Source organism: Candidatus Manganitrophaceae bacterium (genome assembly GCA_016200325.1).
GTDB lineage: Bacteria > Nitrospirota > Nitrospiria > SBBL01 > Manganitrophaceae > Manganitrophus.
The window spans coordinates 57,672-492,069 of the sequence record JACQEZ010000001.1; the positions used below are offsets into that span (position 1 = coordinate 57,672).

384 protein-coding genes, 6 tRNA genes and 4 pseudogenes (1 of these 394 running past the window's edge) are annotated in these 434,398 nt (G+C 57.4%); 240 read left to right on the forward strand and 154 right to left on the reverse strand.

Translation table 11 applies throughout. The annotated features are described in order from the left end of the window. On the reverse strand, positions 1-850 hold the 5' portion of the coding sequence (locus HY282_00250; protein ID MBI3802179.1) for an Ig-like domain-containing protein. Its footprint begins 602 nt before the window's first position; 850 of the gene's 1,452 nt are visible here — the first part of the coding sequence; the start codon lies at positions 848-850; the stop codon falls past the left edge of the window. Positions 851-1,209: 359 nt separating this feature from the next. On the opposite strand from HY282_00250, the gene HY282_00255 reads away from it, so the two are divergent. From HY282_00255 to HY282_00270, 4 genes are all read left to right on the forward strand, one after another. Continuing rightward, positions 1,210-2,898: a 4Fe-4S dicluster domain-containing protein gene (locus HY282_00255; protein ID MBI3802180.1), complete on the forward strand. Its 1,689-nt coding sequence runs from the start codon at positions 1,210-1,212 to the stop codon at positions 2,896-2,898. A gap of 120 nt (positions 2,899-3,018) precedes the next feature. After that, positions 3,019-3,363 (forward strand): flagellar biosynthesis protein FlgC, encoded by a 345-nt coding sequence (locus HY282_00260; GenBank protein MBI3802181.1) that lies wholly within the window; start codon positions 3,019-3,021, stop codon positions 3,361-3,363. Positions 3,364-3,610: 247 nt separating this feature from the next. Next, positions 3,611-3,814, forward strand: a complete 204-nt coding sequence (locus HY282_00265) for a hypothetical protein (GenBank protein MBI3802182.1) — start codon at positions 3,611-3,613, stop codon at positions 3,812-3,814. Between the two features lie 81 nt (positions 3,815-3,895). Beyond that, positions 3,896-4,609, forward strand: a complete 714-nt coding sequence (locus HY282_00270) for a CPBP family intramembrane metalloprotease (GenBank protein ID MBI3802183.1) — start codon at positions 3,896-3,898, stop codon at positions 4,607-4,609. Here the strand turns inward: HY282_00270 and HY282_00275 are convergent, their stop codons facing one another. The 8 genes from HY282_00275 to HY282_00310 all read right to left on the reverse strand — a co-directional run bounded on the left by HY282_00275 (position 4,610) and on the right by HY282_00310 (position 13,356). Continuing rightward, positions 4,610-5,146: an NYN domain-containing protein gene (locus HY282_00275; protein ID MBI3802184.1), complete on the reverse strand. Its 537-nt coding sequence runs from the start codon at positions 5,144-5,146 to the stop codon at positions 4,610-4,612. It lies immediately after the preceding gene. Positions 5,147-5,226: 80 nt separating this feature from the next. Continuing rightward, positions 5,227-6,354: a M48 family metallopeptidase gene (locus HY282_00280; protein ID MBI3802185.1), complete on the reverse strand. Its 1,128-nt coding sequence runs from the start codon at positions 6,352-6,354 to the stop codon at positions 5,227-5,229. A gap of 7 nt (positions 6,355-6,361) precedes the next feature. Next, positions 6,362-7,156 (reverse strand): TIGR00266 family protein, encoded by a 795-nt coding sequence (locus HY282_00285; protein MBI3802186.1) that lies wholly within the window; start codon positions 7,154-7,156, stop codon positions 6,362-6,364. A 123-nt stretch (positions 7,157-7,279) separates the two neighbouring features. Beyond that, positions 7,280-9,004, reverse strand: a complete 1,725-nt coding sequence (locus HY282_00290) for a cation:proton antiporter (GenBank protein MBI3802187.1) — start codon at positions 9,002-9,004, stop codon at positions 7,280-7,282. A gap of 123 nt (positions 9,005-9,127) precedes the next feature. Then, entirely contained in the window at positions 9,128-10,324 is a 1,197-nt protein-coding gene (locus HY282_00295) for an aspartate aminotransferase family protein (protein MBI3802188.1), read from the reverse strand. Further along, positions 10,321-11,688 (reverse strand): hypothetical protein, encoded by a 1,368-nt coding sequence (locus HY282_00300; protein ID MBI3802189.1) that lies wholly within the window; start codon positions 11,686-11,688, stop codon positions 10,321-10,323. Before HY282_00300 ends, HY282_00295 begins: the two co-directional genes overlap by 4 nt. Continuing rightward, complete coding sequence (locus HY282_00305; GenBank protein MBI3802190.1) at positions 11,685-12,764, reverse strand: long-chain fatty acid--CoA ligase; 1,080 nt, start codon at positions 12,762-12,764, stop codon at positions 11,685-11,687. Before HY282_00305 ends, HY282_00300 begins: the two co-directional genes overlap by 4 nt. Before the next feature lie 100 nt (positions 12,765-12,864). After that, positions 12,865-13,356, reverse strand: coding sequence for a fibronectin type III domain-containing protein (locus HY282_00310; GenBank protein ID MBI3802191.1), 492 nt, complete (start codon positions 13,354-13,356; stop codon positions 12,865-12,867). A gap of 488 nt (positions 13,357-13,844) precedes the next feature. Here HY282_00310 and crcB point away from each other — a divergent pair, with 488 nt between their 5' ends. The 6 genes from crcB to gpmA all read left to right on the forward strand — a co-directional run bounded on the left by crcB (position 13,845) and on the right by gpmA (position 17,907). After that, a complete protein-coding gene (gene crcB / locus HY282_00315; GenBank protein MBI3802192.1) occupies positions 13,845-14,219 on the forward strand; it encodes a fluoride efflux transporter CrcB in 375 nt (124 codons plus the stop codon). A gap of 9 nt (positions 14,220-14,228) precedes the next feature. Further along, positions 14,229-14,576, forward strand: coding sequence for a DUF190 domain-containing protein (locus tag HY282_00320; GenBank protein MBI3802193.1), 348 nt, complete (start codon positions 14,229-14,231; stop codon positions 14,574-14,576). 50 nt (positions 14,577-14,626) lie between these two features. After that, positions 14,627-15,001, forward strand: a complete 375-nt coding sequence (locus tag HY282_00325) for a hypothetical protein (protein MBI3802194.1) — start codon at positions 14,627-14,629, stop codon at positions 14,999-15,001. A gap of 56 nt (positions 15,002-15,057) precedes the next feature. Next, on the forward strand, positions 15,058-15,873 hold the full coding sequence (locus HY282_00330) for a hypothetical protein (GenBank protein MBI3802195.1): 816 nt from the start codon (positions 15,058-15,060) through the stop codon (positions 15,871-15,873). Continuing rightward, on the forward strand, positions 15,870-17,021 hold the full coding sequence (locus HY282_00335) for a hypothetical protein (protein ID MBI3802196.1): 1,152 nt from the start codon (positions 15,870-15,872) through the stop codon (positions 17,019-17,021). The genes HY282_00330 and HY282_00335 overlap by 4 nt, the downstream gene beginning before the upstream one ends. A gap of 136 nt (positions 17,022-17,157) precedes the next feature. Then, entirely contained in the window at positions 17,158-17,907 is a 750-nt protein-coding gene (gpmA, locus tag HY282_00340; protein MBI3802197.1) for a 2,3-diphosphoglycerate-dependent phosphoglycerate mutase, read from the forward strand. 13 nt (positions 17,908-17,920) lie between these two features. On the opposite strand, the gene HY282_00345 is transcribed toward gpmA, so the two are convergent. After that, positions 17,921-18,214, reverse strand: coding sequence for a lipid-A-disaccharide synthase N-terminal domain-containing protein (locus HY282_00345; protein MBI3802198.1), 294 nt, complete (start codon positions 18,212-18,214; stop codon positions 17,921-17,923). 294 nt (positions 18,215-18,508) lie between these two features. Next, the gene (locus tag HY282_00350; protein ID MBI3802199.1) at positions 18,509-20,677 is read right to left on the reverse strand and encodes a trehalose-6-phosphate synthase; all 2,169 of its coding nucleotides are present in this window, start codon (positions 20,675-20,677) and stop codon (positions 18,509-18,511) included. Positions 20,678-20,872: 195 nt separating this feature from the next. Here HY282_00350 and HY282_00355 point away from each other — a divergent pair, with 195 nt between their 5' ends. The 3 genes from HY282_00355 (at position 20,873) to HY282_00365 (ending at position 22,658) form a co-directional block, all read left to right on the forward strand. Beyond that, a complete protein-coding gene (locus HY282_00355; protein MBI3802200.1) occupies positions 20,873-21,370 on the forward strand; it encodes a TlpA family protein disulfide reductase in 498 nt (165 codons plus the stop codon). Between the two features lies 1 nt (position 21,371). Then, a complete protein-coding gene (locus HY282_00360) occupies positions 21,372-21,881 on the forward strand; it encodes a hypothetical protein (GenBank protein ID MBI3802201.1) in 510 nt (169 codons plus the stop codon). Between the two features lie 210 nt (positions 21,882-22,091). Then, entirely contained in the window at positions 22,092-22,658 is a 567-nt protein-coding gene (locus HY282_00365; GenBank protein ID MBI3802202.1) for a bacterioferritin, read from the forward strand. A 68-nt stretch (positions 22,659-22,726) separates the two neighbouring features. Here HY282_00365 and HY282_00370 read toward each other — a convergent pair whose 3' ends face one another. The 5 genes from HY282_00370 to HY282_00390 all read right to left on the reverse strand — a co-directional run bounded on the left by HY282_00370 (position 22,727) and on the right by HY282_00390 (position 28,688). Then, positions 22,727-23,131 (reverse strand): CBS domain-containing protein, encoded by a 405-nt coding sequence (locus HY282_00370; protein MBI3802203.1) that lies wholly within the window; start codon positions 23,129-23,131, stop codon positions 22,727-22,729. Positions 23,132-23,607: 476 nt separating this feature from the next. Then, entirely contained in the window at positions 23,608-25,098 is a 1,491-nt protein-coding gene (locus tag HY282_00375; GenBank protein MBI3802204.1) for a DegQ family serine endoprotease, read from the reverse strand. Positions 25,099-25,223: 125 nt separating this feature from the next. After that, positions 25,224-26,663 (reverse strand): heavy metal sensor histidine kinase, encoded by a 1,440-nt coding sequence (locus HY282_00380; GenBank protein MBI3802205.1) that lies wholly within the window; start codon positions 26,661-26,663, stop codon positions 25,224-25,226. Next, the gene (locus tag HY282_00385) at positions 26,647-27,312 is read right to left on the reverse strand and encodes a response regulator transcription factor (GenBank protein MBI3802206.1); all 666 of its coding nucleotides are present in this window, start codon (positions 27,310-27,312) and stop codon (positions 26,647-26,649) included. The genes HY282_00380 and HY282_00385 overlap by 17 nt, the downstream gene beginning before the upstream one ends. Before the next feature lie 257 nt (positions 27,313-27,569). After that, the gene (locus HY282_00390) at positions 27,570-28,688 is read right to left on the reverse strand and encodes a hypothetical protein (protein ID MBI3802207.1); all 1,119 of its coding nucleotides are present in this window, start codon (positions 28,686-28,688) and stop codon (positions 27,570-27,572) included. 147 nt (positions 28,689-28,835) lie between these two features. Here HY282_00390 and HY282_00395 point away from each other — a divergent pair. From HY282_00395 to mutL, 11 genes are all read left to right on the forward strand, one after another. Further along, positions 28,836-28,911 (forward strand) — tRNA-Val (locus HY282_00395). Positions 28,912-29,071: 160 nt separating this feature from the next. Further along, positions 29,072-29,148, forward strand: a tRNA-Asp gene (locus tag HY282_00400). Positions 29,149-29,489: 341 nt separating this feature from the next. Continuing rightward, positions 29,490-29,978: a MotA/TolQ/ExbB proton channel family protein gene (locus HY282_00405; protein ID MBI3802208.1), complete on the forward strand. Its 489-nt coding sequence runs from the start codon at positions 29,490-29,492 to the stop codon at positions 29,976-29,978. A 152-nt stretch (positions 29,979-30,130) separates the two neighbouring features. After that, positions 30,131-30,550: a biopolymer transporter ExbD gene (locus HY282_00410; GenBank protein ID MBI3802209.1), complete on the forward strand. Its 420-nt coding sequence runs from the start codon at positions 30,131-30,133 to the stop codon at positions 30,548-30,550. A gap of 257 nt (positions 30,551-30,807) precedes the next feature. Next, complete coding sequence (locus tag HY282_00415; protein ID MBI3802210.1) at positions 30,808-31,713, forward strand: TonB family protein; 906 nt, start codon at positions 30,808-30,810, stop codon at positions 31,711-31,713. Positions 31,714-31,766: 53 nt separating this feature from the next. Beyond that, entirely contained in the window at positions 31,767-33,014 is a 1,248-nt protein-coding gene (gene tolB / locus HY282_00420) for a Tol-Pal system beta propeller repeat protein TolB (protein MBI3802211.1), read from the forward strand. Between the two features lie 89 nt (positions 33,015-33,103). Then, the gene (gene pal / locus HY282_00425; GenBank protein MBI3802212.1) at positions 33,104-33,700 is read left to right on the forward strand and encodes a peptidoglycan-associated lipoprotein Pal; all 597 of its coding nucleotides are present in this window, start codon (positions 33,104-33,106) and stop codon (positions 33,698-33,700) included. A gap of 43 nt (positions 33,701-33,743) precedes the next feature. Continuing rightward, the gene (locus HY282_00430) at positions 33,744-34,571 is read left to right on the forward strand and encodes a hypothetical protein (protein ID MBI3802213.1); all 828 of its coding nucleotides are present in this window, start codon (positions 33,744-33,746) and stop codon (positions 34,569-34,571) included. Positions 34,572-34,636: 65 nt separating this feature from the next. Further along, positions 34,637-35,212 carry a peptidoglycan-associated lipoprotein Pal gene (pal, locus tag HY282_00435; GenBank protein MBI3802214.1) on the forward strand — a complete coding sequence of 192 codons (576 nt, stop codon included), beginning with the start codon at positions 34,637-34,639 and terminating at the stop codon, positions 35,210-35,212. Between the two features lie 21 nt (positions 35,213-35,233). After that, on the forward strand, positions 35,234-36,091 hold the full coding sequence (ybgF, locus tag HY282_00440; protein MBI3802215.1) for a tol-pal system protein YbgF: 858 nt from the start codon (positions 35,234-35,236) through the stop codon (positions 36,089-36,091). Positions 36,092-36,171: 80 nt separating this feature from the next. Further along, positions 36,172-38,046: a DNA mismatch repair endonuclease MutL gene (mutL, locus tag HY282_00445; protein MBI3802216.1), complete on the forward strand. Its 1,875-nt coding sequence runs from the start codon at positions 36,172-36,174 to the stop codon at positions 38,044-38,046. Positions 38,047-38,101: 55 nt separating this feature from the next. Here the strand turns inward: mutL and HY282_00450 are convergent, their stop codons facing one another. From HY282_00450 to HY282_00475, 6 genes are all read right to left on the reverse strand, one after another. After that, positions 38,102-39,256: a hypothetical protein gene (locus HY282_00450; protein MBI3802217.1), complete on the reverse strand. Its 1,155-nt coding sequence runs from the start codon at positions 39,254-39,256 to the stop codon at positions 38,102-38,104. Between the two features lie 71 nt (positions 39,257-39,327). Then, entirely contained in the window at positions 39,328-39,918 is a 591-nt protein-coding gene (locus HY282_00455) for an acyltransferase (protein ID MBI3802218.1), read from the reverse strand. Then, a complete protein-coding gene (locus HY282_00460) occupies positions 39,911-40,495 on the reverse strand; it encodes an acyltransferase (protein ID MBI3802219.1) in 585 nt (194 codons plus the stop codon). The genes HY282_00455 and HY282_00460 overlap by 8 nt, the downstream gene beginning before the upstream one ends. 4 nt (positions 40,496-40,499) lie before the next feature. Then, on the reverse strand, positions 40,500-41,660 hold the full coding sequence (locus HY282_00465; GenBank protein MBI3802220.1) for a glycosyltransferase family 1 protein: 1,161 nt from the start codon (positions 41,658-41,660) through the stop codon (positions 40,500-40,502). Between the two features lie 84 nt (positions 41,661-41,744). Continuing rightward, on the reverse strand, positions 41,745-43,547 hold the full coding sequence (locus tag HY282_00470; GenBank protein MBI3802221.1) for an ABC transporter ATP-binding protein: 1,803 nt from the start codon (positions 43,545-43,547) through the stop codon (positions 41,745-41,747). Continuing rightward, on the reverse strand, positions 43,544-46,129 hold the full coding sequence (locus tag HY282_00475) for a glycosyltransferase (protein ID MBI3802222.1): 2,586 nt from the start codon (positions 46,127-46,129) through the stop codon (positions 43,544-43,546). The genes HY282_00470 and HY282_00475 overlap by 4 nt, the downstream gene beginning before the upstream one ends. Positions 46,130-46,602: 473 nt before the next feature. Here HY282_00475 and miaA point away from each other — a divergent pair, with 473 nt between their 5' ends. The 8 genes from miaA to HY282_00515 all read left to right on the forward strand — a co-directional run bounded on the left by miaA (position 46,603) and on the right by HY282_00515 (position 53,243). Continuing rightward, on the forward strand, positions 46,603-47,571 hold the full coding sequence (miaA, locus tag HY282_00480) for a tRNA (adenosine(37)-N6)-dimethylallyltransferase MiaA (GenBank protein ID MBI3802223.1): 969 nt from the start codon (positions 46,603-46,605) through the stop codon (positions 47,569-47,571). Positions 47,572-47,656: 85 nt separating this feature from the next. After that, a complete protein-coding gene (gene mtnP, locus HY282_00485) occupies positions 47,657-48,601 on the forward strand; it encodes an S-methyl-5'-thioadenosine phosphorylase (GenBank protein MBI3802224.1) in 945 nt (314 codons plus the stop codon). Then, positions 48,594-49,406 carry a hypothetical protein gene (locus HY282_00490; GenBank protein MBI3802225.1) on the forward strand — a complete coding sequence of 271 codons (813 nt, stop codon included), beginning with the start codon at positions 48,594-48,596 and terminating at the stop codon, positions 49,404-49,406. Before mtnP ends, HY282_00490 begins: the two co-directional genes overlap by 8 nt. 108 nt (positions 49,407-49,514) lie before the next feature. After that, on the forward strand, positions 49,515-50,423 hold the full coding sequence (locus tag HY282_00495; protein MBI3802226.1) for a sugar kinase: 909 nt from the start codon (positions 49,515-49,517) through the stop codon (positions 50,421-50,423). Between the two features lie 58 nt (positions 50,424-50,481). Continuing rightward, positions 50,482-51,249: a tetratricopeptide repeat protein gene (locus tag HY282_00500; GenBank protein MBI3802227.1), complete on the forward strand. Its 768-nt coding sequence runs from the start codon at positions 50,482-50,484 to the stop codon at positions 51,247-51,249. 143 nt (positions 51,250-51,392) lie between these two features. Next, on the forward strand, positions 51,393-52,187 hold the full coding sequence (locus HY282_00505) for a helix-turn-helix domain-containing protein (GenBank protein MBI3802228.1): 795 nt from the start codon (positions 51,393-51,395) through the stop codon (positions 52,185-52,187). Between the two features lie 41 nt (positions 52,188-52,228). Next, a tRNA-Thr gene (locus HY282_00510) sits at positions 52,229-52,303 on the forward strand. A 403-nt stretch (positions 52,304-52,706) separates the two neighbouring features. Further along, positions 52,707-53,243, forward strand: coding sequence for a YfiR family protein (locus HY282_00515; GenBank protein MBI3802229.1), 537 nt, complete (start codon positions 52,707-52,709; stop codon positions 53,241-53,243). Between the two features lie 43 nt (positions 53,244-53,286). Here the strand turns inward: HY282_00515 and HY282_00520 are convergent, their stop codons facing one another. Then, complete coding sequence (locus HY282_00520; GenBank protein MBI3802230.1) at positions 53,287-55,503, reverse strand: PAS domain-containing protein; 2,217 nt, start codon at positions 55,501-55,503, stop codon at positions 53,287-53,289. Positions 55,504-55,993: 490 nt separating this feature from the next. Between HY282_00520 and HY282_00525 the strand changes: the two genes are divergently transcribed. The 8 genes from HY282_00525 (at position 55,994) to HY282_00560 (ending at position 62,877) form a co-directional block, all read left to right on the forward strand. Then, positions 55,994-56,977, forward strand: a complete 984-nt coding sequence (locus tag HY282_00525) for an ATP-binding cassette domain-containing protein (GenBank protein ID MBI3802231.1) — start codon at positions 55,994-55,996, stop codon at positions 56,975-56,977. Further along, positions 56,974-57,744 carry an ABC transporter permease subunit gene (locus HY282_00530; protein MBI3802232.1) on the forward strand — a complete coding sequence of 257 codons (771 nt, stop codon included), beginning with the start codon at positions 56,974-56,976 and terminating at the stop codon, positions 57,742-57,744. Before HY282_00525 ends, HY282_00530 begins: the two co-directional genes overlap by 4 nt. A 105-nt stretch (positions 57,745-57,849) precedes the next feature. After that, complete coding sequence (locus tag HY282_00535) at positions 57,850-59,400, forward strand: GldG family protein (GenBank protein MBI3802233.1); 1,551 nt, start codon at positions 57,850-57,852, stop codon at positions 59,398-59,400. Then, positions 59,397-60,818, forward strand: coding sequence for a DUF4340 domain-containing protein (locus HY282_00540; protein MBI3802234.1), 1,422 nt, complete (start codon positions 59,397-59,399; stop codon positions 60,816-60,818). Before HY282_00535 ends, HY282_00540 begins: the two co-directional genes overlap by 4 nt. A gap of 133 nt (positions 60,819-60,951) precedes the next feature. Beyond that, positions 60,952-61,365: a MerR family DNA-binding protein gene (locus HY282_00545; protein MBI3802235.1), complete on the forward strand. Its 414-nt coding sequence runs from the start codon at positions 60,952-60,954 to the stop codon at positions 61,363-61,365. Between the two features lie 15 nt (positions 61,366-61,380). Further along, entirely contained in the window at positions 61,381-61,782 is a 402-nt protein-coding gene (locus HY282_00550; protein ID MBI3802236.1) for a VOC family protein, read from the forward strand. Further along, positions 61,770-62,453: an aquaporin gene (locus tag HY282_00555; GenBank protein ID MBI3802237.1), complete on the forward strand. Its 684-nt coding sequence runs from the start codon at positions 61,770-61,772 to the stop codon at positions 62,451-62,453. Before HY282_00550 ends, HY282_00555 begins: the two co-directional genes overlap by 13 nt. Before the next feature lies 1 nt (position 62,454). Beyond that, complete coding sequence (locus HY282_00560; protein MBI3802238.1) at positions 62,455-62,877, forward strand: arsenate reductase ArsC; 423 nt, start codon at positions 62,455-62,457, stop codon at positions 62,875-62,877. A gap of 3 nt (positions 62,878-62,880) precedes the next feature. Here HY282_00560 and msrA read toward each other — a convergent pair whose 3' ends face one another. Beyond that, positions 62,881-63,441, reverse strand: coding sequence for a peptide-methionine (S)-S-oxide reductase MsrA (msrA, locus tag HY282_00565; GenBank protein ID MBI3802239.1), 561 nt, complete (start codon positions 63,439-63,441; stop codon positions 62,881-62,883). Between the two features lie 97 nt (positions 63,442-63,538). Beyond that, positions 63,539-64,267: a hypothetical protein gene (locus HY282_00570; GenBank protein MBI3802240.1), complete on the reverse strand. Its 729-nt coding sequence runs from the start codon at positions 64,265-64,267 to the stop codon at positions 63,539-63,541. Positions 64,268-64,606: 339 nt separating this feature from the next. Here HY282_00570 and HY282_00575 point away from each other — a divergent pair, with 339 nt between their 5' ends. The 3 genes from HY282_00575 (at position 64,607) to HY282_00585 (ending at position 68,415) form a co-directional block, all read left to right on the forward strand. Next, the gene (locus tag HY282_00575) at positions 64,607-65,623 is read left to right on the forward strand and encodes a substrate-binding domain-containing protein (protein ID MBI3802241.1); all 1,017 of its coding nucleotides are present in this window, start codon (positions 64,607-64,609) and stop codon (positions 65,621-65,623) included. Then, entirely contained in the window at positions 65,620-66,468 is an 849-nt protein-coding gene (locus tag HY282_00580; GenBank protein MBI3802242.1) for an ABC transporter permease subunit, read from the forward strand. The genes HY282_00575 and HY282_00580 overlap by 4 nt, the downstream gene beginning before the upstream one ends. A 66-nt stretch (positions 66,469-66,534) precedes the next feature. Further along, positions 66,535-68,415, forward strand: a complete 1,881-nt coding sequence (locus HY282_00585) for a universal stress protein (protein ID MBI3802243.1) — start codon at positions 66,535-66,537, stop codon at positions 68,413-68,415. 319 nt (positions 68,416-68,734) lie between these two features. Here HY282_00585 and HY282_00590 read toward each other — a convergent pair whose 3' ends face one another. After that, positions 68,735-69,580: a PAS domain-containing protein gene (locus HY282_00590; protein ID MBI3802244.1), complete on the reverse strand. Its 846-nt coding sequence runs from the start codon at positions 69,578-69,580 to the stop codon at positions 68,735-68,737. Between the two features lie 283 nt (positions 69,581-69,863). On the opposite strand from HY282_00590, the gene HY282_00595 reads away from it, so the two are divergent. Continuing rightward, positions 69,864-70,091: a hypothetical protein gene (locus HY282_00595; GenBank protein MBI3802245.1), complete on the forward strand. Its 228-nt coding sequence runs from the start codon at positions 69,864-69,866 to the stop codon at positions 70,089-70,091. A gap of 139 nt (positions 70,092-70,230) precedes the next feature. Here the strand turns inward: HY282_00595 and HY282_00600 are convergent, their stop codons facing one another. Both HY282_00600 and HY282_00605 read right to left on the reverse strand, forming a co-directional pair. Then, on the reverse strand, positions 70,231-70,965 hold the full coding sequence (locus HY282_00600; protein MBI3802246.1) for a molybdopterin-dependent oxidoreductase: 735 nt from the start codon (positions 70,963-70,965) through the stop codon (positions 70,231-70,233). After that, on the reverse strand, positions 70,953-71,597 hold the full coding sequence (locus HY282_00605) for an SUMF1/EgtB/PvdO family nonheme iron enzyme (GenBank protein MBI3802247.1): 645 nt from the start codon (positions 71,595-71,597) through the stop codon (positions 70,953-70,955). Before HY282_00605 ends, HY282_00600 begins: the two co-directional genes overlap by 13 nt. Before the next feature lie 187 nt (positions 71,598-71,784). Here HY282_00605 and HY282_00610 point away from each other — a divergent pair, with 187 nt between their 5' ends. Beyond that, positions 71,785-72,984 carry a hypothetical protein gene (locus tag HY282_00610; protein ID MBI3802248.1) on the forward strand — a complete coding sequence of 400 codons (1,200 nt, stop codon included), beginning with the start codon at positions 71,785-71,787 and terminating at the stop codon, positions 72,982-72,984. Between the two features lie 37 nt (positions 72,985-73,021). Here the strand turns inward: HY282_00610 and HY282_00615 are convergent, their stop codons facing one another. The 3 genes from HY282_00615 to HY282_00625 are packed head-to-tail and all read right to left on the reverse strand — an operon-like array spanning position 73,022 to position 76,085. Next, entirely contained in the window at positions 73,022-74,488 is a 1,467-nt protein-coding gene (locus tag HY282_00615; protein ID MBI3802249.1) for a glycerol kinase, read from the reverse strand. Then, positions 74,485-75,357 (reverse strand): mechanosensitive ion channel, encoded by an 873-nt coding sequence (locus HY282_00620; GenBank protein ID MBI3802250.1) that lies wholly within the window; start codon positions 75,355-75,357, stop codon positions 74,485-74,487. The genes HY282_00615 and HY282_00620 overlap by 4 nt, the downstream gene beginning before the upstream one ends. Before the next feature lie 26 nt (positions 75,358-75,383). After that, complete coding sequence (locus HY282_00625; protein MBI3802251.1) at positions 75,384-76,085, reverse strand: tetratricopeptide repeat protein; 702 nt, start codon at positions 76,083-76,085, stop codon at positions 75,384-75,386. A gap of 276 nt (positions 76,086-76,361) precedes the next feature. Here HY282_00625 and HY282_00630 point away from each other — a divergent pair, with 276 nt between their 5' ends. The 3 genes from HY282_00630 (at position 76,362) to HY282_00640 (ending at position 79,826) form a co-directional block, all read left to right on the forward strand. Then, the gene (locus tag HY282_00630; protein ID MBI3802252.1) at positions 76,362-77,744 is read left to right on the forward strand and encodes a bifunctional oligoribonuclease/PAP phosphatase NrnA; all 1,383 of its coding nucleotides are present in this window, start codon (positions 76,362-76,364) and stop codon (positions 77,742-77,744) included. A gap of 62 nt (positions 77,745-77,806) precedes the next feature. After that, positions 77,807-78,688, forward strand: a complete 882-nt coding sequence (locus HY282_00635; GenBank protein MBI3802253.1) for a DNA integrity scanning protein DisA nucleotide-binding domain protein — start codon at positions 77,807-77,809, stop codon at positions 78,686-78,688. Between the two features lie 67 nt (positions 78,689-78,755). Then, positions 78,756-79,826 carry an AI-2E family transporter gene (locus HY282_00640; GenBank protein MBI3802254.1) on the forward strand — a complete coding sequence of 357 codons (1,071 nt, stop codon included), beginning with the start codon at positions 78,756-78,758 and terminating at the stop codon, positions 79,824-79,826. Positions 79,827-79,859: 33 nt separating this feature from the next. On the opposite strand, the gene HY282_00645 is transcribed toward HY282_00640, so the two are convergent. After that, the gene (locus HY282_00645; GenBank protein ID MBI3802255.1) at positions 79,860-80,849 is read right to left on the reverse strand and encodes a hypothetical protein; all 990 of its coding nucleotides are present in this window, start codon (positions 80,847-80,849) and stop codon (positions 79,860-79,862) included. 57 nt (positions 80,850-80,906) lie between these two features. Further along, complete coding sequence (locus HY282_00650; protein MBI3802256.1) at positions 80,907-87,242, reverse strand: hypothetical protein; 6,336 nt, start codon at positions 87,240-87,242, stop codon at positions 80,907-80,909. 615 nt (positions 87,243-87,857) lie between these two features. Here HY282_00650 and HY282_00655 point away from each other — a divergent pair. The 22 genes from HY282_00655 (at position 87,858) to HY282_00760 (ending at position 106,252) form a co-directional block, all read left to right on the forward strand. Then, complete coding sequence (locus HY282_00655) at positions 87,858-88,115, forward strand: hypothetical protein (protein ID MBI3802257.1); 258 nt, start codon at positions 87,858-87,860, stop codon at positions 88,113-88,115. A gap of 93 nt (positions 88,116-88,208) precedes the next feature. Next, positions 88,209-88,493 carry a hypothetical protein gene (locus tag HY282_00660; protein MBI3802258.1) on the forward strand — a complete coding sequence of 95 codons (285 nt, stop codon included), beginning with the start codon at positions 88,209-88,211 and terminating at the stop codon, positions 88,491-88,493. A gap of 12 nt (positions 88,494-88,505) precedes the next feature. After that, positions 88,506-88,874 carry a hypothetical protein gene (locus tag HY282_00665; GenBank protein ID MBI3802259.1) on the forward strand — a complete coding sequence of 123 codons (369 nt, stop codon included), beginning with the start codon at positions 88,506-88,508 and terminating at the stop codon, positions 88,872-88,874. A gap of 125 nt (positions 88,875-88,999) precedes the next feature. Further along, positions 89,000-90,463, forward strand: coding sequence for an HD domain-containing protein (locus HY282_00670; GenBank protein MBI3802260.1), 1,464 nt, complete (start codon positions 89,000-89,002; stop codon positions 90,461-90,463). 175 nt (positions 90,464-90,638) lie between these two features. Beyond that, the gene (locus HY282_00675; GenBank protein MBI3802261.1) at positions 90,639-91,700 is read left to right on the forward strand and encodes a lytic murein transglycosylase; all 1,062 of its coding nucleotides are present in this window, start codon (positions 90,639-90,641) and stop codon (positions 91,698-91,700) included. Beyond that, on the forward strand, positions 91,697-92,446 hold the full coding sequence (locus tag HY282_00680; GenBank protein ID MBI3802262.1) for a tetratricopeptide repeat protein: 750 nt from the start codon (positions 91,697-91,699) through the stop codon (positions 92,444-92,446). The genes HY282_00675 and HY282_00680 overlap by 4 nt, the downstream gene beginning before the upstream one ends. An 80-nt stretch (positions 92,447-92,526) precedes the next feature. Further along, on the forward strand, positions 92,527-93,465 hold the full coding sequence (mdh, locus tag HY282_00685; protein MBI3802263.1) for a malate dehydrogenase: 939 nt from the start codon (positions 92,527-92,529) through the stop codon (positions 93,463-93,465). Positions 93,466-93,555: 90 nt separating this feature from the next. After that, a complete protein-coding gene (locus tag HY282_00690) occupies positions 93,556-94,866 on the forward strand; it encodes a sigma 54-interacting transcriptional regulator (GenBank protein ID MBI3802264.1) in 1,311 nt (436 codons plus the stop codon). A 223-nt stretch (positions 94,867-95,089) separates the two neighbouring features. Then, a complete protein-coding gene (locus HY282_00695) occupies positions 95,090-95,290 on the forward strand; it encodes a hypothetical protein (protein ID MBI3802265.1) in 201 nt (66 codons plus the stop codon). Between the two features lie 40 nt (positions 95,291-95,330). Continuing rightward, positions 95,331-96,626: an SLBB domain-containing protein gene (locus HY282_00700; protein ID MBI3802266.1), complete on the forward strand. Its 1,296-nt coding sequence runs from the start codon at positions 95,331-95,333 to the stop codon at positions 96,624-96,626. 79 nt (positions 96,627-96,705) lie between these two features. Beyond that, on the forward strand, positions 96,706-97,029 hold the full coding sequence (gene erpA, locus HY282_00705) for an iron-sulfur cluster insertion protein ErpA (GenBank protein ID MBI3802267.1): 324 nt from the start codon (positions 96,706-96,708) through the stop codon (positions 97,027-97,029). Positions 97,030-97,212: 183 nt separating this feature from the next. After that, on the forward strand, positions 97,213-97,746 hold the full coding sequence (locus HY282_00710) for a DUF177 domain-containing protein (protein ID MBI3802268.1): 534 nt from the start codon (positions 97,213-97,215) through the stop codon (positions 97,744-97,746). A 27-nt stretch (positions 97,747-97,773) separates the two neighbouring features. Then, on the forward strand, positions 97,774-97,956 hold the full coding sequence (gene rpmF / locus HY282_00715) for a 50S ribosomal protein L32 (GenBank protein ID MBI3802269.1): 183 nt from the start codon (positions 97,774-97,776) through the stop codon (positions 97,954-97,956). A gap of 28 nt (positions 97,957-97,984) precedes the next feature. After that, entirely contained in the window at positions 97,985-99,016 is a 1,032-nt protein-coding gene (gene plsX / locus HY282_00720; protein MBI3802270.1) for a phosphate acyltransferase PlsX, read from the forward strand. Positions 99,017-99,045: 29 nt separating this feature from the next. Continuing rightward, positions 99,046-100,023 (forward strand): ketoacyl-ACP synthase III, encoded by a 978-nt coding sequence (locus tag HY282_00725; protein MBI3802271.1) that lies wholly within the window; start codon positions 99,046-99,048, stop codon positions 100,021-100,023. A gap of 160 nt (positions 100,024-100,183) precedes the next feature. Further along, the gene (locus HY282_00730; GenBank protein ID MBI3802272.1) at positions 100,184-100,954 is read left to right on the forward strand and encodes an SDR family oxidoreductase; all 771 of its coding nucleotides are present in this window, start codon (positions 100,184-100,186) and stop codon (positions 100,952-100,954) included. 162 nt (positions 100,955-101,116) lie between these two features. Next, entirely contained in the window at positions 101,117-102,052 is a 936-nt protein-coding gene (fabD, locus tag HY282_00735) for an ACP S-malonyltransferase (GenBank protein MBI3802273.1), read from the forward strand. Next, the gene (gene fabG / locus HY282_00740) at positions 102,053-102,811 is read left to right on the forward strand and encodes a 3-oxoacyl-[acyl-carrier-protein] reductase (protein MBI3802274.1); all 759 of its coding nucleotides are present in this window, start codon (positions 102,053-102,055) and stop codon (positions 102,809-102,811) included. A gap of 125 nt (positions 102,812-102,936) precedes the next feature. After that, the gene (acpP, locus tag HY282_00745) at positions 102,937-103,167 is read left to right on the forward strand and encodes an acyl carrier protein (GenBank protein ID MBI3802275.1); all 231 of its coding nucleotides are present in this window, start codon (positions 102,937-102,939) and stop codon (positions 103,165-103,167) included. Positions 103,168-103,243: 76 nt separating this feature from the next. After that, complete coding sequence (gene fabF / locus HY282_00750; protein ID MBI3802276.1) at positions 103,244-104,485, forward strand: beta-ketoacyl-ACP synthase II; 1,242 nt, start codon at positions 103,244-103,246, stop codon at positions 104,483-104,485. A gap of 36 nt (positions 104,486-104,521) precedes the next feature. Further along, positions 104,522-105,241 carry a ribonuclease III gene (gene rnc, locus HY282_00755; GenBank protein ID MBI3802277.1) on the forward strand — a complete coding sequence of 240 codons (720 nt, stop codon included), beginning with the start codon at positions 104,522-104,524 and terminating at the stop codon, positions 105,239-105,241. 408 nt (positions 105,242-105,649) lie between these two features. Then, positions 105,650-106,252: a dual specificity protein phosphatase family protein gene (locus HY282_00760; GenBank protein MBI3802278.1), complete on the forward strand. Its 603-nt coding sequence runs from the start codon at positions 105,650-105,652 to the stop codon at positions 106,250-106,252. Between the two features lie 37 nt (positions 106,253-106,289). On the opposite strand, the gene HY282_00765 is transcribed toward HY282_00760, so the two are convergent. Then, positions 106,290-108,332 carry a tetratricopeptide repeat protein gene (locus HY282_00765; protein ID MBI3802279.1) on the reverse strand — a complete coding sequence of 681 codons (2,043 nt, stop codon included), beginning with the start codon at positions 108,330-108,332 and terminating at the stop codon, positions 106,290-106,292. A gap of 560 nt (positions 108,333-108,892) precedes the next feature. Between HY282_00765 and HY282_00770 the strand changes: the two genes are divergently transcribed. Both HY282_00770 and HY282_00775 read left to right on the forward strand, forming a co-directional pair. After that, the gene (locus tag HY282_00770) at positions 108,893-109,603 is read left to right on the forward strand and encodes an acyl--CoA ligase (protein MBI3802280.1); all 711 of its coding nucleotides are present in this window, start codon (positions 108,893-108,895) and stop codon (positions 109,601-109,603) included. 12 nt (positions 109,604-109,615) lie between these two features. Then, complete coding sequence (locus HY282_00775) at positions 109,616-110,047, forward strand: AMP-binding protein (protein ID MBI3802281.1); 432 nt, start codon at positions 109,616-109,618, stop codon at positions 110,045-110,047. Between the two features lie 67 nt (positions 110,048-110,114). Here HY282_00775 and HY282_00780 read toward each other — a convergent pair whose 3' ends face one another. Continuing rightward, complete coding sequence (locus HY282_00780; GenBank protein ID MBI3802282.1) at positions 110,115-110,624, reverse strand: hypothetical protein; 510 nt, start codon at positions 110,622-110,624, stop codon at positions 110,115-110,117. Further along, positions 110,590-111,228 (reverse strand): repressor LexA, encoded by a 639-nt coding sequence (lexA, locus tag HY282_00785; GenBank protein MBI3802283.1) that lies wholly within the window; start codon positions 111,226-111,228, stop codon positions 110,590-110,592. Before lexA ends, HY282_00780 begins: the two co-directional genes overlap by 35 nt. 193 nt (positions 111,229-111,421) lie before the next feature. Between lexA and HY282_00790 the strand changes: the two genes are divergently transcribed. The 6 genes from HY282_00790 to panB all read left to right on the forward strand — a co-directional run bounded on the left by HY282_00790 (position 111,422) and on the right by panB (position 115,976). Further along, the gene (locus HY282_00790) at positions 111,422-111,793 is read left to right on the forward strand and encodes a response regulator (GenBank protein MBI3802284.1); all 372 of its coding nucleotides are present in this window, start codon (positions 111,422-111,424) and stop codon (positions 111,791-111,793) included. Between the two features lie 28 nt (positions 111,794-111,821). After that, positions 111,822-112,664 (forward strand): HD-GYP domain-containing protein, encoded by an 843-nt coding sequence (locus HY282_00795; protein MBI3802285.1) that lies wholly within the window; start codon positions 111,822-111,824, stop codon positions 112,662-112,664. Between the two features lie 109 nt (positions 112,665-112,773). Continuing rightward, positions 112,774-113,391: a 5-formyltetrahydrofolate cyclo-ligase gene (locus tag HY282_00800; protein ID MBI3802286.1), complete on the forward strand. Its 618-nt coding sequence runs from the start codon at positions 112,774-112,776 to the stop codon at positions 113,389-113,391. Continuing rightward, the gene (gene folD / locus HY282_00805; GenBank protein MBI3802287.1) at positions 113,372-114,244 is read left to right on the forward strand and encodes a bifunctional methylenetetrahydrofolate dehydrogenase/methenyltetrahydrofolate cyclohydrolase FolD; all 873 of its coding nucleotides are present in this window, start codon (positions 113,372-113,374) and stop codon (positions 114,242-114,244) included. Before HY282_00800 ends, folD begins: the two co-directional genes overlap by 20 nt. Continuing rightward, positions 114,205-115,176 carry a methylenetetrahydrofolate reductase gene (locus HY282_00810; GenBank protein ID MBI3802288.1) on the forward strand — a complete coding sequence of 324 codons (972 nt, stop codon included), beginning with the start codon at positions 114,205-114,207 and terminating at the stop codon, positions 115,174-115,176. Before folD ends, HY282_00810 begins: the two co-directional genes overlap by 40 nt. After that, the gene (panB, locus tag HY282_00815; protein ID MBI3802289.1) at positions 115,176-115,976 is read left to right on the forward strand and encodes a 3-methyl-2-oxobutanoate hydroxymethyltransferase; all 801 of its coding nucleotides are present in this window, start codon (positions 115,176-115,178) and stop codon (positions 115,974-115,976) included. The genes HY282_00810 and panB overlap by 1 nt, the downstream gene beginning before the upstream one ends. Positions 115,977-116,015: 39 nt before the next feature. Here panB and HY282_00820 read toward each other — a convergent pair whose 3' ends face one another. Further along, on the reverse strand, positions 116,016-117,455 hold the full coding sequence (locus tag HY282_00820; GenBank protein MBI3802290.1) for a hypothetical protein: 1,440 nt from the start codon (positions 117,453-117,455) through the stop codon (positions 116,016-116,018). A 10-nt stretch (positions 117,456-117,465) separates the two neighbouring features. After that, entirely contained in the window at positions 117,466-118,959 is a 1,494-nt protein-coding gene (locus HY282_00825) for an aldehyde dehydrogenase family protein (GenBank protein ID MBI3802291.1), read from the reverse strand. A gap of 184 nt (positions 118,960-119,143) precedes the next feature. Between HY282_00825 and radA the strand changes: the two genes are divergently transcribed. The 8 genes from radA to HY282_00865 all read left to right on the forward strand — a co-directional run bounded on the left by radA (position 119,144) and on the right by HY282_00865 (position 125,978). Continuing rightward, positions 119,144-120,526: a DNA repair protein RadA gene (radA, locus tag HY282_00830; protein ID MBI3802292.1), complete on the forward strand. Its 1,383-nt coding sequence runs from the start codon at positions 119,144-119,146 to the stop codon at positions 120,524-120,526. Continuing rightward, positions 120,523-121,284 (forward strand): hypothetical protein, encoded by a 762-nt coding sequence (locus tag HY282_00835; GenBank protein MBI3802293.1) that lies wholly within the window; start codon positions 120,523-120,525, stop codon positions 121,282-121,284. The genes radA and HY282_00835 overlap by 4 nt, the downstream gene beginning before the upstream one ends. Before the next feature lie 39 nt (positions 121,285-121,323). Continuing rightward, positions 121,324-122,043: a tRNA (adenosine(37)-N6)-threonylcarbamoyltransferase complex dimerization subunit type 1 TsaB gene (gene tsaB / locus HY282_00840; protein ID MBI3802294.1), complete on the forward strand. Its 720-nt coding sequence runs from the start codon at positions 121,324-121,326 to the stop codon at positions 122,041-122,043. Next, entirely contained in the window at positions 122,043-122,525 is a 483-nt protein-coding gene (rimI, locus tag HY282_00845) for a ribosomal protein S18-alanine N-acetyltransferase (protein ID MBI3802295.1), read from the forward strand. The genes tsaB and rimI overlap by 1 nt, the downstream gene beginning before the upstream one ends. 49 nt (positions 122,526-122,574) lie before the next feature. Further along, the gene (locus HY282_00850) at positions 122,575-122,853 is read left to right on the forward strand and encodes a YdcH family protein (protein ID MBI3802296.1); all 279 of its coding nucleotides are present in this window, start codon (positions 122,575-122,577) and stop codon (positions 122,851-122,853) included. A gap of 51 nt (positions 122,854-122,904) precedes the next feature. Next, positions 122,905-123,144, forward strand: a complete 240-nt coding sequence (gene tatB / locus HY282_00855) for a twin-arginine translocase subunit TatB (GenBank protein ID MBI3802297.1) — start codon at positions 122,905-122,907, stop codon at positions 123,142-123,144. A 174-nt stretch (positions 123,145-123,318) separates the two neighbouring features. Further along, positions 123,319-124,050, forward strand: a complete 732-nt coding sequence (gene tatC / locus HY282_00860; GenBank protein ID MBI3802298.1) for a twin-arginine translocase subunit TatC — start codon at positions 123,319-123,321, stop codon at positions 124,048-124,050. After that, on the forward strand, positions 124,047-125,978 hold the full coding sequence (locus HY282_00865; protein MBI3802299.1) for a hypothetical protein: 1,932 nt from the start codon (positions 124,047-124,049) through the stop codon (positions 125,976-125,978). Before tatC ends, HY282_00865 begins: the two co-directional genes overlap by 4 nt. On the opposite strand, the gene HY282_00870 is transcribed toward HY282_00865, so the two are convergent. Beyond that, positions 125,970-126,407: a M67 family metallopeptidase gene (locus HY282_00870; GenBank protein MBI3802300.1), complete on the reverse strand. Its 438-nt coding sequence runs from the start codon at positions 126,405-126,407 to the stop codon at positions 125,970-125,972. The two genes, HY282_00865 and HY282_00870, sit on opposite strands and share 9 nt — an antisense overlap. 79 nt (positions 126,408-126,486) lie before the next feature. Between HY282_00870 and HY282_00875 the strand changes: the two genes are divergently transcribed. After that, the gene (locus HY282_00875; protein ID MBI3802301.1) at positions 126,487-127,275 is read left to right on the forward strand and encodes a response regulator; all 789 of its coding nucleotides are present in this window, start codon (positions 126,487-126,489) and stop codon (positions 127,273-127,275) included. 65 nt (positions 127,276-127,340) lie between these two features. Here HY282_00875 and moeB (HY282_00880) read toward each other — a convergent pair whose 3' ends face one another. The 7 genes from moeB (HY282_00880) to thiS (HY282_00910) form a co-directional block, all read right to left on the reverse strand. Then, positions 127,341-128,171 (reverse strand): molybdopterin-synthase adenylyltransferase MoeB, encoded by an 831-nt coding sequence (gene moeB, locus HY282_00880; protein MBI3802302.1) that lies wholly within the window; start codon positions 128,169-128,171, stop codon positions 127,341-127,343. Positions 128,172-128,198: 27 nt separating this feature from the next. Then, complete coding sequence (locus tag HY282_00885; GenBank protein MBI3802303.1) at positions 128,199-128,438, reverse strand: NIL domain-containing protein; 240 nt, start codon at positions 128,436-128,438, stop codon at positions 128,199-128,201. 31 nt (positions 128,439-128,469) lie between these two features. After that, a complete protein-coding gene (locus tag HY282_00890; GenBank protein MBI3802304.1) occupies positions 128,470-128,748 on the reverse strand; it encodes a MoaD/ThiS family protein in 279 nt (92 codons plus the stop codon). After that, positions 128,745-130,013 carry a threonine synthase gene (locus HY282_00895; protein ID MBI3802305.1) on the reverse strand — a complete coding sequence of 423 codons (1,269 nt, stop codon included), beginning with the start codon at positions 130,011-130,013 and terminating at the stop codon, positions 128,745-128,747. Before HY282_00895 ends, HY282_00890 begins: the two co-directional genes overlap by 4 nt. Positions 130,014-130,099: 86 nt before the next feature. After that, a complete protein-coding gene (gene moeB, locus HY282_00900; protein ID MBI3802306.1) occupies positions 130,100-130,939 on the reverse strand; it encodes a molybdopterin-synthase adenylyltransferase MoeB in 840 nt (279 codons plus the stop codon). A 10-nt stretch (positions 130,940-130,949) separates the two neighbouring features. Next, positions 130,950-131,873 (reverse strand): cysteine synthase A, encoded by a 924-nt coding sequence (cysK, locus tag HY282_00905; GenBank protein ID MBI3802307.1) that lies wholly within the window; start codon positions 131,871-131,873, stop codon positions 130,950-130,952. A 33-nt stretch (positions 131,874-131,906) separates the two neighbouring features. Next, on the reverse strand, positions 131,907-132,128 hold the full coding sequence (gene thiS, locus HY282_00910) for a sulfur carrier protein ThiS (GenBank protein ID MBI3802308.1): 222 nt from the start codon (positions 132,126-132,128) through the stop codon (positions 131,907-131,909). 595 nt (positions 132,129-132,723) lie between these two features. Here thiS (HY282_00910) and mraZ point away from each other — a divergent pair. The 24 genes from mraZ to HY282_01030 all read left to right on the forward strand — a co-directional run bounded on the left by mraZ (position 132,724) and on the right by HY282_01030 (position 156,233). Then, on the forward strand, positions 132,724-133,167 hold the full coding sequence (mraZ, locus tag HY282_00915) for a division/cell wall cluster transcriptional repressor MraZ (GenBank protein MBI3802309.1): 444 nt from the start codon (positions 132,724-132,726) through the stop codon (positions 133,165-133,167). Between the two features lie 114 nt (positions 133,168-133,281). Next, positions 133,282-134,226 carry a 16S rRNA (cytosine(1402)-N(4))-methyltransferase RsmH gene (rsmH, locus tag HY282_00920; GenBank protein MBI3802310.1) on the forward strand — a complete coding sequence of 315 codons (945 nt, stop codon included), beginning with the start codon at positions 133,282-133,284 and terminating at the stop codon, positions 134,224-134,226. Positions 134,227-134,235: 9 nt separating this feature from the next. Continuing rightward, complete coding sequence (gene ftsL / locus HY282_00925; GenBank protein MBI3802311.1) at positions 134,236-134,568, forward strand: cell division protein FtsL; 333 nt, start codon at positions 134,236-134,238, stop codon at positions 134,566-134,568. Beyond that, the gene (locus tag HY282_00930) at positions 134,561-136,450 is read left to right on the forward strand and encodes a penicillin-binding protein 2 (protein MBI3802312.1); all 1,890 of its coding nucleotides are present in this window, start codon (positions 134,561-134,563) and stop codon (positions 136,448-136,450) included. Before ftsL ends, HY282_00930 begins: the two co-directional genes overlap by 8 nt. Continuing rightward, positions 136,447-137,958, forward strand: coding sequence for a UDP-N-acetylmuramoyl-L-alanyl-D-glutamate--2,6-diaminopimelate ligase (locus HY282_00935; GenBank protein ID MBI3802313.1), 1,512 nt, complete (start codon positions 136,447-136,449; stop codon positions 137,956-137,958). The genes HY282_00930 and HY282_00935 overlap by 4 nt, the downstream gene beginning before the upstream one ends. A 39-nt stretch (positions 137,959-137,997) precedes the next feature. Further along, a complete protein-coding gene (gene murF / locus HY282_00940; protein MBI3802314.1) occupies positions 137,998-139,434 on the forward strand; it encodes a UDP-N-acetylmuramoyl-tripeptide--D-alanyl-D-alanine ligase in 1,437 nt (478 codons plus the stop codon). Then, entirely contained in the window at positions 139,434-140,510 is a 1,077-nt protein-coding gene (locus HY282_00945; protein MBI3802315.1) for a phospho-N-acetylmuramoyl-pentapeptide-transferase, read from the forward strand. The genes murF and HY282_00945 overlap by 1 nt, the downstream gene beginning before the upstream one ends. Positions 140,511-140,559: 49 nt before the next feature. Beyond that, positions 140,560-141,915 carry a UDP-N-acetylmuramoyl-L-alanine--D-glutamate ligase gene (gene murD, locus HY282_00950; GenBank protein ID MBI3802316.1) on the forward strand — a complete coding sequence of 452 codons (1,356 nt, stop codon included), beginning with the start codon at positions 140,560-140,562 and terminating at the stop codon, positions 141,913-141,915. 5 nt (positions 141,916-141,920) lie between these two features. Next, entirely contained in the window at positions 141,921-143,087 is a 1,167-nt protein-coding gene (gene ftsW / locus HY282_00955) for a putative lipid II flippase FtsW (GenBank protein ID MBI3802317.1), read from the forward strand. After that, positions 143,084-144,160 (forward strand): undecaprenyldiphospho-muramoylpentapeptide beta-N-acetylglucosaminyltransferase, encoded by a 1,077-nt coding sequence (murG, locus tag HY282_00960; GenBank protein ID MBI3802318.1) that lies wholly within the window; start codon positions 143,084-143,086, stop codon positions 144,158-144,160. The genes ftsW and murG overlap by 4 nt, the downstream gene beginning before the upstream one ends. A 92-nt stretch (positions 144,161-144,252) precedes the next feature. Next, positions 144,253-145,617, forward strand: a complete 1,365-nt coding sequence (locus HY282_00965) for a UDP-N-acetylmuramate--L-alanine ligase (protein ID MBI3802319.1) — start codon at positions 144,253-144,255, stop codon at positions 145,615-145,617. A gap of 72 nt (positions 145,618-145,689) precedes the next feature. Then, a complete protein-coding gene (gene murB, locus HY282_00970; GenBank protein ID MBI3802320.1) occupies positions 145,690-146,586 on the forward strand; it encodes a UDP-N-acetylmuramate dehydrogenase in 897 nt (298 codons plus the stop codon). A gap of 1 nt (position 146,587) precedes the next feature. Beyond that, positions 146,588-147,520 (forward strand): D-alanine--D-alanine ligase, encoded by a 933-nt coding sequence (locus HY282_00975; protein MBI3802321.1) that lies wholly within the window; start codon positions 146,588-146,590, stop codon positions 147,518-147,520. A gap of 33 nt (positions 147,521-147,553) precedes the next feature. Then, on the forward strand, positions 147,554-148,384 hold the full coding sequence (locus tag HY282_00980; GenBank protein MBI3802322.1) for an FtsQ-type POTRA domain-containing protein: 831 nt from the start codon (positions 147,554-147,556) through the stop codon (positions 148,382-148,384). 71 nt (positions 148,385-148,455) lie between these two features. Continuing rightward, positions 148,456-149,688, forward strand: a complete 1,233-nt coding sequence (ftsA, locus tag HY282_00985; GenBank protein MBI3802323.1) for a cell division protein FtsA — start codon at positions 148,456-148,458, stop codon at positions 149,686-149,688. Between the two features lie 72 nt (positions 149,689-149,760). After that, on the forward strand, positions 149,761-150,903 hold the full coding sequence (gene ftsZ / locus HY282_00990; protein ID MBI3802324.1) for a cell division protein FtsZ: 1,143 nt from the start codon (positions 149,761-149,763) through the stop codon (positions 150,901-150,903). A 90-nt stretch (positions 150,904-150,993) separates the two neighbouring features. After that, on the forward strand, positions 150,994-151,752 hold the full coding sequence (gene pgeF / locus HY282_00995) for a peptidoglycan editing factor PgeF (protein MBI3802325.1): 759 nt from the start codon (positions 150,994-150,996) through the stop codon (positions 151,750-151,752). 19 nt (positions 151,753-151,771) lie between these two features. After that, positions 151,772-152,467: a YggS family pyridoxal phosphate-dependent enzyme gene (locus tag HY282_01000; protein MBI3802326.1), complete on the forward strand. Its 696-nt coding sequence runs from the start codon at positions 151,772-151,774 to the stop codon at positions 152,465-152,467. A 105-nt stretch (positions 152,468-152,572) separates the two neighbouring features. After that, entirely contained in the window at positions 152,573-153,403 is an 831-nt protein-coding gene (gene proC, locus HY282_01005) for a pyrroline-5-carboxylate reductase (GenBank protein MBI3802327.1), read from the forward strand. A gap of 114 nt (positions 153,404-153,517) precedes the next feature. Beyond that, positions 153,518-153,817, forward strand: a complete 300-nt coding sequence (locus tag HY282_01010; protein ID MBI3802328.1) for a YggT family protein — start codon at positions 153,518-153,520, stop codon at positions 153,815-153,817. A gap of 47 nt (positions 153,818-153,864) precedes the next feature. Further along, positions 153,865-154,344 carry a DivIVA domain-containing protein gene (locus tag HY282_01015; GenBank protein ID MBI3802329.1) on the forward strand — a complete coding sequence of 160 codons (480 nt, stop codon included), beginning with the start codon at positions 153,865-153,867 and terminating at the stop codon, positions 154,342-154,344. An 83-nt stretch (positions 154,345-154,427) separates the two neighbouring features. Continuing rightward, positions 154,428-154,712, forward strand: coding sequence for a type II toxin-antitoxin system HicB family antitoxin (locus HY282_01020; GenBank protein ID MBI3802330.1), 285 nt, complete (start codon positions 154,428-154,430; stop codon positions 154,710-154,712). Further along, positions 154,687-154,995, forward strand: coding sequence for a DUF167 domain-containing protein (locus tag HY282_01025; GenBank protein MBI3802331.1), 309 nt, complete (start codon positions 154,687-154,689; stop codon positions 154,993-154,995). The genes HY282_01020 and HY282_01025 overlap by 26 nt, the downstream gene beginning before the upstream one ends. Continuing rightward, positions 154,992-156,233 (forward strand): penicillin-binding protein, encoded by a 1,242-nt coding sequence (locus HY282_01030; protein ID MBI3802332.1) that lies wholly within the window; start codon positions 154,992-154,994, stop codon positions 156,231-156,233. Before HY282_01025 ends, HY282_01030 begins: the two co-directional genes overlap by 4 nt. Before the next feature lie 26 nt (positions 156,234-156,259). Here the strand turns inward: HY282_01030 and HY282_01035 are convergent, their stop codons facing one another. Then, complete coding sequence (locus tag HY282_01035) at positions 156,260-156,724, reverse strand: ferritin-like domain-containing protein (GenBank protein MBI3802333.1); 465 nt, start codon at positions 156,722-156,724, stop codon at positions 156,260-156,262. A gap of 167 nt (positions 156,725-156,891) precedes the next feature. Between HY282_01035 and HY282_01040 the strand changes: the two genes are divergently transcribed. From HY282_01040 to HY282_01055, 4 genes are all read left to right on the forward strand, one after another. Then, positions 156,892-158,895 carry a DUF4091 domain-containing protein gene (locus HY282_01040; protein MBI3802334.1) on the forward strand — a complete coding sequence of 668 codons (2,004 nt, stop codon included), beginning with the start codon at positions 156,892-156,894 and terminating at the stop codon, positions 158,893-158,895. Positions 158,896-159,010: 115 nt separating this feature from the next. Beyond that, positions 159,011-159,568: a LemA family protein gene (locus HY282_01045; GenBank protein MBI3802335.1), complete on the forward strand. Its 558-nt coding sequence runs from the start codon at positions 159,011-159,013 to the stop codon at positions 159,566-159,568. Positions 159,569-159,626: 58 nt separating this feature from the next. Continuing rightward, positions 159,627-160,463: a TPM domain-containing protein gene (locus HY282_01050; GenBank protein ID MBI3802336.1), complete on the forward strand. Its 837-nt coding sequence runs from the start codon at positions 159,627-159,629 to the stop codon at positions 160,461-160,463. A gap of 19 nt (positions 160,464-160,482) precedes the next feature. Next, positions 160,483-161,118, forward strand: coding sequence for a TPM domain-containing protein (locus HY282_01055; GenBank protein MBI3802337.1), 636 nt, complete (start codon positions 160,483-160,485; stop codon positions 161,116-161,118). Between the two features lie 3 nt (positions 161,119-161,121). Here the strand turns inward: HY282_01055 and HY282_01060 are convergent, their stop codons facing one another. Continuing rightward, on the reverse strand, positions 161,122-163,944 hold the full coding sequence (locus tag HY282_01060) for an Ig-like domain-containing protein (protein ID MBI3802338.1): 2,823 nt from the start codon (positions 163,942-163,944) through the stop codon (positions 161,122-161,124). Positions 163,945-164,181: 237 nt separating this feature from the next. Continuing rightward, a complete protein-coding gene (locus tag HY282_01065) occupies positions 164,182-165,429 on the reverse strand; it encodes a hypothetical protein (GenBank protein MBI3802339.1) in 1,248 nt (415 codons plus the stop codon). A 225-nt stretch (positions 165,430-165,654) separates the two neighbouring features. On the opposite strand from HY282_01065, the gene HY282_01070 reads away from it, so the two are divergent. The 13 genes from HY282_01070 to HY282_01130 all read left to right on the forward strand — a co-directional run bounded on the left by HY282_01070 (position 165,655) and on the right by HY282_01130 (position 176,185). Then, positions 165,655-166,056, forward strand: a complete 402-nt coding sequence (locus HY282_01070) for a response regulator (GenBank protein ID MBI3802340.1) — start codon at positions 165,655-165,657, stop codon at positions 166,054-166,056. Between the two features lie 107 nt (positions 166,057-166,163). Further along, complete coding sequence (gene thiS / locus HY282_01075; protein ID MBI3802341.1) at positions 166,164-166,376, forward strand: sulfur carrier protein ThiS; 213 nt, start codon at positions 166,164-166,166, stop codon at positions 166,374-166,376. After that, the gene (locus HY282_01080) at positions 166,367-167,146 is read left to right on the forward strand and encodes a thiazole synthase (GenBank protein MBI3802342.1); all 780 of its coding nucleotides are present in this window, start codon (positions 166,367-166,369) and stop codon (positions 167,144-167,146) included. Before thiS (HY282_01075) ends, HY282_01080 begins: the two co-directional genes overlap by 10 nt. Before the next feature lie 64 nt (positions 167,147-167,210). Next, on the forward strand, positions 167,211-167,849 hold the full coding sequence (gene thiE / locus HY282_01085; protein ID MBI3802343.1) for a thiamine phosphate synthase: 639 nt from the start codon (positions 167,211-167,213) through the stop codon (positions 167,847-167,849). A gap of 197 nt (positions 167,850-168,046) precedes the next feature. Further along, the gene (gene arc / locus HY282_01090; protein MBI3802344.1) at positions 168,047-169,813 is read left to right on the forward strand and encodes a proteasome ATPase; all 1,767 of its coding nucleotides are present in this window, start codon (positions 168,047-168,049) and stop codon (positions 169,811-169,813) included. 35 nt (positions 169,814-169,848) lie between these two features. Beyond that, positions 169,849-171,324, forward strand: coding sequence for a proteasome accessory factor PafA2 (locus HY282_01095; GenBank protein ID MBI3802345.1), 1,476 nt, complete (start codon positions 169,849-169,851; stop codon positions 171,322-171,324). Between the two features lie 11 nt (positions 171,325-171,335). After that, positions 171,336-171,536: a ubiquitin-like protein Pup gene (locus HY282_01100; protein ID MBI3802346.1), complete on the forward strand. Its 201-nt coding sequence runs from the start codon at positions 171,336-171,338 to the stop codon at positions 171,534-171,536. Positions 171,537-171,658: 122 nt separating this feature from the next. Continuing rightward, positions 171,659-172,333 (forward strand): proteasome subunit beta, encoded by a 675-nt coding sequence (prcB, locus tag HY282_01105; GenBank protein MBI3802347.1) that lies wholly within the window; start codon positions 171,659-171,661, stop codon positions 172,331-172,333. A gap of 3 nt (positions 172,334-172,336) precedes the next feature. Further along, entirely contained in the window at positions 172,337-173,017 is a 681-nt protein-coding gene (prcA, locus tag HY282_01110; protein MBI3802348.1) for a proteasome subunit alpha, read from the forward strand. Positions 173,018-173,023: 6 nt separating this feature from the next. After that, complete coding sequence (gene pafA / locus HY282_01115; GenBank protein ID MBI3802349.1) at positions 173,024-174,394, forward strand: Pup--protein ligase; 1,371 nt, start codon at positions 173,024-173,026, stop codon at positions 174,392-174,394. Continuing rightward, positions 174,366-175,259 (forward strand): M23 family metallopeptidase, encoded by an 894-nt coding sequence (locus tag HY282_01120; protein MBI3802350.1) that lies wholly within the window; start codon positions 174,366-174,368, stop codon positions 175,257-175,259. Before pafA ends, HY282_01120 begins: the two co-directional genes overlap by 29 nt. A 32-nt stretch (positions 175,260-175,291) precedes the next feature. After that, complete coding sequence (locus HY282_01125; protein ID MBI3802351.1) at positions 175,292-175,852, forward strand: hypothetical protein; 561 nt, start codon at positions 175,292-175,294, stop codon at positions 175,850-175,852. 3 nt (positions 175,853-175,855) lie between these two features. Continuing rightward, entirely contained in the window at positions 175,856-176,185 is a 330-nt protein-coding gene (locus tag HY282_01130) for a PilZ domain-containing protein (GenBank protein ID MBI3802352.1), read from the forward strand. Between the two features lie 28 nt (positions 176,186-176,213). On the opposite strand, the gene HY282_01135 is transcribed toward HY282_01130, so the two are convergent. Further along, positions 176,214-176,891: a SurA N-terminal domain-containing protein gene (locus HY282_01135; GenBank protein ID MBI3802353.1), complete on the reverse strand. Its 678-nt coding sequence runs from the start codon at positions 176,889-176,891 to the stop codon at positions 176,214-176,216. A 130-nt stretch (positions 176,892-177,021) separates the two neighbouring features. On the opposite strand from HY282_01135, the gene HY282_01140 reads away from it, so the two are divergent. The 16 genes and pseudogenes from HY282_01140 to argB all read left to right on the forward strand — a co-directional run bounded on the left by HY282_01140 (position 177,022) and on the right by argB (position 196,694). Then, positions 177,022-177,504, forward strand: a complete 483-nt coding sequence (locus HY282_01140; protein ID MBI3802354.1) for an RDD family protein — start codon at positions 177,022-177,024, stop codon at positions 177,502-177,504. Between the two features lie 30 nt (positions 177,505-177,534). Beyond that, a complete protein-coding gene (locus tag HY282_01145) occupies positions 177,535-178,569 on the forward strand; it encodes a rod shape-determining protein (GenBank protein ID MBI3802355.1) in 1,035 nt (344 codons plus the stop codon). Positions 178,570-178,654: 85 nt separating this feature from the next. After that, the gene (gene mreC, locus HY282_01150) at positions 178,655-179,494 is read left to right on the forward strand and encodes a rod shape-determining protein MreC (protein MBI3802356.1); all 840 of its coding nucleotides are present in this window, start codon (positions 178,655-178,657) and stop codon (positions 179,492-179,494) included. Between the two features lie 54 nt (positions 179,495-179,548). Then, the gene (mreD, locus tag HY282_01155; protein MBI3802357.1) at positions 179,549-180,085 is read left to right on the forward strand and encodes a rod shape-determining protein MreD; all 537 of its coding nucleotides are present in this window, start codon (positions 179,549-179,551) and stop codon (positions 180,083-180,085) included. Continuing rightward, positions 180,036-181,919, forward strand: a complete 1,884-nt coding sequence (mrdA, locus tag HY282_01160; protein MBI3802358.1) for a penicillin-binding protein 2 — start codon at positions 180,036-180,038, stop codon at positions 181,917-181,919. Before mreD ends, mrdA begins: the two co-directional genes overlap by 50 nt. 50 nt (positions 181,920-181,969) lie before the next feature. Next, positions 181,970-183,085 carry a rod shape-determining protein RodA gene (rodA, locus tag HY282_01165; GenBank protein MBI3802359.1) on the forward strand — a complete coding sequence of 372 codons (1,116 nt, stop codon included), beginning with the start codon at positions 181,970-181,972 and terminating at the stop codon, positions 183,083-183,085. Positions 183,086-183,214: 129 nt separating this feature from the next. After that, positions 183,215-184,768 (forward strand): Rne/Rng family ribonuclease, encoded by a 1,554-nt coding sequence (locus HY282_01170; protein MBI3802360.1) that lies wholly within the window; start codon positions 183,215-183,217, stop codon positions 184,766-184,768. Between the two features lie 220 nt (positions 184,769-184,988). After that, positions 184,989-187,385 carry an Ig-like domain-containing protein gene (locus HY282_01175; protein MBI3802361.1) on the forward strand — a complete coding sequence of 799 codons (2,397 nt, stop codon included), beginning with the start codon at positions 184,989-184,991 and terminating at the stop codon, positions 187,383-187,385. 132 nt (positions 187,386-187,517) lie between these two features. Next, on the forward strand, positions 187,518-188,603 hold the full coding sequence (dprA, locus tag HY282_01180) for a DNA-protecting protein DprA (GenBank protein ID MBI3802362.1): 1,086 nt from the start codon (positions 187,518-187,520) through the stop codon (positions 188,601-188,603). A 71-nt stretch (positions 188,604-188,674) separates the two neighbouring features. Next, positions 188,675-190,948, forward strand: a pseudogene (topA, locus tag HY282_01185) (type I DNA topoisomerase). 150 nt (positions 190,949-191,098) lie between these two features. Continuing rightward, positions 191,099-192,457 (forward strand): methylenetetrahydrofolate--tRNA-(uracil(54)-C(5))-methyltransferase (FADH(2)-oxidizing) TrmFO, encoded by a 1,359-nt coding sequence (trmFO, locus tag HY282_01190; protein ID MBI3802363.1) that lies wholly within the window; start codon positions 191,099-191,101, stop codon positions 192,455-192,457. Next, positions 192,415-193,326, forward strand: coding sequence for a tyrosine recombinase XerC (gene xerC, locus HY282_01195; protein ID MBI3802364.1), 912 nt, complete (start codon positions 192,415-192,417; stop codon positions 193,324-193,326). The genes trmFO and xerC overlap by 43 nt, the downstream gene beginning before the upstream one ends. Continuing rightward, entirely contained in the window at positions 193,319-193,870 is a 552-nt protein-coding gene (hslV, locus tag HY282_01200) for an ATP-dependent protease subunit HslV (GenBank protein ID MBI3802365.1), read from the forward strand. Before xerC ends, hslV begins: the two co-directional genes overlap by 8 nt. A 109-nt stretch (positions 193,871-193,979) precedes the next feature. Next, positions 193,980-195,362, forward strand: a complete 1,383-nt coding sequence (gene hslU / locus HY282_01205; protein MBI3802366.1) for an ATP-dependent protease ATPase subunit HslU — start codon at positions 193,980-193,982, stop codon at positions 195,360-195,362. Positions 195,363-195,442: 80 nt separating this feature from the next. Then, positions 195,443-195,850 (forward strand): hypothetical protein, encoded by a 408-nt coding sequence (locus tag HY282_01210; protein ID MBI3802367.1) that lies wholly within the window; start codon positions 195,443-195,445, stop codon positions 195,848-195,850. After that, entirely contained in the window at positions 195,843-196,694 is an 852-nt protein-coding gene (argB, locus tag HY282_01215) for an acetylglutamate kinase (GenBank protein MBI3802368.1), read from the forward strand. The genes HY282_01210 and argB overlap by 8 nt, the downstream gene beginning before the upstream one ends. 100 nt (positions 196,695-196,794) lie before the next feature. Here argB and HY282_01220 read toward each other — a convergent pair whose 3' ends face one another. The 3 genes from HY282_01220 to HY282_01230 all read right to left on the reverse strand — a co-directional run bounded on the left by HY282_01220 (position 196,795) and on the right by HY282_01230 (position 202,084). Further along, positions 196,795-197,352, reverse strand: a complete 558-nt coding sequence (locus HY282_01220) for a BON domain-containing protein (GenBank protein ID MBI3802369.1) — start codon at positions 197,350-197,352, stop codon at positions 196,795-196,797. A gap of 414 nt (positions 197,353-197,766) precedes the next feature. After that, complete coding sequence (locus HY282_01225) at positions 197,767-198,567, reverse strand: SUMF1/EgtB/PvdO family nonheme iron enzyme (protein ID MBI3802370.1); 801 nt, start codon at positions 198,565-198,567, stop codon at positions 197,767-197,769. 157 nt (positions 198,568-198,724) lie between these two features. After that, the gene (locus HY282_01230) at positions 198,725-202,084 is read right to left on the reverse strand and encodes a GAF domain-containing protein (GenBank protein MBI3802371.1); all 3,360 of its coding nucleotides are present in this window, start codon (positions 202,082-202,084) and stop codon (positions 198,725-198,727) included. A gap of 167 nt (positions 202,085-202,251) precedes the next feature. Here HY282_01230 and HY282_01235 point away from each other — a divergent pair. The 3 genes from HY282_01235 (at position 202,252) to HY282_01245 (ending at position 204,071) form a co-directional block, all read left to right on the forward strand. Further along, positions 202,252-202,338: transfer RNA gene (locus HY282_01235), tRNA-Leu, on the forward strand. A gap of 279 nt (positions 202,339-202,617) precedes the next feature. Beyond that, entirely contained in the window at positions 202,618-202,893 is a 276-nt protein-coding gene (locus HY282_01240; protein ID MBI3802372.1) for a hypothetical protein, read from the forward strand. A gap of 188 nt (positions 202,894-203,081) precedes the next feature. Further along, positions 203,082-204,071, forward strand: coding sequence for a hypothetical protein (locus HY282_01245; protein ID MBI3802373.1), 990 nt, complete (start codon positions 203,082-203,084; stop codon positions 204,069-204,071). A gap of 47 nt (positions 204,072-204,118) precedes the next feature. On the opposite strand, the gene HY282_01250 is transcribed toward HY282_01245, so the two are convergent. Continuing rightward, positions 204,119-204,862 carry an FkbM family methyltransferase gene (locus HY282_01250; protein ID MBI3802374.1) on the reverse strand — a complete coding sequence of 248 codons (744 nt, stop codon included), beginning with the start codon at positions 204,860-204,862 and terminating at the stop codon, positions 204,119-204,121. A gap of 209 nt (positions 204,863-205,071) precedes the next feature. Here HY282_01250 and HY282_01255 point away from each other — a divergent pair, with 209 nt between their 5' ends. From HY282_01255 to HY282_01270, 4 genes are all read left to right on the forward strand, one after another. Further along, complete coding sequence (locus tag HY282_01255) at positions 205,072-205,668, forward strand: DUF4337 domain-containing protein (protein ID MBI3802375.1); 597 nt, start codon at positions 205,072-205,074, stop codon at positions 205,666-205,668. Between the two features lie 88 nt (positions 205,669-205,756). Continuing rightward, the gene (locus tag HY282_01260; protein MBI3802376.1) at positions 205,757-207,046 is read left to right on the forward strand and encodes an MFS transporter; all 1,290 of its coding nucleotides are present in this window, start codon (positions 205,757-205,759) and stop codon (positions 207,044-207,046) included. A 339-nt stretch (positions 207,047-207,385) separates the two neighbouring features. Next, complete coding sequence (locus HY282_01265) at positions 207,386-207,529, forward strand: hypothetical protein (GenBank protein ID MBI3802377.1); 144 nt, start codon at positions 207,386-207,388, stop codon at positions 207,527-207,529. 81 nt (positions 207,530-207,610) lie between these two features. After that, the gene (locus tag HY282_01270; GenBank protein ID MBI3802378.1) at positions 207,611-207,832 is read left to right on the forward strand and encodes a hypothetical protein; all 222 of its coding nucleotides are present in this window, start codon (positions 207,611-207,613) and stop codon (positions 207,830-207,832) included. Positions 207,833-207,872: 40 nt separating this feature from the next. On the opposite strand, the gene HY282_01275 is transcribed toward HY282_01270, so the two are convergent. Then, positions 207,873-210,506 carry a BamA/TamA family outer membrane protein gene (locus tag HY282_01275; GenBank protein ID MBI3802379.1) on the reverse strand — a complete coding sequence of 878 codons (2,634 nt, stop codon included), beginning with the start codon at positions 210,504-210,506 and terminating at the stop codon, positions 207,873-207,875. Between the two features lie 151 nt (positions 210,507-210,657). Here HY282_01275 and HY282_01280 point away from each other — a divergent pair, with 151 nt between their 5' ends. Further along, complete coding sequence (locus tag HY282_01280) at positions 210,658-211,542, forward strand: MBL fold metallo-hydrolase (GenBank protein MBI3802380.1); 885 nt, start codon at positions 210,658-210,660, stop codon at positions 211,540-211,542. A gap of 58 nt (positions 211,543-211,600) precedes the next feature. Here HY282_01280 and rsmI read toward each other — a convergent pair whose 3' ends face one another. Beyond that, entirely contained in the window at positions 211,601-212,284 is a 684-nt protein-coding gene (gene rsmI / locus HY282_01285; GenBank protein MBI3802381.1) for a 16S rRNA (cytidine(1402)-2'-O)-methyltransferase, read from the reverse strand. Positions 212,285-212,296: 12 nt separating this feature from the next. Continuing rightward, positions 212,297-212,797, reverse strand: a complete 501-nt coding sequence (locus HY282_01290) for a D-sedoheptulose 7-phosphate isomerase (GenBank protein ID MBI3802382.1) — start codon at positions 212,795-212,797, stop codon at positions 212,297-212,299. Between the two features lie 284 nt (positions 212,798-213,081). Between HY282_01290 and HY282_01295 the strand changes: the two genes are divergently transcribed. Beyond that, positions 213,082-214,383, forward strand: a complete 1,302-nt coding sequence (locus tag HY282_01295; protein MBI3802383.1) for a UDP-glucose/GDP-mannose dehydrogenase family protein — start codon at positions 213,082-213,084, stop codon at positions 214,381-214,383. Between the two features lie 58 nt (positions 214,384-214,441). Here the strand turns inward: HY282_01295 and HY282_01300 are convergent, their stop codons facing one another. The 4 genes from HY282_01300 to HY282_01315 all read right to left on the reverse strand — a co-directional run bounded on the left by HY282_01300 (position 214,442) and on the right by HY282_01315 (position 217,686). Continuing rightward, positions 214,442-215,581 (reverse strand): regulator, encoded by a 1,140-nt coding sequence (locus HY282_01300; protein MBI3802384.1) that lies wholly within the window; start codon positions 215,579-215,581, stop codon positions 214,442-214,444. A 20-nt stretch (positions 215,582-215,601) separates the two neighbouring features. Further along, positions 215,602-216,414 (reverse strand): hypothetical protein, encoded by an 813-nt coding sequence (locus tag HY282_01305; protein MBI3802385.1) that lies wholly within the window; start codon positions 216,412-216,414, stop codon positions 215,602-215,604. Positions 216,415-216,558: 144 nt separating this feature from the next. Beyond that, positions 216,559-216,852: a hypothetical protein gene (locus HY282_01310; GenBank protein ID MBI3802386.1), complete on the reverse strand. Its 294-nt coding sequence runs from the start codon at positions 216,850-216,852 to the stop codon at positions 216,559-216,561. Between the two features lie 462 nt (positions 216,853-217,314). Beyond that, complete coding sequence (locus HY282_01315) at positions 217,315-217,686, reverse strand: hypothetical protein (GenBank protein MBI3802387.1); 372 nt, start codon at positions 217,684-217,686, stop codon at positions 217,315-217,317. A 291-nt stretch (positions 217,687-217,977) separates the two neighbouring features. On the opposite strand from HY282_01315, the gene HY282_01320 reads away from it, so the two are divergent. The 8 genes from HY282_01320 (at position 217,978) to HY282_01355 (ending at position 228,773) form a co-directional block, all read left to right on the forward strand. Further along, positions 217,978-218,820 (forward strand): cytochrome c3 family protein, encoded by an 843-nt coding sequence (locus tag HY282_01320; GenBank protein ID MBI3802388.1) that lies wholly within the window; start codon positions 217,978-217,980, stop codon positions 218,818-218,820. A 34-nt stretch (positions 218,821-218,854) separates the two neighbouring features. Next, the gene (locus tag HY282_01325; protein ID MBI3802389.1) at positions 218,855-219,907 is read left to right on the forward strand and encodes a 6-bladed beta-propeller; all 1,053 of its coding nucleotides are present in this window, start codon (positions 218,855-218,857) and stop codon (positions 219,905-219,907) included. Then, positions 219,904-221,073 (forward strand): hypothetical protein, encoded by a 1,170-nt coding sequence (locus tag HY282_01330; protein ID MBI3802390.1) that lies wholly within the window; start codon positions 219,904-219,906, stop codon positions 221,071-221,073. The genes HY282_01325 and HY282_01330 overlap by 4 nt, the downstream gene beginning before the upstream one ends. A gap of 10 nt (positions 221,074-221,083) precedes the next feature. Next, entirely contained in the window at positions 221,084-221,659 is a 576-nt protein-coding gene (locus HY282_01335) for a SurA N-terminal domain-containing protein (protein ID MBI3802391.1), read from the forward strand. A 156-nt stretch (positions 221,660-221,815) separates the two neighbouring features. Next, entirely contained in the window at positions 221,816-223,708 is a 1,893-nt protein-coding gene (locus tag HY282_01340) for a hypothetical protein (protein ID MBI3802392.1), read from the forward strand. A gap of 30 nt (positions 223,709-223,738) precedes the next feature. Continuing rightward, positions 223,739-224,809: a hypothetical protein gene (locus HY282_01345; GenBank protein ID MBI3802393.1), complete on the forward strand. Its 1,071-nt coding sequence runs from the start codon at positions 223,739-223,741 to the stop codon at positions 224,807-224,809. A gap of 101 nt (positions 224,810-224,910) precedes the next feature. Next, positions 224,911-227,949: a hypothetical protein gene (locus tag HY282_01350; GenBank protein MBI3802394.1), complete on the forward strand. Its 3,039-nt coding sequence runs from the start codon at positions 224,911-224,913 to the stop codon at positions 227,947-227,949. 110 nt (positions 227,950-228,059) lie between these two features. After that, complete coding sequence (locus HY282_01355; protein MBI3802395.1) at positions 228,060-228,773, forward strand: SUMF1/EgtB/PvdO family nonheme iron enzyme; 714 nt, start codon at positions 228,060-228,062, stop codon at positions 228,771-228,773. Positions 228,774-228,801: 28 nt separating this feature from the next. On the opposite strand, the gene HY282_01360 is transcribed toward HY282_01355, so the two are convergent. The 21 genes from HY282_01360 to HY282_01460 all read right to left on the reverse strand — a co-directional run bounded on the left by HY282_01360 (position 228,802) and on the right by HY282_01460 (position 255,642). Beyond that, positions 228,802-232,122, reverse strand: coding sequence for a beta-propeller fold lactonase family protein (locus HY282_01360; GenBank protein ID MBI3802396.1), 3,321 nt, complete (start codon positions 232,120-232,122; stop codon positions 228,802-228,804). 8 nt (positions 232,123-232,130) lie between these two features. Then, positions 232,131-235,511, reverse strand: coding sequence for a hypothetical protein (locus tag HY282_01365; GenBank protein MBI3802397.1), 3,381 nt, complete (start codon positions 235,509-235,511; stop codon positions 232,131-232,133). A 98-nt stretch (positions 235,512-235,609) separates the two neighbouring features. Next, entirely contained in the window at positions 235,610-236,473 is an 864-nt protein-coding gene (locus HY282_01370; GenBank protein ID MBI3802398.1) for a pantoate--beta-alanine ligase, read from the reverse strand. A gap of 51 nt (positions 236,474-236,524) precedes the next feature. Beyond that, positions 236,525-237,160 (reverse strand): deoxynucleoside kinase, encoded by a 636-nt coding sequence (locus HY282_01375; protein ID MBI3802399.1) that lies wholly within the window; start codon positions 237,158-237,160, stop codon positions 236,525-236,527. A 42-nt stretch (positions 237,161-237,202) separates the two neighbouring features. After that, positions 237,203-237,841, reverse strand: coding sequence for a 2-amino-4-hydroxy-6-hydroxymethyldihydropteridine diphosphokinase (gene folK, locus HY282_01380; protein ID MBI3802400.1), 639 nt, complete (start codon positions 237,839-237,841; stop codon positions 237,203-237,205). Beyond that, positions 237,834-238,994: an LL-diaminopimelate aminotransferase gene (locus HY282_01385; protein MBI3802401.1), complete on the reverse strand. Its 1,161-nt coding sequence runs from the start codon at positions 238,992-238,994 to the stop codon at positions 237,834-237,836. Before HY282_01385 ends, folK begins: the two co-directional genes overlap by 8 nt. 137 nt (positions 238,995-239,131) lie before the next feature. Then, positions 239,132-239,944 (reverse strand): 4-hydroxy-tetrahydrodipicolinate reductase, encoded by an 813-nt coding sequence (gene dapB / locus HY282_01390; GenBank protein ID MBI3802402.1) that lies wholly within the window; start codon positions 239,942-239,944, stop codon positions 239,132-239,134. Position 239,945: 1 nt separating this feature from the next. Then, on the reverse strand, positions 239,946-240,830 hold the full coding sequence (locus HY282_01395) for a 4-hydroxy-tetrahydrodipicolinate synthase (protein MBI3802403.1): 885 nt from the start codon (positions 240,828-240,830) through the stop codon (positions 239,946-239,948). Between the two features lie 41 nt (positions 240,831-240,871). Beyond that, entirely contained in the window at positions 240,872-241,699 is an 828-nt protein-coding gene (locus tag HY282_01400) for a diaminopimelate epimerase (protein MBI3802404.1), read from the reverse strand. A gap of 10 nt (positions 241,700-241,709) precedes the next feature. Beyond that, the gene (locus HY282_01405; GenBank protein MBI3802405.1) at positions 241,710-242,165 is read right to left on the reverse strand and encodes a hypothetical protein; all 456 of its coding nucleotides are present in this window, start codon (positions 242,163-242,165) and stop codon (positions 241,710-241,712) included. Continuing rightward, positions 242,152-243,420, reverse strand: coding sequence for a diaminopimelate decarboxylase (lysA, locus tag HY282_01410; GenBank protein MBI3802406.1), 1,269 nt, complete (start codon positions 243,418-243,420; stop codon positions 242,152-242,154). The genes HY282_01405 and lysA overlap by 14 nt, the downstream gene beginning before the upstream one ends. Positions 243,421-243,424: 4 nt before the next feature. Beyond that, the gene (locus HY282_01415) at positions 243,425-245,314 is read right to left on the reverse strand and encodes a cobalamin B12-binding domain-containing protein (protein ID MBI3802407.1); all 1,890 of its coding nucleotides are present in this window, start codon (positions 245,312-245,314) and stop codon (positions 243,425-243,427) included. A gap of 250 nt (positions 245,315-245,564) precedes the next feature. Then, positions 245,565-246,959, reverse strand: coding sequence for an argininosuccinate lyase (gene argH, locus HY282_01420; protein MBI3802408.1), 1,395 nt, complete (start codon positions 246,957-246,959; stop codon positions 245,565-245,567). A gap of 85 nt (positions 246,960-247,044) precedes the next feature. After that, positions 247,045-248,277 (reverse strand): argininosuccinate synthase, encoded by a 1,233-nt coding sequence (locus tag HY282_01425; GenBank protein MBI3802409.1) that lies wholly within the window; start codon positions 248,275-248,277, stop codon positions 247,045-247,047. A 61-nt stretch (positions 248,278-248,338) separates the two neighbouring features. Then, on the reverse strand, positions 248,339-249,262 hold the full coding sequence (argF, locus tag HY282_01430; GenBank protein ID MBI3802410.1) for an ornithine carbamoyltransferase: 924 nt from the start codon (positions 249,260-249,262) through the stop codon (positions 248,339-248,341). A 111-nt stretch (positions 249,263-249,373) separates the two neighbouring features. Continuing rightward, positions 249,374-250,549, reverse strand: coding sequence for an acetylornithine transaminase (locus tag HY282_01435; protein ID MBI3802411.1), 1,176 nt, complete (start codon positions 250,547-250,549; stop codon positions 249,374-249,376). 279 nt (positions 250,550-250,828) lie between these two features. After that, a complete protein-coding gene (locus HY282_01440) occupies positions 250,829-251,542 on the reverse strand; it encodes a YqgE/AlgH family protein (protein ID MBI3802412.1) in 714 nt (237 codons plus the stop codon). A gap of 42 nt (positions 251,543-251,584) precedes the next feature. Further along, complete coding sequence (locus tag HY282_01445; GenBank protein ID MBI3802413.1) at positions 251,585-252,811, reverse strand: HDOD domain-containing protein; 1,227 nt, start codon at positions 252,809-252,811, stop codon at positions 251,585-251,587. A 99-nt stretch (positions 252,812-252,910) separates the two neighbouring features. After that, entirely contained in the window at positions 252,911-253,231 is a 321-nt protein-coding gene (locus HY282_01450) for an ArsR family transcriptional regulator (GenBank protein ID MBI3802414.1), read from the reverse strand. An 18-nt stretch (positions 253,232-253,249) separates the two neighbouring features. After that, positions 253,250-255,193, reverse strand: coding sequence for a diguanylate cyclase (locus HY282_01455; GenBank protein MBI3802415.1), 1,944 nt, complete (start codon positions 255,191-255,193; stop codon positions 253,250-253,252). A gap of 372 nt (positions 255,194-255,565) precedes the next feature. Beyond that, positions 255,566-255,642 (reverse strand) — tRNA-Met (locus HY282_01460). A gap of 55 nt (positions 255,643-255,697) precedes the next feature. Between HY282_01460 and HY282_01465 the strand changes: the two genes are divergently transcribed. Further along, entirely contained in the window at positions 255,698-257,101 is a 1,404-nt protein-coding gene (locus tag HY282_01465) for a glucose-6-phosphate isomerase (protein ID MBI3802416.1), read from the forward strand. Positions 257,102-257,164: 63 nt separating this feature from the next. Here HY282_01465 and HY282_01470 read toward each other — a convergent pair whose 3' ends face one another. Next, positions 257,165-257,764 (reverse strand): hypothetical protein, encoded by a 600-nt coding sequence (locus HY282_01470; GenBank protein ID MBI3802417.1) that lies wholly within the window; start codon positions 257,762-257,764, stop codon positions 257,165-257,167. A gap of 413 nt (positions 257,765-258,177) precedes the next feature. Between HY282_01470 and def the strand changes: the two genes are divergently transcribed. From def to pheT, 7 genes are all read left to right on the forward strand, one after another. Further along, on the forward strand, positions 258,178-258,705 hold the full coding sequence (gene def / locus HY282_01475; protein ID MBI3802418.1) for a peptide deformylase: 528 nt from the start codon (positions 258,178-258,180) through the stop codon (positions 258,703-258,705). Between the two features lies 1 nt (position 258,706). Further along, positions 258,707-259,666: a methionyl-tRNA formyltransferase gene (locus HY282_01480; protein ID MBI3802419.1), complete on the forward strand. Its 960-nt coding sequence runs from the start codon at positions 258,707-258,709 to the stop codon at positions 259,664-259,666. 12 nt (positions 259,667-259,678) lie between these two features. Next, a complete protein-coding gene (gene htpX, locus HY282_01485; protein ID MBI3802420.1) occupies positions 259,679-260,539 on the forward strand; it encodes a zinc metalloprotease HtpX in 861 nt (286 codons plus the stop codon). Beyond that, positions 260,502-261,959 carry a 16S rRNA (cytosine(967)-C(5))-methyltransferase RsmB gene (gene rsmB, locus HY282_01490; protein MBI3802421.1) on the forward strand — a complete coding sequence of 486 codons (1,458 nt, stop codon included), beginning with the start codon at positions 260,502-260,504 and terminating at the stop codon, positions 261,957-261,959. The genes htpX and rsmB overlap by 38 nt, the downstream gene beginning before the upstream one ends. A gap of 9 nt (positions 261,960-261,968) precedes the next feature. After that, positions 261,969-262,643, forward strand: a complete 675-nt coding sequence (locus HY282_01495) for a ribulose-phosphate 3-epimerase (protein MBI3802422.1) — start codon at positions 261,969-261,971, stop codon at positions 262,641-262,643. Positions 262,644-262,683: 40 nt separating this feature from the next. Beyond that, complete coding sequence (locus HY282_01500) at positions 262,684-264,258, forward strand: phenylalanine--tRNA ligase subunit alpha (protein MBI3802423.1); 1,575 nt, start codon at positions 262,684-262,686, stop codon at positions 264,256-264,258. A 77-nt stretch (positions 264,259-264,335) separates the two neighbouring features. After that, positions 264,336-266,033 (forward strand): phenylalanine--tRNA ligase subunit beta, encoded by a 1,698-nt coding sequence (gene pheT, locus HY282_01505; protein ID MBI3802424.1) that lies wholly within the window; start codon positions 264,336-264,338, stop codon positions 266,031-266,033. Between the two features lie 120 nt (positions 266,034-266,153). Here pheT and rplT read toward each other — a convergent pair whose 3' ends face one another. From rplT to clpB, 7 genes are all read right to left on the reverse strand, one after another. Then, entirely contained in the window at positions 266,154-266,513 is a 360-nt protein-coding gene (rplT, locus tag HY282_01510) for a 50S ribosomal protein L20 (protein MBI3802425.1), read from the reverse strand. Between the two features lie 34 nt (positions 266,514-266,547). Further along, positions 266,548-266,751 carry a 50S ribosomal protein L35 gene (gene rpmI / locus HY282_01515; protein MBI3802426.1) on the reverse strand — a complete coding sequence of 68 codons (204 nt, stop codon included), beginning with the start codon at positions 266,749-266,751 and terminating at the stop codon, positions 266,548-266,550. Further along, positions 266,748-267,272, reverse strand: coding sequence for a translation initiation factor IF-3 (locus HY282_01520; protein ID MBI3802427.1), 525 nt, complete (start codon positions 267,270-267,272; stop codon positions 266,748-266,750). Before HY282_01520 ends, rpmI begins: the two co-directional genes overlap by 4 nt. A 54-nt stretch (positions 267,273-267,326) precedes the next feature. Beyond that, positions 267,327-269,234, reverse strand: a complete 1,908-nt coding sequence (gene thrS / locus HY282_01525) for a threonine--tRNA ligase (GenBank protein ID MBI3802428.1) — start codon at positions 269,232-269,234, stop codon at positions 267,327-267,329. Between the two features lie 118 nt (positions 269,235-269,352). Next, positions 269,353-269,427: transfer RNA gene (locus tag HY282_01530), tRNA-Val, on the reverse strand. Positions 269,428-269,542: 115 nt separating this feature from the next. Continuing rightward, positions 269,543-270,127 (reverse strand): hypothetical protein, encoded by a 585-nt coding sequence (locus HY282_01535; protein ID MBI3802429.1) that lies wholly within the window; start codon positions 270,125-270,127, stop codon positions 269,543-269,545. Positions 270,128-270,201: 74 nt separating this feature from the next. After that, positions 270,202-272,817 carry an ATP-dependent chaperone ClpB gene (gene clpB / locus HY282_01540; protein ID MBI3802430.1) on the reverse strand — a complete coding sequence of 872 codons (2,616 nt, stop codon included), beginning with the start codon at positions 272,815-272,817 and terminating at the stop codon, positions 270,202-270,204. Positions 272,818-272,968: 151 nt separating this feature from the next. On the opposite strand from clpB, the gene HY282_01545 reads away from it, so the two are divergent. After that, the gene (locus HY282_01545) at positions 272,969-273,643 is read left to right on the forward strand and encodes a lytic transglycosylase domain-containing protein (protein MBI3802431.1); all 675 of its coding nucleotides are present in this window, start codon (positions 272,969-272,971) and stop codon (positions 273,641-273,643) included. Between the two features lie 70 nt (positions 273,644-273,713). Here the strand turns inward: HY282_01545 and nadB are convergent, their stop codons facing one another. Together nadB and HY282_01555 are read right to left on the reverse strand one after the other, a co-directional pair. After that, a complete protein-coding gene (gene nadB, locus HY282_01550) occupies positions 273,714-275,336 on the reverse strand; it encodes an L-aspartate oxidase (GenBank protein ID MBI3802432.1) in 1,623 nt (540 codons plus the stop codon). Then, the gene (locus HY282_01555; GenBank protein MBI3802433.1) at positions 275,337-275,918 is read right to left on the reverse strand and encodes a hypothetical protein; all 582 of its coding nucleotides are present in this window, start codon (positions 275,916-275,918) and stop codon (positions 275,337-275,339) included. 119 nt (positions 275,919-276,037) lie between these two features. Here HY282_01555 and HY282_01560 point away from each other — a divergent pair, with 119 nt between their 5' ends. The 4 genes from HY282_01560 (at position 276,038) to HY282_01575 (ending at position 279,840) form a co-directional block, all read left to right on the forward strand. Beyond that, complete coding sequence (locus tag HY282_01560; GenBank protein MBI3802434.1) at positions 276,038-277,441, forward strand: DASS family sodium-coupled anion symporter; 1,404 nt, start codon at positions 276,038-276,040, stop codon at positions 277,439-277,441. An 8-nt stretch (positions 277,442-277,449) separates the two neighbouring features. Then, on the forward strand, positions 277,450-278,412 hold the full coding sequence (locus HY282_01565) for a universal stress protein (GenBank protein MBI3802435.1): 963 nt from the start codon (positions 277,450-277,452) through the stop codon (positions 278,410-278,412). A 52-nt stretch (positions 278,413-278,464) separates the two neighbouring features. After that, complete coding sequence (locus HY282_01570) at positions 278,465-278,554, forward strand: AURKAIP1/COX24 domain-containing protein (GenBank protein ID MBI3802436.1); 90 nt, start codon at positions 278,465-278,467, stop codon at positions 278,552-278,554. 209 nt (positions 278,555-278,763) lie between these two features. Beyond that, complete coding sequence (locus HY282_01575) at positions 278,764-279,840, forward strand: Mrp/NBP35 family ATP-binding protein (protein MBI3802437.1); 1,077 nt, start codon at positions 278,764-278,766, stop codon at positions 279,838-279,840. A gap of 232 nt (positions 279,841-280,072) precedes the next feature. On the opposite strand, the gene mprF is transcribed toward HY282_01575, so the two are convergent. After that, the gene (gene mprF, locus HY282_01580) at positions 280,073-282,628 is read right to left on the reverse strand and encodes a bifunctional lysylphosphatidylglycerol flippase/synthetase MprF (protein MBI3802438.1); all 2,556 of its coding nucleotides are present in this window, start codon (positions 282,626-282,628) and stop codon (positions 280,073-280,075) included. 420 nt (positions 282,629-283,048) lie between these two features. Here mprF and HY282_01585 point away from each other — a divergent pair, with 420 nt between their 5' ends. Together HY282_01585 and HY282_01590 are read left to right on the forward strand one after the other, a co-directional pair. Then, entirely contained in the window at positions 283,049-283,474 is a 426-nt protein-coding gene (locus HY282_01585) for an OsmC family protein (GenBank protein ID MBI3802439.1), read from the forward strand. Positions 283,475-283,763: 289 nt separating this feature from the next. Continuing rightward, complete coding sequence (locus HY282_01590) at positions 283,764-284,705, forward strand: Kdo hydroxylase family protein (GenBank protein ID MBI3802440.1); 942 nt, start codon at positions 283,764-283,766, stop codon at positions 284,703-284,705. A 45-nt stretch (positions 284,706-284,750) separates the two neighbouring features. Here HY282_01590 and HY282_01595 read toward each other — a convergent pair whose 3' ends face one another. Together HY282_01595 and HY282_01600 are read right to left on the reverse strand one after the other, a co-directional pair. Next, positions 284,751-286,529 (reverse strand): patatin-like phospholipase family protein, encoded by a 1,779-nt coding sequence (locus HY282_01595; protein MBI3802441.1) that lies wholly within the window; start codon positions 286,527-286,529, stop codon positions 284,751-284,753. Between the two features lie 97 nt (positions 286,530-286,626). Beyond that, positions 286,627-287,286 carry an NAD(P)H-binding protein gene (locus HY282_01600; protein ID MBI3802442.1) on the reverse strand — a complete coding sequence of 220 codons (660 nt, stop codon included), beginning with the start codon at positions 287,284-287,286 and terminating at the stop codon, positions 286,627-286,629. A gap of 122 nt (positions 287,287-287,408) precedes the next feature. Between HY282_01600 and HY282_01605 the strand changes: the two genes are divergently transcribed. After that, positions 287,409-289,589, forward strand: coding sequence for a carbohydrate binding family 9 domain-containing protein (locus tag HY282_01605; protein ID MBI3802443.1), 2,181 nt, complete (start codon positions 287,409-287,411; stop codon positions 289,587-289,589). Positions 289,590-289,667: 78 nt separating this feature from the next. On the opposite strand, the gene HY282_01610 is transcribed toward HY282_01605, so the two are convergent. After that, complete coding sequence (locus HY282_01610) at positions 289,668-291,239, reverse strand: hypothetical protein (GenBank protein ID MBI3802444.1); 1,572 nt, start codon at positions 291,237-291,239, stop codon at positions 289,668-289,670. 289 nt (positions 291,240-291,528) lie between these two features. On the opposite strand from HY282_01610, the gene HY282_01615 reads away from it, so the two are divergent. Then, positions 291,529-292,428 (forward strand): NAD(P)-dependent oxidoreductase, encoded by a 900-nt coding sequence (locus HY282_01615; GenBank protein ID MBI3802445.1) that lies wholly within the window; start codon positions 291,529-291,531, stop codon positions 292,426-292,428. A 396-nt stretch (positions 292,429-292,824) separates the two neighbouring features. After that, entirely contained in the window at positions 292,825-296,964 is a 4,140-nt protein-coding gene (locus HY282_01620; GenBank protein MBI3802446.1) for a hypothetical protein, read from the forward strand. Positions 296,965-297,120: 156 nt separating this feature from the next. On the opposite strand, the gene HY282_01625 is transcribed toward HY282_01620, so the two are convergent. Further along, complete coding sequence (locus HY282_01625) at positions 297,121-297,759, reverse strand: hypothetical protein (protein ID MBI3802447.1); 639 nt, start codon at positions 297,757-297,759, stop codon at positions 297,121-297,123. Here HY282_01625 and HY282_01630 point away from each other — a divergent pair. After that, entirely contained in the window at positions 297,674-299,230 is a 1,557-nt protein-coding gene (locus HY282_01630) for a cation:proton antiporter (protein ID MBI3802448.1), read from the forward strand. The two genes, HY282_01625 and HY282_01630, sit on opposite strands and share 86 nt — an antisense overlap. A gap of 72 nt (positions 299,231-299,302) precedes the next feature. Here HY282_01630 and HY282_01635 read toward each other — a convergent pair whose 3' ends face one another. The 4 genes and pseudogenes from HY282_01635 to HY282_01650 all read right to left on the reverse strand — a co-directional run bounded on the left by HY282_01635 (position 299,303) and on the right by HY282_01650 (position 307,565). Then, positions 299,303-301,711, reverse strand: a complete 2,409-nt coding sequence (locus tag HY282_01635) for an Ig-like domain-containing protein (GenBank protein MBI3802449.1) — start codon at positions 301,709-301,711, stop codon at positions 299,303-299,305. Between the two features lie 233 nt (positions 301,712-301,944). Next, positions 301,945-303,159: pseudogene (locus HY282_01640) on the reverse strand (cytochrome B6). 659 nt (positions 303,160-303,818) lie between these two features. After that, the gene (locus HY282_01645) at positions 303,819-304,091 is read right to left on the reverse strand and encodes a hypothetical protein (GenBank protein ID MBI3802450.1); all 273 of its coding nucleotides are present in this window, start codon (positions 304,089-304,091) and stop codon (positions 303,819-303,821) included. A 135-nt stretch (positions 304,092-304,226) separates the two neighbouring features. Further along, positions 304,227-307,565: an SBBP repeat-containing protein gene (locus HY282_01650; protein ID MBI3802451.1), complete on the reverse strand. Its 3,339-nt coding sequence runs from the start codon at positions 307,563-307,565 to the stop codon at positions 304,227-304,229. A 398-nt stretch (positions 307,566-307,963) separates the two neighbouring features. Here HY282_01650 and HY282_01655 point away from each other — a divergent pair, with 398 nt between their 5' ends. Then, entirely contained in the window at positions 307,964-309,109 is a 1,146-nt protein-coding gene (locus HY282_01655; protein MBI3802452.1) for a site-2 protease family protein, read from the forward strand. Between the two features lie 29 nt (positions 309,110-309,138). Here the strand turns inward: HY282_01655 and hflX are convergent, their stop codons facing one another. Further along, positions 309,139-310,887, reverse strand: a complete 1,749-nt coding sequence (hflX, locus tag HY282_01660) for a GTPase HflX (GenBank protein ID MBI3802453.1) — start codon at positions 310,885-310,887, stop codon at positions 309,139-309,141. Between the two features lie 124 nt (positions 310,888-311,011). Between hflX and HY282_01665 the strand changes: the two genes are divergently transcribed. From HY282_01665 to HY282_01675, 3 genes are all read left to right on the forward strand, one after another. Next, entirely contained in the window at positions 311,012-312,403 is a 1,392-nt protein-coding gene (locus HY282_01665) for an FG-GAP repeat protein (protein ID MBI3802454.1), read from the forward strand. A 251-nt stretch (positions 312,404-312,654) separates the two neighbouring features. Beyond that, a complete protein-coding gene (locus HY282_01670; protein MBI3802455.1) occupies positions 312,655-317,253 on the forward strand; it encodes a right-handed parallel beta-helix repeat-containing protein in 4,599 nt (1,532 codons plus the stop codon). Positions 317,254-317,286: 33 nt separating this feature from the next. Then, positions 317,287-317,898, forward strand: a complete 612-nt coding sequence (locus HY282_01675; protein MBI3802456.1) for a porin family protein — start codon at positions 317,287-317,289, stop codon at positions 317,896-317,898. 379 nt (positions 317,899-318,277) lie between these two features. Here the strand turns inward: HY282_01675 and purU are convergent, their stop codons facing one another. Beyond that, a complete protein-coding gene (purU, locus tag HY282_01680) occupies positions 318,278-319,144 on the reverse strand; it encodes a formyltetrahydrofolate deformylase (GenBank protein ID MBI3802457.1) in 867 nt (288 codons plus the stop codon). Positions 319,145-319,545: 401 nt separating this feature from the next. Here purU and HY282_01685 point away from each other — a divergent pair, with 401 nt between their 5' ends. Next, positions 319,546-320,973 (forward strand): MBL fold metallo-hydrolase, encoded by a 1,428-nt coding sequence (locus tag HY282_01685; protein ID MBI3802458.1) that lies wholly within the window; start codon positions 319,546-319,548, stop codon positions 320,971-320,973. 77 nt (positions 320,974-321,050) lie between these two features. On the opposite strand, the gene HY282_01690 is transcribed toward HY282_01685, so the two are convergent. The 7 genes from HY282_01690 to HY282_01720 form a co-directional block, all read right to left on the reverse strand. Next, positions 321,051-321,407, reverse strand: coding sequence for a pentapeptide repeat-containing protein (locus tag HY282_01690; protein ID MBI3802459.1), 357 nt, complete (start codon positions 321,405-321,407; stop codon positions 321,051-321,053). Between the two features lie 122 nt (positions 321,408-321,529). Further along, the gene (locus tag HY282_01695; GenBank protein ID MBI3802460.1) at positions 321,530-322,726 is read right to left on the reverse strand and encodes an NAD(P)/FAD-dependent oxidoreductase; all 1,197 of its coding nucleotides are present in this window, start codon (positions 322,724-322,726) and stop codon (positions 321,530-321,532) included. A 197-nt stretch (positions 322,727-322,923) separates the two neighbouring features. Beyond that, positions 322,924-323,280 carry an arsenate reductase (glutaredoxin) gene (gene arsC / locus HY282_01700; protein ID MBI3802461.1) on the reverse strand — a complete coding sequence of 119 codons (357 nt, stop codon included), beginning with the start codon at positions 323,278-323,280 and terminating at the stop codon, positions 322,924-322,926. A gap of 200 nt (positions 323,281-323,480) precedes the next feature. Beyond that, positions 323,481-324,293: an MEKHLA domain-containing protein gene (locus HY282_01705; protein ID MBI3802462.1), complete on the reverse strand. Its 813-nt coding sequence runs from the start codon at positions 324,291-324,293 to the stop codon at positions 323,481-323,483. Positions 324,294-324,471: 178 nt separating this feature from the next. Continuing rightward, positions 324,472-325,104 carry a class I SAM-dependent methyltransferase gene (locus HY282_01710; GenBank protein ID MBI3802463.1) on the reverse strand — a complete coding sequence of 211 codons (633 nt, stop codon included), beginning with the start codon at positions 325,102-325,104 and terminating at the stop codon, positions 324,472-324,474. Between the two features lie 157 nt (positions 325,105-325,261). Further along, complete coding sequence (locus HY282_01715; protein ID MBI3802464.1) at positions 325,262-325,627, reverse strand: nuclear transport factor 2 family protein; 366 nt, start codon at positions 325,625-325,627, stop codon at positions 325,262-325,264. Between the two features lie 233 nt (positions 325,628-325,860). After that, a complete protein-coding gene (locus tag HY282_01720; GenBank protein ID MBI3802465.1) occupies positions 325,861-327,720 on the reverse strand; it encodes a YdiU family protein in 1,860 nt (619 codons plus the stop codon). A 460-nt stretch (positions 327,721-328,180) separates the two neighbouring features. Here HY282_01720 and HY282_01725 point away from each other — a divergent pair, with 460 nt between their 5' ends. After that, complete coding sequence (locus tag HY282_01725) at positions 328,181-330,187, forward strand: PAS domain S-box protein (protein ID MBI3802466.1); 2,007 nt, start codon at positions 328,181-328,183, stop codon at positions 330,185-330,187. A 38-nt stretch (positions 330,188-330,225) separates the two neighbouring features. Here the strand turns inward: HY282_01725 and HY282_01730 are convergent, their stop codons facing one another. From HY282_01730 to HY282_01770, 9 genes are all read right to left on the reverse strand, one after another. After that, entirely contained in the window at positions 330,226-330,981 is a 756-nt protein-coding gene (locus tag HY282_01730) for a response regulator (protein MBI3802467.1), read from the reverse strand. A 278-nt stretch (positions 330,982-331,259) separates the two neighbouring features. Next, positions 331,260-331,700 (reverse strand): DUF3574 domain-containing protein, encoded by a 441-nt coding sequence (locus tag HY282_01735; GenBank protein ID MBI3802468.1) that lies wholly within the window; start codon positions 331,698-331,700, stop codon positions 331,260-331,262. Positions 331,701-331,720: 20 nt separating this feature from the next. After that, positions 331,721-332,236, reverse strand: a complete 516-nt coding sequence (gene lspA, locus HY282_01740; protein MBI3802469.1) for a signal peptidase II — start codon at positions 332,234-332,236, stop codon at positions 331,721-331,723. 57 nt (positions 332,237-332,293) lie between these two features. Beyond that, positions 332,294-332,929 carry a YceH family protein gene (locus tag HY282_01745; GenBank protein MBI3802470.1) on the reverse strand — a complete coding sequence of 212 codons (636 nt, stop codon included), beginning with the start codon at positions 332,927-332,929 and terminating at the stop codon, positions 332,294-332,296. Positions 332,930-333,152: 223 nt separating this feature from the next. Continuing rightward, positions 333,153-333,602 carry a CBS domain-containing protein gene (locus HY282_01750; protein ID MBI3802471.1) on the reverse strand — a complete coding sequence of 150 codons (450 nt, stop codon included), beginning with the start codon at positions 333,600-333,602 and terminating at the stop codon, positions 333,153-333,155. A 245-nt stretch (positions 333,603-333,847) separates the two neighbouring features. Further along, complete coding sequence (locus HY282_01755; GenBank protein MBI3802472.1) at positions 333,848-334,462, reverse strand: DedA family protein; 615 nt, start codon at positions 334,460-334,462, stop codon at positions 333,848-333,850. Positions 334,463-334,548: 86 nt separating this feature from the next. Beyond that, entirely contained in the window at positions 334,549-335,994 is a 1,446-nt protein-coding gene (locus HY282_01760; protein ID MBI3802473.1) for a beta-galactosidase, read from the reverse strand. A gap of 270 nt (positions 335,995-336,264) precedes the next feature. Then, the gene (locus HY282_01765) at positions 336,265-336,702 is read right to left on the reverse strand and encodes a D-tyrosyl-tRNA(Tyr) deacylase (protein MBI3802474.1); all 438 of its coding nucleotides are present in this window, start codon (positions 336,700-336,702) and stop codon (positions 336,265-336,267) included. Positions 336,703-336,758: 56 nt separating this feature from the next. Next, positions 336,759-337,913 carry a hypothetical protein gene (locus tag HY282_01770; protein ID MBI3802475.1) on the reverse strand — a complete coding sequence of 385 codons (1,155 nt, stop codon included), beginning with the start codon at positions 337,911-337,913 and terminating at the stop codon, positions 336,759-336,761. Positions 337,914-338,077: 164 nt separating this feature from the next. Between HY282_01770 and HY282_01775 the strand changes: the two genes are divergently transcribed. Further along, complete coding sequence (locus tag HY282_01775; protein ID MBI3802476.1) at positions 338,078-338,563, forward strand: hypothetical protein; 486 nt, start codon at positions 338,078-338,080, stop codon at positions 338,561-338,563. Positions 338,564-338,710: 147 nt separating this feature from the next. Here the strand turns inward: HY282_01775 and HY282_01780 are convergent, their stop codons facing one another. Both HY282_01780 and HY282_01785 read right to left on the reverse strand, forming a co-directional pair. Continuing rightward, positions 338,711-339,160: a CBS domain-containing protein gene (locus tag HY282_01780; protein MBI3802477.1), complete on the reverse strand. Its 450-nt coding sequence runs from the start codon at positions 339,158-339,160 to the stop codon at positions 338,711-338,713. An 895-nt stretch (positions 339,161-340,055) separates the two neighbouring features. Beyond that, positions 340,056-340,256 (reverse strand): hypothetical protein, encoded by a 201-nt coding sequence (locus HY282_01785; protein MBI3802478.1) that lies wholly within the window; start codon positions 340,254-340,256, stop codon positions 340,056-340,058. Between the two features lie 412 nt (positions 340,257-340,668). Here HY282_01785 and HY282_01790 point away from each other — a divergent pair, with 412 nt between their 5' ends. Further along, complete coding sequence (locus HY282_01790; GenBank protein MBI3802479.1) at positions 340,669-342,378, forward strand: serine/threonine protein kinase; 1,710 nt, start codon at positions 340,669-340,671, stop codon at positions 342,376-342,378. Positions 342,379-343,074: 696 nt separating this feature from the next. Further along, complete coding sequence (locus HY282_01795) at positions 343,075-343,539, forward strand: PEP-CTERM sorting domain-containing protein (GenBank protein ID MBI3802480.1); 465 nt, start codon at positions 343,075-343,077, stop codon at positions 343,537-343,539. On the opposite strand, the pseudogene HY282_01800 reads toward HY282_01795, so the two are convergent. The 18 genes and pseudogenes from HY282_01800 to HY282_01885 form a co-directional block, all read right to left on the reverse strand. Continuing rightward, a pseudogene (locus HY282_01800) lies at positions 343,495-343,730 on the reverse strand (addiction module protein). The gene HY282_01795 and the pseudogene HY282_01800 overlap by 45 nt on opposite strands. A 369-nt stretch (positions 343,731-344,099) precedes the next feature. Continuing rightward, complete coding sequence (locus HY282_01805; GenBank protein MBI3802481.1) at positions 344,100-344,798, reverse strand: hypothetical protein; 699 nt, start codon at positions 344,796-344,798, stop codon at positions 344,100-344,102. A gap of 167 nt (positions 344,799-344,965) precedes the next feature. Further along, positions 344,966-346,426 (reverse strand): NADH-quinone oxidoreductase subunit N, encoded by a 1,461-nt coding sequence (locus tag HY282_01810; protein ID MBI3802482.1) that lies wholly within the window; start codon positions 346,424-346,426, stop codon positions 344,966-344,968. Then, positions 346,427-348,106, reverse strand: a complete 1,680-nt coding sequence (locus HY282_01815) for an NADH-quinone oxidoreductase subunit M (GenBank protein MBI3802483.1) — start codon at positions 348,104-348,106, stop codon at positions 346,427-346,429. Beyond that, positions 348,096-349,817: an NADH-quinone oxidoreductase subunit M gene (locus HY282_01820; protein MBI3802484.1), complete on the reverse strand. Its 1,722-nt coding sequence runs from the start codon at positions 349,815-349,817 to the stop codon at positions 348,096-348,098. The genes HY282_01815 and HY282_01820 overlap by 11 nt, the downstream gene beginning before the upstream one ends. A 152-nt stretch (positions 349,818-349,969) precedes the next feature. Then, positions 349,970-351,829 (reverse strand): Na(+)/H(+) antiporter subunit D, encoded by a 1,860-nt coding sequence (locus HY282_01825; protein MBI3802485.1) that lies wholly within the window; start codon positions 351,827-351,829, stop codon positions 349,970-349,972. 115 nt (positions 351,830-351,944) lie between these two features. After that, a pseudogene (locus HY282_01830) lies at positions 351,945-352,202 on the reverse strand (hypothetical protein). 19 nt (positions 352,203-352,221) lie between these two features. Next, complete coding sequence (locus HY282_01835; protein ID MBI3802486.1) at positions 352,222-353,769, reverse strand: monovalent cation/H+ antiporter subunit D family protein; 1,548 nt, start codon at positions 353,767-353,769, stop codon at positions 352,222-352,224. Positions 353,770-353,836: 67 nt separating this feature from the next. Beyond that, the gene (nuoK, locus tag HY282_01840; protein MBI3802487.1) at positions 353,837-354,139 is read right to left on the reverse strand and encodes an NADH-quinone oxidoreductase subunit NuoK; all 303 of its coding nucleotides are present in this window, start codon (positions 354,137-354,139) and stop codon (positions 353,837-353,839) included. After that, complete coding sequence (locus HY282_01845; GenBank protein MBI3802488.1) at positions 354,140-354,778, reverse strand: NADH-quinone oxidoreductase subunit J; 639 nt, start codon at positions 354,776-354,778, stop codon at positions 354,140-354,142. A 27-nt stretch (positions 354,779-354,805) separates the two neighbouring features. Next, positions 354,806-355,369: an NADH-quinone oxidoreductase subunit NuoI gene (gene nuoI, locus HY282_01850; protein MBI3802489.1), complete on the reverse strand. Its 564-nt coding sequence runs from the start codon at positions 355,367-355,369 to the stop codon at positions 354,806-354,808. A 64-nt stretch (positions 355,370-355,433) separates the two neighbouring features. Further along, positions 355,434-358,208 (reverse strand): molybdopterin-dependent oxidoreductase, encoded by a 2,775-nt coding sequence (locus HY282_01855; protein MBI3802490.1) that lies wholly within the window; start codon positions 358,206-358,208, stop codon positions 355,434-355,436. 85 nt (positions 358,209-358,293) lie between these two features. Further along, positions 358,294-359,520, reverse strand: coding sequence for an NADH-quinone oxidoreductase subunit D (locus tag HY282_01860; GenBank protein MBI3802491.1), 1,227 nt, complete (start codon positions 359,518-359,520; stop codon positions 358,294-358,296). Between the two features lie 14 nt (positions 359,521-359,534). Next, positions 359,535-360,038 (reverse strand): NADH-quinone oxidoreductase subunit C, encoded by a 504-nt coding sequence (locus tag HY282_01865; GenBank protein MBI3802492.1) that lies wholly within the window; start codon positions 360,036-360,038, stop codon positions 359,535-359,537. A 14-nt stretch (positions 360,039-360,052) separates the two neighbouring features. Continuing rightward, positions 360,053-360,529, reverse strand: coding sequence for an NADH-quinone oxidoreductase subunit B (locus HY282_01870; GenBank protein MBI3802493.1), 477 nt, complete (start codon positions 360,527-360,529; stop codon positions 360,053-360,055). Continuing rightward, the gene (gene ndhC / locus HY282_01875) at positions 360,520-360,888 is read right to left on the reverse strand and encodes an NADH-quinone oxidoreductase subunit A (protein ID MBI3802494.1); all 369 of its coding nucleotides are present in this window, start codon (positions 360,886-360,888) and stop codon (positions 360,520-360,522) included. The genes HY282_01870 and ndhC overlap by 10 nt, the downstream gene beginning before the upstream one ends. Before the next feature lie 328 nt (positions 360,889-361,216). After that, complete coding sequence (locus HY282_01880; GenBank protein ID MBI3802495.1) at positions 361,217-362,974, reverse strand: hypothetical protein; 1,758 nt, start codon at positions 362,972-362,974, stop codon at positions 361,217-361,219. Further along, entirely contained in the window at positions 362,964-364,088 is a 1,125-nt protein-coding gene (locus HY282_01885) for a GGDEF domain-containing protein (GenBank protein ID MBI3802496.1), read from the reverse strand. The genes HY282_01880 and HY282_01885 overlap by 11 nt, the downstream gene beginning before the upstream one ends. A gap of 1,058 nt (positions 364,089-365,146) precedes the next feature. Between HY282_01885 and HY282_01890 the strand changes: the two genes are divergently transcribed. From HY282_01890 to HY282_02040, 31 genes are all read left to right on the forward strand, one after another. Then, the gene (locus HY282_01890; protein MBI3802497.1) at positions 365,147-366,874 is read left to right on the forward strand and encodes a response regulator; all 1,728 of its coding nucleotides are present in this window, start codon (positions 365,147-365,149) and stop codon (positions 366,872-366,874) included. 136 nt (positions 366,875-367,010) lie between these two features. Continuing rightward, a complete protein-coding gene (locus tag HY282_01895; GenBank protein ID MBI3802498.1) occupies positions 367,011-368,399 on the forward strand; it encodes a sigma-54-dependent Fis family transcriptional regulator in 1,389 nt (462 codons plus the stop codon). Positions 368,400-368,724: 325 nt separating this feature from the next. After that, a complete protein-coding gene (locus HY282_01900) occupies positions 368,725-369,357 on the forward strand; it encodes a polysaccharide biosynthesis/export family protein (protein MBI3802499.1) in 633 nt (210 codons plus the stop codon). Further along, complete coding sequence (locus HY282_01905) at positions 369,354-370,673, forward strand: outer membrane beta-barrel protein (protein ID MBI3802500.1); 1,320 nt, start codon at positions 369,354-369,356, stop codon at positions 370,671-370,673. The genes HY282_01900 and HY282_01905 overlap by 4 nt, the downstream gene beginning before the upstream one ends. 238 nt (positions 370,674-370,911) lie before the next feature. Beyond that, complete coding sequence (locus HY282_01910; protein ID MBI3802501.1) at positions 370,912-372,252, forward strand: sigma-54-dependent Fis family transcriptional regulator; 1,341 nt, start codon at positions 370,912-370,914, stop codon at positions 372,250-372,252. 28 nt (positions 372,253-372,280) lie between these two features. Continuing rightward, complete coding sequence (locus tag HY282_01915; GenBank protein ID MBI3802502.1) at positions 372,281-372,877, forward strand: polysaccharide biosynthesis/export family protein; 597 nt, start codon at positions 372,281-372,283, stop codon at positions 372,875-372,877. Between the two features lie 33 nt (positions 372,878-372,910). Continuing rightward, the gene (locus HY282_01920) at positions 372,911-373,990 is read left to right on the forward strand and encodes a hypothetical protein (GenBank protein ID MBI3802503.1); all 1,080 of its coding nucleotides are present in this window, start codon (positions 372,911-372,913) and stop codon (positions 373,988-373,990) included. Positions 373,991-374,001: 11 nt separating this feature from the next. Then, the gene (locus HY282_01925) at positions 374,002-374,763 is read left to right on the forward strand and encodes a CpsD/CapB family tyrosine-protein kinase (GenBank protein ID MBI3802504.1); all 762 of its coding nucleotides are present in this window, start codon (positions 374,002-374,004) and stop codon (positions 374,761-374,763) included. Continuing rightward, positions 374,756-376,141 (forward strand): TIGR03013 family PEP-CTERM/XrtA system glycosyltransferase, encoded by a 1,386-nt coding sequence (locus tag HY282_01930; GenBank protein ID MBI3802505.1) that lies wholly within the window; start codon positions 374,756-374,758, stop codon positions 376,139-376,141. Before HY282_01925 ends, HY282_01930 begins: the two co-directional genes overlap by 8 nt. A 252-nt stretch (positions 376,142-376,393) precedes the next feature. Next, positions 376,394-377,353: a glycosyltransferase family 2 protein gene (locus HY282_01935; GenBank protein MBI3802506.1), complete on the forward strand. Its 960-nt coding sequence runs from the start codon at positions 376,394-376,396 to the stop codon at positions 377,351-377,353. Then, complete coding sequence (locus HY282_01940; protein MBI3802507.1) at positions 377,325-377,660, forward strand: hypothetical protein; 336 nt, start codon at positions 377,325-377,327, stop codon at positions 377,658-377,660. The genes HY282_01935 and HY282_01940 overlap by 29 nt, the downstream gene beginning before the upstream one ends. Before the next feature lie 16 nt (positions 377,661-377,676). Then, on the forward strand, positions 377,677-378,933 hold the full coding sequence (locus HY282_01945; protein MBI3802508.1) for a GNAT family N-acetyltransferase: 1,257 nt from the start codon (positions 377,677-377,679) through the stop codon (positions 378,931-378,933). Then, positions 378,930-380,096, forward strand: a complete 1,167-nt coding sequence (locus tag HY282_01950; protein ID MBI3802509.1) for an aminotransferase class V-fold PLP-dependent enzyme — start codon at positions 378,930-378,932, stop codon at positions 380,094-380,096. Before HY282_01945 ends, HY282_01950 begins: the two co-directional genes overlap by 4 nt. Beyond that, positions 380,093-381,361, forward strand: coding sequence for a GNAT family N-acetyltransferase (locus tag HY282_01955; GenBank protein MBI3802510.1), 1,269 nt, complete (start codon positions 380,093-380,095; stop codon positions 381,359-381,361). The genes HY282_01950 and HY282_01955 overlap by 4 nt, the downstream gene beginning before the upstream one ends. Positions 381,362-381,429: 68 nt before the next feature. Beyond that, a complete protein-coding gene (locus HY282_01960) occupies positions 381,430-382,551 on the forward strand; it encodes a polysaccharide deacetylase family protein (GenBank protein ID MBI3802511.1) in 1,122 nt (373 codons plus the stop codon). A gap of 16 nt (positions 382,552-382,567) precedes the next feature. Beyond that, on the forward strand, positions 382,568-383,725 hold the full coding sequence (gene wecB, locus HY282_01965) for a UDP-N-acetylglucosamine 2-epimerase (non-hydrolyzing) (GenBank protein ID MBI3802512.1): 1,158 nt from the start codon (positions 382,568-382,570) through the stop codon (positions 383,723-383,725). 41 nt (positions 383,726-383,766) lie between these two features. Beyond that, entirely contained in the window at positions 383,767-385,197 is a 1,431-nt protein-coding gene (locus HY282_01970; protein MBI3802513.1) for an O-antigen ligase family protein, read from the forward strand. A gap of 2 nt (positions 385,198-385,199) precedes the next feature. Further along, positions 385,200-386,783 (forward strand): oligosaccharide flippase family protein, encoded by a 1,584-nt coding sequence (locus HY282_01975; GenBank protein ID MBI3802514.1) that lies wholly within the window; start codon positions 385,200-385,202, stop codon positions 386,781-386,783. A 14-nt stretch (positions 386,784-386,797) separates the two neighbouring features. Further along, complete coding sequence (locus HY282_01980) at positions 386,798-387,982, forward strand: glycosyltransferase (GenBank protein ID MBI3802515.1); 1,185 nt, start codon at positions 386,798-386,800, stop codon at positions 387,980-387,982. Next, positions 387,979-389,019, forward strand: coding sequence for a glycosyltransferase family 4 protein (locus HY282_01985; GenBank protein ID MBI3802516.1), 1,041 nt, complete (start codon positions 387,979-387,981; stop codon positions 389,017-389,019). The genes HY282_01980 and HY282_01985 overlap by 4 nt, the downstream gene beginning before the upstream one ends. A gap of 103 nt (positions 389,020-389,122) precedes the next feature. Further along, positions 389,123-391,006: an asparagine synthase (glutamine-hydrolyzing) gene (gene asnB / locus HY282_01990; protein ID MBI3802517.1), complete on the forward strand. Its 1,884-nt coding sequence runs from the start codon at positions 389,123-389,125 to the stop codon at positions 391,004-391,006. After that, positions 391,003-392,235, forward strand: coding sequence for a hypothetical protein (locus HY282_01995; GenBank protein MBI3802518.1), 1,233 nt, complete (start codon positions 391,003-391,005; stop codon positions 392,233-392,235). Before asnB ends, HY282_01995 begins: the two co-directional genes overlap by 4 nt. Then, positions 392,219-392,959 (forward strand): hypothetical protein, encoded by a 741-nt coding sequence (locus HY282_02000; protein MBI3802519.1) that lies wholly within the window; start codon positions 392,219-392,221, stop codon positions 392,957-392,959. The genes HY282_01995 and HY282_02000 overlap by 17 nt, the downstream gene beginning before the upstream one ends. Continuing rightward, entirely contained in the window at positions 392,943-393,902 is a 960-nt protein-coding gene (locus HY282_02005; GenBank protein ID MBI3802520.1) for a polysaccharide deacetylase family protein, read from the forward strand. The genes HY282_02000 and HY282_02005 overlap by 17 nt, the downstream gene beginning before the upstream one ends. A gap of 69 nt (positions 393,903-393,971) precedes the next feature. Then, the gene (locus HY282_02010) at positions 393,972-395,210 is read left to right on the forward strand and encodes an ATP-grasp domain-containing protein (GenBank protein ID MBI3802521.1); all 1,239 of its coding nucleotides are present in this window, start codon (positions 393,972-393,974) and stop codon (positions 395,208-395,210) included. Next, the gene (locus HY282_02015; GenBank protein MBI3802522.1) at positions 395,194-396,006 is read left to right on the forward strand and encodes a hypothetical protein; all 813 of its coding nucleotides are present in this window, start codon (positions 395,194-395,196) and stop codon (positions 396,004-396,006) included. Before HY282_02010 ends, HY282_02015 begins: the two co-directional genes overlap by 17 nt. 117 nt (positions 396,007-396,123) lie before the next feature. Further along, complete coding sequence (locus tag HY282_02020; GenBank protein ID MBI3802523.1) at positions 396,124-397,353, forward strand: glycosyltransferase; 1,230 nt, start codon at positions 396,124-396,126, stop codon at positions 397,351-397,353. 46 nt (positions 397,354-397,399) lie between these two features. Next, entirely contained in the window at positions 397,400-398,140 is a 741-nt protein-coding gene (locus HY282_02025; protein MBI3802524.1) for an acyltransferase, read from the forward strand. 129 nt (positions 398,141-398,269) lie between these two features. Continuing rightward, positions 398,270-399,451 (forward strand): aminoglycoside phosphotransferase family protein, encoded by a 1,182-nt coding sequence (locus HY282_02030; protein ID MBI3802525.1) that lies wholly within the window; start codon positions 398,270-398,272, stop codon positions 399,449-399,451. Between the two features lie 28 nt (positions 399,452-399,479). Then, positions 399,480-401,624 (forward strand): GAF domain-containing protein, encoded by a 2,145-nt coding sequence (locus HY282_02035; protein MBI3802526.1) that lies wholly within the window; start codon positions 399,480-399,482, stop codon positions 401,622-401,624. Positions 401,625-401,678: 54 nt separating this feature from the next. Then, positions 401,679-402,332, forward strand: coding sequence for a response regulator transcription factor (locus HY282_02040; protein ID MBI3802527.1), 654 nt, complete (start codon positions 401,679-401,681; stop codon positions 402,330-402,332). Between the two features lie 27 nt (positions 402,333-402,359). Here HY282_02040 and HY282_02045 read toward each other — a convergent pair whose 3' ends face one another. From HY282_02045 to ccsA, 15 genes are all read right to left on the reverse strand, one after another. Beyond that, positions 402,360-402,722 (reverse strand): hypothetical protein, encoded by a 363-nt coding sequence (locus HY282_02045; GenBank protein MBI3802528.1) that lies wholly within the window; start codon positions 402,720-402,722, stop codon positions 402,360-402,362. A 73-nt stretch (positions 402,723-402,795) separates the two neighbouring features. Continuing rightward, entirely contained in the window at positions 402,796-403,182 is a 387-nt protein-coding gene (locus tag HY282_02050) for a tetratricopeptide repeat protein (protein ID MBI3802529.1), read from the reverse strand. A gap of 86 nt (positions 403,183-403,268) precedes the next feature. Continuing rightward, positions 403,269-403,829: a DUF309 domain-containing protein gene (locus tag HY282_02055; protein MBI3802530.1), complete on the reverse strand. Its 561-nt coding sequence runs from the start codon at positions 403,827-403,829 to the stop codon at positions 403,269-403,271. A 36-nt stretch (positions 403,830-403,865) separates the two neighbouring features. Further along, the gene (locus HY282_02060) at positions 403,866-404,255 is read right to left on the reverse strand and encodes a PilZ domain-containing protein (GenBank protein ID MBI3802531.1); all 390 of its coding nucleotides are present in this window, start codon (positions 404,253-404,255) and stop codon (positions 403,866-403,868) included. Continuing rightward, positions 404,252-405,043 carry a dihydropteroate synthase gene (gene folP, locus HY282_02065; protein MBI3802532.1) on the reverse strand — a complete coding sequence of 264 codons (792 nt, stop codon included), beginning with the start codon at positions 405,041-405,043 and terminating at the stop codon, positions 404,252-404,254. The genes HY282_02060 and folP overlap by 4 nt, the downstream gene beginning before the upstream one ends. 175 nt (positions 405,044-405,218) lie before the next feature. Beyond that, positions 405,219-407,039, reverse strand: a complete 1,821-nt coding sequence (locus HY282_02070; protein MBI3802533.1) for an ATP-dependent metallopeptidase FtsH/Yme1/Tma family protein — start codon at positions 407,037-407,039, stop codon at positions 405,219-405,221. A 173-nt stretch (positions 407,040-407,212) separates the two neighbouring features. Further along, a complete protein-coding gene (gene hpt, locus HY282_02075; protein MBI3802534.1) occupies positions 407,213-407,755 on the reverse strand; it encodes a hypoxanthine phosphoribosyltransferase in 543 nt (180 codons plus the stop codon). After that, complete coding sequence (tilS, locus tag HY282_02080) at positions 407,755-409,227, reverse strand: tRNA lysidine(34) synthetase TilS (GenBank protein MBI3802535.1); 1,473 nt, start codon at positions 409,225-409,227, stop codon at positions 407,755-407,757. The genes hpt and tilS overlap by 1 nt, the downstream gene beginning before the upstream one ends. Before the next feature lie 16 nt (positions 409,228-409,243). Continuing rightward, the gene (locus HY282_02085; GenBank protein ID MBI3802536.1) at positions 409,244-410,197 is read right to left on the reverse strand and encodes a bifunctional riboflavin kinase/FAD synthetase; all 954 of its coding nucleotides are present in this window, start codon (positions 410,195-410,197) and stop codon (positions 409,244-409,246) included. After that, positions 410,194-411,174, reverse strand: a complete 981-nt coding sequence (gene hemB, locus HY282_02090; GenBank protein MBI3802537.1) for a porphobilinogen synthase — start codon at positions 411,172-411,174, stop codon at positions 410,194-410,196. Before hemB ends, HY282_02085 begins: the two co-directional genes overlap by 4 nt. A gap of 33 nt (positions 411,175-411,207) precedes the next feature. Further along, the gene (gene cobA / locus HY282_02095) at positions 411,208-412,761 is read right to left on the reverse strand and encodes a uroporphyrinogen-III C-methyltransferase (protein MBI3802538.1); all 1,554 of its coding nucleotides are present in this window, start codon (positions 412,759-412,761) and stop codon (positions 411,208-411,210) included. 21 nt (positions 412,762-412,782) lie between these two features. Beyond that, on the reverse strand, positions 412,783-413,733 hold the full coding sequence (gene hemC / locus HY282_02100; protein MBI3802539.1) for a hydroxymethylbilane synthase: 951 nt from the start codon (positions 413,731-413,733) through the stop codon (positions 412,783-412,785). Positions 413,734-413,747: 14 nt separating this feature from the next. After that, positions 413,748-414,947, reverse strand: coding sequence for a regulator (locus tag HY282_02105; protein MBI3802540.1), 1,200 nt, complete (start codon positions 414,945-414,947; stop codon positions 413,748-413,750). Further along, the gene (locus HY282_02110) at positions 414,948-416,267 is read right to left on the reverse strand and encodes a glutamyl-tRNA reductase (GenBank protein MBI3802541.1); all 1,320 of its coding nucleotides are present in this window, start codon (positions 416,265-416,267) and stop codon (positions 414,948-414,950) included. Positions 416,268-416,321: 54 nt separating this feature from the next. After that, complete coding sequence (gene ccsA / locus HY282_02115) at positions 416,322-417,164, reverse strand: cytochrome c biogenesis protein CcsA (GenBank protein MBI3802542.1); 843 nt, start codon at positions 417,162-417,164, stop codon at positions 416,322-416,324. A gap of 181 nt (positions 417,165-417,345) precedes the next feature. Between ccsA and HY282_02120 the strand changes: the two genes are divergently transcribed. The 20 genes from HY282_02120 to HY282_02215 form a co-directional block, all read left to right on the forward strand. Continuing rightward, positions 417,346-417,801 carry a bifunctional nuclease family protein gene (locus tag HY282_02120; GenBank protein ID MBI3802543.1) on the forward strand — a complete coding sequence of 152 codons (456 nt, stop codon included), beginning with the start codon at positions 417,346-417,348 and terminating at the stop codon, positions 417,799-417,801. Between the two features lie 70 nt (positions 417,802-417,871). Beyond that, entirely contained in the window at positions 417,872-418,402 is a 531-nt protein-coding gene (locus tag HY282_02125; GenBank protein ID MBI3802544.1) for a hypothetical protein, read from the forward strand. A gap of 145 nt (positions 418,403-418,547) precedes the next feature. Further along, entirely contained in the window at positions 418,548-419,144 is a 597-nt protein-coding gene (locus tag HY282_02130; protein MBI3802545.1) for a hypothetical protein, read from the forward strand. Between the two features lie 29 nt (positions 419,145-419,173). Beyond that, positions 419,174-419,668 (forward strand): bifunctional nuclease family protein, encoded by a 495-nt coding sequence (locus tag HY282_02135; protein MBI3802546.1) that lies wholly within the window; start codon positions 419,174-419,176, stop codon positions 419,666-419,668. Between the two features lie 149 nt (positions 419,669-419,817). Continuing rightward, positions 419,818-420,261 (forward strand): 50S ribosomal protein L13, encoded by a 444-nt coding sequence (gene rplM / locus HY282_02140; protein MBI3802547.1) that lies wholly within the window; start codon positions 419,818-419,820, stop codon positions 420,259-420,261. Between the two features lie 3 nt (positions 420,262-420,264). Then, entirely contained in the window at positions 420,265-420,657 is a 393-nt protein-coding gene (gene rpsI, locus HY282_02145) for a 30S ribosomal protein S9 (protein MBI3802548.1), read from the forward strand. Positions 420,658-420,802: 145 nt separating this feature from the next. Continuing rightward, positions 420,803-421,840 carry an N-acetyl-gamma-glutamyl-phosphate reductase gene (locus HY282_02150; GenBank protein MBI3802549.1) on the forward strand — a complete coding sequence of 346 codons (1,038 nt, stop codon included), beginning with the start codon at positions 420,803-420,805 and terminating at the stop codon, positions 421,838-421,840. A gap of 17 nt (positions 421,841-421,857) precedes the next feature. Then, entirely contained in the window at positions 421,858-423,078 is a 1,221-nt protein-coding gene (argJ, locus tag HY282_02155; GenBank protein ID MBI3802550.1) for a bifunctional glutamate N-acetyltransferase/amino-acid acetyltransferase ArgJ, read from the forward strand. A 298-nt stretch (positions 423,079-423,376) separates the two neighbouring features. Next, positions 423,377-424,171, forward strand: a complete 795-nt coding sequence (rpsB, locus tag HY282_02160; GenBank protein MBI3802551.1) for a 30S ribosomal protein S2 — start codon at positions 423,377-423,379, stop codon at positions 424,169-424,171. Positions 424,172-424,225: 54 nt separating this feature from the next. Next, positions 424,226-424,828, forward strand: coding sequence for a translation elongation factor Ts (tsf, locus tag HY282_02165; protein ID MBI3802552.1), 603 nt, complete (start codon positions 424,226-424,228; stop codon positions 424,826-424,828). Positions 424,829-424,943: 115 nt separating this feature from the next. After that, complete coding sequence (locus HY282_02170; protein ID MBI3802553.1) at positions 424,944-425,666, forward strand: UMP kinase; 723 nt, start codon at positions 424,944-424,946, stop codon at positions 425,664-425,666. A 41-nt stretch (positions 425,667-425,707) separates the two neighbouring features. Further along, complete coding sequence (gene frr / locus HY282_02175; protein ID MBI3802554.1) at positions 425,708-426,265, forward strand: ribosome recycling factor; 558 nt, start codon at positions 425,708-425,710, stop codon at positions 426,263-426,265. 58 nt (positions 426,266-426,323) lie between these two features. Continuing rightward, positions 426,324-426,734: a PA2779 family protein gene (locus HY282_02180; protein ID MBI3802555.1), complete on the forward strand. Its 411-nt coding sequence runs from the start codon at positions 426,324-426,326 to the stop codon at positions 426,732-426,734. A 64-nt stretch (positions 426,735-426,798) separates the two neighbouring features. Then, positions 426,799-427,350, forward strand: a complete 552-nt coding sequence (locus HY282_02185; GenBank protein MBI3802556.1) for a C39 family peptidase — start codon at positions 426,799-426,801, stop codon at positions 427,348-427,350. Continuing rightward, entirely contained in the window at positions 427,350-427,949 is a 600-nt protein-coding gene (locus tag HY282_02190) for a tetratricopeptide repeat protein (protein ID MBI3802557.1), read from the forward strand. Before HY282_02185 ends, HY282_02190 begins: the two co-directional genes overlap by 1 nt. 15 nt (positions 427,950-427,964) lie before the next feature. Next, positions 427,965-429,107: an alanine racemase gene (gene alr, locus HY282_02195; protein MBI3802558.1), complete on the forward strand. Its 1,143-nt coding sequence runs from the start codon at positions 427,965-427,967 to the stop codon at positions 429,105-429,107. A gap of 50 nt (positions 429,108-429,157) precedes the next feature. Beyond that, the gene (locus tag HY282_02200; GenBank protein MBI3802559.1) at positions 429,158-429,925 is read left to right on the forward strand and encodes an ABC transporter permease; all 768 of its coding nucleotides are present in this window, start codon (positions 429,158-429,160) and stop codon (positions 429,923-429,925) included. Positions 429,926-429,940: 15 nt separating this feature from the next. Continuing rightward, on the forward strand, positions 429,941-430,696 hold the full coding sequence (locus HY282_02205) for an ABC transporter ATP-binding protein (protein MBI3802560.1): 756 nt from the start codon (positions 429,941-429,943) through the stop codon (positions 430,694-430,696). 88 nt (positions 430,697-430,784) lie between these two features. Continuing rightward, on the forward strand, positions 430,785-432,248 hold the full coding sequence (locus HY282_02210; GenBank protein ID MBI3802561.1) for an MCE family protein: 1,464 nt from the start codon (positions 430,785-430,787) through the stop codon (positions 432,246-432,248). A gap of 319 nt (positions 432,249-432,567) precedes the next feature. Further along, the coding region (locus HY282_02215; protein MBI3802562.1) for a DUF4091 domain-containing protein at positions 432,568-434,398 on the forward strand (1,831 nt) is incomplete at its 3' end.

Consider the following 434,398-nt stretch of genomic DNA (forward strand, 5'->3'; position numbering starts at 1 on the left):
ACCCTGTGTTATCCGGCATGGTGGAGACAATCTTGAGCGGTACGGGAGCACTCACCGCGCGGGTCGTGAACGTCCAGGATTTCCAAACAGGAAGCGGATTCCCCGCGTGATCTCGGACATCACTTGTGACCGTGACCTGATAAGTCGTCTGCGGCTTCAACGGAGCGGTCGGCTGCAGCGTGGCGGTATCGGTTGCATCGTCGTAGTGGATTTCACCGGAGACCCCTTGGACGAAGAAGGTTTCGACGCGAAGGGTTTCCGGCAGAATCGATTCGGAGAAGACCACCCGGATTGGTGTGTCAATCGCGACGTCGGTCGCGTCCTCCCGAGGGAAGACGTCGGTGATCTCCGGCGCCGCCGGATCAGAGGGTGTCCCGAGGGTGGGACCGGTGGTGAATGACCAGATGACAATGGAGGGGAGCGGAGCCCCATCGAGGTCTTTGATCCCGGTCGTCAGAACCGCTTGATAGGTTTTCCCGATTTCGAAGGGAGCCGCCGGGGTAAAGGTCGCCGTCTGTCCCCGATAGCTCACCTCGCCGCTGACCCCCGTTACAACGAACGTATCTTTATTAACGGTTGCCGGGTCGATCGGAGAAGAGAAGGTGGCATGGATTTCGGCGGCGGGGGAGACATTTACCGCGCCCGACGGGGGATCGGTTGCTATGTTCATCGAGGGGTCCCCGGTTCCGGCACTGCCGCAGCCGGAGAGGGAGAATAACAAAAAGTAGAGCAGGAGGAGCGCGCGCGCTTTGGACGGCGCTTGACATCCGGACAAGGCGAGCGTGTCCCCTCGTCGGAAATCGGTAGAGCGAAGGTCTCGCAGTCGTCGCGGGCTTCGCGGTTTTATCATATTGCTGTTCCGGGTTGTTAAAAGTGGAGCCCGACGTTTCCGTAAGAAGGGACCCTCTACGGGCAAAGCTTCCGCCGGGCGGCCGATCGGTCTTTCATGAGAATTTGCAAGCGGAGTGCCTCGTTTTGGCTGTGTGGTTGAAGCGTCTTAGATAAGAATTTTTACTCGCGAAACAGGTTCAGAGGCATTTATCAAAGAAGTTCCGCGGTCCGGGAGATTGGAATAGGTTCAACCAGGAGGCAAATAGATGCACATCTCTGCTCATTTAATGCAACAGAGAAAGGAAATGGACCGATCGACTTGCGAAGACGAAAAACAGCAGGTATCATAATGACATCGTTCCCGTCAAAGGAGAAAAGATGGAGCCATCCCAATTCCCGCCCCCCGTTCAACCGGGAGAGTTTATATCACCGATCCGGTCCAGTCCGGAAAACCGGATCGAGGTCGGCATCCTTTTCGTCGGGGCCGGTCCGGCGAACCTTGCCGGTGCAGTCCGCTTGGCGCAGCTGCTGGAGACCGATCCGGAAGTAAAGGGAAGGCTCGGTGAATTCCCCATCGCGATTGCTGAGAAGGGGAAATATCCGGGGGCCCATCTGCTCGCCGGGGCGATTCTAAATCCCCGCTCCCTCCAACGGCTCTTCCCGGACTTGAAGGGAGGGACCTTCCCGCTCGAAGTCCCCGTCCAAAAAGAGGCCCTTTATCTTCTCTCCGAGAAGAAGGCCTATCCAGCGCCGATGCCGCCGACGATGCGAAATCATGGAAACTATGTGATCTCGGTCAGCCGATTTGGAAAGTGGCTCGCGGAGCAGGCCGAAGCGCTCGGCGTTTCGATTTTCAGCGAGACCGCCGGGGTGAAACTCCTCGTCGAAAACGGGGCGATTCGCGGGGTGAAGACCGGCGACAAGGGACGCGACCGGAGCGGCGCGCCGATGGAAAATTTTCAGGAAGGGGCGGAGATTCTCGCCAAGGCGACCGTCTTGGGGGAAGGGGCGCAGGGGCATTTGACGCAGGCGGCGATCGCGCACTTCGGAATCACCCGGAGCAATCCACAGACCTACTCGCTCGGCGTGAAAGAAATTTGGGAGGTCCCACACCCGCCGGCGGAGGTGATCCACACGATGGGGTGGCCGCTCCGAGGGGCTAAAAAATATAATGAATTCGGCGGCAGCTTTCTCTATCCGATGGGGGGAAACCTGGTCTCGCTCGGACTCGTCGTCGGGCTCGGCTACCGAAACGCCTGTACGTCGGTTCACGACCTTCTTCAGTTGATGAAGACCCACCCGTTCTTCCGAAAGATTCTGGAAGGGGGCCGGCGCCTTGAAAATGGATGGGGGGCGAAGACGATTCCGGAGGGAGGGTATTATTCTATCCCCGACCGTCTCTTTATGCCCGGGGGGGTGTTGGTCGGCGACTCCGCCGGGTTCCTCAATGTGCCGGCGCTGAAGGGGATTCACTATGCGATGGCCTCGGGAATGCTTGCCGCCGAGGCGATCTTTGCGGCGTTGAAATCGGGAAAGGATCTCGCGTCATCGGATTCCTTGTCTGGATATGATGCGTCGATGCGGCAGAGTTTTGTCATGCACGATCTCCATCGCGTCCGGAACATGCGCCAAGCGTTCGATCATGGATTCATCCCGGGAGTCGTGCTGGCCGGACTGATGACGGTCACCGGTGGCGCTTTTCCCGGATGGCGGTTCAAAGCGCGGCGGGATGCCGACGAGCCGCTCTTTATCGAGAAGAGAGAATATCCTCCCCCGGACGGGAAATATCTCTTCGACAAACTCACCAGTGTCCATGCCAGCGGCAACAGCAGCCGCGACAACCAGCCGAATCACCTCCGGGTGGAGGTGCAGGTTCCGGAGGAGGTCGGGGAGGCGTGGATTCATATGTGCCCTGCCCATGTTTACGAGTGGGCCACTGATTCTGAAGGACGAAGGGTCATTCGGATGAACCCGACCAACTGCGTCCAGTGCGGCGCCATCGGCGCCAAAGGGGGGAGATTAACCCCTCCGGAAGGGGGAAGCGGTCCTCAGTATTCCCTCACTTAAACATTCCTTTATAAAATCAATAACTTAAATTATCCCTGGGTGATTGTAAATTCTTTGATCCTTTCCTCTCAAGTTTTTCTTCAGGCCTGCCGATAAGAGAGTGTAAGGAGGAAAAGAAGGATGCTCTCACCCTTGGGGGCCTCTCTTTCGGGGCTCCGCGCCAGTATAGAGAAGATTGACGCATCGGCAAACAATGTTGCCAATCTCAGCACCGACCGATTCAAAAAAGATTCGATCCTCCTCAGTGAAGGAGCGGGCGGCGGGGTGGTCGTTGAGGTTGAAAAGAGCACCGAGCCGGGCCCTTTTTACCAATCCCCAAAAGGCGAATTGGTCCAAGCCTCCAATGCCGATCTGACCGAAGAATCAACCCAACAGCTCCTCGCCAAGTATGCTTTTAGTATGAATCTCGCCACCCTAAAGACCACCGATGAAATGGAGAACGGGATCATCGACCTTCTTGCCTGATCCTCCCTCTTCTCTTCTTCCGTCGCACGCCGGAATGTTTTATCTTCCTGAAATAAAAATTTGAAATCGGTGTTCAAGATCGGTTTGTTCGGGAGCAATCAGTCTCCCGGCGGTGGCCGCCTACCTGATGAGCCGGAGAATAAAGCAAAATCGATTGCGTCGCGATTCAAGATAGGGTATATAGAAATCAGTCCATTCTTCGAAGCGATGCGCCGTTTGAAGATCTGAATGCAGTCAAGGATCAGGGATGAGACGATTTAAGCTTCTTCAGCCGGGAGATCCGGAAGACGAGACGGTCGAGAGAGTCGAGACGGAACAAGGGTCACCGCCGCCTCGTTCCTGGAAGGAGTGGCTCCGGTTTCTTTTCTGGACCTTGGTGTGGGGTGGGGGGACCCTCTGGCTCACGCTCGAAATTATAAAGGTCTTCAAAGAGAAGGCGCACTATTTCTAGCTCCCTGCCGGGAATTTGAATGAACTGGCAAAGATCCCGGAATTCTGTCACTTCGAAAAAATCCTTTGTAAGGCGAACCGGATGGATGAAGAGCTTCAGCCTTCGGAGGCGACCCCTCCCCTGCGGTTTGGCCGATGGGAGCAGGCGATTGAGGTCGCCGTTTTTCTTTTTCTGATTGTTCCATCGATGATCGTCTCCTTCTTTGCAATGAAGCAAGGCGCGCTGAACTTTGTGACGATGGCCTCCGGAACGCTCCTCCGGGATCTCGCCCTGACGAGCCTCGTCCTCTATTTCCTTTGGCGAAACGGCGAGTCGTGGAGGACGATCGGCTGGTCTGCGGAAGGGGCCCGCCGCGAGGCGGCGCTCGGGGCGGCACTCTTTCTTCCCGTCTTTATCGGCGCGGGGATGCTCGGAGCGGCCCTGCAGCAGGTCGGTTTCTCGACTCCGTCTATTCCTGTCTCCTCGCTCCTGCCGGGCGACAGCACCGCGCAACGGCTCCTCTCCTTGGCCCTGGTGGCGGTGGTCGCCGTGTCGGAGGAGACGATCTTCAGAGGATATTTGATGCTCCGCTTTAAGACGGTTTTAGGGAGCGCCCGGGGCGCGCTGTTTCTCTCTTCAGTCCTCTTCGCCGCCGGGCATGGTTATCAGGGGATGGCGGGAATTCTCACCGTCGGTGTGTTGGGGCTGATCTTCGGGGCGGTTTACCTCTGGCGTGGAAGTCTCGTTGCGCCGATCGTCATGCATTTTCTTCACGACTTCGTCGGAATCATCCTTCTCTCCACGGTCGGAAAATGATCAGAGCTGTTTAAGCCGCCCTTGGCGGCGGCGCTCGGCCTTGGAGAGGCGGCGGGGATTCCCTTTCTTCGGCCCCGGTTGCGAGAGCGGTTCGGAGCTGTCGTCTTTATCTTCTAGGGGGGCAAGATGGGTCGGTCCGGACGGCCCAGCCGCTCCGATGGAACTGTTTGGAGAGAGGGCCGAGTGGAGCCGCGCTTCAAACTCTCCGGAGAAAACCGCCACCCCGCCATGGCTTCGAACTTGATCTTGAACCGCCCGGTCGGAGGAGACAACGGTGCATCCCTCCCGAAGCGCCTCCGCCATCCGGATGATTACATCGTCGGCCGATTCTCCATAGCCGGAGAAGACCACCTCAACCCCGCCGCTCCGCTCCGCACCCCCTCTCCCTTCCCCATCAAAAACGACGGTGATCGGAAAACCTTTGATCGTGCGATAGGAAGAGAGCTGGTCGATCAGGCGGCGACGTTTCTCCTCGAGATAGCCCCGGAGGCCCTTTTGCCGACCGATGAAGTTGTAGCCATCAACGATGATCTCCATGCGGTGATTGTATGCGAGGGGTGGCGGGTTTGGCAAGTACAACGATCAATCTAAAGGCGGGATTCTACTCCCTATCCGGCTTACTTTGTCCGTTTCTTTTTGATCTGTGCCCAATCGTAGGGGAGCGGCTTGCTCTCCCAGGGGCCTAGCTTTTTGATTTCGTTTTGGATGGCTTCGGCACGGCTGGCGCTGGGAGGGTGGGTGGAAAGAAGCGGGATGGAGACCCCTTCCTCTTTGGCGAGCCGGTGGAAAAAGGTGATCATGCCATTCGGATCGACTTTCGCCTCCTTCAGAAGGGCGAGGGCCTCTCGGTCGGCCTCCGATTCTTGATCGCGTCCGAAGCGCAAAAGCGGTAATTGGGCGGCGGCCTCTCCGATCTGCCCGCTTCCTTGCCCGCCCCATTCGCTAAAAATCAGCGTGAGGACGACCTGCCAGCCGAGCTGATGAACGATCCCTTTCAGACTGTGCCGCTGAAGGACATGCTCGGCTTCGTGGGCGAGGACGCCGGCGACCTCTTCGGCCGAATCGGCTGCGCGAATCAGCCCGGTGAAAATGACGACATGTCCCCCCGGGATTGCAAACGCATTAACCGTCGGGTCATTGGCCACGTGCCAGTGAAAGGGGTAAGGGGCTCCTTTCGTCAGGCGCTCTCCGATCTCCTCGATCGCCTGGGTCGTCTCCCCTTTCGGGAGGAGTGTCAAGCCGGTCTGAGTCTGCGCATAAATCAGATCGCCCCATTGTCTTTCCGAGGCGAGGGAGATTCTCTGAACGGCCCATGCGGCGAGGGTATCCGACTGCCACCAGAGCGCCAATCCCAAAAGGAGGGGGAGGAGAAGAATAAAACCGAGGAGCATCCAGCCGAACCGCATTCCCCTTTGAACGCGTTCGGTCTGCTTTCGCCACTGCATCAGCTGCGGCGCGAGCGAAGGAGGGGCGAGGGAGAGGAAGGTCTCTTTGGCACGATCGTCGGAGAGAACCAGTGATCGCACCGCTCCATTTTCAGTCCAGGCGAGGGTCATCTGATCGTGGTTGAACCCGCCGGCGGTCACCCGCAACGCTTCGAAGAGGAGGGTCTCTTCCATCGGCTCACCCGGATGAAGGGTAACGCCTGTGACCGTTATCCGAACCGGTATCCGGCTTCCCTGGGGTGGAAGTCCCGGGCCGAAGGAGAGCGCCTCAAACAGTTCTATCTCAGAGAGGGAAGCCACCGGCCGCTCAGTTATCCCCCTCCAGCAGACCGCCCAATCCGCCGAGGATCGATCCCTCCTCTCGTCCCCGGCCGAGCCCCGGTATCGCCGAGTAAAGCCGGCTCGCCAGGCGGCTGAGCGGGAGCGATTGCAGCCAGATCTTCCCCGGCCCCTGAAGGGTGGCATAGAAGAAGCCCTCTCCCGAAAAGAGGGCCGACTTGATTTTGCCGATATACTCAATGTCGTAGGTGACCGACGGCTGCAACGCAACGATGCAGCCGGTATCGACCCGGATCATCTCGCCGGGGGCGAGATTTTTTTCGGCCAATGTCCCGCCGGCATGGATGAAGGCGAGTCCGTCTCCTTCGAGCTTCTCCATGATGAATCCTTCCCCGCCGAAGAGACCGACCCCCAGCTTTCGTTGAAAAGCGATTCCGACCGAGACCCCTTTGGCCGCGCAGAGGAAGGCATCTTTTTGACAGATGAGCTGGCCGCCGAGCTCCTTCAGATCGACCGGGATGATCTTCCCCGCGTAAGGGGCGGCGAAGGCCACTTTTTTCTTGCCGCTTCCCCGGTTGATGAAGATCGTCATAAAGAGCGACTCGCCGGTCAGCAGCCGCTTGCCGGCGCCGAGAAGGGCCCCCATCAAACCGGACTTCTGCTGGGAGCCGTCGCCGAAGACCGTTTCCAGCTCGATTCCGCTCTCCATGAACATCATCGCGCCCGCCTCGGCCACGGCCGCTTCGGCGGGATCGAGCTCGATCTCGACATACTGCATCTCCGATCCGAAAATTTGATAATCGATTACATCCATTCGTGCCATCTCTTTGCTCCTTTATTTGGGCCCGTTGGCCGCGGGTGGTTCTCCCGAGGTTCTGCGACGCATTATATCGATCCATTATTGGAATCTCAAGGCCGGGATGTTTGCTCGACGACTGAATCGGATTTAAACGGGGAGATCTTTCTTCGGCTGCTCGGCGATGTCCTTCAATTGCTCTTCGCGGAGCAGCTCCAATCCTTGAAGGAGCTGGGTTTGAACGACGGTAAAGAGGTGGCGGGCATAGAGAAGCCGCGGGAGGAGAACATAGGCGGCCCCCTCTTCATAGAAGCGGCGCGCCCCGCGGATCGTCTCCGAGGTGACGATCACCGCACTCTGCGGGCAGAGCGTTTGGATCTGCTTTAACAGACGGTGGTTGGTTGTCCCTTTCAGGAACGTATCCGGAATCGTCGAGATCACCACGCGCGCCTCGCCGATGCCGGCATGCCGGAGGGTTTCGGGATGGGCGATGTCGCCGTAGACGCAGGCGACCCCATTCTTCTTTAAGATCTCGAGGGTCTGTGGATTAAAATCGATGACGAAGAGTTTTTCTTTTAGATAAGGCATTTCATGGTTAATCTGAAAGAGGAAGGAGCTCGCCTCTTTGAAGAAGCCGAGGAGAACGATTTCTTTTCCCACCCTCACCGCAGAAAAGGGAGAGGGGGCCACCGGTTCTTCGGGCTTCACCTTCTTCAGGCGCCTCAGCGCAAATCCGACGATATGCTCACTGTAAAGGATCAGATAGCTCGACAGGACCAGGCTGAGAATCAAGCTGAGGATCACAATGGAGACGACCGACTCATTGACATGATGGTAGGCGGCGCCGAGCGTGACGATCACCAGGGAAAACTCGCTGATCTGGGAGAGGTTGATCGATGTGAGCAGCCCGGTCCGCAGGTCGAGGCCGAGGGCGCCGAGGGTCGGGAGAAGGGTGATAAATCGGCTAAGGATGACGAATGTCGTCGTCAAAAAAGCGGTCGCCAGGAGGCTCGGCGTAATGGCTGGGGCCTTGAGTCCCAGGGCGACGAAAAAGAGGGTGATGAAGAAGTCCCGGATGCCGGTGATCTTGGCAATGACGTCGAGACTATAGGGGAAGGCGGCGATCGAGAGGCCGGCGATCAGCGCCCCCATCTCCTTCGAGAGGCCGACCGCGTTGGCCATGCCCGACACCAGAAAACACCAGGAGAGCGAGGTCGTCAGCATCAGCTCCGGCGACTTCGCGATCCAGACAAAGAGTCTCGGCAAAAGGTATTTGCTGATGAAAAAACAGAGGGAGAGAAGCCCCGCCCCCGCAAGGAGCGAGGAAAAGAGGGAAGAAAGCTCGGGCTGAAGCAGGTTCGGCTGGAGGGCGAGGAAGACGATCGCCCAGATGTCTTGAAAGATCAGAATGCCGACCGTCGTCCGTCCGGCCAGGGTATCGATTTCATATTTATCATAAAGCAGCTTGACGGCGATCAGTGTGGAGCTGAGGGAGAGGGCGAGCGCCAGATAGGCGAGATTAAAATTGATTTGTCCGGAGAAGAAACCGAGCCATCGAAAGAAGAGGATTCCCAGGGCGATGCAACCGAAGAATTGAACGCTCCCGGCGACCGCGGCGGTCTTGCCGGCATCAATCAGCTTGGTCAGGTTGATCTCCAGGCCGATGATGAAGAGAAGGAGGATCAATCCGATCTCGGAGATCAGCTCGATGCTCGCCTCGTCGGCGATGATTCCAAACCCCATTTTCTGGCCGAGGAGGATTCCGCCGAAAATATAGCCGAGGATCAGCGGCTGTTTGAACCTTCGCGCGACGAGGGCGGAGAGGGTCGCAAAGATAATGCTGACCGCGATGCTGGTCAGAAGGTTCATCTGCATGGAAGCGGTATATCTCCAAGTGGGATTTTTTTATTGTATCAGGTTCTATTGGAAATGGAGGAATTTCGGGTGAAAAAGGCCGATCACGGCCGACGAGGGGGAAGAAAAAGGGCAAATGCTTAGTTACTTGTGAAGAGATCTTTCAATGATCTCCAGCCCTTTCTGCATGTCCCGTTCAGAAAGGGTGAGGGGCGGGGCGATTCGAACGACGGTGTTTGTGTGAAGGGTCCAGCCGAGGATCAACCCCGCTTTTCGGCAGCGTCCGACAAACCGGGCGGTCTGTTTCGGATCGGAGAGCTCCAACCCGATCATCAGCCCTTTCCCTCGAACGTCCCGAATCGCGGTATTCTTCCGGGCGATTTTCCGGAGGCCCGATTGAATTTTCTCTCCCATCGCCGCGGCCTGCCGCGGAAGGTCGTTTTCAACGATGAAGTTGAGGCTCGCCAGCCCTGCGGCCGCGCAGACCGGGTGGCCGCCAAAAGTGGTTACATGCGAGAGGGGCGGGTCGACTGAGAGCTGCTTCATGATGGCCGGACGGGCGATGAAGGCGCCGAGCGGCATTCCTCCCCCCATCGATTTGGCGACGGTGAGAATGTCGGGAACGACCCGCCAATGCTCCATCGCGAAGAGCGTCCCGGTCCGGCCGAAGCCGGTCTGCACCTCATCGAAGATCAGGAGCGCGCCGGTCTCTTTGCAGCGGGCGCGGAGGGCGGGGAGGAACCGGTCGTCGGGAATCCGAATTCCCCCTTCCCCCTGAATCGGCTCGGTGATGACGGCGGCGACCGAATCGTCGATCTGCTTTAGTGCGCCGAGATCGTTAAAGGGAAGAAAAGTCACGCCGGGGAGGAGCGGCTCAAACGGTCTTCGATAAATCTCCCGGCCGGTTACCGAGCAGGCGCCGTGCGTGTCGCCGTGAAAGCTCCCCTCGAAGCTGATCAGCCGCTTCCGGCCGGTGACCTTCTTGGCCAACTTCAGCGCCCCCTCGTTGGCTTCCGTCCCGCTGTTTGTAAAATAGATTTGAGAGAGCGTTTTGGGAAGGAGCTGCGCCAGCCGTGTCGCCAACTCGACCTGAGGCAACTGAACATACTCGCCGTAAACCATGACGTGGAGGTATTTCTCCGCCTGGGCTTTGATCGCCTTGACCACCGCTGGATGGGTGTGACCGATGCCGGCGACGCCGATCCCTGAAATAAAATCGAGGTAGGCCTTTCCATCGGTGGTGTAGAGATACGAGCCCGCGGCATGATCGATCTCCAGCCCGATCGGATCGGGGGAGGTTTGGGCGAGATGTCTTCGGAACCGGCGGCGGAGAGAGGTCACGTGTTCTCCCAGTCGACGAATCGGAGCAGATCGAGCAGGCGAAATCGCCCGTCATGATGCCAGGTGAGCGGCGGTTTTTGCATCTTTCCGATCGGACAGATCCGATTGACCCCGGCCTGTGCCAGGGAGAAGATCAGCTCGCTCTGGCGCGCCTGTGGGGCGGCGATGCCGACCGCCTGAAGGTAGGGCCGGAGCGGTTCGAGATGTCCCGGGACGTCGGAGAGGTCGCGGACCGGTTTGATCCAGATGGTCCGCGCCAGCGGAGAGATCGAAAAGTGCGGATCGGGATCGTAGAGGACGGTCCAATCGATTCCGGAAGGGCTCGGAAAGACCTGTCCTCCCTTAAGCGGGATCGCCCCCCGAAGCTGCTGGATCTCCGCCGCCTCGGCGGAGGTCGTGATCCCTTTGGGGAGCCGATACGAGGCGACATAGAGCGACTGGGCGAGCCATTGGGCGAATGCCACCGGTGAGGCGGTCCCCCCTTCCTCGACATAATAGAGATGGGGCGAGAGGCAGCCGCGCTGGTCATATAAGCTGATGTCGGTGGCCGCTTCCTCCGCGCTCTCCTTGCTGATCGATTCCCGCGCAATCACCCCAAGACTCAGCCGGTGACCATGCAAGATCGCCCGCGTGGTCGGCGGGATCTCTGCGCGAAGCGTTTTGATCGTCTCTTCTCCGCCGTAGGCGATCACCAAGTCGGCCTTTTGAAAGGCGGTCTGTGTGAGGTCGACCTGCGCGTTCGGCCAGGTCAAAACGGCGAGGCTTCCGGACAAATCGGGCCGGATTTTTTCGAGTGACCGGGCAAAGAGGACCGGTAGAAGAAATTCATCCTGGCTGACTTTGGCCAGGTTCGATGACTTTGCGAGGAGGCTGCAGACCAAGCTGAAGACGGAGGTGCCGGGAATATTCCCGGGCAAGATATGAACCGCCAGCCGCGGGCCAAACGCCCGGCTAAATCCGATCCCTTTCGGCTTTAAACGAAAATGATCGAGTAGGCTCGGATCCCCGATTTCGGCCTCGAGGAATTGGAGCAGGACCGGGCGGGTTAAATGCTTGAAGAGATCGTCGAGCGCCCACTTGATCATCCCCGGCGAATCGCCGGTGATCCGCGGAAGAAGCTGCTCCGCCTCCTGTCGGATCGAATCGCTTGGATCGACCCAACAGCGCGCCGCGGCATCGATCCAGTCGACGATCTTGTAAATCGATTCCGATGCGAGTCGCTTTTGCGCTTCAATGAGGCGGTCGGCGATGTGCGCCAACGACGCGGTGGAGAGGCGGGGGCGCGTCACCGGAATTCCGGCGCAATCCCGCTCTGTCTCTTCGATCGGGTCGAGCGGCTGTTCGGGAAGATAGTATCCCTTCATCTCTCTCCGATTCCTTTGTGAGAGCCGAGCAGATCGTCGTGGGTGATCGAGCATCCCTTTGGCGTCGCGCCCGGCGCCCGGCCGAGCAGAAGAATCCCCCCCTCCCCCTCTCGCCCGAGATCCTCCGTGAGGATGGCGGCGACGGAATCGATATTGGCCAGATCGTAATGGGCGAGGAGGCCGACGTCTCCCTTTGCAACCGGTCTCAGCGTCTCCGGATGGAGAAGGCGACTGCGAAGCTGGGGTGGGGCGATGTAGACGCGCGGCCCATCGACCCCGGCCACGCCGTCATAGAACTGCGAGGTCATCTCCGACATTCCATACTCATTGATGCACCACGCCGGAGGAAGGCCGAGGTATTCCTGATAGAGCGCATCGAGGGAGGCGCGCGGGATCTCTCTTGATTTTCCCTTGAAGCCGCCGGTATCCATCAGCCTGCTTTTTTCCGGAAGCCGGATCCGAAGCGTCTGATCTCGCAGGAAGTCGAGAAAGTGAACAAAAGAAAACGAGGTCCCGAGAAGGGCCACCGGCTCGTCTCCTTTTGTCAGATCGGAGGCGAGCCGCGCCGCATCGAGTTTTCCCTCGCGGATATAGTAACGGCTTCCTTCGGTTCCGTAGGCCGCGCGGATCACTTCCATCATGAACGAGAGCGATGCGTGGGGCGTCTCGTCGGGTGAGGGGGTCAGGATCGCCATTTTTATCCGGTCTCCCTCCGGCAGGAGGTGTCTTCTAAAATGGGTCCGGATGGCCGCCGCCGCGATTTCAAGGTCGAAGAGGGGATGGCGACTTTTGTCCGTCCCGGTCGTCCCGCTCGATTGAAAGAGCCGGGCCGCCTCCTCCACCGGCCGGCAAGAGATGGCGGCGACCTTGAACGCCATCGCCGGAAGGGGGGGGATCTCCTCCCACGTTTGAACACGGCCGGGGCGCTTCTCTTGCGAGAGGCAAAAGCGGCGATAAGGAAGGTTGAGCTCGAATTGGCGCTGAAAGAGGCGCAGGGCGGCCTCGTTGAAGCGGCTCTCAGAAAGCGGCCCGATGGTATCGATTAAGTCTAAGATCTGATCTCTCAGTTCATTCATCTCTCTGAGAGATACACCATGGATTGAGCGACTGTCAAGGACGGAAAGGAAGGTCGGTCCGAGGTAAAAGTATTTTATCGCTGTCGGAGCAGGGGCGCGCTTACCTCAACGGCTGAATCCGAGCTGAATCGAGACGACGGAAGCGCTTCTTCACCGCCGTGTAAATCATCGCCGCGATCAGGACTACCATCTCGGACGCATCGAGCGGGCTTCCTTCCTCCTCGGTGAGAGGGCGAATGGCGCATCCGCCCCCCCCGCCGCTGCCCGGTTTTCCGCTCTCCGCGCCGGAGGCGGCCACGTCGCCGCTGGCGATCTCTTTAGAAACTTCATTGGAAAAGGTGCTCTCCGTGCCCGATTGGTCATAGGCGGTCACGGAAAAATAGTGGACGCCCGGTGCGAGACCGGAGAGGGCCTGACTGGTTACCGCCTGAACGTAGGTCGACTCGGTATATATTTGAGAGGCGGTTCCATGATAGATTTTGTAGCCGATCACATTGGCATCCGAACTGGGGTCCCAGGAGAGAAGCGGGTCCTGGGCAGAGACGAGCGAGGTCGGGCCGAGCAACGCGGCCAAGAGAAAGATTCCCTTCATCCTCTTCGTAAAGAGATTCCGTTTGTGCTTTTTAAAGAAAAGAGGGATGAATTCCATTTTGAATGGACCTTCCATGTGAGAGGATTTTCCGGCCTTCGGTGATGGCCTTTCTGTATAAAGCAATTCGGATGCCGGAGCGAAGTCAGGAACGGAAGAGGCCTCTTTAATAGATGTTCCAACGGGATATAAATCAGAATGCTTCCAGAAGACGACGTCCGCGGGCGGTATCTGTGTAATGAAGTACTGATCACGGTAACAATTTTGTGAACTACAGATGAAAATCGGCTCTTGAGACTGTATGACCTGAAATGGTTGACAGCGCCATCGGCCCCACCTATAATCAGGATCACATGGCGAAGCGGCGATGGAGTTCGCCGGAACCGCCCGGAGCAATGGGCTGATGACTCCTACTTGAGTGTGCAACTTGGGTAGGAGTTTTTTTATCTCTAGAAGAGATCCGAGCCCGGTTCGATAATAAAGGAGCGGCATTGATTCAATATCTGATGGTGGGGATCGGCGGATTTCTGGGGGCGATCGCCCGCTATGTCGTCGACGGCTGGATCAGTAGAAGAATGGGGGCGCTCTTTCCGTATGGGACGTTTGTCATCAATATCAGCGGAAGCTTTGTCCTCGGCCTCTTCGCCACGGCCATTACCGAGCGGTTTATCGTTCATCCCCACTGGCGTCTCTTGATTGCAATCGGTTTTGTCGGAGCGTATACAACCTTCTCGACCTTTGAATACGAAACCCATCGCCTGATGGAAGAGGGAAGTTTTACGTTGGCGCTGTTGAATATTCTCCTCAGTGTGACGGCCGGACTCCTGGCGGTCCGGCTCGGAATTGTGTTGGCGCGACAAATCTAGAGGGCTTTCATGATCAAAAAGGAAAAAGCGAAGCGGCTTACGATCTACCTCGATGAGACCGAGCAGTGGCATGGCCGCGCCCTCTATGAGGCGCTGATCGAGTTCTTTCAGACCCGGCAAGTGGCAGGGGTCTCCCTTTTTCGCGGCTTTGCCGGCTACGGCCAAAGCCGCGTCCTTCATACCCCGAAGATCCTTCGCCTCAGCGAGAATCTTCCGATTAAGCTCGAAGTCATCGAATCGCCGGCGACGATCGATCGGCTTCTCCCGGAGATTGCAAAGATGGTTCGGAAAGGGGTGATTGAGCTCTCCGACTCGGAGGTGATCCGATCGAGCGATACCGAAGAGGAAGATCGATAAATTGACAAATTCAGTTGGGCTCGGCTAGAGTGAATAGAAGAGGAGCCGCCTTGAAGATCCATCGCACGACATCGATCTATCTCAATCCCCTTCTTCTGATCGTCTGGTTTTTCATCTGGGGGATCTGCCCTTGGAGCAACGCCACCCCGATGGCGCAGGCGGCCGGGGAGCATGCCCATCCAGGCGCGGACCGCTCCCATCACTCCTCCAAGGGGGCGGAGCACTCCTGCTCCGGCTCCATCTCCTATAGCAAGAGCGACCTTGGTTCGGATCGTCTTTTGGATTCGGTGGAGCCGATTGAACCGGCCCTGATCCTCGCCGGCTGTCCCGCCGGCTCGAACCGCCTGCCTTACTTCTTCGAATTAACGTCCCTGCCACGATTATTGAACGCCTACTATCAGCTCTATTCCGTCTACCGGATCTGATTTCCCCCTCGATAAAGTTTTTTGCACTCTTTTTGTACTTTACGAGGGAGAAGCGCGTGTTTTATCTCTGGTCGATTCTTGTTTTGTTAATGTCTTTATCGGAACCGGTCTACGGCCAGTCCGACTATCGAAACCTCGACCCAGGGCGCCCGATCTCCATTGAGGATGCGCAGCCGATCGAGTTCCGCGCCTTTGAGTTTCAGCTCGGCCTCCCCCGCTATATCGGGCACCGGGGCGGCGGATATAGTCTTTCTGTCGAACCGGGGCTGACCTGGGGATTGATAAAAGATGGGGAGGTCGGCCTGGAAGGGGAGGGGGTGGCCCGGCACGACGGAGAGACAAAGAGCGGCCTCGCCGCGACAGAGATTCACCTTCTCTACAATCTCAACCAGGAGAGCGAGACCCTCCCGGCATTCGCGGTTCGCCCGGAGATATTCCTCCCCACCGGTCCGTTCGGCGGCGATCATCTCCACGCGGGACTCAAAGGGATCGTCAGCAAGACGCTCGGGATGAATCGATTTCACCTGAATGGAGCCTACACGGCGGGGCCGACCGAAGCGCCGGGTCAGGGAGGGGATCGGGTCGGCCGATCGCTTTATGGGATCGCTTATGAACGGACCTTCCCGATCCTCTTTGCCGTCTTATTGGCCGACCTGTATGCGGTTCGGCCGATCGACGGCGGGCGAACCGAGGTTATCTCCGAGCTCGGCGGCCGGCTGCAGCTGACACCGACCTGGGTGGTCGATGCCGGCCTGTTTCGTCTCGTACGAAGTGAAGGGGAGAGCCGCTATGGGTTCACCGTCGGAGTGTCGACTGTTTTTTCATTCCGGCGGTTTTTCCCCGTGACGCAACGCAAGGGAGGAGAAGGATGAAGACAGGTCGATTCTTCTGGGCGATGAGCGTACTCCTTCTTCTGGCATTTCCTGCATCGGCCGAAAAGAGAGAGTCGGTCTTCTACCTTCCGGGAGAGTACAATTTCGCCACGCGGCGGGTCTACCCCGAATTTAATGCGCTGCTCAACATCATCGATATCGGGCATGCGGACTTGGCGGAGCGGCTGATTCAGGCGAAGAGTGAAGCAGAGGCGATCCAATCGATCGAGGGAGATCTCTTCCGGGACGTCACGAAGATGTTCCTCGGTCAAAAGCGCCGGCCGCGGTTTTCGCCGTCGGAGGAGACGATCGCTCCGGAGAGTGTCAAACTCGCCTGGCGGGTGAACAAGGCATTCGATTGGACCCATTATCTTCACCGGCAGGTCTACGATATTTTCTCCGACGATCGGGTGAGCGAGAAAGACCGGGCGATCCGCGGCGCCCTGAACTACTATCTCACCGAGCCAAAACGGACCTTTCCGCTCGATATAAAATCGATGCGGCTGATGGAAGGGCAATCGTTCTCCGGTTACTGGAAAGAAAAGTACCCGAAATTCAACGGCGCCATCTGGGCCTATCATTGGCTGCAGCTGGCGGCCAACGAGGCGCTCCTAGAGCCCGATCCGAAAGTGCGTCGAAGGAAGATGGAGACCGCCGTCGACGAATTCAAAAAAATGTTCCTCGATCCCGCGCGCCTCCCGAAGCATATGCCGATGGCGCATGAGATCTCGCCGACCTTCGCCGACCGCTTTCCCGAAATCGCCGCCACCTTCGACAACCTCCACAGCTTTCACGACATTTACATGGACATTTTGACGAATCCGGCCGTTCGGAACAAGCGGGAGGAGGCGGTCCGGCAGCTTCATTTGATGCAGGCGCCGATCGAGAATTTAGAGACGATGCCGCTCCATCCCTTGCCGCCGATCCCGATCGAGCAGCAGCAGGCGCTGCTTCAGATGAATCCGGAAGAGGCGATGGCGATGATGATGATGTCGACCGAGGCGCAGCTGGCATTTCTCAAGATGTCCCCGGAAGAGCGACGAGAGCGGCTAGATTACATAAATCGGCAAGATCAACAAGATCAAATAGACAAGCGGCGCGACACGGACGGAGCGGAGCACGGCATGCAAGGTCATCCGGGGATGTGACGTCGGGCGGCGGCGCACCATTAAAGAAATAAACTGTTGACAAGTCGCGCGACTGTTGGCACCCTATGCGGGATTTTCATCGGGGATGCGCCGGAAGATCGGGCGCTGCTTGGACGACGTGCGTGGAGAGAAAAGAATGAAAAAACTGGTGTTGGTCCGCCATGGCCAGAGCGTGTGGAACAAGGAAAATCGGTTTACCGGATGGACCGATGTCGGGCTGTCGGAGCAGGGGGTCGAGGAGGCGCGCGAGGCCGGTCGGTGGCTGGCCAAAGAGGGATATCGATTCGATCTCGCCTATACCTCGGTCTTGAAACGGGCGATCAAAACCCTTTATCTCATTCAAGAGGAGATGGACCTCCTCTGGATTCCGGATCAGAAGAGCTGGCGGCTCAACGAGCGGCATTACGGCGCCCTTCAGGGGCTGAACAAGGTGGAGACGACCGAGAAATTCGGCGCCGAGCAGGTGAATATCTGGCGCCGCAGCTTCGACATCCCTCCCCCGCCGCTCACGCGGGACGACGCGCGCTATCCGGGGAACGATCCGCGTTATGCCGATCTCAAGCCGGAAGAGATTCAGTTGACCGAATCGCTCAAAGAGACCATCGCCCGCTTTCTCCCCTACTGGCATGAGACGATCGCTCCGACGGTGCGGGCTGGAAAGAAGGTCGTGATCGTGGCGCACGGAAACAGCCTCCGCGGGTTGGTGAAGTATCTCGACAAGATGTCGGATGAGGAGATTGTCGCCTACAACATCCCGACCGGGATTCCGTTGGTTTATGAGCTGAACGATGATCTGACCCCGATTCGCCACTTTTATCTGGGCGATCCGGAGAAGGTGAAAAAGGCGATCGAAGAGGTTGCCGGCCAGACGAAGAAGAAAGGGTAGGCGCGGGCGTCGATCAGGGATCGGTCGGTTCGACCGCCGGGCGTTTCCCTTCGGACCGTCGAATGAGGTGGAGGTTGCGGGCATAGATGAAGAGGCCGCCCACCTGTCCGAAGATGAAAACCGGATCGGCGGTGTGGAGCGCATAGATGAAGAGAATGCCGCCCCCGGCGATGCTGAGGTACCAGAATTCGATGGGAATCACGCTCCGGCCTTTTTTCTCGCTTTTGAGCCACTGGACCAGAAAGCGCATGGAGAACAGCGCTTGTCCTAGAAATCCGATGGCCAGCCAGACGGCGTGTGAGTCCATGGCGTTCCTCCTCGTTGACGAATCATTTAAATGAATAATATAGATGGATGGTATCGGCCTTATTATATACCGGATGAAAATCGACCGATCGAGGTAGGATTGCGTCTCGATGGGCTTGGAAAAAAATGAACCTACCACAGTCATGGGGGAGAAGCAAGTCGCGGGGGTGGTTGAATAGATCGGTCGGGAACGGGGATTTGGCTTCAAACGCGCAGGGCGCTGTTCCTTCTAACTTCTGGTTTCTCTTCTTTCCTTTATTCCGCACTTCGAAATTCGCATTCCGCAATGATCTCCTCAGCCGGCGATCCGGTGAATTTCCTCGAAGATGGTTCCCATCCATCGATAGACATTGTTTATTCGGACCTGCTGGCGCATCTCCTCCATCAAGACCTTTTTGATGGAAGTGGTCATCCCGAGAGATGTTTTGATCGCCTCCGCCAGCCCTTCCACGTCATAAGGATTGATCAAGAACGCCCCTCGAATTTCTTCGGAGACCCCTGCGAGCTCGCTTAAGAGGAGGACCCCCCGCTCGTCGATCTGAGAGGCGAGGAACTCTTTTGCAACGAGATTCATTCCGTCGGCGAAGGAGCTGATGATGGCGAGGTCGGCCGCCCGGTAGTAGATCGCCAGCGTCTCCGGGGCGATGTAGATCGGGCGGTAATCGATCGGCCGCCACCCTTCTTTCCCGTGGCGTTTATTGATCTCGCGGGCGGTCTGAAGGAGCGCTTCTCCATAGGTCTGATAGTCGGCCATCTCGGTGCGGCTCGGGGAGGCGATCTGGATGAAGGTGAACTTTTTCTTGAATTGCGGGTAGCGGGTAAAAAAGAGGTCGATCGCGTTGAATCGCTCGACGAGCGCTTTGGTATATTCGAGCCGGTCGACGCCGATTCCGATGAAGCCGTCAGGTCCCAGCGACAACCTCTTCCGCAGCGCCGCCATCTCTTCTTCCGCTTCCGGGATGGAGGCGAGCCGGAGCCAGGCCTCCGTATCGATGCTGATCGGAAAAGCTTTCACATAGACCGTTCGGCCCCGATACAAGACCGACTCTCGCGCCGGGTCGACCGGCAGGTTTAAAATCTGGCGGACGCACTCGAGAAATTGATCGCGATAGAACGGGGTCTGAAAGCCGATGAGGTCGCAGCAGAGGAGCGACTCGAGCAGTTCCCGTCGGCAGGGGGCGACCCGGAAGACATCGTACGACGGCCAAGGGATATGCCAGAAGAGGGAGAGGACCGCCTCCGGCTGACGCTCTCGGAGGAGAAGCGGGGCATAGGCCAAGTGATAGTCTTGAATCCAGACGATCGGGTTTTTCCCCTTCGTCTCCGATAAAACCGCCTCGGCAAACCGCTCATTGACCTCTTTATAGTAGCGCCAGTCCTCTTCCATAAATTGGACCTTGTCCATCGCTTTATGGAAGAGGGGCCAGAAAAAACGATTGGAGAAGCCGTGATAATAGTGCTCGATTTCTTCTTGATTGAGCCAGATCCGCTTTAAGGTATAGGTCGGATGGTGGGGAGGGACCGCGACCTTCCCCTCCGGATCCGAGGCTTCCCGATCGGCATCTCCGCTTCCCCAGGCGACCCAGATTCCGCGTGCGGCCTGCATCACCGGGTCGAGCGCCGACGTCAGCCCGCCGGCGGGACGGTCGCAGCGGATCTCATCATCCATCCAGCGGTGAACATACGGCTCTCGATTTGAGACGAGGACGAGCATTCGATTGGAGAGATTGGTTTCGATCACCGTTCGGACTTTTGCACTGTCCCAGACTTCGTCCCGGGAAGGGGTCGTGATGAATCCATGCGCGATTCTGCGATTTGGAACCAGGTAGGTTTGGCCTGAAGGGGACTGAATCCGGGTGGTCCGCCACAAGACCTCTTGCACGATCCCCTCTTCGCCGGAGTGGAGGCGGATCCGATCGCCGATACGCAGACGCCGCTCCGAGAGAAGGTGATAGCCGGCCGCCGTGTCCGACAAGGTCTCCTGAAAGGCCAGCACGGTCGCGAGCCCGCCGATCCCGATCACCGTCAGGAAGGGGGAGACCGGAACGTCGATCCTCAAGAAGAGAAGGAGCGTTCCGACGAGAACAAAAAGAGCATAGATCCCCTTGTGCACCGTCTTGCTGACCGGGGCGACGATTCCCTGTTCGGTCAAGAAACGCTGAAGCACCCAGAGCGACAGGTGAATCGCCATCAACGTGCCGGTGGCATAGAGATAGAGATCGAGGACCTTGTCGATATACCTGACGGCGCGGGGTGGACCGGGGAGGTGGGTCAACACCACATAGAGGCCGAGAACCCACGGCCAGAAAAAGGAGAGCCGTTCGATCCGATGGCTGAAATCTCCCCAGCGCAGCATCCGTTTTATTAGAAACCTCCGGAAGCAGTGGGCCGCAATGACCGCCACGGCGGCCAACCCAAAGGACGGGGCCAACTCCCATAGAAAACCTGTCGGCAGGCTGAGCATCGCATCTCCATTCGGGACCCAGAGGCAGTCCTGCCGTTAATCTTAAATGCTCCGGTGTTCAAAAAGCAAGAACCGCTCCGGCATTTCAAGACCGCACCGGTTTTTCTCCACTTCCACACCGCATCTGCGTCGGAATCGCTCCCTCTTGCCCGGATCGCTCTAAAATCGTTAGACTAGAGACAAGTGGAGTGAACAATGGGACTGCGCTTGCGAACACCGATTCTGCCGATTGCGCCGGTGGCCGGATGGCTCAATAGCGGACCGATCGACGTCGCCGCTCACGGCGCGGCGGTCACCCTGCTTCATTTTTGGGCATTGAGCTGCCCTCTCTGTAAAGATCAGATGCCGGCGGTTGTGCAGTGGCTGGAGCGGTACGGGCCGAGGGGGCTCCGGGTGATCGGCGTTCATACCCCTTTGGTTGAAACGGATAAGAATGAGGTGATGGTCGAGCGGATGGTCCGTGCCTTCAAGCTCACCCATCCGATCGTGCTTGATCAGGAGGGGGTGGTGGCATCGACCTACCAGGTCGACGCCGTCCCGACCTATTTTCTTTATGATCGCAACCTTCTTCTTCGATACCGCCATACAGGATCTCAGGCGACGGCGCCGGTGACACGGATGATCGAGCGGTTGTTGAATGAGGCCGAACAGGAAGAGCGCGGCGATCGACGTGCCGTTGTGGGAGGAAATTGAAATGGAAATCAAAAAGGTTAACCCGGAGCTCGCTTTTGCCGGTCATCCGATCGACGAGGAGCTGATCACATTGCGTGAGAGGGGATATCGGATGTTAATCGATACGACGATGCCGGAGGAGTTTCGGGAGCCGGAGCGGCGCAAAGCGGAGCGGGCCGGCCTGCGTTACGCCGAACTTCCGGTCGACGCCAAAGCATGGTCCAAGGAGAACTTTCTACAATTAGAGGAGATCCTCTTTCCCCAAGAGGCCCGCCCGGCGTTGATCTGCTCCCCGCAGGGGAGGCGATCCGGGGTGTTGGCGTTGGTTTGGGATGCCATTCAAAATGCCTACACGGTGGAGAAGATGGAGGAGCGCGCCCGGCAGTTCGACTTGAACCTGCCGGAGATCGCCAAGGAATATATCCAGAAGAACAGCCCGGCCTATAGTCCCGAGCCTAAATTACGGGTTCCCGAGGGGCTTCCGTTCCCTTTCGACGATGAGACCCTTCCGGGCGGATTTCACCGCCCTTAAAAAGGGAGGTGGTTTGCTGAGGGTCGGTTCGGCACGCTTTCACCCAAAGCAGACAAAAAGCAGGATAGAGGCCCTCTTTAATGAGGCGCACTTGTATCCACGCGACCAAATTGCATAGAATAATAGAGGCGCAAGGTTCAGGTAGAGTTACCTGCGCATCGATCTTCCCGATGTTCGTGGTTGTCGAAGCTGACAGAAAAGGAGGTTACAATGGAAAAGCAGGAGAAGCCTTTCTTGACCGATATTAAAACCCTTCGCGAGCGCGCTCGCCAGAATATAGAGAAAGGGGCGGTGACACAGACGTACCAGGGGGACATCAATACGGCCATCGATATCTTAAATCAGGCGCTGGCCACCGAAATCGTCTGCACGCTCCGATACAAGAACCATTACTACATGGCGAGCGGGATTCATGCGCAGGCGGTGGCGCAGGAGTTCCTGGAACATGCCAATGAAGAAGAGATGCATGCCAATCAGATCGCCGAGCGGATCACGCAGCTCAACGGCAAGCCCGATTTCTCACCGCAAGGCTTGATTTCGAAGAGCCACTCCGAATATGTGGAGGGGAATACTCTTGTCGAGATGATCAAGGAAGATCTGGTGGCCGAGCGGATTGCGATCGAAAGCTATTCCGAGATCATCCGATACTTCGGTGAAAAGGATCCGACCAGCCGGCGGATTATGGAAGAAATCCTCGCCAAAGAGGAGCAACATGCCGAGGAGCTCTCTAACCTTCTCCAGACCCTCGATGAACCTACTAAAGAGAAAGCGGCCTAAATCATCCGAGACAGAGATCGAAAACGAATGACACCCGACCCCTGCGTTGCGGAAGAAAGCTGGCCGATTTACTCCCACTCCCCCGTTCCCCAGCCCAATCCTGCGCGCAGGAGATCCCGTCGGGTGATCGTTCCGATCAAAATCCCCTCTCGGACAACTGGCAGCCGCTGAAGGTGTGCATCCTCCAACGTCTTGCTCGCATCTGCAAGGGATAATTCCTCTGTCACCACCGGCACACGGGCCATGATCTCCTTGGCCTTGATCTCCTCCAGCCGGCGCGGGCCCGGCAGCACCCGCAACAACTCCTGCTCTCCGACCATCCCGACCACCCGGCCCTCCCGGGTGACAATGGGGATGGCGGTGTGGCCGCTGTCGAGGAGCTCGGCAGCGATATCAAACGCCGAATCGTACTCGCGGGCGAAACGCGGTTTTCCCAGCCGAAGTTGCCCGATTTCCCGAGTTTTAACCTTCATGATGGCTTCTCCTTATGATTTAGGACTTCTTTAAATCAGTCATCCGTTCTTTTTTTCTCACCCGCTCAGCGCTTGAAGATCCAAGCGGAAAAGACCAGGATCAATAAGCGATACCGCATCAAAATTACCTCGACCGGAACCGATTCCCTTTCTTCCCGGATGCGAGAGAGAAGCCGCGTCGGCCAATCGGACAGGTTGTCGATTCTCTTGTGGCGTTCTCCCCAGGTTCGCATCCAGAGGACAGGACGAAGGGGGATCGGAGGGAGGGGTGAAGATTTTCTTTCTCGAATCCAGATCGGCTGTTTCATCATCTCCCTCGTTGAAAGTGTCCCGTTTCCATCCGTCGCCCCCGCCGCATCGCGCTCTGGCTTTATGCGGCGGGAAGGGTGACCGGCGAGGCGGTGCGGGGAAATGCGACGGGGGTGCGTCGCAGGCCGCCTCGCCGGTCGGCGGGAACGGGTGTCCATGATTCAGTGTTAAGCCGTCAAGCTTAAGAAGAGGGTGTTCCCTCGCCGATGGACCAGGAGCAGGGCACTCTCTTCTTTTTTGAATCCCGAGACGACCTGCTCATAGTCGCCGATATTTCGAATCTGCTTTCGATTGATTTCGATAATCACGTCTCCCGGCCGCAGCCCGGCTTCTTCCGCCCGGCTTCCATCCTCAACCTGATCGACCAGCACCCCTTGAAGTCCCTTCGGCAGCTCGAAGCGCTGCTCCAGCGTTGGGGTGAGGGTTCGAACCTGCAGCCCGGTGAAGGCGGCGCTCGATTCCGCCCCCTTTTCATCCTTGCCGGCCATGGCGACATCCTGAGGCTGTTCGCCCGGGGAGACCGCGATCTCTTTTTCTTTTTTATCTCTCCAGACGGTCAGTGTGATTTTTTGGCCGACCGGCGCGGCGGCGACCCGCTTCCGGAGTTGTTCCGGGCTGTCGATTGTTTTGTTATCGACTGCGACCAGGATGTCTCCCCGCTGAATTCCCGCTTTCTCGGCGGGGCTGCCGGCAAGGACATCCCCGATGAGCGCCCCCTTCGGCTCCTTTAACCCGAACTGTTTGGCCAGCTCCGGGCTGACCTCCTGGATCGACACGCCGAGCCATCCGCGGACCACCTTTCCGTTTTTGACCAAGCTGTCCATAATCGTATGGGCCATGTCGCTTGGTACCGCGAAGCCGATTCCCATGTAGCCGCCGGTTTGGCTAAAGATGGCGGTATTGATTCCGATCAGCTCGCCCCGCCGGTTCACCAGGGCGCCGCCGGAGTTGCCGGGGTTGATGGCGGCATCGGTCTGAATGAAGTCTTCATAATCGGCGATGCCGACGTTCGCCCGCCCCACCGCCGAGACGATCCCCGCCGTCACCGTCTGATTCAGGCCGAACGGATTGCCGACCGCCAAGACATATTCTCCGACCTGCAGCTGATTCGAATCCCCCCACGGCATTGATGGAAGATTCTCAGCGTCGATTTTCACAACCGCCAGGTCGCTCTTCGGATCGCTTCCGATCACCTTGCCTTTGAATTCCCGCTTGTCGGCGAGCAGCACTTTGACCTCGTCGGCCTGCGCGATCACGTGGTTGTTGGTGACGATGATGCCGCTTGGATCGACGATCACGCCGGAGCCGAGCCCCTGCGACCGCCGGGGGTGCTGCGGGGATGGCCGCTCGCCCGGCCGATCGCCGAAGAAGCGTTTAAAGAAAGGATCATTAAACATCGGGGGCATCGAAGGGGTGTCTTCCCCGCTCTTCACAACACGCGTGGTTGAAATGTTGACCACCGCAGGGGTGACCCGCTTTGCAATTTCAATGAAGAGGTCATCGGCCGGAACGGCCGCCCGCAGCGGCGTGATGTCGCGTCGGACCTCCGCCGCCTGGCCGACCGAGGAGAGGTGGAGATGGGAGGTGAGAAAGCCGCCGACGGCCAACCCGAATAAAAGAAAAACAGTTGGAGCTAAAATCGTTCTAATCCGTTTCATCTTGCAAAAACCTCCTGATTGCTTTTTTTGATCTAAACCAAAGTCATCCGGCCGAAATCATTCGGTATTGATGATGACTTTAAACCAGAGAGGTTAAAACGGAATTAATTGAAGATTAAAAAAATCTAATCGTTTCGGAGGGGAAAACGAAGGGTAAAGAGGGTTCCGAGGCCGGGGGTGCTGTCGACCTGGATCGTTCCGCCATGGGCATAGACGATCCACCGAGAGATCGAGAGCCCCAGGCCGCTCCCTTTGGGGTGGATCTCGCGCGCGGCGTCGGCGCGATAGAAGCGGTCAAAGATTTTCGTGAGATCCTCGTTTGGGATCCCGATTCCAGTGTCGGCAACGGCGACCCGCGCGTGCGCTCCCTCCCGCGAGAGGGTGACGACGATCCGCCCTTCCCGTGGCGTATAGCGGATGGCGTTCTCGATCAGATTGAGCAGCAGCTCCCGAAGCCGGTCGGAGTCCCCGGTGACGACCGCCTCTTCACGGCAGTCGAAGCGGAGCGAGATCTCTTTTTCTTTTGCGAGCAGCTCCATCTGCCCAAGCGTTTCGCGAAAGAGGGGCGCCAGCGCGACCGGCTTTCTCTCCAGACGGGCCTCTCCCAAGTCGGCCTTCGAGAGGAGGAAGAGCTCTTCGACGATCCGGGAGATCCGGTCGATCTCCTCCAGCGAGCTGGCGAGGGTCATCTGATATTCTTCCATCGTCCGGGCCTGGCGCAGCGCCAGCTCGGTCTCCCCTTTTAGGATCGTCAGCGGGGTGCGAAGCTCATGGGAGGCGTCGGCCGAAAATTGGCGGAGCCGCTGAATCGACTCTTCCAATTGCGCGATCATGGCGTTGAACGTTTCGGCCAGGCGGCCGAGCTCATCGTGCCCGGCGTGGATCGGAATGCGGCGGGAGAGATCGCCGGCCGTGATCTGGCGGGCGACTTGGGCCATCGCATCGACCGGCTGCAGCGCCCGGCGGGTCAAGAGCCAGCCGCCGGCCACCACCACCAGAAGGGTGGCGGGGAAAATCCCGAGGAGAAGCAGCCGCAGGCGGCTTAATACCGATTCGAGATTCTTCAGCGAGCCGCCGACCTGAAGGATATTGACCAGCCGCCCGTTTTGAATGACCGGGTAGGTGATCCAGCGGATTTTCCCCCGCTCGGGGTCGAGGAACGTTTCATAGGTGAATCGGCCTTGAGCCGCATTGCTGAGCGCCGGCTCGGTCAACGAATAGGGCCGCTTGGAGAGATTCCGGGAGCGGGCGCCGGATCGGCCGAGCGGATCGAAGAGCTGGAAGAAGCCGGTGGAGAGATCGGGGTTGTCGAGCTGTTGCAGGAGGCTCTCGATGTCGAGTTCCGGAAGAACCGACTGCCGATCGGTCGAGGCATGCGCGAGCGCCTCTGCGGTCGATCGAAGCGAGCGATCAAAATCGGCATGCAGCGTCTTCGAGAAATAAAAATAGAGGATCACGCCGACGAAGAGGAAGACCCCCGCCAAGATGGTGCCGTACCAAAGGGCGAGCCGCCCCCGGATCGAGACCGGCCAAGCCCATCCTTGGAATTCAGCTTTTGAGAACATAGCCGACTCCACGAACGGTTTGAATCAGCGGGCGCTTAAAGCCGCGGTCGATCTTGTTCCGAAGGTAATTGACATAGACATCGATGACATTCGTAAAGGTGTCGAAGTGAATGTCCCAGACATGCTCCGAGATCATCGACCGGGTCAAGACCCGGTTCGGGTTGCGAAGGAAGTATTCGAGAAGGGCATATTCCTTGGTGGTCAGTTCGATTTTTTGTCCGGCCCGGCGGACATCGTGGGAGACCGGATCGAGGGTCAGGTCGTCCGCCTGAAGCAAAGACGCGACGGCGCCCCCTCTGCGGAGGAGCGCGCGGATGCGGGCGAGGAGCTCTTCGATTGCAAACGGCTTCACCAGATAGTCGTCGGCGCCGAGGTCGAGTCCCTTCACCCGATCGCCGACCGCCGTCCGGGCGGTGAGGACCAGCACCGGAATCTTGTATCCCTTTTGCCGCAGCCATTGAAGCACCTCGAGCCCCCCTTTTTTCGGAAGGGTGAGGTCGAGGAGGATCAGGTCATAGGGGACGACCTCAATCTGATCGATCGCCGACTCCCCGTCGCCGATCACATCGACGGCATAGCTCTCTTCTTCAAGTGCCCGGCGGACGAACCGGGCGACCTTCTCCTCATCTTCCACTACTAAAAAGCGCATGGCGGCGAGTATAACACATCCGGTGTCGTCTTAAAACGGCAGGGCTGCGAGGGGTGTGATTCAGTAGCGGTATAATAATCCCATCGAACCGGCCGCGATTCCAACGCGGGCAAATCGGCCCTACCTCAACCATTCGATCGGCTGCCAACTCCGCCCCGCCCTCTTCCGTTCGGAAAAGCCCGCCGCCGGTGCCGATGTATCCGGAGATTTTTTCTTTTTAATCCGCATTCCGCAATTCGAAATCGGCGATGTTCTTCTTACTCTTCCATCTTGCTCATGCCGGTCCAGGTGCCGAACCATTTGTTCCCTTGTGCGTCGAAGGCGATCGAGAAGACATTGTCGTCTTGGAGGCCGTCGGCGACGGTGTAGGTCCGCCATGTCTTTCCGTCAAATCGAGAGATCCCATGATCGGTTCCGATCCAGAGGACGCCGTTCGTGTCGATCTCGACCGCGTGGACGAAGTTGCCACCGATCGTCCCGTTTCCGGCGGTATAGGTGGTCCACCGCTTTCCGTCAAAGCGGGAGAGGCCCGCCCCCCACGTTCCGACCCAAATGTTATTTTCCCGGTCGACGGCGATGTCGAGGACGAAATCGGCATTGGCGGCGCGGTTCTCCTTCCGCATCCCGCCGTGGTGTCCCGATTCGTCATAAGAAGAAGCACCGCTTTCTGCTGTTCCTTTCGCTGCACCGCCGACGTCGGCGCCGAGCCCGTCGCGATGGGTGTAGCCGGTCCAATTTTTTCCGTCGAATCGGTTGATTCCCCCTTCGGTGCCGAACCAAAAATTTCCGTTGTGGTCTTTGGCGATCGCATAAACCCATTTGTCGAGGAGACCGTCGGCTTCGGTGTAGGTCGTGAAGCGCGTTCCATCGAAGTGGCTGACCCCTTTCCAGGTAGCGATCCAGGCGGTGCCGTCGGAATCAAAATAAATGTCATAGACCCAGAGGTCGCCGAGCCCGCTGCCCGTCGGATAGACCGTCCAGGCCGTATCATAGGTGATCCGCCCGCCGCCATAAGGGGTATAGGTGACCCACTCCTTTCCGTCGTATCGCGAGAGGCCGCCCCCGTAGGTGCCGACCCACTTCCTCCCTTGGCGATCGACCGCCACCTTGTAAATGCCTTTTGCGAGGAGCCCTTGGGTCGATCGGATCGTGAAGATCTCATGGCGGTCGGGGGTGCGGGTGTCGTAGCGGATCAGGCCGCTGGCCAATCCAAGCCAGAGGTCCGCTCCGTCGAATGCGAGGCTCTTCACATTTGCGCCGGTCTCAAAGTTGGTGAAGCGGGGAGGCGGCGTCGGGTGAGGGGGTGAGATCGGAGTCGGCTGCGAGCAGCCTGTAAAAAGGAGGATCAGAACGATTGCGGAGAGTCTTAATTTCAATCAGCCAGGGCTCCGTTTTTGTTGACAAACAAAAAAGTTGGTAGTATTCTACAAAACATTGCCCGGCTGATCAAGTCATATGAACCGTACGGTGCGATCCTTCCCGTGGTTCATAAGCTGTTATCGAGCGCGCAAACGGTGGCCATCGGGCGGATAGCTCAGTTGGTAGAGCGTCGGCCTTACAAGCCGAAGGTCACAGGTTCAATCCCTGTTCCGCCTACCACATGAAAGGCCGGATCAGGAAATCGGACCGAGATTCACACAGACGTTGCGCGCGTTGCGGAAGATCTGCTGTAAGCGTTGCTTTATATTTGCTTAATATCGTATTGACCTGCTCGGAGCATTGATCCGGGCGAGATAAAAAAACGGTCGTAGGTGATGCGGGGGCCGTAGTTCAGCTGGTTAGAACGCCGGCCTGTCACGCCGGAAGTCGCGAGTTCGATCCTCGTCGGCCCCGCCATCTTGTATTGAAGATCACAGATCGATCGAACAGAGAAGCCATTACGATTCACATCCGTCCTAATTTAACGCTTTAGGAATGTACCGATTCAAGGAGATCCAACCGTTTTGCCAGGTTCACACGCTTCCATCTTAGAACTGGTTCTTGCCGCCGGTCTTGTCGCAAAGTTTGTCCTGACTGCTCTCCTCATCGCTTCGATCGTCACCTGGGCGATCATCCTCTATAAGTGGATTACGCTGCGGAAGGCCGAGGCTGAGAACCGCCGTTTCTTGGTCCTCTTCTCGAAATCCGATAACCTGGTGGAGATCCAACAGAAGGCCCTCAAACGGAATGAGGGACCGATGGTGGTCATTTATCAGGCGGCGATGGATAAGATGCGGCCTTATCTTGAAGGGAGCGGGGAGTCGCTCTCCCCCTCGCTCGATGGGAACCGTCCGATGATTTTGGCCGGCCTTCAGCGCACCCTCCAGAGCGGCATCCAGGACGAAATGGCCCATCAGGAGCGCTACCTTCATCTGCTTGCAACGGTGGGGAACACCGCTCCCTTCGTTGGGCTGTTTGGAACCGTCTGGGGAATCATCGACTCCTTTCAGGAAATCGGCCGGCAGGGAAATGCGAACATCGCTTCGGTGGCGCCGGGGGTGTCGGAGGCGTTGATCGCCACGGCGGCGGGCCTCTTTGTGGCGATTCCCTCGGTGATCGCCTATAATATCTTCGTTAATAAACTCCGTAAAATGGAAGTCCAGTTGGAAGTCTTCGCGTCGGAGCTCACCTCGTTGGTGGAGGAGAAGATGTTCCACCTCACAGAGAGCGGCCGGAAGGTGAGATAGCGCCGTCGGTCGATCCCTCACAGAGAAGGGGGTCGCCTCTCAGCGAAGAATGTATCCGGTAAAATGAAGATACCCCTATTTAATCAAATAATAAATCGCCGATCCGGCCGATCTGGTAGAGAATAGCCGAATATAGAACGAGATAGAAAATGATGTCTTCATCCGAGCGCCATCGGAAATTGATGGCCGAGATTAATGTGGTTCCGCTGGTCGACGTGGTGCTCGTGCTGTTGGTCATCTTCATGGTGACCGCGCCGCTCCTGTACCGTGGGATGGATATCAAGCTGCCGCAGGCGGCGACCAACACCATTAAAGCGGATGAGCGGAAGGTTTTAACGATTGAAAAGAACCAATCGGTCTACCTCGATAAGGAAGAGGTCGGAATGGCCCGGCTGGAGGGAAGGCTCCAGTCATTGAAGGGGGCCTCACCCGATGTCTCGATCTACCTTCGCGCCGATCGGGATGTTCCTTATGGGACGGTGGTTCAGGTAATGGATTTAATCAAGCGCGCTGGAATCGACAAGCTCGGCATCGTGACGGAACCGCTTCAGAAGGACTCCTCTTCCCGTTAGCTTCCAGTCAGATCTTCCGTCTGCCCCTTCGCGCCTCCGATGAGGCGCTCGGCGAGAACCTAAATTTCTCTGTCGAAATTGATCGGTCTCCTGGTATAATGTTTGCCGGAGCGTTGCCTTTCGCGAGTGAAAGGCGAAATCGATCGTCTCCGGGCGGATTTTTTCCGCCGCTGTTTTTAATTTTATGTAGAGCGCTTATCGGAAGCGCCGGATCGTTGCCGCATCGGCCAATGTGGCAGCGATTTCATGGGAGATCGATGGCAGCGCGTTGGAGTTCCGACTGGGAGTCTGGAAATGGAATCGCTTTCCGTCGGACAGAGGGGCTTTCCCGAATGGTGGCCCTCTCCGTCTTCTGTCATCTCGCCTTTTTTTCTTTGGTCGCCTTCGGCCGCATTTTTTGGGGCGGGTCGCCCTCCCTTCAGAGTTATCAAGTGACCCTGGTCTCTCCGACATCGAACGCTCCTTCGGCTCCCGCCGCGCCCCCGTCGCTTCCACAAGCGCCGACCCCGCGGCCTCCGGCGGCCGCACCGGCGCGACCGGCTCCGCCGCCGGCGCCGGTCGTGAAGGCGCCTGCCACAAAGGGATTGCCTCCGCCTCCGATGAAGCCCGATCCGGAGCGGCTACAAGAATGGTGGAAAAAAAAAGTAGGATCGATTAAAATACCTCCGGTTTCGCCGAAGAGCGCTCCGGCGCCGGCGAAGGAGATGCCGAAACGTCCAATGATATCCCCGATCCCAACCGAATCGCAACCGCTTACCACCTCGAAGGAAGAGAGTCCCGTGACGCCCGCTCCCGCAGCCCCGGCCGCCCCGGCGCCGACGCAGGAAGCGTCGGCCTCCGCCGTCGTTGCCGCCGCTGGAGCGGCGTTGAATCCATCGCTCTTTAAATTTCCTTATTATCTGCGAAGCATTCAGAACAAAATAAGCGAAAATTGGGCCCCCCCCCATCATGAAGAACAGACAGAAGCGGTCATCCGATTCAGCGTCACCCGGAGCGGTCGAATTGAGCTCCCGGAAGTTGAGAAAAGCTCGGGCAACAGCCAGTTTGATCAGGCGGCGCTGCGCGCGGTCTACAACGCCAATCCGCTGCCGCCGCTTCCCGAAGGGCTTACGGAAGACCCGCTGAAGGTTCATTTCAGCTTCACTCTTCAGAGGGGTTCGTAAGCGTGCGGAAGGGGTTTCTTGTTCTGATACTGATAGGAATTCTTCTTTCGGAGATGTCCGGGTATGCGGCCGACGTTTTTATCGGAACGACCCGCTCCGGTTATGAGAAGATCCCGTTGATCATCTCTCCTTTCCAGGGAGAGGGAGAGAATGCGGAGCAGATCTTGGTCGCAGAGACGGTCCTTCAGGCCGATCTGGAGCGCTCTCAGTTTTTCAAAGTCGTCGAACGGACCAAGATCCTTCCGGCTTCAGGAATGACCGGCGCGCCCGATGCGAAAACGATCGCCAAGGCGGCGACCGAGGGAATTCAGGTGATGGCGTGGGCCAAGCTGACCGCCAAGGGGGAGGAGTGGGTGTTGGAGAGCTACGCCTACGAGACGGCGAAAGGCGAGCAGGTCGTGGCGGTCCGGATGACCGGCGACCGGAAATCGATTCGTGCGATGGCCCATCGCTTCTCGGACAAGCTCGTCTCCTATTTTACCGGTGAGCCGGGGATCGCCCAAACCAAGCTCGCCTATGTCTCTGACAGCAGCGGTCGGAAGGAAGTCTATCTGATGGACTACGACGGCGCCAACGAGATGCGGATCACCGGAGACCGGGGGATCGTCGTCTCCCCGCGGTGGTCCTTCGATGCCGGCATCATCAGCTATACGTCATACCGGGAAGGAAATCCCGACATCTATTTTCTCGACCTCAACACCGGACGGCGCCAACGGATGGTCTCTTTTCCGGGATTGAACCTCTCGGCCGTCTGGTCGCCGAAGGGGGATCGGGTCGCCTTTGCGGCGACCAAAGACGGCAACTCCGAAATCTATACGATGCGTCCCGACGGGGGAGATATCCGGCGGATCACCTTCAACGGAGCGGATGACCTCTCCCCCTCATGGTCGCCGACCGGACGGCAGATTGCCTTTACCTCCGATCGGGGAGGGACGCCGCAGATCTATCTGATGGATGCAGACGGATCGAATGTGCACCGTCTGACGTTCGGGGGCGACTACAATACCTCGCCCTCCTGGTCTCCCAAGGGGGATTGGATCGCCTACGCTTGCCGGAATGCGGAAAAGCGTCAGAAGATCTGCGTCGACAGCGTCGACGGGCAGCAGTCGGTCCACCTGACGGAGAGCGGTCCCTGGGATGATGAGTCGCCGACCTGGGCGCTCAATGGCCGAGACGTGGCATTTACCTCCAATCGGACCGGAACAAATCAGATCTATGCGATCCATGCCGACGGGACCGGGCTGATCCGGCTGACGTCGAATGGAGCAAATAACACCGCGCCGGCCTGGTCGCCGAAGTGACCGTCCGTTTGACTTTCGAACGGCGGGGCAAGGGTCAAAATTTTTATTCGCAACACCACACCAACGGGCATCGTTTACGGAGGAAACACATGGGGAGGAGCTTTTCATATTTCGCAGGACTGTTTATCTTATTCGCGGCGTTCGTATTAACCGGCTGTCCCAAAAAGGTCTCTTCGACCGAGGGGACGGCGGGCGTCGGCCGAGAAAAACCGGCCGAGCCCCCCGCCTCAACCGCTCCGATCGAGCCGCCGATGGCGCGCCCGGCGCCGCCGGTGGAAGAGAAAATGCCGCCGATGGCGGGAGGAGATAAATCGGGGATGGAGGGGGGAGCGCCGGGGGGCGAGTCGGTCTCCGCGCTTCAAGACATCTTTTTCGATTTTGATCAAGCTTCGATCCGGCCCGAGTCGAGGAAAATCTTGGAGGCCGATGCACAATGGCTGACGAGCCATCCTCAGGAAAAGATCCAGATCGAAGGCCATTGTGATGAGCGGGGAACCGAGGAGTATAACTTAACGCTCGGCGAGCGGCGCGCCAAGTCGGTTCTCAACTTCCTCGTGAATATGGGGGTCAGCCCGTCGCGGCTCTCTTTCATCAGCTACGGGGAGGAGAAGCCGTTCTGCAGCGACAGGTCGGAGGATTGTTACCAGAAGAACCGCCGGGCCCACTTCGTCGGCGGCCCCAAGTAGGCGGCGGATGTTGATGGAACCGATTGGGAAAGAGGAGGGGCGGATGCGATTTTCCGTGTTTTTGATCGCCGGAGTGGTCCTGCTGCAAGGATGCGGATATTCCCTTCGGATGGTCGATGTGGCCGACGAGCGCCGGGAGGTTCGGAGCAAGCAAGAGAAAGAAGAGCATGTTGTCCGGCTCGACGCCCAGATGAAGGAAATGCAGGAGCAGTTCTCCCGGCTTCAGGCCGATCTGAAGCTGGCAAAGGAGGAGAATCGAAAAGGGCTCGCCGATCTTCAGAAAAGACGCGCCGATGTCGATATTCGCTTCGATGAAGGGGACATCCAGCTTCGGATCATCCAGGGAAAAATTGAGAAGGAAGAGCGCCGCTCCGGAGATCTCTCCCATCAGGTCGAGAATTTGGCCTTCCGCCTCAATGAACAGGAGAAAAAATCGGAAGCGCTTCAAAAGGCATTGCAGGCCCAGATTGAAGAGGTCAAGCGGATCAGCGCCGGACTTCAGAAGGGCTCGGAAGAGCAGGACCGACGGCTGAAAGAGGTGGCCGGCCACCTCACGCAGCTCTCCAAGGAGATCCAGCCGGCGCTGAGCGCCCAAGCAGCCCAGCTCGATGAGATGGGAAAACAGCTCCGCCAGATCGGCGGGACCGATGTGGAGCAGTTGAGCAAAAGCCTGGTCGATCTCTCGAAAGCGCTCGATCTGCTCGGAGAGAAGATCACGGCCAAGGTCGATGAACAGGAGAAACTGCTGAGCAAGACGACCAAACGGGTGCAGGTCTTGGAGTCGAAGGTCGCTCCCAAGGGGAAGCAATCTTCCCTTCAAGAAGAGGGATCGGGCGAGCCGTCAAATCCGGCTGCGCCCGGGGGAATGTAGCGGATTTAAAAAGAATGGATGGTTATTCGGCAAGGGCAGTGGACGCACGATTGGGAGGAACGTTGATGAAGAAGGGATCATTTCTGTTTGTGTTGGTTGGAGTCGGTTTGGTTTTCTTACAAGGGGGATGCGCCAAGAAGATCACCCCCGTTTCAGGGACGGCGACGCTCAGCGATGAGCGGTCGGCCGGGAGCCTTCCCCCGCCGGGAGTGAATGAGGAAAAAATTCATGAGGAGCGGGTTCAAACCGACCACCCCTCCTCCATTCAAGAGAACCGGAATGAGCAGATGGCGGCCGCCTCCGAGAAGAGCGACGATCTGCTCGATGTCTTCTTCGAATACGACCAGGCGATCTTGAAAGAGGAATCGAAGGCGAACCTTCAGAAAAATGCAAAGCGGTTGACTGAGGGACGGGTTAAGATCCGAATCGAAGGGCATGCCGATGAGCGGGGGACCGAGGAGTATAACTTAACGCTCGGCGAGCGGCGCGCCCAGGCGGTGAAGCGGTTTCTGACCGCGTTGGGGATCGATAAGAGTCGGATTCAGACGATCAGCTATGGCGAGGAGCGGCCTTTCTGCAATCAGCATGAAGAGAACTGCTACAAGCAGAATCGCCGGGCTCACTTCGTTGTGACGCCGTAAGAGGATGCCATAAGAGGATGAATGATGCGTTTTGATCTCTTGGGAAGCGGGGGATGGAGGGGGATGGTCCTCTTTCTCTCCTTGGCGGGGTGTGCGCTCCAGTCGAGCGTTGTCGAGATGGAGAGCGACATCGATACGGTGCGGCGACATCAGCGGGAGCTTCAAGGCCGACTGGAGCGGATTGAAAAAACGCCCCCGTCGGCTTCGTCGTCGGCATCGGGTGGGAAGATGCCGGCCGACCTGATGGTCCGCGTCGACGGCCTCGGCGGCGACCTGCAGGCATTGAACGGCCGGGTCGATGAGGGGAATCATCTCCTCTCCGCGCTCGCCAAGCGGATGGAGGATCAAACGTTCCGAACCGAAGAGCTGTTGAGCCGGCTCGATGCCCTGGAAGCCCGGGTGCAGGCGCTGGAGAAGGGGGCGCCGGTCAAGGCCCCCGACCCTTCCGAAGGGAAGTCGATCTTGCCGGGGAAGAGCATCGATCCCAAATCAAGGGGGGCCTCCCTCACCCCGACCGAAGCCTACAATCTCGCCTACAACGACTATCTCAAGGGAAATTACGACCTTGCGATCATCGGATTTCAAAACTTTACACAGCAGTATCCCGCTTCGGGTCTGATTCCCCAGGCGCTCTATTGGACGGGGGAGAGCCATTACAATAAAAAAGCGTTCAATAAAGCGATTGAGTCGTTCGAGCAGATCGTCCAGCAATACCCGAAGAGCGAGAAGGCGCCGAACGCCCTGCTGAAAGAGGGGTACGCCTATATTGAGCTGGGAGACCGGATCAAGGGGCGTCTTTATTTGAAAAAGGTGATCGAGCAGTTCCCCAACTCCAACGAATCGAACCTTGCAAAAGATCGGCTCGCCGGCCTAAGATAGGGTGGAATTCGGAGTGAAAGCCCAAAAAACCACACTCGGCCATCCGGAGGCCTCTTCAAGAGATTTCAGGGAAGAACGACATGTCTAAGATTCAGATTTTGCCGGAAAGCTTGGCCAATAAAATCGCCGCCGGCGAGGTGGTCGAGCGGCCCGCTTCGGTCGTCAAAGAGCTGGTCGAGAATGCGATCGATGCCGGCAGCCGTCAAATCTTCATCACCCTCTCCGAGGGGGGGATTCGCCGGATTGTCGTGCAAGACGACGGCGAGGGAATGATGCGTGAAGATGCGCTCCTTGCCTTTCAACGGCACGCGACCAGCAAGGTGGCCGAGGAGTCCGACCTCGCCGCGATCACCACCCTCGGATTCAGAGGAGAGGCGCTCCCGAGCATCGCCTCGGTCGCGCGGGTTCGACTCGTCACCCAGGCGGCGTCGGAGACGGAGGGGACGGAGATCATTCTGGAGGGGGGACGGGTCGAGGGGATGAAGACGGTCGGCGCCCCCCGCGGGTCGCTCTTCGAGGTCAGCGATCTCTTCTTCAACACGCCGGCCCGGAAGAAATTTTTAAAATCGGCGCAGACCGAATTAAGTCATGCGACCGATATTATTTTTCACCTGGCTCTCTCCCATCCGATGATCCATTTTCGTCTCACCCATGGGAAGAAGGTTCTCTTCGACGTACCGGCCGTCTCGGAGCTTAAAGACCGGATTCTTCAGCTCTTCGGTGAAGAGGTGATGGGACAGCTGATGGAAGCGCATGGCGGCGGCCATCTCGCCGCCGGGGAGGATGAAGGCCGCCTCTATCTCGACACCTTTTTTTCCCGTCCGCCGCTGCGGGGGAACCATCGAAAGGATCAGTATCTCTTTGTCAATCAGCGGCCGGTCCGAAGCCCGCTTCTCTCTCATGCGATCTATGACGCGTACGGCAGCTATCTGATGAAGGGAGAGCACCCCTGCTACATCCTTTTTCTCTCGATCGATCCGTCGGCGGTCGATGTCAATGTCCATCCGATGAAGCGGGAGGTTCGCTTTCAGCAAGCCGATCCGGTTCATGAATCGGTCCGAAGCCTCCTCCGAAACACCCTCTCGCTGGCCGGTCTTGATGAGCTGCCGGTGGCCGTTCCGTTCGAACGAATCCTCCCGATGCCGTCCGACCGTTCTTTCGGCGGAAGCAACCCCGATCGTCCGTCGCGCTGGGTCGGATGGCCCGGCGAGGCGGCGGAGAAGCGGGGGACTTATTGGTCGGCCGAGAAGGGGATTACCTATGAGCCTGAACAGCCGCGGAATGGGGAATTCGGATTGCGGAATGAGAAACAGACCGATTTCCAATCGGCACTCGGCATCCCACATGCGGAACTCCCGCCGATCCGTCCGTTAGGGCAGGTCTATGGAACGTTTCTTCTGGCGGAGATCGACGGCGAGCTGACGATCATCGACCAGCATACCGCCCACGAGCGGATCCTTTATGAGCGGTTTCTGGAGCGATGGCGGGCGCTGCAGCAGACGCAGGGGGGCGGCCCTTTCGGCGCGGTCCAGCCGCTGCTCGTCCCCCAACAGGTCGATCTTCCGCTGAATAAAGCCGGGTTATTGAGAGATTATCTCGGCGATCTGGCGCTGTTCGGGTGGGGAATCGAGCATTTCGGTGAGACGACCTTCCTCGTCCGCGAGGTGCCGGCGCTCATCTCTAAAATACACCTTGAGTCGTTCTTGCTCGATTTAACCGACGATCTCGCGGCGCTGGAGATCTCGTCCAAGGCCGAGCAGCCGATCCTCAACGTCATCGCGTCGATGGCCTGCCATGGCGCGGTCCGGGCGAACCAGCCGCTGACCTCCCCGGAGATCGAGGCGCTGCTCAAAGACTACTTTGAGATGAAAACCCCGCCGACCTGTCCGCACGGCCGGCCGATCCTCCTCCGATATCCTCTCCTCGAATTGGAAAAACTCTTCAGAAGAAAATAACCGCGTCCATCTCCGCAAGAGGCCGTTCACCCGCCGTTTGTTGCGGTGCGGGAGGTCATGCGCGGTCGATCAGCGCGGGGAGGACCTTTGCGGCGTCGAAGTAGGCCTCGGCAATCTCCCTGGCCGCCCGGCAATGAAACGGATAGCGGCGGTTGATCTCCTCAATGCCGGCGAGCGCTTCCTCCGGGGAGTGAAACGTCAGAAGCCCTGCGCCGGTCGGGATCGAATCGGAGAAGCCGGTCTCCTGGGTGAGGACCGGCCGGCCGCTCGCCAGATAGGCGGCGCTCCGTTCGCTGAACCAGCCGCTCCGTGTCGCTACATAGCCCTCCTTGGCGACGGTGAATTCCCCTTTAGAGGCCCGGATATACGCTTGATAGGTCCAGGGGGTCCGGGTCGGCTCTCTCGGATTACAGAGCCCCCACCCTTTGCTCGACAAAAGCGCGCGCGGCACCGAAGGGCCTCCAACGGCCAGCTCGAAAACCGCTCCGACCCGCTGCGGCAGGTCGATATAGGGACCAAAGCTCTCCGCCTTCATCCCATAACGCCGGCCGGCATATTCGCACGCCGGATAATGGGGATCCCACGTCATCACCGTTGTAAACTTGCCCTCTTCCGGGCCGGGCGTCTGCGGCCAGAGATCGAGGACCACCGGCTGCCGGGTCGGCTGCCAGGGAAATCGGTCGTCCGGAATGGAGGCGCGCGGGGTGCCGATGTTTTCTGCGAAAGAGAAAAAAGCGGTATGTCCTTCCGCCCGCTTTCCGGCCGCCGGATCGGTCAGGTGGCGGATCTGCGTAAAGGTCGGATCGGTGTCGATCAGCGCCCGGACCGGAATCGATTGAAACCAGGGGCGAAGGGGATTGATGCCGGAGAGGTTGAGGAGGAGGTCGGCGCTTTTGCAGAGGTCGATCACCCGATCACCGCACGGCCCATGCCACCGCCCGGTATGGGCGTCGTGATAGGCCCAGCGATCGGCCAGTCCGACCTGCTTGAAAATCTCCGACGCAAATGACAGCCCATAGGTCGGATCGGTGTCGGTCCGATCTCGAACCGGGTCGTAACAGGAGGGGTAATCATCGCTGTCCTCGACAAAGTAAACCTCATATCCGAGGCGCGCATAACCGATTGCATATTGCAGATGATGCCAGACCAATCCACCGAGCGGCCCGCGAATGATATACCCGAGGAGAATGATTCGAAGGGGACGTTGCATGATATGCCTTTTATCCGCCCGCCGTGGTTAGATCAAACCATGGCGAACGGTTGCGGGCTCTCTCTCCAATACTAGGGTTTCGATGATGCTCGCTCCGATTCGATTCCATTTCCCCGAGGGCGCGTCCAGCCGACGATTTTGGCCGGATTGCCTGCGACGATGGCATAAGGGGGGACCTCAAAGTCGACGACGGCGGCCGCGCCGACAATCGCCCCTTCTCCGATCCGGGCGCCGGAGAGAAGAACGGCGCGCGCGCCGATCCAGACATTCTCTCGGATAATCACTTCGGTCTGGGATGTCGGAGGGGCGCGGCGCCCCTCTCCTTCCCCCGGACCGAACGGGATGTCCGCGAAGGAGTCGGCGATGACCACCTCGTGCGCAAAGAGGGCATAATCTTCAATCACGACACGGCGGTTGGTCGAGAGGATGACCCCGACCAATGTACAGTAGTCGCCAATTTCGACCTCTCCTTCCGGACCGAGGTTAAAGAAAGTGCCTGAATAGATTCCGCTGTTCCGTCCCACCCGCAGGCCGCACGGACGCTCGCTGCGAAAGTGGAGGAACGAAAACGAGCTGTAGAGCCAGCTCCCTTCCCCGAGGAGGACGTTGGGCGGGAGCGGTTTTCCAAACCAATCATGCGGCAGGAGGGTGGAATTATTCATCGGCCCGCACCTCCGGCCGGACCCATTTCGCCGGATTGCCGGCGACGGAGGCTCCGGGGGGGACGTCCGAGGTGACGACCGCGCCGGCGCCGACGCGTGCTCCCCTTCCGAGGCGGACCCCTTTGAGGATGATCGCCCCAATTCCAACCCAGACGTCATCCTCCACCACGACGGGGCTTGTCACCAAGGGAGGCCGCTGATTGGGATCTCCTCCCGGCGCATTTCGAATCGCGTCCTCTTTGCGGAGGTCGGGATCGAGGGGGTGGAAATCGCAGTCGGCAATCGTGACGTGATAGGAGAGGATGACGCGCTTCCCGATCCGGATCCGTTCGGCGCACATCAAGACCGCGCCGACGAGAATCGAATCGTCGCCGACCTCCACCCGCCCGGAGGGCTCCACGTTGAAGGTCGTCCAGGTATAGACCTTGACTCGATCGCCGATTGTCAGCCCCGGCTCGCAGATGCTTCGAAACCGGGCAAAGCTCTCCTTGCGCTCCAGATAGCAACCTTCCCCGACGCGAACATTGGCGGGTAAAGAGGCGTGGTCCCAGGCGCCGGTGATTTCACGAAGGTCCATCGTCCTATCCCAATCCGATTCGCTCAAGCAGATCGCATAAGACCCGTTTCGAGTCAAAATAGAGCCGGGCGATCTCTTGCGCCGCGTTTTGATGCCGGCTGTAATCTGCTTCGACTGAAGCGATCGCTTGTAAGGCCTGCTCCGGGGTTGAGAAGGCGAAGAGCCCTTCTCCCGTCGGGATGATCCCGGAAAATCCGGTCTCCTGAATGACGGCGGGACGCCCGGCCGCCAGGTAGCAGATGGAGCGGCAACTGAACCACCCCGACCGGGTGGCGACATAAACGTTCTTTGCGACGCTGAACTCGCCCCGGGAGCTTTGAATGTAGGAGCGGTAGGCCTCGGCGGTCTCGGAGATCGAGTGGGAGTCGATCACCGACCAGCCCAAGGAGCGCCAGCGGTCGTGGGGGACCCCCGCTCCGCCGACCGCCACCTCAAAGGAGGCCGCCGCGCGTGATGGGATTTCCTCCACCCGCCCGAACTCTCGTTCCTTGCTCCCATAGGTGACTCCAGCGTGTTCAATCGGCTTCTGAAAGTTATTCCAGGTCATCACCGTCGTCCATCGGTTTCCCGGGGGGGCCGGACGCCAGCGCTCCGGTATGACGACGGGACGGGTCGGCTGCCATGGAAGGCCGAGCGTCGGTAAGGCGCAATCCGGCTGACCGATCCGTTCTGCGTAGGTAAAGAAGTGGTCGTGCGCGCGGTAACCGCGGCTTCCCTGCCAGCCGGGCCGGCGATCCCATTTCGGGAAGTTGACGAAGTGATTCCAGCCGGGATCGGTGTCGATGAACACCTTGCGCCTGCAGCGCATATATTCTTCCCGCAAGAGGGAGCCGCCCGAAACATTGAGAAAGAGATCGGCGCCGGCGACGATCTCGGCCATCGTCGTGGCATCGATCCCATAGCTCTTCCCATTCATGTCGCGGAAATGCCATCGATCGGTCAGGGAGGGGGAGAGATCTGCCAGCGACTGCTGAAGAAATCGCGCCCCATAGGTGCCATCCTCGCCATATTCCTTCCGGGTCGGATCATAGGTCTGCCAGCCGGTGTCCTCCAGGTAAAAAACGTCGAATCCAAGCCGTTCCAAACCGAGGAGGTATTGACCATAATCCCAGACGACCCCGCCGACGGGATAGGTTGCAATCATTCCGGTGACGACGGCCCTCATGCTTCGATCCGCTCGCACCGTCTCTCCCCAAGAGCGTGCAGGCCGGTTTGCGCCGGTCGAGCGGCGAGCCGATCGGAGGCGTCCTCAATCACGGGATCGCTCCTCCTCCAGATGGCGTTTCAGATCGTCGGCGTGATGGGCGGCGCCGACGTAAGCGGAGGGATCGGAGAGAAGATCGACCAGCCGTCCCCCCTCGATGACGAGGAGCAGGTCGCAATATTGAAGGGTGCTCAAGCGATGGGAGATCAAAAAACTGGTCCGCCCTTGCATCAGCCGGCCCATCGTCCCCATGATCTCGGCTTCGGTCGCCGTGTCAACCGAGCTGGTCGGCTCATCCAAAATCAGCAGCGGCGCATTTTTCAGAAACGCGCGGGCGAGTGAGATCCGCTGCCGCTCTCCTCCGGAGAGACGCATCCCCCGTTCGCCGACGAGGGTGTCGTAGCCGTCGGGGAGTCGGGAGATAAAGGTATCTGCACGGGCGGCCTGCGCGGCGGCGATGATCTCTTCCTGGCCGGCGGTCGGGCGGGCATAGGCGATGTTCTCCGAGATCCGGGTGGAAAAGAGAACCGGCTCCTGGAGAACGATCGCAAACTGATTCCGGAGGTCCGCCAGCCGATAGTCGCGCAGATCGATGCCGTCGAGGGAGATCTTTCCCTCGGTCGGATCATAGAGCCGCATCAGCAGGCTGATCAGCGTTGTTTTGCCGGTGCCGGTCCGGCCGACCACCCCCACCCGCATTCCCGGCTCAATCGAGAAGGAGATCTCCCGCAAGACCGGATGTTTTGGATCATACCCGAACGAGACACGGTCGAAGGCGATCGCCCCGGCGGCTCGCTGAAGCGGTCGGGCATCGGGGCGTTCGACGACTTCCGGAAGCTCATCCATCAATTCGAACGTCCGCTGTGCGCTCGCCAGGGAGGACTGAACGGTCGCCGTCTGCCGGCTGATCGCCCGAAGCGGGCCATACAGTTGCGAGATATAGGTGATCACGATCAACAGCTCCCCGAGGGTCAGCCGCCCCGATTGGACATGAAGGACGCCGATAAACAGGACTGCCGCGGTGCCGCCGGCGATCATCAAGTTAATGACCAGTCCAAAGAGGCCCTCCGCCAGGGCGAGTCGAAGCCGTGCCTGCATCCCGGCCCCCGACTCTTTCGCGAAGCGACTTTCCTCCCGCGTCTCTTGTCCGAACGCTTTCACCACCCGGACGGCGGTCAACACTTCTTGGACGATTTTAAGGGCATTGCTCTCCAACCCCTTGACCGCCTGGTAATCGGTCCGCATCCGGCGATTGTATTCGCGAGAGAGGAGAAAAAGGAAAGGAGAGACGGCGAGGGCGATCAGGGCGAGCGGCCCATCGATCCGGGCCGTGACGATAAGCATCGAGATCAATGTCACCCCCGAGGTGACGATCGGAATGACGCCATGGATGGTGATCCATTGGATCGCCGGGGCGTCATATTGAATCCGATAGATCGAATCGGCGGTTCCTTTCGAATCATGAAAGGCCAGCGACAGGCGTTGCACATGGCGGAAGAGGGTCGATCGAAAGCCGAGGGTGAGGGTCTCTCCGACATAGGTCTGAAGAAAATAATTCGTCAATTCCTGCGCCTGGCCGAGAAGGACGATCAAGACCTGAAACCCGGCTGCGATGAAGAGCAGCCGCAATGGCGTCTGAACCGACCCCTCGGGGAGAAGGTCCAAAAACCAGGGGAGCGGCGCCCCCCCGATCACATTGTCGACCGCGATCTTCAGCGGAAGGGGGGTCAGGAGAAAGAGCGGGGAGGCGAGAAGATCGCAGAGAAGGATCAGGCCGAGGAAAGGCCAATAGGGCCGGGCTTGCAGGAGGATCCGTCGATAAAGAGTGACGCCTGATCGAGGGGTCATCCCTTCCGCTCTCCTTGGGTCTGGTCGATGGCGCCGAGAAGAGAGGAGAGTCCTTCATTGCACTCCTGAACCGCCCGCCCGATGAGAAAGAGGGCGCCTGCGCCAAAAATAGCGGCGGGGATCCAGGCGTGGTCGACCATCGCCGCAGCAGACAGGGTCAGCAACAGAATGAACAGGAGGCCTCCCCCCTGGGTGATCCTCGGCCAGGCCCTAAAGCGAACGAGCTGCTTTCCCCCTCCATGCTCCTCGATGACCATTTGCAGCCGTGTGGCGCCGAGGAGGCCGCCCTGCAATTGAAGATCCCACGGGTCAAAATCGCCGCCGCACTGGAGATACGGCTCGGTATATTTTCCACACTTCTCTTTCAAGATCGATTGGAGAGTGTAGAGCCGGGATTCGGCCGATTGCCAGCGCTCGCTCCAAACGGTCGCGTTCCGGGGCAGGGGAAGAGCCCATTGATTTTGAGGAAGCGGGTCGGGGTGTTTACCGCCGCCGGGCCCCCTCCAAGGAGAGAGGCCGTGGCGCAGACGGCCGATCAGCCGCGCGAGCGGTTGAATCAAATGCAAGAGGGCGGTGATGACCTGCAGCTTCAGCAGGCGCTTGCCACGTGGGGCGCCGTGGAAAACGGCCCGCCGCGCACTCAGCCACGATTGAATTGCGGGGATGACCAGGGCGAGGAGAAAAAGAGGAACCACCGTCCAGAGCGGTTTCCATAGGGGGCTTAGGAGCGAGAGCCCTCCCAAGAATAAAAGAAGAAGGTACCATTCCGGCATGAGCGGCAGCGAGGCGAGGGTCGTCGGGTGGGGCTCATAGAGCGACTGAAAGAGGGCGCTTCCCCAGGTGCCGTGGTAGATGCGCGCCCCCCATCCAAGCGGTTGGGTCCATCCCTTTCCGTAGAGGCGTCCTGACCAGGTGAGATGGCCGGCGGTGTTGTATTTCTCCGGCCACTTCTTGGCGAGCAGCGCCTCCGCCTTGCCGTACCCTTGCTGCTGCTTCCAGTATCGGACCACCGAGTTGCGGCGGTGATGCCAGACCATCGCCGCGGGGCTAAAACCGAGGGTGCCGCCCCGCTGCTGCAGTCGCCAACAGAGGTCGACGTCGTCTCCCGCCGCGCGGAATTGGGGATCGCAGCCGCCGACGGCAAGGAGCGCCGAGCGGCGAAAAGCCATGTTGCAGCCGGGGATATGCTCCGCTTCTTGATCGGAGAGGAGTACATGGATCGGTCCCCCCGGTGCATTGGCGACACAATCGGCGATCGATCCGTCTTCCGGCGGGGGGAGATTCGGACCGCCGACCCCGACATGGGGGGTCCGCATAAACATCGCGGCGAGATAGGTGAGCCAGTGCGGATCGGGGTAAGCATCATCGTCGATATAAGCGACGATCTCTCCCCGAGCAGCCGCAAGCCCGCTGTTGCGGGCGCTTCCGAGCCCCCGATTCTCCGTCTGGATCAACTGAAAGCCGTACTCCTCGGCGATGGCGCCGGTCTCATCGGTCGAGCCGTCATCGACGACGATGACTTCATAATTCGGATAGTCGAGCCGCATCAACCCCTCGAAGCAATCCCGGATGGTCTTCGCGCCGTTGTAGCTGCAGACAACGACGGAGATCAGCGGCCAGGAAAGGTCGGAAGAAAAGGGGACCTCGGAAAATGCCTTTCTCACGGCGGCGAGCGCGCGCTTCGGGCGGCGCGTTCGGGTGATGAGACCGAAATCCCAATCTTCGATATCGTGGCCTCCCCGGTGCCACTCGTCGGTCCAAGAGAAGACAAAGGCGCCGGCGCAGCCGGCGGAGAAAGCGGTTCGAATCTGCCAGTCGAGCGTTTCTGCCTGACCCTCCTCGCCATTTCGACGGCTATCGAGCCCGATTTCCGCCATGATCAGCGGCCGCTCCCCGGCGATGTTCTGAAGGCGGGCGAGATAGGCATTGAGGGTCGCTTCCGATTCAAGGTAGACGTTAAAGCAGAAGAGGTCGATAAACGGCAGCTGCAAATATTCGGTGGTCGGATAATTCACATAGGTCACCAACGCCCCCGGATCTTCTCTCTTGACGGCGAGGTAGAGCCGTTCCAGAAAGCGCTCGACCGGACGTCGACCCTGCCAACGGACGATGGGGGCCGGGATCTCATTGCCGATCGAGTAGCAGAGGAGCGCCGGATGCCCGGCGCAGGCGGCGACCCCGGCACGAAGGCGGTTTTCAATGTCCGCGGCGCGGCGCGGGTCATCAAGAAAGGTGACATGCTGCTCCCAGGGAAGTCCGATCATCACCCGCAGGCCGTGTCGCTGGGCGGCATCGAGAAGCCAGCGGGGCGGCACGGTGTAGGTCCGAACGGAATTGATTCCGTTTTTGGCCATCAGATCGAAATCCGCTTCCACCTGATCGGGCGAATATTCCTCCTGATGCGGCCCGCGGGGACGGAAGGTTCCATAGGTCACCCCCCGAAGATACCATTTCTCCTCGCCGACATAGAGGAACTTTCCCCGGACCGTCGGCCGTTGGAGTTTTGGATGGGTCGGAATAAGCAAGGAAGCAGTTTGGGTCCCGACCCGGGGAGCTTGGATCGTATCGCTGTCAGGCGTCATTGGTGTCCCTTCTACATAACGGATGGCTTTTGGGTGACTCGGTTTAACGTGGCTGTGATGGCTCTTACATTCAGGTTGTGATCAACCGTGATGATCTGAAAAGGTTTCCTCAGACATCATCGAGAAATCATCGGGCGATCAGGGCAATCTTTAAACGGGCCAATCATTGCTTCCAGAGAAGACCTTTTTGGAAAGCATTTTCAGCCGGATACCAGCCGAATTTAAAGCGTAGAGAATGGATTGCTGGGGTGCGGATCACTAAAAAAGTCATAAATCACCGTTTCTTTTGGGGAAGACTGCCGAGGTGGAGGCTACCTTTAATTTCATGAAGATGGTATAACTCGCGAAAGCAGTCGACCCCTTCTGGAGCGCCGGCTGGTCCCCACCGGTTGCTTATCTACAAAAGGTGGAACTAATGTTGCAATGGTTTATATATATCGTAGGGTTTGCGTCTTCTCCATGTCAAGAAGGAAATGTCGAATTCTGATTTTATAGAAAAGCAGGAGCGGCCTTGGATCGTGCTGGTGGGTCCGACTGCGGTCGGGAAAAGCGCCATCGCCGAGCGCCTCGCCCTGTCCCTAAATACGGAAATCCTTGTCGCCGACTCCCGCCAGGTCTATCAACAGATGGACATCGGCACCGACAAGCCCTCCCGGGAGGCCCGGGCGCGCGTTCCGCGGCACTTAATCGATCTGATCCCCCCCGATCACCCTTTCTCGGCCGGAACCTATATAAAATATGCGGAGGAGAAGATCGCGGCGCTGCGCCAACGGGAGAAGTTGATTTTTATCGAGGGAGGGACCGGCCTCTATCTGAAAACACTTCTCTATGGACTGTGGGAGGGGCCGCCGGCCGATTGGGATCTTCGAAGCCGTCTTATGGATGAGGAGAAGGAAGGGGGCGCGGGGACGCTGCACCGGCAGCTTGCCGAGGCCGATCCCGCCGCGGCGGGGCGGATTCACCCGAATGATCTCCCCAAAATCATCCGAGCGCTCGAGGTCTATCAACGGGTCGGCCGACCGCTCTCCGAGCTGCATGCGGCCCATCGGTTCAACGCGCCGCCGAAGGGATCGTATCTTTTCATCGGGCTGCGGCGAGATCGGGAAGATCTCTACCGACGGATTACACGGCGGGTCGAATCGCAAATCGAGCGGGGATTGGTGGAGGAGACTGCCCATCTTCTCGCGGCGGGATATTCACCCAGCCTGCAGTCGATGCGGGGATTGGGGTACAAACAGATGATCCCCCATCTTCAGGGCGAGCGGACGTTGGAGGCGTCGGTGGAAATCCTCGAGCGGGAGACCCGCCGTTATGCAAAGCGGCAGATGACCTGGTTTCGGGCCGATCCCCAAATCGAATGGCTCGATTTGCGGCCGGACGAGCCGCCGGAGGAGACCGCCGAGCGGATTCTCAGCTTGAAGTATTTAAAGATTATGTTATAATCCTGATCAATTTTTCCGATCGGACAATAAGGTAAAGACAGGGTAAAAGACAGACGTAAAGACGGGAGCGAAGACGGTAAAAATCATGGCGCAGAAGCAACGATCGAAAAAGCCGGCGGGCCGCTCATTAAAGAGGACGAAAACAACCTCCCGGAAGGGTGCTTCAGGCCTTTCTCAAGCGCGGATCGGGATCATCGGCGGAAGCGGCCTCTATCAGATGGAGGCGCTGAAAGAGGTCCGGGAGCTCTCCCTCTCGACCCCGTTCGGGAAGCCCTCCGGAAAATTCATCCTCGGCACATTGGAAGGGACGCCGGTTGCTTTTCTGGCCCGTCACGGACAAGGGCATGTCCTGCTCCCCTCGGAGATCAATTATCGCGCCAATATCTTCGCCATGAAGACCCTCGGCGTCGAGCGGATCCTTTCGGTCAGCGCGGTCGGCAGCATGAAAGAGAAGATTGTGCCGGGGCATATCGCCATCCCGAGCCAGTTTTGTGATCTCACAAAGGGGAGAAAGAGCACCTTCTTCGGCGGAGGGATCGTCGCGCATGTCAGCCTTGCCGACCCGGTCTGTCCGGAGCTGGGGGGAATCGTTGAGGAAGCGGCGGCGGCGGTCGGCGCGACGACGCATCGGGGCGGGACCTACCTCTGCATGGAGGGGCCGCAATTCTCTACCCGGGCCGAATCACAGATCTATCGCGGCTGGGGGATCGATGTCATCGGCATGACCAACGCCACCGAAGCAAAGCTCGCCCGCGAGGCCGAGATCTGCTACATCACGATCGCGCTGGCGACCGACTATGACTGCTGGCATGTTTCCGAAGAGCCGGTCACGGTGGAGATGGTCATCAAAACCCTCCTGGAAAATGTTGCCCTCTCGAAGAAGATTATTCAGGCGGCGGTCGGTCGGATCGGAGAGGAGCGGCGCTGTCCCTGCGCCGAAGCGATGAAGCATGCCATCATCACCCCGATGTCGGCCGTTCCCAAAAAGACGCGGGCCGATCTAAAACCGATCATCGGAAAATATGTCTGAAGCTCCGTATAAAAAAAGAGGCGGCGGTTTGCAGGGGGAAGGTCGCGCCCCCCTCGTCGCGTCGATTATTTTCGGATCCGCCGCCCTGCTTTTCACCGGTTGCGCCGCCCTCTTTGCTCCGCCGAACGTCCCCCCTCCCGTTCAAGAGTATACCCAGGTCGATCTCGTCTCCTCCCGGCTTACGCCGGAGGCGCTGAAATCGGGCGGGCTCGCCGTGTTGGCCGTCCTGATTACCGATGCGCCGGAAGGATTTCAGCAGAACGCCGCCTATGAGCTCTTTCAGGGACTCCGCTTCTCTTTTCCGCAGGCGCATATCATCCCCCGCGCGGCGGCCATTGATAAGGTCATTGCCGCGGATCGGCTTCAAGAGTACAAAGCGTTCGTGAAGGCCTATCCCGAGAAACGGCGAATGACGCTCGACGAGGCAAAGTACTGGGGAGAGATTGAAGGGGTCCGGTATCTCTTTATCGGAGCGGTCGACCTGGCCGACAAGCATACCGAGGCCCGGATGGTTCAGGGGAGGGAGAGCGCCGTCGCCGGAAAGATCTCCGTCTTCGCTTCGGGCCCCAGCATGATCCCGGAAGAGGTTCGAAAGAGTGTCGCCCTGCGGGGCGAGATCTGGGACAGTCAGTGTGGCCAGGCGGTCTGGATTGGGAAGGGCGAGGCCGCAGTGGTGGAAGAGGCCGGAAAAGAGTTGGTGCGGGTGGAGGATGTTTTCATCTCGGCGGCACGGAGCTTGACGAACGCTCTGGCCCGGACCGTCGCCGAGAAACCGGTCTCCGTTGCGAAAGGATGTCAGTCGTAGCAATTTTGGATTTTGGAATGCGGACTGCGGAGTGAACCAAATGAGATTTTGTGTTTATCCCAAAATCTGCATTCCGCAATCCGCATTTTTAACTTTTGAGGAGGCATTATGAGTTTATTGGTGGTCGGGTCGGTGGCGTTTGATTCGGTGAAAACCCCTTTCGGCGAAGCAAAGGAGGTGCTCGGGGGATCGGCCACCTATTTTTCGACGGCGGCGAGCTACTTCACCGACGTGAAGCTGGTGGCGGTGGTCGGGGAGGATTTTCCCGAAGCGCACCTTGAATTTTTGAAAAAGAAAGGGATCGATTATCAAGGGCTGGAGCGGCGCTCCGGGCGGACGTTCCGCTGGCGCGGGGAGTATGGTTTTCAGCTCAATGAGGCGAAGACGCTCGAGACGCAATTAAATGTCTTCGAATCGTTCCGGCCGACCCTCCCGGCGTCTTATAAAGATGCCGATTTCGTCTTCCTCGCCAACATCGATCCCGGATTGCAGCTCGATGTGCTCAAGCAGGTGAAGCAGCCAAAATTGGTTGCATGTGATACAATGAATTTCTGGATTGAGGGAAAGCGGGATGCGCTGATTAAAACCCTCGGTGAGGTCGACATCTTCATCATCAACGACGGCGAGGCGCGCGAGCTGGCCCGTGAGTTCAACCTGGTGAAGGTCGCCAAGAAGATCCTCTCATTCGGCCCCAAGACCCTCATCATTAAGCGAGGGGAATACGGGGCGCTGATGTTCAATGGCCAGACCACTTTTGCCGCCCCCGCGTTTCCGCTCGAAAATGTTTTTGACCCGACCGGAGCGGGCGATTCGTTTGCGGGAGGGTTTATGGGCTATCTCTCGCAGAACGGGACGGTGAACGAGGCGACGATCCGACAGGCGGTCATTTACGGAAGTGTCATGGCCTCCTTTAACGTCGAGGCGTTCAGTCTCGACCGGATGCGTGACTTGACCCGCGAGGAGATCAATGCACGGTATCAAGAGTTTAAGTCGTTGACCTCTTTCGAAAGCATCTGAAACAAGGCGGCGTTGCATCGGGCGCCGTATCTATCTCCATCCATGAAGGAGGAGCCGAATGCGTTGGAAGAACGCACTGATCTTGATTCTTATCCCGCTGTGTGCCGCCTGCGGAATGAAAGAGGCGCAAGTTAAAAAGGAGAAGGAGGCCTCGGCCCATTATAAGTTGGGGGTCTCGTATCTGAACGACACTCTCCTCCAGAAGGCCTTTATCGAATTCCAAAAGGCGGTCGAGATCGATTCGGGTCACCGAGATGCACAGTACGCCTTGGGGCATGTTCATTTTCTCCAAGAGGATTATAATGAGGCGATCGCCTCATTCAAGAAAACCCTTTCGATCGATCCGAAGTTTTCGGACGCCCACAACTACCTCGGCAAAACCTATGAGGCCCAGGGGAAGTTGGATCAGGCGGTGAGCGAATATCAAGAAGCGCTCAAAAACCCGCAGTACGATACCCCGGAAAAGCCGAATCTGAATCTCGGAATGGTCTACATCAAACAGGGGAAATACGATCAGGCGATCCGCTCGCTCCAGACCGCGGTCCGACTCACCCCGCCCGGCTCACCGGCGCTCATCGCCGTCTCACAAAATGAATTGGGAAAGGCTTACCTCCAAACCGGGAAGTTTAAAGAGTCCATCGCCTCCTACCAAGAGGCGATCCGCCTGGTGCCGAATTATCTCGATGCCCACCTCAATCTGGCCTCCGCCTACTTGAAGGAGGGCTCCAAAGGGCTTGCCGCAGGCGCGTTCAAGAAAGTGGTGGATCTCTCCCCCAAAAGCCCGCAAGCGAAAGAGGCGCAGAAATTCTTGGATGCGCTTCGCTGACCTGCATCTTCGCCGGTCCGCTGATATAATGGAGGGGTCGGGCGAGCCCTCAGTCCCCTCCGACCGGTCTACAACGCCATGGAAAAAATGTTGGATCATCAATTCGGGAGCGCACCAAGAGCCCAATGGAATAGGTTTGGCAGATGGAAAATTTAGGTGAATTTCTCCAGCAACAAAGGGAAAGCAAACGGATTTCGATGGAGGAGGTTGCAGCCCGGACTCGGATTGCCGTCCGATTCATCCGGCTGATCGAGGAGAATCGATTCGATCAACTCCCCAATGTCGTCTCCGCCAAGGGATTCCTCCGAAGCTACGCCCGTTGTATCGGCCTCGACGAGACTGCCGTCTTAGATCGATTCTCCGGGGCGGGCCCGGAGACCGAGCCTCCTCCGGCTGAAGTGGTCGAAGAGAAGGTGCCGGCCTATATCGAGCGGAAGCAGCCCGATCGCCTCCCCTTTCCGCTCTGGGCGGCGCTCGCGGTGATTGGGGTAATCCTCCTTTTCTTGGCGGTCGCCTTTCTCATGCCGAAGGGCCGAGAGCCGGTTTCACCCCCCCCTCATGAAATTCCTGCTCCGGAGGGAGGGGGACCCTCCGAGCCCCCCTCTCCCATTCCGGCCCCGGAAGGGGAAGGGGCGCCGTCTCAGGCCCCGGTGGCACCGGCGCCGGCGTCGCTGCAGGAGGCTTCCGTCGTTCCTCCCTCGCGTGTCTTGATGATCGAAGCGGTGGAGCCTTCCTGGGTGCATGTCACCATCGATGGGACCGAGACCAAGGAGGCCCTCTTAAAACCGAGTGAGAAGGTCCGGTGGGAGGCGAAGGAGAAATTTGTCCTCACCGTCGGAAACGCAGGCGGGGTTCGGGTCTCTTTGGATGGGCAAGACCTCGGTCCGCTCGGTCCGACCGGCCGGGTGGTGAAGCGAGAAATTACCGTCCGGCAATAAGGACTTGATTTTGTAGAGTCCTCGGTGTAAAAAGGAGCGACGCCGGCGTAGCTCAGTGGTAGAGCAGCTGATTCGTAATCAGCAGGTCGTCAGTTCAATCCTGACCGCCGGCTCCATGAAAAGTCTCCCTCTCGCCGTTTCTTAATGAGACCCTCTCAGAATTTCCTGCCACTTTCCTGAGTCACCTCAACAAAAATCGTTTCAACCATCTCTTTTTTTGGAACCCATTCGACGTTCCTGTCTTAAACGGATCAACGAAAATAACTCGCCGCTTTTAACCTCCCCGCGGGCCTACCCCTAAACGCTCGCATCGGTGCTCAGTGAGTTCTCAGGGGAGAGATTTTTCCTTGAAAAATAGACTAAGCGAGGATACGATTGTCTTTTAATTCGTACCGAGAGTGTTTCTCAGCTTCCGCAGCGGTTTTTGCGTCAACCGAATCGGCAGTTTCGAATATTTTAAAATCGAGGCGGCATGCCGGTCGGGCATTGTGCTCCGCCCCGACCGGATCGGAGTTGTTTTTGGCGAGGGCTTTTTTCTTATTCATCTTTATCGGAACGCTTCTTTTCTCGTTTCGGGCCGAATCGGTCTCTCTCTCCGAGTATCAGGTGAAGGCCGCTTTTCTCTACAATTTTGCCAAATTCGTCGAGTGGCCAGCGGAGGCCCTTCCGGAAGGCCAGCCCTTCGTGATCGGAATCTTGGGACAGGATCCCTTCGGAAGTTTGATTGATGAGGCGGTGGCGGGGAAGACGGTCCACGATCGACCCATTGCAGTGAAGCGATACCCAAAAGTCGAGGAGGTCGCCGGCGCGAATATCCTCTTCATCAGCGATTCGGAAGGTCCGAATGTCTCCCACATTTTAAAGCGGCTTGACCGTGCGCCGATCCTGACCGTCAGCGATCTGGGGCGGTTTGCCGATGAGGGGGGAATGGTCCAATTGTTGGTTGATCAGAACCGGGTCCGCTTTGCAATCAATGTGGCTGCGGTCGAACAGGCCGGCTTAAAGCCAAGCTCTCAGCTGTTGAAGCTTGCCCGGATCGTCGGCAATCCGACGTAGATTCGACGGTAAGAGAGGCGCTGTGTCGACTCCGGGGCGTCTCTTATCCGACGCTCTCTTTGCGTCGTTCAAATCGATACGGCAGAAAGACGGTAAAGGTCGATCCCTTTTCGTATTCACTCTCGACCCGGATCTCTCCTTGGAGCAGCTGCACCAGTTCTTTCACGATTGCCAGACCGAGCCCGACCCCCCCGAATTCCCGGGTGGCGCTGGCATCGACTTGATGAAATGCCTCGAAGATTTTGGAAAGGTTTTCCGGCTTGATCCCGATGCCGGTGTCTTGAATTGAAAATTCGACCCCGTTCTTCTCCGGCAGATCCTTTGTTGAAAGGACGATCCCGCCTTGCTTGGAAAACTTGACCGCGTTCGATAGGAAGTTCACGACCACCTGTTTTATTTTTTCAGGGTCGGATTGGATGGTTGGAAAGACCGCAGGCTTGTTAAATTGCACAAAAAGCGATTTTTTCTCGAACAGCGGTTGCATGCCGGACAAGATCCCCTCCATCAGCAGCGGAAGGTCGATGGGGCCGAGGCGGACGGTCATCTTTCCCGATTCGATCCGGGAGAGGTCGAGGACATCATTGACCAGATTTAAAAGGTCATGGGCGTTTCTCTGGATCCCCTGCAGCGGCTCTTTATAGCTTTCGGGGGGCGTGCCGTAGATGTCATCCAGCAGCAGCTCGTTATATCCGATAATGGCATTCAGCGGGGTGCGAAGCTCGTGGGAGACGTTTGAAACGAACTCCGATTTGATCCGATTCGCCTCGAGCGCCTGGATCGTTTTTTTCTTCAGCTCTTCTTCCGCTTCCCGCTGCTGGGTGATATCTTCCGCGATCCCGGCGGTCCGGTAGACCTCGCCCGCTTTGTTTTTAATCGGAAAACTGCGGTCTCGAATCCAGCGAACCGACCGGTCCGGACGGATGACGCGATAGACGATATCGCTCCCTTCTCCCCGAGCCTGCCTTTCCAAATTAGCGATCACCCCCTCCCGGTCTTCAGGGTGGACCGCTTCGACAAACGATTTCGGCTCCTGATAGAGGCTCTCGCAACTCCGGCCCCAGATTTTTTCATAAGCGGGACTGATGTAGAGCATTTCTGATTTGTGTGGATCGGACATCCAAAAGACCTGATGGATATTTTCGGCGAGCTGACGAAACCGATTTTCCGACTCTTTTAATTTTTCTTCCCCCTCTTTTCGTTCGGTGATATCGGTGAGGGTGCCGATGTACCCGACCGGCGCTCCGGTCTCATTCCGCAGGGGAATCGCTCCGCCATAGATCCAGGTCACTTTACCGTAAGGGGTCTGGAAGCGGTATTCGGAGGCAAACTCTTTTCCTTCTTTTGCCGCATCGTACCATTCACGAAAGACCCGCTCCCGATCCTCCGGGTGGAGGGCGCGGGCCCAGCCGGTTCCTTGAGCTTCCTCCGGCCTCATCCCCGCCATCTCGCACCAGCGCTCGTTGACGAAGAGGCAGTGGCCCTGCGTATCGGTCTGAAAAATGCCGACCGGCGCATGGCTCGTCAGGGTCCGAAACCGCAGCTCGCTTGCCCGCAGCGCCGCATCGCGGCTTTGGATCTCATCGAGCATCTCGTTGAACCCCTGCACCAGGAGGCCCAGCTCGTCTTGGCCCTGCTTTGTTGCGCGAATGGTATAGTCTCTCTCCTCCGAAATCGCTTTCGCCGTCCGGACCAGATGAAAAATCGGCTGGGAGATCACCCGTTGAAAGCGAGAGGCGAGGAGGAGCGCCACCAGGGAGGCGGCGACAATGAGGAGGGTGGTGACGGCGATCGATTGCTTCAGCGCCGAGTAGACATCGGTCAGGTCCGACTGGATGTAGACGGTGCCGATTTTTTCATTGCCGAGAAAAATGGAGCGAAAGAGGGTGAGTGAGTTTCGATCAAAGCGGGCGCCGTCCGCTTCGAGCGGAGGTGGTTTAAACTCGGTGACCGGATCCGCCACATAGGTCGAAAAGAGCTGACTGTCTTTCGTATAAATGGCCGCCGCGATCACGTGGGGGTAGGCCGCCAATGCTGATAAGGTCTCTTCTCCCGCTTTGGGATCGTTAAATGTCAGCGCGGCGGTGCTGTTGGTGCCGAGGACCGCGGCCAGGGTGGAGAGATTGTAGGTGAGGTTTTCACGGACTTTGACGAGATGGTAGGTGATCGACGCGGCGCCGGCCAAGATCAATACGATGCTGCTGGTCAACAACGTCAGCAACATCAGCTTCGATTTGATCGATCGATCTTGAAAGCGCAGCATTCTACGTTATTCTAATCCGATCCCGACGTCTTATCTTGGCAGTTTCGAACCGAAGTCCAAGGTCTTGTCCGTGCCGGCCGAGACCTGAGCACTCCCTAACAATCAGAAAAATAGATGGTGCTCCGGGGAGGAACGCTCTGATTCGCTTCCACGGCAGAGGGTATCCGGAAGGGATCCCAGGCGCTGGCGGCAGTCTTTTAAAGGTATCAAATCTCGGGATTGATATCAATCACGTATTACGCACGTATTACACACGTATTACGATGAAAACCGACCCTTGCCAGGCCGGTGGACCGCACCCTGACACCAAAGGGAGCCGTGTGGGGTGGGAACCCCGCTCCCGAACCGAGCGCCTCCGGATGTCCAAACCGACCTCCGCCGAGGTAAAGAAATTCTTCCCTCAGCCCGGCCCCTTGACACTGAAAATCGATTGTTATAACTTACACGGTTGCTGGTTTACGCAAAGGTCAATGAAAGGGTTTATGGCAATATGATCGAGGTCATGCATTTAGGGAAGCGATACGGAGAGGTTGTTGCAATCGATGACGTCAGCTTCAGCGTCCCCAAAGGGGAGATCCTCGCTTTTTTGGGGCCGAACGGCGCCGGGAAGACGACGACCATGCGGATTCTCACCTGTTTTATGCCGGCGACGAGCGGAACGGCCCGGGTGGCCGGTTTTGATATTTTCGAGTCGCCGATGGAGGTGAAGCGGCGGATCGGCTACCTTCCGGAAAATCCGCCGGTCTATCCGGAGCTGACGGTATCGGAATATCTGCGCTTTGTTGCAAAAATAAAAGGGGTGCCGACCGTCCGGGTGAAAGCGGCGCTGGCGTCGGCGCTGGAGAAGTGCAACATCGGCGATGTGGCGAATCGGCTGATCGGGAACCTCTCCCGCGGCTACCGGCAGCGGGTCGGCCTGGCGCAGGCGATGATCCACAACCCGGACGTCTTGATTCTCGATGAGCCGACCGTCGGACTCGATCCGAAGCAGATCATCGAAATACGCGAGCTGATCAAGAACCTCGGCGGCGAGCATACGATTGTTCTCTCCACCCACATCCTCCCCGAAGCGACCGCCGTTTGCCAGAAGGTGGTCATCATCAACCGCGGACGGATCGTCGCCGTCGACTCCCAAGAGCGCCTTTCGGCGCAGGTGCGCAAGTCGGAGAAGATCTCGGTGCGGGTTCGCCGCGGCGAGTCGGTCAATCCGGAGCAGATTTTGTCGATCGCCGGGGTTCATCATCTTCTTCCGCAGCCGGCGAGCGACGGTGAGGGGGCGTTTATCGTGGAGGTGGAGCTCGGCCGCGATGTCCGCGAGGAGCTGGCGCGGCGGGTGGTGGAGAGCGGATGGGGCCTGCTTGAAATGAAGCCGTTGACCGTCAGCCTCGAAGAGGTCTTCCTCCAGTTGACGACCGAAGAGAAGGGGGTCGAAGCAGTGGCCGCACCGGCGCCGACGGAAGGGGTGGTTCTATGAGAAATATTTGGATCCTCGCCGAAAAGGAGCTGAAGCTCTATTTCATCTCGCCGATCGCCTATGTGTTGGCGACGGTTTTTCTGATTATTACCGACTACCTCTTCCAGAGCCAGGTCTTCGCCGTTTCGAGCATCTCGATGCAGATCATGCGCTCGCAGGGAAATCTCCCGCAATTCAATCTTCATGAGGCGCTCTTTCAGCCGATCTTCTTCAGCATGAGCATTATTCTGTTGTTGATCATGCCGTTGCTGACGATGCGGCTTTTCGCGGAGGAGAAGAAGGGGCGGACCTCGGAGCTGTTGATGACCTCGCCGCTGACGATCACCGAGATCGTCCTCGGGAAATTTTTAGCCGCCTGGGTGGTTTATGCGCTGCTGTTGCTCTTAACGATGCACCTGCCGGTGATGATGACCAGCTTTACCCATGTCGCCTGGAAGCCGCTCGCCGCGAGCTACCTGGGGCTGTTGTTAATGGGAGGGGTTTTTCTCTCGATGGGGCTCTTTGCCTCCTCATTGACGGAGAATCAGATCGTCGCTGCCGTGATTTCATTTGGGATTTTGATCGGCTTCTGGTTAATCGGCCTGACCGCGCAGACGGCGGCCGACTCCCCGGTCGGAGAGCTGTTCAGCTATCTCTCCCTGATCGAACACCTTGCCAACTTCGTAAAAGGGTTGATCAACACGCGCGACCTGACCTATTTTATCTCCCTGACGGTCTTGGGGCTGTTCCTCACCCATCGTGTGGTCGAATCGCAGCGATGGAAGTGAGATAAATGGCGATCCGCCGTCCGTACGCAGCGTTCAGCAAATCTTAAAAGGGTTTAAGCTGACCCCGGACGGCAGAGAGCGGATCGCTTCTATTGAGGTTTTAAAATGCGTTTGAAACAGACGTTCAGCATTCTTTCCGGTGTGGCGGGGGTGGGTTGCGGACTGGCCGGTCTCTTTCATTATCTGATCTGGGGAGCACCGCTCTGGGTAACCACGGCGCTCGAGGGGACGGCGCTGCTTCTCCTTACCCTCTTTTTGGTCACCCACTTCGAAATGGTGAAAGACATCTCAACCCGTCGGTCGACCAAATTCGGGGTGAACAGTTTTCTCATGATTGCGATCTTCATCGCCATCCTGTCTATTATCAACTTTATCCTGGCGCGGCATCCGCTCCGGTACGACCTCTCCGGAAGCGGCGCCTTCTCCATCTCCCCTCAGACGGTCAGCGTCCTCAAGAACCTCAAGAATGAGGTGAAGGTAATCGGCTTTTTCCCGGAGCGGAGCAATGTCAAGGGGCAGGCGAAAGACCTCTTTGAAAATTACCGGTATGAGACCGACAAGATCAAATTTGAGATCGTCGATCCCGACAAGAAGCCGACGGTCGCCAAGCAGTATGGGATTACCGAATACGACACGATCGTCCTGGAGTCGGGGGGGCAGAAGGCGACGCTCCGGACCGTCTCCGAGCAGGAGGTGACGGGGGCGCTCATTCGGATCAGCCGCGCGTCGAAGAAGAGCTTCTATTTCGTCGAAGGGCACGGCGAGCACAGCCTCGACGATTTGGAGCGGAACGGCTTTTCTTTCTTGAAAGATTCGTTGGAGAAAGAGGGCTTCGCCGTCAAAAAACTCCTCCTGCTCTCCGAGAAGAAGGTTCCGGACGATGCCGCGGTCGTCGTGATCGGCGGGCCGCAGCGTCCGTTCATCGAAGAGGAGAAGAAAGCGCTCGATGAGTATCTCGCGCGCGGCGGCCGGCTCTTTGCCCTGGTCGACCCGCTGGTGAAAACCGATCTGGAGCCGCTCCTTGCCAAGTGGGGGGTGAAGCTGGAGAATGACCTGATCCTCGATCCCGGATCGAGCTTGAGCGCGGTCGTTCCGATCGTCAACCCCGGCAGCTATCCGCCGCACCCGGTGACCGACCGATTTAACCTCGGCACCTTTTTCCCCCTCTCCCGCTCGGTCAATTTCGATCCCGCTACAGAGGGGACCCTCCGCTTTGAGCCGCTCTTGAAATCGGCGCCGGGAACCTGGCTGACGAAAAGGGTCGAGGGGGATCTGAACATCGATCCGAGCCGCGACAAGCCGGGCCCGATCATCTTCGGGGGGGTGATCCGCTATAAAGACGAGCCGGCCCCCGCCGCCGCGGAGGCCGGAAAGCCCGATCCGAAGAAGATGCGGCTCGTCGTCATCGGAGATGCCGACTTCGCCACCAACGGCGTCGTCCGATCGGCCGGCAACGGCGATCTGTTTCAGAACGTCGTCAGCTGGCTCGCGGAGGAGGGGGACCTCGTCTCCATCCGCTCGCAAGAGGCGCAGAACGGCACCCTGCTGCTGAGCAACCAGCAGCATCGGTTTAATTTCTACAGCTCCGTATTAATCGTTCCTTTGGTGATTTTTTCGATCGGCCTGACGGTGTGGCGGAGGAGGCGCCGGCTGTGAGGTTTAAGGCCACCATCGTCCTCTCTCTCCTCCTTCTGATCCTGGGCGGCTATCTCTACTACATCGAGATCCCCAGCGACCGGAAAAAACAGGAGGCGGAGATCCAACAAAAGCGCCTCTATTCTTTTACCCCGGCGTCCATCACCAACCTGACCATTAAGAATGCCAACGGCGAGACGATCGAGTTTCTTCATGACCCCGACCATCCCGAAGATCCATGGCGTATCACCCGTCCGGTCGAAACGATCGCAAACGATGCCGCCGCCTCGATGCTCGCCTCGCAGCTCGAACGGCTCGAAGCCGGCCGGGTGGTCGAGGAAAAGCCGGAGGCGCTGAAGGAGTTCGGCCTCGACCCCCCGGTTTACTCCGTCATCGTCACGTTGAACCGGGTCGACACCGAGATCCTCGAGGTCGGAAGCGAGAACCTCACCGGGAGCGAAGTCTACGTCCGAAAGGGAGCGGGCACCCCGGTCTATCTGGTCCCCGCCGCGATTAAGAAGTCGCTGAACAAAGATCTCCGGGGCTGGCGGCAGCAGGAGGTCCTCCACTTCGCCTCAACCGACGTAAAGCGGGTGCAGATTGAATCGCCCCGCCAGCAGATCGAAATCGCCCGAGAAGGGGAGGGCTGGCAGATCAAGAAGCCGATCCAGACCAAGGCCGATCCGACCGAGGTCTCGAATCTCCTCGGCAGCCTCTCCAGTCTTCGCGGTGAGGAGTTCATCGATGATCGAAAAGCGGAACGGATGAAAGCATTCGGCCCGCCGATCTTGAAGGTTCGACTTGGGGTCGCCGAGGTGGAGCGGGAGGCCCGCTTTTACAGACTTTCCTCCGAGCCTGAGACGGTTTATGCGGTGACGACCCCGTTTGCTCCGATCTACAAGTTTTCTGCGCAAACCTTAAAGGCGATCGAGGAGCCGGCGGCGACCTACCGGGACAAACGGGTCGTCGATCTCTCCGGCCCGGTGTCGGTCGAGCAGATCTCTATCCGGAAAAAAGGCGGGGCATTGCTGCTGGAGAAAAAAGAGGGGAGCTGGTCGATCCAAGGGACCCCGGCGAAGAAGGTGTCCGATCCGGAGAAGGTCAATGGACTCCTCTCCGAGCTGGCCGACCTTCGGGTCGCCCGTTTTATCGACGCGCCGCCGCCGACCGCGGCGAAGGTCGGTTTAACCGATCCGGAATGGTCAATTCAGCTCAAGGGGAAAGAAGGAAAGCTGTTGGGCGAGGTTGCCCTCGGCCGCGCCGAGGGAAGCGCGCTGTACGCTCAGAGCTATAACCAGCCGGGTCCGTTCTTGGTCAACAAAGAAGACACCGAGCGGCTTCGGCAGGCGGCCGAATCGATCAAAGCCGCCGAAGCGGCGCCCCCGCCACCTGCCGCCGCACCCGCGCCGAAACAGGAAAAAAATCAGCCGCCCGGCTGACGACAGAATCGAACCTTCTTTAAATAATTTTCGCCTTCCCTGCAATCTCAACCAACCCTTCCCGTTTTTTGTGGCGACCCTCTCGAAATTTTTCTTGACTCCGTACCTAGGTACAGGGTGTACTCTCTTTCTTATGGAGCCGTTCACGATCGGAAAATTAGCTCGGTTATCGGGTGTCGGCGTCGAGACGGTCCGCTTCTATGAACGACGGGGACTCATCAAGCAACCTGCCGTTAAAGAGGGATTTAGAAAATACTCCGAGGCGGATGCGCAGCGGATCCGCTTCATCAAGCGGGCGCAAGATCTCGGATTTACGCTCAAGGAGATTAAAGTCCTTCTCGAATTGAACGCCGATCCACGATCGACGTGTGCGGATATAAAAGATCAAACCGAGGCCAAGATGAAGGAGGTGGAGGAGAAGATCCGCGACCTGAAGAAAATGAAAAAGTCTCTTGAGCGCCTTTCCGTCGCCTGTGGTGAAGGGAAGAAGGCGATCGCTCATTGCGAGATTTTGAACTGCTTTGAGCCGGGCTGGAAGTGCGAATAAAAGGAGGAGAACGCAATGCGTATTCATCTGTCCATAAACGTTAAGAATGTCCCGGATTCGGTCCTTTTTTATGAGAAGGTCTTTGGTATGAAGCCGCAAAAACAGACGTCAAGCTATGCGAAGTTTGATTTGAATGATCCGCCGCTGAATTTTTCCATGCAGTCGGGAGAAGGGGCGATCAGCCGGGTTTCTCATTTTGGGATTGAGGTAAGTTCGCCCGATGACGTGATGAAATGGCAGAAAGAGCTCACTGAAAAAGGGTTAGTGAGGCTCGTCGAGAGCGACACGAAGTGTTGTTTCGCCCGCCAGGACAAGGTTTGGTTTACCGATCCCGACGGCAACGAATGGGAGGTCTTTTATGTCCATGAGCAACTTCCCGTCACCGAGAAAATGGAGCAGGCCGCCTGTTGCAGCTAGGTCGGAAAGCGCTCGCCGAATTGATCGGAACGTTTGCCTTGGTCTTCGCCGGCTGCGGGAGTCTGATGGTGATTGAGCGAATGCCGGGCGCGCTTCTCCCTTCCGCGGTTCCGGTCGTCTTCGGGCTGGTCGTCGCCTGCATGATCTACGCGGTCGGCCATATCAGCGGGGCCCATTTTAATCCGGCGGTCACCCTCGCTTTCTCGGTCGCAAGGCATTTTCCGATCGCCGAGGTGCCGGCCTACTGGTTGGCGCAGATCGTCGGAGCGGTTCTCGCCTCTTCCCTGCTGGACGCACTCCTGCCGGTTGGAGCCCTTTATGGCGCGACCGTGCCCCGGCTCGGGACGCTTCCGTCATTGGGGATGGAGTGGGTCCTCTCTTTTTTTCTGATGTTCGTCATCATCGCGGTGGCGACCGATTCTCGATCGGAGGGAACGATGGCGGGTGTTGCGATCGGAGGCATCGTCACAGTGTGCGCCTATGTGGGCGGGCCGCTGACCGGCGCCTCGATGAATCCCGCCCGGTCGCTGGCTCCCGCTCTATTCGAGCATCGATTGGACGTGCTCTGGATTTATATCGTCGGGCCGGCGGTTGGAACCACCGCCGCAGCACTGACCTATGAGTGGGTGCGCTGCTATCCCGAATCTAAAAATGCGAAGGGGTGTTGCTGAGATGAAGATCCTCTTTCTCTGCGTCGGTAACTCGGCGCGGAGTCAGATGGCGGAAGGGCTCGCGAAAGAAATCTTTAGAGTGCGGGCCGAGATTCGGAGCGCCGGCTCGCAGCCGGGTGAAAAGGTTCAACCCGATGCGATCGAGGTCATGAAGGAGGTTGGGATCGACCTTTCTGCGCATCGTCCGAAGTCAATCGATGCGCTTCCGCCGGCCTTCCTCGCTGCGCTTGATTATGTCATCACCCTCTGTGCCGAAGAGATCTGTCCGGTCGTTCCGTCTCAGAAGGCCCAACGGCTTCATTGGCCGATTCCGGACCCGGTTTCCATCGGAGAGACGGAAGAAGCAGCACGACAGGCCTTTCGGACGGCCCGCGACCGGATTAAGGAGCGGTTGATGGCCTTTGCAAAAAACGCCGATGGGTGACTGCTATTTTTTCAGCTTCTCCAGATACTGTTTGCGGACCTTCGCCACCTTCGGCTCGATCACCACCCGGCAGTAGGGCTGGTCGGCGTTGTTCTTGTAATACTCTTGGTGATACTCTTCCGCAGGGTAGAGTTTCTCAAGCGGCGTCACCTCGGTGACGATCGGCGCGCTCCAAATCCCCTTCGCGGTGAGTTCTTTGATCACCTGCTCGGCCGTCGCTTTTTGCTCGGGGGTCTCATAAAAAACGGCGGAGCGGTACTGCGTCCCCTCATCGGCCCCCTGGCGGTTTAACGTCGTCGGGTCGTGGATCGTAAAGTAGATCTCGAGGAGCTCACGGAAAGAGATCGTCTTCGGATCGAACGTCACCTGAACCACCTCGGCATGTCCCGTCGTGCCGCTGCAGACCTGGCGATAGGTCGGGTGGTCGATCGCTCCGCCGGTGTAACCCGACACCACTTTTTCGACCCCCTTCAAATCGGCAAAAACCGCTTCAAGACACCAGAAGCAGCCGCCGCCGAGGGTGGCGTTTTCTCTTCCGGGTGTATCGCCCTGATTCGTAGCCATCGCGCATTCCTTTCATTTAAGCGTGGTCTCTCCCTTATCTTGCCAGAGGGAGAGCGCCTTTTCCAGGGGGTGGCAGAAAAGGGACGGCCGCGTCGCTTTAGGATCCCTCCAGCCGTCCGAGGAGCGCGACCTCCAAAAGATAGATCCGATCATTGGAGCCCCAGGTGGACAAGAGGCGGAGCTTGAGGTACTTCGCTTTCACCTCCGGAAAGTGAAATTCTTGGTAAGGATGCTCGAAGAGCTTGAGGTTCTGCGTCTGAAATTTTCCGATCGATTTAAATGTGCCGGTGGGGGAGTCGTTTCCGCTCAGCAGCTCGAACTCCTTTACATTGCCGGGATCGGTCTTGCTGATGTAGATGCCGAACTGATCGAAAAGGGCTGCGTGGTTGTCCTTGAATCCATAGACCGCCTCTTCTTTGATGTTGCAGAAACAATAGCTTGTTTCGTCGCCATCGGCGGTCGCGCGCCATGACTCACCGGCCGCCGCCACCAGCTTTCCCCCATTCTGAGGCGCCAGCAGATTCGTTTTCTCCGCGGCGGGGAGTTCTTTTTTTGATCGATTGGTTTGAGAGGAGGCGGACCCGGCGCCGGCCTGCAGATCCCCACCCTGTTTCAAGGAGGGGGCCGGAGGGTTTTCCGAGGGGGGCGCCGCCGGTTTGGCGGTTTCGAGCGCCGTCTGAGGAGTCGGTTTCTCGGTCCGCTCGAGAAAACCGGCTTGGTTCAGGGCGGCCACCAGGCCGGCCGTCGCGGTCAGGACCCCGGCGGCGGCGGTGAGAATGCCGGGGAGCGTATACCAAAATCCTTTTTCTTTTGACTCATCGGTCATGATAAGGAGCCTCGGTCGGTCCTGGGAAAGACAAATGTTTCCCCGGTCCGGTCTTTGTATATTCGAAATTTCAAGCAGAGTCAATCGATTTCAAAACGAACCCTCCGTTCCACCTTCCTTTATCGCCGCTCTTTTTGTCAACCCCCTTTCAGGCGAAGCAAGGGGGTCTCTTCTTCCATCTTGCGGTGATTTAGCCACTCTTTGTATAATGAGCTTAGGATCTCACAGCGTTCAAGCGGCCGCCCCTATCGATGTTCCCTGCAATCGATCGAAACGCAGCTCCTTGTCCCCTCCAACCCCGGCCTCATCGGGAAGTCATGTCACTCAGGAGAATGATTTTTGACCCCTTCTAAAGCCATTCTGATCGGCGCGCTTGTCTTGATGGTGCTCTACACCGCGCCCGTTTTTATGTCCGAAGTGGGAGGGGGGTCTCAGACCCTCGTCCTCTATGGATTCAGCATTTTGGAAGAGGTGATGTCGTCAGGTATCCTTCCGGCTTTCCAGGCAAAGTGGAAGCAAGAGACCGGAGAGCCGATCCGCTTCTACACCTCCTTCTCAGGCTCGGGAACGGTGATGAACCAGATCCGGTTCGGCGCGCCGGCCGACGTGGCCATCTTCGCTCACACCCTGGATGCCTACCGGCTGAAAGAAGCGGGGTTGATCCGGAGCGATTGGACCGCCGAGCCCCACCAAGGGATCGTCAATCGGACCCCGATTGTTCTGATTGTCCGGCCGGGAAATCCAAAGGGGCTGCAAAGTTTCGACGACCTCCGGCGCCCGGGGATCGGGATCGTCCACCCCGATCCGCAGACGTCGGGCGGGGCGCTCTGGGCGCTGTTGGCGGAATATGGCGCGTTTGCCCTCCCTGCGGGGGGAGACCGCACCTCGGCGCACGATGGGATGGTCGATCTCTGGAAAAATGTCATCGTCCTCGGCGCGTCGGCCCGGGCGGCCCGGACCCAATTCGAAATGGGGTTCGGCGATGTCTTGATTACCTATGAACAAGAGGCGGTCAAAGATCTCTTGCGGGGCCGATTCAAATATGGGCTGGCGGTGCCGGAGCGGACGATCTACAGCGAGCACCCGGCGGTGGTCATCGACCGAAACGTGACCCCGGCGAAAGGGCGTCTGATTCGGGCGTTTCTCGATTTTCTCTGGACCGAGGAGGCGCAGCGGATTTTCGTGAAATACGGTTTCCGCTCGGTCACCGACGATCGGCTGAATGAGGAGAACCACTATTTTTCCAGAGTGGCGTCCCCCTTTACCGTTGCCGATCTGGGGGGATGGAATCGGGCTTATTCCGAGATTGTCGAGGGGCTTTGGCGGAAAGAGATTCTGGAGGAGGTACACCGATGATCGATGCCGATACCTCGCGCGGGGCTCGCGTTCGTGTCCGTTTCCCCTGGCGCGGGCTGATTATCTCGGCGCTCTTTTTCGTCTTGTTTCCGCTGTTGATCATGCCGATCGGCGCTATTTTCCTCTTCGCCACCCGCGACGGGCTCGGCCGGTTCATTCACGCCCTCTCCGGCGAGGGGGCGCAGTTCGCCCTTCGACTGAGTCTCTTCACCGCCTTGGTGACGAGTTTGGTGAACTCGGTCTTGGGGACACTGACCGCTTATATCTTTGCCAACTATCGCTTCCCGGCGAAGCGGCCGCTCGGGATTTTAATCAATCTTCCGGTTGCGATCCCGACCGTCGTGGTCGGAACGTCGCTGCTCCTTCTCTGGGGACCGATCGGCATCGTCGGGCGCTACCTCGATCCGTTGGGCTTCCGGCCGATGTTTGCGATCGCCGGCATCTTAATGGCGCATGTCTTTGTCACCTTTCCCTACATGCTCGGGGCGGTGAAGCCGGTGTTGGATGAGCTGGAGGTGACTTACGAAGAGGCCGCTTACACAATGGGGGCAGGCCGGTTGAAGACCTTCTGGTATGTAATCCTCCCTTCCTTAAAGGGGGCGCTTTTTACCGGCACCCTTTTGACCTTCGCCCACTCGCTGGGGGAGTTCGGGGCGACGGTGATGGTCTCCGGAAATCTGCGGCTTCGGACCCAGACGGCGCCGCTCTATATCTTTTCCCAATTCGAGGCGGGAAATATCGAAGCGGCCAACGCGGTGGCGGCGGTCCTCGCGATTTTCTCGTTCGTGATCTTTTTTATCCTCCTCCGGGTGACGGAGGTGGAGGCGTCGGAGGAGAATGGATGAAGCCTCCGGTCCGCGGCTTGAGGGTCGAACCGTTTTATCAATCGAAGGGAAGCGCGAAGGGAAGCGATGTCGATCACCCTTAAAGATATCCTCAAAAAATATGGGGAGCAGACAATCGTCGAAAATGTCACGCTGGAGATCTTTCCCGGCGAGCTCTTTGTCCTGCTCGGCGCCAGCGGCAGCGGCAAGACGACGCTGCTGAGAATGATCGCAGGGCTGGTCCACCCCGATCGCGGGGAGATCTTCCTGCAGGGGACAATGGTCAATGATATGACCCCGCAGGAGCGGAACGTCGGCTTCGTCTTTCAAAATTATTCCCTCTTCCGCCACATGACGATCGCCGAGAATATCGGCTTCGGGCTTCGCTTGCGGCGGATCCCCAAGAAAAGCCGCGACGAGAAGATCCGGCACCTGCTCGATCTGATCGGGCTGCCCGGTTTCGGCGGCCGTTTCCCCTCGCAGCTCTCCGGAGGCCAGCAGCAGCGGGTGGCGGTGGCACGGGCGCTCGCCTATGAGCCCCAGGTGCTGTTGTTAGACGAGCCGTTCGGTGCGCTCGATCTGAAAACGAGGGTACAGCTTCGACAAAGCTTCAAGCAGATCCAGCGGCAGCTCGGCGTGACAACGGTGCTGGTGACGCACGATCAGACCGACGCGTTCGAGCTTGGCGATCGGATCGGGATCATGGACCGTGGAAAGCTCCTCGCCCTCGGCGCCCCGACCGAGGTCTACAAGCGTCCCAAATCGGAATATGTCGCCCAATTTCTCGGCGCCTCGAATTTTTTCACAGGTGTGATGCAGGAGCGGAATATCCAAATTGGATCGGCCTTTCTCCCCCTGCCGGAGGGGATGGCCCCTCCCGACAAAGGGGAGCGGGTCCAGGTGTTGATCCGGCCGGAAGAGTTCGAATTGGCGACCCAGCGGGACGAGATTCGGGGCTCCTTTTTGGGAGAGGGGGAGGTCCGCGAGTGTCTCTTTGTCGGCGCCCATTATCGAATGACGGTGCACGTTCCGGGAATCGTCCGCTCCATCACCGGCGGCTTCGGCGACAACGACCCGACCTCGCTGTTTGTCCAGATGGGCCTGGGCCAGAGCCAGAGCGGCTGTCCCAACCAACCGGGGGAGAAGGTGGTCGTGGGGGTCCGCGCTTTTCACATTCTCCCTTATCAAGGGCTGCGTATTTTGGTGGCGATCGATGGGTCGGAGCATGGCGAGTATGCGCTGCACTTCGCCGTCTATTTGGCGAAGAAAACGCAAGGGGCATTGACGATTGTCGGGGTGGCGGAGCGTTTTCTCGAGGAGACGAAGGCGCGGGAGGGGCTGACCCAGGCCAATCAGCGGGTCCAGAAGGAGCTGCAGGAGGTGACGACCGCCTACCGTCGGGGGCATCCCGCCGAGGAGATTCTCAACGAGACGGAGCAGAACCGCTACGACTTGGTTATTCTGGGAACGCGCGGCCGCCACGCGCCAAGCCGATTTCTCGGATCGACCGCCGCGCGGGTCTCGGTCAATTCACCAACCCCGGCGCTGATCACGCCGACCCCTTTTCAGGAGATCAAAAAGATCCTGATCTGTATCGCCGGGGAGCGGGTTCGCAAGTCGGATGTCCGGTTCATCGGGAGGATCGCTCGGAGCACCGGCGCCGCCGTTACCCTCTTTCATGTTCATTCCGACAACGAAGGGAAAGATGAGAAAGATGTGACCCGTTATCTTCAGGATGTCATGCGAATTCTGCAGAGCCTCGGCCTGCCGGTGGAGATGAAGATGGGGGAGGGAGAAATTGTCGGCATGATTTTACATGAGGCGGTGGAGGGGAACCATGATCTGTTGATCCTCGGCACCCGCGTCGGCAACCTCCGCGAAGCCTTCATGACCAACAGCATCACCAACCAGGTGCTGTCACAGGTCGACCGTCCGGTATTGATTCTCCACATTCGCCCGCCGATGTAAGTGAACAGGACCGCCTTAAAGTGGAACGCCATGATAAGCAAGTGCATACGCGTCAACAATGAGGTAATCAACATGATGTGTTGAACAATGCGAGCAATTCTTTGAAGTCGGGCTCGCCTCCATGATATTGCCTCCTCAATGGTTCGACCGTGGAAGCGCGCGCGGTGCGCCTTCAAAGAGACAGCGGCGATCTTTCCCCCCTTCAAAAGTGAGGCGTAGCCGATGATCGCATTGAGCGGCGTTCTGATTTCGTGGGAGGCCATCGACAGAAATTCGGATTTGACGCGGCTTGCCGCTTCGGCCTCCTCTGTTTTCTGCTTCAGCACCTCTCCACCCGGACCCGCTCCGAGATATCGACCATTAATCCCCGCAGGCAAACGGGCTGATCCCCTTCCTCCAAGAGGCTGGCGAGATTTCGAATCCAGGTCGTCCGTCCGTCGGCCGCGATCATTCGATATTCCAAATCAACCCCTGTTTTTTCAGAGACCCCCTTTTCCCACTGGGAGATTGCGTTTTCCAAATCGTCGGGGAAAATATGATCTTTCCAAAAATTGGGATCGTCCAGCCAGAGGTCGACCGGGTAGCCCAAGAGCCGCTCCGCCTGCTTACTGACGAAGCGGAAGCGGAATGTCTCGGCTTCCGCTTCCCAAACGATTCCTTCAATCGAATTGACCAGGGCGTGATATCGCTCTTGAGATCGCTTAATCGCTTCGGCCGCCTCCCTTTGCGCGGTCATGTCGACCGAGAGGCCGCGGAACATCGCCGTTCCCCCTATTTCACGGATGGGGCGGATGCCGGTATGAAACCAGACGGTCCGGCCGTCCGCCGCGATCATCCGATGGTCACACCGCTGGTCGGTTCCCTCTTCCAGGGCGTTTTCAAATAGGCCGAGGACCCGTTGGCAGTCTTCCGGATGGAGCTTGTCTTGCCAAAATTTTGGATCGGTGTACCACTCCTGGAGCGGATAGCCGAGCAAGAGCTCCGCTCGTCGACTGACGAAGGTAAATTGGAAGCTCTCCGCCCCCATCTCCCAGACCATCGTGCTGTCCAACCCCTCGACGATGTCGCGATAGCGTTGCTCGGCCTGCTCCGCTTGCGTACACGCGCGGCGCTCCTTCTCCAACGGAGTGGTGGAGTCAGACCGATCTTTTGGAGGTTTTTTCAAAGGCCTGGCCGTGCGCCGTGGCGTCTTTTTCTTGTTTGCTTTATTTCTATCGCCGGGGGTCATACTCACTTTTATAGAGCGCGCGCGCTGAATAACGCAACGAAAGAACCATTATGGGAATAATTTGAGGGTTGAATCGATGAAGTTGAAGCAGAAGATTTAACGAAAAATTTACGCCGGTTGAATACCGAAACGGCGAAGGGATGGTATTATAGTCGTGGCGAAGAACTCCGCCCTCTCATGAAGAGAGCATTAAAAACCAATAAATAAGGAGAAAGAGAGAATGAATGAGCAGTTTTTACATTATGCCTTTCCAATTATGATTGTTTTGGCTTTTGTCAATTTTCTCTGGGCCTGGATGTTGACGGCGGTGGCACCGCCCCGGCCCGCGGAAGAGCATCGTATTTCGGGTCAGGCCAATCCTGAATGGCGCGCGCTCGATGCCGGGCCTGAGGGGATTCGAATCAACCTGATCGAGAAGGTGAACCAACAAACCGAGGCAGTTCAATAAAAATGAAAATTCAAAAGCGTCTTTGGAGATCAAGCCAGCCTCTCAGCGGCTTGATCTCCTCCAGACATCGGATTCCACTTGCCGCGCTCCTCGACCCCACCTCCGGCTGCTTCTTGTGCCGTGGTGCACGCTTCATCTGCTAATCGAAAATTTCTCCGCCATCGATTCTTCGCTTCACCTTCCCGCGGTCTAAGGGATGATCCTCGCCGGGGAGAATGGTCCCGTCGACCGAATACGGTCCGATCTCGCTCCAGGTCCCTTTCTTCGGGGTGTCGACATATTCCATCCCGAGGATCGCCTTGGCGCTTTTGTAGCCGTATTTAAAAGGGATGATGAGCCGGAGTGGAAAGCCGTGCTCGTCGGAGAGCGGCCGGCCGTTCATGGTGTGGACGAGGAGGACCCGCTCCTGAAGAAGCTCTGCGCGCGAGAGGTATTCGGTGTAGCCGTCGCCGCAGCGGAAGAGAATGCCGACCGCTTCGGGCCCGGGGTGAGCGAGCTTTTCCAGCTCCGACAGATGAAACCCGCTCCATTCGGCTTTGTTCGACCAGCACTCCACACATTTGATCCGCGAGACCTGCGATGTTCCCGGTAACGCTTTGACTTCTCCAAGGGTGAGCGTCTGGGGCGCTTCGCAGCGCCCGCCGACCTTCAGCCGCCACGCCGCCCCGTCGATCCGCTTGAACGATTTATAATACTGGATATAGAAGTCTTTATACTCCCCCTCGCGGGTTTTGCCGACATAGTCGGAGTTGCTCCAGAAGGTGATCGCCTCGGCCCGTCCGCGTGAGGTGACGAGCGAGAGTACAAAGCCGGCCGTGCCGAGCAGGGCCTTCTTGAGAAAAGCTCTTCGGCCAAACGGCCTCAGCGCGCGCATCGGAATCCCAAAAAGATATAACGGTTTTCCGGATCAATGATGATCCGATCGAATACCTTGCTGTATTCATAGTCGAGGTGAAGGTTCCAGAGCCCGCCGTGCGCCACCTTCTTTCCACCTTCCTCTCCCGCCGTCCACTCCCAAACCGAGGAGGCCATCTCCAACACGCCGTATGGAGAGCGGTCTTTGTAATTGAACCCGACCTTCCTTTTGATCATGCCGGAGATCGACGGATGCGCCGCCGTCCGGAGCGGCGTGTTCCCCCAGGGATAGATCCGCCCGTCGGTCCCGCTGGCCGCCTTTTCCCACTCCGCTTCGGTCGGAAGGCGTTTCTCTAATTGTCGACAATACGCAGTTGCCTCCTCCCAGCTGACGGAGCTCACCGGATGGTCGTCGGCCCCGCTCGGATAGGTGTGCGCCGGGAAGCGTTTTTGAAAATCCCGATTGCTCACTTCGACCCGGTCGATAAAGAAGGCATCGATCGCCCTCTCGCGATCGGTTCCGCCGGACGCAGCGCCCTCTCCGAAAAGAAAAGGGCCGGCCGGGATTTGGATCATCTCCTCGGCATGAAGACCGTGCGTCGGGAGAAGGAGCAAAAAACCGAAAATAAAAACGAAAAGGGATCTCTTCATCAACCGATCTCCGCGCCTGATCATATCATTTTTGATCCAAATTTATAAGTTCTGCCCCTTCCATGGTTTGAACGGTTTGCTACTGTTTCGGAATAAAAAGTGATTGCAACGGCCATTATTAATAAGGTATACAGAATGTTAGCTGGCGTGTCCGCTCTAGGGAGGAAATCAAAAGGGAGGGGCAAACATGGGAGGCATCTCTACAGCGCTTGTTTTCGGAGAAATCGGTCTGGTCCGGAGCCTCGGCGAGGCCGGGATAAAGGTGATCGCAGCCGGAACCGATGCGTACCGGGCGGCTTATGCCTCCCGCTATGTCGATGAGGCCATGGTTTTCCCCTCCTATGCGTCGCCGGCGTTTGTCGAGAAGCTGCTCCAAGTAGGGCGAAAATTTAAGGAGAAACCGGTCCTTTTGACCGACAACGACAAGCCGATTCTCGCCTTCTCCCGGCATCGGAAAGACCTCTCGGAGTTTTACCGCTTTCTCCTCCCCGATGAAGCGCTCATTGAAGATCTCGTCGATAAGCGGCGCTTTTCCCTCTTGGCCGAAAGACACCCCCTGCCGGTCCCCCGCACCTTTCTTCCCGCGACGGTGGAAGATCTGAAAGAGATCGCCGATCGGATCGCCTATCCCTGTATCCTCAAGCCGGCCCATCAAGATATCTGGAAAAACGATGCGATCGTGAATCGGCTGTTCAAGGGCCGCTACAAAAAAGCCATCCGCTTTAACGATCCGGCGGCGCTGGTTGCGCTTTATGAGCAGCTCCATCCGATTTCGCCGGAGATGATCGTGCAGGAGTTTGTAGAAGGGCGCGACGAGCAGCTTTATGACGTCCATGCGTATCTCAATGAGCATTCGGAGGTGCTCGCCTGTTTCGTCGGACGGAAGCTTCGGACCAGTCCGATCCATTTCGGCATGGGCTGTTACACGGTCGGCGTGATCGACAAAGAGATCGAAACGGTCGCTTTAGCGGCGTTGCGCCGCATCGGGTACAAAGGGATCGCGGCGATGAATTTGAAGCGGGATCCGAGGAACGGTGCGATCAAAATTCTGGAGATCAATCCCCGCTGCAGTCTGTGGAACTATTTGGCTTCCCGCAGCGGCGTCAACATCCCCGCGCTCGCCTGTGCAGACTCCATAGGACAGTCTTGGAAAATCCAAAATCCCCATCGGGTGGGGCTGCATTGGTGGAATATGAAGGAAGATCTAAAGTCGATGATGGAGTATCGGCGGGTCGGAGAGTGGACGATGGGGCGGTGGGTCCGGTCCCTTCTAGACAAAAAGGTCTGCCATGTTTTTTCCTGGCGAGACCCGGCGCCGGCGCTTTATAGTTTTTTGGAGTTTATGCGAAGTCGTTTAAAACATTTTATCAAAATAAACAGAATGTAAATAGTATCTCCCTCCAGAAAAATAGATCGCTCTAAAATTAAATCCGATAGAGGGCCTGAGCCTGCGTCAACATCTGATTCCAGCGCCGGCAAAGCGCCTCTCGTTTGGTCCCTTTGATTTGAGGAAAAAAGGTTTCTTTGATGAGAGCGACTTGAAAGTATTTTTGATTGACCCCGTCACGGGCTTTGTCCGTCAGAAGCGCGGCACCCCGAATGGTTGAGTCAGGATCATTGGTAACCGTAATCGGTTTTCCAAAAAGGTCGGCCTGCATCTGAAGCAAACGCTTGATCTGAGAGCCGCCGCCACTGGCGATGATCTTCCGAATCGGAATCGATTTGTCTTTTTGGATGAGGGTGAAAATGTCGGTCATCAAAAAGGCGATCCCTTCGACCGCGCCGCGAACCAGGTCTTCCTTGCGGCAGGCGCCGGTCAAGCCGAAGAGGGTGGTCTGAACCGTGTTGTCCCAATGCGGCGCGCCCAGGCCGATTAAGGCCGGGAGGAAAAAGATCCGCTCGCGCGATTTGGCGCAGGCGGCGTCGATTTCTTTTTCCGATCGAATCAGCCCCAGCGTGCGAAGCCAGGTGAAGAGCGGGCCGATCCCGTTGACGGTCCCTTCCACGAGATAGGTTGTCTCCTTCTCGCTCGACCAGGCGACGCTGGAGAGAAGCCCCGGCACCGTCGCGCGGCGGGTGCCGGTGTTGACCAGAAAGAAACCGCCGGTGCCGTAGTTGACGTTTGCCGCCCCGCGTGTCAGCCCACCCAATCCCGCAAGCGAGGCCTGCTGATCGCCGATGCTGCAGGTGATCGGAAGGCGCACGCCATCCATCACCGCCTCCCCAAAATCCGATTGCGTCGGGGCAACCTCCGGGAGAATCTCCCGCGGGATGCGGAAGTGGTAAAGAAGATCGTCGTCCCAATCGCCCTCATCCAAATTATAAAGCAGCATCCGCGCGGCGTTGGTCGGATCGGTCCGATGGACGGCGCCTCCGGTGAGATGCCAGATTAAAAAAGTATTGACGGTTCCACAGACGAGATTTTTGATCGACCGCCGCTCTTTTTTCATCTGCCGCAACACCGCGGCGAGCTTGGTGGCGGCGTAGTAGGGGGTCAGCGGAAGGCCGGTCTTTTTGATAAAGTCGGGGCGGGCGAAGTCGGCGAGCCGGTCGCCGGCGCGTCGGTCTTGCCAGCTGATCGCGGGAGAGAGGGGCGCGCCGCTTTGGCGGTCCCAGCAGAGGAACGTGGACCGCTGGTTTGCAATCCCGAGGGCGATCGGGGGGCTCTTCAGACGGATTGCTTCGCGGACGATTTTTCGGAGAACACGCTGAGTCGTCTTCCAAATCTCGGTCGGATCATGCTCGATCCAGCCGGGCCGGGGTGAGAAGGTTTGGATCGGCGCGTCGGCGCGGGCGAGGATCTTTCCGTGAGGGTCGAAGAGGGCGGCGCGGGTACGGCTGCTTCCCTGGTCGAGCGCGGCGATCGCCCAACGCGCGGGGGCTTTCCTCATTTGGAGCCCGGCTCTGATCGGGCGCCGTCTCCGGGGGCCAGGCCCTTCACGTGGATTTCCCGCTGTGGGAAAGGCATCTCGATTCCGTTTTCCTGAAAGAGTCGGTGGATCTGATAACGGAGGTCGCTTAAAGAGCGGGGGCCGCTCTTCGGCTCCTCAACCCAAAAAGAGAGCTGAAATTGAAGGGCCGAGTCGCCGAAGGCATGAAAGGTGACCTCCGGCTCCGGATGTTGGAGGACCTGCCGATTGACCCGCGCCGCCTGGAGGAGAAGCGAGGTGACCCGCGTCACGTCCGAACGATAGGCGACGCCGACGATCAAATGAAGCCGGACGCGCGGGTCTTCGTACGACCAGTTGATCACCCGGCTGGCGACGAAGTCGGAGTTCGGAACGATGATGGCGATGTTGTCGGGGGTGAGGATCGTCGTCGAGCGGATCTTGATCTGATAAACGTCGCCGGTGATGTCGCCGACCGAGATCCGGTCGCCGATCTTGATCGGCCGCTCGAAGAGAAGGATGATCCCGGCGACGAAGTTGGAGGCGATGTTCTGAAGGCCGAACCCGATCCCGACGCTGAGCAGCCCGGCGATGAACGCGAAGCTCGACAGGTCGAGCCCGATGAACTGCAGCCCCAGCACGAGGCCGACGAACATCAGGAAGTAGTGCGTCAGGCGGATGAAAGTATATTGAAGCCCTTCGGCGATCTTGAAGCGGGGGAAGATCCGTTTGCGAAGGGTTCGTTGCAGGAACCGGGAGAAGAGGTAGGCGGAGAGGATGAAGAGGGTTGTCCCGAGAAAAGAGATCAGGGTGACCGGGGTCTTCTGAACGTGAAAGAGCGGGGTGTGGAGGATCTCCGAGAGCTCACGCATCGAATAGCGCAGTGTCTGGTCGCTCGTCACCGCGCCCCCGAGGCGAGTCGTGTCTTTCCAAGATGGAAGCGCGCTTTGTAAGCCCAGAGGCGGTCTTGTCTCCGTTTGAACGACGGCGAGAGCTTGAAGACCTCAATCGCCTTCCGGAAGCTCTCCACGGCGCGGGAGACATTGCCGATCTGGAGCTGGAAGAGGCCGAACTTATAATATCCCTCGGGACTGGAAGAGTGGATCGAGAAGAAACGGTCGAAATAATCTTGCGCCTCGTTGTTCCGTCCCCGGGCGGCATAATATTCGGCCAGCCGCAGCGCCGGCTCGCCGTAGCGGAACTTCGGATTCTTCTGCAGCGCCTTCAGAATCAGCGCCTCGCCCCGGGGCTCATCGCCTGAAGCGATCGAAGCGAGCCCCAAATAGTAGGTGGTCTCTTCCGAATCGGAGAGACGCTCATAAGCCCGCTCCAGATAAGGAAGCCCCTGTCGTCCCTTCCCCCGCATCACCAGAAGGCGGCCGAGGTCGCTCAACGAAGCGACATTGTGGGGGTTGAGCGCGATCTCCCGTTTGAGCCCGGAGATTTCCGATTCGAGCCGGAAGATCTCCACCCCCCGCCGAAAAAAACCGGTGAACTGATAATCGAGGGCAAAATAAAGGCCGACGATCACCAGGATGGCGAGCAGCGGGCTGCCGGTCAGAAGGGTAATAATATAAAAAATAAAAAAACGGGAGAGCATGACCCGGCCGACTCCAAATTAGACGATGTCCCTAATACTATTCAATAAAAAGCGGTTTGTCAAAGAGGCGGCTCGCCTGATTGCATCCAGAACGCCGACACGGCGTGAGACCGAAAGGGCGGCCCGTCGCATCCCGAATCAGATCGGCCCCTAAAGTGAACTCCAATGAAAACTCGACCCGATCATCAATTAAGCGTAAGGGTTCAAGTGGAAGATTGAACTCGGTATTGATTTCAGGTACGATGGAGTGTGGCATCGAAGGAGAGTCATAAAGCAATGCGGTATATCGTCGTCTGCGACGACCTTTTCTTCTATGACGTCTTAAAGAGCGTCAGCCAGGTGGAAGCGGCCTGGCTTTTTCTTGTTCAAGAGCCGGTGCTCGCCAAACAGCTGGAGGTGAGGGGGGTCCCGGTCCTTCAGGGGACCTTTTCAAACGGCGCGATCTTTAAGAAAGCGAAGATCGATCCCGACGACTGGGTGCTGATTGCAATGGCCGACATCCGGTCGCTTCAACGGGTGAACCGCTCGCTCGCCTCGGAAGGGGTTCAGCCCTCGCTTGTCCTGACCCGGGAGGCGATCGGCAAGCCGCTCGCCGACCTGAGGACGGTCTCCTGCGGCGAGCTCCTCTCCTCGTCGTTGATGTGGGAGCTGCATGCCGTCACGCTGCGCGATAAGACCCGAAAGATCCGCCGGCTCCTTGAAGAGGCCGGCTGCATTGTCATCCTGATTCAGGACGATCCCGACCCCGACGCCATCGCCTCCGCCGTCGCGCTCCGGACGCTCCTCGGACGGAATAAACTGACGGCGCCGATCGCGTCGTTCGGTGTGGTCGACCGGCCGGAGAACATCGCCATGGTCAAGCGGCTGGAGATCGAGGTCGAGCAGATCGATGCCGCGCGGCTGCACGACTTCGACCGCTTCTGCTTCGTCGACACCCAGCCGAGCCGCTTTCGGGTCAAGTTTCCGCGGGTCGACGTGGTGATCGACCATCATCCGGAAGAAAAAGGATACCCCGCGGCGTTCCGTGACATCCGGCCGAACAAAGGGGCGACCTCCACCCTCCTGACGGAGTATCTGCGGGCCGACGATGTGAAGATCAGCCAGCGGCTGGCGACGGCGCTTCTCTATGGCATCGGGACCGACACCGCGTTCTTGGAGCGGGGGACCCATCCGGCCGATGTCGAGGCCTTCTCTTTTCTCTACCCGCTTGCCAACCATGCGCTGATCCGGCAGATCGAGCGGCCGGAATTTCCGCAGGAGGAGGCCCGCTTCGTCCAGAAGGCGATTCGGCGCTGGCGGATCGAGCGCAAAATTCTCGTCTCGCATGTCGGACGGGTCCCGCGGCAGGACATCGTCCCGCGGCTCGCCGATTTTTGCACGCAGGTGGAGGGGGTCGATTGGTCGATCATCTCCGGCATCGTCTCGGGGAACCTCATCGTCTCGGCGCGGAACATGGGAAATACCGGAAATGCCGGCGGCCTCTTAAAAGAAGCCTTCGGGCGGCTCGGCCAGGCCGGCGGGCATCGATTCATGGCGAAGGCAACGATCCCCCTGACGGCCTTCCGCGCCGCCTTCCGAAAGACCGACGAGCGATTCGTCCGCGACAAGCTCTTCGATCTGCTCCTCGAGGTCGCCCGGCGCGGGACGATCACCCCATGAAGCGGGATGGGAAACGGGACGTCAAGAGGGTTCGATCGATCGCAAAAAAACCGAGTCATGAAATGAATAACATCCTCCTCTCGGCGGCGGCTGAGGTCAGCTCGAAGGTGGGGGCGCAGGCGATCCTTCTCTACGCCGATTTGGTGAAGGAGGTCGCGCCGCTCAAGGCGCTCGCCAAGGAGATCGCGCTGGTCCTGGTCACCCGGGGCGAGCGCTCGTTTAAGGAGATGCAGCGCTCTTTCGAGCAGGTCGTCCGGGTGCCTCAAATCGATCTGACCCGGATGGGGCAGGTGAAGCTCGGCGTCATGATGGCCCTCTCCGCCGGAAAGGTCCAGATGGGGGATCGGATCGTCTGTCTCTCCGGCATTCGGCGGTTCGGATTTCTCGACAGCATCGTCGTCCTCGACATCGGAAAAGAATTTGAGGTCCTCACCTCCGCCGAGCTCTCCGACCTGACCCGCGAGATCCGCTATGATCTTTTCGAGGCGATCCTCAATCTGGCGTTGGAGCTGGCGTACCAGGGGCGGGCGGGGAAGATGGTCGGGGCGCTCTTTGTCCTCGGCGACCATGAGCGGGTCTTGCAGCTCTCCCGGCAGATGATCATCAACCCCTTCCACGGCTATCCTGAGGAGGAGCGGAATGTGCTCGATCCGAAGCTGAAGGAGACGTTGAAAGAGTTTGCGGCGATCGACGGCGCGTTCATCATCCGGGAAGACGGGGTAATCCTCTCCGCCGGGCGGCATCTCGACGCCGCATTCGAAGGGCGGGATCTTCTCCACGGGCTCGGAAGCCGGCATCTGGCGGCGGCGGGAATCACGGCGGTGACGCAGGCGCTGGCGGTCGTCGTCTCCGAGTCGAGCGGCGCCGTCCGGATCTTCAAAGGAGGAGAGACGATTCTGGAATTGGAAAAGGCGGTTCATCGAGAGCGGGAAGAGTCGGTCTGAGTTTTCCGTCGGCGTGGCTTTACACGGGTGCGGGTATCGGGCGGAGAGGGAATCGGTCGTCTAGAGTATGACGGAAACAAGACGGGAAGCGCGGTGGGGATGGCTGACGATCCTGTTGCTGGGAATCGGCCTGGTCTATTTGGCGAAAAGCGTCCTGATCCCTTTTGTTATCGCCCTGCTGTTGGCCTACGCTTTCGATCCGGTCGTCGGTTATTTAGAGCGGCGGCGGGTTCCCCGCTTTGTCGCCATCTGGACGATTTTGGCGGTGATCGTCGGGTTGTTCGTCCTCTTCCTGCTCGTCGTCATTCCGGTGATTCAATCGGAGCTGACCCGCGCCCTGGAAGAGCTCCCGGTCTACCTCGAGCGGGTGCAAAAAGAGCTGGTTCCCTATCTGGAGGGCCGATTCGGATTCCATATTCCGAACACCTTTGAGGAGATGAGCGCGGTGATCGTCCCGCGCTTGAAGGAGCAGGCGCCGAGCATCTTCGAGCCGGTCACGGCGATTCTCCTTTCCTTCTTCTCGAATACCGCGCATCTCCTCTTCGCGATTGCCAATCTGATCGTTATCCCATTCGCATTTTATTATTTTTTAAAAGATTTTGATCGGCTGAAGCAACGGATCGGCGAATATATTCCCCCCCGACATCGGCCGGAGGTGCACCGCTGGCTTCACGAGCTCGATCAATCGTTGAGCGGGTTCATCCGGGGGCAGCTCTTGATCGTTTTGATTTTGGCGGGGGCCTACTCCGCCGGATTGACCCTGATCGGCGTCGAGCTCGCTTTTGTGTTGGGGATCATCGCCGCCTTCGGTGAGATCGTCCCCTACGTCGGCTTCACCGTCGGCCTCTCTCTTTCCGTCTTGGTCGCCTTTCTCCAATTTCAAGACCTGCTTCACCCTTTTTATGTTCTGCTCCTCTTCGCAGCGATCCAGTCGGTCCAGGGATTGGTGGTCGCCCCGTTGGTGATGGGGCAGCAGGTGGGGCTTCACCCGTTGGTGGTGATTGCGGCGGTCTACATCGGCGGGGATCTCTTCGGTTTTATCGGGATTCTGCTGGCGGTGCCGGGGGCGGCGGTGATGGTCGTTCTCTTCAAAGCGCTGACGGAGCGGTATCGAAAGTCGGTCCTTTATCGCACCTAGTCGCGAACATAATTGCGAACGTGGTCCCTTATCCTAATTCGGAATATATTCCGCGACCCCCCAGGCCCGTTCTTCCGTCTCGCCGGTTTTCAGCACCCCTTCGATCGCCATTAAATAATAACCGCCCCAGACCCAGTTCTTGGAAGCATTTTTTCGTGACCAAGCGTAGAGGGTGCCGACGGTGGGGGCATCGACCTTCCAACGTTGGGGAACAGGATAGAAGGCAAAGGGGGGATGGATGCTGTTGAGGAGGCGGAGCGGGATCGGCGGCTTGAAGAAGTAGGCCGGCTGCTTGGCCGATCGGATAAATCCTCCCTCGGGAAGGAGGGTCTCGGTGAAGTGATACCGATCGAGGAACTCCTGCCCGCTGGCGCTGTTCCGGTGGAGGTAGATCTCGCGCCCTCGCTCGGTGATGAGATAGAACGCTTGGTATTCTTTATAGAGCCCTTTATAGCGCTTGAGGCCGTTGAAGCCGCTCCAGACGACCGGCTCGTGGATCAACTCTCCCCAGTATTCTTTTCCCCGGAGGGTAAGAACCGCTTCGGCGGCGCCGATCTGTCGTTGAAGGGTTTTTCCGGCATCGGAGGCATACAGCGTCTGGACCGGCCCGCTGGCGACATTGATGGTGAAGTCCCCTCCGTCATAGCGAAGTTTGAATCCGGAGGTGCGGGAGCCCTCCGCTTTGGCAAAGTAAGAAGGTTGAATCGTCTTCAGATCGCCCGGCTTGTAGAGGTATTTGTCATTTCCCTCCAAGAAGGACCATTCATTGTGGACGAAGATCGCCCCGAAGAATTCCCCGTAAAATTTATCGTCTTCTTGTCCCCGGCTGAAGGTGAAGACAGCGAGCACCAGGTTGTCGATCTCTCTTCCGCGAAAAATGAAACGATCGGAGTAGTAGCGCGTCTCCGGCTCGGCGGAAGAAGCGAGGGTGACAAAGAGAAAGGGGAGGAGGACAAAGGTCAGAAGGATGGCGCGCCGGAGTCTCATGCGATGATGTTGCCACTGGAGGGAGGACGATGTCAACTGGCTGTCCTCCTCTATCGGTGCTTTATCGGTGAAAAAGCGCCTCTCGCCCTGTTTCTATAAGTGATTCTTCCGCACGCCGCGGGCTGTGACAATCAGAGCCAAGAAGACGACCCCGCCCCAGGGATAGGCAATCAGGAAAATCAGCGGGGTCAGCGCCCATCGGACCGCCGTCCTCAACGGCTCATGGGCCCGGATGACGTCGGCGATCGGCGGGGAGTAGCGGTAGTAGGTTTGAACAAAAAGTTGTCCCGGAAGATTCGTCAAGAGATAGCGGTCCCTAAACTGACGAAGGACCATGACATGCGGGTCGAGATAACTTCCATAAGCCGCGGTGGCGATGAAGCAGCCGCCTCCCCCGCCCCCTCCGCTGCTGCCGGAAGCGACTGGCGCCGGCTTGGTGGCGGGGCCGGCGATCGTCTCAATGACCCCGTTGGCGGTATGGTCGCTGTCTCCGACATCGCCATCTTTTAACTTGAGGGTCACTGTATTTCCCCCGGAGAGGAGCGATCCGGTTGCGTCGGCCGACACCATCTGGTTGACGCCGCTGTCATACCGCAGCCAGAGGACCTGCCCGGTGATCGGCGCCGGGAAGGTGGCGCTGACGACTGTTTCTGCACCGGGGGTGAGTCCTTTGATTTTTAACGAAAGGACACCGACGGGGAAAGTCAGATCGCCGGGGATCGTGGTCAACGTGGCGGGATCGATGATCTCTGCCTTCTCGAAGGCTCCCGCGGAGATGGAAAGGATGACCGATCCATTTCCGCGCGGGTTTGCCACGGTGATCGTATCCGACGCGCCGACCTGCGGACCGGCCAACGGAACGGTCGGCGTCGGCACCGAGGGAGAGGCGATCGCCTGCAATCCGGTGGCATCGAGGGCGTCGAAGTAATACGTGTAGTCGGCCCCTTCCGGAAGCGGGTTGTTGTAGCTATAGAGAATGCCGCCGACCGGATCTCCCTTTTCAAGCGACATCGCGAATGGACTTCCGGTGACCTCTTTTCCCCCTTTGAGGAGATGCAGCCGCGGGGTGCCGGCGAGCGGGAGATCTCCGTCGGCGTCTTTGTAGGTCACGCGGAATTTAAACGGAGTGTCGGCGGTGCCGGTCTCGGGATCGAGGCCGTCGGTCTGATAATTGGCCTCCCCGGTCCATTGCAGCGTGGGGGCGGTCCCAGTCGATTTCGGGGTGCTTAAGTGCGACTCGATCACCTGGTATGGGAGGGTGCTCGACGACCAATTCAGCTGCAGGGAGGCCGTTCCTGTATTTTCGAAATATTCCAATTTGAGATTGTGCGAGCCGGCGGTGAGCGCCACCCCCTTCTCCAATGAAACCAAGCCGTCGGTCTCCTTCCACTGGTCGATCAAAATCGCCCCGTCGATCCAGAGACGGACCCCATCGGTCGTAACGACGTTGAAGACATAGGTGTCATCCGTATCGATCTGAATCTGTCCGGTCCAGCGGACCGAGAAGGTGTCGGGAGCAATCGCTGGGGCAGACGGTCCAAGGTCAGGCGCTCCGGTTCCCCAGGAGAAATCGATCTTCGGATCGGTTTGGGTTGAAACAAACTCGGTAAAATCAGGATTATTGTAGTAGTCCCCTTTTAAGCCGGGACAGCCGACCGTCAAGGTGAGATTGACCGATTGCGTGACCGGGCCGCTGCTTGCAATCACCGTTAAGGGATAATCGTGACAGTCGACCGTCTTGCCTACATTGAGGGTCAATGTTGACTTGGCCGAGCCGCCTGCGGGCGGGGTGACCGAAGCGGGGGAGAACGTTCCAGTGATTCCGTTAGGGAGAGGAGCCCCGCCGAGCTGGAAGGAGACAGCCTGAGTGAATCCTTGCGTTCCCTGGACATTCAGCGAGACCGATCCCGAGCCCCCTTGCGGAATGGAAACCGAAGCGCTTTCCGCAGAGAGGCTGAATCCGCTCGAGAAGACGGCATTGACGAACTTATTTTTATCCATCGTCAGGCTGCAGGTGGTCTGGCTGCCGCTGCAGTCGCCGCTCCACCCGAGGAAAGGGGCGCCCGGTCTGGGGGTGGCGAGCAAGGTGACAGAGGCGCTGGGCTTGAGTGGACCGGAGGTGCAGATGTCTCCGCAGTTGATCCCGCTCATCCCGTCCGGATCGGTGCTCGTGACGATCCCATTTCCAGTTTTATTCACGGTCACGGTGAAGCTGTTCGGCGGGTTGAAGGTGGCAGTGATTTCCTGTGCTCCGTCTAAAGTCACGACACAGGTTCCAGTTCCGCTGCAGTTTCCACCGGACCAGCCGGCAAAGGTCGAACCGCTCGCCGGGGTGGCCGTCAATGTAATTGAGGTGCCGACCGTAAATGAGGCCGAGCAGGTACCGCCGCAGCTGATCCCGGCGGGGCTGGAGCCGATCGTTCCGGTTCCGGGTCCTGCCTTCTTTACCGTCAGACTAAAGGTTTTCAAGGTAAAGGTGGCAGTGACGTTCTTAATTCCATCCATCGTCACAGAACAGGTCCCCGTTCCACTACAGCCACCCGACCAGCCAGCAAAGTCGGAATTTGTAGAGGGATTTGCCGTCAGCGTAACCGTTGCCCCGCTGTTGAAGGAAGCCGAACAGGTTCCCCCGCAGGTAATACCGGTGGGGGAAGAAGTCACCGTTCCTGCACCGGTACCGGCTTTGGTCACAATGATATTGAAGGTCTTGAGAGTAAAGATGGCGGTCACGCTCTTGGCGCCATCGATGATGACGACGCAACTTCCTGTTCCGCTGCAGGCCCCCGACCAGCCCGTAAAGAGAGAGTCCGTATCGGCGGTGGCGGTTAATGTGACCGAGGTGCCCGAATTATAGGAAGCCGAGCAGGTCGCGCCGCAATTGATCCCTGTAGGGGCGGAGGTGATGGTTCCCGTTCCATTGCCGGACTTGGTAACGGTAAGGCCAAGCGTCTTCACCGTAAAGGTGGCGGTTACCGTCTTGGCGGCATCCACTGTGACGACGCAATCTCCAGTGCCGGTACAGCCGCTGCCGCCCCATCCGGTGAAGGTCGAATTGCTGTCCGGATGGGCAGATAAGGTCACTACCTTTCCGGCGCTGAAGAAGAGGGAGCAGGTAGGACTGCAGTCGATTCCCGCAGGAGCGGAAGAAATGCTGCCGGTTCCATTCCCCGCCTTGACCACCGTAAGAGAGAAGGTCTGGGTGCCGAAGTTGGCAGTAATGGACTTATTGGAATCAACCGTCACGCTGCAAGAGGTTCCTGTGCTGCTGTTGCAGCCGGACCAACCCGAAAAGGTGGCATTCGGATCTGGGGATGCCGTCAGAGTGACCGTCGTGCCAATCGTATAGGAGGCCGAACAGCTGCTTCCGCAACTGATTCCTGAAGGGGCGGAGGTTACGGTACCATTGCCGGCCGTGGTAACCGAGAGGGTGAAGCTCTTTAGCGCAAACGTCGCGGTAACACTCTTTGCCGCGTCTACGGTGATCACGCAATTTCCCGTTCCGCTGCAGGCGCCTGACCAGCCGGTGAAGGTGGAGTCAGAAGCAGGGCTTGCGGTCAGCGTTACTGAAGCCCCGCTGTTGAAGGAAGCCGAGCAGGTTCCGCCGCAATCAATACCGCCAGGAGAGGAAGTGACCGTTCCCGTTCCGGCGCCTGCTTTACTGACGGTCATGCTGAAGGTGCGGAGAGTAAAGGTGGCGGTCACGCTCTTGGCGCCATCAATGGTGACGACGCAGCTCCCCGTTCCGCTGCAGGCCCCCGACCAGCCCGTAAAGAGAGAGTTTGCATCGGCGGTGGCGGTTAATGTGACCGAGGTGCCTGAATTGTAGGAGGCCGAACAGGTCGCGCCGCAATTAATCCCGGCGGGGGAAGAGGCAACGGTCCCTGTTCCTGACCCGGTCTTGGCGACGGAGAGACTAAAGGTCTTTAGGGTAAAGGTCGCCGTGACACTCCTCGCTGCATCCATTGTCACGGTGCAGGGGCCGGTTCCGGTGCAGGCGCCCGACCAGCCGGTGAAGTCGGAGTTGGCTGAGGGGGTCGCGGTCAGGGTGACGTTCGCTCCGAAGTTGAAGTTCGCGGTGCAGGTGGCGCCGCAGTCGATTCCGGTTGGGGAGGAGGTGACGGCTCCGCTCCCGGTGCCGCCCTTGGTCACGTTCAGAGCGAAGTTTTGAACATTAAATGTGGCGGTCACAGACTTTGTGGCGTTCATCGTCACGGTACAAGTGTTTCCAGAAGTGCTATCGCAGCCCGACCAGCCGGCGAAGGTGGCGTTCGATGCCGGGCTGGCCGTCAAGGTGACCGAGGTTCCGATATTAAACGAGGCCGAACAGGTGGTCCCGCAGCTGATTCCCCCCGGCGCAGAGGTAAGGGTTCCGCTCCCGGCCCCCGATTTTGCTGCGGTGAGGGAGAAGGTCTTGAGGGTGAATGTGGCCGTCACCGATTTTGCAGCACTCATTGTCACGGAGCAGGAAGCGCCTGTGGCCGTGTCGCAGCCGGTCCAGCCGGAAAAGTTGGAGTCAGCGACCGGTGCGGCGGTGAGGGTGACGGAGGTGCCGGTGTTGAAGAAGCCGGAGCAGTCGGTTCCGCAGCTCACGCCGGCCGGCAAGGAGGTGACTGTCCCGGAGCCGTTGCCGTCTTTCAAGACAGTCAGGGCGACAGTCTGAATGCCAAAGCTGGCGGCAGCCGATCGGTCGGTATTCATCGCGAGGGTGCAGCTGCTTCCCGAAGCGCTGTCGCAGCCCGACCAACCGGAGAAGGTGGCGCCGCCGGCGGGGGTGGCGGTTAGCGTCACGGAGGTACCGACGGTCAGCGTGGCGGTGCAGACATTCCCATTGGCGCCGCAGTTAATTCCGCCGACATTGCTGGTCACCGTTCCATTCCCGGAGGTGGCAACCGAGAGGGTAAAGGCTTTCAGGGTGAACGTCGCGGTGACGCTTTTTGCCGCATCCACGGTGACGACGCAGCTGCCGGTCCCACTGCAAGCGCCCGACCAGCCGGCGAAGGTCGAATTGGAGGCGGGGCTGGCGGTCAGCGTGACCGAAGTTGAAATATTGAAAGAAGCCGAGCAGGCGGCACCGCAATCAATCCCGACAGGAGAAGAGGTCACCGTTCCTGCACCAGTCCCTGCTTTCGTAACCGAGAGGGTAAATGTCTTGAGGGTAAAGGTGGCGGTGACATTCTTTGTCCCATCGATGGTCACAGAACAGGTTCCGCTCCCGCTGCAGGCGCCCGACCAGCCGGCGAAATCGGAGCTGGCCGAGGCGGTCGCCGTTAAGGTGACGGCGGTGCCGGAATTGAAGCTGGATGAACAGGTTGCCCCGCAATCGATGCCGGTTGGAGAAGACGTCACCGTTCCGCTCCCGGTGCCGCTCTTGGTCACGTTCAGTGCAAACGTTTGAATGTTGAATGTGGCCGTCACCGATTTTGCAGCACCCATCGTCACGGTGCAGGAGGTGCCGGCGGTACTGTCGCAGCCGGACCAGCCGATAAAGTTGGAGTTGGACGACGGGCTGGCGGTTAACGTCACGACCGTTGCCGCGTTAAAAGTGGCAGAGCAGGTGGCCCCGCAGTTGATTCCCGCGGGAGCGGAGGTGACCGTTCCGGTTCCGGTCCCCCCCTTCGCGACCGTTAAGGCAAAGGTCTGGAGGGTAAAAGAGGCGGTGACCGATTTGGCGGCGCTCATTGTGACCGAACAGGTCGTTGACAGTGTGCTGTTACACCCGGTCCATCCGGTAAAGGTCGAATTCGTTCCGGGGATTGCGGTGAGCGTCACCACCGTCTGGAGGTTGAAGGAGGCCGAACAGGTCGCCCCGCAATCGATCCCGGCCGGGGCGGAGATGACGGTGCCTGCCCCGGTGCCGGTCTTGGTCACCGACAGGGTGACCGGCGGCTGGTAAATGATCTCCGCATAGAGCTCGGTAATCCGATAGTCTGTCGAACGCTCGGTATCGTCCACCAGCGCGTTCAGGGCAGTGATGTCGGCCCAGGTCCAAGCGGTGCCGGTGCTTGGATTGATCGGATAGAGGATGCCGGAATAGCCTTGGTAGGAGCTGCTGCTGGTAATGCTGCTGCTCCAGAAATCGGTTCCGTTGGTTTGGAGGCCGATCCGGAATTGGTCGCTGCCAAAACTAAAGCTGCTATCGGTCCTGAGAACTGTTTTGATTTGGACTGAAACGATCGTTCCTAAATCTGACGCATTGTCCAACGCAAGGCGCGCCGTATCATTGCTTCGGAGGAGTCCATAAGAAGTGTTTCCGTCATTGGTATCGAGCGCGGTCGCGGCGGTGCCGCCGACATATTGGCTTATCTGATCGTTGGTGGCGGAGCCGGCGGGATGAAGAAGGAGGGTGTCGGCATAGGCGGAGCTGTTCCAAGAAAAAAGCGTTGCCCAGGCGAGCAGCGCCACGGTTGCCAGAAAATGCGGTTGTTTCATCCCCCCTCTTGGTCCCCTTTGTATTCTTCCGCAGCCTCTTTAATATTATGAAGCTTGCAGGAGAGTGAAGTGATTGGTGATTAAAGCGTGAATGCTCCTCATTCCAAAATGGAATGCTAGTTTATGGCATATCCTTGGGCTCGGCAATACCCTCAGAAGAGGGGGTTGACCTGTTTTTGCTTTGGGGTTTCGAACAGACAGAGAACTAAGCAAGAAAAGATTGAATCGAATGAGCGGGGAATGGCTTAGAAGCAAGGTCGTCGAAGGAGTGCCGGACCACCAGAACCCTGGACGGATATGTAGTTAAGGGCGCGCGTTACCTCCTGTCGACCGGTGTTGAGGGCATTCAATAAGGAATAAAATATAAAAAATATACCTCAGAGATCTTATGTAGATTTGTAAGCTATTTTGGGTTCGATTGCAACGAAAAAATCGTGATTATTAAATTCCACACCGCTCGAGGGGCTAGTGATCGATCGGTTAAGCCTTCACCCCGGGAAAATGAAGCCGAAGGGTTGCTACGCGCGGGGGTGGGCAGGTCGATTCGGCCTGCCGAAGCAGACCCCGGCGCCTCTTCGTTTGACAACTTCATACTTCAGATCTATTCTTTGATTGATGAAGATCACCGAATGGGTCTATCAATTTATCTTAAGTCAGACGCAGCTTTCGCCGGTGGCGCTGAAGTGGATCGGCGTGGCGCTGCTGCTCCTCTTCCTTTTATATGCCGTCCGCCAGCCGGGCCGATTTCTGAAGCTTGTGGTTGTCATCGCCCTTTTTGTCGCCCTCGGCTATGCCGCCTATGATGTGGTTCAACTCGGCGTCGAACGGGGTCACCAGCTCGAAAAAACCCAACCCGGATTTATCAACGAATAAACCTCAATTTAGAGAATTTCCGCCCGATAGCACAGGACATGGCTTTTACCGGGCGCATCTGATATAATCCTCCTCCGAAAAAAGAGGCGCTGCATGTGGAGCGGGCAATTCTTATTCGGCGGGATTTTCGTTCTCTTCTCGGCTTTTTTAAGGGCATTGGCACGGGTTCACCTTCGACATCCGGTTTATACACGGCCTCGTGCTTTTCAGAGCCGGCGCTTTCTCTCGCTCCTCTCTCTGGTGGCCAACGTCTTCTTTGTCCTCGGTTTCCTCACCCTTTTTCTGATCCATCTTTTGGTCGGGGTGATTGCACTTTTTCTCTACCCCTTTTTCGTTCTTCCCGGTTTTGTTTTTCTCCTCGGGAAAATTTATACATAAAGCGGTGAGCGGATGTTTAGAGACCCTGAACGATTCATCCAAGAAAAACTCTCCAAGAAGATGCTCTCGGCCAACACGGTGCGGGATGCGATGATGGCCTCCTTTATTCTCACCCTCCAAAAGCGGGAGGCCGCGGCCGGCGCTGCCATGCCCGACCCGGTCGCCTGGCGCGAGGCAAAAGCCCGTGAGATGCGCGCGGCTGCGGCCGCCGCCTTTGCCGCGATCGGCGCCCCCTTCGAATATCCGACCCTTCCCCAAATGGAGAAGGTGAAAGAAGCGATCGAGCGGACGTACCATTGGGATCACCTTTCCGCTGATCTGCGCGAAGCGCATGAAGGGCATTGCCGGCAGCTTTTCTCAAAGTTCGAAGAACCGTTCTGATTGCGGATTGGCGATTACGGATTGCGGAGTTCAATAAATAAAGGAAAGTTCACCCGGAGATTTTTTAATCCGCATCCCGCAATCGACCATCGGCTCTCCTCTTGCGCCCTCCCTTGAAATCGAATATGATCGATTTCAATATGGAGACGAATCGATCCAATAGGGAAGAAGCTGCTCCAAATCCGATCAGCAGCCGGGAGATGCTCTACGAAGGGCTGGCCCTCCTGGCCGATCCGATCCACAATTACATCAGCTTTACCGTCCCTTTCGGGAGACGCGAGGAGGCGACCGAGAAAGATCTGATCGACTCCCGTTGGATGCAGCGGCTTCGCTACATCAACCAGCTTCAATCGGCCCGTTGGGTCTATCCCTCGGCGGAGCATTCCCGGTTCGTCCACTCGCTGGGGGCGATGCATGTGGCGGGGCGGTTTGCGCGGCATCTCTATCCGTCGCTGAAAGAGGTCGTTCCGGTTTGCCCTTCTTTTTGCTATATCGAGTCGCTCCTCCGTGTTTCAGTGTTGGTCCATGATATCGGTCATGGGCCGTTTTGCCACTTCTTCGATGATAACTTTCTCGACGAATTTAACCTCACCCACGAGAAGCTCGGCCAATCGATCATCCGGCAGGAGCTTGCCCAGATCATTCGGCAGACCCGAAGAAGTCCGAGCGGGGAGTTCGCCCCCGGTGAGACGCTCGATCCCGACCATGTCGCCTTTCTCATTCATAAAGATAAAAACTATAAGACGCCGGAGGAATATCCCCGCTGGCTGGTGATGCTCAAGCCGCTCTTCTCAGGGATTTTTACCGCCGATAACCTCGATTACGTCTTGCGCGACTCCTACATGTGTGGCGTTGCGATTGGGCCGGTCGATCTCGATCGGCTCATGCACTACACCTTTTTTACCGACCAGGGGCTCACGCTGCACAAGGCGGGGCTGCCGGCGTTGACGATGTTTTTGAATGCCCGTTCCTATCTTTATTTCAACGTCTATTACCATCGGACGACCCGATCGCTCGACATGCATCTGAAGGATATCTTTCGCGAGACCCTCAAAGAGATCTTTCCCTACAATCCGCTCGACCGGCTCGACGCCTATGTCGATCTGACCGACTGGTCGCTTCTCTTGGAGGTGAAGTCGTGGAAGAATTCTCCGGCGAAAGAAAGACGACGCCTCTATGAAGAGTGGGAGAAGATTCTGCTGAGGGACGTCAAATGGAAAATGGCCTATGACACGACCTTTTCGATAGATAAAGCCGAAAAGGAGAAGTGGATCTTAGACCCTACGGAGCTGGAGCGAGAGATGAGAAAACGGCTTCCGGCGGGGCGGAAGGATCTTCCCTTCCGGGTCGATATGGCCATTCAGGATCCCCGGCCGATCGATCCGCTTCGGATGGGGGAGCGGCAGATTTATGTCTTCAACCCTTCCACCCGGGTCGTCTCAAAGGAGGCGCTGACGGAATTTGTCGATCCGATCCCGGCGACCCTGATCCAGTGCCGCGTTTTTGCCCTTACCCACGATCACGATGTCCTCTTGTCGCGAATTGCGGAGGAAGCGTTGGCCGGCTATCCCACCGGTGCTGCTTCTTAAAAAGAGAAAGTCTCCTCCTCGTCGTCCCGATCTGACACCCCAATCTCATACACCCATCGGGTGCGAATCCCCTCATCGAACATTGACAAAAAGGGGGATATCCACTATTCTATTTTTAATTTTTTAGCGTCTCGCCGAGCAAGGAAGCAGCGGCGCCGGCTTGAAAGGGGGATGGTTGGAAAGCCGAAGGATCTTTTTGAAATCGCTCTTTCCGAGAGCCGTCGGATGGGGCGCCCTTCTCTCGCTCGATCTCTCCTGGACCGATCGTGTTTTTGCTCAATCCGCGGGTCCGAATTCGGTCAAAATTAATTTGAACGATCCCAAATATGTCGCTCTGATCAAAGAGATTACGCAGCGACATGCCTTTACCGCCGCGGAGCTCAAAGTCCTTTTTGGGAAAGCGGTTCTTCAGCCCGAGATCATCGAAAAGTTCGAGCGCCCCGCCGAGATCCTTCCTTATTATGAATATCGAAAGCGGTTTATTAAAGAAGAGCTGGTTGCCGCCGGACGAAACTACATCCAAGAGAACCTGATGCTGCTTTTAAAGATCGAAGAGGCGTTCGGCGTTCCGAAGGAGGTCGTCTGCAGCATCCTCGGGATCGAGACGAAGTTCGGTCAGCGCGGGATCGAGAAGTACCGCGTTTTTGACATTCTGAATACCGCTTATTCCCTCTACCCGCGACGGGAGAAGTTTTATCGCGACGAGCTGATCGCCTATCTTCTGCTCTGCCGAGAGGAAGGGGTCGATCCCTTTTCAATCCATGGCTCTTATGCGGGGGCATTCGGCGTTCCGCAATTCATGCCGACGAGTTTTCGAAAGTATGCGGTTGATTTCGACCAGGATGGAAAGAAGGATCTCTGGAGCTCTAAGGCCGACATTTTCGGCAGCGTGGCCAATTATTTGAAGACCTTTGGTTGGAAGAAAAATGGGTTGACCTATCTTCCGGCGAATCTGGCAAGCGATTCCCCCGACGCCATGAAAACGGTCGGGGTCGGAATTCGAAAGACGATGCCGCTCAGCCGCGCGGCGGAGCTCGGGATCCAGATCCCGCTTCTGGCGTCCAGCCAGAAAGACGAGGAGGTCTCGTTCGCCATTTATCAGCCGCAGGAGGGAACAGAGGCGCTCCTCGCCCTTTTTGAAAACTTCCGCTCGATCACCTCCTACAATTATTCGCTCAATTACGGCCTGGTGGTCGCTGATTTCTCGGAGCTGCTCTCCAAAAAGGGAAATTCGTGAAGAGAGGCATCGCCTTTCTTTTTCTTCTCCTGCTTTTACCCGGCTTCCTCTTTGCGCAAGATCCTCCCCCCATCGACCCCGCTGCGCTGCTGGCGGAGGGGGATCGGATGTATGAGAGCCGGGATGAGCCGGGCCATGCCGACAAAGCGATTGAATTATACAAAAAAACAATCGATACTTCTCCAAAGAATGACGCCGCTCTTTGGCGGCTCGCCCGGTCGTTCCGCTGGCGCGGCGATATTGCCGATGACGAGCGTGAAAAACTGGCCGACTACAAAGAGATGGAACGGTGGGCGAAAAAAGCGATCGAGGCCGATCCGAACAGCGTCGGCGGCCATCTGATGCTCGGCATCGCCTATGGCCGGATCGGGGAGACCCAGGGGGTGATGAAATCGCTCTCCCTTATCTCGCCGATTAAAAGTGAAATGAACGCCGTTTTGGCGCAGGAGCCTCAGAATGATCTGGCGCACCATGTCTTGGGGGTCTTGTACCGGAAGGTTCCCGGGTTGATGGGGGGATCGATCAAAAAATCGATCGAGGCATTGGAAGCGGCGGTTCAGTCGAACCCAAACAGCACAACCCACTATCTCGAGCTTGCCAAGAGCTGCCTGGAGAAGGGGAAAAAGGATCAAGCCAAAGGAGCGCTGGAGAGACTCCTTGCGATCTCCGCCCCCTCGGATCGGGTTCAATCGAAAAACGATCGAATCGAAGCGCAAGAACTCCTCGCCGACCTCCAATCACCGTAGTTTTGCTTGCATCACCCTCCGTTTTTGGGTACAATAACACCACTTTAGCCGTGCTTTCACTGTGGGTGGGGTAAATCGCCGTGAAAAGAAAGAGCAAAATTACGATCGTCGGCGCCGGTCAGGTCGGCGGGACGACCGCGCAACGATTGGCCGAAAAGGCGTTCGCCGATGTGGTGTTGGTCGACATCAATGCCGATCTGCCGCAGGCCAAGGCGCTCGATCTCCTGGAGTCGGCCCCCATCTACGGCTACGACACCCGAGTGATTGGGACCGCCAATTATGAGGAGACGGCGAATTCCGACATCGTGATCATCACCTCCGGTGTTCCGAGGAAACCGGGGATGAGCCGAGATGACCTTCTGCGGGTCAATGTCGGGATCGTCAAAGGGGTGACCGAGCAGGTGGTCCAGCGCTCTCCCGACACCATTCTTCTGATCGTTTCCAATCCGCTCGATGCGATGACCTACGTAGCACACAAGATCAGTCAATTTCCGCGAGAGCGGGTGATCGGGATGGCGGGGGCGCTCGATTCGGCTCGTTTCCGTGCCTTTATCTCGATGGAGCTGGGGGTCTCGGTGGAGAATGTTCATGCCTTTGTCTTAGGCGGCCACGGGGACAGCATGGTGCCGCTGCCGCGCTATACCACCGTCGCCGGGATTCCACTGACGGAATTGCTCCCGAAAGATCGGCTCGATGCATTAATTCAAAGGACCCGCGACGGCGGCGCCGAGATTGTAAAACTGCTCAAGACGGGATCGGCGTTTTATGCCCCTTCTGCGGCGGTGGTCGAGATGGCCGAAGCGATTGTGAAAGATAAGAAAAAGATCCTTCCCTGCGCCGCCCTTTGTCAGGGAGAGTATAAAATTGATAATCTATTCGTCGGCGTCCCGGTGAAGCTGGGGCAAAAAGGGATCGAGGAGATCATTCAGATCAAGCTCACGCCGGAAGAAGAGACCAATCTCAACCGCTCCGCAGCGGCCGTCAGGGAGCTGTGCGAGGCGGTCGATAAAATCATTTGATCACCTTCTCCATTCCGCCCGATTTCTTTCCGACCATAAGGTATCTCTCTTAAGCATCAGGGGAAACACGTTCCATCGAGGTTTTTCATCATGACCAGGGTCGCCGTGATCGGGGCGGGGAAGGGAGGAACCGCCTTAATCGAGATCTTACATAAAGATCCTCTTGTGAAAGTCGTCGGGATCGCCGACACCAACCCCGACGCTCCCGGCATGGACCTGGCGAGACGCCTTAAAATTCCGACGACGACCGATTACCGAAAATTGATTCGAGACGGGACCGATCTGGTGATCGACGTGACCGGGAGCAAGGCGGTGCGCGAAGGGCTGGAGAAGAATGCCGGCCAGGTCGAGGTGATCGGCGGTCTTTCTGCAAAGTTCATGTGGCAATTGATCGAAGAGCGGATCAAGAGCAAGGCGATGGCGGAGGTCTTGCGGTCCCGATACTCCTTCGAGAACATTATCGGTCAGAGCGAAAAGATGCAGGAGATGTATCGCCTCATCCCGAAGATCGCGAAGACTAATTCGACGGTCCTCATCGAGGGGGAAAGCGGCACCGGCAAGGAGTTGATCGCCCATTCGATCCACCAATTCAGCCAACGGGAGGACAAACCGTTCATCCGGGTCAACTGCGGCGCACTGGCCGAGGGGCTTCTCGAGAGCGAGCTGTTCGGCCATGTGAAGGGGGCCTTCACCGGCGCTGTTGCTCATAAGCTCGGGCGATTTGAACTGGCAGACGGCGGGACGATTTTCCTCGATGAGATCGGTGACATCAGCCCGACCACCCAAGTGAAGCTTCTCCGTGTGGTTCAGGAAGGGGAGATCGAGAAGGTCGGTGATTCGCGCCGCATCAAGGTCGATGTCCGGATTATCGCCGCGACGAACAAAGATCTGAAAAAGGCCGTCGAGATGCGCGAGTTCCGCCAAGATCTCTATTATCGGCTCCGGGTGGTTCCCATCCATCTTCCGCCGCTTCGGGAGAGAAAAGACGATATCCCGCTTCTGGTTACTCATTTCATCGACCGATTTAACAAGGAGATGGGAAAGAAGATTACGCAGGTCTCTCCGGACGCGATGGAGATCCTGATGGAATATGACTATCCTGGAAATATCCGCGAGCTTGAGAATATTATCGAGCATGTCATGGTGTTTTGTACCGGCGAGGTGCTTCAGGCAGAGCATCTTTTGAAGGATATTCAGACATCCCGTGGTGACATCATTGGCAAAGTAATCGAGCAGGACGACCCTCTAAGGGCAATGGAGCAGGAGCTGATTTTAAAGGCGCTCAATCAGGCGGGATGGAATTATAAGAAAACGGCGGAGAAATTAAAAATGAGCCGGACCACCTTGTGGCGAAAACTCAAAGAGTATGGGCTTGTCAAGCCCAATATTGTTTCAATATAGAACATGTTTAAATATGAAACAAATGTTTTAAGATATTGAAATTGCTAGTATAAATTATAATTTTATGGAAATAATTAAAATTATTTGTTTCAAATGTGAACGATGCCTTTACGGGATGTAATCGGTAATCTTATTGATTTATATGGGGAAAATTTAAAAAAAGCATCTGGCATTCATGTTGCAATTTTTAGGTTAGCAAATGAACCTAAACGAGGAGGTCACCATGGATTGTCCCAGATGTAGCGGAAGTATGATTTCGCAGATCTTTGAAGATATCAAGGACGATACCGGTCATATCTCTTTTTATGGCTACCGATGTCTCATCTGTGGTGAGATTGTCGATCCGGTCATCATGGCCAACCGGCAGAACCGTCCCCATCTTCAGGCAAGAAATCGAAAGTTGATGGCCTCCTCCAGGGCATAACGCGCTGACAAGAAGGCTCATCCTGAGAAGGAATCAGTTCGTGCAAAGTCGGCATGTACTCACCGATCGTGATCTGCTTCTCGAACATCTGCCGACGGTCCGTCCGATGGGCTATCAGGAATATGTGGCCCGCCGGGGCTATGCCGGGTTATCGAAAGCATTGCGCATCGGTCCCGCGGCGATTCTGGAGACGATTAGGCAATCCGGTCTTCGCGGCCGTGGCGGCGCCGGCTTTCCCACGGCGAAAAAGTGGGAGATGGTCGTCCAACGAAACGAACCGAAAAAATACCTTTGTTGTAATGCCGCCGAGGATGAGCCCGGCACCTTTAAAGACCGCTACCTTCTCCGGTTTAACCCCCACCAATTAATCGAAGGCGCCCTGATCGCCGGTTACGCGGTCGGTGCAGAAGAGGTTTACCTTTATATAAACGGCCATTACACTGAAGAGATCGAGTTCATGGAGCAGGCGCTCCAGGAAGCTAAAGAGAAAGGGCATTGGGGACGGCCGATTGAAGGTTCTTCCCGCCGGCTCGAACTCATCCTTTGTAAAAGCCCTGGAACCTACGTTGCGGGGGAGGAGACAGCTCTGCTGGAGGTGATTGAAGGCCGCGCCGCGAGACCTCGGCAGAAGCCCCCTTATTATCCCGCCGTCCGTGGGCTCTTTGGCATGCCGACCGTCGTCAACAACGCTGAAACCCTCTCGAATGTCTCCCACATTCTCAGAGAAGGGGCCGATTGGTTTCGATCCCGTGGGACAGCGACTTCTCCAGGCACTTTGGTCTTTACGTTGACGGGGGATGTCAACCGTCCCGGTCTGTATGAGCTTCCGCTGGGAACCTCTCTGCGCGAGTTAATTGAAGTTCATGGAGAAGGAATCAAGGGGGGAAAGCAGCTCAAGGCGGTTTTCCCGGGGGGACCGTCGAATACGATCATTGGGATCGATAAACTAGACACGGCGCTCGATTTTGATGCGTTGAAGGCTGTTGGGACCGGTTTGGGGACCGGCGCGGTGATTGTGATGTCGGAAGAGGTCTGTATGGTCCAGTCCGCGATTCAGTATGCCCGGTTCTTTGGAAGAGAGAGTTGCGGCCAGTGTCCCCCCTGTAAGCTGGGAACGGTGCATATCTCTGAAATTCTTGAGAAGATAGAGTCTGGCCGGGGGGATGAAAAGGACCTCCAACAGATCGAGCAGGTCTGCGGTATGATTAAAGGGAGGGGATATTGTTATCTATTAACGGGGGCTTCTATCGCCGTTGAGAGCATCTACCGCCGCTTTAAGGAAGAATATGCCGCCCACGTTCGAGAGGGAGCTTGTCCTTTTGTCGGGGCCGCTTGAATCAGGGCGAAATCAGGATTATATAAAACGTAGAAGAATTTTGCTATAATGAACTAAATTGCGTGACGAGGAGGAAGCGATGGTCATCATAACGGAAAAGGCCGGAACCAAAGTAAAAGAGATCATGGAAGCGGAACAGAAAGCCGGCTATGGACTACGGGTTTATGTCACCGGAGGGGGCTGTTCCGGCTACCAATATGGAATGGCCTTTGAAGAGAAAGCCACCGATGAGGACAGCGTGCTCGAAATGCACGGTGTGAAGCTCTTTGTCGATCCCTACAGCGCGCCGATGCTCCAAGGAACGGAAGTCGACTATGTCGATAATCTGCAGGGAGCGGGGTTCGCGATTAAAAATCCGAATGCCAAATCGACCTGCGGTTGCGGCCAGTCGTTCAGCGCCTAGGCGCGTCCGAAGGGTTCAGGAATTGATCGAATTAGAAAAGGGCCGGTTCTTTAGATCGGCCCTTTTTTTTGGCTGGAGGGCGATCCGATCATTTTAGATTGTCGCTAGATTGTTCGGAGTTTGCTTGACAGCCGGGGCCTTGTCCCATATAATCCAACTTTTTGAAATAGATAGGGTATTGAGATGGAAATTAAAATTAATGATATTCCACCCGAAGGGCTTCTTCTCACCTATGAAGAAGGTCCTGAGGAATTTGACCTCTCGAAAAGCGGGTTTGCGATCAAAGGCAACATTCATGTCTTGGTAAAAGCAATCAAGCACAACGAGGAGGACGTGTATGTTCGAGGGGCGATCACGGCCGAGATCGTCTCGGAATGCAGCCGCTGTTTGAAGCCGCTGACCAACACGATTGAGTCCGACTTCCAAGTCGAATATGTCCCTCGAACATCGGTCCCCGAAGGGGAGCAGGAGTTGGTGCAAGAGGAGCTTGATCTCCTTTTCTATGACGGAGAGACGATCAACATTCGCGAAGAGGTTGAAGGGCAGCTGATCTTGTCGACGCCGATGCGGCCGCTCTGCAGGGAAGATTGCCGCGGCCTCTGTCCGCAGTGCGGCCAGGATTTAAATGTCAGGCAATGCAACTGTGTGGTCGAAGCGCCCGATCCCCGCTGGGCAGGTTTAAAAGAAATTTTTGAGAACAAGAAAAAATCATCATAATATTCTGTAAATTCTGAAGGAGAAGAGATGCCGAATCCAAAACACAAAATATCCAGGGCGCGACGGGACAGCCGACGGACCCACAAGAAGCTTCAGACCCCCGTCTATGTCCTCTGCCCGCAGTGTCATGAACCGAAGCTCCCCCACCATGCCTGCCTCAGCTGCGGCAGCTATAAGGGACGTGAGGCAATCGCCGTCGAAGAGGTCTAGTTGATCGCCGATTGCCGATAGAGGTCCTATGAAGATTGCCCTGGATGCCATGGGAGGAGACGACGCCCCTGCCGCCGTCGTCGAAGGGGCCGTGATGGCGGCCCGTGAGCTCGACGTCGAGATCGTTCTCGTCGGCGACGAAAAAGAAGTTCAAAAAGAACTCTCCCGACATGCCATTCAAGGCCTGCCCCTCTCCGTGCATCACGCCCCCCAGCGGGTTGAGATGCATGAATCTCCTTCCTCCGTCGTCCGAAAGAAACGGGACTCGTCGATTTGGATCGCCACTGAATTGGTAAAGAGTTCAGAGGCGGTTGCAGTCATCAGCGCCGGCAATACCGGCGCCAGCATGGCAACGGCCCTCTTTATCCTCGGCCCGTTAACCGGCGTTGAGCGGCCGGCGATCGCAACCCCCCTCCCGACCCTGAAGGGAACCTCGATCCTCATCGATGTCGGGGCAAACGTCGACTGCAAGCCGCAGCACCTCTTTCAGTTCGCGATCATGGGACATATTTACGCCAAGGAGATCCTCGGCGCGGCCGAGCCGAAGATCGGCCTCCTGAGCATCGGGGAGGAAGACACCAAGGGGAATGAGCTGACCAAAGAGGTTTTTAAACTGCTCAAGGCGAGTCCGCTCCGGTTTATCGGGAATGTCGAGGGAAGAGATGTCTATGCCGGCGAGGCCGACGTCGTCGTCTGCGACGGTTTTATCGGAAACGTTGCCTTGAAGATTTCCGAAGGGCTCTCGGATGCGATCATCCAATTCTTGAAGCGGGAGATCACCGCCTCGCCGTTGGCGAAGCTCGGCTATTTTTTGTTAAAGCCGGCCTTCTCTAATTTTCGAAAGAAGGTCGATTACGCCGAATATGGGGGGGCCCCGCTCTTGGGGGTCAATGGCATCAGCATCATCTGCCACGGTCGCTCTTCCGGAAAGGCGATTAAAAACGCCGTTCGGGTCGCCAAGGAATCCTACAGCCGCGGGGTGAATCGGCTGATCAAAGAGCAGATCGAGGCCCAGATGGGATCGGTTTCCACCAAGGAAGAAGGGGTGCCGCGTCCATGAGCCTTGGAAAGCCGGAAGGCGCGCCGAAGATGCGGGCCCGCATCGTCTCGACCGGATCGTATGTCCCCGAGGGGCGTCTGACCAACAAGGACCTTGAAGCCAAGGTCGACACGACCGACGAGTGGATCTTCGAGCGGACCGGGATTCGCGAGCGACGGATCGCCGCGAAGGACCAGGCGACCTCCGATCTGGCGCTCATCGCGGCGCAGCGGGCGCTCGAAGCGGCGAGAATTGCTCCGGAGGAGATCGACTTGATCGTCCTGGCGACCTCCACCCCGGACATGTTTTTCCCCTCGACCGCCTGCATCGTTCAAGACCGGCTGAAAGCGACGCGGGCCGCCGCCTTCGACCTCTCCGCCGCCTGCTCCGGTTTTGTCTATGCCTTGTCGGTCGGAGAACAATTTATCCGAAGCGGGACCTATCACAAGGTGCTCGTCATCGGCGCTGAAGTGATGACCCGCCTGCTCGATTGGACCGATCGAAGGACCTGCGTTCTCTTCGGCGACGGCGCCGGCGCGGTCTTGCTCTCGGCGGCCGAAGCGGATGAGGGAATTCTCTCCACCCATCTTCATTCGGACGGCTCGCTGTGGGATTTGATCTGTGTTCCCGGCGGCGGCGCGGCGGCCCCCCCTTCGGAAAAGGTCTTGGCGGAGCATCTCAATACAATCAAAATGAAGGGGAACGAGACGTTCAAGGCGGCTGTCCGTAATTTGGAAGAGGTGGCCTGGGAAGCGCTTCGTGCAAACGGTTTCCTCCCCTCCGATCTCGCTTTTGTCGTTCCGCATCAGGCCAATCTTCGAATTCTCGGAGCGGTGGCCGATCGGCTCGGGGTCGGGATGGAACAGGTGATCACGAATCTCGACCGTTTTGGAAATACCTCTGCGGCATCTATTCCCCTGGCGCTCGATGAGGCGGTTCGAGCCGGTCGGATTAAAAAGGGATCACTGCTTCTGTTCTTAGCCTTCGGAGGCGGGCTGACCTGGGCCTCCTCATTGGTACGGTGGTAAATAAACGGATCCAGTTCGGAATGCGGGTGCGGACGCCCGAAGTAAAAGAGCCAAATTAGTCAGACTTTCCTTTGGTTTTAACTTCGTTATCGAATTCGACACGCTGCATGACATTTCATAGGAGGAGAGAGTGAATCAACAATTTCTAAATGGATGGGCGCTGATTCTCGGAGCCTCCAGCGGTTTCGGCGAAGCATGCGCGTTGGAGTTGGCTTCGTTCGGCATGGATATCTTCGGCGTCCACCTCGACCGTAAGGGAACGATCGCCAATGTCGATCGGATCACCTCCGAGATTAAAGCGAAGGGACGCCAGGCGATTTTCTTCAACGTCAATGCCGCCGACGCCGAAAAGCGAAAAGGGGTCCTTGACGAAATGGAGAAGACATTGTCGGCGGGGGGAGCAGGCGTTCGGGTCCTGATTCACTCGCTGGCATTCGGAACGCTCAAGCCGTTCATCGCTGGCTCTCCCAACGAAGCGATCGCGCAGCCGCAGATGGAGATGACGCTCGATGTAATGGCCAACAGCCTCGTCTACTGGACGCAAGATCTCGTCGCGCGCGGCGTTCTATCCGAAGGGGGACGGGTCTTCGCCATGACCTCCGCCGGCGGCGCCCGCGTTTGGAGAAGTTACGGCGCCGTTTCAGCGGCCAAGGCGGCGCTGGAGTCCCATGTCCGCCAGCTGGCGCTCGAGCTCGGTCCGAAGGGGGTGGCGGTCAACGCCATCCGGGCGGGGGTGACCGACACCCCGGCGCTTCGCAAGATCCCGGGCCACGAGGAGATGATCAAGATGGCGAGTGCCCGAAACCCGATGGGCCGCCTGACCACCCCGGAGGACGTTGCGGGGGCGATCGCCCTCTTCTCCCACCCGAAGGCGCAGTGGATCACCGGGAATGTGATCGGCGTCGACGGTGGAGAATTCATCGTCGATTAATCATCCGCTTCCCCGATATTTCCTGGAAAATTTTTGTTGACTTCATGTTTTTTTTTGATCAATATCATTTGGAATCTTTGGGCGGAAATGGTTTTTTTGGTCTTATACTGCGAAGGGGATCTTCCCTTCCGGATCGGCTTGAGTTCTCAAGGAGAGAGATAAGTGGCGATCGCATTTCTCTTTCCGGGCCAAGGCTCGCAATATGTCGGAATGGGGAAAGCGCTCTTCGAGCATTTCGACGCCGCCCGCGCCACCTATGCCGAGGCTGATCGGGCGCTCGGCTGGGAGATCAGCCGGCTCAGCTTCGAGGGACCGGAAGAGCGGCTGAACCAGACGGAATATACCCAGCCGGCGCTGCTCGTCGCCAGCATCGCCGCATGGCGCACCTTGGGAGCGCCGATCGATAAAGGGGCCTTGGTCGCGGGACACAGCCTCGGCGAGTATACGGCGTTGGTTGCCGCCGGCGCGCTTCCTTTTACAGAAGCGGTCCGGCTGGTCCAACAACGCGGACGCTTCATGCAGGAGGCGGTTCCCCAGGGGCAAGGCGGGATGGCGGCGATCGTCGGGCTCGATCGAAAGACGATCGGTGAGATCTGCGAGCAAGCGTCGAGCGGGAGCGGACGGGTCACCGCCGCGAATTACAACGCCCCCGACCAGATCGTGATCGCCGGCGAAGCGGGCGCGGTTCAGCGGGGTGCAACACTGGCCCAAGCGCGCGGGGCGAAGCGGGTGGTTCCGCTGGCGGTCAGCGTTCCCTCGCACTCTCCGATGATGGGGGAGGCGTGTCGCCGTCTGGCGGCCGAGCTGGAAAAGATCGGCGGAGAAGATTTAAAGATTCCTCTCATCAATAATCTGCAAGCGAAGAGAATCACGACTTGGCAGGAGGCCAAGGCCGGTCTGATCGATCAGCTCTCCTCCCCGCTGCTTTGGGAAGAGACGATCGGGCAGATGCGGGATTCGGGAATCGATCTCTTCATCGAAGTCGGACCCGGCCGGGTTTTGTCCGGTTTGCTGAAGCGGATTGACCGGAAGCTCGCGACGATGAATGCCGAAGACGCCGCCGGGGTGGAGAAGGTCAAAGCGGCGCTGGAGAAATAAATGGGTGGAACGATCGATTTAAAAGGGAATGTAGCGCTCGTCACCGGCGGCGCCCAGGGGATTGGAAAAGCGATTGCAACCCTTCTTGCGGACTGCGGGGCGAGTGTGGTAGTCTCCGACGTAAATCGCGAAACGGCTGAGAAGACGGTTGCAGAGCTCGCCGCGCAGGGGAAAGAGGCGATGCCGGCGCAAGCCAACGTGGCACGCGCGGAAGAGGTCAAGGCGATGGTCGATTCGGTCATCTCGCAATGGGGAAAGGTCGACATCCTCGTCAACAACGCCGGGATCACCCGAGATACCCTGCTGCTCCGGATGAAGGATGAAGATTGGGACGCGGTTCTCTCCGTGAACCTCAAAGGGACCTACCACTGTATGAAGGCGGTGCTTCCCTCGATGAGCCGGCAGCGCCGCGGGAAGATCGTTAATATCTCATCGATTGTCGGCGTCATCGGAAATGCCGGTCAGGCGAATTATGCCGCGTCCAAGGCGGCGGTCATCGGCCTGACGAAGACCGTGGCGCGCGAGTACGCCAGCCGCGGCATCACGGTGAATGCCGTCGCCCCCGGTTTTATCGATACCGCCATGACCGCATCGCTTCCCGCCGACGTCAAAGAAAATTTACTAAAGCAGATCCCGTTGGCCCGTCTGGGGTCTCCGTCGGACATCGCCAACGCGGTCGTCTTTTTGGCTTCGGACCGCGCCGACTATATGACCGGCCAGGTGCTTCATGTCAACGGCGGCATGTATATGGGAGGATAAGGCGGTTCCATCCGTTGGAGTGAAACAGGGAATTTCCAATGAACGTTTTCACTAAAAAGGCCGGCCTTTTTTGAGGCGGCAGGTTTCATCTGTTTAACTTTATCTTTAAGGGGAGGTGAGAAGCGTTGGCAGTAGAAGAGCGCGTTAAAAAGATCATTTCGGAGCAGTTGGGCTTGGAAGAAGAGGATGTCACCCCGGAAGCCTCCTTCGTGGAGGATCTCGGCGCCGACTCCTTGGATACCGTGGAGCTGGTCATGGCGTTCGAGGAAGAGTTCGGGATAGAGATCCCGGATGAGGATGCAGAGAAGATCCTCACCGTCCAGAATGCAATCGACTACATTAAGGAAAAGGTGTAGCGATTCGTCCGCTTTGTACCGGCCTGTTCCGCCGGCCGGTACCGATCGGTTCTGTCTTAAGTAAGGGGGTGGTTTTCTGAAACGAAGGGTTGTTGTTACCGGCCTGGGGGCAATCACGCCGCTCGGGATAGGAGTAGAGAAGACATGGAAGGCGCTCTGCGCAGGTGAGTCGGGGGTCGATCGGATCACCCGTTTCGATCCGACGGACTATCCCTGTCAGATTGCAGCCCAGGTCAACGATTTCGCCCCGGCCGATTTTATCGACGCCAAAGAAATCAAAAAAATGGACACCTTCATCCACTACGCCGTTGCCGCAGCCCAGATGGCGATGGATGATTCCGGATTGAAGGTGACCCCCGAGAATGCGGAGCGGATCGGCGTGTATGTCGGCTCCGGCATCGGGGGGCTTCAGGCCATTGAGCAGTGGCACAAGGTTCTCCTCGAAAAAGGACCGAAACGGGTCAGCCCCTTCTTCATTCCGATGTCCATTATCAATCTCGCCCCCGGCCAAATCGGCATCCGGTTCGGCGCCAAAGGACCCAACTCCTGCGCGGTCACGGCGTGCGCCACCGGAAACAACTGCATCGGGGACGCCTTCCGCATCATTCAACGGGGGGAGGCCGATGCAATGATTGCCGGGGGAACCGAGGCGGCAATCACCCCGCTGGGGGTCGCCGGATTTTCCGCCTCGCGCGCGCTCTCCACACGAAATGATGATCCGAAGCATGCCAGCCGCCCCTTTGATAAAGATCGAGACGGCTTTGTCTTGGGAGAAGGGGCCGGCATTCTTGTTTTAGAAGAGCTCGAGAGTGCCCGGGCGCGGGGCGCCCGCATTTATGCCGAGGTCCTCGGATATGGGATGTCTGCCGACGCCTACCATATCACCGCGCCGTCGGAAGAGGGAGAGGGGGCGGCGCGCTGCATGCAGCTTGCCTTGAAAGATGCCGGCATCCGACCTGACGAGGTCGGCTACATCAACGCCCACGCCACCTCCACCATGGCCGACGCCATCGAAACGAAGGCGATGAAGACGGTCTTCGGCGAGGCGATCCGGCAGATCCCGATCAGTGCGACCAAGTCGATGACCGGACACCTGTTGGGGGCGGCCGGAGGGATCGAAGCGGTCTTCAGCATTCTTACCATTCGAGACAGCCTGATCGCTCCGACGATTAACCTTGACCATCCCGATCCGCAGTGCGATCTCGACTACACGCCCAACCAGGCCCGAAAGGCTTCGGTCGATATCGCTCTTTCCAATTCGTTCGGTTTCGGCGGCACGAATGCCACCGTCCTTTTCAAGAAGGTTCGGAACGTGTAACCCCTTTTGCCATGGATTGGGTATGCCACTTCCATCATGTTGCCTTCGGATCTGACCCTCCTCCAGAAACGGCTCTCCTATTCTTTCAAGGCGCCGCTGCGCCTCCGCCAAGCGGTTACCCACAAATCGTACCTCAACGAATCAAAGGATAAGACGGTCGACGACAATGAGCGCTTCGAGTTCCTGGGCGATGCCGTCCTCGACCTGATCATCAGCGAAGTCTTGATCGAACGCTTCCCCCAAGCGCCGGAGGGGGATCTCTCTAAGTTAAAAGCCCGGGTGGTCAGCGAGGGAACGCTCGCCCGGGTTGCTAAAGAGATCGGCCTCGGCCAGTACCTCTATCTGGGAAAGGGGGAGGAGCGGACCCTCGGCCGAGAGAAGAGCTCGCTCCTTGCCAATGCGATGGAGGCGGTGATCGCCGCCCTCTATCTCGACGGCGGTCTTGCGGCGGCGCGGGAGGGGGTGATGCGGGAGTTCGAGCCGTTCCTGCGGGAGCTGACCCGCCCTGAGATCACCGTCGACTACAAGACCGAGCTCCAAGAGCTCTGCCAAAAAGAGTTCGAATCGCTCCCCACCTACCACGTTATCGGAGAGTCGGGTCCGGACCACCAAAAGCGCTTCGAAGTCGAAATCCGAATCCGAAACACCCCCTATGCCACCGCCGGCGGGAAGAGCAAAAAAGAGGCGGAGCAGCGGGCGGCACAGATCACGCTGGAGCGGTTGAAAAGAGGAGAACGGGCTCCGCAGATTGAGTAGCGCTCCTCGACTTGCCGTTATCTTTTTGACGCACCCTTCTTAATTTGACAGCTCAAACCAGCCTTCTTGCACTCTTCTTGATCGCAGTGTTTTGGAGCCGCGTTCGGCCTGGGAAGACATATCCGGTGAAGTGGTTATAGAACAAGGCCGGCGGTTCTCTATCGTGGTCTTCCCCACGGCGCAGCTTTTCTCGGCATCCCGGCGACCGGTCGTCCGATCGATCTGGAAGTCATTGACATTCTCCGGATCAAAATGGGCAGATCACCGATCACGGGGTCCTTGATCAACTCCGCCTTCTGACCCAATTAGGAGCAATCTTGCCTTCCGGCCGCTAGAGTTGCTGCAAAAAGTGTCGTATACTTTGCTCTTGCAGTTTTTTTATTGTCACGGGAATTCAGCGGAGCAATCGTGAGAGCCACCCGCACGACCAGACATCTTTTAATTCTCTTTTATAGCGTCTTCGCCGTTTCCATCGCAGGCTGTGCGACGCGCCCCTCCACCCCTCCCACGCGCGCGTGGTCGGCTCCGTGTGATACCTGCATGGCGGGGGTTGAGAATTTTGGGAAGGTCACGCCGCTCCTCTGGCGGGGAGAGCAGCCGACGAAAGAGGGGTTTCGTCATCTGGAGGCGGCGGGGGTGAAGACCGTCATCAGTCTTCGGGAGTTTCACGACGACCTGCCGCTGCTGAAGGGGACGAAGCTGAAGTATCTGCGGATTCCGATGGATCCGTGGCGTCCTGAAGAGGAGGAGCTGATTCAATTTTTAAAAGCGGTCGACGCCGCGCTCAAAGATCCTGACGGCGCGCCGGTGTTTGTCCATTGCTCGCTCGGGAGGGATCGCACCGGCTATAGCATCGCCTCGTACCGGATGGTTTTTGAGCATTGGGCGGCGGAAGATGCGATCCACGAGATGTTCGACTTTCGCTTCAACGCGATCTTTTTCTACAATCCCCGGTTTCTTAAAAAAATGGATGTCGAGCGCCTGCGCACGCTTGTACAATTCAAGCCGTAATCCGAACGTTGCGTGACCGGCTCAAAGAGCCAAGCGGTCAGGTGACTTCAACGCCCCACCGTTCGTCTTCGTCCGAGTCTCTCAATTCTTTTAAATGTCGGCGGGCCTCGACCAGCTCGGGATTGATTTTTATGACCTGTCGGTACTCCTCCCGCGCTTCCTTTTTCCGGCCGAGCAGAAGATAGGTATTCCCGAGGTTGTTGTGCGCCTTGTCGTAGTCCGGCTCGAGTTCCACCGCCTTTTGATAGGCGCCGAGCGCTTTTTCCATCTCTCCCACGGCGGCGTAGGAGACGCCGAGGTTATTGTAGACTCGGGGAAGATCCGGGTCGAACTTCGGAAGGTCGATGTCGAACTTTAAGGCTTTTTCATATGTGTCAATCGCCTCCGCCCAGCGCTGCCATTTCGCATAGGTATTGCCGATATTAAAGTAGATCTCTCCTAGATCGTCTTCGGAGGAGAGGAGCAGCGCTTTTTGATAAAAGGTGATGGCTTCCTCAAGATGGCCCTCCTTCTCATAGACGACACCGATATTGTAGTAGGACCGATAGAGCGCCGGGTTGATCCGGATTGCTCCTTGATATGCTTCAATCGCTTTCGCAATCTGCCCATGGTTTTTGTATACGTTTCCCAAGTTGTTGAGGGCATTCGCATCGTCCGGCTTCAGGGCGATCGATTTCTCAAAGGCCGCTTCCGCTTCATCGAATCGCTTGTGCTTGGCATAGGCAATGCCAAGGTTGTTGTAACCGCGTGCTTTTGCCGGACTCTTCTTTACGACATCTCCCCACAAGGTCATTTCATCCTTCCAGATTCCGTTTCGCTGATAAGTCGCAATCGATAAACAAAGGACCGCAACGGCGATGCCCCCGAAACCCCAGCGGAGCGGAAGCACCCTCTTGAAGGTGATTGGACCGGCGAGCAGCACGGCGCTGACCGAGATGAAAAGTCCGATGCTCGGAAGATAGAGCCGATGCTCGAAAAGAGTCTCGATGATCCGAAGCGCAGAGAGGGTCGATGTCACCGAGATCGTTAAAAAGAACCAGAGAATTCCGAATGCGACCAGCCGCGCGGCGGAATTTTTGCGCTGTCGGGTAAGGAGAAAGAAAGCGACCGAAAAAAGTCCTACAATGACGAGAAGCGAAAGGAAGACGGCGGGATCGAACAGCGAGTGGTAAACCGGGTAGTCGTAGTCGAGGTTTTGATTGACCGGCCAAATCAGAAGCCGAAGGTAAGTCATGAGCGCCCGCAGCTGTGTGAAGAAATAATCAAGCCGGCTCACCTGGATCGGATGGCGGGAAAGTCTCTCTTCTATTTCACTGAGAAAATGAATACTCGACAGCGGAATCAGGATCAGCGAACTAAGAAAGGGGAGCAAGGAGAGCCAGCGCATTTTTCTTGGGCGCTCGAAAAAAAGGAATTCGATTAAGATGAACATCAGCGGAATCGTGAAGCTCACCTCCTTCGTCCGCATTGCCAGCAGGGTGGAAAGAAGCGAGCCGAGATACCAGGCATATTTTCGCTTCGTGGAAGGGGCTGCGATCCGCCAGTAGATGTAGCAGACGAGAGCAAGAAGATAAAACGTGACGACCAGCGAGGCAAAGCGCTGAACGATGTAGGTCACCGCCTCTGTTTGAAGCGGGTGGGCCGCGAAAAGAAGCGCCGCAGAAAACGCAATCCACGGCGCGCGGTCGCAGGGGTACCTTTCTGTGGAGGTCATTAGGGGGGTGCGGAAGAGCTGAAGGACAAACGTATAGACGAGAAAGGTATTCAAGAGATGGATGGCGACATTGACCAGGTGATAGCCGAAGACATCCAGTCCTCCAAAATGGTAATTGAGGGCGAAGGTCATGAAGCCCACCCATCGACGCTCTTCGACGTTCCAAAACTGTTTCAAATAATGTAAGGATCGAACCCGGGGGTCGTCGATGATGTTGGAATAGTCATCAAAATGAAAGGAAGAGGAGAAGATATTCGAATAAATTAGGAGAATGACGAATGACAGGAAGACGAAAACGATCGGCGTTCGAGCCCTGGAGATCCAAATTGAAGCGGTTGGTTTTTGAGGCGGGGGCCACTTTTTCATGAAATCGCTTACCAAGTACTTTCGGTCGGATAGATGCTGTAAGAAAGCGTATCTCCACTTAGAAAAATCGTCAATCTGATCATCCACACGTTAGAGGTAACGATCCTGTTCCGGTGAACGCAGGGGCGAATGCAATCGGATGCAAGTTGACACGTGACTCCTCTTCCGCTACAGTAGGACGATGTTTTTCTCTCAACGGATCGGTCCCCCGGGGAGCGCCGCAAGCGGAATGATATTCGAAAAATTCTGTCATCCGGGGACGGATAAAATTTCTGAGGTTTAGAGGTTTAAATGAAAGAATTTCTCAAATACTGCCTTCTTTTTGCTGTAATGACCATTGCTGCAATCTATATCTACTACCTCGTTATCTTACTCTCCCCCGCAACAGACATCTTTGCCCCGGTGAAGTAAGAGAAAATGGAACCCCGGAAGATCTTCCACTCTGAGTGGAGCTTCTACGCGGGAGGGATCGGTCCGGATTCGCGACTTCAATGACACTCTCCGACTTTTGTTCGATTTCCTCTCTACTTCGCCTGCAAGCGGAGCGCTTTCCTAATAAAGTGTTCCTCTTCTTCAAAGAACAAGAAGTCACTTACCGGCAATTGGATGAACGAACAGAGCGGATTGCTGAAAACCTGGCCCGTTTTAAAGTTCAGCCGGGAGAGAAAGTTGCGCTACTCCTTCCGAACATTCCGGAGTTTCTTTTCGCCTTCTTTGGGGTGTTAAAGCACGGCGCGGTGGTGGTGCCGATGAACCCGGGGTTGAGAGGGGAGGAGGTCGCGCGCCTCCTCGAACATTCCGAAAGCCGCGTCTTGGTGACCACACCGACCCTGTATTCAATGATCGCGCCGAAACGGACCGAGCTGTCGCGGCTTCAATTGCTTTTCTTGGTCGGTGAACGCGGCGGGGTCGGAAAGGTTTTCTCCTCCCTTTATGTCGCCGGCGGACCGCGGCGGCCGGAAGAGATCGGTCCCAATGATCCCGCCGCATTGATCTATACCTCGGGGACAACCGGATGGCCGAAGGGGGTCGTTTTAACCGATCACAACTATCTCTTCAGCGCGGCGCAATTTTCTCGAGCCATGGAGTTATCCGAACAGGATCGCCTGCTTGGCGTCCTTCCTCTTTCTGAGGTCGGCAGCCAGGTCATTTTATTGCTGGCCTCTCTTTTTTCGGGCGGGAGCCTGGTTCTGATGGAGCGATTTTCGCCGGCGGAGGTTTTTATGACGTTGGAGCGATTTCGCGTGACCGCCTTCGCCGGTATGTTCTAGACCTATGAGGGGCTGCTCCAGTTTGATGCGCTGCACAAACCCGATCTCTCCTCACTCCGGTTTTGCCTCAGTCAGGGATCGCCGATACCGATCGCGCTCCTTCAAAAATTCGAGGAGCGATTCCGGACGCCCATTCTCGAAGGATATGGTCTAGCGGAGGGGACCGGAATCGTTTCAGTCAATCGGGTCAGCGGCCGGTGGAAATCCGGATCGGTCGGCGTTCCCCTGTCGGGCCTGGAGATGAAGATTTTGAATGATCGGGACGAGGCGCTCACCGACCGGGAGATCGGCGAGGTCGTCCTGCGCGGTGAGAACATCATGGCCGGCTACTTTAAGGCTCCGGTGGGGGAGGAGGCGATCCGCGGCGGCTGGCTCCATACCGGCGATGCCGGTTATCGGGATGACGACGGCACTTTTTTTATCGTCGGCCGAAAAAAGAGGTAATCCCTCCTTCAGAGGGATGGTTTTTGCTATATCTGGAGCCAGATTGGAAAATCGACTTAAATGCGGTTTAGATTGCATCCTCGACGATCCAGAAAACATGGTTCGGCAAAATTTGGGCGAGGAAGAGGTTTTTGTCTTTATCATGATCGAAAGTTCTTCGATCGAGCGACTGTTTTGCGAAGCGATTGTGAAAGATCCGAAGCCGCTCTTGGCCGGGCCGGCCTTCCAGGAGGGCGATTGCGCTGAGTTCAGGATAGTGTCCTTCCTGCAGCGCCTCCTGAATGTAGCGGTGTTCGAGGCCGGGGAGTCCCCCTTTATAAAGGACCGGTAAGAACGGCAGCTTCCCTTTTTTATACGGCTGCGCTCTTTTCCGGGCGACCTTCAGTGTCTCTTGAATCTCCGCCGATGTGGCATACTCCAGAACGACGGCAATCAGGGCGCCCTGCGGACTCTCGATTAGATAATCGGGGGCACTTTTTTTGGATTTGTCCGCTGCTTTATAGCGGCGTTTGAAACGTTTCAGATATTCCCGGAAAGAGGCCTCACCTCTCTTTTTTTCTTTGACTTCCTGCATCATACATCCTGACGACGGCAATGACCTTTCCCAAGACCTCGACCGAGCGATCTTTCTCGATGACGATCGGTCTCATCTGGGGATGGGCGGGGGATAAAATGACCACCCCTTGTTTCTTCGAAAAATATTTAAGCGTTGTTTCGCCATCCACTAAGACGACGGCGATCTCTCCATTTTGGACCATCGGTCGCTTTTGGACCACCACGTAATCCCCCTCCATGATATGGGCGCCGATCATGCTCTCTCCCTTTACACGAAGGAGAAACGCCGCCTCCCCGGGTGCAATCGCGGGATCGACCCAGAGCTGTCCGTCGATATTTTCCTCGGACAGAAGGGGGAGCCCGGCGCGAACCGTGCCGAGGATCGGCAGCAGCCGGCCTTTCGGGACGGGGGTGCCTGCGATCCGTATCGCGCGCGACCGTCCAGGGAGGCGCTGGATGATTCCCTTTCGGACGAGTGCATCTAAATGCTTCTTGGCCCCCTTCGGGTCGGCCATCTTAAAATGATGTGCAATTTCACGGAGGCTCGGCGGGAAACCTTGCTCATCGAGATAGCGTTTTAAAAATTCAAGGACCGCTTGTTGTCGGAGGGTCAGCACCGCTTCCATCGCTTTTCTCCCGGAAGGTCCACAGATGTGGCCCTACCCTTGTGGCCTCATTCTAGAGCTTTTTATTCTCTTTGTCAATGCGTTCTTAAGTGGAAACGCTGGATTTAAAAGGAATTCCGGTCAGGCATCCTTGCCCGCTGGTTTTATTGACAAAGCTTCCTTTTATGTTATCCTTTTTCCACCGGAGAAGCCGATGTTGAAGAAGATCCTGATTGCCGACGATGAAATCCCGATCCGACTTTTGATTCACAGCACGTTGGAGAGCGAAGAATATGAGATCCTGGAAGCGGTTAACGGTCCCGACACGATTGAAAAGTGTCTGGAGCAGAAACCGAACCTTCTCATCCTCGATCTGATGATGCCGGGGCTCAGCGGCGAGGAAGTCTGCAAGAAGATTCGGTCCGATCCTCGGACGGGATCGATTCCGATTATTATCTTGACCGGTCGGGGAAAGCTCACCCACGATGAAGCAAAACGCTTCGATGCGGATATCTATTTAACCAAGCCATTCAGCCCCCTGGAATTGCTCGATTGCGTCAGCCGGGTCTTAAGCCGACAGGGCTAGCTTTTCAACCTCGCCATTTGGAAACTGCATGGGTTTATCTTACGTCGATCGAGAGTTAGAGCGGTATCTTCGAGAGGAATTCGGCTATTCCGGCACCCAGCTCGCCTACGTGCTCCGCGATTTGAAGATCCTTCTTAAAAGAGAAAAGCTCAAGGCCCAAGAGTTAGAGACCGCATATCAACAGATGCTCCGCTATGCTGAGGATCTCCGCAAGAGCTATCTACAGGAGCGGCAGCAGACGGAGCGGTTGATTCAGAGCCAAAGAGCCACCGCGATCACCCTTGCAAAAGCGATCGAAAAACGTGATTGCTATACGGGGGGCCATACCGATCGGGTGACCGGATATGCCGTGTTGACGGCGAAGCAGCTGCACTGGTCGAATGAGCAATTGGCGGTGCTGGAATTGGCGGGACACCTCCACGATGTCGGAAAGATCGGCGTCCCCGATGCCATTCTCAACAAGCCGGGCAAGTTGACGGTCGAAGAGTTCGAGGTAATGAAAGCCCATCCTGAAATTGGAGAGCAGATCATCCGCGGCATCGATTTTTTCGAATCGTTGGTTCCCTATGTCCTCTATCATCATGAGCGGTTCGACGGACAGGGTTATCCGAAGGGGCTGGCGGGAGAGGACATTCCGATCGAAGGGAGACTGCTCGCCGTCTCCGACACGTTCGATGCCATGACGAGCAGCCGCCCCTATCGAAAACAGCTTGATCCCGAGCAAGCGATCAAGGAAATTAGGCGTTGTTCGGGATCACAGTTCGATCCGAAGATCGTCAATGTCTTCCTCGAAATTTGGGGGGCCGGACTGCTCGACCCGATCCTCTTTGGAGAAGCCGACGGTCCTTCCCCATCCTCCCACCACGGTTGAACTTTACGGCTCCATGTCACCCCGCTTGTATCCCATCAAGGTACGCTTTCACAGGGCAAATTTCTTGACAATTCGAACGGCAACCTGTTAACCTGAAAAACGGATAGAGGTGACCCGTTTGAATCTTCCCTCCGACAAGAGGGCGATCCGCGCCCGTCTTCTGCTTCAGAGAAGAACCCTGTCCCCTGAGGAGCGGCGGACGAAGTGCGAGGCGATCGCAAGGCGATTGCTTACCTCTTCGGAATTCAGAGCGGCAGAGACGGTTCATAGCTATTTGGCCTCCAAGGCCGAGGTTCAGACGCAGGAAATAATCGAAGAGGCGCTTCGACTCAAGAAGCGGGTCGTGGTTCCTATTGTTGAACCTAAGACGAATGGATTGACCCTCTCGGTCCTGACCGATTCTCATCTCTCCCAATTGCAGCCCGGTCCCTTCGGTATCTTAGAACTCCGACCCGAATTTCGGAAAGCGATCGATCCCAAAGAGGTCGATCTCTGGTTGATTCCGGGGGTCGCTTTTGACGAGGCTGGGAATCGGCTCGGTTTTGGAGGGGGATACTACGATCGTCTCCTCTCCGGTACTTCCGGGAGGAAGATCGGGTTGGCCTTTGAATTCCAGATCGTGCATCGGCTTCCGATTGAGCCGACCGATCATCCGATCGATCTGATCATCACCGAAACAAGAACCATTGATTGCAAAGGAGAGGATGGTGCCGGCAAAGCGGATTGATGGAAAAATGATCGCGCAGAAAGTCCGCGCGCGTGTGAAGGAAGTGGTCGACCAGCTGGAACCCGACCATCGGCCCGGATTGGCGGCGGTGCTCGTCGGCGAAAATCCGGCCTCGAAGATTTATGTACGCAACAAGCGGAAGGCGTGCGAAGAGGTTGGGATCTACTCCGAAGAGCACACCCTCCCCGACAGCGCCACAGAGAAAGAGGTTCTCTCCCTGGTCGACCGGCTGAACCGCGATCCGAAGATCGACGGCATTTTGGTCCAGCTCCCTCTGCCGAAACAGATCAATGAGCGGCGCGTTCTCGACGCCGTCTCGCCGGAGAAAGATGTCGACGGCTTTCACTACCTCAACGTCGGGAAGCTGGTGGCGAATGAACCGGGGTTTGTTCCCTGCACCCCGCTCGGCATCATCGAGCTCCTCATTGCAACCGGGGTTGAGATCGCCGGCGCCCATGCCGTCGTCCTCGGACGGAGCAACATCGTCGGAAAACCGGCGGCGCTGCTGCTGCTTCACCGCCACGCCACCGTGACCGTCTGCCACTCGAAAACAAAAAATTTGGAAGAGGTCTGCCGGCAGGCCGATATCCTCGTCGCTGCAATCGGCAAGCCGCAGTTCGTTCAGAAAGAGATGGTCAAGGAAGGGGCGGTGGTGATCGATGTCGGAATCAACCGTCTTCCCGACGGGAAGATCGTCGGGGATGTCGACTTTGAGCCGGTTCAGGAGCGGGCCGGCGCGATCACGCCGGTGCCGGGCGGGGTCGGCCCGATGACGATCGCCATGCTTCTTTCGAACACCCTTCAGTCGGCGAAATGGGCCGCCGCGCGCCGCCGCGGAGATGGTCCGAAATGAAGACCCTTCGGGAGGCCTGCGCGTCGGGCGAGTTTCTTCTGACAGCGGAGTGTGTCCCGCCGAAGGGGAGCGACATTTCCCGGTTCTCCGAACAGGGCCAACGGTTGTTGGGAAAAGTCCATGCGGTGAATGTAAACGACAATCCCGCCGCGATCATGCATGCAAGTCCCTTGGCGCTCAGCAAAGTGCTTCTCGAGATGGGACATGATCCAATTTGCCAGATTACGGGGCGCGATCGAAATCGATTGGCGATTCAGTCCGACCTGCTCGGCCTTCAGATTCTCGGCATCCGCAATGTGCTCTGCTTGCGGGGCGATGATGTGACCGTCGGCAACCAAAAAGAGACCAAACCGGTCTTCGATCTGGCGTCGGTCGGTATCCTTAAGACGGTGACAGATCTGAACCAAGGAAGGGACCTGGGCGGCCACCCGCTGGAGGGGGCGACCGATCTCTTTGCCGGTGCGGCCGTCTCTCCTCTGAGCGATTTCTCCGGCCCCGGTCTGATCCAATTTAAAAATAAGGTCGAGGCCGGCGCCCGCTTTCTCCAGACGCAGGCGGTTTTCGATCCGGAGCCGTTCAAGCAGTTTATGGAGATGGCGCGTCAATCGAGTGTGAAGGTGATTGCGGGGGTTCTCTTTCTCCGTTCCGTTAAAATGGCCGAGTATGTCAACGCGCACATCCCCGGGATTCGCGTTCCGGATCATTTTATCGAACGGCTGGCGCGGGCCGGAAAAGAAGGGGCGGTCGCTGCCGGAATCGACATTACGTTAGAGGTCATCACGTCGGTGCGGGGCCTGTGCGACGGGGTCCATCTGATGGCGATCGGCGCGGAGGAGCAGATCCCGACGATTTTGGAGCGGGCGGGGCTGACCGACTCCGGAAAAGGGTTTTTGGGCGGCGCCGACCGGGCGGTCGCCGGAGGGTCTCGATAATGGATAAGGTTACCGTTCCCCGAATTCTCGAGAAAAAGGAGCGGGGGGAAAAGATCAGTGTTTTGACGGCGTATGATTATCCTTTCGCCAAATTGATCGATGAGGCGGGGATCGATATCTTATTGGTCGGCGATACGGTGGGGGTGGTCGTTCAGGGAGAGGAGAGCACGCTGCCGGTGACCCTCGATCAGATGATCTATCACACCCGCATGGTCTCACGCGCCGCCCGGCGGGCGCTGGTTGTCGGCGACATGCCGTTTATGTCGTATCAAGCGAGCCTGGAGGAGACGATCCGGAATGCCGGCCGGTTCCTCAAAGAAGGAGGCGCCGCCGCGGTGAAGCTGGAAGGGGGAGCGCGGGTGGCCGATCGGATCGAAGCGCTGACACAGCACGACATCCCGGTGATGGCGCATATCGGGCTGACCCCGCAATCGGTCCATCGGATGGGAGGGTACAAGGTCCAAGGAAGGGAGAGCCTTCAAGCGAAGCAGCTCCTCGCCGATGCGAAGCGGGTCGAAGCGGCGGGCGCTTTCTCGTTGGTCCTCGAAGGAATCCCGATCTCGCTTGCAAAGAAGATCACAAAATCGATTCAGATTCCGACGATCGGGATCGGCGCCGGCCCGCACTGCGACGGTCAGGTGCTGGTCCTCCACGATCTCCTCGGCCTCTTCACCCGGTTTCATCCGAAATTCGTCCGCCAGTATGCCGACCTCACCCCGCTGATCACCGACGCGGTCCGACGTTACAAGTCGGATGTGGCGTCGGGCAAGTTCCCAACCGAAGCAGAGGGATACGAGTAGCCTCGCGCCTCCACCGATTCGAATCAGTCGTTTCAGACCCTATTTTTTTGTAAAGACCACTTCGAGGTTTCCGAGGGTGGCATCTTCCCAGGTGGTGAAAAGGGTGTTGCTGGAGGCGGTAATGGAGGGGTTTGCCGCGGAGCCCGATCCTTGGATGTTGACGGCGGGGCTGAAGGTGGCGCCGTTATCGGTCGATTTTCGATAGACGAGGCCCGCCAGCCCAGGGGTATTGTCCATCCAGACAACATGGATCGACCCGTCTGAAACAGCGATCTTCCCGTCGTTGGAGCTACAGGCATTGTTGGAGAGATTGGTCTGAGGAAGATCGTCGGTGGAGGTGAAGGTAGCCCCTTGATTCAGCGATCGGATCAGGAGGATCTCCGAGTTGGGGGCGGAGCCGCCCAACACCGGACAGGTATTAGACTCTTCGGGAAAAGGAAAGCCTTCCCATAGGAGATAGACCCGGTCTCCCTCCGCCGCAAGCTCGGGACGATTGGAGCCGTTGATCGATCCGGAGAGAATGGTCGGATCTTGGCTGAGCGGCGGGGTGAAGCTCCCGGTCGGATCAGGGAGTCTTCGGAAGAGAACCTTCGACTTTGGGCGGGTGCAATCTTCCCACGCGATATAGAGGTGGCCGTCGGCTGCGGCGAGGGTTGGATTCAATGAGGGGGTTTGCGGCGCATCGGCCCCGCAAATTGAGCTGGGCTTCGGTCCGGAGATCACGGCGGGGGATGGAGTAAAATCGGCGCCCCGGTTGGTGGAGTGGGTGAACAGAATTTCAGAATTTAAAAGGGTGAATTGAGTGGCCGACTGGCCGACCGTGACCGGCGAGATCAGGTAGTCGGTCGCTTCTCCCCAGGCGACAAAGACATTGTCCCCGAAGGCAACCACGGCCGGCTCTTGAGAGGGGCAGGGACCGGTCTTGTTTCCCGGCGTGCCGCAGACCGGCGGGGAGAGGGAGAGGTTCTTCCCCGGCGCGTCGAGCGGGGGGGCCCAAACGAACGATCCGTTTTGGTCCTCCGCCTCTCTGAAAAAGATGTCGGTATCGTTCCGGTCCGAGACGAATTCTTCCCAGACGACATAAATCAAATTTCCCGAGACGGCGATCTTCGGATTTCCTGAGAAAGAGGACGATTGAGAGACATTGATCGGCGCGTCGAAGGTCGTCCCACCGTCTCCGGAGCGGGAGAGGAAGACCTCCATGTTTTGCCCGCCGGTATGTTCCTGCCAGACGACATAAACCGAATTCCCGGAGAGGGCGATCTGGGGACCGATTGAAAGGGCCGTGCTTTTTGAGAGATTCATTACCCCATCCGGAAGGTGCGGCGGGGAGGGGGTGCTGTTTCCTTGGCATCCGAAAAAGAGAAGAGACCCGAATAAAAAGAAGGCGAAGGGTGAAAAGAGCCGGCGCGCTGTTCGGGAGGCGGCGTTGATGACGGGAGGTTGATCATTCCGCGATCCGCGATCCGCAATTCGCATTCGGTCGGTCCTATTCTTTGTCGATCTGTGCTCGCTGCAGCCGTCCGGAGAAGTCGCGATAGATCACCTTCCACTGGGTATAGAGGTCGAGGGCACCGCCGCGTCCGCCGGCCTCGCGGGGACCGAGGCCGGTCCGTTTGGTCCCGCCGAACGGCAGTTGGATCTCAGCGCCGATCGTCGAGGCGTTGATGTAAACCAATCCGGTATCGAGGTCGCGCTCGGCGACGGCGGTCTGATTGACATCCTGCGAGTAGAAGGCGGCGGAGAGGCCGAAGGGGACATCGTTGGCAATGTCGATCGCCTCATTTAAATTGCGTGCGCGAAGCACGGCGACGACGGGACCGAAGATCTCCTCCCGGGCGATTCGCATCGACCGGGTGACCTCGGTAAAGATCGTCGGCTCGATAAAGTATCCTTGGGCCAGTTTTCCCTTTTTAAGGGCATTGCCGCCGAGGATCAGCTTCGCACCCTCTTTCTTTCCGATCTCAATGTAGTCGAGGATCCTTCGGTACTGGGTCTCGCTGACCACCGGGCCGATCTCGATTTTCTTATCCGATCCGGGGCCGACCCTCAGCCGTGCCGCCCGCTCGCTGAACAATCTGACAAACCGGTCATGGACCGCCTCATGGACGATCACCCGGCTCGCCGCGGTGCAGCGCTGGCCGGAGGTTCCGAAGCCTCCCCAGAGGGCCCCCTCCACCGCAAGGTCGAGGTTCGCGTCGTCCATCACGATGATCGGGTTTTTCCCGCCGGTCTCCATGGTAAAGTGCTTGTGGCTGCTCCCGCAGACCCCGGCGAGGTATTCGCCGACCGGATTCGATCCGGTAAAGGAGACGGCGTCGACCTCCGGATGACGGACCATCGGCTCGCCGGCGGTCTCGCCGAAGCCATGGACCAGATTGAGGACCCCCGGCGGAAGGCCGGCTTCAATCAATATCTCGACGAATCGGGTCGCGCAGACCGGTGTTTCCTCCGCCGGTTTGAAGACCACTGTGTTTCCGGTCACCAGCGCCGGGGTGATTTTCCACGAGGGGATGGCGATCGGAAAATTCCACGGAGTGATCTGGGCGAAGACACCGATCGGAACGCGGACCGATTTGGCATCTTTGTTCGGCAATTCGGAGGGGACCGTCTCACCGGAGAGGCGGCGTCCTTCGCCGGCCATGTAATAGGTCATGTCGATCGCCTCTTGGACATCTCCGAGCGCCTCGGGCATGACCTTCCCCATTTCGCGGCAGACGATCTCTCCGAGTTCCTGTTTTCGCTTCGTCAGGAGCTCGGCGGCCCGAAAAAGGATTTCACCCCGCTTCGGCGCCGGGGTTTGTGCCCAGGGACGAAAGGCTTTCCGGGCGGCGGAGACCGCTTTATCGACGTCGGCGGCGTCGGAATCGGCGACGACACCGATGACATCCCGGGTATCGGCCGGGTTGCGGCTCTCGAAGGTTTTCCCCCGTGCGGGGTCGACCCATTTCCCATTGATATAATTTCGAATTTTTTTGGCCATCGGCCACTCCAAAAAAACAATAACGTTTTTATTCTATCTAAAAAGGCTTGAAAAGACAAGGTAACCGGTGACCGGGACGGACGCGCCGCCGACCCTTTTGGGGGTGAACCGAGGCCGTTTTTTAACGTTTTGTCCGATTTGCTTTTTGATTTTTATTCTATTATGATGTGAAAAAGGTAGAGAAATGGCCAAAATTAAGACCATATTTTATTGTCAGGAGTGTGGCTACCAGTCGCCGAAGTGGCTTGGAAAATGTCCTGACTGCGGCGCTTGGAATACACTGGTCGAAGAGCGGGTCGAGCCGACCGTCGACAGCCGCTGGCTTGCTTCGGGAGAGGTCGATCGCGCGCTCTGGGCGCCGAAGCCGATCTCCGAGATCGAGCCGTCCGCCGAAATCCGGGCGAAGACCGGCTCCGCCGAATTCGACCGCGTTTTGGGCGGGGGGGTGGTGGCCGGTTCGGTCATCCTCATCGGGGGTGATCCGGGGATCGGGAAATCGACCCTGCTCCTTCATGCTCTGAATCAACTCGGCGCGGGCCGCGGCAAGGTCCTTTATGTCTCCGGGGAAGAGTCGCCCGCACAGCTGAAGCTGCGGGCCGACCGGCTCCAGATTGCATCCAATCATCTTTATATCCTCGCTGAGACCTCGTTCGAAGAGATCCTCCAACACGCGAAAACGGTCCACCCGGTCGCCATCGTCGTCGACTCCATCCAGACCATTTATACGCGCCAGCTGACCTCGGCACCCGGCAGTGTGACGCAGATCCGAGAGGTCGCCTCACAGCTGATGGTTTACGCCAAGCGATCGGGGGTGGCGGTGCTCATCGTCGGACATGTCACGAAAGAAGGGGCGATCGCCGGACCGCGGGTGCTGGAGCATATTGTCGATACGGTTCTCTACTTCGAAGGGGACAAAGGGCATCCCTACCGAATTCTTCGCGCCGTGAAGAACCGATTCGGTTCGACGAATGAGCTCGGCGTCTTCGAAATGAAGGGGGCGGGCCTGATCGATGTGGAAAATCCGTCCGGTCTCTTTCTGGCGGAGCGGCCGCGCGACGCCTCCGGTTCGGTGGTGGTGGCGGCGCAGGAAGGAACCCGTCCGATCTTGGTTGAGCTGCAGGCGCTCGTCAGCCCCTCCTATCTGGGGACGGCACGACGGATGGCGCTGGGGGTCGATCCGAACCGGACGTCGCTTTTATTGGCTGTTTTAGAAAAGCGAGCGGGGCTCCACCTGGCGGGCCAAGATGTTTTCATCAATGTGGTGAGCGGGATTCGCATCGACGAGCCGGCGATGGATCTGGGGATTGCGGCGGCCGTCGCCTCGAGCTTCCGTGAGCGGCCGGTCGATCCGGGGACGGTGATCTTCGGCGAGATCGGTTTGGCCGGCGAGATCCGCGGAATTCAGCAGGCGGCCCTCCGGATTCGGGAGGCGGAGAAGCTCGGATTCAAACGGTGCATTCTCCCAAAACGGAATGAGGAGGCACTCCGGGAAGAGGGAGAGGTCGGGCAGACCTTGGAGGTGGTCGGCGTCTCCCATGTCGCCGAGGCGCTTGAGCTCATCGGGTGAAGCGCGGGGGGCTGTTCCATTCCGGGTTGCTGCTGGGATTAATCGGATTGCTGCTTCTCTCGGGCTGCCTCAAAAAGCAGGTCCGCCCCTCGGAAGAGAAGCTGAAAAAAGATGCTTCGCTGGAAGAGCTCCTCTCTCTGTATCAGCTTCGCCGACAGGAGTGGAGCGGGTTCAAAGGACTCGCCGAAATCACGGCCGAATCGCGGCGACAGGGACGCCATACAGTTCAAGCGAGTTGGACTGCCCGGAAGGATAGCACCGAGATCCGCGGCTTTAACCTCCTGGGAGGGACCCTCTTCGACCTTCGGGTAACCGATCCTCTGATTACCCTCCAGATCCCCTCGGAGCGCCGAAAGATTGAGGCAACCCGCGACGCGTTTAAAGAAGAGATCGGTGCTGCCATTCCGATTGGATCGCTTGACCTCATCGATTGGGTCAGCGAGGGGGCCGTTCCCAAAGGGGTTCCTCCGCTTTTTCCCGCCTTGGAAAAGGGGGAAGATTTTTTCATTCTCTCCCTGTTGAGGGTGTTGCCTGAAAAGGCGGTTTTGGTGGAGAAGATCTGGATTGAGCGGACGGCGTTCCAAGTGACGCGCGTGGCGATATTTGATTTTACCGGCGCACCGCGCGCCGAGCTCACCTTTGGCGACTATCGAAAGGTCGGTGGGCGCGAGTTGCCGTTTGAGGTCCAGGCCGAGGGTCATGGAGAAAAGGTTCTGCTCCACTTCAAGGAGCTCCGGCCGCTCAGTCCATCATCATAAATAAAGAACGCGTGGGATGTTCCACCGTGAGGTGAATGGGTGAAAGTGTTAGCGATTGAGACCGCCACACTGGCGGGCGGGGTGGCCCTGATGGAGGAAGGGGGCTTGATCGCCGAATATCGCCTCCATGTCGAGATCCGTCATTCGGAGCGCCTTCTAACCGCCATCGATCGGCTGCTCGTCGACAGCGGCACGACTCTCTCCGATTTAGACGCCATTGCAATCTCCATCGGTCCGGGCTCTTTTACTGGGTTGCGGGTCGGCCTCTCGACGGCGAAAGGGCTGGCGATGGGATCGGGAAAGCCGCTCGTCGCCGTGCCGACATTGGAAGCGATGGCGGCGCTTTTTCCCTACTCGTCCGCGCTGATTGTTCCGATGCTCGACGCCCGCCGCAACGAAGTCTATTGGGGATTGTTTGATACACAGGGAGGTGTTCCGGTCCGGATTCACTCCGAGACCGCCTCCTCCCCCGAAACGGCGCTGGCAACAATCGGCCCCTTGGACCGGCCGATTCTCGCCGTCGGCGAAGGAGCGGAGCGGTATCGCGCGCTCCTCAGCACCCACCCTCCAGAGAAAGTTCTTTCCCCCCCGAAGACGCTGCATTTCCCCTCCGCCGCGAGCGTGGCCGAATTGGGCCTTGCGAAGCTTCGCCGCGGAGAGATCCTCTCGGCCGAAGAGGTCGCCCCGGTCTATTTGCGTGCCTCGACCGCCGAGCTGAAATGGGAAGAGAAGGTTTCACAACAGGGAGGGGGTGTCTGATGGCCAGATCGGCCTCCATTCGACTTTTCTTCGAACGAATGACTGCAAAGGATGTCGAGACGATTGTGGCGATCGAGGAGGTCTCCTATACCTCCCCCTGGACGCGACGCATGTTCGAGTCCGAGCTTTGGGAAAATCCATTTTCATTTGCCTATGTGGCCCGAGAGGAAGACCATCGCCAAATTGTCGGCTATACTCTCTTCTGGCTGGTTTATGATGAGCTTCATTTAATGAACGTGGCGGTCGATCCGGCGTGGCGGGGTAAGGGAATCGGCGAGGAACTGGTCCGCTTTGCGCTGGAGACCGGTAAGCGTCGCCACATCCGGATGGCGACCTTAGAAGTGCGGGCCTCCAATTTTACCGCGCAATCACTTTATCGCAAGCTGGGGTTCTATCAGGTCGGCGTTCGTCGGAATTATTATCGGGAGCCGAGAGAAGATGCACTCTTGCTCCAGTATGATTTTCCCCCCCAATCCGACTAGGACAGGGCATACTGAAGGTCGTTATTAACCTCATGAGGAGGAGAAATCGATGGAGAGAGAAGACAGGGTCATCGAGATGCTACGACAGAAGAATTGGCAATTTCGTCACCTCGAGAAGCTGCATGGTCAACTCGATCAATCACTCCAGGAGATGACGCGAAGAAGGGTGTTGACCCCTCAAGAGGAAATCCAAAAGAAAGAGTTTCAGAAGAAAAAACTGGCTGCTAAAGATGAAATGACAACCATGATTCGCCATTTTCAGATGGGCGAGGGGGCCGATTTAAAATCGGCAAGATCCAATCCCCCTTTGTCGGCCCGAGGCCATTAAAGGCTCGGTCGGTGTACGGCTCCGGCGCCCGACTTCGATGTTGAGGGATCTGTGTTTGGGATTGGTTTTCCAGAGCTCCTTTTAATTTTAGTGATCGCCCTCGTCGTACTCGGCCCGGAAAAACTTCCGCAGATTGCGCGGATGCTCGGTCGCGGTTTGTATGAGATCCGGCGTGCGACAGAAGAGGTCCGCGCCGAGATTGAAAGGGGGGGGGCGGTCGAACCGTCTAAAGAGAAGGAAGCCGCTTCCACCCCGAAACCAGAGGACGCCACCCCCCCTAAAAAGGAATAGACCGCGCCGCTGATGGGCGGTTGTCCACAGTTTCCTCTTGGGTGAAACAGACCTTCCGAGGTGGGGGAGGACTTTGTCTATGAGGCCGTGTCGGGATCGGTCTTCCTTGAGAGCAGACAGGAAAGGGATTAAAAAAAGGTGAAAAAACCGGCCGGAAGCCAGAGCTCGGCAGAAATGCCGATCTCCGGTCATCTTCAAGAGCTTCGCAGCCGATTGATCAGGGCACTCCTGATTATTTCCATCTTCTTCGGAATCTCCTTTTATTTCTCGGATACGCTTCTCGCAGTTCTGAAGCGTCCCCTCCATGCCGAGCTCATCTTTCTTTCACCGGCCGAGGCCTTTTGGGCCGATCTCAAGGTGGCGCTCTTCATTGGTTTTCTGGCGGCCCTTCCGGTGATCCTTTACGAAGTCTGGCAATTCGTTGCCCCCGGTCTTTTACAGAATGAGCGGTCTTCCCTCCTCCCCTTCATCGTTTTATCGACTCTTTTCTTTTTTATCGGAATGGCCTTCTGTTACTTCATCGCCATGCCTTTCGCGCTCGACTTTCTGATCGACTATGGAGTAAAAAGCGGGATCAAGCCGCAGATTTCGATCTCGATGTATATCGATTTCAATTTGAAGTTTCTCCTTGGTTTTGGCCTCGTCTTCGAACTTCCATTAATCATGCTCTTCCTTGCGCGAATGGGATTGCTGACCCCGGCGCTGTTGACGAAGAACCGAAAATACGCCGTCTTAATGGCTTTTCTGATCGCGGCGATTTTGACGCCGACCCCCGATGTTTTCAACCAGTGTGTCATGGCCATTCCCCTGCTCCTTCTTTATGAAATCGGAATCATCGCCATCCGCATCTTCGGAAAGGCCGCCGCCCCGGTTCAAAAACAGGAGCCGGAGGAGACCGCCCCATGACGCGAAAGCAGGCGTTTCTCACCATTATCAGCATCGTTTCCGTCGTCGGATTTTTTTATCTCTCCAGGAAGCCGACGACCTCCTCCATCCCTTTCGCAGCGATTATCCAGCGGCGAGCCGATTATCGTCCTCCGATGGAGGGGGTGACCCTTTATCCGACGGAAGGTCCTTATGGGGTCGGGGTGATTCAGACGATTGCCGCCGGTTCAGGAGAGACCCTTTTTGTCGGCACGTATGGGGAAGGCCTCTTCCGGAGCGATGACGGGGGGAAACATTGGGCCCCGGCAAACACCGGCCTCGGAGATAAGTTCATTGCCAATCTGACCCATGTGAAAGAAGGAGTTCTTTATGCCGGGACCATTCGGGCCGGCCTCTTCAAGAGCCGCGATGATGGACGGCACTGGGTTTCTATCAACCGGGGATTGGAGAATGCCGATGTTGAATCGATGATCTCTCTTCCCGGGGGGGTTCTTTATGCGGGGACCGGCCAAGGGATCTTCATCAGCCGGGATGAGGGGGAGCATTGGGAGCCGTTTAATGATGGGATCGGATCGGTTCTGATCCGGAGTATCGTCGCGACGAAAGACCAGACGGTCTATGTCGCCACCCAAGGGAATGGAATTTTTAAGCGCCGGCCGTCGGACCGTCAATGGACGCAGGTCGTCCGGGGATTTGTCTTCGAGGAGGTGGAGGAGAAGGTGGTTCGGACGCTGGTCCTCGGTCGGGGCGAGGCGCTCTTTGCCGGGACGATGGGAACCGGAATCTTCCGGAGCCGCGACGGCGGTGTTCGCTGGGAGCGGGCCAACGCCGGTCTCTCGAACCTCTCGATCCGCTCTTTAACGGCCGATGCGGCGGGAATCCTTTATGCGGGGACCGGGGAAGGGATCTACTACAGCGACAATGACGGGGCGAGTTGGAATCCGCTCAAGGGGGAGTTGGCCGACGTTCAGGTTCACTCGTTTGTGACCAGCGCCGAAGGGGACCTGTATGTCGGAACGGGCAGCGGCCTCTTTCACGGGCGAATCCATTCACCGTGGCGTCCGCTTCACGAGGGGTTGCTGGTGGCCCCCATTCGGACCCTCAATTATGGCAAGGAGGGAATCACGGTCGGGAGCGATGGGAAAGGGGTCTTCGTCGGGAACGGAGAAAGTTGGATCACCGACAACGTCGGGCTGGTGAATTTATCCGTCCGGGGAATGGCGCGGGGAAAGACATTTTTATACATCTTTACCGACGAGGGATTTTATCGGCGCCAGCACGGCCGGCATGTCTGGGAGGCCGTCGAGGGGGCTCTCCCCAGTCCGCTCCGCGCCATCGCGGTGGATGAGGCCGAGCGGGTGTATGCCGGGACCGATACGGGCCTCTTTCGATCAACCGACCAGGGTGCGCACTGGTCGCAGTCGGAGGGGATTGAGCCGGGAAAAATCTCCGCGCTGGCGGTCGAGGGGGAATCCATTCTCGTCGTCATAGAAAATACCATTTGGTCCAACGGTAATGGGGGGTGGAAGAAGATCATCACAAAAGAGGGGAGCCCCCTCCGCTATCTGAGCTGGAGCAAGGAAGATCGCTTCCTCGCGGCGAGCGAGCAGAAGCTCTGGGAAGGAAATCGGAACGGCCAGTGGAAGGAGATCAAAGGGAACCTTCCGATCGGACTGAAAATCACTGCACTGGCCATTGACACGCAAGACCGGGGGGTTCTCTACCTCGGCTCCGATCGCGGTCTGTTCTGGAGCGGTGATGGGGGGGCAACCTGGCATCCTGCAAGGCTTTACCAAGGGGAGCGGTTCGAGAAGCAGGTGAACCAAATCCTTCCCCTCAGCAACGGCTCCATCTGGCTGGCGACCGAAGAGGACGGGGTCCTCCTCGGGGTGAATAAGGTTCCGCGGGGAAGCCGATGGGTCCAATGGTTTAAGCAACGCCTAGGCTGATATTTTAATGACCTCTTCCGTAATTTCCTGATCGATAATCCGAAAGGCCCGAATTTCAGGGCTCCCGCTCTTCAGAGAAATAATCAAGTAATGCGTTTCCGAGTAAAAAGCCAGCCGGACATCGGTAGCCGAAGGGTAGGCGGGGGAGTGCGGATGTGAATGATAAATGGCCAGGAGTTCGGTCCCCCCTTCTCGCATCTCTTTAAAAGCGCGTAACTGCTCTCTCGGATCCATGACATACCGGAACCGGCGATCGGGCGGTACCTTCAAATCGGCAATGGCCGGATCATCTGCCGATAGATTGCTGATCTTATATATCTTGGAGATGACGCCCTCCCTTCCCGCGAGCAATCCGCAACACTCGTTCGGGGCTTCGGTCCGCGCATGAGAGATCATCTCGTCAAAAATCGACTTCGGGATAGAGAGCAATCGTATTTCCTTCGCTGAATGAGAGGGTCGGCTCCCAACCGTTAAGGCGCCATACTATTGAAATTTAAGAAGAATGTCAATGAAGCCGTTTGACATTTTTCAACCGCATGGTACGATTGGGAAAGGTGGAAACTGTGACGGTCTTCGTATGACGATGGAAAACGGGGCAAAAAGGAGGAAGAGCAAGCGGGTCCTGGTTGTTCAGGATGTTGCGATCAATGGCCGGATATGCGGTCAGGCCATCGACCTGAGCATAGAAGGGATGTATATCACCACTCCAGAGAAGTTTGAAAAGAACGCTTTCATCGACTTGAAATTTCAACTCGAAGATCAGCTGTTTCAAGTCAAGGCAAAAGTCCTCTACCTCCATGAGGGGCTCGGGTTCGGGGTCCGATTCTTCACCCCCTTGCCGACGGATGTGAGTCGGCTGAAGGAATATATCGAAAAACTTTCCCTCTCTCGAAGCAACTCGAATCCCCACCTAAAAAAGATTCTCATCATTGATGACACGCAGTTCTATCAGGCGGTTTATCGCCAGCGCCTTCTCTCGGAGGGATTCTCCGTTCTCGTTGCACAAAATGGCGTCGAAGGTTTGAAGCTGTTGTTACAGGAACGTCCCTCCCTGATTCTCCTCGATCTGATCATGGATGGGATGGATGGCTTCAAGGTTCTTCAGATCATCCAATCTCAACCTGAGATGAACGATATTCCTATTATTATCACTTCCGTCAAGGGGGCGACCCGGGAGATCAGCCGCGCCATGGAGCTCGGCGCCGTTGATTTTCTGGTCAAGGCCACCACCTCACCGAATAAAGTGGTCGAAAAAATCAAAGAGGTCCTCCGTCACCGGCGGCCGATTAAATCATAAACGACCGCTCCAGCCGTCGCTGTCCGATTCTTCTCTTTATTCCAATTATTCCTGTGAGGAGTCTGCTATTCCCCAGAAGGGGGCGGCGGGGGGAGGGTGCAGGAGATCTCGTAGTCGAGGAGCTGTGTAATGGTCGGATGCGGACCGCAGAGCTGGCAGTTCGGATTTTTCGGAACCCGAACGGTGCGGAACGACATCTCGAGTGCATCATAGACAAGCAGTCTTCCGGCGAGGGAGAGCCCGATTCCTAAAATCTCCTTGAGCGCCTCGGCAGCTTGAAGCACGCCGATGGTTCCTGCAAGGACCCCAAGCACCCCGGCCTCCTGACAGCTCGGAACCAGTCCGGCGGGGGGAGGCTCCGGGTAGAGACATCGATAACAAGGTTTCGGCTCACGGTCGTGCGGCTTGAGGGTCGTTAACTGCCCTTCGAATCGAAAGATGCTCCCGGAAATAAGCGTCTTCTTCAAGAAGAAGCAGGCGTCATTGACGAGGAAACGGGTGGCGAAGTTGTCCGACCCGTCGAGGACGATGTCATAATCTTTGATCAGATCAAGGATGTTTTCCGAAGAGATTTTCCCAAGGAGCGGGACGATTTTGATGTCGGGGTTCATTTTGGAGAGGGTCTCTTGGGCCGACTCCACCTTCGGGCGGTTGAGCGTCGTTGTGTTATGGAGGACCTGCCGCTGAAGGTTGGAGAGATCGACCACATCGCTGTCGATGATTCCGAGCGTTCCGACCCCTGCCGCCGCCAAATAGAGCGCCGAAGGAGAGCCGAGTCCCCCCGCGCCGATTAAAAAGACCTTTGCGGCGGAAATCTTTTTCTGACCTTTCCCTCCCACTTCCGGCAGGAGGATGTGGCGGCTATATCGTTGAAGCTGATCCTCTGTAAATGTCATTTCCGAAGAAACTCCCTTGCTCATCTCTTATTCAATGATGTTTCGCTCGATCGGGTCAACCTTGACCCCTTTTTTCTTCAGGCCGTCGATGGCGCGTTCTATCTCGTTCGGATCGCCCGTCAGCTCTAAATCGACCCATCCGCTTTTGTCGGTCACATCGGCGCGGCGAATATTGGTAATTAATTTATAATCTTTGCCGATCTGATAAATGATCGGATCTCGAATCTTCTCTTCCGGAAAAGTAATATGAACCTTCAGGCTGGCCAATGATTCCTCCTTTGCATCGGTTCAGAGACCGCTAAAACGATCCCCCTGCGATGGCTGGAACGATTGAGACCTCGTCTCCTTTTTTAACCGACGTCTTTATTCCTGCGTGAAATCGAATATCTTCCTCGTTCACATAGATATTCACGAATCGGCGGAGTTCTCCCTGCTCATCGCAAAGACGTTCCTTGAGGCCGGGATAATCTTTGTCCAGTGTATCGATTAATGCGGCGATGGTCTCTCCGTCGGTGGTGACCTCTCCTTGACCTCCGGTCAGTTTACGGAGCGGGGTCGGAATGCGAACTTTGATCATTTTGCTCCTCTTTCTGTCTGTGGGGCCTCGCCTCCCGGAGCCCCTTTCAGCGCTTCTTGAAAGCTGGAGAGACTCGGCGAGATATGCCACGGCGCGCCGAGGGCCGGCGCGACCGCTTCCTGTGTCTTGAGGCCGTTCCCGGTAATATAAGCGACGACCGATTCCCCTTTTTTAAAGAGCCCCTTCTGGGCCAATTTTTTAAGCACACCGACCGTGACCCCGCCGGCGGTCTCGGCAAAGACCCCTTCCGTCCGCGCCAACAGGGTCATCCCTTCGACGACTTCTTCATCAGTCACATGCTCGATCTGTCCGCTGCTTCCGAGGACGACTTTCAGTGCATAGAAGCCATCGGCCGGATTACCGATGGCGAGCGATTTGGCGATTGTTTTCGGCTTCACCGGTCGGATAAAATCCCGATTTTCTTTAAAAGCGGCGGCCACCGGGGAGCATCCTTCCGCTTGGGCGCCGTGAATCCGCGTCTTCACGTTTGAGACAAAGCCGAGCTCTTCGAATTCATGAAACCCCTTTGAGATTTTCGTCAGCAGCGATCCCGATGCAATCGGAACGACGACATGGTCCGGGGTCCGCCAGCCGAGCTGCTCGACCGTTTCATACGCCAACGTTTTGGATCCCTCGGAGTAGTAGGGGCGGATGTTGATGTTGACGAAGGCCCATGGATATTCTCCGGCGATCTCGCTGCAGAGCCGATTGACGTCATCATAATTTCCATCCACCGCCACCACATTCGGCTTGTAAATAAGATTTCCCAATACCTTTCCGGCTTCCAGATCGGACGGGATGAAAACGAAACAGCGAAGCCGCGCCTCGGCGGCGTGTGCCGAGACCGAGTTGGCCAGGTTGCCGGTCGAAGCGCAGGCGACCGTGTCGAAGCCGAGCTCTTTCGCGCGGGTCAGAGCGACCGCAACGACCCGGTCTTTGAAGGAGAGGGTCAGGCAGTTGACGGTGTCGTTTTTTAGATAGAGATAATCGAGCCCTAACTCCGCCCCGAGGTTCTTCGCATGAATCAGCGGCGTGAAGCCGGCGTTTAAGCCGACGGTCGGTTCTCCCTCGATCGGAAGCAGGTCCTGATATCGCCAGAGGCTCTTTGGTCCACGAAGGATTTTCTCCTTCGAGATTTGTGTCTTGATGACATCGTAATTGTAGGAGACCTCTAACGGTCCAAAGCAGAATTCACAAACGTGAAGCGCTACAGCGGGATAGGTCTTGCCGCACTCTTTGCACTTCAACCCCTTCATCTTGCTCATCGAGATCAACCCTGGTTCAGGCTAAATAAAACAAAACCTCATCGCCGGCAACACCGGCTGAGGGCGAAAGTCGTTTACGTCGGGTTCTAGGGATTCATCCCGTGTGATTGGGCTGCCGCGGCCGGATTGATGTCACAAACAGGCGGCGCCTCCGCTTCCAACGTTTTGAGGGTGGGATCAGTGCCGCAGAGAGGACAATTCGGATTTTTTCGAATCGGAACCTCCCGGAACTGGGTCCGGAGGGCATCGTATTTCAAAATTCGATCGGTGAGCGGTTTTCCGATCCCGAGAATCAACTTCAGGACTTCGGTTCCTTGAAGGGTCCCGACCAATCCGGCAAGCGCCCCCAATACACCCGCTTCTTGACAGGTCGGAATCAGCCCCGAAGGAGGCGGCTCCGGAAAGATGCAGCGGTAGCAGGCGCTCGTGCCGGGAAGAATGGTGAAGATCTGTCCTTCAAACCGGAGAATCCCGGCGTGGATGAGCGGTTTCTTCGCAAAAAAGGCGGCGTCGTTGATAAGGAATTTGGCCGGGAAATTGTCGGTTCCGTCGATGACATAGTCAAAGGCGCTAAAGATTTTCAGCGCATTCTCGGCGCTTAGATTTTCCTGATAGGGAATGACCGTCACGTCCGGGTTGATCGCAACCATCTTCTCTTGGGCCGAGAGGACCTTGGGCCGGCCGATGTCGGAAGTATGGTGAATCACCTGGCGCTGCAGGTTGGAGAGATCAACGGCATCGGCATCGATTAATCCGACGGTGCCGACCCCGGCCGCGGCGAGATAGAGCGCAATCGGCGACCCCAGGCCGCCGGCGCCGACGATGAGGACCTTCGCCTGGCCAATTTTTTTCTGCCCCTTGCCGCCGACCCCTTCGAGAATAATGTGCCGGCTATATCGGACAAGCTGTTCTTCTGTAAAGGCCATACTTCCTTCTTTAGATATTGAAATATTTTTCGATGCTGATGTAGCGCTCGCCGGTGTCGGGAAGGATCGTCACGACCGTTTTCCCCTTCCCGAGCTCTTTGGCGATCTGCTGCGCGGCCAGAGCGTTGGCGCCGGAGGAGATCCCGACCAAGAGCCCTTCTTGCCGTGCAAGGAGTTTCGCCGTTTTATACGCGTCATCATCGGTGACGGTGATCACCCGATCGATGATCTTCCGATTTAACACATTCGGGATGAACCCGGCGCCGATTCCCTGAATTTTGTGCGGCCCCGGCTCTCCTCCCGAGAGGACGGGAGAGGCGGATGGCTCGACCGCGACGATCAGCGTTTTCGGATTTCTTGTCTTCAGCACCTCGCCGACACCTGTGATCGTTCCGCCCGTGCCGACCCCGACCACGAAGGCATCGACCTCTCCATTCAGCGCCTCTAAAATTTCAGGCCCGGTGGTCTTCCGATGAACTTCCGGGTTGGCCGGGTTCGCGAACTGATTCGGCATGAAGTAGTCGGGATTCTGTTCGATGATGCTCTCGGACTCTTTGATCGCGCCGCGCATCCCCTCCCACGCGGGGGTGAGGACCAACTGCGCCCCGTAAGAGGAGAGGAGGCTCGCCCGCTCCATGCTCATCGACTCAGGCATCACCAAAATTAATTTATAGCCGCGAACGGCTGCCACCAGCGCCAGCCCGATGCCGGTGTTCCCGCTGGTCGGCTCAACCATCGTTCCGCCGGGCTGTAGTTTTCCGGAGCGTTCGGCGGCCTCGATCATGCTGAGGCAAATCCGGTCTTTGACACTTCCGCCGGGGTTGAAAAATTCCACCTTGGCGAAAATACGGGCACTCTGATTGTCCGCCAGCCGATTCAATTGAACCAGCGGGGTCTGTCCGATCAGCTCGGTCACATTCGGATGCAATTTCATTAATAAATGTCCCAACGAGGGTTTACGAGCTCATTAGCTGCGCATTTTTGTTTGCGACGCCCCGCCTCCCATAAAGAAGAGGAATTCAATTTCGTCCCCTTCTTGGATGCGGGTGCTGCTTAAGGTGGAACGGTCGACCATTTTTGAATTTAATTCGACGGTGACCATTCGCGGTTCAATGTTCTTTACTTTGAGAAGATCAAAAAGGGTCGTTTCTTGGGTCTCTTCCTGTTTCCCATTGATTTTAATGCGCATGACCCCTTTCCTTGACAGCTATTTTGGATCGGTGCTATTTGGATCGGTGCTATATAGAGTAATCCGTTTACCGATGAATATGAAAAACTATCAAATAACCCCCTTGAATGTCAAGGCATTTTCGGATGTCCAGCGAAGCCGGCGAGTTTCGGAAGGGAATCGAACGGTTGCATTCAATCCCCTCGTCGTGGGTCGGGAATCAATTCGTGTCATTCATGGCACCGGAAACGACTTGAGAAGAGATTTTTCTTCTCTAAGTAGCGGGCCGTCAACCGCGGCAAAGATAATTTTTTTTTGAGGGGAGTCGTCCGCTTAATAAAATTTAAACCTATCCGTTGGGCTTTAGAAAAACTGACACCGCTATAGATGGCCCCTCGGCAGAAACTCAAAGCGGGTCCGATCATCATCCCATTCATAAAACCTCTTCTGAATCAACCAGTTCAGGAGTCGTTGCCCCCCTCTGTTTCCCTTTTTTGATTCTATGTCATAGCGGTATCCTCTTTAAAAGCATATCCGTTTTTCCCTTGACAAAGTGAGAGTGTAGGGTATAATTCCCATCGGAGTGGGATGAAGTGGGATAACATGGGAGCAAAGGGTGTTCCTGGGAAAGTTTCAGCATACGATCGATTCCAAAGGGCGCTTGAGCGTTCCGGTTAAATTCCGCGAGCTCTTAAACGCGCATTCCAATGGAACGGTGATTATTACAAGTGACCTGGATCCTTGCCTGGCCGCTTATCCGCTTCCCGAGTGGAACTTAATGATCGAGAAAGCAAAAAAGCTGCCGACCATGGATCGCGGAGTGAAAAATTTTCTCCGCTTCTTTTATTCCCGAGCAACGGAGTGTCCGCTCGATAAGCAAGGACGGATCCTCCTCCCTCCCGCCCTTCGTGAATATGCGCAGGTTACTGCCGATGTGGTCATGGTGGGACTTGAAAATAAATTCGAGATTTGGCACCCACAGAAGTGGCAGGATAACGAAGCCCTGGTCACGGAAAACACCGACCAGATCCAGGAGGCGCTGGCCAGCCTCGGGATGTAGCGGGAAGCAGGTCGCCTGTGCGGGGCGGTTCGACGGTGCCCCACCAAAATCCTAAATAGCACCACCACCCAGTTACGGAATACCCTTCAGGCAATGTAGAAAGTACCTGCAGCGATGGCGGAACCGGTGTTCTCTGAAAAAATTAACGAAGGGGAAGGGACCCATCAACCTGTTCTCGTGCAGGAGGTGCTCGCCGCTCTCGGCTGTCAGCCGCATGCCCAAAAAACCTATCTCGATTGTACGGTCGGTTTGGGGGGACACGCAGAAGCCATCCTCGCTGCAACCGCACCGGACGGAAGGGTGATTGGGCTCGATCGGGATGAAGCGGCGCTCGCCTTGGCCGAGCGGCGGCTTCGCCCCTACCAAGACCGGTTGCTCCTTCGGAAAGGTTCCTTAAAGGCCCTTTCAGAAACGGCCCGAGATCTGAATTTGAATGAGGTGGATGGAATCCTCTTCGATCTCGGCGTCTCCTCCATGCAGCTTGATCAAGCAGAGCGGGGATTTTCTTTCCAGAAGCCGGGCCCGCTCGATATGCGGATGGACCGCGCCCAAGAAGAGACGGCGGCCGACCTCGTCAATCACGCTTCTGAACGACAACTGTTCGAGATCATCCGAAGCTACGGAGAAGAGCGGTGGGCGAAGCGGATCGCCGAAGCGGTCGTCCGGCGTCGCTCGGAAGAGGGGGAGATCCGCCGAACCGAGGAGCTGGAGGGGGTGATCTGGCGGGCAGTTCCGGCCCGAGAGCGGCATGGCCGGATTCATCCGGCGACGAGGACGTTCCAGGCGCTCCGGATGGCGGTGAATCAAGAGCTGCCGGAGCTGGAGGCGGGGTTAAACGCAGCCCTCTCCCTTTTGGCGATCGGGGGCCGGTTGGTTGTCATCTCCTTCCATTCATTGGAAGACCGCCTTGTAAAGCAATCGTTCAAGAGATGGGGGGCTGAAGAGCCGCGCCGTTTCACCAATCTCTATAAAAAACCGATCCGACCGAGAGACGAAGAGAGCGCGCGGAATCCGCGGGCGCGGAGTGCAAAGCTTCGGGCCTTGGAGCGGGCGGCATAGGGGAAAGAGATGCGGCGATTTGAATTTAGACTGGTTTTCCTGGTTCTGGGAGGAGCGATCCTCCTTTTGGCGTTTCTCTCCCTGTGGCAGCGAAATCAGATGATCCACCTCGGCTATGAGATCGAGCAGCTTCACCAACAGAAGGTCGAATTGCAGCGAATTCATCGTGGGCTGATGGTCGAGGCGGAGAGCTTAAGGGCCATTGAACGGGTGGAACAGATTGCAATTCAACAGTTAAAAATGTCCCCGGCGCTTCCTCAACAACGGGTCTACTTGCAGCAAGAAAAGGAAATCGGCGGACGCTCGCCCGATCCCGGAAAAGGGGGGCGCCGTAATGATTAAAAGGCGTGTCCCCAGTTCGCGCCGGGCGCCGCTATTATGGGTCGCCTCCCTCTTGAGCGTCGGTTTTGTCCTCGTGGCGGTCCGGTTGGTGATCCTTCAGGCGTTCCAGCATGAGGCCTGGTCGAAACGGGCCGATCGCGAGCATGAGAAGAACATCTCCATCGAGGCGGAACGGGGCACCATCTACGACCGAAACGGAAACATCCTCGCCATGAATGTGGAAGTCCCATCGGTCTATGCCGTCCCCACCGAAATTCGAGATCCTGCTGCGGTCTCTCGGAAATTGGCGCCGATCTTGGATCTCGATCCAAAGGGATTAACAAAACGGCTGACCGACGGAAAGAATTTTGCTTGGGTTGCCCGTAAGATCGATCCGGCAAAAGCAGAGCAGATCCGCAAACATTCGATGGAAGGAATCGGTTTTGTCACGGAGAGCCAGCGCTTTTATCCTAAGCGGGCCCTCTTCGGCCATCTCCTCGGGTTCGCCGGCCTCGACAATCACGGCTTAGAAGGGGTCGAGCGGAAGTACGACACGACTCTGCGCGGAGAGAAAGGGTGGATCGTGCTGGAGCGCGATGCCCATGGGAAATCGATCTTCCCCAAAGGGATCGACTACATCGCCCCTTCTCGCGGTAAAGATCTTTATCTGACGGTCGATGAGGTGATCCAGCATATCAGCGAGCGGGAGCTCGACCGGATTGTGGAGAAGAAACATGCCAAGGGGGGAACGGTCATCGTCATGGACCCTTGGAGCGGAGAGATCCTTGCGATGGCGGTCCGGCCGAGGTTCAATCCGAACGCCGTACAGATGCATCAGCCCTCCGAATGGCGCAATCGCGCCATCACCGACGCCTATGAGCCCGGTTCGACTTTTAAAATCGTGACCGCTTCTGCGGCCCTTGAAGAGAAGGTGGTCGATCCGAACGAAATGATCGATTGTGAACAGGGGGCCTATCCGGTTTTTGGGACGGTGATTCACGACCATGAGCCGGTCGGGGTGGTCTCTTTTCGCCAGGTGATCGCAAAGTCAAGCAACATTGGGACGGCCAAGGTGGCGCAGCGGCTCGGTGAAAAACGGCTCTCCAGCTACATCCAGGCCTTCGGCTTCGGCGAGCGCCTGGGGATCGATCTGCTGGGAGAAGCCCCCGGCTTGGTCCGCACCCCCGACCAGTGGTCGAAGCGCTCGCTTGCGTCGATGGCCATCGGGCAGGAGATCGGCGTCACTCCCCTTCAGGTGATCTCGGCGGTGTCGGTCGTCGCGAACGGCGGATGGCTGATGACCCCGCACCTGGTCCGTCAGGTCAAAGAGGTCAACCTGCGGCAGGTCGGCGGCGAGGGACGGGTCATTAAGGAATCGGGCGCGGAGGTCCGCAGACGAGTGATCTCAGAGGGGACCGCCCGCGAGATGGTCCGAATCTTACAGGGGGTCGTCTCCAAGTCGGGCACCGGCGGCAAGGCGGCGATTCCCGGCTACCTGGTGGCGGGGAAGACCGGCACCGCCCAAAAGATCGACCCGGCGACCGGCCGCTACTCGGCGCACGACTTTGTCAGCTCTTTTGTCGGATTTGCTCCGGCAGACGCTCCCGCCGTCGCCATCCTGGTCATGGTCGATGAGCCGGAAGGGGAGGCCTGGGGAGGAAGTGTGGCGGCGCCGGTCTTCTCCGCCGTCGGAAGCGAGGTGTTGCACTACCTGAAGGTCCCCCCCCAACCACCGCTCGGCGAGCAGCTATTGACCGCGTCGATGACACTCCAGGAAGAGCGGGAGATCGAGGTGAAAAAGAAGCGTTCCGGTGTCGTCCGAAAAACAGCTTCAAACCCGCTTTCCGAGGTGATCGCCTGGAACGGTCCGGGGGGAGCGAGAGAAGGCAAGGATCATCGTTGAAATTAAATGAGTGGCTCGATCTTTTTGCGGCCAAAGAGGTCGTCGGCCCGACGGAGCTGGAGATCAACGACATTGCTTCCGATTCAAGGAAGGTGAGACCGGGCGGCCTTTTTGTGGCAACGGTCGGGACCCGACAAGACGGCCGCCTCTTTATCGCGGAGGCGATTGCGCAGGGCGCCGCCGTTGTGGTTGCAGAGGGGCCGCTTCCATCGAGGGAGCAGACGGCCGGAAAGGCCGGTCGGCCGGTGACCTATATCGAAGTCGACCAGGTGCGCCGGGCGCTGGCGCATCTTGCTTCTTACTTTTATGGAAATCCAACCGACGGGCTCCATCTGATCGGTGTGACCGGAACCAATGGAAAGACCACGACCGCCTTTTTAACGCAAGCGCTCTTGCGGGCCGGTCAGTTTAAAACGGGATTGCTGGGGACCGTTCAGTTCGACTTGGGAGGAACGGTCCGACCGGCGACCCACACGACGCCGGGGGCGCTGGAGCTGCACGCCCTCTTTGGCGAGATGCGCGGGGCCGGTGCAACCCATGTCGTCATGGAGGTCTCCTCCCATGCGCTCGATCAAGGACGGGTGGAGGGGTGCTGGTTCGATGCGGCGATCTTTACGAACCTCACGCAAGATCACCTCGATTATCATGGGACGCTGGAGGCGTATTTTGCCGCCAAACGTCGGCTTTTCGAGCAGACCGGAATGGCGATCGTGAATGTCGACGACCCTTGGGGGCGGCGGCTTCGGGAAGAGATCCCGAACCGGAGTTGGAGTTACGGGCTTGGGCCCGAGGCCGATTTCTATCCGACATCGATCGAGAGCGATCTGGCAGGAATTCGGATGACGGTCCAGAGTCCCAAAGGGACGCTGCAAATTCAGTCGCCCCTCGTCGGCCGATACAATGTCCACAATCTTCTCGCCGCGATCGCGGCGGGGATGGCGCTGGAGCTCTCGAAAGAGCAGATCGTCGCCGGGGTTGCGGCGATGTCGGGGGTGCCGGGGCGTTTTGAGAAGATCGACGGCGGACAAAATTTTTGGGTCATTGTCGATTATGCCCACACCGACGATGCCTTGACCCGCTTGCTTCAGGCGGTGACCGATCTTTCCCCTCGGAGAATTATCACCATCTTCGGCTGCGGTGGCGACCGCGACCGAGGAAAGCGGCCGAAGATGGGAGCGGTCTCCGCGCGCTACAGCGATATCACGCTCTTGACCTCCGACAATCCCCGGAGCGAGGCGCCACTCGCCATCCTTCAGGAAATCGAGGCGGGGCTCAAGGAAGAAGATCCCGCCGCCCGGTATGAGATCATCGAGAACCGGCGCGAGGCGATCGGTCGGGCGGTCGACCTGGCCACAGAAGGGGATGCGGTCGTAATCGCCGGTAAGGGACATGAAGATTATCAGGTCATCGGAGAGAAGCGCTTCCCCTTTGACGACCGCGAGGTGGCGCGGGCGGCTCTCACGGCTCTAAAAGGAAAAGCGGGGAGAGGGGAGGAAGGAAGGATCTGAGGGTCCTCTTCCTGATCGCCTCTTGTCCTGGGTTGTTTAATGAAGATGTGGACGATTGAAACAATTTTATCGGGGAGCGAAGGGATCTTGAAAGGGGGAGCGCTTTCTTCAGAGATCGCCGGCTTCTCAATTGATACCCGAACCATCCGTCCCGGGGAACTCTTCATCGCTTTAAAGGGGCCCCGCTTCGACGGACATGATTTCATCGCGCCGGCGATGGCGCGGGGGGCGGCGGGCGCAATGGTCTCCCGTGCGGCGTTCGAAGCGCGGAACAAAGAGTGGCAGGCTTACCTTGATCGTGCCGGGTTCGTCCTGGTTCACGATCCGTTGGAGGCGCTCCAGGCGATGGCGACCTGGCACCGGAACCGGTTTCAGGTTCCATTGATCGGCGTCACCGGGAGCAACGGGAAGACGACGACCAAAGAGATGATCGCGGCGATTTTATCCCGGCGCGGGGCGGTCTTGAAAAATGAGGGGAATTTGAATAATCATATCGGTCTCCCTCTCTCAGTGCTTCGTTTGAATGCCGACCATCGCGCGGCGGTGCTGGAGATTGGGATCAGCCAAAAAGGGGAGATGCAACGGCTCTGCGAGATTGCCCGGCCGACGGTCGGCGTCATCACCAATATCGGCCCGGCCCATCTCGAGTTTTTGGGGAGCCTTGCCGGCGTTGCCGAGGAAAAAGGAAAGCTCTTTGAGTCGGTTGGAGCCGAAGGGACCGCCGTGATCAACCTCGATGATCCCCATCTCGCCTCTTGGGAAGGACGCGCTTCAAACCGCACGACCTTCTCGCTGGAGCATCCGGCCGATGTGACCGGGGCCGATCTTCGCCAGGCGGGGTCTGGAATCGGCTTCACGCTTCGGATCGCTCGAACCGGCGAGGAGGGAGAGATTCTCCTCGCGACGTCGGGGCGGCACCAGGCCTATAACGCCCTTGCTGCGGCCGCAGTCGCTTCGAGCTTAGGATATCGGTTGGATGAAATCGGCGCAGGGCTCGGCGCTTTCCGTCCGGTGGCGCTCCGAGCGGAGCTCCTGGAGGTGAATGGAAAGACGATTTTGCTCGACGCCTACAATGCGAATCCGGCGTCGATGAAGGCGGCGCTCGAAATGCTCGGCACCTTTGTTGCGCCGAAGCGGGGCGCCCCCAGAAAAGTAGCGATCCTCGGAGATATGCTCGAGCTGGGGGCGCATTCGGAGAGGGCCCATCGGGAGATCGGACGATATGCGGCGGCGAAGGGGGTCGATCTGCTCCTCACCGTGGGGCAGTGGGCGGAGCAGGTGGCGGAGGGGGCGCGACATGCCGGATTGTCCGCCGACGCCGTTCACGCTTATGCCGACCTTCTTTCGCTTGAAAAGGGATTGATTCCACAGCTCCGTGAGGGAGATGTGTTGTTGATTAAAGGATCGCGGGGGATGCGAATGGAGGCGCTTCTCCCCTCGCTTGGCGTGCAAAGGGCGGAGAAGGGTCACAACTGATGCTCTACGAGTTGCTCTATCCGCTCCACACGACCTATTCGTTCTTCAACGTTTTTCGTTATATCACCTTCCGGACGATTTATGCGGTGGTGACCGCCCTGGTGATCTCCTTTCTGATCGGAGATTGGGTCACCGAGATGCTTCGGAAGTACCAGATCGGCCAGCAGATCCGGAGCGACGGGCCGAAGTCGCACATGAGCAAATCGGGGACGCCGACGATGGGGGGGATTCTGATCCTCACGGCGATCCTGGTGTCGACGCTCCTCTGGGCCGATTTGAAGAATCGATACGTTTGGCTCGCCATCTTCACGACGGTTGGATTTGGCGCGATCGGATTTGCGGACGACTATCTGAAATGCATTCGGAAGAATTCAAAGGGGCTCCTTCCCCGTTACAAATTCAGCCTTCAGGTGCTTGTGGCGTTGATCGTTGCGCTGGGGGTCTACCGCTCTGCGGCTTACTCCCCGATCTTATCGATCCCCTTTTTCAAAAACATCACCCCCGATTTGGGGCCGTTTTATATTCCATTCGCGATTCTGGTGATCGTCGGCGCGTCGAATGCGGTCAACCTCACCGACGGGCTCGATGGCCTGGTGATCGGGCCGTTCACCGTGGCGGCGGTCTCTTATACGATCGTCGCCTATGTCACCGGCCATCGGACGCTGTCGGAGTATCTGCTGATCCCGCACATCGACGGCGCGGGGGAGCTGTCGGTCTTCTGCGGCGCGATGATCGGGGCCGGTCTCGGATTTCTTTGGTACAACGCCTATCCGGCGTCGATCTTTATGGGCGACGTCGGGTCGCTTCCGCTCGGCGCGGCGCTAGGGACGGTGGCGGTGATCTCAAAACACGAGCTGCTCTTGACGCTGGTCGGGGGGATCTTTGTGGTGGAGGCCCTTTCGGTGATCTTCCAAGTCGCCTCGTTCAAATCGAGCGGGAAGCGGGTCTTTCTGATGGCGCCGATCCATCACCACTTCGAGCTCAAGGGATGGAAAGAGACGAAGATCGTGGTGCGCTTCTGGATCATCTCGATTATCTTGGCGCTGCTCAGTTTGAGCACACTGAAGTTGAGGTAATGTGAGGCGAAGGGAAGAAATACGGACCCGTCCGCGGGTTGAGGATGGAATGGCAACGTCGTTTCGAGGGAAAAAAGGGGTCGTCGTCGGGATGGGGGAGAGCGGGGCTGCCGCCGCCGCGCTCCTCGTCCGCGAGGGGGCGGCGGTGCTCGTTACGGACGATCGCCGGAAGGAGATCCCCGCCGCACTCCGAGGGTTGACGGAAGGGGAGGGCCCGGGGACGATCCGCTTCCGTCTGGGGGACCGACCGACAGAAGAGCTCCTCTCGGCCGACTTCATCGTCATCAGCCCCGGCGTTCCGCGGGAGACCCTTCCGCTGCAGGCGCTGCAGATCCGGAAGATCCCGATCCTCGGCGAGATCGAGCTGGCCTCGACCTTTCTGACCGCCCCGATCATCGCCATTACCGGGACCAATGGCAAAAGCACCGTCACCACCCTGGTCGGAGAGATTTTGAAGGAGGGGGGGTGGAAGGTTTTCGTCGGCGGGAATCTCGGCACGCCCCTTTCGGAGGCGGTCTCGAAGGTCTGGGATTTCGTCGTGGTGGAGGTGAGCTCCTTTCAGCTCGAGACGATTCGAACCTTTCGCCCGCGGATCGCCGCATTGCTCAATGTCACCCCCGACCACCTCGATCGTTATCCCGATTTTCAATCGTATCGGGAAGCAAAGTGGCGGATTTTTGAAAACCAGTCGGAAGGAGACCATGCCGTCCTCAATCAAGACGATCCGGGAGCGTTGCCCTCTTTCTTGAAGCCCGAGGGGGTTTTCTTCAGCCGCGGATCGGTTCCCCGACGGGGGGTTTATCTGAGGGAAGGAGAGATCCTCTCCAACCTTTGGGGGGAGCCGCAGCCGATTCTCCGCCTGGAAGCGCTGAAGATCAAAGGATCGCACAATGTCGAGAATGCGATGGCGGCCGCAGCGATCACCCTCCTCTGCGGCAGCTCGGTCGAGCAGATCGCCCAGGCGCTGACCCGCTTCAAAGGATTGCCGCACCGGATGGAAACCGTCCGGGAGGTGCGGGGGGTGAAATACATCGACGATTCGAAGGGGACAAACGTCGGCGCGGTCATCAAATCGCTGGAGGGCTTCACCGTCCCGGTCGTCCTCATCGCCGGTGGAAAAGACAAAGGGAGCGACTTCGGACCGCTGCGCGATTCGGTTCTAAAAAAGGTCAAGCGGCTGATCTTGCTCGGAGAGGCGCAGGAGAAGCTTGCTCGCTGCTTTTTGGACCATCCGGCGGTGGAGCGGGTCGATTCCATGGAGCAGGCCGTCGCGCGGGCGGCGGCGGCGGCAACACCGGGCGATGTCGTTCTCCTCTCGCCGGCCTGTGCCAGCTTTGATCTTTTTCGAGATTACCGGCACCGAGGGGAGGTCTTCAAAAAAGAGGTGGAAGGGCTGTCCGCATGAGGGTAATGTCGGAGTGGGGGCGATCGATTTTAGCGGGGCGGACCCGTCCGGGGGCCGGCGATCCCGTTCTTCTGATGATCGCTTTTCTTCTTGGATTGATCGGATTGGTGATGATCTACAGCGCCAGCGGTATCTTGGCGGGAAAACATTATAACGACTCAGCCTTCTTCCTGAAGCGGCAGCTTGTTTGGATGGGAATCGGCCTGGTGGGGCTGACCGTTGCAGCCCGAATCGACCTCGATCGGCTCCGCGGATGGATCGCGCCGTTGACGCTGTTGGTTTTTGCTTTGCTGATCGCAGTCCTCCTCCCCGGCGTGGGGTCGGAGATCAACGGCTCCCGCCGATGGCTTCGGCTCGGGCCGCTGGCGTTTCAGCCATCGGAGGCGGCGAAGCTTTTTACCATTCTCTATCTGAGCAACTATGTTGCCCGCCGCGGCGACCAGCTGCGCGATTTTTTCGAAGGGGTCGGTCCGGCGCTGATCCTCATCGGTCTGGAGTTGGCCTTGATCTTGGTGGAGCCCGATCTCGGGATGACGGTTACGGTGCTGATGCTGGCGGCGATGCTTCTCCTGGTGGGAGGCGTTTCCATCAAGCACCTCGCCTCGATCGGGTTGTTGATGATTCCGCTGGTTCTCTATTGGATTCTAAAGACCCCTTACCGGCGGGAGCGGGTGATGGCCTATCTCCACCCTTGGGACAACTCGTCGTCGAGCGGTTTTCAGATGATTCAGTCGTATCTTGCGTTGGGAAGTGGGGGGATCGCCGGGAACGGTTTGGGAGAAGGACGGCAGAAGCTCTTCTTCCTTCCGGAGCCGCATACCGATTTTATCTTCGCGCTGATTGGAGAAGAGCTCGGCCTGATCGGGACCCTCTTCCTCCTCTTTCTCTATATCGCCCTGCTCTGGAAAGGGACGCAGATCGCACTGGCGATCGAAGATCCCTTTCGCCGGATGCTGGGGACCGGGATGACGTTGATGATGACGCTGCCGGCGCTGTTGAACATGGGAGTGGTGACCGGCCTGCTGCCGACGAAAGGGCTCGCGCTGCCGTTCGTCAGCTACGGCGGCTCCTCGCTTTTGATGAACTGTGTCGCGATCGGATTCCTCTTCAATGTGTCGCGGGAGGCGAAAGCCGGTTCCGGAAGGACCGCGGTCCAGGGAGGGAGGGGGTGAGGGTGATCATCGCCGGCGGGGGAACAGGCGGGCATCTCTATCCGGGAATCGCCCTCGCGCAGACCTTTCAGCATCGCCAAGAGGCGCGGATCCTCTTCATTGGAACCGCTCAAGGGATGGAGGCGAAGCTCCTTCCCGAAAAGGGATTTGCTTTCGCGGCGATTTCGGCGAAGGGGTTTGTCGGAAAAGGGCTCTCCGCCCGTCTGAAATCGCTTTTTCTCGTCCCGGTGGGACTGATGCAGTCGATTTCGATTCTGAGAAGCTTTTCCCCTCACCTCGTCATCGGGATCGGCGGGTATGCCGCCGGCCCGGTCTTGTTGGCGGCGGTGCTGTTGAAGATCAAGCGGGTGATCCTGGAGCCGAACCTCGTTCCGGGGCTCGCCAATAAATTGGTCGCCCCTTGGGTTGATCTGGCGGTGATCGCTTTTGATGAATCCCGCGCCTATTTAAAATCGAAGCGCTTTCTGCGTGCCGGCGTGCCGGTCCGTCCCGAGATCGTTCAAGCGGGAACGCTTCAAAAAAGGCCGGCCTCGAACGGAATGCAAACTCTTCTCGTGCTGGGAGGGAGCCAAGGAGCGCACTCGATCAACCGGGCGATGGTTGCCGCCCTCCCGCATCTGAAGAAGAGATTGCTTCGGATCGTCCACCAGACCGGTCAGCGCGATTCAGCCGAAGTTCGCGCGGCGTATGCGCAGGCCGGCGTTCCGGCGCGGGTCGAGCCGTTTATTCAGGATATGGCGTCGGTCTATGCGGAGGCCGATCTGATCGTCAGCCGGGCCGGCGCCGGGACCCTGGCGGAGTTGGGTGCGGTCGGAAAGCCATCGATTTTGATCCCCTATCCATTGGCGACCGGCCATCAGGAGAAGAACGGGGCGGCGTTTGTCGCCGCCGGTGCCTCGGAGATGATTCTCGACCGCGATCTCAACGGGGAGCGGCTGGCCGAACGAATGATCTTTCTCCTTTCCGATCCAAGCCGTCTCTCCGAGATGGCCGAGGCGGCGCGCCGGCAGGGACACCCGCACTCGGCGGAGGAGATCGCGGAAGCGTGCTTTGAATTGGTCGGGAGGAATTAAATTGCAGATTGCTGATTGCGGGATACGGATTGAAAAAACCTTTCTTTCCCTGTTTTTATTCCGCAATCCACAATCAGAAACCCGAAATCGATATGTTTCGTAAAGTTCAACATATTCATTTCGTCGGGATTGGCGGGGCCGGGATGAGCGGGATCGCAGAGGTGTTGCTGAACATGGGGTTTCGGGTGAGCGGATCGGACCGGGCCGAATCGGAGCAGACGCGACGGCTCGCCGCGATGGGCGGAACGATCCAGATCGGGCACGCGCCCGGAAATATCGAGGGGGCCGAAGTCCTCGTTTATTCCTCGGCGGTCCGGCCCGATAATGTCGAGCTGGTCGCCGCCCGCCAGCAGAAGGTTCCGGTGATCCCCCGCGCGGAGATGCTCGCCGAGTTGATGCGGCTTCGCTACGGCATTGCCGTCGCCGGCGCGCACGGCAAGACGACCACGACCACCATGGTCGCAACCGTCCTGGCCGAAGGGGGGCTCGATCCGACGGCGGTCATCGGCGGGAAGGTCAACAGCTTCGGCGGACATGCGAAGAAGGGGGAGGGCGATTTCCTGGTGGCGGAGGCCGATGAGAGCGATGGATCGTTTCTAAAGCTCTCGCCGACCGTGGCGGTGGTGACGACGATCGACCGGGAGCACCTCGATTACTATCGGACGTTCGAGGCGATCCAGGCGACCTTTCTCAGCTTCATCAACAAAATCCCCTTTTATGGATTGGCGGTCCTCTGCGGCGAGGATCGGGCGATTGCCGAGCTCCTTCCACGGGTCGAAAAGCGCCACCTGACCTATGGCACCGCTTCCCATCTCGACTTGGTGGCGGAAGAGATGACGTTCCAGCCTTGGAAGACCACCTTCAAAGCGCGCTTCCGGGGGGAGCCGCTCGGCCGATTCGATCTGCCGGTGCCGGGCCGCCACAACGTTCTCAATGCCCTTGCGGCGATCGCGGTTGGGCTGGAATTGGAAATCCCGGTCGAATCGATCCGAAAAGGGCTGCACGGCTATCGCGGGGTGGAGCGGCGCTTTCAGCTCCAGGGAGAGAAAGACGGTGTCCTCGTCATCGACGATTATGGACATCACCCGACCGAAATCCGAGCGACCCTCGCGGCGGCGAAGCGCGGATGGAATACCGAGGTACTCGTTATTTTCCAGCCGCACCGCTACACCCGAACGCGCGATCTGCTCGAGGATTTGACGACGGCGTTTGCCGACGCCGATCAGCTGATTCTCACCGAGATCTATCCGGCCGGCGAGCCGCCGATTCCGGGGATCGACGGCGAGCGGCTCTATCAGGCGGTGGCCGCGGCGGGTCATCCCGATGTGGTCTTTCTTCGCGACCGGTCGGAGATCGTTGCCGAAGCGCGGAAGCGGGCGACGCCGGGGATGATGGTCGTGACGCTCGGTGCCGGCGATATCTGGAAAATCGGGAAGACATTTTTAGAGGATAACTGACGGCAGCGGGGAGATCTTGCTCCCCCATTCTTACGTTTTTTAGCGGTGCAGATGATCCTCACGGAGAGAAAAGTGGTCTCGATTAAAAAGGCGCTCAATGGCTATCCGGGCGAAGTACGCTTCGCGGAGCCGATGGCGCCCTATACGTCGCTGAAGGTCGGCGGGCCGGCCGAGGCGATGGTCTTTCCGGAGTCGGTCTCGGAGGTTGTTTTTTTGATCTTGCGAATCGCCCACGAGCGGCTCCCCTATTTCATCTTAGGCGGCGGGAGCAATCTGATCGTCGGAGATGGCGGGGTTCCGGCGGTGGTGATCCATTTGAATCGGTTGAATCGCATTTCCTATGAGGAAGAGGGGCTGCTTTTGGCGGAAGCGGGTGTCTCATATCCCAAATTGGCGACCGAGGCGATGGCGTTGGGGCTCTCCGGGCTGGAGTTTGCCGCGGGGATTCCGGGCACCGTCGGCGGAGCGGTCGCGATGAACGCCGGAATTCCGGGCGAAGAGACCGCCGCCGTGCTCCAGGAGGTCTCCCTCGTCGATGAGGCAGGCGATCTCCGAACGTTGTCCAAGGAGACGATCCGATTCGAATATCGGACAGCGGCGCTCCCGAAGGGGATCATCGTCTCGGCGGCGTTCCGGCTGACGCCGGCGCCGGCGGAGCAGGTCGAGGAGAAACTGCGGCGGCTCCTCAAGCGACGCCGGGAGACGCAGCCGCTTGCCTTCCCCAACGTCGGCTCGGTCTTCAAGAATCCTCCAGGCGATTTTGCCGGAAGGTTGGTCGAGTCGGTCGGTCTGAAAGGACACCAGATCGGCGATGCACAGATCTCCGAGCGGCATGGCAATTTCATCGTCAACCTCGGCCAGGCAAAGGCGGGCGATGTTCTCGCCCTGGTTGAATTAATGCAAACACGGGTGAAAGCGCAGTGTGGAATCGATCTGGCGCTGGAAGCCAAAGTGGTGGGATCGATTTGAGATGGCGTTAGAACCTTTTTTGGGAAAACGGATCGGTGTATTGATGGGAGGGATGTCCGCCGAGCGGGAGGTCTCGCTCCGAAGCGGTCGGGCGATCGCGGCGGCGCTGGAGCGGCTCGGCTATCTGCAGGTACCGATCGACGTCGACACCGACGCGGCGCAGACCCTCCGCGAGGCGCGGATCGAAGTCGCTTTTATCGCCTTGCACGGCCGCTATGGAGAAGATGGAGCAATCCAAGGGATGCTGGAGGTGATGCAGATTCCTTATACCGGATCGGGTCTCTTGGCCAGTGCGCTGGGGATGGACAAGATCGCCTCTCACGGACTGTTTCAGTCGCACGGCCTCCCCGTTCCCGACTTCTTTGTATTGACTGAAGAGGGACAGACGAGGTTCCGAATCGATCGCCTCCCGTTCGGTTTTCCGGTCGTGGTGAAACCGGCGATGGAGGGATCGAGCGTCGGAGTGACGATTGTCTCGGCAGCGGGGGAGATTGATGCCGCGCTCAAAGAAGCCTTTCGCTATGGCCCCCGGATTCTGATCGAACGATACATCCCGGGTCGTGAGGTCCAGGTGGGAATCTTGGGAGGCAAGGCGCTTGGGGCGATTGAGATCCGCTCGAAGACGACCTTCTACGACTACACGGCGAAATATGTTCCGGGGATGTCGGAGCATCTCTTTCCGGCGCCCCTTTCGGCCGAGGTTTACAAAACGGTCCTCGACTGTGGGCTTCGGGCCCATCAGGCGTTGGGCTGCAGCGGCTACAGCCGGGTCGATCTGCGTGTCGATCCGGAGATGCGGCCCTATCTGCTCGAGGTGAACACCCTGCCGGGGATGACGGAGACGAGCCTGCTTCCGGAGATCGCGCGCGGGGTCGGCATCGATTTCGATCAGCTGGTAGAACAGATTTTAGAGACAGCGGGATTAGGAAAGTAGACCCGACTTCGGTCTTGTCAGAATGGAATTTAAATGAGAGCGATTGCGATTCAGCGGAATAGAAAGCGACGGGTCCGGTTCTCCTGGGCGAAGATGGTTGCCTGGGGACGGCCGGTGCTCTTTGCACTCCTGTTGGGCGGCCTGTTCTTCGGCCTTTATGCCGGGAGCCGGCGGCTCGCCACGGCGCCCTTCTTTGAGGTGAGGGAGATCCGGTGGCAAGGCCTGCGTCATTTAAAAGAAGCAGAGATGACGGCGCGCTTCCGGTCGATCTTGGGGCGAAATCTCTTTCGGCTCGACCTCGCCGACATTCAGGGGCAGCTTCAGGCGAATCCGTGGGTCAAAGAGGCGGTGGTTCGAAAAGATTTTCCCGATCAGCTGACCTTCATCGTGACCGAGCGGGTCCCGACCGCGGTCGAGATCGAGGCGTCGCGTGGGCCGATCCTCCGCGATCAAGAGGGGGCTATTCTGGAGCGGGGGGGAACTCCCCCGGAAGCGTTGCCGCGGCTCCTTCATTATAATCCGGCCTCCTATGCCAAGGGGCTGCAACTCGCCTCCTTTCTCTCCGAGTCGCTCAAGCGAGAGGCGGCCGACGGCCGACCGGCGTTTGTCGTCGACCTGGCCGACCCGGAAGACCTGGTGGTTCATCTGTCGGAGGGGGTGCTCCATTTCGGCGAAGGGGACTATCTGGAGCGCTGGCAGCGTTTTCTTGAAATTCGGTCGGATCTGGAACGGCGGGGAATTGCAAATCGAGAGATCGATCTCCGTTTTCAGAAAAAAGTGGTCGTGAAAGGAGGGTTCACTCGCGGCAGGGGAGGGGTGGATCTGCCAGGATGGTCGGGCGATCAGCGGAAGAGTTCGTTTTAATCGGCAATAGTGTCGGGCCGCCACGGCCGACCGGTGAGGGGGCTTGAACGAGCCCGCTCAAGGAGGATCTCTTGGCAAAGCGTGACAACATTTTGGTCGGACTCGATGTCGGAACGACGAAGATCTGCGCCATCGTCGGCGAGGTCGTCGATGAGAAGCGGATCGATATCGTCGGGATCGGGACCCACCCCTCAAAAGGATTGAAAAAGGGGATGGTGGTCAACATCGAAAGCACCGTCGAGTCGATCAAGCGGGCGGTCGAGGAGGCCGAGCTGATGGCGGGGGTCGAGATCAATGCGGTTTATACCGGCATCGCGGGGGGCCATATCAAAGGGCTCAACAGCCGCGGCGTCATCGCCGTCAAAGACCATGAGGTGACCCGGGCCGACATCGCGCGGGTGATCGACGCCGCGAAGGCGGTCGCGATTCCGATGGATCGAGAGATCCTTCATGTTCTTCCGCAGGAGTTTATCGTTGACAGTCAAGACGGGATCAAAGACCCGCTCGGGATGTCGGGGGTGCGGCTCGAAGCAGAGGTCCACATCATCACCGGGCTCGTCACCTCCGCACAAAATATCGTGAAGAGCATCAATCGGGCCGGATTGCAGATGTCGGAGATGATCCTCCAGCCGCTCGCCTCCAGCGAAGCGGTCCTGACGCCGGAGGAGCGGGAGCTGGGGGTCGTCATGGTCGACATCGGCGGCGGGACGACCGACATCGCCACCTTTATCGAGGGGAGTGTCCGGCACACGGCGGTTTTGGCGGTCGGGGGGAGCCACTTTACGAATGACATCGCCATCGGATTACGGACCCCGCCGGCGGATGCCGAGAAGATCAAGATTAAATATGGCTGCGCCTCCACCGAGATGGTGAAAGACAATGAGACGATTGAGGTGCCGAGCGTGGGGGGGCGTCCGCCGCGGGTCCTCTCGCGCCAGCTGCTGGCCGAGATCATCGAGCCGCGGGCCGAGGAGATCTTTATGCTGGTGGCGCGCGAGATCGAACGAATGGGTTTTGAAGATCGGGTCGCCTCCGGCGTGGTCATCACGGGAGGAACCTCTTGTTTAAACGGAATGGTTGAGGTGGCCGAGCGGGTGCTCGGCCTTCCGGTCCGCCGCGGCATTCCGGCGGGGATGGGGGGACTGATCGACGTGGTTGGAAGCCCGATGTATGCGACCGGCGCGGGGCTGATCCTTTATGCATTTAGGAATCAAGAAAAAGAAGATCATCGCAGGGGAGGAAAGGGCAATCTGCTTCAGCGGATCAGGAGCCAGATGAAAAGTTGGGTGAAGGAGTTCTTTTAAAAACAATTCAGGGTCTTGATCCGAAGATGAAGGTTGCTTCATCCCGAATCGACTCAAAAGAAGGAGGTCTGGATGTTTCTCTTTGATGAGGAGGAACAAGATGCGACATCGGCGAGGATCAAAGTCGTCGGGGTCGGAGGGGGAGGCTGCAATGCGGTCAACAGCATGATTCATTGCGGTCTCCAGGGGGTCGATTTCATAGCGGCCAATACCGATATCCAAGCGCTGACGCTGAATCGGGCGGCAAACAAAATTCAGCTCGGCACCAAGCTGACGCGCGGTCTGGGGGCCGGGGCGAGACCGCAGGTCGGCCGGGAGTCGGCGCTGGAGACGGTCGATCAGATTCGTGAGGCGCTGGCCGGCGCCGACATGGTTTTTGTCACCGCCGGAATGGGGGGCGGCACCGGCACCGGCGCCGCCCCGATCATCGCCAACATCGCCAAAGAGATGGGGGCGCTGACGGTCGGCGTGGTGACCAAGCCGTTTCAATTTGAAGGGGCACGGCGCTCCCATCAGGCGGAAGAGGGGGTCTTCGAGATGAAAAAGGCCTGCCATACCGTCATTATCATCCCGAACCAGCGTCTTCTCAATGTCGTGGAGAAGGGGACGCCGCTTCGCTCTTCGTTCATGGTGGTCGACGACATCCTCCGGCAGGCGGTCCAAGGGATCTCCGATCTGATTACGACCCCCGGTTTGGTCAACGTCGATTTTGCCGATGTCCGGACGATCATGTCTCACACCGGCCGCGCTGTGATGGGGATGGGGATTTCAAAAGGAGAAAATCGGGCGGTCGATGCGGCACAGAAAGCGATCTCCAGCCCCTTGCTGGAGGACAGCTCGATCGAGGGGGCGCGCGGTGTGCTGATCAATATTACCGGCGGTCCCGATCTTTCACTCGGCGAAGTCGATGAGGCGTCGTCGATTATTCAGAAAACGGTTGATCCGGAGGCGAACATTATTTTCGGATCGGTGATCTCGGAAAGCTTGACCGATGAAATCAAGGTGACGGTGATTGCGACCGGCTTTGAAGAAAACGAGCGGCGCGAAGAGACGACCGACGGCGAGGGCCGCCCGATGAAGCGGGGAAACCCGAAGTCGCTCGACCGCGGAAACTATTTAAGAAAAGTGGTTCGTGAGGGGGGTAAAGAGGTCATCCGAATGGAGGGGGACGACGAGTGGGACGTCCCGGCATTTTTAAGGAAGCAGGCCGACTAGCCGAGGAGGGAACCGGTCTTTGGTGTCGGAATTCTGGAAAAAGGGAAACGCGCTCTTCTTAATCCGACCTTCTCTATGGAGGGAGAAGCCATGGCCATTCTTACGCAGATGCAACCGTATCAGTGGGTTCAAAATAGCGGCGAAGGATATATCGTTCTTCCGAAATTAAGCCACCCGGGGGTGTTCCACTTCTTCGGGACCCGTTTCCTCTCCGATCCCGGCACCGTTCAAACCGGACCGGAGAGGATTGCATCGATGATCCGTCTCCGGCAGGTCCATGGAGACCGGATCTGTCCTGTTCCTGAAGAGGCGCCGGAGATGAAGAGCCCTTCCGAAGAGGTCTGGGCGGGCGATGCGCTGGTCACCCACCGTCCGTATGAGCTGATTACGGTGCGGACTGCAGATTGTGTTCCGGTCCTTCTCTACGATCCGATTCGGCGGGTTGTCTCGGCGACGCACGCCGGTTGGCGGGGAACGGTGTTGAACATCGCAGGGAAGGCGGTGCAAGAGATGACGGTCCGGTATGGTTCCGATCCGAACCTCCTCCTCGCCGGGATCGGCCCCTGCATCGGTCCCTGTTGTTACGAGGTGGGAAAAGAGGTCTGGGGAGAGGTCGAGCGAAAATTTGCGCCTGGGGCGGACGTGGTATTCCACGAAGGGGATGGAAAGGCCAAGCTCGATCTGGCGCGGCTGAATGCATTGCAGCTGATTCAGGCCGGACTTCAAGCCGACAAGATCGCCTTCTCCGGCCTCTGCACCGCCTGTCTTCCGGGACTTTTTTATTCTTATCGCCGGGATGGAAAGAAGATGGGAAATATGATCAGCGGAATCATGCTCGCCGAGGCCTGACCGAGGGTGGGCTGATCCGATGAAAGCGGTGGCGCAACGCGTCGATCAGATTGTAAAAAGAGTTCGGGAGGCGGCTCGCCGCGCGGGGCGGAATGCCGAGGAGATCACCTTGGTTGCCGCCTCGAAAGGGGTCGATGTCGGCCCCATCCGGGAGGCGGCGGCGGCGGGGATCGCCGTCTTCGGCGAGAATCGGGTCCAGGAAGCGCGGGCTAAATTTGTCGATTTTATCAATGGCGGCCTCTTCTCGGAGAGAGAGCCGGTTTCGGTCGATTTGATCGGACCGCTTCAGACGAACAAGGTCAAGCAGGCGGTCGGCTTCTTTTCAAAAATTCACTCCATCGACTCCCTTCGCCTGGCCGAGAAGGTTGCACAGGAGGCGGAGCGGCGGGGGATCATCCAGTCGGTATTGATTGAAGTGAACGTCGGAGGGGAAGCGAGCAAACATGGCGTCTCCGTCGCGGAGGTGCCGGCGTTGGTGGCGGCGCTCCGGAGGCTCCCTTCCCTCTCCCTCGAGGGGCTAATGACCGTTCCACCGCCGACTGCCGATCCGGAGGGGGCGCGCCCTTTTTTTTCAACGTTGCGGCGGCTGGGGGAGGATCTTGGCTTGCAGCGCTTCTCAATGGGGATGTCGGCCGACTTTGAGATCGCGATCGAAGAGGGGGCCACCTCGGTTCGGATCGGAACGGCGCTCTTCGGGCCGAGAAGAAAAGGATAGAAAGAAGACCGGCCAGGGCAATTAGGAGAGAGAAGCCAGGAGCCAGAATTCAGAAGAAACGATTTTATTCTGACTTCTGTGCATTTTGAATGCTGATGGACTGAAATGAAAAAACAATCCACTAAACTTCCGACGCGGCTTTCCTTTCTCGGGTCGGGGAACATGGCCGAGGCAATCATGAAGGGGGTGCTCGCCGCCGGACTCTTTAAGGCGGGGGATCTGCTCGCCTCGGATGTTTCGGAGGCGCGGCTTAAATTAATCCACCAAAAATATGGGATCCGGACGACACGAAACAACCGAGAGGCGGTGCGCGAAGGGGACCTCGTCGTCCTGGGGGTTAAACCGACCGTCGTCGACAGCGTGTTGGCCGAGATCAAATCGGAGTTGAAAGAAAAGTTGCTCGTCTCGGTGGCCGCCGGCATTCCCCTCTCACGGCTGGCGGCGAGTCTGGAGAGAGAAGCGAAGATCATCCGGGCGATGCCGAATGCGCCGGCGTTGGTTCAGGCGGGGGCGACGGTCCTCTCGCCCGGCAAAGGGGTGGCGCAGGAGACGCTCGATCTGGTCCTTCAAATCTTCAACTCGATCGGAAAGAGTTGGCTGTTGGAAGAGCGTTACCTCGATGCGGTGACCGGCCTCTCGGGAAGCGGCCCGGCTTTTGTCTTCGTGATGATCGAAGCGATGGCGGATGGCGGGGTGAAGAGCGGGCTCTCCCGTGAAGTGGCGCTCTCGCTGGCAACGCAGACCGTTCTGGGGGCGGCCCAGATGGCGCTGCAGACCGGAGAGCATCCGGCGCGGCTGAAAGATTTCGTCGCCTCCCCAGGCGGGACGACGATCGCGGGTCTCCATAAACTCGAAGAGGGGAAGATCCGGTCGGCCTTCATCTCGGCGGTCGAGGCGGCAACGCGGCGTTCGGAGGAATTGGGAAGAAGTAAGTAAGAATAACCCGAAAAATACGGGATAAAGTGCCAAATTTCGTCATGACATGGTATATTATCTTCTGCGACGGGCGGTGAAAACAGAGCAGTTGGGTAGAGCGGGTAAGGAGAGGCGATGTTCATTGCGGCAAATTTTGTTTCTGCGCTGGCCACGGTCGTGGACACACTGCTTAACTTCTATATGTGGGTCATTATTATCCGGGCGCTCCTCTCTTGGGTCAACCCTGATCCATACAATCCAATCGTTCAGTTCCTTTATAAAATCACCGAGCCGGTTCTCTACCCGATTCGACGGATGATGGGAACCTATAATATCGGCATTGACCTCTCGCCGATGCTCGTCATCCTCTTGATCGTTTTTTTAAGGCAGTTTTTGGTCAGCTCGCTTTACGAACTTGCAATCCGCCTTCGGTAACGAAGGTGGGGCCGGGAAAGAAGTCCCCGCCCCAAGGAGGGTGCACGATGAAATATACACCGATCGATATTCGCCAGTTGACCTTCTCCGTCGGCTTCCGCGGCTATGCCACCGGGGAGGTCAATGCGTTTTTAGAGAGCCTTGCCACCGAGATTGAAGAGGTCTTGAAGGAAAATGCCGATCTTCGGGAACGGGTGGAAGAGCAAGGGGGACAGATTGCGGAGCTGAAGAAAGCGGAGGGGGCGCTTACCACTACATTGCTCATGGCGCAGAAGGCGATCGAGGAGATGAAACGGAGCGCACAAAAAGAAGGGGAATTGATCATCCGCCAAGCAGAGCTGCGCGCCGAGGAGATCAGCCGATCGGCGGTCAAAGAGGGCACGCAACTTCACGGGGAGATCCTCCGCCTTCGGCAGCAGCGCGACTTTTTTGTTGAGAAGGTCCGTTCCTTGATGCAAAATCTTGAAAAAACATTGCAGTGGGAAGAAGAGAAGGCGGCCGATAAGGAAGGAGAGCCGTCTGTCTGAGAGCGGTGGGTTCGGTATCCAGGAATATTTTATGAAGTGGACGGAAGAGGGATCATCCACCTGCACATCGATCAGGAGGAGAGATGAGTTACTACGTCTATATTACTCAGGAGAACGACTGTTTCATCGCCGATGTCCCTGCGTTGCCGGGATGCCGGACGCTCGGACGAAGTGAAGCGGAGGTCATGGAGAACATTCGCGACGTCGTCCGAGGATATCTCCAGAACTTGCGAAGAAGAAACCGGGCCTTACCGAAAGTAAAGGTGGTCAAGCTCTCCGGACCGGCCTCTTTTTCACGGGGCGGACCGGTGGAGCGCTCTTTAATTCCAATTACGTCTGAAAATGGAATCTCCGGTCCGGCCCTATAAGTCGGGCTCCCTCCTTCACCTGCGTGTTTCACCGAACGCATCCCGGGATGGTGTGGAAAGTTGCATCGGGGGGATGCTTCGGCTAAAATTAAGGGCAGTCCCTGCGGAAGGGGCCGCCAATGCGGCCTGCCTTCGTTTTTTAGCCGATTTATTTGATTTTCCAAAATCCCGACTGGAAATGGTCCGCGGGGAGAAATCTAGAGAGAAGTGGATTTGGTTTAAGGAAGTCGATACGGCGCTTTTAAATCTGAAGCTGGAAAAATTGAGGGTGGAGTGGCGGTGAGAGCAGCGGGTGGTCGTGGCGTATGGGTGGCGGGGCTGATTGTATTCGGCCTCGTGAGTTTGCTTTTTCTAGAGGGAGGGGGATTGGGAGGTTTTTTTGAAGATCCCCTCCAGAACACCCCCTTTGCCCTGGTTGAGGAGGGTGTTCGAATCAAAGGCGCTCTTCCTCCGCTCGACCACACCGAGCGCGGCAAGTACGTCTCCCGTTTTCCAAATGGGGTGACCGCCGTTTATACCTATGATGCAGCACTTCAGCAGGCGATGGAAAATTACTTCAAACGTTATGGAGTCCCCTATGGGGTCTTTGTTGCGATGGATCCGAACACCGGCCGGGTTTTGGCATCGGTCGAATATTCTGCCGACAATCCCCGCGCCGAGCACCTTGCACTCCGAGCGACTTATCCGGCCGCGTCGATCTTCAAGCTGGTGACCGCCTCCGCGGCGATCGAAGAGAAAAAAGCGAATCCCGAGACCGAAATTACCTATCATGGCGGGCTCTACCGGATGGGGCCGCGAAATTGGATCGATAACCCGAAGCGCGATAAGTTAAAGATCACCATTGCCGATGCCTTGGCGAAATCGTGCAATGTCGCCTTTGCCAAAATCGCTCTTCGCTGGCTGGATGTGCCGACCCTTCAGAGTTATGCAGAGCGGTTCCAATTTAATCGTGCCATCCCCTTTGAACTGCCGATGCAGGTCAGCCGGATGGAGATTGAAAACAGCGAGCGCGGATTGGCCCGCACGGCCGCCGGATTCGGCGAGGTCGGCCTCTCCCCGCTTCATGGGGCGATGATCGGCTCCGCCATCGCAAACGACGGCATCATGATGTCCCCCTGCATGATTGATCAACTCTCCGATGCCAATGGAACGAAGCTGTATGAGTGCCAGCCGAAGATTTTCTCCACGGTCATCTCCGCGGAGACGGCGCAGTCGCTTCGGGAGATGATGGCGATGACGGTTATTAAAGGAACCTCACGAAAAGCCTTCCGACTCAAGCGGCGTGGCGCCACCCTCCGGGGTATTACGATCGGCGGGAAGACCGGCTCCCTCACCGGAGAAGATCCCCCCGGCAAATACAGCTGGTTTGTCGGGATGGCGCCGCTCGAAGACCCTGAGATTGTTGTCGCCGTCATGCTCATCAACCACTCCAAATGGAAGATCAAAGCTTCCCAGGCGGCCAGAGAAGGTTTTGACGCTTATTTCCAGGGGGAAAATCTCCGAAAGGTCGCCAACCAATAACGCTTCTTTCCGAGTCGCCCGATCGGTCAGGCGATTCTCGCTTTCTTGAGTTGAACCTCTCCTTCGCTTAGAAAGAGCCTTTTCCGCTCAAGCAGCTTCTCGATTTCGCCGATGTCTTGATAGGTTTGATAAGCTTGCGTCTCGAAGAAAAATTTAAGAGGGGAATGATTCCCCGCCGCTTCAACCCCTTCCTGATAAATCTGAAGTCCCGACCGTTCCAACTCCAGATCAAACTGCAGCATCTCTTTTAGCTCGGCGCTCTGTTTAATCGGATAACCCTCGACGCTCGGCACCCCGCCGAGGGTGACGATATGCTCGCCGATCTCTCTTGCCTGATTAAACGCGTTCCGGCTCCGGTCTCGAAAGAAATCGGCATACATCTTCCGATCGATCCCCTGAACCAAAAAGCTATGCTGGAGATATTGAATGGTTGAAGCATATTCGATCTGTAAGGCTTGATTGAGAACCTGAAGGACCTGTTTCATATCCATCGGTGACCCCCCCCATATTAGTTATTAATTCGTTTATTCTATTGAATCGATCGAGAACGAATCAAGGACGATCTGCATCTCACCCGCGCCCTATTTGACACCCGTTTTAGAAACTCTCTATCATAGACGAAGGATTCATCTGAGAACGGACGCCAGGGGAGGTCTGAATGAGTTATAAAAAGGTGGGGTGGCTGACATGGCTCTTTTTATTTTTCTCCTCTTCCGCATTCGGCCAGGCAATCTGGTGGGAGAGCGGAATGGTCAAGTTGCGCGCGGCCAACGGCGGGGAGGAGGGAGATCCGGTCCCGAAGCAGGCCGACCTTTGCCAAGAGGAGAAGTGCCTGAAGGGGGGGGTTCGGATTTCAGCGGCGCAGAACGAATTCGAACCGTTCCAGATCTTCATTGCCGCTTCGGAGCAGGATTTGCGCCAGGTTGATGTGACGATCAGTGATCTGGTCAGAGAAGGTGAGAAAGAGGGCTATCGCATCCCCGCCAAGCTGCCGGGGCCGATCATGGTCTACCGGGAGCATTACATCGAGATCGAGAAGCCGAGTACCACCGAGGCGCAACGCGGGGCATGGCCCGATGCGCTGATCCCGAAGGTCGATGAATATTTCGGCGAGCGTCGATCGATTCCGGGCGAGGGGCGTCCAGCCTTTCCCTTCGACATCCCGCGGGGGAGAAAACAGGGGGTCTGGGTCGATCTCTATGTCCCGCCCGATGCCCCGCCCGGCGTCTACGCCGGGACGGCGACGGTGACCCTCGGCGAAAAGAAGGGGGCGGTCATCCCGATTCATCTCACCGTCCTCCCTTTCCGTCTCCCCTCGAGCCCGTCGCTTCGGACCGCCTATGCGGTCGGGATCACGGAGATTGGAAGGGGACATGATTGGGACGATCCCCGCGCGAACATCCGGGGATTTGTCAGCGATGAACGAACCAGTGAGCTGGTCTGCCTCTATACAAAAGCGCTGCTGCTCCATCGGCTGACCAACGAGAGCACCGTCTGGCCCCCTCCGCGATGGGACAAGAATCGGGGGGAGATGAAGTGGGTCTTTCCGGAGGGAAAGACGACCTGCCCTGAGAAATACCCGGAGTTTTTGAATGGGATCAACTCCCTTCCCGGCGGCAAGCTCAAGGGAGCCCGAGTCACCTCGGTTCGGCTGCGCGACGGCTACGGCTTCAAAGACCCCGACCGGTACAACCCCGAAAAACTCAATGCCGATTATTATAAAGCGTATGTCCAATACTTTTCCCGACAAGGATGGCTTGATCGGCTCTTTGACTACACTTGGGACGAGCCGAAGTTTTTATACCAGCGGACAACGAAGCGGCGGGAGTGTTGGAACGTGGAAGAGGTGAAGGAGCGTCCCGACACCGACTGGGACAAGATCAAACGGCGCGCCGAATTTCTTCACAAGAACGCCCCCGGCTTAAAATTAATGGTGACAACCGATCGCCAGGCGGCGGAGACCTGCTTCGACCGGCTTTTCCAAACCAAGGGGGTCGAAAAGTACATCGACATCTGGACCGTCGGGATCACCCGGATGGACGGCAAGCCGACCTCGGACACCTACAATCGAAATTTCCGGACGACCTATGACGCCGGCTTCATCGGCCAAGGAAAAGAGCTCTGGTGGTACCACGCCTGCGGATCGCACGGCTGCGGCGATGGATCGGAGAAAGGATGGCCGACGGTCATGGTCGACCTTCCGTCCGTCTCCACCCGGATTTTCGAGTGGCTGACCTATCTCTACAATACATCGGGAGAGCTCTACTATGAGACGGTCTTCCAATATCCTTACTCATATAAGGTGGTGAAGGGATCGGATGGCAAGGAGTCGAAAAGCGCCGACCGGAACCCGTTCGAGCAGGTCTATTATTTCGGCGGCCAGGGGGACGGCGTTCTCTTTTATCCGGGGCGGCCCGACTATGTCGGCGGAACGAAACATATCCCGATCGAGTCGATCCGTTTGAAGCTGATCCGCGAGGGGATGGAAGATTACGAATATCTCAAGCTGGCCGAGGCGAAGAAGGGGAGGGCCTGGATCGAGTCGGAGGTCTTGCCGCTGTTAAAGGAGGACGATCGAACGCCGCTCAATGTCTATCACTGGAGCCACCGGCCCGAGCGGCTGATCGAGGCGCGAGAGAAGCTGATCGAGGCGCTTCGATAGCCGCGGAGGCGGCCATTTCTCTCACTCTCCACGTGTGTTATAATCACCCCCTATGCGGAAAATAGCGCCGGAGGGGGGCTCGATACCATTGAGAAAAATAAATTATTTTAAAGGAATGTTTTTGCTCTGCCTTTTTGCCCTCGCCGGGTGCGGTTACAATACGCTCCAGGGGATGGATGAGGAGGTAAACGCCGCCTGGTCGGAGGTGCAGAACCAGTATCAGCGTCGATTCGACCTCATTCCAAACCTGGTTGAGACGGTGAAGGGATTCGCCACCCAGGAGAAGGAGGTCCTCACACAGGTGGTCGAGGCGCGATCGAAGGTCGGACAGATGAAGATCTCGCCGGAGATCACCAAAGATCCGGAGGCCTTTAAAAAGTTCGAGCAGGCGCAGGGGGAGCTCTCGGGGGCGCTCTCCCGCCTGATGGTCGTGGTCGAGCGCTATCCGGAGCTGCGATCGAACGAGAACTTTCTCACCCTGCAGTCGCAGCTCGAGGGGACGGAGAATCGGATCGCCGTCTCCCGGCGCGACTACATTCAGTCGGTCCGCCGATATAATACCGCCGTCCGCGCCTTCCCGACCAATCTCACCGCCAAATATTTGGGTTTGAGGGTTCGGGAGAACTTCAGCGCGGAGAAGGGGGCTCAGGAAGCGCCCAAGGTGAAGTTTTAATCGGGTGAAGATGCAGCGATGGTTCTGGACGATCTTCTTCCCCCTTTGGCTTGCGGCCATGACGCTCCCGGCTTGGGCCGCCCTTGAGGTTCCCCGCCTCCAAGGCCGGGTCAATGACCAGGCCCACCTGCTCACCCCCGAGCAGGCCGCTGCATTGGAGGCGCAGCTCCGCGCCTACGAAGAGAAGACGACCAATCAAATTGCGCTGTTGACCCTTCCGAGCTTAGAAGGGGAGTCGCTGGAAGCGTTCTCGATCAAGGTGGGACGGGAGTGGCAGCTCGGCCAAGCGAAGCGGAACAACGGCGTCCTCCTCCTCATCGCCGCTAAGGAACGAGCGGTCCGGATCGAGGTCGGTTATGGCCTTGAAGGGGCGTTGACCGACGCGCAAAGCAGTATCATCATCCGAAACATTATGGTCCCGGCCTTTCGCCAAGGTGATTTCGATCGGGGAATTCGAGACGGTGTCGGCGCCATTGAGAAGGCGATCGCCGGGGAGTTCACCGCCCCGCCCACCGAGACCCCCTCCCGATCGCGCGATAACTTCAACGAGCTCTTCTCGCTCGGATTGATCTTCATTGTCCTCTTCTCTTCATTCTTATCGTACCTTCCCTTTTATGTGACCGGCTTTGTCGGGGCGATCCTCGGCGGGGTCATCGGCTCCTTTTTGATCGGGAGGGTCCTCCTTGCCGCCGGAATCGGTTTTGTCGCAGGGATTGTTCTATCGGTTCTCTTCCGAGGCTCGGGAGGCGGGCCGGGCAGTGGATTGGGAGGGAGGGGGTATCGCGGTACCGGCTGGTCGTCCGGCGGGGGATGGGGCGGCGGGGGAGATTCCGGAGGAGGCTTCTCAGGAGGGGGAGGAAGCTTCGGCGGTGGCGGGGCTTCCGGAAGATGGTAAGGGGTGAGAGCGGTTAAATATGAAAGAGGCTGAAGCGTTTTTTACGGCGGAGGAGAAGGAGCGGATTCGGCAGGCGGTGGTCCGTGCGGAGGCCCGCTCCTCCGGGGAGATCGTCCCGATGGTGGTCGATCAGAGCGGGCACTACATTCAATTCGCCCTGACCGGCGCCATCTTCTTTGCCTTTTTGGTCGCCGTGGTCTGGATGACGATCTGGCGTCCGGTCACCGCGCCGCAACTTCTGCTGATTGAGCTCTTCGCCTTTTGGGTCGCTTTCTTCCTCATCCAGCGGATCCGCCGGCTCTGGTCGTGGCTGGTGCCGGAGTCTTTGAAAGAGCGGGTCGTCCGTCGCCGGGCGCTGGAAGGTTTTTATGCCCACCGGCTTCACGAGACACGGGACCAGACCGGGGTGCTGATCCTTCTCTCCCTCATGGAGCATCGGGTTGAGCTGCTGGCCGATGCCGGGATTCATCAGCGGGTTTCGCCGGAGATCTGGGAGCGGCTCGTTCAACAGATCGCCTCCGGCGTGAAAGAAGGGCGGCCCGTCGAGGGGCTGGCGCAGGCGATTGACGCTTGCGGAGCACTCCTCGCCGAGCACTTTCCAAGACGGGCGGACGATATCAATGAACTTCCGAACGACCTCCAAATCGACCCGTAAATCTTAGCTGCCGCCGTTCGTGGTCAGAATCAAATCACCCGATCCGGCGATCCAACCCTGTTGATCGTCTACAAAGTAAACCCCGAAAAGATCATTGCGTGTCCCGCTGGGGAGCCGCTGCCAGCTTTTCCCGCCGTCGGTCGTTTTAAACAGCGTTCCGGTAAAGCCGACGAGCCATCCTTTCAATGGGTCGATGAAGAAGAGATTGGTCAGGGTCAAACTGGTCCCGGTCGTCGCTTTGGTCCAGGTTACGCCGTGATTTTCGGTTCGCATCAACCCCCCGCCGCGGCCCGCCGCCCAGCCGGAGTTCCCGATCATCTGGAAGGTGTGGAACCGTCCGGTATCGGGAAGGAGTTTGGCCGGATCGGTGATCCGATTCTCAACGCGTGAATCATGGACGATGGAAGTTCGGATGTCCCAAGTGAGGCCGTCATCGGTTGTATGCGCGATGATCGCCTCCGGATTGCATGGCTCGCAGCAGCCGCCGGCGACGAAGACGTCATTACTATCGGACGGATTGACCGAGAGGCCGAAGAGGTGTCCCCCCATCGTAGTAAGCACGGTACCGCTGGGTGTGGTGCAGGTACCATCTTTCGTCGTAAACTTCCAATTGTCCTTAAATTGGAGGAGCTGCCACGTGTTTCCGCCATCTTTGGTTTTGTAGACGGTCCGGAAACGTCCGACGGCCCAGCCGTTCTTGTCATCAATAAATTGAATTCCACGAAGATAGATGCCTGCTTTCGGGCACTCATAACAATCTTCGGCATACGCATCGACCGTTTGTTCCGTCCAGGTCGCCCCGCCGTCTTCCGTGTGGAGGATCAGGCTCGGCTGCCCAATCGCCCATCCTTTTAATGGCGTAAGGAAGAAGAGGGCATAGAGGTTGATAATGCTTGTGCGGATGCAATGTGCCGTCGCCGGATCTTCGGCCCAAGTGCCGTCGGGATTTTTGTTGCAGAGTCGGGCCGGATTTGAAAGATGGGTCCAGTGGATGTCTTTTTTCCAATCTTTGACCTGCTGTGTCCAGGTCGTCCCACCCGTGTCGGTTCGGAAAATCCGGCCATTGCTCCCGACCGTCCAGCCGGTCTTTGAATTAATAAAGAAAGGACCATAGAGCTCGGAGGTGGTGGTCTGGTTTTGAACCACCGCTTTTCCGTCCGATGAGGTGAAGGTGATGATGCCGTAATCGCCGACGCTCCAGGCGCCGCTCCCCTCCGAAGCGGCAACCGCTCTGAGGGAGAGGGCGGTTCCCGAGGCGGCGGCGGTCCAGTTTGCCCCATCAAACCGAAGAAGCGTTCCTTTCTCCCCGACGGCCCACCCTTTCAGATCGGCGGTGATGCGAAGGGCGGTGAGGTTCACGGTGGTGACGGAGATCGTCGCCCAATGTGCGCCGCCGTCGTTCGTCTCCAGCAGGGCGCCGGCATCCCCGACCGCCCAGCCTCGGTTTCTATCGAAAAAATCGATCTGTCGGATCGGTGAGGAAAAGGTAAAAATCGGGGTCCACGGGTCTCCGCCAGTGTCTGTTTTAAGGAGGACCTTTCCCGGACCGGTTGCCCATCCATGCTGGGTGTCGACGAAGTCGACCGTGGTCAGCTCTGAAGCCACCCCGCTCTGCTGCGGCTTCCATGTTTTTCCGCCATCATCGGTGGTCAGAATGGCCCCGCCGCCCCCCACGGCCCATCCTTTCGACACGTCGAGGAAGTGGATCGCTTTTAAAACACCCGGGAGGGTGGAGAGGGTTGTTCCTCCCCACGATTTTCCGCCGTCGACGGTCTTGATAATTACATTTGCAAAGGTGTTTGTCCCGGACGGCTCGCCGCCGACGGCAAAGCCGGTCTGCGCATCGACAAAAGCAATTCCATAGAGGGATTGAGAGGTGCCGCTTTCCTGGAGGGCCCAATTGCTCCCGGCATCGGAGGTGGTCACGATCAGTCCATGTTCTCCTACCGCCCAGGCATGATTAGAGACGGCATCGGCACCGAAGAGGTTTTGATTAAAGCGATTGCCCATCTCTTTTATCCAAGGAGAGGATGCTGGAAGCGGTGTAGCGCGGGTGACGAATTGACCTGAGTAAGCCTGGGTGAGCCGATTTTTGGCGAGGTCGGTGATTTCGTCCGTCACCCTGAGATGATAAAGACTATTAAGGCGGAGTTGGACGTTGGGTGAAAAGGTGACGATCATACATGAAGAATCGCATGTGATCGTGCCGGCCACCGGTGTCGAATCCCCATCTAACGTCAGCAAGATTTGATCGCTCAGACTGTCCGAGTTGATCCCTTCATCGAAGGTCAGAGTGATCAGTGCGTCCTGATTGACACCGGCCGCATTGTTTGCCGGAAGGACCGATTTAAGGGTCGGTGGCGTGGTGTCCCCCACAGGAGGCGGGGCCGATGTCGTTGTAAAGGTCCAAGAGATGGGGGTCGGAAGGGCATTCCCGGCAAGATCGGCGACCTGATCAATCGTGACCATATAGGGGGTATTAAATAGAAGCGGCGACTGAGGGGTCAGCGTAATTTCGCGGCAGGGCGTGTCGCAATGGACATCAATGGAGACGGCTGAGTCTTCGGAGAAGGTCAGCCGGACGTGATCGGCCAGGTTCGATGAATTAATCGGCTCATCAAAGGCGATTCGGACCGGCGCGTTCGGGGAGACTCCTTTTTCCGCCGGTGCCGGGGAGCGGGTCACAAGTTGAGGAGGGGTGGCGTCACTGCTTGGGGGGGGTGGATTGGGAGCAGGACTACTCTGCGATGATCCTCCGCTGCCGCAGCCAAGTAAAAGTAAGCCGATAAAAATGAGTGTGAAAAAATTGGTCCAATATGATCTCATTGATGCCCCCATCTTGCAAGTATTTGCATCTTTTATGCAAGAAGGTGAGCTCAATGTAAGAGAACCCACCCTCTTTATGATATTTAAAATTGACCGGCAGCGACTCTAACCCATCCGGGTGATACTAAAAAGCAAGAGTTATACCGAAGAATATTGCAATATTATTTAATAGGTCTTGGCAGAGAAAATAAAAGGCCCTCCCGAGCTGGGAAGGCCTTTTATTTAGAATGGCATTGCTTAACTACATGCTTTCGCGTCGTTGCACTTGGCAAAATCCTGTGCCGTTCCGTCCGGGTTTACGACATGGACTCCCCCGGTGCTGGTGAAAGTGACTGTTGCGGTTCCGGTCGCTCCGGTGACCGTCATCACCCCTCCGATTGGACAATCACCGTCTGAATTTATATCGATCGGCGTGGTTGTCGCAAGGGTGACCTCGCCGCCCAGACAAGGAGAGCTGAGCTTTCCATTGATGGTGACCGTGTCGGCCGTGATGATACCATCGGTATCCTCAGTAATCTGCTCATGGATGATAAGATTATTGAAGGTGACGGAAATGTCATTGGTATTATCAATCAAATCATCTTCAGCAATCGTTCCAGAAACGATTGTATTGGTGGTGTCCGTTGCATCGTTAAATAATGGAGAGGCCGAGTCGTTGCTGGCGAACGCCGCGATCAGTATCGTCTCATGAAGGTTGGAGACGGTTACGACCTCACTGTGATCATCTGCAGTGTCAGTCGGTGTGCCGTTGTCGTCCTTAGTCGTGAGGGTCATCGCTGTGATATCGACCGTTCCTGCGGTATTTCTTCCAAAGCTATCCGGTGTATTTAATGCGATCACCATCTGTCCATTAATCCCAAATTGGGAGGTTATCACTCCTGAGGCATCCTTTTGTGTAAAACTGAAGCCACTGCTACCGGTGCTGACGTCAGTGTTGCTGGGGTTAAACCCGGTTCGATCAACGGTAGGGTCACCGTGAAAATTGTTATCGGTTTCCTGCACCGTCATCGTTCCGTCAAAAGTGAAGGACCCTAAGACCGTATTATTCGGACCAGGAAAATTAACCACACAATTCGAGGCGGTGGTGGTTGTCGTTAATGTGGGTGGTACCCAGCTTTCAGACGTGCTGCCGGTGCCTCCCTGAGCGGCGTTCGAGCAGGTAAGATTCGTCGTTGCATGGAGAGATTTGGCCTTCATTAATCCCTTCCATGCCGCAGCTGTCCCACCCAACTTACGATTTAAGGAAGGTTTACTAATACTGGAGGGAAGAGCGCCGCCCGAAAGGCCGAAACTCGTAATGCTCAAGGCTGTATTCGTCACTGCAGTTCCTGTGGCGGCTGCTTTGGAGCCGGTGGTGGCTGTGGGCGTCCCACCGCCGGAGCTGCTCGATGAGCCGCCCCCCCCGCCGCAGCCGTGAATCAGGAGTGCCATTGAAAGAACGGTGATGAGTGCTGTGCCGAGCTTCTTCATTCTGGGACAGAACATAGTGCTCCTCCTTCAGATTGTAGACTCCGGTCATTAATAGGAACTTTAGGAAAAACGTCGCGAAGTATATCAGAACAAAATTGTGCGTACAAGGCGGAGTCACCTTGCAATATGAGGAGCGATTCCTTATAATTCGTGAGGGTGCCCAAACCGCAGGAAGTGGATCTTTTATCGTCTGCGTCTGTTCTAATGAAGCGCAGCCGAAAGATTTCAGGAGATTGTTTGATGATTAAGATTCGGATCTTAATTGCCGATGACCATTTTGATACGGTTCAAATCTCGAAAGTCATTTTAGAGAGTGAGCACTATCACGTCGATACCGTTTTCGACAGTGAGTCGGTCCTCACCAAAGTGCTCGAGGAGAAACCGTCTTTGATCCTGCTCGATATGATGCTCCCCAAGATGGGCGGCCTTGAGGTTTGCCGAAGACTGAAGCAAGGCCGTGCCACTTCTTCAATTCCGGTAATGATGGTTACGGCAAAATCCGACCCGGAAGCCCGTGCCGGCGCCGTTGCGGCGGGCGCGGATGCCTATCTGCTCAAACCCTTCGACCCTTCCACCCTGGTGGAGAGGGTAAATGAGATTCTTCATCGGCTCCCGTCCCTCCCGTTGACACACGACCGCTAGAGAAGATTGCACTCACGCGCAGCCGTCAAGTCAGATAAATCGTTGACAACTTTTTTCTTTCTATACTATACTGACAGGTACTTTAAAGCGGTCCTTGAGAGGCTTGAATGCAGGTGACCGTAAACGGCGTCCGGCAAGAGATTCCGGCGGAAACAAACATCTTAGAACTGCTTGCTCAGTTGAACGTCCAGCCCGAACGGGTTGCGGTTGAGATCAATCTTCAGGTAATACATCGCCAGCAATACAATCGCGTTCCCCTGAAAGAGGGGGATCAGATTGAGATTATCGGTTTCGTGGGGGGAGGAAGTTTATGCCGGTAGACCGCCCTTTGGTCGTAGGGAATATCGAATTCCGCTCCCGCTTGATTGTGGGAACCGGAAAATATAAGTCTTTTGAGGAGACCAAGAAGGCCATTGAGGCTTCCGGCGCGGACTGTGTGACCGTGGCGGTCCGTCGCGTCAATATCTTGGACCGCGCTCAAGAAAATCTGCTCGATTACCTCGACCCCAAGATTTATAAGATCCTTCCCAACACAGCGGGTTGTTATACGGCCGACGAGGCTGTCCGGACGGCACGGCTGGCCCGTGCGGCCGGGATCTCCGACATGGTAAAGTTGGAGGTCATCGGAGACCCCAAGACACTCTTCCCCGACAATGAAGGGCTCCTGGAAGCAACCCGGGTTCTGGTCAAAGAGGGGTTCACCGTTCTTCCCTATACAAATGATGACCCGATCATGGCCAGGAAGCTTCAAGATGCGGGCGCGGCGGTGGTGATGCCGTTGGCTGCCCCGATCGGATCGGGCTTGGGAATCCGGAACCCCTATAATATTAGGATCATCCTTGAAACGATCTCCGTTCCGATCATCGTCGACGCGGGGGTGGGAATCGCTTCCGATGCGGCGATTGCGATGGAGCTCGGCTGCGATGGTGTTCTGATGAACACCGCCATCGCCGGTGCGGAGAATCCAATTCAGATGGCTGAAGCGATGAATTACGCTGTTCGTGCCGGACGGCTTGCCTATCTGGCGGGGAGAATTCCGAAGAAGCTCTATGCTCAGGCGAGCAGTCCCGTCGAAGGGATGATCGAGTAGCGCATTTTTTTCTCCTCCTCTTGTTGTTGCGGCGTACCTGTTTCGTTTTGGCTTCAAAAGAGGTATGCCCTCAATCGATTTCAAAATCTATCTCATCGGTGATCGAACACAAACATCCGGACGTCCCCTGTCTCAAGTGATCCGGGAAGCGGGCCGGGCGGGAATTCGTGCGATTCAGTTTCGGGAGAAAGACCTCCCGCTGCGCGCTCAACTTCAACTTGCTTCGGAGATCCGCTCGGTCGCCAAACAACAGCGGATGCAGTTTTTTGTAAACGATCGCATCGACCTCTGCCTTGCGCTCGATGCGGAAGGGATTCATCTTCCCTCGTCGGGACTGCCGGTGGCGGTGGCGCGTGAGATGTTGGGGGGAAGCAAGCGGATCGGCGTCTCCTGTCACTCTCTGGAAGAGGTTCAGAGAGCCGAATTTGAAGGGGCCGATTTTGCCGTGTTGGGTCCGATCTATGAAACCCCTTCTAAACGTCCGTATGGTCCTCCGCTGGGAATCGACCTTTTTAGAAAGGTCCGACGTTCCACTGCGATTCCGCTCTTTGCAATCGGCGGCGTGGATCGATTAAGATTGAAAGAGCTCTTTGAGGCGGGAGCAGATGGCGTCGCGATGATCTCAGCGATTCTTTCTTCCTCCGATGTTTACCAAGCGTCTCAAGCGTTGATCGAGGAAATGGATCGACTTCATTGGATTTAGATGGACGCAGTGAGCGAAGCGTTCACCGGTGTGTCGATCTGGTTCGAAATTTTTTCTTATCGTGTCTGGTGGCAACAGTGAAATTGCCCCCGTTCTTGCTCTCGTAGTTGACCGTCATAGGAAGAGATGATAAAATTAGCTCCTGAGAGAAGAGGGAAATTTAACCTTCATGATCTCGGAGTTTGAGAGGAGCATTGATGGGTGATTCAAAGAAAAATCAGGGGAAGTCGAATCCATTCAAAAATACGATGAAAAGACTCTCCGAGCAGTTTGGTGCCAGCGATTCAGAGACGAAGGTCATCGAGTACGAACGAGAGATCGAGAAATTGCTCGTTCAAGTTGCATCGATGGAACAGGAGCTGAAAGAGTTACGCCAATCACGCACCCAACTGGAGCAGGCTTTCAAGCAGAATGAAAAGCTTGCAGCGGCCCTCGTAGAAGCGAAGAATCAAATCGAGGCGCTGAAAAAAGAGGTGGAGAAGTTAACGACCCCTCCCTCCAGTTATGCCATCTTCTCCGGGGCGAACGAGGATGGGACCGTCAATGTATTTGTTGCCGGCCGCAAGATGAAGGTGAACGTCCATCCGAATATTTCAACCCGGGATCTAAAGAGAGGCCAACAGGTCCTCCTCAACGAAGCGCTCAATGCGATCGAAGCATGTGAGTTCGACGTCCAGGGCGAAGTCGTCCGGATCAAAGATCTCCTCGATGAAAATCGCGCGATCGTGACCCTTCGCGCCGAAGAAGAACGGGTGGTCGAGCTTGCCGATCCGCTGCTGCGGGGAAGGCTGTCCGTGGGAGATCACCTCCTCTATGATGCGCGCTCCGGCTATGTTTTGGAAAAGCTTCCCAAGTCCGAAGTCGAGGAGGTCGTCCTCGAAGAGATTCCAGATGTAAACTATGATCATATCGGGGGACTTGAAGAGCAGATCGAATTGGTCCGGGACGCCGTGGAGCTTCCTTTCCTTCATCCCGAACTTTTTGCCGAGCATAAGCTCCTTCCGCCAAAAGGGATCCTTCTCTATGGACCGCCCGGATGCGGCAAGACCCTGATTGCCAAGGCGGTGGCCGCTTCCATCTCGAAGAAATTAGGAGACCGCTCTGGGAAGGAAATCCGGAGTTTCTTCCTTCATGTAAAGGGCCCGGAGCTCTTAAATAAATATGTGGGAGAGAGTGAGCGCCAGATCCGCGAGGTCTTTAAGAAAGCGAAGGAGCGCGCCGAGGCCGGGCATCCGGTTATCGTATTCTTTGATGAGATGGATGCCCTCTTTAGAACAAGGGGAAGCGGCATCTCATCCGATATGGAAGCGACGATTGTCCCGCAGTTCCTGTCGGAGATTGACGGGGTTGAGCGTCTTCGTAATGTCATCGTTATCGGCGCCAGCAATCGCCAAGACCTCCTCGATCCGGCCATTTTAAGAGCCGGTCGGCTCGACATTAGAATTAAAATCGAACGGCCCGATAAAAATGCGGCGGTTGCGATTTTTCATAAATATCTGACCGTAGATCTTCCGTTTCACCCTGAAGAGACGGCAAAGAATGCGGGTGATGTTAAAAAGGTGACGGAGCGTCTGATCCAAGAATCGGTCGAAGAGATGTATAGCGTCCGTGAAGAGAACAAATTCCTTGAGGCCACCTATGCCAATGGGGAGAAGGAGACATTCTACTTCAAAGACTTCGCCAGCGGTGCGATGATTGAAGGGGTCGTCTCCAGGGCGAAGAAGCATGCAATTAAACGGATGCTCGACACCGGGGTGAAAGGGCTTAAGCAAGAGGATCTCACCCGCGCGATCAGGGATGAATTTAAAGAGAACGAAGATCTTCCGAATACAACCAATCCGGATGATTGGGCGAAGATCGCCGGCCGGAAGAGCGAGAAGATTATTCATATCCGTACCATGGCCGGAAGGGCAGCCGCCGATTCCAAAAAGATCGAAACAGTGACCACAGGACACTACCTATGACCGGGTGAGCAGCAGCTATCGGAGGCCTCAGATCAATGAAGAGAATACTGGGTACTGAAACTGAGTTTGGAATCGCCTCCAAAAACTCTGAATCAATTGATCCTGTTTCGAACTCCATTTTCCTGGTCAACAGCTATCCCTATCTCCCCTCTTCTTCCGTGCTTTGGGACTACGAGAATGAAAACCCGCTTCTAGATGCGCGTGGTTTTGAAGCCGACGGGGAGAGAGAGCGGCCCGGTCCGGAATATAATCGCCTTCTTAACAAGCTCCTTCCAAATGGAGGCCGTCTCTATGTGGACGGAGCACACCCCGAGTATTCGACCCCAGAATGTACGAACGCCAGAGATCTGGTTGCCTTTGAAAAAGCGGGTGAGCGAATTTTAGAAGCCTGTCTTGAAATGGCAAGCCGGTTGAAGCCGGGCGAGAGTCGCTTCTCCATCTATAAGAATAACACCGACAGCAAGGGGAATAGCTACGGCTACCACGAAAATTATCTGGTCTCGCGGGAGCTCCCCTTTGAGAAAATTGTCGCGCAACTCACCCCTTTTTTCGTAACCCGCCAGGTCTTTGCCGGCGCCGGGAAGGTCGGCTCCGAAAACAAGACCGAAGCGGCGTCCTATCAAATCTCCCAGCGGGCCGATTTTTTCGAGGTGTGGGTTGACTTAAATACGATGGTCAAGCGGCCGATCATCAATACGCGCGACGAACCGCATGCGGATAGCAGCAAGTACCGTCGGCTCCATGTGATCGTCGGCGATGCCAATATGTCGGAGTTTACGACCTATCTTAAGGTCGGCACAACCTCTCTTGTTCTGGCGATGGTAGAAGAAGGACGAGAGGTCGAAGGGGTTGAGCTGGAGAATCCGGTCCGCGCAATCAAAGAGATTTCGCGTGATCTGACGCTGAAGAAAAAGATAAAGCTTTTGAAAGGAGCGGAGTGGAGCGCCATTGAGATTCAGCGCGCCTATCTCGAGCAGGCTGAGATCCACTATGCGAAGAGCGACGATTCGGTGACCCGAGATCTCCTTGAGAAGTGGCGGATGGTGCTGGATAAGCTGCAGGAGGACCCGATGCAGCTCTCCCGGCATATTGACTGGGTCATTAAAAAAGAACTTATTGAATCGTATATCCAACGCAAGGGATGTGATTGGAGAGATCCCCGTGTTTCAATGATGGACCTTCAATATCACGATGTAACCCAGGCGAAGGGACTTTATTATGCGCTCGAACGCGGAAACTATGTAGAGCGTCTGATCACGAATGAGATTATCGCGGAAGCCCAGAATACGCCCCCGACCGATACGCGGGCCTTTTTCCGTGGGACCTGTCTTAAGAAGTTTCCGAAAGAGGTTTATGCCGCCAGCTGGAGCTCGATCTTATTTGATATCGGAAACAGCACGGTTAAGAAGGTTCCTCTGTTAGATCCGCTGAAGGGGAGTCAAGCCTTGGTCGGGCCTCTTTTAGAGGGAGCAAGGACCGCAGAGGAGCTGCTCGCCATTATTGCAACGTAAGGGGGTTTCCAATGGCAAAACAGGAAAAAAAGAAAGAGAAGAAAAAAGAGTCGGATAAGAAAGAGGAAGCGGTTACTGCAAATCCGGAAGTAGTCGATAAGGGTAAAAAAATTAAGGAAGATCTTGACAAGCTCATGGATGAGATCGATGACGTTCTTGAAGAAAACGCAGAGGAATTCGTTAAAAATTATGTGCAAAAGGGAGGAGAATAGTGTCGGAGTTCCGATTTCACGATCCGGGTCCCAGCTTCTATCAGCTATTGACGTCACAGCACCCTCAACTTTTGTCTTCGCTCCCAGGCCTTCTTCCATCTGAAAAAAAAGATTTATCGCAGATGCTCCCACACGGTACAACCGTTTTAGCCCTACGCTACCGGGATGGGGTCGTCATTGCGGGCGATCGAATGGCCACGGAAGGTTATTCCGTCTCGGAGCGCCGGATTGAAAAGGTGCACAATTCCGATAAGTACTCCGCCATTGCCATTGCCGGCGCCGCCGGTCCTGCCTTGGAACTGACGCGTCTTTTTCGGATTGAATTAGAGCATTATGAAAAATTGGAAGGGGCGGAGCTGTCACTGGAAGGAAAGGCGAATAAGCTGTCGCAAATGATCAAGGGTAATCTTCCGATGGCGATGCAGGGGTTGGTAGTGATTCCGATTTTTGCAGGGTATGACATTCGTCGCAACGTCGGCCGGATATTTAAATATGATATCGCCGGCGGCCAATATGAAGAGATCGAATATTATGCAATCGGCTCCGGCGGAAGAGATGCGCGTGGAACCTTAAAAAAGATTTATAGCAAAGACGCCGACCAAGACGGCGCCATCCGTGCCGCGTTGGAAGCATTGTACGATGCGTCCGAAGCCGATATCGCAACGGGGGGGCCTGATCTGATTCGAGGCATTTTCCCGACCGTAAAGGCGATCAGCGCGCAAGGTATCAGCGATATCTCGGATGCGGAGATCAAGCAGCTGCTCCAGGAGATGATTCAACGACAAGGGGGAGGATAGCCGGTGGCAATGCCATACTATGTTTCACCTGAACAGGTGATGCAGGACAAAGCGGAGTATGCCAGAAAGGGCATTTCCAGAGGAAGATCGATTGTTGCGATGGAGTACGATCAAGGTATTTTGCTGGTCGCCGATAACCCAAGCTCCCTGAGCAAGATTTCCGAGATTTACGATAAAATCGCCTTCGCCGGGGCGGGCAAATATAGCGAGTTTGAAAATCTCCGGAAAGCGGGCATCCGCCATGCCGACATGAAAGGATATCTCTATAGCCGCGAGGATGTCACTGCGAAATCGCTGGCCAATTCCTACTCTCAATCGCTCGGTACGATTTTCAGCCAAGAGATGAAGCCGCTGGAGGTAGAGATTCTGGTGGTAGAGGTCGGGAGGGAGAGCGCGGGAAATGAGATGTATCGGATCTCGTTTGACGGAAGTATCTTCGATGAAAAAGGATTCACCGCGATTGGGGGGAAATCGGAGGCCCTGATCCTTCATTTGAAGAATCAATACCGTCGCGCTTCTTTAAAGGACGCGCTGCAACTTTCCGTCGAGGCGATTGAATCGGCCTACAATCAGACGACGAGCCCCGCGGGCTTAGAGGTCGCGACGTTGGATCGCGGGCGTCCCGGCCGGATGTTCCGGCGGCTTGGAGCAAAAGAATTGACGGAGCTGCTACAGAAAGAATAAGGACGAATGAAAAACCGAATTTTTGGTCTTGAAAACGAGTATGGATTGATCTTCTCCCCGAATGGAAAGGTCTATCTTCCGATGGAGAAGATCTTGGGCTATATTTTTGAAGGGTTGATCCCCAACAGCTGGCCGTCCAACGCCTTCTTGGTGAACGGGGCCCGTTTCTATCAAGACACCGGTTGTCATCCGGAGTATTCCACTCCGGAATGTGATAATATTTTTGACTTGGTGGTGCACGACAAAGCCGGAGAGCGGCTCCTGGAGTCGTGTCTTCCCATCGCGGAAAAGCGACTGAAGGAGGAGGGACTCTCCGGGGAGATTTACATCTTTAAAAATAACACCGACTCAATGGGAAACACCTATGGCTGCCATGAGAATTACCTCATGCGGCGCGATCTTGATTTTTGGAAGGTCACAGAACAGCTGATTCCCTTCTTCGTGACCCGGCAGATCTACAGCGGCTCCGGTAAGGTCCTGAAGGTCTCCGGAAAAAGCCACTACTTCATCTCGCAGCGGGCGCAACATATTCATGAGAAGACCTCGTCGTCGACGACCTCCTCCAGGAGCATCATCAACACGCGGGATGAGCCGCATGCCGATGCCGAAAAATACCGCCGCCTCCATATCATCGTCGGCGACTCCAATATGTCGGAGTATGCAACCTATCTCAAGGTCGGAACGACGGCGCTGGTCCTCTCGATGATTGAAGAGGGCTTCAACGTCGTCGGATTGGAGCTGGAAGATCCGGTGAAGGCGATGCGGGAGATCTCGCGCGATCTGACCCTAAAAAAGCGGGTTCGCTTGGAAGGGGGAAAAGAGATGACTGCGATCGAGATCCAGCGGATCTACCTGGAGAAGGCGAAAGAGTATGTCGCTTCGGAAGATGAAGATGAGGTCAGCTACGATATTTTGGAGCGATGGGAGTATGTGCTCAACGAGCTTGAAGAAGATCCGAGCCGCCTTTCGCGCGAGCTCGACTGGGTCATCAAGAGAGAGCTGATCAGCTCTTACATGGATCGGAAGGGGTGCGGCTGGGATGACCCGCGGGTGGCGATGATGGACCTTCAATATCATGATGTTAATCAAAGCCGCGGGCTTTATTCACTCTTGTGCCGCCAAGATATGGTGGAGCGGATTGCGACCGAGGAAGATATTCAACGTGCTGTCCAAAATCCGCCGCAGACGACCCGCGCAAAAGTCCGGGGCGATTTTATCCGGTTTGCCAAAGAAAAGAACCGCTCCTACACCGTCGATTGGACTTACCTGAAATTGAATGGATACTGGGAAGAGACGATCCTCTGCATGGATCCATTCTGCTCCGCCAACCAGCGTGTAAAGGAACTCATTGCCGCCGCATCGCCTCCCAGCAAATAGTCCGATCGGGACGTTTATCCTCCGCCTCTTAGTTATTATTTCCCTCTGTTCCACCCCGCTCACGGTAGTATCCCAAGCCGATGAGGCGACCCCGATTCAGGTCAAGCAGGGGGACATCGCCTATCTAACGCTTAAACTGGAACCGGAAGTCCAATCGGTCAGGGGGAAATTCTTAAACGAGTCAATTCCCTTTTTTAAAAAGGGAGAAGGTGAATTCGCCGCCATCATCGGGATTGACCTCGCCCAAGCGGTCGGTCCGCAACCCCTCTCAGTGACCTGGAAAAAAGGGGGATCGATCGGAACCGAAAAGTATCTCCTCCATATTGTCCCCGCCTCCTTCGGGACGGAGAAGCTGACCCTTCCGAAGAAAATGGTCGATCTCGATCCGCCAACGCTGGCAAGGGTGGAGCGGGAGAAGCAACAGATGCTGACCCTCTTCGATACGAGCGCCGGGCAGCGGTTGTGGGAGGGGGATTTCGTTGTGCCGACCGAGGGAAAAATTCGGGGGAGCTTCGGCCAAAGCCGGATCATGAATGGGCAGCCGCGGAATCCCCATACCGGCGAAGATATCAGCGCCCCGCTCGGCGCCCCGGTATTGGCATCAAACGGAGGGAAGGTCATCATGGTCGGCGACTACTATTTCAATGGAAATTCGATTGTCATCGATCACGGCCTCGGCCTTTTTAGCATGTACTTTCACCTTTCCAAGATTGCCGTGAAGGAAGGGGATCAGGTCGTCAAAGGCCAGACGATCGGCTCCGTCGGCCAGTCCGGTCGGGCGACCGGCCCGCATCTGCATTGGGGGATGCGGCTCAACGGCGCTCGGGTCAATCCGTTCTCTTTGGTAGAGAAGAAGCTCGGCTGAATCGGAAGATTCTCCGCCTTGCAGGAGTGAAGATGCGCGAAAGTGGCATTCCTGAAAATCATCCTCTCCGTCTTTATTTTCTCATTTTGACGGAAAAGAATTTTCATCAAAAATTAAATTGGGCCGATCCTTTCGTCAGCGAGTATATCTCGAACCTGCTTCTCTATTTCACCCGGACCGACGCGCTTTATGCCATCCGAAACAGCCAAGAAAGCCGGGTCGATACAGTTGCGGAAATGTTGATGGAAGGAGATCTGATGCTTCATGCCAAGACGATCGAGCGGGAGTGGGAGGTCCACCGCCACATCGGCGATTATACCCTGTTCATGAGCGGTCTTTTCCCGGAGTATTTAAAGCGGATTCAAATGGATCAGAGCATCGTCCACCCTGATTTCTTGCTCGATTACGTTCGGATCGGAAAGCGGTCGTATCGGCGGGCGGCCGAATTCGACTATGGCCGCTTTAAAAAGTGGACCCTGCTCTACAAAAAGCTCGCTGAAAACTTTGAAATGTGCATCGCCGGTTTGGGATTGATTAAAGAGGAGTTGGAACGGACGCGAGAATGGCAGTTCAAAAAGCAAATTCTAAGCTGATCCATGGAAAAAAGACAAAAGCAGCGTACGCTGAAGAGATTGTTCGTCCGGTTCGGCAACGAAAAACCGGAGCATATCGGATTTACGCATGACCTCTCCGCAACCGGCATCTTCTTAAAGACCAACACCGTTTTTCCTCCCAATACCCGTCTTCAAATAGAGTTGACCCTGCCGGACGAAACGGTCCTCTGCTGCCGCGGCATTGTCATGTGGGCAAAGCGCATTCCCCCTGCCTTAAATCGGATGGTCCAAAAACATGGAATGGGGGTCCGCCTTCTTGAAATTCCGGAGGCTTATAAAGCGCTGATCGATCGGCTCAATATTAAGTTGTAAGCGTGTTGAAGCTGAGCCCGCGGGAAAATTAGAGGAGTTCTTCTTTTACGTTGATTGAGGCTTTTTGCCTCAAGGCGAGAGTGTAGCCGTTCAGCGCGCGTTGCTTCTTTTGGAAGAGAAGATCCGAGGCGGCACGGTCGGGATCGGGGTTCGCGGGGTTGCTCTTTTTCGCTTCTTCCTCTTCGGTCGGGGTTAAAGCGACCGACTCTTTCACCAATGTCTTTGCTTTGTCGATCAGGAGCTCTTCCCGGTGTTGCCGTTCGAACCCTTCGGGGCTATAATGCTCGAGGGCGAGGACGCGGCGATAGAGGTCGGAATCAAATTTCCCCTCTTTTTGAAATCCGGGAAGCTGCGTAATCGATCGTTTCAGCTCTTCATCGCTGACCGCCAACTTCATCTGTTGAGCCTCGCGAAGCCAGAGCTTCCGATCGACCAGCTCATCGATGACCCGTTTTCGGAGGTCTTTGTCATCATATTTGTCCTGAAAGATTTCCCGGTAAAAATTGGACGCATTCTGATAGGCGCGATGATATTCTTCAAGGTGAATCGGCGTGCGATCGACCTGGGCGATGGTGTTCTCGTTTTCATGACCTCCGCCGAATCCAACCCAGCCCATCGTCACAGTGAACGCAACCGCCAGTCCCCCCATAATGATCCGGAAGAACCAAGGATTTTCAATGGCCCCTTTTCGAATGACTTTCAGCATTTCTCCTCCTGTTTGCGGGGGTCAGCATAACACCAGATCTTCAAAAAAGCAACCTGATCCGCTTGATCACAATCACGACAATTTTCTTGAAACAATTTTTTTTTAAGTTATAATCATCTATTTATGGCGAATGATGGCTGAACGAAAGGTCCTTGGGTTGACGGAGCAGGACGAGGAGGTCGCCGGTCCTTGGGTTTATCCCAAAGCAAGCGTGCTTCATCGGGTGATCGCTAAATTTCTCGACTTTTTGATCATCGCCGCCATTTATGAAATTCCGCTTCGAGTCTCCTTCTTGGGCGGACTTTTCTACCTTTTAATCGCAGACGGTTTTGCCGAGGGGAGGAGCGTCGGAAAGCAGCTGATCGGTCTTCAAGCGATCACACCGACCACTCGGAAGAAGGCCTCCTTCAAAGAATCGATCATCCGCAATTTCCCACTGGCGATCGCCTATTTGATTTTTTACCTTCCTTATATCGGTTGGCTCTTTTCATCGATGATCGTCGGATTCGAATTGCTCTTAATGATTGGGAATCCCAAAGGGTTGCGTGTCGGAGATGAATTGGCCAAAACGCAGGTGCTCGACTATACTGTATTCGAATCCTTAGAAAAATAGTTTTGAATCTTAAGTGAAATTGATGAGGGGATGATGGGACTGACAAGCAGCATCTTGGGATGGTTTTCGAATGACCTGGCGATTGACTTGGGAACGGCGAACACGCTGGTCTATGTGCGGGGAAAGGGGATTGTCATCAACGAACCTTCGGTGGTTGCAATTGAGCGGAAATCGGGAAAGGTGGTCGCCATCGGGGCCGAGGCGAAGAAGATGCTGGGACGCACCCCAGGCAACATCGTCGCCATCCGGCCGATGAAAGACGGGGTGATCGCCGACTTCGAGATTGCCGAGAAGATGCTGAATCATTTCATCAAGAAGGCCCATAACCGAAACACCTTCGTCCGCCCGCGTGTGATCATCGGCGTCCCCTCGCGGGTGACGCAGGTGGAGCAGCGGGCCGTTCGCGACTCCGCAGAACTCGCCGGGGCGCGCGAGGTCTACTTAATCGAGCAGCCGATCGCCGCCGCCATCGGCGCGGGGCTTCCAATCGCCGAGCCTTCCGGCAACATGGTGGTCGACATCGGCGGCGGAACGACCGATATCGCGGTCATCTCGCTCGCCGGTATCGTCTACTCCGAGTCGGTGAAAGTGGCCGGCGACAAGATGGACGACGCCATCGTGAATTACATCAAGCGCAAATATAACCTTCTGATCGGGGACCACATGGCGGAGCAGATCAAATTCGAGATCGGCTCGGCCTACCCGCTGGAGGAGAAGAAGACCTACATGATCAAAGGGCGTGATCTGATCTCCGGCATTCCGAAGACGCTCGTGATCGACGACGGCGAGATCCGCGAGGCGCTGGCGGAGCCGATCTCTGCGATCGTCAATGCCATCAAAGTGGCGCTGGAGAACACCCCGCCCGAGCTCGCCGGCGACATCATCGACCGGGGGATTGTTTTGACCGGCGGCGGCTCGCTCCTCCGCGGCATGGATACGCGCCTTCGTGAAGAGACGAACCTCCCGATTATCACGGTCGACAATCCCCTGAACACGGTGGCGTTGGGGACCGGAAAGGCGCTCGACCAGCTGAGCCTGCTCCGAAGGATCTCGATCTCCTCTTAAGCTGAAAGGTTTTCATGGTCATGGCAGCAGGCCTAATAAAAGGGTATTTCAGGAACACTCCGTGATTTCACGAATAGGTCGACGCATGATTCGTCGGAGAAGTATCTACAAGCGCTTCCTCGTCCTCTCCTTTGTCCTCGGCTTGACGATCATTTTCATCTCACCCGAACTCCAGAAGAAACCGCTCCGGTGGCTGGAAATTCCCATCGGCGGGCTCGTCTACTACGTTCAGAATGGGACGTCCTCGGTCTTGAACGGCGTCGGCGGAATTTGGAAGGGCTATGTCGGCCTCATTCATGTTCGGGAAGAGAATGAGCGTCTTCGGATAGAGATGGATCGGCTTCGGGGAGAGAACAATCAACTGAAGGAAGACGGCGCGTTGGCCCAACGGCTTCAATCGATTTTAAATTATAAACAGAGTGTGCCGGTCGGCATGGTCACCGCGGGGGTGATCGGTCGAGAGCCGACCCACTGGTATCGAAGTGTGATCATCAATAAAGGCGATGCCGACGGGATCAAAGTCGATATGGGGGTCATCACCCCGCAAGGGGTGGTGGGGAAGATCATCAAGACCGGACCCCATCATGCCCAGGTTCTTTTGATGACCGATCGAAGCAGCGCCGTCGCCGCCGTGGTTCAGCGCACCCGCGATGAGGGGATCGTCCAGGGGATGGAGGAGGGGACGCTTCGGCTGAAGTACCTTCCTCATTTTTCGGAGGTCACGGTGGGAGATGCGGTCGTTACCTCCGGCTTGGAGGGGAGTTTTATAAAAGGGCTGAAGATCGGTGAGATCGAGAAGGTCGAGAAGAAAGAACATGAGCTCTTTCTTCAGGTTAAATTGGCCCCCCAGATCGATTTTGGGAAATTGGAAGAGGTCTTGATCATCACCTCTACCGCCGAGAAGGGCGGGAAAGCGGGTTCTTAAGATGCCGCGGAGCAGTCCGAATCGAACCGACCTGGAAAAGGAAACCGGGCTAAAATGAGATGGCTCTCCCGAATCGTCATTTTCCTCCTATTAATCCCGGCGCAGACCCTTCTGCTGGAGCAGATCAAGATCGGCGGGATTAAGCCGGACCTGGCTTTGATTCTCGTCTATTGCTTCGGCTGGGCCGGCGGTGAGGTACGCGGACTCCTGTGGGGGGTCGCTTTGGGAGGGCTCGTCGATTTTTTTTCGATCGGCCTGTTGAGCGTCAATTTTTTTTTAAAAATGGTCATCGGTTTCACGGTCGGGATGTTGGGGAGGTCTTTACTCAACCTCTCTTTTTTGTGGAATACCCTGATTTTCTTTTTCGTCTCGATCCTTCATGATCTCCTCGGCACGCTGATCATCGAAGGGGTGGGCGAAGGGGGTCTCTTTCCGATGATTCATCGCGAGATGATCGGAAGGGCATTTTATAATTCTTTCTTTGCGGCCGGTCTGTTATTTCTCTTTGCAAAGAGAAGGGCTGAGAAAGGGACAATCGATCATGCGGGAATCCTATTTACCCCAGGAGGAAACCCGGGATCTGCAGACTAGGATCTATTGGCTCTTCGGCCTGATCATTTTAGCCTTGTTCGGTCTTCTCCTCCGCGCTTGGTATCTGCAGATCGTCAAGGGAAAGTTCTACCTTGAAATGTCCGAGAACAACCGGATGCGGGTGGTGGAGACCCCTCCTCCCCGCGGCCTCATCTACGATCGGAACGGAAACCTCCTCGTCAACAACGTCCCGAGCTTCAACCTCTATGTCGTTCTCGGCGACATGCCGAATCAGTCGCACGTCCTTCCCCGTCTCGCCACTCTGATCGGCATGTCGGAAGAGGAGCTGAAGCGCCGCGTCACGATCAAAAAAGAAGATCCCTTTTTTCCGATCAAAATAAAAGATGACCTTACGATGCGTGAAGTGGCGGTGGTCGAGGGGCATGGATTGGACCTCCCCGGCGTGAAGATCGAGGCCGAATTCAAACGAAACGCGATCTACGGGACGCTGGCGGCCCACCTGCTCGGCTATGTCGGAGAGATCTCCCAGGTGCAGATGGAATCTCACAACTATTCCGAGATCGGCCGGGGGGCGATCATCGGCCAATATGGGATTGAACAGACCTTCGATTCGATTATCCGGGGGACTCCCGGGCAGAAGGGGATTGAAGTCGATGCGCTGGGCCACGAAATACGCGTGCTGAAGGTGAAAGAGCCGATGCGCGGAGATGATATTTTCTTGTCGCTCGACCTCAACCTCCAAAAAGTCTCCGAGGAGGCGCTTGGTTTGCAGAGCGGGGCGATCGTCGCGATGGACCCGAAGAACGGCGACATTCTTGCCATGGTGAGTCACCCCGCCTTTAATCCGAATCTTCTCTCCCAGGGGGCGAGCTCCCGCGCCTGGGATGCCCTTCTCAAAGATGAGGGGCGGCCGCTGACCAACCGGATCATCCACGGGCAATACCCTCCCGGATCGACCTTCAAAATCGTCATGAGCGCCGCGCTCTTGGAGACGAAAGAGGTGACCCCCGCGAACCGGATCGAATGCCGTGGTTTTCTCCCCTTTGGAAACAGGCATTTTAAAGACTGGAAAAAAGGGGGGCATGGGTCGGTGGACCTCTACCGGGCAATGGTCGAGTCGTGCGACGTCTATTATTACGAGATGGGAAATCGGCTCGGAATCGATACGATCGCGAGATTCTCGCATCTCTTCGGTTTGGGACAGCCGACCGGGGTGGAGCTCTCCTCGGAGAAGGGGGGCTTGATCCCGAGCACCGACTGGAAGCGGCAGGTTCGGAAAGAGCCGTGGTATCCGGGGGAGACCCTCTCCGTTTCGATCGGACAGGGGTATGTCACGGTGACGCCGCTTCAGCAGGCGATGATGATCAGCACCGTCGCCAGCTCCGGGGTGCTCCATCAGCCGAAACTGCTCAGGAAGATCCGGGATCAGGAAACCGGATCGGTCCAAGAGGTTCCGACCCCTGAGGGAAAACGAATTCCGGTTTCGGCCGAAACCTTTCGCGTGATCCAGAACGCCTTGGCCGGGGTCGTCTCCGAACCGCATGGGACCGCCTATGGATCAAGATCGAAATTCGTTTCGATGGGAGGAAAAACCGGAACCGCCCAGGTGATCGGAATGAAGGGGGGTGTCCATGGAAAGCTTCCCGACAAGTTCAACGACCATGCTTGGTTCGTCGCCTTCGCGCCGGTGGAAGATCCAAAGATTGCAGTCGTGGTCCTGGTGGAAAATGGGGGTCATGGCGGGTCGGCGGCTGCGCCGCTCGCTAGAAAAGTCATCGAGGGGTATCTCAACGTGGTTCCTCCGGGAACCTCTCCCGACTCGATAACGGTCAAAAGCCCGGCGCCCGTTCCGTCGATTCCGGATGAGGGTTAAGGCGATCGACGTCGGCGAACGGTTTTTAGAACGCTTGAAAGGAAATTCGAATGATTGATCGGAGAAGCATCGCCGGTTATGATTGGCTCCTCTTTGTGGTGGTCATTCTGATCTTGGGAATGGGGGTCCTCTCGATTTACAGCGTCACCTTTGCGCCCGCCGCGATGCGGACACCCCTTTATATCAAGCAGGTTTACTGGATTGTGCTCGGCTGGGTGGTCTTCCTGGTGATGGCCTGGATCGACTACCACGAAATTGCACGGTTTGCCTATCCGATCTATGCCGTGACGGTCGTCTTGCTGCTGGCGGTGTTGGTCATGGGACGCAGCGCCCAGGGGGCGCAGCGATGGCTTTCCCTCGGTTTTATGTCGATCCAGCCGTCGGAGCTGGCGAAGATCAGCCTCCTGCTCGTCTCGGCAAAATATTTCTCCGATTATTATCCCAAGAGAGGGTTGAATTTCAGGCAGCTGCTGCTGCCGGGAGGGCTCGTCCTCTTTCCGATGCTGCTTATCTTAAAGCAGCCCGATCTCGGCACCGCCCTGGCGGTCTCCTCCGTCTTCTTCGCCATGGTGCTGGTGATCGGCTTCCGATCCAAATTCTTGATCTACTCGTCGCTTCTCTCACTGATGATGTTTCCCTTCCTCTGGCAATTTTTTTGGAATCATCTGAAGGACTATCAACGCGAGCGGCTTCGAACCTTTATCGATCCGACCAACGACCCGATGGGAACCGGCTACCATATCATTCAGTCGAAGATTGCGGTCGGATCGGGGGGGCTTTTTGGAAAGGGCCTCTTTGGGGGAACGCAGAGCCAGCTGAAATTTCTGCCGGAGAGCCACACCGATTTTATCTTCTCTGTTTTCTCCGAAGAGTGGGGATTTGTCGGGATCGTCGTCCTCTTTGTCCTCTTTTTCTTCTTGGTCCTTTGGGGAATTGAGATCGCCTACAAGGCGAAGGATGCGTTGGGATCGCTTCTGGCCGTCGGCGTTGTCGGATTGATTTCGTTCTACTTTCTGGTCAATGTCGGAATGACGCTGGGGGTCATGCCGGTCGTCGGCGTTCCCCTTCCGCTGATGAGCTATGGGGGAACATCGATGGTCACCACCATGGGCTTGCTTGGCCTTCTTTTCAATGTTAAATTAAGACGATTTATGCTATTTTATTAGGATTGATCATGGGGGACGGAGCGGAAAAACGACACTGAAGAAACCGGCGGTCGCGTCGCGGATCGAACCCTCTCCACGCTTTTAACGTTCCCCTTATCCCACCCTTTCTGCCATTTTAAGAGGATTACTATGTCGATAGAGATTGTCATTAATTCTACCCGCGAAGAGACCCGGGTGGCGCTGCTCGAAAACAAAATCGTAACCGAACTTTATTTTGACCGAAAGAAAGACCGCGGCATCGTCGGCAATGTCTATAAAGGAAAAGTGGTCAAAGTGCTGCCGGGGATGCAGGCCGCTTTCGTCGATATCGCCACGGAAAAGGCCGCGTTCCTCTATGTCGCCGATGTAATGACCAACATGGACGACTACTCCCATATGATGGAAGAGGCCGAGGAGGTTGAGGAAGAGCCGCTCGAATTCGACGAGAATGCCGAAACGGCAACCCAAGTGCCGGTCATGACCCGTCCGAAAAAGGGGGGCTCTCAGACGATCGAGGACCTGCTTCAAGAAGGGCAGGAGGTGGTCGTTCAGGTGTCGAAGGAGCCGATCGGGACCAAAGGCCCGCGCGTCACGACGTACATCTCGCTTCCTGGCCGCTACCTCGTTTATATGCCGACGGTGAACCATGTCGGCGTCTCCCGCCGGATTGGGCGGGACGATGAACGTCATCGGCTCAAAGACATGATCATGCGGCTCAGAAAGCCGGGGGCCGGCTATATCGTCCGGACCGTCAGCGATGGCATCACAGAGGAAGAATTTAAGCAGGACATCGAATTTTTGGAAGTGGTCTGGCAGAACATTCTCAAGAAGCGTGAGAAACTTCCCGCGCCGGTGCTGCTTCACACCGATTTGGACCTGGTCTTTCGGACCGTCCGCGACCTCTTTACCAAAGATGTCGATAAGCTGACGATCGATTCAAAATTGGAATATGAGCGGATCAAGGAGTTCGTCGGCACCTACCTTCCCACTTTCCTCACCCGTGTGGAGCTCTGGGACAAAGATGAGCCGATCTACGACGCCTATGGTCTGGAGATGGAGATCTCCAAGGCGAAGAACCGGCGGGTCTGGTTGAAGTCGGGTGGATACATCGTCGTCGATCACGCCGAGGCGCTCACCGTCATCGATGTCAACACCGGCCGCTACGTCGGCAAACGCGACCTCGAAGAGACAATCTTAAAGACCAATTTGGAAGCGGTCAAGGAGATTTCCTATCAGCTCCGCCTCCGGAACATCGGCGGGATCATTATCATCGATTTCATCGACATGGAAAAGGAGAAGAACCGAGAGAAGGTCTTCAACGCACTCCATGACGCGATGAGCAGCGACAAAGCCCGGACGCACATTTTGAAGATCTCGGAGCTGGGGCTGGTCCAGATGTCGCGCGAGCGGACGCGGGAAGACATTTTAAGAATTCTCTGCGAGCCCTGTCCCTATTGCGAGGGGAGAGGCTACACCAAGTCGCCGACCACGATGTGCTACGAGATTTTCCGGGAAATTCGCCGGATCGGATCTTCTCCGAGGGATAAAAAGATCATCATCGGGGTTCATCCGACCGTCGCGAATCTCCTCTATGACGAAGAGCGGCATGGGGTCGAGGAGTTGGAGCGGGAATATCATAAAAAGATTATCATCAAAGCCGATTCCAACCTCCACATCGAACAATACGACATCGTAACCCTTTAATCAGGTGGGTCGGGTGGGTGTCCTTTCCCACCCGATCGTTCTATCCTCTCATGTCTGAATGATATATTTTGCATGTTTTAGGAAGGTAATTGCATAACCTACTGTTTGCCATCTCCCCCTCTATACACAGAATCGTTGACAATTGATAAATCAATCGGCCCCGTTATTGCAATTTTCCCTCCCTGCTGTAGGCCAGCCGGCCTGCCGTAGGGGGGATACATTGTTCCAAAGAACACGGTTCCAATTATTGCTGTTGCTCGCCGCGCTTTTTCTTTCCGCCTGTGGAAGCGGCGGCGGAGGCCAGCCGGCCGGTCCGGGGGTCGCCGCGGTGAACCCCGCCGATCAGGCGACCAACGTTCCCGTTGATTCTTCGGTTCAGGCAAAATTCTCGACCAAGGTCGATCCGGTCACGGTGAACGAGAAGAACTTTTTTATCCTTGATACGACGGGTCAGATGGCCGGCGCGGTGACCTATGAAGATGACACCGCCGTCTTCAAGCCGAGCCAGCCCTTGGGGAAGGGAAAGCAGTACAGCGCCGTGCTGACCACCGGAATCAAAGACCTCGACGGGGTCGCCCTCTCATCCAACTTCACCTGGTCTTTCAGCACGGAAGGGACACCGGGAAACGATACGACGGCTCCCACCGTCATCTCAACCATTCCTCAGGACAGTGACACAGATGTTCCGGTCGATGCGCCGATCCTCGTCATTTTTTCAGAATCGATCAACCCCAGCACCCTCAACGCGCAGACCTTTTTTGTTAAAGGAATCACCGGGGCGATTGTCTACGACGATGCAACCCACCGGGCCAGGCTGACCCCTTCAAAGCCGCTTGCCTTCTCCACAACCTATCAGGTGACCCTCACAAAAGGAATCACCGATGCGGCTGGAAATCCGCTCGCCGCCGATCAGACCTGGGAGTTCACGACCCGCCGAAACCCGGACACGGCTCCCCCTCGGGTTGTTACTGAAATTCCAGCCGACAAAGCAACCGGCGTTGCCACCAATACGAAGATCTCGGTCACGTTCGATGAGAATGTCGATGACTCGAGTCTCCGCACCCGGTTTATCCTGAACGATCTGACCGGGGCGACTATCCCGACGACCTTTACTTACGACCAGAATTCAAAAACCGGCACGCTGGCTCCGACAGCGCTTCTTGAATCTAATAAAACTTATAATGTCGCCGTGAAAAGCGGGGTCACCGATCTCAGCGGCAATGCGACACCGAGCGATACGAATTGGTCCTTTACGACGCTGAATATAGATACCACTCCGCCGACGGTTTCGGCTAGAACGCCTGCTCCGGATGCAGTCTCCGTTCCGGTGAGGAGCCCAATCACGGTGACATTCAGCGAGCCAATCGACTCGGCAACGTTGACCGGCAATTTTATTGTTACAAGTCAATCGGGCAATCCGGCTGGACAGATTAATTATGATGCCACATTGAATAAAGCGACTTTTGTTCCGGCTTCTCATTTAAAATATAATACCGTCTATAGGGTTTTATTGAAAAATCCTGTGATTCCAGGGAGTGCGATCAAAGACCTGGCCGGGAATAATCTGGCTGACCCAGGCTGGTCGTTCACGACGGTCGATGCGCCCGTGATATCCAGCAAATCCCCTGATGTAAATGCGCAAAACGTTCCAACAAATACTACCATCCAGGCTACCTTTAATCATTCGATGAACGCGGCGACCATCAATTTAAATAGCTTTAAGGTCGTAGTTGATAATTCTAACCCGGTAAGTTCTGTGGACGGCTTAGTGGGATATGACGATAGTCGGCATCAGGCCACATTTACCCCCACAAATTCATTGGCGCCTAATACAACCTATCGTGTAACATTGACTACTGCGATTGAAGACGCGGCCGGAAATCCGCTTGAGAGCGATGTAACAGACTGGACATTTACAACCGCACAGCCCCTGGATTCTCCTCCAACGGTTAACAAAGCCACTAGCAATCCGCCAGACGGGGCCACCAATGTTTCTATTAATATATCGAGTATCATCGTTCGATTCGACCGCCCGGTTGACAAGAACAGTGTTCAGGGCCACTTCCTAATTTCGCCCCCAGTAAATGGTTCTCTCTGCCCCGACCTTAGTTGTCCCGATCCGCAAACGATTGTCTTTAATGTACAGGGGCCGTTGAGTTATGACACACCATACACAGTGACTTTAGATGTAGGGATTCGCTCTGCCTCGGGAGCAGCCACTGGGGGGACGCAGGAGCTACACTTCAGGACCGAAGCCGCTCCCGATACGACCCCGCCGACGGTGGTTCATACCGATCCCACCGATCAGTCGACCAATGTCCCGTCGGACGATCAGAATCCGCTCCTCATCCGCGTTGACTTCAGCGAGGCGGTCGCGCCCGCGTCGGTGACGCCCACTTCCTTCCATGTCCAGCGGATCGAGTCGGAGTTCGACAAGCCCGATTTCCCAGGTAGCTATACCTTCAGTGGTGCGACGGTGACCTTTACCCCCTCTACCCATTATCGCAAAGGGAAAACCTATCAGGTCACCTTGACGGCCGAGATCACCGACTTGGCCGGAAACCAGCTCCAAGCCCCTGTCATGCCTGTCGTCTTTTCATTTAACATCGCCCCGTGACCTCTTTTCTTCACCCTGGTTTAGGATCGTGCACGCGGCAGCGCTCGATTCACCTTTTAGCGCGAGCGGTCATGCTTGACACCCCTCCCGGCTCCTGTATAATAAGCCCCCATTTCTCCAAGGGGGAGGCCGATGGAGCGGTATCGCGGCTGGCTGGCATTGAAGCGGGTGACCGGAATCGGGAATGTCGTCTACAGGCGGCTGCTCGATCGATTCAAAACCCCGGAGGGGGTCCTTGGCGCGTCGGCGGAGTCGCTGCTCACCGTCCATGGGGTCTCTGAAGAAGTCGCTCGGGAGATCTGTACCTTCAATGCATTTGACCAGGTCGATCTGGAGCTGGAGAAGATCTCTGCCGAAGGGATCTCACTTCTTTCCATTCAGGACCCTGATTATCCTCCTTTATTAGCGGCGATTCACGATCCGCCTCCCCTCCTTTATATCAAAGGACAGCTCGGGGAGGCCGATCCTTATCCGATCGCCGTCGTCGGAACCCGGCACCCGACCCACTATGGAAAGACGGTTGGAGACCGACTCTGCCGCGACATGGCCGAGCAGGGGATGACGATCGTCAGCGGCTTTGCGCGGGGAATCGATGCTGTTGCCCACAAAGCGGCGTTGGCGGCGAAGGGACGGACGATCGCGGTGCTTGGATCGGGGATCGATCAGATGTATCCCCCCGAGCATCAAGCGCTGTCGGTCGAAATCGCCGAGCAGGGGGCGGTGATCTCCGAATTCCCGATGGGATCGCCGCCCGAGGCGTATCACTTTCCCCAGCGCAACCGGATCATCAGCGGACTCTCGCTCGGTTGCCTGGTGGTCGAGGCGGCACGCGACAGCGGCTCGTTGATCACCGCCCGGCTGGCGCTGGAGCAGGGGCGCGAGGTCTTCGCCGTTCCGGGCTCGATCGGCTCTGAGATGAGCCGAGGGACCCATCAACTGATCCGCTCCGGCGCGAAGCTGGTGGAAGGAATCGATGATATCCTGGAGGAGGTCCTCCCGCAGCTCAGGAGGAGGCCGAGGGGACCGGCCGCACCGGAGCCTCACCTCGAAGGGGGGGAGAAAAAAATTTATGACCTCCTCAGCTTTGAGCCGAAGCACATCGACCGGCTGATCGAGGAGAGTGCGCTGACCATCCCCCTCACCTCCGTGCTTCTCCTCTCGCTCGAACTCAAGGGGGTGGCCCGCCAACTCAATGGACAGTTTTATGTTAGAATATAAAGGAACTTCAATTTAAGAGGGACGGATCATTGGCTAAAGCAACGAAAAAGAAAGGCGAATCAGGCAAAAAAGCCAAGTCGCTGGTCATCGTCGAATCTCCTTCCAAAGCGAAGACGATCTCGAAATACCTTGGGAAGAAGTTCGAGGTGATGGCCTCTGTCGGCCATGTCAAAGACCTTCCCAAATCGAAGTTCGGCATCGACATCGATCACGACTTCGAGCCGGAATATGCCGTGATTAAGGGAAAGGCGAAAGTCCTCTCCGAGATCAAGAAGGCGGCAAAATTGGCCGACAAAATTTACCTTGCACCCGACCCCGATCGGGAAGGGGAGGCGATCGCCTGGCATATCGCCCAAGAGCTCAAGACGCGCAACGGCGACGTCTACCGGGTTCTTTTCAACGAGATTACCGAAAAGGCGATCCGGCAGGCGATGGAGTCGCCCGGCAGCGTTGATATGAAGCGGGTGAACGCCCAGCAGGCGCGCCGGGTGCTCGATCGGATTGTCGGTTATCGGATCAGCCCGCTTCTGTGGGAGAAGGTCCGGCGGGGGCTCTCCGCCGGCCGGGTTCAGTCGGTGGCGGTCCGTCTGATCTGCGAGCGGGAAGCGATTGTCCAGGCGTTCGTTCCGGTGGAATATTGGAGTGTAACGGCAAAGCTGCTTGGGGCGAACCCTCCCCCTTTCCTCGCCCGGCTCCTCTCCCGCGCCGGGTCGGCGATTGAGATGGGAAACGAGACGCAGGCCCAGGCGGTGGTCGATCACCTTCGGTCCCAGACCTTTGTCGTCTCTAAGATTGAGAAAAAAGAGCGGAAGCGGAATCCGACCCCTCCTTTCAGCACCAGCCGGCTGCAGCAAGAGGCGGCCCGGAAGCTTCGGTTTACCCCGAAGAAAACCATGATGTTGGCGCAGCAGCTCTATGAAGGGGTCGAGACCCGCGCCGAAGGGGCGGTCGGTCTGATCACCTATATGAGAACCGACTCGGTCCGCGTCTCGCCCGACTTTCAGCAAGAGACGGCAGGGTGGATCCGCGAGAAGTACGGAGAGAACTATGTCCCCGAGACCCCTCCGGTTTATAAGAGCAAAAAAGGGGCGCAGGAAGGGCATGAAGCGATCCGCCCGACCTCGCTCGCCCGCGATCCGGAGCTGGTCAAGGACGACCTCACCCGCGATCAATACATGCTCTACAAATTGATTTGGAATCGGTTCGTCGCCAGCCAGATGACCCCGGCGGTCTTCGACGTCACCCGGATCGATATCACCGCCGGCGATTTTCTCCTCCGCGCCTCCGGTTCGATCATCAAGTTCCCCGGCTTCTCCATCGTCTACATGGAGGGAACCGAAGAGGGGATCCCGCAAGAGAAAAAAGAGGGGGAGGAGGCGGACGAGGCCTCCGACGAGGCGGTGATCCTGCCGGAGCTGACGGTCGGTGAGCGCCTCACCCTGCAATCGCTCGATCCGAAGCAGCACTTTACCCAGCCGCCCCCCCGGTACAATGAGGCGCTCCTCATTCATGACCTCGAAGAGAAGGGGATCGGACGGCCGAGCACCTATGCCTCGATCATCTCGACGATTCAGGATCGGAAATATATCGAGAAGCGCGAGGCGCGTTTCTATCCGACCGAATTGGGAAAGGTCGTCAACGAGCTGCTGATCCAGCACTTCCCGGAAGTGGTCAATGTCGAGTTCACCGCCCGGATGGAGAGCGAGCTCGATGAGATTGAAGAGGGGGAAAAAGAGTGGGTCGAGACGGTCCGTGGCTTCTACGAGCCGTTCAGCAAGAGTTTCGACCGCGCGGCGGTCGAGATGCGCGACGTCAAGCGGGAGGAGACCCCGACCGACCTGACCTGCGAGAAGTGCAGCAAGCCGATGGTGATCAAGTGGGGCCGATTCGGCCGCTTCATCGCCTGCTCCGGCTACCCCGACTGCAAAAATACGAAGGAGTTCGTCGAGACCGACCACGGAGTCGAAGTGGTGGAGAAAGAGGTTGCGACGAACGAGGTTTGCGAGAAGTGCAGCAAGCCGATGGTCATCAAAAACGGCCGGTACGGCCGCTTCATGGCCTGCTCCGGTTATCCCGAATGCGAGAACACCAAGGCGATCAGCACCGGCGTCACCTGTCCCGAAGAGGGATGCGGCGGCAGCCTGATCGAAAAGCGGACCCGGCGGGGAAAGAACTTCTTCGCCTGCAATCGCTACCCGAAATGTAAATTCGCCCTCTGGGATCGTCCGACCCCCCGCGCCTGCCCCGAATGCAAGGCGCCGTTCCTCCTCGAGAAGCGCGACTCGGGCGGCGGCGTGAAGGTCGTCTGCCGCAACGAAGAGTGCGGCTACGAAGATGCCGGTTGATTTTGTCTCTCTCCTTCCGTAGAATAAACAAACGCTCAGTGTAAAAACGACTTTTAACTGTAGGGGCACGGTGAATCCCGAAGCAAACGCTTCCGGGACCCTAAAGCGGGCCGTGCCCCTCCTTATTTAATGATAGGTATCGAATCGATCATGTCTGATACGGATAAGAAGCTCATCGTCATCGGCGGGGGCTTGGCCGGCTCCGAGGCGGCCTGGCAGGCGGCGCAGCGGGGGGTCTCGGTTGTCCTCTATGAAATGCGGCCGGTCCGGCAGACGCCGGCGCATAAAACCGGAGATCTGGCCGAACTGGTCTGCAGCAATTCGCTCGGCTCGCTCGATCCGAACAGCGCGCCCGGCCTCTTGAAAGAAGAGATGCGGCGGCTCGGCTCGTTGATCGTCCGTTCGGGAGAGGCGGCGCGGGTTCCGGCCGGGGCGGCGCTCGCGGTCGACCGGGCGCTTTTCTCGAAGGAGATCACCGACGCGCTCCGGAGCCATCCAAAAATCACGATCTTGCATGAAGAGGTCAAAGAGATCCCGTCGGAGGGGGTGGTGGTGATGGCGACCGGCCCGCTGACGTCGGACGGTTTGGGCGCGTCGCTTCGGATGTTGACCCGCGCCGACTATCTCTATTTCTTCGACGCCATCTCGCCGATCATCGATGCGGAGAGCATCAACACCGACGTCGTCTTCCGCGCCTCCCGCTACGACAAGGGGGGGGATGACTACCTCAACTGCCCGATGGACGAGGCCCAATATGATGCCTTCTACGCCGCGCTGATGGGGGGAGAGAAGGTCGAGGCGAAGGAGTTTGAGAAGGTCCCCTATTTCGAAGGGTGTCTGCCGATCGAAGTGCTGGCGGAGCGGGGGCGGCTCACCCCGGTGTTCGGGCCGATGAAGCCGGTCGGCCTGGTCGATCCGAAGGGCGGCAAAGAGCCGTTCGCCGTCGTCCAGCTCCGGTCGGAGAACCAGTTCGGCAGCTGCTACAACATGGTCGGTTTTCAGACGAAGCTGAAGTGGCCGGAGCAGAAGCGGGTTTTCCGGATGATCCCCGGCTTGGAGCAGGCCGAATTTCTCCGGCTCGGAAGCCTCCACCGGAATACCTTTATCAATGCACCGCGGCTCCTGACCGAGACGCTCCAGATCCGGACCCGACCCGGTCTCTTCATGGCGGGCCAGATCGTCGGGGTCGAGGGGTATGTCGAGTCGGCGGCGATGGGCGGCTTGGCCGGAATCAATGCGGCGCGGCTCCTTCAGGGGGAGAAGACGGTGATCCCTCCGAAGACGACTGCGCATGGGGCGCTGATTCAATACATCACACAGAGCCACCCCGCCTTCTTCCAGCCGATGAACACCAACTTCGGCCTCTTCCCACCGCTGGAACAGACCGACAAAGCGGTGAAGGGAAAAATGAACAAAGCGCTTCGGCATCAGAAGGTGGTCGAGCGCGCCCTCGGAGATCTCGGCCAATGGATCGCGCAGTCGAAGATTTTACCCGATACCTCACGATAGAACAAAACGCCTCGCCGCACACCTTGAGGAATTACCTCTCCGACCTGGAAAGGTTCTGTGCCTTTTTGGTAGGAGACCGGGGAAGAGAGCAATCGAAGCTGCCTTCTCTCGGTTCGATCGACCATTTGACCATCCGCGGCTACCTCGCCTTTCTCCAGAAGCAGGGGGCGAAGAAGACGACCGTTGCGCGGAAGCTCGCCGTCCTCCGGACCTTCTTTCAATATTTGGTTCGGGAAGGGCGGGTCTCGGTCAACCCCGCCAAGCGGGTGGCCAGCCCCAAACAGGAGAAACCGCTTCCGAAGTTTCTCACCGTCGACCAGGCCCAGGGGTTGATGACGGCGCCGGCCGGCGAGGGATGGCGCGTCTTGCGGGACCGGGCGATCCTCGAAACATTCTATTCGAGCGGGATTCGGATTTCCGAGCTGGTCGGGCTGCAGCCGGACGATGTCGATTTCGTGTCGGGGATGGTGAAGGTGTTCGGAAAGGGACGAAAAGAGCGGATCGTTCCGATCGGCCGAAAGGCGCTCGAGGCGCTGCGCGTTTATTTGGCGGCCCGGCCTGCCGCGGCGGAGGGGCTTTTCTGCAACGCGCGGGGAGGACGGATCACGACCCGGAGCGTCGATCGGCTCGTCAAGAAATATGTCCGGCAGATCGACCAGCCGAACGCCGTTCCGCACAGCCTGCGCCATACCTTTGCGACCCATCTTTTGGAAGGGGGGGCCGACCTTCGGTCGGTCCAAGAGATGTTGGGACATGTCAGCCTTTCGACGACGCAGCGGTATACCCACATTCAATTCGACCATCTGATGGCGGTGTATGACAAGGCCCATCCGCGGGGAGAGGGGAGCGACAGGAAGCGGGATGAGTAACGAGTCGGAAGCAAGGCGGATTCGCTCGACCACCATTCTTTGCGTCCGGAAAGACGGGCGGGTGGCAATGGCGGGAGACGGCCAGGTGACGTTCGGCCAGACGGTGATGAAGCACAACGCCAAGAAGATCAGGCGGATCTATAATAATCAAATTCTCGCCGGCTTTGCCGGCGCCACCGCCGATGCCTTTACGCTCGTCGAGCGGTTCGAGGGAAAGCTGGAGCAATATCACGGCAACTTGGCAAGGGCGGCGGTCGAGCTGGCAAAAGATTGGCGGACCGATCGAATTTTAAGGCGGCTGGAGGCGTTCCTCGCAGTGGCCGACCGCGATCACTCGCTGATCGTCACCGGCACCGGCGACGTCGTCGAGCCGGAGGACGGGATCTTGGCGATCGGCTCGGGCGGCCCCTATGCGCAGGCGGCCGCGCGGGCGTTGGTGGAAAACTCTTCTCTCGATGCGCGAGGAATCGTCGAGAAGGCGATGGCGATCGCCGCCGACATTTGCATTTATACGAATCGAGAGATTATGATCGAGGAATTATAACGCGGTCGGCTCCGGTGAGTGTGGCGTGTCGCAGATGAGTCAATCGGGATCAACAGATCGCCTGAACCGGCTGCAGAGGTCAAGATAAAAGGGGTGATTTCTAGAAATGATGTTCGCTGACGATTACAGCCATTTGATTCCACGGAAAATTGTCGAAGAGCTCGACAAATATATCATCGGCCAGCGCGAGGCGAAGCGGATGGTCGCGGTCGCGCTGCGAAACCGCTGGCGGCGCCAGCACCTGCCGCCGGAATTGCGCGACGAGGTCCTCCCGAAAAATATCATCATGATCGGCCCGACCGGGGTCGGAAAGACGGAGATCTCGCGCCGCCTCGCCAAGCTCGCCGGCGCCCCCTTCATTAAGGTCGAGGCGTCGAAATTTACCGAGGTCGGCTATGTCGGCCGGGATGTCGAGTCGATGGTACGCGATCTCGTCGAGCTCTCGGTCAATATGGTCAAGGCCCAGCATGGCGAAACGGTGAAGGAGAAGGCGGCGAAGCTTGCTGAAGATCGCCTCCTCGATCTCCTCCTTCCTCCCCCCGCCGCGGCGCATGTGCCCGGTATTTTCAGCGAGACGCGGGAAGCGGCGGCCCCCGCCTATTCCGAATCGTACGAGCAGAGCCGGGAGAAGCTCCGGCAACAGCTCAAAGACGGAAAGTTGAACGAGCGGGCCGTTGAGCTGGAGGTAAAAGACAAAGGGATGCCGCCGATCGGGGTGATCTCGAACGTCGGAATGGAAGACCTGGAGTCGAACCTCCGGGAGATGCTCGGCAACATGATGCCGGGGAAAAAGAAGAAGCGGCGGGTCAAAGTCCCTGAGGCGCTTACGCTCCTCGCCCAAGACGAGTCGCATAAGCTGATCGACATGGACGAGGTGGTGCGCGCTGCCGTCCAGCAGGCCGAGAACGCCGGGATTATTTTCGTCGACGAGATCGACAAGATCGCGAGCCGAGAGAAAGGGGCCGGCCCCGACGTCTCCCGCGAAGGGGTTCAGCGCGATCTCCTCCCGATCGTCGAAGGCTCGACGGTGAACACCAAATACGGCCCCGTGAAGACCGACCATATTCTCTTTATCGCTGCCGGCGCGTTTCACACCGCCAAGCCGTCCGATTTGATCCCGGAGCTGCAGGGGCGCTTTCCGATCCGGGTGGAGCTGACCTCGTTGGGAAGGGAGGAGTTCGTCCGGATCTTGACCGAGCCGCAGAATGCGCTCACCCGGCAGTATGTGGCGCTCCTGGAGACCGAGGGAATCCATCTTGAGTTCACCCGCGACGCGATCGAAGAGATCGCGGCGACCGCGGTGAGCGTCAACGAGCGGGCGGAGAACATCGGCGCCCGACGCCTCTTCACGATCATGGAGCGGCTGCTCGATCAGATCTCCTTCGAGGCGCCGGAGATGACCGAGAAAAAGGTGATCATCGACGCCAAACATGTCCAAGAGCGGATGCGGGATGTCGTGAAAGACGAAGACCTCAGCCGGTATATTTTGTAAACATGAACAAGGAGTCAGAAGTCAGACGGGAAAGAAGATATCTTTTCTTCTGAATTCTGTCTTCTAAATTCTGGTTTTATATGTCCCCCCCTTCATCCAAACCTCAAAAAAACATCCCGGTCATCCTTATCGCGGAGAACGCGCCGGAACGGCTTGATTCGCTGCGGGAGTGTATCCGGCGTCTTTATTTCCTCTCTCCCTTTGAGAGCACCTTCAAAGAGTTTGTCCTCGCTTTCTCCATTCGAAAGAAGACCGTCTGGATCTGGATGGTCCTTCGAAGCGCCACGGCCGAAGCGCTTCAAGCGATCGGGGAGGTGGCGAAGCAGGACGGAATCGGCTGGGTCGATTTGAGCCATCTGCCCGAAGAGGAAAAAGAGCGTCATCGCGAAACGGTGGTAAAGCACCAAGAGTCGTATCAGGTTTTTTCGGCGGAAGATATCGACGCGCTCCTCGCCGTCTTCATTGAAAGGGTCAATCAGAATGGGTAGCAACTTGAATGAGAAAGCGCAAATTTTGGTCGAGGCCCTTCCCTATATCCGGGCCTTCTTCGGCAAAACGATCGTCATTAAATACGGCGGGGCGGCGATGACCGAGGCGGCGCTGAAGAACCAGTTTGCCGAGGATGTCGTTTTGATGAAGTATGTCGGGATGAATCCGGTGATCGTCCATGGCGGCGGCCCGCAGATCTCCGGGATGATGAAAAAGCTCGGGAAGGAGCCGAAATTTGTGAAGGGGGTCCGGGTCACCGACGCCGAGACGATGGAGATCGTCGAGATGGTCTTGGGGGGGACGATCAACAAAGAGATCGTAACCTTGATCAACCGGCATGGAGGGCGCGGCGTCGGCCTCTCCGGAAAAGACGGCGCGCTGATCCAGGCCGCTCCGATGAAAGGGGAGGCGGAGATGGGCCAGGTCGGCGAGGTGAAAATGATCGATCCGCAGATCCTCAAGACGTTGGAAGGGGGACGGTTCATTCCGGTGATCTCCCCGGTCGGGGCCGACGAAGAAGGACGAAGTTATAATATCAACGCCGACCTCGCCGCCGGCAAGGTGGCGTCGGCCCTCTCGGCCGAGAAGCTCCTGATCCTCACCGATGTGTCGGGGATCTTAGATGACAAAGGAACGCTCCTTCCGACCCTCTCCCGAAAAGAGGTCCAACGGCTGATCAAAAAAGGGGTCATCAGCAAGGGGATGCTTCCAAAAGTCGAGGCGGCTCTGACCGCGGTCGAAGGAGGGGTCCAGAAGGCGCACATTATCGATGGCCGGGTTCCCCATGCCCTGCTGCTTGAAATCTTTACCGACCGGGGGGTCGGCACCGAAATCATCGCCTAATGGAAAAGGGGAGATAAACTTCTCTCCCCTTCCATTAAAGATATCGAGAGATCGGTCCGCGTACGCGCTATTCCTAACAGACCTCTCCGTTCCCTCACATTCAGTTGTTCGTAAAGCGCGCCCCGTCCACGGTTGTATTATCGACCACATTCTTGACCCCATTCGAGGTCACGGTCATCTGATTAATGACCGCCTTCACCCCTTTGACCTCTTTGACATATTGGGCGATCAGATCCCTTTCCGTTTCGCTGGCCGCCTCGCCCTGCAGGGTGACAATCCCATTTTCGGCATCCACTTTCGTCTTCCGGGCATTCAGATTTCGATTGAACAACAGCGCTGATTTCACGCTGGTGACGAGCCATGCCTCATCTCCACCCTTGAGCTTGAGCTGATTGTCGACCCGTTCGACATCCGGCAATAAGGCGATGGTCAGCTCGGCCAACGAGCGGTGGTGCTCCTCTGCGACGGTGCCGACCAAGGTCACGACCCCGTTTTTTGCGTGGACTTCAATCGCGTCATCCTTCAGATAATTTTTAAACACATACGACTTCCTTACGTCCGACTCGATCCGATCGTCCGTAGAGGCGTGCAGCGGCGCCGCGGAGATCAAGAGCGCCGCCAAGGCCGCCGTCAGAGTGAATAAATGGATGGTTTTCATAGACGTCTCCTTTTGTGATTGCTGGGGTAGACCTTGCGTCAAAAGGAAAGATCAGAACACGCGTGTGAACAAGATCCAAATTAAAATTAAACTGAACGGAACGCCTAACAGCCATGCCAACAAATATCCCATTGTTTATCTCCTTAAAATTAGGTTCGATAAAGCGACCTATTGTGCCTATATTAATTAGCAATAAAAGTGCCAAGGTCGAAGGTCAAAAGAGAGATCCAGGTCACTCCATCCCCAATGGCTGCTGAAAACTTTTGCAGATAATGAACGTTGCCGTTTTATCTCAAGGGGACTTCGAATGCCGGCGAAGGATATCACCTAGGCGGGATGATGATTTTTAGTGAAGGTCAAGAAAGGGTGAAGAGAGATCGTTGAATTTCGGAGGGAAGCGATGCTGCAACCGCGTTACGGCGATTTTGCGCAGCGGAAACCCAAGTCGGCGTAGCCCTCTTCGGGAGGGATTGACGAGCGGTAGGTGGTTCGATAAAAGAGGGGAAGGGAGAAATGTCCTTGCCCCCCCCATCCTCCGCCGCGGAAGACCTTTTGCTTCTCTCCGAAATTGGGGCTCTTGTAGGTCGAGCCGGGGTAGGGCTGATACCAGTCGGCGGTCCATTCCCAGACGTTCCCCGCCATATCCAACGCCCCATAGGGGCTTGCCCCCGCCTTGAACGACCCGACCGGGACGATGTCGCCGTAGCCGGAGTCTCCCGCATTTAGTTTTTTATTATCGTAGGTATTTCCCCATGGAAACTCGCGGCCGTCGGTGCCGCGCGCCGCCTTTTCCCACTCCGCCTCGGTCGGGAGGCGCTTCCCGACCCAATGGCAGTAGCGGTCGGCGTCGTACCAGTTCACATCGGTGACCGGATGATTTTCCCGGCCCGGCGGGACGCTTCGAATATAGAAGTAGCCGGGGGGGCGGGAGCGGGTGGCATCGATAAAGGCTTTGTATTGGGCGTTGGTCACCTCTTGGCGGTCGATATAGAAAAGAGGAAGATGTACCTTGTGCTGCGGGTGCTCGTCGAGGTACCACGGTTTGGCGCTTCCGAACTCTTCCCCCTGGCGGTCGGCATCGACCTTGTCGCTGCCGCGAATAAATTCACCGGCCGAGACCGCGACCATTTCGGGAGGGGGAGGCGGAACGCGGAGAAAACAGCCCGATAAGATCAAGCCAAAAAGGGCGATGGCGGAGAAGGATGCTCGAATCATGGCGGCGATTATAGTGAGTTTGCCGGAAGGGGTCAAGGGGAGGAGGGGGGGTGGGTGATCGGGGAACGCGCCGCGTCGGTTCCTTTACGACTTATTCGTCCTGAGGAGATTGCCCGATTTGGTTCTGCATTTCGGTCTGCTGATTTCTGGCGTCGGTTTAGGACGATTTTTCTCTTTTTTGGAATGATCCGGCCGGCGTCTCGGCTCCGGCGAGCGGATCTTCCAGATAAGGGAGGAAGATGATGAAGCAAGACCCTTTTCCCAACTCGCTCTGAACTTCCACGGTCCCCTCAATCAGGAGGAGCGATTTCTTGACAATGGCGAGGCCGAGGCCGGTTCCCTCCACCGATCGGGTGAGTGAGCCGTCGATCTGCCGGAACGGATCGAAAATGGTCGGGAGGTCTTCTTTTTTCATTCCGATGCCGGTGTCTTCGATCGAGAGGAGAATGCCGCGCGGCGTCGTTTTTTCCCGAACCGTTATCGTGATGGTTCCCTTTTCCGTAAATTTAATGGCATTGGAGAGAAGGTTGAGGAAAACTTGCTGGACGCGCAGCGGATCGCTCCGCAGCGGGGAGAGGGTTTGCGGCAGGCGCCAACGGACATCGATCCGCTTTTCGCCGAGAAGCGGCTTGATATCTTCAAACACCTCAAGAAGGAGGTGTTTGAGATCGAATTCCTCCGCGGCGGTCTCGACCTTTCCCGCTTCAATCTTGGAGAGGTCGAGCAGGTTGTTGATCAACGACAGCAGCGAGTGGGCGTTGCGCTGCACACTGCTCAATGACTGGGTCTGACGCCCTTCCAGCGGTCCATAGAGCTCCGCCAAGAGAAGATGGGTGTAGCCGATAATCGCATTGAGCGGCGTCCTCAGCTCGTGCGAGACATTCGAGAGGAACTCGGTTTTGAGCCGGCTTGCCTCCTCTGCCTCCTTTTTCTTTTCGGTTAACTCCTCGAAGAGGCGCGCATTCTCGATAAAGGGGGCGAGGTGATTGGCGAACGGGAGCAGGGAGTCGACGCGTGCCTCGGAGAATTCTTCCGCCCGATCGCTTTTGAGATTCAGGGTGGCGATCGCCTTTCCCCTCAACATCACCGGGAGGATCGCATACGATCGGATCCCCTCCCCGAAGAGGAAGCGATCTTCCCGATAGATCTGAGAGGCGGTCAGGTCGGAGCAGATTAAAGGCCGCTGGTGAGAGAGAACCGAATAAATGGCGGAATTCTCCTGGGGCCACCGGGCCATCCCCGTATCCCGGTCCGAATGGACGATCCGAAGCAGGCGGACCTCTTTATACGCTTCATCCAATAACCCGATGCTGAGTCGGCTGAAGGGGAGATGGCGTTTGAGCCCTTCCGAGATGTGGAAGAAGATCTGATCCAGATTTCGACTCAGGCTGATCTCCTTCGTCAGCAGGGCGAACTGATCGTTGAGGGCGGCCGCCTCGGCATGCAATCGGTCGTTCTCGATCGCAATCGCCGCATACCGTGCCAGAATCTCAATCGTCTTTCCGTCTTCATGATCGAGGGTCCTCCCGCGTCGCTTCGTCTGTAGAAAGAGGATCCCGACCGCCTCTCCCCGAACGAGGATCGGCGCGCCGATCGCCGACTGAATCGTTCGTCCCTGAGAAAAAGGGAGGCTCTCGAAGAGGCTTGGATGATCTTCGATGGTCATCGTCCGCTTTTCCCTCAGGATCGGCTCGGTGACCTCGTTTGCTTCGAACGACCGGCCGATCTGCGCGGCGGGATCGCCCATAAATACCTGCAGCAGCAGCCCCGGACGCTCGCGCTGTCGCAGGAGGATGCCTCCTTCTTCCATCTCCATCAGTGCGCAGCCGCGCTGGACGACGAGGTCCAGCACCGCCCGTCGATTCGACTCGGCCCCGATCTCTTGGGCGATCTCCCGCAAGGTTTCGGTCCGCGCCAGGTGCCGCTCCCGCTCCTCGATCCATTTTAAATGCAGGACGGCGCTGGCCGCCTCGGTGGCGATGGCGGAGAGGATTTCGATTTCCTGGGGGGGAAAGGGGCCCGATTTGGAGAAGTAGACGGCCAGCACGCCGTAGACCTCCTCCTGAAAGAGGAGGGGAACGGCGATGAGCGACGCAAAGCCGAACCGGATCGCCTCTTCCCGAAGCGGGAGCGGGATGCTTTTTTCCGATTCGAGATGGGGGACGGTGATCGCCCGTCGCTCGCGGATGGCAAGGAGCGCAGGACTCTCCTCTCCGGTCGTCGCAATCTTAAAGGCCTCGGCAAAAAAGGGAATCTCGACCGGTGGAACCTGATAGGCTCCCTTCGGCACCAGGGTCTTTTCCTCTTTCAGGAGGAGAACGGCAAAACCTCCCCGTACCGCTTCGGCCGCAATCTGCGCCAAGTGGTGGAGGACCTCCTGGGGAGACATTTCAGAAGAGACCGCATAGACCATCTTATGCAGAAGGGCCTGCCGCCGCGCCTGTTCGTTCGAGTGTTGAAAAAGCCGGGCATTGGCGATCGCCGCCGCGGCATGCTGGGCGAGCATCACGGCGAGCGCCTGCTCGGTTTCCGTGATGACTTTGTTCGGTTGAGAGGTTCCCATATTGAAGGCGCCGATCACCTCCCCTTTCCAGAAGATCGGTGTTCCCATGTGGCTCTTTAGATTCAGCGTTGTGATCCCCATCATCGGCTGATTCATCGAGATGTAGTCGTGAATAATGACGATCTTCTTCTCCTCCGCCACCCGGCCGGCCAGCCCTTCCCCCCTTCGGAGTTTCTGCCCCACGATCTCTTGTGGAAGGTTGGCGACGGCCCGCATCACGAATGCCTCCTCCTCCGGATCCCACAGGAGAAAGCCGGCGACCTCGAAGTCGAGGAGGCGCAGCCCCTCGGAGAGGATCATCTGGAGGAGCCGATTGAGTTCCAACTCCGCCGTAAGGCCGTGGCTGATCTGCTGCAAGGTCTGGAGATGGGAGGCGAACCGACCCCGCTCTATCGCAAGGGTCCGCTCCCGGAGAAAGTCTTGCTCTTTTTGGCGGGAGAGGAGGTAGACGGTGACGCCGACCGGTAAATAAAGGAAGCAGAAGACAACTTCCGACGCCATCTGGCGGGAGAGGACCTCGCCCTGGTCATAAAGGTAGGGAAGGAGGGTGAAGCCGGTGGCGGCGCCGATGACGATCAGATTCTCCCTTGGAGAGTAGAAAAAGGAGGACCAGAAGATCACGAGAAAATAGAGAATGGAGTAGGGACTGGCGGCGCCGCCGCTGAAGTAGACGAAGAAAGAAATATAAACCAGGGTGAGGGCGGTGGTGAAATGAAAGGTCCGGAACGGGACCCGCCGCCAGTCCATGGCGAAGAAGAGAAATCCGGTGAGGCTGCCGATCAAACAGAGAAGATCAAGGGCAAAGAGGGAGGCATGCTCCGGCGGGCTGAATAGGCGCAGCAGGGCCCAGACGGCGGCCATGGAGAAGTAGAGTCCGCCGGCCGTTTTGGCCATGATGACCCGTTTGTCCTCGCCGGGCTGCGGCAAAAGCCATTTGGCGGCCAGTTGGTTCAAAGCGATGCCTCCCTCCATCTCTTAAGCAAAGGGCGTTTGGTAATTATAGGGAACGGTCTTCTGAGATGCAAGTGACCTATGGCACAGAATAATAAAAAAGGGAGGGACTGAAAAAGCATCGTTTTCTTGATTTAATGGGGGAGATGTGTTAAATAGGGAAGGCTTTCGGGCGCGTGGCGGAAATGGTAGACGCAGCAGTCTCAAAAACTGCCGAGGGCAACCTCATGCCAGTTCGATTCTGGCCGCGCCCACCATCTGGATGCGACGGTTCGTTGGTCAGGACCGATCTTTTATCTACCGCATTTTCTTTTTTACACTCCCGGTTCATTGCTTGCAGGATTTAAGTCCCTCTTTTTTCGGCATCATAAGATCGAGCAGCAGAAGGGCGGGCCGGTTCCGCTCCGCAGATTAAACGCCTCAAAAGACCGAGCCGATCTGGCTTAAAATACCTGTCGTGTATTTGAGGGCGCGATTCTATGCCGACGTGAGCGTCCTTCATCGATCGGTCGCGAATATCCCCGGAGAACAGCATCATGGGAAACATACTAGGCATGTATCTAATCGGGATGGATTTTACCGATCAAAATCTGGCCGATCTGCTTCAGGCCGCTGAGAAGGCGAAGATCAGACTGAAGCAGCTTCAGAAGCAGCTCGCTGAATCCGAAAAGCCGTCCGAGAAGGAATTAAGGTGGATTCAAGAGCAGATGATGGATCTCGAGGCGGTCATTAGAGACATCCACCATCTCATCAAAGGCAAGGAAAAGGTCGGAGAGAACCCCCCTTTTCAGCCCCATTATAAGTTGTCCTAATCGCGGCCGAGTCTCCGGCCACCGGACCGCCGCAGAAGATTCCTGCCTTTTCCACTGAATGTGATCGGCAATACGTATCCCGCTGTTCAGTTTGCGTTAAAATGAATTGTCGCTCACTCTTGTTTCTGACGCGATTGCGCCCCCATTCATAAAGTCGGATAAGCGCTCACAACAGAGGAATCCTCCGGATGATAAAAGCGACGGCGCTCGTGACCTCTTTTATCCTTCTCGCCTTTCTTCTTTTTGCCTGTGGTCCAAAATATATCACCTCGCCGGGGGGACTTCTCGTCCCGTTGACGAATTGTAAGCGTATGGCCGGACGTTATCAGCAGGTCCGGGTCCGCGGGGATATTATTCGGCAATATGAAAGTGAGCTCGGCGTTCCCCCAGAGGTCGGTTTGCCCGAGGAAGCGTTTAATCTCTCAAACTATGCGGCCGACCTCTGCCATGCCGAGCGCCTCTATATATCGAGCGGTGAGTATCCGCAATATCTCTGTAGAGAAGAGCGGCTCAAAAACGCAGCCCTTCAAGTCGATGTGTTGAATGCCCTGCTGGAGAGTATTCATCAGGCGAAGGATGCCGCAATGAAGGCCCCCGATATTAACTTTTTGAGAAACGACTACAATGAGCGTTTTATCAGGGAATTGGATCAGCCCTGCTCCACCGTCCCCAGGACCTTGTCAAAAGAGGACCTCGCGAGGATGAAGGATGTCACCGAGACCAAAAACGATATGGGAGGAGGTGCCGTCGGACGCCCGCGTCCGTTGATGTCGGTCGATCGGCCGGAGATTACTTTCGAGGGGATCAATTTCCTTCTTCATATCAATGCGATCAACCGGGGTCAGGCACCCGCGGGGGAGGTTACTCTGAATCTCTATTTTATCGATCGAGATTTATCGCAACCACCGATTGAAGCCGGACCGTTCTCGGTGGAGACCGGGATTAAAGCGTCCGCGAGGATGCGTTGGGACGTTCGCCTGTCCAAGGGGACCGAGATCGAGCCTTTCTATCTCTACCTTCAACTAAAGTATAAGAACCCGTCAGAGCTCTCAAAGAGCTATGTCGATCGATTTTATTTTAGTTGGCCGGGGGTAAAGGAGGATCAATCGGTGACCCATATGAGAGAAATGAATCAAAAGGAGAAATTTAAGATCCAGGAATATTTAAACGGGATCTGAAATGAATGCCGGAAGAACGGAATGTCCCTTTGCAGCGTTATCGGATTTTAGTTCCGATAGGCGGTCACCTTCTCCGCAAATTTTTCGAATCGGGTGAATTCCTTTGTGGCGAGATAAAACGCCCGATCGCAGCCGATGCAGATTTTATCGTGGAGCTCGGCGCTGATGATCTTCACCTTGCCGATCCACCCTTCCGCCCGCTCCAAGACCTCCTTTTCGCCCCCCTCGATATCCATCTTTAGAATATCGATCCGGTCGATGTGATAGTCCTTTAAAAGGGAGTCGATCGTGATGCAATTGACCTGCTGACCGGTCGACTCCCTTTTGTTGGTCGTCTCGGTCACGGTGTATCCCCACGCGCCGGTGAAACGATTTTGAATAGTCCGTGTGCAGTTGGATCCCCACAGAGCGGCTTTGATCGGAACGATGTTTTTATATCGATTCGTGTTCTTGACCAGCATTTCAAAATTCTCTTCTTCCGGCTCAATCGCAAATACTTTTGCGTTCGGATATTTCTTTGCGAAGTAGAGGGCCGAGGCGCCGATATTCGCTCCGGCATCGACGATGACCGACGGGTCGGCATCGTGTATATGGTCGCATTCTTGTTTAATCAAATGGCTGACGGCGACGCTGAGATCGGTGGTGGCGGTCCGGATGTAGAGCGTCTCGTCGCCGAGGGTGACCTGTCGGATTCTCTTCCGTTTGGTCCGCCCGTCGATCATGAATCGGACCGCTTCTTTCGCGCCGATCAAATTTGAAAGGCGAAAAAACTTCTGGATGGTTTTTTTCATCACATTCCGAACAGGGTTGGCTTCATTCTAAATCCGGGCGGAAAATCGCGGGCCCTATTCCGAGAGAGCCCGAAAGACCAAGGGTAGTATACCTTTTCGAAAAGAGGGTTTCAAGGGTTGTCATTCGGTTTGGCTTGCCTCCCTTATTGGAATATGCTATCTCTACTTCTGACTCAATCTGTAGCGACGTTGTCCTCAGGAGAGAGCAGATGCCGGAAGTGGAACTCCCCAAGTTGGAGGAGCTGGAGAAAATGAAAACCCGCTCGTTCGAGCGGCGGGTGGCGCTGACCACGTCAATCTTCGCCGTGGTGTTGGCGATCGCCGGCCTCGGCGGAAGCAACGCCACGAAAGAGATGCTCTTGGCCCAACAGCAGGCGTCGGACCAGTGGGCATTTTATCAATCAAAATCGGTCAAGGAGCATCAGACCCGCACGCGGCGGATGCAGCTCGAGATAGAGCTGGCCGAGCGGGGTCCGAACATGCCCCCCGATATCCGCAAACGAACCGAGGGGCTGCTGGCCCAGACGACGGAGGAGGAGAAGCGGTATCAGTCGGAGAAGGGAGAGATCGAGAAGGAGGCAAAGGCGCTGGAGCAGGAGAGGAATATCTTCCGCGCCAGAGATCCCTATTTTGACTTCGCCGAGGTGTTGCTGCAGATCGCCATTGTCATGGCGTCGATTTCTATTTTATCCGACGTCCCGGCAATCTTTTACTTCAGCCTGGCGCTCGCCTCGATCGGAACCCTCCTCGTTCTCAACGGCTATTTACTCCTTGTGAAAATTCCGTTTATCCAGAGCGGCCACTGATACAGTAAACCGATGGTTCAACCTACCGACCGATTCATTCCAATTCAGACATTCGCCATTTAGAAATTCATCGAGGGATCAGCGCCAGGTGGACGGAGATCGGAAGAGAAGGGGGGGTGTCCGGTGGTTGATTCTCGGCCTCCTCTTTCTGATCAGCATGGTCACCTACATCGACCGGGTCAATATTTCGATCGCCGGAAAAGAGATGATGCCGGAGTTCGGCCTCTCTGCAGTCGAAATGGGGGCCGCCTTTTCCGCCTTTGTTTTCGGCTATGCGCTTTTCCAGATTCCGGGCGGATGGCTTGGAGATCGCTGGGGCCCGCGCTTTATTTTGACCGCCGCGGTGCTCTGGTGGTCGCTCTTCACCGCTTTTACCGCCGCCGTCGGGCTCCCTCTGCTTGAATCCCTCTTTGGGCTGTTCGGCTCTTTGCTGTTGATCCGATTTTGGGTCGGGGTGGGCGAGGCGGCGGCGCTGCCGAATTTTAACCGGGCGGTGGCGAACTGGCTCGCCCCCTCCGAGCGGGGGTTGGGGATCGGTGTTTCGATCGGCGGCATCGGATTTGGCTCCGCCCTCACCCCGCCGGTGGTGGCGTTCTTGATGGGGCGCTACGGCTGGCGGATGGCGTTTTACGTTTCGGCCGCCGCCGGCCTCTTTGTCGCGGCGCTCTGGTTTCTCGTCGCACGGGATCGGCCGGAGGAACATCCATGGGTGACGGAGTCGGAGGCAGCCTGGATCGGACGACCGGCCGCCGACGCCCCGTCGCGCGCCCCCGGTTTTTCGGCGCTCCTTCGAAGCCGCTCCGTCTGGTTTCTCACGCTGAGCTATACCATGCTCGGATATATCGCCTATATCTACCTCTCTTGGTTTTTTCTCTATCTGGTCAACGTCCGAAATTTCACCGTTTTAAAAGGCTCTTTCTTGGCGACCGGGCCGTTCCTGGCGATGGCGCTCTTCTGCCCCTTGGGGGGATGGGTCACCGATCGGCTGACCGACCGATATGGTCCCGGCATTGGAAGGCGGGGGGTCGGCGCGGCCGGGATGTTCCTCACCGCCGTGCTGATCTTCTTGGGCGCCGTCGCTCAAGAGCCGTACACGGCGATCTTTCTTCTCTCCCTGGGGGCGGGGCTCCTTTATGCCACGGTCGGCGCCTATTGGGCGAGCACGATCGATCTGTCGCATCGGCATTCGGGAGCGTTGTCGGGGTTGATGAACATGGGGGCGAATCTCGGCGGGACCCTCTCGCCGACGCTGACCCCGTTTCTCGGCGAGCGGTGGGGGTGGCCGGTTGCCCTCGGCGTGGCGGCCGGCGCCGCATTGGTCGGAGCGCTTCTCTGGTTTGGGGTTCGCTTCGACCGGGGCGATGAATCGCCCGGATGAATTGGGCTCTCACAGATATTTTTCGTCTATCCTATTTTTACTGACTCTTTCCGCTAGATCGTTCCCGCATCTTTCGTCGCATTTCCCACAAAAATGTAGATCGCTGTTGCGGACGAAAGCGGGTCCGCCGCGCGGCGTCTCTTCCATGAAGGCGTAAATTTTATAGATAATCCAAATAAAAGCCATCGTTAGAAGGCGCTTTCCACGAAACCGGGGTGAGTCACTCTTTTGGCCTGCACTTTGCTTTATTTAGGGGCAGAGTACGGCGGTGTACCTCAGGAGCAAAGGCGCTCCTCACCTCAAGTAGGTGGGGGGCGCGTTTTTTTTATGGAGGGATCTATGGCAAGTTCATGGGAATTAGGCGCATTTATTATCGGCTCTCTCTCAATGTCGGTCTTGGTCGCCTTGGCACACTCGATCATTTCAATCGATCGAAATCTCAAGGAGCGACAGGCGCGAATGAGGAAAATGGGGTCGATTTAACGTTCTGAAAACGATGACTCGAAGCGGACTAACTCAATTCCAAGAAGGATACGAGGGAAACCCGAGGAAAAGGAGGAAGCGATGTACGAGGAAATTTTGACCTATGTATTTCCGATCATGATTGCAATGATCCTTTTAAGCTTTGGCTGCGCCTGGGTATTGACGGCGGTCAAGTCTCCCGAGAGTTCGGGCGGCAAACAGCACCCGGCGGCCGAGTCGGATTGGAGATTTCTGGACGCAGGTCCGGAAGGGGTCCGAAAAAGTGTTACGCAAGAGATCCAGACGCAAACCAAGATGGTATGAGCGATCATTTAAACAGGTCCGTCGGATACCGACCGGCGGATCAAAAGGCATGCCCGGCGCCGAGGTAATAATGGGGCCTGCTTTCCGCTTTGACCGGGGAGTCGATCGGGATCGCCACGTCGACCCGAAAGATCACCGGATAGAAGCCGAACGCATCGATGTACCAACGGATTCCCGATCCGACATCGAATTTGTAATGGGTCAGGGAGAACAAAGTCTGATAGTCGGCCGCGTTCCCGCTGTCGACAAAAAGAACGTTCTGTAGGGTGTGGGTCAGCATCAGCCCCATCATGTTGACATCGGTCTCATAATAAAGCGGAAAGCGATATTCGATCGAGACCAGCGTCATGTTGCTCCCCTCGAAACGGAGCGGAACAAACCCCCGCATGGCATCTTCACCCCCCAGGAAAAACCGGCTTTTCTTGAAAAGGCTGCCGACCGATTCTCCCCAAAAAAAACGACCGACGATCTCGTGGTAATTGGAGAGCGCGTACGATCGGCGCAGATCGATGCTGCCGGCGAAGAGCGATTGATAGAGCCCGCCGGTGAAGCGCTGATCGAATCCCAAGGTGAGATTGCTCTTCGGATACCGCCCGGTGAGCCGCTGGACGAAGCCGGCCAGCGGAATCTCAGGAACGTTCAGCGCATAACCGAGATGGAGGGTCCCGGCCGGCTTCTGCGGAGGGGAGTCAATGGGGGTCTCCGGCGCTTGATAGACCACGCCGAATGTCCCCGTTTGATATCGTTTTAAGACGTGGCTGAGGAAAACGCCCCCCGCTTCACCGATATCCGAGTGGGAATAATCGACGGTGATCCCATTCTGATCGTCATACATCCGCTGGAACAGGAGCTCCCCGGAGTAGGTGAACGTTCGGGTGTTGACGTTATAGTCGGGTGTCGGAAAATCGGTGACCAGCACCTTCCAGCGGTTGGGATACCGGTTGTTCAACGGATTGGTATCGCTCGACTGATGGCTCGGGTCGATCTCCACCGAGGTGATCGGAGAAGGGGTGATCAGGAGCCCTTCATAGGAATTCTCCTCCCCCGTCCAAAAGAGCGGAATCTGCGTTCCATTCTTTTCCTCGGCCAGGATCTCAATCGGCTCCACGCCGATCCCTTTTTTTTCGACGAGAATCGACGTCAGATATCCCTCTTCCACCTTTTTCTTTGAGATCTTCGAGAGACCGAAGTCGAGCGCCGGGCTCGCCGAGAGCCATTGATCGATAAGCGGGTCCAAATTCGTTCCCGAGAGCCGGTAGAGGATCCGGCGGAAAGTGGGGGTTCCGCCCGCCGCCACCTCTTGCAGATAGGCAGCGACTGCTTCCTCCACCTTCTGCTCGCCGACGAGGTTTCGGATCCGATCAAAGATCGTCGCCCCATCCGCCTGAGAGGCGTTGAAGAATTGAATGTCTTCGTTGACGGTATGAGCGGACGACTCGCTGAAATAGACCTGTCGGAGCGGAAGGTCCTTCGAGTAGAGAATGTCGTCGATGAATGGGATAAATCCGAGCGGTGTCAACCAAGTCGCCAGGGTTGGCCGCGGACCGTATTTGTCTTGAAAAAAGCGCTGGGTTTCGAGGCTTCCGAGCCCCTCGATGACCCAGGCCTCTTCCTGGGGGAGCTTTTCGCGCCATAAAAGGATAAAGAGGCCTCTCGCGATCCGCATTCTGTGAAAGCGCTTCAGGAGGGGGAACGTCTTAAAGAGCTTGGTGCTCAAAAAAAGGATACCGGCCCCAGGGGTCGCCAGATCCTGATAAAGATGTGATTCGGTGAGTTGAAGCTGTGTCGGCGGAAGGGGCCCCGCGGTTCTTAAAAAGAAGGAGGTTGCCTCATCGACCGTCCGCAACACCCCCTTCGCATAAATCCGATCTTCCGATCGAAAGTGATAGGTCAGCACCACCGGCCCGATTGTTTTCTCCTTCTGAACCGGACGCAATCCGATCGAGAGAGAAAAATAGGGGAGGCGATCGGCTTCGAATAAAAACGTCCGCCACGCGCCGGTTTCATAAACCCCTTTCCAGGGAACCGAAGCGATCAGGTCCCGGTCGGACGGGAGGGTAAAATAGATCTTCCATCCGCTCGGCGCGGGAGGGAGGAGAAAATTCCATTGATCGTCCCGGCGGGCGGCGAGATAGGGATACCACCCTCCCTGCAACGTCACTAGGTTTCGGTATTGTCCGAAGACGCCATATTTCTCCGGAATCACCGTCGTGAAGTGAACGATGACGTCGAACGACTCTCCCGGACCGATCGGGCGGGGGAGCGGCACCCGCATCAGCATGTTGTTTTTGAACAACTCCGGAAAAGAGGAGAGGCTATCGCCGTGAGCATCTTGGATGGCGGTCACTTCCATTTCACCGGTGTTGAATCCGACCGGATAGGTCTGCTGAAAGGCGGTGATTTCGGCGCGGGGATCTTTTTCCAGGTAGAGATTCGGATAAAGGAAGAGATAGATCTCCGAGAGGGGGACGGGGCTTTCGTTGGTGAAGTGAATCGTCTCCGACCCGTAGATCCGCTGCGTCGTTTCGGAATAGGCCGCGACAATCTGATATTCGGGCTGATATTCGGGAGAGGCTGCCCAGGCCGACGAAAAACCGAAGAGCAGAAAGAGGGGAAGGAGTAGGATCATCTCCTCGATTATAACATTTCGGGGGAGGCCCATAGAAACGGTCATTGATCATCCCAGCGATTTTTCATTTTATATGGACATATAGAACGGCTGCGCGTTGATCTCCGAGCGCTTCGGACCCCCCTTTGCAGAAGCCGGTCATCGCGCCTATAATGAACTTTTATGGGTCGGGATTTACTTTCGGCAGGAGCAGAAGATGGCAGATCTGAGAAAACGGCTGGCAACCAATGTGGCGGGCAATTTTTTCGTCGATGCTACCTGCATTAATTGCGACGCTTGCCGACAACTCGCGCCGAAGAGCTTCAAAGAGTCGGGCGACTACTCCACCGTCGTTCATCAACCGGACGGGGATGAGGAGTTGGATCAGGCGTATCAGGCGTTGCTCGCCTGTCCGGTCGGTTCCATCGGCGCCGAGCGGGGTGATAAATTGCGATTGAAGAAGGCGATGGGACGTTTTCCGATTCTTCTGGACGATGGGGTCTATTATAACGGATTTCATTCGGCAAAATCGTTCGGCGGAAACAGCTACTTCATTTGCCATCCCGCCGGCAACTGGCTGATCGACTCCCCCCGCTATGTGCGGCCGCTGACCGACGCCTTCGAAGAGAAGGGGGGCCTCCGCTACATTTTCCTGACGCACGAAGACGATGTGGCCGATGCCTCTCTCTACGCAAAACATTTCGGCGCGACCCGGATCATTCATCGGGCCGATGCGGCGGCGTCGCCGGTGGCGGAGTGGATTGTGGAAGGAGAGGCGCCGATCCCGGTCTCGGACGCATTTCAAATGATTCCCGTTCCCGGACATACGGAGGGGAGTATTGCCCTGCTGTATGACCGGCGGTTTCTCTTCTCGGGCGATCACCTCTGGTGGGAGCGGGATCTCGGGGAGCTCGGCGCCCCGGAGCAACTCGTCTGGAACCGGCGGCGGCTGATCGAGTCGATCGCAAAACTGCGTGACCATTCTTTCGAATGGCTTCTTCCGGGGCATGGAGATCGGGTTCACCTGACGCCGGCCGAGATGACGGCCCATTTGGAACGCCTGCTTGGATACCGAATCGGGATGCGACGGCGGGTGTATTGAAGTGGCGGCGACAGAGCGGAAAAAATGGGTTTCGGATCAGCCGCGTCGACCTCCCCCTTCAGTCCTCCTCCCGATTTCCGCCGACGATCAGCGTAATTTCTCCTTTCACCGTCTTCTTCCCGATCTTTTCCAAGACCTCCGTCACATTTCCACGAATGAACTCTTCGAAGAGCTTGGTCATCTCGCGCGCGACCACGACAGGGCGATCGCCGAGGGCGGCGCGGATCTCTTCGAGAAGGCCGATGATCCGATAGGGAGATTCGTAAAAGATCAGGGTACGGGGATCGGTACGGAGCTGTTCCAGCCGGCGGGCGCGGGCCCCTTTCTTTTTCGGAAGGAAACCTTCAAAGACGAATCGGTCGGTCGGGAGGGCGGAGACGGAGAGGGCGGCGATCGCGGCCGCCGGCCCCGGAATCGGACTGACCGGAAGTCCGGCGCGCGTTGCCTCGCGGATGAGATAAAAGCCGGGGTCGGAGAGGGTGGGGGTGCCGGCGTCGGCGACGAGCGCAATCGAGGCCCCCTCCACCATTTTGGAGAGCAAAAGCGGTGTCTTCTCTTCCTTGTTGAAGTCATGATAGCTGGTGAGCGGCGTGTGAATGTCGAAATGGGAGAGCAGCTTTTGGGTATGGCGGGTGTCCTCCGCTGCGATGGTTGAAACCTCTTTGAGGATGCGGAGGGCGCGGTGGGTAATGTCTTCCAAGTTTCCGATGGGGGTGCTGACGATGTAAAGCGTTCCCGGCATGGAGGCGAGACGTTAGGAGAGAGACTGCTCGACCAAGAGGCAGAGAAGATGGCCGATCAGGATGTGCGATTCTTGAATCCGGGCGGTGCTGGAGGAAGGGACCTTCAGGCAGAGATCCACCTGTGAACCGAGCTTGCCCCCTTTTTCGCCGGTGAGGCCGATTGTTTTTGCTCCCTTTGCTTTTGCGGTGGCAATCCCTTCCAAGACGTTGGAGGAATTCCCGCTGGTGCTGATTCCAATGACGACATCGGCCGGGCCGGCCCACGCCTCGACCTGGCGCGAAAAGATCTTGCTGTAGTCGTAATCGTTGCCGATGGCGGTAAGCGTCGAGCTGTTGGTCGTCAACGCAATCGCCGGCAGCGCCCGTCGTTCTCGCTCGAACCGTCCGACTAATTCCGCCGCGATATGTTGCGCGTCGCCGGCGCTCCCGCCGTTTCCAAAAAGAATCAGCTTGCCGCCATTCCGGTACGATTGAACGATCCAATCGGCCGCCTGCGCGATCTCCGGGACCATCGTCCGAACGATTCCTTCCTTAACCTGGATGCTCTCATGGAGGGTGCGGCGGATCGTTTCGCTCGCGGGGTCTTGCGTTGCCACGGATGACTCCTTAAAGATATGCAAAGAAATATGCAAGATGTTTAATTTTGGGATTGATTGTAAGCGTACACGGTTCTCCAGGTGGAGTCAAGATTTGACTTTGGTATCCAAAAAGGTTCAAAATTCTATCATTTGCTTGCCAATTCCATTTCTTTTTCGTATACTTTTGAAATTTATCGATCAGAAAAGAGAGGAAAACGATGAATATTGCTGTGATCGGCACCGGTTATGTCGGTCTGGTGACCGGGGCCTGTTTTGCGGAATTCGGGGTTACCGTCACCTGCGTCGATAAAGAAGAAGCAAAGATCGCCGCGCTTAAAAAAGGGATTATCCCGATCTATGAGCCCGGTTTGGAAGAGCTCGTTAAGAAGAACGTGCAGAACAAGCGGCTCTCCTTCACGACCGATACGGTTGAAGCGATTCAGGGGGCCTTGGTCATTTTTATCGCCGTCGGAACCCCCGACCGGGGAGACGGCATGGCCGATCTCTCCTACATCGAAAAGGTCGCCGAGACGATCGCCGAAAATATGAACGGCTACAAGGTGGTTGTGACGAAGAGCACCGTCCCGGTCGGAACCGGAGAGCGGATTCGGAGCATCATCGGAAACCGCCAAAAAGAACATTTCGATTTTGATATCGTCTCCAATCCGGAGTTTCTGCGGGAAGGATCGGCGATTGAAGATTTCCTCCGGCCGAACCGGGTGGTCATCGGGGCGAACAGCCAGCAGGCGGTCGCCATCATGCGCGATCTCTATCGGCCGCTCTATCTGATTGAGACGCCGCTGCTGATCACCGACGTTCCGACGGCGGAGATGATCAAATATGCGTCGAACGCCTTTCTGGCGACCAAGATCACCTTTATCAACGAGATTGCCAACCTCTGCGAAAACGTTGGCGCCAATGTCCAGCAGGTGGCGAAGGGGATGGGGCTCGACGGCCGGATCGGCTCCAAGTTCTTACACCCCGGTCCCGGATACGGCGGTTCCTGTTTTCCGAAGGATGTCTCGGCGCTGGCACAGATCGCACAACAAAGCGGTTATGAATTCAGGCTTGTCAATGCCGTCATCGATGTAAATAAACGGCAGAAAGAGCGGATGGCGGAGAAGATCGAAAAAGAGGTCGGAAACCTTCAAGGAAAACAGATCGGCATCCTCGGCCTCTCGTTTAAGCCGAACACCGATGACATGCGGGAGGCGCCGTCGATCGCCATCATTGAGGCGCTTCAAGCAAAAGGGGCACGGATTGTCGCCCATGATCCGGCGGCGATGGATGAGGCGAGGAAGGTCTTAAAAGAGGTGAAGTATGCCGAAGATGTTTATTCAGTCGCCGATGGGTCGGATGCGCTCATCCTGATGACCGAGTGGAACCCGTTTCGAAATTTAAATCTGGAGGAGATCAAGAAGCGGCTGAAAAGCCCGATTTTCATCGACCTTCGAAATGTGTATGAGCCGAAGCGGATGGCCGACCTCGGATTCAAATACAGCAGCGTCGGAAGGCCGTAACAGAAGAGGATCTGAATTTTATTTTGAGCGGACGGCTGATCGCGGACGTCTTTTTCCCTTAATCTCCCCGGTACTGCGCGACCCCGCCGAACGTTCCGAACCATTTGTGGCCTTGGCGATCGATGGCGATGGCGTAGACGGCACCGAGCCCTTCCTTTTCGGTGAAATTGATGAAAGTCCGGCCGTCGAACCGGCTCACCCCCCCTTCCGTTCCGATCCACAAGATTCCCTTCGAATCGATTTTAAGGGCATGCACCATATTCCCGGCAAGGCCGTCCTGCTTTGTATAACTCTTCCAGCTTTTCCCGTCAAAGAGAGAGAGCCCGCCGCCGAGGGTCCCAACCCAAAGCCGGTTTTGAGCGTCGATGACCGAGGAGACGACATAGTTCGGGTTGTATTCGAGCGGCTTTTCTCCCCCCTGGTGGTGTTTCGGAACAAATTGAAGGTCTGACGCTTCCGGCGGCTTGACCCGGCCGACGTCGGCGCCGACCCCCTCTTTGTTGGTCCAGCTCTTCCAGCGCTTCCCATCAAAACGGCTTACCCCCCCTTCGGTGCCGAACCAGAAGGTCCCTTTTTGATCTTGCGCGAGGGTGTAAACCCATTTGTCGATGAGGCCGTCCTCGGTGGTGTAGGTCTGGAAATATTTTCCGTCGAATCGGCTGACCCCTTTCCAGGTGGCCACCCACATGGTCCCCTTCGGATCGAAGTGGACCCCATAGACCCAGAGATCGCCGAGCCCTTTGCCTCTGACAAACCGGGTCCAGGCATTCTCATAATTCGCGATCGATCCGCTGCCGTAGGGGGTGTAGGTGGTCCATTGCTTTCCGTCGAACTTGCTCAATCCCCCCCCGTAGGTGCCGATCCATTTGTTCCCCTTTGGATCGATGGCCACCGTGTGGATGATGTTGGAGAGGAGCCCATCTTTGGTCGTATAGGCCTTCTGTTCCTCCCGCGCCATGTCATATCGGAGGAGGCCGTTCGATGTGCCGATCCAGAGAACATCCCCCTCGATCGTCAGTGCCCGAACGATTGAAAAGAGGGTGAAGAAACTCCAGCTCTCTTCCGGCGGTGCGTGTGGGTTGGGAGCCGAGGCCGCGGGGCGGGGGATCAGGAACTGGAAAATAAAAACCAGTGAGGCAAAAAAGATGATCCGCGTTGGGTTCAGGAAGCTTCTTCGGAGGTTTCGTTTAACGTTCATTCAGACGATCGGCTCGATCTTCAGGGTGAGTGATACGCGATGGTCCGGTAGGTCACTCCGGTCGGCTCGAGGGTGGTTTTGTCCGATCGGGTGATCCACTCCTCGGCGGTTTGGGCGATCCAATTTCCGACCGAATCGAATTTATAGGTGTATTGTTTTTTAAATCGAATCGCCCCCGCCGCATCAAATCGGGTCTCCTCGACCAGCGTTCCCTTCGCGTCATAACGGTAGAGGGTTTTAAAGTCGAGGGTGCTGACCGCTTCATGCTGCGGATCTTGCGGCTGGACGAGATAGAAGTTTTCTTCGACCTTTCTTCCCTCGGCATCGTAGAGATAGACCCACTTAAAGTCTTTGGTGCTCTGGACTTGCTGGCGGACCTCTTCGATCAGGTTTCCATTTCTATCGTAGGTGTAGAGTACCTTCGAGAAGAGAACGCCGTTGACCTGGGTTCGTCTCTCTTCCAGCCGATTTTGCTCGGGATCGAAGGTGTAGGTCCACTTGAAGGTCGGAAACCCTTTGTAATCGTATTCGATCCCTTCTTTCAGGTTGCCGGTCGGGTCATAGGTAAAGACCGATTTGAAGTTGAGCGCGACGTCTTCATAGAGCTGATCTTCCTGAACTCGATTTCCCTTCAGGTCATAGGTATTCGAGAGCCAGGGGGTCCGGGCGCTTTCGACCGGTTTTCCCTTTTCGTTCGAAATTTTGGTGAATTCAATGAGGACGGTCTTGACCGGTCCGACGAGGCGCTCTTGCTCCTTGTCACTCTTTTTCCCGGCCAGTGCCGGATGGACCGAGAGGACGAAAAGTATCAAGGCGATCAGATAGGTTTTCAACAAGGAACTTTTTCGTTTGTCTAAACGCATGACGATCAATGACAAATCAGGAAATAGACCACACCACGCGGTACGATACCGAATCGACACGGACTCTTTCCGCTTGAGAGGGACCGAGCGACAGCCTCTGTGAAACCCGAGCTCCTAGCTCTTTGGCTTGACGTGGCAGCGGGTGCAGTTCGCTAACGGGAAAGCGACCCGGCCATGGCATCGTCCACAGAACTCCCCATTGACGATCTTGACCATTGAGATCGGATTGCCCCCTTTCTTCATCATGAAGATGCCGGGGTGACAATTGGCGCAATCCAACCAGAAGGTATGGGGAAAGTGTGGAAAAATGACGTTCGGCATGGAACCGACCGCCGGGATTTCGATGTCAAACATGAACGGGGGCACGGGGGGTTTGTTCAGATCGAGCGCTTCGTGCGGCTTGATCATATTTTCTTTAAAGGCCTTGACCCAGTCGATGGCGCCGACGGCATCGGTCGGAAAGCTTTTCAGAACCACATCTCCGTTGGAGTTGTCCCGATTGTAGGGCGGGCCCGGCTCGGGAAGCTGCGTCGGATCGGCGAATTGGGGGACGGAGTTCACGGGGGGCGGAGCGATCAGCGGCGGCGTGGCGGAGAGGTCTTTCTCCTTCGCCTGTGCCGGAGCCTGAACGGGAGTGGCTTGGGCGACCACCTGCGGTGGCGCGCCGGCGGCAGCGGGTGCCGCCGTGGGGTTGGCCGGTTCACTCTTGGCCTGCCGGATACAGGCATAGAGGGTTGAGAGGGCCAGGAGTACCAGCACGCATCCGGTATAAAGCAATCTTTTTCTTTCTTTAACCCAAGCCATCAGAATCCTCCCCGTTCATTCTAAGGAAAGCGAGTCGGTTGTCTTTACACTATAATCGAAGCGACGCTACCTTGGAAAGCCTTCCAAAACCCCTGTTGTCATCCCCGGCGTACCCGAGTGGCAACGACCGCAATCGATCGGCTTCCATGAGATCGTTCCATTATGGCATTTTCCGCAGAATTGTCCGTCAACGATAATTTTCTTCATATCGATGTCGTTTGCCCCGGATCGCATTTCAAAGATGGCGGGGTGACAGACCTTGCATTTGAATTCCGCACGGTGATACCAATGCGGGAAGACAACGGGCGGCATCCCCCGCTTTTCCGCTTTGCTGTTCAGGACCATATCCCCATAATATCCCATGACCCGATCACCGACCCAAAAATAGGATAGCAGAAGAGCCAATCCGAGTATGATGCCGATCCGAACGCTTTTCATCTTCCCTCCCCTCACCGATGCCGAAGTGGAATCCAAGACGCTTGGATACCATACCGACTTTTTTTTGTCAACGAATTTTTCTAAAATCGGTTAACTGAGTGAAAAAAGAGAGCCTTTCGGAACCCGCTTGCCGTTTTTTTTTCTTGACAAAAGTTTAAAAAAAACTATAGTAATCCTTGCCGTTTTCATGCATGTGTCTGCATTCAAGATTTCTCTCTGAATCCCTTAGCTGACACCTCGAAGAACGACCTGCCTGATAGATGATGACAATGCGTGGGGAGTCCGTCCAGGATGACGTTTAAAAGAGGCCCCAATAAGCGGGCTGTTTGGGGATGGAGCAAGGTCTACGGTCTCGCCTTACTTGGCAGTATCGCCTTTATTTTATTTATCTCCGTTTCGGCGAAAGGGGGTTCGATTATCCGTTCTCGCCATGATCTCTCCGCACTGAATTGGCGTGGATATCAAAATGAGAGCGGCCCGATGCAAGGGGGAACCTTCAACGATTATCGAGAGGCCTGCGTCTACTGCCACACCCCGCACAATGCCAGCAGCTTCGCCCCGCTCTGGAACCGCACGCTCCCGCAGGAGCGAGGGTACCAGATGTACTCCAGCCCCAATTTCGACTCGGTCCTTCCGAAGGCGCCCGACGGGATCTCTCTCGCTTGTCTCTCCTGCCATGACGGCTCGGTCGCGCTCGATTCGGTCTTAAAGCCCCCCCGCTTCCATGACATTGTCGAAACCGGCGCGCATTATCGGATGACGCTCGAAGGGGAGCCGGGAAGCGACGCCTGCTCGAAATGCCACAACCGGGTGGAAGGGGCCTACGGCGGCCTCTCGGGCGCCCATGATGCCACGGTCCGCTATTTTACGAAAGACCTCCGCGACGACCATGCGATCTCGATGCGATATCCGTCGCTCGACATCGACCCTCAGTTCAACCAGCCGACCATTCTCAAGCCGGACGGCGGGCGGATGTTTCCAAACGGGGTTCAGACCTTTGAGGGGGATAAGGTCCAATGCGCCTCCTGTCACGATATCCATAGTCCGGATGAGAAAAACCTGGAGGGGCGGGATCCGTTTCTCAGGGCCTCCAACCGGGGGAGCGCCCTCTGTTTGACCTGTCATCAAAAGTGAAGGCCGGAAGGATTCAATGTATGAGGAACTCAAGGTGAAAAAAGTTTTCTGGGTGGCATTGCTCTTGTTGGTCGTCTCCACCGGCTGCAGCCGAAAGGTCCAAGCGCCGGAGCGCGGTCTGGTCTGGCCGTCGCCCCCCGAAACGGCTCGGATCAAATTCGTCGGCAGCATCGATGCCGCGGAGGATGTCGAGAAAAAAGGATGGGGGGATCGGATCAATGCCGCCCTCTTCGGCGACACGCCGGGGGTGAAGCTGGTCAAGCCGTATGGGGTCTTTGCCTCCGAGGGGCGCATTTATGTCGCCGACTCGGGGTGGCGGAAGGTGCTGGTCTTCGACACCCAACAGAACCGCTTCTTCATGATCGGCGTCGATGGTCCGGGGGCGTTGGCGGGGCCGATGGGGGTCGTCACCGACAAAAGCGGGCGGGTTTATGTGACCGATACAATTCTGCGCAAATGTCTGGTCTATGATCAGGAGGGAAAATACCTTCTCTCGATCGGCGATTTAAATCGTCTCGAGCGGCCGGTCGGGGTGGCGGTCAACGATGCGCTCAAGCGGGTTTATATCGCCGACACCCGAAAGCATCAGATCTTCGCTTACGACTTCGAAGGGAACTTTCTCTTCGAGTTCGGAAAGCGGGGGGGGGAAGATGGGGAGTTTAATTTTCCGGCGAACCTCTTCGTCGATCGGGCGGGGAAGGTCTATGTGACCGACATGAATTTCCGGGTCCAGATCTTCGACGCCGAGGGAAAATTCGTCTCCAAATTTGGCAGCGTCGGGACCGGGTTCGGCCAATTCTCTCTTCCCAAAGGGATCAGCGTCGACTCTCAAGGGCATATTTATGTCGTCGATTCCCGATTCAATAATATTCAGATCTTCGATTCGGCCGGGCAGCTGCTTCTCTTCTTCGGCGAGTTCGGCAGCAAACAGGGTCAGTTCTGGCTGCCGGCCGGTCTTTCGATCGACGATCAAGATCGGATCTATGTCGCCGACCAATACAACCATCGGATCGATATTTTTCAATATGTCGGCCCGATTGAAAAGGAGAAGCCGAAGGGGGAACCGTCGCAGGGGGCCCCTTCATGAGCGACCGAAACGCGGCGTCCCGCCAAGAAAGCGGCTTGAATCGTCCTGGGCCGAAGCGCTCTCCGCTGTTTTCCCCTTTCCGGGGGCGGCGGTGGGTTTTTCTCCTCACCGCTTCGGCGGCCCTTGTTTTCTCTTTGATCAATGTCTTTGCGTTTGAAGATGTCCGCCACACCAAACATAACTTAGCGGTCAATCCAGATATCGGCGCCCGGGAGGGGAGCGATTCGAAACCGGGCGAGCTCACCTCGCTTCGGGGGGCGCGAAACCCGGCGGTCCGAGGGGTCGAGGGAGACATCCGCCTGAATGAAGAGGTCTGCATCTTCTGCCATACGCCGCATGGCGGGCGGAGCAATGTCGGCGGGCTGACCGGCACCGCGCCGCTCTGGAATCGCCGACTCTCCGATCCGATGGGTTTCAGCCCCTATAACAGCCCCAATTTCGACGGTCAAGACATGATGGGGGCGCCGGGGCGGCCGAAGGGGGTCTCGCTCGCCTGCCTCTCCTGTCACGACGGCGCGGTCGCCTTCGATGCCTTGATCAACAGCTCCGGGTCGGGCGGCTTCTTTCAGACCAACCGGGTCTTCAACGGCCCTGGGGGGAGCATCGGGATGACGCTGGCGGGCCCCGCGGTCGACGCGACCAACAGTTTCCGCGAAGGGCGCCGCGATAATACAGAGCGTGGTTTTGTCTTCTTCGACGCGCTCGGTGGGGGACCGAACGCATCGCTCGGAGCGGAGCCGTTCCCGAACCTCGGGCTCGATCTGCGCGACGACCATCCAATCAGCATAGAGATCCCCCGGACCGATCCGCAGTTCAGAGAGATCTTGGCGAACATCACCACAAAGGGGGGGCGGATGCCGGGGAGCGGCGGCGTGATGTGGATCGATCGGAATCCGAACGGCGCGTTTCTGCCGCTCGACAAGCGGGATCGGATCCGCGCCTATCCCTCCGATCCAAACCGCCCCGATGCCCCTTACATCGAATGCGCCTCCTGTCACAATCCGCACGAGGCAAGCCGTCCGAGCGGGCAGCCGGCCCTTTCGGAGCCGATCACCCCACAGACGATCAACAACAACCTCTTCCTCCGGATGGCGTCGATGCCGGGGGCGAATCCACAAGATCGAAACTCGGGGAGTCTGGTCTGCTTGAGCTGTCACCGGAAGTAACGAGGGGGAGGTGAAAAAGGAATTTAGAAGTCAGGCGTCAGGCGTCAGCAGTCAGAAGTCAGGGATGGGAAATACCTTCTTCTGGATTCTGACTGCTGGCTTCTGGTTTCGGGTCTTTCTGGCGCCCCCGGCGCTCTTTGCGGCGGAAGAGGTCGTCGCTGCAGTGAACCAGGCGCCGATTACCGCGGAGGCGCTCAACCGGGAGGTCCAGACCTATCTTCGCCAGATCGGCCATCGCGAACTTTCGTCCGACCGGATGGCGATGCTGAGACGAGAGATGCTGAATAAGCTGATCGATGAGGAGTTGCTCTATCAAGAGGCGCTGAAGCAGGGATGGAAGGTGACCGAGGCGGAAACGGAGGCCGAGGTCGATCGCATCCGAAAGCGATTTTCGACACAGCACGATTTCGAGGCGGCGCTGGTGAAAGAGGGGCTCACCCTGGATGCTGTCGAAGCGGGGGTGCGGCGATTTGTGCTGGTCCGGCGAATGTGGAGCGCCCTTCCCGCCGCGACCGAGACGGAAAAAAAGGGTTGGTTGCAAACGGTCCGGGAGCGATCGGACATTCGAATTTATGAAGTGAGGTAGGCAAGGAAGATTTAGAAAGATCAAAAAAACACGGGAAGTGTAGAGTGCGAATGAATGGCCGGCTTGCCATCAGGCGGGGGTAGGTTTACGACGGTCAGTCGGCTGAAAAGGGGGTCAGGTCGACCGGAGGGGTGTTCCGGGCGGCTGAGATCTTCTGTGGGACCGTCCTTGGGGGGAGGAACGCTCCGTTTGGAGAAGAGACGCAACGGTTGGATCGGGATGCTCCTGCTGGTTTTCCTTGCGACGGCGCTCTTCTCGCCTCGTCGCGCCGAGGGACGGCTTCTGAATTTGGGAGGAAGCGCCGACCTGACTTACGGTTATATGCGAACGACCCAGGATTCGATCGAGAATCAACAAGCGGTTACGAAAAGCCATTTTTTTCAGCAGCGCTACAACCTAAATGATTACGGCGATATCCTCGATCCGCGGCTGGGGACCTTTTCCATCAACGGCACCTTCTTCAGCCAGGATGGCCATACCAACGGAGATTTTGCAGATCAGAATTTCAACTTCACCGATTATTCGGTGGCGATGAATCTCTTCCCCTATATTTCGCCGCTCAGCCTCTATGCGCAACGGGTCAGCCGCTCCAATGACCTCGATGTCGTGGTCAAAGACACCGTCACCACCTACGGCGCCAACTGGTCGCTCTCGGTGCCGCGCCTGCCGCGACTTTCCCTTTCATATAATCAGTCGGAGCTAAAGGCGAACGACCCGAATCGGTTTCCTGACCAGCTGAACCGTTACTTCAATGCGGAGTCGAGCGGCCGGATCGGCGATACAACGTTGATCGGACGGTATCAATTCAATCAAACCGACGTCGGTCGAATCGACGGCGATGTCGGCACCATTCGCGGCCAGGGGGTCAATCTGACGACCGAAACTCGGCTCTCCTCGGCCCTCAACCTGAGCACTTTTACACGCTGGGCCAATATCTCCGGGACCGCCGCGCCGGGATTGACCTTTTCTCAGGAGCGGGGGATCAGCGCCTCCCTCTTTTATACCCCCAGCGTTTTCTGGGACACCCATGCGCAGATCGAATATGCGGAGTCGCCCGACACCATCGATCTAAAGCGGCTTCTTGCCGCCTGGAGCGGCTCGCTCCGCCCGACGGAGCTCGTCGATATGGTGGCGAGCGTTCGCCTTTTCCAATTCGAGGTCGGCGACACCAAGACGACCTCTCCGTTCAGCGATTTTAACCTCAATTATCGTCCCTTTTTCGGTTTGGGCACCGGAGTCGGAACGTCGGTGGGGGAGACGAAAACGGAAGGATTCGGCGCCTCGACCGAGTCGTTCTACCAGCGCTATCGCGGCTATGTCAACTACACCCGCTCAATCGAGATTATCCGCTACACCGCCAGCTACGCGCTCAGTTATGGGACGGCCGACACCTCCCGGAACAATCTCGGCGACCCGAACAAAGACAAGTTGAAAGACCTGATGAATACCGTGACGCTGGGGGTGGAGAACACGCAGATCCGGATTGTCCATGTCGCCTTGGCCTATACCTATAACGATATTAATCGGAGCAGCCCCACCGTCCAGCCGGAGGACGACCAGCGGTCGCATGTCTTCCAGGTCAACGTCGACAGCAACTACTTCCGCGGCCTCGTTTTTCTCGACGACTCCCTGCTGCTCCAATCCTCTTCGAGCCTGACGCGGATCCATGGATTCGGCCCTGAAGGAAACACCTTCATGTTCGACCTTCGCGGGAGCTACTACTTCTTCGGCGGGGGGCTCCTCTCGGCGGGATGGACGCGGCAAGATTATCCGTCCGGTTTTTATCTCGACTCGAATCTCTTTTTTGAGGAGATCCAGTGGAACTTCTATCTCGGGAGGTCGAACATCACCCTCAGCGGGCGAGACGGACACCAACGGGGCGATGGGAATGTCTCCCTCGATCGCGACACGCTGGAGCTCACGACACTGCTGACCTATCAGATCGGAAAGTTTATTTTTAACGTCGATTACCGGTGGGCCAACGACCGAACGGCCGGGGTCGGTTATCGAAGTGAGACCTTCTTCGCCAGGGCGACCCGGATTTTCTAAGAGAAGGTCTCGGTTTCGCGGAAGGATGGAATGAACGATCAGCAAGGAGAAAAAAAGAGAAGTCCGCTTCGAACTCTCCTGATCGGACTGCTCTTGCTGGCGTTGGCCGCCTGTGCGGAGGCGCCGGTCGAAAAGCGGCCGACCCTCTTCTGGCCCGATCCGCCCGATCCGCCGAAGATCAGCTATATCCAAAATCTGGCCGAGCCGAAGGATGTCGGGGTGACCCCTTCGTGGTTTAAGAAGGTGGTTCGGTTCATATTCGGCGAGGATGCGCCGCCCCACCTGATTCGTCCTTCCGGGGTTGCCGTTGACGAAGCGGGGGGGGTTTACATTGCCGATACCGGCCTGCAAGCGGTTCACTACTTCAACGAGAAAGAGCATACCTACCGCCAATATTTCAAGCTTCCTCCACCGTTTAACCGGCTGCAAAATCCGATCGGACTCGCCGTTGACCGATCGAAGCAGGTCTATGTCTCCGACGCCGATCTCAATCGGATTTTCGTCTACAATCCCGAGGGGAACAAAGTTCGGGTGTTCGGGGGAGAAGCGGAGGTGAAGCGGGTCTCCGGGATCGCGATCGATCAGGGACGCGATCGGCTCTATGTCGTCGATACCACGGGGCATCAGGTGATCATCTATACCCTCGCCGGAGAGAAGACGGGGACGATCGGCCGGCGGGGAACGGCAGACGGCGAGCTCAATTTCCCCACCTATGCCGCCGTCGATGCCGAGGGGCGCATTTATATCTCCGACTCGCTCAATTTTAGAATCCAGGTCTTCAATCCGGACGGGACGTTCGTCTCCCAGGTTGGAAGCCTCGGAAGCACCTTGGGACAATTCTCTCGGCCCAAGGGGGTGGCGGTCGACCGGGAGAATCATCTTTATGTGGTCGACACCCTCTTCGACAATGTTCAGGTTTTCAATACGTCGGGGGAGCTGCTCCTTCATTTTGGAAAATCGGGGGTCGAGCCGGGATTTTTCTGGCTGCCGGCCGGCATTGCCGTCGACCGCGAGGGGCGGATCTATGTTGCCGACGCCTACAATCAGCGGGTGCAAGTGTTTCAGCTGTTGCAGGAGGCGCCGCCGGCGCAGAAGGGGTAGGCGTGACGCGTGAATAGGATATCGGCTGTCAGAAGGGCTCGGATGTTGACAAACGAACGACCGGTTATTATAGTGATCGCCGGGATGGAGTCATGGGGAAGATGAGGAAAAGATTTACGTCCAGATTCAGCGCAAGAGGACTGTCGATCCTCCTCCTCTTCCTCTTGGGAACCGCTGCACTCTCTTTTCTCGGTCTTCCTTTTCGAACCCCCTCTTCGGCGCAACCGACCGTCGAGCCGTTCAATGAAGATGTCAGCGACACCAAACACAACCTCTCCGCCAATCCGGTTCCGAACCCGACCCTCTTCCAACACCTCTTCGATCCCGACATCGAGCGGAACATTAAATCGGTCGCAGGACCGCAAGGGACGACTGAAGTCTGCGTCTTCTGCCATACCCCTCACGGCGCCAGCCAAGAAGGGGTGAAGATCCGGGCGCCGATCTGGAACCGGAATCTCTCGCCGGCCCACTATCAGATGTATGATCAGGTCTGGAGCAAGTCGTTCGAGGCGAAGCCGAACGCCCCCGGCCGGCCGACCGGCTACTCGCGCCTCTGCCTCTCTTGCCACGACGGAACGATTGCGTTGGGAAGTGTCCTCAACAAACCGGGAAGCGGCGGGTATGATCCGACCGGGCTCAATCCGATCCAAATGGAATACCCGACCGGCCAGCGGCCCGCCGGCCCGCCGGGGAGCATGCCGGTGGGGGAGGGGCCGACCCAGCAGGCGACCCGGGTGATCGGGCGGGACCTTCGAAACGACCATCCGATCTCGATGACGTTCGACACGGAGCTTCTCTCCAAAGACTCCGAGTTCGTCAACCCCGGCCCGCCGATCCGCCGCCCCTTCACGCAGAGCACGCCGACGCCGCTCTCCCCGCTGCGGCGGGCGACCGGCAACAGCACCGAGGTTTTCGATTCGGTTCAGTGCACCTCGTGCCACAACCCGCACCAGGTCGATTTTCCAAAATTCCTCCGAGCGAATCGCCTCCAATCGACGACCTTTGCCGCCTCGCAGGCGGAGAAGCACCCCGGGCAGCCGAGCACGGAGGCCCCCCCCAAGGGAGGCGGGGCGATCATCTGCCTCTTCTGCCACGACAAGCCGGGATGGCCCTACAATCCGGCCGATCTAAACACTCACTTCGGCGACCGCCAGACCGGTCAGTTCGACGACTCCCGCTTAAAACCGGGGGCCACCAACCTCCACAACGGCGAAGCGCCGATGGTGGCGGAGCGGGCCTGTCTCGTCTGCCACGATCCGCACACCCGCCAAGGAGCGGTCCGGATCATGCGGGAGGGGGTCGATCAGTTCGGGAATGTCGCGATCGAGCAGACCTGTTTCCAATGCCATCAGCCGCAAGAGACGTCGATTCTGCAGGCGCCGACCCGCGCCCCCGATATCCGGACCCAATTCTTTAAAGACCGGGAGGGGAATGGCAACCATGGCCAGGACCACGGCACCGGCACCGGCAGCGCGATGGACCTCACCTTGGCGCTCGGCCATCAGCCGGTCTTTATCGATCTGCCGAAAGAAGGGGTGCAGCTGGGGAGCGACAACCGGCTCCCCTCCTTCTTCGGCGGGCCGTTTACCGAGCCGGCCAACAACAAGTCGCTCACCGAAAACGCGCCCCCGAGCCCCGATACGTCGCATGTCGAATGCGTCGACTGCCACAACATGCACCGGGTCACCCGACGAAACCGCTTCCAGGGAATGCCGGGGGTGACCATCAAAGGAGGGATCGTCGCCGAGACATTGAAGTCGGTCGACGAGCGTCGGGAGCCGTATATCTACGAGGTTTGCCTCCGCTGCCACGGGAATACCTTCAACAACCATGTCCGCGAGGCGCTCTTTGCTTCGGCCGGGACCCATAAGATGGTTCAGGCGCGGGGGAACAACCCGGTCAATCCGGCCTTGGGGGTCAACGCCCATGGGAGCAATAAGCGGAAGGAATTCGATCCGACCTCCGTCGTATTTTATCCGGACAACTTCAAAACTCAAAACCCGGCCGACCCGCTCGGACCGCTGATGCCTGATCCGAACCCCCCTCGATTTAACAGCTCTTTTCATCCGGTCTTTCAGCCGGGGCGGAATCAGTCGGGGGTGTTGAACAACTACACCAACAACATGGCCATCCCCACACAACAAGGGCAGCTACTGGGAAGAATGGGGTTGAGCCGGGAGCGGACGATTCACTGCACCGATTGTCACAACACCGATCTCTTCGGGACCTATCTCGGCGGACCGCTTCCTTTCACGAGAATATTTAGCGCCCTTGGATTTCCGGCGCTGCTCGGATGTTGGGATGGGAGCCAGAACGTCAGCTGCCCCGACTACCCGGGACCGATCACCTTCGACGACACACGGGGGACCGCGTATCGCCGGATCACCGACGTTCCCAACGACATCCCGGTCAACCCGGAAGGGACTCGCGTATCCAGCCTCAACGATCCGAAAGCGCCGCAGGGGCCGCATGGGTCGATCTACAAGAGAATCCTGCGCAATAACTATGACACGAAAATCGGGACCGCTTCGCACGCGTTGATCGGAGACAGTCTCTGCGATAATTCCACTCCCGGCAGTTGTACGGGGCATGCGACGAGAACCTATAATCCCCAGAATTTTGCCCTCTGTTTTAATTGCCATTCGGAGGCAGCCTTTGTCACCCCTTATTGGGAAGGCCCTGGAACGATTGGGCCAAAAAGCCGTCTGACCAATTTTTACAGAGGCGGGACGCAGAATGTGGACGGCCAAGGAAACGCCGGTGGAAATCTTCATATGCTTCATCTCGTCGGCCGGACCAATGCGCGGTGTCATGAATGCCACAACAATGTTCACAGCAACGTCGAAGCGGGCAATACCGTTTATGTCGGCCTGAGCGATCCTACGTTCATTACCGACAATCCGGGCCACAACCTCGATACCCACCTGATTAACTTCCAGCCGAACATTAAGGGGAATCGGATTGAAGACCAACCGCTCTGGGGGGCAGGCAAAATGGTCAATGGCGTCAATGCTCCCCTTCAGAACACGGTCGATGACTACAGTGCAGGCCATAAGGGCCCCGGCTGTAACCTTCGATGCCACGGTTTCAGAATGCGACACAATACGGATGCCCATGCCGTCGTCAACGGTCAGAAATAGGAATGTCTTTTAGGAAAGTACTTCTTATTTCTGTTTTTATCGTTCTACCTGTTGGGCTTCTCTTTTATTTTTTCTCGCCTCTCTTATCGAAAAAGGAAATTCCCTCGGAGATGGTCCTGGTCCCCCATGGTGAATTTATCATGGGGAGCAATGACGTCGATAAAACCGAAAGCCAGACTGAATTCGGAAGCAAAAAACCGTGGTACCTCGACGAGCACCCGCAGCGGAAGCTCTCCCTCCCCGATTTTCTGATCGACCGATATGAGGTGACGGATAAAGAGTATGCCGCGTTCGTCCAGGAGCGGCAGCGGAAGCCGCCGGCGTCGTGGAAGGAAGGACGCTATCCGGAAGGCCAGGCGGAGTACCCCGCCACGGAGATCAATTGGTATGAAGCCCAGGATTACTGCCGCTGGCGCGGCAAGCACCTTCCGACCGAAGCGGAGTGGGAGAAGGCGGCGCGCGGACCGCAGGGAAATCTTTATGTCTGGGGAAATGAGTTCGACGCCAAAAAGGCGAACGTCAGCGCCGGCGGCTTCGGCGATGCGACCCCGGTCGGCCGCTGGAAAGACGACCGGAGCGTCTATGGGGTGTTCGATTTAAACGGCAATGTAATGGAATGGGTGGCCGACTGGTACAAAGCGTTTCCGGGGGGGAACTATCAAAGCGCCGACTTCGGAGAGCAGTTTAAAGTCGCCAAAGGAGACGCCTTCGGCGAATCGGGCCACTACTCCCTCCCTCTCTTCTCAAGACTCTCCTTCCGACAAAATGTCGAGCCGCTGGCGCGTTATCCTTTCTTAGGATTTCGCTGCGCCAGAAGTCAATAGACAAATAAGGTATTAGAAAAAAGGATTTTTAGCGGGCGGTATCGACCGCCACCGCCAACGGCTGATTGAAGCCGGTGTTGTTTCCGGAGATCGTTCTGTGCGGGGCGTCTCCCTCGGCGTTGTTCGCTTCGGTGAAGAGGTAGACGGCGTTGGCGGTCGGATCAGCCACATAGAGCAGATCGCCCACCGAGTCGAGAAAGAGGGAGGTAGGGACCTTCATAAAGCTGCCCGAGATAATGCGGGACGGCCCAATGTCGCCGGCCAGCGAAGAGGCATCGGAGAAGACCAGAATCTCGGGGGTGCCGGCTCCGTTGAGAACATAGAGCAGGTCTCTGATTGCATCATACGCGACCCCGATCGGGGCATTGATCTGGGTCGCCGCCCCTCCGATCTCCGCGTCGGGGGTGACCGCCACTTTCAGCTGCTCGACATTCCTAAAGACCAAGATCGAATGGCTGCCGTTGTTCGCAACGTAGAGGGTCTTCCGCGTCGGATCGAGCGCCAGCCCCCGCGGGCTGTTCAGCGCCGTGCTGGTGATGACTTGATCGGGGATCGCATCGTTATTGAGGTTGCTCGCGGTGTGGAAGACGAGCAGGGCGTTGCAGGGGGTGGCGGGGTTGGAGCAATCGGTCCCGGCGTTGGAGACATAGAGGCGGTTCTGATCCGAATCGACCGCCAGCCCCCCCGGATTGTTTAGCTTGGTATCGGGGCTGACGCAGCTCGTTCCGGCGGGGCTGCAGATGTTCCGCGGAAGACGGGAGGCGACCTGGTTCGAAGCGGTGGTTCCCGTATAAGGAGCGACCAGCGTTAGAGAAGTGTCGGACGTAATCGCCGAGACGACCGCCGAAGACGACCCGATTTTGATCCGATCGCCCGGTTCCAACTCCGTCGTAAAGGCCGTTCCGGTTCCAGTGACCTCTGCGGTTCCTCCCGTCAGGGCCAGGGTGCCGGTCAGGGGAAGGGTTCCTTCCGCTTGACTCGCCTGGGTAAAGAGCTCGATCGAATCGTCGGCGGTCGACGCCGGGTCTCCCTGATTGGCGACATAGAGCAGATCTCGCTTCGTATCGATCGCAATCGCCACCGGCCCGATCAGCCGCTGCTCTCCTCCGCTCCACACCTGGCTGGGGGTGATGTTTCCCTCCGCGCTGAAGAGCAACAGGGCGCCGCGCGCGCATTGGTTCGGAGGCAGGGTGCAGCCGGGGTCTTTCGGCTCGCCGACGAAGATCCGCTCTCCCCCCCGCGTCGTGTCGACCCAGAGGGCGCCGGTGATGGCGACATCGTTCCCTTGCGTGAAGTCGAGCTGCGTGTTGGGGCCGGACAATTTCCGGCTCGGCGCGACCTCGCCGTTGAGGGTGCTGACGCGGTCATAAACATAGATCGAATCATTGCCGCGGTTGATCAAGAAGAGGCGGTCTTTCGCGACGTTCATGAAGGGGGCGGTCGGCGTGCTCAGGGCATCCGCAGTCGTCAAGGTCAGCGAGGAGAGGACGCGGTCGGGGGGGGTGTTCCCCGATCGGCTGCTGGCATTACTGAAAGCGATGACGGTCTGGCCGGTAATATTGGTCACATAAAGAATGTCCCGCGCCGTGTCGATGAACAGTCCGAAAGGGCTGAGGAGCTTAGTGGCGGCGCCGGTAATGGTCCGCGTCGGGGCGGAAGAGGCGCAGACGGTGGCGGTGCAGCTGTTAAAGTTGTAAACGACGATGCTTTGATTTCCTTCATTGGCGACATAGACCTCTCCCTTTGCTGGGTCGACCGTGATGGCCGTCGGTCGATTGAGCCCGATCGTAAAGCTCGCGAGCGCCGTAATGGTGACATTGGTCCCGACCGGAGCGGTGGAGAGATTGGGGAGGGGATAGACGCGAAGCTCATAGCTAAACGATTCCAGGACCAGCAGAAGGTTCCGCGCCTTATCCACATAGACGGCCCGGGGGAATCTCAACGAGGGATCGGCCAGCCCCCAGCTCGGCGGGGTGTTCGCCAGGGGGGCGCTGCTCACCTGATCGTAGACGGTGATCGGCGGAGAGGCCGAGGCGAATCGGAAAGAGTAGTTGGCGACATAAAGGCGATCGAGGTCGCTGTCATAAAAGAACGAGATCGGCTGCTCCAGCTTGGTATTGATCCCGGCGTCTATTTTGGTCGGCGAGATATTCCCCTCCATCCCGAACAAAGAGATCGTGCTCGCCGTACTGTTTGCCACATAAATCCGCTCCAGCTGTGAATCGAAAGCGAGGCCGTTCGGATCGGAGAAGCCGGTTTGATCTCCGGTGATGACCCGGTCCGGGGCCAGATTGCAGAGGGTGTCTGTGCAGCGGCCCTCGATGTTGCTGAAGACGATGACCGCGCTGGCGCCGCTTCCGGCATGGTTGTTGTTGATCACGAAGATTCGATTTTGAACCGGATCGATATCGGCGGCGGTCGGCGCGCCGAGAAGCGTCGCGGTGCCGGTTAGAATTCGATCGGGAGCCGTCTCACCCGACTGGGTGGAGGCGGCGTCGTAGATGAAAATGGCCGGCGAATCTCCCCCGGCATTGACCGCATACAGGCGATCGTTTGCCGAATCGAGGGTGAGGCCGAAGGGGCGGCGGAGCGCTCCGGCCGGGGTGGCGGCGGAGGTGATGACCCGGCTGGGAGGGGTGTCACAGGGGTTCGGTGTCTTGACGCAGTCGGCCGGTGCGCCGCCTCGGCTGGTCGCCTGATCATACGCCAGGAGGTTGTCGGCCTGCGTGTTGGAGAGATAAAGGATGTCTTTACCGGTATCGAGCGCCAGCGCTTTGGGAGAATGGATCGCGGTCGATGGGCCTGCGATCACCTTGCAAGGAGGGATGTTGCCGTTGAGCAGCGCGGAGGTCGCGCAGCTGGCATGAAAGACGACGACCGACGAGTCCCCCTCATTGGCGACATAGAGCCGCTGCTGTACGGTGTCATAAAAGAGGGCGCTGGGGCGTTGGAGCCGGGTCTGCGGGCCTGAAATCATTCGAGTCGGCGAGGTCAATCCGACCGGCGGCCGGAGGGTGCTCGCATGCTCAAAGATGAGGACGGCATTTTGACCGGTATTGGCCACATAGAGGGTGTCTGTCGTGGGATCTAAGAAGAGCCCCGTGGGGCCGGCCAGCGTCTCCGGAAAGTGGCGGCTGGGGGAGAGATCCCCATCGGCCGTGACGGCGCTGTCAAAAGCGGACACGCTCCCTGTCCCTCCATTGACGACGTAGAGATTCCCATCCCCTTGCGCGGCGGCGTTGGGTCCATTCAGCCGGTCACCGCCGCCTCCCCCCGAGCCGCCGCAACCCTGCAGGGTCCCTATCGAAAGAAGGAAGAAGACGAATGCTGTCCATCGTATCGGTTTCACGTCGCGGGTCACCTGGTTGTGTCAACAAAAACGGCCGCGGGCTGATTGAGCCCGGTGTTGTTTCCGGAAGTGGTGCTATGGCTCGCCTCACCTGCGGCGCTGCTTGCGGTGGTGAAGGTGTAAACGGCATTGTTGTCCCGGTCCGCCACATAAAGCAGATCCTGTTGCGGGTCGAGGAAGAAGGCGGTGGGGGTTTTCATAAAGCCGTTCGAGAGAATCCGGGTCGGCGCGACATTCCCGTTTAAAGAGGAGGCTTGGGAGAAGACCAAGATCTCGGTGTTGCCGCTGTTGAGAACATAGAGAAGGTCTCTGCTTGCATCATAGGCGACCCCGATGGGGGCGTTGATCTGGGTCGCCGCCCCTCCGATCTCGGCATCGGGGGTCACCGCTCCGTTCAGCTGGTCGATGTTTTTGAAGAGGAGAACCGAGTGGCTGCCGTTATTCGCGACGTAGAGGGTCTTTCGCGCCGAATCGAGCGCTATTCCGCGCGGGCTGTTCAGCGCCGTGCCGGTGATAACCTGACTCGGCGTCGAATTCTGGTTCAGATCACTGGCATCGTCGAAGACGAGCAGGGCGTTGCAGGGAGCGGCGGGGTCGGAGCAATCGGTCCCGGCATTGGAGAGATAGAGACGGTTCTGATCCGAGTCGACCAACAGCCCTCCCGGATTATTCAACTGCGAGCCGGCGCTCTGACAGGTCGTCCCGATCGGGCTGCAGAGCATACGGGGGACGAAAGAGGCAGGAAGATCGGTGCCGGAGGCGCCGGTGTAGGGAGCCGTGAGCGTCAGCGCGGTATCGGAGTCGATCGAGGCGATCTGATAAGCGGTCGATCCGATCCGAATCGAATCGCCGGGAGCAAGCGCCGTCGTAAAGGCGGTTCCCGTTCCGGCGACCTCCGCGGAGCCGGTGGTCACCGTCACCGTCCCGGTGATCGGCAAGGTTCCATTCGCCTGACTCGCGTTGGTAAAAATCAATATCGAATCGTCGGCCCGCTGCGCCGGATCACCCTGGTTTGCAATATAGAGAATATCCCGAACCGGATCCAACGCCATCGCGGCGGGGCCGGTCAGCGGCGAGACTGCGCCGGCGGAGAGGGTGCCGCTGGCGGGGGTATTTCCCTGAACGCCGAAGATCAAGAAAGAGCCGCGGCAGGGGGGGCAGGCGGGGGTCGGGTTTTTCGGCTCTCCGACAAAAAGGGTCTCTTTCCCCTGGGTCGTATCGACGTAAAGGGCGCCGGTCGTGTTGGCCGAGCCGGAGAAGGCCAGGAGGGTGTCGGTCCCCGAGACGATGCGATCGGGACGGGTCGGGCCCGACCGCGTGCTCGCCTTCTCGAAGACAAAGATACTGTCCTTTGCCCAGTTAATAAGATAGAGACGATCGGTTACCGGATCGACAAACGGCGCGATCGGCGTATCCATCTGCTCCGCAGGGGCAAAGGTGGGGGACGACGAGATGATCCGATCGGGCGCCGTATTGCCCGATCGGGTGCTGATCTGATCAAACACCAGAACCGAGTTGGCCGTCGGTCCATTATTGCTGCTCGGAGGGGGATAGGAGATATTCGTCACATAGAGCCGGTCGTTCGTCGTATCGAGGAAGACGCCGTGCGGGCGGTTCAGGCCGGTCGACGGTCCGGTGATGGTTCGATCGGGCGCGCTCTTTTTGGGGTCCGCGGGGGTGTTTGGATCGAGGTTGTCATAGCGATAGATGACGATGCTGTTCACATTCGTCGCGGCGGGACAGAGGCTGAAGCTCCCGGTGTCGCAATCGGTGACCACATAGAGCTCGCCGGCTGCCTCATCGACCGCCATCGCCCTTCCGCGGGTAAAGCCTCTGAAGGTGGTCGGACCGGTCGGGAGGGTGACGGCATTCCCGGCCGGTGGGGTGGCACTGTTTGCCTGAGCGAAATTATAAATGAAAATCTTATTATTAAATCCATTTAGGATGATTAAGAGATTCCGCCTTTTATCGACGTAAACCCCCCTCGCCTGCTGGATATCAAGCCCTTCAAGGGGATTGGTGATTCCGCCTTGGATCGTCCAGCTCGGCGGGGTATTCAGGTAACTTCGGCTGCTCGCTTGTTCGTAGACGAGGATGGGGGGGGTTCCGGCGGTGCTGGCGTTAAAGTTCGCAATGTAGAGGCGATCGAGCGGTTTGTCATAGAAGAAGGCCGACGGCTGTTCCAGCAACGTGTTGAGCTCCGGATTCCCGCTGGTGCCCGAGTTGAACTGCAGCGGGGTGAGGTCGCTCTTCAGTGCAAAGACGAGGACATTGTTCCCCTGAGAGTTCCCGACATAGATGATCTCGTGTTGCGGGTCGTAGGCGACGCCGGCCGGATTGGCCAGGCCGGTTCGCTGTCCGGTGACGGCCCGGTCCGGCGCGAAGTTGCAGAGGTGGGTGCCAAGCGGACACTTTGTGTTGAAGTCGGAATAGACCACCAAGGCGGTGCTGCCGTTATTCGTATTGTTCTCGTTCACGACATAGAGCCGGTCTTGTTCAACAAAGAGGTCGATCCCGGCCGGGTTGGAGAGCTGGGTCTGCTGACCGGCGAAGACCCGGTCAGGGACGATCGCTCCCGATCGGGTGCTGGCGTTATCATAGATTAAGATGCCCGGCTGGTTTCTTCCTGAATTGATGACATAGAGCCGGTCGTCGGCGCTGTCGATGAAGAGGCCGAACGGATTGTAAAGCATGCTGTCGGTTTCCGAAGCATCGGTGTGGGAGGAGATCACCCGCGTCGGGGGAAGGTCTCTCTGGGTCGTCGGCTGGGAAGCGTTCTCGTAAACCAAAATAGAATTGGTTCCCAGATTCGAGATATAGAGAATATCCCGCTGCGTATCGACGGTCACGGCCCGTGGAAAGTCGAGCAACGTCGACCCGCCGATCAGGGTCCGGCAGGGAGCGATATCCCCATTCAGGTTATTCTGCTCCGGACAGTCTTTCTGGAAAACGGAGACCAGATTCTCTCGATTGACCACATAGAGCCGTTGGCGGGTCGGGTCGTACGTCACCCCATAGGGACGGTCGAGCCCCGTTTTGGGGCCGGTGATCACCCGCGTGGCATTGGCCGGTCCGGCCGAGAGATCGAGCGTGCTGACGTTTTCATAAATGAGGATGGCGTCGGAGTCGGTATTTGCGACATAGAGGGTGTCGCTGGTTCGATCGAGGAAGAGGCCGATCGGTCCGGCGACCGTCTCCGGAAAGCGTCGGCTCGGAAGGATATTCCCTTGTGTCTGAAGGGCCTGATCGAATGTGACGAGGCTGCCGTCCCCCCCGTTGGCGATATAGATTCTCCCCGCTTTTGGGGAAGAAGGGGCGGCTGCGGGGCTTTTTTTGTCCCCCGAGAGGCCCTCACAGCCGCTGAGACCGACGGCCCAAAGAAGGGACAATAATAAGATCCATATCGAAGCGAATTGAGCAGGATTGTCCCTTTGGTTCCGGATGTTCATACGGCGCCATTATTTTAGAAAAAGAGGGATCTGTCAAGCTAAAAAAACCGAGGTGACGGTTTGGTTTGGATCAAGAGATTGTCGAGGAGGCGGACCGGCCCGATTCGAACCGCCAAAAGGAGAACCGTCCTCTCTTCAACCCGATCGATCGGCTCCAACGTTTCGGAATTACAGAGGGTCGCGTAATCGATGGCAGCCCGCGGTTCCGATTCAATCAACGATTCGGCCTCGGCGAGGAGCGTCTTTGCGTCCCGCACCCCCTGACGAATGAGCGCTTCAACCCGTCTGAGCGCCTGATACAAGATCGGCGCCGCCGCCCGGTCGGCCGGAGAGAGGCGCCGGTTTCGGGAGCTCATCGCCAGGCCGTCTTTCTCCCGGTAGGTCGGACGAATCCGGAGGGTGATGTCGAAGTGAAGGTCTCGGACCATCTGCCCGATCACCCGCGTCTGCTGATAATCCTTCTGTCCGAAATAGGCCCGGTCGGGCCGGACCACCTGAAAGAGCTGGGCGACGACGGTGGCGACCCCCCGGAAATGACCCGGGCGGATGGCCCCTTCCCATCGCTGCGTGATCTCCTCGACGTTCACATAGGTCCGGTATGAAGGGGGATAGATCTCTTCGGCCGTCGGCGTCCAAAGAAGATCGATTCCGGTTCCCTGCGCCATCTTCCGGTCGGCGGCAAGATCGCGGGGATAGACGGCATAGTCTTCCTTCGGCCCGAATTGAAGCGGATTGACGAAGAGGGAGACGACGACAGAGTCGCATTCTCGCCGCGCCTGCCGCATCAGCGAAAGATGTCCTTCATGGAAGGCTCCCATCGTCGGAACAAACCCGATCCGCTTCTTCCCCCGCAGCGGCCTGAGAATTTTCTGAACGGTTTTGATGCTCGAAACGGTCTTCATGATTGAAGCGGTTCGTCCGGGTTGTCTCCACTCCGCAATCCGCACTTCCGTTTACCGGGTCGGATGGTAATATTCTTTTCCCCGCCTCATCTGCTTAATCTGGGTGACCAGGTCGGCCAGGTCGGCGGGGCTGCGGACGAAATCGATGTCGCTGGTTTGAACGACCAGCAGCGGGCTTTCATCAAAATGGAAGAAGAATCGATTGTAAGCCTCGTTGAGCGAGCGAAGATACTCCGGGCGGATCTCCTTCTCGTAATGTCGGCCGCGCTGTTCGATCCGGTCGAGGAGCGCTTCGGTATGCGCCTGTAGGAAGATCACCAGATCGGGTTTGGGGATATGAGGATTGAGTACTTTGTAGATCTGTTCATACAGAACCAACTCTTCTTCGCGAAGATTCATGTAGGCGAAGATCCGGTCCTTCGGGAAGAAATAGTCGGAGATGGTGGTTTCGGCATAGAGACTCTGTTGAAGGAGCTCTTCCAGCTGGCGGGCGCGGGAGAGAAGAAAAAACAGCTGCGTTTGGAAGGCCCACTTGTCCGGATTTTGATAAAAGAGCGGCAGAAACGGGTTTTCTTCCACCTTCTCGAGAACCAGATCGGCCCGGAGCTCCGACGCCAGCAGCTGCGCCAGGGTCGTTTTTCCGACCCCGATCGGCCCTTCAATCACAATCAGCCTATTGGCACCCATGGCGTTGTTTCCCTCTTCGTCCCAATGTGGATAGAAACTCTCTTACGATCCGTTCGATGCGCGGGGGATCTTCTCCCATCCCGGTCCTGCAATTCGCTCGACCCCGGAGGGGGTTTTCAGCCGATCGAGGAGCGCGACGGCCGAGAGGTGAAGGCGGGGATGGGTCCATTGGGGCGCAATCTCGGCCAAGGGAAGGAGAACAAAAAGGCGGTCGGGAAGCGCCGGGTGGGGAAGGGTCAGCCCCGGCTCCTCCAGAACTCCGTGATGCGATAGATCCAATGGATCTGATGGGCGATAGCAGAGCAGATCCAGATCGATCGTCCGGGGGCCTTTGGGAATCTCAACCCGTTTTCCCAAATGCCGCTCAATCTCTTGGCAAGCGGCTAAAAGATCCCGGGGAGAGAGGGAGGTCTCGATTTCAACAACGGCGTTATAGAACCGACCCTGCGGGAGGTAATCGACCGGGTCGCTCTCATAGAGCGAGGAGAGATGGATGATTCGAACCGAAGGGGTCGCGTCGAGCCGCTGAACGGCCTCGCGGCAGAAGAGAAGCCGATCCCCGAGATTCGAGCCGACCCCGATAAAGGCTTGGGCCGTGGGGCGCGGAGCGGGGATCGGGCTGGAAAGGACCTGCTCCTTCCCGGGCCCCCGGCGCCTGACGGCGGGGCCCTTCTTAGCCATGGATCCCCGCCTTTTCCATTCGGTCGAGCGCTTCTTCCAGCCGCTCTTTTCCGACGGTGATCGTCATCCGGATATATCCTTCACCCGCATCTCCGAAGCCTTTGCCCGGGGTGGTGACGATGGCGGTCTTCGACAGCAGCTGTGCGGTGAGGTCGGCGGAGGCGACGCCGGCCGGGGTCGGAATCCAGACATAGAAGCTGGCGGGGGGCGGGGCGACCTTGAATCCGAGTTTCTGAAGACCGGGGATCAAGACATCGCGCCGTTCCTGATAAATATTCCGAATGTTCTCCACCACCGTCTCCTCCATCTCCAGCCCTGCAATCCCCGCCTCCTGGACCGCCTGGAAGACGCCCGAGTCGAGATTGCTCTTGATCTTGCCGAGTCCGGCCAAAACGTCGCGGTTTCCGACGACGAAGCCGATCCGCCAGCCGGTCATATTATACGTTTTGGAGAGGGAGTGGAATTCAACGCCGACCTCTTTGGCCCCTTCCACCTCCATAAAGGAGGAGGGGCGCTTGCCGTCGTAGTAGATCTCGGAGTAGGCGGCGTCGTGGGCGACGATAATGTTATAGCGCTTGGCGAACTCGACCACGGAGCTGAAGAAGGCCCGGTCGGCGGTCGCCGCCGTCGGATTGTTCGGCGAGTTGATGAAGAGAATCTTCGCCGCCTTGGCAACCTCGGTCGGAATCGAGGCGAGGTCGGGGAGAAATCCCCGCTCGGCCTTGAGTGGGATAAAATAAGATTTGCCCCCGGCAAAGAGGGTTCCGGCATGATAGACCGGATAGCCGGGGCTCGTCATCAATGCAACATCGCCCGGGTTGATGAAGGCGAGCGGGAAGTGGCCGATTCCCTCTTTGGAGCCGATCAAGGTGAGGACCTCCGTCTCCGGATCGAGCCTCACATTGAAGCGCCGTTGGTACCAGGCCGCAACCGCTTTTCGAAAGGTCAGCATCCCTTCGTACGAAGGGTATTGATGGTGGCGGGGGTCCTCGGCCGCCTTTTGAAGCCGCTGGATAATCGGGGCGGGGGTCGGCAGGTCGGGGTCGCCGATGCCGAGGTTGATGATATCTTTCCCCTGTCGGATCGCCTCCTGCTTCATCTTATCGATTGCAGCGAAGAGATACGGAGGAAGATGCTTAATCCGCTCGGCCATTTCAACTTTAATCGTGCTCACGTTCGCTCCTCATTTTCAATTGCGGATGGGCGATTTCGGATGGTGGATTAAACAATTCAAAAAGAATCTATTTTCTCTTTAAACCCGAAATCCGCATTCCGAAATCCGCAATATTTTTATTCGGTTTTTGTTTTTAGGTTGAGTACGTCCATCATGTCATACAGGCCGGGAGGCTGCTGCGCCACCCATCGGGCGGCAAGCAGCGCCCCTCGGGCGAAGTTGGTCCGGCTGTGCGCTCGGTGGGTCAGCTCGATCCGCTCGCCCGGTCCGGCGAAGGTGACGGTATGCTCGCCGACGACATCGCCGCCGCGCAGCGTCTGGATGCCGATCTCTCCGGAGGGGCGGGCGCCGATATTCCCGTGACGGGTAAACCGGCCCGACTGAGCGAGGGTGGTTTTTCTCGCGCGGGCCAAGACCTCTCCCATCCGGAGCGCGGTGCCGCTCGGGGCATCTTTTTTCTGGCGGTGGTGGATCTCGACGATTTCGATATCGTACGCTTCGCCCAGCGCTTCCGCCGTCTCGGCGAGCAGCTTGAAGAGGAGGTTGACGCCGACGCTCATATTGGGGGAGAGGACGAGGGCGATTTTCTCGGCCGCTTTTGCGATCTTCTTGTCATCATCGCTGCTGAAGCCGGTGGTTCCGATCACCATCGGCGTCTTTTTGGAGACCGCCTCCTGGAGGAGGGCAATCGTCGTCGCGGGGGTGCTGAAGTCGATGATCGCCTCGCCCGCCTGGACCGCCTTCTTGACCTGGTCCGTCAGGACGACGCCCCATTTCCCGACCCCGATCGCTTCCCCGGCATCGTGGCCGATGTTGGGGTGGCCTTTCCTCTCCAGCGCCGCGCCGAGGGTGAGCGCTTCGTCATGATAGAGGCTGTCGAGGATGGCACGGCCCATCCGCCCCGCCGCGCCTGAAATGGTGAGCTTCATTTCACCCCTTTCGAAGTAAGCCGTACCGTTTCAAAGCCGTCTTCACCTTCTTTGCATTCTCGTCCGACAGTTTCCAGAGGGGAAGACGGACCTCATCGGTGCATTTTCCCATCAGGGCCAGCGCCGCTTTAACCGGAATCGGGTTGGTCTCGACAAACATCACCTGGTGAAGCGGATAAAGCTTCTCGTGCAGCTTTCTCGCCTGGGCGTAGTCCCCCCGCTCCGCCGCCTCGGTCATCTGTGCCATCTCGGCCGGGGCAATGTTGGCGGTGACCGAGATGACCCCTTTGCCCCCGACCGCCATCGTCGGGAGGGCGGTAAAGTCGTCGCCGGAGAGGATGATCAGCCGCTCGCCGCAGAGCTGGACCAGATCGCTCGTCTGCTGGAGCGAGCCGGTTCCCTCTTTAATCCCGACGATATTATCGAATTCGCCACTCAGCCGGGCGACGGTCGCCGGAAGCATGTTGACCCCGGTCCGTCCCGGGATATTGTAGAGAACGAGGGGGAGATCGACCGCCTTTGCGATTGCTTTATAGTGCTGATAGAGCCCTTCTTGGGTCGGCTTGTTGTAATAGGGGGTGATCAGGAGCGCGCCGGCGGCGCCGACCGCCTTGGCGTGGCGGGTCAGCATGATCGCTTCCTCGGTGCTGTTGGAGCCGGTCCCGGCGATCACCGGGATCTGTCCGTCGGTCCACTGGACCGCCAGCTCGACGACCCGCTTGTGCTCTTCATGAGAGAGGGTGGCCGATTCTCCGGTCGTCCCGCACGGAACAATCCCGTGGGTTCCCGATCGGAGGTGAAAATCGATCAGCTCACCGAAGGCTTTCTCATCGACCCTTCCTTTCTTGAAAGGGGTGACGATGGCGACAATGGAACCATGAAACATCGATAGACCTCAATTTAAAAGCAGGATTGAAAAAACCTGCTTTACAGTAATGCTTCTTCTAGAAGCTCTCCCTTATAGACAACACGGGCATCCCCTTCAAGGAGAACGTTCTTGAAGGTCTGTCCTTCCCGGGTAAAGTCGACCCCCAATCGGATCTGTCCGCGAGTCATCAGCGAGAGGGGGGGGGTCGTTTTTCCGAGGGCGGTGGTGATGACCGCCGAGGCGATCGCGCCGGTGCCGCAGGCGAGCGTTTCGTCTTCCACCCCGCGCTCATAGGTCCGGATGTTGAGATTCTGCCGGTCAACGACGCTGATGAAGTTGGCATTGGTCCCCCGGGGCGCGAAGAGGGGGTGATGTCGGGTTGCCCGCCCCAACGTCACGATATCGGTTTGGTTCACATCATCGACGAGATAGACGACATGGGGAACGCCGGTGTTGACGAAGTGGCCGGTGTAGCTCTTCCCGTCGATGTCGATCTTTAGGTCGAAGCGCAGGTCGGTCGGATCGGGAAGACGGACCCGAACGCGGTCGCCGATCACCTCCGCCGCGACAATGCCGGCGAGCGTCTCGATCGTATGTTTCGCCGGGGCGATCTGGTTCAGATAGGCAAACCGTGCGACGCAGCGGCTTCCGTTGCCGCACATCTCCACCTCGCCGCCGTCGGCATTGTAGTAGTGCCACTTGTAGTCGGCTCTCGTCGACGGTTCGATTAGGATCACCCCGTCGGCGCCGACCGAGAGGCCGCGCCGGCAGGCCTGCGCGATGAAGCGCTTCATCTCCGTTGAATTGATCAAGGGGGTGCGGTGATCGATCATGATGAAGTCGTTCCCGCTGCCGCTCATTTTCCAGAAAGGAATCGGTTTTTTCATTGTCTTCTCTTCAGTTTGATGGGACTGCGTTCTTCTGCTTTTTGTCGTCAATCAACGTCAAGAGCCCCTTGACCTCTTCGTCGGTGATCTTCTCATCGGCCATGATCGTCTGGATCCGCTGGCTGACCTCCAACAGATCGCCGTCGCTCACCCGGTCGGCCTTGGCGTGGTCGTAAAACCGATAGACCGTCTCGCGCACCCGCTCCGCTTCCTCCATCGTGTAGTCGGCGGGGAGGAGGGACACCAGCGCCTTGTTGATGACGAACTTCTTGAACGTAAAATTATGAATCTCCCGTCCCTTCACCGCCAGGATCGTTAAGAAGAGGATGACGACCCCGCTGACGATCAGAAGGGTCAGAAAAAATCCCCTCCCCTGCTTTCGGGGTTTACGAGGCCGAGCGCTCTTGCTTTCGTCCAGGGGGAGGGTCCCTTCTGAAGATCGGGAGAGAGAACTATGACGATCCAAAACTTAAAAACTCCGGGATCCGCTCGCCGCGGACCAAATCTTCCATGGTTTCGCGCTCGCGTATTGTAACATATTTCTCCCCGGAGACAAGGATCTCGGGGGGGCGCGGCCGGGCATTGTAGTTCGACGCCATGGAAAAGCCGTAGGCTCCGGCGCTCAGCACCGCCAACAGCTCATCTTGCGCCACCTGCGGCAGGACCCGGTCTTGCGCGAGAAAGTCGCCCGACTCGCAGATCGGTCCGACCACATCGACCTTCATGTTCTTCCTTTTTTTCTTCACTACCGGCACGATCTCGTGATAGGCCTCATAGAGGCTCGGGCGAATCAGGTCGTTCATCCCGGCATCGGCGACGACGAAATTCTTGGTCTCCCCCTCTTTGGTATAGATCACACGGGTGACGAGCGCGCCGGCGTTCCCGACCAGCGAGCGTCCCGGCTCTAAGATAATGGTGCAGCCGCTCTCTTTCAGGAGCGGGAGGAGCGCCGCCGCGAGGTCTTTCGGCAGAGGCGGTTTTTCCGCATTATAAGTAATTCCAAGCCCGCCGCCGATATCCCAATAGCGGATCTGCAGTCCCCCGCCGCGCAGCTCGTCGATCAGATGGCGAATCCGCTTCAGCGCATCGACGAACGGCTTGATTTGCGTCAGCTGCGAGCCGATGTGGGAGTGGATGCCGACCACCTCGATGTTCGAGAGGCGGGAGGCGAGCTGGTATTGCGAGACCGCCTTCGTGATTTCGATGCCGAACTTGCTCTTCTTCAATCCGGTCGAAATATAGGGATGGGTCTTCGGGTTGATGTCGGGATTGACCCGGAGCGCCACCGGCGCTTTGGTCTGGAGCGACTTGGCCACTTCGTCCAGGGTGATCAGCTCTTGGGCCGACTCGACATTGAACATCAGAATCTCGGCCCGGAGCGCCGCCTGCATCTCCATCCGGGTCTTTCCGACCCCGGCGAAGACGATCTTCTTCGGATCGACCCCGGCGACCAGCGCGCGGTGCAGCTCCCCTTCGGAGACGATGTCGATCCCGCCCCCTTCTTTCGCAAAGAGGCGCAGGATGGAGAGGTTCGCGCTCGCCTTCATCGCAAAAGCAATCAGGTGGGGAACCTTGGCAAAGGCTTTTTTGTAAGCGAGGAAATGCCGCCGAAGGGTGCCGTGGCTATAAACGTAGAAGGGGGTTCCGACCTGCTCGGCGATCGCCTCCAGGGAAACATTCTCGCAGTAAAGCTTCCCTTTTTTGAATCGGAAGTCGTGCATGGGGCTATTCTCCTACCTCCAGCGAGAGCAGGGCCGGATCGACCGCCTGCTGGAACGACTTTTTTAGGTTCATAAATTTTACACTGGCCGCCGAGGCGGCTCTCTTTAGGAATTGCGGATCGGCCAGCGCCGAGAGGGCCGCCGGGGTGGCATGTTGGAGGTGTTCGAAGTTGAGGATGATGTCGATCTTCGTCCGCTCCGTCGCCGCTAAAATCCGCTTCTTCAACTCTTTCGCGTTCAACTGATCGAGCGTTCCCTCCAGATTGACACGGAGCTCCCGGAAGGTTTCCCCTTTGTGGGCCCGGATTTGGAGAAAATGATCGATCTGACCCGAGACCTCTTGGACTTTTTCTCGCAACGAGTGCAGCGCGTTTGGAATCAGATTTTCCGTCTCATAGCTCGGCAGCTTCGCCTGGAGATTCTGGATCACCTGCGACAGCGGCGAGAGGCTTCCTTTCGGGGCGGTTCGCTTGACGATGCTCCGGAAGGCGAGGTTCATCGCCCACCGGGCGACCAACCGCTGCCGTGTGTAGAAGAGCCGTCTTAAGATCGAGTCGTGCGAGAAGAAGCGGTGGTTTGCCCAGAAAAATCCCTCCTGCAGCGCTTCCGGCGACATCCGCTTCGGCTGGAAGACGACATGTTTTCCGTCATACTTCTCCCACTCGGTATGGACGATCCGTCCCTCGGCCTTCATCCGATCAAAGAGCGGGGTTCCCGGCAGCGGGGTCAAGATGTTGAAGTAAGCGAGCTCCATGTTGTTCTGAATCAAGAATTCGACCGTTTTTTCGAAGACCGTCTCATCGTCGTGATCGAATCCGAAAATCACCCCCGGATTGAGCATAATCCCATGGTCGTGAAAGCACTTGATCTGCCGCTCATACTGCTCGACCCGGTTAAACGGCTTATTCGTCTCGTCGATGCTCGCCTCGAAGATCGATTCCAACCCGACGAACATCGAGACACAGCCCGAGTCGGCGGCGAGCTTGACCATGTCGGGCTCGTCCCCTAAGAAGAGGGTGCACTGCGCCCCCCATTTGATATCGAGCGCTTTGAGCGCGGTCCAAAGCTCTTTACAGTAGGTCCGGTTTGAGTTGTGGAGGTCGTCAACGAAGGCGAAGATCGTCCCATCTTCAATTCCGGAGAAGAACCGGAGCGAGGTTTTAAAGCGTTGGAAGATCGGACCCTTGAGCATCTTGTCGACGATCTTGCTCCGCCGCCACTCCTTCACCCGCTGGATTTCGGCAACGACCTCGGCGACCGGCCGCCGGCGGGTCGTCTTTCCGTTGAAAGGAGAGACCGAGCAGAACTCGCACTCAAAATGGCAGCCCCGGGTCGTCATCAAACACTGGCCGGTCATATAGGCATCTTGATCCAAGAGATCGAGCCGCGTCTGGCGATATCCATCCATCGCCGGGAACTGATCCATCCGATATTGCGGTTGCATCTTCCCCTCTTCAAAATCTTGGAGGAGCTTCGGCCAGAGGTCTTCCGCCTCGCCGATGACGACCGCGTCGGAGAACTTCGCCGCCTCGTCCGGCATATAGCTTGGATGAACCCCTCCGAGCACCACCTTGATCCCCCGCGCACGGAAGCGCTGGGAAATCTCATAGGCCCGCGGCGCATAACAGGTCATCGCTGAAATGCCGACCAGGTCGACCTGCGCATCGAAGTTGATCTGATCGACGCTCTCGTCGACGATTTGAACCTCCCAATGGGCCGGCGTGTAGGCGGCGAGGCTGGGAAGGCTCAGCTTTGGAAACCAAAGGGCCTGGCGCTCCGTTGGGGCCATACGGTAGACGTTGTTTTCCGGATACGGTTCAATAAATAAAATCTTTCTGCGTTGTTTTGCATTGGACCGCTTATTCGCACCTTTACCGAGCTGTATCAGCTGCATGGGTCCTCCTTAGACTCAGAATCAGACGAATCGCTACTTGTCACGCACAGACGGATCGTTCGAATCAGGTTGCTGGCTTTGTGAAGGGGCCGGTTTCGCCCGACGGGGTTGGTCCGGCGGGATCGGATTTCCCTTTCTACCACAAGCCGCTATAAAGTGAAAGCATAAAAACAAGAGAAAAAAGATGAGAAGGTAGTATAGCTGCTTTTTCATCTCGGTTCAATGCCCCTACGGAATATCGAAACGCTTCCTACTCCTTCAGCTTGCGCTTGATCCTGCGGAGTTCTGCCGAGATGGAGGCGGGCGAGGTTCCGCCGATTCCCCCTTTTCTCTCTAAAGAACGGCTGAGCGAGAAGCAATCGGCCACATCTTCTTGAAAAAGGGGGGAGCATTCCTGGAGTTCGGAGAGCGTCCAGGCTTCCGCCGGCTTTCCATGCTCCAGGCTCCGCTGAACGATCTGTCCGATCACCTTGTGCGCCTGGCGAAACGGAAGCCCTTTTCGGACGAGATAGTCGGCCAGGTCGGTCGCCAAAAGAAAGCCCTCTCGGGTCGCCTCCCGCATCTTTTCTTCTTTGAACGAAGCCTGCTGAACCAATTCCGCCATCAGCCGCAGCGCGCTTTGAAGGGTGTCGACCGTGTCAAAGAGCGGCTCCTTGTCCTCCTGTAGATCCCTATTATAGGAGAGGGGAAGCCCCTTCAGCAACGTCAACAGGGTGACCAGCGCCCCATACACCCGGCCGGTTTTACCGCGGATTAGCTCAAGTACATCCGGATTCTTCTTCTGCGGCATCATGCTGCTCCCGGTGCAGAAGCGGTCGGGAAGCTCAATGAACCGAAACTCCGAGGAGGCCCAGAGGATCCACTCCTCCGCCCATCGGGAAAGATGCATCATCGTCAGTGAGGCGGCCGAGAGAAACTCCACGACAAAATCTCGGTCGCTGACCGTATCGAGGCTGTTGGCGGTCACCTCGGAGAAGCCAAGGGCCCGCGCGACCGATGTGCGGTCGATCGAAAAACCGTTTCCGGCGAGCGCCCCCGCGCCGAGCGGCATCTGGTCAAGCCGCTTGAGGCTGTCGAGCAACCGCCCCCGGTCTCGTTCCAGCATCTCGTAGTAGGCGAGGAGCTGATGCGCCAGCGAGATCGGCTGGGCCCGCTGCAGGTGGGTGTAGCCGGGGAGAATCGTCTCGATGTGACGCTCCGCCTGGAAGACCAGCGCCCCCTGAACCGACCGGATCTGCTCCAGTATCGTTCGGGTCTCTTCCCGAAGATAAAGACGAAGATCGAGCGCGACCTGATCGTTTCGGCTCCGGCCGGTGTGGAGCTTTCCGCCGACGGCGCCGACCTTTTCCACCAGGCGACGCTCGATGTGCATATGAATGTCTTCATCGGCCGGCGCGGCCTGAACGCCTTCGGCGGCGATCTCCGCCGCGATGGTCTTGAGGCCGCCCAGAATCGTCTTACGCTCGGCCTCGGTCAGCAGGCCGGCCCGGGCGAGCGCCTCGGTGTGGGCGAGGCTCCCCTGAATGTCATACCGATAGAGCCGCCGGTCAAACGAGAACGACGAGGTGAATCGCTCCACGAGCGGATCGGTCGCCTCGGCGAAGCGGCCTTCCCAGGCTTTGGTAAAGGCGGGGGAAGAGGCGATTGCCGATTGCGGGTTGCGGATTGCGGAATCAGAGGCCGATTTTTTCCCCCGCGGGTTTCCAATTTCTTTGCCCGGTTTTTTATTTTTACTTTTTCTTACCACGCAATCCTCTTTGTCCCTTCTTGTTCATGGCGAGGAGTTTCAGTCGCATCGCATTGAGGCGAATAAATCCTTCCGCCTCTTTCGGAATGTAGATGGTGTCCTTCTCAAAGGTCGAGATCTCTTGCCGATAGAGCGAGCGGGGCGATTTGCGGCCGGCGACCGTGACCGCTCCTTTATAAACCTTCAGCCGGGCCGTTCCGGTCACCCCTTTTTGCGCGCCGTCGATCAACTGCTGGAGCAATGCTCGTTCGGGGGAGAACCAGTAGCCGTAGTAGACCAATCGCGCATACTGCGGGATCAGGCTGTCGCGCAGATGGAGGACTTCCCGATCCAGCGTCAGCGATTCGACCGCCCGGTGGGCCAGATGAAGGAGGGTCCCGCCGGGGGTCTCATAGACCCCGCGCGATTTGATCCCGACATACCGATTTTCAACCAGGTCGACCCGCCCGATCCCATGGGCCCCGCCGATGCGGTTCAACTCGGCGACCAGCTTCGCCGGGGAGTATTTCTTTCCGTCGAGGCAGACCGGATCGCCGTCGACAAAGCCGATCTCGACATAGTGCGGCGCGTCGGGCGCCGACTCGGGAGACGCGGTAAAGGTGAACATCTCGGCGGGCGGCTCGCGCCAGGGGTCTTCCAAAATTCCCCCTTCATAGCTGACATGAAAGAGATTGCGATCGATGCTGTATGGTTTCGCCACCGTCGCCGTCACCGGGATGCCGTACTGATGGGCGTAGGCGATCAGCTCGGAGCGGGATTTGAATTCCCAGTCGCGCCAGGGGGCGATGATCTCGATCGACGGATCGATCGAGAGATAGGTCAGCTCGAACCGGACCTGGTCGTTCCCCTTGCCGGTCGCGCCGTGCGCCACCGCATCGGCCCGCTCTTTTTTTGCGACATCCATTTGGGCTTTGGCAATCAACGGCCGGGCAATCGAGGTCCCGAGCAGATATGATCCCTCATAGACGGCATTCGCCCGGAGCATCGGGAAGAGGTACTCTTTCGCGAAGATCTCTTTTAAATCGGTGATGACGACCTTGCTCGCCCCGGTCTTTTTTGCCTTCTCGGCGACCGCATCGAGCTCTTCCCCCTGTCCGACGTCGGCGCAAAAGGCAACCACCTCACAGCGATATCGCTCGATCAGCCAGCGGATGATCACCGAGGTGTCGAGACCGCCGGAATAGGCCAAAACCACTTTCTTTATTTTTTTGTCCATGCTCCTCTTTCCTAAAAGCCTCGGGGCTGATCTGTGTTAAGTCTTAAGCCGATCGGTCGATCTACCCAATCCATCTCTCTAAGATCGCCTGCTGCATCGGGAGGCGATTGTCGGCCTGATCGAAGACGATTGAATGCGGTCCGTCCATCACCTCGGCGGCGATCTCCTCCCCCCGGTGGGCGGGGAGGCAGTGCATGACGAGCAGATCGGTTTTGGCCTGCGCAATCAATTTTTGATTGATCTGATACGGCTTGAAAATTTTACGTCGCGCCCGCTGCTCTTTCTCCTGTCCCATCGAGACCCAGACGTCGGTATAGAAGATGTCGGCCCCTTTCGCCGCGGCGATCGGATCGTGGATCACTTCGACCCGTCCGCCGGTCTCCCGGGCGATCGCCTGGGCCCTTCGAATAATCACAGGGTCGGGGGTGAATTTCTTCGGGCAGGCGATCACGACCCGCATCCCGACCTTCGCCCCCCCCTCCATCAACGAGTGAGCGATATTGTTCCCGTCGCCGATATAGGCCAGCGTCAGCCCCTTGAGCTTTCCACGTTTTTCCAGGATGGTGAGAAGGTCGGAGAGAATTTGACAGGGGTGGTGCTGGTCCGTCAGCCCATTGATGATCGGGATCGCCGCGTTTTGCGCCCACTCTTCCAGCTTTTCCTGCTCATAGGTTCGGATGACCAGGCCGTCGAGATAGCCGGAGAGAACCCGCGCCGTATCGCCGATGGTCTCGCCCCGCTTGATCTGGATGTCGTCGAATGAGAGAAAGATCGGATGCCCGCCGAGCCGGCTGACCGCCACCTCAAACGAAACGCGGGTCCGGGTCGACGATTTCTCAAAGAGAAGGCCGATCGACCGTCCCGCAAGGGGGTGCGACTCCCGCGAGGCGCGGCTCCGATTTTTATAAAACTGGGCCCGGCTCAAGAGCCACTCGATCTCGTCGATCGGTAACGATGCCAGGCTGAGCAGGTCACGCTTCGGCATGGTGCGCCTCCATTTTATCTGGAGGCCCGTCCGCTCCCGGTCGGTGGGACGCTCCGATGCCCCCAGGCCCCACGCTCGGACGGGCGGTGCCAGATCCTCGCTTTTCTTCCTTCACTTTTCTTCCTCCAATAGATCGGAGAGAATGGAAATCATCCGATCGATCTCCTGCCGTCTGATCGTAAGCGGCGGAACGAACCGGAGGGTTTGATCGGATGTTTTATTCAGAAGGAGCCCCCGTGACATCGCTCTGTTGATGACCTCCGCCGCCGGGACCGTCAGATCGATTGCGACCATCAGTCCCATCCCGCGGACCTCTTTGATGACGGCGCTTTTCTGCTGAAGCTCCGAGAGCCGCTTCATCAGATACCCGCCCCGTTCACGAACCCCCTTGAGAAAAGGGGCCCGGGCCACCTGCTTCATCACCGCCACCCCGGCGGCACAGACGAGTGGATTGCCGCCGAAGGTCGACGCATGGCTTCCCGGGGTAAAGGACGCCGCGACCTCACCGGTCGCCAGCATCGCCCCGATCGGCACCCCGCCGCCGAGCCCCTTGGCCAGCGTCATGATGTCGGGGAGAATTCCTTCCTGTTCATAGGCGAAGAGCCGGCCGGTCCGTCCAATGCCGGTCTGGACCTCGTCGAGAATCAGGAGCAGCCGGTGGGCATCGCAAATCTCCCGCACCCGGGCGAGGTAGCCTTTCGGCGGAATTCGAACCCCTCCCTCCCCCTGAATCGGCTCCAGCAGGAGGGCGGCGGTGCGGGGGGTGATCGCCTTTTCGATCGCGCCCGGGTCGCCGTAGGGGACATGGAGAAAGCCGGGGAGAAGCGGCTCGAAGCCTTTTTGGTATTTCTCCTGGCCGGTGGCGGTGACGGTCGCCAGCGTCCGACCATGAAAGGAGCCGTGCGCCGCGATGATTTCAAATCGGCCCGGATCGCGTTTCTCCTTGGCATATTTCCGGGCGAGCTTGATCGCCGCCTCGTTTGCCTCCGCCCCGCTGTTGCAAAAGAAGACCTGCTCGGCAAAGGAGCCGGTGACTAAAAGCTTCGCCAGCTCGATCTGGGGAAGGTTGTAGTAAAGGTTGGAGACATGGAGAAGCGTCTCCGCCTGCTTCTGAAGCGTTTTGACGACCCGCGGATCGCAGTGACCGAGGACGTTCACCGCCACCCCGCTGACGAAATCGAGGTAGCGCTTTCCATCGACATCGACGACTGTCGCCCCATTCCCTCTTTTCAAAACCAGGGGAAACCGGGCGTAGTTCCCCATCAGGTATTTTTCTCCTTCTTTCATCCACGAGGGGGTCAATGCACGCTTCTTCACGGAAGCCTCCTTGCCGTACCCGTCCACACGATCGAACGGAAAATTTCTATATAACACAGTATTCCGCGCGGAAGCAATAAAATTGAGACGTTAGGCAGAATACCTTCCCGTTTTGGCCCTTGGATTTTTATTCGGTCGGTCGCATCAAAAGTCGATAAGGGCCCGTCCGGAAGGACCGCTGGGATGCGCGGCTTTCTTTGAAGAGATGCGCGGGATGGCGAGAGGGCAAGAGAGGGATAAACTTGGAAATTAATCTAGGCCGGGACCGATCGGGGCGGTGCAGGGGTCGATCCGACCACACGCCTTGACCGACTGCTGTGAGCTCCGTCGGAACAGCTCCTCCCAGATCGAGTCGGTCTCGTCTTTGAAGAGCCGTTCGGCCTCTCCGGGGAGGAGCCGCCAATCGCCCCGATCGATTTCATGTTCCAGTTGGCCCGGTCCCCACCCGGCATAACCGGAATAGATCCGGAAGCGGTCGTTCGGACGTCCTCGAGAAATCAGCCCGCTTAAGGTGTCGATGATCGGGGCGCTGTAGACGCGTTCGAAGATGGGAATCGACGATTCGGGCGGCGCATCGGTCCGAAAAAGGAAGATCATCACCTCGCGCTGGACCGGCCCGCCGATAAAGAGCCGCTCCGACCGGTTTTCAAACGCTTTGACGGTCGGGAAGGCGCGTGCCAGCGGTGTCGCGGTCGGCCGATTGATCACCACCCCGACGCTCCCTTGCGTTCCATGGGCGGTGATTAAGACAACCGTTTCGGCGAAATTCGGGTCGAGGAGGCGACGATCGGCGATGAGAAAGACCCCTTTCTCGACCTGTTTCCCGGGCCGGGCGGTCTGCGGGGGCGATCGATTTTCGATCGACGGCGCCGCTTCTCCCGTTCCATGAGAAACAAAAGGGGGTGCGGCGGTCAGGAAAAGCCAAGCGAGGATGAGGGCGGCCTGCCGCGGTTTGATCTCCATCGTCCTGTCCTTTAAGTCTATCGGATCGAGCGGATCGAGCGGTTACTCCGCCCCCTGTGCCGATGAAAAGCTTCGGCTCGCCCACTCCAACGCTTCCCGATAAATCGGAGGCAAGCGGCTCTCATCGACCCCCTGCTTCAGGGCAAGCTCCGAAAAGGGACCCCAAGCCCCCTGTCCATACGCCACCGCCATCTCATAAATATCCCGCAGGCGTCCCCGCTCTCCCAGCAGCGCCGCCTTGATATCGTCGGCGATCGGCAAATCGATTAAAATGTCGACGATGGGACGGTCGACGATGGCATCGATCAGCGAGAAAAGCCCCATTAAAAAAAGATCCTGGGCCCGTTCGGAGAGACGGACCGCCGGCGCCAAGCGCTCTAAGAGACGCGCCCGGAGAATGGCCTGGAAGACGAGCTCGTTCGGCTTGTCCTTCCCCATGCTGGAGAGGGCGATAAACGAAGCCCATCGCTTAAAGTCATCTTCTCCAAGCATCACCACGGCATGTTGGATCGATCGAATCTCGACCCGCCAGCCGAAAAAAGCGGAGTTGATGTAGCGGAGCAGTTTGTAGGAGAGCGACACCTCCGTCTTCAGAATCTCTTCGACCTTTTCATGGTTCAATTCAGGCTGCTGGATTTCTTGGAGGATCCGAAGATAGTTCAATTTGAACCCGGGGACCTCCTTGCCGACGATGATGGTTGGTTTTGCGAAAAAATAGCCTTGGAAATAGGTATATCCGAGCTTGAGCGCCTCTTCAAAGGCGTCCCGGGTCTCGACCTTTTCCGCGGCGAGTTGAATCCCCCGCGGCGCGTAGTGCTCAGCCAGCGCAGCCTGCTCCTTCTTGTCGGTCGCCAAGAAGTCGACCTTGATGATGTCGGTCAGGTCGACCAACGGTTTAAGATGGGGGTGGTTGACGAAATCATCGAGCGCGATCAGATATCCCGCCTGTTTGAGCTTTCGGACGGCGGCGAGAACGGCCGGATCGGGCTGAACCACTTCTAAGATCTCGACCACGGTCAATTCTCTCGGGAGAAGGGCGACATACCCGTTGACCAGCATCTCGCGGCCGATGTTGACGAAGGCTTTCTTCCCCCCCGTAATCGTATCGATCCCCAGGGTAAAGAAGCTGTCGAGCGCGACCTTGCTCGAAGCCTGGTCAAGGTCGGGGTGGCTGAAGAAATTTTCGAGGCTGGAGCGGAAGAGGAGCTCGTAGGCGAACACCTCCTGATTCCGGTCGAAGATCGGCTGGCGGGCGATGAAGATGTCCAAGGGCGCTCTCCAAAACTCCTCAACGGATATCATGGATCTCGGGAAGGGTCAAGAACGGATTCACATTGCGACGGGATTGGAAAAATTCGGATTCAAAGTCTAGCGCGGTACGATTCGGAAGGCGGGAGGGGAGATTCCCTCGTGGTGACAGCGGGGACAGCGGCTCGGGATGGAGAATTTCCGGCGATCGTCGAAGGTAAATCCGCATTTGTTGCAAAGGGAGGGTTCCACGACGAGACGTTTCGGCGGGTGGAGGCTCTTTCCCACGTGCGCCAGGTGGGCGAGGACCTCTTTTTCTGAAATCCGAAGCTGCTTCGAGAGATCGCGCGCGGTCATCGTCTGATCGTCGAGCGCGGAGAGGATCCGCCGCCGGACGGTCTCCGATGCAGGTTTGCTTTCCGAAGGACGCCGGTCATTCATCGAAATCTACCGCGAGAGCTACTGATGGAAGGAGGAAGAGTGTCTTGTTTGATGGAGTTTCTCCGGTTTTCCGAGGAGAAAACCTTGTGCGAGGGAGATCTCCATCTCGCGGACGACCTGCAGCTCTTCCTCTGTTTCGATTCCCTCGGCGATAATTCCGGACGCTTCGAAATTTCTCAGCGTCCCGACCAGCTCTTTCATGAATTTCCGAAAGGGGGTGGATGCGACCGCTTGCAAGAGGGCCGACCGATCTATCTTAATATATTCCGGGACCAATTGCGAGATGAAGGGGAAGGAGACGAAGCCGGCGCCGAAGTCGTCGATGGCGAACCGAAATCCCTCTCCTCTCCACCGGCGGGCGATCTCAAGATATCGGTCAATCCCCAGGAGCGCCTCCGATTCCGAGATCTCCAGGATGACATCGAGATCGGGCGGTTTAGAAAGGAGGGGGAGTTGGTCGAGAAGATGGAAATCGACATTGATGAAGACCCGCTTTAATTGAAGCGCCTGCGCCTCCTTCAATTGAGCGAGAAAGCAGATTCGCTTCAACTCGCTGAGCTGTCCGATCGCCTGATATTTTTTAAAGAGATCTTGAATGCTCAGCCGAAGAGACGGATCGCGGCTCAGCGCTTCGTATCCGATGATGTCGCGCGAGGGGAGCGACACGACCGGCTGAAAGACGATCTGCACCGCAGCTTCATCCAAAACATATTCCATATCGCCGATGTGAATCTTGTCCCCTCCCTTTTTAGCGATATAAAGGGAGCGGTCGGCCATGTTGATCAACGCGTCAATCGTGCGGCCATGCTCGGGGTAGAGGGCGGCGCCGATGCTCAGATCAAGCGGGATGTCGAGCTCTTTTCCGATTTTCAGGATTCCCTCTCGGATCCGGGTCGCGGCGGTGAGAACCCCCTCCCGGGTCGTTTTAGAGAGGAGCACCACGATTTCATCGCCGCCCCATCGGAAAATCAGATCGATCCCCCGGGTGGAATCGAGGATGCTCATCGCCACCGCCTTCAAGACCCGATCTCCCACCTGATGCCCGAGGGTGTCATTTAACACTTTGAAAGAATCCAGATCGCACATCAAGATGGCCAACGGCTGGTTTTCCCGGTCGGCGCGGACGATTTCATCTTCCGTCCGTTGGTCGAAGTAGCGGCGATTATACAGCCCGGTCAGCGAATCTCGAATCGCCTGCTCCTGAAGCGCCTGCTCGTTTCGCCGCGATTCGGTGACATCCCGAAAGGTCCAAACCCGTCCCACACCGACGTTTTCGATTTTCTGAGGTTTGGAGTAGCGCTCGAAGAGCCGTCCATCTTTGAATTCGAGGAGATCAAAGCTTTCGGTATCGGGCTCGGCATAGAGCGCTCGGACCTGGGCGAGGAAGCGCTCCGGCTCCTTCAGCTGTTCAAGAACGTAGGCGAGTGCCTGGTTGTCGTCCCGGGAAGCGACGATTTCGGAAGGAATCCGCCACATCTCAACAAACTTTTTATTGTGACCGGTCATCTTCCCCTCTCGGTTGACCATCAAGAGCCCGTCCGTGGTCGATTCGAGCGCGGAATGGGTCAGAGAGAGCGCCGCGTTGAGCTCCTCCTCAACGTGATTTTGATCGACGAGTTTTTTCTCCAGTTTGAGTTTTTTTATTTTCAACGCCTCCTCGCTGCGTCGGGCCGACCCCCATCTCGCGCCGAGAAGGGTGGCCAAAATTCCTCCAAGAAGGAGCGGGCCGATGCCGAGGGAGGCTTCGGAGCCTCGAAGAGAGCCGATCAGCGGGAAAAAGAAAGAGACGAGAAGGCCGGGTCCGATGCCGCCGGCCCGTCCGCAGATGGCAGCGGCGGCAAACAAAAGAAGAGACCCGCTCCCCGTAGCGACAGGAAGGCCCGGGATCGTTCTTAATAAAAAGAGAAGGGCGACGACTGCGAGCGCAAGACAATATCGTTGAAGGGGGGTCGAAATTTTCATTCTCTTATAGATCAGTGGAAGTGCGGATTGCCTCCCCAGTATATCGGCTAACCCTGTTTCGTCAAGGGAAAGAGCGAGGTATCGGTCTTTTTCAGCGAGGGGAGAAAAAACTTTTCGCCTTTTTTCAAAGGGGCGGGGACGTTCCGGAAGCGTCCTTGGTGAGAAATACGCTTTTTCCATTGAATCGTTTGAAACATTATTCTATAGTGTTGCCTGACTGTCTCACGGAAAGAGGACGACTCAAACGTAAAGATGCTTAAGGTCGGTTGGAAGGGGTAAAAATAAAAAAGGTTAGCCTCAAGAGCTAACCTTCTTCGACGGCCTGCGGTAAATTTGAATTCTCGAATGCAGGCGATTTAATCTGGGGTAACTTGGTTGCGGGGGCCGGATTTGAACCGACGACCTTCGGGTTATGAGCCCGACGAGCTACCAGACTGCTCCACCCCGCAACTGCATCCTAACAAACGGGGATACGGAAGTCAAGTTGATGATTGAGGAGGAAGCATGAAGCGCGTTCCAGCCCTGACATTCGATTTCAGAAATATGATGTCCGACCAGATCGGGCCGGTTAATGGCATGAGTGAGGAAGAGTGTTCGCGTGCGTTTCCCTTGCTGGAGGAGATCGACCGCTCCTTTCGAGAAGACCGACACAAAGGATTGATGCGTTTTCTAGACCTGCCGTCCCAGTCGACGGAGAAGGTGACTGCGATCGCCAAGAAAATCCGGGGCCGTTTTGAGAACTTCGTCCTCCTGGGGATCGGCGGGTCGGCGTTGGGGCCGATCGCAATCCAGCAGGCGCTTCATTCTCCCTACTACAACCTTCTCTCTAAGACGGAGCGGAACGGACCGCGGATGTTCTTTCTCGACAATGTCGATCCGACGGAGGTGGCGCCGCTGCTCGACCTGCTCGATCCGGCGAAGACGGTCGTCAATGTCGTGACCAAGTCCGGCGGGACGATTGAGACCCTGGCGCAGTTTCTTTTATTCCAAAAATGGATCTATAAGAAAGTCGGCAAGGAGAAGGGGACGGGCCATTTCATTGTGACGACCGATCCGAAAAAGGGAGCGTTGCGGGAGATCGCGCTGAAAGAAGGATATGAGATCTTGGAAATCCCGGAGCAGATCGGGGGGCGCTACTCGGTCTTGACGCCGGTCGGTCTTCTCCCGGCGGCTGTTTCCGGAGTCGACATCCAGTCGATGTTGCAGGGGGCGGCCGATCTCGACGAAGAGTTCCGAAAATGTGCTTCCCATGAAAACGGCGCGATCTGGGCCGCGTTCATTCACTATTGGTCTTTTTTAATCAAAAAGCGGAACATCCTCGTCACGATGCCCTACTCGGAGCAGCTGGTTGGGGTGGCGCAGTGGTTTGCCCAGCTCTGGGCGGAGAGCCTTGGAAAAGAGAAGGTATTGGGCGGCGGAAAGACCCCGGTCGGCCAGACGCCGGTGGTCGCCGTGGGGGCGACCGATCAGCACTCGCAGCTGCAACTTTATATGGAGGGGCCGCTCGATAAGACGATTCAGTTCCTGGTGGTGGAAACGTTGGAGAGAGACCTCTCCTTTCCGACCGTCCGGGCCGACAACCCGTTGGCCCTGTTGGCCGGCCACACGCTCGGCGGCCTTCTGAAGATTGAGCAACGCGGGATCGAAGCCTCTTTAACCGAGGCGGCCCGCCCGAGCTGCAAATTGATTGTGCCGGCGGTCGACGCGTATCACCTCGGAGCGCTTTTTTATTTCTTTGAGTATCAGACGGTCTTTGCCGGAAAGCTTTATGGGATCAATCCTTTTGACCAGCCGGGGGTCGAGGCGGGAAAGCGGATCATTCAAAAGCTGCTGAAAGAGGAAGGGCGGGAGCGGATGTTGGAGCTGGCCACCAAAACAAGAAAGAGACGATCGACCCGTTCGGCCTAAGGAGCCCCCGTGTAGACGGAGGCTCCTTGACGAAAGCGGACTGTTTTACTGCTCGACCGATCATTATTTCATTTTCTTCGGGTCTTGATAGATCATCATGTGAGCATACGGGGTGCCGTCCCACATAACATAGCTGCCGAGTTTGCTCGGCATCGAGGGGATGCCGCTCGTCTTTGAATCGAACGGCCAGAAGACCATCCAGTGGGGCGGCTCCTGCATTGTTTTTGCCCCCGCTTCGTTTTTCATCAAGATCTTTCCATCTTTTTCGAAATGCCAGCCGCCCCGCGCCATGTAGGCGATGCCGGGGGCAGTATTGGTCGGTTTGGGTGCCCCGCTCATGAGATCATTCACCCACTTGCCTGACTCCGCGTCAAAGCAGATCGGATCGGGAACCGACATTCCATCCACATCCGGGATGCAGGTAAATCCATTGCTCCCCTTCTTCGCCTCGACCAGTTTGCCGTCCGGACCCGGCACCATGATCGTCGCATCTTTTGAGATGTGCTCAGGCGCGGCACTCATCGCCAACTTGACCAACTCTTCCTGAGACATGTTTTTGATCCCGGTTTTTCCCTTTTTGGTTTCTTTCTCCGCAGCCTGGAGCGGAATCACGAGGCTGAGTGAAAGCGCCATCACACCGATCGCACCGAGAAGATGTTTCATCTTTTCCTCCGTTCGTATCGTAAGTATCAGTTTTTTGTTTTTGAAGCGATAGAATCGGATTGCCTGAACCACAGTCGATATTAATATGTAGTCTAAAAATTTGCAACCAAATAAAATGGCCTGGTGGTGAACCGCTGATGAGGGCCACGGGCAGAGCGGGAATAACGGACTGAAAATGTGCTTCCGAGCTCAGCATGGAAGGAGAAAAGGGAACCGAAGTCCGTTCGCCCTGAGCTTGTCGAAGGGAAACGGTTGAAGGACAATATAGTAAGGTGAGCACCATCGATTCAATCTTCGCAACAATGGATCTCAACCTGGACTCTGACTTAAGGCTGCCGAGAAAGAGCTTGATTAAGGTAGGACCGGTCGGTATAATTTTTTATTTAAGCATTGAGATGGGTTAAGGAGTTCGCATGGCTGTTTTAGAAATCGTAAAATATCCGACGCCGGTTTTGCTGAATCGGGCGGAGGAGGTCCGAGAGATCGACGGCACGCTCCAGGCGCGGATTAATGATATGATCGAGACCCTCTATGCTGCGCCCGGGCTTGGCCTGGCGGCGCCTCAGGTCGGCGACCCCCATCGGTTCTTCGTTTATGACCTCTCCGTGCAGGAAGAGGAGCCCACGGCGCGCAAAGGCCCCCTGGTGATCATTAACCCTGAGATCATTGAGATGGAAGGGGAGGAGATCGCAGACGAAGGGTGTCTCTCGATTCCCGGATATCATGAGAAGGTGAAGCGGGCCTATCGGGTCCTGCTCAGAGGGGTCGACCGTGAGGGGAAAGAGATCCGGTTAGAAGGGGAGGGATTGCTCGCCCGCCTCTTTCAACATGAGATCGACCATATCAACGGGGTCTTAATGGTCGACCGCTTCAGCAGCCTCAAAAAAGACATCTTCTTTCGCAAATTCAAAAAAATGTTAAAGCAAGGGGAAAGCTTTTGAAATGCCGCCTCCGCTCTCGAAACGACTCCGCGCCATCTTCATGGGAACACCCGCCTTTGCCCTCCCCTCGTTCCAAGCGCTCGCCGATTCCGAAGAGGTCATCGCGGTCGTCACCCAGCCCGACCGCCCCAAGGGGCGGGGAGAGGTCTTAACGCCGCCGCCGATTAAGGTGGCCGCCGCGCAGCGTTCGATTCCAGTTTTTCAGCCGGAGCGGATCAGAAAGGACCCCGGGTTTATCCAGACGCTCGCCCAACTCTCGCCCGACTTGATCGTCGTCGTCGCCTTCGGTCAGATCCTTCCCGAATCGGTCTTGAAAATCCCCCCCTTTGGCTGCATCAATGTCCATGGGTCGCTCCTTCCCAAATACCGGGGGGCCGCCCCGATTCAGTGGGCCCTCATTCGGGGAGAGCGCGAGAGCGGGATCACGACGATGCAGATGGATGCCGGAATGGACACCGGGGCGATGCTTCTCCGGCGGGCCGTTCCGATCGACCCGGAGGAAACGGCGGAGACCTTGGCGCCGCGTCTGTCCGAGGCGGGGGCCGCCCTCTTGATGGAGACGCTCGGCCGCTTAAAAGCGGGGACGCTGACGCCGATGGCTCAAGACGACTCCCAGGCAACCCTTGCGCCATTATTGAAGAAAGAAGACGGCCTCATCCGCTGGGAGGAGAGCGCCGAGGCGATTTTCAATCGGGCCCGCGGCGTCGCCCCCTGGCCGGGAAGTGCAACCTTCTATGAGAAAGAGCGGTGGAAAATCATTCGTCTTCGGATCGGCAGCCGGGATGGAACCTGGGGAACGCCGGGGGAGATCCTCCGCCTCTCCGATAAAGGACTTGAAGTGGCGGCAGGGATGGGTTATATCTTAATAGACCAATTGCAGCCGGAAGGGGGTCGAAAGATGACGGTCCACGAATATGCGGCCGGGCACCCGATCCAGGAACGGTCTGTTCTGCATCGATAAGGAGGTCTCTCCGTGAATGCACTGAAAACAACCTTTTTTCTGACCCTCTTGACCGTCCTGCTGGTGTTTGCCGGGAAGGCGCTGGGCGGAAATCAGGGGATGGTCTTGGCGTTTGGTTTTGCCCTGGTGATGAATGGGGTGAGCTACTGGTTTTCGGACAAGATCGTTTTAAAGATGTATGGGGCCCAGCAGGTGACCGAGGCCGAAGCGCCGCAACTCTATAGCATTGTGGCCGATCTGGCGATGCGGGCGCAGATGCCGATGCCGAAGGTCTACATGATCGACAATCCGACCCCAAACGCCTTCGCGACCGGCCGCAACCCGAACCATGCCGCCGTCGCGGTGACCAGCGGAATCATGCGGATTCTCAACCGCGAAGAGCTGACCGGGGTCTTGGCGCATGAGCTCTCGCACGTCCGGCATCGCGATATCCTCATCTCCACCGTCGCCGCCACCGTGGCCGGCGCCATCTCGATGCTCGCCAACATGGCCCAATGGGCGATGATCTTCGGCGGCTTTGGCGGGCGATCGGATGATCGCGAGGGGGGCGCCAGCGGACTCGGTGCGATCGTGATGATCATACTCGCGCCGATTGCCGCCATGCTGATCCAGATGGCGGTCTCTCGCTCCCGTGAGTTTGAGGCCGATGCCGGCGGGGCGAAGCTCTGCGGCAACCCGCTCTGGCTCGCCGAGGCGCTTCGAAAACTGGAAGCCGGGGTTCAGCGAATCCCGATGGATGCCAACCCGGCGACCGCCCACCTCTTCATCGTCAGCCCCCTTCGAGGCGGCGGGGTGATGTCGCTCTTCTCGACCCATCCGCCGATGGAAGAGCGGATTGCGCGACTGGAAGGAATGGTCTACGGCCGCAGATAAGGTAACGAAGGCAGATAAGGTAACGACGATAGATAAGAGAGAAAAAAGTAAGCCCATCTCCAAACAGAAGCTGATTCGTTCCAAGAACAAGCCCCCGGCCGCCCGGTCGGGGGCTTTGTTTCTTCTGGGAGAGTCGGAGGCGAGTCGGGACGACTTAAGCGTCCTGATCGATCGTTATCTGACCGCCCACGATTTAATAGACCGGCGCGACCGGGCGCTTCTCACCGAGCTCGTCTATGGGATTTTCCGCCAGCGCGGCTATCTCGACTGGCAGATTGATCAATTCTCCCGAGTTTCCCTCCAGCCGGCGATCCGGAATATCTTGCGCCTCGGACTCTATCAACTTCTCTTCCTCACCAAGATCCCCCCCTCCGCTGCGGTGAACACCTCGGTCGAATTGGCAAAAGCGGCGCAGGGGATCGCCGCCGGACGGCTGGTGAACGGCCTTCTTCGGAACGTCCTTCGACAGAAAAATGCCCTCCCGACCCCTGATCTGAAACGCGATCCGGCCGCCTATCTCGCCGTCACCACCTCTCATCCCGAATGGATGGTCCGACGATGGCTCGACCGCTGGGGCTTTGAAAAAACGGAGGTGCTCTGCCGGTTGAACAATGAGATCCCGCCGACGACCCTTCGGGCGAACCGGCTAAAGATCGACCGCGATGCGCTCGCCCGCCGGCTTCAAGAGGAAGGGGCGACCGTCTCGTCCGCGGCCCTTTTGTCGGACGCCCTCTTCCTCAAGGGGGTCTCCGTCTCCTCCCTTCGAGCGTATCGGGAGGGGCTTTTTTACGTTCAGGATGAAGGGGCCCAGCTCATTTCCTATCTGGTCGATCCGCAGCCGGGGGAAGAAATCCTCGATTACTGCGCCGCGCCCGGTGGGAAGACGAGCCACCTTGCCGAGCTCTCCGGAGGGAAGGGCCGGATCACCGCCACCGACCTCGATCGAGGCCGAATTGCATTGACCCGGGAGAATCTCGGACGGCTTCAGACGCCGGGGGTCTCGGTGGAGCCGCTCGATCAAGCCACCGCTGCCAATCGGCGTTACGATCGGATCCTCATCGATGCCCCCTGCTCCTCCCTCGGGATTTTGCGGCGGATTCCGGAGGGGAAGTGGCGAAAAAAACCGACGATTATCAGCGACGATGTGCAGGAGCAGCGAACGATTTTAGAGGGGGCGCTTCCGCATCTGAAGGTCGGCGGCCGATTGATCTATGCGACCTGCTCTACCGAGCCGGAGGAGAATGAAGCGCAGGCGGCGGCGTTTGAAGCGGCCCATCCGGAGCTGACGCGGGAAGATCCGAGGGAAAGTCTGCCGGCGCCGGCCCGAAGATATGTCGACGCACAGAATCAATTTACAACGCGCTTTAATTCGGATAAGATGGACCAGTTTTTTGCCGTCCGTTGGGTGAAGGTCCGGTAGGAGGAAGAAATGGCAGCCGCAGGCAAGAAAGATAAAAAAATCGCGCCGTCGATTTTGTCGGCCGACTTCTCCCGTCTCGGAGAGGAGATTAAAGCGGTCGACGCCGCGGGCGCCGACTGGATTCATATCGACGTGATGGACGGGCGGTTCGTCCCGAACCTCACCGTCGGACCGTTGATCGTCGAGGCGGCGAAGAAGGTGACCGCCCTTCCGCTCGATGTTCATCTGATGATCGTCGAGCCCGATCATCTGATCCCCGAATTTATCAAAGAGGGGGCGACCTCGGTGACGGTCCATGTGGAGGCCTGCACGCACCTCCATCGAACGGTTCAATTGATCAAACAAGAAGGGGCCCGCGCCGGGGTCTCACTCAACCCGGGGACGCCGCTCTTCCTGATTGAAGAGATTTTGGGCGACATCGATCTTCTTTTATTGATGTCGGTCAATCCAGGCTTCGGCGGGCAGAAATTTATTCCGAAGGTCCTCGATAAGATCCGGGCCGCGCGGCAGATGATCGACACGCGGCGATTGGCGGTCGACCTTGAAGTCGACGGCGGCATCAAAACGAGCAATGCCCAGCGGCTCGCCGAGGCGGGGGTCGATGTTTTCGTGGCCGGCTCGGCGATCTTTGAAAGTCCCGACTACGGGAAGACGATCCACCAATTTCGAGAGGCCATCTCCTAACTCTATCGCGGAATTCGGATTGCGGAATGAAACAGAGAATATGATGGACGAAAATGAAATTCAAAAATTAGCCGAGAGCCTTCATCCGCTCGAGCGAAAAGTCCTTCCCCTCTTTCAGGGCGAAGCGGCGGTGAGCGAGGAGGATCTCCTCCGGCGCGATCCGTCGATTCAGCCCTCTCAGCTCTCGATGGCGCTCGGCTGGCTCCTAACCAAAGAGGTATTAAAGGTGGTCGAAGAGCGGCGGCAGGAATTCGTCCTCCTCACCGAGGTCGGCCGGTCGTACGCCGCGCAGAAAAATCCGGTGCTGCGGCTCGCCGAGGAGATCCGGCAGCGCGGGCAGGTTCCGATCCGGGAGCTGCAGCAGCGGACCGACCTGGAGGCGGAGGAGAAGAGCGCCGCAATCGGCGCGTTGAAGGAGACGGCCGCCGTCAGAGTGATCCCTGGAGGATTGCTTGAGTTGGCCGATCCGTCGAAGCTCGCCGAGTTCGAGCAACTTCAAGCGACGATCGAGCGGCTGAATGAACACACAGAGGAGACCGAGATCGCTGCCCTCTCTTCCGAAGATCAGGCGACCATTGCCGCGTATCATCGAAAGCGGAGCAAGTCGAAAGGGGTCTTCCGGGTCAGCGAGCGGGTCAGCCGGAGCTATGCGCCGACCGAGCGTTTTGGACCGCTCTCTCAGCAGGCGCAATCGTCCGGCGGCGCGGAAGAGATCGGGACGCTGACCCCCGAGATGCTCAAAGAGGGGAGCTGGCGGGGAAAGCGGTTTCGGAAGTACAATATCCAACTGCCTCCCCCCCGGATCGTCGGCGGAAGAAAACATCCCTATCGAAGCTTTCTCGACCAGGTGAAAGAAAAATTCGTCTCGATGGGGTTCGAGGAGATGCGCGGCCCCTTGGTCGAAAATGAATTCTGGGACATGGACGCGCTCTACATGCCGCAATTCCATCCGGCCCGGGAGATCCATGACGTTTACTTCGTCGACGGGGTCGACCGGTCGATTCCGGACGACGTGATCGGACGGGTCGCCGCGGCGCACCAGAACGGCGGAGAGACCGGCTCGCGCGGCTGGCGCTATCCCTTCGACGTTCAGCGGACCCGCCGGCTCATTCTTCGAAGCCAGGGGACGGCGGTTTCCGCCCGGACGCTTGGCGCCGGGGCCAAGGTGCCGGGAAAATATTTCTCGATCGCACGCTGTTTTCGATATGACCAGGTCGATGCCACGCACGCGCCCGACTTCTTTCAGGTCGAGGGGATCGTCCTCGGCGAAGAGATCCACTTCCGGACTTTATTAGGCCTGTTGACCCTTTTCGCGAAAGAGATCGCCCGGGCGGAGGAGATCAAATTCCTCCCGGCCTACTTCCCCTTTACCGAGCCGTCGGTGGAGATGCATGTCCGCCACCCGAAGCTTGGATGGATGGAGCTTGGCGGGGCCGGCCTCTTCCGGCCGGAGCTGCGGAGCCCGCTTGGGGTTGATGTCCCGGTGATCGCCTGGGGGTTGGGGCTCGACCGAATGGCGATGGTGGCGCTTGGGATTTCCGACATCCGGGATCTCTTCTCGCCCGATTTAGGATTCATCCGCGAAAAGCGAATTGTGCAAGAAGGGGTTGGATAAAGAGAATGCGGATTTTGGACAGGTGGCCGCTCCTTTTCCTAGGCCATTGCGGAATGCGGAGTTAAAAACGGAAAGATATGCCGACGATTGAGATCAAGATTAGCGACTTTGAATCGCTCCTCGGAAAAAAAATCAGCGAGGCTGCACTGGAAACCCTGCTGGAACGGGTCAAGGGAGAGGTTAAAGACTTTCTTCCTAAAGAGGACACGGCCAAGATCGAGCTCAATGACAGCAACCGGCCCGACCTCTGGAGCCCGGAAGGGATTGCGCGACAGATCCTGCTCATGGAATCGAAGGGAAAGGACTATCCTTTCTTCTCCCCTCAAAAGAGGTCGGCGGACCGGAAGGTCACGGTCGCCCAGGAGTTAAAGACGATCCGTCCTTATCTGGCCGCCTGTGTATCGCGAGGGATGACGGTCACCGAGCCGATCTTGCTCCAGCTGATCCAGACGCAGGAGAAGCTCGCCGATATCTTCGGGCGGAAGCGCCAGACCGTCTCGATCGGGCTGTACCGTCTTCCGAAAATAGTCTTCCCGGTCCGATATGAGACCGCCGATCCGGCGCAGACCCGCTTTACGCCGCTCGGATTCGACCAGCCGATGACCCTCGCGGAAATCGTGACGCGCCATCCGAAAGGGATTGCCTATGTCCCTACGTTAAAGGGGGCGACCCGTTATCCGATTCTGATCGATTCCAAAGATCAGATCCTCTCCTTTCCGCCGATCATCAACAGCCGGGAGATCGGCGAGGTCCAGGTCGGCGACGCGGACCTTTTTGTCGAGGTGACCGGCACCGACCTCCGGATGGTTGTCCTTGCGCTGAATATCTTCGCCTGCAACCTCGCCGACCGGGGGGCGACGATCGAGCCGGTGGCGGTTCAATTTCCCGAGGAGACCGAGCTCGGCCGCGAGGTCGTCATGCCGTTTGATCTCTCGTCGCCGCTGGAGGTGACGCTCGAAGAGATCAATCAGGTTTTGGGGGAGAAGATGACCGATGCAGAAGCCGTCTCGCTTCTCTCCCGTTATGGGTATACCGTCGCCGGCGGGAAAGAGCGCCTTCGTGTGACGGCGCCGCCGTACCGCGACGATACGATGCACCCGATCGATGTGATCGAAGATGTCGTCATCAGTCGGGGGATTGCGTCGTTTACGCCGGAGATGCCGTCGACCTTTACCGTCGGTTCGCTCTCGCCGCTGGAGCGGCGCGCCGATCGGCTTCGTGAGGAGATGGTGGGGCTCGGTTTTCAGGAGGTCTTCTCGAACGTCCTCGGCGCGCGGCAGGAGTTCGTCGAGCGGATGCGCATCGAGGGGGTCGGAAAAGGGCGGCCCGAGGCGCGATTGATCGAGATCAAGAATCCGATGACCGAGCGCTTCTCGGTCCTTCGCCCCTGGCTCCTCCCGTCGTTGATGCGGGTGGAGGGGGCGAGCTCCAAGGCGTATTATCCGCATCGGATCTTTGAGGTCGGGGAGGTGGCGCGGTGGACGGCATCGGGCCAAGAGACGGAGACGCGGGTGCTTCTGGCAGGATTGATCGCCCATCCGACCGCCAACTTCTCGGAGCTTCAGGCCGTCTTGGAGGCGCTTTTCTACAATCTCTCGCTTCGGTATCGGCTCGAAGCGCTCTCCCATCCGACGTTCATCGATGGGCGGGCCGGGGCGATCTTCATCGGGGAACGGGAAGTCGGCTTGATCGGGGAGATCGATCCGGACGTTCTGACCCGATGGCAGATCGGGATGCCGACCGTCACCTTTGAGATCAACCTCGAGTCACTTTAAGTCAAAAAATAAAAAGGGCGCTGGATTTTTCGATCCACCGCCCTTTCCGAATCAAATCGGTTCTCTGATCGATTCTTTCTGATCCAAGCGAATCTTTACCAATCCGCCTTATTTATTCTTTCAGGCTTTCAGCTGTGCCTGGGCTGCTGAAACGATCTGGCCGAATCCGTTGGCATCATGGGCCGCCATCTCGGCGAGGATTTTTCGATTCAGCAAGATTCCCGCTTTTCTTAACCCTTCCATGAACCGGCTGTAGGTCATTCCATGGCTACGGACCGCCGCATTGATTCGGGCAATCCAGAGGCCTCTGAAGTCGCGCTTCTTTTGCCGCCGGTCACGGTAGGCGTAGAGAAGCGACTTATCGACCGCCTCGGTGGCGCTTCGATAGAGCCGGCTTTTGCCGCCATAGTACCCCTTCGCCATCTTCAGGCGATCTTTCCGCCGTTCTCGGGTCTTGGGACCCCCTTTTGCTCTAGGCATTTTCCAACTCCTTTGTTCTTTAAATAGGGAGCGACTACCTCTTGTATGGGAGGAGCCGTTCCATGATACGCGCATCGCCGCTATGGACTGGGACGGCTTTTCCAAGCGCCCGTTTCCGTTTCGCCGACTTGCTCGTGAGCAGGTGCCGCTTTCCGGCACGCCGCTGCATGACTTTGCCGGTGGCGGTCACCTTAAACCGTTTCGCGGCCCCCCGATGCGTCTTCAGTTTTGCTTTCATTTACTCTCCTTTACCGATTTTGGAACCATGATCATGGTCATGCTGTTTCCCTCCATCTTCGGAGGATATTCCGGCTGTCCCGATTCTAGCAGCGCCTGTTGAATCTTGCCCATAATCTCCCGTCCCTTCGGCTGGTAGGCCATCTCCCTGCCTCGGAACATCAGCGTGATCTTTACCTTATAGCCCTCTGCAAGAAATTCCTCTGCATGACGTATTTTGAAATCCTGATCGTGCTCTCCAGTGAAGAGCCGGAATTTCACCTCTTTGACATGCGTTCCCTTTTGATTCTGTTTGGCGGCATGGTCTTTCTTGCTCTGCTCATATTTGTACTTGCCGAAATCCATGATTCGGCAGACCGGAGGCGCCGACGTCGGAGCGACCTCGACCAGGTCGAGCCCGTATTCTTCCGCTTTTTTGGTTGCATCCCGGGCCGACATGATGCCCAACTGTTCTCCCTCGGGTCCGATGACCCGAACCTCTCTTGCCCGGATTTCCAGATTGATTCTTAATTTTGCAGCGATATAAAACCTCCCTGGTTAAATTCTAAGCGGAGACGCATGGCCCGTCTCATCGCATTAAATGGCGCGTGTTGCAATCTCTTCCAAAATTTTTTTCTCGAAGGCGTCGAGCGTCATCCCACTGCTCTCCCCCGCCCGGTTTCGGACGGCCAGGGTCTGATCGGCCGCTTCCCGATCGCCGACGACCAACATATAAGGGACTTTCATCAATTGGGCCTCTCGGATCTTCAGGCCGATCTTCTCATTCCGATCGTCAATGGCCGATCGAATCCCGGCCTCTCGAAGCCGCTGGTGGATCTGTCCTGCGTACTCCCGCTGGCGCTCGGTGATCGGGAGGATCTTCGCCTGAAGCGGCGCCAACCAGACCGGAAAGGCCCCTGCATAGTGTTCGATGAGGACGCCGAAGAAGCGCTCAATCGAGCCCATCAGCGCGCGGTGAATCATGATCGGCTGGTGCTCTTTCCCATCCTCGCCGCGGTAGGTGATCCCGAAGCGTTCCGGAAGATTGAAGTCGATCTGAATCGTGGTGCACTGCCACGACCGTCCCAACGTATCTTTGATCTTCATGTCGATCTTGGGGCCGTAGAAGACCCCCTCTCCCGGATCGATCTGATAGGCAAGCCCCTTCTGCTTCAGCGCCCCTTCCAGGGCCGAGGTCGCCTGCTCCCACCGCTCGGGACTCCCGACGAACTTTTCGGGACGGGTCGAGAGGTAAATGTCATAGCTCTCGAAGCCGAAGGTCTTTAAGACAAAGGTGGTAAAATCGAGAACCTTCAAGATCTCCGACTCGATCTGGTCGGGACGGCAGAAAAGATGGGCGTCATCTTGGGTGAACCCCCGGACCCGCAAGAGACCATGCAACACCCCGGAGCGTTCATACCGGTAGACTGTTCCCAACTCGGCCCAGCGAAACGGGAGGTCCCGGTAGCTGCGAAGATGCGACTTGTAGATCATGATATGAAAAGGGCAGTTCATCGGCTTGAGCTCGAACGGCATCCCGTCGATGTCCATCGGCGCATACATGTTCTCTTTGTAGAACTCCAGATGGCCGCTCTGCTTCCAGAGGTCGAGTCGGGCGATGTGCGGGGAGAAGACCAACTCATACCCCGACTTCACGTGGGCTTCGCGCCAGAAGTCTTCGAGGGTCTTCCGGATAATCGCGCCGTTCGGGTGCCAGAGGACCAATCCGGGGCCGATCTCGTCGGAGAAGGAGAAGAGGTCGAGCTCTTTCCCGAGCTTTCGGTGGTCTCGCTTTTTAATCTCTTCCAGCTTCTTTAGATGGGCATCGAGCTCGTCTTTCTTGGCAAAAGAGGTTCCGTAGATCCGCTGGAGCATCTTGTTCTTCTCGCTGCCGCGCCAATAGGCGCCGGCGCTCGAGAGGAGCTTGAAGGCTTTGACCTTGCCGGTGGAGGGGAGATGCGGCCCCATGCAGAGGTCGATGAAGTCTCCTTGCCGATAGGCCGAGATCGGCGGTTCAATCTCTTCGATCAACTCGACTTTGTATGGCTCTCCACGCTCCTGAAAGAGCCGAATCGCTTCTTCTTTCGAAAGCTCCATCCGGAAAATTCGGAGATCGCGCTTGGTGATCTCCACCATCTTTGCTTCGACCTTCTCGAGGTCTTCGGGGGTAAAGGGGCGTTCGAAATCGAAATCGTAGTAGAAGCCTTCTTCAATGGCCGGGCCGATCGTCATTTTCGCGGTTGGAAAAACCTCTTTCACCGCCTGGGCCATGAGGTGGGCGGAGCTGTGGCGGTAGACCTCTTTCCCTTCCGGAGAGTCGAAAGTGAGGAAGGCGATCTCCGCATCTCCTTCGACCGCTGTCGAGAGGTCTCTCGGCTGACCGTTCACACGGACCGCGATGACCTCTTTGAGTTTTCCGAGCGATTTGACCAGATCAAAAAAGGTGGTTCCGAGAGGAACTTTCTTCTCGGTCTGATTGTCTAATCGAAGTGTTGCCTCAGGCATCTAAACAGATCTCTAAAATAAAAAACAAATAAAAGGCATCCGCGTTGCAATGATGCCTTTTATTTGCAGGAAGTCGGCTCTTTCGAATGGAGGCAATGAATCATCGAAAGGCCTAAGGTGGTAGGCACGGGCGGTTTTGAACCGCCGACCTCTTGCGTGTCAAGCAAGCGCTCTCCCCCTGAGCTACGCGCCTATCTGAGAGAAATTTATCCTATCCTATAAAAATGAGTGGAGATTGTCAAGTGAAAAGGGGTATTTCGGAGGGCGACGCCTCCGAGATCGGGTCTCAAACGGGTTTGCTGAACCGGCTACTTCTTTTTCTTCTCCACGGTGATTTTCAGCTCCTTGATCTTTTTCCGAAGTGTATTGCGGTTCATCCCTAGAAGCTGGGCCGCCTGGATCTGGTTCCCTTCGGTTTCCTTTAAAGCCAAATTAATCAGTGGTTTTTCAAACTCCTGAATTAAAAGGCCGTAGAGATTCTTCATCTCGCAATTTTTTACTTTTTTGACGAAGACGGCGAGCTTCTTTTCAACCAGCTCGGCCAGATTCGGCTCGTGACCGTTCGCCTTCTCCAGGGCACCTTCTTTGGACTGGGCCGCTTTGGCATGGAGCACCGAAGCCGTGTCGCGGATCTGCTTGATCGTCTTCTTCAGCAACGGGGCCGGGGCGAGGATCGTATAGAATTCCTGGCCTTCTTCTTGAAGCTTCTGAACCTGTTTGATCTCCCGATCCCACTCTCCCTCTGTGTTGATAATGACGAGGTGATGGCCGTTCTTGGCTTGCGTCTTCGTCAGCTGAGAGAAGGACGTCGTGTTTCCGGTTTTTCCAATCTCTTTTTCAAAAAGATTAGAGAGCTCCGCGTCTCTGCGGGCAAGGATAATATCTGGGACCATGGGGGTACTCCACGTGGGAGTTGGAGGACAACTCGGATGGAAGAAAAAATGATCCCCCTGTCTATCACGGGCCCTTATTGCTTGTCAATAGTTTTATGAGACTCGGATAGGGTATGGAATGTAATTCGATTGTCTTCGATATCGACCTCGATTCGGTCTCCTTCTTTGAAGGCCCCTTCCAGCAGCTTCGCCGAGAGGGGATTCAGAATATCCCGCTCGATCACCCGTTTGAGCGGCCGTGCGCCGAAGACGGGATCATACCCCTCCCGGGCGAGGTATTTCTTCGCCTCAGGGGTGAGAATCAGCTCAATCCGCTTATGCATCAGTCGCTCCTTCAGGCGTTTCATCTGGATATCTATAATCTGCTCCAATTGCTCTATCTGGAGCGGGTGGAAGATGATGATGTCGTCGATCCGGTTGAGAAATTCAGGCCGGAAGGCGGTCCGCAGTAGACGGAGTACCTCGTTCTTCATCTCCCGTTCGTTGCCGCTCAATTCTTGGATCTGCTGGCTGCCGATATTCGATGTCATGATCAAGATGGAGTTTTTGAAATCGACCGTTCGACCTTTGCCGTCGGTCAGCCGTCCGTCGTCCAAGACCTGGAGCAAAATGCTGAAGACATCGGGGTGCGCTTTCTCGATTTCGTCAAAGAGAATGACCGAGTAGGGACGCCGCCGGACCGCTTCGGTCAGCTGGCCTCCCTCTTCGTATCCGACATAGCCCGGAGGGGCGCCGATCAGCCGGGCGACGGCATGTTTCTCCATATACTCCGACATGTCGATCCGGATGAGCGCCTGCTCGTCGTCAAAGAGAAATTCAGCCAGCGCGCGCGCCAGCTCCGTTTTGCCGACGCCGGTCGGACCGAGAAAGATAAAGGAGCCGAGGGGACGGTTCGGGTCGGAGATGCCGGCCCGGGCGCGGCGGATCGCGTTGGAGACGGCGGTGATCGCCTCCGCCTGATCGACGACCCGCTCATGCAGACGCTCTTCCATATGAATCAGCTTTTGAACCTCCCCCTCGAGCAGCCGGGTCACCGGAATGCCACTCCATTTGGCGATGATCTCGGCGATGTCTTCCTCATCGACCTCTTCTTTCAACATCTTCTGCTCGGCCTGCAGCTCCTGGAGGCGGCGATTCTCCTCGGTGAGCTGTTTTTCAAGGCTGATCAGCTTGCCGTAGCGGAGCTCCGCCGCTTTCCCGAGATCGCCGGCCCGCTCGGCCTGCTCGGCTTCGATCCGGGTCTGCTCGATCTGCTCTTTCAGGCTCCGGATCTTTTGAATCTCCTCTTTCTCCAGCTTCCAGTGGGCCGAGAGGCGATTCGCCTCTTCTTTCAGATCGGCGAGCTCTTTTTCTATTTTCTGCAATCGTTCTTTGGAGGCTGAATCTTTTTCCTTCTTGACCGCTTCCATTTCGATTTCGAGCTGGCGGATTCTTCTCTGGATTTCATCGAGCTCGGTCGGCATTGAGTCGATCTCCATCCGGAGGCGAGAGGCCGACTCATCGATCAGATCGATCGCCTTGTCCGGAAGAAAACGATCGGCGAGATACCGGTGCGATAAAACGGCGGCGGCGACCAACGCGGCATCCTTGATCCGAACGCCGTGGTGGACCTCGTACTTTTCTTTCAGACCGCGCAAGATCGAGATCGTCTGCTCCACGGTCGGCTCCTGGACGAGAACCGGCTGGAACCGCCGCTCCAGGGCGGGATCTTTCTCGATGTGTTTTCGGAATTCATCGATCGTCGTGGCGCCGACGCACCGCAGCTCTCCGCGGGCGAGCGGCGGCTTCAACATGTTGGAGGCATCCATCGCCCCTTCGGCCGCGCCTGCGCCGACCAGCGTGTGGAGCTCGTCGATGAAGAGGATGACCGCCCCTTGGGCATCGACCACCTCTTTGATTACCGCCTTCAGCCGTTCCTCGAATTCTCCTCGAAATTTCGCGCCGGCGATCAATGCGCCCATATCGAGGGCATGGACTTTTTTATTTTTTAGGCTTTCCGGGACATCGCCCGAGACGATTCGCTGCGCCAGCCCTTCGACGATGGCGGTTTTACCGACCCCCGGCTCGCCGATCAAGACCGGGTTATTTTTGGTCCGCCGGGAGAGGACCTGGATGACGCGGCGGATCTCGTCGTCTCGGCCGACGACCGGATCGAGCTTCCCCCGCCGGGCAAGGTCGGTCAAATCGCGCGAGTATCGGGCGAGCGCCTGATATTTCTCCTCGGGATTCTGATCGGTGACGCGATGCGAGCCGCGGATCTCGGCGAGGACGGAAAGGACCTTGTCCCGCTGAATCCCGAACGAGGAGAGGATGGAGCTGACCGTACTCTTGTTATCGAGCAAGGCTAAAAAAAGATGTTCGGTGCTGACATATTCATCTTTCAATTGCTCAGCCTCTTTCTCGGCGCGATCGAGAAGGGCGGCCAAGTTGGGGGTGATGTAGACCGAGCCGACCGCCCCCGGTCCCTGGACTTCAGGGATGCCCTTTAGCCGCTCATTGAGCTTGGCCCGGAGCGCGTCGAGCGGAACGCCTATTTTTTTAAGGAGATTAGGGACAATCCCTTCCTTTTGATCGATGAGGGCGAGTGCTAAATGAACCTCGTCGATCTGCTGGTGGTGAGATGCCTCCGCCTTTTTTTGGGCCTCTTGAAAGGCCTCTTGTGCCTTGAGTGTCAGTCGGTCTAAGCGCATCGAATCCTCCCTGGAAATTTTAAAAAGAGCGAGCCTTTATTATCTTCAATATAACTTTCCCACCCTCTCAATTCAAGGTGAAGCTCGAATTGACAGACGCGGAATCAAATGTTACCCTTTTCGGAAGCAATCGGAGGTCAAGCTGAACCATATGTGGTCGATTTTTTTACTCTTTTTACTCTTCATCCCCACGGAGGTCTTCTCCATGGAGGTCTTCCAATATACCGATGAGTCGGGGACAGTCCATTTTACGAACGTTCCGACTGACCCCCGGTATCGGCGCCTTCAGGGGATGCAGAATAAGTCGTTGTACACGGGGAAAGATCATCGCCAGAAGCTCTATCGATACATCGAAAAAGAGGCGACCGATCAGGGGATGGAGCCGGCCTTAATCAAAGCGGTCGTCCGTGCGGAATCGGATTTTAATTCCTATGCGGTCTCATCCGTAGGGGCCTTGGGATTGATGCAGCTGATGCCGGCGACCGCCGCCGATCTACGTCTGACCGACCCGTTCGATCCGGAGGAAAATATCCGGGGAGGGATTCGCTACCTTCGCTATCTGCTCGGTACATTTGAAAATGATCTGGTGCTCGCTTTGGCCGCCTATCACGCCGGGCTCGGAAATGTTCAGAAGTATGGGCGGATCCCGCCGATTGAAGAGACGCAGAACTATGTCGACCGGGTCTTACGTTTTTATCAGTTCTACCTCAGTAAAGCCCCCCGCAGCAGCTCCGTTTTTAAAGGAGATCGTTCCCCCGGAGAGAGGGTCTACACGAACCGACCGAAACAGTATCCGACCCTTTCCCTTTCTGAATTCAAAGAATAAAATCTGCCGGATGTTGATGAACCGCGACTGGCGCGATGAGCGCGATGAGGATGAAGCGCGGTGAGCGCATTCAGATTAACCCGAAATGTTTTGTCAGAGCGGTCCGGGTCAGGCTGATATGCTCCGAAGGGAGGTCGTTCGGCGGAAGGGGAAAGTCTTCCCGGTAATGGGCGCCGATGCTTTCTCTTCTTTTTAGCGCGGCCTCGATCATGGCGGCAGAGACCAGAAGCAGGTTCCTCGTTTCCAATGCCAATCTCGATCGCGCCGGTTTTTTCAGGACCCAGGCCCAGCGCTCCCACCGTTTCATCGCCTCCTTCAGCGAGAGCTCGCTCCGAAGAATACCGACGTGGCTCCACATCGTTTCACGGAGCTCTTTTTGAACGAGGAGGTATTTCCCGTCGGCGGCCGGTCTTGAGAGTTTCGGCGGTTCGGTCTCTTCCTCTAACAAAATCGACGTGGGGATCGGCGCCTGGCCGACCGCTTGGCCGACCCGCATACCGAAGACCAAACCTTCCAACAGGGAGTTGCTGGCGAGCCGGTTTGCGCCATGCACCCCGGTGCAGGCGACCTCGCCGACGGCCCAAAGGCCTTGCAGCGACGTTTCACCCGATAATCCGGTTTTCACCCCCCCCATCAGATAATGCGCGCTCGGCGCCACCGGGATCTGCTCCTGCGTGATGTCGATGCCGTATTGAAGACAGGTTGCGTAAATTTTTGGAAAACGCTCGCGGACAAAAGTCGGTTTGAGGTGGGTCAGATCGAGGAAGACATTCTGGCGGCGTCCTTGCTGCATTTCTTCCCAGATGGCCCGGGTGACGACATCCCGCGGGGCGAGCTCGGCATCGGGATGATAGCGGTCCATGAACCGCTTTCCCTCCGCATCCCGCAGGAGCGCACCCTCGCCCCGCATCGCCTCGGAGAGAAGAAAAGAGGGGGCGGAGGGGAGCGAGAGCGACGTCGGGTGAAACTGGAAGAACTCCATATCTTCCAGCATCACCCCCGCGCGAAGCGCCATGGCGATCCCGTCGCCGGTCGCCACCGGCGGGTTCGTCGTTCGACGGTAGATCTGGCCCGCGCCCCCCGTTGCCAGAATGACCGCCCGCGCGGTAAAAAGAACCAGCCGTTCTTCCCGCTCATCCCACACCCACGCGCCGCGACAGCGTCGCCCGCGCGCGCCACCCGCGCTGCTAAAGAAAAGATCAACGGTGAAATGACCGTTTCGAACGGAGATGTTTCCCCTTTTTTGGACCTCCTCTTTCAGCGCCCGGACGAGCTCGTTGCCGGTGGCGTCTCCCTTTGCGCGGAGGATGCGGCTGTGGCTGTGGGCCGCCTCGCGCGCGAGGAGAAAACGGTCTCCGATCTTATCAAACTCCGCCCCCCAGGCGATCAGCTCGTGAATTTGGCGGGGTCCTTCTTCCACCAACACCCGAACCGCCTCCGGGCGGCAGAGTCCCTTGCCGGCGTCGATCGTGTCTTGAAAATGGGATTCAATCGCCTCGTCCTCCTCGTTGAGGGCGGCGGCAATGCCTCCTTGCGCAAAAGCGGAGTTCGATTCGTTTGCCCACCCTTTGTTCAGGACGAGAACGTCGCCATGCCGGCTCGCCTCAATCGCGGCGCGAAGGCCGGCCACACCGCTTCCGATGATCAGAAAATCGGTGGTGACGATCGGGCTCGGTCGGGGGCGTGGCGCCATTTAGATCCCTCCCGCGGAGATCCCAAAGGGCGCATCGCCCCGAATTTCGAGCAATCGTGGAGGCTCGGCCGTGGTCCAGATGAACAACGCGTGTCCCTTCTTTTCCACGGGAGGGGTGGCGGCGGTTTTCCAGACTCCGTCCCAGTGGACCGCCGTCGTAATCGACCCCTCCTGAATTTCGACCCGATCGACCTTGATGTCGACATTTAGATCGGAAAAGGTCTTCCAGTCTTTTGAGACCTGCTCCTTCAGCGAAGAAGGGGATTGAAGGGAGGGATCGATTGCAGAGAAAAAGCCGGTTTCGTCTTTTTTCTGATAAGAGGCGGTCATCTCCGCCAAGGTCTGCCGGACATGATCGACCTGGATGGCGATGGGAGACGGTTTGTAAGGGGTGGTTGCACACCCCTGGAACCATCCGATGAGCAGAAGAAAGAGTGCCCCGACCGCGGCGGGGGAGGCGATACAGGGGGGAGGGACACCTGTCATAAATCGGTTTTTCAGAACGGTCTGAACGATCGAAAGGGATCGGCCGCGGACGACGCGGTCGGTCCCGAATGGGGGCGAACTTCGGGTTTTCATCATGAGAAGGATTATAATGTGCGCTGTCGGGGGGGTCAAGCTCTCTTTATCAATTGACTTTTCCACTCAATCTTGTTACAAAAAAAGTTTTACAGTTGCGCGCTTTGCGTTTGGTCGTCTGAATGACATTCGTTTCGGTCCTCCTTCGGCGGAAGTGGATCTTCATCGGGTTCTTGATCGGTGCTGTGATTTTAATGATCCCGATTCCGGAAGGCCTCACGCCGACCGGGATGAGGGCGCTGGCGCTGGTCGCCGTCGCCTTCATCTTTTTCATCACGGAGCCGGTGCCGCTCCCCGGGGTCGCCCTCTTCATCGCCGTCTTCGAGGTTTTACTGGGCCTCAAGAAACCGACCGGGGTGGCGCAGTCGTTCATGAGCGATTCCGTCTTCTTCATCATGGGGTCGCTGATGATCGCGGCGGCGATCGTGAAGCAGAACCTCGACAAACGAATTGCATTGGCGATTCTGCGATTGACCGGGCCGCGCGTCGAGCGGATCGTCTTCGGTTTGACCGCGGTCTCCGCGGCAATCGCTTCATTGATCGGGGAGCATACCGTGTCGGCGATGATGTTGCCGGTCGGGGTCGCCTTGATCAAATTCACCGCGGACGACCGGAGGAAGACCAAAAATCTCTCGGTCTTGATCATGCTCTCGATCGCCTACGGCGCGATGGTCGCCGCGGTCGGAACCCCTTCCGGGGGGGCTCGCAATGCCATCATGCTGGCGTATTGGAAGGAACTTTACGGATTGAATTTCACCTATTTTCAGTGGGTGACGATCGCTTATCCGATCATCTTGTTGGAGGTTCCGCTGGTGGCGTTTGTGCTCTATCGCTCCTTTTCTCCGGAGGTGAAGGATCTCTCCCCGGCGATCGCCGCGCTTCAGACGCGGGTGGCGGAGGAGGGGAAACTCACCTCACGCGATTGGGTTACCATCACCATTTTCGGTTTTACCGTATTGATGTGGATGACGATATCGTCCCGGATCGGCCTCGGCATCACGGCGTTGATCGGAGTGCTCCTTTTTTTGGTGGCCGACGTGGTCCGGTGGGAAGATCTAAACAACAGCGTGAACTGGGGGACGATCCTCGTTTACGGCGGGGCGATCTCGCTCGGTATCGTCATGAAGGAATCGGGGGTGGCCGAGTGGATTGCGGCCTCTTTTCTGAAATGGGTTGAGCCGATCGGAATTCACCGGGGGATCCCATTGCTGGCGGCGATGGGGGTGATGACGACCCTGCTCGCCTCTTTCATGAGCAGCGGGGCGACCGTCGGGATGCTCGGTCCGATCAACCTTCAGATCGCGAGCCTCTCGGGGACGTCGATTCTGGAGGCCGGTTTTATCACGGTCATCTCGACCTCTTTTGTCTATCTTACTTCCATCGCCTCGCCCGCCTGCAACATTATCTATGGGAGCGGCTATCTGAATCGGACCGACTTTCTGAAGGCGGGATGGAAATTGGTGTTGATCTCTTTGCTCCTCCTGCTTCTGATCAGCGCCGGTTATTGGAGCGTGCTGGGGATTTAGACCGTATCATGAAATTTCTCATCTGTACCGATGGCGAGGAGTATGCCGAGGCGGCAATCCGGTTCGGGGGGAGGCTCGCCAAAGAGATGAATGCGGATGTCGGCGTCTTGCATGTCCGCCGGCCGATTTCCTCGTCGGAGCGGGTGCAGCTGACCACCACGCGAAAAAAGCTCACCGCCTGGGACCTCGATATCCCGGGGGTGGAATATTTAACCCGCGCCCGCGAATTATTGGATGAGGTCGGGTTCACCGAGGCCCCTCCCGCCAAAGAAAAGGTCAGCCTTGCTTTTCGCGAAGGGATCGGCGGCGCCACCGAGATCCATCTGGTCGGCGCGCCCGGGGAGCAGGTTCATCTCCGGCTTCGGGAGGGAGATCCGGTCGAGCAGATCTTGGAGGAGGCCCGTACCGGCGATTATGACATGATCATTCTCGGCTCTCACGGGCAGCCTCAGGGGGTCTCGGGTTATTTCATCGGGAGCACCGCCCTGCGTGTGGCCGATCTGGCGGCCTGCAGCGTCTTAATCGCCAAGAACATCCGACGCGATCATGATTTTCTCCTCTGTACGGACGGCTCTCTCTTGGCGGAGAAGGCGGAGATTGCCGGGGCGGAGATGGCGAGGGTCATCGGGGCCCGGGTGACGATCCTTTCGGTGGCCGAGGAGGAAGTGGACCGGGAGGAAGCGTTGCAGAGGGCACGGCGTGCGGAGATGATCTTGGCCCAGATGGGGATTGAGGCAACGTCGAAAGTCCGTGTCGGCCGACCTTCCCAGGAAATCATTGCTGAAGCGATGGATCATGACATTGTGGTCTTGGGCGCAAGCGGAAGGTCGGCTGTAAAAAAGTTCTTTTTGGGGAGTGTTCCCCTCAAAGTGATGGAATATGGAGAGTGTCCGGTCGTGATCGTCCGGGAGAAGCGCGGAAAAATTCCGCTCCATGTGGAAGCGACAGAAGGTCCATCGGTCACAAAATAACAGCTCATGAAAGAGCTCGATTTAAGACTAACCGAATAAGGAGAATAACAGGATGTCGCGTGTCGTCAAGAAAAGAAGAAAGAAGATGCGGAAGCACAAATATCGGAAGCTGCGGAAGCGGACGAGGCACTCACGGCGGTAAGTGGCACCGCGTCAGCCGACCCTCGCGAACCTGCTGATTAAAAGAAAAAAGTCCTTTCAAACCACGCGCCCGCACGAAAAGAACCCGGGCTTTGTATGGGGAGGGGTTCGTCTTGTCATAACAGGCCGGATCTCCTCTTTACAAACCTTCCTTGGGGTATGTTATACTGGCGAAAATCGGATTCAGCGGGCTGTGGGAGGAGATGAAATATGGCAAACATAACGGAAGAGAGGGTTCTCAAGGCGCTCGGTCAGGTAATCGAGCCGGAGCTCTTTAAGGATATTGTGACCCTGAACATGGTCAAAGATATCCAGGTCAGCGGGAATGATGTCGCCTTTACCGTGGTGCTGACCACCCCGGCCTGTCCTCTCAAAGATGAGATCACGCAGCGCGCCGAGAAGGCGCTCCATCTAGAGATTCCGGAGGTTGGAAAGATCAACGTCAACTACACCGCCAACGTCACCTCGGGAAAAAGCCAGGTGAAGGAAAACTTCATCCCCGGCGTGAAAAATACAATCGCCGTCAGCAGCGGCAAGGGGGGGGTCGGCAAGACAACCGTCAGCGTTAATTTGGCGGTGGCCTTAGCACAGACCGGCGCGCGGGTCGGATTGATGGATGCCGATATCTATGGGCCGAATGTGCCGTTGATGATGGGGGTTCAGTCTCCTCCGAAACCGGAGGGGGAGAAGCTGGTCCCGGCCGAGAGCCACGGTGTGAAGCTGATGTCGATGGCCTTCTTCGTGCCGGACGACAGCCCGATGATCTGGCGCGGCCCGATGATCCACGGCGCCATCATGCAGTTTTTGAGGGATGTCCTCTGGGGGGACCTCGACTATCTCGTCGTCGATCTTCCTCCCGGCACCGGCGATGCGCAGCTGTCGATCGCGCAGATGGTCCCGCTGACCGGCGCCGTGATCGTCACCACCCAGCAGGATGTGGCGCTGCTTGATTCCAAAAAGGGATTGGCGATGTTCAAGAAGGTTCATGTGCCGGTGCTTGGGATCGTCGAGAACATGAGCTACTTTGAATGTCCCCATTGCCATGAGAAGACGGAGATCTTCAGCCGCGGCGGCGGAAAGCTGGCGGCGGAGAAGTTAGGCGTTCCTTTTCTGGGAGAGGTCCCGATCGACCCGGCCATCCGGGAAGGGGGCGACAACGGCATGCCGATCGTGATCGCCGATCCGACCTCGCCGCAAGCGGAATCTTTCGTCCGGATCGCAAAGAGCCTGGCCGGACAGATCTCGGTGAAAAACGCCGGTGAAATCAAGCTGACGATTATTCAGTAAACGCGCCGTAGATAAATCGAATAAAACGGGGCAGGAGATCTCAGATCTCCTGCCCCGTTTGTTTTTCATGAACATTCGGTGTTCGGGTATCGGCAAAAGCGGGAGGCTGATGTTCAGTCTAATCATTTCTGCAGAGGATCATCTCTTCGCTATGCCGCATTCTTCAGGCAACGGGTCTGATTACCGCGCCGGGATCTGCCCATGAATCGAATCTCGCGAATCTCGCGTCTTCTCATTTGGACACCACCCCTTTCCATCCGCCGGCAATCAAGGTTGCGATGTCGGTAAGAATGTGCGGAAGCGATAGTCCCCCCGGTGAGGCAAGATATTTCGGCTGCCATTCGGGGTCGAACTTCTCTTTATATTCCCGCAGCCCTTGAAAGTGGTAGAAGTGCTCGCCGTGTCGCGAGATCAAGATGCCGATCCGCTCCCACATCGGGGCGAGCGCGCGGTCCTGCAGGCCGGAGAGGGGGGCCATCCCGAGGTTGAACCACCGGTATCGTTGCTCTTTTCCCCAGAGCATCGTCTGGACGAGCAAAAAGTCCATCACCCCGGCGGGGGCGCCGGGAGGATAACGCATCAGGTCGACCGAGAGCTCCTCTTTTCCCGCCCCCAGCAAGAGATTGGCAAAAGCGATCAGCTCCCCTTTCTGTCGAACCATGGCCGTCGGAAAGCGCTTGAGATAGCGCTCATTAAAAAAGCCGAGGGAGAACCGCTTCTCCCGCGTCTCCTTTCCGGCGAGCCAGGCGTCGGAGAGCCGCTTCATCTCGGGAAGAAAGGGGCTCAGGTTTTCCTGCGGGATGATTTCAAAGGTGCATCCTTCCTTTTCCAGGTGGTGGAGGGTGTGGCGAAATCCTCTGCGGGAGCCCCCTTCCAGGGAGAAAGCGCCGAGCGGTACACGGGCTTCCTCCCCCAATTTCAGCAGCGTTAAACCGAGATCGAGATAAAGGGGAAGATATTCCTGGCCGACCTGATAAAAGATCGTCCAGCCCCCATGCAGATCGCTGAGCTCCCGGAACCGCCAGGCAATTTCGACCCCTTCTTTCTGCGGGCCGACCGGATCGCCCAGGGCCACCCAACTCCGTCCCCTTACCCCATACATGAGGAACGCCGTCTCTGTGTCGTTGAAGAGAAGCTCCTTATCGCCGGTGAGCGCCAGGTAGGAAGCGGTCCGGGGAGAGCCTGTGATGATCGCGCCGGCCTTCTCTAATTCCGCTGGAGAGGGGAGGGTCGGCTCCGGCGGCGCCGGCCGGAAGAGGCGGAGGACCGCGAACAAAACGCCGGCAGCGATCGCCCCGACCGTCGCCCGAAGGGCGCGGGAGGCCTCTCCGGAGAGAAGCAGCTGCCACCACGGCTCGCCGGAGAATTCGAGGTGCTTGTGCGAAAAGAAGGCAAGCCACACGGAGCCGAGGAGAATGAGGGTAATGGCGGAGATCCACCGGGGGGAGAATCGCTCCGAGATCAGAGCGCTTTTTCGGTAAAAATAGGCTCGGCAGGGGAGAATCGCGCCGAGCAAAATCGCCAGAATGACCGCCTCTTCATAATCGAGTCCCTTGAGGAGGGAGAAGACGATGCCGTTGACCAACAGGGCGGCGGTGGCGAGATAGGCGGCATCCAGCCGGCGTTGCAGCCCGCGGGCGACCAGAAGCAACCCGACGCCGACCAAGCTTCCGATAAAATGAGAGAGCTCCAGGAGCGGCGGCGGGAGGGTCTGCCTGAGGAATGCGATCCGTCCATCGACCGGCGGGGTGGCGCCGGAGAAGAGAAGGAGGGTGCCGGCGACGAAGACGGTGAAGGCGAAAACCTGCGGGACCATGCCCGGGATCCACTCTCCGAAGGCCCGCGAGAGGCGGACGACATCTTCTTTCCGTTGGGTGATCTCATGCACGCCGAGCAGAATCGCCGCCAGTCCGAGCGGCAGAAGGTAATAAATCCCGCGGTAGAGAAGGAGGGCGCCGATGATGGAGGCGGCCGGCACCTTTGGGGAAAGAAGGAGAAGGATCACGGTCTCGACAATTCCAAGCCCGCCCGGAACCTGGCTGATCAACCCCGCCATTTGGGCCAAGAGAAAGATGCCGAGGAAGCTAAAGTAGGTCAGTCCCGGGGTCGAGGGAAGGAGGACATAGAGGACCGCGCCGGCCACCACCCAGTCGGCGCAGGCGACCGCAATTTGTGAAATCGAAAGGGCCGGCGGGGGGAGCGAGAATTCCCATCCGCCGATCTTCACCCGCTTATGAAAGCGGATCGACATGACGAGATATCCGGAGACAAACGTCAAGAGGATCCATCCGAGGGGGCGCGTCGATGCAAAGGGGAGGTGGAGCAGGTCGGGGAGGGCCATCGGCTCGAGGATAAAGACGAGTCCTCCCATGGTGAAGAGTCCCAGCCAGAAGGTCACCGTACAAAAGGCGATGACCTTCGCGACATCGACCGCCGACAGCCCCCACGCCGAGTAGAGCCGGTAGCGGATGGTGCTCCCCGCAATCATGGAGAAGCCGATATTGTTGCTGAAGGTGTAACCGATGAATGAGGCGCGGGCGATCTTCCAATAACCGAGCGGCTGCTGGATATAGCGGAAGGCGAACGCGTCATAACCGGTAAGGACCAGATAGCTGAGGACGGTTCCAAAAATCGAGAGCAGCAGGTGGGAGGTCGGAATCGCCTTCAGTTGGGCGGCGATATCTTCGTATCGATACCCGGCCAATGCCTGATGAATCGCCCAGAGGGCGGTGGCGAAGAGGATCAAGCCTAAAAGGGGACCGAACCGTTGAAGGAACGATTTTTTCATGAACCGATACGTCGGGTGGAGGATAAAAGCGCTGTCACCTGCATTCTAGCGTAAAAGACGCTCCTTCAAAAGTCGACCTCGATCTCCGCGGCCTGCCGGTCTCTCTCCGGCGCGGGCCTTCCCCTGTCATGACCCCTCTCGGTTTGTCCAATACTACTTTCGAGCGGATCGAGGCGAATTGCCAACCCTGAAAGATACCTTACTTCCCAACCGCGACGCAAGTTCCCATTTTTCCCCTTCACTTATCCCTTGACATCGCATAGAGCGCCGTAACATAGTAAGGCTGTTGTTCAAATGGCCCCGATGGGGATCCGAACAGATCTATTTCATAGATATTGTCCCATATTTTTTCCGCAACACCATTTTCCACATGAGATCCGATCAGGGTCTCAAACAACCAACGTTAGAGGAGGATCTTCTATGCCAGTACGTAGCTCGGAAGCAACCTGGGAAGGAAATTTAAAGGACGGCAAAGGAAGCATGAAAGTCGGCAACGGGGCCTATCAGGGGGCCTATTCGTTCGCATCCCGCTTCGAGTCGGGGAACGGAACCAATCCGGAGGAGCTGATCGCCGCCGCCCATGCCGGCTGTTATTCGATGGCGCTCTCCGCCGGTCTCGGAAAGAACGGCTTTAACCCGAAGCGGGTCAAAACCGTTGCCAAAGCCCATCTTGAAAAAGTCGGAGACGGCTTTAAGATCACCCGGATCGAGCTGAACTCCGAGGCCGAAGTGCCCGGGATCGACAAGCAGAAATTCGATGAGATCGCCGAGGCGACCAAAAAGGGCTGCCCGGTCTCTCAGGCGCTCGCCGGCACCGAGATCGTCCTCAGCGCCAAGCTTCTGTAATTTAGTTGGTTTGCTTTTGCTTTTGTTTGATAGAAGGGCGCCCCGCTCGGGGCGCCCCTTTTTTTTGGGTCACTGAGACGCAGGAGCCGAACCGCGTCGGCCGCCGGAACTCACCGTCTCTGAATCGTCTACCTAAAAAGTAGTTGACTTTGCCTTCTCGGAAAGATAACCCTTAATTGATATCCTTCGGTCAAACTCCGTCTATCATCGCCGAGCCAAAAAACCGTTGCGGGCAGCGCCGTCTGCCGGTGCAGATCAGGGAGGGAAGATGTTTCCATCAGAAGCAGGGATGAGTCGCGTTATTCCGGTCGACGATTTTACGGGAAGAGAAAAGGCAACGGCCGAGATCGATCGTGAACCGCCGGGAGAAAACTATTGCCGGCAGCTGGAAGAGGGGAACATCCTCTTCTTCGAAGAGAGTCCATTCAAGCTGCCCGATGAAGATGTTTCTTTCTTACTCTATCGACGTCAAACCGATTGGGGATTTCATAAAAACATCGCCTACCGCCCGAAACAAGACCGGTTGACCGGTTTTGATGAAAGCGATGCCGAAGACAGGGAGCGATTGCATGTGATCATGAAGCGCTACTCGGAGCGGGTGACGCAGTTTCTCTCCGAGCTGCTTCCCCCTTACGCCGGAGGCTGGCGGCTCGATTTCGCCAGTTTCCGACCGCTCGAAGAGTGCGGTCGGAAACTTCGACTCAAAGCCCGCAATGACCTCCTCCACGTCGATGCCTTCCCGACCCGCCCGACCGGAGGGGACCGGATCCTTCGCCTCTTTACGAATATCAATCCAACGGAGCCGCGCGTCTGGATTACTTCAGAAAGCTACCCGGTGCTGGCGCGTCGGTTTGCCGGAGCGCCGGGACTGCCGCTCCCGAGGGGGACCGCCTCTCTCGGACATCAGCTGCAGCGGGAGTTGATCCAGTTCGGACGGCAGATCGGTCTTCCGCTGGTCGATCGCTCTCCGTATGATCAATTTATGCTTCGCTTTCACCACTATTTAAAGCAAAACCAAGTATTCCAGCAGAGCTGTCCGAAGGAACAATGGGTGTTCCCCCCCCACTCGACCTGGCTCCTCTTCACCGATGTGGTCAGCCATGCCGTCCTCTCCGGACAGTTCGCGCTCGAGCAGACCGTTATTGTCTCCCGAAAGACGTTGTTGTCGGAAGAGAAGGCGCCGATCCGGGTTCTCGAATCGCTCTGCGGCGAGCGGCTGATCGCCGCCTGATCCGTTCAGAAGGAAGGGTTGGCGCTTTTTTACCGACCGATTTTCTCACCCCCGGTTTGGGGGAGGGCCGAGCTTCTCAATCTTTCCCTCTTGGAGAAAAAGACGGTCGAAGATAAAGAGATGGATCGCTATAAAAAGACCGCCGATCGCCGGGAGAAGTCCCCGGGCAATAAAGCGGACGATAAAGCTGGTGGGACCGCTGAGGAACCGGAACGCCTTGAAGAGCCGGCTTAACACCGGGATAAAACCGAGCGCAAAGATGGCGAGGGTCAGGAGCAGGCCGCCGAGGGTGAACTGGCGGGCGAGCTGCGCCTGAATCCACGGCTGGGTGAGTTGCCAGAGTCCAAAGAGGATCGGAATCAGGACCACCGCCGTCACCGCCGTGACCTTCCGACTCAATCTGAACACTTTCATGACCGTTTGGCGGCCGACCTGAAGCTGTTTGATCAACAGCGGAGTCGGCTGCGCCATCCAGGGGGCGATCTGCAGGAAGCGCCACCGGACCGCGGGAGCGCCGGCCGCCGTTGAGATCAGGTCTTTGATCCCGCGGGTGTTCTGCAGCTCCGCCTCGCTCATCTGATAGCCGTCATACATCAGCGCATAGGCCTCGATGTCGCTGAAAGAATCGAGATCGGTCCGCAGCTGGGAGAGGAGATCTTGGACCTCGCAGGAGACGCCGAAGCTTTCGGAGGAGCGGAGTGGTCCCCGCTCCCGCTTCGGCGGTTCGACCGGTTTTCCGTCCGGTCCGATCCAAGAGACGGCGTTTCCCGTCAACCCTTCGAGGAGGTGCATGAAGGCGACCGGCGAGTTCTCCCGCCGGATCAGGCGAAAGAGTCCCTCCTCCCGCACACGGTCCATCAGGACGGAGTTGGCCCGTCCCAGGACGGCCGGGATGGTAGTGGGGGGTTGAATTTCATCCCGCATCTGTCCGCAGGCATCGCTGACGACGAACCGGGTGCACCCCAGATCGACCAATCCGGCAATCCCTTGATTGTCATGCACCCCGCCGTCGACCAGCTGGACCCGTATGTCGTTGGGATAAAGATCGCTGATCGCCAGCGGCGGAAAGAGCCCCGGCACACAGGCTGAGGCGGCAACCGCCGATCCGAGCTCAATATTTTGCTGCTTTGGAATCACCGCCTCATAAGAGGGGGGGCGGCGCAGGCGAAGATTTTTGTCGATCTCTTGGGCGACCGTTCCTTCGCGCGGCGGCTCCCCCATCCGGATCGCCTCGAATCGCCAGTTATGCCCGGTATTCAAACAGGTGGCATTGAGGAGGAGGATCGGCACCTTCGCCTGTCGCCTATGGTTGTGCGCTTGCGGGTTGAACTGGGGGTGATCATCCTTCGGATGAATCTTCAGCTCCCGCATTTCGATTGGTGTGGCGCGGTTCGGATCGAGCACCGGGCGGTAGAAGTATTCGTCGTAGAGCTCGGCGATTCGGTCGCTTCGGGAGTAGTTGGCGAACATCATCCGGAGGCTCTTCAGCGGATTGAGGAAGGTCCGCATCCGGATGTTCTGCTGGACGCCGTCGAGGAAATCTTGCTCGATCCGCTCGACGATCGCCACATAGTCTGCATCGACAATCTGGTCGTCCGGTTTCTCTTCGAGCAGCCGCTTTACATGAATGTAGTAGAGCGCGCCGATAATTGAGCCGCCCGAGACGGTCGAGATCCCCTCGACATGGCGGAGAAGGCCGAGCCGCGCCATCTGCGCCAGGACACCGACGTGGAAAAAAGAGGCGCGGAAACCGCCTCCCGACAATGCCAATCCAAGGCGCCCCTCCTTTTTGGGAACGCTTTCTTCAACGGCCTCTTTTTCCATCTCTCCCTCCTGGAAAACGCTTCACCCTCTGAATTTGAACGACCAGTGGCCCGACTATATCAAAACGTCATGCAAACTGCCAGCGGTTCGAGAGAGGCTACCTGAACTGCCGGATCTCCGGAACCGGAATGATCCGAATCCCCTCCGGGGGATGCTCCACCGCCGAGACGAGCGCCCCGATCATCTGATCCAAGGTCACCAATCCGAGCCGCTCCGCCGTCTCCCGGGTCGAGGGAAATTGTCCGAGCAGGCGATAAACGGGAAGCAGCGCCATCGGCCAGCGGTGGCCCGGGCCGAGAATATACCAGGGGCGAATGATCGTCGCGGAGAGCCCCGCGGCGCGGATCAACCTCTCCCCCTCGGCGCGGACGGCGATATACTCTTTCATCACCGAGGCCGGCCGCGCGACGCTGACATAAATGAAATGGCCAATTCGGGCGTCGACCGCCGCGTTCACCGCCGCGCGGATGGAAACCAGGTCGATCGCGCGAAATTGGGCCCCTTTCCAGGGGGCCGGTTTGGGAACGCCGACCAGGTGAATAAAGGTGTCGGCAGGGGCGATCCGATCGCGATAGCTTTTCTCATCGAGCGGATTCCCGACGAGGGTGGCGGCGCCGGGGAAGCGTTTCGACTCCGAGCCGGGACGGATGAGAAGCGAGACGGCCTGTCCGCGCCCGAGCAGGGCGGGGACCAATCGACCCCCAAGGTAGCCGGTGCCGCCGGTGATGAAGATCCGATGAAGGGTCCGCTCCGTCATGCCGATCCCGATCTGTTTCAACGCCCCTTCCTTCTATCACACACGGCGGCCCCGGTTCCAGATCTTTTTGCCTGAAGATTCGGTTTGACAATTCTCCCTCCGCCGAATATCTTTCTCGGATCATGACCGATCGGATTGGGAAAAGGGTTTCCTTCAGAGCGCGGCTCCAGCCGCTCGGCCCTATTTTTATTTTAGCCCTTCTCTTTTTTCAGGGAAGGGGCGCAGCCGAAGGTCAGGAACTTCCGAAGCCGGCACTCAAAGCGATTCCCCTCGAGGGGGCGACGATCACGATCGACGGTCTCCTCGACGAGCCGATCTGGAAGTCGGCGGAGGTGGTGACCGGCTTTCTCGAAATGGTGCCGCTCGACCGCGCCCCCGCGCTGGCGCCGTCATTCGTTCGCGTCGCGTATGACCAGAACAACCTCTACATCGCCGCCGATTTGGAAGATCCCGAGCCGGCGCTGGTCTACGGAGATGAGCGCCAGCGCGACGCCGCGTTTGACCGGAGCGATTCGTTCGGGGTGCTGATCGACACCTATCACGACCATCAGACCGGCTTTTTCTTCGAGACCAATCCCCTCTCGGCCCTCTCCGATGCGTTGATCAGCCAGGACGGGGGGACGGTCGAGCAGAACTGGGACGGCTTATGGGAGGTGGCGGCGCGGCGGACCGAGCGCGGCTGGGCCGTCGAATTTCGCATCCCCTTCTCCACCCTCCGGTTTCAAGCGGGCGCTTCCCAAATCTGGGGGATTCAATTTCGGCGCCGGGTCCCGCATTTGAAGGAGGTCTCTTTCTGGAGCCCGGTGGCGCGCGATCAGAACCCCTATCAGCTCTCGCTGGCGGGACATCTGATCGAGATGGAGGCAAGTCATCAGGATCGCCGCTTCTCGATCAAACCGTATGGAAAGGGGTCGTATCAGCTCAATCGGACCGACCTGCGCGATGCCTGGGATGTCGACTACGATGTCGGCGGAGACCTCCGGTATAAATTCCGGACCAACCTCACGCTCGATTTGACCTACAACACCGATTTTGCCGAAACGGAGGCCGACCTCTTTCAGATCAACCTCACCCGCTTCCCCCTCTTCTTTCCGGAGAAGCGGGAGTTTTTCTTGGAAGGGAGCAACTTTTTCGACTTCGGTCTCCCGGGACGGCTCCAGCCGTTTTTCAGCCGGCGGATCGGGCTGGCGCGGGGAGAGGCGATCCCGATTCTCGGCGGCGGCAAGCTGACCGGGAAGGTCGGCCCCTATGGGATCGGCGCCCTGTTGATGGAGACCGATGCCGAGACGACGTTGGGTCTCCCGCGGGAGCGGTTCGGCGTGGTTCGGCTGCGGCGCGATCTCGGGGTTCGCTCCAACATCGGCCTGATCGCCACCGATCAGGCGCCGCAGGGATCGTTGGGGAGCCAGACGATCGGGTTTGACACGACCCTGGCGCCGAATGCGCATTTCACCGCCGACGGCTTTTGGGCCCGCTCCGGTGGGGAGACGGAGGCCGCGCCGGGCCAAGCGCACTATGAAGAGCTCAAATGGAGCGATCCGGTCTGGCGGATCAATCTCCATCACCTTCGGGTCGACGAGCAGTTCGATCCGAAGGTCGGGTTTGTTCAGCAGACCGACCTCGACGAGAGCTACGGCTACATCGACTTTCGTCCGCAGCCGGCGACCGGTCCGGTCCGGGAGTATGGTTTCAAGACCGAGATGACCTACCAGATGGAGACCGACAGCGCCTTTCTCTATCGAAGCAACTATCAGCGGGCGCAGGTCTCTTTTCGGTCGGGCGATTTTATTCTCTTCAGTCTCGATCCGCAGCGGGAGCGGCTGCCGGTGAATTTCGAGATCCATCCCGGCGTCATCGTCCCGGCCGGAACGTATCACTTCACGCAATATAATCTTTACTTTAACACCGATGTCCGCCGCCCCTATTCCGGAGTTGCTTCGGTGGCCTGGGGAGGGCTCTATGGCGGGGATAAGCTGACGCTCAATCTGAATTTAACGGCGGCCCCCTCCGAGGGATTCAATGTCGGGGTCGGCTTGGAAAGAGACTGGGTCAACCTGCCGGTCGGAGAATTTACCGCGCAGGTCCTCAACGGCGATGTCGCCTGGTCGGTGACGAATCAGCTCTTTTTCCGCGGATTGGTTCAGTGGGATAAAGATGCGCACATCGTGGCGGCGAATCTTCGTCTCTGGTGGGAATACCGCGAGGGGAGCCGGCTCTATTTCATCGTCAACCCGTCGCATCAGGGGGATGAGAATACGGTCTTGATTTTAACCAAGCTGACCTGGCTCTGGCAGCCGTTTTGAATTTTGATGTATTCTGCTGAAGAAAAGGCGGACCCGATCGATCAGAAGATCTGATCGGGTCCGCCTTTTTTAGATCCCTTACTCCTGTTTAAAGAGCACCAGGTTATTTAGGAATGCAATCAGTCCCTGTTGTTCCAGGACAGAGAGTCCGACAAACGCATCCCTCGATGCCTGCGCTTCGCCTCCATGCTCAAGAATCGCTTCGGTCAGGGTCGTCGCCCGTCCGTCGTGCAGGTAGGGGGCTGTGGAGCCGACCCCCCAGAGGTTCTTCGTCAAAAAGACCGAGGCGCCGGTGCCGGCTTCGTCAATCCTCTCAGCGAGCCCCGTTCCCAGGTCGTGGCGTTTTAGATCTCCGAAGAGCCGGACAATCGCGCCGCCGCTCCCTCCACGCCGGCTGAACTCCCGTTCAAAAGAGCCGAGGCGAGCGATCAGCCGGCCCGAAGCATCCCGGATCTGATTTTGAGGCTGATCGTGTGTGAGATCAAAAGAGATCGGAAAGTGAGGATCGACCCCGCGGGAGACCGGGTCTTGGCCGCCGGGGAAGACCGCATCGCGATAATTCGGATTGCGGCTCGGCTCCCGGAAGACCGGATCGTTGACCGTGAGCCTCGGGGTGTGACAAGCGTCGCATCCCGCTTTCTGAAAAGCGGCGCCTCCTTGCCGAATCGCGTCGAGCTCGGCTTGAGTCAGCGCCGGGATCAGCTTTAAGGAGGCGAGCTCCATCCGGGTGGTCGGCCTCGGCTGCGCCGCGTTGTAGAGGGTCAGCGCCGTGATGTCGCCGACGCTCAGCTCATCGAACACCCCGTCCCCATCGGCATCGACCCCATCGCCGACGAGCTCGACCGCCTGCATGCCGATCTCGTTGTGACCGGCGCCGCGATCAAACGACCGAATCGTCGCCTCCGTCCCTTTCCACTGAAAGGGCCGGACGATCAGGTCGGCATCGACCCCTTTCACCCCGGCGGTATCGAAGGCGCCGTTGCTGTGCGCAGTGATGACGCCGAAATCGATCCCCTTGGCTGAGAGCTTCAGCGTGGCATCCCTGCCTTGGGATCGGGCCTGGGTCGCGGCGGCATTGCGAATACCATGCAGCGCTTCGGTCATCTCCTCGGCCAGTCGTTGTATTGCTCCCATTCCGAAGAGGTGTGGGGTGTTTCGATGAATAAAGGAGTCCAATCGGCCGCTGTGCAGCGGATCGCGGATCACGTTTGCCATCGCGGCTCCCGAGCCATCTTCAGCCGCCTGGCTGTGGCATTCGGTGCACGCTTGCGCATTCGGGCCGGTCGTCCGGGCGGGGGTGTGCGCCGCCCATTGACCCGAGCCGGTCAAGTCGGCGCGCGGGACCCGTGTAAAGCGCTGGCCGTCTCCGACATTTGCACCCCCACCGTCGAGTGCGTTAAAAGAGGTGGCAAAGAGGGCGTCGCCTAATTCAAAGGCTTCATTGAACGCTTTGTCCGGTTGACCCCGCTGAACGGAGGTGACGAGATCAATCTGATCGGCATGTTTCGCCTGTGGCTGATGGCTGTTCTGAACGACGCCCCGCTCCGTGACGATCGCCCAACCTGTAATACTGTTTCCAAATATCAAAATAGAAATAAGAACGAATGATCTAACCCAATTCCGGGATGATATAAGAGTTGTTTCTTTCATCTGGTTCTCCTTACTCGGATCGCCTCCATCCGCGTTAACGTTTGCACATCCGTTTGCCCATACCAATGGGGACGTCGGCAGGATAATTCACCAGAGAATATTCGGTCAAGACAAGTAGGTATAAAAAGCTCAAGAACTAGGGAAAAAACCAAAGCGGGATTCTATAAATGTGATTGACGTCACAAAAGAAACGAAGGTCTAGAAGGGATAATGCGAATCGATTATAATAATCCAGTTTCAGCGACCTTCCGGGAGAGGAGCGAAGTGGGGCAAAATGGAGAAGTCAAAGATGGAGAAGCACGCATTTCAGATTGGGATCGTCGGCGTGGGACGGATGGGGGCCAACATGGCGCGCCGGCTGAAAGACCAAGGATATCTCTTGACGGCGGTGTATGACATCGACCGGCCGAGGTCGGCGGCGTTGGCAAAAGAGCTCGGATGTGCGGCTGCGCCGACGCCGGCGGAGGTGGCGAAGGGAGCGAACACCATCCTCACGGTGGTGACCGATGATGGGGCGATGCGTCGGGTTTTTTCGGCGTCCGACCCGGAGAGCCTTCTCGCGTTCGGAGCGGGGAAGCTCTTTATCAACTGCGCGACCCTCTCCCCCGCGATTCATATTGAGATCGAACAGCTCGCCCGGAAGCGGGGGGCGGAGACGCTGGAGGCCTGCATGGCGAGCAGCATCCCGCAGGCGCGCGAGGGGACGCTGTATTTGATGTGCGGGGGCGCCCGCGCGGTCTTCGAGCGGGCGAAGCCGCTGCTCGAATCGCTGGGCCGATCGATCCGCTACGTCGGCGGCGCGGGGGAGGCGGCCAAGGTGAAAGCGCTGGTGAACATGGTGATGAACATCAACACCGCCGCCTTGGCGGAGGGAATGGGGCTCGGCGCGGCGCTCGGGCTCGACCTCTCCCTGCTGCGCGAGGTCTTCTCCGAGACCGGCGCCGCTTCCCGCGTGCTGGAGACCGACGGCGCCGACATGCAGCAGCGGGAGCATGACTGTTACTTCTCCGCGGAACATGCCGCCAAAGATTCGGGAATCGCTTTGACGCTGGCGGAGGAGCAAGGGTTGACCCTTCCACTGGCAAAGGCGACCTATGCACAATACCGGCGCCTGATGGAGATCGGAAAGGGGGGATTGGACAAGTCGGCGATCGCGGAGCTGACCTTTCCCGGCCGAAGCGATAAATAGAGGAACCCTTCATTTCCATGATCGGTCATTCCCGGCCGGCTGATATCGTCATGTGCCTGAACCGACTTACCCGCCGGATATTCCAATCGCTTATTGATTGGAATCGAGGATGCTTGATTTATCATCCGGGCTCCCGCCTCCAGGGAAAGAAGGTAGGGGGATGTCTCCGAACCGGCATCTGCCCGTCATTGAGAACACCCCTTCCCGTCACTTTCATGTTGACACCCGATAGGCAGAAAGATAAACTCTCAAATTACCAATTTTAACCCGTATGTGTTATTAGGAGGTTATGCGAAATCGAGCCATCCCCTTCTGTGGGATTTTCTCCGGTCTGCTTTCTCTTCCGTTCTATGTCTCCGCGCTCCCTTTGCAGCCAGCACCGAGATCGTGATCGCCATGCTTTCCCGATTTTTTAACCACCGTCTGTTTTCCCGACTCTTCGCCTCGGCTCTGTTGGTCTGGCTCTTCGCCGGTTGCGGCAGCGGCGGGCAGGGGTCAAAGGGACCTTCCGCGCCGGAGGGTCCGAAGCCGGCGCTCTCCCTGCCGCTTCCCAAAGGGCTGGCGCCGCAAGCCCCCGGTTCCGATCTGGTGCTGACGGCCAAGGCGGTGATCGATCCCGGCACCCCCGGCGCCCGAACGGTCGATCTCGCCGTCGACCTGGCGGCGGGCCATGTCACCGGGGTCATCGAGGGTGTTTCTTCGGGGCCGCATACCGTCGAGATCCGATATTTTATGAACCAGGTTCAGGTGGCGACCGCCACCCTCAATGTCGATGTCGTCCCCGGCCAGAACAACCCCGCCGGCGGCGCGCCGTCGGCGATTCATTATACCGAGACGGTGGCGGACGCCCTCTTCGTCGCCGACGGCACGAATCAAGCCATTCAGATTTTTGATCACTATTCGACCTTGCCGGGGGGAACCATTGCCCCGGCGACCCCAACCCGAACGCTCGCGGGGCTCCACACCGGCATCTCCGGCCCGTCGGCCGGGAGCCTCTTTGTCGATTCGATCGCCGGGACCCTCTCTCTCACCAATGCGCCGGCGAACGCGGTGACCTTCTGGGATCATGCCGCCACGGTGAACGGCGACGTCGCCCCCGACCGGACGCTGGCAGGTCCGGCGACCCGGCTGAATCAGCCGACCGGGATCGCGGTCGATCCTTTCCGCAACCGTCTTTACATCGTCAACCGAACCGGAGAGATCCTCATCTGGAATGACGCCGCCACCCTCACCGGCGAGGTTCCCCCCGCCGCCTCCGTCACCGGGGTGCTGACCCCCCTTGCCGCGGGCGATTATTCGCTCTCGCTCGATCCGAAGCGCGACCTTCTCTATGTCGCCAACGGGGTCGAGATTCTGGTTTTTGAGAAACTCGGGACGTTGACGGGAGATCACGCCGATGTCGCACCGGCGCGGTCGATCCGGATGGCCGGGGCCGGCCTCTCGCAGGCCGCGTCGGCGATCGATCCCGCCGTCGACCGGCTCTACCTCTCTTCCCAAGATTCAAACGGGACGATCTATGCCGTGACCCCTGCTTCATCCGCTTCGGGGGACACCCCGCCGGCGGCTGTTCTGAGCGGTCCGGAGACCCGGTTGAACGAGGCGTCGACCTTAACGGTCGCCGGCAATGTCGTGATGGCGGTGAACCAAGGGGGAAGCGCGATCGAAGTGTGGAATCAGGCCGACCAGAAAAACGGCGCCGCGTCGCCGACGCAGACGTTGGAATTGGCGGCTCCGGCGGTGCCGACCGCCCTCTTTTATGTCGCGACACAAAACGGACCGCGCGATCAGGCGCAACGGACCCTCACCGTCGAAAAAGGAGGAAGCGGGCATGGGACGGTCACGAGCGATCTTCCTGGAATCAATTGCGGGACCAGCTGCGCGGCGCTCTTCCCTGCCGGAAGCAGCGTGACGCTGACGGCGGCCCCCCAGGACGATTCGACCTTTGATGGCTGGAGCGGAGGGGTTTGCAGCGGGAGCGGCCCCTGCGTGGTGACCGTCGACGCTGCGAAGACAGTCACCCCTACCTTCACCTTGAAGCCGTTCTCTCTTTCGGTGACCAAAGTCGGGAGCGGCAGCGGCAGCGTGACCAGCGCTCCCGCCGGAATCGATTGCGGGTCGGACTGCGGTGCGACCTACAATGCGGGAACCGTCGTGACCTTAACCGCGAGAGCGTCCGAAAACTCGGACTTCACCGGTTGGAGCGGCGCCTGCTCGGGAACGGGCGATTGTGTGGTCACCATCAACGATCGGAAGTCGGTGACGGCGACGTTTACCTTAAAGCGATTCTCGCTCTCCGCGACAAAATCGGGGAATGGCAGCGGAACGGTGGGGAGCACGCCGGCCGGCATCAGTTGCGGCGCGATCTGCTCCGCGACATTTGATTTCGGGGCCTCCGTCACATTGGAGGCGACCCCCTCCGCCGAGTCCGACTTTGCCGGCTGGTCCGGGGCAGGCTGCAGTGGAACAGGCGGATGCAATGTGACGGTTGATGCCGCGAAGTCGGTGACCGCAACGTTCACCCTGAAGCCATTGGCGCTTTCTGTAATTAAAGCGGGAACCGGAAACGGCGGCGTCACCAGCGCTCCTGCCGGGATCGCCTGCGGCGGTATCTGCAGCGGACCGTTTGCGGTCGGAACGACGGTCACCCTTACGGCGACGCCGGCGGACGACTCGACCTTCACCGGCTGGAGCGGGGTCTGCAGCGGGACGGGGAGCTGCGTGGTGACGATGAATGCGGCGAAGTCGGTGACCGCCACATTTACGTTGAAGACTTTTGTGCTGACGGTAAACAAAACCGGAAATGGAACCGTGACCAGCGCGCCCGCAGGAATCAACTGCGGGTCGACCTGTTCGGCGACCTACGACATCAACAGCGCGGTGACCCTAACCGCCACGCCAGAGCCAGATCTCAACTTTACCGGCTGGAGCGGCTGCGACAGCGCCTCGGGCACGTCGTGTACCGTCACCGTGAATGCGACAAAAACCGTTGGAGCGACGTTTACTCTCAAGACGGTTACCCTCTCCGTCACACAACCTGGAAACGGCAGTGGAACGGTCACGGTGAATGGAAGTGCTTGCGCGACCCCCTGCTCGCCGACGTTCAACGTTCATGCTCCGGTGACGCTGGTCGCATCACCTTCTACAGAGATCGCTACCGTTTCTTTCTTTACCGGATGGGGCGGGGCCTGTACCGGGAGCGGCTTGACCTGCAACATCACGATGGATACCGACAAGGCCGTGACCGCTACTTTTACCTTGAAACCGGTTCTGAGTCTGACCGTGACGGGAAATGGAAAGGTGAATATTAATCCTCCCGACGCGAACTGCAGGAGTAATGGGACTAATTGTACTCAGACGTATCAAAACTTTACTACCGTAGTCACTCTTTTCGCTGCAGCTGAGGCGGATTATGAATTAACCCAATGGACCGGCTGTGATAGTGTCGCGGTCACGGGAACCTCCTGTACCGTCCTGATGAATGGACGAAAGCAAGTGAGCGCCGAATTTAAACTGAAACCGCTTCTGATCGTAACGAAATCGGGTGCGGGGAGCGGAACGGTTGGTATTTCCGGGTCCGCTCCGACGATCACTTGTGATTTCAGCACGTCTTGTAGAAACCGGTTCAACTCTGGAAGCCTTGTGACGCTGGCCGCGACCCCCGCCGGCGGATCGGTATTCACCGGATGGTCGGGGGCAGGAATCAATTGTCCCGGTACCGGAAATTGTGAGATCACGATGGATCCCGCTAAAACCGTTACGGCGACCTTTACCGCGCAAACCGCCTTAACCGTAACGAAGAGCGGAAATGGCTCCGTGACGAGCAGCCCCGCCGGGATCAATTGCGATCCGACCTGCCAGGCCGGTTTTAATCCCGGCACGACCGTCACGTTAACGGCCACTCCCAACCCGGACGCGCTCTTTAGCGGTTGGAGCGGCGCCTGCACCGGGACCGGCAGCTGTGTGGTGACGATGGATGCTGCAAAAGCGGTGACGGCGACGTTTACTTCGCAAACGTTCAACCTGCTTGTTGCCAAGTCGGGCACAGGTGCCGGCCGGGTGACCAGCGATGTCGGCGGGATCGACTGCGGATCGACCTGCTCGGCGACCTATAATATTCACACGACGGTGACCCTGACGGCCGCCCCCGAAACAGGTTCTGTTTTTGCGGGTTGGACCGGCGCGTGCACCAATGCATCCGGGAATTGTGTGGTGACGATGGAGACGGCTCAATCGGTGACGGCGATGTTCACGCCGACATTTCCCCTGACGGTTTCACTTGATTCGGCAGGGACCGGCGGCGGTGCGGTAACGAGTGACTCAGGGGGGATCAATTGCGGGACAGGCTCGGGCCAGAGCCAATGCCAAGCGACCTATCCGGCCGGCACTTCGGTCACCCTGACGGCGGCAGCCGACCCCCTGTCTCATTTCTCCGGTTGGAGCGGAGGAGGTTGCAGCGGGACCGGCAGCTGTGTCGTGACAATCGATGCCGCTAAATCGGTCCAAGCCCGCTTCGATCTGCTCGTCCTCGGTCCGTAGAAGCACAGAAGAGCTCCTCCCTCGACGCTTTTTTATAAATCATTTTAAAGTGAATGAGGCGTCTGGCTGTGTGGGGCGTCTGAATTCGTTCCGGTCTATTCAGATAGAACGCGACCGCTTTCCGGTAAGAGATCCCAACGGCCCGGATCGGGCCGATCAGGATCTCTCTCCCTTTTCTCCGGGGGTCACCCTTGCCGGATCGGGATCTCCAGGGCCGCTTGCCTCTTTCGTCTTTTCCCAGCGATACGGCAAGAAGACGGTAAAGGTGTTTCCCTCCCCGACGGTGCTTTTCACCTCGATCCAGCCGTTTAACAGCGCGACCCACTCTTTGACGATCGTCAGGCCGAGCCCCGTCCCTCCGAACTCGCGGTTTGAAGCGGGGGAGATGGGTGTCCGGGCTGAGCCTGTTGGAGCGATGCAGCAGCAGATCGGAGAGCGGCTCCGGGCCATCGAAAACGTCGAAGTCGACCCTTGGATCGCTCTCGGCGCTGAAGATGGAGAAGAGGAGCAACCAAGAGACCGAGGCGCGGGGGAAGTGATTTGCTGGTTGAATCGATGTTGTTTACAGATCCTATGGAAGAGGAGAAAGAGGGGTGCTATACTGAACCTTTCTGCTTGAAAAGTGATCCGAGCGTGAGCGGAGTAAGGAGAGGCGATGGAGAGTTTCAGCGGGATGACCTTTACGGCGATGATGGCCTTGATCGGCGCAGTGATTATCATCGCCGCCCTTTTGTCCGGCTTGATCGAGCGGAGCGGGCTTCCGCAGGTCGCCGCTTTTCTCGCCTTGGGCGCCATCTTGGGACCGACCGGCCTGAATCTCTTCGATGTGCGGCTCAACTCCTTCCTGCTTCAGGTGGTGGCGACCCTCAGCTTGGTCCTCGTCCTCTTTACCGATGCGGTCTCGCTCAACCTCAAAGAGGTCCGGCGACACCTCAGCTTGGCGTTGCTGGTGCTCGGCCCCGGGACGCTCCTCTCCGCCTTCTTGACGGGGCTGACCGCCTGGTGGCTGCTGGGGCTCTCCCCCGCCGCTTCGGCGATTCTCGGCGCGGCGCTCGCTTCGACCGATCCGGTGCTGCTCCGGGGGGTGATCAAAGGAGAGCGCCTTCCGATTTCGGTCCGCCAGGCGCTTCGGCTCGAGAGCGGACTCAACGATGTGGTCCTCTTGCCGATCGTCCTGATCGGGATGATGTTTCTTGGGAACGAATCGCTCGGCCCGTCGGGGTGGAGTCATTTCGGGCTCTCTCTCTTGGTGCTCGGTCCCGGCGTCGGGGCGGCGGTCGGACTCCTCGCGGTCAGCGCGTTGGTCATGATGCGGGGCCGGTTCGGCGTCCGGCGCGACTATGAATCGTTCTACTCGCTGGGGGTTGTCTTTGCCGCCTATGCGGGGGCGGAGGCGGTCCATGGGAGCGGGTTTCTCGCCGGGTTCGCGGCGGTGATGACGATCGCGGCGCTCGATGTCGAGCTCTGCGACTGCTTTCTGGAGTATGGGGAGACGACCGCCGAGATGACCCTCCTCTTTACCTTCATCCTCTTCGGCACGTCGTTGATCTGGACCGGGCTGACGATCCTCAACGCGCGCACCCTCGCCTTTGCCGTCATCGTCCTTCTGATCCGCCCGGTCGCCTTCCTCACCTCGCTCTCCGGCATCCGCTTGGATCGGAAGGGCCGCTTTCTCATCGCCTGGCTCGGGCCGCGCGGCTTGAGCTCGCTTCTTTTGATTCTCCTTCCGGTCTTTGCCGGTCTCCCCGGGAGCGAGCAGCTCTTCTCCCTTACCTGCACGGTGGTCCTCCTGTCGATTGTTCTGCATGGCGGGTCGTTGATGTGGATCGGGAAAAAAGGACGGAACTCGGAAGGGTCGAAGACCGCCGTCGAACCGGCGGCGCCACAGCCGGCGCTCTCCATCGGTGCTGAAGCGGCAAAAGGATCGGACGGATTGGTTTCGATCGACGCGATGCGGCAGCTTCAGGAGCGGGGCGCGCCGGTGGTCGTCCTCGATGCCCGGACCGATCGGTCGTATGAGGGGAGCCATGAGAATGCGGAGGGGGCGATCCGATTTCTCCCGAATCAGGATGCGGGACGGCAGGCGGCGGCGCTCGGACTGCCGCGCGATGCCTGGCTGATTCCCTTCTGCGCCTGCCCGCATGATGAGACGGCGGTCCGCGTGGCGCAGGAGTTGCGTGATGCCGGATGGACGCGCGCCCGCGCGCTGGAAGGGGGATGGGATGCCTGGATGAAGACCGGGCTTCCGGTCCTGGAACGGAAGTAATTCTTTTAAGAGACGGGACGAAAGGGAACGTTCGTCTCGTCCGCGTCAAGACCGACCTGCCTTCTTATCTGCTCATTTGCCGATGACCACACGGTCGAACACCGCGCCGGTTTCATCGATCGCCTTGACCGTGAGGGTATCGGCGGTCATCTCCGCCAAGAGGAAGTGGTGGCGCGAATCGGAATAGGCGGTGAAACTGCTTTTTCCCGCCTTGCTCAAGGTGGCCCCTCCCCCGCCGGTGACGAAATAGGTGATCCGATTGATTGGGACGGTCCGTTCATAGTCATGGGCGTGGCCGCTGAAGACGACATCGACCTGGTATTTTTCGAACGCGGGGAGAAAGTCGTGTAAAACGTTGGGATTGTTGCCGTAGAGACCGCTATTGTATGCCGGATGGTGAAAGTAAACGATCTTCCAGCGGGAGCGGCTCGCCGCCAGCGTTTGATCGAGCCAGGCCTGCTGCACCGGGTCGTTGGAGCGGTTGGAGTCGAGCGCGATGAAGTGGGTGTCGCCCCAGTGGAAGTCGTAATAAAGATTCCCCTGGGGATGAAAGAAGTTTTCTTTAAACGTCGCCCCCCGGTCGGCGACGATGTCGTGGTTTCCGACCACCGGAAAGAACGGAAGATGGGAGATCAGCTTTTTGTAAGGGGCGAAATAGTGCGGATCGAATTCCGATTCATAGCCGCCGGCATAGACGATATCCCCCGGCAGAATGCCAAACGAGATCGGAAGTTTCTCCATGAGAGCGGCGAGGGTCCGCTGAGAGGAAGCGCCTTCTTCGCCGCTGTCGGCAAAAACAACGAAGCTGAACCGATTGCTCTCCGGTCCCGTCGCCGTCCGAAACGTTCCCGTTCCGAGGACTTCATCGTTCGTGCTCACCCGATAGGCATACGTCGTATCCGGCGTTAAATTCGAGAGGGTCACAAAATGTTTGTTCCCCTTTTCCGCCGTGACTTCCCTTTGTTCGGTGAGGTTCGGCGCGACGCCCCATTCAACTTTTCCTGCCGGCGCGCACTCCCAGGCGACGGTGCTGCTGCTCGGCGTCATAAAAGCAATGTAGGGGGCGCGTCTTCGGTCGAGGCAAGCGGTTGATTCCGCCAGAGCATATTGGACCGGAATTTTTCTCGGAATGACTTGGGCCCCCGGTCCGGTGATCGTCACTGTCCCACGATGCAGACCGGCATCCAACTGGGTGGTGGTCGCCGTGGCGGTGAGGGTGGCCGAATCCGATCCCGATGTCGGGGTGAGGTTCAACCAGGGAAGGTCGCTCGTGAGCGACCATTGGATGTTGCTGCCGAACCGTTCCGCGAGGGTCATCTGCAGCGGGGTCGGCGCGGGTCCGCCGGGGGTCGCCATGAAAGTTAAAATCGAGGGGGCGGTGGCGATCAGCGGCGACGGCTTCTCGGTGGTAAAACTCCATCTCTGCTCCGAAGCGAGCGGAACGCCGGCGGCATCCCGAATCCCGACCGCCAACACCGCTTGGTAATGGGTCGCGAGAGCGAGCGGGGAGCGCGGGATGAAATAGACCGAGTTTGTATTCCGATCATAGATCATCGACCCCGGGACCGACGACAAATCGTCGCTCTTTTGTAGAAAAAAGGTCTGTGCGGTGACGGTCGTTGGATCGATCGGATGGTCGAAAGTGGCGGCGATCGGTCCCGTTGCAAATCCGGTCGTGGCGTCGGCCGGCTGCGTGCTCAGCACCCGCGGTCCCGGATCAGCGGCCGTTCCGGTCTGAAAGGTCCAGGCGTCGTTTGCAGCGAGCGCATTCCCCGCGAGATCTTGGACTCCCGTTGTGACGGTTGCCGTATAGGGGGTCTGCGGTTTTAGCGCGGACGACGGGGTCAGGCGCGCAGTTTTGCCGTCGACTTGGAGGGTCGCCGAAAGGGGCTGCCCCTCCGCTTGCAGGACGATCGTCTCAGCGGTGACCGTGGCCGGATTGATCTCTTTTGAAAAGGTCACGCTGACGATGCTGTTGAGTGGGACGTTCACGGCACCCGATGCCGGAGCGGTCTCTGAAACGGTCGGTCGTGTTGTGTCGGGGGGAGCGACCGTCTCGAATGTCCATGAGACCTCCGTCTGAAGGGGGGTTCCCTCCAGATCTTTCGCGCCGGTCAGAAGGGTGACATTATACGTGGCGCTCGCCCCCCACGGCGTGGCGGGGGTAAACGTCACCGTTTTCCCTTCGACCTGGATCGCGCCGGCAATCCGATTTCCGCCCGTTTGGACGACGAGGGTGTCGGCCGTCAGGGTGGCGGGGTTCATCTCTTCGGAGAAAGTCATCCGGAGCGGACTGTTTAACGGAACATTGGTTGTTTCGGGGAGAGGAGAGATCGAAACAACGGCCGGGGGCGAGGGATCGGAACTAGGAGGGGAGCTTCCGCCTGAGCCGCAGCCACTGATGTTCAGAATCAGAAAAATGGCTATTAAAATACTGAGCCCCTTCTGATTCTGAATTTTTTTTATTCCTCTATCCGTCATACCTGGAGATCCGTTAATCTCGTTATTTACGCCGTCTGAGAAGCTGAGGTTGAGTGAAGCCTCACCATGTGGAAGCTCGCTTACGCTCGGATATAAAAGCAAAAAAAATGCCACCCGGTTGCGGCGGCAAACCGAATGGGTCTCAACCTTTCGACCGGCATTCGGGTGAGCATGCCTGAGAGTAAGACCCTTCCGCCTTGGCTAACCGACCCGAGGCGGAAGGGTCGCTTTTTCTACAGCGCCCTCATAAATGCGACGAGGTCTTTCTTCTCCTCGGGATTCAGCTTCAGTTCCAACACCAGGTTAAAGAACTCGACGGTGTCCTCCAGCGTCAAGAGCCTTCCGTCATGAAAATAGGGGGGCGAGTCTTTGACGCCGCGGAGGGCGAAGGCTTTGATCGGTCCGTCGGCTTCGGCCCCGAACCGCTCTAACCTCAGATCGTGCATGTTGTGGTCGGTATAGGCGGGCGGCTGGTGGCACTCGACGCAGCGGCCTTTTCCGAAGAAGAGCGCTTCTCCCCGGACCTCTTGCTCGGTTGCTTTTCGCTTGTCGAGCCGTCCGACCGGATCGAGCTTCGGCGCGGGTGGGAAGTCGATCATGTTCTGCATCTGCGCCATGTGCGGGATGACAAACCGATCGAGGACGTTCGCCCCTTTTTTGACCGCCCGGATTTGATCGCCGTTGAAGTAGGCGGTCCGTTGCTCAAATTCGGTGAAATCTTCAACCGATCGGAGGCTCCGCTTCGATCCATGGATCTGCTGGGCGAACATTCCGCGGAGGCTCACCGTATCGAGCCGCAGCCGGTCTTTTTGCGGCCGGGTGTCGGGGTTCAGATGAAATTGGGCGGTCGTGTGAAAGTTCACATGACAGTCGAGGCAGGCGATCCCGGGGCTCGGCCGGTCCGATTTCCGGTCGGCCGTCTGGTTAAATTCTTCCTGGGGGAACGGCGTGACCAGCAGCCGCAGCCCATCGAGCTGCACCGGGGTGACGAGGCCGCGGAAGAGCCGGTCAAAATTATCGAGGCTCACCACCTCCCCTTGGGAGACATCTCCCAATTCCGGGTGGGTGGTCAGAAAGATCGCGGGGGGAAACTCCGGGAGGAAGCATTCGGGAAGATCAAAGTCGACGTCAAAGCGCTGCAGCCGGGGGAACTCGTCGATCTGGACCTGGGGGAAGACCTGGCCGCCGACCTCCTGCTTCACATGCGGCAGCCGATGAAAGCCGGCCGGGAACACCTTTTTTTCTTTGATCTCCTCCGGCGCCATCTGTCCAAGCTTCTCCCAAGTCATCCCCCCTGCCAAGCGGACCGTCGGGCCGACCGGCTGCGGCTTTCCCTTCGACATGATGATTCCTGGGGCATTTTTACAATCCATCAGATACCGATCGTTCAGAAGTTTTTTCTGCCGGTCCATTACTTTCGGTTTGTCGGCGATGTCTTTCGCCTTCACCTTCTGTGAGATTTCCTGCGCGTCTTGGCCCGGCGGCGCGCCCAAGATGTCATAATAGAAATCGACCCCGTCCATCCCTTTTTTCTTCGTCTCCTCAATGGCGGGATTCACCGGCGGCGGCTCTTTTTTTCCCTTCGGTTTCTCTTTCTGCGTTAGCTCGTCTGCCGGTTTTACTTTGGAGGCTTTGTCTTCTTGCTTGGGCGGCTTGTCTTCCGCCACGCTTTTCAGAATCGGGGAGGCGGCCCAAACGCCGGCCGCGACTGCAAAAACCGGAACCATCCAGAACAGAGACCTCTTTTTTTCCATTATCCACCTTCCTCATCTGCGTTGGTATTGTTGTTTTAATGGAGAGAAAAACCAGGGGCCTGGTGATGAACAAGACTCGCGCCCTTTGAGAAGAGCTTCGAAATCGCCATTGCTCGACGGCCGCACCGGTTAAGATCATCAGGGATCGATTGGCTAAAAGCATTCTTCACAAGAATAGGGGCCAGCCGCAAGCTCTTCAGGCGTATTATCGCATTTAGGCCGAAGGGGGATCTGTTGGGACGCTGACAATAGAATTCACTTAGGGGTATTGCGTTTCAATTTCTTCCAAAGAAGGCAGAACCAAGCGGTGCCTAAAAGGCTGATCAAAATGGGATCGAACGCTCCCTTCCGGTTCATGGCGCATCCGCCACCCCCGTCATGGACCCCTTCGTCTCCACCGATCTGAGGGCTCCCTTCCGGTTGTTGGCGCTCCCATGATCGGCGGCAGCGTTCCCAAACGGATCAAACGCCACACCGGCATCAAAATTATCAAACCAAACCGTATGAAATGCCGAAGCGGCGGCGCGAATCCCTGCAAAATCGCCCGAACCCAGGGAGGCGTCGGAGGCGGTGAACGCCGGTGAAGTCTCATTGCCGAAGATGGCCGCCAGCGAGGTCCCTTTCACGATTAGGCGAAGTCGATAATAGGTGTCGAGCTGAATCGACCGCCCGGCAATGCCGATCCGAGTAGTGGCGCCGTTGACCGTTTTGAAGAGGGCGATGTTCTGAGAAATGAATCGCGATTGTTTGTTAGGTCATCTTTACTGTGCCACTGTTAGATCGAAATTATTAAAGAAGGTGGTATCTGCGGCCGAGGCGAACGCACGGATGCCTGCGAAGCTGCCGGAGGTTAGAGAGGAATCAGTCACAGAGATCGCTGCGGCACTCTCATTGCCGAAGAAAGCCATCAAGCGATTTCTTTTTTCGATCAGCCGCAATCGATAATAGGTATTAAACTTCAAGGGCCGGCTGACGAGACCCAGACGCGTGGTGGTGCCGTTGACCACTTTAAAGAGCGCGATATTCTGGGCGCCGGCATCGAGTCTGAGCAGATAGTAATTATTCGCATCCGACCAACGCCCCATCAGGCCACAGGCATTCCCAGCAGCCGTCACCTTGCAGTCGACAGCGATCTCTTGATCCGGTCCCACCGAGGTGAGATAGCGCGCTGCCTTCGGCTGTCCGCCGCCACTGACATTGCGTAGCTCCCCTTCGAAGACCTCCAGATCCGGCAGATATTCATTCCAACTCGCTCCCAAGCTCGTCGAGTTCGTACGATTGAAGGTATCGGCCAAAGGGGTGGTGACATCGAAGTTCTCAAAGACCGTGGCATAGACAGAGGAAGCGTACGAGCGGATGCCGGCAAGGTTGCCGGAGGGAAGCGAGGTGTCGCTGACTGAGATGGCCGGAGTGCTCTCGTTGGCGAAGTAGGCCGACACACTGGCCCCTCGGACGACGAGTCGAATCCGATAGAAGGTGTTAAAGGCGAGGGGACGGGTCGAGATTCCCAGCCGGGTGGTCGTTCCATTCACCGTCTTATACAGTGCGATGTTCTGAGCACCGACGTCGAGGCGGGCGCGATAGAAGTTGCTCTCGGAAGACCAACGGGCCATCACCCCGCAGGAACTGCCTGCTTCAGTGAGCTTGCAATCTGCAGAAACGGCCTGATCAGGACCGAAGACTCGTGCATAGACGGCCGCCTTGTTGGCCGCGGTCGTGTTTCGGACGGTATTATTAAAGATCTCCAAGTTACCCAGATACTCGTTCCAGTTGGAGCCGAGGGTGGTCGAGTTTGCGCGATTGAAGCCGTCGGAATAAGAGTGCGTGACGGCGATCTTGCTGACGAATGCGTCGGAGCCGTCTTGATAGGAAGGTTGAATAACGCCCGGCGTGGTTGGGAAGGTGTTCGAAGAAGTGCCTCCGGTCACATACATATTGCCGAAGGAATCGCCCGCGATGCCTTGTCCGTTCGTAAAGCCTGTCCGGCCGGTGAGATAAGTCGAATAAATGAGCGCACTTCCTGCCGGATTAAACGCAGTAACGAAGGCATTAAAAGTACAATCATTGGAGTCTTGGCAGCCCCCTCCTGAGGCTTGAATCGGGAATGCGGTTGGGAAGTTCTCAGACCGGGTCAAGCCGGTAATATAGGCATGACCAGACGCGTCGACCGCGATTCCATGGCCCTCGTCCGACCGGATCCCACCCAGATAGGTAGAATAGATTAGCGCCGATCCGGCTGCATTGAGCTTCGTAACGAAGGCATCAGAACTGGAATCACTTCCCCCCTTTGTGGTCTGGAATGCTCCTGCAGTCACGGGGAAGTTGACCGAGGTGGTCTGGCCGGTCAGATAGGCCTGATTTGAGGAATCCAGGGCGATGCCACGGCCTTCTTCTAAAAGGGCTCCTCCTAAATAGGTGCTATAAACAAATGCACTCCCATTCATATTTAATTTTGTGATAAAAGCATCGGGACAGGGAGCCGGTATGAATTTTTCAGAGCTTCGGCTACAGGAGCCGCCACCCGAAGCGGGCTGTATCGCATTCGCGGTAGGGAAGTCTATAGAGTCGGTCCAGCCGGTGACATAAGCATTTCCGGAAGGGTCTACTGCAATGCCATTTCCGGATTCTCTTCCGGTGCCGCCTAAGAACGTCGAGTAGACCAGGGCGGATCCGGTGGAATTGATCTTTGCCACAAAGGCATCCCGACAGGGGTGATCGCCATCTGAGAGTTGTTCCGGACCGCAGTTCCCTCCTGCAAAAGAGCGCTGGATCGGATTGGCTGTCGGAAAATTACCTGACCGGGTTGTCCCTGCGATATAGGCACTGCCGCCGGCATCCACAGCAATGGCAGCGCCCTGATCATCGTCGGTACCACCGAGATAAGTCGAGTAGACGAGCTGATTACCGGGGGGGTTGATCTTAGTGATGAAAGCATCAAAACAGGGAGAGTGGACCCCATGCGCACCGCAACCCCCGGTGGCCCACGCCGGCTGGATGGCGTTGGCCACCGGATAATTTCTAGAATTGGTTCGTCCTATGATATAAGCATTTCCTAATCCATCCACCGCAATGCCAGATGCTTCGTCGTAACCATCCCCCTCATCCAGATTGGGATCCTCTATGGTCCCTCCCAGGTAAGTCGAATAAATGATTGCGGTCCCCGCAGGATTCAGTTTTGTCACAAATACGTTCGACGCATCGGAGGAAGGAGCGACGGTCTGAAAAGATCCTGCGGTGGTGGGAAAGTCCGATGAAATAGTTGTTCCTGTAATATACGCATTGCCCGATCTATCAACTGCAATCGCAGTTCCGCCATCAAAAGAACTTCCACCCAAATAGGTCGAATAGCCGAGGACCGGGTCGATAATCAGCGGTCGGGTGCGGTCATATGCCGTGACCTGAAAGCCGACCTTCTCCTTTCCTTTCAGGAGATAGCCACCTGGGATGATTTGTCTCTTGCCGGCGTTGTCTTGATAGATAATTGGTTTTTGCAGTTGGGTCATCTTCCCTTGAACCGAGAGAACCAAATTACCTTGATCATCGATCTCTATCCGCTCTGCCCCCTTAAACTGAAGTTCAATCTTTCTTGGGTCGGCTTTGGGAGCGATGACAAAGTCATATTCCAATTGCCGCTGATTGCCGTAGTAGACCAGATCAATCCCCGGATAGACATTTTGGTATTTCACCTTTTGGTAGGTCGAAATATCAGTCTGCCACTTTTTCGGGTCATTCCCAATCAAGTAGTTCTGTTTTCCCGGAAGCGATTCTTCTCCTAAAATGGCCGGTGCTCGATTGGCCCCGGAGAGTCCCATGGCCAACACCAAGGGGGGAAGGAGAGGGTTCTTTCCCGCTCGACTGTCGACCTTCCTCTGAATCGTCAGCACCGCTTCGGTAGCAGTCAAAAAGAGGGTGTACCCTTGTCCTCGGGAGAGAAATTTCACGTGGGCGTCGGTTTGTCCTTGGTTCTCTTCAAAGCTTAAAGGAAGCTGTCCGTAGGCCGTCTGAATCTTCTCGGTTTGACTTTGTGGTTCGGGTAGCGCGGCATAGAGGGGCATGGAGAGCCCCAGGAGCAGGGCAAGGACGATCAATTGCGATTTCATGGGGGGCTCCTATGTGGGGGTTCATAAAGGATGCTCGGAGGGGATAAATGGAATAGATAATAATACCCCTATGGTAGAGTCTTGGCTGAGAATGAGTCAATTCATCCAGGTGGATATTATCCTTAAGGCGTACAGCTCAGCTTGAGCCTGATTGAAAAAACTTGAATACGTCGGATCGTTATCAAACGCGTGTGCTGTCGTCCTCGAAGGAAAACTCATCCAGGCGGATTACTCCTTCCGTCTCAATATAGACAGCGCGAATCGAAACACGTTATTCTTAATTAAGAAAAAGTTTCTGAAATTCATTTGATTTTCCATTGTCTTCTATTGAGTTTGGGCGGAGATCGTTTTCAGAGTCTACTTGTGGTTGAGGTCGCTAACGGGCCTGAGGAGAGGGTATGTTCGGCAGAAAATTGAAGTTGTTTCGGGTGTTCGGGTTTTCGGTTCATGTCGATGTGAGCTGGATTGTGATTGCGCTGATGGTCACCTGGTCGTTGGCGGAGGGTTTCTTCCCGTTCGAATATCGGACCCTCTCCGCTCAAACCTATTGGATCATGGGGGTCGCCGGGGCGCTGGGACTCTTTGGATCGGTTGTCTTCCACGAGCTGAGCCACTCGTTGGTGGCGCGCCGGTATGGGCTTCAGATGCGGGGGATCACCCTCTTTATCTTCGGCGGGGTGGCCGAGATGGATGAAGAGCCGGCGAGCCCCAAGGTGGAGTTTCTGATGGCGCTCGCGGGGCCGCTCTCAAGCCTCCTCTTGTCGGGTCTCTTCTACGGTGTCTACGTCTTCGGCCAAAGAAGCGGGTGGGGAGCGCCGATCTATGGCGTCTTCGGCTACCTCGGTGTGATCAATGCCATCTTGGCGGGGTTCAACCTCGTCCCTGCGTTTCCGCTCGACGGCGGCCGGGTCCTTCGGTCGATCTTATGGGGATGGCGGAAAGACCTTCTCTGGGGCACCCGCATCTCTGCGGCGATCGGCTCGGGATTCGGGATCTTTCTGGTGCTGTATGGGGTTGCCAGCATTTTGCAGGGAAATTTCATCGGTGGGGTCTGGCAATTCCTGATTGGGATTTTTGTCCGGGATGCGGCGAAGTCGGCCTATCAGCAGCTCCTCACGCGCCAAGTGCTGGAAGGGGAGTCGGTCCGTCGGTTCATGCAGCCCAACCCGGTGACGGTCAACCCGTCGGTGACGCTGTCTCAGCTGGTCGACGGATATATTTACCAGCACCAGCACAAGATGTTTCCGGTGGTGAACGGAAGCGAGCTGGTCGGCTGCGTGGAGTTGAATCAGGTGAAGGAGATTCCGCGGAACGAGTGGCCGAGGCGGACGGTGGGAGAGATTGCGAAGCCCTGCTCTTTCGACCAGGCGATCTCGCCCGATGCCGACGCGGTGACGGCGCTGGCGAAGATGAATCAAAGCCACACCAGCCGGCTCCTGGTAATGGACCGGGGGCGGCTCATCGGCACCCTCTCGCTGCGGGATCTGGTTCGATTTCTCTCCCTGAAAGAAGAATTGGAAAAAGACGGCCGCGCCGCGGCGTAGGGATCACATCGAATCGTAGTCTGAAGGGGTTACGCTTCGGGGCTCGTCGCACGATAGGTCGACGGCGCGGGGGGCCGTCCTCTTCCTTCGTGCCGCTCGTCCCAAAGGCGGGTTTCGATCGCCGCCAAGAGCGATCCGAGGCTCTCCGGGTCGAGCGCCGAGATCGCGATCGCGTCGTACCGCTGAGAGAGATTGTGGACCATCTCCGGATCGACCCGGTCCCGCTTATTGAAGATCAGCAGTTGCGGGGTCTTCTCCAGCTCCAACTCATTCAAAATCTTATTGACTGTCTGGATGTGCTGCTCGAAATGGAGGTTGCTGACATCGACCACATGGAGCAACAGGTGGGCGTCGCGCAGCTCGTCGAGGGTCGATCGGAAGGCGCCGAGAAGGTCGGGGGGAAGTGACTGGATAAATCCGACCGTGTCGGTGATGATCACCTCCCGCTCGCGCGGAAAGCGAAGCCGACGCGTCGAGGTGTCGAGAGTGGCGAAGAGAAGGTTTTCGGTCTGGACGTCACTTTTCGTCAGCGCATTGAGCAAGGTCGACTTTCCCGCATTGGTATAGCCGACGATCGAGAGGATCGGGATCTGTTGGCTGACCCGCCGCACCCGCCGGCGCCCCCGCGCCTCGGCAAGCGATTCGAGCTCGCGCTCCAGCCGGCCGATCCGATCGCGCGTCCGGCGGCGGTCGACCTCCAACCGGGTTTCCCCCGGCCCCCTTCCGCCGATCCCTCCGGTCAGCCGCGACAGCGCGGTGCTCCGCTCGGCCAGCCGCGGCAGCCGATACCGAAGCTGCGCCAGCTCCACCTGCACTTTGGCCTCCCGGGTTTGCGCCCGCTGGGCGAAGATGTCGAGAATCAGCTGCGTCCGATCGAGCACCTTCATCTCGGTCATCTCGCCGATCGCCTTCACCTGAAGGGGGGTGAGGTTTTGATCAAAGATCAACAGGTCGGCCCGCTGCTGAAGCGCCCGCATCACGACCTCTTTTAATTTCCCTTGGCCCAACAGATATTTCGGATGGAAGGTTTTCGGACGCTGATAAATCCGGTCGATCGGAACGAGCCGGGCCGAGCGGGCGAGCTCCGCCAGCTCATCCATTGAGGCCTCCTGATCGATCCGCGGCGTGGTCGAAACACTGACCAAAATCGCCTTCTCCTTCCGGCCGTCGACGGCGAGGGTCCGCTCCCCGGAGTCAAACTCCGCCTCCAGCGCGGCCAGGAATGATTTGAGCGGCAGGCTCAGCTGATGAATGGAGACGGGGGGGTGGATCTCATAGATTTTGCCGTCGGGGTTTTGCGGAAGGAGATGGGCGAGGTAGACCGTTCCGGGGAGGCCTTCTTGAATCACTCCGACGGCGGCGACGAGATCGAGCCGCAGCAGCGCCAAGTCGGTCAGATCATCTTCGGTCAGCGCTTCATTTTTCAGATGGGTGTGGACGAGCCGGATCCCGCGCAGCCCCCGTCGGCTGACGCGCAGCTCGGTGAGATCGGGGATGAGGATCTCCCGCTCATTCCCGACGAGAACGGAGTAGATCTCTCCTTCCCGTCCGACCAGGATGCCGATTTGGCGTCCAATCTCAAATGAGAGGGTGGTCATCAACCGGGCGATTTCCGGTGTGATGACCTGGTCTGATTTAATCTTGCGACGGCCGATCTGCTCCAGCCGTTTGATCTGCTGCGGTTTTAAACCGCTCGTGCTTCCATAAAGATTCGTCTTCTCTTCCTCCTGTCGGTTCGGCTCTGTTCGAGTGCCTCGGCCTTGCTTTAATATTAGCATTTTTCTTTTTTGAAAGCGATTGGTATAATGGCCCGTTTCAATCCAAGGAGCGTGCGGTGTGACCCGGCCGAGCAAAAAAAGCAGAAAAATAAAAAGCAGAAAAATAATATTGATGAGAGGGGGTGTGGCGGCCTTTCTATTGGCCCTATTCTCGGCCCTCTCCGGCTGCAGTTTGGGGAAGACGGGCCCCGAGCCGCTTCCGCTCCCGCCGGTGGAGTTGATCTGGAGCACCACCGGGGAGAATGCGGTCTTCTCCCACTTCGGCTCGGCGCTGGCGACCGGCGACGTCAATGGCGACGGCTTTCCCGATCTGTTGGTGGCCGCCAATGCCTATAATACCGGCCGGGCCGACGCCGGAAAGGTTTATCTCTACCTTGGAACCGCAAAAGGGCTCTCCGACACACCGGCGTGGAGCAGCAGCGGAGAGAACCTGGAGGGGGCTTATTTCGGCGCGTCGATCGCGCTGGTCGATCTCAACGGAGATCAATTCGCCGATGCGGTGATCGGCGCGAGCAACTATCGGGCAGGTGAGAAGGGGGCGTTCACCGGACGGGTCTATGTTTATCTGGGGGGGCCGGCCGGGCTGGCGAATCAGCCGGCTTGGACCTCCTCGGGCGACGGTCAGGGAGGGGCGTTTTTCGGCACCTCGGTGGCGGGGGCGGGGGATGTGAACGGGGACGGCTACAACGACCTCTTGATTGGGGCGAGCGGCTTCAACGAAAAGGAGCGATCGGTCGGAAAGGCCTACCTTTATATGGGGGGTCCGAAAGGACCGTCGGACAAGCCGGCCTGGACCTCGTTGGGAGACCATGCCGCCGGATCGGGCTATGGCCTGAAGGTCGCCTCGGCGGGGGACATGAATCAAGACGGCTATGCCGATATTCTGGTGGCGGCCCCCCGGCTGCTGGGAAAGGTCTTCCTCTATCTTGGCTCGTCGCGGGGGCCGTCCGAGTTTCCGGTCTGGATGTCGTCGGGAGAAAACCAAGGGGGAGCCGCCTTCGGCTTGACGATGACGACGCTCGATGCCAACGGCGATCGTTTCCGCGACCTGGCGGTCGGCGCTTATTTTCAAGACACCCCGGGTCATACCGATGCGGGAAAGGCCTTTCTCTTTCCGGGATCGGCCTTCGGCCTGTCGAAAAAGTTCAATTGGAGCGCTTCGGGAGAGGATTTGATCGACGCCAAATATGGCACCTCGGTGACGGCGCTCGGGGATATCAACCGGGACGGCTATGAAGATCTTCTCATCGGCTCCAAGCAGAAGGAGAATAATCGGGTCCAGTCGGGCAAAGTCTCCCTATACCTCGGCGGGCCGCGCGGGCTTGCAACGGCCCCCGCCTGGACGAACGCCGGAGAAAACCAAGAGCGGGCGCTCTTCGGCGACGCAGCGGCTTCCCTTGTCTCGAAAACCTTCACCGGGTTTGTCGTTGCTGCCCCGACTTACTCCGCCGGCGCGATGGAGCAGATCGGAAAGCTTTACCTTTACCGCGTCGGACCCTCCAAATCCGCTCGATAATATCCCTCTTTAATATCCCTCTTTTGTAAAGATTCCAAAAGAGTGAGTGGGCCCCATTACTGAACGGAATTGCATACTGTTGGCAATCTTTCACAAACAGGCAGAATAATTGCACATCTACGGCACAGCCTCAGCTTCCTAAGACATTGAAAAATTTATATAAGGAACATTCGGTGGGGATCTTTATGGGCCCTTTGAAGTCGGGGTCCCCCTCTTGCATTCCTTACCTGTCCGGAATGGAGCGATATAACTTGGGGATAGGGAGAAGACTGTCAAAAGAGGGGATCCTTCTGTTTTTGATCCTCCTCTTTCCGGATCTGCTGTGGGCTGCGACCATTACCTCTCAGCAGTCGGGCCTCTGGTCCTCCGCCGCCACCTGGAGCGGCGGCGTTCTCCCGTCCGATGGGGACGACGTGGTGATTGCAAACGGCCATACGGTGGAGATTGATCAGGACATCGGTGCTGCTTCGGGCCTCCGAATGCTTCGGGTCGGAACCCAAAACGGGTCGACGGCGCGCCTTCTCTTTACCGGGCAGAGCCGGCCGGTCGGGACGGCGACCACGATCCGGTTTGCCAGCAGCGGCAAGGCGCGGGGGAGCAGTGCGTTTGGGATCCATTTTTTCGGAAGCGTCGATCTCGAGGGAGCGGCCGACCATCCCTTTATCATCGAGCCGGTGGTGCAGGACGGCTCCGCGATGACCTTCATCGAAAAAGATCCGGGAAGCAGCCATGTCGATCTGATCCTTCGCGGGGTGACCCTCCGATGGGCCGGCGATGAGAACAGCGCGGCGGTCGATGTCACCGGCACCGGCACCGGCCCCAGCCGATCGACGGAGCGGGCGGTCTTGGAAGGAAACCGATTCGAGCAGTCGGGGACGATTCAGCTGTTTAATGCCAATGGAAGCCAAGGGGCTGCCGTGATCTCCGTCAGCCGCAATACGGCCGTCGCCCATCGGGGCTCGTTCGTTCAGTTTCGGGCGGCGAGTAATCTGACGATCGATCGAAATCAGATCACGCTGGCGGCGTTCCCGAAGGGGTCGCCGGGGCAAGCGGCGATCGATAGCATCCTCGGACCCGGCTCCGGCATCCGGATTGAGGGAAATACGATTCTTACCTCGATCAGCGGAGATCCGACTCCGCCTCAGCGCGTTTTTGGGATTTGGCTGATGGGATTTTCAGATTCAGTTATCCAGGGGAATACTATTTCAGCAGAGTCGGTTGCCTATGGTTTTGAGGAGGCGATTGCTGTCTTTGGAAACCCGGCAGAACCGGCGAAGACAAGCAATATTCTGGTAGCGGGGAATGTTATTTCAAAAACAATCCATGGTATTGCGGTGCACATGCCCAGCCCGGGCAGCCCTGGAATTGTGATTACGGGAAATCAAGTTTTCAACAATCGAAATGAGCATATTTTTATATCCGAAGGGAGCCAAATCCAGATTACCAACAACGTGCTATATGGAACGCTCAACGCAGGCCAGGCGGGGATCTTACTCTATGTGACCGATCAGGTCCAAATCATCAATAACACCTTGGATGGTACTCCTGCAGTCTCCACCGCCGGGATTGCTATTGGGAATCCCCCGAGAACTTCCACCAATGTGGTCATCAAAAACAATATGATTACCCGCTGGAGCAAGGGAATGCAGAATCGGGATAGCGGGAACACCTTTCAAGAGGTCGGCTACAACCTTTTTTTCCAGAATGTGACGAATATTGAAGATCTGGCGGCCAATCCCAACAACCGGATTCCGAGCACCCGGACGGGGGATGTCTTCAGCGATCCGAAATATGTGAATCTCGCTGCGAGCGATTATCACCTCCAGGCCGGCTCTGCAGCGATTGACAAAGGAACCGCTTCAGGCGCGCCGACCACCGATTTCGACGGGGCGCCGCGGCCGTCGGGGGCCGGTTTTGACATCGGCGCCGATGAATACAGCGGGGCTCCCGTCCCCGATCTCGCCGTGACGGTCGATGATGCGCCCGATCCGGCGAGCGTCGGCGCGCCGGTCGTTTATACCATCAAGGTGAAGAATCAGGGCGCCGGCGCGGCGAGCGGGGTGGCGCTTACCTTTATCTTCCCAGCCGAGATCAATGTCAGCAGTGTTTCCGGAACCCAGGGAACGTGCGACAAAAACACCGGCTGTCAGCTCGGCGCGCTTGCAAGCCTGGCGCAAGCCACCGTCACGGTCCAATGGACGGCGCAGAAGGTCGGGTCGATTCAAAGCACCGTTCAGGTCTCAGCGCAGGAAACCGATCCGATCGCTGCCAACAATCAGGCGGCCGTGACGACCCTGATTTCTCCCCGGAGGGCCGATCTTCAGGTCGCCGTTACGAAGGGGGCCGATCCGATCTTGGTCGGGACCGATGTCGTTTACACGGCATCGGTCACCAATCACGGCCCGGAGACCGCCGGCGGCGTCGTCTTTACAGATCAACCTCCGGCAGGCGCGACCTTCGTCAAGGTGACAGCGGCTCCGGGGAGCTGTCAATCGGCGTCGGGAATTTCTTGTGACCTGGGAGATCTGGCCAGCGGGGCGACGGCGACGGTTTCGATCACCCTTCAATATCCAAAGGCCGGCACCTTTGCGAACACCGTCTCGGTGACCGGAGCGGTGGACGACTCCGATTTAACCAACAACAGCGCCACCGATCAAACGACCGTGACGGTGCCGGGAGATCCCGGCCCCGGCGTGAACCCCGGCCCGGCCGGGGGTCCCGGACCGGATGGCGGAACACCCTCCTCGGGCTCGTCCCATTCCGGGTTCGGTTGCGGACAAGTGGAGAACACCTCCGAAAAACGGAAATTCAATCAATCGCATCTCGGCGATCTTCTCCTGCTCTTCTGGCCCCTTTTCTATTTCCTCTTCAGGAGAGGTCGGCGGATTTCTTTTACGGCGGCGACCGCCCTCCTGGTCCTTGCCTTTATCGCAACGGAGTCGGGCGCGGCCACGATCACCTCTGGCAGCTCCGGTCCTTGGTCCTCTCCTTCAACCTGGATCGGTGGGAAAGTGCCGGGGGATGGCGATGAGGTGACGATTGATGAGGGGCACAATGTCTTGATCGATCAAGACATCGGCACCCCCGGCCGGGGATTGCTGATGCTCCATGTCGGCAAGCAGGACGGATCGACCGCGATTTTAAGATATGATGGAAGCGTCGCCCCGCGGGGTTATCAGATCCTTTTTGCCAGCACCGGTAAGACGGAAGGGGTCGATGCCTTCGGAATCCGGTTCTGGGGGAAGGTCGATCTTCAGGGGGCCGATTCAAAGCCGCTGACGCTGCTGCCGCAGGTGCAAAATGGCCAGGCATTTACCTTTATCCGAAGAGAAGGGTCGAACAACCATGTCGATCTCACCCTCCGTCGGCTGACCCTCCGCTTTTTGGGAGATGGCGACAATGCCGGAATTGATGTGTCCGATACGAACAGCAGCGGGGAACGGATCGTCATCAGCGACAATCGATTTGAAAACTCGGGGTATATCCAACTGGCAAGAACGGATGGAACCGCGGCGACGATCTCCCTTTCCCGAAATGTGGCGGTCGCTCACAAAGGGCCGTTTGTCATGTTCGGTGCGGCCCGACAGATTGTGATCAGTCAGAATCAGGTGACGCTTGCCTCCTTTGGAACCACCGGCGAAGCGGTCATCGACGGCGTCGGATACAAAGACACGCCGGTCGGATCGGGAATTCGGGTTGAGGGAAATATTCTGGTGACCCCGATCAGTGGAGATCCGACCCCTCCTAAGCGCATCTTTGGCATTTGGCTCGACCGGTTTACGAATTCAGCGGTTCGGGGAAATAAAATTTCGGCCCAGACGGTCCCTTATGGCTTTGAGGAGGGGATCGCGGTCAATGGCGGCCCGGGTGAGGCGACCGGTGTTCAGATAGAGGGGAACGTTATCTCCAATACCATCCATGGGATTGCGATCCATGCACTCGGCAATCCCGGCATTGTGGTCACCCGAAACCGAGTTTTCGATAGTCGGAATGAACATATCTTTGTTTCACACGGCACCCAAATTAAAATAACGAATAACATTCTCTATGGAACCCTTCACTCCGGCCAGGCGGGGATCTTGCTCTATAAGTCGGATCAAGTTCAAATCGTCAACAATACACTTGACGGCGATCTCAGTGTGTCGCTCGCCGGGATTGCAATCGGCAATCCGCCGGCGGGAGACAGGACCTCCACCCATGTCACCATCGTGAATAATCTCTTGACCAACTGGAACAAGGGAATTTCGAACCGGGACAGCCAAAACACCTTCGATGAGGTCGGTCACAATCTCTTTTTCCAAAATACAAAAGATATTGAAGAGCTGGCGACCGATCCGAGTTTTCAGATTCCGAGCAACCGCGTCGGCGATGTCTCGGCCGATCCGAAGTATGTCAACATCGCGGTGCGCGACTATCATATTCACACCGATTCCGCCGCCGTCGACAAAGCGACTGCCGTGAACGCACCGGCGGTTGATTTCGACGGCCAGGCCCGACCCTTTGGCGGCGGGTTCGACATCGGCGCCGATGAAGCCTCCAGCGCCTCGATTCCCGCCCCGTGCGACAGTACCGGCTGCAGCAGTGTAGGAGGAGATGGCGGAAGTGGAGGCGGGACCGGCACGACCCCGCCGGCTTCTTCTGCCGCCGACAGCAAGTCGGGGGGCTTCGGTTGCGGCGCGGTTCAATCACGCAGCGAGCAGCGGGTTGTCTATCACTTTCGTTTTGCAGACTTAGGAGATCTTCTTTTTCTTGGGGTGCCGTTCTTTTACCATTTTTTACGAAGAAGGGGGAAGGATCACAATAGCAGCAGACACGGGGAGTTCATTCGGGGAGGCCATGTGGCCAATTGAATCTGAACCGTGGGGGAGAAAAGGAAACAAAGAATGAAAAAAACGAACCTCTTCTTTTGGATAGCGATCGTTTTATTCATGCCGCAACTCGGTTGGGCGGAGGACGAAGGAACGATTAAAAACACGTTCGGAATCGGTCCCCGGGCCGGTTATTATAAAAGCAGAGATGCCGACAACGGTGCCTGGTATGGCGGTGTTCAGGCGCGGCTTCGTCTCGGATCGATCTTCGGAATCGAGGCGGCGGCCGATTACAGATCGAAGGAAACCTTTAAAGTCTCCGAGCCGGGGCTTGAGGGAAACATTCGCCAGCATTCTTATCCGCTGACGGCATCAGCCCTCATTTTCCTGCCGATCCTGCCGCACTTTTCACCCTACTTGGTCGGGGGGGGAGGTTGGTACTTTACGAAAATCGATTACTCGCCGAGCCTTGAGTCGCTCGGATTCCGCGACAAAACCACCCACATCTTCGGCTGGCATGTCGGCGGTGGCTTGGAGCTTCCGATCACTGCGAACGTGGCGTTAAACGCCGACATCCGATATATTTTTCTCGATAACAAGTTCGGCGAGACCGGAAGCACCAGTCTGAGCAGAAACAGCAAAGACGACGGATGGGTCGGCACCGGGGCGGTGATGTTCTACTTCTAAAACCGCTGCCGATCTATCGTATAAAAATATAAAGGCATAAAGTAAGGGCCGGCGCTTTCATCCAGCAGATCTCCTTCGGATGAAAGGCCGGCCTTTTTTATTTGGATCGGATCGCCTGGGTTAACTTCGCTTGATGACGGCGAAGACACCCCAGACAATCAAGACAAGGAGAATAATATTGAGGAGCATGCCAAAAATCACTGTAAGCTCCTTTCGTTGGAGGGGTCCAATCAGCCGATTTTAGACCGCCGCCGCGTCACTTTGCAAGCCGATTTTTAATGGACGGAAAAGTGAAGAGATTGCGAAGGAGAAACGAAGAATCAGAACGGAGGCTGTGCAGAGTGGAGGGTTCCCCCTCGCGTCCTCTCCCCCCGCGCGGTTAAGAAAAAACAATGGTCTTGTTCCCATGCACCAACACCCGATCATCGACATGCCACCCGACCGCCCGCGCCAAAACGGTCCGCTCTACGTAACGGCCGATACGCCGGAGATCGTCCACCTCCTGCCGATGATCGACCCGATGAACATCCTGTTCGATGATCGGCCCCGCATCGAGCTCCGCGGTGACATAATGGGCGGTGGCGCCGATGAGCTTCACCCCCCGCTCATAGGCGCGCGCATAGGGATCGGCCCCGACGAAGGCGGGGAGGAAGCTGTGATGAATGTTGATGATCCGGTTTGGATAATGCTTTACGAAATCGGCGCTGATGATCTGCATGTATCGGGCAAGGACCACCAGATCGATCTTTCCCTCCATCAGCGCGATCTGTTTTGCCTCCGCCTCCTCTTTTCTGTTTTTCTCGACCGGAATGTGATGAAACGGAATTCCCCAGGTTGCGACGGTCCGCTCCAACTCGGAATGGTTCGAGATCACCATCGCAATCTCCGCCCTTAAATCGCCCGCGCGGCGATGCCAAAGCAGCTCAAAAAGTGTGTGCTCCGCCTTTGAAACAAAAATGGCAAGCCGCTTGATCCGACCCGCATAGGCCAGACGCCATTCCATGTTGAACGAAGCGGCCACCGGCGCGAACGCCCGTTCCAAGGCGGCCCCCCGCTGCTCCAAATCGGGAAATCGGAATTCGACCCGCATGAAGAAGGTTCCGCCGGTCGGATCGGTCGAGTGCTGGTCCGAATCGATGATATTGGCCCCCTGCTCAAAGAGAAAACGGGAGACCGCCGCCACGATTCCGGGGCGATCGGGACAGGAGATCAACAGCCTGCCGATCTCTTGATAGCCACGACTGATCGGCGGCCAGAAAAAATTTTGGGACGGAGCGGGGCCGATCGGATCAGGTTGAGTAGGAATGAGCGCCTCCTAAAATATAGATCTCCTCGGAGGAGAACCCTCCGTTTGGACTAAACAGAAAAAAGATATCAGAAAAATAGGTTCAGCGCTATCGGGAAGGGATGAAAAATAGGTCGATCTGAAAATCACAACCGACGGTCGGTCCCCAGGCCGATGTCTGAACCTGAGAAAACCGACCGATCTTTTAAAAACGTGATGATCGATACAGACCTTCATTTTTTGAAGAAGGTAGAATAAACCATTTCCGCCGGGCACGCCTCGGTTTTCCTGACACAACACGCGAGACCCTTTGTCGCCAAACGCAGACTACTTTGAGTGCCACCGATACAGAGGAGGGTAAAATGGATTTGAAATTTGAGACGTTGGGAAACGCCACCTTACAGCTGTTTGAAAATAACGCGCCGGTGCTCGCCACAGATCCGTGGTTAAAGGGGACCGCCTATTTCGGGAGCTGGGGACTCGATCATCCCCTGGCGGAGTCACAGATTCGGAATGTGATCGACTCTCCCTATATCTGGATCTCCCATGGTCATCCCGATCATCTCCACCCTGAATCGGTTGAGATGCTCTCCCGGCAGTCACTCATCCTCCTGCCGGACCATTACGACCCGGAGATCAAAGAGTCCTTCCGGTCGAAAGGGTTCCGCGTTTGGGTGTTGAGATTCAAGCAGTGGACCCGGCTCACCCGGAACGTCCGGGTGATGTGTTTGGAAAATATGAATCAGGATGCGATCTTGATCATAGAAGCGGGTGATGCATTGATCATCAATCTGAACGATTCCCCGCTGCATGGAGAGGAGCCGTTCCTCAAGAAGTTGATCCGCTCCTACAAAAAAACGTTTCTCTTGTCCCTCTGCAGCATCGATGCCGATATGTTCAACCGGGTTGACGACCGGGGAATGTCCTTGACCCCACCTTTATATGAATCCAAGCGGAGTGCGATCTGGGCGCTCGGAGATCTCTGCACCTCTCTGCAGGTTCGGAATTTCTGCTGTTTCTCCTCGCAACATCTTTATGTCCGCGCCGATTCGGTTTGGGCCAACCCCTATCGAATCACCTGGGACGACATGAAGCATCATTGGCAGGCCCCGGTGACACGGCTGATTGAACCGTTTGTGACGGTCGATCTGGCGAACGGATCGGTCACCCCGAACCACCCGACGCACCAGCCGGATCAGAGTGCCATCTCGAAAACGACCGGAGAAGATGATTGGAATGAGAAAATGTCGAAAGAAGACTGGCAGGGACTGGAACATTTTATCCGCCGCTTTCACCTCTTGCGGCCGCACCTGGATTTTATCCGGTTTACCGTTGCGGGCGAGGCGAGAACGTTTTATCTTAACGATCCGCGCCGAACCGGCGCCGGGGGGCCACGGGGGATCCATTTTATTGCGCCGAGAAATTCGCTGATGAAGACGGTGGAGTATGGCTACTTTGACGATCTTTTGATCGCGAATTTCATGAAAACGGAGCTGATCGGGGTTGACCTCTATCCCCACTTTACGCCGATTGTGGCGAAGCTCGGCGGGAATGCCAAGGTCTTTACATCTCGCCAGCTTTGGAGATTCCAAGCCCACTATTTCCGGCTCTCCCCCCGCGCCTATGTCGCCCACCAGCTCAACCTCCGGTGGTTCTACGAGTGGAAGCCGATGCTCCGCAGCGCGCTGCAAGAGGTCGGCCTCCTCGATGCCGCGAAACGGACGATGCGGCGGGCGCTCGGGCTTCCATCGCTGCCGGGCAAGGCCATCGTCAACCGGGATGAGGGATAGACCGCGCCGGTAATATGGTTTCGCCGGCAGGCGCGCTTCTTGAGTGTTTGAGGTCGAAGGAGGAGAGGCGGGAGGCGTCAACCGCGAGTATTGCGATAACGCATCCGGGAGCCGTGGGTGAGAGAGAGGGTAATTTCCTCGGGGGACAATTCCATTGGAAAGTAAGTGCCGGAGACCTTGGCTCCGTATAAGCTCGCCCCTTCTAAATGGGTGTGGGAAAAATCGATTCCGCGCAGATCGGATTGGCGGAAAAAGCAGCCGCTCAGATCGAGACCGGCGAGATCGACGCCGCGCAAATCGAGTCCGCGAAAGTCACAGTCGGTTAGATCTATTTTCTCGCCCTTCCGTTTTATTGTATTGAATTCATCGATCTGCCCCTCGCGCAGCAGATGATAATGAAGGTCCGGGTTGTTGCCGATCGGTTTGAGTGCCATCGCGGCCTCCTCCGGTGAGCGGGTGTAAAGTGATTCTCATATCAAAAGTATACTCTGGAATTAAAAATCGGTGTATGCGCGTGATTTAGCCGCCGGTGAAACGACCGGCAGATTCCATCCCGTCATACAACCGACCCTGCGCAGCGTCCGGAGGACCAGGCCCATTGGAAGTTATACCCTCCCAACCATCCGGTCACATCGACCACCTCTCCGATAAAATAAAGCCCGTTCACCTTTTTGGCCTCGAAGGTTTTGGAAGAGAGCTCATCGGTGTCGATTCCCCCTTTCGTGACCTCCGCCAGGCGATAACCGCCGGTTTCGGAAGGGGTGATTTGCCATTGATGAAAGCGGGCGCTGATCGCCATGATCTCTTTCGAACTGTATTGGCCGACCGATTTGCTCTCACCCGATAATGCGAGCCATTGCTGGGCCAGCCGTTTGGTCAGCCGCTCGCCGATCAAGCTTTTCAACTCCGCCTTCGGCCGCTCTTTCTGCCACCGTCTGATCGCTTCCGTCAGATCGAAATCGGGAAGAAGATTGATCGTCACCGAATCGCCCGGCTCCCAATAGTTTGATATCTGCAGAATGGCGGGACCGCTTAATCCATGGTGTGTAAAAAGAATCGCCTCCCGAAAGGTCCGGTCATGGCAGGAGACCCGCGCCTCCGCGGAGGTCCCGGCCAAGCCGTCTATCTTTTTCAGATCTCCGGGATTCAGGGTGAAGGAGACCAGCGCGGGCCGGCAGGGGAGGACGTTGAGGCCGAACTGCTTTGCCACCTTGTATCCAAAGTCGGTCGCCCCGATCTTGGGGATCGACAGCCCCCCCGTGGCGATCACCAGCGATTCGGTGTCATAATCCCCTAGGTTGGTTTGAACGGTAAATCGGGTTTCCCTAATTGTATCCCGCTCTATCTTCTCGACCGAACATTTCGTCAGAATTTGGACCCCCCCGAGGCGACACTCTTCCAGCAACAAGTTGACGATCTCCGCCGATTTCCCATCGCAGAAAAGTTGTCCCAGCTTTTTCTCGTGATAGGGGATGCCATGTTTTTCGACCAGCGCGATGAAGTCATCCGGCCCAAAACGGCTTAAAGCCGATTTGCAAAAATGCGGATTGGCGGAGAGAAAATGGTCTGCTTCAACATGGAGATTGGTAAAGTTGCAGCGTCCTCCGCCGGAGATCAAGATTTTCTTCCCGACGCGCTCCGCATGGTCCAAAAGGAGAACCCGGCGTCCCCGCTGGCCCGCCGTCAAAGCGCACATCAGCCCGGCGGCGCCGCCGCCGATCACGATAACATCAAACGGTTTCGAAGTATTCATAGAGGACCGGGCTCATGGGGAAATGGGGAGACCGAATGGGGGAAGTGTAACAAGTTCAAGGATAAAGATAAAGAAGCGTTGGACGGAGGACATTCGGTAAGGGCGGTCCCTGTGGCCACCCGCATGAATGATTTTGAGGATAGGACCTTCCTCCGCCGGGAGATCTCTACGCGAGGGGCAGGCTCCCGCGCCTGCCCCTACGAACCGACCAACGCCAACACATTTTCAGGAGGGCGGCCGAGCGCTGCTTTCGTCGGGGTGATGACGATCGGCCGTTCAATCAAGATCGGGTTCTCCACCATCAGCTTGATCCACTCGGCCTCCGGCCGTTGGTCGGAGGGCTTGATGCCTAATTCGGCCGCGACCGGCTCCTTAAAGCGAATCAGTCCCTTCGGCTCCATTCCCAGCTTCTTCAAAATCTCCGAGAGCTCTTTTTGCGTCGGCGGGGTGGCGAGATAAAGAATGACCTTCGGCTCGATCCCTCGGTCGGTGAGAAGCTTGAGCGTTTCACGGCTCTTGGAGCATTTCGGGTTGTGAAAGATTGAGAGGTTCATGCGGGCTCCTTCTTCTATTATCCGTGGCGCTGTTTCTGTCCACATTCGGTCGGCTTGGTTTTAGAGAGAATCTCTCCTTTGACTTGTTCTGCAGGAAGAGTTCCCTCCACAAGACGGCCTTTTTATAAGACAATCTACTGATGAAGTCAACCCGGTGACGGTGTTGTGCAAAGAAATTAAAGGAGCGAGAGCTTCGAGGGTCAAGCGGGTCGGCTGAGGGTTTCCGGGAGGATAAAGCGGCCGCTGGTTCCAGGTGGGAAATCGACCACCTGCGTGACCGCCTCGGGGCGAAGCGCTCCGTAGAGGTGGGGAAATAATTCCGAGCCCCCTTCGGTATTTTCATATCGGATTTCGGCGTCGACGCGAGTGGGATCGACGCCGAGCAGGATCAATCCGGGTTGACCGTAAAAAATCCGGTTGGCGGTCGAGATAACCTGTTGCGGCGTGGAGCAATGGATGAACCCTTCGGCGGCAAGCGAGGGGGGCCGGTACTCTCCTTCCCCTTGGGCTTTCTCCCAGGCGTCTCTTCGGGTGATATGGAAAATCAACTTCGTTGATTCAGCGGAGAGGTCGGTCCATCGGTGAAAGGTGGCCGCTTGGCCGCAGTAGCGGTTCTCCCGATCTAAGAGATTCCAGACCGTCGCCTGCTCGATTTGAAAGCGCCGTCCCGTCCTTGAAATCCGAACCCCTTTGTAATCGTCGATGAATCCCTTTCGGGTCACCGCCGCCAGCAGCCGGGCCCGCTCCTCTCGGTTGACCGGCTCCGCCGTCAACCGAGAAGGGGTCTGCGTGAACTGCTCCCACGACATCTCCCAAAGATCCAAGGCGGCCCGGTTCCCATATTTGAGGATCGGGTCCGGCTCTGTTCCATGGGAGATGACGACGAACGGGGCGGAGAAAAGCGCCGCCGCCTGCGCCTCCGCCGTGCCGGAGGGGGGAAGCAGATCCCGTCCAGTCCATCGTCGGAAGCTTTGAAGGAGGAGCTCGGAATGTTCGGTGGAAAAAGAATTCATCGCGTCTGCGTTAGGCTCTGACCGGTGTGTTAGGAGAATTATCTCAGAATCGTTCCGATCGGGCAAGCGGCTTTATTGCGAGGAAGAATGCCCGGCCCACCCCGATTTCTCCGATGACCCCCAGCGTCTCGGCGTCATGCTGGAAGATCTCTCCGAACCCGGCCGCTGTCAGCGCCGATCAGACCTCTTCGGGCGAATGGCATTTTTGCAAGAGGGTGATCTCGGCCCGCTGCCAGAGATCGGCGCGGTGAAAAAGGGTGATCTCGGTTCGACCGATCCGGCGGGTTGAATCATAACCTCCCTGTACGATGCAGAGATGGTCTTCCTCCACGATGGCCGACGCTTTTCCCCACTCGCTCCGATACGCCTCCTCCATGTTCAGGTCGAAAAGAAAGAGGCCGCCCGGCCTCAACGCGGCGTGAACATTTCGAAACGCGAGGGTCAGCGCGTCGCTGCTTAAGAGATGATTGAGGCTATCAAAGGTGGACAGGGCTCCCTGAAAGTGCGACGCGAGGGAAAAAGCGCGGGCATCGGCGGCGATGAAGTCGCTCTTCGGAAGCGCGGCGCGGGCGAAGCGAAGCATCGGCTCGGAGGCATCGATGCCGGTGACCCGATAACCCCGGTCGACCAGCCGTTGCGTGAGATGTCCCGTTCCGCAGCAGAGGTCGAGCAGTGCCGCGTCGGCCGACATCCGGGTGAGAAAAAGGCGCTCGATGACCGGAAAGGCGGCGGCATGATAACGCGCCCCCCAATACCGATGATAAAACCAGGCGAGCCGGTCGTAGCCGGTTTTATTTTCGATCTCCGACATGAACCCCTCATGAGGAACCCTTTACAAAAGAGTAGCGAATCGGCCGAACTGTTTTCAATCGGGTCGAACGAAAGGAGACTGGTTTTATTTTTTAGGGAGAAGCGCGGTTGGAAAATCGGAATGGCTTGGAGGCCGGTGAGAGAGAAAATGGGCGGCGCTATCTCGGCTCGGCATAATGGGCGACCACCTTTACCACTTTTCCTTCCGAATTAAAAAACATCACCTCGGCCGCCAGGAGGTTCTTCACGCTTCGATAATATAAGACGACGCTGTTGATCGAGGAGAGGGTGGTCTGAAGCTCGAATGTCAGGTCAGGATAGGCGGCGAGCCCCTTTTCAAAATAGGAGCGCAGCTGCTCTTTGCCGTGGAGCGTTCCGGTCGGCTCGCCGAAGAGGCGAATCACGAAAGGGGAAGAGAATTCGATTTCGTCGGCATAGTGAGAGAGGATCTCATTTAAATCGTGCTTGTTCCAGGCGGCGATCCAGTCGTTTGCGAATTTTCCTGCGCGCTCTTCGGAAATCATCTTCCCCCCGGATCTGTTTTTGGATTATTTCGGATGATTCTACCTGTTTAGCGGTCGCCGTCGCAAGCCTTTCTCCTTCCCCCGAAAGAAAGGGGCCGGCGGGGTCCTGCCGCTCGGTTCAATCTGCGCTTTGGGGTATACCGAAGCCGAATGGGACGAAGAGAAAGAGAAACCGGATTGATGACATGGAAGGGCGGGGCGAATTTAAGCGGTGTGAGGCTCCCTGAGAGGGGCTAGAGGCCCTCTCGGTATTTCTTCACCGTTTCCAGCAAGGAATGCAAGACCCGGCCGGCCTTTCCCCGTTTTTTAGGCGGCCGTGACGCGGCCGGCGCCGACGGTGAGTCGGGTCGTAATATCTGCGCGTCTATAAATTCCTTAACCATTTGATGCAGCGCATCAGTCGATCTCACCTGCCATTCTCTAATCAGCCGCTCGCCGACCAACAGAATGGCGTCCCCTGTGACCCTGCTGTAACGATTAATCTGAGCGGACCGATCCCGTATCTCTCGGAGGAGCTCCTCCGCTGTTCGGCCCGTCAGGTCGGCGGCGCGATGGACCAAGCGCCGGTAGATCGATTGAAAACGGGCGATCTTCTCCCGGCGGCTTCGGCTGAGCCGGACGTCGGAGGAGGAGGCATATTCCGATCGTAAGATCTCGATGAACTCTCTCGGAGGGAGTCGATCGATTCCGGACAGATAACGAATTGGCAGCTCGCGCAGAATATCGCGCGCGCAGAAGATCGCGTCCCAGTTAAACCCATCGGCGACGGCGTGACGCCCCCGTCTCGCCTTTGCTTTTTCAAAATACCGCAATGTCTCCCTGAATTCCCGGACCTTCTTTCGATCGCCCGGCTGCTTCAGCAACAGCGCCTGAGTTCTTTTGTCAAATCCGATCCGGTAGAGGACCGCCGCATCTTTTGTCTGCGCGAATATTTGCTCAAAGTGCCTCATCGAAGGGTGATTCCTGAATGCCCTCAGGTTTTTCTTCCGACCGCTGATCAAAAAATCGGCGAGCTGTGCGAAGGTCTGGACCAGATATTTGGCCTTGTTTTTCTGCTCGGTAATCGTCGTGGAGAGGCGATCGACATCGTCATACCGATATTCATGGTGAAACAATCCGAACTGCCGAACCGAGCCGTAGTCGATAATCCCCGCATCGGCCAGAATGTTATCGCCGTCCCATTCCATCCAGCAAAAGATATACTCGCCCTCGAATTGCGCCGCGGTTTTTGCAAAGGCGACGGTCGTTCGCTTCAGCATCTCCCGGTATTTCTTCTTGGGATCTCGGATCGAAGGCCACTCTTTGTTCTCGACCTGTCTTGCAATATAGTAATCGATTGCCCCTTTCAAGCCCCGGTAGTCTCCCTGCTTCAGCGGCATAAAGAAATGGGCGGGACGCAAGAGGTTCTTCGCGGCGCGGACGGTGATGCATGTTTTGTCGTCATAAGCGATCACCGCCAGCGTTCTTTCGGTTCGGATGCCGTTGCGATGAAAAATATCGCTCATTAACGCCGCGCAGACCCCATCCTGTAAATCCAAACGGCCGCTGCCGTAGGATGCATGCTTGTCACCGGTTTTAAAATATCTTTTCTCATTCGCCGTCGCGGGACTTAAGCAGGTCACGCCGGCGCCGCAGCTGGTCAGGTCCCAGCGGCCCCGAGGGCCCTTAAAGCTGCCGTTCCAGATACTCCGTCCGTCGCCGGAGGTATGGCCCTTCTTGCCGGGATGCTGCATTTGTAAATAGCGGGTCGCCATGTAGCGATGCGGGCGGAGATCTTTCTTCGGGATCTTCACGCCGTGTGTAAGATCGTACTCGTTGATAATTTGGAGACTGAAGGTGTCTAGAATCGCCCGACGCAGGATCGGGGTCATCCGATGGCGATGCCCCTTTGGAATCAGGCCGATCTCTTCGGCAAGGTCGAAATTAAAATAGAAGAGCTTTCCTCCCCGCCGGATCCTTACCGCATAATCGACAAAGCCATCGGGGACGGCTGTTCGGAAAGGGTGCTTTCCATTAATTTGGGCGAAGCGGGCGTGAACCCCTTTTGCCCGCTGTCCTTTCGTTTTCTGGGTGGTACGACCGGTTTTCCTCATTCTCCTGTCATATCGGCTGAGCGCGCTTATTTCTTGAGGCGGCCTGAGAGAACCATTCATCGTATTGCAACAGTATATCAACGGCTTGCCTTGTTGGGGTAACCATGGCGGGATCTTTTTTCATTGCGGACAAGGACGAGTCTAAGCCGATGTGCGCCGGCACAACGGATCGGGAACGCGGGCGGTTTCTTGAAAATGATTTACATACCATGATTGACTTTGCCGCGTCGCTTATCTATCATAAGTGCATTTCGCATAAGTGCATTTCTCTAAAAATGTGATGAAAAGAAATCGCGGTCCCCACGCCCAGTCTGCGACCCGCTCATGGACCCCTTCTCGATCTTCTTTTCTCCTGGTGAACCGAAAGAGACCCGCTTCAATCGGCGGTGCTCACGCGAAAATGAGAACAGAAAGTTTGAAAGATTCTCCGACGAAGCAACCGGAGGGGGGATAAAGAAAAATGAATGGAGACCTGGAGCAACGCGTCACCGAACGGACCCAAGCCTTGGCGGCCGCCAACGAAGCGCTTAAAAAAGAGGTCGCTGAACGCCGACGGGCCGAAGATGCACTGCGCTTAAGCGAGGAGCGGTTCCGGAAGGCCTTCGACCGCGCGCCGATCGGGATGACCTTAACCGGCCTCGATGGCCGCTGGATGGAGGTCAATCAGGCTTTTTGCCAGATGGTCGGATATTCCGAGCAGGAGCTGGTGGGAATGAATTTTCGCTCGATCATGAATCTCGACGACCTCGATGCAAATCTGAAAGGCTTCCAGCAATTGCTCAACCGTGAAAAAGATCCGTTCAAGATGGAGAAACGCTTCTTTCACAAGGACGGGCAGACGGTGTGGGTCAGCGTCAGCGCCACGGTGGTTCGCAACCCCGATGGGGAGCCGCTCTATTTCGTCGCGCAGTTGGAGGACCTCACCGAACGGAAGCGAGCGAAAGAAGCGCTGCATCGGTTTCAATTCTCCATGGAGCATGCGCCGGAAGGGGTCTTCTTTATGACCCGCGACGCCGGATTTTCTTATGTCAACGAACAAGCCTGCCGCTCGCTCGGCTACAGCCGGGACGAACTGTTGCGTCTGAAGCTTTGGGATATCGACCCTGTTTTCCCGAGGGCGCAATGGGAGGAGATCATCGAGAGCCGGGTCGATACGGTGCAAGCTGAAACGTTGCATCGCCGGAAGGACGGCGTCGTCTTTCCTGTGGAGGTGTCGGCACGGCATCTCTGGCACGGCGACGATGCGTTTCATGTTGCCTTCGTACGGGACATTTCAGAACGGAAGCAGATCGAAGAGCAGCTCCGTCATGCGCAGAAACTGGAGGCGGTCGGTCAGCTTACGGGCGGGGTGGCGCACGAATTCAACAACCTCCTGACCGCGATTACGGTGAGTCTTGAGCTCATTCTCAACCATCTCCCGGCTGGGAGCGAGTTGTTCGGGCTGGTCGATATCGCCCAGAAGGCGGCGTGCCGGGGAGCGGGGCTGACCAAGCAGCTCCTCTCGTTCAGCCGGCGGAGCCCGGTCGACCAACGGCCGCTAGATCTGGGGAAGGAGGCGAAAGAGGCGGTTCGTCTTCTACGGCAAGCGATCGACCGCCAAATTCGGTTGGAGATTGAAGTCGACCCTGACCTCTGGGTGATTCTTGCCGATGTGGGCCAGATGAACCAGTTGATCATGAATCTGTGTGTCAATGCCCGGGATGCCTTGGTGGAGCAGATGGAACGGCAGACGGCCGCGCCAGGTCAGGCCGGTTGGAATCCGTCCATTTTGATCCGCGTTGAAAATGTGGAAGTCGATGAGGCGCATTGCCGTATCCACCCCAATGCCAAAAGCGGCTGCTATGTCCGTCTCAGCGTGTCCGATAATGGCAGCGGAATCGATGAGGCGGTTCGCCATCGGATCTTCGAACCCTTTTTCACCACAAAAGAAATCGGGAGAGGGACCGGGCTGGGACTTGCCGCCGTCTACGGAATTGTCGCGGAACATCAAGGATGGATCGAACTGCAGAGCGTGAAAGACGCGGGAACCACCTTTTGGATCTATTTCCCGCAGAGCCAAGAGAAGCTTGTTCCAAACCCGGATCCGTCCTCCCAAAAGCAAGGGGCGGAGGGGGGAAAAACCATTCTCCTGGTCGACGATGAAGAGGCGATTCGCCTTCTGGGAAAAACCATTCTGGAGCAAAAGGGGTATCGTGTTCTGACCGCGGGGGACGGCTGGGAAACGGTCGAGATCCTCTCGAGGAAAAAGGAAGGGATCGATCTGGTCATTCTCGATTTAACCATGCCCCATTTATCGGGAGAGGATGTCCTTCGCCGCCTTCGCCAAATCGGCCCTCAATTGAGGGTGATCGTGTCGACCGGTCATCGGACCGACACCTCTTCTTTGGCAAATGTCTCGTTTCTGCCTAAACCTTATCGTCCTGAAGATCTTCTCCGGATGGTGGCAGACGCCCTGCAGTCGGTCTAGGCCGAACGTCAGGTGAGCGCCTTGCACCGCGCAGCGGGTTAGTCCTTCTCTTCAAAGCCCTTGATGTATTCCAAGAGTTTTCGGTTTTCTTCTCCGATATGATTAAAGCGGATCCGGGTCGAATGGCCCGAGCTTTTCTGCAGCGGGTTTGTCCAGACGACCTCGCCCACGATCGATTCGGTGATTGTCTTTTTTCGATTCGATGCGAAGGTCAGTTGTATGCGAAGGAGTTCCCCCGTCTGGAACTCCCGCTGAGAGTGGATCCCGATCCCATGTGAGCAGATATCCTGCACCAAGAGGTCGCTCAATGGATCCATCCCGGGACAGGTGAGGCTGGCAATCGAAATCAGCGGAACCCTGAGGCCGCTTCCGCTGACCATGGCGCCTCCCGCGGATCGTCGCTTGGCGTGCTCTAAGTTCCTCTTATTTTCGATGGCGCGGGCGACTTCTACCATCAGTTGCGGTGCATTGAACGGTTTGGTGTGATAACTGCTGGCGCCGAGGTGCACGAGATCAGCCGCACTTCCATGCGTTTCACCCCCATGCCCGGTGATGATCATGACCTCGATATGCGGGTTATATTTTTTAATCGATTTCAAAACGGCGATCCCATCCATCCGCGGCATTCTGAGATCGAGTGTGACCAGATCGACCTTCAACTTTTTAATGATTTGCATGGCACGGAGGCCGCCGTCGGCTTCCTCCACCTGATAAAGCGGTTTGAGAAGCAGCTTCAGCGACTCTCTCGGACCCCTCTCATCATCGACAATTAAAACGGTACCGTGGGTATTCATTCCGACTCTCCTCCATGTTTTTACGGGGATTATTGGGGTTGACTGAGCAAAACGACCCCGCTTTGGTAGAATCCAAGTGTCAGATCTAGGGCGGTCCATTTGAATAAATGAAACCGAGCCTGCTTTTCGACATATAAGGGGTCCTCTAGCTCAACAAAGTAACAGAGATTCTCCAGCCGTCAATAAAGAATGACAACTAGGGAAGGTGGAAGATACTTAAGAAGGATATATAAGTGGAGGAGGTGGAATTAAATCAAGAAAAAGGAGGGGTTCATTTCTTAAAACCAGGCCTGGACGACATTGCGTGTCCGGAGCACCGACTGTTGATCGAATTGGCCCTTGTAGCGCGCGATGATCTCCTGAATGGCCGACTCCGCCGGAAGGGTATCCCGGTGTAGAATCTGTACCACCTTCGACCGTTCCAGGATGATCTCCCCGCCGCTTCCCCGCCACTGGCCGTTTGCGTCCCAGGTGGTGAAACCCTCCGGAAAGCGTGCGGTAATGATTTCCCGGACGAAATGATTCCAGTCGATTTCGCTGACCGGCCCGTGCGGCGTGTTAAGGCCGAAGAAGAGGGTGTCTGAGACAAGGAGCCCTCCCTGGCGATCGACAAAGGGAGGCGCCGGGCGTCCGCTTCCCTCCAACCCGGCGCAGCCGGAGAAAACGGCGAGGGAGAGGAGGGCCAGCATCAGAAATTGAAATCTTTTTTTGAAAGGCATCGATTCCTCAGGGAGCTGCATCAGTCGAATGACCTTCTTTGGGAGGCCTGCCGGCGGGAGGAGCGGAGGCCTGCCCAGAAGAGTAAACCAACCCCGGCGGTAATTGCAACGTCGGCGACGTTGAAGACCCCGGTGTGGATCTCCCCCACCCCGACGATCATGAAATCGATCACCTTGTGGCCGCGCAATACCCGGTCGACGAGGTTGCTGATTCCCCCTCCGAAGACCAAAGCAAGGGAGAAGACCTCGGTTGGGATCAACCTCGGATTCAGCAACGTGTAAAAAAGGAGGCCGATCAAAAAGGTCCCGACGATGACGGTGAAGAGCCAGAAGCGGGTCGTCTCCGAGAGGCCCGATCCGAGGCTTAAGAAGGCGCCCGGATTCTCCGCGTAGATGAGTCGGAAGACTCCGCCGAAGAGCGAGATCGGGGGAGATGATTCGAGGTGCCGCTGGGCGAGAATTTTGGTTGTCTGATCGGATCCAATCAATGCGAAGACGATAAAAACGAGTAGACCGATTTTCTGAGCAGGTCTCATGTCGGCGTTGTCTCAATAGGATAAGAAGCGGAGGCCCGGAGCGATCGTTCCCGCGCGTCAGTCAAATTGTTTTTTGAAGTCAAAAAGGGTCTGTTTAAGTCGTTCCAGCTCTTCCCGAAGCGCCTTTACATCCGCTTCGAGTCGGATGACCGCTTCATTCTCCATCGGGACGGGGGGGGCCGCTTCTTTCCCTTCCGGTTCCGTCGGCATTCCGGAGAGCAGGTGCGCATAACGTGACTCCTTGCGGCCCGGCTGGCGCGGAAGGAGTTTGACATAGCCCCACTCTTCCAACGTCTGAAGGGTCTGTTGGACCGCTTCCAGCTCTTCGAACGGATGGAGCCGCTCTGTCCGGCCGCGGATCTCTCCAACCGTTTGCGGCCCGCGAAGCATCAACACGCAGAGAACGGCCGCTTCCCGCTGGACCAAGTTGGCCGATTTTAGAAAGGTCTCTTCAAACTTCGGGACACGGCCGCGGTTCTCCTGCAAGATCAGCCGTTTCTCTTTGAGCCGTTCAATCGCTTCGGACACCGTTTTCTCATCATACGAGACGACCGGGTCGCGGTTGGAGGTCTGGTTACAGGCGTTCTGAAGGGCGTTGAGCGAGAGAGGATAATATTCGGGAGTCGCAAATTCTTTCTCGACCAAGCATCCCAAGACGCGGACTTCGGTATCGGTGAGAACAAACGGGATCATGGTCACCTCATCCAAAAAATATTCTCGACAGTATAACATGAGTTGCGTGTGAACTGGGATGGATTGATGGGTAGGGTCGATCAAATAAAAGAAGGGCGAGTGATAGGAGCGTCAATGAAGAAAGAGGCGAGCCCCGGCTCATGCGCACCGATAAGGCAGGCGTGATGGTGCGTCACGATTCCGGGGCTCCTCCTGATTAAAACAAATGAAGTGAATCGCCGATTTACATCCACCAAACTTTGTCGGGGACCTGGGATTTCAGATAGCCGTAGAGCAGGTCTCGGCGCGCCACCATGCCGACGAGCTTCCCCTCGCCGTCGACGACCGGAACGCGGATCAGATGTTTGTCTTCCAAGATCTTCATAACATCGTTCGCCTTCGCATCCGGGGAGACCGTCACCGGCGGCTTGCTCATGATCTCCTCCGCGCTGATCTCATGAAGCGATTTTCCCTGTCGCATCGCCTTGAGCAGATCATATTCGCTGACAACCCCGATCGGGATCATCTCGCCGCTGACGATCGGGACGCTTCCGAAATTGCCGGTGGTGAGCGCCGCGGCAATCGATTGTGCTTTGACGGACTTAGAGAAATGGATCACATCTTGCTGCATGAACTGGGCGGCGGTCAGTGTGTTGAAATCGGTCTGCCCGACGAGGTAGTCGACACGTCTCATACTGTTTCCTCCTTTATAGACTGCGATCGCAGCGTTCAGTTGTATCGTTCAAGAACCGGTTTGTTGACAGAAGATAAAGCTTGTTTGAGAATTTTCTGTTCTGCATTTATCTTCCCAGGGAAGATTCCCTAAACCGCAATTATGCCATAGAAGTGAAAAGATGGGTAGGTGACCGATTTTGGATTTTATAGCGTGCGGCCTTTAAGGAAGGAGGATAGAGGCACAGAGAAAATAGAGAGTGATCCTCATGCACGAGGTTTTGATCGGCGCTTCCAAAGCCAAATGAAGACGATGACCAAGAGGGCTCCCCCGCCGAGGAGGCCGGTGGCCCGGCCGACCCATTTTTCGGCGACATGCCAGCTCGCTCCCAAGAAGTAGCCGATAAGAAGAAAACCGGTTGACCAGCAAAGGGCGCCCAAGGCGTTGAAGAAGAGAAAGGAGGGATAGGGCATCCGGGAGGTCCCGGCAATGAAGGGGACCAGCGCCCGTAAGAATCCGATGAAACGGCCGAGAAAAATCGCTTTCCCTCCCTGATTCTGAAAGAACTGATCGACCCGAGCGAGTTTTTCGGCGTCGAGTCCGGCCCAGCCTCCGTAACGCAAAAGCCAATCGCGTCCCAGGGAGCGGCCGAGTTCATAGCCGATGCTGTCGCCGAGGATGGCACCGAGGGTAATAAGGGGGATGAGGTCGCCCAGATCGAGCGCCCCCTGGTTTGCCAAGAAGCCGCCGACCAGAACCAGGCTCTCTCCCGGGACCACGAGACCGAAAAAGGCGGAGCATTCGAGCATCGCTCCAAGAAAAATAATCAGGTAGCCCCAGTGTCCAACGCGTCCGACAAAGCCGATCAGCCGCTCGACCATGATTATTTCCCTTCGCAGGTGAATGAAAGAAACAACCCGCTTCGCTTCCATCGCAGCGGGTCATCGTCCGATAAGATCCGCTGCCGCTAGGGCGGGATCTCAAAGATTCGGACGTTGCCCGGCGTGAGCTGTATATTCCGGAGGGTCCAGCCGTCGAAGGCAGGATAAGACGAAGGGGTCCCATCCAAGGCATACTCTCTGGCGGCGGAGCCCTGCCTGGCCACGCGCAGGTTTACGGTCGGGCTGCCCCGTTTGTCCCAGACGAAAAGGAGCTGGCCTCCGTTCGGTCTGACAAATAGATGATGGTAGAACGCCTCCGTTTTTCCGGCGGTGATTTCGACCGTCACCTCCGGATCGGCCACCGTGACAGGGTCGCGGCTCAGCCAGCCGATCAGCCGTTTTAATGTATAAAAAGCGAGCTTCTTGGTTCGATCGACGCGGGTGATGCCGAGAAAATGGTTCTCGCCCCCTCCGATCACCGGGCTCTCCGGGCGGAGGTCTTTGATCCGAAAGATGCCGAGCTGCTCCACACGGGGCGCGGCGATGAAGGTCGCCACGGCGCGGGCCCACCAGTTTGCTTGGTCTTGCTCGCTCTTGCCCGGCGTCGTGGCATACCCCGCCTCGTTGATCCAGATCGGCTTGCGCCGGCAATCACGGTCGATCGCCCGAACAAAAAGTTCATATTGCGCATCGAGATAATTTTCTACAACAACTTCGGGCGGCGTCCAGGTTTCCGGATAGGCATGGAGCGGCGCCACGGCGAAGCTGCCGGCGTTGGCGTGGGTGATGCAGAGCGCCTCAATCCATTCGACATCGGGATAGACGAGCCCGCCGAGCAGGACTTGGGCGGCCGGATTGGCCAATCGGATCGCGGCGGCGCCCCGGAGGAGCAGTTGGTTGTACTCCGCCACCGTGCCGTCCCACCACTGCCGGACATTCTCCTCGTTGTAAATTTCATAGGAGAGGAGATTCGTGTGCCGTTTCATCGCAGAGGCGAGGGTATAGACGAAGCGGGACCAATCGTCGAGATTTTTCGGAGGGTCATTCCAGGCGGCATCGTCGCTTCCGCCTTGGGCGGCCCATTCGGGGGTGTAACCGAGGTAGGGACGGAGCCGAATCCGATATTTTGCTGCGAGGTCGGCAAACCGATGGAGCCAATCGAAATCGTATTGGCCGCGGGCCGGCTCGTAGTCATCCCACCCGAAACTTCCCCGCCAGGTATCGATGCCGAGCTCGTTCATTAATTCAAAATCTCGGGCGATGTCGTCGAGCGGCTCTCCCTTGTCGTAATCTTCAAGAAGGCTAAAAGAGATCCGCTTGGTGATCTCGCCCGGCGCCGGTTGGGTGGAGGAGGCCTCGGGGGGATGGCGGGGGAGGTTGCCCGGCTTGGACGCGGTTGAACAGGCGAGGCTGATGCAGACGAGGAGTCCGATGGCGACCTGCCGGATCGCTCGCCGGATTGTTCGCCGGATCGTTCGATAGAAGCGGTGCTGGGCGTCGCGACGAGTGGAAGAGGACGTGGGCGGCTCCATGATTCACCGAGCGTGCGGTTCTGCGACACCGGTTACAGTTGACGACGGCAGGAGAGACGATCGAAAAGATGAGACAGATCTCTGTTGAGACCATCATAGATCATTCGGAGCGCTTCGATCAAGGCAGGAGGCGGGCTGGGGAGATGTGCCATCGACGCGGTGAAGCGGTCGAGGTGTCCGATCCCGGATCGAGACGAAGGAAAATCGCAAGCAGGCCGACACCCGCAGGCTCTTTGCCTTGACGCCAGCCTAGGATCGTCCCTTCGGGAATCAGCTTTCCAGCAAGAAGGTGACCGGTCCATCGTTCTGGAGCGAGACGACCATGTGGGCGCCGAAGCGGCCGGTCTCGACGGGGAGGCCGGAGGGGAGGAGGCGGTCGATAAAGGTTCGATAGAGCGATTCGGCGAGGGGAGGCTCCGCGGCGGGGGTAAAGCTGGGGCGGGTTCCTTTGGCGACGTCGGCGACGAGGGTGAATTGAGAGATGACGAGAAGAGCCCCTCGGACCTCCTCGATCGAGCGGTTCATCCGTCCTCTTTCGTCCTCGAAGATCCGGTAGCCGAGGAGCCGCTCCGCGAGCCGAACCGCCTGCGCGGTGGTATCCCCCTTTGCGATTCCGAGAAGGACGACGATGCCGGGGCCGATTCGACCAAGAACCTCCCGATCGACCGTGACCTCCGCCTGGATGACCCGTTGAAGGAGTGCCCGCATGGTCAAGATCTCTCCAGGGTGTCGGTCGGAAAACGAAGGTTTCCGGCGATCGGCGGTTAATCTCTGGCCTTCAACGGCTTTCCGCTGTTGGGCGGGGGCGCGGTCTGAAACCGATTCTCACCCGCCGCCTCCGCGTCGAGGGTGAGGAGAAAATCGGCCAGCCGGTTCAGGGCGGCATAGGTCAGCCGTTCTTTGAAATGTTTCGGCATGGCATCTTCAAAGCCGGGGACGATGAACCCGCCCGGATTGAGGATCGATTCGATCACATACTCTTTCGGCGTCGTTGCACGAACCCGCCCTTCCTTTAACGCCTGCTGATACGCCGGCGACTGGAGCCGCTGCGGCGCCGTCGTCTTCAGCATCAGCACCGGGCCGATCCTTCCGACCTGTGCAACCCGAACCCCGGGAATCTTGTGGCAGACGTAGCAGGCGAGCTTCTCGATGATCTCCTCCGGGCTCTCCTCGGCGAGGCCGACCTTAGATAGATCGGGGGGGGGCGGCGCAGAGGGGGCGGTGGTCTCCCGCACATCGCTCGACGTCAGCTTCTTCCCAAAATAACTTTCCCAATCTTCTCTGGCGGTGACCTTGGAGAGATCTCCGTTCGATCCGGTCTCCTGCAGATAGGCGACGATCCCCACCATCTCATAATCGCTCAGCCCGACTTCGGGACGATTGATCACCGGCATGACGCTCACCGTATCGTCGGTCTCCGGCAGGCCGAACCCTTCCACCACATAGCAGCTGGGGCAGTAGATCGACTCAATTAAATATTCTCCGGCCGTCCGCGCGTGGGGCCGAATTCCGCTCTTCGGCTCGCCCGACTCGGCGTACTTCTTGGCGAACATTTGATACCGCGCTTCTTTGATCCGGTCGGCCGCCCGCGACATCACCCCAATCAGCTTCGGAAAGCGGGTCGGCCGCTGTCCTTCCAGGATGACATGACAGGCGGGGCACTGACCGCGGCCGACGAACTCCTGACTCGCGTCGACTTTGGATGGATGGCCGCCGAAGATGACCCGCTCTCCCGTTGCGACCAGCTTCTCCGGCGAAAAGGGATCGCGGCTCGCCGCTCTCGAGATCTCTGCGGCGGGTGGGCCGGACGAGACCGGCTTTTTCGCCCGCGATTTCGTTCCGAACTCCCGGAACAAGACCAACACCAGAAGGAGCAGTGCCCCCAAAATAAAATGTAAAATCGGTCCTCTTATCTTCAATTTCTCTTCCTTCGGTTCAAACCATTATTTTAAGGAGGGTAAAAGGGTCGTCGGGAGGGTACCAGAAAGAGGGGGGGCGTTTCAAGCCCGCCCCTTTGTTGACAAGTCGGATCGAGGTTTGTACTATCAAACGGCAGTCCCCAGGAGGAAAGTGGGAGGAACGGATGAAGGGTTCAATCGCCTTTTTTATTGTCCTGTTCGCCGGGTCGGCCTTTGCCGCCGCACTGCTCACGACGACCGATATAGAGCAGATCACCGGATTAAAAGAGGTTCATACCATCCCGCGCGGCGCGCCGCCGACGGCCCAGGCCGATCTGAACTTCGTCGATCAGAGGGGTGAGATGCTTTTAACGGTGAGCGTCGGCGCGTCGGCGCTCTATGACAAGGCGAAGCAGCCGAGAAAGGTCGACGTTGGCGGGCAGACGATGGAAATACCGAGTTACCATGCCGAAGTCAGGGGATTGGGGGATGAAGCGTTCGATGCGCCGCCGGGAAACATGCAGCGGGCATTGTATGTGCGCAAGGGGACGCGCTCCCTTGCCTTGACCCGTTTCATCGACCCCAAGACGAAGCAGCCGGCGCTCACGATGGATCAACTAAAAGCACTGGCGAGCATTGTATTAGAGAGATTGTCGGATCATTCCGATTGAAATTTTCGCTCGGATAGCATTGCGCCGCCTGGCCGAGCACCGAAGGGATCCGGAAGAGAAAACTTTCAAACCGGTCCTTCGATGCAAGGCCCGCTTTGCTTGCTCCGAGCTTGTCCGGAGCAAGCAAACGGTTAGATGATGATGGACTTACATCCACCAGACCTTGTCAGGCACCTGTGCCTGCAGATAGCCCTGGAGCAGGTCCCGGCGCGCCACCATGCCGACGAGTTTTCCCTCTTCATCGACCACCGGTACCCGAATGAGATGTTTGTCTTCCAACATCTTTATGACATCATTGGCATCGGCGTTGGGTGAGATGGTGACCGGCGGTTTGTTCATGATCTCCTCCGCGGTGATATCGCTGAGGGGTGTTCCACCCCGTATCGCCTTGAGTAGATCATACTCGCTGACGATTCCGACCGGGATCATGTCGCTGTTCACGATCGGCACACTTCCGAAGTTGCCGGTGGTGAGCGCCGCGGCAATCGATTGCGCTTTGACTGATTTTGAAAAATAGACGACATCCTGTTGCATAAATTGTTCGGCGGTCAATGCGGTGAATTCGGTCTGACCGGTCAAAAAATCAACGCGTCTCATTTTTCGCCCTCCTATGTTTGGGGAGTGCAAGCTCCTGCCTTCCCCGATGATGCTTGAACCGATAGACAGTCAAGGACGATCTACTCGGTATATTTCTCTCTCTATAAACTAGAATGATTATGTCACGAAAGAAATGAATCGACCAGCTTTTAATGGGGGATCACCCATCAGAGTTACTTTTATTGAAAAGTAATCCTTTGGGATTATTAGGGTCCGGTACGGGGTAAATTCCGGAATTGGATGTCAGTGTTAGGCTTAAAGGAGAGACGATCCGAGTTTATTTAAAGACAACAACCGAGAAGCCAGCTTGGTATCTATGGCTTTGAATCGATTTGGTTTGAGGGTGCCCGCCGACAACTGACGCAAAGAGGCGCTTCGGCTTTAAGGGCGCGCCACCCCTGAAACCAGCCGTGCAGATGTCGACTGCAGAGGAGCCGCCGGCAATGGCTGCAGACCCCGCCGCCGGTCGGCTCAAATTTCCGGTGGCATTGATTGCACTCCATGAGAATGAAGTTCGTCGTTATCGACATTTCAAACTTGAATTCATCTTCAACCTCCAGATCGGCCTCACTTTATGCGCAGCGAGTGAATTTCAGAAATCCGGAACGAACAAATCCTTCTATCTTATTTCGGGCTTATTTCGGGATCTCCGGACGGCACGCTCGGCGAAGCTGCCCTCGCTTAAGGCGTTCATCTCAGGGGGGTGATGTTACCCGTCTTTGGTAAATTTCGCAATTGTTTCTTGGATGTTGTAATGCAGGGGAGTTGAAAAGGATGGGTCATACTTCACCTCTGGAGAGGAAAAAATGAGAACGATTTTACGTCTGGACAGACGGGTGGCAGCTACATGAGGCATCCTTCTGCCGTAGAAGAGAATCATCGTCTATCTTGATCCTTAACGCCCTTTGCCGAAGACTTCCAGCGCCAGCGGAATAGTGGTGATTGCGCCCACCAGCGTCAGCGTCCATCCAATCGCCTTTCGCTGGCTTTGATTGAATCTATCGGCGAGCAAAAGCCCGATTCCTGCACCGAGGAGCGCCCGTGTTCCGGCGATCAGTGCCATCTCCGGCAGGGTGACCGACGCTGTTCTGGTCATGCCGCCCCCTTTTATAATCGAAAGCATGCTTTTCATAGGACCTCCTAATTTAAAGTTTTCTTCGGGGGTCAACCCCCCGAAGATGAAAGTGTGATTTCTATTTTTATCTATTGTATATTGTTCCTCCTGTTCACAACAAGGGCCTAACTTACAGTGGGAAAATCTGTTTTGTGCCGGATGGCGGATTTCCGGTGAATACAGTCGAGAATGATACCGGGCGTCCTGGTAAGCGCTCCGAGATAGAATCTCAATCGTCGTCTTCTAAAGCAAAATAATAGACAGAATCCCAAATGGGGGTTAAAATTTAGCGCGAGATCTTTTGTGATCGAGGGAACCGTTTCTCTCCGTCTCCATTTCTCATGTTCGCGCCAAAGTGCACTGCTTTTACATTTGGATATCGGGCGGGTGATCGATGAAGTCTGTTGGGCAATATAAAATTCTAGAAAAGGTCGGGGAAGGGGGGATGGCGACTGTCTTTCGTGGCATTCAGCCTTCTTTGAACCGATCTGTCGCGATTAAGTTTCTCTCTCATAAATTGGTTGAGGAGAACACGATCGTCGAGCGTTTCAACCGGGAGTCTCTGATCATCGCCCGCCTCTCCCACCCGAACATCATCCATGTCATCGACCGCGGCATCTCTGAGGAGGGGATGCCCTATTTCGTGATGGATTATGTAGAAGGGACCAATCTTGCCTTGCTGATGAAAGATCCCGGGTTCGATCTCAACCGAAAGCTCGATATCATCATTCAGATCTGCAAGGCATTGTCCTATGCCCACAAAAACGGGGTTGTCCATCGGGACATCAAGCCGGCCAATATCCTGATCGACAAAGAGGGGAATGCGCTGGTGACCGACTTCGGCATCGCCCAATTTTATGAAAACGGGAAAGAGGAGGACGCGCTGACGAAAGAAGGAATGGTGATGGGAACCCTTGCCTACATGTCGCCGGAGCAGAGAAGCGGATCAAAAAATGTGACCGCCGCGAGCGATCTTTATTCCCTCGGCGTGATGATGTATGAGCTCTTTGCAGGGAAGCGGCCGAAGGGGAACTTTAAAGGCCCATCGAACTATAATGCAAGCCTTCCGGAGGAGCTCGACGGGGTCGTTGCCACCTGTTTGGAAGAGGAGCCGGGCGATCGTTACAAGTCGGCCGATGAGGTCAAGAACCAGCTGCTGAATCTGCTGCAGGGAGCGCATATCCGAGAGACCCAAAAGGAGCGGGCGCTCGAGAGTGTCGCGAAAACGGAGGACCGATTTGTTTTGCTCGATGTGATTAAGGAGACCGAATACGGCGGGGTCTATCTTTTTCAAGACAAAACGGATGATCAGCGGATGGTGGTGAAGAAGTGCCGGAGCAGCCGGGAGCTCCTGATTTATAAAAAGCTGATGACGACGTTGAAACATCCGAACATCGTCAACATCTATGGAATATCCGAGGAGCGAGGGATCCTCAACATCGTCATGGAATATGTGAGCGGAGGAAATCTCAAGGAGCGGTTTGTCCAAAAACATCCCTGGCAGGAAACGATTCAGCTGATCCGGGTGGTCTGTGAAGCGCTTAACTTTGCCCACAAGCATCACGTCATCCATGGCAACCTCCGGCCAAGCAATATTTTGATCGATGACTCGGGCGGGGTCAAGCTCTCCGATTTCGGATTGGAGGAGCATTATCCCGGAGCGGGAAAAGAGATGAATTGGTACAGCCCGCCCGGCGAAAAGAGAACGGTGCAGGCCGACATCTATGCGGTCGGAGCGATCGTGTATGAGATGATTGCCGGCGCCCCTCCCGTTTGGAAAGAGGGAAGCCCGGTCCCGCACGAGGAGTTTCGCCTCCTTCCGTGGGACCTCTGGCCGATGATCTCCAAGATGATGTCGCGAAAACGGGAGAGCCGCTTCAGAAATTTTGACGAGGTGATCCGTGCAATCGACGCGCTCCTCCTGGAGGCGGAGGAGGCGAATAAAACCGTTACGCGGAGCAAGGTGAAGAGCGGGACTGCTGGAAAGGTGATTCTCGTTTTAGTGATCCTTCTATCGACCCTCCTTGCCGGCGCTTATCTTGCCTGGAGATTCAATCCTGCCATGAAAGAGCGAATCGAAACGCTTCTTTACTCCTTCCGATAAGATCGGAGGGATCAAGGCCCTTCTGCAACAAATAAATTGCCTGTTCCTCCCGTTTTGCTGTTGTTCCTATAGGGGATTTCAAGCAAACGACTAGGATAAAAGTAAGGTCCCTTCATTCGCTTTTTCCTCTCACCCCCCTCGTTCGAGGTGATTGCCGGAAAGGTATATCTCATTATAGTATGAATCTGCCGAATCCTCAGGAGGAGATATCAGCAGGAGCGCCATCGCAGCGGAAAGGCTTCTCGAAATCGTCGCCGACCTGGTGGGATTCAACGAAGGACCCATATGATGAAAGTGAAAAAACATCCGTGGTGGCTTCTGGTCATTTTAATCGGTCTGCTTCTTCCTGCGGCCTTACTCCAAACTTCCTCTCTTGCCCCTGAAGGCGAACCCCTCGGTCTCTTTTCCGAATCGCTTCTTTCTCCGAAAGAGAGGTCCTCAAACGCCAAGCAAAAAAGACCGGTCCACCCCCGTTCAGAAAAGTTCCCAGCAGACACGATCCTTTCACCCTTTAAGGAGAGCCTCCCGCAGGTGACGGAAACGCCCGCTCTAACAGAGTCGCGGCCATTCACGACTACCGAGACTTCTCGCTCCTCCGAAGAGCCGGTCCAAGAAATTTTTCCTTTTCCTGACAAAGGGGTCCAAACGGAATCGGTTTCGCTCCATGGGGATGACCTTCCGAGCACCCACCCGAGGTTGTCTTGGGAGAATCCGCCGTTCACCCCCGTCTCCTTTATAGGCGCGGTAGGTGGGGGAGGGGCCGGAAGCGCAGCCCGGCCGGTTAATAGCGGGCCGCATCCGACCGATGGCCCCAAACCGCCGGAGACCGGTTCAAAAAATCCCGGCCCCGCACCGATCACCTCGGAAGAAAATCCGAAGAGCCCCGATCCTGCGCCGGCCGCTCCCAAGGAAAATCCACCCTCAGAAAATCGGCCGTTGCCGGGAGACCCGTTGCCGGTCGCGCTGAACGACCCTGACGAAGGCACTTCCCCTTCACCGGAAGCGTTGCCGCCGATCGTTGTTGCGGAGACGGATCATCCTTCCCTTCTCACTGAGCCGACCGACTCAAAGGATACTGCGACCGTCCCGGAACCGAGCACCCTCCTTCTCGTCGGATCAGGGTTGAGCGGGCTCGCGCTCCTCAAAAGAAAAAAGAAATAACGCATCCCACGGCGAGCCTGGCTCAGGATTTTATGGTAATCCTCTAGCCGTTCGTCAATAACCTTTTTGTCTTCCTCAGTCAATTCGACCGCGGCCGCTTCGGCGGCGATCGTATCCCAAAGATCCTCCACCAGCTGAATCCGCTCCGGAATGGAAAGGTTCAGTAAATCCGTTGCAGTCGGCTTTTTCAAAAGATCACCTTTTACCGATTTATTACGGATGTTTCTTTTCACATGCTTGAAAATCGTTATACAGAGCTTACTAAAATGAAGAGCGGATGCCAGAAGGAAGAACCCGCCCGGTGGATCATTCACGGTTATTGAGAATGAAGAAAATGAAGAAGGCAGTTGCCAAAGCGATCAGGACGAGGAGGCGAGCCCAACGAACGGTCCGCTTTTCATCTTCCCCGGAGATCACTCCGAATCCTTTTGCGCCGGTGTATCGCAGAACGAGGATGAGCAGGCCGAAAAGAAAAAGGAAAGCAACATCGAACGCGAAGGGCTCCCAGGCTTGTATCTTACTATAATTAGCTAATAGCATTTGAAACCGATGGCGTTATCTTAAGAATGCCATTTTGAAAGAATTCCTATGGTCGTATGAAGTCGCTCCCAAAGAACGGCCGAGACGGATTGGTCAATTTCATACTGGCTTTCATATTGGACCAGTGTTTCGATTGGCGCTATGCAAAGGTTACGTTTTTCGATAAACTCACGATCATTTTCGTTAAAGCAACATTCCTCTCGAGAATTAAAGTTTATTCCCACCGGCCCGTTAAATATTAAAATTCCCTTGTGAGGAGTCGGGTGTCCACGCTTACTACTTGTTAAACCACCAGTTACAAGTGCGACAGGATCTATGTCTCCCCCCAAACCTTCCTTTCGGGCTTTTTCCTCGCCTGACAAGTCAAAAACCCAATCGTCCAATTGCCTGAGGTCCTCACGGCCTATATTCGGTTTTCTTGAAGATTTTACTTCCACCACAAGGGGTTCATTAAATTTGTTTTCCTTGAGGGCGATTACTACAAAGTCTTCCATGCCAGGCCGACCTTTTTCCACATTAAACCCCAATTTCTTTAATAACAGCCTGGCACGTATCTCAAGAGAGCTATTACCTAAGTCTTTGTCTTCTCCTAACGCCAGAGTACCGGCTTCAGTAAGCGATTCGAGGATGGACTTAATATTCTTAAGGAATTCATCATGTCGTAGTTGGAAGCTTAAGCTATCTAGGTATTCCCGTATTTTTTCTTGTAATTCGGACATTGCTTTGGATTCAAAAAAGAATGTTGGTATTCAAACGTTTCCAAAAAGATTACTCCTCTTTAAGGAATAATTCAATCTTGAGGAAGAGTGATTGTGGCGATAATTAAGATGTACGACAAGAGAAACGGAATGGTTGATATACAAATAATAATGAAGGACTGAGGATGCTACCGCGCCGCCAACCCTGTGAACACACTGGTCGCAGCGACAGAGAAATCAATAAACGGTTGAGGATAGACGCCTAGGAGGATCACGCCGGCAATGCCGGCGTAGATCACGACTTTCAGCGGCATCGAGAGATGAATGGGGGTGGTCTCTTTTGGTTCGAGGATGTAGATCTTCTTCACCACGATCAGATAGTAGTAGAAGGAGATGATCACGTTGATCAGGCCGACCGTCACCAAAAAGAACATCTTCTGATGAACGGCGGCGGCGAAGATATAAACTTTGCCAATGAAGCCGGCCAACGGCGGGACGCCGGCGAGCGAGAGAAGAAAGACCAGCATTGCAAAGGCGAGCAGCGGCGAGCGGCGGCTGAGTCCCGCGAGGTCGTCGATGTCGTCTTTGTTTGTCAGGTTTGAGAAGATGATCACCACGGTAAAGGCGCCGAGGTTGGCGAAGAGGTAGGTCAGCATATAGAAGAGGAGCGAGTCGCCCCCCATCTTCGTCCCGGCGGCCATCCCGATTAAAATGTTTCCGATCTGCGCGATCCCGGAGTAGGCGAGCAGCCGCTTCATGTTCTTCTGGGCGATTGCGGTGATGTTGCCGTAGGTCATCGAGAGGATCGAGAGCGCGGCGATGAACCAGGTCCACTCCGACCGCATGTCGCCGAACGTCGCGAACATCACCCGGAGGAAGAGGGCGAAAGCGGCCGCCTTCGGCGTGATCGAAAGGTAGGTCGTGATCGGCGTCGGGGCGCCTTCGTACACGTCGGGAATCCAGGTGTGAAAGGGGACCGCGCCGACCTTGAAGCCGAGTCCGACGAAAATGAAGAGAACGCCGAGAATAAGCGCGATCGAATGCTTATCTTGGAGCGCCGCGATCTCGCGGAAGTAGATCGTCCCGGTCGCGCCGTAGATCAGGCTGATGCCGTAGGCGATCAGCGAGGCGGCCAAGACGCCGAGGATGAAGAACTTGATCGCCGCCTCGTTCGATTTGAAATCGTCCCGCAGATAGGCGACGAGGATGTAGAAGCCGAACGTCGAGAACTCCAGCGTGATGAAGAGGGAGAGGAAGTCGTTGGCCGACGCCATGAACATCATCCCGAGCGCGGCAAAGAGAATGAGGTAGTAGTACTCCCCTTTAAAATAGGGGATTTTTTTCAGATAGTCGATCGACACCAAGGTCACGAGGATCGTCGAGAGGAGAATAAAGATCTTGAAGAAGATGGCGAGCGGATCGAGGACGAACATCGAGTTGAAGAGGCTTCCTTGGACCCCGCTGACTGCAAAGCCGACGAGCTGCAGGGCGATCAACGCCATCCCGCCGATCGAGAGGTAAGCGAGCGTTGTCTTCGAAAACTTCGGGAAGATGAAGTCGATCGAGAGGATGACGCATGACAAGAGGGTCATCCAGAGCTCCGGCGCCATCAAGGTGAGATTCAGATCGGCCCAATTCAACGGCGGCATTTAGTGTCCTCCTGAAGCGTTCGCGTCGGTCGGTGGGGGAAGGGTCTCCGGCGTCGCCGGTGTTCCTGCCGGGGCCGGTGCGGGCGCCGGCTCCGCGGCGATCGCCGGGGCCGGTGTCTCCGCCGGTGTTGTCATCCGTGCAATGATCGGCGTCACCCCCGATTGGATCACATTAATAAACGGCGCGGGATAAATTCCGAAGAAAAGGGTCATCGAAGCAAGCAGAACGAGCGGGAGGCGGTCGACCACCCCATGCGCATCGACGATATGGGACATCTTCGGGTCGGCCTCGCCGAAGAACATCGCCCGGATCATCCGGAAATAGTAGGCCCAGGTGATGGTGATCGCCATCGCCGCCAAGACCGTCTGGACCGGGTAGACCTTCCAGCTTCCCAAAAAGACCATCAGCTCGCCGATGAAATTCATCGCCCCCGGCATTCCGAACGACGCCGCCGAGCCGATGACAAAACAGGTGGCGATGAACGGCATCTTCGACGCCAGCCCGCCCCCCATCGACGGAATGTCGAGGGTGTGGGTCTGGTAGTAGATGTAGCCGGCGAGCGCGAAGAGCAGCCCCATCGCCATCGCGTCGGCGAAGAGGAAGAAGACGGCGCCGGTCAGCGAGATCAGGTTCAGCGACGCCATTCCGAGGAAGATATACCCCATGTGCGCCACCGACGAGTAGCCGACGACGAACTTCGTGTCTTTCTGGAGAAAGGCGACCAACCCGCCGTAGAAAATGTTGATCACGCAGAGGACGGCAATGATCGGCATCCACTGCTGCGTCGCCGCCGGAAAGAGGAAGAAGCAGATCCGGATGATCGTAAAATGGCCGAGCTTCTTCAACACCCCGGCGTGCATCATGCTCGCGGCGGCGGGGGCGGCGGCATAGCCGACCGGCGACCAGGAGTGGAAGGGGAAGATCGCGGCGATCGGCGCGAAGCCTAAGAAGATGAGCCAGAAGTAGAGATCCTCTTTTGCTTTTAACGCCCCCCCCTTCTCGGCGAGCTCAAGGATGTTGAAGGTCCGGAGGCCGGAGTCGACATAGACGAGCAACAGCCCGAGCAGCGCGACCACCGCGCCGAGCGAGAGATAGAGGGTCAGCTTCATCGCGGCGTACTCTTTGCTCGACCGGTTGAAGTTGAAGAAGTGGGAGACCGAATCGGCGAGCGGGTTCCCCTCTTTTTTCATATCGAGGTAGCCCTTGGTGTGCCGGCCCCAAATCGTCAAGAAGAGGTACATCGGGATCACCGAGAGCTCGTAAAAGAAAAAGAGGAAGAAGAGGTCGAGCGACATGTAGACCCCGATCGTCGCCGAGCCCAAGATCAAGAGGTTGATGTAGAACTCTTTCAAGCGGTCTTTGACATGCCAGGAGACGAAGATTCCGGCAAACATCAACATCGAAGAGGCGAGGACCATCGGCGCGCCAATCCCGTCGACCCCGAGGAAGAAGGCGATCCCGAGCTCTTTCGACCAGCGGTAATGTTCCTGAAACTGAAAACCTCCGGCGGTATGGTCGTACGACATCATCAGATAGGCCGAGGCGAGGAGCGAGAGGCCGGCGAAGGTGACGGCGATCCCCTGGACGATCTCCCGCTGTTTGTTCGAGACGAAGAAGAGAAGGAACGCCCCGGCAAACGGCGTGAAGAGGATGAAGGAGAGGAGGTGGCTATTTGACATGGGGTCCCTCCCTTTTTTTCATCTCCGGCGTCGAAGGGGTCGTCTCCTTCGGGGCCGGAATGGGGGAGGCGAGCGGATTCTCCTCATCCAACGCGTCAAACTGGAAGAGCCCGGCCGGGGTGGCAATCGCAGCCGGTGCCGCCGCCGGTTCAGCCGGTGATGCTATCGGATCTGCAATCGTCCCGCCGACCCGCTGGGTGACGAAGTCGATCGAGCCGTCCATCACCTTCAGAAACGGCATCGGGTAGATCCCGACCCAGAAGATCATCACGGCAAGCGCGACGCAGATCCCGATCTCCCGGGCATCAAGATCGGGGATCGTCTTGTTCTTCGGATTGGTGATCTCTCCCATCATCACCCGCTGATAGAGCCAGAGGAGATAAGCGGCGCCGAGGAGCACGCCGAGGATCGCGGTGAGGGTCAGCCGCCAGTCGAGTCTCGCGGCGCCGACCAGAATCAACAGCTCGCCGACAAATCCATTCGTTCCCGGAAAGGCCATCGAGGAGAGGGAGATCATCAAATAGAAAGCAGCGAAGATCGGGAGGCGCTTGCCGAGCCCGCCATATTCGGAGATCGCTCGGGTGTGGCGCCGCTCATAAAGAAATCCGACGATCAGAAAGAGCCCCGCCGTCGAGATCCCATGATTCAACATCTGAATCATCCCCCCCTGAATCCCGGCCCGATTCAGCGCGAAGATTCCCAGGACGACAAACCCCAAATGGCTGATCGAAGAATAAGCGATCAGCTTTTTGATATCGTCCTGCGCCAGCGCCAGCAGCGCGCCGTAGACGATCCCGATCACCGAGAGGATCGTCATCATCGGAACGAAGTTGGCCGAGGCGATCGGCAGGAGCGGGAGGGAGAAGCGGACGAAGCCATAGGTCCCCATCTTCAGGAGGACGCCGGCCAGCAGGACGCTCCCGGCGGTCGGCGCTTCGACGTGGGCGTCGGGGAGCCAGGTGTGAAAGGGGAACATCGGGACTTTAAAGGCAAATCCGAAAAAGAGGAGGAGGAAGACGATGTTCTGCTTCGACTCCGAAAGCGGCGCCTTCAACAGATCCAAGAGGCTGAACGAGTAAGCCTGTGGAAGATTCTGCGCCAAGGCGTAGTCATGATAGTTCAAATAAAGGATCACGAAGCCGACGAGCATCAAGACCGAGCCGGCCAGCGTGTAGAGGACGAACTTCAGCGAGGCGTAATCGCGGTTGGCGCCCCCCCAGACCTTGATCAGGAAGTACATCGGGATCAGCATGATCTCCCAGAAGAGAAAGAAGAGGAGGAGGTCGAGCGACACGAAGACCCCAACGACCGTCGTCTCGATCACCAGGAGACAGATCAGATACTGTTTCAAATACGACTCGATCCCTTTCCAAGAAAAGAGGACGAGCAACACCATCAAAAAGGTCGTCAGGGTGACGAGGAAGATGCTGATCCCGTCGACCCCAATATGATAGGCGGCGCCGAGCGGACGGATCCAGTTCGCTTCCTCGACGAACTGCATGTTCGCCGTCCCCCGCTCGAAGAGCGCCGGGAGGAGCAGCGAGAGAAGAAAGACGACCGACGACGTGATCAGCGCCGTCATCCGCATCTGCCGCTCGTCCTTCAAGAGGGAGATCGCCAACGCCCCGACCGCCGGAAGAAGAAGGAGCAGTGTCAGCAGCGGAAAGCCGATTTGGGTGTTCGCGAAGATTTGATCGATTGTGCTCACCATTATTTGTCCTTACAACCGTTTCCCTTCGACAGGCTCAGATTCTCCGTTCGTGCTGAGCTGGTCGAAGCACCGCTTTCACTCCGTCCTTGCCGCTTGTGCGCCGCGGTTCCCCGCAGGGTACGAAAGCGGGAAGGACAACTTGCGAACGCTTTCTATCTCAACACCGTCACCACCGCCGCAATCTGTTCCCGGAACATCAGGTAAAGGTTGACGAGGAAAAAGATTCCGACGATCAGGATCATCGCATAGTTGTGGACCGAGCCGGTCTGCAGACGGCGGAAGATCCGCGCCGCCGCATGGTTGGCATATCCGATCATGTTAATAAAGCCATAGACAACATGATTCTCAACAAAATTTGAGAAGCCGCTTCCGCTGAAGATGCCGCGGCCGATCGCGTTGACCGCGCCGTCGATCACCCCGACGTCAAACCGGCGGCAGAGGGCGACGAAGCGCTTCATCGGCTGGATGACGACATTCTGGTACGCTTCGGTGATGAACGCTTCCCAGGCGGCGATCGGATTGTTCGCGGTCCAGAGGAGCGCCCGTCCCCCCATCCGATAGAACCAGTCGGTGTCGAGCGAGATCGTCGGCTCCGGATCGAGCTTCTTCAAGAGCAAGAAAAAGCCGAGCGCGGTGAAGAGGAGCATCTGGAGCGCCCCCCACACGTGATCGGCGGTGTAGGGGTGATAGTCGACCGGATGAGGAAGGAGATTGTAGAGGGTCCCGGGGACGACCCCGATGGCGACGCAGAGAAAGGCGCCGATCCCCATCGCGACCAGCATGTTCTTCGGCGGCTCATGCGCCTTGATCCCGGCATCTTTCGCAAAGAAGATATACCAGGGGAGCTTCAGCCCGGTATGGAGGAACGTTCCGGCGGAGGCGAGGGTCAAAAGGAGATAGGCCCAGGCGATATGCGCTTCGCCCGCCGCGGAGACAACCATCGACTTGCTGACGAACCCGGAGAAGAGGGGAAAGGCGGAAATCGAGAGACCGCCGATCATGTAAAGGGTCATCGTGACCGGCATCGTTTTATAGAGCCCGCCGAGCTCGGTCAGCTTCTGCCGGCCGGTTACATAGATCACCGCCCCGCTCCCCATGAACAAAAGCGATTTATAAAGGATGTGGGAGAAGGCGTGCGAGATCGCCCCATTTTGCGCCAGCTCGGTCCCCATCCCGACCCCGGCGACCATGTAGCCGACCTGGCTGATGATATGGTAGGCGAGCAGCCGGCGGATGTCGTTCTCCAAGACGGCATAGACGACCCCGTAGAGCGCCATCGCCACCCCCATGTAGATCAGCAGCTCGGTTCCGGAGAAAGCGCGGACGAGCACATAAACCGCCGTCTTCGTCGTGAAGGCGCAGAGGAAGACCGAACCGGTGACGGTCGCCTCGGGGTAGGCGTCGGCGAGCCAAGCGTGCAGCGGCGGGACGGCGGCGTTGACGAGGAAGCCGATCAAAATCAGCCAGAAGGCGAGTCCGTGCGCCTGGTTCGGTCCGAAGGCGATCGTCTTCTGCGTCACCGCATAGACGACGATGCCGCCGAGCAGCGCGACCCCGCTGAAGGCGTGGACCAAGATATACCGGAAGCCGGGCCACCAGGCCGCTTTGCCGCGGTACCAGATCAAAAAGACCGACGAGAAGGCCATCCCCTCCCAGAAGACGAAGAGGGTGAAATAGTCTCCGGCGAAGGTGACGCCGAGCGAGCTCCCGGCATAGACCAACGCCGCGATATGCTCGCCGTCCTGCTTCACATGGAGGGCGTAAATCATCCCGATCACCCCCATGATCGCGAAGACATAGCCGAAGACGAGACTCATCTTGTCGACCTTCCCGAAGACAAGCTCCTGTCCAAGGAAAGGGAAGACGCCATACTGCCCGGGGGTCATCAAAAGAAGATCGAAGAAGGCGATCGCCGGGAGCGCGACGAGATACGCCTGCTTCGCCCTCCCTTTCAGGAAGGGGACCAGCACCGCGCCGAGAATCAGAATCAATCCGGGATGGATCCAGGTCATGGTTTCCGTTTTACCTCCAACCATTCCCAGTAGGTCATGGGTGGGAATGCCCTCCTTCGGTGTCGGGATCTTTCGGCGTGGCCGGGGTCTCGACGAAGTCTTCGCCCGGCGGGGCGTCGTAATAGTTCTCCCGGACCATCAGGCCGCCGGAATGTCCGATGAACTTGGAGACGATGATGATCAGGACGCAGGAGATGAAGCCGTAGAAAGAGCTAAAGGTCGGGATCGCATCCCAGGCGAAGTGCGGGTGCGCCCGGGGGATGAAGAAGTCGCCGATCACCAGGAAGGCGAGGATCGCATAAAAGAGCCGCTTGATCGCCTTGATCCGCGCCGGATTTTCCAATACCGATTGTAGCTTTGCGCCGTAGCTCATCGTTTCGGCCCCCCATGGGTCATTTGATCACCATCTTTGCGAGTGCTAAGAAATAGTCGGGGTATAATCCGACCAAAATCGAGAGGGTCGCCGTCACGACCAGCGGAACGTAGACGAACGGCGAGGCTTCGCCGAAATCTTCGTCATGACCGTCGTGGTGACCGGCCGCCATCGCCCCGACGCTCTGCGGCACCGGATGCAACGGCGCATGGCCCTGGCCATGATGCGCTTCTTCCCCTTCCGGCGACTCGAAGAAAGCGGTATAGATCACCGGAATAAAGTAGGCGGCGTTCAACAGCGTGCTCGCGAGCAGCACGAAGAGGATCGGGATCTGCCCCGCCTCGATCGATCCGACCGCAAGGTACCACTTCGTCACAAACCCCGCCACCGGCGGCACCCCGATCATGCTGAGCGCGGCGATCGAGAAAGCGGTCATCGTCCAGGGCATCTTTCGGCCGATCCCTTTCATCTGGCTGATATTCGTCTTGTGCGAGGCGACGTAAATCGACCCGGCGCAGAAGAAGAGGGTGATCTTCGAGATCGCATGGTTGGCGATATGGATGATCCCGCCGGTCATCCCGCTCGGCGACAGGAGCGCCGCGCCAAGGATGACATAGGAGAGCTGGCTGACGGTCGAGTAGGCGAGCCGCGCTTTGAGATTATCCCGCGTCAGTGCGTAAACCGACGCCATGATGATCGTGAACGAGACGAGATAGGCGGTGGCGATTCCGAGATGCAGCTGACCCATCAACTCAACGCCGTAAACATAGAAGATCACTCGCAAGACCGAGAAGACGCCGACCTTCACCACCGCCACCGCATGGAGCAGGGCGGAGACCGGGGTCGGCGCGACCATCGCCGCCGGGAGCCACGCATGCATCGGCATGATCGCCGCTTTGGCGAAGCCATAAATGAAGAAGAAGTAAATCAATACCAACAGCCACGGCGCTCCCTTGCCGGCGAAGAGGCCCTGCTTCGAGAACTCGAGCGTTCCGGCGATATTATAGGTCAACACAATCGCCGCGAGGAGAAAGGTCTTCGAGGCGCCGACGAGGTAGATTAAATATTTCCGCGCGCCGATGAACGACTCCGCCGTCCCCTTATGATTGACCAGCGGGAAGGTGGCGAGGCTGAGGAACTCGTAGAAGATGAAGAGGGTCAGGAGGTTGGCCGAGAAGGCGACGCCGAGGGCGGCCGAGACGCTGATCGCGAAGCAGGCGAAGTAGCGGGTCTGCTTCTTCTCGTTCGTCCCCCGCATGTAGCCGATCGAATAAAAGGTGGTGATGATCCAGAGCCCCGACGCGATCGTCGCGAAGACCATCCCGAGCGGATCGACCCGGAATTTGATGTCGAGCCCCGGCAGGAAGGTGAAGAGGGTGTATTCGAAGATCTGCCCCGAGAGGATCGCCGGCGCCATCGACATGACAATCAAGAACTTCACGATGCCGGCGCCGATCGACCATCCTTCCCGGAGGTTCGGGTTTTTATCGGAGGCGATAATGAGACCGACCGCCACCATCGAGACGAGGACGGCGAGCAGCGGCCTGATGTCGGTGATTGCTTCCAAGAGAACCCCACTTTCTCTTCTGGTTTCCCCACCCTCTCACAAAGGACAAAGGAGGAGCGGATCGTTGTTACCCTTTCAACAAATTAATCTCATCGACATTCGTGGTCGCCTTCTTCCGGAAGAGGACGATGATGATCGCCAAGCCGACCGCCGCTTCCGCCGCCGCGATGGTGATGATGAAGAGCGAGATGATCTGTCCGTTGACCGATTGGTAGTTGCGCGAGAAGGCGACCAGGTTGATGTTGGCGGCGTTCAGCATCAATTCGATGGCGTAGAGAATGATCAAAAAGTTCTTCCGGATCAAGACCCCGACGAGCCCGATGACGAACATCACCGTCGAGACGATCACGTAATAGGACACCGGCACCATCTAAGCCGACCCCACTTTATGCAGCGCGCTCCGTTTCTCCTCCGAGAGGGTCTCCGGCGCGATCTTCGTCTGGCCGTTTCCGGAGGGAGAGAGCGGCACTTCCAATGGATGAGCGCCGTTTCCGCTTGCCGCCGTTCCCGTCTGGATCTGTTTGGCCAAAACGAGCGCCCCGATGATCCCGCCCAACAAGATAATTCCGACCATTTCAAAGGGGAGGAGATACTCGTTAAATAGAGAAAGCCCGATCGCCTCGGTATTCCCGAGCGCCGGGGCGGCCGTGGCGGCCGGCAGGGTTCTTTCCAACGAGGGGGATCGGAGGAGGGCGATCAAAATCTCCGCGAGGATCACGACGCCGAAGAAGAGGGCGACCCAGAGCTGCCGGTGGATCACCGGCTCGGTGCTTTTCAAATTCAAGAGCATCAGGACGAAGAGATAGAGGATCAACACCGCCCCGGCATAGATGATGATTTGGATGGCGGCAAGAAATTCAGCGTTTAAAAGGACAAAAAGACCGGCCACATGAAGAAAGGTGGAGAGAAGGGCGATGGTGCAGTAGACCGGATTTCGAAGGCCGATCGTCAGGACCGACGAGAAGAGGGCCATGCCGGCGAAATAGAGAAAAAATAAAAGCGGTGCCATTCAATCCTTGCGGTTAAAAAAGCGGTTTTATTCTGCCTTCGGGGCGCTGGCCGCCGGCTCCGGCTTTGTCTCCGTTTTCACCGGCTGCGGCACCGTCTCCCCATTCACATACGCCGGAAATTTGTACCGGTATTCGCGGGCGGTGTCGTCGGCTTTCTCTTGGTTGTGCGCCACGAGATAGGCTTTTGCATCGGAGTGGTACTTCTCGCCGATCTCATAGAGTTTCGGCTTGTCGAAGATCAAGCTCCGCTTGTTGTCGGTCGAGTATTCATACAGCTTCGTCATCCCGAGCGCGTTGACTGGGCAGGCCTCGACGCAGAAGCCGCAGAAGACGCACTTGGTGATGTCGATGTCGAACGCCGTGGCGATCCGCCGGAGCACCTGTCCATCCTGGATCTCCGCGCTGACGACCTTGATGCAGTGGGACGGGCAGGCCGCTTCGCAGAGATCGCAGCCGACGCACCGCTCGGTCCCATCTTCATAACGCAGCAGACAGAGGGCGCCGCGGTGGGTGTCGGGGAGGACGAGCTTCTGATGCGGGTATTGCAGCGTGACCTCGCGGACAAACATATGTTTAAAGGTCAGCTTCATCGCCTTGGCGATTTCTTTAAAGAGGACCTTGTCGACCAGTTCGAGAAATTTCACAGACGCTCCGCTATTTCGCTTCTTCCGTCGGCGCCGGCTCCGCCGGCATCACCATCAATTGCACCTTCCAAACTTTCTCCAGGGCGACCGGCTCTTCTTTAAAATAGGGGACGCGCGTCACCGGGTCGATTGCGCCGGCGAAGAGGTCTTTTACGTTCGGCCGGTTGAAGTGGGTCGGGAAGTGGAGGACCCCCTTCGGGAGCGACTCCGAGACTTCAGTCGTCACCTCGACCTGGCCAAGCGACGATTTGATCTTAACCGTATCACCGCTCTTCAGCCCCATCGCCTCGGCGTCGGCGGTGCCGATATGAAGGAGCGCTTTGTCGTCGATCTTCATCAAGCCGGAATCCCGGGTGGAGAGCTTCCCGGAGTGGTAGAGCACCTGGACGAGATCGAGGGTGAAGGGGAAAGGTCCTTCCGACGGCTTCTCGGTCGGCCGGTATCGATCGGCGATCTGGGCGATGAAAGAACCCTCCGTGTAACGGGCCGGACGGGGAGCGGGTCGCTCATTTCGGAAGTAGCCGGGGACGAGCTGAGCGATCTCCTGGGCGATATCTTCCGGCCCTTTATATTGGAGCGGATGTCCCATCACTTTTGAAAGATCACAGAAGATCTTCCAGTCGGGCCGGGCTTCGCCGCGCGGATCAAACGCCGGCGCGACACGACGGATCTTCCCTTCTACATCGGTGAAGGTCCCTTCTTTTTCGGCGGCGACGGCGGCGGGGAGGACGACATCGGCCATTTCGCCGCTCTCGGTCATGAAGGGGTCTTGGCAGACGATGAACTCGACATTCTCCAGCGCCTGCCGGACCCGCATCGAGACCGGCAGGGTCCCCAGCGGATTCTCTCCGACCAGATAGAGCGCCTTGATCTCGCCCCGCTCGGCCCGCTCCAGAATCTCAGGGAGGGTGGCCCCCCCTTCCGGCAGATCGGAATGCCAAGCGGCTCTGAACCGGGACCGTTCTTCCTCCGAGGCGTAGGCGCGTTGGCCGGGGAGGAATTCGGGGACCGCCCCCATGTCGACCGCCCCTTGCTCATTGTTTTCCTCGCAGATCGGCAGAATGCCGGCCCCTTCTTTTTCGAACAGACCGGTCAGCAATGCAAGATCGATCAGACGGAGGACATTTTCATAGCCCCCCTGCCGCGAGACGATCCCTTCTCCCCAGATCAGCGTTCCCCGCTGCGATTGGGCGAGGAGCTCCGCCGCCTCGGCGATCTTCTCCCAGGCCAATCCGCTCTCGCGGGCGAGCGTTTCCTCGGAGAGGCCGGCCATGCTGTTTCGAAGCGCTTCGTAGGCTGCCGGATATTTCTCGACAAAGGCCGGGAAGGCAAGCCCCTTGTCGATCACCGCTTTGACCAGCCCCTGAATGAACGCCGTCTCGCCGTGAACGGCGACCTGAAGCGGGTGGCTCGCCAGCTTCATCATGTTGCTCTGGAAGAGGTCGGCGACGATCAGCTTCGCTTCGAACCGTGATTTTGCCTCTTTGAGACGGAGCGCGGTGACCGGATTGGTCTCGGTCATGTCGTTTCGGACCATCAAGATCACATCGGAGAGGGTCATCGCTTTGTCGGTGGTGGTTGCATACCCGATCCCCAGCGTCTGTTGCAGCGCGGTGACCGAGTTCATGTGTCCATAGCGCGCGGCGGTGTCGATGTTGTTCGTCCCCAACACCGACCGCATCAGCCGCTGGAAGAGGTAGACCTCTTCGTTGGTGCAGCGCCCGGTAATCAGCCCGGCGATCGCCTGGCCGCCATGTTTCGCTTTGATCTCCATCAACCGCTTGCCGATCAGCGCGTTCGCCTTGATCCAGGGAACCTCGGTCCAGCGGCCCTCGATCTTCATCAGAGGCCGGGAGAGGCGCGATTCGCTCTGGTTGTACTGGAACCCGAACCGGCCCCGGACGCAGGTGCCGCCATGGTCATCCCCCAGCTCGACATCGTTTCCGAACTTGCTCAGATACGAGAGCTTCGAGGTGACCCGGACGACCTTTTGCGTTTCACTTTCCAGGTGGAGCGTGCAGCCGTCGGAGCAGTAGCCGCAGGTCGTCACCGTTTTCTTCAGCTGCCAGGGCTTGAAGGCATATTTGGAGAAGCGGCTGACGATCGCGCCGACCGGGCAGACCGCCAAGCAGTCGCCGCAGAATTCGCACTGGAGGGGCACGCCACCATGGGCGCCGACGTGGGTCTTGCCGTCTTTCTTATAAAAGGTCAGGGCGTCGACCAGCTGAACCTCCTTGCAGACGTTGATGCACTGTCCGCAGAGGATGCAGCGGTTCATGTTGAAGTCGAGGACCGGGCTGCGGGTGTCTTCCGGAATCTCTTTCCGGGTTCCCTTCTTGATGTCGTAAACGCCGAGGTCGTAGGTCATGTCCTGCAGCTCGCACTTCCCGTCGGCATCGCAGACGGGGCAGTCGAGCGGGTGGACGACGAGGTGCTTTTCGATCGCTTTCTTCCGGGCGTCTTCGATCTTCTCGGTCTGGGTCTTCACGACCATTCCATGGGTGATCTTGGCGGTGCAGGAGCGGACGTTGTTATTCTTCCCCTCGACTTCGACCAGGCAGACGCCGCAGGAGCCGAACGACGAGAAGGTATAGTGATAACACATCGCCGGGATTTGGATCCCCATCGTCCGCATCGTATCGAGCAGGAGGGAGCCTTCGGGGACGGAGATCTTTTTTCCGTCGATCGTTACATCCAACATCTTTTTCGCAGGCGCCGCCGCCGGCGCCGGTTCCGGCGCGGTCGGGATTTCAATTTTACCGGGTGCTTTGGTCTCTTCGCTCATTTCAATCCTGTAAGATGGAATTTAGACGTCAGGAGTCAGAATTCAGAAGGCGTGCGTTTTATTCTGACTTCTGGATTCTGTATTCCTATCGATCGCACTCTCCCATGACAATGTCGTAGGTTCCGAAGATCGTAATCACGTCGGCGATCATATACCCTTTGGCCATGTGGTCGAAGGCGCCCATGTGGATAAAAGACGGGGCGCGGATTTTCAATCGATACGGTTTTCCCCCTCCGTTGCTGACGATGTAAAAGCCGAGCTCCCCTTTGTGGGCCTCGGTGCCGCAGTAAATGTCGCCCGGGGGGGCGTTGAACCCTTGGCTATAGAGCTTGAACTGATAGATCATGCTCTCCATGTCGGTGAAGACCCGCTCCTTCGGCGGGGCGACCACCTGCGGGACATAGGCTTTATAATCTCCCTGCGGAAGCTGATCGAGGCATTGCTTGATGATCTTGGTGCTCTCGTGCAGCTCCATCATCCGAACCCAATAGCGATCGTAGGTGTCGCCGTTTTTTCCGACCGGGACCGACCACTTCACCTTGTCATAGGCGCCATAGGGGGCGACCTTCCGAAGGTCGTAGTCGACCCCGGAGCCGCGGAGCGTCGAACCGGAGAGGGCATAACGGACGGCATCTTCCCCCGAGATGACGGCGATATTTTTCGTCCGGGCGATCCAGATCCGGTTATTGACCAACAATGTGTCGTACTCTGCGATCTTCGATGGAAAGTCGGCGACGAACTTATAGAGGTCCTCGATGATCTTCGGGGTGAAATCGCGCTCCACCCCGCCGACCCGGTACCAGCTGGTCGTCAATCGCGCGCCGCAGAGCTCATCGAAAATATCGAGGAGGATCTCCCGCTCGCGGAACGTATAAAAAAAGACGGTCATCGAGCCGATGTCGAGCGCCTGCGTGCCGAGCCAAAAAAGGTGGCCGATGATCCGCTGTACTTCCGCGACGATCGTCCGAAGATACTCGGAGCGCTCCGGGACCGTGATCCCCAAGAGTTTCTCGATTGCCCGGACATAGGCGAAGTTGTTGTACATCGCGCAGACGTAGTCGAGCCGGTCGGTATGAGGAATGAACTGGTTGTAGGTAATCGTCTCGGCGAGCTTCTCGACGCCGCGATGGAGATAGCCCAACACCGGATCGGCCTTGATGATCTTCTCCCCTTCGAGGGTGAGGACCACCTTCAAGACGCCGTGGGTCGACGGATGCTGCGGCCCCAGATTGAGGAGGAGTTCCTCCGTTCTCAAGAGGGGGAGCGTTCCTTTGTTCTCCGTGACCGGTGTCGCTGCTTCTTTTAAATCCATCGGGGGTGACGATCCTATGTTTCTAAAAATTCAAACGTGTCGCGCCATCCGCGGCCTTCGATCGGAAAGTTTTTCCGGAGCGGATAGCCTTCATCGTATTCATCCGGCAGGAGGATGCGGCGCAGATCGGGATGGTTATTGAACTTAATCCCCATCATGTCGTAGACCTCCCGCTCCATGTAATTGAGCCCCTCCCAGAGCGGCGTCAGCGAGTCGATGGTGCAGTCGTCTTCTGCAATCCGCACCTTCAGCCGGACCTGGTGCTTCTTTCGAATCGAGAAAAATTCATAGACGACTTCGAACCGCTCCGGCTCCCCCATATAATCGACCGAGGTGACATGAACGGGGTAGTCGAAGTCGAGCGCCGGATCGTCCCGGAGCTGCCGGGCGACCTCGGTCAATCCCTGTTTCTTCAGATGAACGGAGAGATCCCCTCGAAATAAGGTGGCGCCGAGATAGGCCGACGGAAAATGCTCCCGGATCTTCTGCGCCAACGGGTGTTCCCCCCCCTCTTCCATCCCCGCTGGAATTTTCACTTTGTGAAGACCTTCTTCTTCATGATCTGATCCTGGAGCCGTAAAATGCCTTCCAGCAGCGCCTCCGGGGTCGGCGGGCAGCCGGGAACGTAGATATCGACCGGTACGAACCGATCGACCCCCTGCACCACGCTGTAGCTATTGTAGATATTTCCCGAGGTGGCGCAGGAGCCCATCGAAATCACATATTTCGGCTCCGGCATCTGATCATAGACCTTTCGGATCACCGGGGCCATCCGGCGGCAGACCGTTCCGGCGACGATCATCAGGTCCGACTGCCGGGGGGAGCCGCGAAAGACACCGGCGCCGAAGCGATCGATGTCATACCGCGAGGCGACCGCCGCCATCATCTCGATGGCGCAGCAGGCAAGCCCGAAGGTCATCGGCCAGAGCGAGCCTTTTCGGGCCCAATTGACCGCTTGGTCCAGGGTCGTCGTGATGAAATTCGCCTCGAACTTCCCGGTCAATCCCATTCGAGCCCTCCTTTTCGCCAGGCATAGGCGTAGCCGACGACAAAAAGGGCGATGAAGAGGACCATTTCAATCAGCCCAAAGAGCCCGATTTTGTGGAAGACCACGGCCCACGGGTAGAGGAAGGCGACTTCGATATCGAAGATCACGAAGAGCATGGCAATAATGTAGTAGCGGACGGGGAAGGGTATCCGGGCATCCGAGATCGGCTCGCTGCCGCATTCGTAGGTGGTCAGCTTCTCCCGATTGTAGATCCGGGGCTGGACAAAGTAGCTGACGACCAACGTTCCGACCCCAAAGGCGACGGAAGCCAACAGGAAGATAAAGATAGGAATATAATTGATGGAGGGGGCTTCAATCATTCCAAATAACCAGCCTAAATCAAGAGCGTCGCCGGTCAATTAGCGAGGCGCTATTGTTTCATGTTTTTTGTTTTTTGTCAAAGGATTAGTCGTCATCTTAACGTGGCGGGAAAGGGATGTTCAATAGATAAAAGGACCTATTGTTTGGCTTAAATTGGATGGGTCTTTCGGACTACCCGTCTATCTTGGGTGCGGGATTATTGGGACGGTTTTAGGGTTCTGCCCCTTTGCCTCTCTATTAAAAGAACAGCGTCTCCTTCACAAGAAAGAAAATCGGGTCGCTGTGCCGGACCTCGGGTCGAAGTCCGGCACAGCATGGAAATGATTATTATCCGATCTTTGCCACGATCAACTGCAAGATACCTTGCGCGTTTTCCTCTACCCAGGCGATATTGAGGTCGCCATTCGAGAAGAGGATCGGCGAGTGGGCATTGTTCACGAAGAGGCCGGCCGGCGGGTTGATTTCAACCCAGTTGCTTCCGTCCAACCGCTTGATATGAACTGCAAACTTATTCGTGACGAAATCCCGCTCCGACCAGGCGACATAGACCTGGTTGTTGTGGACGGCGAGGGAAGGGGTTTCCGCGAAGCGGCTGTTGGAATTGAGGCTGCCGCAGGTTGTGTCGGTGTCGCAGGCCCCGGTGTCTTTGTCCTGGATCCATTGGCTGCCGTCAAAGTGTTTCACGAAGATATGTTCCCGACCGCAACCGGCATCGAAACATTCATGAAAGGCGACATAGGGAACGTTTCCCAGAACATCGATGCTTGGGAAGCGGGCCTCCTTTGCCGGGTCGCGATTCAGCGCTCCACCCGGGCCGACATCTTCCCAATTCGAGCTGGTCGAATTCCAGCGTTTTACGAAGATGTTCGGGATTGAGCCGGCCACCGTCTGCTCTTTCCAGGTAACGTAGAGCTGATCCCCTTGCTTTGAGAAGAGAGGGGCTTCGGCCGTTAGGGTGGTGTTCTTATTCAGAGGGCCGATGTTCGACTGCCAGCTGCTATCGAATTTCCGGAAGAGGAGCTGTTTGTTCCCGGGTGCTGCTGCCGCAGAGCGCTCGTATGCTATTCCTAAAGCGCTCCCTAGAATCGGATGACGCGTGAGCGCCGGCCGATCATCGCTGTCGGTGTCGGGAAAGCCGGTGTTGCTCCAGGAAGCCCCGTCGAATTTGAATACAAAGAGATCGCTCGATGCGGTGCTTGATGTCGGTGTCCTCCGCTCTTTCCAAGCGGTATAAAGGTTCGTTCCATCAAACGTGAGGGTCGGATTGTGCCCATGGCGGGTGGGATCCCGGCTGATATCGGTTCTTCCCCCCAAGGTGGCATCGCTCACCAGATCCCAGTTTGCCCCTTTGCGGACATAGATCTGCGCGGGGGTGTCCTGGCTGCAGGGATGATAATTTTCCCAGCCCGGTGTGCTCGTCGTGGTCGTACCTGTAGTCGTGGAGCTTGCAGCGGGGGTGCACTCTTCCCAGATGACGAAGCGCTGAGCCCCTGCTATTGCAAGGGAAGGATGGACCGCATGCATCGCCGGATTGACATTCAGGCTCGATGAAGGGATGATTCCCCCCCCTCCGCCGCCATTTCCGCCGCCGGGCTGGGGTGTGATCGTGGTTGGCGTGACTTTTAAGGATGCTTCGGTCGGGTGGGCATCCTGATCGAGGTTCCCGGCGGCATCTTTCGCGTTGCTCGCGAAATAATAGGTTATCTTGCCGTCTTTATTCAAATCGGTCAGCGTAAAGGTGCACGGACCGGTCGCACAGGCGCTCGCCCCGGTGAACGTATGGGAAGGTGTTGCGTTCTTGTCGATGGTATCGGGTGACGTTCCAACATAGATGAGATAGGTAAGGGCTGCCGCAGTGGCCTTATCGTCCGTTGCTGCAGGCGAAGTTAACACGACATTCCCGCTGCTATCGGTTGTTGCCCCATTTAAGCCGGTAAATCTCGGCGCAGTGGTATCGGGTGTCGGTGTCGTGCTGCCGCCGCCGTTGCCTCCTCCCCCCCCACCGCTTCCACATCCGGTTGCTGCTAAGAAAGCCAACAAGAGGGTGAAGCGGCCAAACCGCGTAAAGCCGATTTTAGAAGACATTTTGTTCCTCCTTGAGTTGTTGATTGGGTAATTTATTTTTAAGTTGCGAAAACAGAATGACCTGGTCACGCCCCGCCTCTTTCGCATGATAGAGGGCCAGGTCGGCGCGATGGATCAATTCTTCCTTATCCTTCCCATCATAGGGAAAGACCGAGCAGCCGATGCTCATCGTCATCCTGACGTCGCGTTTCTTTTCCTTTCCTGAGAAAAGATGGTTCTTGACCGAGAAGCTGATATGTTTTGCAACCGCGAGCCCTCCGACCTCATCGGTTTCCGGAAGCAGGACCGAGAACTCTTCGCCGCCGAAGCGGGAGACCGTGTCGATTTGGCGGAGCCGGGCCTTGAGGATCATGGCGATCTCCCGAAGGGCCTGATCTCCTTTGAGGTGCTTGTACCGATCGTTGTATTTTTTGAAAAAGTCGACATCCATCATCATCAGAACAAACGGCTTGCCGGTCCGGTAGGAGCGCTGAATCTCCCGATCGACCTGCTCGTCGAAGTAGCGTCGGTTGAAGAGGCCGGTCAATCCGTCGGTCATCGCCATCCGCCGGAGGAATTCCCGCTCGGTTTGGCTGTTGTGAAAGAGCGCCTCGGATTGCATCCCGAGCATCCAAATCAGCAGCGCATCCTCTTCCTTAAACCGCCGTTGTCGGTTTCCTCCCAGCTGAAAGATGGCGACGAGCCGGTTACTGACCAATACCGGGATGGAAATCACCGCATCGGTTTTGTGAACTGAAAAGTAGTGCTCCATCACCTTCGCGGCGTTCTCCGGGATAAAAATAGGCTTAGAGGCTTGAAAAGTCCAGCGCGCAATCAGGTTTCCCTTCTCTAAAAGGGGGGGGAAGGTCTTCCCCAATCCTTTGGACGCTTTGAGCTGAAAGATGTTTTTATCATCATCCCAAATGTAAAAAAGCCCCCAGTCGTATGGAACAATCTCCCCCGCCAGGTCGAGCAGTGTGTTCAGGGAGAGCTCCATATCGGCATGGCTTCCGGTGACCCGCGTGACCCGAAGAAGAACATTCATCGCCTGATGGTGCTGCTGCGCCATCGCTTTGGTGAATTCGGGCGGCTTTTTAATAAAATATTCTTCGGCCAGCTGGGAAGGCTTTTTCAATCGTGCTCCGATAAAGTGAGGCTTTAATACAAGGAACCTTCTTGAGTTGTGCGGGGGCGGTTTAGCTGATGCCCCGCTTCCTCGCAATTTCAGCGGCAAGCAGGAGGTACGTTCCAGCGAGGACAAGAAAGGGGGTTTCCGAAAGGCCCCAAATCAATCGGTAAAATAAGGCAATACCTAAAAGGAGCATGACGACGAATAAAATGGATTGTTTGAACAAGGTGTCCCCCACATCAATGAGGAGAAGGATATGACCCCCTTCCCAGATCGAGTTAACGGCATAGAGAGAGGCTCTTTCGAGGTATTCTCCCCACCCCCTATGCCTCGAAGCGTTCCGCTGATGAGGAGGAAAGAGCGTTCCTCCTTCAGGCAAAATGCGCTCTATACGCGTTGGCGATCTAAAAGCAGCAAGAAAAATGCCAGACGGCAGAGATTGAACTGAACCGCCCCTTTATCATTCGCAGGTAAGCGGAAACCCTTTTGAGGGGTGAATGTTGAAAAAGCTTGCACGATTCATGCAAAATATCTTTCTCTTAAAAAGCTTGATTCGTAAATTTTCTTTGGAGTAGAATAAATTTAGATTTTTTTCTGGATTTTTCGTAAGGTCGAGATTGGGCCAGTCGGCTCAATCGATAAAATGGCAAGGTCAGGGTTAGCAAGGGTTAGAATGCGCGTAGGCCGGTCTTCTATATTGGAGAGGTAGAGTGACGTGCCGGAGTGACTTCAGTCCGCCCTCCGAAGCGGCGCCTCCACTGAGGTCTAAGAATCGAATACCATAAAGGGAATTCTCCGGCGCGGTCATTGGGTCTGGGCAAACAGAGCCTTCTCTTTTGTTATCGGGCGCTCTCAACGACATCTCGGTCTATCCGTCCTCACTCCCAGAAAAGAGAATAGGAGATCGGTCCCTGCGGGAAGCGGCACAAGCGAGAGCCCTTTTTGAGGTCGAGGGGGGAAGAAGCAAGCGTTAACGGAGGGTTCGATTTGGATCGACCCGTCAGGGTCTCCATCCGGTTGGACGATTGGCCTCTCAAAACACGGCGCTTCGCTGGAGGAACGCGGTGACATATCGTAAAGGGGGAACAGGAGGAGAAGATCCTTCTGATCATAAAGTGATTGGAGAATCGGAAGAGCAAAGAGTAAATGGGATAGACGCCGCGGCAACATCGACTGAGAAGATCCTCCTCGTCGATGATGAGGAAGCGGTGCTGGAGACCCTCCGAAGCATCCTGGAGCTGGAAGGATATGATGTCTGTACCGCGTTCAGCGGGGAGGCAGCGCTCAAAGAGATGGAGCGGACCTCGTTCGACCTCATTCTGACCGATTTAAAAATGAAGGGGATCAGCGGGCTCGATGTCCTCCTCCAAGCGGAGAAGCTCTGGCCGAGACCGGTGACCATCCTTCTAACCGGTTATGCTTCCCTTGAATCGGCCGTGGAGGCGCTCAATCTCGGCGCCTATGCCTACCTTGTTAAGCCGTTCGGCATCGAAGGACTTAAGACCTCGATTCGACAGGGATTGGAGAAGAGAAGACTTTCTGAAGTCGAGGTTCTCTATCAGATCGCCCGGACATTGATCTCAACCCTGCACCTCGATGCCATCCTCGACGAGGTATTGAACCAAGCCACGCGACTGACCGGGTTCTCAAGAAGTCTCTTCCTCCTTTATAAAGGGAAGGAGATCCATCCGGTCAGCAGAGAGAAAGAAGCCGACCAGAGTTGGATCAGCGCCGTCATTTCCCTTCTCCAAGAAGACAAAGAGATCGGCGAGCGGTTGGAAAAAGGGGAGGTCATTCTCATCCCGAACGCCGAGCGAGGAGAAGGGCGGCCTCACCCCATCCTAAGCCGTCTGAAGACCAAAACCCTTTTGGCCGTTCCGGTCGTTTATCAAGGCGAGCTCGGCGGGGTGCTCTATCTCGACAATCGCTCGGCGACGCAGTCGTTTACCCCGCGGGACTTTCGATTGGTCGTGAGCCTTGCCGACCTGGCGGCGCTGGCGATCCAGAACGCCGGCCTCTTCGAAGAGCTCAGACGAATGAACCGGAGTCTCCGCCGGACGAAGCTGGCGTTGGAGGACGCGAACCGGGAATTGAAGACCCTTGATCAGATGAAGACCAATCTCCTGTCCAACGTTTCGCATGAGTTGAAGACGCCGATGGTTGCGGTCAAGGGATATACCAGCTTAGTCTTAAAAGGGAAGGCGGGTCCCATCGCTCCCCTTCAAAAGGAATACCTCGACATTGCGCTTCGGAACATCCATAAACAGCTCGAGTTGATCGACGACCTCCTCGATTTTTCAAAGTTGGAGATCCAGGAGCAGGTCTCTCCCCGCGAGCGGGTCGATCTAACCGAGGTCCTGAATGAAACCTTACAGCTGATCCGGCCGAAGGCGGAGGAGAAGCGGATTTCCCTTTCCGTTCAGGTGGAGGGGGGGCCGTGGTGGGTCGAGATCCATAAAAAGAAGATGGGGCAAGTCTTCGACAATCTTCTCTCCAATGCGATCAAGTTTACCCCGGAGGGGGGCCGGATTACGGTCGGCTTTAAAGGGCAGCGGAACGGGAAGATCCTCATTTCGATCTCCGACACGGGAATCGGTATTCCTCCGGAAAAGCAAGGGAAGATCTTTGATCGTTTTTATCAGGTCGAATCGTCTGAATCGCGCCGCTACGGCGGTTTCGGGCTGGGGCTGGCGATTGCGCAGGACATCGTGAAGGCCCACGGGAGCAAGATCAAAGTGGTCAGCCGGACGGGGGCGGGGGCGGAATTTAACTTCTCCCTTCGGCGGGCATAGCCGTGCGGGACGGCACACCCTGTGCTTCTATAAAAGGAAAGGGAGAAAAAAGCGGTCAATCAATATCGAGACCGGCCAGGTATTCCTCCGTGGGGGAGGCTCCAGCCTGTCTTTTCAGCAATATGAGGGAGAGGCCATGAACACCGAATCGAATTCAAGGGAAAAACATATTTTGATCGTGGACGACGAGGAATCGGTCCGAAGTTATTTGGCGACCCTGCTGACCTCCGAAGGCTATGAGGTCTCCTCCGCGGAAGGGGGGATGGAGGCGATCAGCATGATCAAACAGCAGCTCTCTCCCTCCGCCGTGATCCTCGACGTGATGATGCCCCAAGTCGACGGCCTGGAGACGCTCCGACGAATCCGTGAAATGGACGAAGTGATCCCGATCATCATGTTATCGGCGGTCGGACAGACCGCCACCATCGTGAAAGCGATGAAGATGGGGGCCTCCGATTATTTGACCAAACCGTTTGAGGATGAGGAGCTCGGAATCACCCTCGAGAAGGCCTTTGAGAAGCTGACCTTGGTCAAAGAGGTGGAGGACCTGCGCGAGCAGCTCAACCAGACGAGCGAGTTCATCTCGATCAACGACGAGATGATCCGGATCAAAGAGATGATCCGGAAAATCGCTGGAACCGATGCCACTGTTTTGGTGTTAGGAGAGAGCGGCGTTGGAAAAGAGTTGATCGCGCGCGCCATTCACGATCAGTCGCTGCGACGCGAAAAAATTCTGGTTCGGGTTAATTGCGCCGCCCTTCCCACGGAGCTGCTCGAAAGCGAGCTGTTTGGTTTTGAACGGGGGGCGTTTACCGGCGCCATCCGCGCCAAGATGGGAAAATTCGAGTTGGCCAATGGGGGAACGATCTTCCTCGATGAGATCGCGGAGATGAGCCCCGGTCTTCAGGCAAAGCTCCTCCATGTCCTTCAAGACGGGGAGTTCTCCAAGCTCGGCGGCAAGCGGGATTTGAAGGTCGACGTCCGGGTGGTCGCCGCGACGAATCAGAACTTGGAGCGGTCGATTAAAGAGGGGCGCTTTCGTGAAGATCTCTACTATCGGCTCAATGTCGTCAAGATCCAAGTCCCGCCGCTGCGGGAGCGGAAGGAAGATATCCCGCTTCTCTGTCAGCACTTTTTTAAGAAGTTCCGGGTGCAGTATGACAGCGACATGGATAAGATTCCGGAATCGATTCTCGAGGCGTTCATGCGCTATGGGTGGCCTGGAAACATCCGCGAGCTGGAAAATATGATGCGACGGCTGGTCGTCTTAAAAGACGAGAAATATGTATTAAAAGAGTTGGCCATTCCCAGCGAGGTCAAAGCGGAGCCGGAAAAGTCCGATTCCCTCTCCGAGGCGCTCTCATTGAAAGAGATCAGCAAGCGTAAGACGGTCGAGGTTGAGCGGGATGCGATCTTCAAGGCATTGGTCGAGAGTAACTGGAATAAGAAGCGCGCGGCCGAGGCGTTGAACATCAGCTATCGGGCCTTACAATACAAAATTAAAGAGTATGGAATCGACCAATAGGACAATAGAACAACTCAAATTACCTATCCTTCACTAGATCTTCTTGCGGAACAGTGAGGAAATAGTTTGCAATATATTGCAACTATATTCTTTTTTTTTGCATAATGTGGCGCTTTTGATTCACCATCTCCATTCTACTCTTTCTCTCGTAGTAAAAAAGGCCGAACCGGTGGGCACAGCATTTGCTCATACTCAAGCGGATGTCACGTAAGGTGGGGAAGGACAATCTCTTTTTTTGAGAGGCGGCCGAAGCGGGCCGATCTCCTCTCGTTCAGATCAACATTTTTTAAAGTCAGTCCAAATTTACAAGGGGGTGGAGAAAGTTATGTTTCGCCGAACGACCAGCGGGTCGCTATTTTCATTTTTCATCGTCACCATCTTTTTAATCATGGTACAAACCTCTCCGGCCCAATCTCTCCCCCCGGACGTCGATCCAAAAGCCGATATGGGGGCCAAAGTGGAGCCGGGGAAGCAGCGGTTCGAGGAGTATACGCTTGGCCCCGGTGATGTAATCCAGATCGTTGTCTGGAAAAATGAGCATCTCTCCAAGACCCTTCCGATCCGTCCGGATGGAAAAATCTCCATGCCGCTGGTCGACGACATCCAGGCGGCCGGAATGACGCCGTCGCAGCTGAAGGAGACCATTGCAAAGGGATTGCGGCATTATATCGACAATCCGATCGTCACGGTGATCGTCTCCGAGATCAATAACTACAAGGTTTCCGTCTTGGGAGAGGTGAAAAAGCCGGGGGTCTATCTCCTGAAAGGGAGGACGACCATTCTGGAAGCGATTTCGATGGCGGAGGGTTTTACCGAATTTGCAACGACCAACAATATCCTCCTGATGAAAAAACAGAAAGGGCAGCGGTTCCGATTCGATTACCGCGCCTATGTCTCCGGGGAGAACCTGGACCAAAATGTCTACCTCGATCCGGGAGACACGATCATCGTTAAATGAGATCGCCCGGACTCTCTGGAAACGGCTCATCCTTCATTCCGGCAGGGGAACGCGTCGGATGCCGACGCCGAGCGCTCTTTCCCTTGAGCGGCGTCTCGATCTTTTTTTCTCTCTTTCTCTTTTTTAGTCTCCTCCTGCAAGCGGCTCCCGCGGGCGCGCAACTTGCCTTGGAGAGCGAGCCGCCTCGGCCGTCGGAGCCGGAGCCGCCCCGGTTTCATCTGACCCCCGCGCTGGATGTCGATTATGAATACGACGACAATATTTTCTTCCGGACGTTCAATCGGGAATCGGATTTCATCACCCGTGTGAGGCCGAAATTCAGCTTTTTGGTTGAGCAAGAACGGGTCCGATGGGAGGCCGACGTCCGGGCCGATTTTGCGTTCTATCAAGAGCATTCCGACTTATCGACCTGGAATCGGGCTCAAAGTTTGGATACCCGACTGACCCTCCGGCCGAGCGGGATTTGGACGTTTGAATTTTTCGATACGTTTCTTCATTCAATCGATCCGGTCGAGCAGCTGAATCTCCTCCTTCGAAGGACCGAGTATTTTACGAATACCGTTTCTCTGAAGGGGGCCTATCGGTTTTCACCCCGGCTGACCTTGGAAGCCGAGGTGTCAAACCGCGTCACCCAATTCAAAGATCCGAATTTCATCGATGTCGATGAAAATGAAGTGCGCGGCGCCATGACGTATCTCTTAACCCCGCTCGACAAGGTTACCCCCGAATATCGATACCGCAACTTCTATTTCGAAAATCGGGGCAACACGGAGGTGCACACCGGCGCGCTGAAGGTGGAGCACCGATTTACGCAGACCCTAACCGGGCGGGGGATGGCCGGTCTCCTCGCCATCATCGATCGCGGACAAGAGCAGAACGACATTCTCCTCGGCCTCGGCGCCGAGCAGCGATACAGTGCGGTCGTCGTCTTCACCGCCGATTTTCTCCGCGACGTCTCGGTCGTCGGCGGATTGTCGGGAGTTTTCATCACCAACACCTTCTCCGGCTCGGCGATATTTCATCTGACCTCCTGGTTTGACTCCATCATGGGGGCGAGCTGGGCGTTTCAGCAGCCGCTTCTTTCGAATCGCGTCAATCTCGATACGATCGGCGTCCGCGTCGAAGAGCAGGTTCGGTTGGCCTCTTGGTTAAGGGCGGTCGCCAGCTACTCTTACCGACGACAAAATCTTCATGGGAGCCCGCGTGACATTTATGACAATCGCGTCTTCATCGGCCTCACCGCGTTGACGACCTATCCGGACGCGCCCGGTATTGATGCTGCAAAAACACGTAGTCCACATTTAGAGCCACGGTAATAGCGCAAATTTTTCTTCCGTTTTATTGCTTACACGATCTCCCTTTTAATTCGCAATTGTTTGCAGAGAATATGCAAGCGCTCCAACATAAATTGACTGAAGGGTTTCGGAAATAGTAACCTAACGAAACCGATGCACTTTTTGAATAAGATTGATGCGGCATGGGTTTTGCTCCCTTACAGTGTCAAACTGATGAGTGCTCTTTCTCATCCTTCACATGCGTTACCTGAGGGGGACATTGAAGAAAAAAGTATTGTTGCTGGGAACATCTTCTGATAAATTTACCCAGCTGAAATTGATGCTGCTGAGACTGAAGTACCTTGTCATCGATTCGAGTCGCCCCTACGTCGCGGGACGGGCCGATCTGGTCATGCTCGATCTGCGAGGGGAGGAACCCCCCTGCTGGGAGCAGCTGAGAGAGGTCCGGCAGGAACAGGGGAACGTTCCGGTGGTGGTGGTCGGAGAAAAGAAAATCGATTACATCGTCACCGCCATGAAGCTCGGCGCGGCGAACTACATGTCGGAGCCGTTTGATGCGCAGGAGCTGAAAGGGGCGCTCATGAACATCATCGACGAGACGACGCTGGTTTCGGAGATCGCCGCATTGAGCGAGATCGCAAAAGAGCAGCCCTCCTGGCTCCTCTCCTCTTGTAGTCCGGCGATGATGGAGGTGAAGAAAATCGTCGAGCAGGTTGCAGGGACCGACGTGACTGTATTGATCCGGGGAGAATCGGGAACCGGAAAAGGGGTCATCGCGCGGGCGATCTATCTGAATTCAAAGCGCCGAGAGATGCCGTTCGTCAAAATCAACTGTGCGGCGCTCCCCAAGGAGCTGCTTGAGAGCGAACTGTTCGGTTACGAGAAGGGAGCTTTCACCGGCGCCTATCAACGAAAGGCCGGAAAGTTCGGTTTGGCGCACGAGGGGACCATCTTTCTCGATGAAATCAGCGAAATGCACCCCTCGCTCCAGGCCAAGCTGCTCCATGTCCTCGAGACCGGGGAGTTCTCCCGAATCGGTGGAGAGGAGAGCGAGAAGGTCAATGTCCGGATCATCGCCGCGACGAGCAGCCACCTGGAGTCGGCGGTGCGCGCCGGTCTTTTTCGGGACGATCTTTTCTATCGCCTCAACGTCGTCTCGCTTCGCATCCCCGCGCTGCGTGAACGAAAAGAAGAGATCCCGCTCCTGGCCGGCTATTTTCTTCGACAATATTATCAGGAATACAACAAGACCTATCAACCGCTCACCCCGGAGACCTTGGCGGCGTTTATTCACTATGACTGGCCCGGAAACGTTCGGGAGCTGGAGAACTTCATCAAGCGGATTGTGATCCTGGGAGAAGAACACTGCAATCTCCCGCTTCTTTTTTCAAAAGGGGCGACGACGGGTCAGGCCGATCCGGCCGGATTTTCGCTCAAGCAGGTCAGCCGCGAGGTCTCTAAAAAGCTCGAAAGCGAAGTGATCCGGAAGGTGCTCAACCAGACCCGTTGGAACCGGCGGAAGGCCGCCGAGATTTTGAAAATCAGCTATCGGTCATTGCTCTATAAAATCAAAGAAGGTGGGCTCGAGACTTCTTCTTGACCCATTCCCATGAGAAACGGATAATAAGATGCGCGTGCAGAATGTGATCGCTGCTTTGTGGTTTTTTTTCTTCATTTTGAGTGGATGCGCCGATCCGGTGACCCAGGTGACAAACGTCAAGCGGACCGTCCCGACCGAGGAGCGCGCTTACGTCATCGGAGCGGACGACCTGCTTCAGGTCGTGGTCTGGAAAAACGAATCGCTCTCTAAAGAGGTGCGCGTCCGGCCCGACGGAAAGATCACCCTCCCGCTCATCAACGATGTTCAGGCGGGAGGAATGACGCCGGCAGTTCTCCGAGATGCGATTTCGAAGCGGCTGGAGAAATTTGTCGAGGTCTCCGGCGTAACGGTGATCGTCAAGGAGATCAACAGCTCGAAGGTCTCGGTATTGGGACAGGTAAAGAAACCGGGGATCTACCCGCTTCGGGGCGATCTGACGGTCCTCGACGCCATCGCGATGGCGGAGGGGTTCAACGAATTTGCGGCGACCGAACGGTTGGTCATCATCCGGAAGAACGGGAAAGAGACCCAGTGGATCCGCTTGCGGTATCAGGATGTCATTCAGGGAAAGATCACGGGAGATCGTCTCTTCCTGGCGGCCGGGGACACGCTCGTCGTCCCCTAAAAGTGTCGCGAACCCACTTGTAGAAGGTGAATCATGAGCCAACAGAATCAAATTTCAATCGGATATCTTCTCGAATGTTTTCAACGAAGAAAGCACTGGATCTGGCTGACGACGCTGATCGTCTCGGTTGCATCGGTCATGATTGTCCTGAAGATGCCGAAGGTCTATCGGGCCACGTCGATCGTCTTGGTCCAGCCGCACCGTTTCTCGGAGCAGGTGGCGAAGACCTACGACCTCTATCGAATGGAAAATCGGCTAAAAGCGCTGAGCGAAGTCATCTACAGCCGGGCCTTTTTACAGCCGATCATCGACACCGAGTCGCTCTACCGGGAGTCGGTCGGCCAGCAGACGGCGGATGAGGTCATCGAGCAGATGCGAAAAGATATCCACATCGACATCAAGGCAAACGACGTCTTTAGTATCTCCTACGATGGGAAAGAGCCGGAAAAGGTGATGAAGGCGACCAACCGGATCGCCCGTCAGTTTATTTCATTGCTTCAAGAGCAGGTGACGGTCGCTCCGACGAACCCGCAGGTTCAATTTCTCGAAGCGAAGCTTAAAGAGCTTTATACCCAGATGGCCGACCTTCAGACCACCTATACCAAGGAGTACCCCGAGCTGATCAATCTGCGGAAGAAAATCGCCGAGGTGCAGGCGGTTCTGAGCGCCGAGAAGAGCGCCGCCGCGGCGGCCCCTCCGCCGAAGGCCAGCTCCAATCCTTCGGTCATCGACACCGAGTTTCAGAATTCCGAGGCGCGGATTATCGACGAGGCGACCCTGCCGATGAAGCCGTTTAAGCCGAATCGGACCTTAATTGCCGTGATCGGCTCGATGGTCGGTCTCGGCCTGGGGATCGGCTTGGCGGTGATGCTGGAGATGTCGGATCACACTTTCCGCTACGCCGGGGATCTCCATCAATATCTCGGCTTGCCGGTCCTCGTCTGTATCCCTCATGTAGAGACCTTCAGCGATGTGAGGAGGGCGCGCATTCGCCGGCGCGTCATCTGGGGGGTGAGCCTCATCCTGCTCTGTCTGACCCTGTTCTACTTCTATCAAAACTCGTCGACCTTCGGCCGCTTGGATGCCGCGACGATCAGCTTTACCGAGAAATAAGGAGAGAGGTGATGCGCGGAAAAATGTTGGGGAGCGCCCGTTTTGATGAGCACCTCGTGACGGTCAGCGATTCGAAGTCGATCGCGGCGGAGCAGTATCGCGTCCTTCGGTCGCGGATTGAGCATTTCTCACGGGAGAAGGGCTTTCGGACCTTCATGATCACCAGTCCGGTGGTCGGGGAGGGGAAATCGATGACCACGGCCAATCTGGCGCTCTGTATGGCGCAGATGAAAGAGCGGCGGGTGGCGCTGGTCGACTGCGACCTCCGACGTCCCACCCTCCATCGACTGCTCGGGATTCGAATGAAGGAAGGGCTGGTCGATGTTTTGGAAGAGCGGGTTCCTCTCGAGGCGGCATTGATCCCGATCGAGCATCCGCTTCTTTCCTCCGGATCGCTCTCCTTTCTGGCGGCCGGAAGCACCCAAGTCGCCGCGTCGGAGTGGCTCGCGTCGGCAAAGATGAAAAAATTAATCGCCTCTCTGGCGGAGCGGTTCGATACGGTCTTGTTCGATGCCCCTCCGATTCTTCCTCTCGCCGATTCCGCCGTGCTGGGAGCGCGGGTCGACGGGACGATCCTCGTCCTCCGTGCTGGAAAGACATCGACTGAAACACTCGACCTGGCGATGCAGAGCATCGATCTCCAGAATTGGGTGGGGGTCGTCCTGAACGGGGTCGATTTCGAGCGCTCTTCCCATTACAGCGCCGTTTATTCCAGTTACCAAAAAACCTATTCTGCACAGGCGACTGAAGATCGAGGCCACTCCGATGATTAAGGTGTTTAACCGAAGTCTCCCGACACGCAGCATCCTCTTCTGCGGGATGGAAAGCTTTTTAATCTGGCTCTCCGTGACCCTGAGCCTTATCCTGGCGCCGTTGTCGGGCCGTCCGCCCGGTGCCGACGGCTGGTGGAGCGCCATTCATGGCCTGGTCATCACCGGAATCTTCCATCTCGTCCTCTACTATGCCGATCTTTATGATTTCACCATCTTCCCCCCGGATCACCGCCATTTGATCCGCCTGGTCCGGGTTGGCGGAATCGGCCTGTTGGTCTTTGCGGGCATCTCCGTCCTCCTCCCCGCATCGGCCTTTCCGGCGGGGCTCCGACTGGCCGTCATCATGGGACTCCTCTCCATTTTCTTATGGCGGGCAATCTACAGCCGGCTTCTGGACGGCGTCGAAGAGCGGATCTTGATCCTCGGCACGCAGGATGTGGCCCGCCGGGTGGCGCAGGAGATGCTCAAGAGAAAGGGGCTCGGCTTCAAGGTGGTCGGCTTCCTCGATGAAGATGCCCGGCGGCTGGGGGAGAGTTTGGTTAATCCGAGGATTATCGGAACCTATGACAACCTCCCGACCATCGTTGCCAGGGAGCGGATTGATCGGGTGATCATCGCCGCCTCCGAGCGCCGGGGCCGGCTTCCGATCCCGGCCCTCTTGGGCGCCCGCGCCCAAGGGGTCGAATTCATGGAGGGGACCCGCTTTTATGAACAGGTCAGCGGAAAGGTCTTTCTTGAAGACATTAAGCCGAGCGGGTTTATCTATGCCGACGGCTTTAATCGATCGGGTTTTGCGAAGTGGAGCAAGCGGGTCACCGGCATCCTCTCCTCCACGGTCATCCTGATCGTCACCTTTCCAGTGATGGTTCTTTTGGGCATTGCGATCAAGCTCGACTCTCCGGGGCCGATTTTTTTCCGGCAGGAACGGGTGGGGGAAGAGGGGCGGCCGTTCATGTTGTTCAAGTTCAGATCGATGCGTCACGATGCGGAGAAATTGACCGGACCGGTCTGGGCCGAGAAGGACGATCCCCGGGTGACCCGCATCGGAAAGGTTTTACGAACGCTTCGATTAGATGAGCTCCCGCAGATCATCAACGTTCTGAAAGGGGAGATGAGCTTCGTCGGACCCCGACCGGAACGCCCTTACTTCGTTGCGCAGCTCTCCGAGCAGATCCCGTTCTATGCGCTCCGGTTTGCAGTCAAGCCGGGGGTCACCGGATGGGCCCAGATCCGCTACCCGTACGGCGCTTCCGTGGAGGATGCCAGAGAGAAATTAAGATATGATCTTTTTTATATTAAGAACATGTCGTTTTTCTTTGATCTCTGGATCATCTTCCAGACGATTAAAATCGTTTTATTTGGAAGAGGGGCGCGATGAAGCGGCAGAGAGGGGCGGAGAGCAAACGGGCTTTGATCCAGGAGGTTCTACGGCCGACCCTGAGATGGACATCCCCAGTTGGAGGGGGCGTTCAGGCGGAGTAAGGGACCTCACAGCGCTTATTTACTGCTCCACTTTACAATCAGGCAAAGGTACAACACTATCGTGGTGAAGGCTGTTTTCTGGTTCTCATTTTTGGTGATCGTCTATACCTACTTCGGTTACCCATTGATCTTGTCCACATGGAGATCGATGAAGCGAAAGCAGGTTCGGAAGGAAAGCATGCTTCCGTCCGTTTCGGTCATCCTGGCGGTGTATAACGAGGAGAAGCTGATCGAGCAGAAGCTGAGAAATCTTTTTGAACTCGAATATCCCTCCTCTTTGTTGCAAATCATCGTCTCCTCCGACGGCTCCGAAGATCAGACGGAAGCGAAGGTTGCCTGCTGGCAGGAAGCGCATCAAGACGGTCCGGTGCTGATGCTGCTGACCGCGCCGGCCCACGTCGGAAAGGCGGCGGCCCTCAACCGGGCGGTGGCCCATGCGTGGGGCGAGGTCGTCGTTTTCATCGACGCCCGGCAAATACTCGATCGGAATGCCATTCTCCACCTTGTTTCCAACTTTGCCGATGAGCGGGTCGGGGCGGTCAGCGGCGAGTTGATCTTAATGGACCGGCCGGGGGGGAAAGGGGTCGTGAGCGTCGGCCTTTACTGGCGCTATGAGAAGTGGCTCAGGAAGATGGAGAGCGACGTCGACTCGATGCTGGGAGCGACCGGAGCGATTTATGCGCTGCGCCGATCGCTCTATGATCCGATCCCGACCGAGACGATCTTGGATGATGTGCTGATCCCGATGCAGGCGGTCTTCAGAGGATACCGTGTGGTCTTCGAGCCAAAGGCGCTTGCTTATGACTTCGTCCCGAGGCGGGCGGAGAGCGAGTTCCTCCGGAAGGTTCGAACGCTTGCGGGAAATTACCAGCTTTTGTGGGAGGTCGGCGCCCTCTGGTCATTGAAAAAGAACCGTCTCTTCTTCCAGTTTTTCTCGCACAAGGTGGCGCGGCTCTTGGTCCCCTTTATGTTGATTTTGCTCCTTCTTTCCAACCTATTTTTGACGCAGGGGATCTATTTTATCTTCCTGCTACTTCAACTGGTCTGGTACAGCCTGGCCTTATTGGGAGGGATGTCATATGCGAAGGTCGACCCAAAAACATCTTGAGCAGACGTCCGATGCCGAAGAGACCGAGGCGGCAACGGGAGGGGAGCCGACTCCGCTTCCCTCTTCTCCGGAGGCGCCGGCGCGGGGTGTCCGTTTCTCACTTGGAATCCTTCGTGGAATCCTTCAGTTTCCTTATGCCTTTGTCATCATGAATACGGCCGCGATCGTCGGCCTCTATGCATTTCTTCGACGACGAAAAAATATTTGGGTTCGCTCCACCGAAACGGATGCCTGGGAGATCGCAGACGGATCGGCCCTTCCCGTGCCGGTGACGCCGCCGACCAATTCGGGGAGAAAGGCCGCCTAAGGGCGAGAGGAGATGCGTGGACTATCAGGTTGAAGAAATCTCCGATTTCGACCGCTTCACAACGCTGGAGAAAGAGTGGAACGCCTTACTGGCGGCCGCTCCGATCAATGCCCCATTCCTGCGCCATGAATGGTTCCGGATCTGGTGGAAAGCATTCGGTGAAGGGAAGCGCCGGATGGCGATCTTGACGGTTCGGGCGCAGGGAGGCGCCCTGGTCGCAATCGCCCCTTTAATGGAAGAGCGCGGGTTCCGGGTCGGAATCCCTTGTCGCATCTGGACCTCGCTCTGCAATGACCATTCGTGTCGGTTCGATTTCATTCTGGCCGATCTCTCCGAGGAAGCGCGCGCAGGGATATTCAAAGCGCTCACCGACTACCTTTCGGCGCGCCGGCCGCGCATCCATTTCCTCGAGCTGCAGGATCTGCCGGCCGATTCCCCGACGTTGACCCACCTCACGGCGGCGTCGGGCCGGGGAGGGCGGCGGTTGGGAATGCGTCCTTCTCTTGAAACGCCGATCCTTCCCATGCAGGGGAAATGGTCCTCCTATTTTGAGTCGGTCTCGGGAAATTTGCGTCGCAACCTCCGCCGCCGTCGCAGGCAGCTGGAAGAGCAGGGGAAGGTCGCCCTGGTCTGTGTCACCGGGGATTCGCGGGACGGGGGGACGGCCGGTTTAATCCCGCATTTGGAAGAGGGTTTTCGGATTGAGGCGATGGCATGGAAGGGGGCCGCGGGAACTGCGATCGATGGAAACGGGGGGTGGTCCGAGTTCTATTCGGAGTGGGCCCATACGGCGGCGGAACGCGGGTGGCTCCGTCTCTACTTCTTGAAGCTCGACGATCGACCGATCGCCTTCTACTATACGCTGGTTTACGATCAAAAGCTCTACTATCTAAAGCTGGGATATGATCCGGCCTATGCCCGATATTCCCCCGGCATTCTCCTCCATCAGGAGATCTTGTCGGCCGCCTTTCAAGAGGGATTGACCGAGCTCGATTTTCTCGGGCCGCGCATGGCTTGGAAAGAGGATTGGACGGCGCAGCTTCGCCCGCACCTCTGGCTTTATCTATTCGAGGGAGGGATGATTCCGCGGGCGATTTATTTGATCAAGTTTAAGCTCTTCCCCTATTTGAGGGAGATCTCCTGGTTGACTCGGTTACAGCGGCGGCTACTCCGCAAAGATGCGTTCGGCGTTTCGGCCAAGCCCGCCACCGAGCCGCTCCCGGAGGCGCCGTTTGAAAGGACCGCAGAAGCGGTGGGGAAGGAGGCGGCTTGAATACCGTGGCGGCGATAAACGGCAATCGGCGTCCCAAGCCCTATTTTATCCCGGTGCTTCCGGCCTTCTCGCCGACCTCGTTGGCGCGGCGCGGGGGGCCGCTCCCGTTTCCATTCAATCATCGAGGATATTACGACTACTACTACGGCCGCAACGCGGTCTGGCACGGGATGAAATACTTGGGGCTTCCGGCGGAGAGTCGTGTTCTGATTCCGGCCTATCATCATGGGGTGGAGGTGGAAGCGGTCCTGCAGGCCGGCCTCCGGGTCGACTTCTACCGGGTCGATCTGCAGCTTCAGATCGATCTCGAAGATTTGGAGAAGAAGATCACTCCCGACACCCGCGTGATCTATCTCATCTACTATCTCGGATTTCCGCAGCCGGTGGACGCGCTGCTCCGGCTTTGCACGAAATATCGGCTCTTATTGGTGGAAGACTGCGCCCTCTCCCTCTTCAGCGAGATCAACGGGAGGCCGGTCGGCTCCTTCGGCGACATTGGGATCTTCTCCTTTCACAAATCCCTCCCCCTTCCGAATGGAGGGGGCCTGGTGGTGAACCGGACCGATCGTCCGCTGCCGCCGCCGCGGGTGGGACCGCCTCTTGTTTCGACCCTGAGCCATCTTACCGGCGGACTCCTGAACCGATTTAAGATGTCGCACCCTGCAACCGGCGCGCTCCTTCATAACTACTCCAGAGAAGTCGTCGCGACCCTTCTGAAGGTGGGAAAGGTCGATCGGACGAGCGTCGCCAACATGGAGTTTAATCTGGGGAAGGTCGATTGGGGAATGTCGGCCGTCTCAAAGAGGATTCTCCGCTCGGTCAACGCCGCCGGCGTCGTTTCGCGCCGGAGAGAGAACTTCAACTATCTCCTCGAGCGGCTCGATCTAAAGGACCGGCTTGTCTTCACCTCGCTGCCGCCGGGGGTCTGCCCCCTCTTTTTCCCAATCTGGGTCGACGATAAAGAGCGCGCGTCAAACGCGCTGTTCGCCCGAGGGATTGAGTCGGTCGACTTCTGGGCCATTCCCCATCCTGCGGTTCCGCAGGGGGTGTACGCCGAGGTCGATTCTCTGCGTGCCCATCTGTTGGAGTTGCCGATTCATCAAACCCTCGACAGGGAGCATCTCGACTATATGGTTGAGGTGGTGAGGGAGATGCTTCGATGATTTCCAGAAGGATGGAGTCGCTGGTGCTGCCGGATGAAAAGGAGAGGGTCGCCGAATCGGGTCTCGAACGGGATCTTACGGTCGAGCAGATTTGGAGCGATCAGGAGCTCTTTGTATCGAGAGCTGCCTGGGAATCCCTTTTCAACGAGGCCGCGGTCCAAAACCCTTTCTTGAGCTGGGGATGGATCTCGGCTTGGTGGTGCCATTTCGGCGCCGGCAAGCAGTTGGCGGTTCTTTTCATCCGGCGCCGTGGAGAGCTGATCGGGATCGCCCCCTTCTATCAATCCGACGTCCGCTCCCTTGGAATGACCTTTCGCGCCCTCTCGCTTCTCGGAGATCAGGGGGTCGGATCGGATTACCTCGACTTCCTCTCGCGAAAAGGGTGTGAGCGGGAGGTGGCCGAAGCGGTGATCGGCTATCTGTCGAAGGGGGCGCATGGGTGGGACATTATCACCCTCCGCCATCTGGCGCACGATTCGATGCACCTTCCGGTCCTTCTCGGCGTCTCCCAGCGGGGATGGCAGGTTCGGCAAGAAGAAGGGGAGGTCTGCCCTTATCTCACCTTGCCGCCGACTTGGGATGATTATCTCAACCGGCTCAGCAGCAGCATGCGGTATACGATTCGCCGGAAGCTGCGCGCCCTGGAGCGGGAACACCGTGTGGAGTGGGTCGTACTCGATCAGCCGGAGTCGGGCCGGGTGGGGATGGAGCGGCTGATCGCGCTTCATCAGAAACGATGGTCGGAGCAGGGGGGATCGGACGCTTTCGTCAGTGAGGTAAAAACCCCCTTCCACCGCGAGACCGCCGACTATTTTTTCCAGAAGCGGATCGCCCGGCTCTTTTCCCTTCAGGTTGACGGCGAGACGGTTGCAGCCCTTTACGGTTTTGTCGTGAAGGATCGGTTCTTTTACTACCAGGCCGGGTTTGATCCCGCCTGGAAAGATAAAAGTGTCGGGATGGTTTTGATGGCGAAATGTATTCAATATGCGATCGCGCAGCGATGGAGCGAGTTCGACTTCTTGAGGGGACCGGAGGCGTATAAAACCCACTGGACGTCCGACGAGCGGAGAACGGTTCACCTCCTCCTCACCCCCCCTCAATGGAAGGCTGGCTGTTATCTCACCCTGCGTGCATCGGAGAGAGCGGCGAGACGTTGGGCCGGAAGGCTCCTCCCCGAGGGGTGGATCGAGCGAATGAGACAGGCGAGGCGGAAGAGATCGGTCGCTGAAGAACAATCATACGAAACGGGTAAATCGAAACGATGATTTCAAAATCTGAAAGTAATATGGAGGTTCCTCACTTCTCCCCGCATTCTTTACGAACTCCCCGGCCGGTGATTCCCGAGACCCGTTTGCCGTCGCTTCCCCCTTTTCGACGATGGATGAAGTCGGCCTTGGCGGGAGGGGCCTACTACAGCGGCCTGCTCGATCTCTATGTCCAGTTCCGAGATCGCTGCCCTGCCCAGAACCGCCTCTTCATGGTCGGCTATCATGCCGTCGTGGAGTCGGCTGAGGAGGCCGCCGAAGCGGGGATGATGCCGCAGCAGCTGATGTCGCGTGCCCTTTTTGAGAAAGAGATCGATCAGATCGGCTCGCACTTCGATTTCCTCTCGATTGACCAGGCGGTCGAATTTGTCGAAGGGAAACGGCAGCTCAAGCGCGACAGTGTGGTGGTGACTTTTGACGACGGTTATAAAGGGATTTACGATCATGCCTATCCGATTTTAAAGCGGAAGGGGGTCCCGGCGATCTTCTATCTCTGCACCGATTATGTCGGCACCTCTCGGCACTTCGACCACGATCGGCTCTTCTTTCTGATCCACAAGGCGATGCAGGAATCGCTTCCGATCGAAGCGGTGCTGCGACAGCGAATCACGATGAATCCGACCGTCCCGATCCGTGGGACCTCTCCGCTGGAGATTACCCGCGAGGTCTTGGAGCATTATTGGAAAGAAGAGCTGACCGCCCTGGTGGCGCTCTTGCAGGAAAAGCTTTGTCTGGGTGAAGAGGGGTTTCCCGCCGATGCCATGATGGTCTCGTGGGAAGAGGTCGATGCGATGGCGCGGGAGGGGATGCATTTCGGCTCTCACACGGCGAGCCATTGTTTGCTGACCGAGGTCGAGCCGACGGCGGCCCTGGAGGAGCTGCGGCGCTCCAAGGAGACGCTCGAGACACGGCTTGGCATCAAGACCGTCCATCTCGCCTATCCGGATGGGCGGGTCAATGCATCGGTCGCGGAAGCGGCGCAGGCCTGCGGGTACCGCTCCGCTTGCACCACCGCGCATCGGGTCAACAAGATCGGCCTCAGTCCCTATCTGCTCGGCCGAGAGCTCCTCTGGGAGAACAGCGCTTGGGGCTGGTCATCCAAATGTTCCAAGGCGATGATCGTCTCCCAGATCAAAGGGCTTTTTAAAATCGGTCAAGACAAAAAATACCCGATCTCAAATTATTTTTGAGGAGACCCCAGCAAGAATGATCCGACTCATTTGTGTGGTCGGCGCCAGGCCCAATTTCGTGAAGATGGCGCCGCTGGTTCAACAGATCAAGGAAGGATGGGGCGATCTCTTCGAGACCACCCTCGTCCATACCGGCCAGCATTACGATCAAACGCTCTCGAAAGTCTTCTTCGACGCGCTTCGCCTTCCGATCCCCGATGTGAATCTGGGGGTCGGCTCAGGGAGCGCGGCCCGGCAGATTGCGGAGATTATGCAGCGATTCGAAGAGGTGATCCTCTGGAAGAAGCCCGATCAGGTCCTCGTCGTCGGCGACGTCAACTCGACGCTCGCCACCGCGCTGGCCGCCGAGAAGGTCGGGGTTCCGGTCGCCCACGTCGAAGCCGGTCTGCGGAGCTTCGACCGGCGGATGCCGGAAGAGATGAATCGTATTTTAACCGATCAGCTCTCCGAGCTGCTCTTTGCCACCGAGGAGAGCGCGGTTCAAAATCTGCTCAATGAGGGGATCGGAAAGGAGCGGATCTTCTGGGTCGGGAATGTGATGATCGACGCATTGATCAGCCATGCGCAGGAGGCGGAGCGATCGACCATCCTTCGCCAGCTGAACCTGGCCCCCCAGGGGTATGCCCTGCTCACACTCCACCGTCCGTCGAACGTCGATACGCAGGAGGGGATGCACCGGATCTTCGCCCTCCTCTCCGAGGTGGAGAAGCGAATCCGGGTGGTCTTCCCGGTCCATCCCCGGACGCTCGGTCGAATGGAAGAGTTCGACCTGATGACCTCCTTTCGCGCGATGAAGAACGTGACCTTCTGCGAGCCGGCCGGCTATCTCGATTTCCTCCGGCTGATGCGGGATGCCAAAATGGTCTTGACCGATTCCGGGGGAGTTCAGGAGGAGACGACGGCCTTGGCCATTCCCTGTCTGACCCTTCGGGAGAACACTGAACGGCCGGTGACGATCACCCAAGGGACCAATCTGCTGACCGGAACCGATCCGCAGCGGGTTCTGTCGGCGGTGATCGATATCATTGAAGGACGCGGAAAACGAGGGAAGGTGCCGGCGTTGTGGGATGGCCAGGCAGCCCTCCGGATCGTTCAGGTTTTGCAGGGACACGCGGGGCAAGGGCGACGTCATCCGACGGCGCTTCCCCTCTCGGCCCCCGCCCCTTTTAATTAGGTTTAGCAATTTAGATTCAGGCTGAGGTTTTAGGAGAAATAATGGCGCAAATCGGTCGATACAGGACCCCTCTCTCGGGCATCCCTGCCGAGGCAGGCGGGGAGCCGCTCGCTTTTAAGAGCCCGCTCTCTTTTTCAGCGGCCGCTTCGAAGCCGCTGCGCGAGCGTCCCGAGGCGGGACGTCCGTCGGTCCAGGAGCGGATTGCATACGGTGCGCTCCTCCTCTTTGTCTCCTTGATTTATATCTCTCCGGGGATGCTCTATCACCCGTTGGAAGATTGGCCGATCGCCAAGGGACTGGCGGTGATCTCGTTTCTTTTCCTCTTCTCTGCAATGCGGGCGAAAGGGACCCCTTGGCGGCTGACCGATCCCCCCTCGCTCTTCCTGATCGCCTTTGCGGTATGTAATGGTCTGTCCATCATCACGGCCCTCTGGCGGGAGTATGCCCTCAACGCGTTTCTCGATTTTTTGAAGGTGGTGCTGGTCTACTTTTTAATTCTCCATCTGTTGAATCGAAACGAGCGAATCCGGCCGCTTTTCTGGGTGATCACCTGGGCGGCGATGGTGCCGGCGGTCGGCGCATTGGTCCGCTTTTTCCTCAAGATCGATCTGGTGGAGGGGTATCGCGCCGCCTGGATCGGCATCTACGCCGACCCGAATGACCTTGCCTACAATCTGGTTATTTTGATCCCGGTCGTCCTCGCCCTCCTGGAGATGGAGCAATCGTTCTTCAAGCGGCTGCTCCTTCTGGTGCCGCTCTGCATCTTTTTGGTAACGATTTATCTGACCTTCTCGCGGGGAGGGCTGGTTGGGCTGATGGTCGTCTTCTTCTTCCAGTTCCTTCGCTCCCGAAACCGGCTCTTTAATTTCGCATTGGCGGCGGCGCTCGGCGCCGTCCTCCTTCCGCTCGCGCCGGCGCGTTATTGGGAGCGGGCCGAGACCATCTTGAATTTTCGTCAAGACGAATCGGCGATGGGGCGGGTCTATGCCTGGAAGGCGGGGTTCGCGATGGTGCAAGATCGTCCGCTGCTGGGGGTGGGGGTCGGCTGTTTTGTCCTCGGCTGGCCGATCTATGCTCCGGGAGATGCAGGAACGAAGTGGCGGGCGGCGCATAATACATTTGTCAATGTGATGGGCGAGACCGGCCTTCCCGGATTGGTCAGCTTTCTCGGTTTGATGGGGAGCGCGCTCTGGAGGATTCGAAGACCCTCCCGGAGCGCTCCGCGGGTCCGGCGCCCCTTGATGGGTCCGATGATCGGTCCGACGTCTGCGGTCGGGCGGCCCCCACGGCTGGAAGCAATTCAGGAAGACGAGACGGATCGCCGGGCGGCCCTCTATGCTCGGGCGGCGGAGATCGCCCTCTGGGGATTTTTGGCCTGTAGCCTCACCCTCGGGGTGTCGCGGACCTGGCCTCCTTATATTTTTGCGGGACTTGCGGTGGTGTTGCAACGGAAAAAGGTGGAAAGAGAATGAGTGTGCAGTCGATATCCGAACAGAAGCGGATTGAGTCGAACGGACAGGCGCCGCTTCCCACGACAGAGAATGGGGTTTCACAAGCAAAGGGAGAGAAGAGCGCCTCCATCAGCAAGCAAGCATTGACGCTGATCTTCGGACGGGGACTCTCCTCCGCCTTTACTTTTTTGATTCCGATCATCCTGGCCCGATATTTAAATCCAACCGAATATGGAACTTATAAGCAGATCTTTCTCGTCTATTCGAGCCTCTTTATGATCCTGCCGTTCGGCATTATTCAGAGCCTCTACTATTTTATTCCCAAAGAGCCGGAGCGGATGAAGACCTATCTGATCCAGGCCTTTCTCTTTCTCCAGTTCTCCGGCCTGGTGGCGCTCCTCTTCGTTGCTTTTTTCGGAAAGACGATCGCCGGCTATTTCAACAATCCGGAACTCGCCCCCTATCTCTTTCAAATGGGCATTTTCATTTTTTTGATGCTCTCCTCGGCCTATTTTGAAGCGCTGCTGATCTCTTCGCAGAAGATCGTTCAGGCGTCGGCGCTCGGTTTTCTCTCCGAAGCGGCCAAGACCGCCTGCATGCTGCTGCCGCTGATCTGGAGCCACCGCCTCACCGATTTGATGTGGGGAATGAATGCCTTTGCCTTTGTCCGCTTCTGTGGGGTGTTGGTTTATGTGATCCGAGGTTATTCACTCCGGTGGCGCGATGTTCACTGGTCGACCCTGCGGAAGCAGCTCGCCTACTCGGTCCCGTTCGGGTTTGCCGTCATTCTCCAAGCGACGCAGGACAAATTTCATCAGTATGTCGTCGCCTATTCCTACAGCGCCGCGGTTTTCGCCGTCTACTCGGTGGGGATGTTCCAGCTTCCCTTGGTGGAGCTGATCTATACGCCGATGTCTCAGCTGATGATCGTCCGGATGTCGTCCCTTCGGCAGCGGGCGACGCGGGAGGAGATCATCTCGCTTTGGTTCGATATAACCAAGAAGCTGGCGATGGTTTTCTTCCCGGCGTTTGTCTTCCTTCAGGTGGTTGCACACGACTTAATCGTCCTCCTCTTCACGCCGACCTATCTCTCGAGCGTTCCTCTCTTCCGGATCGCGCTCTTCTCGTTATTAACGGCGATCTTCCTGACCGAAGGGGTGCTGCGCGCCTATGCCGATACCACTTTTATTTTGAAGATCACCTTCATGAAGCTCGTTTTGACCCTCTTGTTCATCTTCCCCCTCCTCTCCTGGTTCGGCCTCTCCGGCGGGGTGCTCACGCTGACGTTGGTCCTGGTGATTGCGAAGGTAACGATGCTCTGGAAGGTCGCTCGCCTCATCCCGCTCTCCCTGTCGGCGCTGCTCCCTTGGCGGGATCTGTTGAGCATCGGCATCTTCTCGGTCTTCTGCGCGGTCCCGGTCTTCTTCATGGGGCGGATCGGAACGGCTTCTCCCGCCTGGATGGTGTTGCTCTCGGCGACGGTTTATACGGTTTTTTATTTGGTTTTTTTGTTCGGTTCACATCTGATCACTTTCGACGAGAAACGGGAGATCGCCCGAATGGTCCGGCGGGTTGGCGCCCTGCTCCCGGCGTTGTCGAAATCGTAAGCAAGGAGTTACACATGAGCAGACCTACTGTCTTGCATTTGGTTGATTGTCTTAATATCGGGGGGGGGGAGATGCAGATGGTCGATCTGCTCCGGCGGATCGACCGGGAGCGATTCCGTCCGCTGGTCGGCTGTCTGGCTCGGAAAGGGCCGCTGCTACCGGTCCTCGAAGCGACCGGCATCCCGGTGGTCGAATTTCCGATCCGGGGAAAGATTTACTATCCCCGTTCGCTTCGCGCGGTTCTTCAGATGGCCCGATTCATGCGCCGGGAGGAGGTCCAGATTGTCCATACCCAAGACCTCTACTCCCATATCGTCGGGGTGCCGGCCGCGTTGATCGCGCAGGTGCCGGTCATCGTGACGAACCGGCTCGACCTGGGGCATACGATGAAAGGGTGGCACCGCTGGGCGCTGAAGGGCTTCTCCTTTGTATTAACCCGTGCGATGGCCAATTCGGAAGGGGTCCGCAGAATGTTGATCGAGAAGGAGAAGCTCAACCCGAAAAAGATCGAGCTGATCTATAACGGCGTCGATCTCGACCGATTCGGCGCCGCAATTCAAGAGGTCTCTTTGCCGCTCGATTCGGAAGACCGCCCGATCGGAATCGTCGCCAATCTCAACCCCGTCAAGGGCCATGAAACCCTGTTGCAGGCGGCGGTGCGGGTGGCTGCGGTTTATCCGGCGGTGAAATTCTTTCTGATCGGAACCGGGATGCTTCGGCCGACGCTCGAGGCGCGCGTGCGCGAACTGGGGATCGAGAAGCAGATCGTGTTTCTCGGATCCCGGCGCGATGTTCCGCAGATCCTGTCCCGGATGGAGATCTCGGTGCTCCCTTCTTTGGCGGAGGGGTTCTCAAATGCCATTCTCGAATCGATGGCGGCCGGCCTGCCGGTGGTGGCGACCGATGTCGGAGGAAATCGCGAGGCGATCATCGAGGGGGAGACCGGCTATCTGGTGCCGTCCGGCCACCCCGATTCCCTTGCAAACCGGATCTTATGCCTGCTCGGAGACCGGGCGTTGGCGCGACAGATGGGAGAGGCCGGCAGAAAAAGAATTGAAACCTGCTTCTCCTTGGAGCGGATGGTCAAGGAGACGGAGCAATTTTATGACCGCCTGCTCCAAGAGCGGGTGCCGGGAGCCCATTGGTCGGGTAAGCGAGAAGAAGAGATGAATGTCTCGGAGGTCAAGCTGTCATCATGATGAAGATCTTGTTGATCGGCGATTACCCTCCCCCTTACGGCGGGATCTCGGTCCATGTCCAGCAGCTCGCACACTTTCTAAGAAAAAGCGGTGCGGCCTGTGATGTGCTCGACATCGAGCCGGGGCGCACTCCGAAGGAAGGGGCCCTCCGCGTGGCCGGCTATGCCGGGTTTCTCCGAACGCTGATCCGCTTTTCTTCCAAGGGATATATCAGCCACATCCACACCAACGGCCACAATGTCAAAAGCTGGCTCGCCATCGCCGTCACCGCATGGGTCGGGCTTCTCTTCGGCCGGCGGAACATCGTGACCGTCCATTCCGGCTTGATGCCCGATTATGCCAAAGGGAGACGGGGGAGAAAGTTTCTGATCCGTTTCGCATCGGCCCCGCTCGAGAAGATCATCGCCGTGAATCGAGAAATCGAGAGGGCCTTGCTGGAGAGTCGAATCGATCCCGCGCGGATCTGTGTCCTGCCGGCCTTTGCCCTCGGCGAGCGCCTTCAAGCGCTGCCGGAAGCGATCGACGACTACCGGCGCCGTTTCTCCCCGTTGATTGTCTCGGCGGTCTATCTCGAAAAAGAGTATGGAACCGATCTCCTCATCGAGGCCTGTCTTGCGCTCCGCAAGCGCTATCCGCGCCTCGGCTGTTTAATCATGGGATCGGGGGGGGAAGAGGGAGCGATCCGATCTCAGATTGCGCAGGGGCAGGGGGAGGAGTTCATCCGCCTCCTCGGAAATGTTCCCCATGCGCTCTGTCTCTCCATCATGGCGCTCTCCGACGTATTCGTTCGGCCGACTCTGTTCGACGGCGATGCGATCTCGGTCCGGGAGGCCTTGGCGCTCGGCATTCCGACCGTGGCGAGCGACGCCGGATTTCGGCCCGAGGGGACCCGCCTCTTCAAACCGGGAAGTGTGGCCGATCTGATCTCCCAGATCGACCGGGCCCTTCAGGGAGAACGTCTTGCGCTCCCCGGCGAAGACCAAAACAACCTGGTCGCCCTTCGCGATGTCTATGAAGGATCGGCGAGGGTGTCATGAAGGGGAGCCAAAAGTTAGAAGTCAGGAGTCAGAATAAAAGCAGTCCTTCTGGTCTCTGGCTCCTGACTTCTGAATTCATTTTTCTATTCTGAGGGTTTTTTCGATGTGCGGTATTGCAGGTTGGGTTCAGAGCGATCCGAGACAAGAGGTTGATCGGAGCATTCTTCAACAGATGGTCGATATCCAGCAGCATCGCGGTCCCGATGCGGCGGGGCTCTTCACCGAGCCGGGGATTGGCCTCGGCCATCGGCGGCTCTCGATTATCGATCGGTCCGGCGGCCAGCAGCCGATGACGAACGAAGACGGCTCGGTCTGGATCGTCTTCAACGGCGAGATCTACAACTTTCTTGGGCTGCGGGCCGAGCTGATCGACCGAGGACATCGGTTTGCGACCCGCTCCGATACCGAGACGATCCTCCATGCCTATGAGGAGTTCGGCCCCGATTGTCTGCGGCGGCTTCGCGGGATGTTCGCCTTTGCGATCTGGGATCGCCCGCGCCGGCAGCTCCTCATCGCACGCGATCGCCTTGGGAAAAAGCCGGTTTATTACACGCATCAAGCCGATCGACTTCTCTTCGCCTCGGAAGCGAAGGCGCTCTTGTCTGTCCCGGGGGTGGAGCGTGCGGTGAACTGGGGGGCGCTCGATCCTTATCTCTCGCTTCGGTATGTTCCCGGACCGACGACCCTCTTTCAGGGGATTACCAAGCTGATGCCGGGACACTTTCTTCTCTACCGAGAGGGGGAGGTGAAGGTTCAGAGCTACTGGGATGTCGAGTTCCGTGAAGCGCCGGAGGGGAGCGAGCCGCCGGTTGAGCAGTTCGAAGCGCTTTTGAAAGAGTCGGTCCGGCTGCGGCTGATGAGTGAGGTGCCGCTCGGCGTCTTTCTCTCCGGCGGACTCGACTCCAGCGCCATCGTCGCCGAAATGACCGAAATTTCAAAAGAGGGGGGCTGGGACCGGCCGATCCAGACCTTCTCGGTCGGTTATGACGATCCGAAAGCAAACGAGTTCGTCTATGCACGGGCGGTGGCGAAGCACCTCGGAAGTGACCACCATGAATACCGGCTGACGTCGGACGCGTTTCACGATTTCATCCCGAAGATGGTCTGGCACCTCGACGAGCCGATGGCCGATCCCTCCTGCATCCCCTTTTTCTTCATCTCGAAATATGCCAAGGAGCGGGTGACCGTGGTCCTTTCGGGAGAGGGGGCCGATGAAATCCTGGCGGGGTACGGGCTTTACAATAAAATGCGCCTGATCGATTCGATCCAGAAAAAATCGCCGTCGTGGCTCCTTCGCGCGGCATCCGGCCTGCTCTCGAAGCAGCGGGCGGCGCGGTGGCGGAAATATGCCGAGTGGATCGACCAGCCGCTCGAAGCGCGCTACTGGGGGGTCTCCCGAATTTTCACCGAAGCGGCGAAGCGGGAGCTGCTTCAGGACAAATATGCCGAAGGAGGGGCCCAGATCGCCTCCCTCTTCAAAGAGTATTATCGGAAAACCGCCGGTCTCGATCCGGTCAACCGGATGCTCTATGTCGATACGAAGGTCTGGCTTCCCGATCAGATTCTGCTCAAGGCCGACAAGATGACGATGGCGAACTCGCAGGAGCTGCGGGTCCCCTTTCTCGATCATGAATTGGTCGAGTTTGCGGCAACGCTACCCGTACGCCAAAAGTTGTCGAAGGGAACGGGAAAAATTTTATTGCGCCAGGCGATGAAACCGCGCCTGCCGGAGCAGATCCTCACCCGCCAGAAAAAAGGGTTCCCGATTCCGGCCGTCTGGTTTCAGAAAGAGGTCCTCCCGTCGGCCCGTCGGCTCTTTGCAGAGAAGGACTCTTTGATCGGCCAGGTGATGCGAAAGGAGCGGGTGGGGGAGATGCTCGATCAAGAGACCGCGCACCCGTATACCCGTCATAAAGAGATCTGGACCCTGCTGGTGTTGGAATATTGGCACCGGATCTTTATTCAACAAAAAGGGGGTGGATCATGAACAAGAGTACAATCGGCGTCGCGTCGGAAGCCGGGCGGGTCAGAAGCGTTTCTTCCGAAAAAGAGCGCGCGCTGGCCCTGCTCGCCTTGGAAGAGACCGTCCGCCCGCTGATCCGGCTGTCCTTAAGAGGACTGGAGCGGATGTGGCTGAAAGATCGGGGTCTTTTCTGTTTTACGATGCGCGATGGAGACAGAGGACCCCGGCCGGAAGGGATCTCACTTCGGTATACGGCGATGACCCTGCTGGGGCTGCACCGGGTCTCAAAGAGCGGATGGACGATTCCGTTCGATTTGGAAGAGATGCTGGAAGGGGCGATCAGCGCCCTTCCGACCACACGAAACATCGGAAACATCGGGCTGCTCTTATGGTCGGGGGCGGTCTTGACCGGAAGGGTCGATCCCCGGATTGCGGCGGCACTCGAACGCAATGGATCGTTTTATCAGGAGGCGGGGAACGGCATTTATGCCACCACCGAATTGTCCTGGCTTCTGATCGGATTAATCGCCGCGGCGGAGGCCGCTTCCGGTCCGGAGCGGGCGAAGTTCGATGAGATGGCGCATCTCGCCTATCGGCTGCTGCGGCGCAACCTCAACACCGAGACCGCCCTCTTTGCCTTCTCGACGCAGCTCTCGAATGGGTGGCTTCGGCCGCTCCGGAGCCGTCTTGGGTTCTTCGATGGACAGGTCTACGGGATCTATGCCTTTGCGCAGTATGCCAAGCGGTTTTCGGATTCGGAGGCGCTCGCGCATGCCAAACGCTGCGCCGAGCGGATCTGTGAAGCGCAGGGAGAGCTCGGAGAGTGGGCCTGGCATTACAACACCTTGCGGGGGCGGGTCGTCGATCGCTATCCGGTCTATGCCGTCCACCAGCATGGCATGGCGCCGTTGGCGCTCAAAGGGCTTGCGGCGATCTCGATGGAAGATTACCATCTGGAGATCGAGCGGGGACTGCGTTGGCTGCAGGGAGAGAACCCGCTCCGCTTCCAATTTGTCGATGAGGCGAATGCGGTGATTTGGCGGTCGATGCGGCGGCGGCGGCCGCTGTCAAAAGCGATCTATCTGAACAAGCTTGTCAGTTTTGTCGGTCCGACCGACTGGCTGTCGGCCTTCGATCAATCGGCCCTCTTCAAGATTGACCGCGAATGCCGGCCGTATGAGCTCGGCTGGCTTCTTTTTGCTTTCGCCGATGTTCCTCCCGAGGAGAGAGGGGCCCTTGGATCAAACGGCTGAAAGACAAATCGGCGCCTTACACATTCACTCGACCTACTCCGCCGACGGACGCTGGCCGCTCGAGCGTTGCAAAGAGGTCTTCCAGCAGGACGGATATCACTTCCTCGCCATGACGGAGCATGCCGAGGGGCTCGATCGAGAGAAGCGGGAAGCATGGCTTTCTGCGTGCGAGGCGCTCTCCGATCGGTCGTTCGTGATCATTCCCGGGCTTGAATTCTCGGTCGGTCCGGGGATCCATCTTCTCGGATTCGGAGTCACCCGTCCGCTGCGCGGCCCTTCGATCGCGGCCTTGGTCGATCAGATTCACGAGGCCGGCGGCGTTGCGGTCTGGGCCCACCCTTCCCCGGCGGCGTTGAACATGATCTATCCCTGCGCCGGAACGCTGGATGGAATGGAGATTTGGAACGGCCGATATCATGGGGTGCAGCGCCCGTCGCTTCAGCTGCTGCGGGGGTTGGAGCGGCTGCGGGAGCGGCATCCGCATTTTCACGGTTTTGCCGGAATTGATTTTCATGAGGGGGATCAAGACCGGCGGATATCGGTTGCGGTGGCCTCCGCGCGGTCGGGCAAGGAAATCTTGGCGGCATTGCGGGCGGGGCAATTCACGATCCGGCGCGATCGTCTTGCGATTCCGGCGACCGGGGTCCTCTCTTTCCGCCAGCAGGTCGGCATTGCATTGGGCGCCCCTTTTTTATGGAGAGAATCGGATGCGTGCCCTTCTTAAGCGGAAAATGCAGCGGGTGACGAAGTGGCTCGTCCGCCTCGGCTATCCCTTCTATCGTCTGATGGACCGCTTTCGACGCTCCGATGGACAAGAGGAGGTTCGGATCTTGATGTACCACAAGGTCTCCGACCTGCCGCAGGAAAAAGGGGTTCCCTACTGCAACGTCCCGATCGCGGCGTTTGAAGCGCAGATGAAGGCCCTTGCGGAGGGAGCGGTCGACGTGCTTCCTCTGGAAGCGCTCGATCGGTGGAGTGAGGGAGCGCCGCTCGGCGGACGGCGCAAAAAGGTGGTGATCACCTTCGACGACGGCTTTCAAGACAACTACCTCTATGCGCTGCCGATTCTGAAGAAGTACCGGCTGCCGGCGACCTTTTTCGTGATCACCGGGGCGGTCGGCCGGAGCGCCCCCTTTGACCATCTTCAATGGGACGCGCCCGCGCTGGCCGACCGGGAGGCCCATCCGGAACATTGGCGGCCGCTGACCTGGGAGATGCTCCGTCAGATGCGGGCCGAGGGGATGTCGATCGGCTCGCACACCCGCTCCCACCGATCGCTCGCCGGTTGCAATCCGGCCGAGGTGGAAGAGGAGCTCATCGGATCGAAGAAGGAGCTCGAGTCGGGGCTGCAGGGGGGGGTGAGCGCTTTCTCTTATCCCTTCGGATCGGGGGTCTACGGCGATTTCAACGAGAGAACCGAGAAGGTGTTGAAGGAGGCCGGCTATCGGTTTGCCTGCACCACGGAGTGGGGGGCGAATCATACCGGAGAGGGCCGCTACCGTCTCCGCCGGCTTCCGGTGTATGATCACGACACCCTGTTTGATTTCAGGTGCAAAATCGTGGGAGCGGCCGATTGGGCGGGACAGCTCAAGCGCCTGTGGCAGCGCTCTTTCCAACGCGACGATAAAACCGAGTTCGTTCCGACCATCCAGACCGATCGCCCATGAGGGCACGGAACTTGTACTTGTATCGGCCCATACGATCAGAGTTAAATAAACGATAGAAATGGGGGTCGTATGAAAGTATTTATCACAGACGGGTCGCAAAATCATGCACTGGCGGTCGCCCGCTCGCTCGGAGCGAAGGGGGTCGAAGTGGTGGTCGGCGACTCCTCGGTCCTCTCGAAAGGGGGATTCTCCCGGCACTGTCAGGAGCGGCGGATCTATCCGTCGCCGTCGGAGAGCGTCGGCGCGTTTATCGCGTGGATGATCAACGAAATGCGCCGGGGAGGATACGATTATCTCATCCCGATGACTGAAGCAAGCCTGCTGCCGATTTCGGCGAACAGAGACCGGCTCCTCCCTTATGTCCGCCTTCCCCTGCCGTCGCACGATTCGATCTTTCAGGCTTGCAATAAAGCCGAGACATTGACGCTGGCGCGTAAGGAAGGGGTTCCGATCCCGCAGACCTGGTTCGTCGAAGACCTGTTGGAGCTGCCGGCGCTGGCCAAGACGATCGCCTATCCGGTGGTGATCAAACCGAAGTGGTCGGCTTATTGGCGGGGAGATCGGATGCTCTCCGGCGGCGGGGCCGCGTATGCCTTTGGGCCGGAGGAACTGCTTGAAAAATATAAACGGATCCATCAGGAGATCCCTTTCCCGCTGATCCAGGCGTTTGTCCCGGGAAGGGGGTATGGCTTCTATGCTCTTTTCGACCAGGGGCGCCCGCGGGCCTTCTTTGCCCACGAGCGGCTTCGTGATGTTCGGCCGACCGGCTCCGGAAGTGCGCTGCGGCGAAGCATCGCGCCCGATCCGGTTCTGGCCCAGCATGCCGTGGCGCTGCTGAAAGGGATGAAGTGGCACGGGGTGGCGATGGTCGAGTTCAAATGGGATCGGGGCCGCTCCGAGCCGATCTTAATGGAGATCAACGGGCGGTTTTGGAACTCCCTTCCACTGGCGATTGCGGCAGGGGTCGATTTCCCTTGGCTGCTCCTCCAGATGGAGCAAGGAAAGCCGTTTGAAGATTTCCCGGCCTATCGGTCCGATCTTCTCTGCCGATGGTTCCTCGGCGACTGCCGTCATCTCTTCGCCGTTTTGCGGGGGGCCCCGTCCGGCTGGCCCGCCCCCTTCCCGAAGCGAGGGGAGACGCTCAAGGCGTTTTTCAAGTCGGAACGGAAGGAGTTGATCTACGACACCTTCCGGCGGGACGATCCGCTGCCGGGAGTGATCGAGTGGCTCCACTTCTTCTTCGCGAAGATGCCGGGGTACTTTCAGAAAAATAGGAAGCGGGTGACCCATCATGCCAAATCGGTATAAGGCCGCGCTCCATCTTCATACGACCTACTCCGACGGAGAGCTCAGCCTCGAAGCGTTGAAGGCGCATTTCCAAAAACGCGGGTTTGACTGCTTGATCATGAGCGATCATGCGGAGGCGATGGATGGGGAGAAGATGGAGGAGTATGTCGCCCGCTGTCGGGCTCTTTCCGACGCGCGGTTCTGTGTGGTGCCGGGGCTGGAATTTGCGTATCGGTTCGACGCCGGCAGCCTTCATCTTCTCGGCTATGGCGTGCATCGGTATCAGCGGGAAGAGACGCCGGCCGCCATGATGAAGACGATCCAGCAGCTCGGGGGCTTGGCGGTCTTGGCCCATCCCTATCCGCCGCTGGCGCCGCAGATCGCCCCGCTTCAAGAAGGGCTCGATGGTATTGAATTGTGGAATACAAAATACAACGGCCGATGGGCCCCGGCGCTCTGGAACTATCGCCTTTTAAAGGGGGTGCGGGAAAAGCGTCCGGAGGTGCTCGGCTTTTACGGAACCGATTTTCATTGGCAGACGCAGTATACCGGAATGGCGATTTTGATCGAGGCGGAAGGCTTGACCCCGGAGGCGCTTCTCACGGGGCTTCGCAAGGGACGGTTCTATGCCGAGAAAGAGGGAATGCGGCTGAGCCCGGAGGGGCGGCTGACCCCCGGCGAAGAGGCCCGTTTCGAGCGCAGAGAGCGGCTTTATCACCTCTGGAGAAAGATGGTCGTCGGGGCGCGGGCGCCTTTTAAAGCGCTGCGCCTCCCGATTCCGAGGCGTCTCAAAGCGATGGCGAGGAAAGTGTTGTGAATTGCGGATTTCGGAGTGCGAATTGCGGATTAAAGCGAATAAACGGGACACGTCGTTTTGGTTTTTCACTCCGCAATCCCCACTCGGCATCCCGAATTAGAATGGGGGGCTAGTCTGATGTTTCAGAAAAAAGAGATCATCTGTTTTGCAAACGACTGGGACGGCGAACCGCTGAGCAAGAAGCATATCATGAAGCGGCTCGCACAGGGAAATCGGATCCTTTGGGTCAATTCGATCGGAAACCGGAGTCCCCGGTTGAACGGAAAAGACTTTCGGCGAATCTTCACCAAGCTCGGTCAGTTTTTCAAAGGGGTCAAGCAGGTGGAGGAGAACATCTATGTCTACTCTCCGGTGATGATCCCTTTTTATCACTCGATGATATTCCGAAAATCGAATCAATGGCTGCTGGCCTGGATGATCCGACGCCAGATGAAGAAGCTCGGTTTCTCCAAGCCGATCACCTGGACCTACGCCCCCTCTTCGGCCGACGTGGTCGGTCGGCTCGGCGAGGCAAAGGTTGTCTATCATTGTGTCGATGAATTCTCCGCCTTCTCGGACGCGCCCCAGACGGCGATCCAGGAGATGGAAGAGACCCTCCTGAAGAAGGCCGACATGGTGATCGTTTCGGCCAGCACCCTTCAAGAAAGCAAGCGGCGTTGGAATCCGAATACCCATCTGGTCCGTCACGGCGTCGATTACGATCACTTCAAGAAAGCGGTCGATCCGGAGACGACCATCCCGGCCGAGTTGGCGCGGCTGCCCCACCCGATCGTCGGATTCCACGGACTGATTGCAGACTGGGTCGACCTTGCCCTCATTCGCAAGATGGCGCTGGAGCACCCCGACTGGTCGATCGTGTTGCTCGGTTCATCGATTACCGATCTTTCGCCGATCTCCGGATTAAAAAATGTCCACCTCTTCGGCAAGCGACCCTACGATTCATTGCCGGCCTACTGCAAAGGGTTCGATGTGGCGATCTTGCCGTTTGTCGTGAACCGGTTGACACTCTACGCAAATCCGCTTAAGCTCCGAGAGTATTTGGCGGCCGGGCTGCCGGTGGTTTCGACCGATCTTCCCGAAGTGCGAAGCCTGGGGGGGGACGTCCGGATCGGGGGAAGCCACACCGGATTTATCGCCCATGTCGCCGATCTGATTTCAAAGGGAGAGGTCGGGCCGTCTGTGGCCCGCTCCAAAACGATGGAGCAGGAGAGTTGGGACCACAAAGTCGAGCTCCTCTCGCTCCTGGTGGAGGGGAAGGGGGCGGCCACCGAAACTGAAGCGCAGTCGGAGGGGGCGATCGGCGGAAGCCCGCACCAGAAGCTGGTCCAGACACAGAGCTCTCTCTGATCGGGCCGATGGATTGATTCGACCGTTACACAACAAAGGGAAGAAGATGGGTTTACAGCAGCTCGCGCTGAAAATCAGGAGGAGAGAGGGGACCTTCTACCGTGCGCTCTATGAGGTGGCGATTCGTGTCCGCCGCTTCAGCTGCCCGGTGATCACCCCGCTCCACCGGGCGCTCTATTATGAGCGGCGGCTCCGAAAAACGGCGTGGCACCACTTTCGCCGGGTCCTTTACTGGGAGCCCATTTTCAAAAGCATCTGTGCGGAAGTCGGGCCCCGATTTTGTTTGGTCGGAGGGGTGCCGTTGGTCGAGGGGCATCTGGAGATTCGGATCGGATCGAATGTGACGCTCAATGGCATCACCACCCTTGCCGGCGCGACTGTTTGGGATCAGCCGACGTTGATCATCGGCGATCAGAGTTATATCGGCTACCAGGTCACCATTACGGTCGGCCCGCTGGTTCAGATCGGTCGGCATGTACTTGTAGCCGACCGGGTCAGCCTGATAGGATATGATGGTCACCCAAAAGACCCGATCGACCGGATGAACCACCTTCCGGCTCCGAAAGAAGAGGGCCGCCCGATTGTGATCGAAGACAATGTCTGGATCTGCTCCAATGCAACGATCCTCAAGGGGGTGACGATCGGGGAGGGTGCGATCGTTGCATCGCACGCGGTCGTGACCTCCGATGTCGCCCCCTTTACGGTGGTGGCCGGAAATCCGGCAAAAGAGGTAAAACGGCTTCTTCCCCAGGAGGTTTCAGGACGTCAGGGACGACGTGAAGGATAAAGATCAATAGAGAAGGAAGTGTCTGATCGAGTTAAGTTAACAAGAAATTCATCGGATGCGCGCCCGGGTGTGCGCCACTCCTTGCTTCCTGCGGAGGAGGCCGGGCCTGTCAGGACAAAGAGGAACCAGGTGATCCGAAGCGCCGCCCGAAAAGAAGAGAAGAAAGCTGTCACCCCCCTCGATCGGCCGAACCTTCCTGAGGAAGGGAGCGCCCGGACCGCCGATTCACTCGCCTCCCTGCGCGCGCTGGTTTTGCAGGAGCATCAACGTCACTGGGGCGTTTTCGGTTTTCGACCCGAGTGGTCATTCGAGCTGAAGCCGATGGCGCACCTGGAGGGCGAGAACGCCGGCAAATATCTCGTTTCCTTTTTTTCAAAAGAGGGAGCACCTCAGAAAACGGTTTTCCTGAAGCGGTATCATCATCCGCAAATCGACGCCGCCACCATTGAGAATGAATTCCAAGGAATCCGAATCGCGCATGAGGCCTTTGCGCCGACGCCGCGGTTCCGGGTCCCCCAACCGTACGGCCGGCTGCCGGAGGAAAAGATTCTCTTCATGGAGTATTGCCCCTCCGTCAGCTTGAAGAAGGTTCTCTTCCGACCGATTCGGCTCTCTCGGTTCTTCCTCTTACATCGGGACCGGAAGCGGCTGGTTGAATCGGTGGCGGAGGCGGGCCGGCTGCTCGCAGCGTTTCAGGGGATCCCGCCTGAACGTCATCCCTCCGGCGGGAAGGAGACGGGGGAGGAGATCGTCCTCCGGTACGAACGGCAGTGCTTGCGCCATTTGCAACTTTGTCGAAAGGCCGGCGTTCCGGAATCGCTGGTGATTCAGATGGAGCGGAGCCTCTTCCGTCGGCTTGAACAGGGAGGCGGTCTGCAAACGGTTCTGCAACATTCCGACTTTGCCCCTTGGAATGTCATGGTTGGCGCGCGCTCCTTCTACCTCACCGATTTTCAGAACTGTACGACCGGGCTGGCCGGTTATGATGCCGCCTTTTTCCACTGCGCCCTTGAGCTGCTTCTCCGCTACCGGACGGCCGATCATGCGCTGATCGCCGAGCTGCAGTCGATTTTTTTAAGCGAGTTTCTTCGTTCCGGATCGGCGGGGAAGGGCGGACAGGCTGCGCCGGCGGCGGAAGCGATGGAAGTCAAAGAACGTCTTCCCTGTTTCGATCTGTTTCGACTGATGCACATGACCTACTTTACCCAGTCGGTCTTCTGTGCACCGCCCGGACCGTCCTATGAGACGTTTTATGCGGTTCCTTTACGCAAGTTCATGGTCGACTGGTTTCAACATTATTTGGAGGGTTGAAGAGGAAGGATCTCTCTACGACGTTGCGATGGCGGAACGAATTTTAGTTATTGATGATGAGCCCCACTTGCTGGAGACGCTGGCGGAGATTCTTCGATTGGAAGGATACGAGGTTGAGACGGCCGGCGCGGGGGAAGAGGCGCTCGAGAAGCTCCGCGGGGCCGATTATGCGCTGGTCATCATCGATCATCACCTTCCCGATATGACCGGATTGGAGCTGCATACGCAAAGCATGAAGCTGGCCGCTCCTCCCGTCACCATTATCTTGACGGGACACGCTTCAGTCGATACCGCTGTTGAAGCGCTCCGGCGCGGCGCCAGCGATTATCTCCTCAAGCCGACCCATCCGGACGAGTTGAAGTGGTCGGTGAAACAGGCGTTGGAGCGGAAGCGGATTTCCGAGACGGCGGCGTTTCAAAAAAAGATGGAGTTCCTCTATCAGGTCGGCCGCTCCATCGCCGGAGAAACCGACCTCGATTCTTTTCTGCAGAACCTCGTTGAAAAGCTTTCGGAAGCGTTGGGGCTCCCCCGCGCCCTGCTCTTTTTGCTGACCGAGCAGAAGGATGCGTTGGTGCTGGCGGCGGCGAATGTGCCGTTTGAGCGGGAGGTCCGTATCCCGGTCCGAAAGGGGGTGCTTTACGACCTCGTCAGCGAAGGCCGGGAGGTGGTCATGGAGGATGCGCAGAAGGATCGCCGGCTTCCGGTCTTGTTGAAACGGTTTCAAATCCGCTCTCTCCTCGTCGTCCCGATTGTCCTTCGGGGAACGCTGCTCGGGGTCCTCTCGATCGATTCCGATCAGAAGATGCACCATTTTACCGACTCGGAGATCAAGCTCGCCCGGTTCGTCGCCGATCAGGCGGCGGTCGGGATTGAAAACATTCGGTATTGCGAGCGGGAACGGGACAAGGCGAGAGAATATGGTCTCCTCGCGGAGATTGCGACCGCCGGGACGGAGCGCCACGATGAACGCTCGGTCATTGAACTGGCGGTGGAGAAGACGGTCGCGTTAATGGAGGTCGATGCCGGCACCGTCGTTCTGCTCGATCCGGAGAAATGGGTCCCGACGGTCCACGTTTCCCACGGCCCTTCTTTGGCGCCGGTCGGCCGGTCAAAGCCGCTCTCCCCGCGGGGATTGGAAGGGATGATTGCACTGTCGCAAAAACCGTGGGCGATTTCGGACATCGGCTCGGATCGAAGGGTCTCTTCTCCCGACCGCGCCCGCTTCAAAGGATGGAGCTCCTATCTCGGGGTGCCGCTGCTTTACAAGGGAACGACCCGCGGTATTCTGTCGGTCGCCGCGCGACAGCCGCGGTCTTTCAACGCCCGCGAGATTGCATTGATGAACTCCATCGCCCATCAAATTGCGTTAACGATTGAGAATATCCGCCTCTATAATTTGAACCGGGCGCATCAGGAGAGTCTTCGCCGACTCTCGCTCAAGGTTCTCTCCACCCAGGAAGAGGAGCGCAAACGGATCTCCCGGGAGCTCCACGATGCGATGGGACAAGGGCTGTTGGCGCTCAAGCTCCACCTGGAAATTCTGGCCGAGCAGATTCCTCCGGAGATGGCCAATCAGCGTGAAGAGATCGCCGAGGCCCATGGGATCGCCTCTCAGACGATTGAGGAGATCCGCCGGCTCGTCGCCGACCTCCGGCCGCTCAAGCTCGACGATCTTGGACTGGTGCCGACTTTACGGGGCTTGATTAAAGAGTTTTCTAAAAAATTTAAGATCCACGTCACCCTCAAGCGGGTGAAGCTCTTTCGCCGTCTTCCCTCCGAGATGGAGACGATCGCTTATCGGGTCATTCAGGAGGCGCTGACCAACATCGCCAAACATGCGCGGGCGACGGAGGCGGCGATCTTTTTAGAGCGGATTGAAGAGCGGGTTCGTGTCCGGGTGATCGACAATGGAATCGGCTTCGATGCGATCAATTTGGCCAAGCGGCGCGCCCGCCATTTCGGGCTGGTCGGTATTCAGGAGCGGGTCGATCTCATGGGAGGCACCTTCCAGGTGATTTCCGGAAGAGGAAGGGGAACAGAACTGCGCGTCGAGCTTCCGTTGGAGGCGCCCGTTCAAAGAAGGGAGCAGGCCGTTGCCGGGGGGGAGCTTCCGCGAGAGCGGTCTCAGGCGCGGGGGGTGAGACGGTCTCTGTCTGCCCGCCGTCCTCCATAAACAATGCAATAGACGTCGGAGGGGGGCCGGTGTCTTTAGAAAGAGTGGTGCGCAATGCTAAAGATAAGGGTGCTACTGGCCGACGATCATACCCTGCTCCGTCAGGGGATGAAGCGGTTGTTGGAGGCAGAAGACGACATGGAGATCGTCGGCGAAGCCGGCGAGGGATTGGAGGCGATTCACAAGGCAGAGCAGTTTCGCCCTGATGTGGCGGTTCTCGACTATGCGATGCCGGGATTGACCGGCCCCCAGGCGGCCGTTCGAATCAAGCAGATCGAGCCGAAGACCAAGATCATTGTCCTCACGATGCACGACGATGAGGAGTATGTAGAGGAGGCGCTGGGAGCGGGCGCGTCCGGCTATATTCTAAAAGATGCTGCGGCGAACGAGCTGATCGCGGCGATCCGCGCCGTTTATCGCGGAGAGACCTATCTGTCGCCCCGGGTTTCTAAAAAGATCGTCAGCGGCTACCTCCAGCGGACCCAACGGCCGGAGCCGAAGCCGCCGTATGAGCAGCTGACGGTGCGCGAGCGGGAGATTTTACGGCTGCTGGCCGAGGGACACTCCGCCAAAGAGGTGTCGCGGCTCCTGAACATTCAGCCGAAGACGGTCGATGCACACCGCTCCAATCTGATGAAGAAGCTGGGCCTTCATTCCCGGACCGATCTGATCAAATATGCGATCCGGCGAAAAATCATCAAAGTCTAGCTGCCGGCCTCCCTTCGATGCCGAAGGTTATTTCCCGGAATAATCAAAAAAGAGTCCCATGACGCGGATGCGGCCCGGATGGCGCTCGTCGGGGAGAATCTGATACGGCTGCTCCCCAAAAAAGGGAACCGCCATCGCCTGCACGATCTCCAGCGCCGGCTGGCCCCCCTCTCCGGTGATATGCAACTGGTATTGTCCCGATTCATCTTCCCGGTCGGCCGCTAAAAAGAAGGCAATCTCAATGCCGCATACCCTCGCGCGGTGTGAATCGAGCGGGCGCCCGCCATCCCAGCAGGGGGTCGCTGCAGCCGCCCGTTTCAGCGCCGCGATCTTTTGGTGATCCTCCGGGGAAAATGGAAGGGTTCCCTTTCGCGCAGATGAGTTCTTCACGTGTGCTCCAAAAAAGACCCAGGCGGGTCAAGAGGGTTGATCGGCTTCTCTTGCCCCCTGAATACCGGGTTATTTAAGATCCGAGGTGTTTCTTCAGGATGGCGTTTTCGGCGATTTTAGGATTGCTGCCGCCGAACTCCTTTGCTTTTTTGAACTCTTCCGTCGCCCCGGCATGATCTCCCTTGCCATCCAGCGCCAATCCCAAATTGAAGTGCGCCTCGGCGAAATCGGGTTTCATCCCGACCGCCTCTTTAAAGAGCGGGGCGGAGACATCGTAATGGCCCTGGAGCAGATGATCGACCCCCTCATCATTTTTGGCCGCCGCATCTTTCTGGGTCATGCCGGCCGGCGAGGCGATCGCCGGAATCTGGCCGCCGGCGCCGCCGCTTCCCCCCGAGCCGCCGTAGCAGCCGGAGAGGGTGAGGAAGACGAGCAATATTGAAAAAAGTACTCGGTTCATGCCGCACCTCCTGGTCTGAGTGGCAGTAAAGGTTCTTGAGATACTATAGGTAAATTCCGGGGTGAATTCAAGTCGGCATTCCTCTTTTACTCATTTATATGGATCAATCGGATAACCGGGGTTCCTGATCCGAGCTCTGGAAGGATCCCTTGTTCCATCGGGAGGAGGTAATGATCGACCTCTCGGAGGAGAGTGTCGACATCGATTCCCATCTGTTCTTGATCCCGAAATGGGTCGAGCTGGCCGGCGGCAGCCCGCCAGAGTTTAAGCGAAGAGGGGAGCTGCCGCATATGCAGTTTGAGAAGCGAGGCGGCCAGATTGATCAAGCCTTGAATAAAGCGGGCCGGATCGGCATCGGGACGATGGCTCTTCCAGAGCGCCTCCCACCCCTCGTGCGCTTCCCAGAAGTAAAACCGGTTGAAGAGATCGACCCCTCGTAAATAGGCCTCGAGCGTCTTCCACTCTTCGGGCAGCCAGGGGGGATGGCGCTGGGCTCGGATCTCCCGGTAGCTGTGGCCGAGCGGGTTTCGGATCGGATGGGGGTGAACGCCGGGGACGAAGCGGTAGGAGGGCAGGGAACGGTTGCTGGAATACCAGGGAAGTGCGTCGATGTGAGGAGGATCGGGAATCGGAGAGGAGAGGATCATGCGCCGCACCCCAAGGCTGACCGGACGGTGCCGGGGTTATAACGGATTTACTCGATCTTTAATCCAGTGGGCGAGCTGAACGTATCGCTTTAAGGCGATCCCCTCTTCTTCCGGGATCTGGGTGATCAGAAGGCCGTGGCGGAAATAACCGTCCTGCCCGACCTGGCTGTCAACCCGGACAATCTGGGTCTCCAAGCGGATCGCCTGCCAGTTGGAAAAAGGGAAAAAGGTTTTGGGAAGATAGAGCTTCAAATATAAAGGGGTTCCCATCGGATAAGATTCTTCCAGAAGAATCATAAAGCCCGCTTCCCCGATGCTCACCGCGCGTGCCCGTTTGATCGTCTGGGCGTGCGCCTCGGTGCTGTACTCCACGGGGAAGGTGACCCCTTCTACGCGAGGCGACCTTCTCTGCTCTGCTGCCGTCATGAAATCATTCCTCCTTTTCGGATCGCCTCTGCGACGCGAACTACCCGGGCCAGCGGTTGAACATCATGAACCCGAACGATACGGGCCCCTTGGAAAACGGCAATCGCTGCGGCCGCTGCAGTTCCTTCCATCCGCTCCGCCGGTGGAAGGTCAAGGATCCGGCCGATAAACGATTTCCGCGACGGCCCGACGAGCAGCGGCGCCCCCAGGTCGGTGAAATGGTCAAGGTGGCGGAGAATCGTCAGGTTGTGGCTTGCCGTCTTTCCGAATCCGATTCCCGGATCGATGGCGATCCGGTTTCGGGGAATCCGATGAGCGGCCGCCGTTTTTATTTGATCATGTAGAAAACGCCGAATCTCACCGAACAGGTCGCTATAGCGAGGCTGCTTCTGCATCGTCTGCGGCGCTCCCTTCGTATGCATGATGACGATTCCGGCGTGGGTGCGCGCCGCGATGGAGAACATCTGCGGGTCGCGGGTAAATCCGCTGACATCGTTAATAATCGAAGCCCCCGCGTCGATCGCCTGCCGGGCGACCTCTGATTTCGTCGTGTCGATTGAAATCGGAAGCCCAATCCGTTTGGCGAGTTGTTCGATGACCGGGAGCACCCGCCTCGCCTCCTCTACCGAAGAGACCGGAAGGGCGCCCGGCCGCGTCGATTCCCCTCCGATATCGATCAGGTCGGCCCCTTCCTCTTCCATCCGAAGCGCCTGATCGACCGCTTTCCGAGGACGAAAAAAATGTCCGCCATCGGAAAAAGAGTCGGGGGTGACGTTGAGGATCGCCATCAAGAGGGGCCGTTTCGCATAATTCAGCCGGTAAGCGCCGCAGTGCCAGATCCCGGTTGCTTTGAGTGGAGGATGTTTTTTAGATAAATCAGAATCGGAAGGTCTGACCGCGAACCCGCCTCTTTCCTTCGGTTCGGACGATATGGCGGGTTCGCGGATCAATCAAGACACTTTGTTAGACCGACATGGCCGGAGAGGGAGAGGAGAGGGTCGACTGTACAATCCGGTCGATCTCGGGCGCGTCGAGCGATTCCTTCTCCAACAGGGCATCGGCGAGCGCTTTGAGCGTTTTCATGTTGCTGGTGATCAACGCTTTGGCGCGCTCGTAATTCTCCACGACCAGACGCTTCACCTCTTTGTCGATTTCAATCGCGGTGTGCTCCGAGTAGTCGCGATGTTGGTTGATCTCGCGTCCCAAGAAGATCTCCTGCTCCTTCTTTCCGAAGGTGAGTGGGCCCATCTTCTCGCTCATGCCCCATTCGCAGACCATCTTTCGGGCGAGGTCGGTCGCCTTTTCAATGTCATTTCCGGCGCCGGTCGTCATATGGTTGAGAACCAGCTCTTCGGCGACCCGGCCTCCCATCATAATGGCGATGGTGTTGTAGAGGTATTCCTTATGATAATTGTGCCGATCGTCGATCGGAAGCTGCATCGTGACCCCCAACGCCCGTCCGCGCGGGATGATCGTCACCTTGTGGATCGGATCGGTTCCCGGCAAAAGCTTGGCGATCAGGGTGTGACCCGCTTCGTGAACGGCGGTGATCCGCTTCTCCTCTTCGGAGATGACCATGCTGCGCCGCTCGACCCCCATGAGGACCTTGTCTTTTGCCTCCTCGAAGTCGTTCATCTCGACCACTTTTTTCCCTTTGCGGGCCGCCAGCAGCGCCGCCTCGTTGACGAGGTTTTCCAGATCGGCGCCGGCAAACCCCGGGGTGCCGCGGGCGATAATGTCGAGCCCGACATTCGGGGCGACCGGAATTTTCTTGGTGTGGACCTTCAGGATTTCGACGCGCCCCTTCAGGTCGGGACGTCCGACGACGATCTGACGGTCAAATCGACCGGGACGGAGAAGCGCGGGATCAAGCACATCGGGACGGTTGGTTGCGGCGACGAGGATCACCCCTTCCGAGGTCTCGAAGCCGTCCATTTCGACGAGCAGCTGGTTGAGGGTCTGCTCCCGCTCGTCGTGTCCGCCGCCCAATCCGGCGCCGCGGTGCCGGCCGACCGCATCGATTTCATCGATGAAGATGATACACGGCGCATGTTTTTTCCCCTGCTCGAAGAGATCCCGAACGCGGGACGCGCCGACGCCGACAAACATCTCGACGAAATCGGATCCCGAGATCGAGAAGAAGGGAACCCCCGCTTCGCCGGCGATCGCCTTGGCGAGCAAGGTTTTTCCCGTTCCCGGAGGTCCCACCACCAGGACTCCTTTCGGAATCCGGCCGCCGAGCTTTTGGAACTTGGGAGGGTCTTTTAAGAATTCAATGATCTCTTCCACTTCTCCCTTCGCTTCGTCGATTCCGGCGACGTCAGAGAAGGTCACCTTCTTGCGGTCATCCGACAGGAGACGGGCACGGCTCTTTCCAAAGGAGAGCGCCTTGTTTCCACCGACCTGCATCTGCCGCATGAAGAAGATCCAAAGGCCGACAAAGAGAACGAACGGTCCCCAGGTCATTAAGAAGGTCATGTACCAAGGGGGCTCTTCGGGCGGCTTTGCGGTGATCCGAACGTTTTTCTCTCGGAGGCTCTTCACCAGATCGGGGTAGGTGGCGGAGTAGGTCTTGAATTTTGTCCCGTCTTTTAGGATGCCCGAGATGTAGTTGTCCTTAATCGTGACCTCGGAAACCTCGCCCTTTTCCGTCTTCGCCATAAAGTCTGAGAAGATGATCTCATCTTCGATCGGCCGAGAAGAGGTGTTAAAGAGGTTATAGAGCAGGATCATAAAGAGCGCGACGACGATCCAAGGGGCTAAGTTCTTGACACGAGGGTTCATCTAATCAGTCCTCCCAAATTCAAAATATTGCTCCACATTCTAACATAGTTTTTTGGCGGTGACAATCAATTCTAAACCCGTTCCAACGGGAAAGCCAGTCCCCCGATTTTTATAGGAAAAATAGGGTTTTCCACTCCCTCTGGAGCAACGTCGACGCCGGTCACATCTGTCTGTTAGGTTTCCTCATAAATACTGTCGAGGACCGCAATATAGGGGAGGTTTCGATACTTATTCTCGTAATCAAGCCCATACCCAACCACATATCTGTTGGGAATGGTGAAGCCGACATAATCGACCGTCACATCGGTCTGACGACGCTCCGGTTTATCTAGCAGCGTACAGAATCGGAGCGAGTTCGGTTTCCGGGCCATAAACTTCTTCCTCAAAAAGGTCAGCGTTAGGCCGGAATCGATAATGTCTTCGACGATCAGCACATCCTGACCCTTTACATCCTGGGAAAGGTCGGAGATCACTTTGACCGCTCCGGCGCTTTTTTTCTTGTTCCCATAGCTTGAGACAACCAGAAAATCGACACGAAGCGGAAGGGGAATGGCGCGGGCCAGATCGGCAAAGAAGAGGAAGGCCCCCTTCAACACACCGACCATCAGGAGATCTTTGTCCTTATAATCTTGCGCAATCCGCAGCCCCAGCTCCTGAATGCGCCTTCGCATCTCCTCCTGCGTGATCATCGGTTTTCCAAAGATCCGTTCTTCCATTACTGCTCCTCTGGGAATGGCATTGGGGGCTCATCCGAATCGTGCGCCGAATCGGTCGTGATCGGTTGAACCCGCACGGTCAATACCTTTTTGGTCTTCTCGGTGGCCCGATACCGATCGTCGACCCGTAAGCCGACCACCCACAAAATTCCGTCCGAACAGGTCAGAATCGGAATCGAGCCCCGCTCCGATCTCGGAATCTTGGCATCGACAAACAGATCTTGAAGTTTCTTATGTCTGCCGCCCATCCCGGCCGGGATGAAAAGATCTCCCGGCCTCCAGCCTCGAAGGGTCAGAGGAAGGCAGATTCTATCAAAGTCGAAAGAAGCGACGCAAGGGGAAAAAGAAACGATTCCTTTCGGATGTAGAGAGAGCGTTAATCGAAGATCCCAATCGGAAAGGTCGATCGGATCCGAAGAGGGAACGAACGTCGCCGGCGGCCGATTGCCTACGGCTCTCTGTCCCTGTACGGTCTTCCGAAGGATCAGCTGTGTGTATCCCTTCTCGATCTGCAGTCCCTTTGGAAAAATCCAACGCCGTCCGGGGGCGCCGGAGAGCGCTTTCGACAAAACTTGCTCGATCTGTTCGAAGCCGATCCCGCGGAGGTCTTGCTGAAGCCGGCCCAGTCCCCATCGAAGCAGACGGCGCTGCAAGGCGGGGTGAAGCGAGCAAAGGGAGGTCAGATCGATCCGAATGATCTCCGGTCCCATCTCAATGTCTAGTTTCGGCATAATCTCGTCGATCATATACCGGGTCAGGAAATCGTTCTCATCTTGGAGAAGCTGCGACGTCTTAACCAGCGCTTCTTTGATTTTAGGATTGTATCTCTCGAGAGAGGGGAGGAGCCGGTGGCGGAGGTCGTTCCTTAAATAAATCATCTCCCGGTTTGACGGATCTTCCATGAATGGAATGTCTGCTTCTGAGAGTGCGTCGAGAATCTCCTTTCGGGTAATCGTCAGAAGGGGGCGGATAATTTTCCCCGCCCGCATCGGGGGGATCGCGCAGAGCCCTTCCGGCCCCGCCCCCCGCAGCAGCCGCATCAAGAAGGTCTCCGCCTGATCGTCTGCGGTATGGCCGAGGGCGATCCATCGCGCCCCGACCTCCTCCGCGATGGTTTCAAAAAAGGCATATCGTACCTGCCGGGCGCCTTCTTGTTTGGAGAGCCGGCGCTCCTTGCAAATTTGCGGGACGGGGAGGGAGGAGAAAGTCGCCGGAATCTCCCATGCCTCACAAAGTCCCTTGACGAAGTCGGCCTCCTTTATCGCCTCCGGTCGGAAGCCGTGGTTGAGGTGGACGACATGGAGGGGATGTCGGTTGCGGCGGGCATATTGCCTGAGGAGATGAAGGAGACAAACGGAATCGGCCCCCCCCGAGACGGCGGCCATAATTTTATCGCCCGGTTTCAGGGGGAACGTCTGAATGCGCTGTGAAAATTTTTCGAGGAGCGGCTGTTTTTTACGAAGAGAGATCATCTTTCCTTGGATGCGGTTACATCGGGACGGCGCCCCGCTCTTTGAGGATTTCCCTTGCCTGTTCGATATCTTTCTTCATCTGGTCGGTCAGCGCTTCCGGCGATTCAAATTTCTGATCGCCACGGATTAAGTCGATGAAGGTGACGAGAAGCCGCTTTCCGTAGATATCGTCATTGAAGTCGAAGATATGGACTTCCATCCGGGTCTCGTGTTGTCCGAAGGTCGGCCGGGTTCCGATATAGACGATCCCATCGAGGGTGACGTACCCTTCGGCCTTCAGTGTCGCGACGCGGGCCGCATACACCCCCTCCCTCGGGACAAGCTCGTTCGGAAGTCGGAAGTTGGCGGTCGGCACACCGAGTTTCCTCCCGATTCCATCCCCTTGAAGGACCTTCCCTTCCATCGAGTAATACCGGCCCATCATCCGGGCGGCAAGATAGACATTCCCCTCCCGCATCAATTCCCGGATCTTTGAAGAGCTGACGACGAGATCGTCGACCAGGACCGGATCTTTCACGATGACCGAGAATCCGAGCTCTTTCCCAAACGCAATCAGATCGTCCACCTTTCCGGCGCGGTCTTTGCCGAATTGAAAATTGCGGCCGACGACCACCTCTTTGGCGCCGATTTTATCGTGCAGATAGATCTTCGCGAAATCATAAGGGCTGAGCTGCGCGAAGGTTTTGTTGAACTCTGCGCTGAACGCAACGTCGACGCCGGTTGCCTCAATCATCCGCATCTTGATCTGAAATGTGTTGAGCAGTTTCAGCTCGCGCTCCGGGTGCAGCACCTTAATCGGATGGGGTTCGAAGGTGAAGACGACCGAGGTCCCTTCTTTTTCCTGGGCCCGCTGAATCGCCTCGCTGAGGATGGCCTGGTGTCCCAGATGGAGTCCATCGAAATTCCCGATTGCGACGACCGGATAGGCCTCGATCGGTTTAATATTTGCCGTGCCGATAAAAAGTCTCATTGCTTCTCCTGGGAAAATTGAGCCATTTCTTTTGCAAAATAGGTTAAAATCATATCTGCGCCCGCCCGACGGATCGACAGCAGCGACTCGACCATCGCCCGCCGCTCGTCGAGCCATCCCCTTTGGGCCGCCGCCTTAATCATCGAGAACTCGCCGCTCACCTGATAGGCCGCCACCGGGACATCGAACGTCTCTTTAATGTCCCGGACGATATCGAGATAGGGGAGGGCCGGCTTCACCATCACGATGTCGGCCCCCTCTTCAATGTCGAGGGCGACCTCCCGCAGTGCCTCGCGCCGGTTGGCCGCATCCATCTGATAGCTCTTTCGATCGCCGAATTGGGGGGCCGAGTTGGCGGCATCCCGGAAAGGGGCGTAGAAACAGGAGGCATACTTCGCCGCATAAGAAAGAATCGGGGTCTCGGCATAACCGTTCTCATCGAGCGTTTTCCGGAGGGTGCCGACCCGCCCATCCATCATATCCGAAGGGGCGATCAGATCGGCCCCCGCGGCGACATGAGAGAGGGCCATCTTGGAGAGAAGCGCCAGGGTCTCGTCATTGACGATCTTCCCGTCTCGGACCACGCCGCAATGACCATGCGAGGTGTATTCGTCGATGCAAATATCGGTGATCACCAACAGATCGGGGGTTTTGTCCTTAATCGCCCGGATCGCCTGGGGGACGACCCCGCGCGGGTCGCACGCGGCCGAGCCGACCGCATCCTTCACCTGCGGGATGCCGAAGAGGATAACCGCCGGAATGCCGAGCCGGGCCGCCGCCGCCGTCTCTTTGACCAGCTCCGGGAGAGACAGGCGGTACTGCCCCGGCATCGATGCGATCTCGGTTTTCCCCTTCTTCTCCTCGGTCACAAAGAGAGGGAGGATCAGGTCGTCGGGGGAGAGGGTCGTCTCCCGGACCATCCGGCGGAGCGATTCGCTCTGCCGAAGCCGCCTTGGGCGATGGATTGGAAATCCCATAAAAACTCCTCAGGTAATGTATCCCTATCCAATTTACCTTTTTTTCACAAAATAATCCACAATCGATTGCGCCAGCGCCGGAAAAGTATACTCGCTCGGCATGACATCGACCGTCAGGCCCGATTCCCGGGCCGTCTCGGCGGTGATCGGGCCGATGCAGGCGATCGGGATGCCTGCGAGCCGGTGCCGCCGCGCCGGGCCGACGATCTCGAGAAAATTCCGCAGCGTCGAAGAGCTCGCAAAGGTGATCAGGTCGGGCCGCTCTTCTTCTAAAAGCGCTTCGATCGCATCGGAGGCCGCGTCGGGCCGGACCGCCCGGTACGTCGGGACGACGTCGACCGATCCTCCCTTTCTTCGGATCTCTTCCGGCAAGATCTCCCGCGCTTCCAGGGCCCGCGGGATCAAAAAACGCTTTCCGGCAATTCCCCGCCCATCGAGCGCTTGGAGAACCCCCTCCGCCTTGAACTCCGGGGGAACGAGGTCGACCTGAAGCCCCCACGCTTCGATCTCTTCGGCCGTTCGGGGGCCGATCGCGCAGAGCGAGATTCCTTTTAAAATGCGCAGGTCTTTCCGAAGGGCGGCGAGCCGCTTTCGGAAAAACTGAACCCCGTTGACCGAAGTAAAGATCAGCCAATCGTACCGTTCGATTTGATCCAGCGCGGCATCGAGCGGCTCCCAGCTCGGCGGCGCGACAATCTGAAGCGTCGGAAACGAAATCGCCTCCGCCCCCTCTGCGGCGAGGCGCGCCACAAACTCCGGGGCCTGCTCTTTGGACCGGGTGACGACGATCCGCTTTCCGAAGAGCGGCTTCAATTCAAACCAGTTCAGCCGATTCCGAAGCGAGACGACCTCTCCCACCACCATGACGACCGGCGGCCGCATCCCTTCCTTCGCCACCTTGCCGACGATGTCGTCGAGCCGACCGACCAGCGTCCGCTGAAAAGGATGGGTTCCCCACTGGATCAGCGCGATCGGCGTCTGCGGGGCTCTCCCATGCCGGATCAGCTGATCGACGATCCCGGAGAGGTTTCCCATCCCCATCAGAAAAACGAGGGTGTCGGGCCCGCCGGCGAGCTTCAGCCAGTTGATCAGGCTCCCCTCCTTCAGCGGATCTTCATGGCCGGTCGCGAAGGCGACGGTCGACGCTTTTTCGCGATGGGTCAGCGGGATGCCGGCATAGGTCGGGACGGCGATGGCGGCGGTGACGCCCGGAACCACCTCGAACGGAATGTCGGCCGCCACGAGCGCTTCCGCCTCTTCTCCCCCCCGGCCAAAAATGAAGGGGTCTCCTCCTTTGAGCCGGACGACCGACCGGCCCGCTTTGGCCGCGCCGATCATCCGCCGATGAATCTCTTCCTGGTGGGCCTCGCTCCGCGACCCTCCTTTTTTGCCGACGTAAATTTTCTCGGCGTCGTCGCGCGCAAATTCAAGGAGCTTCGGATTGGCGAGATAATCGTAAATGATCACATCGGCCTCGGCGAGCAGCTCCTTGCCGCGCAGGGTGATCAGCTTCGGATCGCCGGGGCCGGCGCCGACCAGGTAGACCTTCCCGACTTGCCCGACTTTGCGCGGGGTGGGTTCTTTCATGTCGTATTGATCTCCGATCGATTAGGGCGTTCCCGGCGTCGGCGGTCTTTCTCCCTCATAGACCGCTTTGAGGATCTGATCGGCCCCCTTTGACAAAAGCGCCTCGGCCACCTGCACGCCGAGCGCGGCCGCTTCCGCCGCGGAGGCTTCCTGCCGCTCGCGAAGGATCTCCTGTCCATCGAGGCTGGCGACCCGTCCCTCGAGGGTGAGCCTTCCCTCCGAAAGGACCGCGTGGCCGGCGATCGGGACCTGGCAGCCTCCCTGGAGCCGGATTAAAAGGGCCCGCTCGGCGGTGACGGTAGAGGCGGTTTCGGGATCGTTCAGAAAAGAGAGTTGCCTGTTCATCTCCGGATCGTCCCGGCGGCACTCGATCCCAAGCGCACCTTGTCCAATCGCCGGCAGAGAAATTTCCGGGGAGAGGTATTCGGTGATCCGGTCGCCCCACTCCAGCCGGTGAAGTCCGGCGGCGGCCAAGACGATCGCATCGAACTCTCCTTGGGCCAGCTTTTTAAGACGGGTATCGAGGTTGCCGCGCAGCGCCACGAAGATCAGATCGGGTCGGACGGCCCAGAGCTGCGCTTGACGTCGAAGCGAGCTCGTTCCGACGGTGGCGCCGGAGGGAAGGGCGGCGAGGGTCTTTTCCGCTCGGCCGATCAGGGCGTCGCGCGGGTCCTCCCGTTTCGGGATCGCCGCGAGGTGCAGCGGCGCGGGGAGCTCGCTCGGGACATCTTTCATGCTGTGAACGGCGAGGTCGATCTCGCCGCGCAGCAGCGCCTCCTCGATCTCTTTAACGAAGAGCCCCTTCCCGCCGACCTTGGCAAGCGGCACATCGAGGATCTTGTCGCCGGTGGTCTTGATCTTGACGATCTCGACCCTGTGCCCCTGCTGCTCCAGCTGGTGTTTCACCCACTCTGCCTGCCAGAGCGCCAGCTTGCTTCCGCGGCTTCCGATTTTTAGCGTTTTGGTTTCCATTCCGTTCGTTTCCCCTAGCCCTGCCGCTTGGGCGCCCACTCATCGACCCCCCCCCGCTCTCCGAACCAGACATGCCGGTCGGCGTCGACGGCGACGGCATAGACATGCTCATTGGCCAGCCCGTCGCGATAGGTGAAGTTGGTCCAGCGTGTTCCGTCGAAGCGGGAGGCGCCGTGATTGGTGCCGAACCAGATCGCGCCGTCGGCCGGATCGACCGTAACGGCATAGACGATGTTTCCGGCCAAACCGTCCTCCGTCGTATAGTTCTTCCAGGCGGTCCCATCGAAGCGGGCGGCCCCGCCCCCCCAGGTTCCAAACCATTTGTTTCCTTCCCGATCGATCGCCATCGAGAAGACATAATTTTCGTTGTAGGTCTCATTCCCCGTTGAATCGAGAATGGAGAGATTGTGGCGATGTTTGTAGTCGTTCATCTCGGATTTGGAGAGGGTCCCAAACCCGGTATTGTCGCTCTGGCCGAGTCCCTGTTTGTTCGGCGCCCCGAGTCCGTCTTGATGCCGCCAGGTCGTCCATCGTCCCTGCGGGTCGCGTCGGTTGACCCCTCCCTCGGTGCCGAACCAGACCGATCCGTCCCGGTCGACGGCGAGCGCATAGACCCATCGATTGGCGAGCCCCTCCTCGGTATGGTAATTCTGGAAACGGGTCCCGTCGAACCGGCTCACCCCGTTCCAGGTGGCGATCCAGGTGGTGCCGTCGGCGGCGAAGTCAATTCCATAGACCCAGAAGTCGGCCAATCCGTCGGAGGGGAGGTAGGTCCGCCACCCTTTGCCGTCGAACCGGCTCAGCCCGCCGTTGTTGGTGCCGAACCAATGGACGCCGCGGGGGTCTCTCTTCATGGTGAAGATATAGGGGCTCTTCAGCCCATCGGTGACGGTATAGGTTTGGACCGCCTCTCCGCTCCGTCGCGCGACCCGGACGACCCCTTCGGAGGTGCCGACCCAGACGAAATCACCGTCGGCCAGCAGCGACCGGACATAACTTCCCTCCCCGGTGGTAAAGCTCCCCGACAAAAAATAGGCGTCGTTTTGCCCGCGAACCGGCGGTGTCTGAAGCGCGCCGAGACCGGCATGCGGGTCGGCCCGCTTCTCTTCCGGGGCGGCGTTCTTTTGATTCAGCTGGTTGGGATCCAACCGACATCCGAGAAGGGAGAGAAGAAAGGGGATGGAAAAGAGGATGGCGCCGATTCCCCCTTTCATTTAAGCAGGGTCCTCGGGGAGCTCTTTCTTCTCTGAGTCGATCTGGGCGAGGGTCTCCTCCAATTGGAACAGCCGCCGCGTCGCCTCTAAAATCATGTTGCCGTTGGTCGAGTGCATCTCTTCTTTTAATACGGTCAGGGGGCTGTGGAGCAGCTTGTTGACGATCGACAGGGTTAGCCCCTCCAGCGCCTCGCGTTGGGCCGGGGTGATCGGACCGAGCTTGCCCAAAATCTTCTCCACCTCCGCGTGGCGGATCTCCTCCGCGCGGTCTTTTAGGGCGACGATCATCGGGACGGCATCGAGCGACTTGAACCACCGGGAGAAGCGCTCAATCTCTTCCGTGATGATCTCCTCCGCTTTAAGCGCCTCCCGCTCCCGTGCCCGAAGGTTTGTCTCGACCGCCAGCTGCAGGTCGTCTATATCATAGAGAAAGACGTTGTCGAGGTTGTTGATTGCCGGGTCGATGTTTCGCGGGACCGAGATGTCGATGAAGAAGATCGGCCGGTTTTGACGGATGGCGATGACTTTCGAGACCTCCTCGACGCCGATCACATAGTGGGGGGCGCCGGTGGAGCAGAGGACGATATCCGACTGCGCCATCTGCGCCGCGAAATCTTCGAACTTCACCGGGACCCCATTGAACTCCTTCGCCAATTCGACCGCCCGCTCATAGCTTCGGTTGGCGATGGCGATCGACTCCACCCCATTGCTGCCGAAATGCCGCGCCGCCAACTCCGCCATTTCGCCGGCGCCGATGAGAAGGGCCGATTTGTGGGTCAGCTTTCCAAAGATTTTTTTGGCGAGCTCCACCGCGGCGAAGCTGATCGAGACGGCATTTTCGGCGATCTTCGTTTCGGTCCGAACCCGCTTTGCGACGGAGATCGCCTTCTTGAAGACCTTGTTGAGGACCACCCCGGTGGTTTTGTGAAGGATCGCCTGATCGAACGCTTCTTTAATCTGCCCCAGAATCTGCGGCTCGCCGATGATCATCGAGTCGAGGCTGGCGGCGACGCGGAAGAGATGGCGAAGGGAGTCGCCGGCCGCGTACATATAAAGACAGGGGGTGAGGACCTCGGCGGGAAGGCCCGGCTGGTATCGGATCAGAAAATCTTGAATCGCTTCAAATCCGGCCTGGGTCTCTTTGACGACCGCGCAGACCTCGACCCGATTGCAGGTGGAGAGGATCAAGGCCTCCTCAACGGCCGGGCTCGATTTCAGATGATAGAGGGCCTCTCCGATCTGTTTTTCCGAGATCGAGAAGCGCTCCCGGATTTCGACCGGTGCTGTTCGATGGTTGAGGCCAACGATCACAATATTCATGGCGTTCTCTTTCCTAGGCTGTGTCTCAGAACGGTCACGAAGTGTCTCAAGGGCTTAAGCCAACGTCACAAAAATAAAGAGGGCCCCTACAAACCCGATGATCGCCAGATGCGCCGCTTTCTTCGCCCGCCATCCGATCGTGATCCGGCCGTGGAGAACCATCAAATAAAAGAGCCAGGTTCCCAAAGAGAGAACCTGTTTTGGATTCGTCGGCGTCCAAAACGAGCCGAAGGAATATTGCGCCCAGAGCGCTCCCGAGATAATCCCCAGCGTCAGAAGGGGGAATCCAAGGAGGATCGCTTTTTTGTTCCACTCGTCCAGCAGATCGAGTGAGGGAAGCTTGTAATAAAGGGCGTTAAACTGTTTGGATTTTAGAAAACTTTCCTGGAGAAGATACATAATCCCTGCGATGAATGCAATTGCAAAGGCAACGATGCCGAGCAGTGAGAAAGTCGTATGGATGCCGAGCCAAATTTTGGTGAGACTCGGGTCGATTGTGCGGATCTCGTCGGGGAGGGCTGCGGCGGAGACGAGCGAGAGAAAAGCAAGCGGGAGGATAAAAGAGCCGAGGATGTCAATCCCATAGCGAAACTCGACCAAAAAGAAGACGAGAACGATGGCCCAGGAAAAAAAAGAGATCGCTTCATGGAGGCTGGTGAAGGGAACATAGCCGGCCTGCCGAATTCGCATGACCAACGCGCCGGTATGGGCAATAAAACCGGCGGCGGTGAGGAGGACGGCAAGCCTCTGACTCCAAGGAGACCGAGTCGCCGCGTCTCCGAAAAGTGGATTCTTCCGGGTGCGTTCTCCTTTTCGATCCCAGAGATTGATCAAGAAAAAGGCCGTTCCCAGGAAATAAAAAAGGAGGGTGATTTTGAAGAATAAAACAGTTCGCATTGAGATTAAATTCACCTTGAAGGTGCTACATTATAGTCCCCGATAGTAGGGGTGTCAAGCTTAATTCGGATGGGAGAACAAGGGGTTGTAACGAGCCATGCATCCCTGGGATTCATTGACAAAGAATCGATGAAAGTGATAGATTGAACCTAAATCTTCCGGAGCGAAAAGGACATCAATCATGTTGGTCCAAATGAAAGTGCGGGGCCTGATGTTTGACCCATATAATAATGCCTATATCATTATTCTCCGCGACGAAGAAAATACGGAAGTCTTGCCGATCTGGGTCGGTAAGCCCGAAGCGAATGCGATCAGCTTGGCGCTGGAAGGCGTTTTTACACCGCGGCCGATGACCCACGACCTCATCAAAAATATCTTGGATTCCCTCGATGCAAAAGTCATCAGTATTGTTGTCACAGACCTAAAGGACAACACCTATTTCTCCAAGATCCATCTCATGTATCGGGACTCGGAATTCACAATCGATTCCAGGCCGAGCGATGCCATCGCGCTGGCGCTCCGCGTTGATGCCCCGATCTTTGCAACCGAAGGGGTCATCAAGAAGCAGAGTTCCGAAGAGCTGGACCGTTGGCTGGAGAATCTAAGGCCTGAAGACTTCGGAAAATACGACACCTAAATCGCGGCGTCGGTCTCCGTACCAAAAATTTCTCTCACAGGAAGTCAAGAAAGCGGAAAGAGGGGAAGCGGTGCAGGTCTATTTGAACGAGAATGTGTTCATTGGCTTGATCCTTTCTGCCGTGGAGGTGTATAAGAAGGAGTGTTTCGGTCTTCTTTTAGGATATCGAAATCCCGATAAATTCATTGTCGAGCATGCGATCCCTTATCAAAGCGTCAAACGGGGCCATAGCTGGACTGAACTCCGGCCGGATAAATGGACGCTGATTACCGAAGTATTGAAAAATTTCCCCAAGCTCGACGTCATCGGAGACTTTCATTCTCATACCATGTATCGGGATGTCCGGGCCGATGTTACGCTGAGTACGGAAGATATCAAGTACATGGATGAGGCCGATCTTCAAATCGTCATCGCCGTGAATGAGAACAAGCGGGCGCGGTCGAAACTTTTCCAATTCGACCACACGGTCTCCGGCGCGCTCGATAAATATCAATTCAAGATCGCCGCCTATTACTTTGAACAAGGTCGGAGAAACGGAAATGCCCGCCCTAAGCTGGCGGAGATATCGGGTCCGCTTTCAACGCGAATCGGGCGGACGTAGCCGCATTGAAGCTCCCCGCAGCCCGCTGCGGGGAATCTTCGACCCGAAAGGATGATAAAGACTCTATTTGTATCGCGCATCTCAACTTCTCAGCAAGCTGAGAGGAATGCGACGCGTGCGTGTTCAACCCCGGAGTGTCTTTCCAATGATGAAACGCTCTCTTTTCTGGATTTGCAGCCTCGTGCTTTTTGGGTGCGCCGGCATCGACGATCTCTCGCGGGAAGACTACCGCCGGGGGGTGTTGTACATGGATAACCTCTCCACGGAGACGATCGCCGTCATGCCGATGACCGCAAAGGGTGTGGCGAATCGGCCCTACACGAAGACCGCCGAGTCGATCTTCTTCCGCGCGATGACCGAAATGCGGATGCACACCCACCTCATCTCTCCCGAGGAGGGACGTGAGAAGTTCAAAGCGAGCCATATGGATCCGCTTTTTGAAAAGCTGCAGGGGGACGTTTCGTTTAAGAAGGTGGCCCAGGAGAAAGACTTTCCCGAGGTGAAGAAGACGCTCGGCACCCGCTTTCTTCTTCAGACGGAACTCCAACGGGTGGAGGTGGTCGAAGGGGCGACGCAGGTTCGAATCACCGGACGCCTTTGGGATATCGAAATGGGGGACATTATTTGGGAGGGGACCGGAGAGTCGAGAGGATATCTCTTTTTGTTTTTCCCCCAGGCCCCCGCCACGTTTGAGAAGGCGATCGAGGTGGCGAGTCGAGGGTTGATCAAGCGGATCCCGTAGGTCCGCCGTTTTACGGATAGGGGGTTAGGATGAATATCCCGTTAAAAGTACATGCCGTTATTTCCGATCCAAACACGGAGGCGCAGATCGTCATCTTAAAAGATGAGCAAAATATTGAGCTCCTTCCGATTTGGGTCGGCATGACCGAGGGAAACGCCATCCGTTTTGCAATGGAGGGGATCGTTCCCCAGCGCCCGTTGACCCATGATTTATTGAAAGACATCTTGGGGCACCTGGGGGCTCAAATAGAAAAAGTGGTCATTCACGACCTCAACAACAACACCTATTTTGCAACGCTCTACCTGTTGCGCCGAAAAAGTACGGAGGCCCACGCTGAGGAAGAGAGCGGCGAGCCTTTTGAAATGACCATCGATGCCCGACCGAGCGATGCGATCGCCCTCGCCCTCCGCGCCCGCGTTCCGATCTATGTCACCGAAGAGGTCCTGCGGAGGAAATCCTCAGAGAATCTCGATGAATGGCTCGAGCGGCTGAAGCCGAAAGACATCGGTCCTTACAACGCTTAATGACGCTCCCATCGATCGATCTTCCCTCCCTTTTGCCTCTCTTTCGGAACGGTGCAGATCGCTTTCCCCATCTTTCTCCTTGACAAAAGTAGGATAGTTGTATAAAAATAAAACATTTTTCACGCATTCACGTAGAAAAAGGACGGTTAATGAAGACAATTGCATTCAAGGAAGCAGATATTCAGCGGAAGTGGTTTCTCGTTGATGCGGACGGAAAGACCCTCGGTCGGATGGCGACGAAGGTCGCCGCGATCTTGCGCGGAAAACACAAGCCGATCTTTACCCCCAATCAGGATCTCGGAGACCATGTCATCGTCATCAACGCAGCGAAGGTGGTCCTAACGGCGGGAAAAGCGGCGCGCAAAAAATATTATCACCACAGCGGTTACATGAAGGGGGGCCTCAAAGAGACGACGGCGGAGAAGCTGTTGCGTGAGAAGCCGGAACGGGTGGTCACCTATGCGATCAATGGGATGCTTCCAAAGACCAAGTTGGGCAATGCCATGGCAAAGAAGCTAAAGGTTTACGCAGGGCCGGAGCATCCGCACCAAGCGCAAGGTCCAGAGGTTCTTGAGATCAAGGAGAGGGGTTAAGGGATGGCCGCAACACGTTATTTTGCAGTCGGTAAAAGAAAAAACGCCACGGCACGGGTTTGGCTGGAACCGGGAGAGGGGCGGATCCTGGTCAATGGAAAGCCTTCCGAGGAGTATTTCCCCCGTCAGGCTTGGAAATACCTCCTGCTTCAGCCCTTCCAGCTGTCGGAAACGGTCGGCCGGTATAATGCGGTCGCCACCGTTCATGGCGGCGGGCTCAGCGGCCAGGCGGGGGCGCTTCGTCACGGGATCTCGAAGGCCCTTCTCGAAGTGGTCCCTCAGGCCCGAACGGCGCTGAAAAAAGAGGGATTGCTCACCCGCGATCCGAGAGTGAAGGAGAGAAAGAAATACGGGCAGAAGGGGGCGCGAAAGCGTTTCCAATACTCCAAGCGGTAACATTTCTCTTCAGTTCAAATTTCGACGGGGAAGGTCTTCGACCTTCCCTTTTTTTTAACATCTTTACGGTAAATGCGGGTGGGACAACCGTCCAGGTTTTCTGAAACGGACGAGACCTCCTCCCGCGGAAGCGATCGAGGAAGAAATGGCCCTTAAAGTTGCCATCGCCGGCGCCACAGGTTATACCGGAGGGGAGCTCCTCCGGCTCCTCTCCCAGCATCCGAAGGTCGAGGTGGTCAGCGTCACCTCCGAGCAATCGGCCGGGGAGCCGCTGACAAACCGGCTTCCCTCTCTGAGGGGCTATTACGACCTGACGCTCGAAGCGTTCGATCCGAAAAAAATGGCGGAGAAGGCCGACCTCATCTTTCTTGCGCTCTCCCATACCCAGGCGCAGGAACCGGTGCGGCAGCTGATCGATGCGGGGAAAAAGGTGATCGATCTCTCCGCCGATTACCGCCTCCGCTCCGCCGCGCTTTATGAGTCGTGGTACCACGCGCCGCATACCCATCCCGAGCTGTTGAAGGAAGCGGCGTATGGCCTGACCGAAGTCTACCGGCACGACATTGCGCGGAGCAATCTCGTTGCGAATCCCGGCTGTTATCCGACCGGGACGCTGCTTCTGCTCTATCCCTTTTTGGAAAAGGGATGTGTCGACGCAACCCGCGAGATCATCATCGATGCGAAGTCGGGGCTCTCCGGGGCGGGACGAACCCCCTCCGCGAAGGCGCATTTTACCGAAGTCCACGAAGGGATGGTCGCTTACAATATCGGAACGCACCGGCATCTCCCCGAGATCGAGCAGGAGATTCGGCGGATCGGCGGGAAGAAGCGGACGACCCTCTTCACCCCCTATCTGTTGCCGGTCAATCGGGGGATTTTGACCACGATCTATCTCCCCCTCAATGAGAAGTTCAACCAAAAAAGGTTGGAATCGATCTTGGATCTTTACCGAGGGGAGCCGTTTATTCGAAGGGTGCAGGGATCGCCGAACCTCGCCCATGTCCGCGGCTCCAATTTCTGCGACATCGCCGTCTTCGCCACCCCCTCCGGCCGGACCGCGATTTTGATGTCGGCAATCGATAACCTGGTGAAGGGGGCCTCGGGCCAGGCGATTCAAAATATGAACGTCATGATGGGATGGGAGGAGCGGTTGGGGCTGGCCGCCCCCGGTCTTTTCCCCTGAGTTTTATCTGAGGCGATATGGAACAGCTGGAGCAGGTAGAACAGATTGAAGGAGGGATCACCTCGGTCGACGGCTTTTCCGCCGCCGGCATCACTGCCGGCATTAAAAAGGTAGAGAAGTCCGACCTTGCCATGATCTTCTCCGACACCCTCTGTACTGCGGCCGGCGTCTTCACGCAGAATCAATTCCCGGCCCCGCCGCTGTTGCTCGACCAGCGCCATCTGCGCAAGCGAAGCGGCCAAGCGATCATTGCTAACAGCGGCAACGCCAATGCTTTCACCGGAGCGCGCGGCTACCAAGACGCCCTTCAGATGGCGGAGGCGACCGCGCAGGCGCTCGGCATTTCCACGGAGGCGGTTTATGTCGCCTCCACCGGCGTCATCGGGGCGCCGCTGCCGATTGAAAAAATCGTCGGCGCCATTCCGCGACTCGCTTCGAAACTCTCCAGAGAAGGAGGGGGTGCCGCGGCGGAGGCGATCATGACCACCGATACCTTCCGAAAAGAGACGGCCTGGGTCGGCGCGGTCGGCCGCCAGGAGATCCGGATCGGCGGGATCGCCAAGGGGTCGGGGATGATCCACCCTAACATGGCGACGATGCTTGCCTTTTTGTCGACCGATGTCGCCATCTCCCCCCCGCTGTTGCAGGAAGCGCTGCGGCAGTCGGTCGATCGCTCTTTCCATTGCATCACCGTCGATGGCGACACCAGCACCAACGATCTCGTTCTCTGCTTTGCCAACGGTCGGCGCGGCAAAAAAATCGAATCGAAAGGAAAAGCCTACCGGCAGTTTGTCGCCTTGCTGGAAGCGGCCTGTCTTTCGCTCGCGAAATCGATCGTCCGGGATGGCGAAGGGGCGACGAAGCTGATTGAGATCGAGGTCGTCGGCGCCCGCAGCGATCAGGCGGCGCGGAAGGTGGCCCGGTCGGTCGCCGCCTCCAGCCTGGTGAAGACCGCTTTTTTCGGCGAGGATGCGAATTGGGGAAGGATCGTGGCGGCGATCGGAAATGCCGGTGTCCCGCTCCGTCCCGATCAGATCACCCTGACCTTTGGGGAAATTCCCCTGGTACAAAGGGGTATTTATCTGGGGAAAGAGGCAGAGTCGGCGGTGGCGCGCCTTCTTAAAGAGCGGGAAATTGAATTGACGATCGATCTCCACGCCGGAAAGGGGCGATCGGTCTGCTGGACCTCGGATCTCAGCCTCGACTATGTCAAAATCAATGCCGACTATCGAAGCTGATTTTGAGGTTGTATCGGGGGAGAGCGACCCGACTTTACGAGGGCCGCTCCCCTTTTTTCTTGTTGCAAATTAAGCTATACTTGTGTTAGTTTTTTAAATCTCGTCATCTGGCACGTTCTGTGATTGAGATCCTGTAACATCTGAACTTTAAAGATCAAAACAAAATACACACGCTCCCTGCTGGGCGAGGTCCCCGATGGAGAGACACAGTCATCGGGTAGCCCTTCCATTTTTGTCACTGTCGTTGTCACGGCGTTGTGATGCGGGAGCGGAGGCGAAGACCAAATAAGGAGAAGTCATGATTGAAATGAAGGAACTACTGGAAGCCGGTGTTCATTTCGGACACCAAACGAACCGATGGAATCCGAAAATGGCGAAGTACATTTTCGGAGAGCGGAACGACATTTATATTATCGACCTGCAGAAGACCGTTAAGAAATTCGGAGTGGCATCCGATTTCGTAACGAATCTGGTCGCCCAGGGCGGAAGCCTCCTGTTTGTCGGGACGAAGCGGCAGGCGCAGGAGATTATCGATTCCGAGACGAAACGATGCGGCATGTTCTACGTGAATCATCGGTGGCTCGGGGGAATGCTGACGAACTTCGCGACCATTCGAAAGAGCATCGAAAAATTGAAGAAACTCGAAGTGTCCCGTGAAGACGGCACTTACGAGCGGCTGCCGAAAAAAGAGGTCAACCAGCTGGAGAAAGAGCGGGAACACCTCGAGTGGAACCTCGGCGGGATCAAGGAGATGCGGAACCTCCCCGGCGCGATTTTCGTCATCGACACCATCAAGGAGCGAACCGCCGTCTTAGAGGCGAACCGGCTCGGCATCCCGGTGATCGCCGTCGTCGATACCAACTGCAATCCCGACGAGATCGACTATGTGATTCCGGGAAACGATGATGCGATCCGGTCGATTCGATTGATTACCAGTAAAATCGCCGATGCGGCATTGGAAGGTCGGCGCATTCGGGAGAAGTCCCATTCCGAGAAATCCGCTCCCGCCGCAGCCCCCGAGATGAAGCCGGAGCCGGCGATGGCCACAGCAGCAACAGCGGCGGAGGGAGCGCCCGGCCCGGCCGGGTCATAAGGGGCCCCCTTCATTCGTAGTGGAGCTGTTTCGAGTTTTTAGAAAGGAAAGAGCATGTCGGCAGTCGATACGATCAAAGAGTTACGGGAGAAAACCGGAGCCGGTATCATGGATTGTAAGACGGCGCTGGCGCAGTCGCAGGGGGATCTGAGCAAAGCGATTGACTACCTTCGCCAAAAGGGACTTGCAACCGCCGCGAAAAAGGCGGGGCGCGAGACCCGCGAGGGGATCATCGGCTCGTACATCCACTTCGGCGGAAAGATCGGCGTGATGGTGGAGGTGAATTGCGAAACCGATTTCGTCGCACGAAATCCGGAATTCCAAGAATTGGTCCGGGACGTGGCGATGCAAATTGCCGGCGCCACCCCGCCGCCGCAATATATCCGCCGAGAAGATGTCCCTGCGGAGGTCAGCGAAAAAGAGCGGACCCTCTACATGACCCAGGCCCGCGAGACGAAAAAGCCGGAAGCGGTCATCTCCAAGATTGCCGAGGGCAAACTCGAGAAATTTTTCGAGGAGGTCTGTCTGCTCGAGCAGCCGTTCATCAAAGATCCCCAGGTGAAGATCAAAGATCTGGTGGCGCAAAAAATCTCCAAGGTCGGGGAAAATATTTCGATCCGCCGTTTTACACGGTATCAACTGGGGGAGGAGGCTTAGTTCCTAAGCCGGCTTCTCTTATTGACCCCAGGGGTCAGAACGCGGCAATGTGTGATGGCGCGTCAGGCCCCTGTCGTTTGCTTCCTGATTTTATCGCCCCAAACTGGAACCGCCGATGTCGGATGCTGTTTACCATAGGATTCTCTTCAAGGTCAGCGGGGAGGTCCTGGCGGGTGATCAAGGGTTTGGGATCGATCCCAAAATGCTCGACACTATTGCAGAGCAGATCAAAGAGATCGTCTCGATGGGGGTCGAGACCGCCGTGGTCATCGGCGGCGGAAACATCTTCCGGGGAATCGCCGGGAGCGCCGCCGGCATGGAGCGGACCTCGGCCGATTATATGGGAATGCTGGCGACCGTCCTCAACGCCCTCGCCCTTCAGAACATCCTCGAGAAAAAGAAAGTTTACACCCGCGTCCAATCCGCCATCGAGATGAAAGAGCTTGCGGAGGGCTATATCCGCAGGAAGGCGATCCGCCATCTTGAGAAAAAGAGGGTCGTTATTTTTGCGGCGGGAACCGGCAATCCCTATTTCTCCACCGATACCGCCGCGGTCCTTCGGGCGATGGAGATCGGCGCCGAGGTTATTTTAAAAGGGACCAAGGTCGACGGCGTCTTCGACCGCGACCCGATGAAAGATCCGGCGGCCCGCAAATTCTCGGAGCTCACCTTTTTCGAGGTGATCGAGAAGGGGCTCAAGATCATGGATTCGACGGCGGTGACCCTTTGCATGGACAACAATCTCCCGCTGATCGTATTCAACGTGAAGGAAAAGGAAAACATTCGAAAGGTTCTGACCGGAGAGCGGGTCGGCACCCTTATCCGCAAGTCCCGGTAAGAAATGTACCCACGTCCTATGACCTATAAAAAGGGAAGCACATGGTAGGCGACGTTAAAAAGAAGATGGCCGAGAAGAGCGAGACCTCGCTCCAGCATTTAAAGGGGGAGCTGGCCGGGATTCGGACCGGCCGCGCCTCGCTGGCGCTTTTCGACTCCGTCCAGGTGAATTATTACGGAACGGCGACCCCGCTCAAGCAGATCGCAACCCTCTCCATCCCGGACAGCCGAACCATCATCATTCAGCCGTGGGATACCAGCCAGCTCCCGGAGTTGGAGAAGGCGATCTTGGGCTCGGGTCTCGGGTTGACCCCAAGCAATGACGGAAAGATCATTCGGATTAGCATCCCTCCCTTGACCGAAGAGCGGAGAAAAGATCTGGTCAAACTCGTCAAGAAGGTTGGAGAGGAGTCGAAGGTCGCCATCCGAAACATCCGACGCGACACGAACGACGAGCTCAAATCGCTCCAGAAGGATGGAACGCTTTCTGAAGATGCCCTTCGGAAAGCCCAAGACGAGGTGCAAAAACTCACCGATCAAACGATTGCAAAGGTAGATGAGATTCTAAAGAAAAAAGAAGCAGAAATCATGGAAGTCTGACGTCAAAGCGGTTGTTTCCGGAACGTTGAGCGCGCAAAGGTTGAGACGGAGGGTGTCGATGGGTTCTCGGATCAGGCTCTTCTTAAAGAGATCCTTGGTCAGCTACTTGATCATTGCAATGATGGTGTTAGGGCTTCTTTCCGCTTTCCCCGCTCCCGAAGGGTGGGCGATGTTTCTCTCCTCGAATGAGACCGCTTCGTTTCGCCAGGAGGATTTGACCAAGATTCAGACCGTCCTCGAATCGAAGGTGATCCGTCAACGGCTCTCCGACCTCGGCCTGACCCAGGAAGAGATCACGTCTCGATTGTCGCAGCTCTCCGACTCGGAGGTCCATCAGGTTGCCAGCAAGATCGATTCGCTCTATGCAGGCGGTGACGGCCTCGGCGTGGTGATCGCGTTATTGGTCATTGCGATTCTGGTGGTCATCTTGCTGGAGCTGACCGGTCATAAGATCATCATCACAAAATAGAACAGAGAACGTGGGGCGACTTCAACGCACCAGGCATGTGATCGGTCGATGGACCTTCCCCAGGATGGACCGGCTCCTGTTGGGACGCTTCCTTCTCGTCTTTTTTTATTGTCTCTCTTCCGCATGCGCTTCGACCGGGTCCGTTTCTTCCGCGCCGGAGCCCCCCCTTCTCTTGCAGGTTCCCTATTTCCCTCAGCAGGTCGGATTATGCGGGCCCGCCTCGCTCACCGCGGTTCTGACCTATTGGCACGAGGCGGTCTCAGTGGACGAGGTCACACGGGCGGTCTATCTTCCTCAGTTGAATGGGACGTTGGGAATCGATCTGGCGCTCTTTGCCCGGAAAAAAGGGATGCGCGCCGAGAGCTTTGTAGGAAGCCTCGACACGATTCGAGACCGGCTCTCCCACGGCATTCCCCTGATCGCTTTCCTAAATCTCGGCTATCGTATTTTTCCGGTGGGGCATTTTGTGGTCGTCACCGGCATCGACGAGGGGAGAGAAGAGATGATCGTCCACTCCGGTGACGAGGAGAACAAGCGAATCCCTTATCGGACCTTTATGGCCGCCTGGGAGAAAACAGAATTCTGGGCGCTCCAGATTGTTCCCGGCGCCGGCTGATGCGATCTCTGCGCGCGGCGCTCCTTGTTTTCTTTGTCATCGGATCGGCGGGGTGCGGGACGATGCCGAGGATCGTGATCCTCAACGATCCCCTCTCGGCGGAAGAGCATCTTCAGCTCGGGCTCTCCTATGAGGCGCACCACGAGTGGGATCAGGCACTTTCGGAATATCGGAAGGCGCTCGAAAAGGGGGGACCTTCTTCGGTGATTCTCGGCTATTTGGGGAATGTCTATTATGCGAAGAAAGATTATCCCGCCGCCGAAGAGGCCTATCAAAAATCGCTTCATGGCAATCCTCAAAACGCTCCCGTCTTAAACAACCTTGCTTCCCTCTATTTAATAAAACAAAAAGAGCTGGTCGAGGCGGAACGGCTCGTTCAACGCGCAATCGCGGCCGACCCGACGCGGAAACCGTACTATCTCGACACGCTCGGCGAGATCTATCTCGCCCGCGCCGAATATGACCTCGCCTTTGCCGCTTATCGAGAGGCAACGCAGCTTGCGGCGGCCGACCCTGCCCTTCAACAACAGATGCAAGAACGACAGCGGTCTGTGTTAGAATTACTCGACCGAAATGAGACTGCGGGATCAACAAAGTAACGCGTGGTGAGGGCCATGGAAAAAGATCTTCGAAGGGGAGCGGCCAGCCTTGCCGAGGTCGATCTCTCCGCTTTGGAGGAGAACCTTCAGCAGGTCAAGAAGCGGATCGGGCGGAAGGAGATCTTGGCGGTGGTGAAGGCGAACGCCTATGGACATGGCGCGGTTCCGATCGCGCGGCTCCTGGAAAAGAAAGAGCACTCCCACGGCATTTCCATTTTTGGGGTTGCCTATCTGCGGGAGGGGATCGAGCTTCGAAAAGCGGGGATTACCCTTCCGATTTTGTTGATGACCGGCTGCCCCGCGGAGCAGATCCCCGAGATCGTTCGATATCGGCTCACCCCGCTCCTCTTCGATATCGAATCGCTCTCGGCCCTCAGCCGCTATGCCACGCGGTATCGGCGGACGGTCGGTGTCCATGTCAAGCTCGATACCGGCATGGGGCGCTTGGGCCTTCCCGTTTCGGAGGCGCTCTCCTTTATTGAAAGGGCGACGGAGGAAAAAGGGATCCGGGTCGAGGGGATCTTGACCCACTTTGCCGAGGCCGACCTGAAAGATCTTTCCTTTGCGCAGCATCAGCTGGAAGCGCTGAAGCATGTATGGCGCTCCCTTCAGAAAGCGAAATTGGGAATCCGCTATTGCCATCTGGCCAACAGCGCTGCTATTATGCATTTCGGCGCGGCGCATTTGAACCTGGTCCGGCCGGGATTGATGCTCTACGGGTATTCCCCTCTGGAGGAAGAGAGCGCGATTCCGTTGAAGCCGATCCTGCAGCTGCGGGCCCGCATCATTGCGATAAAAAAGGTTCCCGCGGGAACCTCGATCAGCTACGGCCGGACTTTCTTTACGAAGCGGGAGAGCCTCATCGCGACCGTCGCCATCGGATATGCCGACGGCTATTCCCGGCTTCTCTCCAACCGCGGGGTGATGATCGCGAAGGGATGCCGGGTGCCGGTGGTCGGCCGCGTCTGCATGGACATGACGATGCTCGACATGACCGAGGCCCCTTCCCTCGGCATCGGGGAATGGGTGACGGTGATGGGAAGAGAAGCAGGGGAAGCGGTCTGGGCCGACGAGCTGGCCGAGCTGGCCGAGACGATCCCTTATGAAATCCTCTGCGGCATCGGAGAACGGGTTCCGCGAATTTACCAAAACGGGTAAGGCCGTGTGCGAAGAGAGGGGATCAGGCCCCATCGCCATTTAGGATAAAGATGCGCTATTTGGAAAAGATCGGGGGCTGGTTTCTTCAACTCCTGACCGAGATGGGGGCGGTCGCCTTGATCTTCATCAAGGCGGTCGTCTGGGCATTCCGGCCGCCGTTTCGCTTTCGGAACATCATCAAGCAGATGGAGGCGGTCGGGGTTCAATCGATTCCGGTCGTCTTGATCACCGCCACCTTCACCGGAATGGTCCTCGCCCTTCAGAGTTTCACCGGTTTCAAGCGTTTTAACGCCGAGGGGCTCGTCGGAACGGTCGTGGCCCTCTCGATGAGCCGAGAGCTCGGCCCGGTGCTGACCGGACTCATCGTCGCCGGGAGGGCCGGGGCGGCGATGGCGGCCGAGCTGGGGACGATGAAAGTAACCGAGCAGATCGACGCCCTTGCGACGATGGCGGTCAATCCGGTGAACTATCTGATCACCCCGAGATTGATCGCCGGAATGCTGATGCTCCCGATGCTGACCGTTTTTTCCGATCTGATCGGAATTATCGGGGGATATCTGATCTCGGTCGAGATGTTGGAGGCGAATCCCGGCATCTACATCCGGCGGACGATTCAATATCTTCAGCCGAACGATATCTGGGGAGGGATCTTAAAGTCCGCGGTCTTCGGCACCCTCATTGCCACCGTCAGCTGTTACAAAGGCTTTAATAGCGAGGGGGGAGCCGAAGGGGTCGGCCGCGCGACCACCGGCGCCGTCGTTGTCTCGGAGATGCTGATTCTGATCTCCGATTATTTTTTAACGGCCTTTCTTTATTAGCCGGGTGATTTCGCAATGATCGAGTTGGTCGACCTTAAAAAGAGCTTTGGTGACAATCATGTTCTGCGCGGGGTCCATCTTCGGATCGAAACCGGCGAGAACATGGTGATCATCGGCGGAAGCGGAACCGGAAAGAGCGTCATTCTCAAACATATCATCGGCCTGATGAAGCCCGATTCCGGTCAGGTCTTGGTCGACGGGACCGACATCATCACCCTCCCGGAGAAAGAGTTAAATCAGTTTCGAAAGCGGTTTGGGATGGTGTTTCAATCGGCGGCCCTTTTTGATTCCATTACCGTAGGGGAGAACGTCGGGTTTCCCTTAAGAGAGCATACCAAACTACCGGATGAAAAGATCCGTGAGATCGCCCGGCAGAAGTTATTGATGGTCGGATTAAAAGGGATCGAGGACCGGATGCCGGATTACCTCTCCGGGGGGATGAAGAAACGGGTTGGGATGGCACGGGCCATTGCGATGGACCCGAAGATCCTTCTCTATGATGAACCGACCACCGGACTCGATCCGATCATGACCGATGTGATCGATACCCTCATCTCCAAAATGAACAACCAGCTCAAAGTAACGTCGGTCACGATCACCCACGATATGAAGAGCGCCTATAAGATCGCCGACAAGATTGCGATGCTCTATGAGGGGAAAATCTTGGAAGTTGGAACCCCCGACGAAATCCGAAACAGCCCGAACCCGGTCGTCCGGCAGTTTATTACCGGAAGTGCGACCGGTCCGATCAAAGTGGCGGGCGTTGAATAAAAGTCATAGAATCGGCGAGCGCCGGATCGAACCGAACGGATGTTGGATTTCTCTTTAACGCGACGTCTGTTTTAACTCAGGAGATTCTTTGAAGGGATTTACCACGGAAGCGAAGGTCGGCGTCGCCGTCCTTCTCGCGATCGCTCTTCTCTCTTACATGACATTTAAAGTCGGCGGTTTCTCTTTTTTCAAAGAAAAGGGTTATCACCTCACTGCGACCTTCAGCACCGCTTCCGGTCTCGATAAGCGGGCGCCGGTTCGGGTGGCCGGGGTGGAGGTCGGGCAGGTCGAAACGATCCAACTGGTCGAAGGGGGAGCCAAAGTCACCCTCCGGATTCAACCGACCGTCAAGATCAGAAAAGGGGGGCATTCCGCCGTCCGGTCGGAGGGACTGCTTGGGGACCGTTATGTGGAGATTGTCCCCGGAAAAGAAAACGACTTCTGGAAGGAGGGCGATGTATTGCCGGTCCAAGAGGCGGCCGCGGACCTGGAAAATTTGATGACGCGGTTCTCCAGCATCGCCGACGACGTGAAGGCGGTAACCACCTCGCTTCGGGATGTCCTTGCGAGCGCGGAGGGGAAACAAAACCTGAAAGAGGTCTTGGAGAATGCCAAGGGGCTGACGAAAGGGATCAACGAATGGGTTCAGGCCAATCGCGACCCGCTCAGCCGGTCGATCGCCAATTTCGAGTCGTTTTCAGGGTCGCTCAAAGACCAGGGAAATCAGCTTGTGGAGAGCCTCAACCGGATGGCCCAGAAGGTGGAACGGGGCGAAGGAACTCTTGGAAAGTTGATCAACGATGATGAAGCCTATCAGAAGCTGACCCGTTCTCTCGATGACCTCGGCGGCTCCCTCAAAGGGGTTGAAAACCTGACCAAGAAGGTGGAACGGGGCGAGGGGACGATCGGCAAGCTCTTCACCGACGACACCGCCTATGAAAACCTCAACACCGCCCTGGAAGGGCTCAGCAATACGCTCGGCCGGATCGAGCGGTTTCGAACCTTTGTTGGCTTCCGTGATGAATATCAGCTTCAAGAGAAAGAGAACAAAGGCTATTTCACGGTACAATTTCAACCGCGCGCCGATAAGTTCTACCTTCTGGAAGTGGTCGACGATCCGCGAGGCCGGGTCACCAAGACGACCCGGGTGATCACGGTCGACGGGGTGCCGAGCACCATTACCGACCTGAAGACCCAACGCCGGTTAAAGTTCTCCGCGATGTTCGGAAAACGAATTTCCAACCTCGGTCTGCGGGTCGGGCTGGTCGAAAATACATTTGGCGCCGGGGCCGATTATTTTCTGTTAGGCAACAACGCCCGAGTCAGCTTCGACATCTGGGATTTCAACAGTGACGATCCGGCGTCGCAGCGTGCTCACATGAAGGTATCCGCCGCCTACACGCTCCTCAAATACATCAACTTCGAGGCTGGCTATGATCAGATCCTCAACAGACAGATCAACACCCTCTATGTCGGTGCCGGGCTTCATTTTGAGGATGATGATCTAAAATACCTCATCGGTGGATTGTCCGGCCTCGCCACAACCAAATAATCACAGCTGAGACGCGAGCCGGACGCTCCCTTAAGGGAGCGTCCGGCTCGCGTTTGTTTTTTTCCTCCATTTGTAACCTGAAAGCTTAATTCTAAAAAACCTCTCTAACTCTCCGTTTTAATTTTTCTTTATCATACCCTCCCAATAAAATTTCAGTCCAATTATTTAAGTCATATGCCTAGGAGTAATGATCAAAACTCATCTAGGTAATATTTGTATGTAAATTAGAGCGTGTACCCTATGGCCGATAGATCCCTTTTTGGTACGCTTGCATTCGGTTGTCTATATTACTTCAAGGATGAGGTAAAGGAGCGTATCTATGAAATGGGCTATTCTGATCAGTTCTTTTTTACTTACCATCGGTATTGCGGAGGCGCAGACAATCTGGTGGGATACCGGGATGGTAAAGCTCCGACAAGACAACGGCGGGACGACGGGAGATCCGATCCCCTCCGAAGTGGATCTCTGTACCGCCAGTGGCTGTAGCCGGGGGGGAGTAACGATCTCTGCCGCCCGCAACGAGTTTGAGCCGTTCCAGATCTTCATTGCCGCGCCCGCAGCCACGGCTCTCTCACAAGTAGACATTACCATTGGGGATCTGAGCGACGGTAAAGGAAACGTCATCACCGCGCTGGTGAGCGGCCGGCCGAAGAATATCGTGATCTATCGGGAGCATTATATTTCGATCGTCTCCACGAAGCTCTCTTCCTCGGAGGCCAAACCGGGACTCTGGCCGGACGGACTGGTTCCGAAGGTCGATGAGTACTTTGGAGAGGTTCGCCGGATGCCGGGGGAGACAACGCCGGCCTTTCCATTCAATGTGGCTGCCGGCCGAAAGCAAGGGGTCTGGGTCGATGTCTATGTCCCGCAGGGTACCCCCGCCGGCCTCTATAAAGGAACAGCACAGGTCACTATTGGATCAACGGTCGCCGCCAAGATCCCCGTTCAGCTGACCGTTCGCAATTTCGATCTCCCCTCCATTCCCAGCTTAAAGACAGCCTACGCTGTCGGAATAGGAGAGACCGCCTCGGGCCATTATGGGACGAGGGACGTCTCCGATGCGAAGTATTGGGAGATGATTTGCCTCTATACGAAAGAGATGCTCCTCCATCGTCTCTCAAATGACAATGTCATCTGGCCCGCCCCGGCTTGGAGCAGCAGCCTCGGTAAAATCAACTGGTCGCTCCCGGCGATCTCAACGAGCTGCAACCAGCGCTATCCGGAGTTCCTCTCGGGAGGGAATCCGAATCTGCTTCCCAATGGGAAGCTGCCAGGTGCGAAGGTTAACCGGGCCCGGATGCGGGATGGAACTGTCATCAATACCACCCCTATTCAAACGGTAGCGTACTATCGAGATTACATCCAGCATTTCATCAACAATGGCTGGAAATCCCAACTCTTTTATTACCTCTGGGATGAACCTCCCTATCCCTTGGTGGGCGGGGTCCGGCGATGTGACCAGAGTTACAGTGGGGCCGCTTCGACCCAATGGTCGGATGCCTATAAGAAAGCAAAATATTTCAAAGACAATGTGATCGATATTCCACTGATGGTAACGACCAGCCGGCAAGCAGCCGAAGATTGCTTCACCCATTACCTGGGGATCTCCAACTACACCCGCTATCTGGACATCTGGACGGTTCCGAACAATTGGATGCAGGGGAAGCCGACGGGAGGGTTTCCCTTCAATACGAATCTTCGCAAGAGCTACGATGCGATTATCTCTGCCGGCAAAGAGCTCTGGTGGTATCAGGCCTGCGGCAGCCACGGCTGCGGCGGCTCCGAGACCGGATATCCCACCCCCATGGCCGACCTTCCGGCGATCTACAGCCGTGCTTATGAGTGGCTGACTTACCAATATCAGATCGGATTTGCCGCTCCCGGCCCCACCACCGAGCTCTACTTTGAGACGGTCTATGCCTATGCGTATGCTTCCAATGATCCGTGGAAGAACATCTACTACTTCACCGGCAATGGGGACGGCACTTACTTCTATCCGGGCCGCCCCGACAAGATCGGCGGCACCCACCATATTCCGATCCCCAGCATCCGTCTGAAGATGCTTCGAGAGGGGATCGAGGATTATGAATATCTCACCTTGGTAGCCGCCAAGAAAGAGCAGGCCGGCCTCGACGGGCAAGCGTGGGTGA

Bases quoted from the DNA above. Each gene is read 5' to 3' on its own strand.
- HY282_00255 (MBI3802180.1), top strand. From the start codon at position 1,210: ATGGAGCCATCCCAATTCCCGCCCCCCGTTCAACCGGGAGAGTTTATA.
- HY282_00260 (MBI3802181.1), top strand. From the start codon at position 3,019: ATGCTCTCACCCTTGGGGGCCTCTCTTTCGGGGCTCCGCGCCAGTATA.
- HY282_00265 (MBI3802182.1), top strand. From the start codon at position 3,611: ATGAGACGATTTAAGCTTCTTCAGCCGGGAGATCCGGAAGACGAGACG.
- HY282_00270 (MBI3802183.1), top strand. From the start codon at position 3,896: ATGGATGAAGAGCTTCAGCCTTCGGAGGCGACCCCTCCCCTGCGGTTT.
- HY282_00275 (MBI3802184.1), bottom strand. From the start codon at position 5,146: ATGGAGATCATCGTTGATGGCTACAACTTCATCGGTCGGCAAAAGGGC.
- HY282_00285 (MBI3802186.1), bottom strand. From the start codon at position 7,156: ATGGCACGAATGGATGTAATCGATTATCAAATTTTCGGATCGGAGATG.
- HY282_00290 (MBI3802187.1), bottom strand. From the start codon at position 9,004: ATGCAGATGAACCTTCTGACCAGCATCGCGGTCAGCATTATCTTTGCG.
- HY282_00300 (MBI3802189.1), bottom strand. From the start codon at position 11,688: ATGAAGGGATACTATCTTCCCGAACAGCCGCTCGACCCGATCGAAGAG.
- HY282_00305 (MBI3802190.1), bottom strand. From the start codon at position 12,764: ATGAATGAACTGAGAGATCAGATCTTAGACTTAATCGATACCATCGGG.
- HY282_00310 (MBI3802191.1), bottom strand. From the start codon at position 13,356: ATGAAGGGAATCTTTCTCTTGGCCGCGTTGCTCGGCCCGACCTCGCTC.
- HY282_00320 (MBI3802193.1), top strand. From the start codon at position 14,229: ATGATCAAAAAGGAAAAAGCGAAGCGGCTTACGATCTACCTCGATGAG.
- HY282_00335 (MBI3802196.1), top strand. From the start codon at position 15,870: ATGAAGACAGGTCGATTCTTCTGGGCGATGAGCGTACTCCTTCTTCTG.
- gpmA (MBI3802197.1), top strand. From the start codon at position 17,158: ATGAAAAAACTGGTGTTGGTCCGCCATGGCCAGAGCGTGTGGAACAAG.
- HY282_00345 (MBI3802198.1), bottom strand. From the start codon at position 18,214: ATGGACTCACACGCCGTCTGGCTGGCCATCGGATTTCTAGGACAAGCG.
- HY282_00350 (MBI3802199.1), bottom strand. From the start codon at position 20,677: ATGCTCAGCCTGCCGACAGGTTTTCTATGGGAGTTGGCCCCGTCCTTT.
- HY282_00355 (MBI3802200.1), top strand. From the start codon at position 20,873: ATGGGACTGCGCTTGCGAACACCGATTCTGCCGATTGCGCCGGTGGCC.
- HY282_00360 (MBI3802201.1), top strand. From the start codon at position 21,372: ATGGAAATCAAAAAGGTTAACCCGGAGCTCGCTTTTGCCGGTCATCCG.
- HY282_00365 (MBI3802202.1), top strand. From the start codon at position 22,092: ATGGAAAAGCAGGAGAAGCCTTTCTTGACCGATATTAAAACCCTTCGC.
- HY282_00370 (MBI3802203.1), bottom strand. From the start codon at position 23,131: ATGAAGGTTAAAACTCGGGAAATCGGGCAACTTCGGCTGGGAAAACCG.
- HY282_00375 (MBI3802204.1), bottom strand. From the start codon at position 25,098: ATGAAACGGATTAGAACGATTTTAGCTCCAACTGTTTTTCTTTTATTC.
- HY282_00380 (MBI3802205.1), bottom strand. From the start codon at position 26,663: ATGTTCTCAAAAGCTGAATTCCAAGGATGGGCTTGGCCGGTCTCGATC.
- HY282_00385 (MBI3802206.1), bottom strand. From the start codon at position 27,312: ATGCGCTTTTTAGTAGTGGAAGATGAGGAGAAGGTCGCCCGGTTCGTC.
- HY282_00405 (MBI3802208.1), top strand. From the start codon at position 29,490: ATGGTGGTCATTTATCAGGCGGCGATGGATAAGATGCGGCCTTATCTT.
- HY282_00410 (MBI3802209.1), top strand. From the start codon at position 30,131: ATGTCTTCATCCGAGCGCCATCGGAAATTGATGGCCGAGATTAATGTG.
- HY282_00415 (MBI3802210.1), top strand. From the start codon at position 30,808: ATGGCAGCGCGTTGGAGTTCCGACTGGGAGTCTGGAAATGGAATCGCT.
- tolB (MBI3802211.1), top strand. From the start codon at position 31,767: ATGTCCGGGTATGCGGCCGACGTTTTTATCGGAACGACCCGCTCCGGT.
- pal (MBI3802212.1), top strand. From the start codon at position 33,104: ATGGGGAGGAGCTTTTCATATTTCGCAGGACTGTTTATCTTATTCGCG.
- HY282_00430 (MBI3802213.1), top strand. From the start codon at position 33,744: ATGCGATTTTCCGTGTTTTTGATCGCCGGAGTGGTCCTGCTGCAAGGA.
- pal (MBI3802214.1), top strand. From the start codon at position 34,637: ATGAAGAAGGGATCATTTCTGTTTGTGTTGGTTGGAGTCGGTTTGGTT.
- ybgF (MBI3802215.1), top strand. From the start codon at position 35,234: ATGATGCGTTTTGATCTCTTGGGAAGCGGGGGATGGAGGGGGATGGTC.
- mutL (MBI3802216.1), top strand. From the start codon at position 36,172: ATGTCTAAGATTCAGATTTTGCCGGAAAGCTTGGCCAATAAAATCGCC.
- HY282_00450 (MBI3802217.1), bottom strand. From the start codon at position 39,256: ATGCAACGTCCCCTTCGAATCATTCTCCTCGGGTATATCATTCGCGGG.
- HY282_00455 (MBI3802218.1), bottom strand. From the start codon at position 39,918: ATGAATAATTCCACCCTCCTGCCGCATGATTGGTTTGGAAAACCGCTC.
- HY282_00460 (MBI3802219.1), bottom strand. From the start codon at position 40,495: ATGGACCTTCGTGAAATCACCGGCGCCTGGGACCACGCCTCTTTACCC.
- HY282_00465 (MBI3802220.1), bottom strand. From the start codon at position 41,660: ATGAGGGCCGTCGTCACCGGAATGATTGCAACCTATCCCGTCGGCGGG.
- HY282_00470 (MBI3802221.1), bottom strand. From the start codon at position 43,547: ATGACCCCTCGATCAGGCGTCACTCTTTATCGACGGATCCTCCTGCAA.
- HY282_00475 (MBI3802222.1), bottom strand. From the start codon at position 46,129: ATGACGCCTGACAGCGATACGATCCAAGCTCCCCGGGTCGGGACCCAA.
- miaA (MBI3802223.1), top strand. From the start codon at position 46,603: ATGTCGAATTCTGATTTTATAGAAAAGCAGGAGCGGCCTTGGATCGTG.
- mtnP (MBI3802224.1), top strand. From the start codon at position 47,657: ATGGCGCAGAAGCAACGATCGAAAAAGCCGGCGGGCCGCTCATTAAAG.
- HY282_00490 (MBI3802225.1), top strand. From the start codon at position 48,594: ATGTCTGAAGCTCCGTATAAAAAAAGAGGCGGCGGTTTGCAGGGGGAA.
- HY282_00495 (MBI3802226.1), top strand. From the start codon at position 49,515: ATGAGTTTATTGGTGGTCGGGTCGGTGGCGTTTGATTCGGTGAAAACC.
- HY282_00500 (MBI3802227.1), top strand. From the start codon at position 50,482: ATGCGTTGGAAGAACGCACTGATCTTGATTCTTATCCCGCTGTGTGCC.
- HY282_00505 (MBI3802228.1), top strand. From the start codon at position 51,393: ATGGAAAATTTAGGTGAATTTCTCCAGCAACAAAGGGAAAGCAAACGG.
- HY282_00520 (MBI3802230.1), bottom strand. From the start codon at position 55,503: ATGCTGCGCTTTCAAGATCGATCGATCAAATCGAAGCTGATGTTGCTG.
- HY282_00525 (MBI3802231.1), top strand. From the start codon at position 55,994: ATGATCGAGGTCATGCATTTAGGGAAGCGATACGGAGAGGTTGTTGCA.
- HY282_00530 (MBI3802232.1), top strand. From the start codon at position 56,974: ATGAGAAATATTTGGATCCTCGCCGAAAAGGAGCTGAAGCTCTATTTC.
- HY282_00535 (MBI3802233.1), top strand. From the start codon at position 57,850: ATGCGTTTGAAACAGACGTTCAGCATTCTTTCCGGTGTGGCGGGGGTG.
- HY282_00545 (MBI3802235.1), top strand. From the start codon at position 60,952: ATGGAGCCGTTCACGATCGGAAAATTAGCTCGGTTATCGGGTGTCGGC.
- HY282_00550 (MBI3802236.1), top strand. From the start codon at position 61,381: ATGCGTATTCATCTGTCCATAAACGTTAAGAATGTCCCGGATTCGGTC.
- HY282_00560 (MBI3802238.1), top strand. From the start codon at position 62,455: ATGAAGATCCTCTTTCTCTGCGTCGGTAACTCGGCGCGGAGTCAGATG.
- msrA (MBI3802239.1), bottom strand. From the start codon at position 63,441: ATGGCTACGAATCAGGGCGATACACCCGGAAGAGAAAACGCCACCCTC.
- HY282_00570 (MBI3802240.1), bottom strand. From the start codon at position 64,267: ATGACCGATGAGTCAAAAGAAAAAGGATTTTGGTATACGCTCCCCGGC.
- HY282_00580 (MBI3802242.1), top strand. From the start codon at position 65,620: ATGATCGATGCCGATACCTCGCGCGGGGCTCGCGTTCGTGTCCGTTTC.
- HY282_00585 (MBI3802243.1), top strand. From the start codon at position 66,535: ATGTCGATCACCCTTAAAGATATCCTCAAAAAATATGGGGAGCAGACA.
- HY282_00595 (MBI3802245.1), top strand. From the start codon at position 69,864: ATGAATGAGCAGTTTTTACATTATGCCTTTCCAATTATGATTGTTTTG.
- HY282_00600 (MBI3802246.1), bottom strand. From the start codon at position 70,965: ATGCGCGCGCTGAGGCCGTTTGGCCGAAGAGCTTTTCTCAAGAAGGCC.
- HY282_00605 (MBI3802247.1), bottom strand. From the start codon at position 71,597: ATGAAGAGATCCCTTTTCGTTTTTATTTTCGGTTTTTTGCTCCTTCTC.
- HY282_00610 (MBI3802248.1), top strand. From the start codon at position 71,785: ATGGGAGGCATCTCTACAGCGCTTGTTTTCGGAGAAATCGGTCTGGTC.
- HY282_00615 (MBI3802249.1), bottom strand. From the start codon at position 74,488: ATGAGGAAAGCCCCCGCGCGTTGGGCGATCGCCGCGCTCGACCAGGGA.
- HY282_00620 (MBI3802250.1), bottom strand. From the start codon at position 75,357: ATGCGTGAGCTCTCGGAGATCCTCCACACCCCGCTCTTTCACGTTCAG.
- HY282_00625 (MBI3802251.1), bottom strand. From the start codon at position 76,085: ATGCTCTCCCGTTTTTTTATTTTTTATATTATTACCCTTCTGACCGGC.
- HY282_00630 (MBI3802252.1), top strand. From the start codon at position 76,362: ATGCGGTATATCGTCGTCTGCGACGACCTTTTCTTCTATGACGTCTTA.
- HY282_00635 (MBI3802253.1), top strand. From the start codon at position 77,807: ATGAATAACATCCTCCTCTCGGCGGCGGCTGAGGTCAGCTCGAAGGTG.
- HY282_00640 (MBI3802254.1), top strand. From the start codon at position 78,756: ATGACGGAAACAAGACGGGAAGCGCGGTGGGGATGGCTGACGATCCTG.
- HY282_00650 (MBI3802256.1), bottom strand. From the start codon at position 87,242: ATGAAACAACCGCATTTTCTGGCAACCGTGGCGCTGCTCGCCTGGGCA.
- HY282_00655 (MBI3802257.1), top strand. From the start codon at position 87,858: ATGAAGATCACCGAATGGGTCTATCAATTTATCTTAAGTCAGACGCAG.
- HY282_00660 (MBI3802258.1), top strand. From the start codon at position 88,209: ATGTGGAGCGGGCAATTCTTATTCGGCGGGATTTTCGTTCTCTTCTCG.
- HY282_00665 (MBI3802259.1), top strand. From the start codon at position 88,506: ATGTTTAGAGACCCTGAACGATTCATCCAAGAAAAACTCTCCAAGAAG.
- HY282_00670 (MBI3802260.1), top strand. From the start codon at position 89,000: ATGATCGATTTCAATATGGAGACGAATCGATCCAATAGGGAAGAAGCT.
- HY282_00690 (MBI3802264.1), top strand. From the start codon at position 93,556: ATGACCAGGGTCGCCGTGATCGGGGCGGGGAAGGGAGGAACCGCCTTA.
- HY282_00695 (MBI3802265.1), top strand. From the start codon at position 95,090: ATGGATTGTCCCAGATGTAGCGGAAGTATGATTTCGCAGATCTTTGAA.
- erpA (MBI3802267.1), top strand. From the start codon at position 96,706: ATGGTCATCATAACGGAAAAGGCCGGAACCAAAGTAAAAGAGATCATG.
- HY282_00710 (MBI3802268.1), top strand. From the start codon at position 97,213: ATGGAAATTAAAATTAATGATATTCCACCCGAAGGGCTTCTTCTCACC.
- rpmF (MBI3802269.1), top strand. From the start codon at position 97,774: ATGCCGAATCCAAAACACAAAATATCCAGGGCGCGACGGGACAGCCGA.
- plsX (MBI3802270.1), top strand. From the start codon at position 97,985: ATGAAGATTGCCCTGGATGCCATGGGAGGAGACGACGCCCCTGCCGCC.
- HY282_00725 (MBI3802271.1), top strand. From the start codon at position 99,046: ATGCGGGCCCGCATCGTCTCGACCGGATCGTATGTCCCCGAGGGGCGT.
- fabG (MBI3802274.1), top strand. From the start codon at position 102,053: ATGGGTGGAACGATCGATTTAAAAGGGAATGTAGCGCTCGTCACCGGC.
- rnc (MBI3802277.1), top strand. From the start codon at position 104,522: ATGTTGCCTTCGGATCTGACCCTCCTCCAGAAACGGCTCTCCTATTCT.
- HY282_00765 (MBI3802279.1), bottom strand. From the start codon at position 108,332: ATGAAAAAGTGGCCCCCGCCTCAAAAACCAACCGCTTCAATTTGGATC.
- HY282_00780 (MBI3802282.1), bottom strand. From the start codon at position 110,624: ATGATGCAGGAAGTCAAAGAAAAAAAGAGAGGTGAGGCCTCTTTCCGG.
- lexA (MBI3802283.1), bottom strand. From the start codon at position 111,228: ATGGAAGCGGTGCTGACCCTCCGACAACAAGCGGTCCTTGAATTTTTA.
- HY282_00790 (MBI3802284.1), top strand. From the start codon at position 111,422: ATGTTGAAGAAGATCCTGATTGCCGACGATGAAATCCCGATCCGACTT.
- HY282_00795 (MBI3802285.1), top strand. From the start codon at position 111,822: ATGGGTTTATCTTACGTCGATCGAGAGTTAGAGCGGTATCTTCGAGAG.
- HY282_00810 (MBI3802288.1), top strand. From the start codon at position 114,205: ATGGGCCGCCGCGCGCCGCCGCGGAGATGGTCCGAAATGAAGACCCTT.
- panB (MBI3802289.1), top strand. From the start codon at position 115,176: ATGGATAAGGTTACCGTTCCCCGAATTCTCGAGAAAAAGGAGCGGGGG.
- HY282_00820 (MBI3802290.1), bottom strand. From the start codon at position 117,455: ATGCGAATTGCGGATCGCGGATCGCGGAATGATCAACCTCCCGTCATC.
- HY282_00825 (MBI3802291.1), bottom strand. From the start codon at position 118,959: ATGGCCAAAAAAATTCGAAATTATATCAATGGGAAATGGGTCGACCCC.
- radA (MBI3802292.1), top strand. From the start codon at position 119,144: ATGGCCAAAATTAAGACCATATTTTATTGTCAGGAGTGTGGCTACCAG.
- rimI (MBI3802295.1), top strand. From the start codon at position 122,043: ATGGCCAGATCGGCCTCCATTCGACTTTTCTTCGAACGAATGACTGCA.
- HY282_00850 (MBI3802296.1), top strand. From the start codon at position 122,575: ATGGAGAGAGAAGACAGGGTCATCGAGATGCTACGACAGAAGAATTGG.
- tatC (MBI3802298.1), top strand. From the start codon at position 123,319: ATGCCGATCTCCGGTCATCTTCAAGAGCTTCGCAGCCGATTGATCAGG.
- HY282_00865 (MBI3802299.1), top strand. From the start codon at position 124,047: ATGACGCGAAAGCAGGCGTTTCTCACCATTATCAGCATCGTTTCCGTC.
- HY282_00875 (MBI3802301.1), top strand. From the start codon at position 126,487: ATGAAGCCGTTTGACATTTTTCAACCGCATGGTACGATTGGGAAAGGT.
- moeB (MBI3802302.1), bottom strand. From the start codon at position 128,171: ATGACATTTACAGAGGATCAGCTTCAACGATATAGCCGCCACATCCTC.
- HY282_00890 (MBI3802304.1), bottom strand. From the start codon at position 128,748: ATGATCAAAGTTCGCATTCCGACCCCGCTCCGTAAACTGACCGGAGGT.
- HY282_00895 (MBI3802305.1), bottom strand. From the start codon at position 130,013: ATGAGCAAGATGAAGGGGTTGAAGTGCAAAGAGTGCGGCAAGACCTAT.
- moeB (MBI3802306.1), bottom strand. From the start codon at position 130,939: ATGGCCTTTACAGAAGAACAGCTTGTCCGATATAGCCGGCACATTATT.
- cysK (MBI3802307.1), bottom strand. From the start codon at position 131,873: ATGAAATTGCATCCGAATGTGACCGAGCTGATCGGACAGACCCCGCTG.
- thiS (MBI3802308.1), bottom strand. From the start codon at position 132,128: ATGCGCATTAAAATCAATGGGAAACAGGAAGAGACCCAAGAAACGACC.
- rsmH (MBI3802310.1), top strand. From the start codon at position 133,282: ATGGCGGAACCGGTGTTCTCTGAAAAAATTAACGAAGGGGAAGGGACC.
- ftsL (MBI3802311.1), top strand. From the start codon at position 134,236: ATGCGGCGATTTGAATTTAGACTGGTTTTCCTGGTTCTGGGAGGAGCG.
- HY282_00930 (MBI3802312.1), top strand. From the start codon at position 134,561: ATGATTAAAAGGCGTGTCCCCAGTTCGCGCCGGGCGCCGCTATTATGG.
- murF (MBI3802314.1), top strand. From the start codon at position 137,998: ATGAAGATGTGGACGATTGAAACAATTTTATCGGGGAGCGAAGGGATC.
- HY282_00945 (MBI3802315.1), top strand. From the start codon at position 139,434: ATGCTCTACGAGTTGCTCTATCCGCTCCACACGACCTATTCGTTCTTC.
- murD (MBI3802316.1), top strand. From the start codon at position 140,560: ATGGCAACGTCGTTTCGAGGGAAAAAAGGGGTCGTCGTCGGGATGGGG.
- ftsW (MBI3802317.1), top strand. From the start codon at position 141,921: ATGTCGGAGTGGGGGCGATCGATTTTAGCGGGGCGGACCCGTCCGGGG.
- HY282_00965 (MBI3802319.1), top strand. From the start codon at position 144,253: ATGTTTCGTAAAGTTCAACATATTCATTTCGTCGGGATTGGCGGGGCC.
- HY282_00975 (MBI3802321.1), top strand. From the start codon at position 146,588: ATGGCGTTAGAACCTTTTTTGGGAAAACGGATCGGTGTATTGATGGGA.
- HY282_00980 (MBI3802322.1), top strand. From the start codon at position 147,554: ATGAGAGCGATTGCGATTCAGCGGAATAGAAAGCGACGGGTCCGGTTC.
- ftsZ (MBI3802324.1), top strand. From the start codon at position 149,761: ATGTTTCTCTTTGATGAGGAGGAACAAGATGCGACATCGGCGAGGATC.
- pgeF (MBI3802325.1), top strand. From the start codon at position 150,994: ATGGCCATTCTTACGCAGATGCAACCGTATCAGTGGGTTCAAAATAGC.
- HY282_01000 (MBI3802326.1), top strand. From the start codon at position 151,772: ATGAAAGCGGTGGCGCAACGCGTCGATCAGATTGTAAAAAGAGTTCGG.
- proC (MBI3802327.1), top strand. From the start codon at position 152,573: ATGAAAAAACAATCCACTAAACTTCCGACGCGGCTTTCCTTTCTCGGG.
- HY282_01010 (MBI3802328.1), top strand. From the start codon at position 153,518: ATGTTCATTGCGGCAAATTTTGTTTCTGCGCTGGCCACGGTCGTGGAC.
- HY282_01015 (MBI3802329.1), top strand. From the start codon at position 153,865: ATGAAATATACACCGATCGATATTCGCCAGTTGACCTTCTCCGTCGGC.
- HY282_01020 (MBI3802330.1), top strand. From the start codon at position 154,428: ATGAGTTACTACGTCTATATTACTCAGGAGAACGACTGTTTCATCGCC.
- HY282_01025 (MBI3802331.1), top strand. From the start codon at position 154,687: ATGGAATCTCCGGTCCGGCCCTATAAGTCGGGCTCCCTCCTTCACCTG.
- HY282_01035 (MBI3802333.1), bottom strand. From the start codon at position 156,724: ATGGATATGAAACAGGTCCTTCAGGTTCTCAATCAAGCCTTACAGATC.
- HY282_01040 (MBI3802334.1), top strand. From the start codon at position 156,892: ATGAGTTATAAAAAGGTGGGGTGGCTGACATGGCTCTTTTTATTTTTC.
- HY282_01045 (MBI3802335.1), top strand. From the start codon at position 159,011: ATGTTTTTGCTCTGCCTTTTTGCCCTCGCCGGGTGCGGTTACAATACG.
- HY282_01050 (MBI3802336.1), top strand. From the start codon at position 159,627: ATGACGCTCCCGGCTTGGGCCGCCCTTGAGGTTCCCCGCCTCCAAGGC.
- HY282_01055 (MBI3802337.1), top strand. From the start codon at position 160,483: ATGAAAGAGGCTGAAGCGTTTTTTACGGCGGAGGAGAAGGAGCGGATT.
- HY282_01060 (MBI3802338.1), bottom strand. From the start codon at position 163,944: ATGAGATCATATTGGACCAATTTTTTCACACTCATTTTTATCGGCTTA.
- HY282_01065 (MBI3802339.1), bottom strand. From the start codon at position 165,429: ATGTTCTGTCCCAGAATGAAGAAGCTCGGCACAGCACTCATCACCGTT.
- HY282_01070 (MBI3802340.1), top strand. From the start codon at position 165,655: ATGATTAAGATTCGGATCTTAATTGCCGATGACCATTTTGATACGGTT.
- thiS (MBI3802341.1), top strand. From the start codon at position 166,164: ATGCAGGTGACCGTAAACGGCGTCCGGCAAGAGATTCCGGCGGAAACA.
- HY282_01080 (MBI3802342.1), top strand. From the start codon at position 166,367: ATGCCGGTAGACCGCCCTTTGGTCGTAGGGAATATCGAATTCCGCTCC.
- thiE (MBI3802343.1), top strand. From the start codon at position 167,211: ATGCCCTCAATCGATTTCAAAATCTATCTCATCGGTGATCGAACACAA.
- arc (MBI3802344.1), top strand. From the start codon at position 168,047: ATGGGTGATTCAAAGAAAAATCAGGGGAAGTCGAATCCATTCAAAAAT.
- HY282_01095 (MBI3802345.1), top strand. From the start codon at position 169,849: ATGAAGAGAATACTGGGTACTGAAACTGAGTTTGGAATCGCCTCCAAA.
- HY282_01100 (MBI3802346.1), top strand. From the start codon at position 171,336: ATGGCAAAACAGGAAAAAAAGAAAGAGAAGAAAAAAGAGTCGGATAAG.
- prcB (MBI3802347.1), top strand. From the start codon at position 171,659: ATGCTCCCACACGGTACAACCGTTTTAGCCCTACGCTACCGGGATGGG.
- pafA (MBI3802349.1), top strand. From the start codon at position 173,024: ATGAAAAACCGAATTTTTGGTCTTGAAAACGAGTATGGATTGATCTTC.
- HY282_01125 (MBI3802351.1), top strand. From the start codon at position 175,292: ATGCGCGAAAGTGGCATTCCTGAAAATCATCCTCTCCGTCTTTATTTT.
- HY282_01130 (MBI3802352.1), top strand. From the start codon at position 175,856: ATGGAAAAAAGACAAAAGCAGCGTACGCTGAAGAGATTGTTCGTCCGG.
- HY282_01135 (MBI3802353.1), bottom strand. From the start codon at position 176,891: ATGCTGAAAGTCATTCGAAAAGGGGCCATTGAAAATCCTTGGTTCTTC.
- HY282_01140 (MBI3802354.1), top strand. From the start codon at position 177,022: ATGATGGCTGAACGAAAGGTCCTTGGGTTGACGGAGCAGGACGAGGAG.
- HY282_01145 (MBI3802355.1), top strand. From the start codon at position 177,535: ATGATGGGACTGACAAGCAGCATCTTGGGATGGTTTTCGAATGACCTG.
- mreC (MBI3802356.1), top strand. From the start codon at position 178,655: ATGATTCGTCGGAGAAGTATCTACAAGCGCTTCCTCGTCCTCTCCTTT.
- mreD (MBI3802357.1), top strand. From the start codon at position 179,549: ATGAGATGGCTCTCCCGAATCGTCATTTTCCTCCTATTAATCCCGGCG.
- mrdA (MBI3802358.1), top strand. From the start codon at position 180,036: ATGCGGGAATCCTATTTACCCCAGGAGGAAACCCGGGATCTGCAGACT.
- rodA (MBI3802359.1), top strand. From the start codon at position 181,970: ATGATTGATCGGAGAAGCATCGCCGGTTATGATTGGCTCCTCTTTGTG.
- HY282_01170 (MBI3802360.1), top strand. From the start codon at position 183,215: ATGTCGATAGAGATTGTCATTAATTCTACCCGCGAAGAGACCCGGGTG.
- dprA (MBI3802362.1), top strand. From the start codon at position 187,518: ATGGAGCGGTATCGCGGCTGGCTGGCATTGAAGCGGGTGACCGGAATC.
- trmFO (MBI3802363.1), top strand. From the start codon at position 191,099: ATGTCTGATACGGATAAGAAGCTCATCGTCATCGGCGGGGGCTTGGCC.
- xerC (MBI3802364.1), top strand. From the start codon at position 192,415: ATGGATCGCGCAGTCGAAGATTTTACCCGATACCTCACGATAGAACAA.
- hslV (MBI3802365.1), top strand. From the start codon at position 193,319: ATGAGTAACGAGTCGGAAGCAAGGCGGATTCGCTCGACCACCATTCTT.
- hslU (MBI3802366.1), top strand. From the start codon at position 193,980: ATGTTCGCTGACGATTACAGCCATTTGATTCCACGGAAAATTGTCGAA.
- HY282_01210 (MBI3802367.1), top strand. From the start codon at position 195,443: ATGTCCCCCCCTTCATCCAAACCTCAAAAAAACATCCCGGTCATCCTT.
- argB (MBI3802368.1), top strand. From the start codon at position 195,843: ATGGGTAGCAACTTGAATGAGAAAGCGCAAATTTTGGTCGAGGCCCTT.
- HY282_01220 (MBI3802369.1), bottom strand. From the start codon at position 197,352: ATGAAAACCATCCATTTATTCACTCTGACGGCGGCCTTGGCGGCGCTC.
- HY282_01225 (MBI3802370.1), bottom strand. From the start codon at position 198,567: ATGATTCGAGCATCCTTCTCCGCCATCGCCCTTTTTGGCTTGATCTTA.
- HY282_01240 (MBI3802372.1), top strand. From the start codon at position 202,618: ATGGGAAACATACTAGGCATGTATCTAATCGGGATGGATTTTACCGAT.
- HY282_01245 (MBI3802373.1), top strand. From the start codon at position 203,082: ATGATAAAAGCGACGGCGCTCGTGACCTCTTTTATCCTTCTCGCCTTT.
- HY282_01250 (MBI3802374.1), bottom strand. From the start codon at position 204,862: ATGAAAAAAACCATCCAGAAGTTTTTTCGCCTTTCAAATTTGATCGGC.
- HY282_01255 (MBI3802375.1), top strand. From the start codon at position 205,072: ATGCCGGAAGTGGAACTCCCCAAGTTGGAGGAGCTGGAGAAAATGAAA.
- HY282_01265 (MBI3802377.1), top strand. From the start codon at position 207,386: ATGGCAAGTTCATGGGAATTAGGCGCATTTATTATCGGCTCTCTCTCA.
- HY282_01270 (MBI3802378.1), top strand. From the start codon at position 207,611: ATGTACGAGGAAATTTTGACCTATGTATTTCCGATCATGATTGCAATG.
- HY282_01275 (MBI3802379.1), bottom strand. From the start codon at position 210,506: ATGACCGTTTCTATGGGCCTCCCCCGAAATGTTATAATCGAGGAGATG.
- HY282_01280 (MBI3802380.1), top strand. From the start codon at position 210,658: ATGGCAGATCTGAGAAAACGGCTGGCAACCAATGTGGCGGGCAATTTT.
- rsmI (MBI3802381.1), bottom strand. From the start codon at position 212,284: ATGCCGGGAACGCTTTACATCGTCAGCACCCCCATCGGAAACTTGGAA.
- HY282_01290 (MBI3802382.1), bottom strand. From the start codon at position 212,797: ATGGTCCCGGAGATCGCGCAGGCGGCCGATTGGATCGTTCAATCGTAC.
- HY282_01295 (MBI3802383.1), top strand. From the start codon at position 213,082: ATGAATATTGCTGTGATCGGCACCGGTTATGTCGGTCTGGTGACCGGG.
- HY282_01300 (MBI3802384.1), bottom strand. From the start codon at position 215,581: ATGAACGTTAAACGAAACCTCCGAAGAAGCTTCCTGAACCCAACGCGG.
- HY282_01310 (MBI3802386.1), bottom strand. From the start codon at position 216,852: ATGATCAAGCCGCACGAAGCGCTCGATCTGAACAAACCCCCCGTGCCC.
- HY282_01315 (MBI3802387.1), bottom strand. From the start codon at position 217,686: ATGAAAAGCGTTCGGATCGGCATCATACTCGGATTGGCTCTTCTGCTA.
- HY282_01320 (MBI3802388.1), top strand. From the start codon at position 217,978: ATGACGTTTAAAAGAGGCCCCAATAAGCGGGCTGTTTGGGGATGGAGC.
- HY282_01330 (MBI3802390.1), top strand. From the start codon at position 219,904: ATGAGCGACCGAAACGCGGCGTCCCGCCAAGAAAGCGGCTTGAATCGT.
- HY282_01345 (MBI3802393.1), top strand. From the start codon at position 223,739: ATGAACGATCAGCAAGGAGAAAAAAAGAGAAGTCCGCTTCGAACTCTC.
- HY282_01350 (MBI3802394.1), top strand. From the start codon at position 224,911: ATGAGGAAAAGATTTACGTCCAGATTCAGCGCAAGAGGACTGTCGATC.
- HY282_01355 (MBI3802395.1), top strand. From the start codon at position 228,060: ATGGTCCTGGTCCCCCATGGTGAATTTATCATGGGGAGCAATGACGTC.
- HY282_01370 (MBI3802398.1), bottom strand. From the start codon at position 236,473: ATGAAGACCGTTTCGAGCATCAAAACCGTTCAGAAAATTCTCAGGCCG.
- HY282_01375 (MBI3802399.1), bottom strand. From the start codon at position 237,160: ATGGGTGCCAATAGGCTGATTGTGATTGAAGGGCCGATCGGGGTCGGA.
- folK (MBI3802400.1), bottom strand. From the start codon at position 237,841: ATGGCTAAGAAGGGCCCCGCCGTCAGGCGCCGGGGGCCCGGGAAGGAG.
- HY282_01385 (MBI3802401.1), bottom strand. From the start codon at position 238,994: ATGGCCGAGCGGATTAAGCATCTTCCTCCGTATCTCTTCGCTGCAATC.
- dapB (MBI3802402.1), bottom strand. From the start codon at position 239,944: ATGAAGCTCACCATTTCAGGCGCGGCGGGGCGGATGGGCCGTGCCATC.
- HY282_01395 (MBI3802403.1), bottom strand. From the start codon at position 240,830: ATGTTTCATGGTTCCATTGTCGCCATCGTCACCCCTTTCAAGAAAGGA.
- HY282_01400 (MBI3802404.1), bottom strand. From the start codon at position 241,699: ATGAAAAAACCGATTCCTTTCTGGAAAATGAGCGGCAGCGGGAACGAC.
- lysA (MBI3802406.1), bottom strand. From the start codon at position 243,420: ATGCACGACTTCCGATTCAAAAAAGGGAAGCTTTACTGCGAGAATGTT.
- HY282_01415 (MBI3802407.1), bottom strand. From the start codon at position 245,314: ATGCAGCTGATACAGCTCGGTAAAGGTGCGAATAAGCGGTCCAATGCA.
- HY282_01425 (MBI3802409.1), bottom strand. From the start codon at position 248,277: ATGGACAAAAAAATAAAGAAAGTGGTTTTGGCCTATTCCGGCGGTCTC.
- argF (MBI3802410.1), bottom strand. From the start codon at position 249,262: ATGCCGAAGCGTGACCTGCTCAGCCTGGCATCGTTACCGATCGACGAG.
- HY282_01435 (MBI3802411.1), bottom strand. From the start codon at position 250,549: ATGAAAGAAGGAGAAAAATACCTGATGGGGAACTACGCCCGGTTTCCC.
- HY282_01440 (MBI3802412.1), bottom strand. From the start codon at position 251,542: ATGGAGATCAAACCGCGGCAGGCCGCCCTCATCCTCGCTTGGCTTTTC.
- HY282_01450 (MBI3802414.1), bottom strand. From the start codon at position 253,231: ATGAATGACCGGCGTCCTTCGGAAAGCAAACCTGCATCGGAGACCGTC.
- HY282_01455 (MBI3802415.1), bottom strand. From the start codon at position 255,193: ATGAAAATTTCGACCCCCCTTCAACGATATTGTCTTGCGCTCGCAGTC.
- HY282_01465 (MBI3802416.1), top strand. From the start codon at position 255,698: ATGAAGCGCGTTCCAGCCCTGACATTCGATTTCAGAAATATGATGTCC.
- HY282_01470 (MBI3802417.1), bottom strand. From the start codon at position 257,764: ATGAAACATCTTCTCGGTGCGATCGGTGTGATGGCGCTTTCACTCAGC.
- def (MBI3802418.1), top strand. From the start codon at position 258,178: ATGGCTGTTTTAGAAATCGTAAAATATCCGACGCCGGTTTTGCTGAAT.
- HY282_01480 (MBI3802419.1), top strand. From the start codon at position 258,707: ATGCCGCCTCCGCTCTCGAAACGACTCCGCGCCATCTTCATGGGAACA.
- HY282_01495 (MBI3802422.1), top strand. From the start codon at position 261,969: ATGGCAGCCGCAGGCAAGAAAGATAAAAAAATCGCGCCGTCGATTTTG.
- HY282_01500 (MBI3802423.1), top strand. From the start codon at position 262,684: ATGATGGACGAAAATGAAATTCAAAAATTAGCCGAGAGCCTTCATCCG.
- pheT (MBI3802424.1), top strand. From the start codon at position 264,336: ATGCCGACGATTGAGATCAAGATTAGCGACTTTGAATCGCTCCTCGGA.
- rplT (MBI3802425.1), bottom strand. From the start codon at position 266,513: ATGCCTAGAGCAAAAGGGGGTCCCAAGACCCGAGAACGGCGGAAAGAT.
- rpmI (MBI3802426.1), bottom strand. From the start codon at position 266,751: ATGAAAGCAAAACTGAAGACGCATCGGGGGGCCGCGAAACGGTTTAAG.
- thrS (MBI3802428.1), bottom strand. From the start codon at position 269,234: ATGCCTGAGGCAACACTTCGATTAGACAATCAGACCGAGAAGAAAGTT.
- HY282_01535 (MBI3802429.1), bottom strand. From the start codon at position 270,127: ATGGTCCCAGATATTATCCTTGCCCGCAGAGACGCGGAGCTCTCTAAT.
- clpB (MBI3802430.1), bottom strand. From the start codon at position 272,817: ATGCGCTTAGACCGACTGACACTCAAGGCACAAGAGGCCTTTCAAGAG.
- HY282_01545 (MBI3802431.1), top strand. From the start codon at position 272,969: ATGTGGTCGATTTTTTTACTCTTTTTACTCTTCATCCCCACGGAGGTC.
- nadB (MBI3802432.1), bottom strand. From the start codon at position 275,336: ATGGCGCCACGCCCCCGACCGAGCCCGATCGTCACCACCGATTTTCTG.
- HY282_01555 (MBI3802433.1), bottom strand. From the start codon at position 275,918: ATGATGAAAACCCGAAGTTCGCCCCCATTCGGGACCGACCGCGTCGTC.
- HY282_01560 (MBI3802434.1), top strand. From the start codon at position 276,038: ATGACATTCGTTTCGGTCCTCCTTCGGCGGAAGTGGATCTTCATCGGG.
- HY282_01565 (MBI3802435.1), top strand. From the start codon at position 277,450: ATGAAATTTCTCATCTGTACCGATGGCGAGGAGTATGCCGAGGCGGCA.
- HY282_01570 (MBI3802436.1), top strand. From the start codon at position 278,465: ATGTCGCGTGTCGTCAAGAAAAGAAGAAAGAAGATGCGGAAGCACAAA.
- HY282_01575 (MBI3802437.1), top strand. From the start codon at position 278,764: ATGGCAAACATAACGGAAGAGAGGGTTCTCAAGGCGCTCGGTCAGGTA.
- mprF (MBI3802438.1), bottom strand. From the start codon at position 282,628: ATGAAAAAATCGTTCCTTCAACGGTTCGGTCCCCTTTTAGGCTTGATC.
- HY282_01585 (MBI3802439.1), top strand. From the start codon at position 283,049: ATGCCAGTACGTAGCTCGGAAGCAACCTGGGAAGGAAATTTAAAGGAC.
- HY282_01590 (MBI3802440.1), top strand. From the start codon at position 283,764: ATGAGTCGCGTTATTCCGGTCGACGATTTTACGGGAAGAGAAAAGGCA.
- HY282_01595 (MBI3802441.1), bottom strand. From the start codon at position 286,529: ATGGAAAAAGAGGCCGTTGAAGAAAGCGTTCCCAAAAAGGAGGGGCGC.
- HY282_01600 (MBI3802442.1), bottom strand. From the start codon at position 287,286: ATGACGGAGCGGACCCTTCATCGGATCTTCATCACCGGCGGCACCGGC.
- HY282_01605 (MBI3802443.1), top strand. From the start codon at position 287,409: ATGACCGATCGGATTGGGAAAAGGGTTTCCTTCAGAGCGCGGCTCCAG.
- HY282_01610 (MBI3802444.1), bottom strand. From the start codon at position 291,239: ATGAAAGAAACAACTCTTATATCATCCCGGAATTGGGTTAGATCATTC.
- HY282_01615 (MBI3802445.1), top strand. From the start codon at position 291,529: ATGGAGAAGCACGCATTTCAGATTGGGATCGTCGGCGTGGGACGGATG.
- HY282_01620 (MBI3802446.1), top strand. From the start codon at position 292,825: ATGCTTTCCCGATTTTTTAACCACCGTCTGTTTTCCCGACTCTTCGCC.
- HY282_01625 (MBI3802447.1), bottom strand. From the start codon at position 297,759: ATGGCGCCCAAGGCGAGAAAAGCGGCGACCTGCGGAAGCCCGCTCCGC.
- HY282_01635 (MBI3802449.1), bottom strand. From the start codon at position 301,711: ATGACGGATAGAGGAATAAAAAAAATTCAGAATCAGAAGGGGCTCAGT.
- HY282_01650 (MBI3802451.1), bottom strand. From the start codon at position 307,565: ATGAAATCGCAATTGATCGTCCTTGCCCTGCTCCTGGGGCTCTCCATG.
- HY282_01655 (MBI3802452.1), top strand. From the start codon at position 307,964: ATGTTCGGCAGAAAATTGAAGTTGTTTCGGGTGTTCGGGTTTTCGGTT.
- hflX (MBI3802453.1), bottom strand. From the start codon at position 310,887: ATGCTAATATTAAAGCAAGGCCGAGGCACTCGAACAGAGCCGAACCGA.
- HY282_01675 (MBI3802456.1), top strand. From the start codon at position 317,287: ATGAAAAAAACGAACCTCTTCTTTTGGATAGCGATCGTTTTATTCATG.
- HY282_01685 (MBI3802458.1), top strand. From the start codon at position 319,546: ATGGATTTGAAATTTGAGACGTTGGGAAACGCCACCTTACAGCTGTTT.
- HY282_01690 (MBI3802459.1), bottom strand. From the start codon at position 321,407: ATGGCACTCAAACCGATCGGCAACAACCCGGACCTTCATTATCATCTG.
- HY282_01695 (MBI3802460.1), bottom strand. From the start codon at position 322,726: ATGAATACTTCGAAACCGTTTGATGTTATCGTGATCGGCGGCGGCGCC.
- arsC (MBI3802461.1), bottom strand. From the start codon at position 323,280: ATGAACCTCTCAATCTTTCACAACCCGAAATGCTCCAAGAGCCGTGAA.
- HY282_01705 (MBI3802462.1), bottom strand. From the start codon at position 324,293: ATGAATTCTTTTTCCACCGAACATTCCGAGCTCCTCCTTCAAAGCTTC.
- HY282_01710 (MBI3802463.1), bottom strand. From the start codon at position 325,104: ATGTCGGAGATCGAAAATAAAACCGGCTACGACCGGCTCGCCTGGTTT.
- HY282_01715 (MBI3802464.1), bottom strand. From the start codon at position 325,627: ATGATTTCCGAAGAGCGCGCAGGAAAATTCGCAAACGACTGGATCGCC.
- HY282_01720 (MBI3802465.1), bottom strand. From the start codon at position 327,720: ATGAGGAAAACCGGTCGTACCACCCAGAAAACGAAAGGACAGCGGGCA.
- HY282_01725 (MBI3802466.1), top strand. From the start codon at position 328,181: ATGAATGGAGACCTGGAGCAACGCGTCACCGAACGGACCCAAGCCTTG.
- HY282_01730 (MBI3802467.1), bottom strand. From the start codon at position 330,981: ATGAATACCCACGGTACCGTTTTAATTGTCGATGATGAGAGGGGTCCG.
- HY282_01735 (MBI3802468.1), bottom strand. From the start codon at position 331,700: ATGCCTTTCAAAAAAAGATTTCAATTTCTGATGCTGGCCCTCCTCTCC.
- lspA (MBI3802469.1), bottom strand. From the start codon at position 332,236: ATGAGACCTGCTCAGAAAATCGGTCTACTCGTTTTTATCGTCTTCGCA.
- HY282_01745 (MBI3802470.1), bottom strand. From the start codon at position 332,929: ATGATCCCGTTTGTTCTCACCGATACCGAAGTCCGCGTCTTGGGATGC.
- HY282_01750 (MBI3802471.1), bottom strand. From the start codon at position 333,602: ATGAGACGTGTCGACTACCTCGTCGGGCAGACCGATTTCAACACACTG.
- HY282_01755 (MBI3802472.1), bottom strand. From the start codon at position 334,462: ATGGTCGAGCGGCTGATCGGCTTTGTCGGACGCGTTGGACACTGGGGC.
- HY282_01760 (MBI3802473.1), bottom strand. From the start codon at position 335,994: ATGGAGCCGCCCACGTCCTCTTCCACTCGTCGCGACGCCCAGCACCGC.
- HY282_01765 (MBI3802474.1), bottom strand. From the start codon at position 336,702: ATGCGGGCACTCCTTCAACGGGTCATCCAGGCGGAGGTCACGGTCGAT.
- HY282_01775 (MBI3802476.1), top strand. From the start codon at position 338,078: ATGAAGGGTTCAATCGCCTTTTTTATTGTCCTGTTCGCCGGGTCGGCC.
- HY282_01780 (MBI3802477.1), bottom strand. From the start codon at position 339,160: ATGAGACGCGTTGATTTTTTGACCGGTCAGACCGAATTCACCGCATTG.
- HY282_01785 (MBI3802478.1), bottom strand. From the start codon at position 340,256: ATGACCAGAACAGCGTCGGTCACCCTGCCGGAGATGGCACTGATCGCC.
- HY282_01790 (MBI3802479.1), top strand. From the start codon at position 340,669: ATGAAGTCTGTTGGGCAATATAAAATTCTAGAAAAGGTCGGGGAAGGG.
- HY282_01805 (MBI3802481.1), bottom strand. From the start codon at position 344,798: ATGTCCGAATTACAAGAAAAAATACGGGAATACCTAGATAGCTTAAGC.
- HY282_01810 (MBI3802482.1), bottom strand. From the start codon at position 346,426: ATGCCGCCGTTGAATTGGGCCGATCTGAATCTCACCTTGATGGCGCCG.
- HY282_01815 (MBI3802483.1), bottom strand. From the start codon at position 348,106: ATGTCAAATAGCCACCTCCTCTCCTTCATCCTCTTCACGCCGTTTGCC.
- HY282_01820 (MBI3802484.1), bottom strand. From the start codon at position 349,817: ATGGTGAGCACAATCGATCAAATCTTCGCGAACACCCAAATCGGCTTT.
- HY282_01825 (MBI3802485.1), bottom strand. From the start codon at position 351,829: ATGACCTGGATCCATCCCGGATTGATTCTGATTCTCGGCGCGGTGCTG.
- nuoK (MBI3802487.1), bottom strand. From the start codon at position 354,139: ATGGTGCCGGTGTCCTATTACGTGATCGTCTCGACGGTGATGTTCGTC.
- HY282_01845 (MBI3802488.1), bottom strand. From the start codon at position 354,778: ATGGCACCGCTTTTATTTTTTCTCTATTTCGCCGGCATGGCCCTCTTC.
- nuoI (MBI3802489.1), bottom strand. From the start codon at position 355,369: ATGAAGCTGACCTTTAAACATATGTTTGTCCGCGAGGTCACGCTGCAA.
- HY282_01855 (MBI3802490.1), bottom strand. From the start codon at position 358,208: ATGAGCGAAGAGACCAAAGCACCCGGTAAAATTGAAATCCCGACCGCG.
- HY282_01860 (MBI3802491.1), bottom strand. From the start codon at position 359,520: ATGGATTTAAAAGAAGCAGCGACACCGGTCACGGAGAACAAAGGAACG.
- HY282_01865 (MBI3802492.1), bottom strand. From the start codon at position 360,038: ATGGAAGAGGGGGGGGAACACCCGTTGGCGCAGAAGATCCGGGAGCAT.
- HY282_01870 (MBI3802493.1), bottom strand. From the start codon at position 360,529: ATGGGATTGACCGGGAAGTTCGAGGCGAATTTCATCACGACGACCCTG.
- ndhC (MBI3802494.1), bottom strand. From the start codon at position 360,888: ATGATTGAAGCCCCCTCCATCAATTATATTCCTATCTTTATCTTCCTG.
- HY282_01880 (MBI3802495.1), bottom strand. From the start codon at position 362,974: ATGTCTTCTAAAATCGGCTTTACGCGGTTTGGCCGCTTCACCCTCTTG.
- HY282_01895 (MBI3802498.1), top strand. From the start codon at position 367,011: ATGAACACCGAATCGAATTCAAGGGAAAAACATATTTTGATCGTGGAC.
- HY282_01900 (MBI3802499.1), top strand. From the start codon at position 368,725: ATGTTTCGCCGAACGACCAGCGGGTCGCTATTTTCATTTTTCATCGTC.
- HY282_01905 (MBI3802500.1), top strand. From the start codon at position 369,354: ATGAGATCGCCCGGACTCTCTGGAAACGGCTCATCCTTCATTCCGGCA.
- HY282_01915 (MBI3802502.1), top strand. From the start codon at position 372,281: ATGCGCGTGCAGAATGTGATCGCTGCTTTGTGGTTTTTTTTCTTCATT.
- HY282_01920 (MBI3802503.1), top strand. From the start codon at position 372,911: ATGAGCCAACAGAATCAAATTTCAATCGGATATCTTCTCGAATGTTTT.
- HY282_01925 (MBI3802504.1), top strand. From the start codon at position 374,002: ATGCGCGGAAAAATGTTGGGGAGCGCCCGTTTTGATGAGCACCTCGTG.
- HY282_01930 (MBI3802505.1), top strand. From the start codon at position 374,756: ATGATTAAGGTGTTTAACCGAAGTCTCCCGACACGCAGCATCCTCTTC.
- HY282_01935 (MBI3802506.1), top strand. From the start codon at position 376,394: ATGAAGCGAAAGCAGGTTCGGAAGGAAAGCATGCTTCCGTCCGTTTCG.
- HY282_01940 (MBI3802507.1), top strand. From the start codon at position 377,325: ATGCGAAGGTCGACCCAAAAACATCTTGAGCAGACGTCCGATGCCGAA.
- HY282_01955 (MBI3802510.1), top strand. From the start codon at position 380,093: ATGATTTCCAGAAGGATGGAGTCGCTGGTGCTGCCGGATGAAAAGGAG.
- wecB (MBI3802512.1), top strand. From the start codon at position 382,568: ATGATCCGACTCATTTGTGTGGTCGGCGCCAGGCCCAATTTCGTGAAG.
- HY282_01970 (MBI3802513.1), top strand. From the start codon at position 383,767: ATGGCGCAAATCGGTCGATACAGGACCCCTCTCTCGGGCATCCCTGCC.
- HY282_01980 (MBI3802515.1), top strand. From the start codon at position 386,798: ATGAGCAGACCTACTGTCTTGCATTTGGTTGATTGTCTTAATATCGGG.
- HY282_01985 (MBI3802516.1), top strand. From the start codon at position 387,979: ATGATGAAGATCTTGTTGATCGGCGATTACCCTCCCCCTTACGGCGGG.
- asnB (MBI3802517.1), top strand. From the start codon at position 389,123: ATGTGCGGTATTGCAGGTTGGGTTCAGAGCGATCCGAGACAAGAGGTT.
- HY282_01995 (MBI3802518.1), top strand. From the start codon at position 391,003: ATGAACAAGAGTACAATCGGCGTCGCGTCGGAAGCCGGGCGGGTCAGA.
- HY282_02005 (MBI3802520.1), top strand. From the start codon at position 392,943: ATGCGTGCCCTTCTTAAGCGGAAAATGCAGCGGGTGACGAAGTGGCTC.
- HY282_02010 (MBI3802521.1), top strand. From the start codon at position 393,972: ATGAAAGTATTTATCACAGACGGGTCGCAAAATCATGCACTGGCGGTC.
- HY282_02015 (MBI3802522.1), top strand. From the start codon at position 395,194: ATGCCAAATCGGTATAAGGCCGCGCTCCATCTTCATACGACCTACTCC.
- HY282_02020 (MBI3802523.1), top strand. From the start codon at position 396,124: ATGTTTCAGAAAAAAGAGATCATCTGTTTTGCAAACGACTGGGACGGC.
- HY282_02025 (MBI3802524.1), top strand. From the start codon at position 397,400: ATGGGTTTACAGCAGCTCGCGCTGAAAATCAGGAGGAGAGAGGGGACC.
- HY282_02035 (MBI3802526.1), top strand. From the start codon at position 399,480: ATGGCGGAACGAATTTTAGTTATTGATGATGAGCCCCACTTGCTGGAG.
- HY282_02040 (MBI3802527.1), top strand. From the start codon at position 401,679: ATGCTAAAGATAAGGGTGCTACTGGCCGACGATCATACCCTGCTCCGT.
- HY282_02050 (MBI3802529.1), bottom strand. From the start codon at position 403,182: ATGAACCGAGTACTTTTTTCAATATTGCTCGTCTTCCTCACCCTCTCC.
- HY282_02055 (MBI3802530.1), bottom strand. From the start codon at position 403,829: ATGATCCTCTCCTCTCCGATTCCCGATCCTCCTCACATCGACGCACTT.
- HY282_02060 (MBI3802531.1), bottom strand. From the start codon at position 404,255: ATGACGGCAGCAGAGCAGAGAAGGTCGCCTCGCGTAGAAGGGGTCACC.
- folP (MBI3802532.1), bottom strand. From the start codon at position 405,043: ATGGCGATCCTCAACGTCACCCCCGACTCTTTTTCCGATGGCGGACAT.
- HY282_02070 (MBI3802533.1), bottom strand. From the start codon at position 407,039: ATGAACCCTCGTGTCAAGAACTTAGCCCCTTGGATCGTCGTCGCGCTC.
- hpt (MBI3802534.1), bottom strand. From the start codon at position 407,755: ATGGAAGAACGGATCTTTGGAAAACCGATGATCACGCAGGAGGAGATG.
- tilS (MBI3802535.1), bottom strand. From the start codon at position 409,227: ATGATCTCTCTTCGTAAAAAACAGCCGCTCCTCGAAAAATTTTCACAG.
- HY282_02085 (MBI3802536.1), bottom strand. From the start codon at position 410,197: ATGAGACTTTTTATCGGCACGGCAAATATTAAACCGATCGAGGCCTAT.
- hemB (MBI3802537.1), bottom strand. From the start codon at position 411,174: ATGGGATTTCCAATCCATCGCCCAAGGCGGCTTCGGCAGAGCGAATCG.
- cobA (MBI3802538.1), bottom strand. From the start codon at position 412,761: ATGAAAGAACCCACCCCGCGCAAAGTCGGGCAAGTCGGGAAGGTCTAC.
- hemC (MBI3802539.1), bottom strand. From the start codon at position 413,733: ATGGAAACCAAAACGCTAAAAATCGGAAGCCGCGGAAGCAAGCTGGCG.
- HY282_02105 (MBI3802540.1), bottom strand. From the start codon at position 414,947: ATGAAAGGGGGAATCGGCGCCATCCTCTTTTCCATCCCCTTTCTTCTC.
- HY282_02110 (MBI3802541.1), bottom strand. From the start codon at position 416,267: ATGAATATTGTGATCGTTGGCCTCAACCATCGAACAGCACCGGTCGAA.
- ccsA (MBI3802542.1), bottom strand. From the start codon at position 417,164: ATGCGAACTGTTTTATTCTTCAAAATCACCCTCCTTTTTTATTTCCTG.
- HY282_02120 (MBI3802543.1), top strand. From the start codon at position 417,346: ATGTTGGTCCAAATGAAAGTGCGGGGCCTGATGTTTGACCCATATAAT.
- HY282_02130 (MBI3802545.1), top strand. From the start codon at position 418,548: ATGATGAAACGCTCTCTTTTCTGGATTTGCAGCCTCGTGCTTTTTGGG.
- HY282_02135 (MBI3802546.1), top strand. From the start codon at position 419,174: ATGAATATCCCGTTAAAAGTACATGCCGTTATTTCCGATCCAAACACG.
- rplM (MBI3802547.1), top strand. From the start codon at position 419,818: ATGAAGACAATTGCATTCAAGGAAGCAGATATTCAGCGGAAGTGGTTT.
- rpsI (MBI3802548.1), top strand. From the start codon at position 420,265: ATGGCCGCAACACGTTATTTTGCAGTCGGTAAAAGAAAAAACGCCACG.
- HY282_02150 (MBI3802549.1), top strand. From the start codon at position 420,803: ATGGCCCTTAAAGTTGCCATCGCCGGCGCCACAGGTTATACCGGAGGG.
- argJ (MBI3802550.1), top strand. From the start codon at position 421,858: ATGGAACAGCTGGAGCAGGTAGAACAGATTGAAGGAGGGATCACCTCG.
- rpsB (MBI3802551.1), top strand. From the start codon at position 423,377: ATGATTGAAATGAAGGAACTACTGGAAGCCGGTGTTCATTTCGGACAC.
- tsf (MBI3802552.1), top strand. From the start codon at position 424,226: ATGTCGGCAGTCGATACGATCAAAGAGTTACGGGAGAAAACCGGAGCC.
- HY282_02170 (MBI3802553.1), top strand. From the start codon at position 424,944: ATGTCGGATGCTGTTTACCATAGGATTCTCTTCAAGGTCAGCGGGGAG.
- frr (MBI3802554.1), top strand. From the start codon at position 425,708: ATGGTAGGCGACGTTAAAAAGAAGATGGCCGAGAAGAGCGAGACCTCG.
- HY282_02180 (MBI3802555.1), top strand. From the start codon at position 426,324: ATGGGTTCTCGGATCAGGCTCTTCTTAAAGAGATCCTTGGTCAGCTAC.
- HY282_02185 (MBI3802556.1), top strand. From the start codon at position 426,799: ATGGACCGGCTCCTGTTGGGACGCTTCCTTCTCGTCTTTTTTTATTGT.
- HY282_02190 (MBI3802557.1), top strand. From the start codon at position 427,350: ATGCGATCTCTGCGCGCGGCGCTCCTTGTTTTCTTTGTCATCGGATCG.
- alr (MBI3802558.1), top strand. From the start codon at position 427,965: ATGGAAAAAGATCTTCGAAGGGGAGCGGCCAGCCTTGCCGAGGTCGAT.
- HY282_02200 (MBI3802559.1), top strand. From the start codon at position 429,158: ATGCGCTATTTGGAAAAGATCGGGGGCTGGTTTCTTCAACTCCTGACC.
- HY282_02205 (MBI3802560.1), top strand. From the start codon at position 429,941: ATGATCGAGTTGGTCGACCTTAAAAAGAGCTTTGGTGACAATCATGTT.